Annotated in this window: 414 protein-coding genes, 26 tRNA genes, 7 pseudogenes, 1 CRISPR repeat array, 3 riboswitches and 5 other annotated features (2 of these 456 cut by a window edge); of the genes and pseudogenes, 83 read left to right on the forward strand and 364 right to left on the reverse strand. The window is 30.6% G+C overall.

Going from position 1 to position 461,373, the window contains the following annotated elements; genetic code table 11:
- From galU to EBB51_RS09870, 3 genes are all read right to left on the reverse strand, one after another.
- Positions 1 to 121 carry the 5' portion of a UTP--glucose-1-phosphate uridylyltransferase GalU gene (gene galU / locus EBB51_RS09860; protein ID WP_123054318.1) on the reverse strand. It extends 809 nt beyond the left edge of the window, so 121 of the gene's 930 nt are visible here — the first part of the coding sequence; its start codon is at positions 119 to 121; the stop codon falls past the left edge of the window.
- 29 nt (positions 122 to 150) lie between these two features.
- Complete coding sequence (locus EBB51_RS09865; protein WP_123054319.1) at positions 151 to 1,233, reverse strand: tetratricopeptide repeat protein; 1,083 nt, start codon at positions 1,231 to 1,233, stop codon at positions 151 to 153.
- Between the two features lie 62 nt (positions 1,234 to 1,295).
- On the reverse strand, positions 1,296 to 3,032 hold the full coding sequence (locus EBB51_RS09870; protein WP_123054320.1) for a phospho-sugar mutase: 1,737 nt from the start codon (positions 3,030 to 3,032) through the stop codon (positions 1,296 to 1,298).
- Positions 3,033 to 3,339: 307 nt separating this feature from the next.
- Here EBB51_RS09870 and EBB51_RS09875 point away from each other — a divergent pair, with 307 nt between their 5' ends.
- The gene (locus EBB51_RS09875) at positions 3,340 to 4,803 is read left to right on the forward strand and encodes an aminotransferase class I/II-fold pyridoxal phosphate-dependent enzyme (protein ID WP_123054321.1); all 1,464 of its coding nucleotides are present in this window, start codon (positions 3,340 to 3,342) and stop codon (positions 4,801 to 4,803) included.
- A gap of 162 nt (positions 4,804 to 4,965) precedes the next feature.
- On the opposite strand, the gene EBB51_RS13695 is transcribed toward EBB51_RS09875, so the two are convergent.
- Positions 4,966 to 5,142, reverse strand: coding sequence for a hypothetical protein (locus tag EBB51_RS13695; protein ID WP_190285263.1), 177 nt, complete (start codon positions 5,140 to 5,142; stop codon positions 4,966 to 4,968).
- 212 nt (positions 5,143 to 5,354) lie between these two features.
- Here EBB51_RS13695 and EBB51_RS09880 point away from each other — a divergent pair, with 212 nt between their 5' ends.
- Positions 5,355 to 6,080: a MerR family transcriptional regulator gene (locus EBB51_RS09880; protein ID WP_123054322.1), complete on the forward strand. Its 726-nt coding sequence runs from the start codon at positions 5,355 to 5,357 to the stop codon at positions 6,078 to 6,080.
- 237 nt (positions 6,081 to 6,317) lie between these two features.
- On the opposite strand, the gene EBB51_RS09885 is transcribed toward EBB51_RS09880, so the two are convergent.
- The 20 genes from EBB51_RS09885 to ytxC all read right to left on the reverse strand — a co-directional run bounded on the left by EBB51_RS09885 (position 6,318) and on the right by ytxC (position 32,144).
- Positions 6,318 to 7,331, reverse strand: a complete 1,014-nt coding sequence (locus EBB51_RS09885; RefSeq protein ID WP_123054323.1) for an alpha-hydroxy-acid oxidizing protein — start codon at positions 7,329 to 7,331, stop codon at positions 6,318 to 6,320.
- A 97-nt stretch (positions 7,332 to 7,428) separates the two neighbouring features.
- A complete protein-coding gene (locus EBB51_RS09890; RefSeq protein ID WP_123054324.1) occupies positions 7,429 to 7,881 on the reverse strand; it encodes a DUF523 domain-containing protein in 453 nt (150 codons plus the stop codon).
- Positions 7,882 to 7,902: 21 nt separating this feature from the next.
- A complete protein-coding gene (locus EBB51_RS09895; protein WP_123054325.1) occupies positions 7,903 to 10,275 on the reverse strand; it encodes an endonuclease MutS2 in 2,373 nt (790 codons plus the stop codon).
- Between the two features lie 3 nt (positions 10,276 to 10,278).
- Positions 10,279 to 12,639: a U32 family peptidase gene (locus tag EBB51_RS09900; protein WP_123054326.1), complete on the reverse strand. Its 2,361-nt coding sequence runs from the start codon at positions 12,637 to 12,639 to the stop codon at positions 10,279 to 10,281.
- A 122-nt stretch (positions 12,640 to 12,761) separates the two neighbouring features.
- Positions 12,762 to 14,591, reverse strand: coding sequence for a glycosyltransferase family 2 protein (locus EBB51_RS09905; RefSeq protein ID WP_123054327.1), 1,830 nt, complete (start codon positions 14,589 to 14,591; stop codon positions 12,762 to 12,764).
- A gap of 82 nt (positions 14,592 to 14,673) precedes the next feature.
- The gene (locus EBB51_RS09910; RefSeq protein ID WP_123054328.1) at positions 14,674 to 16,464 is read right to left on the reverse strand and encodes a glycosyltransferase family 2 protein; all 1,791 of its coding nucleotides are present in this window, start codon (positions 16,462 to 16,464) and stop codon (positions 14,674 to 14,676) included.
- A gap of 85 nt (positions 16,465 to 16,549) precedes the next feature.
- Positions 16,550 to 17,875 (reverse strand): DUF6385 domain-containing protein, encoded by a 1,326-nt coding sequence (locus tag EBB51_RS09915; protein WP_123054329.1) that lies wholly within the window; start codon positions 17,873 to 17,875, stop codon positions 16,550 to 16,552.
- An 80-nt stretch (positions 17,876 to 17,955) separates the two neighbouring features.
- On the reverse strand, positions 17,956 to 18,885 hold the full coding sequence (locus EBB51_RS09920) for a glycosyltransferase family 4 protein (protein ID WP_123054330.1): 930 nt from the start codon (positions 18,883 to 18,885) through the stop codon (positions 17,956 to 17,958).
- Positions 18,886 to 18,949: 64 nt separating this feature from the next.
- A complete protein-coding gene (locus EBB51_RS09925) occupies positions 18,950 to 19,798 on the reverse strand; it encodes a DNRLRE domain-containing protein (protein ID WP_190285264.1) in 849 nt (282 codons plus the stop codon).
- 120 nt (positions 19,799 to 19,918) lie between these two features.
- Positions 19,919 to 20,512 (reverse strand): cell division protein ZapA, encoded by a 594-nt coding sequence (gene zapA, locus EBB51_RS09930; protein WP_123054332.1) that lies wholly within the window; start codon positions 20,510 to 20,512, stop codon positions 19,919 to 19,921.
- 178 nt (positions 20,513 to 20,690) lie between these two features.
- Positions 20,691 to 23,069 (reverse strand): phenylalanine--tRNA ligase subunit beta, encoded by a 2,379-nt coding sequence (gene pheT / locus EBB51_RS09935; protein WP_123054333.1) that lies wholly within the window; start codon positions 23,067 to 23,069, stop codon positions 20,691 to 20,693.
- A gap of 50 nt (positions 23,070 to 23,119) precedes the next feature.
- Complete coding sequence (gene pheS / locus EBB51_RS09940; RefSeq protein WP_123054334.1) at positions 23,120 to 24,139, reverse strand: phenylalanine--tRNA ligase subunit alpha; 1,020 nt, start codon at positions 24,137 to 24,139, stop codon at positions 23,120 to 23,122.
- A gap of 51 nt (positions 24,140 to 24,190) precedes the next feature.
- Positions 24,191 to 24,415: a binding site (T-box leader), on the reverse strand.
- Positions 24,416 to 24,477: 62 nt separating this feature from the next.
- Positions 24,478 to 25,260, reverse strand: a complete 783-nt coding sequence (locus EBB51_RS09945; RefSeq protein ID WP_123054335.1) for an RNA methyltransferase — start codon at positions 25,258 to 25,260, stop codon at positions 24,478 to 24,480.
- 20 nt (positions 25,261 to 25,280) lie between these two features.
- On the reverse strand, positions 25,281 to 25,940 hold the full coding sequence (locus tag EBB51_RS09950) for a TrkA family potassium uptake protein (RefSeq protein WP_123054336.1): 660 nt from the start codon (positions 25,938 to 25,940) through the stop codon (positions 25,281 to 25,283).
- A gap of 10 nt (positions 25,941 to 25,950) precedes the next feature.
- Positions 25,951 to 27,297 (reverse strand): TrkH family potassium uptake protein, encoded by a 1,347-nt coding sequence (locus tag EBB51_RS09955; protein WP_123054337.1) that lies wholly within the window; start codon positions 27,295 to 27,297, stop codon positions 25,951 to 25,953.
- A 90-nt stretch (positions 27,298 to 27,387) separates the two neighbouring features.
- A complete protein-coding gene (gene rplT, locus EBB51_RS09960) occupies positions 27,388 to 27,747 on the reverse strand; it encodes a 50S ribosomal protein L20 (RefSeq protein ID WP_123054338.1) in 360 nt (119 codons plus the stop codon).
- A 28-nt stretch (positions 27,748 to 27,775) separates the two neighbouring features.
- The gene (rpmI, locus tag EBB51_RS09965) at positions 27,776 to 27,973 is read right to left on the reverse strand and encodes a 50S ribosomal protein L35 (RefSeq protein ID WP_123054339.1); all 198 of its coding nucleotides are present in this window, start codon (positions 27,971 to 27,973) and stop codon (positions 27,776 to 27,778) included.
- A gap of 19 nt (positions 27,974 to 27,992) precedes the next feature.
- A complete protein-coding gene (infC, locus tag EBB51_RS09970) occupies positions 27,993 to 28,514 on the reverse strand; it encodes a translation initiation factor IF-3 (RefSeq protein ID WP_123054340.1) in 522 nt (173 codons plus the stop codon).
- Between the two features lie 29 nt (positions 28,515 to 28,543).
- Positions 28,544 to 28,653: a sequence feature (ribosomal protein L20 leader region), on the reverse strand.
- Between the two features lie 38 nt (positions 28,654 to 28,691).
- Entirely contained in the window at positions 28,692 to 30,608 is a 1,917-nt protein-coding gene (gene thrS, locus EBB51_RS09975; protein WP_123054341.1) for a threonine--tRNA ligase, read from the reverse strand.
- A gap of 62 nt (positions 30,609 to 30,670) precedes the next feature.
- Positions 30,671 to 30,910, reverse strand: a binding site (T-box leader).
- A gap of 26 nt (positions 30,911 to 30,936) precedes the next feature.
- Positions 30,937 to 31,163 (reverse strand) — a binding site (T-box leader).
- Positions 31,164 to 31,223: 60 nt separating this feature from the next.
- Positions 31,224 to 32,144 carry a putative sporulation protein YtxC gene (gene ytxC, locus EBB51_RS09980; RefSeq protein ID WP_123054342.1) on the reverse strand — a complete coding sequence of 307 codons (921 nt, stop codon included), beginning with the start codon at positions 32,142 to 32,144 and terminating at the stop codon, positions 31,224 to 31,226.
- 129 nt (positions 32,145 to 32,273) lie between these two features.
- On the opposite strand from ytxC, the gene EBB51_RS09985 reads away from it, so the two are divergent.
- Entirely contained in the window at positions 32,274 to 32,969 is a 696-nt protein-coding gene (locus tag EBB51_RS09985; RefSeq protein ID WP_123054343.1) for a DUF6873 family GME fold protein, read from the forward strand.
- A 6-nt stretch (positions 32,970 to 32,975) separates the two neighbouring features.
- Here EBB51_RS09985 and EBB51_RS09990 read toward each other — a convergent pair whose 3' ends face one another.
- The 11 genes from EBB51_RS09990 to EBB51_RS10040 all read right to left on the reverse strand — a co-directional run bounded on the left by EBB51_RS09990 (position 32,976) and on the right by EBB51_RS10040 (position 39,287).
- Positions 32,976 to 33,971: a sodium:calcium antiporter gene (locus EBB51_RS09990; protein ID WP_123054344.1), complete on the reverse strand. Its 996-nt coding sequence runs from the start codon at positions 33,969 to 33,971 to the stop codon at positions 32,976 to 32,978.
- Positions 33,972 to 34,229: 258 nt separating this feature from the next.
- Entirely contained in the window at positions 34,230 to 34,724 is a 495-nt protein-coding gene (locus EBB51_RS09995; protein WP_123054345.1) for a hypothetical protein, read from the reverse strand.
- A gap of 171 nt (positions 34,725 to 34,895) precedes the next feature.
- A tRNA-Cys gene (locus EBB51_RS10000) sits at positions 34,896 to 34,969 on the reverse strand.
- 8 nt (positions 34,970 to 34,977) lie between these two features.
- Positions 34,978 to 35,052, reverse strand: a tRNA-Gly gene (locus tag EBB51_RS10005).
- Positions 35,053 to 35,059: 7 nt separating this feature from the next.
- Positions 35,060 to 35,135, reverse strand: a tRNA-Phe gene (locus EBB51_RS10010).
- A gap of 4 nt (positions 35,136 to 35,139) precedes the next feature.
- Positions 35,140 to 35,216: transfer RNA gene (locus EBB51_RS10015), tRNA-Asp, on the reverse strand.
- 17 nt (positions 35,217 to 35,233) lie between these two features.
- Positions 35,234 to 35,309: transfer RNA gene (locus tag EBB51_RS10020), tRNA-Val, on the reverse strand.
- 133 nt (positions 35,310 to 35,442) lie between these two features.
- Positions 35,443 to 36,327, reverse strand: a complete 885-nt coding sequence (gene hslO / locus EBB51_RS10025) for an Hsp33 family molecular chaperone HslO (protein ID WP_123054346.1) — start codon at positions 36,325 to 36,327, stop codon at positions 35,443 to 35,445.
- A gap of 15 nt (positions 36,328 to 36,342) precedes the next feature.
- Positions 36,343 to 37,086: a class I SAM-dependent methyltransferase gene (locus tag EBB51_RS10030; RefSeq protein ID WP_123055040.1), complete on the reverse strand. Its 744-nt coding sequence runs from the start codon at positions 37,084 to 37,086 to the stop codon at positions 36,343 to 36,345.
- A gap of 124 nt (positions 37,087 to 37,210) precedes the next feature.
- Positions 37,211 to 37,465, reverse strand: coding sequence for an alpha/beta-type small acid-soluble spore protein (locus tag EBB51_RS10035; RefSeq protein WP_123054347.1), 255 nt, complete (start codon positions 37,463 to 37,465; stop codon positions 37,211 to 37,213).
- A 148-nt stretch (positions 37,466 to 37,613) separates the two neighbouring features.
- Positions 37,614 to 39,287 (reverse strand): peptide ABC transporter substrate-binding protein, encoded by a 1,674-nt coding sequence (locus EBB51_RS10040; protein WP_123054348.1) that lies wholly within the window; start codon positions 39,285 to 39,287, stop codon positions 37,614 to 37,616.
- 227 nt (positions 39,288 to 39,514) lie between these two features.
- On the opposite strand from EBB51_RS10040, the gene EBB51_RS10045 reads away from it, so the two are divergent.
- From EBB51_RS10045 to dapB, 3 genes are all read left to right on the forward strand, one after another.
- Complete coding sequence (locus EBB51_RS10045) at positions 39,515 to 40,507, forward strand: aspartate-semialdehyde dehydrogenase (RefSeq protein WP_123054349.1); 993 nt, start codon at positions 39,515 to 39,517, stop codon at positions 40,505 to 40,507.
- Positions 40,508 to 40,603: 96 nt separating this feature from the next.
- A complete protein-coding gene (gene dapA / locus EBB51_RS10050; protein WP_123054350.1) occupies positions 40,604 to 41,485 on the forward strand; it encodes a 4-hydroxy-tetrahydrodipicolinate synthase in 882 nt (293 codons plus the stop codon).
- A gap of 28 nt (positions 41,486 to 41,513) precedes the next feature.
- Positions 41,514 to 42,263, forward strand: coding sequence for a 4-hydroxy-tetrahydrodipicolinate reductase (gene dapB / locus EBB51_RS10055; RefSeq protein ID WP_123054351.1), 750 nt, complete (start codon positions 41,514 to 41,516; stop codon positions 42,261 to 42,263).
- Positions 42,264 to 42,762: 499 nt separating this feature from the next.
- Here dapB and EBB51_RS10060 read toward each other — a convergent pair whose 3' ends face one another.
- A complete protein-coding gene (locus EBB51_RS10060) occupies positions 42,763 to 43,905 on the reverse strand; it encodes an aminotransferase class I/II-fold pyridoxal phosphate-dependent enzyme (RefSeq protein WP_123054352.1) in 1,143 nt (380 codons plus the stop codon).
- Between the two features lie 173 nt (positions 43,906 to 44,078).
- On the opposite strand from EBB51_RS10060, the gene dapD reads away from it, so the two are divergent.
- Positions 44,079 to 44,792, forward strand: coding sequence for a 2,3,4,5-tetrahydropyridine-2,6-dicarboxylate N-acetyltransferase (dapD, locus tag EBB51_RS10065; protein ID WP_123054353.1), 714 nt, complete (start codon positions 44,079 to 44,081; stop codon positions 44,790 to 44,792).
- Between the two features lie 224 nt (positions 44,793 to 45,016).
- Here the strand turns inward: dapD and EBB51_RS10070 are convergent, their stop codons facing one another.
- The 3 genes from EBB51_RS10070 to pdaB form a co-directional block, all read right to left on the reverse strand.
- A complete protein-coding gene (locus EBB51_RS10070) occupies positions 45,017 to 45,715 on the reverse strand; it encodes a single-stranded DNA-binding protein (RefSeq protein WP_123054354.1) in 699 nt (232 codons plus the stop codon).
- Positions 45,716 to 45,819: 104 nt separating this feature from the next.
- Positions 45,820 to 46,302 (reverse strand): hypothetical protein, encoded by a 483-nt coding sequence (locus tag EBB51_RS10075; protein ID WP_123054355.1) that lies wholly within the window; start codon positions 46,300 to 46,302, stop codon positions 45,820 to 45,822.
- A gap of 175 nt (positions 46,303 to 46,477) precedes the next feature.
- Positions 46,478 to 47,260 carry a polysaccharide deacetylase family sporulation protein PdaB gene (gene pdaB / locus EBB51_RS10080; protein WP_123055041.1) on the reverse strand — a complete coding sequence of 261 codons (783 nt, stop codon included), beginning with the start codon at positions 47,258 to 47,260 and terminating at the stop codon, positions 46,478 to 46,480.
- Positions 47,261 to 47,452: 192 nt separating this feature from the next.
- Between pdaB and EBB51_RS10085 the strand changes: the two genes are divergently transcribed.
- Entirely contained in the window at positions 47,453 to 47,977 is a 525-nt protein-coding gene (locus tag EBB51_RS10085) for a DUF4364 family protein (protein ID WP_123054356.1), read from the forward strand.
- A gap of 3 nt (positions 47,978 to 47,980) precedes the next feature.
- Here the strand turns inward: EBB51_RS10085 and EBB51_RS10090 are convergent, their stop codons facing one another.
- Positions 47,981 to 48,868: a YncE family protein gene (locus EBB51_RS10090; RefSeq protein WP_123054357.1), complete on the reverse strand. Its 888-nt coding sequence runs from the start codon at positions 48,866 to 48,868 to the stop codon at positions 47,981 to 47,983.
- A gap of 146 nt (positions 48,869 to 49,014) precedes the next feature.
- Between EBB51_RS10090 and EBB51_RS10095 the strand changes: the two genes are divergently transcribed.
- A complete protein-coding gene (locus EBB51_RS10095) occupies positions 49,015 to 49,269 on the forward strand; it encodes a TIGR03905 family TSCPD domain-containing protein (RefSeq protein WP_123054358.1) in 255 nt (84 codons plus the stop codon).
- A gap of 1,230 nt (positions 49,270 to 50,499) precedes the next feature.
- Here EBB51_RS10095 and EBB51_RS10100 read toward each other — a convergent pair.
- From EBB51_RS10100 to EBB51_RS10110, 3 genes are read right to left on the reverse strand one after another with little or no spacing between them, the layout of a single operon-like run.
- Positions 50,500 to 51,852, reverse strand: coding sequence for a folylpolyglutamate synthase/dihydrofolate synthase family protein (locus EBB51_RS10100; protein WP_123054359.1), 1,353 nt, complete (start codon positions 51,850 to 51,852; stop codon positions 50,500 to 50,502).
- A 49-nt stretch (positions 51,853 to 51,901) separates the two neighbouring features.
- On the reverse strand, positions 51,902 to 54,274 hold the full coding sequence (locus EBB51_RS10105) for a type IA DNA topoisomerase (RefSeq protein ID WP_123055042.1): 2,373 nt from the start codon (positions 54,272 to 54,274) through the stop codon (positions 51,902 to 51,904).
- A 47-nt stretch (positions 54,275 to 54,321) separates the two neighbouring features.
- On the reverse strand, positions 54,322 to 54,663 hold the full coding sequence (locus EBB51_RS10110; protein WP_123054360.1) for a helix-turn-helix domain-containing protein: 342 nt from the start codon (positions 54,661 to 54,663) through the stop codon (positions 54,322 to 54,324).
- Between the two features lie 143 nt (positions 54,664 to 54,806).
- Here EBB51_RS10110 and EBB51_RS10115 point away from each other — a divergent pair, with 143 nt between their 5' ends.
- Entirely contained in the window at positions 54,807 to 55,325 is a 519-nt protein-coding gene (locus tag EBB51_RS10115) for a nitroreductase family protein (protein ID WP_123054361.1), read from the forward strand.
- A gap of 238 nt (positions 55,326 to 55,563) precedes the next feature.
- Here EBB51_RS10115 and EBB51_RS14025 read toward each other — a convergent pair.
- Positions 55,564 to 55,914: pseudogene (locus EBB51_RS14025) on the reverse strand (DUF1963 domain-containing protein); the annotation flags it as partial.
- A gap of 267 nt (positions 55,915 to 56,181) precedes the next feature.
- A complete protein-coding gene (locus EBB51_RS10125; RefSeq protein ID WP_123054362.1) occupies positions 56,182 to 56,580 on the reverse strand; it encodes a hypothetical protein in 399 nt (132 codons plus the stop codon).
- A gap of 504 nt (positions 56,581 to 57,084) precedes the next feature.
- Here EBB51_RS10125 and EBB51_RS13700 point away from each other — a divergent pair.
- Positions 57,085 to 57,249, forward strand: a complete 165-nt coding sequence (locus EBB51_RS13700; RefSeq protein ID WP_190285265.1) for a hypothetical protein — start codon at positions 57,085 to 57,087, stop codon at positions 57,247 to 57,249.
- 171 nt (positions 57,250 to 57,420) lie between these two features.
- On the opposite strand, the gene EBB51_RS10130 is transcribed toward EBB51_RS13700, so the two are convergent.
- The 14 genes from EBB51_RS10130 to EBB51_RS10195 all read right to left on the reverse strand — a co-directional run bounded on the left by EBB51_RS10130 (position 57,421) and on the right by EBB51_RS10195 (position 65,893).
- Positions 57,421 to 57,588, reverse strand: a complete 168-nt coding sequence (locus EBB51_RS10130; protein WP_347560933.1) for a hypothetical protein — start codon at positions 57,586 to 57,588, stop codon at positions 57,421 to 57,423.
- A 39-nt stretch (positions 57,589 to 57,627) separates the two neighbouring features.
- Positions 57,628 to 58,800 carry an alpha/beta fold hydrolase gene (locus tag EBB51_RS10135; RefSeq protein WP_190285266.1) on the reverse strand — a complete coding sequence of 391 codons (1,173 nt, stop codon included), beginning with the start codon at positions 58,798 to 58,800 and terminating at the stop codon, positions 57,628 to 57,630.
- 73 nt (positions 58,801 to 58,873) lie between these two features.
- Positions 58,874 to 59,599, reverse strand: coding sequence for a helix-turn-helix domain-containing protein (locus tag EBB51_RS10140; RefSeq protein WP_243103947.1), 726 nt, complete (start codon positions 59,597 to 59,599; stop codon positions 58,874 to 58,876).
- A gap of 141 nt (positions 59,600 to 59,740) precedes the next feature.
- On the reverse strand, positions 59,741 to 60,013 hold the full coding sequence (locus tag EBB51_RS10145; RefSeq protein ID WP_123054364.1) for a DUF3795 domain-containing protein: 273 nt from the start codon (positions 60,011 to 60,013) through the stop codon (positions 59,741 to 59,743).
- 42 nt (positions 60,014 to 60,055) lie between these two features.
- Positions 60,056 to 60,244 carry a hypothetical protein gene (locus EBB51_RS10150; RefSeq protein ID WP_150131723.1) on the reverse strand — a complete coding sequence of 63 codons (189 nt, stop codon included), beginning with the start codon at positions 60,242 to 60,244 and terminating at the stop codon, positions 60,056 to 60,058.
- Between the two features lie 478 nt (positions 60,245 to 60,722).
- The gene (locus EBB51_RS10155) at positions 60,723 to 61,238 is read right to left on the reverse strand and encodes a ClbS/DfsB family four-helix bundle protein (RefSeq protein WP_123054366.1); all 516 of its coding nucleotides are present in this window, start codon (positions 61,236 to 61,238) and stop codon (positions 60,723 to 60,725) included.
- 88 nt (positions 61,239 to 61,326) lie between these two features.
- Entirely contained in the window at positions 61,327 to 62,088 is a 762-nt protein-coding gene (locus tag EBB51_RS10160; protein WP_123054367.1) for an EFR1 family ferrodoxin, read from the reverse strand.
- 89 nt (positions 62,089 to 62,177) lie between these two features.
- Positions 62,178 to 62,813 (reverse strand): CPBP family intramembrane glutamic endopeptidase, encoded by a 636-nt coding sequence (locus tag EBB51_RS10165; protein ID WP_243103828.1) that lies wholly within the window; start codon positions 62,811 to 62,813, stop codon positions 62,178 to 62,180.
- A 189-nt stretch (positions 62,814 to 63,002) separates the two neighbouring features.
- A complete protein-coding gene (locus tag EBB51_RS10170) occupies positions 63,003 to 63,245 on the reverse strand; it encodes a hypothetical protein (protein WP_123054368.1) in 243 nt (80 codons plus the stop codon).
- Entirely contained in the window at positions 63,224 to 63,724 is a 501-nt protein-coding gene (locus EBB51_RS10175; RefSeq protein WP_123054369.1) for a GNAT family N-acetyltransferase, read from the reverse strand. The genes EBB51_RS10170 and EBB51_RS10175 overlap by 22 nt, the downstream gene beginning before the upstream one ends.
- A 25-nt stretch (positions 63,725 to 63,749) precedes the next feature.
- The gene (locus EBB51_RS10180; RefSeq protein ID WP_123054370.1) at positions 63,750 to 64,010 is read right to left on the reverse strand and encodes a TfoX/Sxy family protein; all 261 of its coding nucleotides are present in this window, start codon (positions 64,008 to 64,010) and stop codon (positions 63,750 to 63,752) included.
- A 38-nt stretch (positions 64,011 to 64,048) separates the two neighbouring features.
- On the reverse strand, positions 64,049 to 64,873 hold the full coding sequence (locus EBB51_RS10185; protein ID WP_190285268.1) for a pentapeptide repeat-containing protein: 825 nt from the start codon (positions 64,871 to 64,873) through the stop codon (positions 64,049 to 64,051).
- Between the two features lie 123 nt (positions 64,874 to 64,996).
- Positions 64,997 to 65,452, reverse strand: coding sequence for a GyrI-like domain-containing protein (locus tag EBB51_RS10190; RefSeq protein ID WP_123054371.1), 456 nt, complete (start codon positions 65,450 to 65,452; stop codon positions 64,997 to 64,999).
- Between the two features lie 150 nt (positions 65,453 to 65,602).
- Positions 65,603 to 65,893, reverse strand: coding sequence for a hypothetical protein (locus tag EBB51_RS10195; protein ID WP_123054372.1), 291 nt, complete (start codon positions 65,891 to 65,893; stop codon positions 65,603 to 65,605).
- Positions 65,894 to 66,621: 728 nt separating this feature from the next.
- On the opposite strand from EBB51_RS10195, the gene EBB51_RS10200 reads away from it, so the two are divergent.
- Positions 66,622 to 66,852, forward strand: coding sequence for a FeoA family protein (locus EBB51_RS10200; RefSeq protein WP_123054373.1), 231 nt, complete (start codon positions 66,622 to 66,624; stop codon positions 66,850 to 66,852).
- A 25-nt stretch (positions 66,853 to 66,877) separates the two neighbouring features.
- The gene (feoB, locus tag EBB51_RS10205; protein WP_123054374.1) at positions 66,878 to 69,022 is read left to right on the forward strand and encodes a ferrous iron transport protein B; all 2,145 of its coding nucleotides are present in this window, start codon (positions 66,878 to 66,880) and stop codon (positions 69,020 to 69,022) included.
- A gap of 350 nt (positions 69,023 to 69,372) precedes the next feature.
- On the opposite strand, the gene EBB51_RS10215 is transcribed toward feoB, so the two are convergent.
- From EBB51_RS10215 to dut, 7 genes and pseudogenes are all read right to left on the reverse strand, one after another.
- Positions 69,373 to 69,702, reverse strand: a complete 330-nt coding sequence (locus EBB51_RS10215; RefSeq protein WP_123054375.1) for a transposase — start codon at positions 69,700 to 69,702, stop codon at positions 69,373 to 69,375.
- A 148-nt stretch (positions 69,703 to 69,850) separates the two neighbouring features.
- The gene (locus tag EBB51_RS10220; protein WP_123054376.1) at positions 69,851 to 70,723 is read right to left on the reverse strand and encodes an AraC family transcriptional regulator; all 873 of its coding nucleotides are present in this window, start codon (positions 70,721 to 70,723) and stop codon (positions 69,851 to 69,853) included.
- 17 nt (positions 70,724 to 70,740) lie between these two features.
- On the reverse strand, positions 70,741 to 71,850 hold the full coding sequence (locus EBB51_RS10225; RefSeq protein WP_123054377.1) for a C45 family peptidase: 1,110 nt from the start codon (positions 71,848 to 71,850) through the stop codon (positions 70,741 to 70,743).
- 129 nt (positions 71,851 to 71,979) lie between these two features.
- Positions 71,980 to 72,597, reverse strand: coding sequence for a class I SAM-dependent methyltransferase (locus EBB51_RS10230; RefSeq protein WP_123054378.1), 618 nt, complete (start codon positions 72,595 to 72,597; stop codon positions 71,980 to 71,982).
- A 349-nt stretch (positions 72,598 to 72,946) separates the two neighbouring features.
- A CRISPR array of direct repeats spans positions 72,947 to 74,481; the repeat unit is 30 nt; unit sequence ATTTAAATACATATCATGTTATGGTTCAAC.
- Between the two features lie 206 nt (positions 74,482 to 74,687).
- Positions 74,688 to 74,792, reverse strand: a pseudogene (locus EBB51_RS13890) (GNAT family N-acetyltransferase); the annotation flags it as partial.
- Between the two features lie 135 nt (positions 74,793 to 74,927).
- Complete coding sequence (locus tag EBB51_RS10240) at positions 74,928 to 75,467, reverse strand: nitroreductase family protein (RefSeq protein ID WP_123054379.1); 540 nt, start codon at positions 75,465 to 75,467, stop codon at positions 74,928 to 74,930.
- Positions 75,468 to 75,500: 33 nt separating this feature from the next.
- Positions 75,501 to 75,935, reverse strand: coding sequence for a dUTP diphosphatase (dut, locus tag EBB51_RS10245; RefSeq protein ID WP_123054380.1), 435 nt, complete (start codon positions 75,933 to 75,935; stop codon positions 75,501 to 75,503).
- A 623-nt stretch (positions 75,936 to 76,558) separates the two neighbouring features.
- Here dut and spoVAE point away from each other — a divergent pair.
- The 6 genes from spoVAE (at position 76,559) to EBB51_RS10275 (ending at position 79,783) form a co-directional block, all read left to right on the forward strand.
- A complete protein-coding gene (spoVAE, locus tag EBB51_RS10250; protein ID WP_123055046.1) occupies positions 76,559 to 76,912 on the forward strand; it encodes a stage V sporulation protein AE in 354 nt (117 codons plus the stop codon).
- 25 nt (positions 76,913 to 76,937) lie between these two features.
- Positions 76,938 to 77,144: a DUF1657 domain-containing protein gene (locus tag EBB51_RS10255; protein ID WP_123054381.1), complete on the forward strand. Its 207-nt coding sequence runs from the start codon at positions 76,938 to 76,940 to the stop codon at positions 77,142 to 77,144.
- Positions 77,145 to 77,158: 14 nt separating this feature from the next.
- Positions 77,159 to 78,019 carry a DUF421 domain-containing protein gene (locus tag EBB51_RS10260; protein WP_123054382.1) on the forward strand — a complete coding sequence of 287 codons (861 nt, stop codon included), beginning with the start codon at positions 77,159 to 77,161 and terminating at the stop codon, positions 78,017 to 78,019.
- Between the two features lie 14 nt (positions 78,020 to 78,033).
- Positions 78,034 to 78,513, forward strand: a complete 480-nt coding sequence (gene spoVAC / locus EBB51_RS10265) for a stage V sporulation protein AC (protein WP_123054383.1) — start codon at positions 78,034 to 78,036, stop codon at positions 78,511 to 78,513.
- Complete coding sequence (spoVAD, locus tag EBB51_RS10270) at positions 78,514 to 79,515, forward strand: stage V sporulation protein AD (protein WP_123054384.1); 1,002 nt, start codon at positions 78,514 to 78,516, stop codon at positions 79,513 to 79,515.
- A gap of 61 nt (positions 79,516 to 79,576) precedes the next feature.
- Complete coding sequence (locus EBB51_RS10275) at positions 79,577 to 79,783, forward strand: DUF1657 domain-containing protein (RefSeq protein WP_123054385.1); 207 nt, start codon at positions 79,577 to 79,579, stop codon at positions 79,781 to 79,783.
- A 99-nt stretch (positions 79,784 to 79,882) separates the two neighbouring features.
- On the opposite strand, the gene EBB51_RS10280 is transcribed toward EBB51_RS10275, so the two are convergent.
- The 4 genes from EBB51_RS10280 to EBB51_RS10295 form a co-directional block, all read right to left on the reverse strand.
- Entirely contained in the window at positions 79,883 to 80,248 is a 366-nt protein-coding gene (locus EBB51_RS10280) for a DUF4363 family protein (RefSeq protein WP_123054386.1), read from the reverse strand.
- Positions 80,249 to 80,313: 65 nt separating this feature from the next.
- Positions 80,314 to 81,042 carry a DUF421 domain-containing protein gene (locus tag EBB51_RS10285; protein WP_123054387.1) on the reverse strand — a complete coding sequence of 243 codons (729 nt, stop codon included), beginning with the start codon at positions 81,040 to 81,042 and terminating at the stop codon, positions 80,314 to 80,316.
- 593 nt (positions 81,043 to 81,635) lie between these two features.
- On the reverse strand, positions 81,636 to 84,287 hold the full coding sequence (locus EBB51_RS10290; RefSeq protein WP_123054388.1) for a valine--tRNA ligase: 2,652 nt from the start codon (positions 84,285 to 84,287) through the stop codon (positions 81,636 to 81,638).
- A gap of 86 nt (positions 84,288 to 84,373) precedes the next feature.
- Positions 84,374 to 84,590 (reverse strand) — a binding site (T-box leader).
- A 331-nt stretch (positions 84,591 to 84,921) separates the two neighbouring features.
- A complete protein-coding gene (locus EBB51_RS10295; RefSeq protein WP_243103831.1) occupies positions 84,922 to 86,418 on the reverse strand; it encodes an Ig-like domain-containing protein in 1,497 nt (498 codons plus the stop codon).
- 761 nt (positions 86,419 to 87,179) lie between these two features.
- Here EBB51_RS10295 and add point away from each other — a divergent pair.
- Entirely contained in the window at positions 87,180 to 88,196 is a 1,017-nt protein-coding gene (gene add / locus EBB51_RS10300; RefSeq protein ID WP_123054389.1) for an adenosine deaminase, read from the forward strand.
- Positions 88,197 to 88,326: 130 nt separating this feature from the next.
- Here add and EBB51_RS10305 read toward each other — a convergent pair whose 3' ends face one another.
- Entirely contained in the window at positions 88,327 to 88,704 is a 378-nt protein-coding gene (locus EBB51_RS10305) for a phage holin family protein (protein WP_123054390.1), read from the reverse strand.
- 395 nt (positions 88,705 to 89,099) lie between these two features.
- Between EBB51_RS10305 and EBB51_RS10310 the strand changes: the two genes are divergently transcribed.
- A complete protein-coding gene (locus EBB51_RS10310) occupies positions 89,100 to 90,122 on the forward strand; it encodes an ABC transporter substrate-binding protein (RefSeq protein WP_123054391.1) in 1,023 nt (340 codons plus the stop codon).
- A 49-nt stretch (positions 90,123 to 90,171) separates the two neighbouring features.
- Here EBB51_RS10310 and EBB51_RS10315 read toward each other — a convergent pair whose 3' ends face one another.
- The gene (locus EBB51_RS10315) at positions 90,172 to 94,479 is read right to left on the reverse strand and encodes a 2-hydroxyacyl-CoA dehydratase (RefSeq protein ID WP_123054392.1); all 4,308 of its coding nucleotides are present in this window, start codon (positions 94,477 to 94,479) and stop codon (positions 90,172 to 90,174) included.
- A 564-nt stretch (positions 94,480 to 95,043) separates the two neighbouring features.
- On the opposite strand from EBB51_RS10315, the gene EBB51_RS10320 reads away from it, so the two are divergent.
- From EBB51_RS10320 to EBB51_RS10330, 3 genes are all read left to right on the forward strand, one after another.
- Positions 95,044 to 95,805 (forward strand): ABC transporter ATP-binding protein, encoded by a 762-nt coding sequence (locus EBB51_RS10320; RefSeq protein WP_123054393.1) that lies wholly within the window; start codon positions 95,044 to 95,046, stop codon positions 95,803 to 95,805.
- Positions 95,802 to 96,605 carry an ABC transporter permease gene (locus EBB51_RS10325; RefSeq protein WP_123054394.1) on the forward strand — a complete coding sequence of 268 codons (804 nt, stop codon included), beginning with the start codon at positions 95,802 to 95,804 and terminating at the stop codon, positions 96,603 to 96,605. Before EBB51_RS10320 ends, EBB51_RS10325 begins: the two co-directional genes overlap by 4 nt.
- A 121-nt stretch (positions 96,606 to 96,726) precedes the next feature.
- Positions 96,727 to 97,083 (forward strand): tetratricopeptide repeat protein, encoded by a 357-nt coding sequence (locus EBB51_RS10330; RefSeq protein ID WP_123054395.1) that lies wholly within the window; start codon positions 96,727 to 96,729, stop codon positions 97,081 to 97,083.
- A gap of 42 nt (positions 97,084 to 97,125) precedes the next feature.
- Here the strand turns inward: EBB51_RS10330 and EBB51_RS10335 are convergent, their stop codons facing one another.
- The 6 genes from EBB51_RS10335 to EBB51_RS10360 form a co-directional block, all read right to left on the reverse strand.
- A complete protein-coding gene (locus EBB51_RS10335; RefSeq protein WP_123054396.1) occupies positions 97,126 to 97,974 on the reverse strand; it encodes a polysaccharide deacetylase family protein in 849 nt (282 codons plus the stop codon).
- Positions 97,975 to 98,095: 121 nt separating this feature from the next.
- Complete coding sequence (locus EBB51_RS10340) at positions 98,096 to 99,271, reverse strand: transglutaminase-like domain-containing protein (RefSeq protein ID WP_123055048.1); 1,176 nt, start codon at positions 99,269 to 99,271, stop codon at positions 98,096 to 98,098.
- A 78-nt stretch (positions 99,272 to 99,349) separates the two neighbouring features.
- Complete coding sequence (gene recX, locus EBB51_RS10345; RefSeq protein WP_123054397.1) at positions 99,350 to 100,216, reverse strand: recombination regulator RecX; 867 nt, start codon at positions 100,214 to 100,216, stop codon at positions 99,350 to 99,352.
- An 11-nt stretch (positions 100,217 to 100,227) separates the two neighbouring features.
- Positions 100,228 to 101,460 (reverse strand): pitrilysin family protein, encoded by a 1,233-nt coding sequence (locus tag EBB51_RS10350; RefSeq protein ID WP_123054398.1) that lies wholly within the window; start codon positions 101,458 to 101,460, stop codon positions 100,228 to 100,230.
- 158 nt (positions 101,461 to 101,618) lie between these two features.
- Complete coding sequence (locus EBB51_RS10355) at positions 101,619 to 102,317, reverse strand: L,D-transpeptidase family protein (protein WP_243103833.1); 699 nt, start codon at positions 102,315 to 102,317, stop codon at positions 101,619 to 101,621.
- Positions 102,318 to 102,366: 49 nt separating this feature from the next.
- Positions 102,367 to 102,969 (reverse strand): flavin reductase family protein, encoded by a 603-nt coding sequence (locus tag EBB51_RS10360; protein WP_123054399.1) that lies wholly within the window; start codon positions 102,967 to 102,969, stop codon positions 102,367 to 102,369.
- A 211-nt stretch (positions 102,970 to 103,180) separates the two neighbouring features.
- On the opposite strand from EBB51_RS10360, the gene greA reads away from it, so the two are divergent.
- Complete coding sequence (gene greA / locus EBB51_RS10365; RefSeq protein WP_123054400.1) at positions 103,181 to 103,648, forward strand: transcription elongation factor GreA; 468 nt, start codon at positions 103,181 to 103,183, stop codon at positions 103,646 to 103,648.
- Between the two features lie 99 nt (positions 103,649 to 103,747).
- Here greA and EBB51_RS10370 read toward each other — a convergent pair whose 3' ends face one another.
- Complete coding sequence (locus EBB51_RS10370) at positions 103,748 to 104,437, reverse strand: TetR/AcrR family transcriptional regulator (RefSeq protein WP_123054401.1); 690 nt, start codon at positions 104,435 to 104,437, stop codon at positions 103,748 to 103,750.
- Positions 104,438 to 104,734: 297 nt separating this feature from the next.
- A riboswitch (cyclic di-GMP riboswitch) is annotated at positions 104,735 to 104,818 on the forward strand.
- Positions 104,819 to 104,888: 70 nt separating this feature from the next.
- Here EBB51_RS10370 and EBB51_RS10375 point away from each other — a divergent pair.
- Together EBB51_RS10375 and EBB51_RS10380 are read left to right on the forward strand one after the other, a co-directional pair.
- Positions 104,889 to 105,899, forward strand: coding sequence for a galactose ABC transporter substrate-binding protein (locus EBB51_RS10375; RefSeq protein WP_243103838.1), 1,011 nt, complete (start codon positions 104,889 to 104,891; stop codon positions 105,897 to 105,899).
- 20 nt (positions 105,900 to 105,919) lie between these two features.
- On the forward strand, positions 105,920 to 107,623 hold the full coding sequence (locus EBB51_RS10380) for a methyl-accepting chemotaxis protein (protein ID WP_190285269.1): 1,704 nt from the start codon (positions 105,920 to 105,922) through the stop codon (positions 107,621 to 107,623).
- Between the two features lie 200 nt (positions 107,624 to 107,823).
- Here the strand turns inward: EBB51_RS10380 and EBB51_RS10385 are convergent, their stop codons facing one another.
- The 4 genes from EBB51_RS10385 to EBB51_RS10400 all read right to left on the reverse strand — a co-directional run bounded on the left by EBB51_RS10385 (position 107,824) and on the right by EBB51_RS10400 (position 112,103).
- A complete protein-coding gene (locus EBB51_RS10385) occupies positions 107,824 to 108,021 on the reverse strand; it encodes a DUF1858 domain-containing protein (protein WP_123054404.1) in 198 nt (65 codons plus the stop codon).
- Positions 108,022 to 108,255: 234 nt separating this feature from the next.
- Positions 108,256 to 108,801 carry an NADH peroxidase gene (locus EBB51_RS10390; RefSeq protein ID WP_123054405.1) on the reverse strand — a complete coding sequence of 182 codons (546 nt, stop codon included), beginning with the start codon at positions 108,799 to 108,801 and terminating at the stop codon, positions 108,256 to 108,258.
- 202 nt (positions 108,802 to 109,003) lie between these two features.
- On the reverse strand, positions 109,004 to 110,329 hold the full coding sequence (locus EBB51_RS10395) for an amino acid permease (protein WP_150131724.1): 1,326 nt from the start codon (positions 110,327 to 110,329) through the stop codon (positions 109,004 to 109,006).
- A gap of 418 nt (positions 110,330 to 110,747) precedes the next feature.
- Positions 110,748 to 112,103, reverse strand: a complete 1,356-nt coding sequence (locus EBB51_RS10400) for a DUF2334 domain-containing protein (protein WP_190285270.1) — start codon at positions 112,101 to 112,103, stop codon at positions 110,748 to 110,750.
- Positions 112,104 to 112,921: 818 nt separating this feature from the next.
- Between EBB51_RS10400 and EBB51_RS10405 the strand changes: the two genes are divergently transcribed.
- Complete coding sequence (locus EBB51_RS10405; protein ID WP_123054407.1) at positions 112,922 to 113,347, forward strand: Fur family transcriptional regulator; 426 nt, start codon at positions 112,922 to 112,924, stop codon at positions 113,345 to 113,347.
- A 64-nt stretch (positions 113,348 to 113,411) separates the two neighbouring features.
- Here EBB51_RS10405 and EBB51_RS10410 read toward each other — a convergent pair whose 3' ends face one another.
- Positions 113,412 to 114,635 carry an ABC transporter substrate-binding protein gene (locus EBB51_RS10410; protein ID WP_123055051.1) on the reverse strand — a complete coding sequence of 408 codons (1,224 nt, stop codon included), beginning with the start codon at positions 114,633 to 114,635 and terminating at the stop codon, positions 113,412 to 113,414.
- 121 nt (positions 114,636 to 114,756) lie between these two features.
- Between EBB51_RS10410 and EBB51_RS10415 the strand changes: the two genes are divergently transcribed.
- The 4 genes from EBB51_RS10415 to EBB51_RS10430 all read left to right on the forward strand — a co-directional run bounded on the left by EBB51_RS10415 (position 114,757) and on the right by EBB51_RS10430 (position 120,254).
- A complete protein-coding gene (locus EBB51_RS10415; protein ID WP_123054408.1) occupies positions 114,757 to 115,698 on the forward strand; it encodes a VCBS repeat-containing protein in 942 nt (313 codons plus the stop codon).
- 150 nt (positions 115,699 to 115,848) lie between these two features.
- Positions 115,849 to 116,802, forward strand: a complete 954-nt coding sequence (locus EBB51_RS10420; RefSeq protein ID WP_123054409.1) for a transcriptional regulator — start codon at positions 115,849 to 115,851, stop codon at positions 116,800 to 116,802.
- Positions 116,803 to 117,608: 806 nt separating this feature from the next.
- On the forward strand, positions 117,609 to 119,177 hold the full coding sequence (locus tag EBB51_RS10425; protein WP_123054410.1) for a hypothetical protein: 1,569 nt from the start codon (positions 117,609 to 117,611) through the stop codon (positions 119,175 to 119,177).
- Between the two features lie 234 nt (positions 119,178 to 119,411).
- On the forward strand, positions 119,412 to 120,254 hold the full coding sequence (locus EBB51_RS10430; RefSeq protein WP_207667283.1) for a PHP domain-containing protein: 843 nt from the start codon (positions 119,412 to 119,414) through the stop codon (positions 120,252 to 120,254).
- A gap of 275 nt (positions 120,255 to 120,529) precedes the next feature.
- On the opposite strand, the gene EBB51_RS10435 is transcribed toward EBB51_RS10430, so the two are convergent.
- Positions 120,530 to 120,880: a hypothetical protein gene (locus EBB51_RS10435; protein WP_123054411.1), complete on the reverse strand. Its 351-nt coding sequence runs from the start codon at positions 120,878 to 120,880 to the stop codon at positions 120,530 to 120,532.
- 288 nt (positions 120,881 to 121,168) lie between these two features.
- On the opposite strand from EBB51_RS10435, the gene EBB51_RS10440 reads away from it, so the two are divergent.
- Genes EBB51_RS10440 through EBB51_RS10450 form a run of 3 tightly spaced genes read left to right on the forward strand, consistent with a single transcriptional unit; the run spans position 121,169 to position 121,785 of the window.
- Positions 121,169 to 121,345, forward strand: a complete 177-nt coding sequence (locus EBB51_RS10440) for an excisionase family DNA-binding protein (RefSeq protein ID WP_123054412.1) — start codon at positions 121,169 to 121,171, stop codon at positions 121,343 to 121,345.
- Between the two features lie 36 nt (positions 121,346 to 121,381).
- Positions 121,382 to 121,561 (forward strand): hypothetical protein, encoded by a 180-nt coding sequence (locus EBB51_RS10445; RefSeq protein WP_123054413.1) that lies wholly within the window; start codon positions 121,382 to 121,384, stop codon positions 121,559 to 121,561.
- A gap of 23 nt (positions 121,562 to 121,584) precedes the next feature.
- The gene (locus EBB51_RS10450) at positions 121,585 to 121,785 is read left to right on the forward strand and encodes a hypothetical protein (protein ID WP_123054414.1); all 201 of its coding nucleotides are present in this window, start codon (positions 121,585 to 121,587) and stop codon (positions 121,783 to 121,785) included.
- A gap of 119 nt (positions 121,786 to 121,904) precedes the next feature.
- Here the strand turns inward: EBB51_RS10450 and EBB51_RS13975 are convergent, their stop codons facing one another.
- From EBB51_RS13975 to EBB51_RS10560, 22 genes are all read right to left on the reverse strand, one after another.
- Entirely contained in the window at positions 121,905 to 122,030 is a 126-nt protein-coding gene (locus EBB51_RS13975) for a hypothetical protein (protein WP_279221790.1), read from the reverse strand.
- A gap of 50 nt (positions 122,031 to 122,080) precedes the next feature.
- A complete protein-coding gene (locus EBB51_RS10455; protein WP_123054415.1) occupies positions 122,081 to 122,422 on the reverse strand; it encodes a hypothetical protein in 342 nt (113 codons plus the stop codon).
- A gap of 74 nt (positions 122,423 to 122,496) precedes the next feature.
- Complete coding sequence (locus tag EBB51_RS10460; RefSeq protein ID WP_123054416.1) at positions 122,497 to 122,679, reverse strand: hypothetical protein; 183 nt, start codon at positions 122,677 to 122,679, stop codon at positions 122,497 to 122,499.
- A gap of 153 nt (positions 122,680 to 122,832) precedes the next feature.
- Positions 122,833 to 123,579 carry a hypothetical protein gene (locus EBB51_RS10465; protein WP_123054417.1) on the reverse strand — a complete coding sequence of 249 codons (747 nt, stop codon included), beginning with the start codon at positions 123,577 to 123,579 and terminating at the stop codon, positions 122,833 to 122,835.
- 136 nt (positions 123,580 to 123,715) lie between these two features.
- A complete protein-coding gene (locus tag EBB51_RS10470) occupies positions 123,716 to 124,474 on the reverse strand; it encodes a CPBP family intramembrane glutamic endopeptidase (RefSeq protein WP_123054418.1) in 759 nt (252 codons plus the stop codon).
- A 22-nt stretch (positions 124,475 to 124,496) separates the two neighbouring features.
- Positions 124,497 to 125,090 carry a ribosome biogenesis GTP-binding protein YihA/YsxC gene (gene yihA, locus EBB51_RS10475; RefSeq protein WP_123054419.1) on the reverse strand — a complete coding sequence of 198 codons (594 nt, stop codon included), beginning with the start codon at positions 125,088 to 125,090 and terminating at the stop codon, positions 124,497 to 124,499.
- Between the two features lie 13 nt (positions 125,091 to 125,103).
- Positions 125,104 to 127,425, reverse strand: coding sequence for an endopeptidase La (lon, locus tag EBB51_RS10480; RefSeq protein ID WP_123055052.1), 2,322 nt, complete (start codon positions 127,423 to 127,425; stop codon positions 125,104 to 125,106).
- 184 nt (positions 127,426 to 127,609) lie between these two features.
- Complete coding sequence (gene lonB, locus EBB51_RS10485) at positions 127,610 to 129,298, reverse strand: ATP-dependent protease LonB (RefSeq protein WP_123054420.1); 1,689 nt, start codon at positions 129,296 to 129,298, stop codon at positions 127,610 to 127,612.
- A 148-nt stretch (positions 129,299 to 129,446) separates the two neighbouring features.
- A complete protein-coding gene (clpX, locus tag EBB51_RS10490; RefSeq protein WP_123054421.1) occupies positions 129,447 to 130,736 on the reverse strand; it encodes an ATP-dependent Clp protease ATP-binding subunit ClpX in 1,290 nt (429 codons plus the stop codon).
- Between the two features lie 20 nt (positions 130,737 to 130,756).
- The gene (gene clpP, locus EBB51_RS10495) at positions 130,757 to 131,365 is read right to left on the reverse strand and encodes an ATP-dependent Clp endopeptidase proteolytic subunit ClpP (RefSeq protein WP_279221835.1); all 609 of its coding nucleotides are present in this window, start codon (positions 131,363 to 131,365) and stop codon (positions 130,757 to 130,759) included.
- 101 nt (positions 131,366 to 131,466) lie between these two features.
- Positions 131,467 to 132,765, reverse strand: a complete 1,299-nt coding sequence (tig, locus tag EBB51_RS10500; RefSeq protein WP_123054423.1) for a trigger factor — start codon at positions 132,763 to 132,765, stop codon at positions 131,467 to 131,469.
- A gap of 178 nt (positions 132,766 to 132,943) precedes the next feature.
- The gene (locus EBB51_RS10505; protein ID WP_190285271.1) at positions 132,944 to 133,720 is read right to left on the reverse strand and encodes a hypothetical protein; all 777 of its coding nucleotides are present in this window, start codon (positions 133,718 to 133,720) and stop codon (positions 132,944 to 132,946) included.
- A gap of 881 nt (positions 133,721 to 134,601) precedes the next feature.
- Positions 134,602 to 135,183 carry an orotate phosphoribosyltransferase gene (gene pyrE / locus EBB51_RS10515; RefSeq protein ID WP_123054424.1) on the reverse strand — a complete coding sequence of 194 codons (582 nt, stop codon included), beginning with the start codon at positions 135,181 to 135,183 and terminating at the stop codon, positions 134,602 to 134,604.
- Between the two features lie 40 nt (positions 135,184 to 135,223).
- Positions 135,224 to 136,120 carry a dihydroorotate dehydrogenase gene (locus EBB51_RS10520; protein WP_123054425.1) on the reverse strand — a complete coding sequence of 299 codons (897 nt, stop codon included), beginning with the start codon at positions 136,118 to 136,120 and terminating at the stop codon, positions 135,224 to 135,226.
- A complete protein-coding gene (locus tag EBB51_RS10525) occupies positions 136,120 to 136,875 on the reverse strand; it encodes a dihydroorotate dehydrogenase electron transfer subunit (protein WP_123054426.1) in 756 nt (251 codons plus the stop codon). The genes EBB51_RS10520 and EBB51_RS10525 overlap by 1 nt, the downstream gene beginning before the upstream one ends.
- Before the next feature lies 1 nt (position 136,876).
- A complete protein-coding gene (pyrF, locus tag EBB51_RS10530; protein WP_123054427.1) occupies positions 136,877 to 137,737 on the reverse strand; it encodes an orotidine-5'-phosphate decarboxylase in 861 nt (286 codons plus the stop codon).
- Positions 137,738 to 138,940, reverse strand: coding sequence for a dihydroorotase (locus EBB51_RS10535; protein WP_123054428.1), 1,203 nt, complete (start codon positions 138,938 to 138,940; stop codon positions 137,738 to 137,740).
- Between the two features lie 39 nt (positions 138,941 to 138,979).
- Positions 138,980 to 139,411, reverse strand: coding sequence for an aspartate carbamoyltransferase regulatory subunit (locus EBB51_RS10540; RefSeq protein WP_123054429.1), 432 nt, complete (start codon positions 139,409 to 139,411; stop codon positions 138,980 to 138,982).
- Positions 139,412 to 139,431: 20 nt separating this feature from the next.
- On the reverse strand, positions 139,432 to 140,352 hold the full coding sequence (gene pyrB / locus EBB51_RS10545) for an aspartate carbamoyltransferase (protein ID WP_123054430.1): 921 nt from the start codon (positions 140,350 to 140,352) through the stop codon (positions 139,432 to 139,434).
- A gap of 225 nt (positions 140,353 to 140,577) precedes the next feature.
- Positions 140,578 to 141,333, reverse strand: a complete 756-nt coding sequence (locus tag EBB51_RS10550) for an acyl-CoA dehydratase activase (protein ID WP_123054431.1) — start codon at positions 141,331 to 141,333, stop codon at positions 140,578 to 140,580.
- 15 nt (positions 141,334 to 141,348) lie between these two features.
- Positions 141,349 to 141,600 carry a DUF3343 domain-containing protein gene (locus EBB51_RS10555; RefSeq protein ID WP_123054432.1) on the reverse strand — a complete coding sequence of 84 codons (252 nt, stop codon included), beginning with the start codon at positions 141,598 to 141,600 and terminating at the stop codon, positions 141,349 to 141,351.
- Positions 141,600 to 142,859: a double-cubane-cluster-containing anaerobic reductase gene (locus tag EBB51_RS10560; RefSeq protein ID WP_123054433.1), complete on the reverse strand. Its 1,260-nt coding sequence runs from the start codon at positions 142,857 to 142,859 to the stop codon at positions 141,600 to 141,602. Before EBB51_RS10560 ends, EBB51_RS10555 begins: the two co-directional genes overlap by 1 nt.
- A 420-nt stretch (positions 142,860 to 143,279) precedes the next feature.
- Between EBB51_RS10560 and EBB51_RS10565 the strand changes: the two genes are divergently transcribed.
- A complete protein-coding gene (locus tag EBB51_RS10565) occupies positions 143,280 to 144,044 on the forward strand; it encodes a flavodoxin family protein (RefSeq protein WP_123054434.1) in 765 nt (254 codons plus the stop codon).
- A 552-nt stretch (positions 144,045 to 144,596) separates the two neighbouring features.
- Positions 144,597 to 144,969 (forward strand): annotated as a pseudogene (locus tag EBB51_RS10570) (GyrI-like domain-containing protein).
- A 508-nt stretch (positions 144,970 to 145,477) separates the two neighbouring features.
- On the opposite strand, the gene ilvA reads toward EBB51_RS10570, so the two are convergent.
- Positions 145,478 to 146,683 carry a threonine ammonia-lyase gene (gene ilvA / locus EBB51_RS10575; RefSeq protein WP_123054435.1) on the reverse strand — a complete coding sequence of 402 codons (1,206 nt, stop codon included), beginning with the start codon at positions 146,681 to 146,683 and terminating at the stop codon, positions 145,478 to 145,480.
- A gap of 761 nt (positions 146,684 to 147,444) precedes the next feature.
- Here ilvA and dinB point away from each other — a divergent pair.
- The 4 genes from dinB to EBB51_RS10595 all read left to right on the forward strand — a co-directional run bounded on the left by dinB (position 147,445) and on the right by EBB51_RS10595 (position 150,394).
- Positions 147,445 to 148,656, forward strand: a complete 1,212-nt coding sequence (gene dinB, locus EBB51_RS10580) for a DNA polymerase IV (protein ID WP_123054436.1) — start codon at positions 147,445 to 147,447, stop codon at positions 148,654 to 148,656.
- A 61-nt stretch (positions 148,657 to 148,717) separates the two neighbouring features.
- Positions 148,718 to 149,185, forward strand: a complete 468-nt coding sequence (locus tag EBB51_RS10585) for a DUF3189 family protein (RefSeq protein ID WP_123054437.1) — start codon at positions 148,718 to 148,720, stop codon at positions 149,183 to 149,185.
- Between the two features lie 223 nt (positions 149,186 to 149,408).
- Positions 149,409 to 149,906 carry a hypothetical protein gene (locus tag EBB51_RS10590; protein ID WP_123054438.1) on the forward strand — a complete coding sequence of 166 codons (498 nt, stop codon included), beginning with the start codon at positions 149,409 to 149,411 and terminating at the stop codon, positions 149,904 to 149,906.
- A gap of 152 nt (positions 149,907 to 150,058) precedes the next feature.
- Complete coding sequence (locus tag EBB51_RS10595; protein ID WP_123054439.1) at positions 150,059 to 150,394, forward strand: hypothetical protein; 336 nt, start codon at positions 150,059 to 150,061, stop codon at positions 150,392 to 150,394.
- 201 nt (positions 150,395 to 150,595) lie between these two features.
- Here EBB51_RS10595 and EBB51_RS10600 read toward each other — a convergent pair whose 3' ends face one another.
- From EBB51_RS10600 to EBB51_RS10625, 7 genes are all read right to left on the reverse strand, one after another.
- The gene (locus EBB51_RS10600; protein WP_243103841.1) at positions 150,596 to 150,805 is read right to left on the reverse strand and encodes a YeeE/YedE thiosulfate transporter family protein; all 210 of its coding nucleotides are present in this window, start codon (positions 150,803 to 150,805) and stop codon (positions 150,596 to 150,598) included.
- A gap of 108 nt (positions 150,806 to 150,913) precedes the next feature.
- The gene (locus tag EBB51_RS13705) at positions 150,914 to 151,072 is read right to left on the reverse strand and encodes a hypothetical protein (RefSeq protein WP_190285272.1); all 159 of its coding nucleotides are present in this window, start codon (positions 151,070 to 151,072) and stop codon (positions 150,914 to 150,916) included.
- Between the two features lie 25 nt (positions 151,073 to 151,097).
- A complete protein-coding gene (locus EBB51_RS10605; protein WP_123054440.1) occupies positions 151,098 to 151,997 on the reverse strand; it encodes a chemotaxis protein in 900 nt (299 codons plus the stop codon).
- Between the two features lie 125 nt (positions 151,998 to 152,122).
- Positions 152,123 to 153,481: an HD domain-containing protein gene (locus EBB51_RS10610; protein ID WP_123054441.1), complete on the reverse strand. Its 1,359-nt coding sequence runs from the start codon at positions 153,479 to 153,481 to the stop codon at positions 152,123 to 152,125.
- A gap of 311 nt (positions 153,482 to 153,792) precedes the next feature.
- On the reverse strand, positions 153,793 to 154,188 hold the full coding sequence (locus tag EBB51_RS10615) for a hypothetical protein (RefSeq protein ID WP_123054442.1): 396 nt from the start codon (positions 154,186 to 154,188) through the stop codon (positions 153,793 to 153,795).
- 85 nt (positions 154,189 to 154,273) lie between these two features.
- Positions 154,274 to 154,762 carry an NUDIX domain-containing protein gene (locus EBB51_RS10620; protein ID WP_123054443.1) on the reverse strand — a complete coding sequence of 163 codons (489 nt, stop codon included), beginning with the start codon at positions 154,760 to 154,762 and terminating at the stop codon, positions 154,274 to 154,276.
- A 43-nt stretch (positions 154,763 to 154,805) separates the two neighbouring features.
- Positions 154,806 to 155,240, reverse strand: coding sequence for a hypothetical protein (locus EBB51_RS10625; protein ID WP_123054444.1), 435 nt, complete (start codon positions 155,238 to 155,240; stop codon positions 154,806 to 154,808).
- Positions 155,241 to 155,391: 151 nt separating this feature from the next.
- On the opposite strand from EBB51_RS10625, the gene EBB51_RS10630 reads away from it, so the two are divergent.
- On the forward strand, positions 155,392 to 156,963 hold the full coding sequence (locus EBB51_RS10630) for an FAD-dependent oxidoreductase (RefSeq protein WP_123054445.1): 1,572 nt from the start codon (positions 155,392 to 155,394) through the stop codon (positions 156,961 to 156,963).
- A 657-nt stretch (positions 156,964 to 157,620) separates the two neighbouring features.
- On the opposite strand, the gene EBB51_RS10635 is transcribed toward EBB51_RS10630, so the two are convergent.
- Complete coding sequence (locus tag EBB51_RS10635; protein ID WP_123054446.1) at positions 157,621 to 158,088, reverse strand: NUDIX hydrolase; 468 nt, start codon at positions 158,086 to 158,088, stop codon at positions 157,621 to 157,623.
- Positions 158,089 to 158,123: 35 nt separating this feature from the next.
- Positions 158,124 to 159,485: a radical SAM protein gene (locus tag EBB51_RS10640; RefSeq protein WP_123054447.1), complete on the reverse strand. Its 1,362-nt coding sequence runs from the start codon at positions 159,483 to 159,485 to the stop codon at positions 158,124 to 158,126.
- Between the two features lie 564 nt (positions 159,486 to 160,049).
- Between EBB51_RS10640 and EBB51_RS10645 the strand changes: the two genes are divergently transcribed.
- Complete coding sequence (locus tag EBB51_RS10645) at positions 160,050 to 160,220, forward strand: hypothetical protein (RefSeq protein WP_123054448.1); 171 nt, start codon at positions 160,050 to 160,052, stop codon at positions 160,218 to 160,220.
- A 25-nt stretch (positions 160,221 to 160,245) separates the two neighbouring features.
- Here the strand turns inward: EBB51_RS10645 and EBB51_RS10650 are convergent, their stop codons facing one another.
- From EBB51_RS10650 to EBB51_RS10700, 11 genes are all read right to left on the reverse strand, one after another.
- Positions 160,246 to 160,419 carry an aspartyl-phosphate phosphatase Spo0E family protein gene (locus EBB51_RS10650; protein WP_123054449.1) on the reverse strand — a complete coding sequence of 58 codons (174 nt, stop codon included), beginning with the start codon at positions 160,417 to 160,419 and terminating at the stop codon, positions 160,246 to 160,248.
- A 161-nt stretch (positions 160,420 to 160,580) separates the two neighbouring features.
- Positions 160,581 to 162,956, reverse strand: coding sequence for a glycogen/starch/alpha-glucan phosphorylase (locus EBB51_RS10655; protein WP_123054450.1), 2,376 nt, complete (start codon positions 162,954 to 162,956; stop codon positions 160,581 to 160,583).
- 5 nt (positions 162,957 to 162,961) lie between these two features.
- Entirely contained in the window at positions 162,962 to 164,440 is a 1,479-nt protein-coding gene (gene malQ, locus EBB51_RS10660; protein ID WP_123054451.1) for a 4-alpha-glucanotransferase, read from the reverse strand.
- A 25-nt stretch (positions 164,441 to 164,465) separates the two neighbouring features.
- On the reverse strand, positions 164,466 to 166,514 hold the full coding sequence (locus EBB51_RS10665; RefSeq protein ID WP_123054452.1) for a TIM-barrel domain-containing protein: 2,049 nt from the start codon (positions 166,512 to 166,514) through the stop codon (positions 164,466 to 164,468).
- Positions 166,515 to 166,527: 13 nt separating this feature from the next.
- Positions 166,528 to 167,355, reverse strand: a complete 828-nt coding sequence (locus tag EBB51_RS10670) for a carbohydrate ABC transporter permease (protein WP_123054453.1) — start codon at positions 167,353 to 167,355, stop codon at positions 166,528 to 166,530.
- Positions 167,355 to 168,218, reverse strand: coding sequence for a sugar ABC transporter permease (locus tag EBB51_RS10675; RefSeq protein ID WP_123054454.1), 864 nt, complete (start codon positions 168,216 to 168,218; stop codon positions 167,355 to 167,357). The genes EBB51_RS10670 and EBB51_RS10675 overlap by 1 nt, the downstream gene beginning before the upstream one ends.
- 84 nt (positions 168,219 to 168,302) lie before the next feature.
- Positions 168,303 to 169,634, reverse strand: coding sequence for an ABC transporter substrate-binding protein (locus EBB51_RS10680; protein ID WP_243103842.1), 1,332 nt, complete (start codon positions 169,632 to 169,634; stop codon positions 168,303 to 168,305).
- Between the two features lie 46 nt (positions 169,635 to 169,680).
- Positions 169,681 to 170,700: a LacI family DNA-binding transcriptional regulator gene (locus EBB51_RS10685; RefSeq protein ID WP_123054455.1), complete on the reverse strand. Its 1,020-nt coding sequence runs from the start codon at positions 170,698 to 170,700 to the stop codon at positions 169,681 to 169,683.
- A gap of 178 nt (positions 170,701 to 170,878) precedes the next feature.
- Positions 170,879 to 171,817: a helix-turn-helix domain-containing protein gene (locus EBB51_RS10690; protein WP_123054456.1), complete on the reverse strand. Its 939-nt coding sequence runs from the start codon at positions 171,815 to 171,817 to the stop codon at positions 170,879 to 170,881.
- Between the two features lie 23 nt (positions 171,818 to 171,840).
- Positions 171,841 to 172,950, reverse strand: a complete 1,110-nt coding sequence (ugpC, locus tag EBB51_RS10695; RefSeq protein ID WP_123054457.1) for a sn-glycerol-3-phosphate ABC transporter ATP-binding protein UgpC — start codon at positions 172,948 to 172,950, stop codon at positions 171,841 to 171,843.
- A 252-nt stretch (positions 172,951 to 173,202) separates the two neighbouring features.
- On the reverse strand, positions 173,203 to 174,054 hold the full coding sequence (locus EBB51_RS10700) for a methyl-accepting chemotaxis protein (protein WP_123054458.1): 852 nt from the start codon (positions 174,052 to 174,054) through the stop codon (positions 173,203 to 173,205).
- A gap of 487 nt (positions 174,055 to 174,541) precedes the next feature.
- On the opposite strand from EBB51_RS10700, the gene EBB51_RS10705 reads away from it, so the two are divergent.
- From EBB51_RS10705 to EBB51_RS10715, 3 genes are all read left to right on the forward strand, one after another.
- Positions 174,542 to 175,024, forward strand: coding sequence for a QueT transporter family protein (locus tag EBB51_RS10705; RefSeq protein ID WP_123054459.1), 483 nt, complete (start codon positions 174,542 to 174,544; stop codon positions 175,022 to 175,024).
- Between the two features lie 14 nt (positions 175,025 to 175,038).
- Positions 175,039 to 175,533, forward strand: a complete 495-nt coding sequence (gene queF, locus EBB51_RS10710; protein WP_123054460.1) for a preQ(1) synthase — start codon at positions 175,039 to 175,041, stop codon at positions 175,531 to 175,533.
- 622 nt (positions 175,534 to 176,155) lie between these two features.
- The gene (locus EBB51_RS10715) at positions 176,156 to 176,587 is read left to right on the forward strand and encodes an EamA family transporter (protein WP_123054461.1); all 432 of its coding nucleotides are present in this window, start codon (positions 176,156 to 176,158) and stop codon (positions 176,585 to 176,587) included.
- Between the two features lie 63 nt (positions 176,588 to 176,650).
- Here the strand turns inward: EBB51_RS10715 and EBB51_RS13980 are convergent.
- Positions 176,651 to 176,776 (reverse strand): annotated as a pseudogene (locus tag EBB51_RS13980) (chromosomal replication initiator DnaA); the annotation flags it as partial.
- Between the two features lie 286 nt (positions 176,777 to 177,062).
- A complete protein-coding gene (locus EBB51_RS10725) occupies positions 177,063 to 178,337 on the reverse strand; it encodes an Nramp family divalent metal transporter (RefSeq protein WP_123054462.1) in 1,275 nt (424 codons plus the stop codon).
- Positions 178,338 to 178,533: 196 nt separating this feature from the next.
- Here EBB51_RS10725 and mntR point away from each other — a divergent pair, with 196 nt between their 5' ends.
- Positions 178,534 to 179,004, forward strand: coding sequence for a transcriptional regulator MntR (gene mntR, locus EBB51_RS10730; protein WP_123054463.1), 471 nt, complete (start codon positions 178,534 to 178,536; stop codon positions 179,002 to 179,004).
- Positions 179,005 to 179,068: 64 nt separating this feature from the next.
- Here the strand turns inward: mntR and EBB51_RS10735 are convergent, their stop codons facing one another.
- On the reverse strand, positions 179,069 to 180,874 hold the full coding sequence (locus tag EBB51_RS10735) for a hypothetical protein (protein ID WP_123054464.1): 1,806 nt from the start codon (positions 180,872 to 180,874) through the stop codon (positions 179,069 to 179,071).
- A gap of 14 nt (positions 180,875 to 180,888) precedes the next feature.
- Positions 180,889 to 183,831, reverse strand: coding sequence for a hypothetical protein (locus EBB51_RS10740; RefSeq protein ID WP_123054465.1), 2,943 nt, complete (start codon positions 183,829 to 183,831; stop codon positions 180,889 to 180,891).
- An 828-nt stretch (positions 183,832 to 184,659) separates the two neighbouring features.
- On the opposite strand from EBB51_RS10740, the gene EBB51_RS13895 reads away from it, so the two are divergent.
- Positions 184,660 to 185,010 (forward strand): DUF3267 domain-containing protein, encoded by a 351-nt coding sequence (locus EBB51_RS13895; RefSeq protein WP_279221836.1) that lies wholly within the window; start codon positions 184,660 to 184,662, stop codon positions 185,008 to 185,010.
- A gap of 285 nt (positions 185,011 to 185,295) precedes the next feature.
- On the opposite strand, the gene EBB51_RS10750 is transcribed toward EBB51_RS13895, so the two are convergent.
- From EBB51_RS10750 to EBB51_RS10940, 39 genes are all read right to left on the reverse strand, one after another.
- Positions 185,296 to 186,288: an Abi family protein gene (locus EBB51_RS10750; protein ID WP_123054467.1), complete on the reverse strand. Its 993-nt coding sequence runs from the start codon at positions 186,286 to 186,288 to the stop codon at positions 185,296 to 185,298.
- 228 nt (positions 186,289 to 186,516) lie between these two features.
- The gene (locus EBB51_RS10755; RefSeq protein WP_123054468.1) at positions 186,517 to 186,801 is read right to left on the reverse strand and encodes a DUF2213 domain-containing protein; all 285 of its coding nucleotides are present in this window, start codon (positions 186,799 to 186,801) and stop codon (positions 186,517 to 186,519) included.
- Between the two features lie 101 nt (positions 186,802 to 186,902).
- Positions 186,903 to 187,025, reverse strand: coding sequence for a hypothetical protein (locus EBB51_RS13985; protein WP_279221793.1), 123 nt, complete (start codon positions 187,023 to 187,025; stop codon positions 186,903 to 186,905).
- 69 nt (positions 187,026 to 187,094) lie between these two features.
- On the reverse strand, positions 187,095 to 187,307 hold the full coding sequence (locus tag EBB51_RS10760; RefSeq protein WP_123054469.1) for a hypothetical protein: 213 nt from the start codon (positions 187,305 to 187,307) through the stop codon (positions 187,095 to 187,097).
- Between the two features lie 73 nt (positions 187,308 to 187,380).
- Positions 187,381 to 187,674, reverse strand: coding sequence for a toxin-antitoxin system HicB family antitoxin (locus tag EBB51_RS14030; RefSeq protein WP_123054470.1), 294 nt, complete (start codon positions 187,672 to 187,674; stop codon positions 187,381 to 187,383).
- A 433-nt stretch (positions 187,675 to 188,107) separates the two neighbouring features.
- Positions 188,108 to 188,644, reverse strand: coding sequence for a hypothetical protein (locus EBB51_RS10770; RefSeq protein ID WP_123054471.1), 537 nt, complete (start codon positions 188,642 to 188,644; stop codon positions 188,108 to 188,110).
- A gap of 491 nt (positions 188,645 to 189,135) precedes the next feature.
- Positions 189,136 to 190,107, reverse strand: coding sequence for a hypothetical protein (locus EBB51_RS10775; RefSeq protein WP_123054472.1), 972 nt, complete (start codon positions 190,105 to 190,107; stop codon positions 189,136 to 189,138).
- Positions 190,101 to 192,053, reverse strand: coding sequence for an AAA family ATPase (locus tag EBB51_RS10780; RefSeq protein ID WP_123054473.1), 1,953 nt, complete (start codon positions 192,051 to 192,053; stop codon positions 190,101 to 190,103). The genes EBB51_RS10775 and EBB51_RS10780 overlap by 7 nt, the downstream gene beginning before the upstream one ends.
- A gap of 75 nt (positions 192,054 to 192,128) precedes the next feature.
- Positions 192,129 to 192,368 (reverse strand): hypothetical protein, encoded by a 240-nt coding sequence (locus EBB51_RS10785; RefSeq protein WP_123054474.1) that lies wholly within the window; start codon positions 192,366 to 192,368, stop codon positions 192,129 to 192,131.
- Positions 192,369 to 192,839: 471 nt separating this feature from the next.
- Positions 192,840 to 193,802, reverse strand: a complete 963-nt coding sequence (locus tag EBB51_RS10790) for a DUF3883 domain-containing protein (RefSeq protein WP_190285273.1) — start codon at positions 193,800 to 193,802, stop codon at positions 192,840 to 192,842.
- A 649-nt stretch (positions 193,803 to 194,451) separates the two neighbouring features.
- Positions 194,452 to 194,889, reverse strand: coding sequence for a GNAT family N-acetyltransferase (locus EBB51_RS10795; protein ID WP_243103843.1), 438 nt, complete (start codon positions 194,887 to 194,889; stop codon positions 194,452 to 194,454).
- 184 nt (positions 194,890 to 195,073) lie between these two features.
- Entirely contained in the window at positions 195,074 to 195,262 is a 189-nt protein-coding gene (locus EBB51_RS10800) for a hypothetical protein (protein ID WP_123054477.1), read from the reverse strand.
- A gap of 82 nt (positions 195,263 to 195,344) precedes the next feature.
- Positions 195,345 to 195,746: a helix-turn-helix domain-containing protein gene (locus EBB51_RS10805; RefSeq protein ID WP_123054478.1), complete on the reverse strand. Its 402-nt coding sequence runs from the start codon at positions 195,744 to 195,746 to the stop codon at positions 195,345 to 195,347.
- Between the two features lie 1,040 nt (positions 195,747 to 196,786).
- Entirely contained in the window at positions 196,787 to 198,088 is a 1,302-nt protein-coding gene (locus EBB51_RS10810) for a hypothetical protein (protein ID WP_123054479.1), read from the reverse strand.
- The gene (locus tag EBB51_RS10815; protein WP_123054480.1) at positions 198,081 to 200,471 is read right to left on the reverse strand and encodes a hypothetical protein; all 2,391 of its coding nucleotides are present in this window, start codon (positions 200,469 to 200,471) and stop codon (positions 198,081 to 198,083) included. The genes EBB51_RS10810 and EBB51_RS10815 overlap by 8 nt, the downstream gene beginning before the upstream one ends.
- Positions 200,468 to 202,039, reverse strand: coding sequence for a VPA1262 family N-terminal domain-containing protein (locus EBB51_RS10820; protein WP_123054481.1), 1,572 nt, complete (start codon positions 202,037 to 202,039; stop codon positions 200,468 to 200,470). The genes EBB51_RS10815 and EBB51_RS10820 overlap by 4 nt, the downstream gene beginning before the upstream one ends.
- Before the next feature lie 1,341 nt (positions 202,040 to 203,380).
- Entirely contained in the window at positions 203,381 to 204,094 is a 714-nt protein-coding gene (locus EBB51_RS10825) for an HNH endonuclease signature motif containing protein (protein ID WP_123054482.1), read from the reverse strand.
- Between the two features lie 41 nt (positions 204,095 to 204,135).
- Positions 204,136 to 204,798 (reverse strand): DNA glycosylase, encoded by a 663-nt coding sequence (locus tag EBB51_RS10830; RefSeq protein WP_123054483.1) that lies wholly within the window; start codon positions 204,796 to 204,798, stop codon positions 204,136 to 204,138.
- A gap of 232 nt (positions 204,799 to 205,030) precedes the next feature.
- Positions 205,031 to 205,759 carry a PmeII family type II restriction endonuclease gene (locus tag EBB51_RS10835; RefSeq protein WP_207667284.1) on the reverse strand — a complete coding sequence of 243 codons (729 nt, stop codon included), beginning with the start codon at positions 205,757 to 205,759 and terminating at the stop codon, positions 205,031 to 205,033.
- 68 nt (positions 205,760 to 205,827) lie between these two features.
- The gene (locus EBB51_RS10840) at positions 205,828 to 207,138 is read right to left on the reverse strand and encodes a DNA (cytosine-5-)-methyltransferase (RefSeq protein ID WP_243103844.1); all 1,311 of its coding nucleotides are present in this window, start codon (positions 207,136 to 207,138) and stop codon (positions 205,828 to 205,830) included.
- 258 nt (positions 207,139 to 207,396) lie between these two features.
- The gene (locus EBB51_RS10845) at positions 207,397 to 209,253 is read right to left on the reverse strand and encodes a DUF1998 domain-containing protein (protein ID WP_190285274.1); all 1,857 of its coding nucleotides are present in this window, start codon (positions 209,251 to 209,253) and stop codon (positions 207,397 to 207,399) included.
- The gene (locus EBB51_RS10850) at positions 209,246 to 212,929 is read right to left on the reverse strand and encodes a helicase-related protein (protein WP_123054486.1); all 3,684 of its coding nucleotides are present in this window, start codon (positions 212,927 to 212,929) and stop codon (positions 209,246 to 209,248) included. Before EBB51_RS10850 ends, EBB51_RS10845 begins: the two co-directional genes overlap by 8 nt.
- 23 nt (positions 212,930 to 212,952) lie before the next feature.
- Positions 212,953 to 215,634, reverse strand: coding sequence for a DrmE family protein (locus EBB51_RS10855; RefSeq protein WP_123054487.1), 2,682 nt, complete (start codon positions 215,632 to 215,634; stop codon positions 212,953 to 212,955).
- Positions 215,635 to 215,821: 187 nt separating this feature from the next.
- Positions 215,822 to 218,002: a hypothetical protein gene (locus EBB51_RS13750; protein WP_207667285.1), complete on the reverse strand. Its 2,181-nt coding sequence runs from the start codon at positions 218,000 to 218,002 to the stop codon at positions 215,822 to 215,824.
- A gap of 238 nt (positions 218,003 to 218,240) precedes the next feature.
- Positions 218,241 to 219,479: an MBL fold metallo-hydrolase gene (locus tag EBB51_RS10865; protein ID WP_123054488.1), complete on the reverse strand. Its 1,239-nt coding sequence runs from the start codon at positions 219,477 to 219,479 to the stop codon at positions 218,241 to 218,243.
- Between the two features lie 317 nt (positions 219,480 to 219,796).
- Positions 219,797 to 220,477: an N-acetylmuramoyl-L-alanine amidase gene (locus EBB51_RS10870; RefSeq protein ID WP_123054489.1), complete on the reverse strand. Its 681-nt coding sequence runs from the start codon at positions 220,475 to 220,477 to the stop codon at positions 219,797 to 219,799.
- 52 nt (positions 220,478 to 220,529) lie between these two features.
- Positions 220,530 to 220,769 carry a DUF2922 domain-containing protein gene (locus EBB51_RS10875; RefSeq protein ID WP_123054490.1) on the reverse strand — a complete coding sequence of 80 codons (240 nt, stop codon included), beginning with the start codon at positions 220,767 to 220,769 and terminating at the stop codon, positions 220,530 to 220,532.
- A 35-nt stretch (positions 220,770 to 220,804) separates the two neighbouring features.
- Entirely contained in the window at positions 220,805 to 221,029 is a 225-nt protein-coding gene (locus EBB51_RS10880) for a DUF1659 domain-containing protein (protein ID WP_123054491.1), read from the reverse strand.
- A gap of 82 nt (positions 221,030 to 221,111) precedes the next feature.
- Positions 221,112 to 221,276 carry a YvrJ family protein gene (locus EBB51_RS10885; protein ID WP_123054492.1) on the reverse strand — a complete coding sequence of 55 codons (165 nt, stop codon included), beginning with the start codon at positions 221,274 to 221,276 and terminating at the stop codon, positions 221,112 to 221,114.
- A gap of 42 nt (positions 221,277 to 221,318) precedes the next feature.
- A complete protein-coding gene (locus EBB51_RS10890) occupies positions 221,319 to 221,855 on the reverse strand; it encodes a sigma-70 family RNA polymerase sigma factor (RefSeq protein ID WP_123054493.1) in 537 nt (178 codons plus the stop codon).
- 74 nt (positions 221,856 to 221,929) lie between these two features.
- Positions 221,930 to 222,529 carry a nitroreductase family protein gene (locus EBB51_RS10895; RefSeq protein WP_123054494.1) on the reverse strand — a complete coding sequence of 200 codons (600 nt, stop codon included), beginning with the start codon at positions 222,527 to 222,529 and terminating at the stop codon, positions 221,930 to 221,932.
- 461 nt (positions 222,530 to 222,990) lie between these two features.
- Positions 222,991 to 223,608, reverse strand: coding sequence for a hypothetical protein (locus tag EBB51_RS10905; protein ID WP_190285275.1), 618 nt, complete (start codon positions 223,606 to 223,608; stop codon positions 222,991 to 222,993).
- Positions 223,609 to 223,768: 160 nt separating this feature from the next.
- Positions 223,769 to 224,287: a hypothetical protein gene (locus EBB51_RS10910; RefSeq protein ID WP_123054496.1), complete on the reverse strand. Its 519-nt coding sequence runs from the start codon at positions 224,285 to 224,287 to the stop codon at positions 223,769 to 223,771.
- Between the two features lie 218 nt (positions 224,288 to 224,505).
- The gene (locus tag EBB51_RS10915) at positions 224,506 to 225,444 is read right to left on the reverse strand and encodes a hypothetical protein (protein ID WP_123054497.1); all 939 of its coding nucleotides are present in this window, start codon (positions 225,442 to 225,444) and stop codon (positions 224,506 to 224,508) included.
- 373 nt (positions 225,445 to 225,817) lie between these two features.
- Complete coding sequence (locus EBB51_RS10920; RefSeq protein WP_123054498.1) at positions 225,818 to 226,735, reverse strand: DnaD domain protein; 918 nt, start codon at positions 226,733 to 226,735, stop codon at positions 225,818 to 225,820.
- Positions 226,736 to 226,765: 30 nt separating this feature from the next.
- Positions 226,766 to 226,978: a hypothetical protein gene (locus EBB51_RS10925; protein WP_123054499.1), complete on the reverse strand. Its 213-nt coding sequence runs from the start codon at positions 226,976 to 226,978 to the stop codon at positions 226,766 to 226,768.
- 25 nt (positions 226,979 to 227,003) lie between these two features.
- Positions 227,004 to 227,198, reverse strand: a complete 195-nt coding sequence (locus EBB51_RS10930) for a helix-turn-helix transcriptional regulator (protein WP_190285276.1) — start codon at positions 227,196 to 227,198, stop codon at positions 227,004 to 227,006.
- 171 nt (positions 227,199 to 227,369) lie between these two features.
- The gene (locus EBB51_RS10935; RefSeq protein WP_123054500.1) at positions 227,370 to 227,585 is read right to left on the reverse strand and encodes a DNA-binding protein; all 216 of its coding nucleotides are present in this window, start codon (positions 227,583 to 227,585) and stop codon (positions 227,370 to 227,372) included.
- Between the two features lie 25 nt (positions 227,586 to 227,610).
- On the reverse strand, positions 227,611 to 227,799 hold the full coding sequence (locus EBB51_RS10940; protein WP_123054501.1) for a helix-turn-helix transcriptional regulator: 189 nt from the start codon (positions 227,797 to 227,799) through the stop codon (positions 227,611 to 227,613).
- A 167-nt stretch (positions 227,800 to 227,966) separates the two neighbouring features.
- On the opposite strand from EBB51_RS10940, the gene EBB51_RS10945 reads away from it, so the two are divergent.
- Together EBB51_RS10945 and EBB51_RS10950 are read left to right on the forward strand one after the other, a co-directional pair.
- A complete protein-coding gene (locus EBB51_RS10945) occupies positions 227,967 to 228,770 on the forward strand; it encodes a helix-turn-helix transcriptional regulator (protein ID WP_123054502.1) in 804 nt (267 codons plus the stop codon).
- A gap of 29 nt (positions 228,771 to 228,799) precedes the next feature.
- A complete protein-coding gene (locus EBB51_RS10950; protein WP_123054503.1) occupies positions 228,800 to 229,981 on the forward strand; it encodes a site-specific integrase in 1,182 nt (393 codons plus the stop codon).
- Between the two features lie 114 nt (positions 229,982 to 230,095).
- Here the strand turns inward: EBB51_RS10950 and EBB51_RS10955 are convergent.
- The 25 genes from EBB51_RS10955 to EBB51_RS11075 form a co-directional block, all read right to left on the reverse strand.
- Positions 230,096 to 230,172 (reverse strand) — tRNA-Arg (locus EBB51_RS10955).
- A 50-nt stretch (positions 230,173 to 230,222) separates the two neighbouring features.
- Positions 230,223 to 230,296, reverse strand: a tRNA-Gly gene (locus tag EBB51_RS10960).
- 76 nt (positions 230,297 to 230,372) lie between these two features.
- Positions 230,373 to 230,447 (reverse strand) — tRNA-Gly (locus EBB51_RS10965).
- An 80-nt stretch (positions 230,448 to 230,527) separates the two neighbouring features.
- Positions 230,528 to 230,612: transfer RNA gene (locus tag EBB51_RS10970), tRNA-Leu, on the reverse strand.
- 69 nt (positions 230,613 to 230,681) lie between these two features.
- Positions 230,682 to 230,757 (reverse strand) — tRNA-Lys (locus tag EBB51_RS10975).
- Between the two features lie 5 nt (positions 230,758 to 230,762).
- A tRNA-His gene (locus tag EBB51_RS10980) sits at positions 230,763 to 230,838 on the reverse strand.
- A 12-nt stretch (positions 230,839 to 230,850) separates the two neighbouring features.
- Positions 230,851 to 230,927 (reverse strand) — tRNA-Lys (locus EBB51_RS10985).
- A 6-nt stretch (positions 230,928 to 230,933) separates the two neighbouring features.
- Positions 230,934 to 231,010: transfer RNA gene (locus EBB51_RS10990), tRNA-Arg, on the reverse strand.
- A 5-nt stretch (positions 231,011 to 231,015) separates the two neighbouring features.
- A tRNA-Gly gene (locus EBB51_RS10995) sits at positions 231,016 to 231,089 on the reverse strand.
- A gap of 17 nt (positions 231,090 to 231,106) precedes the next feature.
- Positions 231,107 to 231,182 (reverse strand) — tRNA-Pro (locus EBB51_RS11000).
- Positions 231,183 to 231,185: 3 nt separating this feature from the next.
- Positions 231,186 to 231,262 (reverse strand) — tRNA-Lys (locus EBB51_RS11005).
- 6 nt (positions 231,263 to 231,268) lie between these two features.
- Positions 231,269 to 231,345: transfer RNA gene (locus tag EBB51_RS11010), tRNA-Arg, on the reverse strand.
- A gap of 7 nt (positions 231,346 to 231,352) precedes the next feature.
- Positions 231,353 to 231,426: transfer RNA gene (locus EBB51_RS11015), tRNA-Gly, on the reverse strand.
- A 7-nt stretch (positions 231,427 to 231,433) separates the two neighbouring features.
- Positions 231,434 to 231,508, reverse strand: a tRNA-Gly gene (locus tag EBB51_RS11020).
- Positions 231,509 to 231,588: 80 nt separating this feature from the next.
- Positions 231,589 to 231,673 (reverse strand) — tRNA-Leu (locus EBB51_RS11025).
- Between the two features lie 50 nt (positions 231,674 to 231,723).
- Positions 231,724 to 231,799, reverse strand: a tRNA-Lys gene (locus EBB51_RS11030).
- Between the two features lie 3 nt (positions 231,800 to 231,802).
- Positions 231,803 to 231,877, reverse strand: a tRNA-Gln gene (locus EBB51_RS11035).
- A 5-nt stretch (positions 231,878 to 231,882) separates the two neighbouring features.
- Positions 231,883 to 231,958 (reverse strand) — tRNA-His (locus EBB51_RS11040).
- A 6-nt stretch (positions 231,959 to 231,964) separates the two neighbouring features.
- Positions 231,965 to 232,041: transfer RNA gene (locus EBB51_RS11045), tRNA-Arg, on the reverse strand.
- A 5-nt stretch (positions 232,042 to 232,046) separates the two neighbouring features.
- Positions 232,047 to 232,120 (reverse strand) — tRNA-Gly (locus EBB51_RS11050).
- A gap of 73 nt (positions 232,121 to 232,193) precedes the next feature.
- A tRNA-Pro gene (locus tag EBB51_RS11055) sits at positions 232,194 to 232,269 on the reverse strand.
- A 111-nt stretch (positions 232,270 to 232,380) separates the two neighbouring features.
- A complete protein-coding gene (locus tag EBB51_RS11060; protein ID WP_123054504.1) occupies positions 232,381 to 232,851 on the reverse strand; it encodes a metallophosphoesterase in 471 nt (156 codons plus the stop codon).
- A 10-nt stretch (positions 232,852 to 232,861) separates the two neighbouring features.
- Positions 232,862 to 233,458 carry an XTP/dITP diphosphatase gene (locus EBB51_RS11065; RefSeq protein WP_123054505.1) on the reverse strand — a complete coding sequence of 199 codons (597 nt, stop codon included), beginning with the start codon at positions 233,456 to 233,458 and terminating at the stop codon, positions 232,862 to 232,864.
- Positions 233,458 to 234,204, reverse strand: coding sequence for a ribonuclease PH (gene rph, locus EBB51_RS11070; RefSeq protein ID WP_123054506.1), 747 nt, complete (start codon positions 234,202 to 234,204; stop codon positions 233,458 to 233,460). The genes EBB51_RS11065 and rph overlap by 1 nt, the downstream gene beginning before the upstream one ends.
- A gap of 85 nt (positions 234,205 to 234,289) precedes the next feature.
- A complete protein-coding gene (locus EBB51_RS11075) occupies positions 234,290 to 235,279 on the reverse strand; it encodes an AIR synthase family protein (protein WP_123054507.1) in 990 nt (329 codons plus the stop codon).
- 97 nt (positions 235,280 to 235,376) lie between these two features.
- Here EBB51_RS11075 and EBB51_RS11080 point away from each other — a divergent pair, with 97 nt between their 5' ends.
- Both EBB51_RS11080 and EBB51_RS11085 read left to right on the forward strand, forming a co-directional pair.
- Positions 235,377 to 236,774: a hypothetical protein gene (locus EBB51_RS11080; protein WP_123054508.1), complete on the forward strand. Its 1,398-nt coding sequence runs from the start codon at positions 235,377 to 235,379 to the stop codon at positions 236,772 to 236,774.
- Positions 236,775 to 236,843: 69 nt separating this feature from the next.
- The gene (locus tag EBB51_RS11085) at positions 236,844 to 237,002 is read left to right on the forward strand and encodes a hydroxymyristoyl-ACP dehydratase (protein WP_123054509.1); all 159 of its coding nucleotides are present in this window, start codon (positions 236,844 to 236,846) and stop codon (positions 237,000 to 237,002) included.
- Positions 237,003 to 237,012: 10 nt separating this feature from the next.
- On the opposite strand, the gene EBB51_RS11090 is transcribed toward EBB51_RS11085, so the two are convergent.
- From EBB51_RS11090 to EBB51_RS11255, 33 genes are all read right to left on the reverse strand, one after another.
- Complete coding sequence (locus tag EBB51_RS11090; RefSeq protein WP_123054510.1) at positions 237,013 to 238,611, reverse strand: peptide ABC transporter substrate-binding protein; 1,599 nt, start codon at positions 238,609 to 238,611, stop codon at positions 237,013 to 237,015.
- Between the two features lie 184 nt (positions 238,612 to 238,795).
- Positions 238,796 to 239,065, reverse strand: coding sequence for a hypothetical protein (locus EBB51_RS11095; RefSeq protein WP_123054511.1), 270 nt, complete (start codon positions 239,063 to 239,065; stop codon positions 238,796 to 238,798).
- A 97-nt stretch (positions 239,066 to 239,162) separates the two neighbouring features.
- Entirely contained in the window at positions 239,163 to 241,172 is a 2,010-nt protein-coding gene (gene ligA, locus EBB51_RS11100) for an NAD-dependent DNA ligase LigA (RefSeq protein ID WP_123054512.1), read from the reverse strand.
- A gap of 16 nt (positions 241,173 to 241,188) precedes the next feature.
- Positions 241,189 to 243,417, reverse strand: a complete 2,229-nt coding sequence (gene pcrA, locus EBB51_RS11105) for a DNA helicase PcrA (RefSeq protein WP_123054513.1) — start codon at positions 243,415 to 243,417, stop codon at positions 241,189 to 241,191.
- A gap of 138 nt (positions 243,418 to 243,555) precedes the next feature.
- Positions 243,556 to 243,864 (reverse strand): YerC/YecD family TrpR-related protein, encoded by a 309-nt coding sequence (locus EBB51_RS11110; protein WP_123054514.1) that lies wholly within the window; start codon positions 243,862 to 243,864, stop codon positions 243,556 to 243,558.
- Positions 243,865 to 244,140: 276 nt separating this feature from the next.
- A complete protein-coding gene (locus EBB51_RS11115) occupies positions 244,141 to 244,851 on the reverse strand; it encodes a pseudouridine synthase (RefSeq protein ID WP_123054515.1) in 711 nt (236 codons plus the stop codon).
- A gap of 84 nt (positions 244,852 to 244,935) precedes the next feature.
- On the reverse strand, positions 244,936 to 245,607 hold the full coding sequence (locus tag EBB51_RS11120; protein WP_123054516.1) for a lytic transglycosylase domain-containing protein: 672 nt from the start codon (positions 245,605 to 245,607) through the stop codon (positions 244,936 to 244,938).
- A gap of 66 nt (positions 245,608 to 245,673) precedes the next feature.
- Positions 245,674 to 247,677 (reverse strand): triple tyrosine motif-containing protein, encoded by a 2,004-nt coding sequence (locus tag EBB51_RS11125; RefSeq protein ID WP_123054517.1) that lies wholly within the window; start codon positions 247,675 to 247,677, stop codon positions 245,674 to 245,676.
- Between the two features lie 73 nt (positions 247,678 to 247,750).
- Positions 247,751 to 248,191, reverse strand: a complete 441-nt coding sequence (locus EBB51_RS11130; protein WP_123054518.1) for a YaiI/YqxD family protein — start codon at positions 248,189 to 248,191, stop codon at positions 247,751 to 247,753.
- 12 nt (positions 248,192 to 248,203) lie between these two features.
- Positions 248,204 to 249,556, reverse strand: a complete 1,353-nt coding sequence (locus EBB51_RS11135; RefSeq protein ID WP_123054519.1) for a glucose-6-phosphate isomerase — start codon at positions 249,554 to 249,556, stop codon at positions 248,204 to 248,206.
- 113 nt (positions 249,557 to 249,669) lie between these two features.
- Positions 249,670 to 250,044, reverse strand: a complete 375-nt coding sequence (locus tag EBB51_RS11140; RefSeq protein ID WP_123054520.1) for a DUF956 family protein — start codon at positions 250,042 to 250,044, stop codon at positions 249,670 to 249,672.
- A 120-nt stretch (positions 250,045 to 250,164) separates the two neighbouring features.
- Entirely contained in the window at positions 250,165 to 251,076 is a 912-nt protein-coding gene (locus EBB51_RS11145; protein ID WP_123055058.1) for a PTS system mannose/fructose/sorbose family transporter subunit IID, read from the reverse strand.
- A 19-nt stretch (positions 251,077 to 251,095) separates the two neighbouring features.
- Positions 251,096 to 251,905, reverse strand: coding sequence for a PTS mannose/fructose/sorbose transporter subunit IIC (locus EBB51_RS11150; protein WP_123054521.1), 810 nt, complete (start codon positions 251,903 to 251,905; stop codon positions 251,096 to 251,098).
- Between the two features lie 34 nt (positions 251,906 to 251,939).
- On the reverse strand, positions 251,940 to 252,917 hold the full coding sequence (locus EBB51_RS11155; RefSeq protein WP_123054522.1) for a mannose/fructose/sorbose PTS transporter subunit IIA: 978 nt from the start codon (positions 252,915 to 252,917) through the stop codon (positions 251,940 to 251,942).
- A gap of 77 nt (positions 252,918 to 252,994) precedes the next feature.
- A complete protein-coding gene (locus EBB51_RS11160) occupies positions 252,995 to 253,471 on the reverse strand; it encodes a mannose/fructose/sorbose PTS transporter subunit IIB (RefSeq protein WP_123054523.1) in 477 nt (158 codons plus the stop codon).
- Between the two features lie 211 nt (positions 253,472 to 253,682).
- Positions 253,683 to 256,466: a sigma-54-dependent transcriptional regulator gene (locus EBB51_RS11165; protein WP_123054524.1), complete on the reverse strand. Its 2,784-nt coding sequence runs from the start codon at positions 256,464 to 256,466 to the stop codon at positions 253,683 to 253,685.
- A gap of 215 nt (positions 256,467 to 256,681) precedes the next feature.
- Positions 256,682 to 258,214, reverse strand: a complete 1,533-nt coding sequence (gene guaA, locus EBB51_RS11170; RefSeq protein ID WP_123054525.1) for a glutamine-hydrolyzing GMP synthase — start codon at positions 258,212 to 258,214, stop codon at positions 256,682 to 256,684.
- A 60-nt stretch (positions 258,215 to 258,274) separates the two neighbouring features.
- On the reverse strand, positions 258,275 to 259,729 hold the full coding sequence (gene guaB / locus EBB51_RS11175) for an IMP dehydrogenase (protein WP_123054526.1): 1,455 nt from the start codon (positions 259,727 to 259,729) through the stop codon (positions 258,275 to 258,277).
- Positions 259,730 to 259,881: 152 nt separating this feature from the next.
- Positions 259,882 to 259,979: riboswitch (purine riboswitch) on the reverse strand.
- A 172-nt stretch (positions 259,980 to 260,151) separates the two neighbouring features.
- Positions 260,152 to 260,901, reverse strand: coding sequence for an A24 family peptidase (locus EBB51_RS11180; RefSeq protein ID WP_123054527.1), 750 nt, complete (start codon positions 260,899 to 260,901; stop codon positions 260,152 to 260,154).
- A 135-nt stretch (positions 260,902 to 261,036) separates the two neighbouring features.
- Entirely contained in the window at positions 261,037 to 262,665 is a 1,629-nt protein-coding gene (gene groL / locus EBB51_RS11185) for a chaperonin GroEL (protein WP_123054528.1), read from the reverse strand.
- Between the two features lie 55 nt (positions 262,666 to 262,720).
- A complete protein-coding gene (groES, locus tag EBB51_RS11190) occupies positions 262,721 to 263,005 on the reverse strand; it encodes a co-chaperone GroES (RefSeq protein WP_123054529.1) in 285 nt (94 codons plus the stop codon).
- Positions 263,006 to 264,117: 1,112 nt separating this feature from the next.
- Positions 264,118 to 264,810, reverse strand: a complete 693-nt coding sequence (locus EBB51_RS11200; protein ID WP_190285277.1) for a TVP38/TMEM64 family protein — start codon at positions 264,808 to 264,810, stop codon at positions 264,118 to 264,120.
- A 143-nt stretch (positions 264,811 to 264,953) separates the two neighbouring features.
- A complete protein-coding gene (locus EBB51_RS11205) occupies positions 264,954 to 266,438 on the reverse strand; it encodes a 4Fe-4S dicluster domain-containing protein (RefSeq protein ID WP_123054531.1) in 1,485 nt (494 codons plus the stop codon).
- A gap of 608 nt (positions 266,439 to 267,046) precedes the next feature.
- A complete protein-coding gene (locus EBB51_RS11210) occupies positions 267,047 to 267,955 on the reverse strand; it encodes a DNA glycosylase (protein WP_123054532.1) in 909 nt (302 codons plus the stop codon).
- Between the two features lie 22 nt (positions 267,956 to 267,977).
- Complete coding sequence (locus tag EBB51_RS11215; RefSeq protein WP_123054533.1) at positions 267,978 to 268,394, reverse strand: C-GCAxxG-C-C family (seleno)protein; 417 nt, start codon at positions 268,392 to 268,394, stop codon at positions 267,978 to 267,980.
- A 269-nt stretch (positions 268,395 to 268,663) separates the two neighbouring features.
- On the reverse strand, positions 268,664 to 270,055 hold the full coding sequence (gene gltA / locus EBB51_RS11220; protein WP_123054534.1) for an NADPH-dependent glutamate synthase: 1,392 nt from the start codon (positions 270,053 to 270,055) through the stop codon (positions 268,664 to 268,666).
- A 1-nt stretch (position 270,056) separates the two neighbouring features.
- Positions 270,057 to 270,947 carry a sulfide/dihydroorotate dehydrogenase-like FAD/NAD-binding protein gene (locus EBB51_RS11225; RefSeq protein WP_123054535.1) on the reverse strand — a complete coding sequence of 297 codons (891 nt, stop codon included), beginning with the start codon at positions 270,945 to 270,947 and terminating at the stop codon, positions 270,057 to 270,059.
- Positions 270,948 to 271,115: 168 nt separating this feature from the next.
- Positions 271,116 to 271,964 (reverse strand): 3-hydroxybutyryl-CoA dehydrogenase, encoded by an 849-nt coding sequence (locus EBB51_RS11230; protein WP_123054536.1) that lies wholly within the window; start codon positions 271,962 to 271,964, stop codon positions 271,116 to 271,118.
- Positions 271,965 to 272,006: 42 nt separating this feature from the next.
- Positions 272,007 to 273,008: an electron transfer flavoprotein subunit alpha/FixB family protein gene (locus tag EBB51_RS11235; protein WP_123054537.1), complete on the reverse strand. Its 1,002-nt coding sequence runs from the start codon at positions 273,006 to 273,008 to the stop codon at positions 272,007 to 272,009.
- Between the two features lie 21 nt (positions 273,009 to 273,029).
- Entirely contained in the window at positions 273,030 to 273,809 is a 780-nt protein-coding gene (locus EBB51_RS11240) for an electron transfer flavoprotein subunit beta/FixA family protein (RefSeq protein ID WP_123054100.1), read from the reverse strand.
- A 13-nt stretch (positions 273,810 to 273,822) separates the two neighbouring features.
- Positions 273,823 to 274,965, reverse strand: coding sequence for an acyl-CoA dehydrogenase (locus EBB51_RS11245; RefSeq protein ID WP_123054101.1), 1,143 nt, complete (start codon positions 274,963 to 274,965; stop codon positions 273,823 to 273,825).
- 12 nt (positions 274,966 to 274,977) lie between these two features.
- Entirely contained in the window at positions 274,978 to 275,757 is a 780-nt protein-coding gene (locus EBB51_RS11250; RefSeq protein WP_123054102.1) for a short-chain-enoyl-CoA hydratase, read from the reverse strand.
- A gap of 231 nt (positions 275,758 to 275,988) precedes the next feature.
- The gene (locus EBB51_RS11255) at positions 275,989 to 276,621 is read right to left on the reverse strand and encodes a redox-sensing transcriptional repressor Rex (protein ID WP_123054538.1); all 633 of its coding nucleotides are present in this window, start codon (positions 276,619 to 276,621) and stop codon (positions 275,989 to 275,991) included.
- A gap of 318 nt (positions 276,622 to 276,939) precedes the next feature.
- Between EBB51_RS11255 and EBB51_RS11260 the strand changes: the two genes are divergently transcribed.
- Entirely contained in the window at positions 276,940 to 278,853 is a 1,914-nt protein-coding gene (locus tag EBB51_RS11260) for an ABC-F family ATP-binding cassette domain-containing protein (protein ID WP_123054539.1), read from the forward strand.
- Positions 278,854 to 278,876: 23 nt separating this feature from the next.
- On the opposite strand, the gene EBB51_RS11265 is transcribed toward EBB51_RS11260, so the two are convergent.
- The 4 genes from EBB51_RS11265 to EBB51_RS11280 all read right to left on the reverse strand — a co-directional run bounded on the left by EBB51_RS11265 (position 278,877) and on the right by EBB51_RS11280 (position 282,080).
- Positions 278,877 to 279,167 (reverse strand): MTH1187 family thiamine-binding protein, encoded by a 291-nt coding sequence (locus tag EBB51_RS11265; protein ID WP_123054540.1) that lies wholly within the window; start codon positions 279,165 to 279,167, stop codon positions 278,877 to 278,879.
- A 25-nt stretch (positions 279,168 to 279,192) separates the two neighbouring features.
- Positions 279,193 to 279,594 (reverse strand): hemerythrin family protein, encoded by a 402-nt coding sequence (locus EBB51_RS11270; RefSeq protein ID WP_123054541.1) that lies wholly within the window; start codon positions 279,592 to 279,594, stop codon positions 279,193 to 279,195.
- A gap of 71 nt (positions 279,595 to 279,665) precedes the next feature.
- The gene (locus tag EBB51_RS11275) at positions 279,666 to 280,436 is read right to left on the reverse strand and encodes a LytTR family DNA-binding domain-containing protein (RefSeq protein WP_123054542.1); all 771 of its coding nucleotides are present in this window, start codon (positions 280,434 to 280,436) and stop codon (positions 279,666 to 279,668) included.
- A 9-nt stretch (positions 280,437 to 280,445) separates the two neighbouring features.
- The gene (locus EBB51_RS11280) at positions 280,446 to 282,080 is read right to left on the reverse strand and encodes a LytS/YhcK type 5TM receptor domain-containing protein (RefSeq protein WP_123054543.1); all 1,635 of its coding nucleotides are present in this window, start codon (positions 282,078 to 282,080) and stop codon (positions 280,446 to 280,448) included.
- A 311-nt stretch (positions 282,081 to 282,391) separates the two neighbouring features.
- Between EBB51_RS11280 and EBB51_RS11285 the strand changes: the two genes are divergently transcribed.
- Together EBB51_RS11285 and EBB51_RS11290 are read left to right on the forward strand one after the other, a co-directional pair.
- On the forward strand, positions 282,392 to 284,182 hold the full coding sequence (locus tag EBB51_RS11285) for a carbon starvation protein A (RefSeq protein WP_123054544.1): 1,791 nt from the start codon (positions 282,392 to 282,394) through the stop codon (positions 284,180 to 284,182).
- 290 nt (positions 284,183 to 284,472) lie between these two features.
- On the forward strand, positions 284,473 to 286,254 hold the full coding sequence (locus EBB51_RS11290; protein WP_123054545.1) for a carbon starvation protein A: 1,782 nt from the start codon (positions 284,473 to 284,475) through the stop codon (positions 286,252 to 286,254).
- Positions 286,255 to 286,309: 55 nt separating this feature from the next.
- Here EBB51_RS11290 and EBB51_RS11295 read toward each other — a convergent pair whose 3' ends face one another.
- The gene (locus EBB51_RS11295) at positions 286,310 to 289,237 is read right to left on the reverse strand and encodes an insulinase family protein (RefSeq protein ID WP_123054546.1); all 2,928 of its coding nucleotides are present in this window, start codon (positions 289,235 to 289,237) and stop codon (positions 286,310 to 286,312) included.
- 177 nt (positions 289,238 to 289,414) lie between these two features.
- Between EBB51_RS11295 and EBB51_RS11300 the strand changes: the two genes are divergently transcribed.
- Positions 289,415 to 289,597 carry a hypothetical protein gene (locus EBB51_RS11300; protein WP_123054547.1) on the forward strand — a complete coding sequence of 61 codons (183 nt, stop codon included), beginning with the start codon at positions 289,415 to 289,417 and terminating at the stop codon, positions 289,595 to 289,597.
- 315 nt (positions 289,598 to 289,912) lie between these two features.
- On the opposite strand, the gene EBB51_RS11305 is transcribed toward EBB51_RS11300, so the two are convergent.
- From EBB51_RS11305 to EBB51_RS11345, 9 genes and pseudogenes are all read right to left on the reverse strand, one after another.
- Positions 289,913 to 291,022: a M20 family metallopeptidase gene (locus EBB51_RS11305; protein WP_123054548.1), complete on the reverse strand. Its 1,110-nt coding sequence runs from the start codon at positions 291,020 to 291,022 to the stop codon at positions 289,913 to 289,915.
- A gap of 153 nt (positions 291,023 to 291,175) precedes the next feature.
- A complete protein-coding gene (locus tag EBB51_RS11310; protein WP_123055060.1) occupies positions 291,176 to 294,610 on the reverse strand; it encodes a pyruvate carboxylase in 3,435 nt (1,144 codons plus the stop codon).
- A 369-nt stretch (positions 294,611 to 294,979) separates the two neighbouring features.
- Positions 294,980 to 296,005 carry a tRNA (adenosine(37)-N6)-threonylcarbamoyltransferase complex transferase subunit TsaD gene (gene tsaD / locus EBB51_RS11315; RefSeq protein WP_123054549.1) on the reverse strand — a complete coding sequence of 342 codons (1,026 nt, stop codon included), beginning with the start codon at positions 296,003 to 296,005 and terminating at the stop codon, positions 294,980 to 294,982.
- 445 nt (positions 296,006 to 296,450) lie between these two features.
- Positions 296,451 to 296,939, reverse strand: a complete 489-nt coding sequence (locus tag EBB51_RS11320; protein WP_123054550.1) for a PTS glucose transporter subunit IIA — start codon at positions 296,937 to 296,939, stop codon at positions 296,451 to 296,453.
- Between the two features lie 93 nt (positions 296,940 to 297,032).
- Positions 297,033 to 297,785 carry a MurR/RpiR family transcriptional regulator gene (locus tag EBB51_RS11325; protein WP_123054551.1) on the reverse strand — a complete coding sequence of 251 codons (753 nt, stop codon included), beginning with the start codon at positions 297,783 to 297,785 and terminating at the stop codon, positions 297,033 to 297,035.
- 153 nt (positions 297,786 to 297,938) lie between these two features.
- Positions 297,939 to 299,258 (reverse strand): 6-phospho-alpha-glucosidase, encoded by a 1,320-nt coding sequence (locus EBB51_RS11330; RefSeq protein WP_123054552.1) that lies wholly within the window; start codon positions 299,256 to 299,258, stop codon positions 297,939 to 297,941.
- 67 nt (positions 299,259 to 299,325) lie between these two features.
- Positions 299,326 to 300,895: pseudogene (locus EBB51_RS11335) on the reverse strand (PTS transporter subunit EIIC).
- 461 nt (positions 300,896 to 301,356) lie between these two features.
- Positions 301,357 to 302,475, reverse strand: coding sequence for a helix-turn-helix transcriptional regulator (locus tag EBB51_RS11340; protein WP_123054553.1), 1,119 nt, complete (start codon positions 302,473 to 302,475; stop codon positions 301,357 to 301,359).
- A 220-nt stretch (positions 302,476 to 302,695) separates the two neighbouring features.
- On the reverse strand, positions 302,696 to 302,965 hold the full coding sequence (locus tag EBB51_RS11345; protein WP_123054554.1) for a ribosomal protein L7/L12: 270 nt from the start codon (positions 302,963 to 302,965) through the stop codon (positions 302,696 to 302,698).
- A 354-nt stretch (positions 302,966 to 303,319) separates the two neighbouring features.
- Between EBB51_RS11345 and EBB51_RS11350 the strand changes: the two genes are divergently transcribed.
- Positions 303,320 to 304,513, forward strand: coding sequence for an alpha/beta hydrolase (locus tag EBB51_RS11350; RefSeq protein WP_123054555.1), 1,194 nt, complete (start codon positions 303,320 to 303,322; stop codon positions 304,511 to 304,513).
- A 101-nt stretch (positions 304,514 to 304,614) separates the two neighbouring features.
- Here the strand turns inward: EBB51_RS11350 and EBB51_RS11355 are convergent, their stop codons facing one another.
- On the reverse strand, positions 304,615 to 306,141 hold the full coding sequence (locus tag EBB51_RS11355; protein ID WP_123054556.1) for a HAMP domain-containing sensor histidine kinase: 1,527 nt from the start codon (positions 306,139 to 306,141) through the stop codon (positions 304,615 to 304,617).
- The gene (locus EBB51_RS11360; protein ID WP_123054557.1) at positions 306,125 to 306,829 is read right to left on the reverse strand and encodes a response regulator transcription factor; all 705 of its coding nucleotides are present in this window, start codon (positions 306,827 to 306,829) and stop codon (positions 306,125 to 306,127) included. Before EBB51_RS11360 ends, EBB51_RS11355 begins: the two co-directional genes overlap by 17 nt.
- A 191-nt stretch (positions 306,830 to 307,020) precedes the next feature.
- Between EBB51_RS11360 and EBB51_RS11365 the strand changes: the two genes are divergently transcribed.
- On the forward strand, positions 307,021 to 307,515 hold the full coding sequence (locus EBB51_RS11365; RefSeq protein ID WP_123054558.1) for a hypothetical protein: 495 nt from the start codon (positions 307,021 to 307,023) through the stop codon (positions 307,513 to 307,515).
- A complete protein-coding gene (locus EBB51_RS11370) occupies positions 307,512 to 307,802 on the forward strand; it encodes a hypothetical protein (protein ID WP_123054559.1) in 291 nt (96 codons plus the stop codon). The genes EBB51_RS11365 and EBB51_RS11370 overlap by 4 nt, the downstream gene beginning before the upstream one ends.
- A 57-nt stretch (positions 307,803 to 307,859) precedes the next feature.
- Here EBB51_RS11370 and rd read toward each other — a convergent pair whose 3' ends face one another.
- The 5 genes from rd to EBB51_RS11395 form a co-directional block, all read right to left on the reverse strand.
- Positions 307,860 to 308,021, reverse strand: coding sequence for a rubredoxin (rd, locus tag EBB51_RS11375; RefSeq protein ID WP_123054560.1), 162 nt, complete (start codon positions 308,019 to 308,021; stop codon positions 307,860 to 307,862).
- Between the two features lie 165 nt (positions 308,022 to 308,186).
- Complete coding sequence (locus EBB51_RS11380) at positions 308,187 to 308,732, reverse strand: NADH peroxidase (RefSeq protein WP_123054405.1); 546 nt, start codon at positions 308,730 to 308,732, stop codon at positions 308,187 to 308,189.
- A 607-nt stretch (positions 308,733 to 309,339) separates the two neighbouring features.
- Positions 309,340 to 311,160, reverse strand: coding sequence for an ABC transporter ATP-binding protein (locus tag EBB51_RS11385; RefSeq protein ID WP_123055061.1), 1,821 nt, complete (start codon positions 311,158 to 311,160; stop codon positions 309,340 to 309,342).
- Positions 311,161 to 311,189: 29 nt separating this feature from the next.
- Positions 311,190 to 313,415: an ABC transporter ATP-binding protein gene (locus EBB51_RS11390; protein ID WP_123054561.1), complete on the reverse strand. Its 2,226-nt coding sequence runs from the start codon at positions 313,413 to 313,415 to the stop codon at positions 311,190 to 311,192.
- A 42-nt stretch (positions 313,416 to 313,457) separates the two neighbouring features.
- Positions 313,458 to 313,895, reverse strand: a complete 438-nt coding sequence (locus tag EBB51_RS11395; RefSeq protein WP_123054562.1) for a MarR family transcriptional regulator — start codon at positions 313,893 to 313,895, stop codon at positions 313,458 to 313,460.
- A gap of 204 nt (positions 313,896 to 314,099) precedes the next feature.
- Here EBB51_RS11395 and phnD point away from each other — a divergent pair, with 204 nt between their 5' ends.
- The 3 genes from phnD to EBB51_RS11410 all read left to right on the forward strand — a co-directional run bounded on the left by phnD (position 314,100) and on the right by EBB51_RS11410 (position 317,227).
- A complete protein-coding gene (gene phnD / locus EBB51_RS11400) occupies positions 314,100 to 315,989 on the forward strand; it encodes a phosphate/phosphite/phosphonate ABC transporter substrate-binding protein (RefSeq protein ID WP_123054563.1) in 1,890 nt (629 codons plus the stop codon).
- 143 nt (positions 315,990 to 316,132) lie between these two features.
- Complete coding sequence (locus tag EBB51_RS11405; protein ID WP_123054564.1) at positions 316,133 to 316,558, forward strand: DUF2935 domain-containing protein; 426 nt, start codon at positions 316,133 to 316,135, stop codon at positions 316,556 to 316,558.
- Between the two features lie 423 nt (positions 316,559 to 316,981).
- Entirely contained in the window at positions 316,982 to 317,227 is a 246-nt protein-coding gene (locus tag EBB51_RS11410) for a hypothetical protein (RefSeq protein ID WP_190285278.1), read from the forward strand.
- A gap of 160 nt (positions 317,228 to 317,387) precedes the next feature.
- On the opposite strand, the gene EBB51_RS11415 is transcribed toward EBB51_RS11410, so the two are convergent.
- The 15 genes from EBB51_RS11415 to EBB51_RS11485 form a co-directional block, all read right to left on the reverse strand.
- The gene (locus tag EBB51_RS11415) at positions 317,388 to 318,263 is read right to left on the reverse strand and encodes an aldose epimerase (protein WP_123054565.1); all 876 of its coding nucleotides are present in this window, start codon (positions 318,261 to 318,263) and stop codon (positions 317,388 to 317,390) included.
- Between the two features lie 367 nt (positions 318,264 to 318,630).
- Positions 318,631 to 319,566, reverse strand: coding sequence for a 1-phosphofructokinase family hexose kinase (locus tag EBB51_RS11420; RefSeq protein ID WP_123054566.1), 936 nt, complete (start codon positions 319,564 to 319,566; stop codon positions 318,631 to 318,633).
- Positions 319,563 to 320,414 carry a tagatose bisphosphate family class II aldolase gene (locus EBB51_RS11425; RefSeq protein WP_123054567.1) on the reverse strand — a complete coding sequence of 284 codons (852 nt, stop codon included), beginning with the start codon at positions 320,412 to 320,414 and terminating at the stop codon, positions 319,563 to 319,565. Before EBB51_RS11425 ends, EBB51_RS11420 begins: the two co-directional genes overlap by 4 nt.
- A 44-nt stretch (positions 320,415 to 320,458) precedes the next feature.
- A complete protein-coding gene (lacB, locus tag EBB51_RS11430) occupies positions 320,459 to 320,977 on the reverse strand; it encodes a galactose-6-phosphate isomerase subunit LacB (RefSeq protein ID WP_123054568.1) in 519 nt (172 codons plus the stop codon).
- Positions 320,978 to 320,992: 15 nt separating this feature from the next.
- Positions 320,993 to 321,421 (reverse strand): galactose-6-phosphate isomerase subunit LacA, encoded by a 429-nt coding sequence (gene lacA, locus EBB51_RS11435; RefSeq protein WP_123054569.1) that lies wholly within the window; start codon positions 321,419 to 321,421, stop codon positions 320,993 to 320,995.
- A gap of 42 nt (positions 321,422 to 321,463) precedes the next feature.
- On the reverse strand, positions 321,464 to 322,219 hold the full coding sequence (locus tag EBB51_RS11440; protein ID WP_123054570.1) for a DeoR/GlpR family DNA-binding transcription regulator: 756 nt from the start codon (positions 322,217 to 322,219) through the stop codon (positions 321,464 to 321,466).
- 260 nt (positions 322,220 to 322,479) lie between these two features.
- Positions 322,480 to 323,904, reverse strand: coding sequence for a PTS transporter subunit IIC (locus EBB51_RS11445; protein WP_123054571.1), 1,425 nt, complete (start codon positions 323,902 to 323,904; stop codon positions 322,480 to 322,482).
- A 135-nt stretch (positions 323,905 to 324,039) separates the two neighbouring features.
- Entirely contained in the window at positions 324,040 to 324,342 is a 303-nt protein-coding gene (locus EBB51_RS11450) for a PTS fructose transporter subunit IIB (protein WP_123054572.1), read from the reverse strand.
- 39 nt (positions 324,343 to 324,381) lie between these two features.
- Positions 324,382 to 324,855, reverse strand: coding sequence for a PTS sugar transporter subunit IIA (locus EBB51_RS11455; protein WP_123055063.1), 474 nt, complete (start codon positions 324,853 to 324,855; stop codon positions 324,382 to 324,384).
- Between the two features lie 487 nt (positions 324,856 to 325,342).
- Positions 325,343 to 326,098: a DeoR/GlpR family DNA-binding transcription regulator gene (locus tag EBB51_RS11460; protein WP_123054573.1), complete on the reverse strand. Its 756-nt coding sequence runs from the start codon at positions 326,096 to 326,098 to the stop codon at positions 325,343 to 325,345.
- Positions 326,099 to 326,455: 357 nt separating this feature from the next.
- On the reverse strand, positions 326,456 to 327,190 hold the full coding sequence (nagB, locus tag EBB51_RS11465) for a glucosamine-6-phosphate deaminase (protein ID WP_123054574.1): 735 nt from the start codon (positions 327,188 to 327,190) through the stop codon (positions 326,456 to 326,458).
- A 24-nt stretch (positions 327,191 to 327,214) separates the two neighbouring features.
- On the reverse strand, positions 327,215 to 328,375 hold the full coding sequence (gene nagA, locus EBB51_RS11470) for an N-acetylglucosamine-6-phosphate deacetylase (protein ID WP_123054575.1): 1,161 nt from the start codon (positions 328,373 to 328,375) through the stop codon (positions 327,215 to 327,217).
- 70 nt (positions 328,376 to 328,445) lie between these two features.
- Positions 328,446 to 329,180, reverse strand: a complete 735-nt coding sequence (locus EBB51_RS11475; protein WP_123055064.1) for a GntR family transcriptional regulator — start codon at positions 329,178 to 329,180, stop codon at positions 328,446 to 328,448.
- 208 nt (positions 329,181 to 329,388) lie between these two features.
- Entirely contained in the window at positions 329,389 to 329,754 is a 366-nt protein-coding gene (locus tag EBB51_RS11480) for a hypothetical protein (RefSeq protein ID WP_190285279.1), read from the reverse strand.
- Positions 329,747 to 330,046, reverse strand: a complete 300-nt coding sequence (locus tag EBB51_RS11485; protein ID WP_123054576.1) for a type II toxin-antitoxin system Phd/YefM family antitoxin — start codon at positions 330,044 to 330,046, stop codon at positions 329,747 to 329,749. The genes EBB51_RS11480 and EBB51_RS11485 overlap by 8 nt, the downstream gene beginning before the upstream one ends.
- Before the next feature lie 286 nt (positions 330,047 to 330,332).
- Between EBB51_RS11485 and EBB51_RS11490 the strand changes: the two genes are divergently transcribed.
- The 5 genes from EBB51_RS11490 (at position 330,333) to EBB51_RS11510 (ending at position 335,865) form a co-directional block, all read left to right on the forward strand.
- On the forward strand, positions 330,333 to 330,881 hold the full coding sequence (locus tag EBB51_RS11490; RefSeq protein ID WP_123054577.1) for an RNA polymerase sigma factor SigX: 549 nt from the start codon (positions 330,333 to 330,335) through the stop codon (positions 330,879 to 330,881).
- On the forward strand, positions 330,865 to 331,962 hold the full coding sequence (locus EBB51_RS11495; RefSeq protein ID WP_123054578.1) for a zf-HC2 domain-containing protein: 1,098 nt from the start codon (positions 330,865 to 330,867) through the stop codon (positions 331,960 to 331,962). The genes EBB51_RS11490 and EBB51_RS11495 overlap by 17 nt, the downstream gene beginning before the upstream one ends.
- 5 nt (positions 331,963 to 331,967) lie before the next feature.
- Entirely contained in the window at positions 331,968 to 332,873 is a 906-nt protein-coding gene (locus tag EBB51_RS11500; RefSeq protein WP_123054579.1) for an ABC transporter ATP-binding protein, read from the forward strand.
- Positions 332,873 to 333,724, forward strand: coding sequence for an ABC transporter permease (locus EBB51_RS11505; RefSeq protein ID WP_123054580.1), 852 nt, complete (start codon positions 332,873 to 332,875; stop codon positions 333,722 to 333,724). Before EBB51_RS11500 ends, EBB51_RS11505 begins: the two co-directional genes overlap by 1 nt.
- Positions 333,725 to 333,870: 146 nt before the next feature.
- Positions 333,871 to 335,865 carry an FAD-dependent oxidoreductase gene (locus EBB51_RS11510; RefSeq protein WP_123054581.1) on the forward strand — a complete coding sequence of 665 codons (1,995 nt, stop codon included), beginning with the start codon at positions 333,871 to 333,873 and terminating at the stop codon, positions 335,863 to 335,865.
- Between the two features lie 84 nt (positions 335,866 to 335,949).
- Here EBB51_RS11510 and EBB51_RS11515 read toward each other — a convergent pair whose 3' ends face one another.
- From EBB51_RS11515 to EBB51_RS13990, 7 genes and pseudogenes are all read right to left on the reverse strand, one after another.
- Positions 335,950 to 336,318 (reverse strand): HsmA family protein, encoded by a 369-nt coding sequence (locus tag EBB51_RS11515; protein ID WP_123054582.1) that lies wholly within the window; start codon positions 336,316 to 336,318, stop codon positions 335,950 to 335,952.
- Between the two features lie 64 nt (positions 336,319 to 336,382).
- A complete protein-coding gene (locus EBB51_RS11520) occupies positions 336,383 to 337,051 on the reverse strand; it encodes a DUF2284 domain-containing protein (protein WP_190285280.1) in 669 nt (222 codons plus the stop codon).
- Positions 337,052 to 337,220: 169 nt separating this feature from the next.
- Positions 337,221 to 337,583, reverse strand: coding sequence for a sulfite exporter TauE/SafE family protein (locus EBB51_RS11525; protein WP_123054584.1), 363 nt, complete (start codon positions 337,581 to 337,583; stop codon positions 337,221 to 337,223).
- A pseudogene (locus EBB51_RS11530) lies at positions 337,584 to 338,719 on the reverse strand (chloride channel protein).
- A 52-nt stretch (positions 338,720 to 338,771) separates the two neighbouring features.
- Positions 338,772 to 340,307: a hypothetical protein gene (locus EBB51_RS11535; RefSeq protein ID WP_123054585.1), complete on the reverse strand. Its 1,536-nt coding sequence runs from the start codon at positions 340,305 to 340,307 to the stop codon at positions 338,772 to 338,774.
- Positions 340,308 to 340,457: 150 nt separating this feature from the next.
- Positions 340,458 to 340,571: a nitrous oxide-stimulated promoter family protein gene (locus EBB51_RS11540; protein WP_123054586.1), complete on the reverse strand. Its 114-nt coding sequence runs from the start codon at positions 340,569 to 340,571 to the stop codon at positions 340,458 to 340,460.
- Positions 340,572 to 340,967: 396 nt separating this feature from the next.
- Positions 340,968 to 341,090 (reverse strand): hypothetical protein, encoded by a 123-nt coding sequence (locus EBB51_RS13990; protein ID WP_279221796.1) that lies wholly within the window; start codon positions 341,088 to 341,090, stop codon positions 340,968 to 340,970.
- A gap of 67 nt (positions 341,091 to 341,157) precedes the next feature.
- Between EBB51_RS13990 and EBB51_RS11550 the strand changes: the two genes are divergently transcribed.
- Together EBB51_RS11550 and EBB51_RS11555 are read left to right on the forward strand one after the other, a co-directional pair.
- Positions 341,158 to 343,218: a site-specific DNA-methyltransferase gene (locus tag EBB51_RS11550; RefSeq protein ID WP_123054587.1), complete on the forward strand. Its 2,061-nt coding sequence runs from the start codon at positions 341,158 to 341,160 to the stop codon at positions 343,216 to 343,218.
- Between the two features lie 3 nt (positions 343,219 to 343,221).
- Positions 343,222 to 343,533 (forward strand): hypothetical protein, encoded by a 312-nt coding sequence (locus EBB51_RS11555; RefSeq protein WP_123054588.1) that lies wholly within the window; start codon positions 343,222 to 343,224, stop codon positions 343,531 to 343,533.
- 270 nt (positions 343,534 to 343,803) lie between these two features.
- Here EBB51_RS11555 and EBB51_RS11560 read toward each other — a convergent pair whose 3' ends face one another.
- The 36 genes from EBB51_RS11560 to EBB51_RS11750 all read right to left on the reverse strand — a co-directional run bounded on the left by EBB51_RS11560 (position 343,804) and on the right by EBB51_RS11750 (position 388,434).
- Complete coding sequence (locus EBB51_RS11560) at positions 343,804 to 344,301, reverse strand: isoprenylcysteine carboxylmethyltransferase family protein (RefSeq protein WP_123054589.1); 498 nt, start codon at positions 344,299 to 344,301, stop codon at positions 343,804 to 343,806.
- A gap of 29 nt (positions 344,302 to 344,330) precedes the next feature.
- Positions 344,331 to 346,031: an HD-GYP domain-containing protein gene (locus EBB51_RS11565; RefSeq protein WP_123054590.1), complete on the reverse strand. Its 1,701-nt coding sequence runs from the start codon at positions 346,029 to 346,031 to the stop codon at positions 344,331 to 344,333.
- 880 nt (positions 346,032 to 346,911) lie between these two features.
- Positions 346,912 to 348,330 carry a 23S rRNA (uracil(1939)-C(5))-methyltransferase RlmD gene (gene rlmD / locus EBB51_RS11575; RefSeq protein WP_123054591.1) on the reverse strand — a complete coding sequence of 473 codons (1,419 nt, stop codon included), beginning with the start codon at positions 348,328 to 348,330 and terminating at the stop codon, positions 346,912 to 346,914.
- Positions 348,331 to 348,636: 306 nt separating this feature from the next.
- Positions 348,637 to 349,008, reverse strand: coding sequence for a DUF1540 domain-containing protein (locus tag EBB51_RS11580; protein ID WP_123054592.1), 372 nt, complete (start codon positions 349,006 to 349,008; stop codon positions 348,637 to 348,639).
- 674 nt (positions 349,009 to 349,682) lie between these two features.
- Entirely contained in the window at positions 349,683 to 351,440 is a 1,758-nt protein-coding gene (pyk, locus tag EBB51_RS11585) for a pyruvate kinase (RefSeq protein ID WP_123054593.1), read from the reverse strand.
- A 101-nt stretch (positions 351,441 to 351,541) separates the two neighbouring features.
- Positions 351,542 to 352,501, reverse strand: a complete 960-nt coding sequence (gene pfkA, locus EBB51_RS11590) for a 6-phosphofructokinase (RefSeq protein WP_123054594.1) — start codon at positions 352,499 to 352,501, stop codon at positions 351,542 to 351,544.
- A gap of 426 nt (positions 352,502 to 352,927) precedes the next feature.
- Positions 352,928 to 356,401, reverse strand: coding sequence for a DNA polymerase III subunit alpha (locus tag EBB51_RS11600; protein ID WP_123054595.1), 3,474 nt, complete (start codon positions 356,399 to 356,401; stop codon positions 352,928 to 352,930).
- A 24-nt stretch (positions 356,402 to 356,425) separates the two neighbouring features.
- Entirely contained in the window at positions 356,426 to 356,716 is a 291-nt protein-coding gene (locus EBB51_RS11605) for a Dabb family protein (protein WP_123054596.1), read from the reverse strand.
- A 40-nt stretch (positions 356,717 to 356,756) separates the two neighbouring features.
- Positions 356,757 to 358,055: a DRTGG domain-containing protein gene (locus EBB51_RS11610; RefSeq protein ID WP_123054597.1), complete on the reverse strand. Its 1,299-nt coding sequence runs from the start codon at positions 358,053 to 358,055 to the stop codon at positions 356,757 to 356,759.
- Positions 358,056 to 358,064: 9 nt separating this feature from the next.
- Positions 358,065 to 359,018, reverse strand: a complete 954-nt coding sequence (gene whiA / locus EBB51_RS11615) for a DNA-binding protein WhiA (protein ID WP_123054598.1) — start codon at positions 359,016 to 359,018, stop codon at positions 358,065 to 358,067.
- 12 nt (positions 359,019 to 359,030) lie between these two features.
- Positions 359,031 to 360,362: a gluconeogenesis factor YvcK family protein gene (locus EBB51_RS11620; RefSeq protein ID WP_123054599.1), complete on the reverse strand. Its 1,332-nt coding sequence runs from the start codon at positions 360,360 to 360,362 to the stop codon at positions 359,031 to 359,033.
- The gene (gene rapZ / locus EBB51_RS11625) at positions 360,359 to 361,243 is read right to left on the reverse strand and encodes an RNase adapter RapZ (RefSeq protein ID WP_123054600.1); all 885 of its coding nucleotides are present in this window, start codon (positions 361,241 to 361,243) and stop codon (positions 360,359 to 360,361) included. Before rapZ ends, EBB51_RS11620 begins: the two co-directional genes overlap by 4 nt.
- A 179-nt stretch (positions 361,244 to 361,422) precedes the next feature.
- Positions 361,423 to 362,349, reverse strand: a complete 927-nt coding sequence (gene murB, locus EBB51_RS11630; protein WP_123054601.1) for a UDP-N-acetylmuramate dehydrogenase — start codon at positions 362,347 to 362,349, stop codon at positions 361,423 to 361,425.
- A gap of 58 nt (positions 362,350 to 362,407) precedes the next feature.
- Positions 362,408 to 363,139, reverse strand: coding sequence for a phosphatase (locus EBB51_RS11635; protein ID WP_123054602.1), 732 nt, complete (start codon positions 363,137 to 363,139; stop codon positions 362,408 to 362,410).
- Positions 363,140 to 363,225: 86 nt separating this feature from the next.
- A complete protein-coding gene (gene uvrC, locus EBB51_RS11640) occupies positions 363,226 to 365,091 on the reverse strand; it encodes an excinuclease ABC subunit UvrC (RefSeq protein WP_123054603.1) in 1,866 nt (621 codons plus the stop codon).
- A gap of 26 nt (positions 365,092 to 365,117) precedes the next feature.
- Entirely contained in the window at positions 365,118 to 365,726 is a 609-nt protein-coding gene (locus EBB51_RS11645; RefSeq protein ID WP_123054604.1) for a metal-dependent hydrolase, read from the reverse strand.
- An 895-nt stretch (positions 365,727 to 366,621) separates the two neighbouring features.
- Positions 366,622 to 367,518 carry an OB-fold nucleic acid binding domain-containing protein gene (locus EBB51_RS11655; RefSeq protein WP_123054605.1) on the reverse strand — a complete coding sequence of 299 codons (897 nt, stop codon included), beginning with the start codon at positions 367,516 to 367,518 and terminating at the stop codon, positions 366,622 to 366,624.
- A gap of 18 nt (positions 367,519 to 367,536) precedes the next feature.
- Complete coding sequence (locus EBB51_RS11660) at positions 367,537 to 368,964, reverse strand: penicillin-binding protein 2 (RefSeq protein WP_123054606.1); 1,428 nt, start codon at positions 368,962 to 368,964, stop codon at positions 367,537 to 367,539.
- Between the two features lie 2 nt (positions 368,965 to 368,966).
- Entirely contained in the window at positions 368,967 to 370,169 is a 1,203-nt protein-coding gene (locus tag EBB51_RS11665) for an FtsW/RodA/SpoVE family cell cycle protein (RefSeq protein ID WP_123054607.1), read from the reverse strand.
- A gap of 21 nt (positions 370,170 to 370,190) precedes the next feature.
- Positions 370,191 to 370,628, reverse strand: coding sequence for an FHA domain-containing protein (locus tag EBB51_RS11670; RefSeq protein WP_123054608.1), 438 nt, complete (start codon positions 370,626 to 370,628; stop codon positions 370,191 to 370,193).
- 88 nt (positions 370,629 to 370,716) lie between these two features.
- Positions 370,717 to 373,539 (reverse strand): excinuclease ABC subunit UvrA, encoded by a 2,823-nt coding sequence (gene uvrA / locus EBB51_RS11675; protein WP_123054609.1) that lies wholly within the window; start codon positions 373,537 to 373,539, stop codon positions 370,717 to 370,719.
- 89 nt (positions 373,540 to 373,628) lie between these two features.
- The gene (uvrB, locus tag EBB51_RS11680) at positions 373,629 to 375,617 is read right to left on the reverse strand and encodes an excinuclease ABC subunit UvrB (RefSeq protein WP_123054610.1); all 1,989 of its coding nucleotides are present in this window, start codon (positions 375,615 to 375,617) and stop codon (positions 373,629 to 373,631) included.
- Positions 375,618 to 375,619: 2 nt separating this feature from the next.
- Entirely contained in the window at positions 375,620 to 376,927 is a 1,308-nt protein-coding gene (locus EBB51_RS11685) for a PDZ domain-containing protein (RefSeq protein WP_123054611.1), read from the reverse strand.
- A gap of 122 nt (positions 376,928 to 377,049) precedes the next feature.
- Positions 377,050 to 378,219, reverse strand: a complete 1,170-nt coding sequence (locus EBB51_RS11690) for a S41 family peptidase (RefSeq protein WP_123054612.1) — start codon at positions 378,217 to 378,219, stop codon at positions 377,050 to 377,052.
- 207 nt (positions 378,220 to 378,426) lie between these two features.
- Positions 378,427 to 379,317, reverse strand: a complete 891-nt coding sequence (ftsX, locus tag EBB51_RS11695; RefSeq protein ID WP_123054613.1) for a permease-like cell division protein FtsX — start codon at positions 379,315 to 379,317, stop codon at positions 378,427 to 378,429.
- Complete coding sequence (gene ftsE / locus EBB51_RS11700; RefSeq protein ID WP_123054614.1) at positions 379,307 to 379,993, reverse strand: cell division ATP-binding protein FtsE; 687 nt, start codon at positions 379,991 to 379,993, stop codon at positions 379,307 to 379,309. Before ftsE ends, ftsX begins: the two co-directional genes overlap by 11 nt.
- Before the next feature lie 232 nt (positions 379,994 to 380,225).
- Entirely contained in the window at positions 380,226 to 381,170 is a 945-nt protein-coding gene (locus EBB51_RS11705) for a transketolase family protein (protein ID WP_123054615.1), read from the reverse strand.
- Entirely contained in the window at positions 381,170 to 381,994 is an 825-nt protein-coding gene (locus EBB51_RS11710; RefSeq protein WP_123054616.1) for a transketolase, read from the reverse strand. Before EBB51_RS11710 ends, EBB51_RS11705 begins: the two co-directional genes overlap by 1 nt.
- A gap of 126 nt (positions 381,995 to 382,120) precedes the next feature.
- The gene (locus EBB51_RS11715) at positions 382,121 to 382,471 is read right to left on the reverse strand and encodes a type II toxin-antitoxin system PemK/MazF family toxin (protein WP_123054617.1); all 351 of its coding nucleotides are present in this window, start codon (positions 382,469 to 382,471) and stop codon (positions 382,121 to 382,123) included.
- Positions 382,431 to 382,751, reverse strand: a complete 321-nt coding sequence (locus EBB51_RS11720; protein WP_123054618.1) for a CopG family transcriptional regulator — start codon at positions 382,749 to 382,751, stop codon at positions 382,431 to 382,433. Before EBB51_RS11720 ends, EBB51_RS11715 begins: the two co-directional genes overlap by 41 nt.
- Before the next feature lie 295 nt (positions 382,752 to 383,046).
- On the reverse strand, positions 383,047 to 384,207 hold the full coding sequence (gene alr, locus EBB51_RS11725; RefSeq protein WP_123054619.1) for an alanine racemase: 1,161 nt from the start codon (positions 384,205 to 384,207) through the stop codon (positions 383,047 to 383,049).
- A 104-nt stretch (positions 384,208 to 384,311) separates the two neighbouring features.
- Complete coding sequence (locus EBB51_RS11730; RefSeq protein ID WP_243103850.1) at positions 384,312 to 384,917, reverse strand: germination lipoprotein GerS-related protein; 606 nt, start codon at positions 384,915 to 384,917, stop codon at positions 384,312 to 384,314.
- Between the two features lie 121 nt (positions 384,918 to 385,038).
- Positions 385,039 to 386,538, reverse strand: a complete 1,500-nt coding sequence (locus tag EBB51_RS11735; RefSeq protein WP_123054620.1) for an NAD(P)H-hydrate dehydratase — start codon at positions 386,536 to 386,538, stop codon at positions 385,039 to 385,041.
- On the reverse strand, positions 386,498 to 386,914 hold the full coding sequence (acpS, locus tag EBB51_RS11740; protein ID WP_123054621.1) for a holo-ACP synthase: 417 nt from the start codon (positions 386,912 to 386,914) through the stop codon (positions 386,498 to 386,500). Before acpS ends, EBB51_RS11735 begins: the two co-directional genes overlap by 41 nt.
- Positions 386,915 to 387,035: 121 nt before the next feature.
- On the reverse strand, positions 387,036 to 387,386 hold the full coding sequence (locus EBB51_RS11745) for a DUF6514 family protein (protein WP_123054622.1): 351 nt from the start codon (positions 387,384 to 387,386) through the stop codon (positions 387,036 to 387,038).
- 220 nt (positions 387,387 to 387,606) lie between these two features.
- A complete protein-coding gene (locus EBB51_RS11750) occupies positions 387,607 to 388,434 on the reverse strand; it encodes a YihY/virulence factor BrkB family protein (protein WP_123054623.1) in 828 nt (275 codons plus the stop codon).
- Between the two features lie 290 nt (positions 388,435 to 388,724).
- Here EBB51_RS11750 and EBB51_RS11755 point away from each other — a divergent pair, with 290 nt between their 5' ends.
- Positions 388,725 to 390,038, forward strand: a complete 1,314-nt coding sequence (locus tag EBB51_RS11755; RefSeq protein ID WP_123054624.1) for an Ig-like domain-containing protein — start codon at positions 388,725 to 388,727, stop codon at positions 390,036 to 390,038.
- Between the two features lie 680 nt (positions 390,039 to 390,718).
- Here EBB51_RS11755 and EBB51_RS11760 read toward each other — a convergent pair.
- The 6 genes from EBB51_RS11760 to EBB51_RS11785 all read right to left on the reverse strand — a co-directional run bounded on the left by EBB51_RS11760 (position 390,719) and on the right by EBB51_RS11785 (position 394,328).
- Positions 390,719 to 390,901 carry a hypothetical protein gene (locus tag EBB51_RS11760; protein WP_123054625.1) on the reverse strand — a complete coding sequence of 61 codons (183 nt, stop codon included), beginning with the start codon at positions 390,899 to 390,901 and terminating at the stop codon, positions 390,719 to 390,721.
- 383 nt (positions 390,902 to 391,284) lie between these two features.
- A complete protein-coding gene (locus EBB51_RS11765; RefSeq protein ID WP_123054626.1) occupies positions 391,285 to 392,070 on the reverse strand; it encodes an Mrp/NBP35 family ATP-binding protein in 786 nt (261 codons plus the stop codon).
- Between the two features lie 171 nt (positions 392,071 to 392,241).
- Complete coding sequence (locus EBB51_RS11770) at positions 392,242 to 392,538, reverse strand: SoxR reducing system RseC family protein (RefSeq protein WP_123054627.1); 297 nt, start codon at positions 392,536 to 392,538, stop codon at positions 392,242 to 392,244.
- Between the two features lie 111 nt (positions 392,539 to 392,649).
- On the reverse strand, positions 392,650 to 393,015 hold the full coding sequence (locus tag EBB51_RS11775; protein ID WP_123054628.1) for a spore germination protein GerW family protein: 366 nt from the start codon (positions 393,013 to 393,015) through the stop codon (positions 392,650 to 392,652).
- Between the two features lie 29 nt (positions 393,016 to 393,044).
- The gene (locus EBB51_RS11780; protein ID WP_243103950.1) at positions 393,045 to 393,668 is read right to left on the reverse strand and encodes a DUF2953 domain-containing protein; all 624 of its coding nucleotides are present in this window, start codon (positions 393,666 to 393,668) and stop codon (positions 393,045 to 393,047) included.
- A 165-nt stretch (positions 393,669 to 393,833) separates the two neighbouring features.
- The gene (locus EBB51_RS11785; RefSeq protein WP_347560934.1) at positions 393,834 to 394,328 is read right to left on the reverse strand and encodes a MarR family transcriptional regulator; all 495 of its coding nucleotides are present in this window, start codon (positions 394,326 to 394,328) and stop codon (positions 393,834 to 393,836) included.
- A gap of 463 nt (positions 394,329 to 394,791) precedes the next feature.
- Between EBB51_RS11785 and EBB51_RS11790 the strand changes: the two genes are divergently transcribed.
- The 3 genes from EBB51_RS11790 (at position 394,792) to sdaAA (ending at position 397,922) form a co-directional block, all read left to right on the forward strand.
- Complete coding sequence (locus EBB51_RS11790; protein ID WP_150131726.1) at positions 394,792 to 396,144, forward strand: amino acid permease; 1,353 nt, start codon at positions 394,792 to 394,794, stop codon at positions 396,142 to 396,144.
- A 219-nt stretch (positions 396,145 to 396,363) separates the two neighbouring features.
- Entirely contained in the window at positions 396,364 to 397,047 is a 684-nt protein-coding gene (sdaAB, locus tag EBB51_RS11795; RefSeq protein WP_123054631.1) for an L-serine ammonia-lyase, iron-sulfur-dependent subunit beta, read from the forward strand.
- A gap of 2 nt (positions 397,048 to 397,049) precedes the next feature.
- Positions 397,050 to 397,922 (forward strand): L-serine ammonia-lyase, iron-sulfur-dependent, subunit alpha, encoded by an 873-nt coding sequence (sdaAA, locus tag EBB51_RS11800; protein ID WP_123054632.1) that lies wholly within the window; start codon positions 397,050 to 397,052, stop codon positions 397,920 to 397,922.
- Between the two features lie 41 nt (positions 397,923 to 397,963).
- Here sdaAA and EBB51_RS11805 read toward each other — a convergent pair whose 3' ends face one another.
- The 5 genes from EBB51_RS11805 to EBB51_RS11825 all read right to left on the reverse strand — a co-directional run bounded on the left by EBB51_RS11805 (position 397,964) and on the right by EBB51_RS11825 (position 403,390).
- Positions 397,964 to 399,076: a class I SAM-dependent RNA methyltransferase gene (locus EBB51_RS11805; RefSeq protein ID WP_123054633.1), complete on the reverse strand. Its 1,113-nt coding sequence runs from the start codon at positions 399,074 to 399,076 to the stop codon at positions 397,964 to 397,966.
- Positions 399,077 to 399,097: 21 nt separating this feature from the next.
- The gene (locus tag EBB51_RS11810; RefSeq protein WP_347560935.1) at positions 399,098 to 400,234 is read right to left on the reverse strand and encodes an FAD:protein FMN transferase; all 1,137 of its coding nucleotides are present in this window, start codon (positions 400,232 to 400,234) and stop codon (positions 399,098 to 399,100) included.
- Positions 400,235 to 400,383: 149 nt separating this feature from the next.
- A complete protein-coding gene (locus EBB51_RS11815; protein ID WP_123054634.1) occupies positions 400,384 to 401,292 on the reverse strand; it encodes a hypothetical protein in 909 nt (302 codons plus the stop codon).
- A 26-nt stretch (positions 401,293 to 401,318) separates the two neighbouring features.
- Entirely contained in the window at positions 401,319 to 401,882 is a 564-nt protein-coding gene (gene rfbC, locus EBB51_RS11820) for a dTDP-4-dehydrorhamnose 3,5-epimerase (RefSeq protein WP_123054635.1), read from the reverse strand.
- 59 nt (positions 401,883 to 401,941) lie between these two features.
- A complete protein-coding gene (locus EBB51_RS11825; protein WP_123054636.1) occupies positions 401,942 to 403,390 on the reverse strand; it encodes an undecaprenyl-phosphate glucose phosphotransferase in 1,449 nt (482 codons plus the stop codon).
- A gap of 138 nt (positions 403,391 to 403,528) precedes the next feature.
- Here EBB51_RS11825 and EBB51_RS11830 point away from each other — a divergent pair, with 138 nt between their 5' ends.
- The 4 genes from EBB51_RS11830 (at position 403,529) to EBB51_RS11845 (ending at position 405,942) form a co-directional block, all read left to right on the forward strand.
- A complete protein-coding gene (locus tag EBB51_RS11830) occupies positions 403,529 to 403,753 on the forward strand; it encodes a DUF1659 domain-containing protein (protein ID WP_123054637.1) in 225 nt (74 codons plus the stop codon).
- Between the two features lie 526 nt (positions 403,754 to 404,279).
- A complete protein-coding gene (locus EBB51_RS11835) occupies positions 404,280 to 404,498 on the forward strand; it encodes a DUF2922 domain-containing protein (protein ID WP_123054638.1) in 219 nt (72 codons plus the stop codon).
- Positions 404,499 to 404,984: 486 nt separating this feature from the next.
- The gene (locus EBB51_RS11840; RefSeq protein WP_123054639.1) at positions 404,985 to 405,143 is read left to right on the forward strand and encodes a YvrJ family protein; all 159 of its coding nucleotides are present in this window, start codon (positions 404,985 to 404,987) and stop codon (positions 405,141 to 405,143) included.
- A gap of 199 nt (positions 405,144 to 405,342) precedes the next feature.
- Positions 405,343 to 405,942 (forward strand): sigma-70 family RNA polymerase sigma factor, encoded by a 600-nt coding sequence (locus tag EBB51_RS11845; RefSeq protein WP_190285281.1) that lies wholly within the window; start codon positions 405,343 to 405,345, stop codon positions 405,940 to 405,942.
- Positions 405,943 to 405,966: 24 nt separating this feature from the next.
- Here the strand turns inward: EBB51_RS11845 and rfbD are convergent, their stop codons facing one another.
- The 4 genes from rfbD to rfbB all read right to left on the reverse strand — a co-directional run bounded on the left by rfbD (position 405,967) and on the right by rfbB (position 411,312).
- The gene (gene rfbD / locus EBB51_RS11850; RefSeq protein WP_123054641.1) at positions 405,967 to 406,845 is read right to left on the reverse strand and encodes a dTDP-4-dehydrorhamnose reductase; all 879 of its coding nucleotides are present in this window, start codon (positions 406,843 to 406,845) and stop codon (positions 405,967 to 405,969) included.
- A 331-nt stretch (positions 406,846 to 407,176) separates the two neighbouring features.
- Positions 407,177 to 408,073 (reverse strand): glucose-1-phosphate thymidylyltransferase RfbA, encoded by an 897-nt coding sequence (gene rfbA / locus EBB51_RS11855; protein WP_123054642.1) that lies wholly within the window; start codon positions 408,071 to 408,073, stop codon positions 407,177 to 407,179.
- Positions 408,074 to 408,230: 157 nt separating this feature from the next.
- Positions 408,231 to 410,189, reverse strand: a complete 1,959-nt coding sequence (locus tag EBB51_RS11860; protein WP_123054643.1) for a hypothetical protein — start codon at positions 410,187 to 410,189, stop codon at positions 408,231 to 408,233.
- Positions 410,190 to 410,262: 73 nt separating this feature from the next.
- Positions 410,263 to 411,312 carry a dTDP-glucose 4,6-dehydratase gene (gene rfbB / locus EBB51_RS11865; protein WP_123054644.1) on the reverse strand — a complete coding sequence of 350 codons (1,050 nt, stop codon included), beginning with the start codon at positions 411,310 to 411,312 and terminating at the stop codon, positions 410,263 to 410,265.
- Positions 411,313 to 411,535: 223 nt separating this feature from the next.
- Between rfbB and EBB51_RS11870 the strand changes: the two genes are divergently transcribed.
- Together EBB51_RS11870 and EBB51_RS11875 are read left to right on the forward strand one after the other, a co-directional pair.
- The gene (locus EBB51_RS11870; RefSeq protein ID WP_123054645.1) at positions 411,536 to 411,823 is read left to right on the forward strand and encodes a hypothetical protein; all 288 of its coding nucleotides are present in this window, start codon (positions 411,536 to 411,538) and stop codon (positions 411,821 to 411,823) included.
- Positions 411,824 to 411,846: 23 nt separating this feature from the next.
- Positions 411,847 to 412,062, forward strand: coding sequence for a hypothetical protein (locus EBB51_RS11875; protein ID WP_123054646.1), 216 nt, complete (start codon positions 411,847 to 411,849; stop codon positions 412,060 to 412,062).
- Between the two features lie 195 nt (positions 412,063 to 412,257).
- Here EBB51_RS11875 and EBB51_RS11880 read toward each other — a convergent pair whose 3' ends face one another.
- The 20 genes and pseudogenes from EBB51_RS11880 to EBB51_RS11970 all read right to left on the reverse strand — a co-directional run bounded on the left by EBB51_RS11880 (position 412,258) and on the right by EBB51_RS11970 (position 433,347).
- Positions 412,258 to 412,479: a hypothetical protein gene (locus EBB51_RS11880; RefSeq protein ID WP_123054647.1), complete on the reverse strand. Its 222-nt coding sequence runs from the start codon at positions 412,477 to 412,479 to the stop codon at positions 412,258 to 412,260.
- Between the two features lie 34 nt (positions 412,480 to 412,513).
- Positions 412,514 to 413,062, reverse strand: a pseudogene (locus tag EBB51_RS11885) (GT-D fold domain-containing glycosyltransferase); the annotation flags it as partial.
- A 142-nt stretch (positions 413,063 to 413,204) separates the two neighbouring features.
- Positions 413,205 to 413,381, reverse strand: a complete 177-nt coding sequence (locus EBB51_RS13710; protein WP_190285282.1) for a hypothetical protein — start codon at positions 413,379 to 413,381, stop codon at positions 413,205 to 413,207.
- A gap of 146 nt (positions 413,382 to 413,527) precedes the next feature.
- On the reverse strand, positions 413,528 to 415,042 hold the full coding sequence (locus EBB51_RS11890; RefSeq protein ID WP_123054649.1) for an oligosaccharide flippase family protein: 1,515 nt from the start codon (positions 415,040 to 415,042) through the stop codon (positions 413,528 to 413,530).
- Between the two features lie 70 nt (positions 415,043 to 415,112).
- Positions 415,113 to 416,294 carry a Coenzyme F420 hydrogenase/dehydrogenase, beta subunit C-terminal domain gene (locus tag EBB51_RS11895; RefSeq protein ID WP_123054650.1) on the reverse strand — a complete coding sequence of 394 codons (1,182 nt, stop codon included), beginning with the start codon at positions 416,292 to 416,294 and terminating at the stop codon, positions 415,113 to 415,115.
- A gap of 35 nt (positions 416,295 to 416,329) precedes the next feature.
- Complete coding sequence (locus tag EBB51_RS11900; RefSeq protein ID WP_123054651.1) at positions 416,330 to 417,556, reverse strand: polysaccharide pyruvyl transferase family protein; 1,227 nt, start codon at positions 417,554 to 417,556, stop codon at positions 416,330 to 416,332.
- An 18-nt stretch (positions 417,557 to 417,574) separates the two neighbouring features.
- Entirely contained in the window at positions 417,575 to 418,567 is a 993-nt protein-coding gene (locus EBB51_RS11905) for a glycosyltransferase (protein WP_123054652.1), read from the reverse strand.
- A gap of 19 nt (positions 418,568 to 418,586) precedes the next feature.
- Entirely contained in the window at positions 418,587 to 419,639 is a 1,053-nt protein-coding gene (locus EBB51_RS11910) for a glycosyltransferase family 4 protein (RefSeq protein ID WP_123054653.1), read from the reverse strand.
- A gap of 3 nt (positions 419,640 to 419,642) precedes the next feature.
- Positions 419,643 to 420,650 carry an O-antigen polymerase gene (locus EBB51_RS11915; RefSeq protein ID WP_150131727.1) on the reverse strand — a complete coding sequence of 336 codons (1,008 nt, stop codon included), beginning with the start codon at positions 420,648 to 420,650 and terminating at the stop codon, positions 419,643 to 419,645.
- A gap of 375 nt (positions 420,651 to 421,025) precedes the next feature.
- Complete coding sequence (locus EBB51_RS11920) at positions 421,026 to 421,916, reverse strand: glycosyltransferase family 2 protein (protein WP_123054655.1); 891 nt, start codon at positions 421,914 to 421,916, stop codon at positions 421,026 to 421,028.
- Between the two features lie 49 nt (positions 421,917 to 421,965).
- Positions 421,966 to 423,051: a glycosyltransferase family 4 protein gene (locus EBB51_RS11925; RefSeq protein WP_243103951.1), complete on the reverse strand. Its 1,086-nt coding sequence runs from the start codon at positions 423,049 to 423,051 to the stop codon at positions 421,966 to 421,968.
- A 21-nt stretch (positions 423,052 to 423,072) separates the two neighbouring features.
- Positions 423,073 to 424,170 (reverse strand): glycosyltransferase, encoded by a 1,098-nt coding sequence (locus tag EBB51_RS11930; RefSeq protein WP_123054657.1) that lies wholly within the window; start codon positions 424,168 to 424,170, stop codon positions 423,073 to 423,075.
- Positions 424,171 to 424,197: 27 nt separating this feature from the next.
- Positions 424,198 to 425,265, reverse strand: coding sequence for a mannose-1-phosphate guanylyltransferase (locus EBB51_RS11935; RefSeq protein WP_123054658.1), 1,068 nt, complete (start codon positions 425,263 to 425,265; stop codon positions 424,198 to 424,200).
- Positions 425,266 to 426,645, reverse strand: coding sequence for a polysaccharide biosynthesis tyrosine autokinase (locus EBB51_RS11940; RefSeq protein ID WP_123054659.1), 1,380 nt, complete (start codon positions 426,643 to 426,645; stop codon positions 425,266 to 425,268).
- A gap of 76 nt (positions 426,646 to 426,721) precedes the next feature.
- Entirely contained in the window at positions 426,722 to 428,551 is a 1,830-nt protein-coding gene (locus tag EBB51_RS11945; protein ID WP_123054660.1) for an O-antigen ligase family protein, read from the reverse strand.
- 232 nt (positions 428,552 to 428,783) lie between these two features.
- On the reverse strand, positions 428,784 to 429,068 hold the full coding sequence (locus tag EBB51_RS11950; RefSeq protein ID WP_123054661.1) for a helix-turn-helix transcriptional regulator: 285 nt from the start codon (positions 429,066 to 429,068) through the stop codon (positions 428,784 to 428,786).
- Positions 429,065 to 429,412, reverse strand: a complete 348-nt coding sequence (locus EBB51_RS11955; protein WP_123054662.1) for a type II toxin-antitoxin system RelE/ParE family toxin — start codon at positions 429,410 to 429,412, stop codon at positions 429,065 to 429,067. The genes EBB51_RS11950 and EBB51_RS11955 overlap by 4 nt, the downstream gene beginning before the upstream one ends.
- Before the next feature lie 378 nt (positions 429,413 to 429,790).
- Positions 429,791 to 430,918: a TolC family protein gene (locus tag EBB51_RS11960; RefSeq protein WP_123054663.1), complete on the reverse strand. Its 1,128-nt coding sequence runs from the start codon at positions 430,916 to 430,918 to the stop codon at positions 429,791 to 429,793.
- Positions 430,919 to 430,948: 30 nt separating this feature from the next.
- Positions 430,949 to 432,079 carry a TolC family protein gene (locus EBB51_RS11965; RefSeq protein ID WP_123054664.1) on the reverse strand — a complete coding sequence of 377 codons (1,131 nt, stop codon included), beginning with the start codon at positions 432,077 to 432,079 and terminating at the stop codon, positions 430,949 to 430,951.
- A 368-nt stretch (positions 432,080 to 432,447) separates the two neighbouring features.
- Positions 432,448 to 433,347, reverse strand: coding sequence for a hypothetical protein (locus tag EBB51_RS11970; RefSeq protein ID WP_123054665.1), 900 nt, complete (start codon positions 433,345 to 433,347; stop codon positions 432,448 to 432,450).
- 137 nt (positions 433,348 to 433,484) lie between these two features.
- On the opposite strand from EBB51_RS11970, the gene EBB51_RS11975 reads away from it, so the two are divergent.
- The 3 genes from EBB51_RS11975 (at position 433,485) to EBB51_RS11985 (ending at position 437,357) form a co-directional block, all read left to right on the forward strand.
- Positions 433,485 to 434,435: a DNA cytosine methyltransferase gene (locus EBB51_RS11975; RefSeq protein WP_123054666.1), complete on the forward strand. Its 951-nt coding sequence runs from the start codon at positions 433,485 to 433,487 to the stop codon at positions 434,433 to 434,435.
- Positions 434,436 to 434,495: 60 nt separating this feature from the next.
- Entirely contained in the window at positions 434,496 to 435,455 is a 960-nt protein-coding gene (locus EBB51_RS11980) for an L-lactate dehydrogenase (protein WP_123054667.1), read from the forward strand.
- A gap of 222 nt (positions 435,456 to 435,677) precedes the next feature.
- Positions 435,678 to 437,357, forward strand: a complete 1,680-nt coding sequence (locus tag EBB51_RS11985; protein ID WP_207667286.1) for an acetolactate synthase large subunit — start codon at positions 435,678 to 435,680, stop codon at positions 437,355 to 437,357.
- 277 nt (positions 437,358 to 437,634) lie between these two features.
- Here the strand turns inward: EBB51_RS11985 and EBB51_RS13995 are convergent, their stop codons facing one another.
- From EBB51_RS13995 to cdaA, 20 genes are all read right to left on the reverse strand, one after another.
- Entirely contained in the window at positions 437,635 to 437,757 is a 123-nt protein-coding gene (locus tag EBB51_RS13995) for a hypothetical protein (protein ID WP_279221802.1), read from the reverse strand.
- Between the two features lie 347 nt (positions 437,758 to 438,104).
- The gene (locus EBB51_RS11990) at positions 438,105 to 441,788 is read right to left on the reverse strand and encodes a cell wall-binding repeat-containing protein (RefSeq protein ID WP_123054668.1); all 3,684 of its coding nucleotides are present in this window, start codon (positions 441,786 to 441,788) and stop codon (positions 438,105 to 438,107) included.
- A gap of 726 nt (positions 441,789 to 442,514) precedes the next feature.
- Positions 442,515 to 442,799, reverse strand: a complete 285-nt coding sequence (locus EBB51_RS12000) for a UPF0175 family protein (protein ID WP_123054669.1) — start codon at positions 442,797 to 442,799, stop codon at positions 442,515 to 442,517.
- Positions 442,800 to 443,144: 345 nt separating this feature from the next.
- Positions 443,145 to 444,200, reverse strand: a complete 1,056-nt coding sequence (locus EBB51_RS12005; RefSeq protein ID WP_123054670.1) for a cell wall-binding repeat-containing protein — start codon at positions 444,198 to 444,200, stop codon at positions 443,145 to 443,147.
- A gap of 122 nt (positions 444,201 to 444,322) precedes the next feature.
- Positions 444,323 to 446,182: a PAS domain-containing sensor histidine kinase gene (locus EBB51_RS12010; protein WP_123054671.1), complete on the reverse strand. Its 1,860-nt coding sequence runs from the start codon at positions 446,180 to 446,182 to the stop codon at positions 444,323 to 444,325.
- Positions 446,183 to 446,280: 98 nt separating this feature from the next.
- Positions 446,281 to 446,421: a cyclic lactone autoinducer peptide gene (locus tag EBB51_RS12015; protein ID WP_123054672.1), complete on the reverse strand. Its 141-nt coding sequence runs from the start codon at positions 446,419 to 446,421 to the stop codon at positions 446,281 to 446,283.
- Entirely contained in the window at positions 446,418 to 447,083 is a 666-nt protein-coding gene (locus EBB51_RS12020; RefSeq protein WP_123054673.1) for an accessory gene regulator B family protein, read from the reverse strand. The genes EBB51_RS12015 and EBB51_RS12020 overlap by 4 nt, the downstream gene beginning before the upstream one ends.
- Positions 447,080 to 447,541: a hypothetical protein gene (locus EBB51_RS12025; protein WP_123054674.1), complete on the reverse strand. Its 462-nt coding sequence runs from the start codon at positions 447,539 to 447,541 to the stop codon at positions 447,080 to 447,082. The genes EBB51_RS12020 and EBB51_RS12025 overlap by 4 nt, the downstream gene beginning before the upstream one ends.
- A gap of 120 nt (positions 447,542 to 447,661) precedes the next feature.
- On the reverse strand, positions 447,662 to 449,014 hold the full coding sequence (gene glmM, locus EBB51_RS12030; protein WP_123054675.1) for a phosphoglucosamine mutase: 1,353 nt from the start codon (positions 449,012 to 449,014) through the stop codon (positions 447,662 to 447,664).
- A gap of 415 nt (positions 449,015 to 449,429) precedes the next feature.
- Positions 449,430 to 449,981 (reverse strand): Uma2 family endonuclease, encoded by a 552-nt coding sequence (locus tag EBB51_RS12035; protein WP_123054676.1) that lies wholly within the window; start codon positions 449,979 to 449,981, stop codon positions 449,430 to 449,432.
- Positions 449,982 to 450,149: 168 nt separating this feature from the next.
- Positions 450,150 to 450,680 carry a 2-oxoacid:acceptor oxidoreductase family protein gene (locus tag EBB51_RS12040; RefSeq protein ID WP_123054677.1) on the reverse strand — a complete coding sequence of 177 codons (531 nt, stop codon included), beginning with the start codon at positions 450,678 to 450,680 and terminating at the stop codon, positions 450,150 to 450,152.
- Between the two features lies 1 nt (position 450,681).
- The gene (locus tag EBB51_RS12045; RefSeq protein WP_123054678.1) at positions 450,682 to 451,431 is read right to left on the reverse strand and encodes a thiamine pyrophosphate-dependent enzyme; all 750 of its coding nucleotides are present in this window, start codon (positions 451,429 to 451,431) and stop codon (positions 450,682 to 450,684) included.
- On the reverse strand, positions 451,431 to 452,501 hold the full coding sequence (locus EBB51_RS12050) for a 3-methyl-2-oxobutanoate dehydrogenase subunit VorB (protein ID WP_123054679.1): 1,071 nt from the start codon (positions 452,499 to 452,501) through the stop codon (positions 451,431 to 451,433). Before EBB51_RS12050 ends, EBB51_RS12045 begins: the two co-directional genes overlap by 1 nt.
- 18 nt (positions 452,502 to 452,519) lie before the next feature.
- On the reverse strand, positions 452,520 to 452,729 hold the full coding sequence (locus EBB51_RS12055) for a 4Fe-4S dicluster domain-containing protein (protein WP_123054680.1): 210 nt from the start codon (positions 452,727 to 452,729) through the stop codon (positions 452,520 to 452,522).
- Positions 452,730 to 452,834: 105 nt separating this feature from the next.
- Positions 452,835 to 453,497 (reverse strand): ATP-binding protein, encoded by a 663-nt coding sequence (locus EBB51_RS12060; RefSeq protein ID WP_123054681.1) that lies wholly within the window; start codon positions 453,495 to 453,497, stop codon positions 452,835 to 452,837.
- A gap of 387 nt (positions 453,498 to 453,884) precedes the next feature.
- Positions 453,885 to 455,534, reverse strand: a complete 1,650-nt coding sequence (gene aspD, locus EBB51_RS12065; RefSeq protein ID WP_123054682.1) for an aspartate 4-decarboxylase — start codon at positions 455,532 to 455,534, stop codon at positions 453,885 to 453,887.
- Between the two features lie 124 nt (positions 455,535 to 455,658).
- Entirely contained in the window at positions 455,659 to 456,639 is a 981-nt protein-coding gene (locus EBB51_RS12070; RefSeq protein ID WP_123054683.1) for an asparaginase, read from the reverse strand.
- An 88-nt stretch (positions 456,640 to 456,727) separates the two neighbouring features.
- Positions 456,728 to 458,326, reverse strand: a complete 1,599-nt coding sequence (locus tag EBB51_RS12075; RefSeq protein ID WP_123054684.1) for an FAD-dependent protein — start codon at positions 458,324 to 458,326, stop codon at positions 456,728 to 456,730.
- Positions 458,316 to 459,551, reverse strand: coding sequence for a CdaR family protein (locus tag EBB51_RS12080; RefSeq protein WP_123054685.1), 1,236 nt, complete (start codon positions 459,549 to 459,551; stop codon positions 458,316 to 458,318). Before EBB51_RS12080 ends, EBB51_RS12075 begins: the two co-directional genes overlap by 11 nt.
- The gene (gene cdaA / locus EBB51_RS12085) at positions 459,521 to 460,369 is read right to left on the reverse strand and encodes a diadenylate cyclase CdaA (RefSeq protein ID WP_123054686.1); all 849 of its coding nucleotides are present in this window, start codon (positions 460,367 to 460,369) and stop codon (positions 459,521 to 459,523) included. The genes EBB51_RS12080 and cdaA overlap by 31 nt, the downstream gene beginning before the upstream one ends.
- A 189-nt stretch (positions 460,370 to 460,558) precedes the next feature.
- Positions 460,559 to 460,692: riboswitch (cyclic di-AMP (ydaO/yuaA leader) on the forward strand.
- A 2-nt stretch (positions 460,693 to 460,694) separates the two neighbouring features.
- Here cdaA and EBB51_RS12090 point away from each other — a divergent pair.
- The gene (locus EBB51_RS12090) at positions 460,695 to 461,234 is read left to right on the forward strand and encodes a cell wall hydrolase (protein ID WP_243103852.1); all 540 of its coding nucleotides are present in this window, start codon (positions 460,695 to 460,697) and stop codon (positions 461,232 to 461,234) included.
- A gap of 43 nt (positions 461,235 to 461,277) precedes the next feature.
- Here the strand turns inward: EBB51_RS12090 and EBB51_RS12095 are convergent, their stop codons facing one another.
- Positions 461,278 to 461,373, reverse strand: the 3' end of a protein-coding gene (locus tag EBB51_RS12095) for an NAD(P)/FAD-dependent oxidoreductase (protein ID WP_123054687.1). It continues 768 nt past the right edge of the window; the window shows 96 of its 864 coding nt (coding positions 769–864); its start codon lies off the right edge, out of view — the gene reads right to left on this strand; the stop codon is at positions 461,278 to 461,280.

Genomic DNA, 461,373 nt, shown 5'->3' on the forward strand with positions numbered 1-461,373 from the left:
TGATGTACTGAATAGTAGGTTTATCAACTATAGGAAGCATTTCCTTAGGTTGAGCTTTAGTTGCAGGCAAAAATCTAGTTCCAAGTCCAGCTGCAGGTATTATAGCTTTTTTTACTTCCATCTATACATTAACTCCTTCCTTTTATAAACTTAAATTCCATTGTTTAAAAAATATTGTTCCATTTGTTTTACTACTTCATCTTTGGGATTTAATTTCTTAGCTATTTCAAGATGAGCTTTTGCATTTTTTATATCATTATTGTTTACATAACACATTATAAGATTGGTACAAATTTCTATGGATTTAGTAACTTCAAATGCCTTTCTTAAATAAGCTACTGCTGTATCATAATCTCCAATACATGCATAATTTATACCAAGTTCATTGACAACTTCTACTATATTATTATCTATATTCACAGATTCATTTAAATAGTAAATTGCCTTTTCATAATTTTCTAACATTCTATATGCAACGGCAATATAATAATACAAGGTTGCATCATTACCAAACTCATCAATAAGGGGTATCAAAAGTTTTAATGCTCCAGTTGGATCATCATTTAGTATTTCTTTCCCCTTTTCATAATCAATAATAAGTTTTAAAGAATCCTTTAATTCAATTACTTCAGCTGTTTGCTCTCCTCCCTTTGCTATGTAATCATTTATGCAAAAGAAAGCCTTATCATAATCATTTTCTTCTCTCCTTATGATACATTCATAAAGATACGGAAGTGCATAATCAGGATATTTATTTTTTATCGTTTCTATAATTTTCAATTCTTCATTTTTATATTCACTATCTTTTGATCTTAAGCTTTCTAATATAACTAGTATTTTATCATATATATCTTTCGTATCTTCAATTTTACTAAGCCCTTTGAGCATTATATATGCATCTTCATAATTTTCATCTTTTACACATTTACCTATTTTACCTTTTATAAATATATTACTGCTTTCAATATTAGATAATATATTTATATATTCATTTGAAAATTTGAACTTATCATCTGCCCCTAAAACATAATACATACCTTCTATAAAAAAGCTTATAGGTATTTTTTTTAAGTCTTCACCAAACTTAACTTTATTTACTATATTATATGGTCTAACTGGAATATAAATATTATTACCCACTTTAACTTTAAATATATGTTCTATATTCTCTTTGCTTATCTCTAAGAATAGTAATTTTGATAATTTATCTGCAAATCTAGCATTCAAAGTCATCTTTATAAGCACCTACTTTTAAATATTATATTTATATTAATTTAACACAACTTATTATATAATTAATCACATGCTTTGTGTATAATATCCATAACCTTATCTTCAAAACTTTTCATTTTTAATTCTGAGTCTTCATAGTTACTTCCGACAACTGACATATAAATTTTAATTTTAGGTTCAGTTCCAGAAGGTCTTACTACAAACCAAGATTTATCTTCTAATATGAATTTCAATACATTTGACTTAGGAAGATTAACTTTATTTTCTGTAATATTTAATATATCTTTTTCTATTCCAATTTTATAATCTATCTTTTTTACTATTTTTGAATTTCCAAGGTTATAATTCATTGAATGTCTCATAAATTCAATGGCATTATCTATTTTTTCACGTCCTTCTTTGCCTTTAAGTTCTATGGATACTAACTTTTCTTTATAAAAACCATATTTATTATATAGTGCCATTAAAGCATCATATAAATTCATTCCTTTATTTTTATAATAAAGTGCCATTTCGCAAATTAACGTACAAGCTATTACTGCATCCTTATCCCTTACAAAATCGCCTGCAAGATACCCATAGCTCTCTTCAAATCCAAATATAAACTTTTTATCCTTACTTTCCTCAAATTCTTTTATCTTTTCACCTATATATTTAAATCCTGTTAGTACGTTTATAAGCTCAACACCATAATCTTTTGCTATTTCTGAAGCCATTTCAGTTGTAACAATTGTCTTTATTACAGCTGAATTATGTGGTAACTTATTCAATTCCTTAAGTGATTTCAATATATAATGTGTTAAGAGAATTCCAGTCTGATTACCAGTTAATATCTTGTAATTTCCACTATTATCTTTTACAACTACACCTATTCTATCACAATCTGGGTCCGTACCCAAAATTATATCTGGGTTAATTTGTTTTGCCATATCAAGTGCTATATTAAATACTCTTGGATCTTCTGGATTTGGATATGTTGCAGTAGGAAAATTTCCATCAGGCATTTCCTGTTCCTTAACTACATTTAAGCTTTTATATCCAAGTTCACCAAGGACTGTTCTAATAGGTATATTTCCAGACCCATGAATTGGAGTATATATTATCTTTAAATTTTCAGCATATTTATTTACTAAATCTCTTCTTATTGTTAAGCTTTTTACATTTTCTATATAACTTCTATCAACATCTCTGCCTATTATATTTAAAAGTCCGCTATTTAAAGCTTTATTTAACTCCATGCCCTGTACTTGACTAAAATCATCTATTGCTTCTATACATGAAAAAATTTCTTTGGCATTTTTATCAGTAACCTGTCCACCATCTTCTCCATATACCTTATAACCATTATATTCCTTTGGGTTGTGTGAAGCAGTTATTACTATACCTGCTTTACTTTTTAAATGTCTAACTGCATACGATAACATTGGAGTTGGTCTTAAACTTTCAAACAAATTAACTTTAATTCCATCAAAGCATAAAATTAATGCTGCTGTTTGAGCAAATTCTTTAGACATTATTCTAGAATCATAAGCTATGCTTACAGATATATTTTCTTGATTTTTATATTTTTTGAGAAGATAATTTGCCAAACCCTTAGTTGTTTTACCTACAGTATAAATATTCATTCTATTTGTTCCAATACCTATAATTCCTCTTAACCCGCCAGTACCAAACTCCAAATCTTTATAAAATCTATCTTCTATTTCCTTTTCTTCTTTTATACTTGCCAATTCCCTTTTGGAGTTCTCATCTAAAAATTTTGAGTTTAACCATAGATTGTATTTTTCTTTATATAGCATTTTTTACCTCCTGTATTATGATATTCATAAAAATCAGCTTATTTAATCACATCTTATTATACCATTATATGTAACACTTTTACATCAAATACTCATATAACCATAATTCGTAATTTAAAAAAATGGCTTTCATATACATTGTATCCAATTACATATTCAATAAACTTAACACAAACAAATTCTTCGGTATTATTGCATTTATAAATCATTTAACTTATAATTATAATGGTTTAAATAAAACGTCAGACAACCCTTGAATTTCAAGGTTCAAAGGGTATATTTTTATGGAGGAAGGTGCTTTATCAAGGTGTATAAATTAGATCAAAATCAGACTCCTTTATTCGATGCACTTATGGAATATGTAAATAGGGAAACAATACCATTTCATGTTCCTGGACATAAAAAAGGAGTAGGTGCAGATGAACAATTTAAAAATTTTATTGGTGAAAATGCCTTTAAAATAGATGTTACAGTATTTAAATTAGTTGATAGTCTTCATCACCCTACTGGTGCTATAAAAAAAGCTCAAGAATTAGCTGCTGATGCTTATGGTTCAGATGCAGCATTTTTTTCAATAAATGGAACATCTGGTGCCATAGAGGCAATGATTATGTCTGCAGTTAAATCCGGTGAAAAAATAATAGTACCTAGAAATATTCATAAGTCAGTAACTGCTGGAATTATACTAAGTGGTGCAATTCCAGTATATATGCAGCCTGCTTTTGATAAAAGAGTTGGAATAGCTCATGGTGTAACACCTGAAACCGTAGAAAAAACTCTTAAACAAAATCCTGATGCAAAAGCAGTACTTATTATAAATCCAACTTACTATGGAGTAGCTGCAGATATAAAAAAGATTGTTCAAATAACTCATGACCATGGTATACCACTAATCGTAGATGAGGCACATGGTCCGCACCTTGGTTTTAACGATAAATTACCGATATCAGCTATGGAGTCTGGAGCTGATATTTGTTCGCAAAGTACACATAAAATAATAGGTGCTTTAACTCAATCATCAATGCTTCAAGTTAATTCAAAATTTATAGATACAAAAAGAGTTCAGCAAATTTTAAATTTACTTCAAACTACATCTCCATCCTATATTTTAATGGCTTCTTTGGACTGTGCAAGAAAGCAAATAGCAATACACGGAACAGAATTATTAGATAAAGCAATTGATCTTGCAAATTATGCTAGAAGAGAAATCAACAATATTCCAGGATTTTATTGTTTTGGTGAGGATATACTAAATAATGAAGGTGTCTATGCCCTTGATCCAACTAAAATGACAATAAGCTGCAGAGATTTGGGAATTACAGGTTATGACTTGGATATGATACTGTCCAATAAATATCACATTCAAATGGAACTTTCTGATTTATACAATGTGCTTGCTGTTGGATCATTTGGTGATACAAAACAAAGTATAGATGCACTTTTAGAAGCTTTGAAAGAAATCAGTAAAGAACATTATGGAAATGGAAATAAAAAATCAGATTTTATAGATATTCCGCCTATACCACCACAGGTAATGATACCAAGAGATGCATTTAACAGTGAAAAAGTTTCTGTATCTTTAAAAAATAGTGTTGGAATGACAAGTGGTGAATTTTTGATGGCATATCCACCAGGAATACCTATATTATGTCCTGGTGAAAAAATAACACAAGAAATTATAGATTATGTACAAATTCTTAAAGAAACAGGATTATACGTACAAGGTACCGAAGACCCTGAGGTAGAATATATTAAAGTTACAAAAGATTAAAAATGCTTCGCATTTTTTAGAGGACAAAGGACAGAGGACAGAGAAGGTTGATTTTTCTCCGCTGCACTTCCATAGCCATCAAGCTAAGTAGTAAAATTGACTAATACTTAACTTGATGGTTATTTATTTTTTTAACTGGAAACCAGCTTGCAGCATCAATTACTATTCAAAATTATCACATAAATCATTACCTGAAAAAGTATGATAAGCTAAGAAAACCTCCGGGGTTATTTTGCTTTTCCTTCTTACAAATTGAGTACTCCTTGCTGCTTTATTCAAATACTCAGAATTAAAAACAGCTTTAGATTTTTTTATTAACCTCTTCAATTTTGTTTGCAATATTATCCACCATCCTAAATTAAGCTTCTGCTAAATTATATAACAGAAGCTTAAAGATTGTATTATTAGCTTGATGGCTATGGCTGCGAAAGCGACAATGGCGAGAGTGTTTATGACAATCGTGGGCTTATTTTCATATAATTTTTCAAAAGCTATTGACTCTTACGTTACGTTATAGTTTATGCTATAATCACACGAGGAGGTGATGCGAAATGAAAACAGTTCATGAGGTTAGCAAATTAACAGGTGTGAGTATACGTACCTTGCAATATTATGACTCTATCAGTCTTTTGCCTGCAAGCAAATATACCAATGCTGGATACAGGCTATATGACGATACGGCTCTGGCCCGCTTGAGTCAGATTTTGCTGTTTCGTGAGTTGGAGTTTCCGCTTAAGGAAATCAAGGCAATTATAGAAAGTCCGTCCTATGACAAAACTAAGGTTCTGGAGGACCAGATTGCGTTGCTTGAACTAAAGCGGGAACATATCGACAATCTCATTATCTTCGCTCGTGGAGTAAAAACGATAGGAGATGGAAATATGGATTTTTCAGCCTTTGATACAAAAAAGCTGGACGAATACGCAAACGAAGCAAAAAGCAGATGGGGGCAATCGGCAGCATATAAAGAGTTTGAACAAAAGAGCAAGAATCGCTCAAGGGATGCCGAAAATGCCATCGCAGCAGGTCTAATGTCAATATTCGAGGAATTGGGTGCAATTAAGGCACTCGACCCTTCTTCCGATAAGGCACAGACCTTAGTGAAAAAGCTGCAGAGCTACATCACAGAAAACTATTATAGCTGTACAAATGAAACTCTTTCCGGTCTTGGTAAGATGTATGCTAGTGACGGCAAATTTATCGAGAACATTGATAAAACCGGAGGTAAAGGAACAGCAGAGTTTGTGAAAAAAGCAATCGACATTTATTGCAAATAAGAATCGGGAAGTTTTGAGAAGCGTTCATCACAACGATGGGCGTTTTTTCTTATATTCATTTTTAATAAAAGAGAGTGATGTCTATGGGAATCCTACAAAGAGAGAACGTACCTAGATTTGTGTAAATCAAATCTAGGTACGTTTTCTACGTTTTTTAAATTAAAGATTTTTTGCAGTGCAGCGGAGAAAAATCCTCCTTCTCTGTCCTCTGTTTTTATGTCCTTTAAAAAGGTTAAGTTAATATAGTATTCTATTTGTAACGTCTTTTATACTTTTGCATCCGGTTAAAACCATTGCTGATTTCAATTCACTTTTTATATTATCTATATAAGTTTTCACACCTTCTCTTTGTCCTCCAAAAGATGCAGTTACAAAAGGTCTTCCTATTAGTACTCCTTGGGCTCCTAAAGCTATCATTTTGAGTACATCAACACCTGTCCTAACTCCTCCATCAGCAAGTATTGTAACTTTGCCTTTTACGGCATCAGCTATTTCTGGAAGAACATCTGCAACACCAGGAGTTTGATCAAGTACTCTTCCTCCATGATTTGAAACAACTATGGCACTTACACCTGCTTTTACAGCAAGTTCTGCTTCATCAGCAGTCATTATTCCCTTTAATATAAAAGGAAGTTTAGTACTTTCAACTATTTCTCTTATTTCTTCTACTGTTTTAGGCATAACAGGTTTTCCATGAAGTGCAAGAGTAATAAGTCCGCAGGCATCTATATCCATTCCTACAGCATATGCACCAGATTCTTCTGCAAGTTTTATCTTTTTTATTACATTTTCATTTTTCCATGGTTTTATAATAGCTATGCCATCTCCACCAAATTTTTTAAGTTGTTCTAAGTTAGTTATAAGGAAAGAATCCACAGCAGTATCCCCTACCATTGGATATACTCCTGCATCTAAACATCCTCCTATTACCCATGATATGTATTCTTCTTCAGTAAACTTTCCACCCATATTCAATGTAGTTCCAGATACTGGAGCTGCAAATACAGGTACCTCCATTTTTTTACCAAATAACTCTATTGAAGTATCAGGGTCTTTAGCATCATGTATAACTCTCATATTGAGTTTGCAGAAATCAAGTGCTTCAACATTTATTGAAAATGCTTCTCCTGTTCCTTTTCCACCCATTCCAGGTACTTCTCCAGCACATGCCTTGCCATTACATACAGGGCATACCCTGCAGCTTCCATTTAAATTTTCACGTGCCTGTTTTAAAACTTTTTTATAATCCATTTTTCAAGCCTCCCCAAACTAAAAAATATACAAAGTATTCTAGCTCACATATTTGTTGTTCTATATTAATTATAATTTATTTTGGACAAATCTCAACCTATAGATTAAATATTTCATCTTCACTTATAACCTTAATTTCATTGTCAATTAAAAGCTGTGCAGTTACCCCATTACCATTTACTACTTTCTTTGAAAATGTTCCATCATAAATTTTTCCACATCCGCAGGAAGGACTTTTAGATTTTAAAACAGCAGATAAAACTTTAAAGTTTTTACATATACTAAGTGTTTCATATGCCCCCCTTATAAACTTTTCAGTGGAATCATCCTCATTTGTACTAATTACTTTAGACTTACCATTTAAAACATCTTTTCCAGTACCACCTTTTATTTCACATGGCAATCTGGGAGTTGTAAGTCCTCCAAGCTGTTCAGGACATATTGGCAATATTTCATCTTTTTTTAAAAACTTCATGACTTCTTTATTTAAATTATTTTTACCATTGTACTTACAGTTTATCCCACATAAACATGCACTTACGAGTATCATAAAAAACACCTCTAATCTATATTAATGATTTTTAAGTTCAACAATAGTTACTCCAGTACCACCTTCACCGTACTCTCCCAGCCTATATCTTTTAACATGAGAATGAGACTTTAGCATTTCCATTATTGCATTTCTCAAAACTCCAGTACCTTTACCATGAATTATTGTAACTTTTTCATATCCTGCAAGATATACTTCATCTAGGTACTTATCAGTATTATACGTTGCCTCAATTGAATCCATACCTCTTAAATCTATGGATGCTGGCACAGTTTTAAGATTAAGTTTCATCTCACCCTTAGATTTTTTCTGTTTGGACTTATTACCTTCTTTTCCCTTTACTGCCCTTAGGTCTTTTAGGTTTATATCTATTTTCATAATTCCAGCTTGAACTTGAACCATATTTTTATTATCAGGTTTAGATAGTACTATAACATTTTGATTTAAAGATGATGCAAATACCTCATCACCTTCTTCTACACTCTTTAGTTCTTCTCCGTCATCTCTTTTTATGCTGTTAGCCTTTTCTTCTAAATCATCAAGTTTATTAGATAACTTTTTTCTCTTTTCTTCTAATTTTTGTCTTACATCGGATGCGTATCCCATTCTCTCAAGTTCTCTCATATCCTTGAGTATTTCGTCAGCTTCTTCTTTAGCTTCTTTTATAATGTTTTTAGCTTCTCTTTGAGCATTTATCAGAGACTTTTCCCTGCTATTTTGAAATGCCGAAAACCTTTGCTCATATTTATCTTTTATTTTAGCTGCTTCCATTCTCAATATTTCAGATTCCCTAGCATTATTTTCTGCTTGTATACTCTTGTCTTGAAGACTTTGTATCAAGTCTTCAAACTGTAAACTCTCACTAGTTATGGTTTCTTTGGCACTGTCAATTATGTAATCTGGAAGTCCAAGTCTCTTAGATATTTCAAAAGCATTTGATTTTCCCGGAATACCTATCAAAAGTCTATATGTCGGCCTAAGTGTCTCTACATCAAATTCAACTGATGCATTTTCAACTGAATCCGTCTTTAATGCATATGCCTTAAGCTCACTATAATGGGTAGTTGCTACTATCTTGCAATTTCTGTTTTTTAAATTTTCAAGAATTGATATAGCTAGTGCCGCTCCTTCTGTGGGATCTGTTCCTGCACCAAGCTCATCAAATAATACCAGTGAATTTTCATCTGCCCTATCAATTATACTTACTATATTAGTCATATGAGATGAAAATGTGGATAAGCTCTGCTCTATGCTTTGTTCATCTCCAATATCTGCAAAGACTTCTTTGAAAAAGCTTATAGTTGAGTTTTCCTTTGCAGGTATCATAAGTCCGCTTAATCCCATTAAATGTAAAAGTCCAACTGTTTTTAAAGTTACAGTTTTACCACCTGTATTAGGTCCTGTTATTATTAATGAAGTAAAATTTTTTCCCAAATAAATATCTAATGGTACAACTACTTTTCTATCAATTAATGGATGTTTAGCTTGTATTATATCTATAATTCCATCATCATTTACATTTGGTGCAGTGCAATTAAACTCACTTGCAAATTTAGCTTTTGCAAATATAAAATCAAGCTCCCATATAATCTTTGAATTGTTTCTAACAGCAATTATATTGTCATAAACTTTTGCTGAAAGCCTAGCTAGTATTCTATCGATTTCTGCCCTTTCCTTCAGCATAAGTTCTTTTATTTCATTATTTAAATTCACCAAGTTCATAGGTTCAATATACAAAGTAGAACCAGTTGAACTTTGATCATGTACTAATCCCGATACCATATTCTTATGTTCAGCTTTTACTGGAAGTACATATCTGTCTCCCCTCATGGTATAGAGATTATCTTGAAGATATTCAGAATACATTCTCACAAGTGAATTTACCTTATCCCTCACTGATGAATTTTTATCTTTTAGTGATTTCCTTATGCTGTGAAGAGCTGGACTTGCATTGTCTGAAATTTCATCTTCACTTTCTACAGCATTAAATACTGCATCTTCAATATTCTTAAGTGGAACTATACCCTCGCATATATCTTCTATTACTCTAAATGGCTCTTCTTCATCTTTATGCCTTACATATTCTTTGAACCTTCTTGCACACCTCAGCATATTTGCTATTCTCAAAAGTTGAATTGGCATAAGTGAAGATCCTTTTTCAGCCATCCTTATGCCGTCTCTTATATCATATATTCCTTCAAAAGGAGGTGTTCCTTTAGTAACTAGCAATTTGAAGGCTTCTTTAGTTTCCTCGATATGTTCCCTTACTTCATAACTATTTTCATAAGGTTTCAAATCATCTATTATATCTTTTGCAGCTTGTGTATTAGTGTACTGTTTTAACATCTCTTTTATCTTATTAAATTCCAAAACCTTTAAAGCCTTTTCATTCATAATTTATTCAACCCCTCTTTTATAATGTCCTTTTGTAAAACCTACAAAATCACCTTTTGTCTTTTTATTCTTTACAAATTCAAGTACATTAATTACATCACCATATTTTTCATCTATAAAATCTATTCTAAAACTACTGGCACCCATATTTGTCAGCTCTTCAATCTTATCTGTTAAATTGAGTGGAACACTATTATATATATGACTTCTGCAGTACTTATCCGTTCTAACCAAAAACTCTGCTCCAATTCTATCCTTTAAATTAAAAGTTCCTTCACTGCATTTATGAGAACAATTGTTTTTCCTGCCCTTTCCACCCAAAGTACTTCCTATAGGGCAGTATTCTGACACCATATTTTCTATTTTACCATACACGAGTATCTGAGTTTTTGCACGTGACGTTCTCAAAAGTTTCTCAATTTCAATCTTATTTAGTTCTACACTTAAGCAAACTGAATCCATAAATTCACTATACTGTCTTACTCCAAATTCATTAAATACATTTAACTTATAATCAGAAATTATACTTGTTTTATTTTTAAATACACTTATTATACCTAAGTTAGCAGTAACTATTCCATTTATATGAGGTATTAACGTATCTATTTTTTTGCACATAGTATCAAACTCATCTCTTACTATATTTGGAACCTTAATCCACAAGTTAAGATCAGAGTTTTTCATTATATAATACTCTAAATTATCTTTGGATTTATAAAACATATCAATTATTACATCTTTAAATCCACTGTCTTTAACAGCCTTTAACTGTTCTTCATTATTTACACATACCATGTACTTTGGTATACTTCCTGTTTCTCTGCGATTTATATTTCCATGGAATATTTCATTTAAGTTTACTTTAACTTTTTTTCTACCATTTAGTAGATTCATTTCAATTTGTTCTACAAGTTTTCTTCTCACTTCATTTATTTCAGATACAGGTAAGAATCCAGCTTCATAATTTTCAAAGCGTATATTAGAAAACTTAAATGGGGTATCTCCGCTTTTACCTAAATGTTTTTTGAGTTCTTCCATGCTAATTGGTTTTTTTATAGCCTTTTGAACTGCTAAACCTTGAGCTGAATAATCTTTATTATTGAAGCAAGTACTTAACTTTACAGTTTCATTTAACTTAAAGCTTACATTTAAATCAAGGTTTATCTTTCTTTCAAAAGGATTATTGTATGTATCCTGTAATTCCTTAAAAAGCTTTGAGTCTGATGTCTTATATAACGTATTTCCACTTTTAAAATGTGATGGTTTTAAAATAACTATATCTCCTTTTTTTGCTTCTTTGACTTCATTATTATTTTTAATTATTTTAGAAACTGTAAATCCATCATTTTCATATCTTACACCATCCTTTAAGGATATGTCTTCTTGCAATAATACACTCAAATCCTTATTAACTTTTCCCAAAAAAGTTCCCGTATTTTTAGGAAATGAATATGCCATCATATCTCTTCCAACATTGCCGTATAAATAAGCTTTTGAAAAACCTTCTCTATTAAACAGCTGTAATAATTTCTTTTTTTCTACACTTAAATCAGCATCACTTTTTAAGCCAACTGCTAAATCTATTGCTTTTCTATAAGCTGAAACAACACCTGCAACATATTCTGGTCTTTTCATCCTTCCTTCTATTTTTAAAGAAGTAGTACCACTATCTATGATATCACGAATGTTTTCTAGTGTGCATATATCCTTAGGGCTGAGTAAATATCCATTTTTCTCAAGCTTATTCTTTTCATCAATTATTGTATATGGTAACCTGCAAGGCTGGGCACACCTACCTCTGTTTCCACTTCTTCCGCCTATCAAACTGCTCATAAGACATTGACCTGAATAACATACGCAAAGAGCACCATGAATAAATATTTCCGTTTCTATATGTAAATCTTTTGATATGTATTCTATTTCTTTTAAAGAAAGCTCTCTTGAAAGTACAATTCTCTTAAAACCAATACTATTTAAAAATTTTGCTCCTTCTGCATTATGTACTGTCATTTGAGTCGATGCATGAATTTCAAAATCAGGAATAAGTTTTTTTATGCAGTATGCAAAACCTATATCCTGTATGATTAAAGCATCAACTCCTGAATTGTATAAAAACTCTGCATATCTTAAAGCTTCTTTCATTTCACTATCTTTTAATAAAATATTTATGGTAACGTACACTTTAACTCCATATAAGTGACAATACTTAACTGACTTTTTTATATTTTCATTGTCAAAATTAGATGCATAAGCCCTTGCAGAAAATTTATCTCCACCTAAATAAACAGCATCAGCTCCTGATTGGACTGCTGCATATAGACTTTCCATACTTCCTGCTGGTGCCAGCAATTCTACCTTTTTCATCGGTTCATCTCCTAAAACATAAATTCACTCAAACACTATTATACAATAACTAAATCATATTTAAAATCTCATACCTGTAATTATAATATGCTAAAAATTCAAAGCATTTTTGATACAGAGGACTAAAAACAGAGGACAGTAAAGGAGGATTTTTCTCCGCTAAGCTTTTGAATGCACATTTCAAGGATATCCAAACTTTCGCTGTCAATTACATCAAACATTTTTATCGATCTCAGTATTTCCTTTTTTGCCATATCTACATATCCATATTTATAATACATTTTTCCAAGCTGAAGTAATACTGATTTATCACTTATTAAATTTAATAACTCCAATGATTTTTCAAACTTATCAAATTCCTTACTTACAAGGAGTATTTCACATATTTCAAATATAGACGAAGTATAATCTTTTTCATTTTCATCTTCTGACAAAATAGATGCAGACCTTCCCTCAAATATATTTAAAAATTGTCTGTATACTTGAATAATTTTTTTATTATAATTAGTTTTCTTATTTAAATTAAATTGTTTCATTATAGTTTCAGCAGATTCGTATTCATCCATAGCTGCAAAGCATATAACTTTATACATCATAGTTTGAAAATAGTATAAGTCATCTTCACCAATACTTTCTGCATATTTAATGCACTCTTTAAATTTCCCTGACCTTATCAAACACTTTACTTTAAAAAATCTTAAATTTTCAGACAAACCTTGAGTTCCATACTGCTCTATATATTGAAGTGCAGTAGTATAGTATCCTTCCATATAAAATAAATCTGCAATTACAGGATACTGATTTGGAATATCTGGGAAGAATGCCTCTATAGTCTGCTTGAATTTATCAACAGGTGTTTTTTCCTGCTTTAATATATGACTTATATTATAAAGCGGCACTAGATAATCAGGTTTAAATCTTATTGTATCAATACAATACTTATATGCCATATCATAATCTTTTAAATCCATATATATTTTTGAAAGCTCATGCGAAGCCTTAAAAGTTCCTGTTCCATAAATACATTTGAGCACAATAGGAGCTTCACCTAATTCTATACATTTTTCAAAAGCTTTTATTGCCATAGTTGGCTTATGCTGTGCTTCTAATATTAATCCCTTTAAATAATATAAATCAGTAAACTCAGGATAATACTTAATACCTTCATCTACAAATTTCACAGCTTCATTAAAATATTTCAAATTGTAATTTGAAATTATTATTCTCTCTATTAACTTTGATGCAAATCCCGCTGATGGATCAAAGTTGTCATATGCTTTATAATAATTTTCTAATGCCTTTTCTTCTTCATATATTGATGAATATTCATTTCCAATGTTAAAATAGTTGAATTTATTTTTAGGATCTTTTTTTATCTGTCTTTCTAAAATTCTGATATTTCTCTTATTCTTATCTTTATCTACAACATCACTATCTAAATATCCATAGTGATGTATTTTAATATCTTCATATACTCCATTTATTGAATGCTTTAAATTTACTAATTGATTGTGTATTGCTCCTTCATAATGATATCCGTACTTATTTTTAAATAATCTAGGATTCAAATTTACAGTTAGATCATTTCCCTTTGTCGTTCCAAAATAACATAACGTTTCAAAAAAATAAGTTTTGTTTATATCAAGATTATTTACGAGTTTCTTAAACTTATCTTTATCTTCACTGCAAAATTCATCATCTGCATCCATGATCAGTATCCAATCTTTCGCAGCATATTCAAGTGACTTATTTCTAGCGGCACTAAAGTCATCACACCATTTAAAATAATATACCTTTGCACCGTAACTTTTTGCTATTTCAACTGTATTATCAGTTGATCCCGTATCTACTACTATTATCTCATCTACTAAATCTTTAACACTTTCAAGACATTTCGGGAGATTTTTCTCTTCATCCTTAACAATCATACATAAACTAATTTGAGTACTCATAAGTATCCCCCTCATAAAATTTTATTGATTTACATTAAATACGTTTACTCAATTCAAGTTATGAAAAAATCATAAAAATGTTTTAAATGCTAATAACTTCTTTTAAAATTTTTATACTGTCTTTATCAATTAAATTGTACATTTTTACTGATTTGAATATTTCTTGTTTAGCCATATCTAAATAACCATATTTAAAATACAATTTTCCAACTTCAAGAAACTTATACTTGTCAGCTGTGAGATCAAGTAATTTTAAAGACTTTCTAGCCTCTTCAAGTTCATTATTTATAATAAATATTTCAATAATTTCAATTATAAATTTAGTGTAACCTCTCTCATTTTCATCATTTGATAAAACATCTATTTTTTTGCCCATGAATAAGTTAACTAACTCTCTATATACCTTAAGTTCTTTTTGGGCTTCACTTGATATATTTTCATAATTAAATTTGTTTAAAGCATCAAATGCCAAATCATACTTTTGAATACTAATAAAACTTATGATATTATTAGTTAAAAATTGTGAATAAAATAAGTTATCTTGAGGCATAATATTTAACCTTATACATTCATCAAACTTACCTGTTCTCACAAGAGTATTTGACTTTAATACAAGAACTTCTTTTGAAACTTTTACACTATCAGTTAACTTTTCCAAATATTCTAAAGCCGTTTCATAATATCCACCTTTATAAAATAAATCTGCAATAAAATAATATTCTCTTGGAAAGTCAGAAAAAAATTGTTCTATATTAAATTTTATTTCATTTATTGGCATTTCTTTTTTCTTGAATATTTTTAAAATATTATACAGCGGTCCTAAATAATCAGGTTTGGATCTTAACGATTTAATACAATATTCATATGCATTATCATAGTCATTGAGCTTTATATATATTTTAGATAGTTCATCAAACGATCTAAAGTTTTCAACTCCATAAATTGATTTTAAAAATTCAGGAGGGTTTACAATTTCTATACACATTTTAAATGACTTTATTGCAAATAGATATTTACCTAACTCATCATATATTATTCCCTGCATATAATAAAGATCTATAAAATTAGGATAGTACTTGAGTCCGATATCTATAAATTTAATAGCTTTATCAAAATTTTTAAGCTCATAATTTACTTCAACTATCCTTTCTAAAAGTTTTGGTGAATAACCTAAATACGGTTTAAAATCTTCATAACATTTATAATAACAACTTAATGCCTTTTCTTGTTCGTTTAAGCAGCAGTATTCATTTCCCAAGTTAAAGTAGTTAAATTTATTTTGAGGTTCCTCCCTAATTAATTTCTTTAAAATTGTCATATTCCTAGCTCTTTTATTCTTATCAATCATACTTTTATTTGTATATCCATAGTGATATACTCTTATAGATTCGAACTTTGATATAATTCCATGTTCTTCATTTAAAAGTTGATTGTGAACTGCACCGCTGTAATGATATCCATATTTATTTTTAAAAAGCCTTGGATTCATATTTATACTTATATCAGAACTTTTTTCATATCCTAAATAACTCAAAGTTTCAAAACAATAAACATACTTTTTATCAAGATTTAGCTTCAAGTTTTCAAATTTAATTTTATCTTCGCTGCAAAACTCATCATCTGCATCTAAAATTAATATCCAATCCTTAGCTGCATGTTTTAAAGCTTCGTTTCTAGCTGCACTAAAATTATCACACCATTTAAAATAGTATACTTTTGCACCATAACTTTGAGCTATTTCAACTGTCTTATCCTTTGATCCAGTATCAACTATTATCATTTCATCTACTAAATTTTTAATGCTCTCAAGACATCTTGGAAGATTTTTTTCTTCATCTTTTACTATCATACAAAGACTCACTTTATTGTCCATTTATAGATCACCTCATAATTTTCATCTAAATACAGGTTAAATATTGAGAAAGTACCTTTTGCAAGGTACTTCTCTACATAATTTATTAATATCTGCCATTAAACCAAACTTGTACAGTTGCTGTTCTAGATGGTGTCCAAACTTTGAGTTTTGTATAGTGGAGGTAATAATCATTAGTAATAACTTGAGCTGTGCCTCCAATTACTGTTCCACTTTCTCCAATTAGCGCATAGTTTGCCGTATGAGTAGGAGCTACTGCAAGTTGTACATTTATCGTATTACCTACAGATGACGAAAGCCTATTAATATACCATGAATAATCTTGATACTTGGAAGTATCAATTACAGTTCCAAATTCTCCTGCCGTTGATATTTGAATTATTGTCTCGGAAACTTCTGTAAATTTTCTATCATAAAGGCCAACCATTAATTGACCAGTTGTATCAACTTTAATTTTTTGATTGCTTGTTCCATCAAACCCTTGAGCTAAAACCGTTCCTGATTTTACCTGAATCGTTCCATTTACTATTGAATTCAATTGCTGTACTACTCCCAGCGTTCCTGTTTGTACATGAACTGTTCCGTTCCTCACTGAACTTAATTGCTGTATTACTCTTAGCGTTCCTGTTTGTACGTGAACTGTTCCATTCCTTATTGAATTCAATTGCTGTACTACTCCTAACGTTCCTGTTTGTACATGAACTGTTCCATTCCTTATTGAATTTAATTGCTGCACTACTCCTAATGTCCCTGTCTGAACGTGAACTGTTCCATTCTTTATTGAATTTAATTGCTGCACTACTCCTAATGTCCCTGTCTGAACGTGAACTGTTCCATTCTTTATTGAATTTAATTGCTGCACTACTCCTAATGTCCCTGTCTGAACGTGAACTGTTCCATTCTTTATTGAATTTAATTGCTGCACTACTCCTAATGTCCCTGTCTGAACGTGAACTGTTCCATTCTTTATTGAATTTAATTGCTGCACTACTCCTAATGTCCCTGTCTGAACGTGAACTGTTCCATTCTTTATTGAATTTAATTGCTGCACTACTCCTAATGTCCCTGTCTGAACGTGAACTGTTCCATTCTTTATTGAATTTAATTGCTGCACTACTCCTAATGTCCCTGTCTGAACGTGAACTGTTCCATTCTTTATTGAATTTAATTGCTGCACTACTCCTAATGTCCCTGTCTGAACGTGAACTGTTCCATTCTTTATTGAATTTAATTGCTGCACTGTTCCTAACGTTCCTATTTGTACATTAATTGTTCCACTAACTATACTTGCATTTACATTTAAATTACCATTAGAATCAACATTGAGTGGCTCATATTTCGTCCCGTCATAACCATATATAGCACTTTTTAATTCTCCTGCTGAATGCTGAAACACTATATTGTTAGACAAAGTTTCTCACTCCTTATTCTTATAAAAGTTAAAATGTTGAACGCCCAATATTTATAATATTAATAAAAATAAAGAATGTGCTATAAAAGTCTTAAATTATCCATAAGATTTAATATTTTGTTTTTCTGCACAGTAAGAGAATAATTATTAGTTATAAAACTTCTATATTCTTTTGAATTATACTTCTGATTACATACCATATTCACTGCTTCATCAATAGTATTCCATAAATAATCATGCGGATATATCCCTTCCGCGCCTACAAAGTTATGCACTATAGGTTTTATCCCTTTACTCATAGCTTGCATAATGCTTAAATTTTGAGATTCAAGGACACTTGTACATATTATATAATTTTTATCTTCCAGCCACTTATTTAAATCATCCTGCCATCCATCATAAATTATATTTCCTTCTAAATGCATTTTTTTTATCATTTGAGAAAAATATAACACATATCTTTCATCTTGAAATACTCCTGCTATATAAAGTTTATATCTGTTATCTTTCTCACATATTGCTCTAAATGTATGAATGAGCAGCATAGGTCCTTTCTTAAAATTTATATATCCAGCATATGCTATATTAAATCCATCACATCTATCTTTATAGTTATATTTATTTTCATCAATTCCATTTGGGATTACACTGACTTTATAATCTTCTATATTAACCTTCAGCTTTAAAATATCTCTTATATTCTTGCCTACACATATTAGTTTATCTACATTTGTCCAATTAACTTGATTTATATATTCAGTAAAAACTTCATAGCTGTGAAGTCTGCATACAACAATTTTTTCTTTTGCAATATCCAGCCTGCTTCCATAAATAATAAGATCATCACACCACTCAAACCAACATATATCAGCCCACTTCATTGCCTCATCAATTTCATTATAGAAATTTACTATAACCTTTTTTACTATATATTTTCTTGACAATTCTGAAATTATATCTCCTAAAAAGCTGTCTAATCCCCTTTTTACAAAGAAAACTAACTTTTTCATAATCCTCCTTCTCTGTCCTATGTCCTCTTCTTCCTGTCCCCTGTATCTTACAAATTGCAGTTAATTATACATATACTTGATATACAAATTTTATTTCTACTTTGCCATTATTGTCAGGTGAATTAACTACTATCCTATAATATCTGCCATAATATTGTGCAACTAAAACTCCATTACTATTTTGAGCTATATCAACTTCCTGATCCTTAATCCATCTATTTAAGTCAAAACTAACTTCAACTCTTGCTTTTAAAGTATTGCTGCTTAAATTATTAATAAAAAATGTACCTTGTATAAGCCTTTCAACATTTACTGGCTGCGTAACTACTTCATTACTAAAATTTAGTAACCAACTTTTTTTCTTTACATCTACATATTTCTTTTTATTCTGACTACATTCATCACACGAATAATCTAGGAATATTTTTGGGACAATTTTGCAATTATCAGTTAAATTAGAATAAAAACTTACAAGTGAATTCTTATCTTCATCACACTTTAAGAGAATTCCATTATTTAAAATGTAATTAATATTATTACTATTAAATAAAGAAGTTATATCTATATCCAGCGGTCTATTATAGTCACGTGCTGAAAACTTAACAAATTCATTACTAATTCCTGGTTGATTAGTAAATGCAGTACATTTATTAAAACTTTCTTTAAGCGGATAAATATATAAATTACTCTTTTTTCCATAAGAAATATGTTTTTTCAAATACAATCTCAAGACAGCAGAATTTACTATAAAGTTTTCACATAAATTACTTAAATCGAAGTATATATAACTTTTATATAAGTTTCCCTCATAGAATCCAGCATTTAAAACACCTTTTTGAAAATTTCTATTAGGATATAAATCTGTAATTGTAAGACTCCTGCTGCATGAAAACTGCATTTTATAGTTTAACATATTTACCCCCTCCCAAATTATAATATGATTACTTAGCAAAATTGGTAACATCCTACTTACAGTTATATTTATAACGGCTTGTAAATAAAAAAATAAGCCAATTGCTTTAAATGCATTAGCTTATTTACTCTTTAATAAAGGGTTATTTTTTTTTTTCTCTTTTGCTAAATCCACTTGATTCTCTATAAGTTTGTTACTAAGATTCATAACTTTATATTTAGCAGATTGCAGTTCAAATTTTAATTGTTTATTTTGTACTATTATTTCCTTATTTTCTTTCATGTACTTCTGCGCTGTTTCCTGAAGTGTGTCCATTTCCTTCATTACTTTATTTATGTACTCTTCTTTTTGTTCAACATATTGTGCATTAGTATTATTTTTTAACTTTAATTGAAGTTCTGCATTATATTCTTCTAAATGTTTTAGCTGTTTTTTTAATGATTGAATTTGTTCCTCATAATCTTTATTTTTTTTATCTGCATCATTAAATTTACTTTCAAGTAACTCACATTTTTTCTTTTGTTTAAACATATCATCAACTATATTTACAGCCGACAAAATTGCTGCTGATGCTGTACTCAATTTACTATTACTTTCAGCTATATTTTTAACCTTTTTATCTACATAAACTGCTACCTTATGTAGGTATTCTTCTTGTTCATCACCCTTTAGGTTATATTCCACTCCATTAATTTTAACTGTTACAACGTTCATAAGAACACCTCTTAGATAAATAGTATATTACAACTCCATTATTACCATTTTATCATAAAACCTGAATATGTTAAACACCTATATTAACCTTAACACATAAATTTTGAAAGAGTTTCATTACATCTAAAGAAACTCTTTCAAAATCTAATTTCAATTATCTTAAAAATCTATATCGCAGCTATCTAAGTTGTGCTCCCAACTTGTTTTCCAAGGTTCTTGTAATTTTATCATGTACTTTATTTACTTCGGAATCCGTTAAAGTTCTCTTTTCATTTCTATATACCAAAGTAAATGCTAAACTCTTCTTTTTATCTGGTATCTGTTCTCCAGCATACACATCAAATAATTTTATACTTTCTAATATTCCAGAACCTTGTTTTCTCATTATATCTTCTACATCTTGAACAAGTATATCTTCATCTATGACAATTGACATATCTCTTGTTGCAGCTGGGAACTTAGGCAAATGCTTATACTTAACATCTAAGTTTGCATACTTATAAAGTACATCTAAGTTTAACTCTGCAATATAACACTTTTCATCTATTCCATAATTCTCAAGTACATCAGGATGTACTTCACCTAAAACTCCAGCTAAGTCCTTCTTCAAATACAAGTTGGCAGTTATTCCCGGATGGAAAGTAGGATTTTCGCTTTCTCTTTTTAAGGAATACTTTTCTATTTTAAGTGCTTCCAACAAATTTTCTACTGCACCTTTTAAGTTAAAATAATTTACTCCGCCATAAATTCCTATAGTTACAATATTCTTTTCTTCAGGAAGTTTACTTGAATCTTCATTAGGTATATACACTTTGCCAATTTCAAATAATTTTGCACTTTCATTATTTCTAGAATAATTTCTACTAAGTGCTTCCATCATTGAACCTATTGTTGTAGTTCTCATTATACTAAAATCTTCACCTAGTGGATTTTTAATAGTAACAACTTTTCTCAAATCACTATCCTCTGGAAGAAGTATTTTATCAAATACCTTTGGACTTATAAATGAATAACTTATAGATTGATTAATTCCGCATCCTATTAATGCTTCTATAACTTTATCGTCAAGATGCTGTTTTCTATTTTTACCACTTCTCATGCTGACACTTCTTATCATTGTACCTTTTATCTTGTTGTATCCATAAATTCTTGCTATTTCCTCAGCAGCATCTTCCTTTATATTTATATCAGATCTAAATGTAGGAACATTTATGATTAACTTTTTATCTTCTATTTCAGTCTTCAATTCCAATCTATCTAAATATTCTTTCATATCTGCTATGCTAATTTCAGTACCTAGAAACTTATTTACCCATGTTGAATCAACTTCTACCGTATGTGGAACAACCTTTTTGGGATATATATCAATAGTTCCCATGCAAACTTCTCCTGCTCCTAATTCTTCAACAAGGCTGCAAGCTCTATTCATTGCAATTTCTGCTAGATTAGGATCTAAATCTTTTTCAAATCTTGATGAAGCCTCTGTTCTAAGTGCCAACTTTTGAGAAGAAACCCTTATATTTGTACCATCAAAATTTGCGCATTCAAATATTATAGATGAGGTATCATCCTTAACTTCTGAATTAAGTCCGCCCATTATTCCTGCAAGTCCTATAGTTTTCACTCCATCTTTTATAGTTAAAACATCTGAATTTAAAACTCTTTCCTGTTCATCTAATGTTGTAAACTTTTCGCCGTCAGCTGCTCTATCAACTACAATTGTCTTAGTAGATATTTGCCTTGTATCAAAAGCATGCATTGGTTCTCCAATTTCCAGCATAACAAAATTTGTTATATCAACGATGTTATTTATAGGTCTTACTCCTGCTTCCAAAAGTCTATCCTGCATCCATCCTGGAGACTGTTCTATTTTAACATTTTTTATTTCTCTTGCCATATACCTTTTACAAAGGTCATCATTTATTTTTACATTGAATTCGTGAGTTATATTGTCATCACATTTTGCTGTATAATCTAAATTTGGCATCTTATATTTTAAATTTAATGTCGCTGCTGTTTCTCTTGCTATTCCCACTGCACTTAAGCAGTCTGGTCTATTTGATGTTATTTCAAAATCAATTACAGCGCTTGTAATATCTAAAACATCTTTTATATCTTTTCCTATAGATGTATCTTTAGGCAGTATCATAAGTCCATAAACTGGTTTGTCTCCAGCAATACCCAATTCTTGCTCAGAACAGAACATACCATTTGACATTACGCCTCTTAATTTACCTTTTTTTATTTTAACACCGCCGTGAAGTACTGAACCATGTAATGCAACTGGAATTATATCTTGTTCTTTCATATTTGTAGCAGCAGTAACTATCTGCAAAAGTTCTTCTTTGGCTATATCAACCTGACATATTGACAGTCTATCTGCATCCGGATGTTTTTTTATCTCAACTATTTTACCAGTAACTACATTTTTTATTTCATCACCTGTTATATCTACACTTTCAACTTTTGATCCACTTAAAGTTAGACTATCTCCAAGTTCTTTAGGTGAAATTTCTATATCAACGTAATCCTTTAGCCATTTAACTGGAACCTTCATTAATAATCTCTCCTTTTTTAAACTACTTTCGCATATTTTATCATTTAAAACTAAAATTGATTTAAAAATCTCATATCACTTTCATAAAGCTGTCTTATATCATCGAGTCCATATTTAAGCATAACCATTCTATCAACTCCAAGTCCAAAAGCAAAACCGCTGTATACTTCAGGATCTATTCCGCAGTTTCGCAGTACCTGCGGATGTACCATACCGCATCCCAATAATTCTATCCATCCTTCACTTTTACATACTCTGCACCCTTCACCATGGCATACAAAACATGTAACATCCATTTCTGCTGAAGGTTCAGTAAAAGGAAAATGATGAGGTCTAAACTTAGTACTTATGTTATCACCTAACATTTTTTTAGCAAAAGCCTCAAGGGTTCCCTTTAAATCTGCAAATGTTACTCCCTTATCAACAACAAGACCTTCCATTTGGTAAAATATAGGTGAATGAGTTGCATCCACTGAATCCGAACGATATACCTTTCCCGGGGCTATCATTTTTATAGGTGGTTTCTGCTTTTCCATAGTTCTTACTTGTATTGGAGAAGTTTGAGTTCTCAAAACTGTATTGTTATTTATATAAAAAGTATCTTGTTCACCTCTTGCAGGATGATTTTTAGGAATATTTAAAGCCTCAAAATTATAATAATCAAGTTCTACTTCAGGTCCTTCTTCAATGGTAAATCCCATACTTGTAAATGTCTCTTTCATTTGGTCTAAGGTTTGTTCTAGAGGATGTCTTTTGCCTAAATTTTGTCTTATTCCAGGCATTGAAATATCAACAACTTCATTTTTTAACTTTTCATTTTTTTCTTTATCTTTGATGTTTTTTAAGGATTCCCCCATAGCATTTTCTAATGATGTCCTTATTTCGTTAGCCATCTTCCCAATTATAGGTCTTTCCTCTTTTGATAAATCCTTCATACTTCTAAGTATCTGTGTCAATTCGCCCTTCTTACCTAGATATTTAACTTTAATATTATCAATGTCGGAACTATTTTTAACATTTTTCAAGCATTCAAGTGCATTGTCTTTTATGCTTTCTAATTTTTGCTTCATTTTAGTTTCTCCTTCCTTATGCTTTTATAAATAAAAAAAGTCCATCCCACAATAAGGGACGAACTTATATCCGCGTTACCACCCAGTTTAATGTCAAATACAATTAAATGACATTCACTTTAAAAACTTATCGATTTTAACCGCTGACTGCTAATTTATTTCACAGCCAGAACTCAAGAGTGAACTTCAATACATATTTTTTTAAAAAGGCTTTCAGCTCATACCTTCTCTCTCTTAAAAAAAGCATATATTTACTCTCTCCATCATAGTACTTAATTTATATTATAACTTATTATTTTTTTATTTTACATATATATATCGAAATTGTCAATATATATTTATTTGTCCAGCTGTCTAACTATTTCAAACATCATAATTGCTCCTGCTGTGGAGACATTTAATGATTCTGCATTTCCCGGCATAGGTATTTTAACTTTGGTATCTGCTAAATTTAAAATTTGGCTGCTTACACCACTGCCTTCATTACCTAAAGCTATTATAACCTTTCCTTGTAAATTCAAATCATAAAAACTTTTATCTGCATCGAGTGAACTTACTATAAGCTTAAAACCACTTTTCTTAAGCAAACTTAGTTTTTCTAAATTTTCATCATATATTATTGGTATATGAAAAATAGATCCCATAGTTGCCCGGAGTGTCTTTTCATTATAAATATCTACTGTTCCCTTTGTAAGTATAACACCTAATGCATCTGCAGCATCTGCTGTTCTTATGATTGTTCCCATATTTCCTGGATCTTGTACTTTATCTACTAATACATAAAATCCAGTTTCATTCTTAACGTTTATTTTTCTATTTTCAACTAAAGCTGCTATACCCTGTGGATTATCTGTATTGCTTATATAGTTGAATAATTTATCTGTTAGCAAATAAACTTTAGTATAATCGCAAACTTTTAATTGAAGCTTAAGATCATTCCATTTGTATTGAACTTTTTCATTTAAAAAAATTATGGGAACATCAAAATTAGAACTCAGTGCTTCGCTTACAAATCTAAATCCTTCTATCAAAAATTTATTTTTTTTGGTTCTATACTTTTTTTCACTCAATTTCTTTGTTTCTTTTATTAGATTATTGTCCTTACTATAAATTTTATCCATACAATCACCTATTTAATCGATTATTTTACATCTTGTTTCATTTTCTTTATTTCTTCTTCATTTCCTATAGCTACAAGTATATCCCTTTCAAAAATTTTATAATCTGCATCAGGTGACACTTCTATATGTTCATTCCTTTTTACTGCTATTATATTTATTCCATATTTAGACCTTATATCTAATTCAGATAAAGTTTTATTATTCCATTGTTTATAAACTAGTATCTCTGCTATGCTGTACTCTGGTGATAATTGTATATAATCGAGTATATTACTTGCAACTAACTTGTGTGCAACTCTTACTCCCATATCCATTTCTGGAAATACTACTTTATCTGCGCCTATCTTATACAGTATCTTAGCATGTAATTCACTATTTGCCTTAGCCATTACATATTCAACTCCACATTCTTTGGCAAGTAAAGTAGCCATTACACTATCTTGAACATTTGCTCCCATACCAATTATTGCAACATCAAAATTTGATATTCCAAGCGATTTTAATGCTTCTTCATCAGATGCATTAACTTGTACAGCATGAGTAACATAGTCAGCTATCTTTTCTACTGCCGTTTCATCTATATCTAATGCTAATACTTCATTTCCTAGTTCATACAGAGTCTTGGCTACTGCACTTCCAAACCTGCCTAATCCTATAACTAAAAATTGTTTCTTACTCATTTTATCCCCTCTATCCAATTAATATTTTATCCTTAGGATACTTTATCTTATTAGGAGAATTTCTCCTTGACAGTGCTGTAGCAACTGTAAGCGGTCCCATTCTTCCACAGTACATAGTTATAATTATCGCTATCTTACCAACTGTACTAAGTTTTGTGGTAAGTCCCAACGTAAGTCCTACAGTTCCAAATGCAGAAATAACTTCATATAAAATATACTCAAGTGAAGCTCCTTTTTCTGTAATGCACAGTATCATTGTAACGATAACTACCAATGTTAGCGAAATTGCAGTTAGAGCAAAAGCTTTGTATATTCGAACTTTATCTATTCTTCTCTTAAATATTTCAGTATCACTTTTACCTCTCACTACACATAAAACTGTCATAACTAATAACGCTAAAGTAGTCGTCTTAATTCCACCTGCAGTTGATCCAGGTGATCCTCCTATAAACATCAGTATTATTGTTAAGAATCTACCAGCAGTTGTCATATCCGAAGTTGAAATTGAATTAAATCCTGCAGTTCTTGGTGTTACTGAAGCAAAAAAAGACGATAAAGCTTTATCCTTAAATATCATATTTCCCATAGTAGCATAGTTATTATATTCAAAGATATACATCAATATTGATCCACCTATTATGAGTATCAATGTAGTTGATATAACAACCTTTGAATGAGTTGACAGCTTTTTAGTACGTCTGTATTCATATATTTCACTCCACACAAAAAATCCAAGTCCTCCAATAACTATAAGTGATCCAATTGTTAGAATTATTACAGAATTATTATAGTATGATGTTAAACTTCTAAATCCGCCAAATAAATCAATACCTGCATTACAAAAGGCAGATATTGAGTGAAATATACTATAGTAAATACCCTTTTTTATTCCAAACATCGGAATAAACTGAGTTGATAATATCAAAGCGCCTATTGATTGAACAGAAAATGTAAATACCAGTATATATCTTGTCATTTTTACAATACCTTGTAACTTAAAGAGATTCATTGACTCCTGCATTACTATTCTCTGCTCAAAATCAATTTTTCTCCTTGCAAGAAGTGCAATTAACGTTGCTATAGTCATAAACCCTAGCCCGCCTATTTCAATTAGAAATAAAATCACAGTTTTTCCAAAATAACTCCAATGTGTTCCCGTATCTACAGTAACAAGCCCTGTTACACATGTTGAAGATGTTGATACAAATAAACAATCTATAAAATTAGTACTTTTATGGCTCACAGAGGCTATTGGCAGCGATAATAAAATAGCTCCAAGGAAAATCACTATTATAAATTCTAAAGCAAGTACCTGCACTTGGGTAATTTTAATCCATTTATTAATCTTAACCATCATAATAATTACCAACCTTTACACATATTATACACTTTTCCCGTAAAAAAAAATACAGCAAAATGCTGTACTTTTATGTAAATAACTTTTATATTATGCATTTAATTGTTTCTTTGCTATATCTACTAAATTAGTAAATGCCTTTGGATCATTTATAGCTATTTCAGAAAGCATTTTTCTATTTATATCAATTCCTGCAGTTTTTATTCCATTCATAAACTTTGAATATGAAAGACCATTCATTCTAGTTGCCGCATTTATTCTTGCTATCCAAAGCTTTCTGAAATCTCTCTTCTTTAGTCTTCTTCCTACATATGCACTTCTAAGTGCTCTTATTACTGATTCATTAGCAGTTTTAAATAACTTGCTCCTAGCTCCATAGTAACCTTTCGCAAGTTTTAAAACTTTTTTATGATATTTACGTGCATTTACTGCCCTTTTTACTCTTGCCATTTTAAAGACCTCCTTCTACAACCAATTATTATACGTAAGGCATTAATTCTTTCATCGTCTTTTCTTGAGTTGATGAAACATATCCAGCTTTTCTTAAATTTCTCTTAGTCTTTGCACTCTTTTTTGTCAATATATGACTCTTAAAAGCTTTTGATCTCTTTAATTTACCTGTTCCCGTAACTTTAAATCTCTTTGCTGCACTTCTTTTTGTTTTCATTTTTGGCATAATAAATTCCTCCTCTCAATTATGCTTTCTTATGTGATAAAACCATTATCATATTTCTTCCTTCTAATTTAGGAGTCTTTTCTATAACACAGATATCTTCAAGTTTGCTATAAAATTTATTCATTATCTTTTTACCTATAAATGAGTAATCAGCTTCTCTTCCCCTAAATCTAATAGTAACCTTTACTTTATCTCCTGCTATCAAAAATTTTCTTGCATTATTTGATTTAATGGCTACATCATGTTCTTCTATAGTAGGACTTAATCTAACTTCCTTTATGTTTATAACTTTTTGTTTCTTTCTGGCTTCTTTATCCTTTTTAGCCTGCTCATAAATGAATTTTCCTAAGTCCATTATTTTACAAACTGGTGGTTTAGCATTTGGTGATATTAAAACTAAATCCAAATCACTTTCTTCTGCAATCTTAAGTGCTTCCTTAGATGACATAACTCCAAGCTGCGAACCATCATTTGCAATAACTCTTACCTGTTTTTCTCTTATGCTTTCATTAATAAGAAAATCTTTATTAATAATTTTCACCTCCTAGGTGGTTTTAATTTAAAATTAACAAATAAAAAAAAGGACGACTTATGCCGTCCTTAGAATTACGAATTCAAAAATTCTATCAACCTTACTAGCTGTGCTGTAAGGTGAGAAACGGCTGTTTCTTCTTAACATAGGTTATTATATAACTATTTTATTCATAAGTCAATAACTTTAATCAATTGTACTAACTTTTTTATCTATTTCATCTTTTATATTTGCTATGAAGTCTTTCAATTCAACTGTTCCAAGGTCTCCTTGTTTTCTACTTCTTACAGTAATATTACCTGATTCCATTTCTTTTTGTCCTAATACTAACATATAAGGAACCTTTTGAAGTTGAGCTTCTCTAATCTTATATCCTATCTTTTCATTTCTTAAATCAAGTTCAACTCTTATTTTGTTTTTCTTTAATTCAAGTGCTATTTTCTTAGCATACTCAATTTGATCATCAGTGATATTCATAATTTTAACTTGAACTGGTGCAAGCCAAGTTGGGAATGCTCCTGCATAGTGTTCTGTTAATATTCCTATAAATCTTTCTATAGATCCAAATACAACCCTGTGAACCATAACTGGTCTGTGCTTTTCTCCATCTGCACCTATATAAGTTAAATCAAATCTTTCTGGCATCTGGAAATCTAATTGAATTGTTCCGCACTGCCATGTTCTTCCTATACAATCTTTTAAGTGGAAGTCTATCTTAGGTCCGTAGAATGCTCCATCGCCTTCATTAATTTTGTATTCCATTCCAGCTGCATTTAACGCATCTCTTAAACCCTCAGTTGCTGCTTCCCAATCTTCATCGCTTCCCATTGAATTTTCTGGTCTTGTAGATAATTCAACAAAATACTCAAATCCAAATACCTTATAAAAACTATCTATAAGTTTTATAACATTTAATACTTCATCTCTTATATTGTCTTTAGCTAAGAACATATGAGCATCATCTTGAGTAAAGCATCTTACTCTCATAAGTCCATGAAGTGCGCCTGATTTTTCATGTCTGTGAACAATTCCCATTTCAGCATATCTTATTGGCAGTTCTCTATATGAGTGTATTTGGTTTTTATATACAATTATTGCACCTGGGCAGTTCATTGGCTTTATAGCATAATCTTCATCATCTATTTTTGTGAAATACATATTTTCTTTGTAATGATCCCAGTGGCCGGATTGTCTCCAAAGTTTTTCATTCAATATTACAGGAGTCATTATTTCATCATATCCAGCAGCTTCATGCATTTCTCTCCAAAAGCTTTGTAAAGTATTTCTTATTATCATTCCCTTTGGATGGAAAAATGGGAATCCTGGTCCTTCTTCATGAATACTAAATAAGTCAAGTTCTTTTCCTATTTTTCTATGATCTCTCTTTTTAGCTTCTTCCATCATCTTTAGATATGCTTCAAGATCTGATTTTTTCTCAAATGCAGTTCCATATATTCTCTGAAGCATCTTATTTTTTTCATCGCCTCTCCAATAAGCACCTGCTATTGAAAGAAGTTTTATAGATTTTACTTTGCCAGTTGATTTAACATGAGGTCCTGCACACAAATCTACAAAATCTCCTTGTTTATAAAAAGATATTACTGCATCTTTTGGTAAATCTTCTATTAATTCAACCTTGTATGGTTCCTGCTTTTCTTTCATAAGTTTTATAGCTTCTTCTCTTGGTAATTCAAATCTTTCAAGATTTAAATTTTCCTTAACTATCTTATTCATTTCAGCTTCAAGTTTTTCAAGTATTTCAGGTGTAAATGAAAATTCTGCATCAAAATCATAGTAAAATCCATTGTCTATTGCTGGTCCTATAGCTAACTTTACATCAGGATATAATCTTTTAACTGCCTGTGCAAGAATATGTGAAGCAGTATGCCTTAATATCCACTTTCCATCTTCATCTTCAAATGTCAATATTTCAAGCTTACAATCATTATTTAATTCACCCATAAGCTCTGCTCTTTTACCATCTATTTTTGCTCCAATAGCTTTCTTTGCAAGAGATGAACTCAACTTAGAAGCTACTTCTGATACCTTGGTTCCATTTTGAACCTCCATAACACTATTATCTTTTAAAGTAATCTTTATCATGACTATCTCCTCCTATTGTAATTTATAGTAAATAATTTATATACAAAAAACACCCGTCCCATATATGGGACGAGTGTAGATCGCGGTTCCACCCAACTTCAACAAATAAAACATTACAATAAATAATGCTTATATAATTGTCATCTCAAATCTTTAACGCAGATATGCGGAAATACCTACTAAAATTCAGTATTCAACTCAAAGGTGGTTTTCAACAATACTTACCTAAAAAATCTTGCAGTCAATGGATTTTTCTCTCTTAAAGCAGTTTATTATTTACTCTTCCTTTTCAAAGTCTTTATTCAAAAATAAAAAAACTCATCCCAAAACATGGGACGAGTATAGATCGCGGTTCCACCCAATTTGATAATAGCTAAATTAAAAAACCATTATCATCTCAAGATCATTAACGCAGATTCACGGAAATATCTACTAAAGTTCAATATTCAACTCAAAGGTGGTTTTCAATAATACTTACCTAAAAAATCTTGCAGTCAATGGATTTTTCTCTCTTAAAGCAGTCTATTATTTACTCTTCCTTTTCAAAGTTTTTAACATTTATTGAAACTATTATATTGCTTGAATTTACATTTGTCAATAGCTAAAATCAAAAAATTAACTTTTTATTTTGCTGTCAATCAAACGAGTAAATCTGTCTTCTGTACACTTACACATATCACATGAAGTACAAATACTTACCTTGTTTTCAAAAATATTTTTTATCGTATCTATAAATTCATCATTTTCCGAGTTTTCCACACAATGAATCACTATACTTTTAGGGCAATTTGTTATGAGTACACCTATCAAAATATCTTCCATATTAGAATTTTGTTTGTATTGAATCTCATCCAAACCATCTAGTAATTCTTGAGTTATATCTTTACCTTTATTATCTTTTAATAAATACTTACCGCTCTTTGTAATTATTATATTTATCTCATCTACTTTGCTGTCTTGAATTTCTACAAAATACTTTAACAGCTTTATAAAATCATCATATTCCCTTTCTGCCATATACTGTTCCACAACTTTATCAATAATACTCTCTAAATCATCTTCAAGTTCCTTCATTCTAAAAGTTATAAAACCATCTATGTTAATTTCTCTATTTTCATTTATACAATCAATAATTTTATCTACTATTATATTTTTTTTGTTCATACAATATATAAAATTTTGATCAAAATTATAGTCACATCCTTTTAATATGCTTTCACTCTTTTTCATAACCTCATCTATTTCATCATACTTTAAAAAAAAGTATGTATCTGATAAGAAGTTTAATAAATATTTATCATAAAATTCATCTATAAGCACATTATAAATGGCCCCTGCAATATTCATTTTAAATAGGTTATAAGCTTTTTCATTTAAATCTCCATCACAAAATATTTTTACGAAGTGAGTATTAGACTGTATACTTTCTGAAATTCCTATAGTATAGTTTTTTTCTTTAAAATATCGTACTACATTTTCTATATCATATATCAAATTTTCTCTTTTATCATCATATATAATAGTGATTAGTAACACATAACACACTCCCTTCTTGAAATTAGTATGTGTGTAAACAAAATGTATATACAAAAACTTATTTGCAAATATCGACAATAATAATATAATAAGTTATGTTTATTACTAATTTTAAATAGGAGTGATTTTATGTATGTAATTGTAGATTTTAGAACTGATGTAGAAGAGAGAAACAGCCTTAAAAACTTAGGATATGACTTACTAATATGTCCGCCATCTAACTTACTTTACGATGCAGTATGTGGTCATCCTGATATGCTTTTAAAAATTATAGATAATGACAAAATTTTAGTACATAAGAACATGGATAAAACTTTTATATCTAAACTAAAAACTCTAGGATATAAAGTTTTTTTATCAAGAAATAATTTATGCAGTGAATATCCAAATGATATTATATTAAATAGTGTAAATTTAAATAATATATTTATACACAATCTTAAATATACAGATCCCAATCTTTTAACTTTCATGGAGGGGAAAAAGAAAATAAGCGTGAAGCAGGGATATACTAAATGTTCTACAGCTGTTGTAAATGATAAAGCCATAATCACAAGTGATTTATCCATATCAAATGCCTTGAAATTAGAAGGTATAGATATTCTTCTAGTTCCACCCGGTGACATATTACTTCCAGGACTCGACTATGGATTTATAGGTGGGTGCTGTGGAATTATAGCACCAAATACCATGGCTTTTTATGGTGACCTTTCTTATTATAAATACGGAGAAAAGGTGCTTGAATTTTTACATAAGCACCATGTCAATCCTGTATTTTTAAGAAGTGGAAAACTTGTAGACAGGGGAAGTCTATTCGTAATCTAATCATAATCAAGCTTTTACATAAATTATTGCTATAATGAAGATAATATATAATACAGCATTAAATGATAATCTTTTAGCTGATAAATGACTTCTTTTTAAAGTCAGCCATATTAACAGAATAGCTATAAAAGTTATAATTGCTGAAATTATAAGAGATTTATCAAGCATCCACGGTGTAAAAAAAATACCTAATGCACTGGGCACTGTAGCTTGAATCATCATGGATCCACTAATATTTAAAAGAGCTAAATTTTCTTTACCCTGCCTTACCCATATAACTGCGTTTAATGTTTCAGGCAGTTCTGTTGCAATTGGGCTTAATAGTAAAGAAACCATCTGAGGTGCCATTCCTAATGAAACACTTAGAGTACTCACATTATGCACAAACATTTGTGAACCAATAAAAATAAATACAAGTGATCCTATGGTTTGACCTAAGATCAACGCTTTATTAGGATTCATAACTTTAGGGCTTAATTTTAATGGCTCTAGTTCTTGATTAACTTCAATTGTATCAGCATTCATCTCTCTATAGAAGTAAACTCCATACGCTAATAGAAATAAAATTCCAAACCACGGTTTTATTGAAAAAGCCACAAGACCTAGACCAATTTTAAATATAAAAATACACATAAACCATACTTGATCTCTTGCTAACTTCTCACTGTCAAACTTAATATCTTCTCCAGATTTTCTCTTGCTGCTGAATATAATTATACTAATTCCAACAACAGCATATGCAATTGTACTCAAAACAAGGGGTCCTCCTAAGGCTGAGCCAATACCAATATCTTTTTGACTTGAATTTGCTCCAAATACTACGGCTATAAATGTCACGACACTTTCAGGTAAAGCTGTACCAAAGGCTGCCAAAATAGAACCTACTGCACTTTGAGAAATGTTAAAAGCTTTACCTACCCATTCAATTCCATTTACAAATAATTCACAGCTAAAATAAATTAGAAGTGCTGCAGTAATCATAACTAAGATTGTTACTATCATTTTTTCCCTCCTTAAGCAAAAAAAATAAAAAGACCTTTAGCATATTAAAAATATGCCAAAAGTCTCGTTTCGCATTTTTGCGGATATTGCCAGGTTTATAACCACTATGTTGACAATATCTATTAAACTACTCCCTTTTGTGGGTATATGTATATATATTAACTTATTAAAGTATACTAAATTCATTTCATTATGTCAATGAACTTTTATTTAAAGTGCTATTAAAACAGTTTAGCACTAACATTCAATCTACAATTACTATTCAAAAAAGTCTTTGTGAGAAACATCAATGTTATTACTTGCACTTATCTTTAAGTTAAAGCTTCCACTTGCATTTTGCCCAACAATTCTAACAATATATTTTCCACTATTAGGTGTAGTAAAAGTTATATTTCCTTTATCATTTAACTCGTTCTTTTTAGCCATAATGTTATAATTCTTATCTAATACCACAATATAAAATTTACCTTTATCAATTTTTGTGTTATCACTTATAGTTATTTTGTTTCCTTTATCCGAAGTAAACTCCATTAAAGACCACTTACCTGTAAACTTGCCAAAATCAAAGCTTTCACTATCCTTGGTACTTATCTCATTTTTTTTAGAATAAAAGCTCTTTTCTGTTTCTTCTTTACTTGCTAAATAGTCATTTGAAAATTTACAAAATGAATTACTTTTATATAACGTTACTCCTGTTCCCAGGACAATTATTATTGCTGAAAAAATAACAATAAGTTTATTTCTCTTTCTCATTCCACTACTCCTTTAACTTTTTTAATATTAATATGCTAAACCTTTAGAGCACATTATGAAACTTTTTTTATGACAAATTCAAAGGTTTTAACAAACAATAAAAATAGCCTACACAGTTAACTCTCTTACAAGTTACTGTATAAGCTACTTTTTAAATCACCGATATTAATTTGGAGGCGCCACCCAGATTTGAACTGGGGGTAAAGGTTTTGCAGACCTCTGCCTTACCACTTGGCTATAGCGCCATATAAAATGGAGCGGAAGACGAGATTCGAACTCGCGACGTTCACCTTGGCAAGGTGACGCTCTACCACTGAGCCACTCCCGCAACAAATTGGTGGCCAGACCAGGAATCGAACCAGGGACACGAGGATTTTCAGTCCTCTGCTCTACCGACTGAGCTATCTGGCCAAATTGGCGACCTAGAAGGGGATCGAACCCTCGACCTCCGGCGTGACAGGCCGGCACTCTAACCAGCTGAGCCACTAGGCCGCATTAATAAATTCTGATGGTGGGCACAACAGGGCTCGAACCTGTGACCCTCTGCTTGTAAGGCAGATGCTCTCCCAGCTGAGCTATGCGCCCATATCTTTTTTAAACCACCATCTAAACTTAACAATAACAACGTCCCCTTAAGGACATTGTTATTATATAATAATTCCTTTATATTGTCAACGCTCGAAACGCATAAAAAATATTGCGATGCAATATTTTTATATTATCTACTTGCAGCCTTAAGTATTCTCCCTATATCTTCATGTGTGAATTCATATGACTTATTACAAAATTCACATTTTAATTCTTCAGTTTTTCCATCATCATATATATTCTGCAAATCTTTCTTACCTATACTCATAAGAACTCTTTCAACTCTTTCTCTTGAACAATCACATCTATAAGTTGGGTGCATACTGTCTAATATTTTTAAATCCATACCTTCAAATATGAATTCTAAAATTTCTTCTACAGTCATTCCCTTTTCAATTAAACTAGTTATAGAAGGTATTTCTTGAAGCCTATAAGTAACTAAATCTGCTGTAAGTTCACTTGCTCCAGGCATCATTTGTATTATAAATCCACCAGCTGCCTTTATACTCAAATCTGTATTTACTAATACACCAACCCCTACTGCTGATGGTGTCTGTTCTGATACAGTAAAATAATAAGCAAGATCATCACCTATTTCTCCAGTATATATTGGGACTTGGCCAACATATGGTTCCTTAAGTCCCATATCTCTTATAACTGCGAGATTTCCATTTTTACCTATGGCACCACCAACATCAAGTTTTCCTTTTTCATTAGCTGGAAGTTCTACATTTGGATTTCCAATATAGCCTTTTACGTGAGCATCCTCATAAGAAGTAACAACTACTCCTTTAGCCTCTCCTCCTCCTGATATTTTTAAAGTTAAACTATCTTTATCCGATTTAAGCATAGAGCCCATGATACTTCCTGCTGTAAGCATTCTTCCAAGTGCAGCTGCAGCTGTTGCACTGCATTTGTGAATTTTCACGCCTTCATTTACAAGCTCTGTAGTTATGGCTGCTATTATTCTTACTTCCCCATTATTAGCAGTAGCTTTTACTAATTTATCATCCACTTTATCAGTTTCCTCCTAGTTATCTATTTTTGCAATATAGACTATTCTTTCTGTAGAATCATCTATAATATCTTTTTCATAGTTATCCATAACTTTTAATATTTTCAATCCTGCCTCACTTAAAAATGAACGTATTTTATCATCCTTATATGCCCTCTCCATATGTTGTTCTGTAAATTTTCTATACAGTTCACCTTCTCTTACAAAGAATGTCAAATACATTTCTACAATATCATTTTCAAAACAGTTTTCCCATATATAAGTTACATTTTCATCATCATAATCATAAATATTATTCCCCAAAATGTTTGAAAGCTTATAATACGAATTTATATCAAATATAAATATTCCATCTTCTTTTAAATGATAAGCTGCCTTTTTTAAATATCTTATCATATCTTCTTCTTTCAAAATATAATTAGTTGAATCAAGGCAGCAAGTTATAAGATCAAACTTTCTATTTAAATTTAATTCTGTCATGTTCTGACACACCATCTTAACTTTAAATCCATCTTTTCTTAACTTTATGTCAGCTTCTGTTAGCATGTCATAAGATAAATCTACAGCCCATACATCTTTAAAATATGGAGCCAATTTTTGAGTCAAGTTACCCGTACCGCAGCCCAAATCCAAGTAATGCTTTCTATTTATATTAAACTCATCACAAATATCCAATATGACTTTAGACCACTTTAAATAATCTATGTCAGCATTTATGAGTTCATCATATATGTGGGCAAAATCTCTATAGCAATCCATTCCAATCAATCATCTCGCTTCAAATAAGTATTTACTGCATCATTAATTAATATTATATATTATCTGTATTTAAGTCAATCAATTACTTTAAATACATTAATTGAAGCTTATATTTTAACTAATTTTATTCATATTCTTTCAATATAATTTCATTTTTAGGTATATTAAGTTCTTTCTTCCTCTTAGTCATAATTCCACCGATTCTCCCTGTTTCCTCTGAAGTGAGCGCACTCCATCCATATTTATCGACTTTTTCACTTAATCCAAGTTCATCAGCTATTTCATATTTCATCTTTTCCCTAAGTTTTTCTGCTTCATTCAGTTCTCTATTTGATTTAAGTTTCGCCTTTATTACTTTTTTTAATGGAGTTTTTCCCATATGTATAACACCACCCTCACTTTTAGTATTTATTTTTTACACTAAACCAGCATTTATACCTAATATTATTTTAAATATTATCATGATGTATACAAAATCATTACTTATATAACTCAATGTTAACGTTTAAGCTGGAAATTCTATAAACTTATCTGCCTTGGGTATATGCATACTTTATTTCATATAGTGAGCCAGATGTAGTACACATTATATTTTTTACATATTTATATTTATATAAACTGCTGTTTCTATAGACAGTAGGTGCAATAACAGTATCCTTTGCCAGCAGTATATTTTCAGCTTCTTTAAAATTCTCAAATCTAGCATTGTTTTCAGTTTGAGGAAGAAAAGCTGCACTTTTAATTAAAGAATCATACCTTTCATTAGACCAGTTTACTTTTATAAAATTTGCACCAGTAACCCATATAAATAATTGAGACATAGGATCATTAAAATCAGAAGTCCACATCATAGAAGCTAGTTCATAATCTCCTGAAGATATCTTCTTTTCAAACTCATCCCAAGGAACATATTCTACCTTTATATGTACTCCTAAATTTTTTTCATACATATTCTTAAAAAATTCAGCTATTTTCCTTTGTTCATAATCTTTTCCAGGCTGGAGGTAAGTTATGGTTATACTTGATGGATTACCTTTAAATCCTATTTCTTTTAATCCTTGTTCAAAAAGCTTTCTAGAACTTGTACTCGCTTCCTTTAGTCCTTTTATAGGATCTAAACTTACCTTGCTTCTAAAATATTCATCTCCTATTTGTATTGAAGGAGGAATTAATCCATAAGCAGGCTTATGTACTCCTTTCCATAAAGTCTTAGATACTTCTTCTCTATCTATTGCAAGTGAAAAAGCTTTTCTTATATTTACATTTTTAAAATACTCATTATTTTGATTAAATACTTCAAAATCTGATATGGGTTCTTGGACAGTTATTACATCAAATTTATTCTGCTTATTTAATCTATTTTTTAAATCAGGTTGTATAATATTTGCAGCATCAATAGATCCATCTGATATCTTCGAATATGTAGTATTATTTTCTTTTAAGATTTTCATATTAACTTTTTGAAGTTTTACAGAATTTTTATCCCAATAATTTTCATTTTTAATTAGTTCAACTCTGTCTCCATATATCCATTGTTTTACTTTAAAAGGCCCACAAAATAAAGTTGTATCACTATTTAAAGCATATTTATTCGAATATTTCTTTACAATGTCCTCCCTCTGAGGCTGCATTATTGAAAAACAAGTTAAATTTAAGAAATAAGCACATGGTGCTCCCAAGGTTATCTTTAAAGTCTTATCATCTAATGCCTTTACAGCAACAACATCAGATGAAATATTCGAATTTGAAGTATTATAATCTTTAGCTCCTTTTATAATATATAAGAGAAATGCCTTTTGGGAATTTGTCTTTGGATCTAATGTTCTCTTTATACCATACTCATAATCCTTTGCTGTTACTTCCTTTCCATCCGACCACTTATTATCTCTTAAACGGAATGTCCAATTCAATCCATCTGGCGTGACATCATAGCTTTTTGCTCCAGCCGGCCTTACAACTTGTTTTCCATTTTGATCCCTTTCAAGTCTTGTCAAAGATTCATTTACTTCAGTTAAAACTTGAAGAGATGATGTATCATAATTTTTAGAAGGATCTAACCCTTGAGGGTCACCATCTAAAGTTAAGTTCAAGTATTGATTTTTATCAACAGGTGCTGTTTCATTTTGTTTATGTGAACAGCTGCTAAAAGAGAAACTTATTAAAACTGCAAATAAAATTAGTAATTTCTTTTTACTTAACAAGCATTTTCCCCTCCTTTTATGGTATTATTATAAGAATAAATTGAATGAATTATTTGAATTCTATACCTTAATTCTATACCAACTTAACTAAAATAAAACATAAAATGTTAAAATCCTACTATTTTATGTTTATATTACAAATTGCAGTTATATTAAAAAAGTATATATTTTTATCTATTTGAGCTATATAATATATAATAAAAAGTATTTTAGGAGGTATTAGTATAATGAGATACAATGTAGCAGTTGTTGGATGCACGGGAATGGTTGGAAGAAAGTTTCTAGAAATATTAGAAGAAAGAAATTTTCCGATAAATGAAATTTATTTTTATGCATCTTCAAGATCTGCAGGTAAGTTTTTAAATTTTAAAGGAAAAGATATAATAGTCGAAGAATTAAATGAAGAAAATATTAAAGATAAGAAAATAGATTTTGCTTTATTCTCAGCTGGTGGAAGTGTAAGTAAAAAATATGCCCCTATTTTTGTTAAATATAATGTTACTGTTATAGACAACAGCAGTGCATGGAGGATGGACAAAGAGGTACCTCTCGTTGTTCCAGAAGTAAATCCAGAAGATATAAAGTTTAATAAAGGTATAATAGCAAACCCAAATTGCTCTACAATTCAAGCAATGGTACCTTTAAAGCCTCTTAAGGATAAGTATGGAATAAAAAGAATAATATATTCTACATATCAAGCTGTGTCAGGAGCAGGTATGGGTGGATATAATGATTTATTAGAGGGATATAAAAATGTTCCCCCCCAAAAATTTCCTTATCCAATAGCCGGCAATATTTTACCTCACATTGACGATTTTTTGGACAATGGATATACAAAAGAAGAAATGAAGATGGTTGATGAAACTAAAAAAATACTGCATGATGATACTTTAAAAATAACTGCTACTACAGCAAGAGTTCCAGTAGCATATGGACACAGTGAAAGTATAAATGTTGAACTAAAAAAAGACTTTGATATAAAAGATATATTTGAATTATATAAAAATGCTCCTGGTGTAATATTGAAAGATGATGTAGATAACCTTGTTTATCCAATGCCTATTGATGCAGCAGGTCATGATGAAGTGTATGTTGGAAGAATTAGAAGAGACTTTAGTGTAGATAATGGATTGAATCTATGGGTAGTAGCTGACAACATAAGAAAAGGTGCTGCTAGCAATGCTATTCAAATAGCTGAATATATAATAAAAAATAAATAATTTAACTTACTATAACTTATTGTTCTATTTAAATCATATATTAACTAGAACAATAAGTTAATAAATATTAAATAAAAATATGAAGAGGTGTTTTTTATGAGTTTATTCAAAGGTGCTGGTGTTGCCATTATTACACCATTTAATGAAAGTGGTGTAGACTTTGAAAAATTAAAAGAGTTACTAGAGTGGCATATAAAATCTGGAACTTCTGCCATTGTAATATGTGGAACTACTGGAGAAGCTTCTACTATGACAGAAGAAGAAAGAAAATCTACAATAAAGTTTACAGTAGATATTGTAAACAAAAGAATACCTGTTATTGCAGGTACTGGCAGTAACAATACTAAAGCAGCTATAGAAATGAGTAAATGGGCTGAAAGCATTGGTGTAGATGGTGTATTGGTAATAACACCTTATTACAATAAAACTACTCAAAAGGGACTTATAGAACACTATAAAGCTATATCATCAAGTATTAAAATTCCTATAATAATATATAATGTTCCTGGAAGAACAGGCTTAAACATTCTTCCTAGTACTTTAAAAGAATTGTGTGAAATTGATAATATCGCTGCAATTAAGGAAGCTAGCGGCAATATAAGTCAAATAGCTAAAATAAAAGCTCTTTGCAAAGATAAACTCGATATTTATTCTGGAAATGATGATCAGATAATTCCTATTCTTGCTTTAGGCGGTATTGGTGTTATATCTGTACTTTCAAACATAATTCCAAAAGATGTAAACGATATGTGCCAGCTGTTCTTTGATGGTAAAGTAAATGAGGCATTAAAAATCCAATTAGATTCTCTTGCCTTAACCAATGCATTATTTATAGAAACTAATCCTATACCTATAAAAACTGCAATGAATATTTTAGGTATGAATGTAGGAAATTTAAGACTTCCTCTTTGTGATATGACCGAATCAAATTTAAAAGTTTTAAAGGCTGAACTTAAAAATTATGGATTATTAAAATAGTTACTTTGTCCAAGTAGGAGGTTTTTTAATGATTAAAATTATATTAAATGGATGTAATGGAAAAATGGGGAAGGTAGTATCAAATTGTGTTAGTAACTTTCCAAATTTAAATATAGCTGCAGGCATAGATAAAAATACTCAAGAGTCAACTTATCCTGTTTTTTCTGATATATCTAAATGCACTATAGAGGCTAATGTAATTTTAGATTTTTCAAGACCAGATTCATTAGATGGTCTTCTAAAATACTCTGTAGATAAGAAAATCCCAATTATCTTTTGTACAACAGGATATAGTGATGAACAACTTTCTCAAATAAAAGAAGCTTCAAATAAAACTGCCGTATTTCGTTCCGCAAATATGTCAATAGGTATAAATGTTATAAACAATGTTTTAAAAAATATAAGTGCATTTTTATACAATAGTTTTGACATTGAAGTTGTAGAAAAACATCATAATCAAAAGGTAGATTCTCCAAGTGGTACTGCACTTTTACTTGCAGACACTATAAAAGAATCAATTCCTGAAGAAACTACTTATGTACACGGAAGAAATGGTACAGCGAAGAGAAAGCATGAAGAAATAGGAATTCATTCAATAAGAGGCGGAAGTATAGTTGGAGAACATGAAATCATTTTTGCAGGACAAGGTGAAACCATAGAAATAAAGCATACTGCTATTTCAAGAGAAGTATTTGCAATTGGTGCACTTAAATCTTGCGAGTTTATGGCTAATAAAGAAAAAGGTTTTTATTCAATGGATGATGTCATAAATCAATAATAAAAACAGAGGACAGAGGACAAAGGACAATGAAGGATGATTTTTCTCCGCTGCGCTGCAAAAAATCTTTAATTTTAAAACTCGAAAACGTACCTAGATTTATGTAATAAAATAGGCCCTATAAAATGGACAGTTATAAAAAACGTACAAAGCACCGTTTTTAACTGATTTTGTTTTACAGGGTCTTTTTTTGTTGTAAACTATTTTAAAGGAGCTGATTACTATAGGGAAAAATTATAAAACTGTAAATATATTAATACGTGATCATGGTATTTCCCTAACGAAGAAAACCCTTATTCATTCTGATCAAGAATGTCACTATACTAGTATTAAGTTTCAAGGGCTTATACTAGAAGAAGAAATTTAGCAATGTTTTGCTTCAGCAAAACGAGCTATTAAAAATTTAATTAAAGATTTTTCGTAAGCTTAGCGGAGAAAAATCCTCCTTCTCTGTCCTATGTCCTCTATCTCCTGTCCTCTAAAAAATGCTTTGCATTTTTTATAATGCTTTTCTTATCCTGTCTAGAGCTTCTTTCAATTCTTCTATACTATATGCATAAGAAATCCTTATGTGTCCTTCTCCTTCACTTCCAAAAGCACTGCCTGGAACTACCGCTGCCCTAGCTTCTTTCAAAAGTTTTTCACAAAATTCTTCACTTGAAGAACTAAATTTTTTTATTGAAGGAAATATGTAAAATGCACCTTTAGGTAAATTAGTTTCAAATCCCATATTTACTAGCTCAGCATATACAAAGTCCCTTCTCTTTATAAATTCCTGTTTCATGTATTCAACGTCATTTAAACAGTTTTTAAGTCCTTCATACGCTCCCCACTGTGCTATCGATGATGTACATGAAACATTATATGCATGAACCTTTAATATTCCATTCATGAGTTCAGGTTTTGCACATACATATCCTATTCTAAGTCCTGTCATTGAAAACATTTTGGAAAATCCACTTACAACTATTACCCTATCTTTTATATCGTCAAATTGTGCTAATGAGTAATATTCTTCTTCAAAACACAAAGCACTATATATTTCATCACTTATGACAACAATATTGTTTTCTTTAATTATCTTATGAAGTTTATCCCTATCTTCTTTTGATAAAACAGCTCCTGTTGGATTACATGGGTAACACAATACCATTATCTTAGGATTTTCCTTTTTAATCAACTTTTCCAAGTAGTCAAAATCTATACTATAGTCTTCATTAAATTTATAATTTAATATTTTTCCACCTAAAAGTGTAATGCAGCTTTCATAAGCTGGATATGCAGGATTTGGTATAAGTATTTTATCATTTGGATTTATCAATGCTGAAAATACTGACATCAATCCCTCACTTCCGCCAACTGTAAGGCATACATCTTCTGTATCATATTCTATGCCCATAGTTTTTAGATACTTTGAAATTTCTTTCCTTAATTCTATTATACCTGCATTGGCTGTATATGTAGTTTTATTATCATTTATAGCATCAATCATAGCCTTCTTTATCTTATCAGGAACATTAAAATCCGGCTGTCCTAATGTAAGTGATATAGACCCTGGATACTTTGATACCTTATTGAAAAACTTTCTTATACCTGATATTTCTATTGCATTTACTTTTTGAGATAAAAAGTCGTTATTCATAAAAATTCCTCCAATAATTAGTAAGTTTAAAATATTATAATAGAAAATATTTATTATTTATTATATCACTGCCTTTTTATCTTTAAATAAATATTTTTATTTAAAACTTTAATTAGTTGACTATATTTATTATAATAGTATTATTACTTTAAAAAATATAGGAGGTTGTCCACATGAGTTATGATTTAACTAATCCATATGAAATAGCAAGATACATAAAGGAATCTAAGAAATCAACTCCAGTAAAAGTATACTTAGAAGGGAATCTTGATGGATGTGACCTTGGAAATATAGAAAGTTATGAAGGCGGTCCTAAATTTTATATATTATTTGGAGAAGCAGAAGAAGTTTCTAGCTTATTAGCTAAAAATAAAGATAAGATTAAAAAATTTAGAGTAGAATATGACAGAAGGAATTCTGCAATCCCACTTATAGATCTTACAAAAATAGACGCAAGAATTGAGCCGGGTGCAATCATAAGAAATAAGGTTAAAATTGGAAAAGGCGCTGTTATAATGATGGGCGCTGTTATAAATATAGGTGCTGAAATTGGTGAAGGTACTATGGTAGATATGAACGCCGTAGTAGGTGCAAGAGGCAAACTTGGTAAGAGAGTTCATCTTGGTGCAGGTGCTGTAGTAGCTGGTGTACTTGAGCCGCCTAGCAAATCACCTTGTGAAATAGGCGATGATGTTTTAATAGGTGCAAATGCTGTAATACTTGAAGGTGTAAAAATAGGCAAAAACTCTGTAGTTGCTGCCGGTTCAGTAGTTGTAGAAGATGTACCTGAAGGAGTAGTTGCTGCAGGAGTTCCTGCTAAAATAATTAAAAAAGTTGATGATCAAACTAAAGGCAAGACACAGCTGCTTGATGACCTTAGAAAATAAAAACAGAGGACAGAGGACAATTGACAGAGGACAGTGAAGGTTGATTTTTTGCTAGCGCAAAAGAATCTTTAAATTTATATAAGTTAGCAATGTTTCGCTTTAGCGAAACGAGTTGTCAAAAATTTAATTAAAGATTTTTCGTAAGCTTAGCTGAGAAAAATCCTCCTTCACTGTCCTCTGTCCTATGTCATCTGTCATCTAAAAATGCTTGTCATTTTTCTCTGTTATGATATTTGCTTTTCATCTTGATTTTTACTTTCTGGTTTTTCACATGTTTCACTTGTTTTGGGTTCATCATCACTTTCTTTATTTACTTTTTCCATTTTTGAAATTGAAACTTCATATGCCATCTTTTTCAATACTTCAGTATCAGATATTCTCTTTTGGTATTCTCTACTTTGAAGTCTTCCCCATACCCTTATATTATCACCAACTTGCAAGTTTTTACAGAATCTTGAATTCCTTCCCCATGCTATTGTTGGTATGTAATCTGACTTATTATATGATCTATTAACTGCTAAAAGCATATCTGAAATTTCTCTTCCAAAAGGAGTTGTCCTATAGATAGGCTCCTTACAGATGAAACCATCCAAAAATATTTGATTAGGATTTCTACTCTTTTCTTTGCAAAAATCAATATTTCGTACAAAAACTGTCAGTATCAATCTATTAGCCCCATTTATAAATTTATTATAAGATCTGAGCTGTCCTTCTATGACAAGTTGAGAGCCAACCTTTATTTCCATTTCGCCAATTAACCTCTCTGATATAGTCACAAACAACTTGTCTTTTGTACTACTTAATCTTGGGACTTCAAAATAAAAAGTATAAAATCCCTCTCCGTACATTTCATGGCTAAATTCTAATTCGGAAATCACTTCTCCTTCTAAATAAATTTTATTATTCAACATTAAATTATCCATTTTAACCCCTCTCTCCATTAGTTTTTAAATTACCTCATCACCATATAGTTATTCACAAAACATATAAAATATACTAAAAATCATTAAATTAAAAATTATAAGTTTTATCTTACACATAAATTATTGATATCCTTACCCTCTATAAGGCTTATAGTGATTCCAACCATAGCTGCATATAACTCATTATCATTATTGAAATTCATTTTAACTGGTATTTCAAGTGGTTCAAGTATCTTATTACCGCAAAATAATGTTCTTTGAAGACAGTAAACAAAGCCCTCTTTATCTTTAATACTTGACACAGTAACCGTATTCTTACTTCCCAGTCCATACGTTATTATATTTCCATATATATCAATATTTTGATTTTTGCAATCTGCTAAATCCATATTTATTAGACAGTACATACCATTTATAAGTACATCTTTAATACTAGTGTTAGAATTGACTGCGACGTAATTGTAATCATTTTCTTTTTTTATCATGTACTTGCTGAATACTTCTAAATGAATCTCCATTAAACTTAATACTTTAAATAAGTATCCACTAAAAGTTTTACTTGCTCCTATGACAGCTATTGTTTTCATATTCTTACCCCCTTTTATCCGATCAAATTTATTGCTTAAAATTATTTTTAACAAGAGGTAAGTTTTTATACTACTTCTGAGCCTATAAAGTTAATAACTACATTTCCATTATAATACAGACATGTCGTATGTTTCAACAACCTTAATATTTAAAACAGGAATTTATTAATATTTTTTAATTATGAACTTGTCTTCCACTGTAATCTATATGATAGTTATCCTTATAAATTAAATCCCCAACCTTAACAAATTTATATCCTTGCTGCTGTAATTTTTCAATAATTCTAGGTAAATTTTGAGGTGTGTATTTTGCAGTAGTATGAAATAATATTATAGAACCTGGATTTGTATGATCTATAACTCTTTTATATTCTAAGTCCAGCCCTTGTTCTTTCCAATCTATACTATCTACATCCCACTGGATACAATAACATCCTGCACCTTGAATAGTTTGTACAACTAAATTATTATATGAACCTGATGGACATCTAAATAGTTTAGTACCAGAACCCGTTAAATTTCTTATCTTTGCATCATTAATATCCATATCTTCTATAATTTGATTCTTAGATAACTTAGTCATATCTGGATGCTTATTTGAATGATTTCCTATTTCGTGTCCTCTATTATATATTTCTTTAACTTGATCTGGGTGGCCGTCTATCCATTCGCCAACTAGAAAAAATGTAGCTTTTACGTTATATTTATCGAGTATATCTAAAACTTTATCTATATAGTCAGCCCCTAAACTTACATCAAAGGTAATAGCAACTTTTTTTTCTTGAGTATTGACACAATATATTGGCATCTTTTTATTTACGTTTGTAAATACCCCTGTATCTCTATAATTGATGAACATAGACATAAATACAGCTAATATTAACATAAGAGATACAAACGCAATTTTCTTTTTTAGTACAACATTCAATTTTAACCCTCCAAATATATTAATTCTCATAAATTTATATAGTATAAGCATTTTCTAAATATTACTATTAAATGTAAAAATTTTAAAAATAATTGTCCTAGATGCAATTAATAAAATAAATAAAGCATTTATTGCAAATTAAGCTTTATTTATTTTATTATTTTTTATGCTATAATATATAGGTAATGTAAATCATGCAATAATTAATTAGGAGGATTCACAATGTTTGATGACACTTTAGAATTAGCGGAAAATAAACTTTTATTGTTATACATATTTAATAAAATGAACTTTCCAATTTCTAATAATCAGATAACAGAAATAGTGCTTGAAAATAATCTTATAAATTACTTTACACTTCAACAGTATTTAACAGAGTTGGTCTCCTCTAATTTTTTAAAATATACGAATGAAACTGGGAGTTACAGATATACTATAACAATTAAAGGCGAAAAGGTTCTTTTCTTGTTTATCAATAGAATTTCAAAGCAAAAAACTGATACTGTAAATGAATATCTCGATAAACAAATAGATAATATTAAGAAAAAGGTTACAGTTAGAGCAGATTATACAATAGAACATGACAACTTTATTGTAAATTTAAAGGCCTTAAAAGATGATTCAATATTAATAGATATAAAATTAAATGTCCCTTCAAACAAACAAGCTAAAGAAATATGTGAAAATTGGAATAAAAATCATTTAAATTTATATAATAAAATAATACATTTACTTAATGAAAATTAACTTTTAAACTAAAATCATGCCTGTAGGTTCTCCTCCTATAGGTATATGTTTTTTTTGTTTACTTATAATATTTACTTTTATCAATAAATTATTATAACTGTCACCTACATAAACATTTTTTCCGTATTTAGTTATAGCTCTTGGCATTCCACCTACTATTATATTTTTATCCTCACGATAATAATTTATGTCTATTAAGCTTATACTTCCATCTCCAAAGTTTGATACAAAACATGAATTTTCATCACACCACATATCTATAGGAGAATTTCCTGCAGCTATTCTCGTTATTATTTTGTAATTTTTTAAAGACATTACAGCTATACTGCCCTTATAATCCGATCCTATATTGCTCTCACATACTAAAATGTATCTTCCATCTACAGTAAATACCGCTTTTGTTGGATATGCTCCCACACGTATATTTTTTATACTTTTGTTATTTGCACAATTTATTAAAGTTATGCTGTCGTCTTGTATATTTGAAATTAAGAGCAGCTTCTTTTCTCTATTTATACATATGCTGTGTGGTAAATTTCCGCATGGAATTTGTGAAATGACCTCTTTTTTTATTAAGTCAAAAACGATTAAACTATTAATGTCTCCGCATATAACATAAGCAGTGTCCTTAAAAACTATTACGTCATTACAATGCACACCTATATAATAACTACTTTCCTCAATTCCATTTACCTTGTCTAATATAGATATGCTGTTGCTGTAATTATTAACAACTAATAATTTGTCTTTATATGCACATATACCATGCGGCCCAATTCTATCACTGGTACTATGTTTTTTTAGATAAATCCTATTTTCCTCTTTGAATTTATTTATGTTAATACTAGATATGCAGTCTGATGAAGTATTACACACATACAAAAAACTCAATATCATCACCCTCTCACAAATATAATATGAACATTAGCGAGAAATGTCTTTAGTAAATTTAAAATTTTGTATTGAATAATGCTTATATATCTTATATAATAATTTTGTTAATCCAATAATATACAACTAACTTGAGGTGATAAATTATGTATACTTATATAACAAAAGGCGTTTGTTCACGCAAAATAAGTTTTGATGTAAAAGATAATAAAATTTTTAATGTATTATTTACAGGTGGATGTAATGGGAACTTACAAGGTATATCAAGACTTGTTGAAGGTATGGATATAAATGATGTTTCAAAAAAATTGAAAGGTATATCATGTGGAGGTAAGGGTACTTCTTGTCCAGATCAATTAGCTGCAGCAATCCAGGAATTAATATTAAAAAATCACGCTTAGTGCTTTTGATTCATAATGTGCAGATATTGTGTATCAAGCATTGTTGTTAGATATATGCAGCATAAGGACAAACTTAACTCATACTCCAAGGTATACTCACAAACTTCAGCACTTTAAAAAAGTTTTAACATTTCTAAGCTCGTCTTTTGAAAATTTAAGCAGATTATATAAACTCGCAAAGCTCAAACATATATAATCTACTAAAATTTTTCCAAAAGACTTCGCTAAGAACTGTAAAAAACTTTTTAAATGTGCCTTCAGTTTGCAAGTATACCTTTGCGTATGAGCCAAGTTTGTCCTTATCACGTATATAACTGTTAACAATATTTTATACATCAATTTATACAAATGTTCCATTAAGTATTGTATATATTTGCTTATTTAAATGGCTGATAAAACATAATAAAAATAGATTTAAATCAGCAAATTATATATCATAAGTGGAATAATTCGTTTAGTGATTTTGAGACGATAGTCTCTTGAAATACATATTTTTGTGGATTTTTATGTATGTAATTAAATTAATCTAAAACTTAGACGATGAGGCTCTGATTTTCATGCTCAAATCGCAAGTGTAACTGTAAATCTTATTCTGTATGTATTTCTTTCGTAATATCGTAGAATTAATACATATGAATCATCAGGTGGATTATTTGACATGATAAAAATTTAGCTGAAAGGTTAAGGAAAATTTTTAGTGAATTATTACAAATAATTATTGATACTGCTTAATAAAATTTAAAATTCCGATGCTGCGCATTTTATTATTGATTTTCTTAAAGCTTTTGTAGCAAATAAAACTAAGTATAAAATTAATGGTCTATCGACCTGCGGGCTTTTCAGCCTTAGTAAGTGCAAGATAAGTATTTATAATTACTTCAACATAATTTATAATACTAATATATACAGATGGTACAGTTAGCATTTTGTATTGTAAATTACGCTTAAGCAAAAATAAATTTAAACTGCAGAAAGCTGATATATGCCTTAAAGAACATTGGAGCAAACCTTAAAGTTCTTTATTGTTTTATTTAAAAATGTCGTAATTCGGATCAGGACGATCCGAGCTTTGAGCGTGCCAGGACGGCACATGCGAAAAGGTAGACATTTTTAAATAAAACAATTATTAGAACTTTTGGTGAAGCGGCAGGTTCTTTGAGGCATATATCAGCCGATGCAGTTTGAATTTATTTTGCTGCAATGCAATGCTTGATACGCAATATCTGCATATTATGAATTATACATTCTATGTGATTTGTTAATTATTTTTCTCATGTCTCCTATCATATACAAAGATCCAGATATAACAAGTAAATCATCTTTATTACAATAAGATAATGCTGTCTCATATGCATCTTTATAATCGCTTTTTGATTCTGAGTTAGAATTGACCTTTTTAACTATTTCACAAAGCTCTTCAGAACTTTCTGCTCTATATGTATTTGGAGATACCGTTATAATTTTTTGTGCCATAGGAGCTATTTCTTGAACCATCTTACTAACTTCTTTATCAGCTAGTATGCCAAGTATTAAAATTAGCTTCTTATAATCAAAATATTCTTCTATACTTTCTTTTAACTTTTGAATTCCATCTGCATTGTGTGCACCATCTATAACTACAATTGGATTGTTTCTCATTACTTCAAGTCTTCCCATCCATTTAACTTTTTTTAAGGAATCATATATGTGCCTTTTTTCTATTTTAACTCCCATTTTTATCAATTCTTCTATGGCAAATATTGAAGCTGCACAATTGAAAAGTTGATGTTTCCCAAGAAGTGATAATTCAATCTCATATTTATCTTTTGATGTTTTTACCTCAAGCTTTTGATTAAAATCAATACTTTTGCTATTTATTTTCTCATGATTGATACTTCTGACACAATTAAAAGGTACTTTTATTAGTTTAGCATTCTTATCTAAACAAACTTTTTCTACTGCATTTTCAACTTCCATTTCATTAGGATACAAAACAACTGGAATACCTGTCTTTATTATTCCAGCTTTTTCATAAGCTATCTCCTGTAATGTATCTCCAAGTAGTGCCATATGATCAAAACTTATAGAAGTAATAACACTCAATATTACTCCTCCTTTACTTTTATCATCATATGGCTTAATTACATTGGTACAATCAAGCCTTCCGCCAATGCCAACTTCTATTACACCAAAGTCAACATTTTCATAATAAAAATAGCAAAACATTGCACATGTTATTATTTCAAATTGTGTAGGATTTCCATATCCCATTTCTATCACTTTGTTAACAGCTTTTGATATATCAGTAACAATTTCACTCAAGGCAGATTTAGATATATTCTGTCCATTTATTTGAATTCTCTCTTCAAACTTTTCAATATAAGGAGATGTAAACATTCCAACTTTAAAACCTGCATTAATTAAAATGCTTGAAATCATTGCAGTTGTAGAGCCTTTGCCATTTGTACCTGCTATATGTATAAATTTTATTTTTTCATGTGGATTATCCAATAACTCAAGTATCTTTTTAATTCTATTAAGTCCAGACTTTTTTCCAAACCTAGCAGTATTCACTATGTACTCCACTGCTTCATCATAATTCATTTTTATCACATCCCGCGTGTAAGTTGATTTTGCAAATTAAAATTTTTTATTATGTAAAATCAAAAATGATTTTACCGTTTTCCACTTTTAATGCAGCATCAAAATCCCTGCCTGTTTTACTTTTGAAGCCTTTTATAACATTTGTTTTCTTATCCTTTATGAGTTTCTTGACGGCAGCTTCACTTATCTTCTTTCCGGCTATCTTCTTCCCTATAAAGAATTTGCAGCCTTCCTTCCATCTACTGCAGCCATATCCAGATTTATTAGCCTTAATTTTACCTTTTCCGCATACTGGGCATATACCTAACCCTTCATCTTGAAGGCTAAAATCAAATACAACATTTCCATTTTCTATTTTTAGTCCAGCATCAAAGCTTTTATTACTTTTACTTTTGAAGCCCTTTATAATTCCTGTTTTTTTATCTTTTATAAGCTTTTTCACCACAGATTCACTGATATCTTTTCTTGCTATTTTCTTCCCTATAAAGAACTTGCAGCCTACTGTCCATCTACTGCAGCCGTAACCTGTTCTGCCAGCTATTATGCTGCCTTTTCCACATACAGGGCATATCCCTAAACCCTTAAATTTATTTTCTGTTTTGTAAGCTTTATTTTCTATTTTATCAATTTTAATATTGCTGCCATTAGAAACTATGTCATTTAATTCATTTTTCACATTATCTATTACGGCACACACTTCTATATCATTTTTATATACCTTTTTAAGTTCTCTTCCAAATTCAACAGTTTTTTCTTTATCCATAGCAATATTCAGCTTTTCAAGAATTTCTATGAGTTTAGTGCCTTTATTTTCACACTCCAAATGACCCTTAACTTCTTTTATGTATTCATATTTTTTTGCATTCTTTATGATTCCTGCTCTTGTTGCTACAGTACCTATCTCGCAGCCTTCAAGTATCAATTTATATTCTTCATCATCATTACCTATCTCAAGTTCTTCAACTTCTTGCTTTTTAAAAGGATTCTTAAGAAAATTATTTAGTTCTGATTCAGTTACTTTATTAGGTTTTTGGGTTTGTTTTTCATCTACTGAAAGCTTTGTATTAAGTTCCTCACCCTTTGTAAATTTAGGGAGTTCATTTTCTTTTTTCATCTTTTCATATTTAAAAAATCCCTTTTGCTTTATTACGTTTCCTTTAAGCTCTATAACTTCATTTTCTATATTTATAAGTACTTTAGTCTCTTCTATTATTGTCTCTTCATTTAAAAAATTACTTATAAATCTATTTTTTATTGCATCATAAACCTTTTTCTCACCTTCTGTTAATTGTCCTTCATTGGGAAGCTTAACAGTAAGAGTTATCGCACTGTGACTTTCAACTTTCTTGTTGTTAAATATCGACTTTTTATACTTAAAATCTATATCTGCATTAAATTTTTGCTTTACCTTTGCAATTACGCTCTTTATTCTATCTTTTTCATTGTCAGCTAAATATTCTGTATTAGTCCTTGGATACGTAGTATATCCATTTTCATATAGTCTCTGCAGATGCTTTAACGTATCATCTAAAGGCATTTTATAATCCTTAAACATCTTATTTTGAAGAGTATCAAGTGAAAATAATTTTGGCGGCTGCTTCTTTACTTCTTTTTTTTCGACATTACTAACCACAGCTTTTTTATCTTTCAAGCTGTCTAATAATTCTTCTGCCTTTTTTCTTTCATCTGCTGCAAAATGCCTATTTTTTAATTTTGCTTTTACTTCTAAATTGTCTTTATTTATAACTGCACCTATCTCAAAGAAAGTTTCAGGTTTAAAGTTTTCTATTGCCTTATCCCTATCATAGACAAATTTAACTATTGGTATGAGTACACGCCCTACTGGTAAAAAAGACTTGGATTTTATACTTAAATACCTTGTCAAATTTATTCCATATGTCCAATCAAGATATGTCCTTGCAAGACCTTCATTATACAAATTTTTATATTCTGCATCATCCTTTAAAGTCTTCAATTCACTTCTTATTGTCTGTGCAGTCTGTTCTGGAAGCCACAGCCTTTTTACAGGTTTTTTAAATTTACCATCTTCAAAAATTCTATTGACTATATTGTCTATAATAACTTGTCCTTCTCTATCTGCATCACCACAATTAATGACCTCTAAAACATCTTTTCTATTAATTAAGTCGTTTATTATCTTAAATTGTTTTTTTACTCCACTATCGTCCCTTATTTTAAACTTAAAATCATCAGGAACAAAAGGAAGTTCTTCTAACCTCCACCTTGATTTTTCTCTATTAAAATAATCATCTACATCGAACAATTGAAGAAGATGACCAAAAGCAAAGGTTATAATGTAATTATTGTTTTCAAAATAACCATCATGTCTGCTCATACCCCCTATGCTTTTAACTATATTCATAGCCAAACTTGGCTTTTCCGCTATTATTAAACTCTTCATTATATTACGGCCAACTCCTTTCAACTGCTTATTTGCCAAGCACACTGTTATTTTTCATGCTTTTCTTCCTTTAACTTTTTTACATAGTTACTGCCCCATTGGTACATTAAATTCAATACTGGAATTACACTTTTACCAAATTCAGATAATGAATATTCCGTTTTAGGTGGTACCACAGGATATACAACTCTATTAATTAATCCATCACGTTCAAGATCTCTAAGCTGCTGAGTGAGCATTTTAGGTGTTGCTTGTGGTATAAGCTTTTGCAGCTCGTTAAATCTCAATATTTTATCTATAAGATTCCATAAAATAATTCCCTTATACTTTCCACATATAACTTTTATAGTGGCATCCATTGAACAACTAAATCTTTTCTCTTCCAACATTTCTATCCCCCAACACTATCTTTTTAGGTACTATATTACTTTTAAGTACATTCTTGTTATATTGACCTTTAGTGTTTATAATAATAGCATAAGCTTTCGAGAATATCAAACTCATAATTATTTAATTGAAAGGAAGATTTTATATGGATTTTTTAGATATTGCAAAAAAAAGATTTGCCTGCAGAAAATATACTAAAATCAAGGTAGAAAAAACAAAAGTTGATAAAATTTTGGAAGCAGCCCATGTTGCTCCTACCGGCGCAAATCGCCAGCCTGTCTCTTTAATTGTTGTTCAAGAAGATGAAGGTTTAAAAAATATTGCTAAAGCTGCTAATACTTATGACGCACCATTAGCAATATTAGTTTGTGCAGATGCTGATAAAGCTTGGACTAGATCCTATGATGGTAAAAACTTGAGTAACATCGATGCTGCTATTTTAACTGACCATATGATGCTCGAAGCTGCTGATTTGGGTTTAAACAGTTTATGGATATGCGGCTTTAAACCTGATGTATTAAATAAAGAATTTAATATTCCTCAAAATATGGAGATTGTAAATATACTTGCTATAGGATATGGCGATGGTCCTGCCCCAAGCCCTGACAGACATAAGGCAACTAGAAAACCATTATCAGAACTTGTACATTATGAACATCTATAAAATTACCCCTGGGGTACCCCAGGGGTAATTTTATAACTTATATATCAGATTTAATTGTTTATCAATTATTATATCTTATTTTCAATATGGTATTTTTACGAATAAAACTACCCTTAGCCAAGCAATGTCAATGTCTAAGGCTATAAGCCTCATTTATTTATTATCCTTTCAATGTTTTCTATATTGATTTTTGCTTGAATAAGCCCACCTGTTTTTAATACTTAGGAATTGCCAAATAAAATCTTTCAGGAATAATTTCATTATTATAAATCCTATATCTTACGTAAGAACCTTGCTTAAAGTCTAGTCCATACACATCATCAGCAAGTATAAAAAATTGTAGTATGCCTTTTTGTGGAAAAGGTTCTAAATGTGGAACTTCCTCAAAATTTATCTGAGCTAATAATCTTAAATATTCTCCGTTAGATGCTTTAGGATATTCCATACCAACCTTCAAATAAGGATCTCCCCCTAATTTGCTCTCCCAAGGCATAGTTTTTTGCTCTTGTAATTTAATTTTTATATATGGTTTTATAGTTTTTTCTATTTTATTCCTAAATCTTTCTAAGCTTTTTGGTAATTCTATTATTTATTTTTTCATTACTTTCTCTTCGTTCTTACTAAATTAATCGCACCATACATCAAATACTTTTAGTCTAAACACCATTCTCTATAGCTTTCTATCATTCCATTCTAAAACTAACAATTATAATCATCATCATTAATAACTATTTTATTATCTATTGATGCTTTTCCTACGTTACACTACGGAAAACCTTTAATTATTTTAACCCAATATACGACTTTGTCGCAAGCCGTTAGTTTGTATTAATTTGTAAGTCCTCTGTTTCACACCCTAATTCTCTTTATTTTTTAAAAATGTAATATCTATAAAACACCACCCAAAAACTACACCCAAAGCGGTAGAAAATTCTCTTAATAAATCTATCTTTGAAGGCCTATACACATAATCAAAAGCATAATTTAAAGTACCAAATAAAATAAGCATAGCAAAAAACTTGAATAGCCTTTTTCTTATTTTATGAAACTTTAACTTCCTTGAATTTAAAATAGTAATGAAAGGTACATACAAAAGCATAAAGAGAGTTAAAAAGAAATAGCTCATCCCGAATTTGAAAGCAATATCATTGTCTATGTCTATATGTTTATTAGAAATAAAAAGCAAAACTATAGTTCCTACTATAAATAAGATATAAAGAATTTTTGTAAAAATTAATACTATATTTTTTCTCATTTTACACCTCGTTTGCAAGTAGTTTATTCTCTTCGTACAATACGATATTTAACATCAATGTTATCTATAAGTAGTATTAAAGTTTTTATTTTTTTATTAATATCACATAATTCATTATTAGATAGCTTAAGTTCATCATTAAATTTTCTAAATGATTTTTTTAAAATATCATTTCATATTGTTCTTTATCTATCACCATTGATTATTCTCCTACTTTTTAGTGCATCGATGCCTAAAATAATCATATATTGCTTTAAAGTTAAAAACAATCTATTTTTTAAACTTTTCAATAAGAACTTATCTTATTACTTATGATACGATTCTCCATAGCTACTATAAGTGAGGCTTTTCCATTTTATTCTTGTGTATTTATCCTACATTATTATGGTATAATATCCAAGTTGAAAACTAAATATTCCGTAGAGGATGGCTACGGTGGTTGTACGTTTTCCCACCTTGGGCTATTGGTATTCTTATCAATAGTTTAAGGGGGTGGTATTGGATATGATAATTACTTTATTAATTGTTTTAGTATTTTTATTAATTATTATGATGAAAGCATTATGCTCAAAATCTAAACTTTTAGAGTTTGAACTTAACATAGGTATTAAATGTTTTAGATTAAGTTTTAAAACGCATGAAAAAAGCACTCCATCCGACCAAGAATAGTTGTGCTTTTTCATACGATTTTATTTTGTTATAAATAAATCAAACCAATAGCCCTAAAACTTAAAACGTTCTAAGCTTTTCTTATTTATATTATATCAAATTTTTATAAAAAATAAACCCGTATAATTTTTTATGTTTTAAAACTTTAATCTCAATAATATAAATTACTATTTATCGAATCCCAGATTTAATAAAAGATATTAGTTCCTCAACATTATCAAAACCATCATAATCTCCATTTATTCCTTCTCTATGATATACTACTCCCTTTTTTTCATTTCTATCTAAACAATCAAGAAGCTTTTCAATTCCATATAAGATCGTTTTATAAAGGTTCACATTTTAGACTTAATGACAGAACATAAAAATCATATTTTTTTACTTCTTATCTCTCTGCTTGATTTGCTCCATCCAGTTGATCATAGTATCAAAACACAGTTTCGGATTTCCTACATTGCAATGCCCTTCTCCATTTTCTTTTTCAGTAAAAATTCTAACTGACAATGATTTTACATTTGTGAGTGCATCTATTTCAGTACCTACTGTTCGATAATCAATAAAGTGATCCTTCGAAGCACCTATAATCAAAATATCCTGATCAATTTTATCTGCAATATCTATTATTTGATATTGATCAATCTTTTTAATATATTCATACGGTGATTTGGCTTCATATGCGTACATACCATGACTTAACCCCCATTTCACAAGTTCATTTCCTCTTTTCGCTTTGTTATTAAATGCAAAATTAATAAAGAAACCAAGGTGAAACTTGAGACAAAATCGTGTTAGTTTCTGTATAGAGGACGGTTGCGTAGAAATTAAAACATTCATAAAATTAGTAAAAACCGACCAAGCTATCACACGTCCTATCCTCTTATCAAATGCTGCTGCACGTGGTGCAAGCATTCCTCCTAACGATGCACCAATAATCGTGACATTATTTAATTCAAAAAAATTCAAAATTGCTTTTACAGGTTTTTCCCATTCATGAGTAAAATGTTTCCCCTGTACCCTCATAACTCCCCCCTGACCAGGTCCTTCAAATAAATAAACATCAAATCCATTCTGTGCAAAGTATAACATAGGAAAAAAGAATTCCTCATAATAAGAATCATTTCCGCCATGTAGTAATATAGTATCTTTTCGCTCACCAATTGCTTTTACAAACATAACTGGCAAATTTACATTTTCATATGGTACATTAAATCGTTGTACCACTCCATCCTTAAAATAGTCTTGATAATACTCATAAAATAAATCTGTAGCCAACTGGTAATATTTGATTTTATCCGCATCACCATCATACATAAAAAATTCACTCATGCGATAATATGCAATTGCTTCTTTTATTCGTTCTTCTTTCTTCGCTTTATCACCAAGCTCTATCATTTCTTTTTTCCAAGATGCACTATCTTTAATTTTATGTGAAATGGCTTTTATATCGTTAATATCACCTCCATCCCACATTACAGTACGATTTAACTGAAAATTAAAATTTGAATCTTCGTTAAGTGCAAATGATCCTTTTTGAAATTGTATTTTTTCCATGAAAATACCTCCTGCATTAATTTTATAATAAAAATTATAATGTAGGAGGATAACAATTACTTTCAAATAGATGCTATTTTATACCCATTTCAGAAAATGAGTTTCCAAAATTTCTTTTCACTGTTGCTGCAAAATGTGATGGACTATTAAATCCAGCATGTACGGCTGCTGTACTCAAATCTTCACCTAATTGAACAAATTCGTATGCTTTTTTTATCTTTGCAATTACCAAATAACCTGCCAATGATATCTGTACTTCATTTCTAAACAAATGTGACAGCCGACTCTTTGAAAGAAATGATACAGTTTCTAATTGTTCAAAAATATTTGCTTCAATTGTTTCACAACTATCTATATATTTTATGCAATCTCTAATTCTGTTGTCATACTCTGCAATTTGGGGAGTGTATAAATCAAATTCCTCCTGTAATAATGCCTCAATATGATTGAGTTTATTATCATTCTCTTTATCAAGTACAATTTTCCTAACTTTGTTTATAAGCGATTCAGAAAGATAACCATACTTTTCTCCCTGAGAAATCAACATTTTTTTAGTTAGTACAGCAGCAAATTCACTCGTTTTCTCTACCAGTACTACTAACATTTTCCCGTGACCTATTCTCGCAGTATGTTTTATTTTAGTTTCTATGATAATTCCTCTCCCTCTTACCTCATTACCATCAATTGTACACATTACATCGTCTTCTATACCAATTATCATCTGCATAGCAAAATGACTATGCTCTTTTGGTTCACTATAATCAGCCACTATAATAATATGATCCGTATAATATTTCATCTTTTCCAATGTCTTAACCTCTTTCATGCCAAATATTCATTGTCTAGATGTTACTTCAATAGCTATAACAAGCCTAATTGCCACTTATTTATTTTACATTTGAATTTGTTAATGGATATACAACACCTTTTTACTCTATAATCATTGAACGATACTATATTGCCAAGAACAATTAAATAGATATCTCTTAATAAATAGAGTAAATCCATAATGCTTTATTTTGTTTAATAACCCTTTATGACACTCTTCTTCACATAAATAACAAGCATCTATACCTTTTTCTATAGAACATTTACGATTTTGACACCATTCTTTATCTGGACATTCACCTGTATTACATCCAGTACATTTAGTATTTTCTGAACACAAACAGCAAGCAAGTCCACAACGTGCGATTTCCAACTCTCTCTTCATTTTCTACTCCTCCAAATATTAATATTACATCTAATTTAGTATTTATCCAATTTGAGTTGTTAGCTCAATATGATTTCCTTCACTATCCTCAAATTCTGCTACCAAGTTATTTCCTATTTTAGTGGCAGGAAAAATAATTTTAATACCTTCTAATTTTTTATTGAATATATCTATATTATCGACTGAAACACTTGGTAAGCAATTACTTCCAAATGTATGCGCTTCCTTCATTTTCTCAAATGCAAATAATCCTAATCGAAACCCATTAAGTTCAATGGGCAATATATAAAAAATATATACCAGCTATAATAACTGTAATTCCAGCAGTGATATATTCAATTTATGCTATACGATTTGTATATGAGAGCTGTAATATGATGCTATTATCTGGAATAACGTGGAGCATAGTAAGTATAATTATATTTGTGGCTAACTTATTTTTTGCACACAGAATGGCTAGAAAACTCACTAGATTTTGTAGAAGCTAAATTGAATTAATTGTAGAATATTTCAATAGATATCACCATAATCCACATAAACCAGATAACGAAAACCTACCAGGAGGGAAGATTTATTTAGATTAAAAAAAGTCTTCCAGTTTCCCTTTAATACTTATAAATAAAAAGCTGAGAAAGATTAATGTTTTTATACTCTTCAAATTACTATTTACATTACTTAACTTTGAAGTAGACTATATAATTAAGATTTTTTATTTTTGTTGCAACTTTTTCCACTTTCGTATTTTTGTTCTAAAAGACTTAAACGGTGCAACAGTATTGATATGAATCCATTTCCATATTGCCCAATTAGATGGAGTTGATGATGACCATCTTCTTCCACCCTGCTGAAATAATTCAACATCTGTATAGCTATTAATCAATTCAATAATTTGTTGTTCTTCCTTTATAAACATGGTACACAACTCTTTAAGGCTACATCCTTTATATTGTTTATAAAAACTTTCATATAAACCACCGAGGTTATTCCATTTATAGTCTGGAGTTGGCGTTATAACAATATGTCCTTGCTGTTCTTGATTCTCCCAATCAAGAATGAGATTCATCCAACCCAACTGATAAGCAATCATTTGAGTAGGTGTTCTGTCAACCCCATCAATTAACCTATCTTTATCTTTTTCATCAATATCAGTGAATTCTTCGATGAATAATTTTGCACGATTTGAAATTTCTAAAATCAACTCTTGTCTATTTAGGTATCCTGCCACTTTTATACCTCACTTTCAAAGCTTACTATTTATAATACTCAAACTTAAGTTGGAATTTATCACTTACCTATTATGCTCATTTTGTTCATCAGATATATTTCTCTATTTTGCATTGCTCATATAGATTTTTCCCTAGCAGAGTAATTGCTTGTTGAGGACAATTGCTTATACACCGATAGCACATAGTGCATCTTCCATTTTGTACTGCTCTACCATTTACAATAGATAAGTTTTTCATTGGGCATAGTTTAGTACAGACCCCGCAGCCGACACATTTTTCAGTGTTGATTTTAAGCTTATCTGAATAATTTTTTGTTTTACCATAGAACCAAAGTCTTTGACCGAAAAGACCTGCAATATGATAGAGAAAACCAATTCCCTCCTGTGTTGCATGTCCGTTTTTTAGGCTATTTGCAGACTTTTTTATTTTTATATACGCTTGCTTTACAATAATTTTATTTTGCTCTATTGTTTTCTTTAACGCTTTTTCATCACCTATACAATCGGGCATTTTTAAATGAAGCCCGCCAACAATCTCAGCACCACATTTAGCAAGTAACCTTGCACTGCAACCTGTGCCATCACCACTGAACAAACCCATAGTTGCAATGATAAAAACTTTTTTACCCATGAATTTGGTTTTATTTTGCAAAATAAAATCTCTCATTATTTTAGGTAAATTGCTAAAATATATCGGATACGCTAAAATAATAAAATCACTCTTATCTATTTCATCTAAGACGCCCTCATCTTCAATAGAAATACACTTTGCCCCTGCATCAAGTTCTTTTACGAACAGTTCAATACAATGCTTTGTGTTACCTGTTCCGCTAAAATATATTCCTAACATATATCTACCTCGTTTCTTTCGACTATTGTAAAATTAATATAAATAACCTCTTACAACAAATATATTTTGTATATTGTCCTAGTTACAAATTAGTGTAGAAAATGAATAGCTGTAATTATTGCAGAACTTCCGTTGCCAATCAAATTTACAATAAAGTGCGCCATTATAGGAATATAAATATTTTTTGTTTTTATATATGAAATGCTAAAAGGAATTGACCATATCATCGTCATCAAAACTCCATACAAACTAAGTGAGTGTTCTAATGCATATAAAATCATACCTATAATAGTTGATAAAAATAATATTGGCTTGCTTTGAAAATTTATTATCGCCTTTCGATAAAACAATTCTTCTGCCAAAGGCGGAAATATTATGGTTGATATCGCAAATAAAACTAGCCTTGTCCAATTATCTCTTTTTAAACCAATCATTCCTTCATCTAAATTAGGGAAAAACATTTTAGGCAAATAACTTACTGCAAAAGCTAAAATCAAGCATAAAATTGTTAGTGCTACAGGTATCCAAAACTTTTTTCCTGCGATTAAGTTTTTCTTTAATTCATTTAGAGAGAAATATCCCTTTTTCAAAAAATATACTATAATTCCAAAATAGAATAAAAAGTTAGTATATATATAGTAATCCTTTGGCAAAAAAACACAGGATATGATGAATAAAGCTTCCCACAAAATTGGTACTAATAATTCTTTTATATATTGTTCCATGTTTTATATCTCCATTCAAAGTTGTTTATCATCTCACAAATTATAACATGATATTATACACATTCACTACTTTACAGAAAAGCAAGAATTATCAATACCGCATTACTCAATTTCCGTATTGCATTAATAAAATTAGTCCTAGTTATCCCGATGTAAAATAGTTAAGCAAATTAGAAATTTGTAAAAATTCTAATCTACATTACGCTGTACATATTCTACAATAATTCCATCTTTATGTTTTACAGTCATATTCCATCCTGTTGGTACTTCCTGAATATCTTTAATAATAGTTGCACCACTATTTAGTAAGACTTCTTTATATTCTTCAAAAGAATCCACAGAAAATGTAGCCATTGTATTTCGTACAGGTGCTAATTCTTCTTCTGAACCGGCTATAATAAGCAGATTATCTATGTTGATAATTTCCACCATATAGTTTCTTCTTGTTTATATTTTTTGAATCCACAATGCCCTAAAATCTTTTGAGAAGCCAAACCATCTAAATCAGTTTCTGCAATTACACTCGTAACGTCATTTTGTTTTAATGCCCACTCACACATTGCTTTTACAGCTTCTGTCATATAGCCGTTGTGCTCAAACTCTTTACCTAAACCATATCCAATCTCAACTTCACCATTTTCATTAGGAATATCTTTAAAATCCGCTGAACCTACTGCAACCCTATCCTCCTTACGAATTAAGAAAAAAAAGCTGTGCCATAAATAATTATTAGGATCTTTTTGTGTTATTTCATACTGTCCCTTTACTATTCCAAGAAAAAATCCTTCCATTGGTTCTGCCTTATAGGAACAGCCTAATTCTTTTTCAAGTCCAGGAATATCTTCAATCCATAATTTTAATTGATTAAAAGTTAGAGGGATAATCTCCAAGCGCTCAGTTTGTATTGTCATTTTGTTTCCTCCTTTAAATGAAATATCACTTACATTTATGCCAATTATAAAAATCTTTTAACTCTGCCTTTCGTTCCTGTGGTAAAAGTGTCTTCTTAATACCTTGAATTGCACCTTCAAGTGCTAATAATCTATGAATACACGCAGAGGTATCAATTTCTTGTATTTTTAACCAGGCTTGTTCTGCTCCAATATCTTTCAATTCATCAAAAGTATATATACCTACTTTATTCAACTGACTTTCAACTTCTTTTCCGATATTAGGAAACCTTGATAATTCCCCCATAAAAAACCTCCTTTCAAATTAGAACTTACTTTTATTTATTATTTCCATGTTATTGGATAATCCAAATGTTTTGGTAATTTCGTATTTCTATTTCCTTTAGCAGAATTAATTTGCCCTTGTGTTAAAAAAACAGCTTCTCTTAAATCAGCATTACTAAAATTCGTATCTCTTGTATCTGCTCCTAAAAAAATTGTTCCGTCAAATATACAACTATCAAAATTAGCTGCAATTAATAATTTCATGCTCAAGTCTAATCCACTCATATCTCTTTTTTTAAAATTTCTTCCTAAGAACTCTGTTAACCTCTTATTATCACTATTCTTAAAACACTTTATAATAGAATCACAGACTTGCTTTAAGACGATATTAACTTTGTTTCTATAACTCTCAATGTCAATGTCAAGAATACTTTGTGGAGTGGAATTACATAGGGCTTCATTTTCATTAATCAAATCTTGAATATCACCCCATAATTCTTTTGCTGGAATTATTATTTTTGATTCTTCTAAAAAGTAACGTATTTGATATAATTGAAAAATAATTACAAAGACATCGAATATTTCTTTTGATTGTTCTTGTGAGGTTTGCCATGTCTCACCTTTATAAATACATTGTGTTACATGCTGTCCTGCCCCAAAGCAATCATATCCTATACAACCTTTCATATTACGCTTTTCCAATTCATGATGAATCTTACAACGATAATCATTTTGTAGCTTTGTACAAGGTTTACCTGCTTCTTTATTCTCTGGAAAACCATCTATTTTTGAAAAAAATAATGCTGTACAACATAAACCACTGCATTTTGAGCAATCTGCTTTTAATTGCTCTAATCTTCCCTTACTTTTTTCACGTATCTTCATATTATAATCTCCTCAAATTTGTATTTCATAATTTAATCAAGTCATTCTTACTTTAAATAATCTCATCTCTAAATTCTTATTTATATTACTCAATCTAAAATTGGAATTCGTCTTACTATTCTTTTATAATATTGGTACACAAATTTCACAGCAATGCTTATTTATCATCTGTATTGCATAGCGTTCAATGATAGGTCTTTTATCATCAAATCCGTAATTTCTTTTTGATAACTCCGAAAATATCTCCATCCATGCTCTTTGCATAGCATCTACTGTATGACTTATTTTAAATACGCAATATTTTCCACCAATAATTTTTCCAAAATTAATATACTTATTATCAACCTTAAATTCATCTGAAACAACTAAACATGTATCATAACGGCAATCTTTAGGTTCTATGAATTTTGGGTTATCTTGAGCTATTCCTAATATGATTGAATTTTCATTAAATAAGTTTTTTTCTTTAGCCCAACTTTTTAATTGCTCCATTATTTGCACATTCTCTGAACCGTATGGACCTGTTCTTCGTATATAAGCAATTTTATATGATGGTATCATTTCAATATTGATATTCATAATTTACCTTCTTCTTTAATAGAGTACATCGATGCCTGAATTCATCATATAATGCTTTAAAATGTATTTCAACTTATTTTTTAAAATTACCAAATAAGATTTCTTCCGAAAGAGATGTTTTAATAAAGGCATATGCTAAAGAAAAAATTATTACCTGAATAACACCGCTAAAAATATTAGTGAAACCCCAGCTTTCTTTTTCCGAGAATTCATTTCAGCTCGTTCGTTTTCATTCATTGTAACTTTATATTTTCGTCTGCCAATAATATATAGTAATAATCCACTACTGTTATTTCCGCCTATAGAAAAAAGTCCCCAAAGTTTCGGATGCTTTAGCCCTCTACATCTGGCATCAAGCTCTGTCAATTTGTAAACTTGATATGCAAGCGTAAACGCTCCCAATAATGCGATAAAGATTGTTAAAATTAAATACCAACTCATAATATAGCCTCCTACAATTTTCGTATTATCTGATAGAATAGTGTGGTTGTACTGACTACACCAGTTATGATACTTCATTTATTTTTTCAAAAATTTTTATTTTCAGTAAGCTTGTACACTTTTTATAGTATTAAAATAAATCTTTAGATTCTCTTTTTTTAATTTTTTGTCTGATGGACTAGCTTACACAATATTCCATAAACTCATTTATCATATTCCGATACTTTTCTTCTTTGTTTATAAGCCCCACAGCTTTGCTGCTATTACATTTTTACAGTTTTTCATATGAAGTTGTATTTAAACCTGTCTTGGAATAAGTGCCCATGTCTTTTATGTGTCCCTCAACTATAATTTTCCGCTGTAGCAACACAATCGTCTCCACATGGCTCGAGTCGCCCTAAATGATGTCTTAATTTACCTGTCTTCGGAAAAAAGTCTAAGATTATATCTGTTCTCCGCGTTTTTTAAATTCCACTGACCAGCTCTAAGGCCATCTATGAGGACAAATTCACCTTGGAATTTAAGTCCGGCGGATGGTGGATGTGGAAGAATAAAATTGAAAACGTGCAGAAATCAGAATTGTTATCCATATCTAAGGCTGCTCCTTTCGTTGGTTGGATTTAAGATTTTTTCCCTACCTTGTAACACTTTTTATGGAGTTTCGTATAATGATAGCAACAGGAAACTAAGTTTCCTTATCCTAAATGTATTAAGAGGTGTCATAAATTATGAATAGTATGAACTCATTAAAAGATTTAAAGCAAGGTCAAACGGCAAAAGTAAAATCTATATTGTCTACAGGCAGTATACGAAGGAGATTGCAGGATATCGGTCTTATTGAAGGAACCGAAGTAGAATGTCTGCAAAAAAGCCCGGCGGGAGACCCGGTTGCCTACTTAATCAGAGGGGCAGTTATTGCGTTAAGGTCAGAAGATTCTTCAAATGTTTTGATCTACTAAAAATTGAATAAATGAGGTGGTAATAATGGGGCTGACAAATGACTCTACAGGAATTAAGGCGGTTGATTCTGGATTGGTTATTAAGAAGTCAACGCCAGATGATAAAGTTATCGCGGTAGCAGGTAATCCAAACGTCGGTAAAAGCACAGTTTTTAACAATTTAACAGGGCTTAATCAACATACTGGGAACTGGCCCGGAAAAACTGTTACAAATGCCCAAGGATATTGCCATTACGCGGATTCAACTTATGTTTTAGTCGATATTCCAGGCACATATTCCCTTATGGCACATTCAGTAGAGGAAGAAGTAGCACGAAACTTTATCTGTTTCGGTGATCCGGATGCAGTTGTTGTCGTCTGCGATGCTACCTGTCTGGAACGAAATTTTAATCTTGTTCTACAGACATTGGAAATTACCAACAAAGTAGTCGTTTGCGTCAACCTGATGGATGAAGCCAAGAAGAAGAACATAAGAATTGATTTAGATGCAATATCTCAAAAGCTTGGCGTACCTGTAGTAGGGACGACTGCAAGAAAGAAAAAAAGCTTGGGAAAATTAATGCAGTCTGTTAGTCAGTTGTTATGCCAGCCAGAAGAAAAGTCCCCTTTTCAGATAAAATACTCAAAACCGATAGAAGATGCTATTGCTTACTTGGAGCCTTTTATTAAACAAAAGATTGAGAAAAAGATAAATACACGGTGGCTCAGCCTGAAACTACTTGACTATGATGAAACACTGATTACTGCTCTTAATGAATATCTCGGTTATGAACTGATTAGTGATGAAGAAATCCAGAAAGAATTAAATCTAGCCAAAAAGATTTTGTCGGACGGCGGAATTACCAGTGATGCTTTACGTGATAAAATCGTTTCCGGTTTAGTTTTGGCTGCAGAATATATATGCTCTGATACAGTTCACTTTGACAAAGCCAACTATAATGCGATGGACAGGAAATTTGATAGTATATTGACAAACAAATGGACCGGTTTCCCGATTATGATAGCCCTACTCATGGGCGTTTTCTGGCTAACAATAACAGGAGCCAATTACCCTTCACAGTTGATATCTGATGGGTTGTTTTGGGTTCAAGACCGGCTCACCGACGTTTTTCAATATATGGGTGCACCGGATTGGCTGCATGGAATGCTTGTTCTTGGCGTGTACCGTGTATTGGCATGGGTTGTTTCTGTAATGCTGCCGCCTATGGCGATTTTTTTTCCACTGTTTACCTTGCTTGAGGATTTGGGATATCTGCCCCGCGTTGCTTTTAATTTGGATAAATATTTTAAAAAGTGCTGCGCCTGCGGGAAACAAGCCCTTACCATGTGTATGGGATTCGGATGCAATGCAGCAGGTATTGTCGGGTGTAGAATTATAGACTCACCACGCGAACGATTGATCGCCATAATTACCAATAATTTTGTGCCTTGTAACGGTCGATTTCCGACACTGATCGCTATCTTAACAATGTTTTTTGTCGGTGCCGCCGCCGGACCGTTTGAATCCGTTTTTTCTGCTGTCTTACTTACAGGCATGATTGTTTTAGGCATCTTTATGACTTTCATAGTCTCAAAGATATTGTCAAAGACAATTTTAAAAGGCGTTCCTTCCTCGTTCACGCTGGAGCTTCCGCCGTACCGCAAACCTCAAATTGGCAAGGTCATTGTCCGTTCCATCTTTGACAGAACATTATTTGTACTCGGAAGAGCTGTAGTAGTTGCAGCACCAGTCGGTCTTATTATATGGGTTATGGCTAATATTTCCTTCGGTAATATGACATTGCTTGCCCATTGCTCAAGCTTCTTAGATCCGTTTGCAAAAATGTTAGGAATGGACGGTGTTATTCTTTTAGCGTTTATTTTAGGTTTTCCAGCCAATGAAATCGTAGTTCCAATTATTATTATGACCTATATGTCATCCGGCAGCATCATGGAATTGGATAGCTTATGGGACTTAAAGCAACTATTGGTCAATAACGGCTGGACATGGATTACTGCAATTAGTACAATGCTATTCTCTTTGATGCACTGGCCTTGCTCCACAACCTGTCTTACGATTAAGAAAGAAACTCAAAGCTTGAAATGGACAGCAGTCTCCTTTGCTGTACCGACTATAATGGGGATTATCGTTTGTTTTGCATTTGCTAATGTCGCAAGGCTATTTATATAAATGAAATACAAGGCACTCTACGAAAATCAACCGTAGGATGCCTTGCTTTGTTGGTATATAAATGTGTCCAAAAATTAATGGGTATAATCCAAGTACTTAATATGTTCCGGTAAATCCTTTTGTATCAGTTCTTTCATCTTTTTAGCAAAAGAACAAAGATAGCCGATAGGATTGCCACGCTGGATACAATAAAATCAACTACATCATCCTTCTTAAAGTTCCCAACTAATATCTTTCTTCCACTTCTATACTCTGTTTTTTCATCTACAAATTCTATTTCCTTTTAAGTTTTTTATCATCGCAGAGCATAACAAACTTTCGGTATTCCTTTCTTGCGTTTTTATGTTGTTTCAAAATAAGTCCAATACAAATCCATCATCAACAAGTTCAAAGGGGTCATGTCTTATTCCTAAATATACTGGAAGGCTTGAAAAGTAGTACTTTTCAGGAGAATTTTCATACCTCCCAATATCAGTTGGATTATTATGTATGTATGCCGATAAGGCAAATAAATATCTTTCTATTTTAACTATTTTGCTTCTAAACCTGTCTTGGAATAAATGTCCATGTCTTTTATGCATTCCATTGAAATATTGAGCATATGAAAAGTTAATATCATGCATTATCTTTGAAATATCAGCTCCATTAGCATCAATTATAAGATGCAAATGATTATCCATAAGTCAATACAAACTGTGATAGTAAAAAAGCTGAGTAAATTATTTATTGTCTTGTACATTTACCATGCCCCCATTACTTCCAGTTACAATTCAACGTCCTCATTGCAAGTGAGGTTTTTGTTCATCTTTTTAAGTATATCTTTCTTTGCTATTGTATTGGAAAATAAATTTCAATCTGTGATTCTTCATTTTCTGCTCCTAAAAACTGCTCTGTGTAGCATTCCAGATCATCTCTGTCATCAAGTTGAAAACTACTCTTAGGCAACCAAATACCCCAAATATAATAATATGTAGAAAGTAAATTTTTTACTTTACCTTTGTGTATGAACTTAGCATACTTTCCACCACTAATTTCTTTTAATTTCATACCTTCTGGTATATTAGAGTCACATGATGCTTCAATCCCTATAAATACAGCAGCTTCACTATTTTTATTAAATGTGTTTGACAAGCATGTACCACCTGTTTCATAAATACTATACCTATTATTATTCATTGAAATATAATGCTGCTTTGCCAATTGAACGTTCAACTTTTCCCACATTTCAATAATGTTATTATTCTCAATACTCATGTCAAATCTAAACCCAACAACAAATTTAGGTTGAAATATTACGATTTTTGGTGATAAATTTGCATAATTGCATTCAGTTAGTTTGTCAATTTGCATCGGCTGATGGCTTCCAATCAGCACATTAATCCCATTTTTTCTGTATTCTGTTGGTGTAATACCATATCTCTTTCTAAAGGCTCTTGTAAAACTTTCAGCAGACTCAAAATACAATGAAACTGCGATGTCTAAAATTTTTCTGTCACTATATATAAGATCATATGCCGCTTGAGTCAACCTCCGACTTCTGATATAGCTGCCAATTGTTTCCCCCATCACTACTTGAAAATAACGGTGAAAGTGATAATAAGAATAGGAAACTGCATTAGCAACTGATTCTACAGTCAAAGGTTCATACAAATTTGTTTCAATAAATATAATTGCTCTACCAATGATTTGCTTATCTTTCAATACAGTCTCCTCCTTTTTTAATAGGTAATATTGTAAAAGTCTTTTCCCGCTTTTTCATATGGAAGGTTCACTATAATTTCTCGTTCTTGTAATTTTTGTACCTTAAAACTTTTCCAACCATTGGCTTGCGGTGAACCAAAGGTCATTTCTATTTTTTTCTCGGTTGTATTAAACAACATAGAACGTAAAGTTCCAAAAAATTCGGGGTAATAATGACAACATAATCCCTGCGGATAAGATGTCGACAGTATAACTTTTAAATCTTGCACTGATATTTTTTCTTTTTCAGAAAACATCTTTTCTATTGCTTTATAACGAATCACCGAGTTTTCAATCAACATCTTTTCATATGGCTTTATTTCTTGCAAAACTACATGATTTGTAGAAATTAGAAAATTCTGCTTGGAGACGTTATCTAAAATGCGATATGCTTTATGACCATCTATACATTGCAATAGAGCAATTTTGTTATTACTATCAGCAAGCATTAAATTTATATTATATCCAATAGGTGCATCCATTGCCCATGCAATAGCTTCATCAACATTTTTGCAGTTTTCCAAAATACTTCGGATAACAACCCAAAAAGAAAAACCGGTTACACCTGCTTTCTGTCCTCCCTCAAAGTTACCCACAGGCAATCCATTGCTAGCTTTACAAGCTGCCAATCCATACTCATTCATTCCATCACATCGTCCGAATAAATTGAGTGTAGAACCAATGTAGCGATATTTCCCTTTAATAGCTGTATATGCAAAGCACATTTCTTCCATTTCATCATTAAAATCATAGTTACGCGCCATTAAAGTGTGTCCAGTTTCAATCTTGTTTGAAACTGCTGCCATCAAACTGCACCCGCGTTCCAAATATGTCATTGCATAAAAAATCGCTTGTTCTTTCGAAATTCCAACTGTATCTACAAACCCTTTGATTTCCTCATTTACACCACTGCAATATCGGTTAATCAAATTGAATATTTCTGTTAATTTACTTTGAGGATAGGCCTTAGGTGGTAAAATCACCTTTTTTAATAAATCAGGTTGCGATAAAATCCAATTACCAATCTGCGTCCCAACTTCATAACTTGTTCCTACAAAATTCTTTAAGTACGTCTTTGTTTTTTTCATTAAAAACACCTCATCTTTCAAAAAAATTATAAGATAAGGTAAGATGATATACTTGATATTTTCTGCGGAATTTTTTATATAATTTTTTATTCAAATTATTATTTATATTACTTAGTTTAAAATTGGAATTTATGTTTTACAAATCAATATACATTCTGCTAGCATTTTTCCTACAATTACAGAACTATTGATTATATTAAATCCTTTTTTGCGGATAAATTCTACATATTCATCAGACGTCCACTTATGAAAAGTATGAAACCCGATTATTTCCATTAATCGAATTAGTATCTTATTAATTTTTCCATTATATACAAATGTTGGTGCAATCAGCAATCCTCCTTCTTTTAATACACGCCTAATTTCTGTTAGTGCTTTATCAGGATTAGGCATAATATGAAGAGCATTTGCAATAACTACTGTGTCAAACCGTACATCCTCGTATGATAGGTTCGTTGCATCCTGTACATTAAAAGTAACAGGTAAATGAGATACTCTTAACTTTGCTTCTTCAATCATGTTCTCTGAAAAATCAGTTGCTTCCCAACTAGCTACTTTTTTACATAGTGGAAATGTAAGTTGTCCAGTTCCACAAGCCAATTCTAACACCTGCATATTATTATTCAACGATTTTGATATAATTTCACATAATTCTCGGTAAAGTTTTATATTTTTTCTTTCCTGCATTGGCGTATACAATTTGGCAACCTTTTCCCAAAACTTTTTATTTGTAACTTTTCTACCCATACTATTGCATAGCCTTCTTTCCTAAACACTTACAAATTACTATTTATATTACTTAATCTCAAAATCATTACAAAATCTTGATATTCCTATCCTCGTAAATATCCTTCTATCAACAGTTTCTTATATCAATAACAGATATTCTTTACCATTACTTCGGGAATGAATTGGCTAAAGCCCAAACCTACTGTAAGTGTACATTCCATGTTATGGTTCAACTGTCTTTAAGTGATGCATATTGCAACCTTGCTCCTATTTGATTAAGCATTCTTTTATCAGCAGTTACTTATATCAATAATAGATATTCTTTACTATTACTTCGGGAATGAATGGGCTAAAGCCCAAACCCACTGTAAGTATACATATCATGTTATGGTTCAACCCCTCAAATGATTTAACAAAATCCACACATTGTTTATTTAAATACATATCATGTTATGGTTCAACGCAAAAGATGCAACACCAGTTACAACTACGGTCGGATTTAAATACATATCATGTTATGGTTCAACAGTAGAGAAATTTTAGAGTTGCAATATAGAGTTGCATTTAAATACATATCATGTTATGGTTCAACTAAACCATTAAAAAATCTTAAGTCATACTATGATTAATTTAAATACATATCATGTTATGGTTCAACTTAATTATTCTGTTAAAAAGTTCTCTGATGAGTCTTATTTAAATACATATCATGTTATGGTTCAACAACTTCTATTAATTAACTCATTACAATATTCTTCACATTTAAATACATATCATGTTATGGTTCAACTAAAATAAATAGTAATAGCACTATTGATTTACAAGCATTTAAATACATATCATGTTATGGTTCAACTTTTTCATGTAAAGAAAAAGAGTCGTTTAATTTATAATTTAAATACATATCATGTTATGGTTCAACCAGCTGAACAATTATATCATACTGGTAAATTAAAGACATTTAAATACATATCATGTTATGGTTCAACTGGTGGATTGGTATAAACAAGAGTGGGGTATTTGAATTTAAATACATATCATGTTATGGTTCAACTAATATTTATAATGATTATATTGAAGCTATAACAAAATTTAAATACATATCATGTTATGGTTCAACTAAAAATTCACTTATTGTATAAAATATAATAATACTATTTAAATACATATCATGTTATGGTTCAACATTACAACCTCTACAACTATCCAGTTTGGATTTTCATTTAAATACATATCATGTTATGGTTCAACCAATATTTTAAGAGACCAATTTCAGAATTAATTGGATTTAAATACATATCATGTTATGGTTCAACATGTTATTGCTGCTATCTTAAATTATCCAAAAGAATTTAAATACATATCATGTTATGGTTCAACCCGCAAAGTACATGGCAATGTTTGGCTATGCTTTAATTTAAATACATATCATGTTATGGTTCAACCAGTTAGTGCATATAATTATATTATTAATCAAAAATATTTAAATACATATCATGTTATGGTTCAACTAATATATAAAGGTGTTAAATCTGGAGAAATAAATGATTTAAATACATATCATGTTATGGTTCAACTGAAGAAAAAGCATATTGGTTAGGTTTTGTTTGGTGATTTAAATACATATCATGTTATGGTTCAACGTTAAAGAAAGTAATATTAAAACAAATGGTTAATTAATTTAAATACATATCATGTTATGGTTCAACAATCTAATACAAGGCAATGGTAATAATTCTTTTACATTTAAATACATATCATGTTATGGTTCAACTGGTTGAAGTTAAAAGGAACTATATACAAGTTGATTTAAATACATATCATGTTATGGTTCAACTATTATGTAGTATTAAATACTACATCTTGTAACATATTTAAATACATATCATGTTATGGTTCAACTAATACAAAATAGCCATTCTTTATTTTCATTATAATCCTTAAAGTATTGATAATAAAGAGTTTAGCTAAAATTTTTCCAACCGTTTTTGATTTTTTGCAATTTCAAAAACAAAAGTGCTTTAAGCTGTTGGATTTGAATTGCTTAAGGCACTTTGGTTTTATAAGTTGATTGGAAAAATGTTTTTAATCTTAGCTCAATATAAAATTTATTCAATAAAGCCTTTTGTCTGCATTTTTTCTGAATTACAGAAGAATGCCATACCTGTTTTCATTTTTCTAAGATTCAATTTTTTATAAAAAGCTTCTTTCCCAGATAAATTAAGTATAAATGCTTACGCTGCGTAAACAAGTCAAATTTTAATTTAACCTTGAGCATAATTTTTACAGCCTTTTATTTTATAAAATTTACATACTTTTTTAGTATCTACATGAATTTTTCAAGTACATTATTTGAAGCTTTCATAATGTATTATTTCTTCTAATTTTTTTCGAGGACGTGCCTTTGGTTTTTCATCTGGATAGCCAAGTGTAACAACTCCAACTACATATTTATCAGATGGTATATTTAAAATTGGTCTTATTTCATTTTGCACAAGCCACCCAACCCAACAAGTACCTAACCCTAAATTACAAGCTTCAAGAAGTATATGTTCTATTGAAATTGATGTATCCCTAATTATCTGCTTCAACTCCTCTTGTGGACTATTTTCATCTAAAGATATATTTTTTCCAACTATTCTAGAACTTATATCTGCTGCACATACAATAAAAACTGGAGCTTTAAGCATCCATTTTTGATTATGGCATACTTCCGATATTTTTCGTCTATTTTCTTCAGATTTTACTATAATAAAGTGCCACGGCTGAGTATTACTTCCTGATGGAGCTAATCTTGCACTTTCAATTAATTGAAGTATTTTTTCATTTTCAACTTCTTTGCAATCATATTTTCTTATGCTTCTTCGTTCTCTAATTTCACTAATCATGTTATTCCCCTCTCAATATAATTAATTTTTAACTTACTTCATTCCCGTTGAGCCGAAACCACCGCTATTTCTATCAGATGATGATACTTCTTTAACTTCTTTTATTGAAACTTTTATAACAGGTTTAATGACCATTTGGGCTATTTTCATCTGTTTTTCAACCTTAAATGGGACTTTTCCATGATTTATTAATATAACACCAATTTCTCCCCTGTAGCCTTCATCAATTGTTCCTGGGGAATTTAAAACTGTTACAGAATTTTTTAAAGCTAGTCCACTTCTTGGTCTTACCTGAGCTTCTGTATTAGCAGGAAGTTCTATAATAATACCTGTTTTTATTAAAGCAGTCTGTCCTACATCTATAATCTTTTCCTCAACAGAAAACAAATCCATTCCTGCATCACTTTTGTGTGCATATTCAGGTAGTTTAGCTTCTTCATTTATTCTTTTTACTTTAACTTCCATCATTGTTTTTCCTCCATTTAAATCAACTTCTTTTAAATTATAACAAATAAACTACCTCTGGGATACCCCAGGGGTAGTTTATATAAAGAACATAACGATCTACCTTGCACCAATACAGATAACTATACCCGTGCTGATGGTTCGTTCGACTATGTAAGATACCTTGATAGCTACACATAACCACTACGATACCCTGCATAATCTTAGCTCGACCCACATAAGATAAGTTGAAATTCTATTATAATCAAAACCTTTGTGAAACTTTAAAATTATTGACCATAATAAAACCCTTTCTTACCTTATGAAATCTTTCCTCCGACTATACATAAGCCTTTCAACCCATATATAATCTTTAGTCGACCCATATATACCCCTTTACAAAAGCGTATATAAGTCTTCGCTCAACCGTTATGTTCCTTACGCTATTTAATATACCTAATATACAAGAAGTCATACAATGTAAATTTATCCATAAAGCATTTTGGAAAAAAGTTTATTGATGAATAATATTAAATCCTAATGTTAAAGCTAAATCATGTTACTATTTATAATTTTACTGAAAATATTTATAGTTTATAGAATATTAATGCTGTGAGATTGAAATGAAAGGAGATAGATTTACTGTAATGGAAAAGTTACTATGGGCATTCATCGTTGGTGGTGGAATATGCGTTATAGGACAATTAATGATGGATGTATTTAAACTTACGCCTGCACACACTACATGTACTTTGGTAGTAATTGGAGCTATTTTAGGCGGTTTTGGATTATATGAACCTCTTGTTAAGTTTGCAGGTGCAGGTGCTTCAGTACCCATAAGCAGCTTTGGCAATGCCCTGGTTAAAGGTGCATTATTTGAGGCAGAGCAAACAGGTGTAATAGGAATTCTAACAGGAATATTCAAAATAACTAGTGCTGGAATTTCATCTGCTATAATCTTTGCATTCATTGCAGCATTGATATTTAAGCCTAAAGGTTAATCTTCAAATATGGAGGGAGAAGGAAATGGCAGTTGGCTCGAAAGTAAAGCAAACATTAGCAAGTTTAAAAGGCGTAGAAAGCACATTAAGATTATATTCCCTACAAAGTGCAAATGAAGAAGAAAGAATGGTCTATAAGAAGGCTCTAAAAACAGCAGAATCAGTTATTCAGGATTTAGAATATAGAATAAAAGAAATAGAGTTTGAAGAACCCCAATATAAGGGTAACTAAGGAAGAAAAAATTCATGCAAAGTTGGGTTACAGTGCTGTTAAGGACCATAATTGTATTTTTTGTAGCACTAGCAATAGTAAGACTTATGGGTAAAGGGAGTATATCAAGAGCAGCGCCATTTAAATTTGTAAGTTATATTGTAATTTCTATTATCATTTCTCTTGTTTTATTAGGTTTGGTAACAAGTGTATCCCATTACCTCATTATCCTGGTTACTTGGATTATACTAACTTTTGTCTTAGATTATCTCTCATTAAAGAGTAAGTGGTTTCATGACTTTATCAATGGAAAAGAAACAGTATTAATTAAACATGGTAAAGTTATGGAAGAACATTTAAAGGAAGTAAGATTTACCGGTGAAGAACTTTTAAGAGAATTGCGGTCAAGAAATGCTTTTAATTTAGCAGATGTAGAGTTTGCTGTTATGGAAACCACTGGCGAGATAAATGTTTTACTAAAGTCAGATAAAAAGCCCATTACACCGCATGATTTACAAAGGAAAGTTGCTCCTTTATCTGAGCCTCAAACTATAATATTAGATGGGACAATTCTTGATGAACCCCTGTCAACTAGAGGATTAAATCGAGAGTGGTTAAATGCTGAACTGTCAAAGGTTGGAGTAAGCAGTGATAATGTTTTTATTGGTCAAGTAGACTCTTCAGGTGATTTGTTTATTGACCTGTTTGATGATGCCATACAAGTTAATAAACCTCAGGTAAAAGAGCTGCTGTATGCAAGTATTTCAAAATGTCAAGCTGATCTTCTAACTTTTTCATTAGAAAGTGATGATCCTAAAGTTAAAAATATGTATTCTGTGAATGCCAGAAAGCTCAAAAAAATGATGGATAAATTAGAAGCATATTTATTACGCTAAAAGGTGGTAGTATAATGTCAAATAAGAAAAAGAAAAAGCTTACCCCTACTCAGCAGGAATATCAAAATTTTACAAAGGACATGGAACCTAAGCGGCATGTTTTAAAAAATTGTATAAGGGCATTTTTTGTTGGGGGTTTTATATGTACAATTGGTCAATTACTTCAGTGGTTTTTCATGAAATATTTTAACTTTACAGAGAAGACTGCAGGAGATCCTGCCACAGCAGTTTTAATTATAATCGCAGTTTTACTTACTGGCTTTGGAGTCTTTGATCATATTGCACAATGGGCAGGAGCAGGTACTGCTATTCCAATTACAGGATTTGCAAATACTATGGCGTCTGCTGCAATTGAACATAAAACCGAAGGATATGTATTGGGTGTTGGAGGAAATATGTTTAAACTTTCTGGACCAGTAATAACTTATGGGGTCTTTTCAGCCTTTGTTGTTGCACTAGTAAAAATAACTATAAAGTGGTTAGGTGGTATGTAAATGCTCAAAGGTCATCAAACATGGGTTTTTAACTCTAAACCAGTAATTATAGCCTCTGCTGCAGTAGGTGGACCATTTGAATCTAAAGGTCCATTAGCTGATGATTTTGATATTCTGCATGAAGATACTTGGTTAGGACAGGATAGCTTTGAAAAAGCAGAAAAAAAGATGATAGAACAAGCATGTGAAACAGCAATTAACAAAGCGAACATAAAAAAAGAGGATATTCAATTTTTTATCAGTGGAGACTTAATGAATCAAATTATATCTAGCAGCTTTGCTGCCCGCACTCTTGGGATACCATTCTTAGGTATTTATGGTGCTTGCTCAAGTGCTATGGAAGGTCTTGCACTAGCTTCTCAATTAGTTGACAGCAATTGTGCAAAATATGTAATAACATCTGCATCCAGCCATAATATGGCGGCAGAAAAACTATACAGGTATCCTACAGAGTATGGTGCCCAAAAGCCTCCAACAGCTCAGTGGACAGTAACGGGAGCTGGGGCAGGTTTGGTAGCTCAAAAAGGTACGGGTCCAAGAGTTGTTTCAGCAACCATTGGCAGGGTAGTAGATATGGGACTTACGGATCCTTTTAATATGGGAGCAGCAATGGCACCAGCAGCAGTGGCTACAATAGAAGCACATTTTAGAGATTTAAATATAGATCCATCTTATTATGATGTTATTGCAACTGGAGATTTAGGAAGTGTTGGACACGAAATTGCCAGTGAACTTTTAAAAAAGCATGGACTTGAAATTCCAAAAGAAATATTTACAGACTGTGGACTATTGATATACAAGGGAACTCAGCCTGTAATGGCTGGTGGGAGTGGATGTGGTTGTTCAGCTGCCGTTACTTATGGACATTTTCTTAAACGTATGCTGAAAGGAGAACTAAAGAGAATATTAATTGTTGCAACAGGTGCATTATTATCACCTCTATCCTACCAGCAGAAAGAAAGCATACCTTGTATTGCCCATGCGGTATCAATAGAAATATAAAATCATTCACTAATTAATTATAGATATATATTTAAAGAATGCTTGAAAGGAGGTGACAATTATGACAGTAGGAACACAGATGCAACAAGCTATTGCAGGCATACAAAGTGCTGCTGCAACAATGAAAACCTTTGCTCTAGAAACAGAGGATAAGAAAGCAAAACAAGATTTCCAGCAAATAGCTCAAAATCTTGATTGTGCACTAACAACACTAAAAGGAAGGCAAAAATATATTGAGCAGCAAGAACCTCAATATAAGCAATGTTAGATTATTCTTATTAAGACGCAAAAGAGGAGAAAATATTAATTTCTCCTTTTTTTATTGTGTTTTAACTATTTGAAATATGCACTAAAAACTTGGTACTTACTATTTACATAATCCATCCCAATGTTCATTGGATTCACTTAATTCCATTAAAGCTGCAGATTTATCTTTAGCAGTGATAGAAGCTTTAAGTCGATTAATACTTACAGTTAAGTTATGTATTTCACCTCTCTCACCACTAAATTGAATTCGTTTAGCAACAGTTTTCCAGGCTGTTTCTAATTTGCTCTCATTTTGCTCCGCTAATGTCCAGTCATCTGACATTACTGCTTTTGTAGTTGTTTCGAGATACTTTGGAACATTGTCCCAATCTCCTTGAGGGTGTTTAAGAAATCCACCACTAAGTGAAATTATAATCGACATTGCTATTATAGCTATAGGAGTAAATATAACAAAAAATCTTCTCATCATTATTCCTCCATTCATAATTTTTATAATTTAATATGCTGATTTTTTTCATGCAAACTAAAATACTAATATGGTCCTTTAAAATCTCCCACAACTATAGGCTTTTTTATCCTATCCTTATATTTGTCTACATATAGAGAACCTGATGCCTCATAGGTTGCTAGGAATACTTCAGAAGGGTCCTTTACTCCAAATTTCTTAAGTTCAGACATTAACCAATAACGATCACGATTTATTTGTTTTAAATTTAGATCCACTACTATTCCATCATAAATTAATTCTATCCCTAATCCTGTTTTAGACACAGGAATGTTCATATCTTTGGCTGTAACTGGCTGCAGCTCGGGTTTTTTTAAGACAGAAAGATCACCATTTGGTTCTAAGACTGCAAAGTGAACTTCATTTAAATCAAATATATCTTTACTTCTCAATTGCTGAAGTAAATTTGTGGTATTATATCTTAATTTACGCATATTATTTTCTAATATAACACCATTCATTATTAGTATTGTTGGTTCCCCTTCTATACATTTTGCGGCAAACCGTGATTTAGTTGTCAGCAAATCAACAGCTAAGCCAGCGACCGTCCAAGTAGTAAGTGCAACCCACTGCGGCCATATTCTACTCGATAAATCTAATGATATAGAAGCAGCCATTGACCCAATAGTAATTCCTAGTACATAATCGAAAAGAGTAAGCTGACTTATTTGCTTTTTACCTAGAAAACGTGCATATACTATTAATAATAAAAAAGCAACTATCGATCTTACAAGTGTTACAAGTCCTTCGTTCATTGATATTACCCCTATCTATTATATTAGTTTTTATGAATTTGAAATCAATTCATTTATCTAACACATATAAATAGGATAACTCATATATAAATTAATTATTCTAATGAGATAAAAATTAAACTGTAACTCATAATATAAAAAAAACAGAGGACAAAGGACAGAGGACAATTGACAAAAAAGGAGGATTTTTCTCCGCTATACTACGAAAAATCTTTAATAAAAAAACGACCATAGCCGCGTTGTTTCGCTTCGCTCAACTTCTTTTGGGCACAGCCCTTAACTAAGCTGCTTTATTATTAACTTTTTATCATTAAATTTTTATATAACTATACATTTTATGCGATAGCATATTAATATTATATACTTTAAAATTCATATGTTATCCCATGAATACCTTCATAATAAATAAATAAAAGAACATATCTAAATTTGATTTACACAAATCTAGGTACGTTCTCATGGTTACACAATGTTTCGCTGAAGCGAAACATTGCTAACTTGTATAAATTTAAAAATTCTTTTGCGTTAGCAAAAAATCAACCTTCTCTGTCCTATGTCCTCTGTCCTCTAAAAATGCTTAGCATTTTTTTATATTATTTACTTAAGTTGTTTAATCTTTCAATTACTTCTTCAAGCATTTGACTGTATTTCTTTCCTTTGTTCTTTTCTTCATCTACAACTTTTTGAGGTGCCTTAGCTACAAATTTTTCATTTGAAAGTTTCTTTTGTACCCTTTCAATTTCCTTTTCTAATCTTTGTTTTTCCTTATTTAATCTTTCAAGTTCTTTTTCAAGATCAATAAGTTCAAGTAAAGGCATAAATATTTCTGCACCTCTTGTAACAACTGAAACTACATTTTTAGAAATTCCACTTTTATCATCCAAAAATTCAACCTTGCTAGCTGATGCAATTTTTTCAAAATATGGTATACCATTTTGAAATGCTTGTTTTGCATTATTTTCAGTAACATATACCATAATTTTAGCTTTTCTTGAAGGAGGAACATTCATTTCAGTTCTAACATTTCTAAGTGATTTTATAGCTTCTATAATATATTCCATATCACTTTCAGCTTTTGGATCATCAATTTCTTCTCTGTATTCAGGCCATTTTGAAATTGTTATTGATTCATACTTTGTATTTAAATGAGTATATATCTCTTCTGTAATAAATGGCATTATTGGATGTAATAATTGTAAGCTTGTAGTCAATACTTCATTTAATACATTAAATGCCACTCCCTTAGCTTCTTGATTATCTCCATACATAACTGGTTTTACAAGTTCAATATACCAGTCACAGAATTCACCCCATATAAAGTCATAAATCTTTTGTGCTGCAATTCCAAGTTCAAATTTTTCTATGTTATCTGTTACTTCCTTTACAACTTTATTCATTCTAGATAATATCCATTTATCCGCTTCAGTATAATTCTTACAATCTTTATATTTATTCATCACATCTTCATCTAAGTTCATGAGAACAAATCTTGAAGCATTCCATATCTTATTTGCAAAGTTTCTAGATGCTTCTACTCTTTCAGGATAATATCTTATATCATTTCCCGGTGCATTTCCACTTATTAAAGTAAATCTAAGTGCATCAGCACCAAATTCATTTATTACATCTATTGGATCAACACCATTTCCAAGAGATTTAGACATTTTTCTTCCTTGTGAATCTCTTACTATACCGTGTATTAATACATGGTCAAATGGTATATCATTCATACAGTAAAGTCCAGAGAATACCATTCTTGCTACCCAGAAGAATATTATGTCGTATCCTGTAACAAGTGTATTATTAGGATAAAAATACTTTAAGTCTTGAGTTTGATCTGGCCATCCAAGTGTAGAGAAAGGCCAAAGTGCTGAACTAAACCAAGTATCAAGTACATCTTTATCCTGCTCTAAATTTTGACTTCCACATTTAGTACATTCATGCGGTGTATCGACTGATACAATAATTTCTCCGCAGTCTTTACAATACCATACTGGAATTCTATGCCCCCACCAAAGCTGTCTTGATATACACCAATCCTTTATATTCTCCATCCAGTTAAAGTATGTCTTGTCAAACCTTTCTGGCACAAACTTAACTTTTTTATTTTTTACAACTTCTATTGCTGGTTTTGCAAGAGATTCCATCTTTACAAACCACTGCTTTGAAATCATAGGTTCTACTACGCTTCCGCATCTATCATGACAGCCTACATTGTGGTCAAGTTCTTCAACACTTACTAAAAATCCTTGTTCTTCTAGATCTTTAACTATTACATCTCTAGCTTCATATCTATCAAGTCCATCATATTTAGTTCCAGGAAATTTAATTGTTCCATTTGGATTCATAATAATTATTTCTTCAAGATCATGTCTCTTTCCTACTCCATAATCATTAGGATCATGAGCTGGAGTTATTTTAACTGCACCTGTTCCAAATTCAAGGTCAACATAATCATCTGCTATAACTGGAATTTCTCTATTAACTAATGGAAGAATTAATGTTTTTCCAATTAAGTGTGTATATCTTTCATCTTTGGGATTTACTGCAACTGCAGTATCTCCAAGCATTGTTTCAGGTCTTGTCGTTGCTATTTCAAGGTATTCGTCGCTTCCAACTACAGGATACTTTATGTGCCAAAGATGGCCTTTTTCCTCGGTATACTCAATTTCAGCATCAGACAAAGCAGTTTGACATTTTGGGCACCAGTTTATAATTCTATTTCCCTGATATATGAGGCCATCATTGTATAACTTTACAAATACAGTTCTAACTGCTTTATTTAACTTTTCATCCATAGTGAATCTTTCTCTTGTAAAGTCAACTGAAGCTCCTAATTTTTTAATTTGCTTCCTTATTCTCTCTCTGTATTCATCTGACCATTTCCATACCTCTTTTAAGAAAGCCTCTCTTCCCATTTCCTTTTTCTTTAAGCCTTTTTTGAGAAGTTCTTTTTCGACTTTAACTTCTGTTGCTATACTTGCATGATCTTCACCTGGAAGCCATAATACATTGTATCCCTGCATCCTCTTTGTTCTTATAAGTATATCTTGAATAGTATCATCTAGTGCATGACCTAAGTGAAGTTTTCCAGTAATATTTGGCGGCGGTAAAACTATAGTATAAGGTTTTTTATTTTCATCATTGTTAGGTGTAAAGTATCCCTTTTCTTCCCAATTCTTATAAATCCTATCTTCAAACTCTTGTGGATCATATGTCTTTGCAATATTCTTCGATTCTTCCATATTTCTTCCTCCTTAACTTTATTTAAAACTCATAGTAACTATAACTATATTTTGCATAATAAAATAAAAAAAAGACCTTTCATCCAATAAAGGACGAAAAGCCGCGTTACCACCTTTTTTCCTGCAAAAATACAGGCTCTTAATCAAAATAACGGTTAAGAAAACCGATTCCACTTACTAAACTTCAGTAGAAAAACTCCAAAGCTACCTTCAAAGTAAATCTCATAGGAAGTCTTTCAGCTAACAAACTTCCTCTCTTTGTAAAAGATTATTACTTTTACTCCTCTTTTTCACAGTTTTATAAAATCTTTTAATTGTTAATTACTATTATAACTTTAATTTTTAAGCTGTCAAGTTCAATTTTAAAACATTTTATTCACAAAATGTTTTAAAAAAGTACATTGTTATTTCACAAATATGACATAGCAATGTAACAATTACCTTATATACTTGATGATAAAGCTTATAAAATTATAATAAGTCCCCCTTATTATAAAAAATAAGTACTGGCAATTATAATGTCTAGTGCTTATCTATATTATCTTATATTTAAATTCTTACATTTAAGAACCCTATAGTATTGACATATTTCAAGTTGTCAATTCCTATAGGGTAAAATTTTTTGACTTAATATTTATTGCGGTCTTTTATACATCCAGCTTCCTTTATTAAAGCCGCTTCCTCTATTTGACTGGAAATCTGTAAATGTGCTGTCCCAATCATCAACTGCCCACAATCCAGTACAGTCAAAGTTATAGTTAAGATAATCTATAAGATCATAATAACTTACATTATAAGTTTGTATTACAGGATATATAGGCTTGTCCAATCCAAGTTCTTTGTAAGAATTTATCATACCATCTACAGCGCCTTTCATTGACCACTGCATTTCACCCCAATAACATTGCGGTGCAGCAAAATCACAGTATTTATTAAATACTGAATAAGGTATATCCTCATGGAGTGTCGCTATAGGATAAGATGCATAACCTATTACTGCATCAGATTTTTCACTTCTTACAAGCTGACATACTTGTTCTGCCTGGTCTGTTTTACCTGCGACATCGTCTTCAGGATCAAAAATATAATAATCACTATTATTTAAAGCATCTATTATTAAATCAGCTTCAGCCTGAGGATAATTAAAGTAATTATAACCCCAAGTACCTACTGTAAACCCTGCATTTTTAAATTTTTTAACATACTTCAAAAAGTCATTTTTAAAGTTAACGCCGCCGCCACTTGGACTTGAACCTTCATGATATTTAATGCATACATTACTTATTCCAAGTGACTTTAACTTTGATATAAAGTTATCTATTCCACCATACGTATCTACTTGATTTTGAAGCTGCCATATCCATGCAAAAGTAGCATCAGTTTTACTCTTTGTAATATCTGGTGGTGCTAACGAATTTATTGTCAATTTTAAATTAACTTTGTTATGATATCCAGAAACACTGCCTTGATAAGTATAAGTTCCTGCCTCAAGTGATAGATCAAAAGCCTTGTCCCACGTAACACTTACTTGCTTTTTACTGCCGTCTGACATAGAAGCAGCCACTTGATCAGGTAACTTATAGCTGTCGCCCTTGTTTATAGATACATTAATATCATCTATTCCTGTTATTGTAAGTGCTTCCGTTTTAAAGGTAACACTTACAGAATTTTTAAGTTTTTTATTGTATTTTGATATCAAATTAGCATCTATACTTAATATGTATTCGCTGCTAGGATTATATTTTGATAAAGGAGCTATATTAATACAGCAGTCATTTTGGCTTAAAGTTATACTTATTGGTAATTCCTTATTAGTATTCTTTTCTATAATTTTTACACTATTTTTTGCAGCTTCTAAACCTACTGGCTGGCTGAATTTAACTTCCCACACTTTATTCAAAGGTACATTATTTAAGTCATCTGAATTTACTATCGAAGTTTGAGATGTACTTTTGGCAGTTGGAGAGTTAGATGTGCCTTGTGCCATCACTTTTGAAGTATCCTCTGTCGAAATAACTTGATCTTGTGATACACTAGAGACACTATCAGCTAGTACAAAATTATGTGAATTAAATTGGCATGCTGCAAAAATCATTACAGCTATAAAAGGATATTTTAAGTACTTAATCAATAGTTTCCCCCTCTTTCTATATAAATTAAAAATATTAATATACAATTTTAAACCTTGTCCAAATAATAAAACTTCAATATCTCCTCCCCTCAAAATACTATATACTGCATTTTAATATAAAATATAATAAAAAACATTTTACAATAACCTACATTTGATGAAATTATAAATTACTGTGCTAAATTATCACTCTATAAGTATAATATTAAAGCTATATTTAAACAACCCTTAATAGTCCCAAAGGTGAGAATGTATTACAAATTGTTGCACAATACATTTAATTAAATCAATCATTTTATAATAATTTATCAGTTAATATAAATTTTTACGAGTATTAGATCAAATAAAATCAACTTGACATTAAAAATAAAATTCATTATACTTTAAAAAATGCAAAGCATTTTGTAAAGGACAGGAGTCAGAGGACAATTGACAGAGGACATTGAAGGTTGATTTTTTGCTAACGCAAAAGAATCTTTAAATTTATATAAATCAGCGATGTTTCGCTTTAGCGAAACGAGTTATCAAAAATCTTTAATTTAAAAGGAACTCATGTTCTTTTATTTCTTAAGGAGTACTTTCCTAAGTAAACAATTATCTAAAAGCCATAGATTTTAGGTCCCTGCTTAAGCGATGTTTTGCATTAGCAAAAAAAACCTAAAAAATAAATTAGTTTTCTGACCCTTCATTGTCCTCTGTCCTCTATCTCATGTCCTATCAAAAAAGTTGCTTTAAAATATAATAAAAAAGAGGAGGACAATATGAATTTAATATCTTTACCTAAAATTGAACTTCACTGCCATTTAGATGGAAGTGTTAGACCAGAAACAATTATTGATATAGCAAAAAAAGATGAGATTAACATTCCTTCTTATGATATTCAAAACATAAAAAGAATGGTTACTGCTCCATTAGACTGTGAATCTCTTGATGAATATTTAAAAAGATTTCAACTCCCAATATTAGTAATGCAGACAAAAGAGAATCTTAGAAGAATAGCTTACGAACTTCTTGAAGATTCTGCAAAGGAAAATGTAAAATATATAGAAGTAAGATTTGCTCCTTTACTCCACCGTGAAAAGGGATTAAGCATTGAAGAAATAATTGAAAGTGTATTAAATGGTATTAAGGATGCAGAAAAAAAGTATGATATAAAAGGAAATCTAATTTTATCATGTTTAAAAACTATGCCAGTTGATACAGTTTTTGATGTGGTAGAAGGCGGAAAAAAATTCCTTGGAAAAGGAGTTGCAGCAATAGATTTAGCTGGATCTGAAAACGAAGGATTTTCAAAAGAATTTATAGAGCCAATAGCTTTAGCTAAAAAATACGGATATAGAATAACAATTCATGCTGGTGAAACTGGAATAGGTAAAAATGTACTTGAAGCAATAGAGCTTTTACATGCTGAAAGGATTGGACATGGAATATTTATAAAAGATTGTGCTGAAGCATATAAAGCTGTTAAGGAAAAAGGAATTACACTTGAAATGTGCACGACAAGTAACGTTCAGACAAAAGCAGTACAATCTTTTAATACACATCCTATATATGACTTTTACAAAGATGGAATAAAGGTAACAGTTAATACTGATAATAGAACTGTATCAAATACAACTATGACTAATGAATTTAACATATTATTAGATGAATTTCATATCACCTATAAAGATTATAAACAAATTTACTACAACAGTGTTAATGCATCTTTTGCTGATTTAGAAACTAAAGAAAAATTAAAAAAATACCAACCCTTCTTTAAACGAAATAACAAGTAAGATTTTAATATATAAAAGAAAGCCATAAAAATAGAGTTTATTCAGGATGCTCATTATGAGCCGCCTGAATAAGCTTAAAAAAGTCTTTAAATATATTGAATTACATTATAATACTAAGAAAATGCATTCTTTACATGACTCTACCTGGAATTACTGCATCTATTATTCCAATAACCACAGCTGCTAATAATGCTCCTATTATAGATACTCTCATATTTGCAACTAAAAATTGTGTAAGATAAATTATTATTGCAGAAATAACAAATCCCTTGAAACCTTTTCCAAAAGGTGATGCATCAACTCCCATAAGCCTTTCAACTAAATAATCAAGTACAGTTATTACAACTGCAGCTAATAAAAATGACCACAATCCTCTAATAGTAAATCCAGGTGTTAAAAATGATGTTACAGCTAAAACAATTGCAACAAAAATCAATCTCATTATCCAATAAAAAAAGGTACTACCACCTGACTTATTCTCTCCTTGGTTTTTTTCATTATTTTGCATTATAAAGATTACCTCCTCATTTTAAAAATTTATTGTAAAACATATATTTATTGTGCTTCATAACATTTAAAAATATAACATCATAATTAAAAGTTATTCAAAAAATAAAGAAAAATAAGCACCAGTTAATTAGCCAGTGCTTAAGTTTCTTGTTATCTATACTTAATAAGAGGGTTTTTTATTTTTAATTTCGCTAAGTTTTATCTTAGGACAATTATTATTATATATGGTTAATGTTACGACATTGTGCCATATTTGTTAAATATCAATGTAATTTTTTTAAAAATTTTATGAAGTTATAAAAAACAGAGGACAGAGGACAATTGACAGAGTATGAACATAATTCTATAGATATTCATATTATAAATTGATACAATTTTAACTCGGAGGATGTTATGAAAAGAAAGAAGCTCAGCTTTTGTTCTATTTTATTAAGTGCTGTATTCATAGCCGTGCTGTTTACAGGATGCGGCAGTAAAAGTCAAAATGGCACTACTACAGTTAGATTAAACGAAGTTGCCCGTTCAATTTTTTATGCACCAATGTATGTTGCAATAAATGAAGGATTCTTTAAAGAAGAGGGTCTTGATATTGAATTAACTACAGGACAAGGTGCAGATAAAACTATGCAGGAAGTACTAAGTAAAAATGCTGATATAGGATTTTGCGGACCTGAACAAGTCATATATATATATAATCAAAAAAGGGAAGACTACCCAGTTATATTTGCACAATTAACTGCAGCAGATGGTTCTTTTTTGATTGGAAGGAATCCCGAACCTTCCTTTAAGTGGGAAGACTTAAAGGGTAAAAACATAATAGGTGGAAGGCCCGGCGGTGTCCCTGAAATGTCTCTTGAATATGTATTAAAACAACATGGACTTACTCCTGGTAAGGATGTCAATTTAATAACAAACTTAGCTTATACTGCCACAGCAGGTGCCTTTACATCAGGTACTGGCGATTATGTTACTCTATTTGAACCAAGCGGAAGTATGATTGAAAAAAGTAACAATGGTCATATTGTAGCTTCGGTAGGTAAATCCACAGGAACCTTACCTTACACATGTTATTTTGCAACTAAATCATATATGGAAAAAAGCCCTGAAGTCATAGAGAAATTTACAAAAGCCATATATAAAGGACAGCTTTGGGTTCAAAAACACAATGATACAGAAGTTGCAGAAGTCATTAAGTCATTTTTCCCTGGAACAGATAAAAATATAATAGTATCTGTTGTTAAAAATTATAGATCCATAAATGCTTTTGCATCAGATCCTGTACTTACTGAAGAAAACTTAAATAGACTCATGGATATAATCCAAGATTATAACAAACAACTTATTCCTCAAAGACCGCCGTTTAACAAAATAGTTAATACTAAATATGCTCAAGATGCAGTTAAAGAAGTCAAATAAAAAAAGGTAATGGAAGTTCATTCAAACTTCTATTACCTTTAAAAATATATTACTTCTCTTCAATTCCAGCAGCCTTAGGTGGTTTATTTAAATTACCTAAGTTATCTAAATTAGACTTAGAACTGGACTTCTCTTTTTCTAAAGACTTAAATGCAACTGAAAGCATTAATTTTATTCTATTTAACTGATTTACTTCGCTAGCACCAGGATCGAAGTCTATAGCTGCTATATTGCTTCCAGGATATCTTCTCTTTAGCTCCTTTATCATTCCCTTACCAGTTACATGATTAGGCAAGCAGGCAAATGGCTGCATACATATAATATTTTTAACATCACTTTTTATAAGTGCAACCATTTCAGCAGTTAAAAACCATCCTTCACCTGTTTCATTTCCAATAGAAACTATAGGCGAAGCCCCTTTAGCTAAAGTTTCTATATCCTCAGGCGGACTAAATCTCTTACTTTTTGTAAGTGCATTTACCATATGTCTCCTAAAGTGCTCAATAAATTGTATAAATGCATTTTGCATAACTTTACTTTTCATAGTTCCAGACAAATACTTGTATTTAAAGTTTGCATTATATGCACAATATAATAAGAAGTTTGTCAAATCTGGTACTATTGCTTCAGCACCTTCTCTTTCTATAACATCAACAATATTATTATTTGCTGTAGGATGGAACTTGACTAAAATTTCTCCAACTATACCAATCCTAGGTTTACTGATATTCTTTATTTCTAAATTATCAAAGTCTTCAACAATTGCATATATATTTTCTTTGAACTTTTTATGACTTCCATCTCTAACATTTTCTTTACACTTTTCTATCCACTTTTTATATAGTATATTGGCTGACCCTGGTATTTTTTCATATGGTCTTACCTTGTACAGTACTCTCATAAACAAATCCCCATATAAAACAGCTATTAATAGTTTATTTATAAGTCCCATACTTATCTTAAATCCTGGGTTCTTTTCCATTCCAATTAAATTAGCTGATATTACAGGAATATTTGAAAATCCAGCTTCTTTTAAAGCTTTTCTTAAAAATCCTATATAATTTGTAGCTCTGCATCCTCCACCAGTTTGCGACATTATAACAGATGTATTATTTAAATCATACTTACCGGATTTAAGTGCTTCAATAAGCTGACCTACAACCATTATTGAAGGATAACAAGCATCATTATTAACATACTTTAACCCTTCATCTACAGCCTTTTTATCAACTGAAGGAAGAACCTCTAAATTATACCCAGAAACATTAAACCCTTCTTGTAAAAATTGAAAATGTATAGGTGACATTTGAGGACATAAAATAGTATGCTTTTCTCTCATTTCCTTTGTAAAAATAATTTTCTTATCATTTTTCAAAACCTTTTTAGGTATAAAACCTGCGCTGTCTCTTTCATCAAGGGCAGCTTTTAATGAACGTATTCTAATTCTAATTGCACCTAAATTGCTTCCCTCGTCTATTTTTAATACAGTATATATCTTTTCATAAGAATTTAAAATTTCTTGAACTTGATCTGTAGTAACTGCATCAAGTCCGCATCCAAACGAATTAAGCTGTATTAACTCAACATTTTTATTTTTAGCCACAAAACTTGCTGCAGCATACAACCTTGAATGATAAACCCACTGATCTACTACTCTTAGAGGTCTTTCAATTTGACCTAAATGACATACAGAATCTTCTGTAAGAACAGGCATTCCATATGAAGTAATTATGTCTGGTATTCCATGATTTATCTCTGGATCCAAATCATAAGGTCTTCCTGCCAAAACAATACCGCGCCTGCCGGTCTTTTTTAAGTATTCAAGTACTTCTTCACCTTTATGTCTTATATCCTGCTTTACCTTTTTATTTTCATCATAGGCCATTTCAACTGCCCTAGTCATTTCACTTTTACTTATATTAAAATCTTTTAATTCCTCTAGTAATCTCTTTGTCAATCTCTTCTCATTATCCAAAGGCAAAAATGGATTTCTAAAGTCGACATTCTTATTTTTTAAAACATCCATATTGTTTTTTATAACTTCAGGATAAGATGTAACCATAGGACAATTATAATGATTATCCGCTTCTTTTTGCTCTTTTTGTTCATATGGTATACATGGATAAAATATGAACTTTATTCCCTTATTTACCAAACTCATTATATGTCCATGCACTAGCTTTGCAGGATAACACGCTGATTCCGAAGGTATAGTTTCTATTCCAAGCCCATATACTTCCTTTGAGGATCTTGGTGATATCTCCACTCTGAATTTAAGTTCTGTAAATAACGTAAACCAAAATGGATAATTTTCATACATATTGAGTACCCTTGGAATACCAACCCTACCTCTTACTGCCTTATCCAAGCTCAATGGATTATACCTAAAAATTCTACTATATTTGTATTTAAATATATTAGGTATGTCATTTTTCTTGCGTTCTATTCCTGCTCCTCTTTCACATCTATTACCTGATACAAATTCTCTTCCATCTTGAAATTGATTTATTGTAAGCAAACAGTTATTTGCACATTTACCGCATCTTCTCATAGTTACATCTGTAGTAAAAGTATTTACTTTATCAATTTTAAGCAAAGTACTCTTGCTTCCACTAATATACCTTTCCTTTGCAATTATAGCTGCTCCAAAAGCACCCATGAGACCCGCTATATCAGGTCTTATTACTTCTCTGCCCGATATGAGTTCAAAAGCCCTCAGTACAGCATTATTATAAAATGTACCGCCTTGAACTATTATCTTTTTTCCAAGTGCCTTAGGATTTCTTATTTTTATTACTTTAAACAGCGCATTTTTAATTATAGAATATGATAGTCCTGCCGAAATATCACCTACAGTAGCCCCTTCCTTTTGTGCCTGCTTTACTTTTGAATTCATAAATACAGTACATCTTGATCCTAAGTCTACAGGGTTTTTAGAAGAGAGTGCAGCCTTAGCAAAATCCTTAACTGTCATATTTAATGAATGTGCAAAAGTTTCTAAAAATGAACCACAGCCGGATGAACAAGCTTCATTTAACATTATACTATCAATAAATCCATCTTTTATTTTTAGACATTTCATATCCTGTCCGCCTATATCGAGTATAAAATCAACCCCCGGTTGAAAAAACTCTGCGGCTTTGTAATGTGCTATTGTTTCAACTTCTCCTATATCTATTGATAATGCAGCTTTTATAAGTCCTTCACCATATCCCGTTACACAAGAGTTTAATATATTTGCTTCGCTTGATAACTTACTATATAGATCCTTCAAAATTTTAACAGCTGATTTAAGCGGACTTCCCTCATTACTTCCATAATAAGAATATATGAGATTTCCTGCTTCATCTATAAGTACAGCCTTTGTAGTAGTTGAACCAGCATCTATTCCTAAATAACAATTTCCCTTAAAGTTCTCTAAACTTAATTTGTTAACTACATTTTTATTATGTCTTTCTTCAAACTCCTTAAGCTCGTCTTCATCTTTAAAGAGAGGTCTTAATATTCGTACTTCGTCACTAGCCCCTTTGTTTAAAAGAGGCAGTGTTTCAATTAAAGATTTGAAAGAAATAATTGGTTCCTTTTTAGATTCAAGTGCTGCTCCCATTGCAACGAATAACTGAGAATTATTTGGAAAAATTACTTCTTTTTCAGTAAGCTTCAGCGTTTCTATAAACCTCTTTCTAAGTTCTGACAAGAAGTAAAGTGGACCTCCTAAAAATGCAACATTACCTTTTATTGACTTTCCACAAGCAAGCCCACTTATAGTTTGATTTACTACAGACTGAAATATAGAAGCGGCTATATTTTCTCTTGCTGCACCTTCATTTAAAAGCGGCTGAACATCAGTTTTTGCAAATACACCGCATCTGGCTGCTATAGGATAAATAACTTTATAATTTTTGGCTAATTCATTTAGACCTTGAGCGTCTGTTTTAAGTAGTGATGCCATTTGGTCTATAAAAGCACCTGTGCCGCCTGCGCAAGTGCCATTCATTCTCTGATCTATTCCACCATCAAAAAATGTTATTTTGGCATCTTCCCCACCTAATTCTATAGCTACATCAGTACTTGGAATAAACCTTTCAATAGTATTAGTGCAAGCTATAACCTCTTGAATAAAGGATATATTAAGCCATTTAGATACTGAAAGTCCGCCTGAACCAGTAACCATTATTGTAATATTATCATCTTTAAAATATTCATATGCTTCTCTTATAACATTTACAATAGTGCTTCGTATATCTGAATAATGTCTTTGATATCTGCTATAAACCATACTGTCTTTATCATCAGATACAGCTATTTTTACAGTAGTAGACCCTACATCAAGCCCTATATGAAATAAGTTTCTCATAAATCATATCACCTTTTACAATTAATAAATTAATGAAATAAAATTAAATTTCATTTAAACTTCCATAACATTTTACTAATTACAATACCTTTTTATATTATTACTATGATTATATTATTATCCTTTTACAATAAGTATAAAAATAAACAATAATGCAAATTACTTTATAACATTTAAATTATTTTACAATATCTAAATGTTAGCTAATAACCATTATCAATGAGTGATTACTCACTTTAATTTTATATTACCAAAAAAATATTGTCAATACTATAAAATCTACTTGGACGTATAATCCCAACTTAAAATATTATTACTATATAGAGAGCAAAAAATAACCATATCCTAACGCATACGGTTATGTGTAGTTTTGCAGACTTATTCTACAACATTCCTCTGTTCTAAACTTACTACACAATATTATAACATATATCTCGCTTTGTACATATACTAAATCACAAATAATTATATCAAAACTATTTATGTATTTAACACTATATAATGTATAAATTCATATACTGAACTATGTATATTACAGGAATCAAATTAATAGGAGATGATCTCTTGAGTAAAGTATATGTAAAACAAATATATATGAATTATCATTCCCTGACTACTTGTACTAAAGCCTTAGACAATATAACATTTTCAGTAGACGATGGTGAATTTTTAAGTATAGTAGGTCCATCTGGATGTGGTAAATCAACCCTTTTAAATATAATAGCTGGGCTTTTAAAACCATCTTATGGTTGTATATATATAGATAATGAAAAAATGACATCCTTCTCCAATAAAATGGGATATATGTTTCAAAAAGATCAGTTATTTAGCTGGCTAACTGTATGGGATAATATTATATTAGGACTTAAAATTCAGCATAAGAACATAGATGATTATAAGCCAAAACTCAATAAACTATTGGAAAACTACGGATTAATTGACTTCGTGTCCCATTACCCAGATGAACTGTCCGGCGGAATGAGACAAAAAGTTGCATTAATAAGAACACTAGCTTTAGATCCAGAAGTTTTACTGCTTGATGAACCATTTTCATCTCTTGATTATCAAACAAGACTCAATATAAGCGATGAAGTTTTTAAAATTATTAAGAAAGAAAATAAAACTGCCATAATGGTTACGCACGATATATCTGAAGCAATATCTATGTCTAACAGGGTAATCGTGCTGTCTAAAAGGCCTGCAAATATTAAAAAAATTTTTGATATAAAATTTTCTATTCCTCATGATTCTCCTTTAAAATGTAGAGAGGAACCTGAGTTTAGAGTTTACTTTAATAATATTTGGAAGGAGCTAAACTCACAATGATAGATGAGATAAAAGAACATAAATTATATATTCAAAATATTGAAAAGGAAAAGAAAAAAGTAATTACATTAAGGATAGTAATATTAGCAGCTTTTTTTGCACTGTGGGAAATATCAGGAGATTTAAACTGGATAGATCCTTTTTTAACTAGTACACCATCTAGAATGTTTAAAAGTCTTATAAAGTTATACACTGAAAAGGCTTTATTTTCAAACATAGGAATAACATGCTATGAAACAATTCTTGGATTTACTCTTGGGACAGTTCTTGGTGCAATAATAGCTGTACTTTTATGGTGGTCTAAACTTGCTGCAAAAGTTTTAGATCCATATATTGTAGTTCTTAATGCACTTCCTAAAGTAGCTCTTGCCCCTATTATAATATTCTGGGTTGGAAATGGTATAACAGCTATAGTTGTAGTTACCCTGCTGATTTCAATCGTAGTCACAATTATAACTATACTAGACGGTTTTAATTCAGTGGATGATGACAAAATAAAGCTTTTAAAAACTTTTGGTGCTAAAAAATCTCAAATATTAACTCACTTGATAATACCTGCAACAATACCTACCTTTTTATCTGCTTTGAAAATAAATGTAGGATTATCATGGGTTGGTGTAATAATGGGTGAATTTTTAGTTGCAAAACAAGGATTAGGATTTTTAATAGTATTTGGCGGTCAAACTTCTGAGCTTGATACAGTAATGTTGAGTATATTAATATTAGCTGTACTTGCTTATTTGATGTATGAAGGTGTTCAACTATTGGAAAGGAAATTAATATCAAGATCTACTCATTAAAGTACTTGTGTATAAAAGTATGTAAATATGGATATTATTTGTATAGGTATATTCTTGTAATATTTATATAAACTTATTATATGAGTATTTACAAACTCATCATAAAGTTAGGAGGATTTAGATGAATTACTTTCAAATAGCCAATGAATACTACAACGCCAAAAATTATAAAAAAGCCATATATATGTATGGAAAAGCCATCATGCAAAAAAACAATGTATCTTCTTCCCTTTATAATTCTGCTGTATGCTTTATAAAATTGAAAGATTACGAAAGAGCCATTCCCCTATTAAGATCAGCAATTAAGTTAAAAAGGGACAGCAAATACTTTTTCAATCTTGGTTATTGTTACGCTGTGCTTAAAGATAATAAAAAGGCACTATTATACTTTAATACTGCATGGTGCTTAGATAATGATGATGTTGATTGTGAAAAAGCTATTAATTCAATAATGAAAACTTATTTATCTAAATCCTAATAAAAGCAGAGGACAAAAATCTGTCCTCTGACTTTGTTGCTATTATCTTAATGTCTCAAACACATATCCTTGAGACTTAAAGTATTGTATTACTTGAGGAAGTGCTTCCACAGTAGTAACCTTAGCTGGTGCATCATGCATTAGTATAACCAAATGGTCATGATTTCCATACATTTTAACTTTGTCAACAAGGTTAGCCACAGGTACATTATTATGCTCAGCATCACCTGTTAGATCATTCCAATCGACATAGTGATAGCCGGCATTTTTTGCTGCTTCTCTAAAAGGTGCCAATCTATTTCCAAAAGATCCCCCTGGAAATCTTATAAGCTTCAATTTATAATCTTCTCCTACAATTGATTTTAAAACTTCGCTGCACTTGTTCAAATCATTAACAAAAATCCTAGGATCAGAATATACATAATGCATATCATGTGAATAAGTATGATTTGCAACTACATGACCATCATTTATCTCATCCTTTACAAGCTGCTTATTTTCTTCTGCATTTTTACCTATTAAAAAGAAAGTAGCTTTTATGTTACTTTCCTTAAGTATTTTAAGTATCTTAGGAGTATTATTTTGTGAAGGACCATCATCAAAAGTTAAGTATACAACCTTTCTCCCGTCAGACTTATATGGGTTAAATCCACTTGTATCCTTAGTATTTGTTGGATTAACTTTACTTTCCCTTTGGTCCATACTTTTTTGATTCAATTGTTTTTGATTTTTTTGCTTAGCACTACTTGCCATAGCTACTTTCCTGCTGGATATCTCACTGCCTAAAAATAACCCAATTGAAAATAATACTAAAAACGACACAGCAATTAGTGAAATTTCCTTTTTGGATACCTTTTTATAATTGTTTCCATTCTTCTTGTAATGTTCCATGCATACCATCTCCCATAATTTTGTCAAAGTAATTATACAACTTATGTGATATAAGGTAAACTAAGTTTTATTAAAAATTACTTAATTATCTACAAATTACTTAAAGTATCCTCATAAATTGCTACCATTCACCTACTACTTGAGAATTTCTATGGTCTAAATCAAATCTTTTACTGTCGAAATAATTTCCTCCCCTATAGAAAGTTGTATCTACATTTATCCATCTTTGCTGCTCAGGTATATATACCTGATTCCATGCATGACTTACCCAACTAACTCCATTAAAACCTTCTCCTATTATCAATCTTACCTTAATATTATTAGCTCTTGCCATTGCTACATATAAACATGAATAATCAAAACAAATACCTTTTCTTGTATTAAATGTGGGTATGGCTCCTGAACTTACATCAAAATTATTATTTAACACGTCATTCGCTTTTTCGTGGTCATATGATATATTACTTCCTATCCAATCATATATAGTTTTCGACTTTTCTATAGTACTCTTTTCATTTTCAGTAAGCTGCCTTGAAAATTCATCTATTTTACTATTAGATTCAACCCCTTGATCCAAAGTAACTCCATTATAATATGCTATTGTCTTTCCGTTATTTATAACATTTTGTGCTGCGTCCCCCTGTTGATTAGGATTTTTTATTACAACTTTAAACGAGTTATCTATGATATTTGGAAGTTTTTTTGCAACTTCAGAGTTTGTAACTGGTATTACAACTTCCTTGCAAATTGTATTATAAGGTTTTGAAGTTTCTAGGTACTTGTTAAACTTTCCACCCATATTAAACATGGAAGCTATGTTAATTATAAAAACAGCTAATATGATGTAGCATAATGATTTCGGTAATTGAAAGGCAGCTCCAACCGTTCTTTTAAAGGAGTTACCTTTTGTCCTTAAAAATTTATCTACAGTATTTAGTATGGGATAAAAGATTATATAGCTTAATAAATTTAATAAAAGTTTTATAATCTTATATATTATGAATACAATTATGGGTATGATTATTAAATAGACAGTAGTTATATTGTTGTCTATATAATTTGCAAAATCAGTAGGTATAGCCCTATATATATCCATATATATTCCCTGACCATGCTGAATAAATATTTTTTTACCACTATAAGTTCCTAAAAATATGGCTATAATAAATGAAATATTTCTATTAATATCATCAATATCACCTTTTAAATCCCCTGAATTAAATTTAAATAAAAACCCTTTAAATAATGGATAAAAAAATATCAAAAATAACATAATTGTTATTGGATTAGCTTTTATATTATTTATAATAATAATCACCTTCTTAACTTATTCTAAAATAAGTCTATTATGCTATTTCTAGAAGCCATTTATCATTTAAACAGTATCTCCCTTTAAATTTATAATTGATTTTAAAACAGTTCTTATATTTTCATAAGAATACCCTTTTCTAAGCAAATAATTACATAACTTTCTATATATCTTTATACTGTCACTTTCAGATTTCGATATTATATTATATCGCCTTTCTGCTGCTATTCTCAATGTATTGAGGTCACTATTTAAATCTTGTTCTTTTTTTGATTTGGTATTGTGTTCACATTCATCCTTATCAATTACATCATTTAATACATCTTTAATTATATTTACATTGTATCCCCTAGAAATTAGATAGTTACCTAATTTCTTATATATTTTTTTATAGTTTACTCCCGTCTTTTTTACAACATCATATTTTTTTCTTGCAAGTTTAAGTGCATACTTTTTTTCAGTTAGCGCATCTATTTTTTCAAGCTCACTTTCTATACTAAGCTTATCTATTCCTTTTTTTATAAGTGCACATCTTATCTTATTCTTTCCCTGTGACTTTATCTTTTCATCTATATAGGTTCTAATAAATTTTTCATCATCCAAAAATTTATACTTTTTCAAGAAATCAACTACTCTATCTATTGTATGATTCCCATATTCCTTTCGGACTAATTTATCAACAACCTGTTTTTCTGTCTTATATGACCTTTCTATGATTTTAAGCGCCAAACTTTTACACTTTATATAATTGTCTTGATCGACTATCTCTTTTATATTCTCTAATTCTAGATTTTTACCTTTTACAATATTATACATATAAATCAATTCAGTACTGCATGCAAAAGCAAACTCTTGGTTTATATATACATTTACCCTCTTGCCATTGTTTTTTTGAATTTCAATCTTAGTAACAACTTTTTTTTCATTACTCAAAATAAATCACCTTATTTCTGGCTTTTAACTATATGTATAGTTGGATTATTAAAAACAAGCCTTGCTGTATTATATATATCCTCTTTTTTTATATACTTCAATTTTTCTATATCATTTATAAATTCAAATATATCTTCATGATTTATAATTTGGCGAAGGACATAGCCCCCTATATCAATAGAATCTTCCAGCGTAAATGCTATAGCAGTTTTTAAAACTTTTTTCATATGCTGTATAGTATCATTGTTAAAAGATATTTTTTCATTTTTGATTTCATCAATGCAATTATCTATCGTTTTTAATGCTTCTTCAATATTTTCATCCGCTACAGCAGTATAAATATACAATACTTTTATATACTTTTGTAAAGTCAAATCTGTATAAATGTCATACGCTAATCCCTTTTCTTCTCTAAGTTTTCTAAATAATATGGAATTAGCACTTTCACCAAATTTATAATTTAATACTTTAAGTACAAGTTCTTGATCTTTAGTTATATTATAAAATGTGAATGCATAAACTATAGTACTCTGTTCTATATTTTCTCTATATGAAACCTTTTTTACTGGGATATTATCTTCTATAATAATTTCATTTTTCTTAAACTCTTTAAACTTCCACCCTTTAAAATATTTTAAAACCAATTTCAAAACTTTATCATGATCAAATGGGGAAACTATAGATATATAACAATTATTAGGAACATAGTATTTATTATAAAATTCTAATATATCTTGTCTTTTAAAGCTTAGTACTGTTTCTTCATCACCTATAGTATCATGTTTCAGCGGACTCTTATCAAAAGCAAATTCGTTTACTTTTTTAAAGCTGTAATCTTCTATATCATCTTTACTTGATCTAATTTCAGCTAGTATAACTTCCCTCTCTTTTTCCAATTCTTTTTCAGGAAATACAGAATTAATGAACATGTCAGATAAAATTTCCAGCGAATGCTCGAGTTCATCATCTAAAGCTGCAATACTATATACTGTATTTGTACTATCTGTATATGCATCATATTCCCCACCTATACTTTCTAAATAAGTATTTATTTGCTCGTTATTTCTACTACTTGTCCCTTTAAAAAGCATATGTTCTATAAAATGTGATATACCTTTCTCCTGTCTATTTTCATATATTGACCCTATTTTTATGCCGCAATTGACACAAGCAATCTTTGTATCCTTTTTTACAGTTGCAACTTTTATACCATTTTCCAAAGTTTTTTCTTGAACATCAAACATACAATTATCTTCCTTTTTTATAATATAAATTGAGTCCATCTATTAAGTTCATTTATATATATTATCATAATAATTGAATTATATACAATGAATAAACATAAAAAATAGCATATGTAAAATCATCAATATTTAGAAAAAGCCTGTTTAAAATTCAGGCTTTAATCTACTAAATGTATGCCAAGTTTTGAATAAAATGAATTGCCTATAGTATCAGTAACTTGAAGACCATTCTTCTTTTGGAATTCATGAACCACTGATTTAAAATAATCACCATATATACCATCAGGGTTGGATTTATAATATCCTTTTTCTCTCAGCACCAGTTGAAGTTGATATACATCCGATCCTCTCATTCCCGGACGAAGTACCCTCAAATACTCGCCAAACCTCCCATAATTTCCTCCTGATATTACTACAGTTGTACCAACTGGAATATAACTGTATAATTCTTTTACTTCGTTATTTTTCATCCTTATACATCCATGTGAAGAATTCCAGCCTATTGAATTTGGAGCTAACGTACCATGTATGCCGTACTTTCCCCATGGAACATTAAGTCCCATCCAGCGTCCTCCAAATCCACTGCCCCAAGTATCCTTGCCTATTATTTTCCACGTTCCAATTGGAGATGGAGTAGTTGATTTTCCAGATGCTACTTTATAAGTTTTAAATAATTTACCTTCTTTAAATACGCTTAAAGAATTAGTAGTAGTATCAACTATAATTATGTAATTTGTTTTTGATTTACCTTGATTACAAACATCTCTATAAGCGGTAATTTTATATCTATTACCCAATAATAATACTTCAACTATTATTATTGAAAATAGAAGAATTATTACTTTTTTTAAATGCACCTTTAACACCTCCTATCTCATTTTATGAAATAGAAGAATAATAAAGAATTTATTTTTTAACTTTTCTACTGCTTTTATGTCTAACCCTTTTCTTTTGAACTGAATATCCAAATTTACCTAATGGCTTTTCGGATAAATCGAAATATTCACCATGAGAATAACATATCGGTTTGGATTTTTCAAAATGAATTTTACCATTTTGGTCAATTAAACTTTCCTCTACATTTACTGCTAAAATTTCCGCTAAAAATAAATCATGAGTTCCAAGTGGAATTATATTTTTAACCTTACATTCTATGCTTACAGGACATTGTTCTATACAAGGTGTTTTTATCTTTGTGCTTTCTTCCAAAGTTAAATTACACTCTTTAATTTTATCTATATTCCTTCCAGATTTGACACCGCAAAAATCTACAATCTTTGTCATATTTTTAGACGGCAAATTTACAACAAACTCGCCGGACTCTTTTATATACTTATATGAAAGTCTCTCAGGTCTTATAGCTGCCGTTATCATAGGTGGGTGAGTGCATGCAGTGCCAATCCACCCAACTGTAAATACGTTTAAGTTATTATTTTTATCTATACTTGTTATAAGCACGGCTGGAACTGGATTTAACATGGTACTTCCCTTAAAGTGTACTTTTGTCATATTTTATTTCATTCCTCTCTAGTTTATTGTAAGGATGCAAAATATATCATCCATAATCTATGTTACTTTAAATTCTTGTATTATTATATGCGTAATATTATAATAATAAGGTAATATTATTTAATTTTAAAGTCAATTATATGCTTAATTTTTAACTTAATTAATTATATAATTTTCTTTAGTTAATAAATTTAAAATAGTGGGTGATTTTATGCATAACTTAAAGTTAACAGAATCAGGCAAAAAAAAATTAGAGGACGAATTAGAATACTTAAAAACTGTAAAAAGAGTAGAAATTAAAGCTGCTTTAAAATCTGCACGTGCACAAGGTGATTTAAGTGAAAACGCGGACTATAGTGCAGCAAAAGACGATCAGTCTATGACTGAAACTAGAATACTAGAATTAGAACAGCAGTTAAAAACAGCTGTAATTATTGATGATACAAGTGAAGCTGACGTGTTTGGTATAAATAAAACAGCACTTGTAAAGTTTTACGATGTTGGCGACGAAGAAGAAGTTACTCTTGTGAGTTCAGTAGAAGCAGATGCTAAAAATATGAAAATCAGCATTGACTCTCCTTTAGGAAAGACACTTTACAAATTAAGAGTAGGTGAAAAGTCAACTGTATCATCACCAGATGGTAATTATAAGGTTGAAGTCTTAAAATTGTTAAGCTAATCTAAAATTACTTTTAAACAGGATACATGTACCAGCAGTTGGATGTCATAAAGCAGCAATTGCTGATTTCCCTGTTAATACTAAAACTTATCTTAATATTTAATCACTGCTCTCTTTTTTATCTTTATAAATTATACCATTTAAAAATAAATCAACAATTTCTCCTGCGTCTTTACTTTGATCATCGTTTGCAAAATATTGAGGTGAAAATTTGCTGAGCACAACATAGCCTAGTAACAAACTCACTATGGTTCTCGTAACAACTTTAGGATCTTTGTTTCTAAAAACGTTATCAGCTATATTTTTCTCTACGAACTCATTTAAAAAAGCTGCAACATTAGGTATTATATAATTCTGCATTTCTTTTAAAAGCTCTTCATGATAAATGGATTCAACAAATACAGTTTTTATTAACTGTAAATTTTCATCTATAAGTTCTAACCTATCTTGTATCATATCCTTTAAAACTTCCCCTACAGATTTTTGTTTTTCTTGTTCAATTATTTCTTCAATAGGATCTGATATTAATGGTCTAAGAAAGTTTATAATTAAAGGAATTAAAAGACTTATGAGTAAATCCTTTTTACTTTTATAATATCTAAAAATGGTTCCTTCAGCAACTCCAGCTTCTTTAGCTATTTCGCTTGTCCTACTTCCTTCAAAGCCTTTTTTTGAAAAAACTTTTACTGAAGCCTCCAATATATCCCACTGTCGTTTTGTCATTTCTTCAGGCATAGAATCTTTAAATTTAAACAAATTTTCTATAACATCTTTATAATTGTTGTCCATTTTATCGTGCTATCCCCTTTTATTTTGATATTGTAATCATGAGTGACTGCTCACTAATATAAATTATATTATAGTATTAGAATAGTAATGTCAATTATGTGCTAAATATAACTGCAATTTTTTGAGAGGACAAAGGACATAGGACAATGAAGGTTGATTTTTCGCAGCACAGCCATAGGCCATCAAGCTAAGTAATATAATTACAGAGATTTAGATGCTAAATCTCTGTTTTTGACTTTATTTTGTTGATTATTTGTAATTTTAGCAGTAAAATTACAAATAGATGTTGTTATATTCATAAAAATTGGAAACGATGAAAAATTCTCCATAATTGGGCACCTGGAGAATTTAGAGTTAGTGGTGCAACCTGCCAATAATTGATTAGAAATAATCGATTATTGGCAGATTGTTTATATAAAAGAATTTATATGTTTCTAAGGAGGTTTTAATCGTGAATGGATACGAAAAGTTAATTGCTGTCATTATTTTATTAATTACTATTTTAGGGACAGGCTGTTCAGATTCTTCATCTTTAAATGAAAATGAACCTACAATTGGCTTTGCTGCCTATGAGTTTAATAACACATGGATAACTGAACTTAAAAATGAAGTGTATAAGGTATCTAAAGGAAAGGCTCGAGTTGATATTTGGAATGGAGATAATTCTCAAACAACTGAAAATGACAAGATAAATCTTTTTATAAGTAGAAAAGTTAAGGCACTTGTTGTAAATCCAGTAGATGTTAATGCTGCAGGACAGATTATTGAAAAGTCTAAAAAAGCAAATATACCTATAGTATTTGTAAATCGCGAACCTAAAAAAGAAGATATTGAAAAATGGAATAAGATTTACTATGTAGGTGCTAAAGCAGAGCAATCCGGAACAATACAGGGTCAAATGCTTGCAAATTATTTTAAAGATCATCCTACTCAAGATGGCACTATTAGATATATTATGCTAAAAGGGGAAACGGGAAATCAAGATACTGAAGAGAGAACGAAATATTCTATAAAAGCTCTTGAAGATTCAGGCTTTAAGGTGCAAAAGGTGGCAGAAGACACTGCTATGTGGGATCGTACAAAGGCCCAGGAAAAAATGACCTCGTTTATTTCGTCATACGGCCAAAATTTTGATTGTGTAATAGCAAACAATGATGACATGGCCCTTGGGGCTGTTGATGCCCTAAAAGCAGCTGGATATTTTAATGGAGGAAAATATGTACCTGTAGCAGGTGTAGATGCTACGGCACCGGCAGTTAAAGCTGTTGAAGATGGTACCCTTCTCGGAACTGTTTTAAACGATGCTGCAAAACAGGGTGATGCTGTTTTTGATTTATCATATGTACTTTCTAATGGGGAAACTCCCGATGAAAGTAATTTTAAGTATAAGATTACAGATGGAAAATACGTATGGATTAATTACAAAATGATTACAAAAGGAAATGTTCAAGATGCAAAATAAAATTAATGGGGGATAGTATTGTGATAAAGGATGTAAAAGTTAAAACTAAAATTTTTGTAGGATTTAGTATTATTCTGATAATGATGTTTTTAGCTACAATCGGTGCTTTTTATAATTTTAACCGTATTGAAAAATCTACAGACAGGGTTTCAAAAGATATTATTCCAATAGGTAACATTATGTCTCAAATTAGCAGTGAACTTGTAAGTGAAGAATCAGGAGTTAGGGGGTATATTGCCAGCGATGGAGATGATAGATTTTTGGAGTCCTATAATTTAAGTGAAAAAAATATTCAAAAGGATATAGAAAGTATAAAAAATTATTATCATGTAGATGATAATTTAGCCATTACTATAAAAAATGAAGTTATACCAAATGTTGAAGTAATAGATAATTATTTTAAAGATCAAATAGACTTAGTTAAATCGGGAAAAGTTCAAATAGCAAGAGATAGGCTGCAAGATGGGAAAGTATATATGGATGATTATAAATATGTGTATATTAAACTTAGTAATATGATAAATGAAATTACAAGTAACGCATGGGCACAGACTAGAAATGCGGGCTCTAGTGCAAGATGGATTATGGGTATTATATTTTTAATAAGTATTGCAGCCGGTATTTTTGCAGCAATGAAAATTTCTAATAAAATTGTATTAAGACTTGATAAGTGTGTAGATTCCCTTGGACAGATAGCTGGTGGAAATCTGGTAGTTGAACCTATAAAAATAGAAGAAAAGGACGAAATAGGAGAACTGGCTGCTTCAATTAATATAATGGCACAAAATTTAAAAAATATTGTAAGACTGGTTCTAAATGTTTCTAATGATGTAACTGCATCTTCAGAAGAACTTTATAATAACGCCCATCAATTAAACGAGACTGTAGGACATGTGAAGGATGCTATTAACAAGGTGGCTAAAGGAGCTGAAAATCAATCTAAATCTTCAGGAGAAGTATCTGCAGTAGTTGAGCAAATTTCGGCAAGTTCTCAGGAAGTAGCAGCTAATTCTCAGGAAGTAGCAAATGCTGCAAATAATGCATCTTCTGCAGCTAAAAATGGCAGTGATGTTATATTACAGGCTGTTAGCCAGATGGAATCCATTAAAAATTCAACGGAAATAGTAAAAGATTCAGTGGAAAAACTTAATCGCGATTCTGCGGCTATTGGAGAAGTTGTAAATGCTATTTCAGACATTGCGGATCAAACCAATTTATTGGCTTTAAATGCATCTATCGAGGCTGCACGTGCTGGAGAGCAGGGAAAAGGATTTTCAGTTGTAGCAAAAGAAGTACGTGAACTTGCAGAAGAATCGAGTAAATCTGCAGATAAAATTGCAAAACTTATTCAACAAGTTAAAGAAAATATTCGAGGGGCTGCCACTTCCATGAAAAGCAGTATGGATAATGTAAATACTGGTACGAAAATAGTAAATAATGCGGGGAATTCATTTAATGAAATATTGAAGCTTGTAAATGACGTTTCTTTGCAAATCCAAATTATTTCAGAAACGCTGCATCAGCTTGCAGAAGGCAGTGAACAAATTGTTTTAAATGTAGTGACAATTGATAACATATCGAAAGATACTGCTTCCCAAAGCCAAACAGTATCTGGAGAAACTGAAGAACTATATGCTTCTACGGAAGAAATAACTTCTTCTAGTCAGAATCTAGCCAATTTATCAGGACAGCTTAAAGAAGCTGTGAATAAATTTAAAATTTAATGCAATAACAGAAGCTTAAAAATTGCATTATTAGCTTGATGGCTATGGCAGCGCAGCGCAGAAAAATCCTCCTTCATTGTCCTATGTCCCCTGTCCTCTGTCCTCTGACTTTGTCCTATGTTCTCTAAAAATACTTCGCATTTTTTTATAATATGTAAGTAAAAAGGCTATAGGAAACTGTGTCCCTATAGCCTATATTTTTATGCCTCTACGGAATTTAAAGCTTTTAATAAGTTTTCAATATTTATGCCGTGAACTTGTGCTGCTTCTTCTAATGTCTCAGCTTGAGCTGAAGGACAGCCAACACATCCCATTCCAAATACCATTAAAGTTTGTGCATTTTGAGGATCCATTCTAACGACTTCACCAATTGTCATATCTTTATTTATCTTTTCCATGTTAATACCTCTTTTCTCCTTTTATTTATAGTATGTAATCATACTATAAATTATATTATCTCATATTTTGTTTTTTTACAAATCAAAATGCAATATTTTTTGCTTAAACTTAATGTAACATTCGATGTAACTATTACATGCAGACTATATAGTAAAAATAAACAAATTAAAAATGGCAGCTGCTGCAAACTTCATTTTACAACAGCTCCCTATTTTAATTTTGTAAAAACATTTTTATTTAAAGTATCTGTTTAATAAACCTCTAAATGCTGATCCATGTCTTGCTTCATCTTTGCACATTTCATGAACTGTATCGTGTATTGCATCATAATTCAACTTTTTAGCCAATGCTGCCAAATCCTTTTTACCCTGGCAAGCACCGCGTTCTGCTTCAACTCTTACTTCCAAATTTTTCTTTGTATCAGGAACTACAACTTCTCCTAACATTTCTGCAAATTTAGATGCATGCTCTGCTTCTTCAAAAGCTATTCTCTTATATGCTTCTGCTACTTCTGGATATCCTTCTCTATCTGCTTGACGGCTCATAGCAAGGTACATTCCAACTTCTGAACATTCTCCTGTAAAGTTAGCTCTTAAGCCTTCTACAACTTCTTTATCTACTCCTTTAGCTGTACCTACCTTGTGTTCATCTGCCCAAGCCATTTCACCTTCAACTTTTTCTACAAACTTATCTTTTTTAGCTCCACACTGCGGGCATTTTTCTGGTGCCTCTTCTCCTTCATAAACATATCCACATACTGAACAAACAAATTTTTTCATTTTCATATTCCTCCTAATTAAATTTATAATTTTAAAATATTATTTTTTATCTGATATTTTCTATTAATTAATAACTGTTATTTACTATGTTTTTAGTTTACTATTATTATTTATATTTGTCAACACATATTTCATAAATTTTATAAAAAAAAAATTGTTTTAAAGATTAATAATCCTTAAAACAATTTTTAAAGCAATAGTATTAGTCAGTATCCGTAAATTTATTTTTTCTTATAAAATAAATAGGTAATCCTATAAGTGTAAGTCCAAGGCCTAAGCCTGCATTTAAAGGTTGAGTAAATAATGTATTAAATACTATATAAAATCCTCCTAATATAGCTATAATAGGCACTACCGGGTAAAGCGGCACTTTATATGGTCTATAAAGGTCCGGCTGTTTCTTTCTTAAAACTATTACAGCTACAAATGTCATTGTATAGAATATCCATATTACAAATATCAAAAGATCTGTAAGTTGATCAAACTTTCCTGAAAATATAAATATTATTGATATGATTGTTATTAATATACCGCTATTTACTGGTACTTTTGAGTTTGGTGTTAGTTTTGATAACCATGAGCTTCCAGGTAACTTGTTTTCAAGTGCCATTGCATAAGGTATCCTCATTCCTGTAAGTGTATATCCATTTATTGTACCAAAAACAGATATTAATATACCTATAGTTATAATCTTGGCACCAGCTGGTCCAAAGAGTATCTTGGCAACATCAGCTGCAGGAGTTGAAGTTGCTGCAAGTGCAGATGCTGGCAGTACAAATAAATATGCGACATTTATTATTACATAAACAGCCATAACCAATGACAATCCACCTATGATTGCCCTTGGTAAATCCTTACCAGGATTTTTCATTTCACCTGCTATGGCACCAACATTTATCCATCCATCATAAGCAAACATTGTTGCTACAATTGCTGAACCCAAGCTAGTTGTTATTGGATGGTTAACTGCTGTAATTGGTAGAAGTCTAACCGTACCTCCACCATCGTGCATAAGTCCTACTACTATAATAGCAAATAGTGGAATTAACTTACAAACTGTGGATATAGTTTGTATTGCTCCCCCTGTCTTAGATCCAAGCAAATTCATAATAAATAAAAATACAGTAACTATAATTGCAATTGGGATTATCATTGAATCACCCATAGATAATAATGAAACTGCTTGTGTAGCAAGTATAATTGCCAGTGCTGCTATATTTGCAGGAACATATACAACTGTCTGTGCCCATCCTAGGAGGTATCCCCAAATATCACCATATGTTTCTTTTAGATAGACTACCATACCGCCAGTTTTAGGTATTGCTGCTGAAATTTCAGCTGCAGTTAGTCCGCCTGCTATGGATATTATTCCACCTAATATCCATGCAATCATACCTAATCCTGGAGCACCTGTTGCGGTAAATACAGCTTTAGGCTTAAAGAACACACCAGAGCCTATAACTATGCCTATAACGATTGCAAGAGCGGGTATAAGTCCAATTTCTTTTTTCAACTCATTGTCTTTCATTCCATAAAACACCTCCATCATATTAAAATAAAATATAAATTCATTTGTAAAAATATTATCATTATTTGTCGTTTAAATCAAGCAAAATCGACTATAAAACTGTATTTATATACACATTTTTAATTTATCATATAAATTAAAAACTTAATTAAATTTTCCCATTAAATTTATGAATTTAGTATTATATTTTTAAATATTTATATAATAACATACATATATATTGATTTAAATTGCAATAATGTAATATGCACAAATGGATAATTTATTGCATAAGTATAATATGCATGCATAATTATTAGTCATTTTATCTTGCTTCACCTGCATTTCTCCTTTTTTAGTTTATTTTATAAAAAAAGCCTATAAATTTAAAAATCTTTTTCACAATTCATAAGCTTTTACATCATATTTAATTTAATGGCTATTTTATATCATATATTTTATAAAACTTATAGCCTTTTTTATAAATTTCATCAATAACACTATGCAATACAGAGTGTTCTGAGTAATTATAATCTATATATCCATTACTATCTTTTTTTAAAGTGATATCTTCAAATTCTATATATGGATGATAAAAAAAACTTGCAATATTTTTATCATTTAAATTTCTTATTTTATTTATCATATTATTACAATCTTTTTTACCATCTACATAGTTGAGAGGAGTTGGAATGTATAAAACATTTCTACCGTTATTATTGATTCTAACTACATATTTATATTCTGTTACTCCACCGTCCCTTGAATAAGGTTCATATATATAATCAAAATTCTTTTCTATTACATCCATCTGGCGCGGCAGTATTGCATAATGCGGCACTTCAAAGAAACTACATTTTATATTTAAGTCATTGAATACTTTAACAGCATCATTAACCCTTTCTTGAGCATATGTACTATCCTTAGGTATACTATCCCTGCTGCCCATTGAAAATTCTATTCCATCAACACTCTCTGCATTACCATATTGATGCGTATACCCATGTGCACCTATTATTCCACCTCTAGATATGAAATAATCTAATGTATATACAAAATCGGCATTATAGATACTATTCTTTTTTGAAACATCATTATCAATACCGCGGCTTGGATTAACATACCTTGGAACCCAGGCAGCATGAAAAGGTACATTTTTTTCATATAAATAATCTGATATTATTCTAAGCTTTTGAAGGGCTTCTGGTGAAGAATAAATCCCTCCTGCAGTAATATCCTCCAATCTTAAAAATGACATTTTATCACTTTGAATATTTTTTTCAGTATGTAAAACTTCCTTATTGTTATACAAAGACAATGTCATTTGAGGAATATCCCAAAATACTTTCAAGTCAAAAATTCTTGAAAAATCAAATAAATTCATGTATGCAATATTATCTTTTATAATTATATTTTTATTTAGCTTTATGCTTTCACCATCATTTAAAAATGTGTTTTTATTTAAATCGATTTGACCACTGCATTTAAAATTTTTTAAATATATTTTATTATTATCAATTGAACATTTACCATTAGTTTTTTGCATAACTTCGTTTAATGGTATATAGTATCTATTTTTTTCAACATATACAGGTAACTTTAAACTCAAGTCCTTATTTTCAAACCTTATTTTAATATTAGCTTTTTCCATATTAAGTCCTGAAAAATCTGAAAAATCATCAATTCGTACACTATTTTTACTATATGCTGCCTTTTTATGAAATGCAAAAAAGATAACACTTAAAGTTAATATAACTGCAAATAAACTTAAAATAATGTTTTTACTTTTCTTCATCGTATCTCCTCTTAACAAATATTCAATATTAAAATTCATTTATATTATTTACTGTAAAAAATAAATTATAAATAAAGGAGATACCCAAAAATAATTTTTTAAAATTATTTTGTGAGGATATCTCCTTTATTCAGAGAAACGAACGAATGTAAATTTACTTGTTAATTATTTAACATTACATATAATTCTATCATAATTTCAATAAAAATCAATCCCAAAACATAAAAAAAAACAGAGGACAGAGGACAATTGACAGAGAAGGTTGATTTTTTGCTAACGCAAAAAAATCTTTAAATTTATATAAGTTAGCAGTGTTTCCATGGCAAACGCATCTTCATATTGTAGGTTCTTAAATATAAAGGTATGTTTTCAATTGGAATTTGTTATTTATGTAAGAACTAACAGGTAAAAAGTAAGAGTTTATGAAAAAATTCAGCAAGGTCGAATTTTCACCACAACTATTACTTCTTATTTTTTACCTCTTACTTTTTCACCCTTACTTCTTAACTCAACGATAAATCTTGCTTTATATGCTAGATTATACTGATTAAGCCATAAAAATAAAAGGGCTGCGCCCTAAAATCTTATATGCGTTTGCCCTAGCAATGTTTCGCTTCAGTGAAACGAGCTATCAAAAATCCTCCTTCACTGTCCTCTGTCCTATGTCCTCTGTCCTCTGTTTTTATTTTAAAAATATCCCGGAGTGTAATTTAAGTCGCAAACTAAGAACTCAATAATGATTATCTATATGAAATACCTTTTGACAAATAATCATTTTTATTATATTCTATATTTAATTAAGATTAAGGGTGGTGTCTATGAATAATTTAGCTACTATTTTTAGGGAAAAAAAGTTAAAGCTTACTCCTCAACGTATTGCAGTATATAAATATTTAATGTCAACTAAAGAACATCCATCTGCTGAAACAATTTACAAAGCTCTTCAAAAAGACTACCCTACAATGAGTCTTGCAACAGTTTATAAAGCATTAAAGACATTATCTGAAGTTGGATTAATACAGGAAATTAACGTAGGTGAAGGCAATTTTAGATATGATGCAAATGTAATACCTCATCCACATATACACTGTATAAAGTGCTGCAAAGTCGATGATATAGATGGAATTTACTTTTCTGACTTAAATGATAAAGTAAAAGACTTTACTGACTATAACGTTATTGGAAACCAAGTTTACTTTTATGGTATTTGTAAGTCTTGCCAGGACAAACTTAAAAAAGATTAATTTAAACTTAAGAGGCCGTTTTTACATTTAAAGACAGCCTCTTTATACATATTAAAATATCATTTTATTGTTTATATGCATCTTTTATTATATAATCCCATAAGTCTGCCGAAGTTTTTCCGCTCAGCATCTGCTCCAATTGACTTGATATGCTGTTCTTTAGTTTTTCAGGAACATTATATATATATAACACATTGTTTTCAGTACTTTCCGATAACTGATTTATTATACTCTTATTTATATTATCTTTAAATACTTTATCAGCTTTCTTATTACCAGTTATATATCCCTTACTTGCAAGTGTTTTAGATAGTTCGTCACTTGAAGCAAATTTCATAAATTTAGCTGCTTCTTCATTGTTTTTAGTATTTATTGACATACACAATATTGAATTACAAATAACAGGGACATTTACTTTTGATGAAGAGTCATTTACATACTCTACCATTGAAATATTTTTATTATTTATAAGATTCTTAATATAATATGAAGAAGTTATTATAACTGGAATATCTCCATTATTAAATTTTTTAATACTATTTTCATTTCCAATTTCAAAAGTATTTTTATTTATAACTCCTTCCTTTATTAAATCTTGAATACTGCTAAAAGCAGACTTCATTTCAGTTAAATTTTTATATGATTCCATATTATCGTAACTATTCTCCAGCTTCCTCATGCTAATATTATTATTTACTATTATGGACAAGGCTGTACTGTTTATATCCATATCTTCACCTAAAACCACCGGGACTCTTATAGATGCTTGATTTAACTTTTTTAAAACTTCCTTCATATCATTTATATTGCTAGGTGGTTTCAAATTAAGGCTGCTGAAACTACTTTTATTGTATAATATTTCTATAGTATAAGGCATTATTGGAACACCATAGTACTTATCTTTAAACCTTCCATATGCATTGACAGCAGTATAATACTTATCATTTATTTTATTTTCACTATAAAAACTTCCCATATCGCTTAATAATCCCTTTTGAATTATTTTAATCATGTCATTTCTAGAAACACATACTAAATCAATATCTGAAGACTTACTTATTTGATCTTCTATCTTATCTCCTATAACATTGCTTGCTAAAATTTTAACCTTAGGATTCTTCTTCTTGTATTCATCTATTATAAACTTCAACGTATTTTGAGATGCTTTATCTTTTGTGTCAATATATAGACTAAATTGCTGTTCATCTTTAGAAGCTTTTGATTTACTGCATCCACCAGCGCTAACTAGAAATATTATACATAAAAAAAATGCTAACAACTTTTTCATGTAATTCAAGTATTCTTCCTCCTTTACAACCTTTTTAAGTTAAACAGTCATCTTTAAATTTAGTTTTTACATATTAATTAAATATATAATACGTTCATATAATTAAGTGGAGGTGGAATATATGAAACTTAGGGTATTATTTCTAAAGAAAAAACATATTTACATTTTATTATTAATATTGGTTTTTCTTATATTAACATTAATGCTATTTATAAAAAAGCAGCCTGCTCAAACTTTTAGCAGTATGCCGCAAACCGAGACAATAAAATCTGACTTTGATGGTGATGGAAACAAAAAAGATACTTTGTATCTAAAAAAAATGGACAGCAAGTATTGTTTGCAAATAAAAACTGAAAACAAACTATATGATATTGCTCCTAGCAGCTCTTGTAAAACTATATCTGATGTTTGCAATTACTGGCCTGTACACATAACTCTTATGGATGTATCAAGGGATAAGATTTCCGAAATATTTGTTCAAGGCTGCATAAAAGATAAACCTATTGAATATGTATTTTCATGGAACACCAATAAATTTGAGAACATTTTTTCAAATTCAAATAACATATTGGGATTTATTGACTGTAAAAACAATAAAACTCCTAAGGTAATATCCGGCAAGTTTGTAGATGGTAACATATATACTTATAATTATATATGTTTAGATTATAAGTTTAAAAACTACAACTACGAAACCAATCAAACATTTATGGGAAAAGACAGCATATGTGCTTTTATCAACTTTATACAAGGTTTGCCGCAAAACAAAGATTATATACCAAGAGATATATTTAGTATGAATATAGTAGATAAGGAATTTGATTTAATATCAGATATGGCTTCTCAAAATAACTCTTACGTATTTCAAGATGCAATTTTTAAAGAAACTAAATGTACAAATAAAGGAGATGCTTCTGAGGTATTATGGAAGTTAAGTTTCAAGGGCATATCAAATACAGATAAAAACTCAATTAAAAATTATACTATGAGCTTAACTTTAACAGCTGATCCAAGTAGTGATAAAAAATATTACTTTAAAATATCATCAATGAGTTTAATTTAGATAGTATTATGGGGTTTCTAGTTAATGCATGAACTGGAAACCCCATATATAAAATTAACTTTAAAAGTTATATCTAAAAATTTACTAAAAGATTTGCTAAATTTTACGATATAATTAAAAGCTAATATAACATACAGGAGGTAAAAATGTATGTCAAAGATTTCTCATTTAATAGAATTAATGATTACGTTACAATATAAAGGGCTTACAACAGCATCAGAACTTGCGGAAAGTCTAAATGTAGATAAAAAGACAATATATAGATATGTAAGCAGCTTAAATGAAGCTAATATTCCAGTTCATACCAAGAAAGGTAGGTACGGTGGTTTCTACATAGATGAAGAATTCCACATGAGGTCTGTGAAGTTAAGCTGTGAAGAATTAGAATCTTTGCTTATGGCAGCAGAAATATTAACTAAAGAAAATGGCTTTATCAGAGAAAAAGAATTAAAAACAGCTGTATCAAAAATAAAAAACTTATCAGTAAATGAGAATGAGGAATTAAAATTTATAAACGCGAATTCAAATTTTAATATTAGACAAGCTGGAAATCTTGAAAATTTAGATGATAAAATATCTAAAATAAACTATGCAATTAATAAGGGAAAAAGTTTAAGTATTAATTACTTTTCTATTAACAAGAATAATCTAACTATTAAAAAGATTGATCCTTATGATTTGATATTTAGGATGGGTTCATGGTATTTAATTGGATATTGTCATAGTACAGACAGTATAGAAATTTTAAAAGTTTCTAGAATACAAAGTTTAAAAACTACAAATGAAATATACATAAAGCCTCATAACTTTTCGCTAAAGGATTACTTAGATAATTTTTGGGCAGTATTTAACGGAGATAAGATTAAAGTAATTATAAAGTTTTGCAGTCAAGTTTCTGATTTTATAAAAAGTGGAAAGTGGCATATAAATCAAAAAATAACTGATTTAGAGGATGGATCTGTAATGCTTGAGATGTATTTAAATAATATTGATGATATAAAATCATGGGTGTTTAGTTTTGGAAAATATGCTGAAGTCGTTGAACCAGATGAATTAAGAAAAGAAATAAAAAAAGAATTACAGGATGTGTATGTAAAATATTAAAAAATTTATTTATATATGAATAAAACATACACAATAGGATAATATAATAAATGTGATTTGGAGATATATTCTCCTAAGACATCAAATTTTAATTTTGATGTCAATAACCCCCCATCCCCCTTGGGACCGTTAATACCGGTCCCATTTGTTTTCTAAAAATAAATTATATGGTTTCTAGTTTGCAGCTTAAATTACATTACTTTTAGCTTAAAACTTAACTCATACGCAGGGATATATTTGAAAGGACAGAGAATGTTGATTTTTTGTTAACGCAAAAGAATCTTTAAATTTATATAAGTAACTCGTTTTGCTTTAACAAAATGAGCTATCAAAAGTTTAATTAAAGATTTTTCGTAAGCTTAGCGGAGAAAAATCCTCCTTATTGCCTGCCAATCAATATATTTCAATTCCCAATTTTATTTTATCATAGAGAACAGAATAAATGTCTTTCTAACCGTCGGTAATCGGAAGCATATCCAAAAATTATAAAGGAACCTTACATGCTTTTGCCGCGGTATGAAAAGCTGAATCTTGAGTACTAACATATCATTAGACATCATTATCACAATAATTCACAGTATTATTCCCAAAGTCAGTGCATTATCAAGTAGTTGCTGACACCTACAATATTACAATGGAAGTAGAAGCATAACGATAAAACAAATAAGGTACTCTATGAAAACTTGACCATAAGATGCTTTGATTTTGCGCAGTGATAAATATTACTCATTTTGCATAGTGGTCTGTATACTAAATCACCCCTGCTTAATTACAACATATAATATTACAAAAAAGGAGTGATTAATTTGAATGATATTAATAGAAGATGCTCCTATCCAAACAAAGTTGATACACCTATGTATGAATATTACTTTGGCAAAGACGGAAGCATCAAATATTTTATTAAATTGTTAGAGAAAAGAGGCTTTATTGTTCAGAAAGGGAGTTTACGGTATATAGATATACTAAAGCTGGCAAGTGAAGGTAAATCTGACACGGCTTTGGGGAATATTGTAGGAGCACCATATGCAACCTGTCTCCTTCCTCCGGCACCAAATCAGGAACCATCACCTGGGCAGAGACCACCAAGAGGCTATGATCCTGACGACCCAAATAATTACCCGCCTAATCTTGATTTTATTACGCCGGGGTTGCACTATAAGCTGCGTCCGGACGAGGCCATTGTTCTAATTGGACAAACACCTCCACCGTCAGTTTACTTTAGTTTTAAAAGTTATCTGGCGTTAGTTAAAAATAAGCCTAAAAAAGACTACTGTGGTGCAGTTACAGCTGGCAACCGCTGCACCGGTTTTTATCACTATATCGGCGCCAGCATGGGGGATCAAATAAGCAACAGCTTTATCTGGACTGATAGTACGCCCTATGGAACCCCTGGAAATCCTTTTGACACTTCCACAATTATCATTACCACTGCTGACAAAGGAATAAATAAGCACATGCGTGATGCTTTGACTGATTCTGGCTTTAACCCTGGTATTATGAATAATGACAATATTCCTATAGGTCTGGTCAATATGGGACTGGAAAGGGGCAAAGATCACTTTGCGTTTGTCATGAGAGCTAACATTTTTCAAAATCCGGATATCAGCTGGGATTATATTTATAATCTGGAGAAATATTTTACAGTGTTACGCATTACCCCTGAAAAGCCCTATGCTCCAGTAAACCCCTGGCCCATACCAGCGCTTAAAAGAAAGGAGACATGTACTACTGAATTCCAGGTAATTCCTACTGCAAGGGATACGCTGGATTATCTGAGAAATCAAATTATTAGTAAATACGGAAATCCGAAATATGACATTGTAGATTTGGATTTAAATCTCGCAATACCCGATGCCTATGAGGGTATATTACAAGATGTTAACGTTTGGGTCGATAACAGAGATACGATCTATGTTAAAACGGAAAGTTTCAAATTAGCTACCGATGATGATTTTGTGATTATATATGGCGTTAATAACACTCAAACGGGATTTGCAACGTTTATCAACGTGAGTTTCTACGGCGATGAGCTCTGGAATGGCGTTGCAGGAACCGTGTTTACAAGTGAACTCCAGTACCCCGCAGATGAATATTTTTCTAAACGTAATAAAAACAGCAAGTATTATTATGTAGTAAAAATGGCAAGACACTCCACAGAAGGCAATGAAATTATTATACCTTATAGTACTGGCAACCCCAAAGGATCAGCGTACGGAGTTGATAACAATCAAAAAGTTTTTTTAGTCATCAGAATGTATCTTAACCAGGAAACCAAGGTTGCTTCAGCTCCCTTTGATATTATCTGGGGACATGCAATCCTTTTTACAAAAAAGAAAAGACCCTGCTTGGATCACCAAAATAAATCATATTAATATAGAAGAAAGAAAAGTTTTTAAGATGGTGTTTACTTTTTCCTAAGTTTCTCCATAAATTAAAGGTTCACCATCTATGAATACAGATTAACCTTATAATTAAAGTTCGGCGTGATGGTGGACGCATATGAATTAAGGCAAAACGAACAAGGCACTCTACCAAACTGGATATAGGGTGCCTTGTTGTATTTATCATCTAAACTGCTCTGCGGCCAAGAGGAAGGAGGTGTTCAATTGAAGATAGATTACCATGTTCATTTAGAAGAAGGACCCTATTCAGCGAATTGGATTGGCCGCACCGCAAATGCTTTGGAATTCTTCATGAAGGATAAAACCTATTCTTATAAGTGGATGCAATCACTAATGACTAAATTAAATAAAAGAGTGAAAGAAGAGGAATATTCTGAGTATTGGCTTGATTTATACCTGGAGCGGGCAAAGGAAGTTGGTATCGTGGATCATCTCTATCGATTTCATGATACTCTGGATTATTATGAAAAGCATATTTATCTCGAATCAGATAAATTAGGAAATATACAAAGAAAGTGGTTGAATCAAGTATCTGTCATACCGTCCATGAATCAGTTTATTGAATTTATTCAATCCCAAAAAGAAAAGTGGGAAAAACAAGGGGTTCAGCTCAAACTAGGGATCGAAGCGGATTTCTTTCCAAATGGGGAGGAGGAGCTGGAAAAATTAATCACATGTAAACCGTGGGACTATGTCATAGGTTCAGTTCATTTTATAAATGGCTGGGGTTTTGATAACCCAGAAGGTGCGTATATTTTTGAAAAAGTAAATTTGATGAAGTTATACAAAATACACACCTCTTATGTTTGCCAAGCAATTGAGTCACAGCTATTTGATATAGCAGCACATTTGGATAATTTGAAAGTATTCTGTTATCGTCCTGACGAGAAACTGTTGCAAAGTTGTTATGAAAAGGTCGCTTCGTCATTGAGGAATCATAATATTGCTACCGAATTGAATACAGGGCTTTCCTATCGTGCTCCGATAGAAGAAGCCTGCCCAAGCCCTGACACTTGCAGACGCTGGCAAAATATCATATCCCGATGACTTTATCGTCAAATGCTCATTATCCCGATGATTTAGGAACGAACCTGGATCCAGCGAAGGAACAGTTGAGAAAATGTGGGTATGAAACGTTAGCCACTTTTTCCAAACGAAGACGTTATTATGTGCCAATTTGAAGAATGTGAATGTTATATATTAATCACAGTGCTAATCCAAGGAGGATATAGCCTTTATAAAAGGGGCACTCGGATAAGCTATCACAAACAAATAGGCCTCATTACTGTACCCACACCGGGCATGGCAGCGAGGTCTTATTTTTATTCTTTGTTTTCTGCTTCAGCGGCCTTTTTACGAGCATAGCTTGCTCGTCTGTTCCTACGATTACGCTCTGCTTGGCAATCCCAGACGGCATTTGTAATTTGAACAGTGCTGTCTGGGTTATTTAATTTCCCGTAAAGATTACACAGGCTAACCAATAGCTCCTGTCCAGTTAAGGAATAATCAGTGCTGCTTTCCGGAGCATGACTCCCTGTGAAAAGAGGTTTGATTATTTCGCCATCATCGTCATAGTCAGGAATATACTCAGGAAATCGCACAGCTCTATAAACCATTTCACCTACGCCGCCAATTTCAACAAAACTAAGATTTTCTACCGGTAATTTTTTCATATCATTTATCCTTTGAATGTAATCGTATGTATAAGCGTTGAGAATTATACTTCGATTACATTTTATTATACAATGGCATTGAAAACAAAAGCAAATTGTAAAACTTCTTGATTTTAAGTTCCTTGACAACTGAATAGTCCACCCGCAAGAGATACTTTTGCAGTGTTGCCGCCCGCCTCTGCTGCAATCGGATACGAGGAGACCACGAATAGGCGGCTGCCTTAAGAACGGTAGCGAATGGTGGATGTAGAAACCAAAACAACTATCAAGATAAGGAGGAAAGAGTAAATGGAGAAAACGACCATGAGTGTGCAGGAGCTATCGTCACAGATGGGCATAAGCCTACCCAAAGCCTATGAACTTGTAAAATCGCCGGGATTCCCCATCATACTAATTGGTACAAGGATTTTAATTCCGGTTGATGCCTATAAGGAATGGCTGCTCAAAAACCCGGCACACAGATAATGAAAACGCAAATTTTACGGAGAGGAGGTGGACAAGATGGCGAACGCAATGCAGGAATTGATGGATATGAAGATATGGTTTCTCTGGCGTAAGGAAATAAATGGTGACCGTATCAACAAAATTCCCTTTGCAGCCAGTGCCGGTGCAACAGGCACTAATGAAAAGTACCAACACACATGGGTTACTTATGATGAAGCGGTCACTGCTACCGCTTGAAAACTGTCGGAAAGGAGGTAAACATGAATAACAGACAGTCTTATGCTGCTGTGAAAAATAAAGATAAAATAACCGCTCTGTACTGCCATCTCTCACGAGATGACGAGTTGCAGGGTGACCCTAACAGCATTAAAAATCAGAAAACCATTTTAAAGAAGTATGCAGATTGGCGAGTTTGGCCCACCGGTTTCTACATCCACCACAGAACAAGAAAAATCGGCTAGCCGGTAATAGATACCAAACTATGCCGATATTTTTCCGGGATTAAAATCCCTAAGACGCACCCTCTAAGGCTGCGCTTTTTATATAAATATAATTTTGGGAGCATTATTTTAATATATACCTAGGCCAAAGTTACAATCGCAGCTAGAGCTATAACAGTTGCAAATATGCCGTCATTAAACGTCCCATAAAAAATTACACCTAATGCTAAAATTATAGTTAAAGCTATCAAATTAGTGCAGCTCATTTGTATCCCCCCCTTATTTAGGCCTTGGGTTTTATTTTTCATATGTTTTTTTAATTTCTATCCTTTTTAATTAAAACATTTACTTGATTAAATGCCTTTTTTATCTCTTCTTGTTTTGTTTTTTCATCCATTTCCTTATTTTTAACTTTTCTAGAGAGGTTATTTACTATATCTAAAAACTTAGGATTTGCCAATAGCTTTGCAAACTCTTGAACATCTTTATCTTTGTTATTATTAGTAGCCGTATTTGAAGTCCTATTATTATTGTTATTGTTATTGTTATTTCTATTCATGCCAAGTGCAGACATCAATGAAATAATCTGATTTATATCTATATCTCTTAGAATATCGTTTAATGAATTTCCCCTGCCTCTTTCTCGATGTTTAGACATTATATAATTTACCTCCTTTTATATTAAGGAGAGCCCAACTTTGACTCTCCTATTTTTTATCCGTCCTTATATTTTTATAATGCAAATATAGCTGCTAAAACTATAACTGTTGCAAATATACCATCATTAAATCCCCTATAGAATATTACTCCTAATCCTAATATTATAGCTAAAGCAATTAAGCCTTCACAACTTATACCACAGCAGCAATTTTCTCTTCTATCACAGCAGCAATCGTCTCTTCTTCTAGAACTCATTTTCTATTCCTCCTAATTTTTCTATTTATTTTCCATTCGAATTCTTAAGTAAATCATGTAAATAATACTTTATCTTTATTAAAAAGTTTTTTATAGTATATATTATTCATATTTATCCATTTTGTGCTTGTAATTTACTATACCTACATAATCTTAATCATCATCATAACCATCGTCTGCTTCATTATCGCAAGGTTTGTCTTCTTCATATTGTTCCTCTTCATCATACGGCTCATCCTCATATTCATAATCATCTTTGTCACCGCATCTATCCTCTTCATAATCATGATCTTTATCTTCATCATAATCTTCATCATAATCTTCATCATAATCAACGTCTACTGCATTATTGCGTGGATCCTCGCCGCATTGTTCTTCTTCATCATACGGATTATCTTCATATTTATAATCATCTTCCTCATATCTATCACAATCTTCATCTTTATCCTCATCATAATCTTCATCACAATCTTCATCTTTATCATCGCATCTGTCTTCATCACAGTCACATTCATCTTCTTCTGAGCAATCATCTGGTTCTTCTATACAATTATTCTTACAGTCATCACTTGGGAATGAACAAAGCAGCAAAAGCAGCAGTATAATTATGCCTATACCTATACCGTTACCACTTCTACAGTTTCTTTTTCCATAATGATGTTTGCAGCAGCTTGAACCACGACAGCAGTACGCCTTATAAAAAACAATAAATAAGAAAAATATTAAAATCCACCTATTGTTACCACCAAAACAACCATTATTATTAAAACAACTGTCACTGCTGTCATTACTATTACCGCTGTCACAATTGTCATTGTTGTCACAGCTGTCATTGCTACTGCAGCTATCATTTCCATTGTGCATACTATTGAACATATCTATAAGTTGATTTATCTCCATGGTTTCCCTCCTTAAAATACTTTCTATTCCCTAATATTTTATTCTAATAGCAATTTTTTTGACACATAAATAAAAGAGCATACTTCAAAATAAAATAATATTTGAAATACACTCTTAATTATTTTTTAGTTTTAATTTAAATTTTATCAATTAAAAGGGCAATAGTTGTCATAAAATTAAATGTAAAATGATTAAATACAGAATACCAATATCCTTTTTTATCTATTAAATAGCAGTTATATATACCTATCCACACTAATATCGGAAATGACATTAAATTAAAGTGTGCAAATCCAAATATGAGGCTGCTTAGTAATGCAGCCAAGTATATACCTATTCTATCTTTAAATATCTTCTCAAAAAACAGCCATCTAAAGACAAATTCCTCAACTACAGGTGCAAATATTATAATAACGGGAATTATGATTATGAATTTTCGCAGCGGCATATTGGTCATCCAATAAACCACTTCTTGCTCTGGTAACTGTACTTTAACCTTTAAAAGTAACATAGTTTCAATAATAAATATAAACATCGATATAATGTACGAAATAGCAGCAAATTTCAAGGCAAACAATACGTTAAAGTTTTTTCCTCCAAATTTAAATCTTTCGCAGTCGAATTTTAATCTATTACTTATAGTTCTCTTGTATTGAATCGTTTCATTTGTAATATACATACCTGAAGCCTTAATATATCTAATATCAAATGCTACAAGTATAAAAGGCAGCAAATTTTGTGTAAACATAGATCCAACTATATAAAATAACGTTATTACAATTAATATAATTGTACTTCTATTCTTCTCCCTCCAAAACCTAGCAAAGATAATGAGCGGCGGGATATATACTAATAAAAATACAAGTACATCTTTTATAATATCTAATTTTATCACTACAATATCTCCCTGTTTTAAATTAATTTTGACAATCTATAACCTCATCAAATAAATCTAAAAGTTCCTCTTTTCCTTGTTTTTTTAACGAGGAAAAAGTAAATACTTTATCTTCTGGATCTACATTTAAAGACTCTCTTATAATCTTTAAATTTTTTGCAAGCTCACTTCTCTTTAATTTATCAGCTTTAGTTGCAACTATAGTATAATCATATCCATAATATCTTATCCAATTATACATAGTAATATCATCTTGTGTTGGCTTATGCCTGCAATCTACAAGGAGTATTATCCTCTTAAGCTGCTCTCTTTGATTTAAATATGTTTCTATTACTTTCCCCCAATTTTGCTTCTCTGACTTTGATACTTTTGCATAACCGTATCCTGGTAAATCAACAAAATAAAAATTATTATTTATGAGAAAAAAATTTACAAGCCTAGTTTTGCCTGGAGTACTGCTTACTTTGACTAGCTTTCGTCTATTAGTCAAAGTATTTATCAATGATGATTTTCCAACATTAGACCTGCCCACAAATGCTATTTCTATTTTATTATCTTTAGGATATTGGCTTGGTGATACCGCCGACGTTATAAATTCTGCTTGTTTTATTTCCATATAAAATCCCCCATTAATCCTTAACTAGAGCATTATCTAATACATTATCTATATTATCAGCTAGTATATATTTAACATTGTTTTTAACTGTCTTTGGTATTTCCCTCAAATCTTTTTCATTTTCTCTAGGTATTATTATAGTATCAATTCCAGCTCTATATGATGCCAAACTTTTTTCCTTAAGTCCTCCTATTGGTAATACCCTTCCAGTTAGCGTTATTTCACCTGTCATAGCTACATTATGCTTTACTTTTCTCTTACTTAACGCAGAAACCATAGCTGTTACCATTGTAACACCTGCTGATGGACCATCTTTGGGAACAGCACCCTCAGGTACATGTATATGAAGATCTTTATCTTTATAGAACTTTTCTTGTATATTATATTTTTGTGCATTAGCCCTAACATAACTATATCCAGCCTTAGCGGATTCCTTCATAACATCTCCAAGTTTGCCTGTTAGCTCCAATTTTCCAGTTCCAGGCATAACAGACACTTCTATTGGAAGTGTATCTCCACCATATCCTGTCCATGCCATTCCAGTTACAACACCAATTTTATCTTCTTTATCTACTTTATCATAACTGAATATTTCAGGTCCCAAGTAACTTTTAACTTTAGTTACAGTTATGAGAATATTCTTTTTATTCTTTTCCAACATTTCTGTTATAGCTTTTCTTATAACAGAAGATATCCTTCTTTCGAGGCTTCTAACACCAGATTCTCTAGTGTAATTGTCTATAATAAAGTATATTGATGAATCTGAAAACTTAATTTTACTTTCATCTATTTGATGTTCCTTAAGCTTTTTAACTATCAAATGATTCTTTGCTATATGAAATTTTTCTTCACTCGTATATCCTGAAACTTCTATTAATTCCATTCTATCAAGCAGCGGTCTTGGTATAGTCTCTAAAGTATTTGCAGTGGTTATAAATAAAACATGTGACAAATCAAAATCGAGCTCAAGGTAATGATCTCTAAAAGTATTATTTTGTTCGCTGTCTAATACTTCAAGTAATGCATCTGCAGGGTCTCCCCTAAAATCATTACTCATTTTATCAATTTCATCTAATAAAAACAAAGGATTTTTAGACTTTGCCTGCCTCATTCCATATATAATTCTTCCTGGGATAGCTCCAACATACGTCTTCCTATGTCCCCTTATTTCAGCTTCATCTCTAACTCCTCCTAATGACATCCTAACAAAGTTTCTATTAAGTGCATGTGCTATCGACTTAGCTATAGAAGTCTTTCCAACTCCCGGAGGACCAACAAGACATAATATAGGACCTTTGAGTGAATTACTTACTTTTTTTACAGCAAGGTATTCAATTATTCTATCCTTTACATCCTTAAGTCCATAGTGTTCCTTTTCAAGAACTTCTCTTGCTGACTTTATATCTAAATTATCTTTAGTTTCTTTATTCCATGGAAGCGCAAGTACCCAATCAATATATGTTCTTATAACTCCACCTTCAGTAGCGTAGCTTCCACTATTTTTTAATCTATCTAATTCATATAGAACCTTTTCCTTAACAGCCTTAGGTAATTTTGCCTTGTTTATCTTAGTTTTATATCTAGCTATCTCTTTTTTGTCTTCATCTTCTTCACCTAATTCTTCTTGAATAGCCTTTAGCTGTTCCCTTAAGTAGTAATCTCTTTGAACTTTATCTATTTTCTTTTTTACATTTATACCTATTTTTTTCTCAATTTTTAAAATATCTACTTCATTTATAAGTAGATCCAAAAGCTTTTTTAATCTATCTTCTATATTATAAGTTTCTATAAGCTCTTGTCTCTTATCCTGTTTAAGCATGAGATAAGAACTAACTGTATCGGCAAATCTTCCTGGATTTTCAATTTCATCTAATGCTATAAATGTTTCTACAGGTATATTACCTGATAGTTTAACATATTCATTAAAAAATTTTTTAATACTGCGGACAAGTGCTTCACACTTATTATCTTTTTCGCATTCTTCATCCTCTAATATTTCAACTTCAACTTTAAAAAAAGGATCGATTTCAATATATTTTTGTAACTTTCCTCTACTTTGCCCCTCGACCAAAACCCTCACTGTATCTCCTGGTAATTTGAGAATTTGCTTTATATTACAAATAGTACCTATATTAAATATATCATCTTGACTTGGTTCTTCAACTTTCGCCTCTTTTTGAGCAGACAAAAATATTCTCTGATTTTCAAGCATTGCCTGTTCTAAAGCCAGTATGGATTTTTCCCTACCCACATCAAAATGTAAGACCATATATGGAAATATTGTAATACCTCTTAGAGGAATTAGAGGAAGACTTTCTATTTTATTATTATCCATGTTATTCATGTCTTTTCCCCTCACTTTAAAAGATTTAATTTTATACTATATTCATAACTATAATTCAATTTAAAATAAATTAATGGTTAGACTAGTATATTATAACTGTAAAATATGTTTTTTTCAATTACTGCTTACATCTTCTCATATCATATATGTATATTAAACTTACAAATGAAATTTACTATACTTTTGCTGATTCTGCTGCAAGAATATCAATATCACTTTCCATAGATAGTGATTGATCATTCTTATCATCTTTATAATTCTTAATTAAAGCTGCATCTATAACATCTTTTATATTATTAACTGGTAAAATTTTAACTTTTGCCAGTTTTGAAAAACTATTTTGCCAGTTTCCTTCTGGGATTATTATTATCTTAGCTCCAGCTTTTATCCCAGCTTGAATTTTAGCATTAACTCCGCCAATAGGCTTAACTTCACCATGTATTGATAGTTCACCTGTCATAGCTACTTCATTATTTACTGGGATACCTTTTATTGCACTGTATACAGCTGATGCTATACTGATTCCAGCCGACGGTCCGTCTACAGGAGCATTTCCAGAGAAATTTACATGTATATCATACTTACTGCAATCTAAATCAAAAATTTCTTCTATTACAGTTATCACATTTTCTACTGAACACTGTGCTGTACTTTTTCTGACCATCTTTCTGTTTTGCATACTTATTTCTTCTCTATCTATAATACCTGTTATATTTAAAACTCCCTTTCGCAAATTAACCTTAGAAGCTGCAGCTTCTATTTCCATAAGAGCCCCAATATTAGAACCATATATAGCCAAACCATTTACATATCCAATCATCGGTTTCTCATTTATCTTCTGTTCAATTCTTGGAGAATACCTTCCGTTTTCTATAACCCACTCAACATCATCTATACTTATTATATTTCTATTTTCATTTAGAGCTATACCAGATGCCAATTGTATTAGATTAACTGCATCACGACCATTACTGCAATATTTGCCTATAATATTATAGGCACTGCTTTCCACTTTAAAGTTTATTTTTTCCACAGCATTTTTTGCTATAGTTTCAATTTCATGCGGCAGTAAATCTCTAAAGAAAATTTCTACACATCTTGATCTTAAAGCCGGAGTGATTTCTTCTGGATTTCTAGTAGTAGCTCCAACTAATCTAAAATCTGCTGGAAGTCCATTTTCAAAAATGTCCTTAATATATACTGGTACATTTGAATCCCATGAACTATAGTAAGAGCTGTCTAAAAAAACTTTTCTATCTTCTAAAACCTTAAGTAACTTGTTCATCTCTACAGGATGCAGTTCTCCTATTTCATCTATAAATAGTATTCCTCCATGTGCTTTTGTTACAGCTCCAGGCTTTGGTTGTGGAATTCCAGCAATTCCAAGTGGTCCTGCTCCTTGATATATTGGATCATGAACAGAACCTATTAGTGGATCAGCTATACCTCTATCGTCAAATCTTATTGTAGTAGCATCTATTTCTACAAATTTAGAATTTTCATTAAACGGTGAATAGTCTTTTTCCCTTGCAAATTGCAGTACTAACCTTGCTGCTGCTGTTTTTCCAACCCCCGGCGGTCCATATATTATAACATGCTGCGGATTTGGACCGCATAGTGCAGCTTTTAAGGCTTTTATACCTTTTTGCTGACCTATTATTTCATCAAAATTAGATGGTCTGCTTTTTTCTGTAAGAGGCTCTGTCAATTTTATATCTCTTAACTTTTTCAAATTTTCCATTTGACCTTGGCTTTCTTTATTTATAATAACCTTCCTGGAATTTTGACTTTTCAAGGCAGCAAAAAAATATATCCCCATTACGAGAGTTGCTAACATTTCAATAATTACTAAAGTATATATCATATTTAAAATTCTACCTCCAAAGTTCTATATAATACTTTTTTTATTATGCTCATATTTTAGCTCGTATATTCCAATATAAAAATGAAGATAGAATTATTTAGAATATAAAATGAACACTAAAACATATAATTTTAGTGCTCACTTTATTTTATGCAGTTTCTGATCCTTTTCTAGTTCTAGATTTTTTTACTTTCAAAGGAGTTCTCTTTCCTTCTTCTGCCTTTACAACTTTAGGTTGTTTTGTTTTTATTGTATCTTTCTCTATTATAACTTTAGCTATCTCTTCTTTTGAAGGAATCTCAAACATTATATCCTTCATAGTATCTTCTATAATAGACCTAAGACCTCTGGCACCTGTATTCCTTTTGAAGGCCTCATCAGCTATAGCTTCTAAAGCATCTTCTTCAAATTCAAGTTCAACATTGTCAATTTCAAACAACTTTTTATACTGTTTAACAAGTGCATTCTTTGGTTCTTTCAATATGCTGATTAATGCTTTCTTATTTAAGGCTTCAAGAGTTACAACTATAGGAAGTCTGCCTACAAATTCAGGAATAAGACCAAACTTTAATAAATCACTTGGCATTATTTCTTTTAGTAGTTTACCTATATCTTTTTCATTTTTAGATTGAATCTCAGCACCAAATCCAAGCGTACTTATTCTAGTCCTATTCTCAATGATTTTATCAATTCCATCAAATGCTCCTCCACAGATAAACAATATGTTAGTTGTATTTATCTGTATAAATTCTTGATGTGGATGTTTTCTTCCACCTTGAGGAGGAACCGATGCAACTGTTCCTTCAAGTATCTTGAGTAATGCTTGCTGAACACCTTCACCTGATACATCTCTTGTAATAGAAGGATTTTCTGATTTTCTTGCTATCTTATCTATTTCGTCTATATACACTATTCCTCTTTCAGCTTTTTCTATATCATAATCTGCATTTTGAATAAGTTTTAGAAGAATATTTTCTACATCCTCACCAACATAACCTGCCTCAGTTAATGTTGTAGCATCTGCTATAGCAAATGGTACATTTAAGAATTTAGCCAATGTTTGAGCTAAAAGAGTTTTTCCTGAACCTGTAGGTCCAAGTAATAGTATATTACTCTTTTGTAATTCAACATCATCGCTATTGACATTGTTGTTTATTCTCTTGTAATGGTTATAAACTGCTACAGCCATAGACTTTTTAGCTTCTTCTTGACCTATTACATATTGATCAAGATATTCCTTTATTTCAATAGGCTTTGGTAAGGAACTCATATCTACTTGAATATCCTCTTCAAACTCATCACTTATTATTTCTGAGCAAAGTTCTATACATTCATCACATATATATACTCCAGGACCTGCAATTAATCTTCTAACTTGGTCCTGCGTCTTTCCACAAAAGGAGCATTTGAGCTGTTTTTTTTCATCAATTTTGGCCATTTTAACACCTCACTAAAGGTTTATTTCTTTTTAGTAATTACTTCATCTATTAGCCCATAATTTTTAGCTTCTTCAGGTGACATAAAATTGTCTCTTTCTGTATCTTTTTCAATTCTTTCTAAAGTCTGACCTGTTCTCTCACTGTAAATAGTATTAAGTTTTTTCTTTATCTCAAGTATTCTTTTAGCATGAATTCCTATGTCTGTTGCTTGACCTTGGAATCCGCCTAGTGGCTGATGTATCAGTATTTCAGCATTAGGAAGTGAATACCTTTTTCCTTTTGCACCAGCACATAATAAAAATGATCCCATTGAAGCTGCCATTCCTATACATATAGTGGATACATCAGGTTTTATATACTGCATTGTATCATAAATTGCCATTCCAGATGTAATTGATCCTCCAGGGCTATTTATGTACAGATATATATCCTTATCAGGATCATCTGCCTCTAGAAATAACAATTGTGCAACAACTAGACTTGCACTAGTATCATTTACTTCTTCACTTAACATAATTATTCTATCTTTTAAAAGCCTAGAATAAATATCATATGACCTTTCTCCTCTATTTGTCTGTTCCACAACTACTGGTACTAAACTCATAAATTTCTCCTCCTTTTTACTAATTATTAAAAATATTACCAGGTTAGTGTATAACAATATAATAATATTTTTAAGCTTAAAATTAATTGCCAGAACAATTTCTGGCAATCAATCATCTAAATATTTTATGCAATTGCTTTATTGTTGTTAACTAACAGTTCAATTACTTTTTCATTAACTACTTCTATCTTTAAAAGCTTTCCTTGAGCACCTAAGATTAATTTAGCAGTTTTCTCTAATTTTTCATCATCTGTGCCATATTGTTTTGCCATTTCTTTTGCTTTAGATAAAAGTTCTTCTTCATTTGCATCAATTTTTTCAACTTTAGCTATCTCTTCTAATATTAAGTCTGTCTTTACTCTTTTTTCAGCAGTATCTTTCATATACTCTCTAACTTTTTCTTCAGTATTATTTGTATATTTATAATATGATTCAAGATCTAAACCTTGATATTTCAATCTCATTTCTAAATCCTTAAGCATATTATCTACTTCTTTATCAATCATAACTTGCGGTATATCTATTGTCGTATTTGCAGATACAGCTTCTATAACAGCATCTTCAAATTCTCTTTTTTCTTTTAATTCATTATTCTTTTCCATTTTCTTTCTTATATCAGCTTTTAACTCATCTAAAGTATCAAATTCAGAAACATCTTTAGCTAATTCATCATCTAATGCTGGTAATTCTTTTATTTTTATATCGTTAATTTTAACTTTAAATGTAGCTTCTTTTCCATTTAATTCGTCTCTACCGTATTCTTCAGGGAACTTAACTACAACATCTTTTTCATCATCTTTATTTAAACCAATTAATTGATCTTCAAAGTTATCTATGAAAGTTCCTGAACCTATTTCAAGTTCATAATTCTTTCCTTCTCCACCTTCAAAAGGTTTTTCATCTATAAATCCCTTAAAGTCGATAACTGCTATATTTCCTTTTTCGATAGATCCTTCTTCTTTAGTTTCAATTCTAGCATTTTTCTCCTGAATTGATTTTAATTCATTTTCGATATCTTCATCTTTTACTTCATATGTTGATTTTTTTACTTCTAATTCTTTATAGTCACCAAGTTTAACTTCTGGTTTAACAACAACTGTAGCTGTATATACAAAATCCTGATTTTCTCCTATATTAACTATATTTATTTTAGGATAATCTACAGGCTTTATATCATTTTCCTCTATAGCTTTTGGATATGTATCATCGCAGCAAAAATTTACTGCATCTTCATAAAGTACTTCTTCTCCATAATATTTCTTTATTATGTTCATTGGAGCCTTTCCCTTTCTAAATCCAGGTACGTTAAACTTCTTTGAATTTTTCTTGAAAGACTTTTTTACACAATCATTAAATTTTTCTGTTTCTACTGTTATCTCTAGTTTAACAACATTGTTTTCTAGTTTTTCTATTTTAGCATTCATGGTCTTATTCCTCCTACTCTTTGACATGCTTATGTTAGCCATATCATTATAACATATATCAAAGTATTAATACACATTATACAATACTATATTTTATCAAATGGCATGAATATATCCAATATTTCTGTAATATTAATTATATACCTAAAGCCATAAAATTTACAGTTATTTTTATTATCTATTCTCCAAAAGTTCCATCAGCTTTCAAATAGACAGTTTTATCATCTGAAATTACAGTAAGTCCCTTGTCAGTTATCTTATCTAACTTTATATTTTCTCCTTCAATACCCTGTATAAGTACATGATTTCTATTACTTAAACTCTCTATCCACACATATTTAGTTGTTTTACCAATCCAAGGCAATTGGCTTATATAAGCAATATTATTGTCATCCAAAAATTTAGGACTGCTGCACCAAACGTAGTTAGGATCAGATGCAAGTTGATCATTTTTAGCAATTACATTTCCATTTGTAGAAGTATACTGAGGATTTGTAACGTCTTGTTTATTGCCATCTGTATCTAGAAGTACCATACTTTGAGCTTTTCCATCATAAATAATTACATCTTTTTTTGATGGACTAATATCATATATTGCATTTTCACCATCTAAGGTCACACTTTTAAATACTTTGCTTCCATTACTAACTTCATATACTGCCTTTGCAGTTTTTCCATCACTCAATTGTACACTATATGAATTTTCACTTGTTTTATTTTTTGGTTTAACTTCAGTATTTTTTGCTGGAGTATCCTTTGCTGGAGTACTCTTTGCGCTTTGTGCAGTATTGTTACCCTTAGATAAATCTTTAAATGCTCCTTTTAAAGATACAACTGAAAATGTACCTACTACAATGACTGCTAATACAATTAGAACAGCTGCAATAATTATTCTTCTTTTTCTGTTTTTCATTTTTCTATCATAATCTTTACTAAATATACTTGGCTTTACCACCGTTAATTCCTCCTAAATAATATATAAATATTAGCAACTTTTCTTTAGATATACAAAATTATTAGTAATAAAACTACTTTTTAACAACTCATTATTTATTATAACTCAAATACATAAAAAATAATAACACTTTTAACAACAAAATGGAATTTAGAATGTAAATTCATTCTTTATTTATAATTCTATAGTGTAAAAATGAAAACTGCAATACATTTCTTATAATAAAATGAACCTTTCCGACCACAAGGGTACGGGGCTTCGTATAGAAGTTTGATAGTCTAAGCTAAGCTATCCTTATTCTAACGGGCGTATCCACTTCGCCCCTGCTGTATAGAACTGTTAAGTCCACAACGCTGCTTTTCTTTAATATATTTAATGCTCCATTTGCGTCTGCATTTAACTTATATCCTGTTTTGGTTACACATTTACTAACAATACTCTTTTTCAGTAAAAACTAATTATAGAGGGTATCGAACCCTCTATAATTAAAGTGCTTACATCCTTGGGTACAAGACCACACGGTTTTATGCACCTTTATATAAGCTGGATATATATTGTTTTTTCTTATCTTATCAATACTCATTCTTTCCATCTTGTGTATATTTAATACAGGAAATTTTCCATCGATTGAAATAACTGCCTTTAAGTAAGTGTAGGGCAAGCATTTTTTAGAGGACAAAGGACAATTGACAGGGGACAGAGAAGGTTGATTTTTTGCTAACGCAAAAGAATCTTTAAATTTATATAGGTTATCAATGTTTCGCTCTAGCGAAACGAGCTATCAAAAATTTAATTAAAGGTTTTTCGTAAGCTTAGCGGAGAAAAATCCTCCTTCACTGTCCTCTGTCCTATGTCCTATGTTTTTTAATTATGTATCTATCCTATTTTATATTTCTACTGCCAGGCTTTATATATGGAGTACCCTCTTTGCACATAGGGCATTCTTCCTTTTCATAACTTTTAATATCAAGTTTTACAGCACTATACATTGGATATTCTACTTCTACACCTTCTGCCCTTCTGTCAACTATACAAGTTATTCCTACTACTTCTCCACCTAAGGCTTTAATGACATCCGCCACTTCTAAAAAAGATTTTCCTGTGGTTATAACATCCTCAGATATTATGGCCTTTTGACCTTTCTTTATTTCAAATCCTCTTCTTATAGTCATCTTTCCATCTTGTCTTTCAGCAAATATACCAGGCTTTCCGGTTTGTCTTGCCAGCTCATAAGATACAACTACTCCTCCCATAGCCGGTCCTACTATAATATCAAAATCTACATCCTTAAGCTTATCTGCTACTACCTTTAAAACTTTTTCTGCCTTATCTGGGTATTGAAGCAGCTTTGCACACTGGCAGTATCTATTGCTGTGTCTTCCAGATGACAATAAAAAATGTCCTTCCAAAAGTGCATCTGTTTCTTTCAAAGTATCTATAACCATTTTATCTGTATTTTCCATAATAAAATCCTCCTCATCAATTTGCTTTTAAAAATTACAATTATATTATTCCTCTTATTTCATCCAAATTATTAATATTTTCTCTTTGCATATATTTATAAATACCATTTATAACATTCAAACAAGTCATTGGGTTCATAAAGTTTGCCGTTCCAATTTGGACTGCACTTGCACCTGCCATAATAAACTCAACTGCATCCTGCCATGAAGTTATTCCTCCAAGTCCAATTACAGGAACATCGATGGCTTTGCATACTTCATATACCATTCTAAGTGCTATCGGCTTTATTGCAGGTCCTGAAAGTCCAGCTGTTACATTTTCAAAAATAGGTTTCCTAAGCTTAATATCTATTGCCATGGCCTTAAATGTATTTACAAGTGATATTGCATCTGCTCCAGCATCACAGCACTTGTATGCCATATCTACAATATCTTCTGCATTTGGAGAAAGCTTTACCATCATAGGTTTTTTGCAAACTTCTTTAACTTCTTTTACAACCTTATAAGCTACTTCAGATTTTATTCCAAATGCCATTCCACCCGATTTAACATTTGGACAAGATATATTTAATTCAATCATATCTACATCAGTATCATTTAATTTTTGGATTCCAGCTGCATACTCCTCAATACTTCCCCCGCCTAAATTGGCAATAGCAACTGTTCCATACTTTTTCATCATAGGCAGTTCGTGTTTTATAAAATGATCCACACCTGGATTTTGAAGCCCTACACTATTTAACATTCCGCTTTTGCTTTCAAAAACTCTCACACCGTCGTTTCCGTCCTTTGGATTTAATGTAAGACCTTTTGAGCATATTCCTCCAAGTTTTGATACATCAAAGAACTCATTGTATTCTTCTCCAAATCCAAACGTCCCTGATGCAGCAATTACAGGATTTTTAAAATTTAAACCGCATATATTAACTGAAAGCATTATATATCCTCCTTAAGAATTAAGTCATCTCCAAAGAAAACAGGACCATCCTTACAAGTTCTCTTATTTCCATTCTTAGTCTTACAAGTGCATACAAGACAGGCTCCAACCCCACAAGCCATATGTTTTTCCATGGAAACATACACAGGTATGTCTTTTTCTCTGCACATTTTTATTACTTTTGACATCATTATTTCCGGTCCGCAGCAAACTACAACGTCATAAAGTTCTGGTTTCAACATTTCCGTTACATACCCTTTGTGTCCGCAAATTCCCGTTTCAGTAGATATATTTATACTATTTACATATCCTTTATAGCTGTCGAGTTCATAACAGCCATCCTTAAATCCAGCATAAAGATCGATGTCACAATCCTTAAGAAATTTAGCTAAGTAGAGCATTGGTGCTGTACCTATTCCCCCTGAAACAATTGCCACCTTTCCTTTTATCTTTTGAGTATCAAATCCATTTCCAAGAGGTCCAGTAATCTGTATTGCATCATTTTTCTTTAACTTACTTAAAATTTTAGTACCTTCTCCAATATTCTGATATAAAAAAACTATTTCTTCATTATCTATGCAGTGTATACTTATAGGTCTTGAAAGAAGTGGATATTCATCCCATGCCCTAAGCATATAAAACTGACCCGGCTTTCCAGTAAATTTTCCCTTTATCGTAAGCTTAAAAACATTTTTAAATACTTCCACATTCTCATGTACCAAACTCGTACTAAAATTCAACGCACTTACCTCCATATTATAATTTTCTTGCTATGTCATCCCTCATTCTTATTGCTTCTCTTCTTGCATATTCGCTGTAGTTCTTATCTCCATCGCCAAACTTTTTATATGCAAGTAAAATACCTCTTGAAGAATTTACAACTCCACCATTTCCATTCTTGAAGTAGATAGATACATCATCTGCATTTCCTCCCTGTGCCCCATAACCAGGTATTAGGAAAAACATTTTATCTAAATTTTTTCTTATCTTCATTCCTTCATCAGTATGTGTACATCCAACTACTCCTCCTATTGGACCGTAACCATACTTTCCTAAGTACTTTGAGTTAAGTTTATTTATCTTATCTCCAACTACATCATAAACTTTTTTTCCAGATTCAGTTTTAAGATATTGAATATCTTCTGCTCCCTTATTTGACGTTCTAACTAGTATAAACAGCCCTTTATTGTTATTTTCAACATACGGTAAATATGGCTCTATCCCATCAAGACCCATGTATGGATTTAATGTTACAAAATCGCTTTCAAAGTCGCCTTCAAAATGTGCTTTTGCATACATTTCAGCTGTTTTTGCTATATCTCCCCTTTTTATGTCCGCTATTATAATTGCACTTTTCTCCCTTAAATATTTTAATGTCTTGTAGTAAACTTGCATTCCTTTTAATCCAAGTGCCTCATAATATGCTATTTGCACTTTGTAGCAAACAGCCGCATCTAATGTAGCATCAATAATATTTCTGTTGAATTCAAAAATTGCATCTTCAATTGAAGTATTTTTATCTAAAACCCATTTAGGTATATATTCTATAGAAGTATCTAGTCCAACACAAACATGTCCTTTTTTTTCAACGCCTTCATATAACTTATCTGTAATCATCTATCTCACAGCTCCAATTTTATTTGAATTATAAACTACTTTTCCACGTCTAAATGTAGTTAATACATCACCATAGACATTCATTCCATTGAAAGGAGTATTTTTTCCTTTAGATTTAAAATCATCTGAGCATATTTTGTACTGTCTCTCTAAATCTACTAGAACCAAATCAGCATCATACCCTACCTTAATTTGTCCCTTTTTGCATTTCATTATACACGCTGGATTTTTAGACATTATCTGGGACAGCTTATTTAAACTTATGCGTCCGCTTTTAACTAAACTTGTATAGCAAATTGAGAAAGATGTCTCTATCCCAGATATACCAGCTGCCCCATTTTTCTTATCCTCACTTGTATGAGGTGCATGGTCTGTACCTATTGCATCTACCCATCCATCTTTTATAGCATTTATTAAAAACCCAACATCTTCTTTATCCCTTATAGGTGGATTTACTTTATAAGAGCTATTTAAAAGAGCAATATGATGAGGTGTCACTTCACAAGTCACATTACATCCTTTTCTTTTAGCTTCAATAATATAACTCATTGATTCTTTAGTACTTACATGTGATATATGGACATGACAGCCTGTAAATTTTGACAAGGCTAAATTTCTCCAGGTCATCATATTTTCTGACAACCTCATATCTACATTTGAAACAGAACTTTCTTCACAATGGCACATTACTATTTGATTTTTTTCTTTTGCTTTTAGCATGGCATCCATCATTACTTTACTGTCCATTACATCTTTTCCATCTTCAGATATAACTTTAACTCTTGAGTCTAAATCATCAAGATGGCTTATATCATGACCATTGAAGTCTCTTGTTATAGATACAGCTTGATGGATATCTACAAGGCCAACCTCTTGTGCCTTTTTAAGTATATAATTAACTATACTCATGCTGCTGCACACAGGCTTTGTATTTGCCATTAAATTGACTAGAGTATATCCCCCTCTAACTGCAGCCATACTTCCACTTTTAATATCTTCTTTATAAGTCAAACCAGGATCTCTAAAGTGTGCATGCAAATCAATAAATGACGGCATGAGTACTAATCCATTAGCATCAATAACTTCGCAATTTTTATTTAAGTTTCTGTCTATCTCAGAAATTTTACCATTATTTATATATAAGTCCCCAACAAAATCCTGCATATAGTCAACTATTCTTGCATTTTTAATCAACAACTCCATTAAAAGCATATCCTTTCTAATTTAAGTAGAGATATAAAACTAAATTTCCATAGCTCTATAAATTTCATCACAGTACTGACACCTGTATTCTCCCTTTGCTTCATCTACAAGTTCAAATACATGTGGTAAATTTTTCTCCGTTGATGTTATGCATCTAGGATTCTTGCATTTTATTATGCCTGTAACTTTTTTTGGAAAAGTTAATTTTATCTTTTTTTCTATGTTCTCATCTTTTATGACATCTATTGTTACATTAGGATCCAAAAATCCCAATACAGTAAAATCCAAATCCATATTATTTTCTATTTTTATTATGTCTTTTTTAATAAGCTTTTTGCTTTCAGCATTCATTATGAGTGCAACTGAATAATCTGCTTTATCAAGACCAAGGTAATTAAATATCTTTATTCCGTGGCCTGCCTTTATATGATCTATAACTATACCATTTTTAACACTATTTATTGTAAGCATAATTTTAATACCTCCTTTAACTACTTTACACCTAAAAGTTTAGATATAAGTGCCATCCTAACATACATGCCGTATTTAGCCTGCCTAAAGTAACATGCCCTTGGATCACTATCAACTTCTTCAGCTATTTCATTGACACGAGGAAGCGGATGTAAAACTATCATATCTTTTGATGCCATCTCCATTTTTTGTGAATCCAATATATAGCTGTCCTTAAGTCTTATATAATCTTCTTCATTAAAAAATCTCTCTTTTTGAACTCTAGTCATGTAAAGTATGTCTAATTCTCCTATTACATCTTCTAACTTTTCTACTTCTTTGAATTCAATATTCTTATTTTTTAATTCATTTATTATATAATCTGGAACTTTTAATTCTTCAGGAGATATTAAAATAAACTTGTTGTTTTCATATCTTGATATAGCTTTTATTAAAGAATGAACAGTTCTTCCAAATTTCAAGTCCCCACAAAGACCTATGGTCAAATTGTTCAAACTGCCTTTTATTGATTTGATTGTTAAGAGGTCTGTAAGTGTTTGTGTTGGATGTTGGTGTCCGCCGTCTCCAGCATTTATAACAGGTATGTTTGAATATATTGAAGCAACTTTAGGAGCTCCTTCTTTAGGATGTCTCATTGCAATTATGTCTGCATAGCATCCTACAACCCTTACAGTATCTGCAACACTTTCACCTTTTGATACTGAACTTGAATTTGGTTCTGAAAATCCTATAACCTTGCCGCCTAATCTTAGCATTGCAGCTTCAAAACTAAATCTTGTTCTCGTACTAGGTTCATAAAATAGTGTCGCTAGTATCTTTCCATCACATACATGGGAAAAGTCTTCTGGTGACTTTATGATTTGATCTGCTAATTTAAAAACTTCTTCTAACTCTTCCAATGTAAAGTCCATTGGATCAATTAAATGTCTTCCTTTTAACATATTAATTCCTCCTTCTTAGCCTCTCGGTGCTAAATTTAAAGGTATAAAAAAAGCCTTCTTAATAGAAGGCATAATTATACTTTATTATCATAATAATATGTAATAAATTTAAGTCAATTTCATTTGCCTTCCTAACCTCACGGGATTAGTATTAAAGGTGTATTTTTATTGTTACAAGCATATCATGAATAAAATATAAAGTCAACTTATTTTTATAAAATATAATCAAAGTTTTTGAGCCATAATTGCAGCTCCTATTGCCCCAGCATATCTTCCAAATGGATTTGTCTTTACACTGCTGCCCAACTTTTCAGAAAGTTTTTCAACTATATAACTGCTGTCACTCAATCCACCTGTTAAAAAATAATTAAATTCGTCTGAATGTTTCTGACATAGTGATTTAACCTTGCTAGTTATGGAATCTATGACTCCATAAGCTATATCTTCTCTTTTTTTATTGCTTCCTATTAAACTTATAACCTCAGATTCTGCAAACACAGTACACATTGAACTTATAGTTACACCTTTACCTGACTTTGCCATTTGGCACATTTGATTTATATCAAGTCCTAGAGTATTTGCCATAAGTTCCAAAAACCTTCCTGTTCCTGCAGCACATTTGTCATTCATAGTAAAATTAGTTATATTTCCATTTTGGACAGTTATTATTTTGGTATCCTGCCCACCTATATCTATGACAGTGCAGTCTTCTCCTAAAAGATAGTATGCTCCTTTACCATGACATGTTATTTCTGTTATAGTTTTATCTGCATAAGGTACCGAAACCCTTCCATAACCGGTAGCTACAATTTTACAATTGTTCTTATTCAAATCCATGTTTATTAATTTTTCTTTTATTTCATCTGCTATTTTAACACTGCTCCATCCAGTAGGATAAACAAATTTAGTTCTTATTCTATCATTTTCAAACACACATACTTTAGAAGCAGTAGAACCTATATCTATTCCCACATAAAACATAAACTTCACCTCTTATTATAGGTATGGATTCTTTAATTCCTTAGTTATTGAATGAAGGCCAGAAGTATTTACTTTATTACAAGCTATTAGTTCTTTAATCTTTTCTTCATCATTTTTATCATACATTATTGAAATACCACAGCATGCTGAAATTTCACGCGGTGTCGGTGTTATTGTATATGTTATTTTTTCTTTCTTTAATAACTCTTCCATTTTTATTCCTTCAGTATGTGATGGAAATAATATGTAATACCTAGTTTTCTGCATTATATCATCTCCAAGAATGCCTCAACTCGCGTTTTAATTTGTCCTGAATCTTCTGTAGAATAGTCAGTTTCTATATTCAATACAGGTATGTTCCTATTTTTTAACTCTTTTTCTACTAATCTATTTTCTACAGCATAAGTATGGCAAAAAGATAAATTAGTATCTATAACACCATCTACATTATACTCTTTAGCATATTTAACTATATCATCTATTCTTCCTGAATTTGGTGTAAAACAGGCACAATTTATCTTTAAATATCTATCGGCTAAATTTCTTATTAAATCATCAATTGTTTCTCCATCTTCAGATACCTCATTTTCAAAATATCTTGTACCTGTACAAGTTTCCTCTACAACTACCTGTGCATTTAGACTTTCTATTATAGAATGTAACTTCCAATTAGGCAGTGCCATAGGCGTACCTGTTATCATTATTCTTTTTTTGTTATCATTTTTATTATTTTTAATTCTTTCCTCTAATTCATCACATAACTCATTTGATTTTTTTATGAATCTATCACAATCATCAAAAAATGCTATTTGCGATACCAAAAGAGCATCTAATCCACTTATAGGAGAAGGAGTACATTTTCTAAGATCATATAACCTTTTTAAAGCCCTTCTCTTAGCATTAACAGTTTTTATTGAATCTTTAAGAGATTGTACTGTTATCTTATTTCCTGTAAGCTCCTCCATCTTTGCTATAAAACTTTTTATCTCGCTTGTCCATAAATCATAATCTTTTTCTCTTTTCATTTGCGGTAATTCCATAACATGTACAGGAATATAATCATTTAATATTTCCCATGCCTTTTTCTTTCCATCACAAGTAGTTTCGCCAACAAGCATATCACATGATTGAAAATACGGACATGTTCCTCCAATTTTTGCTCCCATAGATGCCTTTATAAGCGGGCACATATTTCGGGGAAGAACTTTTTCTCCATCCTCTACCCAAAATTGAGATCCACCGCAAAGCCCAACTCCAATAGCCCCTGCTGCCAATATCACTTCATCTGGAACAAAAACACAAAAAGTACCTACAACTTTACTGCCCTTCTTTTTGCATTCATCTAGTTCTTGTATCCTAAATCCATGTATTTCAGCAACAGCAGAATTAAAATAATTCATAGCTTGAGGTCTATTTTCTTGGGTTAAATATGTATTACCATATAGTTCTGGAAGCACCGCGCAAAGTTTATCATGCTTTTCTAAATCAACCCCTAAATTTGACCAAAGTTTTTTATAATTACCCATAATTAATCCCTCCATTTAAATTACTAATTAGTTTTTATATATTTATTTTATCATGTCTAAAGCATTCTAAATATTTTAATATCAAATACATCATGCAGGAACTATCATATTAATTTATCTGCAATATTTTTAAAGAGGACAGAGGACAGAAAAAGATTCTTTTGCATTAGCAAAAAATCAACCTTCACTGTCCTCTCAAAAAAAATGAGAACTTTAAGGTTTGCTCTAATGCTTTTTTCCAGCATATATTCAGCCTTCTACGAAGTAATTACTAAAACAAAAGGTAAGAATGGTGTTCTTTGAAAATTGAATAATGTGGTATTCACAAAACATGATATAATGAAAATATATTTAGACGAAATTTAATAATTTTACAAATTGTAAAATTATTAACGAGTGGGATATATGGGGGAAAGGGATATGAATATACTGGCTATAATTGGCAGCCCAAGAATAAATGGTAATACTTATAAGACTGTTAAACTAATTGAACAAAGATTAGTAGAAAAGAATAATGCAATTAAATTTGAATATGTGCAATTGAGTAAGACCAATATTAATACCTGTAAAGGTTGCTTTATATGCATTGAAAAAGGCGAAGAAAATTGCCCACTAAATGATGATAGGCATAACCTTGAATTTAAAATGAAACAAGCTGATGCCGTAATATTTGGATCGCCAGTATATACGTACAATGTATCCTGGATTATGAAGAACTTTTTAGATCGTTTTGCTTATAAATGTCACCGACCTGATTTTCATGGGAAGAAGGCGATGGTGGTCATATCGACTGGAGCGGTGGGATTAGGAGTTGTAGGAAGTATATTATCCTTCATAATTGGCACAATGGGATTTATAACCTGTGCAAAAGTTGGATTAACTTATGCTCCACTGCATGAAAGGGATAATATAAAGTCAATGAAGGAAATGAAAAAATTGAATAAACAAGTGGATTTGTTCTACAGTAAAATAATTAATACAGAAGTTATAAAGCCGTCGTTTATTAAACTTTTAACTTTTAAAATGCAGCAAAGGGCATTTTCAAAGGCACCACAAAATTCTGCTGATTTTAAATTTTGGAGTGGCAAAGGATGGTTGAATACGAAAGAAAATTATTATTATAAGGTTCATATAGGAAAAATCAAAAATTCCATTGTCTCTCTTATTAGTAAAGTATTGAAGTGATGTTAAACTTAATAAAATAATAAATCAGGATACCGCATTATTCAGAAAAATTGAATTTGAGGTGTTTTTATATTTAAGATACTGCATAATACAAAGAAATTAGGAGGTAGGTTGATAAAATACTCGTGTTATGGGTGCAAGTACACACCATACAAAAGAAATTATCCATGTACTACTTGCGGTAATTATGTGTTATCTGAGGATGGTGAAAGTACAGTTTATATATGTACTCATTGGACACCAATAGGAATCTAATTATCTATATATAAGTAAATGGATAATTGCGTAATTCAAAAATTATTGTAATCTAGCATATATGGTTTATACGCAATATTTCGCTTTAACGACAGGTCAAACGCATATAAGATTTTAGGGCGCGGCCCTTTTATTTTTACGGTTTAATCAATATAATCTGGTATATAAAGCAAAGTTTAAAGTTGAGTGTTATAAATGGTAATTTGGTAATTTAAAAAAATAAGTTGAAATACATTTTAAAGCATTATATGATGAATTCAGGCATCGATGTACTCTATTAAAAAAAGAAGGTAAATTATGAATATCAATATTGAAATGATACCATCATATAAAATTGCTTATATACGAAGAACAGGTCCATACAGTTCAGAGAATGTGCAAATAATAGAGCAATTAAAGAGTTGGGCTAGAGAAAAAAACTTATTTAATGAAAGTTCAATCATATAAGGTTGATAATAAGTATATCAATTTTGGAAAAATTATTGGTGGAAAACATTGCGTATTTAAAATAAGTCATACGGTAGATGCTGTGCAAAGAGCATGGATGGAGATATTTCCGGAGTTATCAAAAAGAAATTACGAATTTGATTATAGAAGACCTATCATTGAACGCTATGCAATACAGATGATAAATAAGCATTGCTGTGAAATTTGTGTACCAATATTATAAAAGAATAGTAAGACAAAATTCCAATTTAGCTGAGAACTTAGCTGTCTCACGATATTTGTCTTTAAATTTACTAAGATAAGAAAAAGTTCAAAGAAAATTTTAAATTAAAAAAGATGAGGTGCGCATGGGATATTAATTACTTAGGTAAAGTAAAATTCCAGCAAGAACAAAATTCTTACTGGAGTTTAACTTAGAAATATATATGTGTAAATTCAATTACAAAATTATCACAAATTATTGATCACTATAGGTTTTCTAATTCATGCATTAACTTACACGCAGGAAAATATATACAGCCTGAAGGCACATTAAAAACTTTTATTACAAGTTTTAGCGAAATATTTTAGAAAATTCTAGAGGCTCAAATACTGTCTGAGCTTGCGAGTTTATTTGAGCCTCTTGAATTTTCAAAATAAAAGCTTTAAACTTGTTAAAAGTTTTTACAGTGTCAAAGGCTGTATATATTTTCCGGAGTGTAAGTTAAGCTGCAATCTAGAAATACTATATATTATACAAATTTATATCCTAATTTTTGTAACTCAGATTTAACCTTATCTCCATGTTCTTTTGATTGTACAGTAATTTCAAATGATACATCGGCAAAATCCAATCCTTTTTCACTCCAGTTGTTATTCTGTCTAACAGTAACAACATTTGCGCCCATTTTGCCTATCTCAGATATTAGAGCACCTAGTTTTCCTTCTTTATCTTGAAGTTCTACTGTAAACCTAATTCTTCTCTTTAAAAGTACTAATTCTCTTTCTATTATTTTAGCAGCTGTAGCAATATCTACATTTCCCCCACTAACTAATGCAACAACATTTTTTCCTTTTATTCCTTTTACTTTTCCTGCAAGTAAAGCTGCTAGTGGAGATGCTCCTGCACCTTCAGTAATAAGCTTATTTCTTTCCATAAGTTCAAACATACCATATGCTATTTCTTCTTCTGTTATAGTAATTACTTCATCAACATATTTCTTTATATATTCAAAGCACTTATCTCCTGGAGTACTAACTGATATACCATCTGCAAGAGATTTTGCACCAGGAAGTGTAACTACTTTTCCTTTTTCTAATGAAGCTTTAGTTGAAGCTACGATTTCTGGTTGTACACCTATTATTTTTATTGATGGTTTTATGGATTTAGCCGCAGTTGCTATGCCTGATATTAATCCACCACCGCCGACTGGAACTATTATAAAGTCTGCATCTGGTAATGCTTCTAATATTTCAAGTCCAATTGTTCCTTGTCCAGCCATTACATCTTCATCATTAAAAGGATGAACAAATGTTGCACCTGTTTCTTTTTGTACTTGAACAGCTTTTGCATAACATTCATCATATACTTGTCCTGCTTGAATAACCTCAGCACCATATCCTCTTGTTGCTTGTACCTTTGCTTGTGGTGCAGTCTCAGGCATAACTATAGTAGATTTAACTCCAAAAGTTGTTGCAGCATATGCAACTCCTTGTGCATGGTTTCCAGCTGAAGATGCTATAACTCCTTTTTTCTTTTCTTCTTCAGTTAAATTTACTAATTTATTATAAGCTCCTCTTAATTTAAAAGCTCCAGTTTTTTGTTTATTCTCACATTTTAAATACAAATTACAATTACATTCTTTAGAGAAAGTGCTAGTATAAAACAATGGAGTTTTTCTAGCTACCTTCTTAATATTTTGTTGTGCCTGTTTAATTCTTTCTAAATTTAATTCCATGAGTACCCCTCCCAATTAATGTTTAATATTATTGAAAATTATAATATTTGAATAATAGTACGCTTAAAGTTTAATTTAAGAATTAAATATTGCATTTAAACTAATTAATATGTCAGAAAACGATATCATTCGACTTATAAAAACCTATATTTGTTTTTTCACAAAACACTTATTTTACGCTTTGTATGTCAGCATCAATCAATTCCCCAAAAAACATATCTACTTTCTGATAACTGCAATATTTTCAAGTCGTAATACTTTAATGATTTCTTATTTCTACTTTATTCTACCATATTTATTTCTTTAAAACAATTGTTTTTTCTCATAATTAACTTTAAAAATATTACTTGTTCTAAAAAATGAAGCATTTATTGCATATTATGCTAAAAATGCCGAAATAAATGTTATTTTTTTTGATAAGTGTTAAAATTATTATCAAATTAATATAGAGCTTTTTTAATTTGCAGAAATTTCTTAGTTATAATTATCATTATATAATTATTTTTATTCTAAAGTATGCTAAAATATCTTTAATATATACGGAAACTGACTAGAAAGTTAACTTATACACTAAAATATATTGGTAACATCCTCAAAGGACGGGATACAGATGCGAAATCTCTGCTAACTTATATAAATTTAAAGATTCTTTTGCGTTAGCAAAAAATCAACTTTCATTGTCCTTTGTCCTCTGTCCTATGTCCCCTGTGGTAAAGGTTTATGTAAATCAAAAAGTTATTTTTAAACTGGTAGGTGTATGTATGCAGAAAATAATTTTTCTTGTTGATATGGATGCTTTCTTTATAAGTTGTGAATCAACTCGCCATCCTGAACTCATTAAAAAACCTGCTGCAGTAGCAGGCGATCCTAAAAAACGATCAGGTATAATTTTGACAGCAAATTATGCTGCCCGAAAATATGGTATAAAAACCACAATGGTCTTAAATAAAGCATTAAAGTTATGCTCAAATTTAATCATCCTTCCCCCAGATTTAGAGTTTTACAAACAAAAATCTAAAGAGGTAATAGAAATTCTTGCACGTTATACTCCTATAATAGAACAAAATAGCATAGATGAAGCGTGGCTTGATATGACAGGTTCAGAAGGCTTATTTGGAGAACCTTTAAAATCTGCAAAACTTATTTCAAATCAAATTAAAAATGAGCTTGGATTAAGTTCATCAATAGGAATATCTGAAAATAAATTTTTATCAAAAATGGCTTCTGATATCAAAAAGCCTGGAGGAATTACTGAGCTTTGGCAAAAAAATATAAAAGAAAAATTGTGGCCTCTGCCGATTAAATCTATGTATGGAGTTGGAAGACAAACTTCTTCTAAGCTAGAAAGTATCGGTATCAAAACTATAGGAGAACTTGCTAATTCAGATAAAAGCAGACTAATAAAGAAGCTTGGTAAAATTGGTACTCAAATTTACCTGCTGGCAAATGGAATTGATACTTCTCATGTTAAACCACACTCACATGATGAAATGAAATCAATTGGTAAGTCAATAACACTTCCAGAAGACATAACAAGCATTAAAACTGCAAATATGATTTTAATGCGGCTTTCTGATGAAGTTTCCAGGTCGGCTAGAAAGCATGGAAAAAAAGGTCATATAGTACAAATTGTAGTTAAGTACTATGACTTCAAAGTTATAACTAGACAAAAAACTATACCTCAAACTTGTATTGCAAAAGAAATTTACTCAGCTAGTGCTGAATTACTTAAAAATAACTGGAATGAACAAATCCCACTAAGACTTCTTGGAATAAGTCTTAGTGGATTTGAAAATGAGAGTACTGCACATCAAATATCAATGTTTGAAATATCTGATACCGAAAATGCAGAAGATAATTCAATCAAAACTTACAAATTAGAATCTACAATTGATAAGATACGAAGTAAATATGGGAATTCCATAATTGATCGTGCCATATTCTTAGATAATAATCATTGGAAGAAAAAATAAGAATATAATTGTAATTTTAGAAAATACTAAATACATAATATTCAAAAGCAGGTGGATCAATATGATTGTAATATATCACGATGTTGGTGGTGCTCATTCTACAGTTGCAGCAGCAAATATACATATTGGAAAGCTTCCAATGGATAGGGTTCCCGATACAAAAGAATTAATTAGTTTACCAACTTTCGATAAAATTACAAAGGACGAACTTGGTCATTTGATTTATATTGGGAAGGATGAATTCAATACAAAGGTATATACCTTAGGAAGAAAATATGCTCCAAACATAGTAATACCTGCTATTCAAGATATGTGCTCTATTTGTAACAAAGATAGCAAAGAACTTTTAATTATTGATACAAAACCAACAGTTAACTTTCTCATGAACGTAGGAGGGTTTACTTCAAGAAAATTACACTTAGTGAGTATTGGAAGACCAATAGTATTAAAAGGCACTCAGCAAGCTTATATGGATATAGTAAAGTTGGTTCAAGGCGTGAAAAGCACTTTAAAGTTATCTATAAAATGAATTAATATGTTCTTATAATTTAACTTTGCATTAATTTACGATATTGTGGTTATAATATCAAATATATGTCACACTTCCTTATTAAATTAATAAAAGTAGATGCATTAACAGCATCTACTTTTATGTTTAAAAAATTAAAACATATAAAAACTAATATTATTTTTTTCAATAGGCATAATAGAGTTACAGCAATAAAACTTTGTATTTGAAAGGGAGTGTTCAAATGGTAAAAAAATTTTTGCCTATTGTAATGACCTTGTCAATTGCCATGAATTTAATAGGATGTACTACAGCTAAACAAGGTGCTAATCAAGTTAAAAATAAAACGGAAAATGCAACAGAACAAACTAAAAATGATATAATGAAAATTCCAAATGACTTACAAGCTGATATGGGGCAAGGTACTTTCTTTATATCAACTCCATCTGGTACTTCCCAAAATGGAGCAGTTCCAATTATATATGTTGAAAAAAATGCTAGTGTTCAACAAATTGGTTTAACTACAAGTAATTTTAATGGTAAAAACTTAAGCTATGTATTTGTAGATAGTCTTTTAAATTCTAAACATCAATTAGCAGACGGCAAAGTAACAATGGATTTAAAAGGTGACAATTTAAAGGTAGGTAAACATAGAGTTGATATTGTACAGTTTAACAATAATAAAACAAGTGATAAAGTTATCACTCATAAAACAGCCTACTATGAAGTTAAATCTAAATAGCAAGTTTTCATTATTTTCAATTAAAGTAAAAGGAGATATGTAAACAATGATTCATACCTCCTTTTCCCATGCAAATAAAATTCATTAACAAATTATCATTTTAATCATAGTATATATTATGATTAATTTTTATTATGGAGGCATTATACTGAATGACTCGCAATTCTGATACTAATAATGCTGCTAATGAAGATATTGAAGACTTCAATTATCCTTACACTATGCCTTGTTGCCCATATTATTCTATGTTTTATGATCAACCCCAAAACACATACGACAATAATGATTATGACTTTGATCCTAACTTATACAGACAAGGCGGCCGCAGAAGGGTATCTGGAAGACCTATGAGGAGACCTATTCGCAGACCACCCTATAGACCTATACGCAGGCGCAGACGCATGAGGCCATTCCCATATATGTTTCCTTTATACTTATATGATTATTATGATGATTACTATGACGATTATTATGACGATTACTATTAAATTTGTAAAATCAAATTTTTGCAGTTTTTCCCTGTGGAATATCCCCAAAAGTCTATAGCATTATAAGTAGAATATTCCTAGAGTGCAACTTAACTTACACTCTAGGAAATATATACAGCCTTTGACACTGTAAAAACTTAGTTTGGCAGCATATGCCAGAGTGTAAACTAAGTTTTGAATCATAAACCTTATATTATTTTTCTACGCTCTTTTGAACCATCTCTTGGCAAGTGTATTCCCTGCGATACCGCCTATAACCATAAATATTAGGAATACCCATCCTGATAAAGAAAAGTTTGCAATCGGTGTATATAATGCTCCGACGTTACATCCATTTGCAAATCTTGTACCCAATCCCATTGTAGCTCCACCAAGTGCAAATAGCAGAACCTCTCTTAATGTAAAAATCAATAATCCTCTTAATAACTTCGTATTTCCTAAAAGAAAAGGATCTCTAAAAGCTCCTGCAAAACAAAACCTAGAATATCTTAGAACAATTCCAATTGCAATCCCCGTAACCTAATATACAACAACATCATGATTATTTTTCCAAGGAAATAAACACATAATTGCTGCAAATATAAGTATCATAATTGCATAAGGGATTTGGTTCTTTCTTTTCTTTTTCTCCTTTTGCTGGCGCTGCTGCATAAGCGCCTCCATTTCATTTGACATCATAATTATAATCCTTCTGGATAAAACTTTATATATACTTATCTATTACTTTTACTAAATCACCTATTTCAGGTTTGCTAAGCTGTTCATCTGCACCTACAGATACTCCTTTATGTTTTAAATCATCTGTTATAAGCGAAGAAAAGATTACAACAGGCAGTCTTCTTAAAATAGGATGTTCCTTAATTTTTCTTGTGAGAGTATGTCCATCCATTTGAGGCATTTCAATATCCGTAATCAACATTTGAACTTCGTCTGTGAATTTTTCATGTTTTTCTTTCTCCAAACCTTCAAGATAATCCAATGCTTGTCTGCCATCATTGAAGAACATTAGATTTTTAAATCCAGCCTTTGTAAGCGTATCTTTTAATAATTTTCTTATTAGAGCTGAGTCATCTGCAAGCATAATTTTAACGTTTGATCTATCCTTATAGTCTATATTTGCAATTTTATCTTCACTTATTCCAGTACTTGGACTAATATCTGTAACTATTTTTTCAAAGTCCAGCATTAATATTATTTTATGATCCAAAACAATATTTCCTGTAATCAAAGAATTAGCATATATCTCTTGAGGTTTCATTATTTTATTCCATCCAATACGATGAACTCCTAAAACTTTATCAATATTAAACGCCACTTTAATCTTATTAAATTCACATATTATAACTTTAAAACTTTTGTTATCTTCTTCTGTATCACTTTTTCCCTCTAAAACATATTTTAAATCAATCAAAGTTATTATTTCGTCCCTGCACAATATGAGCCCGCCTATGGAAGGATTTGAACGCGGCAATCTAGTCAAATTGTCAACTTCCAATATTTCTTTAACCTTTATAACATTAATTGCATAGTGCTTGTTATTTATTACAAACTCAAGTATTTCAAGCTCTCCTGTTCCACTTTCTAGTAATATATCTGTATTCATAATACTATCCCCTCTTTACTTTTGATTTTATAAACTTCAATGTTTTACCAATGTAATTTTTCCAATACTATAGTTTCGTCCTAATTTTTATAATATGAACAAGTTTAAAATAATTTTTAAGTATATCATAAGCGTTTTTTCTCTACAGCCATTTTTAGTAACTGTTCTCTAGTATTGAGCTCAGGATTATCTAGAACCTTTTCTATCAAACTATTTAATATAATTCCTATTTCTTTTCCCTGCTTATACCCAATCTCCATTAAGTCACCACCATTAACAGCTAATTCTTTAACTGAAAGTGGTTCATTTTGATTTATTATCTCATCTATTTTATATTTCAAGCTCAGTATATCACTATAATTCCTAAATTCTTGAGCCGCTGCCATTCTATCAGCTTTCATGAGTTTCAAAAGGTTATATATATTTTCTCTTCCAACTCTTATAATAAGTTTTTTAATAGATTTATTTTTCAAATTTGTAGGTGTCATATGATTATATATAAGTTTGCATACTGTATCTATTGTTTTATTGTCAAATTTTAATCTAGTAAGTATTTTTTTAGCCATGCTTTGACTTTCTATTTCATGCTTATAAAAATGACCTATTCCATCATTACCCATTGTAAAACATCTTGGCTTTCCTATATCATGTAATAAAGCTGCCAATCTCATTTCTAAATTGCAAGGCACATTTTTTACAACTGAGATAGTATGCATAAAAACATCTTTATCATGGTACTTGCTGTGTTGATTAAAATTATAAGTATCCTTGAACTCTGGTATGAAATTTTCAAGTAATTTGGATTGTGCAAGGAGAATTAATCCCTTTTCAGGTTTTTGTGAGATTAAAATTTTATTTAGTTCTTCTCTAATTCTTTCAAATGATATCTTTTTTATGTTATCACTTATTTTAAATATATCTAATAAATTTTGTTTATCAATATCAAAGTCCAGCTGGCATGAAAATCTTATACACCTTAACATTCTCAAAGCATCTTCATTAAACCTGTCACTGCCATTTCCAACACATCTTATTATTTTATTTTTAATGTCTAAAGTTCCATTAAAATAATCTAATAACCCGCGGCTTTCATTGTAACTCATGCTATTTATAGTAAAATCTCTTCTTGCTAAATCTTCTTTTAAACTTCTTGTAAAGGTTACACTATCAGGATGCCTTCCGTCACTATAATCTCCATCAACCCTATATGTAGTTACTTCAAAAGATTCTTTATTTATAATAATTGTAACCGTTCCATGTTTTAACCCTGTTTCAACTACCTTACACCCTAAACTTGTAAATATATTTAAAACTTGTTCTGGAAGTGCACTTGTAGTTATATCCCAATCTCCTGGATTTCTATTTATCAAACTGTCCCTAACACATCCACCAACAATATAAGCTTCGTATCCAGCTTCATTTAAAGTATTTAAAATATATCTTACACTGCCCGGCATATCTATCTTTACATCTTTCATCAAAATTACTCCTCAATCTTTTTATAAGTTATTTTTCAATAATACCTTTTTATTTATACCTGTGAACCTTTATGACCACAAGGGTACGGGGTTCGTGGTGTATCCACTTCGCCCTGCTGTATAGAACTATAAAACAAAAGCACCCAGAAATTGGGTGCCTAAACTTTAAAATAATAATTTGGCAGGGCGGCGTATCCTGCATCTCTGTTAACAGTTAAAACTGCGCGTGGGGAGCCATTTCCCACCTCAAATTAGTTACTCTTATACTATTTTATACAATTATATTATACCTTATTCATATAGTTAAAGTCAACATATTACTTTTTTACTTTTTTGAATCTACCGCTATTCACTCTACTTACAACCTTTGATTCCGTTATAGGGTATAATGATGCTACATATATATAGTTATCATCCAAATCAACTTCTATAGCAACCAATAAATTACGTCCTATTTTCTTGATAAACTCCATGCTGCGTCCAACTTTATCAGGGTGCTTACCAACATAATCTGGTTCATTTATTACTAACCTTATGTATTTAGGTATATCATCTAAAAATTCTTTTTTTAAATCCTTCTTATGTCTTTTTACTATATGTTTCTTTACCCCAGGGGACATGTAGATATTCCCCTTATATTTAAATTCTGCAGCCTCAGCTAATTTTCTATTTACTTCCCCTACCACTTCATATGATTTTATATTATTTATCATTTCTGCTCCCAATTATCTAACTTTAATTTTATTGTAACTCTTTAATTAATTATCCTTAAAATACACTTATATTTTATCATATTTTTTATTTGATAAGGGATAAGATATAATAAATTTCAGGATACTCATATAATTTACCCAGCGAAAGCATATCTTTAAATTCCTTAATAGACACTAGTTTTACTTTACTAACTTCTTCTGTTTGAAGAACTATTTTTGACAAGTCAATATCTTTATACACAAAGTAAATATTCCAAATTGTATTTGTACGAAATATTCTTTGCATAAAATTTAAATCATTCCTTTTAAGGAATATTCCTAATTCCTCTTTTACTTCTCTAATAGAACCATCCAACGTATCTTCCCCACTAATCATGCAGCCTGTAGTTAATGCCCATATATTAGGAAGTGTTTTCTTATTGCTGGATCTCTGCTGAATCAATATTTCACGTTTACTATTAATTATCCACACTTCAGAAGCTAAATGATACTCTCCTTTATTCAAAATATCACTTCGTTTTTTTACTAAACCAGTTTTACATGCATTACAATCATATATATCCCATAATTCCATCTAAAATGCCTCCAATTGAATTCATTCACAATGTATAATACTCTTATTTGAGTGTAATTTTAGTATGTCCTTTTGCTCCTTTACCTGTAAGCTCAACTTTAATATTTTTAGAATCAGAACCTGAAATTTGTATCGTTTTATTTATGTTCCCACTCTTTTCAAATAATGTTTTTTTATTATTATATACTTTTATATTTAATTTCCCTTTTTCAGCTGAAGAATCAATTTTCATTGTGTAATTTGGCTTTTTGGAACTTATCTGTCTTGTATCTGTTCCATCAAGTAATTGAAATTTTACATCATAAATATTATTTACAGTATTATCTGTCCAAAATTTTGCGTCAGCATGCCAGTTCACATTACTTATATTAAAATTATTTTTCTGTTTATCAATAGTGTAGTCATAAATTCCAATGCAAGCAACTAAACATATTATTGCAAGCCAAAACACACTCCTTCTAATTCCTTCTCTTTTCATATCACAGCCTCCATTTTTCACCACTTATTTATATTAATTTTATTATAATACATATTTAACATTATTTTATGAACAATTGGTATATTTTGATGAATAAGTTTACATTAATATCAAATACTATTTAATATTAAATTATAAAAGGGTGAATTTTATGGATAAACTAAATAATGCATCTAAAAATACTAATGGTTATTTAAAATCCTATTGGATAGAGTCAACACCAACAACAAATTATCCCGCATTAGACAAGGACGTAAAAGTAGATGCTGCAATTATAGGAGGAGGAATTGTTGGCATAACTGCAGGTTATATTTTAAAAAATGAAGGACTAAAAGTTGCTATTATTGAAGCAAGTAGAATCGTTCAAGGAACAACTGGTTTTACTACTGCCAAAATAACTTCTCAACATCATTTAATATATGATAAGTTAATAAATTCAATGGGTATGGAAATTGCAAGAGGATATGCTAATGCCAATGAATCATCTATAGGATTTATTAATCATATGATAAATAAGCTCAATATAAATTGTGATTTTCAAAGGCTTCCAGCATATATGTATACAAGAGAAGAAGAGCATATTAAGGATATCGAAAAAGAAACTGAAGCAGCTTTAAAACTGGGAATAAAAGCAAAATGTGCAGATAAATTACCAATTAACTTACAGATAAAATCAGCTGTAGTTTTTGAAAATCAAGCTCAATTTCATCCAAGAAAGTACTTACTTCCAATAGCTGAAAAGATACCTGGAGATGGAAGTTACATATTTGAAAATACAGAAGCAGTTGAAATAGAAGAAGGAAACTTGGTTACTATCGTTACAGACAAAGGTAAAAAAGTAACGGCTCCAAAAGTTATTATTGCTTCCCATTTTCCATGTTACGATGGGATGGGATTGTATTTAACAAGACTCAAACCACAAAGATCATATGTTATTGCTGCAAATATAAAAGAAAAGTTTCCAGATGGAATGTTCATTAATGTTGAAAATCCAGGACGTTCTTTAAGAGCACAATATGATGGAAAAAATCAATTAGTTTTAGTAGGTGGAGAAGGTCATAAAACTGCCCATGGAAATAATTTCGAAGAACATTATAATAATCTAGAGAAATTTGCTCAATCAATTTTTGATGTTAACAGCATATTGTATAAATGGTCAGCTCAAGATTATATAACTGTAGATCATGTACCTTACGTAGGAAAATTGACTTCTCAAACAGAAAATATTTATGTTGCAGCAGGATTTGGTGAATGGGGTATGACTAATGGTACCGCTGCTGCTAGATTACTAACTGATAAAATTTTAAGCAAGAATAATCCTTGGGAAGAAGTATTTAATCCATCAAGACATTTTACTATAGGTGCCTATAAAACACTAGCTGCTGAAAATTTTGATGTGGCAAAAGAGCTTATAGTTAATAAAATTAAGTCCGGTGAAGATAACATTGATATTAAATGCGGCGAAGGAAAGACAATTGAATTAGATGGTCATAAATACGGAGCTTATAAAGATGATAATGGTGTATTACACTTAGTTGATATTACCTGTACCCATGTTGGATGTGAATTAAAGTGGAATGATGCTGAAAAATCATGGGACTGCCCATGCCATGGTTCTAGATTTACCTACGATGGTGAAATCTTAGAAGGACCAGCAGTCAATAAGCTGCATCATTACAAGGAAGGTGCAAACAAAATAGATCCTAAGATATTACAATCATAAAAACATAAAAACAGAGGATAGAGGACAAAGGACAGAGAAGGTAAGTTTTCTTCCTTACGTCAGAAAACTAATTTATTTTTTAGGTTTGTTTTGCTAATGCAAAACATCGCTTAAGCAGGCATCTAAAATCTATGATTTTTAGATGCCTGCTTACTTAGGAGAGTACTCCTTAAGGAACAAAAAAAAAACATGAATTTCCTTTAAATTAAAGATTTTTCGTAAGCGCAGCGGAGAAAAATCATCCTTCATTGTCCTCTGTCCTATGTCATCTATCTATGATTATATTTCTTCTTCCACTGATACAGTTCCTCGACACTAGGTTCCTTATGTTCCCTTTTGCAATAATCTATATAAGCCATAAATATTGATAATGACATTTTAAATACCTCCATTTATAAACCTCATATATCAAGTAAACTTATAATTGCTTAGGTTATGGTTTTACTTAATATTTAAGTTTAGTTATTTATTTAATAGATCCATTCGCATTTTCTTATATGGACCTTTTTTTTATATATTTTTAGTTTGAATCCATACTTTATGAGCTTGTCCTTTTCTATATTATATGAGACTTTAAATTTAATCATGACTAATTTAAAGTTTTTTAGGAAAACTCTTTATAGTAACATTAAAATGGATCTTGAAAAATTCTCTTTTTCAAGATCCATTGACTTTATTATAATAAATATCCAGCATCATTTTATGACTAGCTGGTATATCTTGAGGTAACTTTTTGCAGCTGAAAAATTTCAACTCTTTAGTTTCTAATCCATCTATTTTTAACTCGCCGCTAAAATTTTTAGTATAGTATCCAATAGTTATAAAATATGCTTTATCGCCATTAGGAAAACATATATAACATTCTTTTCCTGATGTAGTACCCAATAATTTTAATTCTTCAACATCCAGTCCAGTTTCTTCTTTTGTTTCTCTAACAGCTGTTTGTTCAAGAGATTCCCCTAACTCAGTAATTCCCCCGATTAATCCCCATTTGTACGGAAAAGTTCCCCTTCTTTGAAGTAAAACCCGATTACTTTCATCTACTATCAATACATTTACTCCCGTTAAATTTATTGCATCATGCCCAACTTTACCACGTATATACTTCACATAATCTAGTTCCATTATTATTCCTCTGTCTCCTATCCTCTGTTTTTCCCTTAACTATTGGAAACTTCTTTTAACTTGTTGTATATATTTCCATCATTCATGTTTGATTTTCTTTTAAAAAATATATTTACAAACTTAACTGCAATCCACAGACCTAACCTTCTAAACCCTGCTGCAGGTCCAAAAATTTTAAACATTGCAAAAGATGACTTAAAAGTATAAAACTTCTTTATCAATTTAAAAAACTCACTTTGCAAATCGTAGGGTGACATATTTTTAGGTTTAAAGTTTACAACCATCATATCAAAATACTGCCAGTCATTTTTTAACATACGATTTTCCTTTTCATACTGCTCATAAACAGGAGTTTTAGGAAAAGGAGTTAAAATAGCAGGTTGAAATTGATATGCCTTTATTTTTTTGCAAAATTGCTCACCCCTTTCCATATCTTCCTTGCTGTCGCTGTCCAATCCAAGTACCAAACTTGCGATTATTTTTATTTTATATTTTTTAAGAACTTTACCACACTTCTCAATGTCAGAAATTTTCTGTTTTTTATTTATATCATCTAAAGACTTCTGGTTCAAAGATTCTACTCCTATAAGTACTCTATTTAAATGAGCATCATGAAGCAGCTGAAGCAGTTCTTCATCATTTGCCATATCCGTCCTTCCGAAAAAGAAAGTCTCTCTAAACACTAATTTGTTTGAAATCATTTTTCTTAATATTCCTTTAGCCCTTGCTTTATCTGCAGTAAAATTATCATCTTCAAAATTCATATATTTAAATCCTTGTTCCTTATACGTTTTAAGTTCTTCTATTACATTATCTGGTGTTCTCTTCCTATATGGATGGAACATTCTTGATGTAGTACAAAATGAACATTCAAAAGGACATCCCCTTGATGTAATTACATTTGCCGCATCACATGGTGTTTTTAGAATATTATAGTCTGGAAATGGTATTTCGTCTATATTTTTTATACATTTTGCATAAACTATTTTATCCTTAATTCTGCCTTCAACTACATCTCTAATTACACTTTCTCCTTCACCTACAATCACCTGATCTGCATGCTGCAAAGCTTCTTCTGGCATACTTGATGCATGTATTCCACCTATTACAACCCTTTTATGTTTTTCATTTCTAAAATAATCTGCAATATGATAAGCCCTAGTAGAATTAGAAGTCATGGTATATAACATTATAAAATCTGCATCTTCAAATTTTTTAAAATCTAAATCCTCGTACAATTCCTCATATGCTTCTACAGTATGACCTGCATCTTCTAAAATTCTACCAAGTATAAGAGGACCTACAATACTATTTGTATGTCCATAAATTTTACTTCCAAATCTGTATATAGAATTCCTCCTTATATCTGCTGTTGGTACAATAAAAACTATTTTCATATAACTTACCTCCCTATAATTTAAGTTCTAAGATAATAGAATAGCTTTTATATCTGTTCTTTAACAATTTATATAAACAGGTAAAATCTTATGTATTCTAATAAGTATTAGTGCGTATAAAAATTTAAGAGATAATGATAAAGAAAGATTCATTCTGTAAGAAATATCCTTTCTTTAATAATATGTTATAATTTTATAATTTAGTCGTAAAACCTCGTGACCTTGTACCATAAGAAACTTATTATTTTTATCTTTTACGCATAGATAAATTAAGTTTTGCACATTATATTAATATAAGGCTGTCAATGTATTAAAACCTTGAATATTTAAGTTTTTAACTAAACATAAATATTATTTTTTGATATATTGATAATTACCTTTATGCTGGAGATGGTAAATCTCCAGCATTTAGCCCTTTATTTTTAGTTCCCATACTGCATGTACAATTTAAATTCTTCAAACATTACTGCACTAGTGATAAAAGATTTTACCACTAGTTTAACACTTTTTGTAGAAAATTGTACTCAGTTTAAGTAAACTATTAATTTTACAGGAGGAATTTATATGGATAATAATAAAAACAGAATTAAAGATAGACCTAAATCTAATGCTGAAATGAGAAAAATGTACTCTGAAGCAGGCGCCGAGATAGGTATTGAACATGGTGAAAAAATAGGTTCTCACTCAAATGGTAAAAAGTATACAAAGAGATCCAAATTATCTCATAACAAATAGGAGAGGTTTTTGCCTCCCCACTTTTTTACTTGTCCTTTTTTGTTTCAACTATTTTGTTATATTCATTTAACATTGAATCTAACATTTGACTTGCATTAATGACTTTTGGATCTAATAAAGTATCTTTTTCTTCAATTAATGCATTAAGACTTTTTCTCAAGTCTTCTATTTGTTGTAATATTTTTTCTATCTTTGACATTATTGTACCCTCCTTTCCAAATTAGTATAAGAAAAGAGGGCACATTCAACAAATATTAATATGCTGGGACAAAATCCACATTATATTATTACTTCACTTCAAAAAATATCAACAAAAATAGGGCTGTCGTACTAATTTTTTTAGTGCGGCAGCCCCATGCATTAACATTTATGCGGCTCTATATGCCAGATTTTATTTGAGTATTCTTTTATGCTTCTATCACTGCTGAATTTACCTGCATTTGCAACATTCATCCAGCATTTTCTCGCCCATGATAACTTATCTTTATATTCTTCATTTATCCTGCATTGAGTCTTTCTATAATCATTAAAATCTTTAAGTATAAAATAATTATCTGCTCTATCAGTTTTTGTATCTTTAAGCAGCGAATTGTATAAATCTTCAAATATCCCTGTATCACCATCATCAAAAGTTCCATCTATTAATGTGTTTACTACTCTTTTAAGTCCTGGTACAGAATTATAATATTCCTTAGGATCATAACTTTTCTTTATTTTCTCAAGTTCTTCAAAACGCGAGCCAAATATAAACTCATTTTCCATTCCTGCTTCCTGTACTATTTCTATATTAGCACCATCGTAAGTTCCAATAGTTAGGCTTCCATTTAACATAAGTTTCATGTTTCCAGTACCAGATGCCTCCCTGCCAGCTGTTGATATTTGCTCCGAAATGTCTGCAGCTGGAAATAACCTTTCTCCATACGATACTCCAAAATTTTGAATAAAAACCACTTTAATTTTTCCATTAATTGAATCGTCATTATTTATAAGTTTGGCTATTTCATTTATATACTTTATTATAGCTTTAGCCCTAATATATCCAGGCGCTGCTTTTGCTCCAAAAATGAATGTTCTTGGTACAATATCCATTTCAGGATTTTCCTTTAATCTATAGTATAAATTCAAAATATTAAATGCATTTAAAAGCTGTCTTTTATATTCATGCAGCCTCTTTGCTTGAACATCAAATATAGATTCTGGATTTATAGTGATATTTTCATGAACTTTTATATGCTGTGCCAGCTGAACTTTTTTCATTTTTTTAATACTTAAAAATTTATTTAATACCTCTTTATTATCTGCATACTCTTCAAGTTTCTTTAATAAATTAAGGTTTGTAATCCACTCATCAGTCTTTAAAAGTTCTGTTATAAAAAATGCTAATTCCCTATTTGAAAGTAGAAGCCACCTCCTGGGGGTAATTCCATTAGTTACATTTAGAAATCTTTCACTGTATAATTCATTCCAATCCTTAAGTTCTCTGTTTTTGAGTATACCTGTATGTATCTCTGATACACCATTTGTATTGTGAGATCCGTAAATTGCAAGGTATGCCATCTTAATTTTTCCATTATATATTATTCTCATTGAATTTATTTTATCGTATCCATATCCTTTTGCTTCAAGTTCCTTGATTAGTCTGCTGTCTATTTTCTTAATTATTCTATACACATCTGGCAGTAAATTTCTATATAATTCAACATCCCATTCTTCAAGGGCTTCCCTCATTATAGTATGATTTGTATATGAAAATACATTTACAGTTATATTCCATGCTTCTTCAAAGTTCATACCTTCGTCTTTTGTAAGTATTCTTATAAATTCTGGTACAGCTGAAACTGGGTGGGTATCATTTAATTGAATTGCATTGTATTTAGAAAATAGTTTAAAATCATCACCATGATATCTTTTAAACTTTTTAATTATATTTTTTAAAGCTGCAGAAGTAAAAAAATACTGCTGTCTAAGTCTAAGTATTTTACCTAACTCTGTAGAATCATTTGGATATAAAACTTTTGATATATTATCCGCATTGTTTTTTTCCTCAACTGCTTTTTTGTATTTTTGATCATTAAAAGCATTAAAATCAAATTCATTTATAGGTTCTGCCTTAAAAAGTCTTATTTTATTAATATTTTTCGTACCATATCCAATAACTGGAGTATCATAAGGGACAGCCTTTACACTGTAATCTGAAAAATCTACAGTTACAGCATCACTATCACATCTTATAGACCATGGATCTCCATATTTTAACCAGTTATCTGCACTTTCAACTTGAAATCCATCTTTAAAACTCTGTTTAAAAAGTCCGTAGCTGTACCTAATTCCATATCCTGTAACAGGCAAGTTATTTGCAGCTGCTGAATCCATGAAGCAAGCAGCTAACCTTCCAAGTCCGCCATTTCCAATTCCAGCATCTTCTTCTATTTCCTCAACAGCATTTATATCTATATGCATATCATCCAGAGCTTTTTTTACATCTTCATAAACTTTAAGATTCATTAAGTTATTCCCTAAAGCCCTTCCCATTAAAAATTCAGCAGAAAAATAATGCACCTGCCTGTTCTTTGAATAAACTTCACAAGTTTTATTCAAATTGTCAATTATTTGTGCCATAACAGCTTTAGAAACTGCATTATATTTCTGATAGGTTTTTGCAGTATCTAAATTCACTGCATAATCTACCTTAAGAAACTTCTGTATGTCTTCTTTTAATTGACTTACGTCTAACACTTTAGCTACCTCCCATATAATTTTGTAATATCTTTAATTTTTTCTGCTAACTTAGCATTAATGTCTTCTTTTTTTACTCTCCACTGCCAGTTTCCACCTATGGTAGACGGAATATTCATTCTAGCTTCATTTCCAAACCCTAGATAATCCTGAATCTGTATAATAGAAAGGTTAGACACAGAACTCAAAGCTCCTCTTATAAATCCCCAATTATATCCTTCTTCTTTACTTAGCTTTAAATATTTCTTAGAAAAATTCACATCTTTTTCGCTGGCATCCTGAAGCCATCCCATAACAGGTGCATTGTCATGAGTTCCAATATACACTACACAATTTTTATCATAATTATGCGGCAGATAGTCACTTTCTTCCCTTGTGTCAAAGGCAAATTCCAGTACTTTCATGCCGGGATACCCTGCAGCAATTCTGAAATTTATTACATCTTCAGTCAGGTATCCAAGATCTTCAGCTATTATACTTACATTTCCCAATTCATCTTTAACTTTATCAAACAACTTTATTCCAGGTCCTCTTACCCACTTGCCATTTACAGCCGTATCTTCACCAAATGGAATTTCCCAGAAAGACTCAAATCCTCTAAAATGATCTATCCTCGTTACATCATATAAACTGGCATTTTTTCTAATTCTCTCTATCCACCATTTATATCCACTGTTTTCCAAGTAACTCCAGTTATATATAGGATTACCCCATAACTGCCCTGTTTTTGAAAAAGCATCTGGGGGACACCCTGAAACCATGATAGGATTTTTGTTTTCATCCAGCAAAAATACTTCACTATTTGACCAAGTATCTGCACTATCTGCGGCTGCATAAATGGGAATATCTCCTATGACTTTTATTCCATTTCTATTTGCATAGCTTTTAAGGGCAGTCCACTGCTTAAAAAATTCATACTGCAAAAATATCCAGAATCCTATATCATGCTTTAATTCACTTTTATAATGAGTTAAAGCAGATTTTTTTCTAAGTTTAATATCCGTTTCCCACTCCTGCCACGGCTTTAAGTCAAACTTTAACTTCAATGCCATATAAAGTGCATAATCTTCCAGCCATAATTTATTTTCTTCCCTAAACTTATCTATATGGGGATTATATTTTTCTATAAAATTTTCATAAGCAATTTTTAAAACTTTCATCTTATTTTTGAATATCTTATCGTAATCTACTTTTTCAGGATCACTGCCAAAATCTATATTTTCATATACAGACTTATTTAAAATTCCATCTAAATTTAAAATATCTAAATCTATAAAATATGGATTTCCGGCAAAAGATGAAAAAGGTTGATAAGGAGAATCTCCTTCTCCAGTAGGTCCTAAGGGCAGTATTTGCCAATATTTTTGTCCTGCTTTTATTAAAAAGTCCACAAAATTATAAGCTTCTTTTCCAAATGTACCAATTCCATAACTTTCCGGTAAAGATGTGATATGCATTAATATACCGCTGCTTCTTTTAATCATAGCTAAATTCTCCTTACTAAATTAATTAAATATATACTGTTTTCTTCTTTAAGTTTCCTTTTTCATCTACTATTTCAAAGTTCAATTTATTCAAGTAATTTTTGCTGCTATTTTTAACATCTATCTTATAATCATCTTTTATTTTTTTAATTCTAATTTCCATATTAAGGTATTTACCTTTTTTATAATCAAAACTTACTCCATCATCATCATAGTAAGTATATTCTGCCGTACCTTCTACAAACGCTATTACATTTAACTCTCTATTATCAAGACTATCTATATTTTTAGCAGGATTTCCTATAACAAGCATACTATTTTTTCTTATAAATATAGGTACTTCATCAATATCAACATCTAAATACATATGCCCTTTTCTAACTACAGTAAATTTTCTATTTTTAAAATCTGACACCTTCCATAAGAGCATATCTTCAGGGCAGTATACATATCTACCTGCAGAATTTTGCTCATATATTGGAGCTATCATAATAGAACCTCCAACTAAAAGTTGATTTTCTATTTTTCTGGACATGCTATCATTGTATTCAAAGCAAATAGGCATAAAATACATATCATTATTTATAACAGCCTTCATGTATTCTGAATATATATAAGGTATTAATGCATATCTAAATTTTATAATATTCCTCAATATATCTGTAGTCTTATTATCAAATGAAAAAGGCTCTTGATTTCTTGTACCCGCAGCAGAATGATTTCTAAAAAGCGGCGTAAATATACTAAATTGTGTCCATCTTATAACAAGTTCGGAGTTAGAATTTCCACTAAATCCTCCTGTATCTGCCCCACTATATAGGAAACCGCACATATTTAAAGATGGCATCATCTTTATATTTAAAAGTATGTGTTCCCAGCATGAATGATTGTCTCCAGTCCATATTCCGCCGTACCTGTGCATTCCAATATATGATGATCTTGAGAAAAGCAAAAATCTTTTATTGTCATATTTTTCTTTAAGTCCTTCGGACACACTTCTTAACATATTGTATCCATACATATTGTGTACTTTATAATGATTTATCTTATTTCCATTTACATTATGGTACATAGATTTATAATCCTCATCAATATTTGATGTATTTAAAAAGGCTGGTTCATTCATATCATTCCAAAATCCTTCAATACCCATATCTGTAAGCATGGTATACTTAAGTCCAAACCACCTTCTTGCTTTTTTATTTAAAAAGTCAGGAAAATGGCACAGCCCCGGCCATACTTCTGCAGTAAAATTCTTACCTTCAGCATTAGTACAAAAGTATCCTTCCTTAACTCCTTCTTCATAAACATCATAACCTTTTTCTATCTTTACTCCAGCATCAATTATAGGTACAAGTCTAAAACCATTTTCTTTCATTTTCTTAACAAAGTTCTTGAAATCAGGAAAACTATTATTACCTACTGTAAAATCCTTGTATTTATCCATATAATCAATATCCAAGTAAATTGCATCACATGGAATGTCATTCTTTATGAAACTATCTGCAATGTTTAAAACTGTATTTTCATCTTTATAACTCCATCTTGATTGTTGATACCCAAATGCCCATTTTGGAGGAACATATACATCGCCTATTATGCTTAAAAAATTTTTTACAATGGCTCTTACATCTTTGCCGTGTATTATATAAATATCAAAGTTTTCTTCATCTAGCGATATCTTTAACTTTTCATTATCTGAAAATCCTACATCAAATACAACCTTTCCCGGAAAATCAACAAATACTCCAAACCTTTCATATCCATCTAGAACTATAAAATTATGAGCACCATATAGTGACTTCTTATCCGGCGTATGATGCGGCTCATCCCTGCAAAAGGATTCATGTATCCATCCTCTTTTGTTTATTCCCCTTAAATTTTCACCAAGTCCAAACACAATTTGAGAAGGCTCCATGTTATATATCAAATTAAAGTTCTCATCTTTAGTTATTTTAAAAAATTCAATATTCTTTTCTGTAATTTCGGTACCTTTCAAAGACACAGCTTCAGTATCAAAAGGATTTCCAAAAGTGTACTTAGTTATATTTTCATTTATCTTGAAAACTCTCACATTTAACACCACCTTATTTTATAGATCCCTGGGTTATACCCTTAACAATATGTTTTTGAGCTAAAAAGTAAAATACAATCATTGGAATTATGGATATGATAAGTCCTGCTAAAGCTAAATTCCACTTTTTTGCGTACTCTCCAAAGAAATAAAACATCTTAAGCGGTATGGTTTGCCACTGAGGTTTATTTATTACAAGCTGAGGCAGCAAGAAATCATTCCATATCCACATTGAATTTAAAATACCTACTGTAACTGTTATTGGCTTTAAAAGCGGAAATACAACAAGCCAAAACACTTGAAATTTGTTACATCCGTCTATGATAGCAGCTTCTTCTAGTTCTACAGGTATGCCCTTAATAAAGCCGTGATAAAGAATTACAGATAAGCTTGAACCAAATCCAACATACATAAAAATAAGTCCTGCTGGATTTAATAAATGAAGTTTACCTGCCATATGCACAAGTGGAAGCATTACAGCTTGAAATGGTATAATCATCGCTAATGCAAATAAGAAAAATACAAATTTACTAAACTTTGTCTTACTTCTTACAAGAACCCAAGCTGTAATAGACGTAAGAATTATTATAAGAACTGTACTTATAACTGTTATAGTAAGAGAATTTAGAAATGATTTGCAAAAGTCCAGGTCCTTAAATGCTTGTACATAATTTTCTAAAGTAAATACGGCTTTTGTTGGCAGTCCAATAGTATCTAGATATAATCCTTTTTGAGTTTTAAAGGAATCTGTAACAGCTATATAAATAGGAAACAAAAATATAATAGAAAGGATAGTAGAACCCACATACCAGGATATTTTCTTTAAAGTTCCTCTTTTCATTACATTTCTACCTCCTTTTTCTTACTGAAATAAAGTTGTGTTAAGGTTATAGCTGCAACTGTAATTAAAAATATTACTGCTTTTGCTTGAGCTATATTAAATTTATTGTATACAAAGGCTGAATTATATATATTAAGTGCCAGCATTTCAGTAGATCCATAAGGTGCTCCTGCTGTAAGTGACAAGTTCTGATCATACAATTTAAAGGAGTTTGAAAGTGTTAAGAAAATACCTACTGTAAAAGCTGGAGCTGCCATTGGAATGATTATTTTTGTAAGCTTTTGAAAACTATTTGCTCCATCTATTTCAGCCGCTTCTATTAAATTTTCAGGAATACCTTCAATAGCTGCTATGTAAACTACCATCATATAACCTGACATCTGCCATGACATGAGTATAACTAAGCCCCAAAAGCCTGTACTTGTAGTTGATAACCATCCTTTAAAAAATTGAATTCCCAAAGCTGTGCCTATAGAATCAAATGCCTTTGTAAAAATAAACTGCCATATAAATCCTAATATAAGACCGCCTATCATATTTGACATAAAAAATATACTTCTTAAAATAGAACTTGTTTTCATACCTCTAGTAACTAAAAGTGCAAGTCCAAATCCAATAACATTTATTAAAATAACAGATACAATAGAAAACTTAAGCGTAAATATAAATGATTTTAAGAAATCACTATTCCCTTTAAAAATTTCTACATAATTTGCTATTCCTACAAACTTTACACTATTGTCAATACCATTCCAGTCAGTAAATGAATAATATATCCCGAGAACTGCAGGTATAACAACTACTAAAAAGAATGCAAATAATACAGGTGCCATAAAAAAATATGTTAGTTTAGACTTTTTCATATTTTTCTTACCCCTCTCCAATATTTCAATTCATTCAAAATGCTAATTATAATTTAAGGAGAGAATTTTCTCTCCTTAACATATTTATTTTCTTATTTGCTCCCACTGTGCTTGAGAATTACTTATAACTTGATCAAAACTTTCTTCTCCTGATAGATACTTTTGAACTTCTTTTCCAAAGACATCCTGACCCCAGCCGCTAGGACATCCCATGAATACCCATTGTTCTGCCTTTCCTGATTTAACATATTTCTGTACATCTTGTCCTAGAGAATCTTTAGGCTGCATATTGCTATATGCTTTTAATGGTCCTATAAAAGAGAACTTATTTACTACAATATCTTTACCTTCATCTGAAGTATATAACCAATTCAAGAACTTTTTAGCTGCATCCTGCTGTTCCTTTGAAGCTTTACTATTAACAGCCCAATACATAGGAACACCTACTGGAATTACATCTTCTTTTGCACCTTTAATTGGTATTGGCAATATTCCAAGATTATCAGCAACTTTCGGGTCAACTTTTTTAACATCGTTTACTATCCAATTTCCCTGTTGAATCATGGCAACACGCTGAACAGCAATTCCCTGTCCAACTTGAGTTGCATAATCAACTGAATTTAAATTACCTTTTGAAGAAGCATTTGATGAATAGTTAGCTTGAAGGTCTATTATGTTCTTCAATCCATCCTTATATTTAAAGTCAACTTTCTTAGCTTTATATGCGTTTACTGAATTACCAAATTCAGGTGACAAAGCTGCATTTACTGTATGGAGTCCTGTTACCCATGTTTCCTTAGCAGGAAATTCAAATACTGCTTCTAGCTTTGGATATTTAGATTTCAGTTCTCCTGATTTTATCTTAGAATCCAGTGTCTTAACTGCATTTTCAAGACTGTCATAATCCTTGATAGTGCTTACATCTATTCCTGCTGCTTTAAATATTTCTTTGTTATATACAAAACCATATCCTTCAATTGACATTGGCATTCCATATACCTTATTATCTTCTTTAACTCCATCTAGTGTGCCAGCTACACAATCTTTTACCCATGGTTCTCCTGATAAATCTGTAACTCTTTCCTTCCAATCCTTAACGTCCTGCGGACCGCCTATGTTAAATATTGTTGGCTCTTCGCCGGATTGAACTTTTGCTTTAAGAGCAGCACCATAATCATTTCCTCCGCCTACAGTCTGTATATTTATCTTTACATTTTTATTTTTGCTCTCATATTCCTTTGCAGCAGCTTCAAGTTCCTTTGCATTTTCAACTTTAAATTGAAACATATCAATAGTTACTTGTTTGCCGCTGCTGCTGGAATCTGAGCTCCCCGATTCTCCACAGCCAACTAATGTTAAAGATGACATAATCATTATAGAAGACATAGCTACTGCCGCAAGTTTCTTAATTTTCACAACGATCTCCCCCTTATAAATTTTATATAAAAACAGAACTAATAAATTATATTAATCTTCTACAAGAATCTCTTTTTATTAACTCTGTATTTATTACTACGTGTTTGTGCCCACTCTTACCATTTATAATATCAAATAAGATGTCCGCACTTTTTTCTCCCATATCCTCAACAGGCTGCCTAATTGTAGTTATAGATGGGTGAAAATATTTTGCATATTCTATACCGTCAAAACCTACTATAGAAATATCCTCAGGAATTCTAAGTCCCCTCTTTAATATTGCCTTAGATGCTCCAATTGCCATAATGTCACTTGACGCAAATATCGCAGTAATATTTAGATTTTTATCTAAAAGTTTATTTGCTGCATTAAAGCCGGCTTCAAAAGTATATTCCCCTTTTTCTGAAAACTCTTTATTATATTCAATATTATTTTGAATCAAAGCCTCTTTATACCCTTCAAGTCTAAGCCTTCCTACACTAGTATTTTTTTCACAGCTTGTTATAACTCCAATATTTCTATGTCCCAAACTGCATATATAGTTTACTGCATCAAATGCTGCTTTTTTATTTTCTATAGTTACACTTGAAAAAAGGCTGTTGTCCACATTTTTTATGCTGTCTATTGATGTAAAAACTATAGGCGTATCTAAATCCTTAAGCTGATTTTTAGTTAAATTATTAAAATAACCCCCTAAGCATATGAGCCCTTTTAATCTTTTCTCCTTTATAAATTCAACAGCAATTTCGAAATCATTTGGATTTGTATTGTTATAGTGAAGTATCATTGAATACTCCTTCTCAGCTATTTTTTCTTCTATAAATTTTGTCATTTCAGAAAAAAATGGATTATGGATACCTTTGATTAAAACCCCTATATTATTTGAAGTATTTCTTTTTAAATTTCTAGCACTGTTATTTGGCACATAATTTACTTTATCTATTACTCTTAAAACCTTTTCCCTCGTTTCTTCTTTTACATCAGGATGATTGTTCAAAACCCTTGATACAGTACTAACCCCAACACCTGCCATTTTAGATATATCCTTTATTGTTAAATTAGCCATTTAAAACATCCACCCTTAGATTATATTTTTAATTTCAATTTTATATATTTGCAGCTGTCATTTGGTAACGTTACTGGTAACGTTACCAAATATATAGTTACATTATACTACACTTCCAAAGTTTTTCAACATACTTTTAAAAATTTTTCCACTTTTACGAATTAATATAAAAGTCAACTTATTTTTTCTCTTTCCAAATATAAAATATAACTATAAATATAACTGCCTCGTGAAAATTTCTTATATCGAAACCAGTATCTTTTTTAAGTTTATTAAGCCTATAAATTAAAGTATTTCTATGAATATACAATCTTTTTGCTGTATTACTTATATTGAGTTCGCATTTAAAAAATTCTTGTATAGTAAGTATCATATCTTTATCGAATTCAGACAGTATGTCTTTAAACTTACACATTAATTCATCTTTTACATCACTTTTTAAGTTATATACTATCTTTTCTAATAATGTGTTTTTGTAATAATATATTCCGTCCTTTATACCAAATTTCTTACCAAGAGCCATACTTTCTAAAGCTTCAAAATATGATTTTCGTATATCTTTATAATCATTTATAGAATTTGATACACTAATACAGCACTTACAATATAAGTCACTCATTATAGATTCCCTAATCCCATTTACATGTTCGCAAACATCATCAAAGGAACCTATTATTACAATATCATCTTTATATATAACACCTATCATTTCAAAGTTTTCATACAATTTATTTATTATGTCTAAAGCTTCAATTTTATCTCCGTCTGCATTAATAATAAGAAGACTGCATTTTTTTAATAAAAAAGATAGTTCATTTTTAATGCTGCTGTCTACTTCTTTTCCTTCTAATATATTAAGTATAATCTTTTGATTTTTACTTATATTATTGTTATATTTACTTATAATAATATATCTTAAAAGTTTTAAACTGCTCCTATATTCCTTAGGTACATAAAGTCCTACTTCTTTATTATTCAATGATAAGTTGAGTGATATAACTTCACAATTTTTCATGTTAAATCCCTTAAATAACTCATGTCCATTACTCTCAATTAAATTAAACTTGCTTTCAGTATTTTTAGCTAATTGCTTTAAAAAATTAGTGAAACTGTCCATTTCCCATTTCTCCTAAGAATGCATTACAAAATTGCAAGTGTGCTTTCTTTGTCAAACACATAAATTTTAGTTAAATCCAGTGCTATATCTACACTATCTCCTGCTTTAACATTAGATGTACCATTTACCCTTGCTGTTATTTTTAAGTTATCTTTAGATAAATATATATATGTTTCTGCACCCATAAGCTCAGTTAAATCTACATTTAATTTTATTACAGAATCTTTAAACTTACTGATACTTTCTTCTGTGTTACTTACATTTTCAGGTCTTATTCCAAGCACTACTTCTTTTCCAACATATCCTTTTTCTTTTAAAATTTTAGCTGTCCCTTCTTGTAAGAGTATTTCATCTTCTCCAAATTTAGCTTTAACTATCCCATTTGTATCCTCAATCTTCGCATCAATAAAGTTCATTTGAGGACTCCCTATAAATCCAGCTACAAACATATTTACAGGATTATTGTATATATTTTGAGGCGTATCAACCTGCTGAATAACACCATCTTTTATAACTACAATTCTAGTACCAAGTGTCATAGCTTCTGTCTGATCATGTGTAACATATATGAATGTTGTCTGTAATCTCTTATGAAGTTTTGATATTTCTGTTCTCATTTGCACTCTTAATTTAGCATCTAGGTTTGACAGAGGTTCATCCATTAAAAACACCCTTGGATTCCTAACTATTGACCTTCCCATAGCAACTCTCTGCCTCTGCCCTCCTGATAATGCTTTCGGCTTTCTATCTAATAAATTAGTTAAGTCAAGAATTTCAGCTGCTTCTTTTACTTTTTTGTCTATTTCATCTTTAGGTACTTTTCTAAGTTTAAGTGCAAAAGCCATATTATTGTAAACAGTCATATGAGGATACAATGCATAGTTTTGAAAAACCATAGCTATATCCCTATCTTTCGGTGATACATCATTCATGAGCTTGTCCCCTATATAAAGTTCGCCGCTTGTTATTTCCTCAAGTCCTGCAATCATCCTAAGTACAGTAGATTTTCCACATCCTGATGGGCCTACAAATACTATAAATTCTTTATCATTTATTTCAAGATTAAAATCTTTAACTGCCTCCACACCGCCTGTGTACACTTTTTGTATATGATTTAAAGATACATTTGCCATTTATAATTCCTCCTACAAAATATTTATATGAATATTTTACCATGGCAATTTAAAACTTTCCATTCGCAGGAACTACAAATTTAATAAGCTTTATTTGTAAATAAGTACAATAAAAATAACTTCCTGTGATAGAACTAAATATCATGGAAGTTATCCTTTTACATCTATTATAGGATTTCTAGTTTGCAAATATATTCCGGAGTATGAGTTAAGTTTGGAATCAAAAACCCTACAGTTGAAAGCAATCATGTACTATAAAAATCTCTTACTAAATTCCTTTAATTTCTGCAAGTTATCATTGGTACTTTCAATAGTTGCACTTATTTCCTGAATGGATGCTGCCTGTTCCTCACTTACAGCTGCTGAATCATCAACTGCTTTAGCAATGTTATTTACAGAACTATTCATCTCTTCAACAATATTTCTTATGACATTAACAGATTCTTTACTTTGATTTGCAAGTTTTCTTATTTCACTTGATACAACATTAAATCCTCTTCCCAACTCACCAGCCCTAGCTGATTCAATAGCTGCATTCAAACCCAGTAAATTTATTTTATCAGCAATACCTTTAACAATTTCTAGTGCTTCTGAAGTCTTTTTTGAAGCTTCAGAAGCTTTTTGAGCTAACTCCTGTGCATTTTGTCCAGACTTAGCAAGTTCCGAAGCTGATTCTGATAAATCACTCACACCAATTGATACCTGACCTACCGATTGAGCTATTTCATTTACGCTGTCTACCATCTCATTAGAATTTTCCATGTCAATTCCATTACTGATCGTTCCGATAGTTTCTCCTTTTGAATTTTTTATAGGCATTACTATAACTTTTAAAGCTTTACCAAATACATTTGCTGGTATATTTCCTTTTTGAGTCCTACCACTATTTATGCAATCTTTTACTATTGGAAGTAATCCATCTCTATGTTTAACATGTAAATTAAGTCCTGCAGCAGCTTCATAACAAATAAGTTTTTCTTTATCTGATATCGCAAATGCTGTATCATCCATTGAAAGATTACTTAAATACGGTAAAACATTAGAAAATAATTTCAAAATTTCTTCATCACTTAGTTTTTCATCAAAACATTTGTTGTAATCCATAAATATATCCTCCATTAAATAACCCTTTTTAATTTCACATTTCTACTTTTTATCTGACATTAAATTATAAGCTAATTATATAATATTCTGACTTTATTTTCAAATTTCTACATATAATCAATTGCAACTCATAATATAAAAAAAAATGCAAAGCATTTTTTAGGGGACAGAGGACATAGGACAATTGACAGAAAAGGTTGATTTTTCGCAGTACAGCCTCCTTCTCTGTCCTATATCCTCTGGTTCCTGTCCTCTCAAAAACATTGCATCGCAATATTTTCATTTCCATGTGAAAAATAATTATCTTTATGTTAAAATTATAATATAATATATGGTGTGTAAATTACAAATACTTAATTAAGACAGTTCGTAACCATCCTGTCTATAAATAAAACTAAGGGCATGGATTATTTAAAATAATCCATTTATAAAGCACTTAGGTGCTTTTTTTATTTTTGGGATAGTTACCTCTGGGTTAGGGGGAAAAATGGAAAACGCAAAAATTTTTAGTACAAGAAGAATTGCAATATCAGGGATAGTAATGGCTATATACATATCCCTAATGTATTTTACCCAATGGTTTGCATTTGGGCAATATCAGATAAGAATAGCTACTGCACTATACTCATTAAGTGCTCTTGCTCCTTATCTAATAATTCCTCTTGGTCTTGGCAATATGATAAGCAATACTCTCACAGGGGGAATGGGGATTTATGACATACTAGGCGGGTTTTTAGTAGGTGTCATAACAAGTACATGTACATATTTAATAGGACGTGCGAATCTTAATCGCTGGTTTCTTATTATACCACTTATTTGTGGTCCTGGACTTATAGTTCCTATATGGCTTTCAAAAATACTTAATATAAATTATACAATACTTGCTGCAAGTCTCTGTATAGGTCAAGTTTTGCCAGCTATTATGGGAGTAATACTTATTAATCAAGTACAAAACAAAATAAGATTTTAATTGGAGATGATAATATGAATGACAGAGAAACTGAGTTAAAAAATAATACTGTTCTTGGTAAAGAAAACACAAAATATAAATTTGATTATGATCCTTCAGTCCTTAAAACATTTGTAAACAAGCATTTAGATAATGATTATTTTGTTAAATTCAACTGCCCGGAATTCACAAGTCTTTGTCCAATAACCGGTCAGCCAGATTTTGCATCAATTTATATTTCTTATGTACCAGATAAGTTAATGGTGGAAAGTAAATCATTAAAGCTGTACCTTTTTAGTTTTAGGAACCATGGTGACTTTCATGAAGATTGTATTAATATAATAATGAAAGACCTTATAAAAATCATGTCCCCAAAATATATAGAAGTACAGGGAAAATTTCTTCCAAGGGGTGGAATATCAATTGATCCCTATGTTAATTATGGTAAAAAAAATACGCCGTGGGAACATGTTGCCCAAAAAAGATTATATTATCATGATCTCTATCCTGAAAAAATCGACAATAGATAACTAATGTAAAGTTTTAAAAAAAGCTCTGTGTTTAACTAGAGCTTTCAAATATGCAGCAAAAATAAGAGGCTGTCGTACTAACTTTTTAGTGCGGCAGCCTCTTCTATCCATATAATAAGGGGGACTTATTATATTTTTAATTTTTGTCTAAGTTCTATCTACTTGGGACAATTATTATTATATATAGTTATTGTTACAATTTAGTGTCATATTTATTAACTAGATGTAAATGTTATAACATTAGGCTTTATTATTATCAAAGATATCAAACACTCTTCCTTATTATTTTACAATAGCTTAATACCTTTCCAAGCATTTACTATATAAAATTTACAAAGTTTATGCAGCCAGGATGATTGAAATCATTAATGAAAATGTTATAATAAGTACGAAAATAAATAAAAAAACTTTATTTCTTTGCCGCCAGATAGAGAAAATAATAAGCATTTAAATTTCACGCTGCAGACCTTTCAAAGCATGATATTTAAGCGCTTTTGTTTTAGGTGGATTGTTATGCTATAAGAAAATTATTTACTAACTATTAAACACTATAATTTTTTATGTTAAGAAGCAAAATATATTAGGAAAATAGAAAAGCAATTATACTGCAAGGAGATTAATTATGTCATTTAATTATATTGTACCAATTATTATAGTTATCACATCTAATGTTATTTATCATGTTACAACTAAGAATATACCAAAAGAAGCAAACTCATTCTTATCGGTTTCAATAACTTACCTGGTTGGTATGATTAGTGCTCTAGCAATCTATTGTTTAACATCTAAATCGAGTAAGATTTTAACTGATATACATAAATTAAATTGGACAAGTTATGTTCTTGGATTGGCAATCTTAGGTATGGAAGTTGGGTATATTTATATGTATCGAGTAGGCTGGAATATAAGCAAAGGTTCATTAATTGCAAATATCTCATTAGCAATATTTTTAGTTATTATTGGTGCTTTATTTTATAAAGAACATATTGGTTTATATCAAATAATAGGTATTGCATGCTGCATAGTAGGATTGATTTTTATTAATTTGAATTAAAGTCTTAGTTTTAAGTATTTAAGTTTCAAAGTATTGGCACTGGCGCATCTGCCATGGAATTCAAATACCGCACTGAGTAGTATTTGAATTAGTCATCAAATATATGTAAAAAAACTTTTCTTCAGGCGTTAAATCTAAAACAAAGCCGTCATTCCAGAAATCTGTATGCAGCTGTCTGTATTTAGCCATAAATATTCCTCCCAATTAAAATATAAAATAATTATTTTTAAAAAATACCCTCTATATATAAAATATGCATATTTTATATCATTGGACATATTTAGAAGCATTTTTTAGAGGACAAAAAAACAGAGGACAAAGGTTAGAGAACATTGAAGTTGGCAGTGTTTCGCTTTAGCGAAACGAGTTATCAAAAGCTTAATTAAAGATTTTTCGTAAGCGAAGCTAAGAAAAATCCTCCTTCATTGTCCTATGTCCTATGTCCTCTGACTTTGTCCTCTGTCCTCTAAAAATGTTAAGCCTGACCGGTAAATGTTAAATATAAAAGCACTATATTTAATACTATTATTATTGCAGCTATTAGAACACCTAACACTCGTACAAAACCTTTGTTAACTAAGTTACCCATCAAATCTTTACGTTTAGCTATAGTTAACATTTGGATTATTGGAAATGGTAAAATAAAACTAAGTACAACTTGACTCAAAAAAAGAGCATACATAGGATTAATTCCAAGTGAAATAATAACTAGAGCTGGTATCATCGTTATAAGTCTTCTTAAATTTACAGGTATGCTTAAATTAACAAAGCCCTTCATTATAGTTTGTCCTGCAAGGGTTCCAACAGCTGAAGATGATAATCCTGACGCAAGTAATGCTATTCCAAATGCACCACTTGATAAAGGTCCTATTAAAGGTTGTAATGATTTATGGGCCTGTTCTATTGTATCTACTACCATTCCATTCTTATAAAAAACTGCAGCAGATACTATAAGCATTGCAGCATTAACAATAAAAGCTATATTCATAGCTATAGCCACATCTATCTTTTCCATTCTTAAATGTTTTAATTTGCCTTCATCTGACAAATCAACACTTCTATCTTGAACTAATTGTGAGTGTAAGTATATTACATGAGGCATAACCGTTGCACCAAGCATTCCTACAGCAATTAATACAGCTTCACCATTGGGTAATATAGGAACTATTGTATGAATACCTACTTGAGCCCAATCTGGTTTAGCAAGAAATATTTCTATTGTATATGCAATAGATATTACGGCAACAAGTGATGATATTATGATTTCTAGTACCTTTTGACCGTATTTTTCCATATAGCAAATTATAAATGTTATCAATCCTGTAAGAAGTCCTGCGTATATCATAGGTATATGAAATAATAAATATAATCCTAATGTTCCTCCGAGGAACTCTGCTAAGTCTGTCGCCATAGCACCAAATTCAGCAATAATCCAAAACGCCCAGTTTGCAGACTTAGGAAACACTTTAGCACACATTTCAGGGAGATTATGACCTGTGGCTATTCCTAATTTAGCAGACATAATTTGTAAGAATATAGCCATTAAGTTACTCCACAAGATTACCCAAATGAGTGTATAGTTAAATTTTGATCCGCCACTAATATTAGTTGCAAAGTTACCTGGATCAATATATGCTACACTAACAATAAAAGCAGGTCCTAAAAATTTTCCTAATTCTTTTATTTTACTTTGATTCATTACTTTTCGTTGATTTATATTCACATCGATTAAATTTTTTTCATTCTGCATGGAAATGTCACCTTCCTTATTAGATATGTTAAATAAGAATAAAATAGTTATTATTAGTTAACCTTGTTAGCCAAGGCTAAGATTTTTTCTAATATAAACTATGTAATAATAGGAAAAGTGTTCCCTCAAAGTAATCTTTCTACTTATTCAAACATATAATTTATTAAAGGGATTTTAGCTTAAAGTAGGTGAAAATATGATTAAAAACGACTTTTATACCTTTAATGAATATATGAAAAAGGAAGATAACCATCTTACTGCATCCATGGAGGACTACCTTGAGATGATATATAGATTATGTTTAAATACAGGGTTCACAAGAATTCATGAACTTTCACATGCACTTAATGTTCAGCCTCCTTCAGCAACAAAAATGGTACAAAAATTAGCAGAGTTACAGCTTTTAAAATATGAGAGATATGGAATTTTAATACTTGAGGAAAAAGGAAAGGTCCTTGGAGCTGCACTGCTTAATCGTCATAATATTATTGAAAATTTTTTAAGGATACTTGATGTTTCAGAATCTAATGTTTTGGAGGAAACTGAAAAAATTGAGCACACAATAAGTAAACAAACAACAAAATGTTTTCAAGATTTTTTACAATTTGTTAAGGATAACCCTGATATAGTCAGCAGATTTAAGGCTTATAAGGCTGCCCTAAAATGATGAATATTGTAGAAATAATCATTCAAACAATCAAAGTGCACCCATCCCATTGAGTGCACTTTGATTAACTAAAAACAATTTCTGAAAATAAATTATCTAGTAATTGCTCTTGTGTATTTTTATCTATATCTGGATGCAGCGTTAAAATCTTTGCTGAAGGTTTTATTTGATTATTCCTCTCCGTAAATTTACTGCTGTAATAATTATAAATATATTCAATTTGATTTTCTTTTGGCTTGCCATTAACAACACAAACTTTATCAATTTCGTCATTTTCATCAATTGTACTAATAGAAAAAATATATTTATACACGATTTCTTTAAATCTATAATGCAGCACAGTATCAAAATTCGACCACTTTGCATCCAATATAATAAATTTTGAAGATTTACCTTTACATATTTTTATCACATAATCAGGTGCATAATAATTGGATTTACTTGAATCAAAGGAAATGCAATTATTTCTAAACAGCCCTACTCCATTACTATATTTACTAGGTCCATCATATATTACAGGCTGATAGTATACAGTAACATTTGAAAATTTTTCTGTAAACATAAATGTATTTTCATACTCGGTATTTTCATATAGTTGATTATCCTTTAATTTGTATTCAGCCTTAATAGACTTCTTTAAGAAAAATCCTCTTTTAATTAGATAATTATTTATCTTAAATAAAATATAATATTCATATATTTTATTTACTTCTATCAAACTTAACAGCATTTTCTCGTTTTCAAAATCATAATTTCCAGACTCAAACCAGTCTGCAATAACCTTATATATACGCCTATAATGCTGAATTTCCATAAAAATATGCGATGGTTTTGGAACACGAGTTATATTTATATGACTGCATTTTAAAATTTTGCTGTACATAAAATACATTCTCTGAATTCCTTTATTTATCTTTTCTACACGATTAATATAATTTTCTATCCGGCTTAATAAGTGCTTATATATTTCTTTATATGAGGATATATAGCTTGGCCTTATTGAATAACTTGGATTATATATAACTTTTTCTTTAATTTTAATAATCTTATTATAAAGATATTTATATATGTAACTCAAAAAACTTACAACTACCTGATTTTCATATATATCATAATCCAACCTTGTCCTATCTACTAAAACCTTTCTGGGCTGTAAATTCAATTTATTATATTTTATATGCGTAAAGTAGCTTACAGGTATAAGATATTGAGGATTAGATGCTATATATTGTATGGTTTCACATTTTATTTCCTTCAATTTTTCAAAATCATCTACAATATAATTATTGAATGTCTTATATTTTGAATTTGTTATAAAAAACTTAAAATTTTCTTCATATTCACGCAGTATATTCTCTAATATAGAAATTTCAGTATCAATATTTTTGAACCTACTATTTTTTATATTTAAAAAATCCATAACATTTGAAGAATTATTAAATAGATATTTAGGAGAATTATCAAATACATACTCTGCCATTTTCCTTACATTTTCATTTAATTTATTATCTCTTATTCCAACATCATAATAATCTGAATAAAAAAATTCATGAGATCCACTATTTGTTTCAATATCAATAGTAAAATTCACACATCCAAAATAATTTGTAAACACTCTTTTTTCAGTACATCCATTATTTTCAAAAGTTATATTTCCGCTGTCATAAGTATATTCTTGAAGTTTATTATTAATAAATATCTTCAAACTTTTTATTTTTTCTTCAAAAAATATAGATGCGCTGTATTCAATATCACTATAGACAATTCCTGCTATCTTATTACGATTAAATAGTCTGCTTCTTGGTGTTTCGTCTAAAATCACTTCTAATTTATTATACTTATTAGGCTTAAGAATCAATCTACATTCCATAATTCAGACCTTCTTTATGAGAAAAATTGATAATACTGCATATTATTATTTCCATTTTCTATTATTCTTTTAAGTATTACCACACATTTAGTCATATTTTTATCTTTAAACAAATTCATAAGATTTTTTAAAAATTCTTCATATTTTTCCCCTTGTCCATTAATTTTAGGAAGCAGTTTTTGAGCTACTGCATAATCAAGGGCAGCGTATTCACGTGATGTATTTTTAGAACTTTCAAAAATGTTAACTCCAGTTTTTAAATACATATTTATAATTTTTCTTATTCTAGGGCTTACGCATATATTATTCTTATTAAACTCCCTGCATATTTCATCTAAGCTCTCAATTATCGAAGCTGGAATCCCATTGTTTTTAAAATTATCTAAAAAATATTTTTCTATATCTTCAAAAGTAACAATTTCATCATTTTCTTCAACATTCGAATCTTCATCATATAATATGTTATCATCATAAGAATAATCTAATAATACTATCCACGCTCTATCTATAAGTCTTGGCGATAAAACTTCAGTTGTATGGTCATAATTTATTGTAGCTAAAAATCTTAAAGTTTTAGGTATATTATAAATATAATCTTCACCTAGATTGATTCTTCTATCATCTTTATCAATATCACAAACGTTCATAAAATCAGCCCAATAATATTCCATAGGACTTAAATTAGCTTCATCTAACAATATAAAATATGGGAAATCATTGATATTTTTTTTGTATTCGTAATTTAATATATTAAATACACTAAATAACATGCCGTTATTTTTATCAAAACTCTTAGTCAGTGGATTGTAATAACCAATTAAATCTCTCTTTGAAGTCCATCCTTTTTCAACTGATACTTCCGTATATCTATTAAACTCATCTTTTCTGTATAATCCCAATACACGGGCAATAATATTACAAAGTGATGTTTTACCTACTCCCGGCTGCCCTGCAAATATAGTTAAAAATCCCTGTGTAAGACATATCATTATATTTATTACATCATTCTTGCTGTAATTTCTAACTTTTTTAACTTTATTATATATGTAATCCACTATATTTTCATTTTTAAAAGACTTAATATTTAGTAATTTAAAATTATCTCTTGATGCAACTTTGTCCTTAAAATCTTCACTATTTCTCTTTTTATTCCATTTATCAGCAGCCTTTAACATTTCCGATTCAGCAAATCCTTCAAATATAATATTTGCATTTTTATTTTTATTATTATAGGCATTCATTATATTTTCTAATTCTTTTTCAAGACTTCTTTGAATTTCTTCAGCTTCATTTTGAAGTTTATGATTTTCTTCTTTATTTTTCTGGATGTCTTTATTTATATATTCTTTTACACCATTAGCTTTATTAACTTCTTCATCTATTTTCTCTTTTTTCTTAATAAGTTCATCAATTTCAGTACACAAATTATATTTTTCTTTTAACTCTTCTATATCTTTTTCAATATTCTCTTTTTCTTCAATTAATTTTTTTATATCTAACCGAAAATTTTTGCTTAAATTCTTTTCATTTATATTTTTTGAATCTTTTATCGTAGAATTTATATCATCTAGTTCCTTTTTTGCATTTTCTAATTCAGACATAACTAATTTACTATTTTGAAGTTTTTCTAAAATACAATTATCTTTTAAAATAGCTTGTATTATTTTTTCTTTAGTACTATCGTCATTTAAAAATAACTTTATTATATCAAGCAAATCTTTTTCTATAAAATTTTCTGTTACCTCAGTTTCACTAATTAATTTTGTTATTCTTTTTATTCTTTCCTTGGATAGAGAATTATTAACTATAGAAATAATATTCTTTCTAATATTTTGAAGTTCACTCTTATTACAAGACATATTTTTTGTATTAATTATCCTCTTTAATTCATCTAGAAGTTCCTTATCACTTATCGTATCTATTTCATCAAAAACCAAATTAACTGAATCATAAAAATATACAACTTTAATATAAGCTATTTCTTTATCATACAGATTATCTATTTCCTGAATATTTAAACAATTTTCATTTTCTTTTATCGGATATCTTTTTACTATATAATCATTTTTACTCCTGTCAATATAATATCCTCCGCCTGTACTGCGTGATTTATAACCAAATGGTCCATAAATATACTTGTTATCTTTAATATAAACTTCGTTTTTAATAGGTTCATTCTGTATCACAATAACTTCATCATCATAAATTTTCTTACTTAAATCAATATTTTTACCTACTTCTGCAATTTCATATATTTTTTCATCAGACAAACTGTATATGTTATTATTATTTATTAACTTGTCTCCATCTATTTTCTTTTTTGTTTTATCATTGTAATCTTCTAAATCATCTGGATTAAACTTACATATCAACAATTTTTCGATATCATAATTTTTTTCAGAAAAAATTCTATTAGGATTCACAGCTATATTACCATAATTGGGATATTCTTTATATCCATCTATAGTTTCAAATTTATGTTTATATATCTTGCATAATGGATATAAATTATAAAATCTATCATTTTCATACTTTACTTCAACTACATATTTGTCATATTCTTGATCTGAATTATTATTTTCTACTTTATCAACAATTTCACCATCTTCACCAATTAAATTATTTGCAAGATCATTGTATTCAGCTTTTTCACTTGCAGCTAAAAATGTAATTTGTCTTAAAAATTTTTTCTTATCCCCAGTATTAATAAGATTTTTTACTTCATCAATGCTTTTATTTTCAAATTCATCTTTTTCCTCAGACGTATTAATTCCTGTTCTTAAAATATCTAATAAATCGTTTCTATCTTTTAGTTCACCTTGAATTGTAACTTTTAATGCATTTTTTAAATTTCCTTTTCTAAAACCTGGTATCATAATATCATTTTTCTCAACAATATTTATTAATTCTTGTTTGTTTAAGTTATTAAGTATCCAATTGGTTAATTTTTTTTTCATATTAATATCTCCCACCAAATTAATATTATTGTTTGTTTACCCATTTATAATAATATTATACTATAATTTCAAAAAATCTATATAATTTTATGTTTTTTTTGTTAATAAATAACTAAAACTTAAGAAACTGAATAGATAAGAGAACGTACCTAGATTTGTGTAAATCAAATCTAGGTACGTTCTCGATGTTTCCACTATTTCTTACATTAAACTCTTCAAATATTCAAAATTTTCCACTGCAGTAAGGTTTCGCTTGGTAACTGATTTTTTAAACCATTTTAGAGCCTCTTTATAATTTATTGCCGTTCCTAAAGCATTTTCATGCATAGCTCCAATCAAATTTTGAGCTTTTGCATATCCTTGCTCAGCTGATTTTCTAAGCCATTTTGATGCTTCATCATAATATGTTTCTTCTGATATCTACCTTATATTGGCATCTCTTTTGATTTATTGGATACTTATAAACTATATGAAATAAAGTTGTTTTTGAAAATTCAATAACATGGTATATCATGTAACTGATGGTGTATGATATAGTAGTAAAATGTTACAAGCTAAATAAAATTCTATTATAGTAAGGGATGAATATTTAAGAAATTAGTATGGAAAGGAAAATTAAATGATGAGAATTTATCCAAAAGCACCATACCAGAAAATGCAACTTATTTTTATGATACAAAATTTAAATTTGAAGAATATATTGCTGTTGTTCCAATTATTTTATTAGCACTAACTCTTTTATTTATAAAATATAAATTTGTTAAACACAGAATCACATTCTCATATTTCGGATATTTCTTAGGGATAATATTATGCGTTTTTTCTTTAATAATCCATGAATTTTTACATGCTGTTGCTTTTCCTGCAAAATCTAAAGTAGAATTGTTTTATTGTAAGACTGGTCTAGGTGTTATAACAACTTATCCAACTCCAAAACGGCGATACACTTTTGCTGTATTTCTACCATCCTTTATATTAGGAATCATACCTTTTATCATTTGGCTATTTATCCCTTTAACTTATGATACATTAAATACTGTAATATATGTATTTGGTTTGGGCAATCTAGGTGTATCAACTGTTGATTTTGACACTATAGTTCATGCAATTATAGAAGTACTAAAAGGAGCAGTCATTCAAAGTTCTGGAGTAGATAGCTTTTGGTATATTCCAAATTGATAAGTTATAATTTTCATTATATCAATTTCATATATTCATATTTTCCATATAGTTCATATAATCAATTTTAATATGCTATGACATGTTTCTTTGTAATATATTCAATAATTACTTCTTCATCACAAGCAATTCTTAGATTTTCTTTCCTACTTAAATATAAAAATAGCTGTAAATACAAAAAGGGAGACGAACGCATCCGACTCCCTAAAATATAAGTCCGCAAACTTATATCTCAATTCTTAATTATATTATACTCAAACGCACTAAAATATGCAACTTTTTTTCTCAACTTTTTATATAAGTTCTTAATACAGATATTTTCCTAATAGTATCTGGATGGACTATCATTGTATATATATTACTAGGAACATCCTTTTTTAAGTCCTTTAAACTTTTTTCAAATGAACTTATTAAATTTAAAATTTTATATTTGGGCAGCTTGAATTTTTTCAACATATACGCTATTAAAATAACATAATCAGCTAAGGATTTAAAATTTACATAATTTACACCAACTTCATGAGTTAAACACACTTGAATTGGTCTTGTAATAATTGACTTTCTAAACCTTGTATCAAATACAACGTCATTATGTGCTACTGCATTTCTTAAATCTTTAATCACATAAATTATTTGATAAATTAATGTAATATTTGTATCACCAGATAAATCTAACCCTATGTATTGAGATATTTTTTCTCTAGTATCTTGGTTTAAACAAGACACAAACATTCCAAAGTCTCCTAATGTCAATATCTCAAATATAGCCCAAATTGGGACATCACTATAATTAATATTATTATAGAAATGTGTTACTATTTTATTTTCCCTTTCATATGCATGCAATAAAGAAGATCGTATTTTATTTTGCAGTGCCATTTTTTTTCTCTGTATTTTACTTTTTTGTTCCACTGTAGTTCCTGATGGAGCAGTTCCATACCCTGGCATTAATTTACTAAAAACAACGTTAAATTCATGTGAATTAGCCCCCTTGAGTATAACTTCAAGAGTTACGTTCTTTAATGCTGTTTCTATAAACATCAAATGCTGATAAAAAAGTGATTTAATATTACTATCATAATTTATTATAGCTATAACCTGTTTATAATCATTAAATGGTATTCTATTTCCTCTTGAAGAAAAAAATCTGAAGCCTTTATATCCATGATAATATCCATAGTTAACTAATTGTCTTTTTTGGTAGCTCCCTTCTATTTCTATCCCTGAATCTCTAAGATGTCTCATTAATCCATTAGTTGTTAAATATCGTTTTAACATATTTACCCCACACTATCTTCTGCTATTACTCTAATTTTACTATTCTTCTACATAATATTATATTATTTTAACGCTAATAAAAAAAGTGGTATTTCAAAAAAACAGAGATTTAGCATCAAAACTTTTTAAAGGCTCGCTTGAAGTTGTACATTTTGTATCTAAGACCGATCCCTAATAGTATTGTTATTCTGTTTGTCATCTACCACATCAGCAACATTTTTACTTGCATCAAAGGTTGGGGCAACAAAATCTGACTCTTCTTAACCTTTGAATTAATTTTTTCAAAGATAGTTTTTGTATCTGTTTTAGACATTTTTTTATTACTCCTTCCTTCTTTCCTTCAAATGAAATTATTGCAGCAGAACTAAACACTTCTTCTGGGCTGCGATAACCTTTTATAACTTGGTCATATGCATCATTAAGTCCTGACTCATGCCCTAAATATGGATACCAACCAATACATGCAATCGGTACATTATGACAAATTAAAAAGCCCTCTGGAGTTTTAGTCATTTTTGGGCTAATCTAAGAGCCACAAATCTTTTGCTTTTTTATTCATAGTTTCCTCTAAATAAAAAAGCACCTACAAATCGCAAGTACTTCTTAATATAATTCTATTTTTCTGTTATTTCAAAAGCTTCAGGTGGATACAAGTAATCTCCTACAGATAAAACATTATATACTTTATTATTTAGCAGCACTAAAGGGTCGTTTTCACCAGTATACTTAACTTTCATTACTTACGCCGCCTCTTAACTTTTATTTTAATCATACTTTAACACCATAACTAAATTAGAATAGCCATGTTATTTAAATAATTTTTTTATTAAATCAAAAACTCCTATGTTTATTTTTCTGTAAACTTTATTATATGCAGCTTTCTTAGGATTATTAACCCACCCCATACCTTTCTTCCCGTACAATGGGTTTACACTCCTTTTAATTGCTCTTTTAGCTCTTCCTGTTGTTCTTGCCTTTAAACTTCTTTTAACGCTTGGTTTCCTTACACCCATTTTCATAGATAGCATTCACCTCTAATTTAATTTTCTATATTAAAAGAAGATTTCCTGCTAATATCGAATAACAAAAATATCAACGATTTATCAGTTTTACTTCATCATTTTCAACTTCAAAAATCAAAAAATCATTATCCTCTTCAACACATTCTTTCTCATACCTAAATGTTCTATCTTTTAACATTTCAAACCAATTTGTTTCCTTATTAAGTTCAAAAACTGGACATTCTTCATACCTAACATCACCAATATATATAGCTCTAATTTTTGATTCTTTATGAAGTGATTTAGGCGTTCTCAATTTAAACTGACCCGAAAAATTTTCTTCTTCCAATGGCTCAGGTATCAATATTCCATCTTCAAGTGCCACTTCAAGCCAGCTTTTTTTGCATCATTTAAAATATCTATCCCTTTACTAATTGTATCTGCATGTGATAAAAACAAATTAGATGATAAGAAATGTACTTATTTAAGATAAAAATAAAAAAGCACTAAATCTAGTGTTTTCAATGTCTTATGGTACACCTAGTGGGAGTCGAACCCACGACCTCTGGATTTGACTAAAATGCCTTTACCTAATTTTATCCATCTCCGTAGCGGTTGATATATCTAGGATTGCGGTATTGCTTGTACCTTTTATCTCCTTAAAAGTACGCACTTTTTTCTCCCGGTTGTGTTACGGTTGTGTTACAGATTAAATATTAAATTTAGATATTTTATTAAAAATTTCTTACATATTTTAGTAATAATTATATAAACAATATTGATGTATAAAAATACTGATTAGTGCATAAATTTAAATTTTAGCAAGTTAAGTAAGATACAATCTCCCAAGCATAATCCTTTTCTTTCTTTTCCCAAACCAAAGAAATCTCTATATATTTTCTAAAGTTTCTGTCTCTATATTCTGATGGATTATCTTTAATTTTAAAGATATACCCTCTTTTGGTAATATCTATTGTATCATAAGGCAATTCATATTGGGTATGGTTCATATCTTTTGGTAATTCATCTTGAGAATAACCTTCTTCTATAGAATCTGAATCAGGTGCTCCAATTCCAATTGTATAATCACCAATTTCCCCGACAATATTAAGAGTATTTTTACCCCCGCCATCATTAACCATTTCACCATTATCTAGTTCGCATGAAATTATATCACCTACCGAAAAAAGAGTTAAATCTAAGAAAATTTTATAGCACCCTTCCGGATGAACTGTCTTATTTCCATTCAACCAAAATCTATTATATGCACTCTCTTCTATAGAGAAAGAACAAATTTTAGAATTTTTATATACTTTAAATGATCCGGCAGGAGTTTCAAATTTATCTATAATCATAAATCTTCTCCTTATTTTACAAATCTATTAACTTATCATATACTTCATTAATCTCTTTTCTAAATAGTTTTTCTTTCATAAAATCATCTAATCCTGATTCGTGTATATAATACAAACATGCATCAGGAACTACTTCAGTAAATATCTTACTAAAACGGTTATAATATCTTTCTAGTAAATTTCAACACATTGAATAGCATGTTTCTGAAAGTTGATAATATTCTTCTTTGTTTATATTACTTTTCAAATGATCTCTCATATATTGAATAAAAGTATTCTTATAGAATAATACCTTCTCTTGCACCTTTAATCTCCATGGAAATTGGAGATTTGTCTCTTTGATCAAAAGAAGCACTAGGACATATTCTGAAATATCCTTATTCGCATAAAACATTGTCGGATAACATCACTTTTAACGTAGAGTTTCTCTGATTATTATCACCATTATAGGAATCTTTAGCATCTTCCTTTTCAACCTTACGATAAAGTTCTTACTTTTTATACTCCTCTTTTAACTGCTTAAATATATCTTGCCTTAGTTTTATTAATGGCTCTGATGGTATATCCTTTCCCATGAAGCTAAACCATGTACTGAATATATCAAATGGTACACTTAAACCATAAGTTGCTTCATATACTTTATTCCCAAATTCAAAATATTCTTCTGCATATTTCTTGACTTCAGAAGCTTCATCTAAATGAGCTTGATATACCTTGTCAAGCTTAAATACCTCTACAGAAGCTTCAGCTCTTTTGTTATTTTTAGTATCTATTGTTATCTCTGATACTCGTTCACTTGTTTCTAATGGTATTTTAAAGACTAAGCTATCACTTGAATCCTCATATGGATATAAATGTTTTTTATTTTTTTTCCCTTTCATTCTTGAATTACATACACTACAGCTTGGTATTAAATTAAAAATGTTCATTTGTAATATTGGATACTCTACTTTAGGGTAGTAATGATCTGCATCTGCTGTAGTTTTCATGTCATCTGCTTCACTTTCATAAGAAGTTATGTACTGCCTATTACAATACGGACATACTTTAGCCCCTAAACTTGTGATGAATTTATGTCTGCTCCATTGCCTACCATTGCTTAGCTTTGTTCCTGAGTTGAATCCTCCATAATTAAATATTGAGTTTAAATCTTTACGTATAGCTTCAATTGTTCTTTTATGCTTTTTTGAATTGCTAAACTCAAAGCCGTATATCCTAAAAAAAGTATTGTTAAATTTATCTACTATATTTTTTAAATTCGCTGATAAGCAATAGTTTACTAAAGAATCTTTCCTCTTTTCTGGTGTGTCTCCAAATAAACTCATTAAAAACTTACGCTTTTTAATCATTTTTTTTTCCTTAATTTTTGCCTCTAACTTTGGCAAAGATTCTTGTTCAATATATTCTCTATGATTATCATTTATCTGTTTCCTCGTTGTCGCCGATACTTCAATCTTTACCATTTAATATCCCTGCCTTCTTCTACTGCTTTAATATAAATAGGATATGACTTCAGCTTTTCTCTAAGAAATTTATCTCCTATATTATCAATAATATACACCAGCTTTTTCTGATCTACTATACCTAAATCAATGTTCCTTATGTTATCTATTGCCCATTGAATTTGTTTCCTTGCTATTGCTCCTATGCTTCCTTGTTCCATGAAAAATGAATCATAAAACAATGTGCTAATATTTGCTCCAAAAGTAAGCTTATCCTTAGCCGTTGTTTCAAATGGCTTTTGCAAATAAATGATGTTATCCTTCGGTATATCTGATAGAATAATTGGTGAATGTGTAGCTATTACCAATTGAACCTTCTTTTTATTAAATTGCTTAGATTCATTTATCCATGTGGTAATGTGTGTTAATATGTCTTGCTGCCATTTAGGGTGTAGAAAGGCATCTATTTCATCTATTATCAATAATATGCTTCCACTTGTTTTCTTCTTTAGTGCTGAATAAACAGTAGCAAATATGTTTATCATTGCTACTTCACCAGAAGACATATGGGGAGGTATAATATTAAGCATTCTTCCGTATACAGTTTCTTCGTTATTATAGTGCTCAATTATTAATTCAATGAGTTGTGTAAATCCAAAGTTGATTGTCTGAGCAATCTCTATATTTGCAATGGTATTATAATCATTTAAAAAGTTTTTAACCTGTCTATACCACATTGACTCTCGTAGTGGCTGCATATTTCCATCTTTTAACTCAATAAACTCTCTTATCAGATTAAGATCAACACCTTGTACATTTCTTATCTTTCTAATTAACTCTTTCTTAGGTGCATTTTCATCATTATCTGCTATTTGTTCTAATATTTTCTCAAATGCTTCCCTACTACTAAGGCTAATATGATCTTTTTCAAGTACTTCAAAGTTAATATTTTTATTTTTATATCCTGAAGTAAATATATTTAGGAACAACACAATTTCACAGAGTATATTTAAATACATCTGCTGCCAATGATTTTCTTTAAAGTACCTTTTTATGTGATCATAAATACACCTTCTGATAAACATAACTGCCTGATTAAATGGGCTTTGTCCAAAAAAGTTTTCCTGAAACTTAACGTATTCACCAAATTCTGTTATATTCAGCTTAAAATCTTTCATAACAGGTAATAGTTTTACTATTGCACCTAGGAAGTATCTTACTGCTATTAAAAAATTATAGCTTATAGCTGTGGCATATGGTGTTTTAAAATCTGTGGTCATATTTTGGGCATATTGATTAATTGCATCTAACAGTATCGCTCCACCATCAGCCTTACCTGCTCCGTAATGACTTTTCAGTTTTGTAAATGCCCTTTGTAATGAAAGCATTGGTGTATAACAGAGTGACTTATGTATTTTCCCTATACTAAACTCTGATAGTCCTTGGTTATTCATTACATTACTTATCTCAAAAGCATTTGTAAAATATACTGCTGTTATATCATGCTCTTGCTCTGCTTTAATTAATTCTTCTTTTTGTATTGCCTTTAAATTTATGAGTTCTATTTCTATTCCTTCTGGATTATTAATTATTGGTTCATCACGCAAATAGTAGTGTATAATAAGTTTGCTTCGTTCACCTTTCTGATTGCTACCTCTCTCATAAACCAAAATTCTCTTCTTATCATTAGATACATATTTTTTATTTTCATAACACGGTTGTACACCATCACATTTATCATATAAATATCTTGCTATTGTTGTCTTTCCTGCCCCATTTTTCCCTACTATCGCTGTTATATCAAGAATGTTATTTCCATAAAAGTTATCTATATAGCCCTCGTTTTTAGATATATTCAGTCTGTTAAACTCTATATCAAAATCAATATGATAAGAGCTTGAAATATTAAAGGATTGATTCTTAATCATATTCCTATAATTTTCTACCCACAAGAACAGTAACTTCATACGCTTTGCTCCTCTGCTTTATTATTTTCTATTACGTTTTATCACAATAAACTCAAATTCTGATTTGTCGTTATTTCAATTATCCATACAAATTACTATTATCAATATGTTATACAAATAATTTTTTCTTATTTCGCCATTATTATTGGACTTTTTATCCTTTTTATAATGATTCATACTTAAAAATATATAAAATACTCCTAAAAGTCCAAAAGTAATTCCTATAAGATATTTTTTATCAATCAGATTCATTATAGCTACAAATAAGAAACAAATGCTTGAAAATAGCCATAATTTCCATGATTCTATATTCAAAATTGTGTCCTCCTTTAAAGCTTAACTATTAGTACTATATCATAGTTTGTTTGTTAAATAATCATACTATAATTAATATTATCTTGAAATTAATAAATCATTGCTACACATTTAATTGTGATCCTTAATTATTTGTTGGTACTTATTATATTATATTTTTCAAACTGATTCATTGAAACTAATCAAGATAATCTGTAGCACTGGTCAAGCTTTAAACTCTTCGCACACTCAGACAAAAAGCTTGACCAGTGCCTTTAATTTTAATGGGATACTCCGCCCCAAACCAAGGAAGTAATACTCCTCCGTCTTATAGTCTTATACTAGGCTCGGATTTCCTCGCAATGAAACTTTGTACAAGCACTTTCTTTTTCACTTACTTCATCAATAATCATTAAAAATAAGATATTTCATAAATGCATATATAGTACTTAGTTCTACAGCGTTCAAAACAAAGGCTAGTCCAAAGACAAATTATATAAAGCACCTAGCTGATATTATATTTTCAATTTCTAGAATATTACCCTTATCATCAACCCAATTATCTTTCTCTTTAGAAAATGAAAATACATACAATACTGATTCGGCCAATACATTAGTTACAATAGCTAATCTGTAACTGTCTTTATACAAATTCATATTCTTATATTCATTTGAAGTTAGCTCAACTGATACATCACCGCTTGATGTTCCTTTAACTTCTACTTTTAATAATGTTCTTTTTTGCTTTACTTCTAAATCCCATCCAACATTATCTTTTTCAACAGATTTAACATCATAACCTAAATCACTATAATAATCAGTAACTTTCTTAACAGCTTCAGTTTCCACTTTCTTTTTTAAATCAATGTCTGTGCATCTTTTTAATAAGGTTTTTCTTTCAAGTTTTTTCTTCTTGTAATTATCAATAAATTTTGTAACTCTATTGCGAAAATCCTTCATGTTATCAGCATCTGCATACCATACATTAGAATGTCCCATGCCTCCTTTTCCCCTCGGTATTGGTTCGAAAATCGTAATACGTTCATCTCGGTTCAATAAAACTGCATCTTCTGCATTAGCTTCTGCATAATAACCCAAATACTCATCAAGATATTTTCGTTCTTTCATTGTAGTTTCCTGGTAATCTCTATATACTGTTGCATTTTTATACCAACCTACAATAAAAGTACCTCCGTTCTTGTGTGTTGCTGTAAAAATAAGTAATACACCTGATATTTTTTCTGCATCTTTACTTACACCTAATCTTTCAAGATTATTTCTTCCATTTGGCTGTACATAGCCATATACCTTACCATTAATTTTTTTAAAATTATAGATTTCATGACCATAACCATATTTTTCAACATAAGAACCGCCGCCATAAATTTCTGTATTTTCATTTATTCCTTCATAAAAGTCCATCCACGCCGTATTAAAAAACAATATTGGCTGCATAGTATTCCCCTCCTTCATTCAACACCGTAATTTTCATAATTCTAATCTATCAAATTTTCTTCTTTATTCTTTCTAAATTAATTTTTTATTTATAAACATAATCAACTGTATCCAATATACATTATTTATCTAATTATACCACGTAAACCCATATTATTACTTATAGTTACAAAACAAGTATTACTATTTTGTAAAAATATACTAGGTTTACATATGGTGGACTTACCTTGTAATGCCGTCCATATAAGTAATCTCATCATATAATCATATCTCTACAAGGTGTTAAAAGCATGTTCATTCTTTCACCTGTATACTACAAATGCTTAGAAATACTAGATAGAAACCTGTCCTTTTTGGGGTGGCAGTCAAAGTGCCCGAATATATATTTGACTAAAAGGCCCTTGCCTAATTTTATCCATCTCCGCAGCGGTTGATATACCTAGGATTACGGTATTGCTTGTACCTTTTATCTCCTTAAAAGTACGCACTTTTTTCTGCCGGTTGTGTTACAGATCAAATATTAAATTTAGCTATTTTATTAAAGATTTCTTACATATTTTAGTGATAACTATATAAACAATATTGATGTATAAAAATACTGATTAATGTATAATTTATCGTTTTTCAATATCTACATTTAATATATTTACTATAGGTATTTTTTAAAACCTTTGACCACATCATTATTGTATCCAATAGATTCATAAAACTTATGTGCATCTTTTCTTTTAAAAGCTGATACTAGCATTGTAAAATAACAATCTTCCTTCCTAGCAAAATCCTCAATAAATCTCATTAATGTTTTTCCAATCCCCATTCTCCTGCAATTATTTTTTACTATTACATTTTCGACAACCATAAATGGCTTACATTCTCCTCCAAGATCTTGACAAGTAATACCTAACAATGAGCCAACTAAATTCTTATCATTATCTTTTGCCCCAATTAACATATAGTTTTTATTTGAATTAATCCATGCAAACTTATCTTTAAATTTTCGAAAGTTTGTTTTTTTCCCTAAAAGTTGTTCATATAAACTTGATAAATCACTTAGATCATCATATGTTATCCTGCTTATAGTAATCAAATCTACTTCACATCCTTTTTTAATTCTAGCTTTATAGTATATTATAATTTAGGACTCTATATTTTTTATTGCTTTTATTGCTATAAACATTACAAAAAATGCTTTCAAATAAAATATTATAATATCTTATTTGAAAGCTTATATATTTTTAAAAAAGTAAATGCCTAATTCATTTTTTATAATCTTAGTAGTATTCAGTTGATACCTTTATATTATCTATTGAAACATAATCATTTTTAATGAAATCAACTTTCTTTAAAATATCAATAGATTCTTGTAATACCTTTCTCTTAGATGCACTTAAATCATCTATACTTAAAAGATTCTCTTCAGCTATAGTTAAATCCTCAATAAATAAGTTGTCCTCAATCATTGACCACTTAATACGGCATCATCAAAATACTCACATGTATACTCATATTATGAAAATATAAAATATATTTGACAGCTTAGTTTTATTCACTATAGACTTCATAAATATCTATTATATCATCTAAAAAGCCAAATATTCTTTTATCCTTATCACTTAATTCATATTCTTCTGCTGCATTATCAGATGCGGCAATTTTTTGATTGCCTTTTGATTCTTCATAGTTGTAATTTATTAACTCTTCAAGTTTTATATTAAGAATTATAATAATTTTATCAACTTGTTTCTTGAGAATTTTATTATTATCTATTTCACCTTTAATTAGCTTATCAATAGTTAAGATTGAAACACCGGTTAATTTTGAAATTGATGATTTAGTATATCCATTATCCTTAATAAATTGAAGCAGATTAGAGCCTATTTTATATCTATTATCATAAATATAACAATTCAATTGCTTTTCATTATACTTTTTTGTTAATTTCATACTGTCACCTCACATAGTTATATTATAAAATATATCATATAATAGAATATATCCCTATAGAAATGTTTAATTAAGTTACCTGATTATAAGTAATGTTATATTTCAAATTAATTAGTTATGTAAATCTGAAGCACTGGTCAAGCTTTAACTCTTCGCACACTCAGACAAAAAGCTTGACCAGTGCCTTTAATTTTAATGGGATGCTCCGCCCCAAACCCAGGAAGTAATACTCCTCCGTCTTATAATAGGCTCGGATTTCCTCGCGAGGAAGCTTTGGACAAGCGCTTTCTTTTTCACTTGCCTACTTCATCAATAATCATTAAAAATAAGATATTTCATAAATGCAAATATAGTACTTACCTCTACAGTGTTCAAAACAAAGGCTAGTCCAAAGACAAATTATACAAATATTATTTCTACAATTACAAAACTGGCCACTACATTTATTTATGTAAAATATCATAAATGTATATCTATAAAATTAGAATATAATAAAATATCTTTTGCTTTATTACTAATAAAAATTACTGAATGTAGATACTATTATACTAATATGCATATTTAATTACATTTGTATATTTCAAATAATAAACCACTGTATATTTTATTCAAACGCCAGCACTTTTTTAGTCCTCGTAAGCCTTATAACAATTAAGTTTTCAAATAAAATAAAAGGAAGGCTTCCTGTGGATAAAGTGCTTCCTTAATAATTCATAAAAAGTTCCTGTCTTAACTGTACTGCCTGTGTATTCCTCTGGGGTCTTCCCTCTACGCACAAAAGTATTTAATTAAATTGGATTTTTCACACACGATTGGCGCCTTTGACAAGCCCAGGGCTAGTCCACCTTATACATGCCCTTTACAGGGTAGACATAAGGACGGCTTGGTATGAAAAACAATCCAAAATGTTATTCTTAATTACTAACTATATGGATAATTGTAAATTTATCATCAACTACTAGATACAATACTTTATTCAAACCCATTTTATTGCCTTTAGTGAAATTTCTTAAATTTAAGTATCCATTTTCCAACTAACTTTAATTGAACCAAAAAACTTCCGATATGCAATCTCTATCAATCTTATCATATTCCTTTTTATCATTACGCCATTCTAATTCATAATCATATTCATTCTTAGTTATGTCAATCATCATATCTATTATACTTTTATCCTCTACAGAATTTCGAGCTAATGACACAGTCTTTATATTTGCAGAAATGCCACAAATCTTTGTTCTATGAGCAATAATAAATTTTGTTTTAGTTTTATCTAACAGTTTATAATATGAACTCTCAAAACTCTCCGATCCTTCAGGTCCTTCTACGTCATCGCTACCTTTACCTCTAAAACTAAATCCACGTATCGCATTGCAACAATTAAAGATAATTCCACGAGGAGGATTTTTATCTAATATGCTTACAAAATCAATATGTCGTAATGTTTTAGCGTTCTCATTGCATTCTATGCCAATTTCTCCATCTAAATATCCCCTTGGATAAAATGGAGGAGTATTTATTCCTGTGTCTACGCCATGTCCTGTATAGATAAGTAAATATGGCTCATTTATTTTAGTTAGTTCAGTTCCAACAGTATCTAAAGGGCAATTTTGAGGAAATATATCAACTGTATACTCTACACCATCTTTAATATGATGAATATTACCCCCCCCAAATGCCCTAATATAAGAGTAATCATAATTATCCAGTTCACCAAATAATTCATAAATTTTCTTAAGCTCAAAATCGAAACTGAGTTTCTCTTCTCCTGAATAATCCCTTCCTAAGATAATAGCAATTCTTTTGGGTAATTTTTCATTGAGGCTACATATATTAGGCTTCTTTAAAGAAGATTTTAATATAAGCAATTTTACATCTTCTTCATTAGCTACAACTTTTAAATGCTCAAGAGGAAAAGTTAATGAAGAAGCCATGTTTACTCCGACAATTATTCCTAATTTATGTTCTGAACTCTTAGCATTCGTTAAGAACTTTTCCCATACAGCCTTAAGATTACCATTACAAGTAATAAGTTCTAAAACTCTATTACTTGTAAAGTCCATAAGTTTTTCTGTATCTATTTTTTTATTTGATATTCCAATTAAATTAATCGCTGTTGAATAATAACAACTAATACTCTCTGCCAAATTTTCAAACCATTTTATTTCTCCATCAGCTTCACTAATTAATTTTTCAGTATTCGAACTAATAAAATGCCTGAGTTTTATAAGGTAATTATTTTCTCCTGAAGATTCTTTTTCAATTGATACTTCTAATACAACTAACCTAGGCAAGTTGTTTTGTAAATTTTCATCTAAGTCCTCTAAAAACAACCTACTCATTTAATTCACCTATATGTTTATAATAATATTCTTTCAATGCATTAGGAAACCATTCAATTTCTTTATCATCTATTCCAGAGCATTTCACTAAACTATCAAGATCATTAGCCTCTAATTTTATATCATTTATAAAATTATGATACCATGCCTTTATAAGAAATATTTGCCAATGTGGCTTATAACTGCTTTCCAAATGCCTACATAAAGTCTTCATTTTGTCGCTATAAATTTCCATTCCTAGTTTCTTACTACTCAGTATCCTAACAAGCGAAAACCCATATATTATAACTTTTTCATTATAATTATTTTGTATTTCATCTTTTCTAAAACCTCCGCTAAAAGCACCAGTTGCATTGAAATTATTTATAAGATTCGCCAAATCATATCCGTTCCTATCATACAGCCATCCACATATTTGAACTTTTAGTAATCTATCATCTAACTTACTAGGGTATCTATAATGCTTTTGTCCATACATACATAATCTAGATAGAGCCTCATTTAAATATTTCACTTGTGCTTCTGTATTTTTCATGCTAAATGCCATTTGTAAATTTGAGTATGTTAATACCAACTTAAGTCTTCTAAATTCTTCTTCACTCAACTTTTCACTATTTACTTCAGAAATCAATTCAATTGCTTCTTTATACATTTCAATTTGATATAAATCACATGACCTATCTATGAGTTCAGAAGTTCTCAAAGTATATCTCTCAATTTCAAGAACATCTCTAAGATGATTTAACAGTATCTCCTTTATATCTTCTACATGAATCTCTACTATTATATTTGCAAGTACATTTGAGTCATATATCCAATTTATTATCTCTTGATAATTTTTCTTAAATATATTTAAATTTTGATCTGCAAGTTGTCCAAGATATTGAGATAGCTTTTCTACTAACAACTTCTGACTATCTCCTATATAATGATCAGGTAGTTCTCTTATTATTTCAATCACAAAATTAAAAACTCCACTCAAAAATTGGTCATCTATCGCATTACCGTTTCTAATCTCAAGTAAAATAATTTTTTCTGTAAGTATTCCATGAACTACTGACCGATTCACTTCATTCAAATACCTTTGGTAATCATGATTTTCTTTAAATTTTTTCAAACTATTAGGTGAAGATATTTTCTTTTGATCGTTTAAGTATGTTTTCATAACCTCATCTTCAAAACATAACATAATAGCATTAGCAAGTTCGTCAATAAGGCTCAAGGTAAGCTTTCCACTGAAGTAAAGGTTTGAGTTATCATTTGACTCTTCCTCCCAAAAGGAGGGATACTCACCAATAATAAACTTTCTAATATCTTTTGCTTTCTCACTTTCTATCTTGTCAAGGATATTTGCAAGCACCAATGCTGCGTATCTTTCCTCTTTGTTTACTTTCCCTTTCAGATTGCATAAAAAGCATGCTTTTATTGTTGTAAAACTTATGCTTTTTAATTTGATATTCTTTCCAGTACAACTTAACATCTCAAATAAAGCTTTTTTTGCTTCTTTACTTCCAGTAACAGAAGGCCTCTTAATTCCAAAACTATCATTTACTAAATCAGCACATACACAAGAAATAATATTTAAAGAATCTTCTATACTTAAATTATCAAAAACTAACGAAGTAAATTTATTAGTAAAATGTAACAAATCATCTATATCTTTTAATATTCGATAACCACTTTCCCACAAATGTGCCAAGAGCACCCCTCGTTTTTCTAAAGCTAAACCTGCAGTTATTATAACTGTTTCTTCAATTATATCATCCGCTAGCTGTTCATGTCTGAATCTATCAATAGATCTTAATGGCCAAAGAATAGAAGTATTTTTATCATTAATTTTCTGGAATTCTTCCCTGCTACACAGTAAAACAGCATCCAAAACATATACTAATTCTTTAGGCAGCAACCTTTCTGTTTCAAAACATAAAGTACTTCCTTGATAAGACATATATATTTCATATCCAGATACTATATTCTTGCATTTATTATAAAGTTCCAGCCTCCATTTTTTTTCATACGGTTGCTCGAATGAAAGATTATCTTTTTCTTCTAGTTTTGGTATACGGTCAACCAAAACTTTAATAAAATCTAATCTTTTCTCAATGGGAATATTTTTCCTGAAGTACTCAACAAAATTTATTCCACCAAACAACTGGCTAAATGATAGAAAAGAAGCAATCTTAAGAATCTTATCCTCAGTTCTCCAAAATTCGGTCTGAAAAATAGTTTCAAACTTCTTAGTTATATGTTCTGAACCTATGGATGTAAGTTTTATTCTTTTTTGATATTCATCAATATATTCTGCATAACCATTTTCAACCAGATCACTAATGCTTTTATCTTCTTGAATAAAGCAAATATACTCATCATAAAAAGAAGTCATTTTTTAACGCTCTCCTTCCTACTTATTATTGACGGACCTGGAAAAATTTCAATGCCATTAGGTTGCATCTTATAAAAGTTACCTTCCCAAGCCTTCTCAAATTCAGATGCTACTTCTTCAGGAAGTTCTCCATCCATACGATAGATTGTTGTGTGATAATTTCCTAAGTCTTTTATTGAACTTCCTAAACTCCACACAGACATATCTGAAATTATAAACCTATCATGAAATGTATGTCTGTCCTTTTTATACCAGTTTCTTACTTTAAAATTCTTCAAATGCTCTATATTGTTCCCAGCGAACTTGTTTATAGAATTAAATATTTTAAAACTTCTCTTCATACTTTTCAGTATACTTATAGCATTATTACTACTTAAATCTGTATCTTCCTCACACTCACTAAGTAAAAATCTTATATCCATTGATGGATTCGTTATGGCCATACGTATTATCACATCAATGACCGAGTCGTCTAAATACGGATCCCACAACCACAAACGCTCTCTTGCACTATCAAATATTTTATTTTTCAATATATTCATCAAAACCTTTTTCTCGTCTTCACCTACTGCTCTGACAAAAATACTACCTAAATCCTTAAGATGCCTTGCTGTATTTGATTTTATTCTATCATACTCATCATTAATCCATGGCTGCATTTTACAGTCACCATTTACTTTTATTGGTCTATCTCTAACAACAATATCTTCTGACTCTTCACCTTTCGGAGTATTAACAATCAATTTTCCAGTTACAATTCCCATATCCATATGTATTCTTCTTATTAATACGTGTTTTTCTCTTGCTTTTAGAATCCATATATCTTTTTCATCTTTTTCATAAATTTCATATCCAAGTGAAGTAGGTGGAAAAGGAGCATCAAATACTATGAATCTTTTATCACCTAGGTAGTAAAGATTTTTTCGTGTAGCTTCTTTACCTTCATTAAGCTCAATTATTATTATTCTTTCAGTTTTATTCAATTCTCCCTTTAAAACAAAAATAACTTTTTCGTTGTCAGGGTTAAATCTTATATCAGTTTCATATTTAATTCCTTCTTCAAGGTATAATATAGAACCAATAAAATCATTAAGATTTTCGACATCCATCCCAGTATATTTATTTATAAATTTATAAATTTTTCCCAGACTCTGCTTATTTATATCAAATCCTAGTCTATACCATTGAGTTAAATAAAACCCCTTATTATAATTTCCCGGCCATAAGCCTTTATCTATCGTAGATCCTGTTTCATTACTAAAAAACACAGGATCCCTTTTTAATAGTTTTCCAAAATTAACCTCAATCGGTTCCTTATTGCAACTAAAGCTATACTTACTGTCCTTATAAATTTGTCTTAGCATTTCATGTCCCTTATCTACACTTATGGTAATCCTAAACAATTTGATATGTTTAGGGCCATCAATTTTTGTCCATATACTGCAATATAAGGAACCCTCTCTTTTTTTTGCAATTGTAAAAATACTGTCATAATTATCGTCTTTTTTAATAGCAAAAATACAAATTTCTATATAGTTGATTTCTTCTTTTATATCAAAAAGTCCCATAAACTCACCTCCATTTATAACACTAGAAAAATAATTTACCTATATATAATAGTAGACTGATCATTTGTTATAATTTAGAGTATAATATCATTTTACAAAATTTACTTTTTCACTCATATTAAGCCTCTAATTATATACATAACCCACCATATCTACTGCACATCTATTTAGCAAAATTATACACCCTAATTATATCATACAAATCCATATTATTACTTATGTTTACAAAATAAGTATGATTTTTTATATAGGGTGGACTTGTAACACCATCAATATAAGTAATCTCTACATATAATCATATCTACACCGAATGTTAGAAGCATGTCCACCCTCTTACCTGTATACTACAAATTGTTTAGAAATATTTTAAAGAGCTATTTAAAGTTTCATGCATATAAAGACCTGTGAATACTCCCCCAAACGCTTGTTTATTTCGCTAAACAATAGATTTGACGACTGTATCAAGCTTGTGACCCTAAAGAATTTACCAAAGGCTCTGCTGCAAGCTTGTACTTTCGTTAAATCTCCCTTTGTTTAGCGAAGTAGTACAAGCGAAAGGCCCTTGAGGAATACCAAGAAGGGGTGGACCTGTCTTGCTACGAAACCTTATATGGACATGCCTTTTTAATGCTTGTACATGAAAGGTTTATGCAGGGAGCATGTCTACCCCCCTGCACTCTGCCGGGAACCCAAATAAAGGACTAGCTAAAATCGTGTATTTCTTTGCTTTCGGAAGGCTTGGAATTAAGGGAAAGACTTATGAAAGCTTAGAAATACTAGATAGAAACCTGTCCTTTTTTGGGTGGCAGTTAAAGTGCCCGAATATATAATCGTTATACTATATACATTAGTAACTATATCATTATTAGAATTTAATATCTTTTATAACTTGAAATACATATTTAATTTGAGTAATTTTAATATGTCAAAATTTATCTTTATGATACCTTTATAATTGATTCACTAATATTACATTAATATAAGCACATGAACGGAATTAACTAATAGATTTGTATATTTGCTTTTGGACTAGCCTTTGTTTTTAACGCTGCAGAAACTATATATTCTGTATGTTTACGAAATATTTTATTTTTGGTGGTTATTGATGCAGCAAATAAGAGAAAAAGAAAGTGCTTGTCCAAAGCTTCCTTGCGACTGAAAAGGAGCCTATTATAAGACTTCGGAGAACTGCTACCTGGGTTTGGGATGGAATATCCCATTAAATTTGATTTCTATGGAACAGCTTTAATCCTGAGTATGCGAAGAGGTAAAGCTAGTCCATAGATTCAATATTACCTCCACTAACTTAAAACTGTTTTATATACAATTTAATATAAAAATCTACTTGCAATATGAATCAAAATGAATTTTTAATAATTCTTTATCAGGTGAATTCTCCAAAGGTTCTCTGAATCTTGCACCTTTTAATAAATTCATAATTTTATAATCAGCCTTTACCCCAAACTTAATATTATAATCTTCATCTAAGAAAAAGTATCCCTTATCAAATAATTTATCATGTTGGGCACACAAACATATTGCATTTCTGGGGTTCCAACGATTTCTCTCGTCAATCTTCCAGGGTATAATATGGCTACAAATTAGCAAATCATCTTTATCGATGTCACACAAGGAACATTTATGTCCATATATATTAAGAATATACTCTCGTAATTCATCCTGGCCAACCCTTTGCTTAGTTAATACTTCTATTTCAGTATTATCTATGTTGTCAGTATTTAATCCCTTAATTATATTTTTAGCTTTACTCTCTTCTTCAAAGTAAGCTTTCATTTTTTTTAGGGTCATACAATAATCTCCTGTTGCATTTTTAATTAAAGAGTCTATATCCTTAGTTGCAAGAATTCCTTTTTTATCACCTTTGATATTAAAGTAATGAAGAATGTCCATTGCAACATATCCACCACCATTATCGGGTGCAGGTAACCCTAATATTTGAGACTGAATTTTTCTATGACTTAACCCATCAACTAAATATGCTTTCATGACCCTCAGCTTTTCCTCTTCTGTAAACTTGTCTACATACCTAGACAAATTTTCTACCTCCCATATCTCTTAGCAGCTTTAAATTTTCATTATCTATTAAATAAACATATTCCATATTTATTTATAGGGCATGTATTACATAGTGGATTCATATTTTTGCATATTGCCGCCCCAAAATCTATTATTGAGTAGGCATATTCTCTAGAATTATCTACATCAAAATAAACAGATGCATATTTTATAATTTCTTTATTTTTGCAAATATCGCCTTTCATGTTTAAGCCAAGCACCCTATTAAAAATTCTAGTTATATTAGCATCTACTACATATTCACGTTTATGAAAGGCGCAATTCATTACCATGCCAGCTACATAATCGCCAACTCCGGGGATCAAAAGTATTTCATCCTTGTTATCTGGTATTATGCCACCATAATTATCTATTATAAAATTTGCCGCTTTTATAAGTAGCTTACACCTATATCTTAAGCCTAGTGACTTTAAAATATTTTCTACATCTTCAAGATCTGCCTTTGAAAGGGAATTCAACGAAGGGTATTTACTTATAAACTTCCCATATACTCCCTTAACATGTTGGGCAGTTGTCCTCTGCAGCATCATCTCAGACATTAATATAAAATATGGATTATTTGTTTCTCTCCACAAAAACTTTCGACCATTTTTCATATACCATTCATATATTAGATATTTAAATATATCAATTGCCTCATAAGGTTCTATTAACTGTTCCAATAACTTTTACCCCCGCTAAAATAATTATTAACTACCATAAAGTAATTCTTTGCCACATCTACTTTGTAGTTTATTTATAACAGTTTGAATATTAACCTAAAATGCTGTTCTGCTACCCTTTATAAATTTACTATATCATAACTAGAAAACATATAAAAACTTCCCAAATTAAAAGATCTTAAACCATGTCAGGAAGCTTTTATATGTTTTTAAACTTGTACAAAAAAAATATCTATTTGAATAAGTGGCCAAATTCTTCACTATTTTTTATATCCTCTGCCAAAGCATTTATTGTATCTTTCAATAGTTTGGTTGAATCTGCCTCTATTGCCACCTGTCCAAAAGCATTTATTAGATCTACATAAAACTTTTCATCTCCAGTAAGGCGATGCCAGAAGTCTTGTCCAACTATTACGGGATATTGGTGTTCCCTATCAATTTTTTTATAATTTGCATTAAGCTGTCCTTTGTTACCATAGAGTACGCCTACAATTAAATCATCATATTGCAATTTTAACCCATTTGTCCTCGCAAGATTCTTTACACCTTTAAAATGACCTACTATAGTTTCAACGTCATCTTTATTTATAGTATCTGGACCAGCTTTTATCTGGCAATATTTTTTTCTATTATCTATAGAATCTATAAACTCTATATCTATTCCAGAAGTAGTTGATGCAAATCCTTCTAATACTTCATGACAAAATTCCTGTATTTTAGTTCCAAAAGAAGTATTTATAGATGTACCTAAAACCCTCGGATATATAAGTGCCTTAGCCATGCTTTCAGGCTTATTGTTTCCAGTTAAATAATTAGCTAAATACGTTATTAAAAAAGGATTTACTTTAAACTCTTTCAATTTTACTAACTTTTTGGTATTTTTTATGTGATTTTTCCCTATTACATTTTTAAAGAACAATTTAGCTTTTTGTAAAATTTCCTGTTTTTCATACCCTTCCAAAATAACTCCCCCAAACATATGTAACAATTTCTTATATTATATCATATATGGTAAAAATCTTAACTATTTTAGTACAACATATTTAGTGCATTTACTATACACAATCCAATAGATTTCGCAAAATTAACCGGAACTGCATTACCTATCTGTTTATATTTTTGACCTACAGAGCCAGAAAAGTTCCAGGTATCTGGAAAGCTTTGTATCCTAGCATATTCCCTAACTGTAAACGGTCTAACTTCGTCAGGATGACACCTCTCTGTTTGCTTTTGTGCAGGTGAACATGTTAAAGTCAGGCATGGTTCATCCCAACTTATCCTCCTCGCCATTCCTGTCCTACCGCCACCTGAAAAATAACTTTTTCCCATATAATTCCTGGCAATATCATCTGGAAGGTCTCTCCAATATCCTCCTGGCGGTACCATGCTAAGCACTTTTTTCTTTTTCTCCGGATATTGAGTTCCTTCCGAATTTGGTACATTTCTGAGTGCATCCTTAAGTGTCGGAATAAAATCAAATGGTTTAGGGTATTTAAATTTTATATTTAATAGATCATTTCTTACACCTATAATAACAACTCTCTGTCTTTTTTGAGCCACCCCATAATTTACAGCATTTAATACTCTATACTCCACATTATAACCAATTTCCCCAAATACATTTAACATAGTTTTTAGGGTTTTTCCGTCGTCATGGCTGACAAGCCCTTTAACATTTTCGGCCAGAAACATTTTCGGCCTTACCTGTTTCAATATTTCGGCATAATAATAGAACATAGTCCCACGTGTATCGTCTAAACCCATTTTCTTTCCGGCATAACTAAAGGACTGGCATGGGTATCCTCCAGATAATAAATCCACTTCGGCATCTCCTATGTAATTTCGTATACCATTATTTGCAACTGTAATTATATCTTCATCAATCACATTCCAATTTGGCCTATTATCTTTTAAAGTATTGCAACAATATTTATCTATCTCAACTAATCCTACTGCATTAAATCCCGCTTTTTCAAGTCCAAGTGCCAGGCCACCAGCACCTGCAAACAACTCTAAGACATTGTAATCTCTCACTGGTATTATAGTATTATATTGTACATCTAATAGTTCTTCAATTTTATTCACTCTATCATATTTATCTTTAAATAACTTACCTAGATCCATTTCTTCCTGGATATTTACTATATCATTAAAGTTTACATCTAATGTATTACATAATAAGTTAACATTTTTTTTAATTGGATCAAACTTATCAGATAGTATTAGAGAGAGTTCATTTTTAGTTATTCCCATCATTTTTGCAAGTTGACTCTGAGATTTTATATTCAATTTTTTCATTTTATAACGAACTTTTTCTTTATTTACAATTAACCGTTCCATTATATTCCCTCCAATATGTTATGAAAATATATTAACATATTAATGGTTATTAGTAAATCTCAACCTCGTCCATGATAAGATAAATTATACGCAATTATTTTATCATGTTATTATAAGTACATTTATAGTATTTCTCATATACTTAATTTATATTACCAATTTGTGGAGTAAATTAACAAATTTAATAAAAAAACTATAAGTTAACCTATATTATAAAAATAAATATTTAACTTACAGTTTTCAAATTATAAATATAATCTAGATGTACCTACTAAAAAATCCAATTTTCTTATTTTCAAGGTTTCCCACTAAAGTCGTCCTATCCAATAAAACATTGAATTCTTCACAGCTAGTCTCTGGCAACAGCACACAATTATGGCATGCAGCTAAATTTAAGCTATCCCTTCCCTGGCCATCACTGTTTATGCACACCGGGTCTGCAGAACACCACTTTGCCCTATTTATTGCATTTTTTATGATACGTGGCAGAAATTCTGGATTTCCTTGCTTGACTAAGCCACCCAAACTTCCTTCTGAATCTGCATCGGCCGTATATATTAATATACCATTCATTTTATTTTCTTCACCGGGCAAATCGCAATAAATTCTTTCCCTTATAGACGTAGATGAATACCCACATTCAAAACTAAGTTCCCTTATCAAAATATGTGAAAATGTATGTAACAATACAAATTTAGGAGTTATTTTTCTCTTTAATTCAATAGGTTTTTCTTTATTATATCTTAAATCTAACTTCTCAATATTTTTTATAATATGACTGTTACCAACTACCCATTTATCTATAAGATCTGAATTTAATTCTATAAATATACCTTCTCCCCTTACTTCATAGGCAGGATACCATTTATCCGTATATTCTTTTATATTCACCAACTTGGCCTCACCCAAATTATTATCTACTCCCATAATATACTGCTCTGGTGGTTTTATCCTCGTATGTCCAACTAAAGCCCTAACTTCCTTAAGTTTCTTTACTAGCGTGACATTAGAAAGCTCTGGCATATTATAATCTTTTATTTCCTTAATTTCTGTTTTAAAATCATAGTCGTCAAATAAAGATTTCTCTACATTCCCCAAAAGCACTTCATATTCCTCATACCTATAAGTGTTCCTGCTGGCATTATCTATTTCAGCATCACCATTTAGCTTCCTATCAATTATCTTTCTTATGGCTTCTTTATCATCCTGGTTTATTTCTTCAGCTATAAGGTCTATATAGTCTTCCAAACTATCATCTAAAAATTCTTGGAGCTTTCCTTTCTCTTCCTTTTTATTTTTCATATTTAAAAAACTCTCAAATTGGTGAGAACTTTCAATTGCAACATTCAGCCTGTCTGAATAAGGAGGTATTACTAAAGAACTTTCTATCTTTGCAAAATAAAGGCTGGATGCATTTCTCAAAATAGCCTGTGGAATTTCTCCACAACTTTCATTTTTATCTTTATTTTTACTTTTCCACGGCATCCTACAATTGCATTGAAATTCGCTCCCATCTTTATTTTTTAACCTTTTTAGAATATCATGCTTAAATGCGCCCTTTAAAGATTTTATTGTACCACAAGTTGCACATTCAACCTTCAAGCTTTCAAGTCCAAGTGTCCCAGAATTAGCCATAACCTTCAAGTGTGCGTGGCAACAAACCTTTTCTTTACCCATGTGAACCCATTCTTCCCACGGGAAGTCATCCACATGTCCATTTTTACATGCAACTAAAATTGACATAGGAATTATAGGAATATTGCAATTTAAACATTTAGGTATCTTCATAAATTTTGAAGTTGAATCGTAGTATTCTTTTTCCCATTCAGATATACGCTGCAGCTTCCTACATCTTGGACAAAAGTACCACTCTGGAAATCTTACAAATGGTACCGAAGATTCACCTTGGGGAATTCTAAATCCATCTACATGTAATTTCTTTTCCAGCCTTTCATCATGTATAGTGTTATATTCTCTCCAATATTTTGGTGCCGCCACCATCAAACTCTGGTCTGTAAAATCCACTATGGCTCCAGGTCCAAAAGTACTTATAAGTTGCCCGAGTCTGATACCATGTGCCGGGTAACTTAATTTTTCAAAGCTATCATTACTCATCTTCATCATCTCCAAATACTAATATATCTACACCCGATTGCTTGTCCACATTTCTCATAGATTGGAGGGTTGCCATAGCTTTATTTTCTCCATCTTTCCCAAATGGTTTTATCAAATTAAATTGTTGGTCTTTATTTCCAGAATACATCAAACTCATATCATCAGGTAAATCGTCAACCCTACCTGCCCATTGGTCTTCTATTTTGTATATTTCATTCTTTATATCATCTATTTCATTTTGTTTAATATCTTCTGACTCTCCAGCCATGCTAAAAAGTTTTTCTGCCCTATTTACAATTATATTTTCAACCTTATCTAACCCAGATAAATCTTTTTTAAATTCAGATGCACTTTTCTCACTAGAAAGTCCGAGTATATGTCTTACCAAAGCTATAAATATAGAATGCAACATCCTATTTCTGGCAGGTTCTGAAAAACACGTCACACTTGTTGGCTCAACATGTTTATAAAAAGACTGGTGGTAATCATAAAACATTTCATAATGTGACTTATCTCTAGTCCTGGACGGTCCATACAGTGTAAATATAATTCCTGGTTTCTCCCTACCTACCCTACTTGTGGCCTGTATATACTCAGATGTTAATTTTGGCTGCTGTAAAACCATCATTAAATTTAACCTGGATACATCTAAACCTACAGAAATCATATTTGAAGCAAGTACAACATCTATTGCCCATTTATTATTTTTCATATTGTCCTCTGAATAATTTGTTTCCAGATCCTTTAACGTATTATTTATCTGGCTGGCAGTTTTTCTACTGTTAAGCTCCGCTACATTAAATAACTTTCTAGTTGGTTTCCTCCTTAGGAGCCTATTTGAAACTATGTTTATATTATCCTGTATATCCGCCTGTACAAGGCTCTGTGTCATTCCAAGTTCCTTCAACGTATTAAAATAGCAAACTAATGTCCAATACTTGTCTTTTACATTTTCAGACATATCTATCATTTTGACTCTATTAGTAAGTGCAGACATAAGCCTAACTTGGGCTGTAGTTAAAGTTTTGCCTACAGGCATTACCCCTACATATAGCCTACCTGGTTTTTCGTTATCATCTTTCGTAAAGAAAGAATCTGAGGCATCAAGTCCCGGAGAAGGAAACTGTATAACATCTCTTGCATATAATTGGTTACATTGTTCATTAGCCCTCCTTATAGTGGCAGTTGACGCTATTATTTTAGGTCTAATACCTTTTTCACTACACAGTGCATCTATGGCAGTTTCATATAGTCCAACTATAGTTCCAAGTGGACCCGATATTAAATGGAGTTCATCCTGTATTATTAATTCTGGCGAAAGATTTTTATTTCCCACATCAAGTGCAAATAAACTAGATGACCTTTCCTTCCATGTTATCATGGCAAACTTATCTACAGTTCCAAATAACAATGTCGGTGGTGTATCATATATACATTCATCTACTACTTGTACTGGTAGCCCGCCATTTTCGTCACTAAAAGGGCACTCTTCATCCGGACAAAATATTCTACTTGATTTACCCGTGAAATTATATCCCCACATTCCAACTTCTATTTCTTTTTCCTCCTTATTTTTATTACTATAATGTATAAATTCTTTTTCCAATTTAGTACCGCACCACGGACATTTCAATAGTTGAAATTTATTATAGTTATCCTTTTTATAATCCAAATCAAATTTATTTTTAGCTTTACTTTTTAACTTACTAAATTTTTCTTTGGCATCTTTTTTCGTATTTGGTGTCTGTTTAGAACCAATCCACAGGCCAATTGTTATTTTTTCGTCACCTAAATTATACTTTTCTTCCCTCCTTATCAATTCACAGGCACATATCATTATACTTGCCCTTATAAATTGCTGAGACGTAAGTAATCTCAGTGTATATCTCATTATTATAGTGGTACCTCCCCCATTTTGAGGGTGCCTTAACCGTCTTAAAAATATGGTAAAGGCCGAAAGTCCAAGATATGCTTCAGTTTTTCCTCCCCCAGTTGGAATCCATATCAAATCTACAATGTCCCTATAACCACAGTTTGGATTTTCAATCGATTCAATACACATGAGTATATATGCAATTTGAAATGGTCTCCACATGGCTTCATCCGGAGACGAATTTTCATAATCAATTTCAGGAAATTTTTTCATAAGATTTTCAGGTAAGTTACCTGTCATTGGGTATCTCTCACCTAGATGTGAATGTAACCTCTGCATTAGAAGTGCCCTATTCATTAAAGAAAATGCAATATATACATTATCATCTTTTTCTATTAATTCTATACCCTTTTTCATCCTATTAGACGCAAGTTTGCATTGTTCCATATGTCTTAGTGCTGCATTCTTAAATTTAGAATCCAATGTATTGATTTCTGTATTTAATTCTTCTATCCAGTTATCATATAGTGCAACAATCTTGTTTAAATTATTAACTTTGTCCTTCTTCGATAATTTTGATATATCAGATAAATTTTTCATAGATAATATTTCTTGTGATTTATCTTTATTTAGCCCTTCTATATCAAAGTCCATTTTTTTAACTTCATATCTCGGTAAAAATGTAGTCCATATTTCTCCAAGCCCAGTTACTATATCTACATTTTGTCCTGTAGATACACCATGGCCAACTGCATAATTTTTCTTATTCCTATACAAGAGTTCCAGAGACTCTTCTTCTTTATCCAAGTCATATTTTGAATTTGAAAGATTTCGCTCTCCATTTTCCACGAATTTAATTTCTGGATTATCTAATGTAGATATCCTAATTTCCGGCTGGAAAATTGATTTTAGATCTCTACCATAGTTCTTATAACCTTCCCTATTTACCAATACAATTGTATAACTGTTTATATCATCTCCATAGTTTCTCCTGACAACACATATCTGTAGCTGTGCTGTAATATTTCCCAGGCTTTTACGTTTTATTGGTACCTCAATGTCCTTAGTTGTATAATCTTTATCCATACTTATAATTATAATTTCCGGAAAATCGAGCGGTTCTCTAACATACGAGTCCTTTCTGTTACAACTATCTTTACATTGCCTTGATAGCGCATATATTACCGATATAAATTTCTTATATTCATTATCTTTTTTATACCTATCTCTATCTATAAATTTTTTAATGACATCGGATGTTATATTATCCTTAAGCGTTAACAAGTCACCGTCTCTATATACGTAATCTCCAAATTTATTCCCTAAAAATAAATTTTCACCTGTATATTTTACGCAACAATCTTTTAAAGTACTCTTTCTATATTTGGCCGCTTTAATCCTAATATTCAGTTTTTTTAAATTACCACGTGCAAAAAATGTCATACCCATAGATGATGGATTTAATTCATTGGCCATGTTTATTTTTTCTTCTATACTATAATTTACTTCCTCTTGGTCACCTTTATGTTCGCCGCTATTATTACATGGTAATTTATGTCCCCCTTCACATCCATATAAGTCATAATCATTCCTGAGGTCATTCATCTTATCTACAATATCATCATCTTCTTGTTTTTTCTCATCTTTTTGTGGAAATAAAATTCCAGTAGAATACCTAGTTATAGGTTCATCCGTTATAAGTTCATGCTCTACATCTGAACCTATATCCTCAGAACCAGGTCCCAACAGCTCTTTCCTTACACTCTCATAAATTTTTTCCCTAGCTTCTTCAAATTCATCCATAAAATAATCCCCCTATTTTTAATCTAATAGAAAAAATCATCAACTGCTGCTTTGTCTATAATACAATTAGCCCTGTTTGCAGGAACATTAAATGAAACATTTAAAATTTTTTTAACCGTAACTACCTGTCCACATTCCTTTATGTCGTCAATAAACTCATTTATAAGCTGGCCTAATTCATCTTTAATGTCTAGCTTTTTCATGACAGACCTAATAACCATTATGTTAAAATTATTTTTTTTGAAATTCATCCTAAATTTTCTCATCAAATTACAAGAATTATATATTTCTTCCCAATTCTTTAAAAAATATGGGTCACCAGTTATCTTTGCAAGGGCTCCATATGTTTCTTTTTCTCTCGGTCCAACTATTTCATTACCTGAAATCCAACTTTTTATCGCCATATCTCCCCTGCTTACACCATAAATTAATAATTCTGTGGCTATATTGGATGTAACTAGCTGGTTATTATACATATACTTTTTTAAAGAATTCTTCCAATACCTCATATTTTTATAGTGCCTACCATATTTTGATTTAAATTTATCCGAATATATAATTTTACGGAATAAATTTTCCAAATCACCCTCGTTTTTATAATTTATAAACAATAAATTATCTCCTACTTTAAGAGATTGAATATCTTTATTTAATACTTTTCCAGTACTATTTTCTATACACTTTGCTTTATAAAACCTAGTTAAAAGCGCTATCTTATGTTTTTCAAACTCCAAACACATATCTATACTAGAATTAGAATTATTATTGTAATTATTTCCGCCTATTATTTGATCATCGTGTGCCGGAATATTTAAGAGATCATCAATCTCACAATCCAAATTAATTTTCTGCAAATAATTGTCCTTGGCATAGTGCCGATACACATTTTTCTCTATTTTTTCATCTAATTCCTGTACAGCTATTTCCTCTCTATTTTCTTTTCCAATTTTTTTAACTTCTTTAAACTTTGTAAAATCTATTTTAGCTTTGTCCATTAAATCTACAGTTTTATCAATACTTAATATATTACTTTCTTCCACTTGTTTAATTTTTCTATTATATTTTTCTACTTTACTGTTATATTTAAAAACTTCAGTTGGATATAATAAGTTTGAAATACTATAACCTATATACGATGAGAGTTGGTCAATTTTATTGCTGTCATATATCCCCGTAAACACTACATTTCTATAAATTTTACTTGGTTTAAAATTTAACTTAAAATCCTTTATACAGAGCACGTTAAAAGAACCGTATTTTTTGAGAATTAACTTCTCTATAGGATTACTACAAATTATCAAATCCATTTCTCGCAAATTCATGTTTTTTATATACTCTAATTTAGGGTTTTTATTATATAATATATCTTTCAACTTTTCTGACAGCTCTACTACCTTTTTTAAATTTTCACTATAACTCCTATATTGACAGTACTTTTCTGGGGCTACATATAAAGCCTCTAAAACTTTTCCTACTGTATATTTTTTTAGATCGTTTTCTTCTATATATCTATCATATTCACATATAGGTACAGTCAATTTTTCAAATATTTTAAACAACCCATAAGAGGCCATTAAAAAGTTATTAGTATTTTCATATGATACATCATCATTTGATATATTATATAATCTTCTCTTCAAATCAAACATATACCCACATATTTCTGATTGTTCTTTTAACACTATATGTGAGACTTCCCTATTCTTTAAAACATCTACTTCATGATGTGTTAATATAATATTATTTAAAGATTCTACTGTGAAATTATTTAGAAGTGCATTTTTTGTCCAGGCATATAAATTTATATCATAATTTTCATCTAATATCTCGGAAATTTTGCTGTTCTTATTGAAATTGTTTAATATAAATATCTTTTTTATCCTACTCTTATTTAATAGAATATCTAAGATACCACCTATTTCAGAAATGTATGTATTTTCTCCCACAAGTAATATTTTATCTATCTTTTTATCTTCTCTAATAATTTCCATAGCATTGTCAAGACTAGAGGTAAAAATTAATATTTCTTCTAATTTTAATTTATTTCCCTTTAAATCATCATCGTTATATTTGCTTGGAAATATTTCAGTGAACCCATATTTTTTATTTTTAACTTTTATTTTTATATCGTCTAGCAAAGCTTTTAATTCATTTCCCGGCTGGTAAACTACAAGCATTTTATTATTTATAACCTTGGTCAAGTTTTCTGATTTCAAGTGTAACATGTCAGCCAAAATGTAGAGCCCACTTTTTTTATTGAATTTATTCTCTGCACCCATAACATTTAAATTTGTTGATATGCCTTTATTCAATGACAACTTATAGGCATCACTTAACCTAATCCATGTGATATCATTTTTCTTATATCTCAATTTTATCTTTTCTTCTCCAAATATATCATCTGTGCCGCAATATTCTACTTTCTTGCCAGCATAATTTACGGTATCTCCTGGCTTCAAATAATCAAGTATATCTGTTTCAGTGTTTTTCAAGTTTTCAACATATATTTTTATGGATAGTACCATAAAAGATAATAATTCTACTTTTAAATTTTGTGGACTCATGAACAAATTAACTTTTTTATCGTTATTGAAAGAATTTATTAAAATTTCGGCATTTCTCAACTCATAATCACCTATATACAATGCTTTATCTCTAAAATATATGCTATATTTAAGAATTTCCTCTATAGAAGGTTCATCCATATCACTCACCTGCTTTCTATAAATATTTATTTACCAATAACGTTTTATAATTACATAATATTGTAAAATACTAGATAGACAAAAAACTATAACACTAAATGCATTTCTCTAAAGCTAGTCCAACTCATCCTTCTCTTATAAATTCAGATAAAAAATATTCCAAAATAAATCATACATAAATTGAATATTATTTTTCTAAATTAGCTAGAAATTTTAAAATATCATTCTTTTCATTTTCAAGAATTGTATCTGAAATATCTATTGCAGGTTGGAATATATTCATGTTTCCCTCAAAATGATTAAACTCATTAAGTAATGTTTTTCGTGAAGTTAAAAATACTCTTCTTTCTAAATTTTTTTTATTGCTGTTATCGCCAAAAGCTTTATAAATAATTTTACCAAGCTGATCACAATTCTTCGTATTGATACTATATAAATTAACAAGAGTTTTCTCAACATTTAATCGTAGATATAAATATATTAGTGAATGCTTTAAGGTTCTATTTAGGAGTGGATAATTAACATTTTTTAATATACTTATAGAATTTAAATCTTTTAAATTTATTGCTGTAATATACTTTGCAGAAACTATATGGCTTTCTTCTATTGTATTATCATTCACACCAAATAATTTATTATAGATTTTTGTAACATCTATATCTTCAGTTTCATATCCATGCATCAATTTGTTAAGCTTATCTTTAGTTTCTGTATCTCCAATAATATTAGCATATCCCCTCATAAACGGAATTATTGAAATTAAAAATAATTCTTCATCTTCTATTTGATCAAAAATGTCAGTACGAAATAAATTAAGTAATTTATCTAAATATAATAAAATTAATTGCTCATTCTCATTAACTCTTATAAACCCATTTCTTTCTTTTTCAACATTATTAAATAAATATAAATTAAAGCATTTGTGAAATTGACAATCAAGTAATCTAATTAAATCTATATTATGTGTCAGTATAATACAATTTTTACCTTCTAAGAATTTTATTATCATATAAGCTACCTTATTCTTATAAATAGAATCAAAACTAGAAATAGGATCATCAATTACAATTATTGGTTTATCTGAATTTTTAGCTTTTAAAAATTCAAATGCAAGAGAAATAAAATTTTGTTCTCCCGTACTTAAATGCAATTCTTCTCTTTCTTTATTTATAAATTCTTTTCCCCCAAGTTTTATAATTAAATTGTTATTTTGGTCTCTCTCTAAATCAATTTCTTTATCAATATTTTCACTTACAACATCCTTTATATAAATCAAATCTTCCTGAGTCATTTTAGGCTTGATTCCTATCATTCTATCATATTCATCACATTTACTTATTAAATCACGTCCTTTTAAGGAATCAACAAATAAATTACTTATTTTATCATTGAAAATATTAATGTAATTATTAATATCTTCCTTCAAATCATTTACTATTTCTATGTTCCCATCTTCAATCGCTTTCAACAAATCTGTTTTTATATTAAATGGATCATTTCCTTTTACAAGATTAGCCGTAAATTTTAATAATTCTTTAGTTTTAGTATCTAAAGATTTAAAAACCATTTTTCTATTACTTACTTTTTTATTTAATAATTCATCAGGATTTATCGGATTATCACATACTATACATTCAGTTTTATAGTCAAATTTCTTAAGGATCTCTATTGCCTGGTCATTTTCTTCTATTTGTTTGACATCATTATTTTTATCGATTGAATTTTCGCTAATGTCACATATTTTCTGCAATATAGAATTTTTATTTTTAAAATCATCAATTAAAAAGTGAAGTTTATCTTCGCTAAAATCTTCAATTGTCTTTCTATTAATAGATCTGATTTTTTTTATAAACTCATTTCTATTTATCTTTTTGCCTCGTGATCTAGTATTAACAATATCATCTATATACTCTTTAAAGTTTTCATCTAAAATTATATTCATTAAATACTTTTCTTTTTTTGAAATTGTATATTCATTTTTTAAATCGTTAACTAAATCTTTAACAATTTCTTCAAATTCATTATCTATATCACGTTTTAGATTAAATTCTTTTGCTATGTTATCTCCCAATAAAAAATCTTTAGTTGTTCCTTGTATAACATTTCTACCATTTTGATCTGATATTTTATAAAATAATGGATTATTGTCGCTATTATATGTAGTTCCACAACATACCACTTCAAATTCAGTACCTTTCTCATTATCTAATACATCAGCTAAACTAGTCTTACCAACTCCATTTGGTGCATATAATATGGCAATTCCTTTTTTGGAAAATTCAATTTTATTATCATGCTTAAGCTCTTTGAAATCATTACAAAATATATCTTCTTTACATATTTTATTAAACTCTAAATCGTTAATCATTTAAATTTATCCTCCTAATTATAAAATTTATTATTCCTGGCTTCATGTAACTATATTATATCACTCAAATACATTTTATTACCTTTATTTACAAAATAATCAACAGCATTATAATGAGAATAAATTAATTGCAGGTACATCTTTTATTTTTTATATATTGATTTCAATCGACATTATTTTTAAAAATAAACTCTCATTTCATTCACCCAAAATATATATTTAATTAAAAGACATGCAATTATTGATCTTCTTTTGTTGCTGCAACTTCGTCTAAAACTTGCTTATCATTATAATATTTAATTTCACTATTTTTCCAATTAAGTTCAATAAAGCAAGGCTCTTCATTACTATCACTTAAATCAGTTCTATAGATTCTTCCCTTAAATGAATCTAAAACAGATTGATTAAAAATTCCTGGATACGCGTTATTCCTTCCCATTAAAATATTTATTCTTTTATCAGAACAACAAAATTGTATGTCATTAATTGAACACTTCTGCGGACAATTATTTCTTTTATATCCTGTTATACTACCATGATGCGATATGCAATAAAACGTTGCATTTTTTAAATGTGGGTAGCAACATTTAACATTATTCCAACCATCCTCTTCTATATCTCCAGGAAATACCATTGACTTGCCAGCAAGATTGATTTTAAAAATAGCTGAAGAATTGTTTATTTTTTTCACAGGTACAATACTATAACGAGGATAAGATTGAACATTCTTAGGATGGGTTCTTAAAATAGTTTCATTAGGGTACAAAATTTCAATAATACCATTGCCATTTGAGACTTTAGGTTCTATTAATGTTAAATTTAATTTTCTTAAGTTTTGCAATAATTTGTTATAATTACTATCTGGCCACGAATAATATAAATTAATCCATACTTCTGTGTTAGTTAAATAATTTTGACTAATTAAGTAATTGATTCCATTGAAATGATCGTAATGCGGATGAGTTACAAACAACTTATCTATTTTAACATCATTTAATTCAAATTTATTTTTAATAAATTGAAAACACTTATTTATATTTTGTCTATAGCTGACACGTTTTCTAAAATCAAATTCCGAACAATCCACAACCCATATTTTATATGTACTATTATAACTAAATACTATAATACTACAATTACCATGGCCAACATTAATATGATATGAATAAACTTCGTCGGTTTTTTTTAAATTAATATTATTAGGTGAAGCATACTTAGTAATTAACTTTCCTCTAAGCATATTATTTGTAAATATTTGTCTTTTAGCTATTTTATTACTACCTGCACTAATAAATTGATCTTTGCTATCTATGTATACAAAACTTCCCTCTTCAATATTTATTATTTTTTCTTCATTAATGTAAATATCTTCTGATTTAACGTAATTGTCATCGGATACCTTAAATAAAGTAACTATACTTTCTTTTTTATTAAATAAATTGTTAATATTATTCACAAAGTATAATTCCATCTCCATCATTATCACCCTTTCAAGTAAATTTGGCTTAATTATTCAAATATTTATTAGCATTATTTTTAATTAAATTATACCATATTACCCCATATTAATACTTATATTTACAAAACAAATTTAATTTTACTTGTTTGTTAAATCACGTCAGTATGTATGATACATATCAATTTGATTTATCGCATATTAAAGACCATAATGTAAACATAGGCATACTTGTCATACTACAAAAATTATAGATAAAACCTACGGTTTTGATGTGATAGTATAAAGAAGGTTGGTATCATAAAAGTGATGCCAACCTTCTTTATACTGGTATTAATTTATCCAAACAACCTATTCCACGTATTAATCCCAACAATGCCATCAACTGCAAGCCCGCTGTCTCTCTGAAAACTCTTCACAGCCTCTAAGGTACCCTCTCCAAAGAATCCATCAGCACCGCATCTTCCAACGTTATAACCTCTGCTCATAAGCTTTTCCTGAACAGCTTTTACATTACTATCCTCCAAACCAGAATTCATCTTTATAAGATATCCTGGATAAACTAACCTATCACCGCTTCCTGCAGCCTCACTTCTTATCCTGTCCAGCGGAAAGTTCTCTCCAGGACAGTCAGTAGAATAAAGCTCTCTATGTCCATATACCTTACTTATTCCATACTTGCTTAACATGGAGTGGGTTAATTCTAATAATGCACTGTACTGTGTTTGTCCCATAACTTCAATATTGAAATCACCCTCAGCGCATATTCCTATGGATCTGGAATTATATCCTGGGCAGTGGGCACCTACAGCATTTTCATTTCTTCCGGTATATACATTACCGCTTTTCCTCACAAGATAATGATAACTGCAGCCGCACCAGCCGTTTTCAAGATGCCACCTGTGAATATCTTCTATACTGCACACTTTTGCACCTGCATGGTGGAGAACGACTGCCTGTGGGTTGTTGCCCCATGTTAAAGCACTCCTAAAATTCAAATTAGAATTTACTATATTCAAAATGCCACCTCCTAAATTTAAAGATCCTGCACATCTGCAGGACCTTTATGATCTATTTCATTTCAAATTGTTTTGTAGCTGTTGTTACAATTTTAGCATCCTTTTTACCAACCGGTGAACCGTTCTTACTTATGAATATCTTCTTTGCAACTATTAAATCCATGAGAGTTGAAATTTGATCCTGGGTAATAGCCGGTTCTCCTTTTTCATCCTCTTTTATATTGTCTATATCAAGAGAAAAATATTTGCCTTCCTGTGCAGTAGTAAACCTCATAGTAAGTCTGTTTGCCATTTAAAAACTCCTCCCTTCTTAGATTTTAAACCAAACTATGCATTGACAATTACGCTGTTATCGTTCTTTCGAATTTCATTTACAGGATAGTTAAGTACATTTTGTATGCCAATTACAACATCAAATATATCCTGATCTGCTGCTTTCATATCAATTTTGCCCAGGGTTACTTTCTTAAGGGCATCTTTACCTGATTTGTTTACACCTGTCTTTTCCACAATAACAAGTGAACTTGAAAGCTTTGTTGAACTTGCTGCCATAGTCATTCTCCCCTTTCTTAACTTTTACCTATATATATGCCATTTCAAAAATTAGTGCAAAAAAAGAAATAGGTGTTTTATCCTATTTCTTTTCCTGGTTTTTTATAACGGCTGATACATCCGCTCTTAAGCTTTCAATAGATTTGACTAAAACATCAATCTTATTTTCAAAACTTATGAGGAGATATATGCTAACTGCTATTGGGAACCCTACGGTACTGATTAAACTAACCAGCTGGTCATACATAAAATATCACCTTCCCTTTGTGCCATTATAAAAATATATATGCTATTTCAGATATTTTTTCAGTTTGCTTAATGCTTCCTTTTTTATTGTTATAGCTTGTCTGTACTTTATATTGAGTATTTCAGAAGTCTCCTTTAGTGTCCTTCCTTCTATATATACAGATCTAATTATTTTTCTTTCGCTATCTTGCAAGATATTAAGTGATCTAAGTACCTTTTCTAATTCATCATAGGCAATCACTTCATCTTCAAGTGTAAAATCATAGGGCTGAATTGAGAGGATTCCTTCATCCTGCACTTCCCTATAATGTTTTACCTGTTTCTTCAAAAGTGCATTTAAATTATTCACTATAGAATTTGTACAGTAAGAAGTAAAAGAGTCTTTCCCTGGTTTATATAACATAACTGCCTTTATTACAGAAAGATAACCGTGCTGCACTAGATCTTCAAAGTCATATGATGGGATTTTATACTTAGCCGATTTCTTTATTATAAAGTAGGTGAATTTCTGTATGATTTGCTCCATGGATTTTTTATTACCGGATTTGGCTTTGCTAACAAGCTCTTCTATGGTAAACACCGCCTTTTTATTTGATTATACAAATAAATGAGCGGTGCTTGACCGTTTATTGACATAATGGAACATATTGATTTTTAAAGTCTATATTCAACGATGTTATCTAGTGTCTTTCTCGGTCTCGGATATGGTTTCTCATCAGGATATCCAAGTGCAACAGCTCCAACCAGCTGTGTTTTTGCATCAATATAATTTACCAGTTCATCATATGCAAAACATGTATTTGCAATCCATAATGTACCTACTCCTAAATCTTCTGCTTGCAATAACATATTTTGAATAGCTGCACCTATAGAAAGCGTGTCTACAATTTCTACAAACCGTTCATCTGCTGTAATAATATTTTTAAATGGCGATTTACCATTTGTATTAAAAACCATAATAATAATTGGAGCTTCTTTCATAATTTGTAAAGTATTCTTTGCATCTGGTATTCCATCTCTTGAATTAGGCAATAATGATTTTTTATTTAATTCACGCTGGATTCCAGTGTCCATTTTTGATAAAAGTTCTTCTTTTTTAGTTCCTCCAAACACAATGAATTTCCATGGCTGTCTGTTCTTCCCTGATGGTGCAGCTCTTCCAGCATCCACTATTTTATTAATAATATCTATTGGTATTTCTTTAGATTTATACTTTCGTATACTCCTTCTATTGTAAATTGCTTCTATGCTCATTTATTTCACCTCATTAAATTGGAATTTATCTGCACTATTTCATACCGTTAATATTACATTAAGTAACCCAATAGATTGTATAAATTTGTATGCCTCAATCAATAATTTGACCCAATAAACGCTGCTCTCTACAAAACGAATTATGATATTCTTTTAGCCAATTATACTTCACTAAAACATTAGAATTTTTATTAATACTCAATCTAGTAACTATAACTTCCTTATGAATAGGCAAAACATATTCTGTAAAATCAAATGAATCGTAAAGCGAGGCATGGTGTAAATAATCAACAATAAATTCATTATTAGATAACTGCTTAATGACACCCACTTCACAAAAATGTCCCAGATGGTGCGGCATAAGTCTTAACGAAAGCAGGTACCGCAAGTGTACAATTTTCCATCCATTGAAATAGTCGAATGAATCAGATGAGAATTTCCCGGCAGAACACAGAATAAACTTATATCCTTGGACCATCCACATGTTTTGTGTCCACAATATCAATAATTCTCTCATCAAGTTTCTTGCCGTTGGAGTAAAATTCGATGAGAGCAGCCATTTTTCGGATATCGATCTCATAATAAATACCCAATACATACCCACAGACACGCTCAGGTAAAGTCATCCCATCTGCAGACCAAACTCCATCTGTCGGCAGTGTTAAGGCAATTAACCGCTTTCTGTCGCTCTGTTTTTCTGATTCAGGTCGAGTAGCTTTTTTCATTTCAATCGCTATTAAATTGTCCTGCCACTTATTTCGGCCTCTGCTATGTACAATCAAATCGCAGTTGATTGGGATGATTTCCATATCGTCATTAATAATGGTTTTAATTTTTCCACCATTTCTGTTATACTCCACATCAACAAAATAATTTTTGTAACGATTTAATCGTTCAAAACCCTTTCTTATTATACTGTTCATGGCAATCATCAATGCACCACAAAGAGTACGTTCAGAAACTTCAGTTGTAAACAACTCTACATTTTGCGAAATGAACTTTGCATTCGCTTCATGAAACAGCGCTATCATCTCATCACAGTTAATCGGTGCATGTATATTACTACACATCTTATTCAATAACATCATCCCCTTGCTTTTGGATTCTTTTGAATACTGCTATTTTATCATATTTATCTTAAACTGATCACCAATATAATTGGCTAGGTCTTATTCTGGCAGGATTTCCGCCTGCTAGGTTATTTACTCTTAACCACGTACACAATTGCAGTTTGTTGATCTATTTTTGCTTTATCCATGTAATATTATCTAATTTTTTCAATAAATCTTGCCACTTCTCCTCATTATTCCAAATAATCGTTTCCTTATCGAATTTTCCAAGGGTGACTTCCCATATAAGTTTTCTATTTTCAAACTCGTCTAAATTATAAAATCGCCATACAATACCATTAGTGTAAATAACCTGTTTGTAAAAATCAATATGACCGTTTAACTGTTCTATATAGTTTTCCAAATCCAAATTTAAGCCTATATACTTTATTTCAACAGCCCCAAGAATAGCTGCATTCTCACTTTTTTCTCTTGTCCTTATCACAAAGTCTGGAAATCCTGAATCTCCTTTAAACGGTTTAGAAAAATCAGTTTCCCGTCGTACAGAAACATCTCTTAAAGAAATGTTCCCACCTTGCTTACTCTCTCTAATAATATAGGCAATTACTGAGTATAAATCACATTCTACTCGATTTTGAGCTTGTATTAATTCAAGTTCATCTTTATAAACTATATAATTTCTTTCCATCTTGTTACATCTCCTTTATAAATTCTGAATTTATACATTTCATTGTTTATAAATTTTCTTTATAATTTTTAATAATAAACAACTCCATAAATTGCTATTTATATTACTCAACCTTAAATTGAAGTTTGTCAACTTAGCATTGTGTTATATAAATACTATATTATAAACTATATAGTTAATTCTATTTTGGATAATATAAATCAAGAATCTTTATAATCTTACCTTTTCTGATTTTTATATCTTTTAGCAATTTTTTCTTTCAGCCCGTTTTCATCCAACTTTTTTTGCACTTCTGGGTATCTTTTTCTCATTTGATTTATCAACACATTAATTTCATCAATAAGGTCTTCTTTTACCAATGTTTCTGATGAACCAGCTTTTCTTAATAGCTTTCGATTGTCTGTTATCAAAATACTTCTTTTTCTATAATAGACTGTAGCAATAATCAAGCCTTTATATCCTGATATGATATAATACTTTGTTCTTGTTGGAGTATAAAATGAATACCCAAATATCATGGAATCAAACAATTTTACAACAACATCTGAAAACCCCAATTCACTCAAAGTATACACATAATTTTTAACTTCTGATATATCTTCAGGCAATTTACTTTTTTGGTATTTTTCAATTTCCGCAATAATTTCACCCAAGCATTTTCCCTCTACATCAGGCATTTCAGATGTTGGTTGTACAACACTCTCTTCTGGTTTTTCCTCTAAATATCTTCCATAGAGAAATCTTCTCAGTTTATTCTCATACTCCCCTAGATAAGCTCTCTCACTGTCATCTAGATATGAATGTTGCACATACAAGTCATCATATAAAATTCTCCAAGCGACTGTTAGAGCATAGAAATTAGTATTTTCGGTTATCTCCGGAAGATTATTCGAAGGGTTCTTTAAATATTTATCCAAAAACAGATTTGTAAATTTCGTCTCATATTTACTGAAAAACTCTTCACAATCATGGCAGAGCATGGGTTTTTTTTCCCCATCCTGAAAAATCTTTTTCGGCTCATAAAAACTACAAAACCTAGAATTTTGAAAAGTCTTTGCTCTTCTATATACTGCTTTAGGAATAATATGGCTTTGCATCAATTCAACATTTTCTTTCCGGCACAATGCGCAAGTACCGAATACTTTTTTCTTTTCCATAACGCGCTCCTTTTTTGTAATATTTTGAAAATCGAACCCAAGATACTTATTATTACTTAGTATTTCCTATACTAATGTTCATCTTCCTATTATATAAGAGACTCTAATCCCAAAAGTACCCAAACTATCTACATTATTTGAAATATCCATAAACTCACTTCTATTCCTAAAATCAAGAATGAAACAAAGTCAACACTTACTTCAAATTGAGTCTCTAAAAATACCGATATAATTATCCAAACTCATTATATAACAAAGACATCTCAAGGTATTTCTACAAATTACTATTTGTATTAAGATTCTTATAGACTAAACCAGAATCTTACTCTATAATAACATCATTTAATACAGAAATACATCAAAAATTATAAATTTATCCATTTCCACATCCAAGCAGTTTTTTCTCAAGCTCTTTAAAATCATAATGCCTATCGCTGCTGCTTTTACCGCTCTTAGATTCCCAAATATTCTTATAGGCTTTGATATCAGAGACAGTCTTTATCCCTCTGCCCTGCCAGCTCTTGAGTATTTTGCCAATGTAATTTATATTCCTGGCATTATATTTCAAGGCTTCTTTAATGGCCTCGATAATGACATCACAGTCTATAAAACCGCTCCAAATGTGCAGTTTCTTTCTCTCAGCTTCATCTGCAGCATGCACGCTACTTTCAAAAAACGTCAGGACATCACAATATGACTTACAAGGGGCTTCCGTACATGCATACTTATTACTCCTTACTCCTTGCTTATTATTTATTATTTCTTGTTTATTATTTATTACTTCTTTACTTATAAGGGTATTAGTATCACCTTGTAAGGGGCTTAGAAGGGGATTATTTGCTTCTGTTATTTGATTATTAGAATCATCTACATTTATTTCTATACCGTTAAAAATATTTTCAATATCAAGTTCTTCTTTTAGACACTGCTTATAAAATATTGAAATGAAAGCCCTATTTTTAACATTCCTGAGTTCTTTATTAACACATTTTATGGCATTCAAATTATTAGGCTTATTATATTTAAGCCAGTTTAAAATAATTATCTCTTTAGTTTCATCAAAATACTGTATTTTTTTATACTCTTGAAATCTCAATAAGAGTTTGTCCACTGTTTCCCTGTTGTACCCAGTTTGAGTTTCTATAATTCTTTTAGGAAGCTCATAGATACCGCATTGAGTAGTATTTGAATTAGTCATCAAGTATATATAAAAAAACTTTTCCTCGGGCGTTAAATCTAAAACAAAACCGTCATTCCAGAAGTCTGTATGGAGCTGCCTGTATTTAGCCATAGATATCCCCCTCAAATTAACATAATAATTTTACTCTCCTGCTAATCTATATTTACCAGCATTCTGGAGCCAGTTAATTAATTCTTTTTTTATTATCTTTCTCCTCCTAGACTTAAGCATAATTACCGTAAAATTCTCCCTGCATATAATCTCATCTACAATTTTATCTTCTACTCCAAGAACCTGTGCAACTTCCCTTACCGTCATAAGCGCAGGAAGTTCTTCTAATTTTTCGTTAATCATAATAATCCTCCCCCAATTAAAATAATTACCTTAAAAAAATATCTTCTATTGTGGTATTAAAAAATACAGCAAGTTTGCCGGCTTCACTAATAGTAAAACTCCTGCTTCCAATTTCCTTACGGCTGTAAGCTGATACACTCATGTGCAGCAGACTTGCAAGTTCTTTCTGAGTTACACTATTTTTAACTCTAAGAGATTTAAGCTTATAATTTACCAACATATCCCCCGCCTAAAAAATTACTAAATGTTATATTAATTAGTGACACAATATAACATTATTTCTATATTGCTTACTATTATTTTAAGGTATTTTTACCTTTTATTCAATATTCTGACTAAAGAAATTTTACTTGTAGATTAATATAATTATTAATTTAAATAATGTATATTGCTAAAAGTGATCACCCAGGTGTTCTAAAAACCATTCATCAACTTTATTTCTTATAATAAGTGCTTTCCTTCCGCAGAAAACTACCGGAAATCCTTTGCAATGTATAAGTGAATACGCTTTATTATGACCTATACAATATTCATCCATAAATTCCGATACTGTCATTACCTTCTTTTTGTCATGCTTCAATTTATCGATAGCTGCATATTGTTCCATTTTTATCCCTCCAATAATTAATAACCTACTTAAAAAATAACTCACTTACATCTTCATCGAGTAATTGTGCAATTTTTATCATTAAGTTTCTTCTCGGTTCAACTTCACCTTTTTCTATTCTCCCTAAATATTGAGGTGTTATACCAAGCTGCTTCGAAAAAACTCCCTGTTTTATACCCTTTTCAACTCTTTTTGCTTTGAGTTTGTATAGCATATAACCACCCTCTCTTGTTTATAAATATCATAAAATAGCTTGTTCAATAATTTAATGATTTTATAATTTAATTTTATCATTTATTTTATGATTGTCAATGAATATTTGAATTATTTATTTATAAATTTAATAATTTTATGATATACTATATCATGGGAGGGTTAAATATGGAGTTTAAAGATAGATTAAAACATTTACGTGAAGCTAAAGGATTAACACAAAAAGAACTTGCAGATGAATTAAACAAATTAAATGCAAATTTACCTAACAGTTCTAAAATATATACACAAACTATATCTTACTGGGAGAACGGCAGGGACCCTTCAATTGGAATGCTGATAAAATTAGCACAATATTTTGATGTTCCTACAGATTATCTATTAGGTAAAACTAATTCCGTGAGTATAGATGAAATTAATTTTGAATATTTTTCTAAGTTTCTTTCAAAAGAAAATATAAAAAAACTTATGGAAAATTATCCTGGTGATATAAAAAAAGCCGTCTATTTCTTACTCACAAATTATACATCTGACATTTTTATGAATTTTGATATTGAAAAAAAGCAGTATGAACTAGATATAGACCTGCTGTACTTAATGTCTAAAAGTATAAACATACTGAAAACTTTTTATGATGAAATAGAAAATAAGGTTTTATCTTATAATACAGAAAATTCTCCGAAGGATATCAAATATGCCGATTCTATTTCGACTAAAACACTTAAGGATATAAATAAGCTTAAATCACTTACTAAAATGAGGCTTGACCTCATAATAGATAAATTAGCTGACCTCATATTATTTTATGATGGTACCTCAAAAGTAAAACTAAAAGATGAAATTTTAGAATATGCAAATATAAATGAATTAAACAGAAATAATTTATCAAAATATATAAAGAAAGACTTTGTAACCTTAATTGACGATGTCATAAACACATCAAAGAACTTAGATAATAATAATGCTAAATAATTTTTATTATTAGTAGAAGAGGTGAGAGTATGTCTCAAAAGAAAGCAAATGGTGAAGGTTCCGTACAAAAATATTATAAGAATGGTATATTTAAAGGCTGGAGATGTGCTGTTACAATAGGAAGAGATGACAGCGGCAAACTCATAAGAAAACAATTTTACGGCAAAACCAAAATGGATACTATAAATAAAAAAGACGATTACTTAAATAAATCTGCCTTAGGTCTGCTTCCTGCTGACGAAAAAATAACTCTACAGAAATGGTTTAAAATCTGGCTCTATGAATACAGAATTAATGATTTAAGACCTTCTTCACTTGAAAGGTACTGCGGTATATACAATAATTATATATTAAATTCACCAGTTGGTTTAAGGAAACTTAAGGATTTAAAAACCTCAAACATACAGGCTTACTATAATATTCTCTTAAAAAATAATAAAACACCAGGTGTTATTAAGTCACTGAATAAGCTGCTTAAATCAGTTTTAAACCAGGCAGTTAAAGAAAATTATATTATAGTTAATCCGTGCAATAATGTAATACTTCCTAAAATAACTAATAAAAGAGAAATTCAAATATTTACTGTGGAGGAAGAAAAAAAGTTTGTAAAATCATTAGAAATCCATAGAAATAGAGCATTGTTTATATTGGTACTTGGAACTGGATTAAGACAGGGTGAAGTTTTAGCACTTAGATGGTCAGATATAGATTTTGATAATAACGAACTAAAAGTAGAAAGAACTTTTAAAATGGTTAAATTAATAAATAAAGCTCCCGGCAGTAAAGCGGAACTAATTATACAAGAACCAAAAACTAAAAACAGTAAAAGAACTATTCCCATACCTTCTTCTGTAATAACTGAATTAAAAAAGCATAGATTAAGACAGTTAGAGGAAAAATTAAAGGCAGGAGATGCATATGCAGATAATGACTTAGTTTTTCCTAATGCCATCGGCGAACCTACCGATGCCAGAAATATAACTCGGAGCTATTCAAGGGCATTAAAAAGAGCCGATATACCATATAAAAACTTCCATGCTATGAGACATACTTATGCTACAAGATTATTCGAAAGAGATGTGCCTCTAAAAACCGTACAGGAACTTTTAGGCCACGCTGATATATCAACAACAGCTAATATTTATACACATGTACTTCCACGTCAAAAGGTAAAAGCTGTGGATAAATTGAATGATTTATTTGCCCTATAAAAAGTAGGGCAAATTTATTTTTTATTTATGTTTATATATTTTTATTCCGGTTGTGTTACGGTTGTGTTATTTTGCATAAAAAAGAGCCCCACGAATTTGCGGAAGCCTTGATATTGGTACACCCAGTGGGAGTCGAACCCACGACCTCTGGATTCGAAGTCCATCACTCTATCCAGCTGAGCTATAGGTGCTTATATTTTAAACATTTATTTTTATAGAAAATTAATTTTAGATAACAAAATGGAGCGGGTGAAGGGAATCGAACCCTCGTAACTAGCTTGGAAGGCTAGCACTCTACCATTGAGTTACACCCGCAGAGATATAAAACATCAAAATCTGTGATTTTGTTATGTTTTAATCCTCATCAGCTTTGCTGAGGAGTTTCATTATATGGAGCGGAAGACGAGATTCGAACTCGCGACGTTCACCTTGGCAAGGTGACGCTCTACCACTGAGCCACTCCCGCATAAATACAAAACATCAAAATCTATGATTTCGTTATGTTTTAATTTTGCTGAACTTTGTTTAGAAGTTCACTTTGATTAATGGTGCAGGTGAAGGGACTCGAACCCCCATGCCGTAAAGCGCTAGATCCTAAGTCTAGTGCGTCTGCCAGTTTCGCCACACCTGCATTATAAGTAATAATTATTTTAAATTATAAAGTTTTAAACACTTAATAAAACTCATCCACGATTTATTGTGGTGGCTTACCGGGGAATCGAACCCCGGACACCATGATTAAAAGTCATGTGCTCTACCAACTGAGCTAGTAAACCTTAAATGGGGTGGATAAAGGGGCTCGAACCCTTGACAACCAGAACCACAATCTGGCGCTCTACCAACTGAACTATATCCACCATATATAAATATGGTGCGCTATCAGGGATTCGAACCCTGGGCACCCTGATTAAGAGTCAGGTGCTCTAGCCAACTGAGCTAATAGCGCATGTTATGGTGCGTCTTAAGGGAATCGAACCCCCGGCACACGGCTTAGAAGGCCGTTGCTCTATCCAGCTGAGCTAAAGACGCTTATATGGAGCGGGTAGAGGGAATCGAACCCTCGTAACTAGCTTGGAAGGCTAGCACTCTACCATTGAGTTATACCCGCACGTTTTAAAATTTTAATGGTCGGGGTGACAGGGCTTGAACCTGCGACCTCATGGTCCCAAACCACGCGCGCTCCCATCTGCGCCACACCCCGATATGGTGCGCTATCAGGGACTCGAACCCTGGGCACCCTGATTAAGAGTCAGGTGCTCTAGCCAACTGAGCTAATAGCGCATATTATGGTGCGTCTTAAGGGAATCGAACCCCCGGCACACGGCTTAGAAGGCCGTTGCTCTATCCAGCTGAGCTAAAGACGCTTACTTATGGAGCGGGTGAAGGGAATCGAACCCTCGTAACCAGCTTGGAAGGCTGGCACTCTACCATTGAGTTACACCCGCATATATATGGAGCGGAAGACGAGATTCGAACTCGCGACGTTCACCTTGGCAAGGTGACGCTCTACCACTGAGCCACTCCCGCATAAATACAAAACATCAAAATCTATGATTTCGTTATGTTTTAATTTTGCTGAACTTTGTTTAGAAGTTCACTTTGATTAATGGTGCAGGTGAAGGGACTCGAACCCCCATGCCGTAAAGCGCTAGATCCTAAGTCTAGTGCGTCTGCCAGTTTCGCCACACCTGCATGTATAAATAATAATGATTTTAAATTATAAAGTTTATCCACATTTATTGTGGTGGCTTACCGGGGAATCGAACCCCGGACACCATGATTAAAAGTCATGTGCTCTACCAACTGAGCTAGTAAACCTTATGGCTGGGATGGCAGGATTTGAACCTACGAATGATGGAGTCAAAGTCCATTGCCTTACCGCTTGGCGACACCCCAACATATGGGGTGGATAAAGGGACTCGAACCCTTGACAACCAGAACCACAATCTGGCGCTCTACCAACTGAACTATATCCACCACAAATGGTGCGTCTTAAGGGAATCGAACCCCCGGCACACGGCTTAGAAGGCCGTTGCTCTATCCAGCTGAGCTAAAGACGCTTATATGGAGCGGGTGAAGGGAATCGGACCCTCGTAACTAGCTTGGAAGGCTAGCACTCTACCATTGAGTTACACCCGCATATATACAATATCAAAATCTGTAATTTTGCTATTTTTTAATCCTCATCAGCTTTGCTGAGAAGTTTCATTAATGGTCGGGGTGACAGGGCTTGAACCTGCGACCTCATGGTCCCAAACCACGCGCGCTCCCATCTGCGCCACACCCCGATATTAAAGTCTTATGTAACTATTGGAGCTCTTTGTGTAACTCCAAACGACATAGATTATTCTACACGATATAATCAGATTCGTCAACCCCTATTTAAAAATTTTTTCTAATTATATATTAATTATGCTGGGTGAGACCTTATTGTTATCTATATTTATAACCGCTATGCTGTTAAATCCATCCCTGGATAAGCTTGGACTGCCAGGGTTTACAAACCATACCCCATTTTCAAATGTTATCTCCGACACATGAGTATGTCCAAAAAGTACAACATCGGCATTTAATTCTAGTGCCTTATATTTTAATCTAGATATCCCATATTTAACATCATATCTGTGTCCATGTGTTATAAAAAATCTTTTTTCGCCTATAATTTCTATTTTTTCAGATGGAGTTTCAATCCCAAAATCACAATTTCCTTTTACATTTATAATACGCCCATTATAAAATTTTGATATTTCAGCTGCATCTTCTACATTATCACCTAGGTGTATAACTATGTCCATATCTTGAATTCTATTTATTACCTTCGTAATAGAAGGTTTATATCTATGCGTATCACTTACTGCTGCTATTTTCACTTTTATCCTCCTAAATTATTTTTTTAATTTCACATTTTAGCTTTTTTAAAGCATTGGCTCTATGGCTTATTGAATTTTTTAAATCAGAATCCATTTCTGCAAAAGTCATTTTATACTCTGGTACATAAAATAGAGGGTCATATCCAAATCCATTTTCTCCCCTTTCTTCTGATATTATTTCTCCATGCACTTCACCTTGAACCTTTATAATCTTATCCTTATTAACTACAAGCACCATTGCACATACAAATTTTGCAGTTTTCCTATCTTCACTTTTTTCAGATAATAGTTTAATTAATTTTTCATTGTTCTTCTTAAAATTTCCATGTTCTCCTGCAAATCTTGCAGAATAAACTCCAGGTGCTCCATTTAAGCAATCTACCATAAGACCTGAATCATCTGCTAAAACCATGTCATCTTCAAGTAAGTTGTGAATAGTATATGCCTTTTTATAAGCATTTTCCATAAAAGTTGTTCCATCTTCTTCTACATCTATATCTATTTTTTCATCCTTCAAAGATACTATATTTACATCATACTTTGAAAGTATTTGCCTAATTTCTCTTACTTTACCTTCATTATTGCTTGCTACAATTAACTTTTTCATTACTCTTCTCCTGTTCCAATCCATAAAGAATCTGTTTTTAAACTGTCTTTTTGCATCTGTATCATATTTTTTATTCCCTTTTCTCCAAGTGATATGAGTTCATTAAGATCCTCTCTTGAAAATGGACTTTTTTCACCTGTTCCTTGAATTTCTATAAACTTACCTGAATCCGTCATTACAATATTCATATCTACTTTTGCATTTGAATCCTCTTCATAACACAAATCCAAAAGCTTTTCCCCATTTACAATTCCAACACTAACTGCACTTACAAAGTCCCTAACAGGGTATACTGAAAATGGTGTATGCCTATGCAGCTTATTTACTGCATCAATTAAAGCTACAAAAGCTCCCGAAATGGATGCAGTTCTAGTACCTCCATCAGCTTGTATAACATCACAATCTATCCATATAGTTCTCTCACCAATAGCCTTAAGGTCAACTACAGACCTCAATGCTCTGCCTATAAGCCTTTGTATTTCCATAGTTCTTCCATCTAGTTTTCCCCTTGTTATATCTCTAACTTTTCTCACATGTGTAGCCCTCGGTATCATATTATATTCACAAGTTATCCAGCCTTCACCTTTACCCCTTAAAAATGGTGGAACTCTTTCTTCAACAGATGCTGTACAAATAACTTTAGTATTTCCTGTTTCAATTAGTACAGAACCCTCGGCATATTTGGTATAATGTCTTGTTATCTTTATATGCCTGCCTTGATTATTCTTTCTACCATCAATTCTCATATTTACCTCCAAAAGTTAGCTTACATTTATTCGTCACTTACTTAATTTATTATACAGTATAATTTTAGTCATGTGTGACAAAAAACTATACCACTTTTTCCTTAAAAGCAAATAGCTCATCCCTCTCAGGTGGAGTTACTATTTTCTCCATACCTGAATTTACAAGTATAGATCCTTCTTTTATAACTTTGCCTATAATTGCAGCTTCAATACCATTTTGTTTTAACTTTTCAATTAAATTCTTTCCATTAGCTGTAGTTATAAGCATACTTCCAGAAGATATAAGTCTTAAAGGATCTATGTCATATCTACTGCATAACTTTTTTGTGATATCGCTTAAAGGCATCTTGTGACTATATACCTTAAATCCAACATTACTTGCTTTAGCTACTTCCCACAGAGCACCAAGTACACCGCCTTCAGTAATATCATGCATTGAACTTACTCCAAATTCACCTGAAATCATTCCCTCTTTTGCAACACTTAAATACTCTACATAACTTTTTGCTTTTTCTATTTCTTCTCTTGTTAAAATATCTTTTACTTTATCTTCATAATCATTTACTATTATACTTGTACCCTCGAGACACAGCATTTTTGTAACTATTATATCATCTCCACATAAAGCTCCAGAAGTTGATACTGCTGAATTTTTCTTTCCCTTTCCTATTACTGTACAAGATATAACCATTTTATTTACAGCAGCAGTCACTTCTGTATGACCGCCAAGTACTTCTATATTGAGTTTTTTTGTCTCTTCATTTATTTCATTCATTATATTCTTGATATCGTCAATAGAGCTGTTTTCTGGTGCAAGAATAGTTACCAAAATTCCAACTGGCTCAACTCCGCAGGATGCTATATCGTTACAATTTATATGTACTGCAAGCTTACCACTGTTAATATCTGCTCCAGTTATAGGATCTGTTGAAACAACGCATTCATAATCTCCAAAATTTATAACGCTGCAATCTTCCCCTATTCCTCCCCTTATTCTTATATCGTCTCTAATACTTCCTCTATTTTGATCTATTATATTCTTTAAATCATCCCAATTAAGTTTTCCTATCTTCATTTAAATTCTTCCTTTCAATTTAAATTAATAAGCACTATTTTAAACTATACATCATATTATTTATATAAGGATTAATTTTATAGTAGGTGTATATAATTTGAAGTATATTGGCCCATTCTTAAGAATGAATAAGCTAAAAAAAGAAAATATCGAAAATCAGCTCTTTCATTTAGCCAAAGAGTCTGTAAAACAAATTTCACTTTATTCAAAATGCGGCATATGTACCTCTACAAAAGAATTAAAGTTAAAGGACTTAGACAATTCTGATATTACCACATTTAAAGATCTTTCTCCACTATTGTGTATATATAAAAAAGCTAATCCTAAACTTATAAACGTTGATGAAAAACTTTGTTGGAACAAGGAAAAATTTAAAAAAGAAATAAACATTGACAGCACTTGTCTTATGACATTATGTCTTATGGAACTTTATGATTACTACAGTAAATTTAAAGATATAGATAACAAAAAATATTCTATAAGTAAATTATATTTAAAATTATGCAAGAAACAGCTTGATTTTTATGCAGCATATCTTAGAAACAGCGATGGAGTTTTTGTAGACAAAAAAGATGTGAGTGATGATTATGTCAATGAATTAAAGTTAGAAGAAAAAAATAAAAAATTTAAATTTTCATCTCAAGCACTAATGATGGCAGCTTATTATAAATTATCTAAGATGTGTAAGGATGATGAAAAATCTAATTACGAAGATTTTTCCATAGATATTTTAAACATGTTACTGGAATTTAATGATGAGCTTTACTCTCTTTCATTTGAAGAAACCTTAAAATTGTGTTTAGCATTAAACCTATTTGTAAGTTATTCTAACAATGAAAAATGTAAAGTACTTCTCCTTGATTTATGTGATTTATTAAGTGAAAAATCTCAAAAAAATATATGTACATCAGAAGATACTAAACTTCAAAATGACTGTCTAAAGTACTTAAATTATGCCATGTTTTATATTAATACTAAAATATTAAAGTTTAAAGATGAATGTGATCTTATATTCAATAACCTCATTGACTTGTATAGTCCTGAAAAGGGAATATTTATTAAACATACTGAGAAAAAAAATATGACTTTTTCTTGTTTAGATATAACCTTGTACTTACTGACATGTTTATGTCATTGTAACATGCATGAAAATTACGAAAAATCCAATAATCTTGTAATAATGGACGTATTTAAACACCAACTTGTTGAATCAGGTATAGTACTTAGCTGGCCTGAAGTCCTTGATATAAATGATGTTGAAAGATATAAAAATTGTTCCATGAAATCTGAAGATTTATTAGATGATGAAAACTTTAAAATGCCTTTAATATCGACTCCAGAAAACTGTGAATTATCTTCAGTTTTTATTAAGTATGTAACTTATAATAAGAAGAAAGAAATATTTGAACCATCTAAGAGTTCGTTTGACAGTTATAGAAATATGCTTATATTCTTCTTAATAATTTACTTATTTAATATTAAAAATAAAAATTGAATTTCAGGATATACTATAGTTAAAACTTAAAACAAAATTCAACCTACTTATAAAGGGGGTTGTAAAACAATGATGAATATAAACTGTTCCGAAAAATGTATTCACGAAGAAAATGGTAAATGTACTTTAGACCGTATAATGCCGCTTTCAAATGTTTTTAATAATGAAGCAAAATGTGCTTACTTTACTGCTAGAAAATCAAGTCAAAGTGGTTTCCCTAAAAAATAAGGGAAACCATTTAATTTTTAAAATATGCCTTATCTAAAACTACATTTCCGCTGTGATTTATATATACATCACATATTTTCTGTTTTTTACAAACAATTGTATCATCAAAATATAATGGAATTAGAATCATATCCTGCATCAGTATATTTTCAGCATTTCTAAAAAAGCTAATTTGTTTATCTCTATCAATTTCTACTTTGCCTTGTGATACCTCAGAATCGTATTGTAAATTTTTATATCCATATATATTTGATCTTGAAGTAGAAGTCCACAATTCTAAAAATGCCAAAGGGTAATTATACAGAGGCAAGTAATCTATCTTAGCCATATCATAATCACCTCTTTCTATTGTATCCTTAAATTCTTCCATTTCATACCCTTCACTGTCTACAATCAAGCCTAAATTATCCTTTAAACTTTTAACAATACTATCACATACTTTTCTATTTTCCTCGGTATCTAAATATATAAGCTTTAAATTCTTATCATTTTGTTGATATGAGCTGTTTTTAAAATCCTGCAGTGCAGCATCTTTTTGAGAGTTTACATCAAAAAAATTCTTATTTATATAGTTACCATTGAGTCCATCACTAACACCATCTGGAATATAAGTTAATGCTGGTCTTACAGAATCATTTAATATATTTTTAGTTATTTCATTTCTATCAATACATTCTGATATGGCTTTTCTTAAATCTACATTACTTATAATATCACTATTTTTAGGATTAAAAATCAAAGCATTACCAGTATGCCCTGTATATTTAAATGCGCTGCCTGAATTAACTAAATTTTTTACTTCCGGCTCAGGTGGATCAGTAAATACATTGATTAAATTACTTTGAAAATTAGCAAGGGATGCTTCTTTAATATTACTAAAATTTACTAAAATTTTATTTGATTTAACGCTGTCCTTATTCCAATAGTACTTATTTTTTATCAAAGTTACTCCGCTGTCTTTAGAAAAATTATCGATAACAAAATATCCTGAATATAAAATATTTTTATATTGATCCTTCCAGTTTTTTAGTTTGCTATCAATTTTTCTCAAGCTGTAGATGGGCTCACTCAATATATTTAAAAGGTAACCACATGGATAATTAAGTCTAATTTCAAGCGTTTTCTCATCTAATGCCTTTATAGCAGCATTGCTAAAATCCTTAATTCCATTTTCATAATCTTGAACACCAAATATACAATATAATTGTTCAGTATATATACTGCCTTTACCAGCTTTAAAAAATTCTTTAAAAAATTCGACAAAATCATTAGCTGTTATATTTGAGCCGCTGCTCCATTTTGCATTATCTCGTATTTTAAATGTATAACACGTTTGATCCTCATTTATAGTCCAACTTTGAGCTAAAGCAGGAATTATCTGTCCATTTAAATCCATTTTAACTAATCCTTCGAATAAATTTACAATGAGGTCCTGCTGTTTTAAATCATAATTGTCAGCCATAATCAAATCATTTGGACATTTAGCCATATCATATATAATATAATTTTTAGGTTTTTCTGTTTTATTTGCCTGAACATTCTTTTCAACACATCCGCTGCTAAAAAAAGTAAAGCAGATAATTATTAAAAAACAAATAACTCTCTTCATAAAAGTTCTCCTCATTTTTAATATCATTAGAATTATTAGCATTTACACGAAAAAATAAACAAAACTTTCAAAGTTTTGTTTAAGGTGATAATTAAAAAAGGAATTATCAAATTAATACTTAAAAGTATATAGCTTGATAATTCCTTTTTAATTACATTTTTTTAATATAATACCGAGAAAATTTTTAATAAACTTTCATAAACATAAAAACCATAGTTGTTACAGCTATAATAAAACAAGCTGCAGGATATACTATATTTTTTAAGTTAGATTTTAAATCAAACATCTTAATAGCCCACATAATCATTGTGAGTGTCATGCACAGCTGAAGTGTATAATAACTATCGAAATATTTAAAATACGTAAATTGATACGTAGTAAGGAGCGTTAGTATTAAAGAAAGAATTGTAAAAATAACTCCTATCCATCCTAAAATATTAATAGTTTTCCTCATTTTCTTATCCTCCACATGCTAATACAATAATTATTGTACAAGCTCAATCCACTTAATAATAATCTTTTTTTTGAATTTTGTAAATACTGATTTAAAGTTAATCTTCTTCTCCATTTATTAAATTTTCAAATTCATCTTCATTTATTATTTTTACTCCAAGTTCGACAGCTTTCTCATACTTGGAACCTGGATCTTTACCATAAAGTACATAGTCAGTTTTCTTACTTACACTTCCTGTTACTTTGGCCCCAAGTGATTCTAATTTTTCTTTTATGCTGCTTCTTGTATAATTTTTAAGACTTCCTGTTACTACTACTGTTTTATCAATAAATACATTTTCTTCTATGGTTTCTTCTTCATAATATGGCTTTACACCAAGTTCAAATAATTCATTTATACTATTAATTATATTCTCCTGATTAAAAAATTCTAATACATCTTTAGCAACTACTTCTCCTACATCCTTGATTGATATTAAATCTTCTATACCAGCTTTTTTAAAATTTTCTATTGATTTAAATTTTTTAACTAAATCGACAGCAGTTTTTTTGCCTACATTAGGTATTCCAAGGGCATATATAAATGAAGCTAAATTGCAATCTTTACTCTTTTCTATAGAATCTATTAGGTTTTGTGCCTTTTTATCTGCAAACTTTTCTAAACCAAGTAAATCATCTTTCTTTAATCTATATAAATCTGATATTGACTTTATGTCCAATTTTTCAAAAAGCTGTTCTGCAGTCCTCTCGTTAAACCCAACAATATCCATAGCTTCCCTGCTTGCAAAATGAACTATACTTTTAACCATTTGAGGTTTGCAAGATAGAGTGTTGTCACAAAAATAGTGGACCCCTTCTTGAATTAATTCACTTCCGCAATAAGGACACTTTTCTGGAGGATTTATTTCAATTCCACCGCTCAGTGTACTTTCTACAGCTCCAGTGATTTCTGGAATAACATCATTAGATCTTCTTACAAATACACTGCAGCCAAGTTTTACACCCTTTCTCTTTATATCATCCATATTGTTTAAAGTCGCCCTTTTTACTGTGACTCCTGTAAGTTCAACAGGTTCCAAAATAGCTGTTGGAGTAACTCTGCCGCTCCTTCCAACATTCCATTCAACATTAAGGAGTTTAGTTGTAACTTCTTCTGCTTCAAATTTATAAGCTATAGCCCACTTTGGGAACTTTATTGTGAAGCCAAGAACTTCCCTTGTTCTCATATCATCTATTACAATTACCACACCATCTATGTCATAATTTAAATCATCTCTTATGCTTTTTACATATTTTAATTCATTTTCTATTTCTTCTATAGATGTACATACTTTTATATAAGGATCTTGAGGGAATCCCATTTTCTTAATAAAATCCATCATCTCTATATATGTATTAAACTTAGATCCTTCATTATAACCTACATCATAAAAATAAGCTGAAAGCTTTCTCCTTGCTGTTTCTTTTACATTTAAATTTCTAAGGGCACCTGCTGCTCCATTTCTCAAATTTTTAAGTGGAACTTGTGCACTTTTGTTATATTCTTCAAGTGACTCCTTTGTCATAACAGCTTCGCCGTGCACTTCTATAACATGATTATTTTCAATCTTTAAAGGCAGCGATCTTATAGTTTTAGCTTGAGCAGTAATATCTTCTCCGATAACTCCAGTTCCTCTAGTAGCTGCTTTTGTAAGAATACCATTTTCATCATAAGTACAATTTATAGTAAGTCCATCAAACTTTTTAGTGAGTACATACCTAAGAGGCGGCAATTTTTCCTCATGGACTGCATTATACTGTTCTACAGCCTTTTGATTCCTATCATGCCATTCTCTAATTCCATCTAAACTTTGAGACTTATCAAGACTCCATAAACTTGCTTTATGAGTATACTTTTTAAACTCCGGCAGTACAACATCACCTACTCTTTGAGTAGGTGAATATGGCAAAATAAAACCAGTTTCCTTTTCAAGCTTTAACAATTGATCGTATTTTAAATCATATTCCTTATCAGAAACTTCAGGATTATCAAGTGCATAATATTGATATGCATACTTGTTTAAATCATCTATAAGTCCGTAAATTTTTTTTTTCTTGTCTCCATCCATTTTAAAGATTTACCCCCTATACTGCTTCCAGTGGAACTATTCCATACATTAAGTTTTTAATTCCCATTTTGTCAAATGCAATAGTAAGTTTGATATTACCATTACTATTTGAGATACTTACAATAGTTCCAATTCCAAACTTAGCATGCCTAACTTTCATACCCATTTTTATTTCATCTGCCTTAAGTCCAGCTGCACTTTTAGCAGCTGCATTTTCCTCATATTTATTTTGTGTAAAGTATGGTTTTTTATCTAAACCTTTATAAGTAGGCTTTGCATTATTTTTAAAGCTATTAAATGTCCATGAAGGTTTTTTAGCTTGTTCATCACATTCTTTTAAGCTGTCGGATATTTCGTATATAAAATCTGATTCAGGATTATATACAGTATTTTTGAAAGATCTTCTTCTTTCTGCTGAAGTCATATATAGTAATTCCTTGGCTCTCGTTATTCCAACATAACATAACCTTCTGGATTCTTCCATCTCATTTTCATCATTTAGCGACATACTGCTTGGGAATATTCCATTTTCCATTCCAACCATAAAAACTACAGGAAATTCTAGTCCCTTTGCACTGTGCACAGTCATCATTACTACTGAATCTGAATTTTCATCAAAATTGTCTATATCAGATACTAGTGCAACATTTTCCAAAAAAGCAGACAAAGATTTATCTTCTGAATTACTTTCAAATTCCTTTGCTGCAAGTATAAGCTGATTTAAATTTTCTATTCTACTCAGCACTTCAGGATCTTTTGAATCCTTAATCTTATCAATGTACTTTGTAGTTTCAAGTATCTCTTCTATAATATTTGAAATTGGCAGCTTATCCTTACTTTTTATAAAGCTATTTATAAGGCTTACAAATTTTTTAATAGAAGATATGCTCCTTGAAGAAAGATTTAATACTTCATCTACATCAAGCAGTACACTGTACATGCATTCATCCATTGAATTTGCAAAGTCTTGAACTTTTTTTACGGTAGTATCTCCAATATTACGTTTTGGAACATTTATTATTCTTCTTAAACTTATATCATCCAAAGGATTGTTTATAAACTTCAAATATGCCATTATATCCTTAATTTCTTTTCTGTCATAAAATTTCAATCCGCCAATTATTCTATATGGTATACCTGACTTTATAAATACTTCCTCGAAAATACGCGACTGTGCGTTTGTCCTATATAATATTGCAAAATCATTATAACTTCTGCTGCCTTCTGCCATTTTTTTGATTTTAGAACCTACATAAACTGCCTCATCTATATCAGACTGTGCTCTATATATCTTTATCTTTTCTCCGCTCTCATTTTTGGTTCTAAGTACCTTATTTTTTCTTTGGCAATTATTTTTTATAACATCATTTGCAGCATTTAATATGTTTGCCTTTGATCTATAATTTTCTTCTAATTTTACAACCTTAGAACTAGGATAATCTTTTTCAAAATCTAAAATATTTTTTATATCAGCACCTCTCCACTGATAAATACATTGATCATCATCACCAACCGCACATATATTTTTATGCTCAAAAGCAAGTAACTTTAAAAGTTCATATTGACATCTATTAGTATCCTGATACTCGTCTACCATTATGTATTGAAATTTTCTCTGATAAAACTTAAGTACATCTGGATTTTTCTTAAATAATTCAACAGTTTTATATATCAAATCATCAAAATCGAGTGCATTGTTATTCTTTAACTTTTTTTGATACAGCAAGTAAACATCTGCTATTTTATTCACTCTGAAGTTGTTCTCATTTTCCTTTTTATACTGCTCAGGCTGCACTAAGTTATCTTTTTGCTCTGATATTTTAGATATAATCTCTTTATCAGTTATATTCTTTTCGCTTATGCCGACTTCCTGCATACACTGTTTTATTAAAACTTTCTGATCATATGAATCATATATTGCAAAATTTTTGTTATATCCTAATTTATCTATTTCTCTTCTAAGTATTCGCACACAGCATGAATGGAAGGTAGATATCCACATATTATCTACTTTATTTCCAACTAAACCTCTAACTCTTTCTTTCATTTCATTAGCTGCTTTATTTGTGAAAGTTATAGCTAAAATTTTTGAAGGATATATGTTTAAATTTTCAATCATATGAGCTATTCTATAAGTCAATACTCTTGTCTTTCCCGAGCCAGCTCCAGCTAGAATAAGCAGTGGTCCATCTATAGTCATTGCTGCTTCATACTGTTCCTTATTTAAAAATTCTTTTAAATTCATATTTTTCAACTCCCTGGTCTCTTTAGTAAGCCTTACTTTTAATATTATAACATCTTAGTAACTTGTTTAATCACAAAACATAAAAAACGTGCTGATATACTTAAAAGTTAATTTGTCATAATATCAACACATTTTCGTCTACTTTTTTGAATTTTTACTGAGTCTTTCAAGAACTATCTTATATCCATCGCTTCCATAATTTAAGCACCTATTTACCCTACTTATGGTAGCTGTACTAGCCCCCGTTGCAACTGCTATATCAACATATGTTTTTTTATCTTTAAGCATCTTTGCAACTTGCAGCCTTTGCTCAAGTGATTTTATTTCATTTATAGTACATATATCATCAAAAAATCTATAACACTCTTCTTTTGTTTTTAAGCAAAGCATCGCTTCACATAAAAAATCCATTTGTGAACTTTGAAGTTTAGATTTATACTTTTCCACAAGCTCAACTCCTTACTGTATCGATGTATGACTTAATTACAATTTTATCACGATTTAACGCATTAATCTATAAAACATAATAATTTTACAAAAAATTAAAAAGCAGTTCATTGGGGCATGAACTGCTGACTAATAAATAAAAAGGGGGCTATTATCCTTTTATTTATCCTTGCAAGACTATTATATTAGAGAGTATTACAAATTTCAAGCTAATTCTGCTAAAATAATTGTAAATTTTATATAAACATGACATATTTTATAAGTTATGCAATAACTTTATTTAAGGCTTTCTAATTCCTTTTTAGTGAGTTCCCTATAACTTCCTTCTTCAAGATTTGGGTCTAAAATTAACGCTCCAAACTTTATTCTCTTTAAATAAATTACTTTTTTACCTAAACCTTCAAACATCCTCTTTACTTGATGAAACTTGCCTTCATATATTGTAACCTTAACTTTTGAACAACTTTCATCTACATGTAAAATTTCGAGTTCACCCGGCATGCACTTATAGCCATCATCTAAAGTAATTCCCTTTTCAAATGCTTTTACATCTTCATCTGTAACTTTTTTATCAATTTCAGCATAATAAACCTTATCCACATGATTTTTAGGCGATATCAGCCTGTGATTTAAGTTTCCATCATTAGTTATTAATAAAAGTCCAACAGTATCTTTATCAAGTCTTCCAACTGGAAATGGATTAAAAACTTGATACTCTGGTTCCAATAAATCTATGACAGTTTCATCATATTTATCAAAAGTTGCAGATACAACTTCTGCTGGTTTATTCATCATCAAATAAATGTACTTTCTATATGTTACAAGTTCCCCAGACACCTTTATTTCGCTTATATTTGGATCTATCTTGATTCCACTATCCTTTACAATTGAGTGATCTACCTCAACCATGCCGTCCTTGACAAGCGTCTTAATTTCCTTTCTAGTGCCATATCCAAGGTTTGATAATATCTTGTCTAATCTTTCCATTTAAATCCTCCTATTTATTATATTAGCTAAACTTTATTATAACCTTTAATAAAAAAAATAAAAACAGCCTTTTAAAGACCGTCTTTATTTTCCTGAATAGTATTTCATAACTTTTGTAACGTAATCTCTTGTTTCGTATGGCAATCTAGATATACCTGAATCATCAGTTACACCTCTGTTTTTTAAAGTTCCAGGTCCAGCATTATACGCAGCTAGTGCCAATTCCTTATTATTTCCATACATATCAAGTAAAGATTTTAAATATTTAGTTCCGCCATCTACGTTTTGATCAACATTATATGGATTAGACACTCCAAGTTCTGCTGCAGTACCCGGCATAAGCTGCATTAACCCTTCAGCACCTGCCCCTGACGTACAACTTGGATTAAAATCAGACTCCTGCTTTATAACTGCCATTATAAGTGACTTATCAACACCATATTTTTTAGATGCCTTTTCAACAGCTGAATCTATACTTACATTACCACTTTTTATATCACTTTTTATATTGTTGTAAATTGAGTTAAATCTTTGACCTGCACCATAGCCTAACTTACTTAAATCCTCATCCTCAAATCCAAGTTTGCTTAAGTCTATATTTCCACTGCTGTCAGCTGCGGCTTTCATCAAGCTTTCCAGCATAATATCAAAATAATCTGAATTGCCAGTGCTCGAAACAGCTTCTTTTAGAATTTGAGTCATAAGCTCCAGCTGTAAAATTTTCTTAGCCTGGCCGCTAATATCATTCACTTGCATTTTTTCACCAGCTCTTTATAGTTTTACTAATTTATCGTTTTAATTATAAATAACTTTATACAATATCTATTCAACATTAAATTTAAGTATATCATAGTCCTCATAAGCTTCTTTATAGTATTGGCTTCTTGCTAAAGCAAGTACTTTGTATTCACCATGAACAAATGGTATAAAAGTATAATAATTTTTTCTACTATACTCTTGTACCATATTCCAATCTCCACTCTCCATAATAAAAAATTCATATAATACATCTTTACCATGCTCACTTGAAACTGTAAATGTAATTGAATTATTGCATTTAAACTCCAATTTATTACAGCTTATTTTTGTATTAGACAGCGAAATACATTCATGAATATTAAGAATCACTTGTTTCTTACAATCAAAAACTTTATCACTTTCTGCATTTTTAGCAAATACTTCAACAGTATATTTGCCTCTGCATTTTGGTATAAACATATACCTTTTCTGTTTTACATAATCTGTTTCTTCAACCTTATGATCATTTATTTTAAGTATATACTTTACCAAGGTAGTGCTTGAATTTTGTGATATGATTTCTAATTTAATAGTATCTCCTACTACAAAATATTCTTTAGTTGGCAGTAATATATAGTAAATACTTGCCGGAATAAACTTTAAGACTTCTATATTAAATAGCTTGTGTGAATCAAATTCTCGGCTGGAGTATTTATCTTTAACCCTTATTTCCAGCTCATAATTTCCACACTTGTCAGGTAAAAACTTGGCATAATTAGAAACGCCGTAGTCTAATTTTTGGATCTCTTCTCCATCTTTTTTTATTATGAAAGAATACCTTAAATCTGTTCCCCCTGAAGCTTTTACTATTGTATTTATTTCCTGATTAACTAAAACCTTATCATTTTTATCAATAAATACTTTGTCAATTTTAACAGGTTTACTGCTCTTTTCATCTATGATGAATTCTAAGTTTTGACATGCTTCATAGTTACCATCAAAGCTCTTGTCTTTTACCCATAATGCTATATCGTACCTTCCTGGTACTTTGCTTGTCCAAACATAGGTATTATTTCTCGTATAACCGGAATCTTCTGCATAAGTTCCTTTTATTATATACCTATATAGTAACTCCCTTCCTCCTATAACGTCTGCTTTAAATATTATACTTGTTTCGCACAACTGCGGTGAATTTAAGTCAGATGTAAAACTTTTAATACAAATATCTTTATAATCTTTTATTTGAAAATTCATTACAGCCCTATCATCAAATTCTTTTGTAGAATACATGTCTTTAACTAAACACAAGAGTTTATAATTTCCGCTTTCGTTTTCTACATAACTTATTATCCTTTTGGTTGAATAATTTTGAATACATTCAAATTTACCACTTTCATATATTTTTATGAATTTATAAAGTATAGTTCTATCTTCTTCATGTACTGTCTCAACTTCAAAAATTAGTTCATTACCTTTTAAAAGCTCACTTACAAGACACTTAAAATCTTTTATTTGAACAACTTTAAGAGGAACAACTTCAAATTCAACAGTTTCAAAATCATCAAAGTTATTTTCAGAATCAACATTTTTACATTCAACAAGTATTTCAAACTTACCATCTGACTTTGCAACCCATGTAAGCGTGTTGTCAGCTGAATAATCCTTTATTACTTCCCACCTATTATTAATCCTGAGCCAATATCTAAACATAACTGGTATCTTATTTACATTTACAGTTAAATCCAGCTTTTCTCCTACTTGTAAACTTTTAGTACTTGTTGAAATATTATTTATTAACTTTTCTTCAATATTGCCTATTATATAATTATCTCTTGATACATAATCAAAACTTTTAAGGCTGTCTCTTTTACGTGCTTCTACTATTATTGTATATCTGCCATCTTGTTTAGGAATCCATTCAACATTACTATTTCCGCTAAAATCTTTTAATGTACTCCACTTTCCATTACATACAATTATGTACTTAAATAATAGATCTTCTTTCATTGAATTCATAACATTGATATTTATTTTTGCATTTTTATTCTGCGGACTTTTTAAATTATACCCTATTGATAACTCATTCATATACTTCTCATCCCCTGAAACAGTATCTTTATGATATATTATACTATACTTACATATTATGTAATAGGGTTTTCTAACATTTTATTTTGTGAATTAACTTTATTAAATTATCATACAGCCTTTTATCATCCTCTACTGTTCTCTTTTTAAATGTAGAAGTTTTACCGCCGCTTCGTCTAATCTTGCTGGATATATGTCTTTCAAACAAAAGTCTATCTATATTTTCATTATTATATATATATCCCCTAGGACTTATAGCATATGCTCCTTTTCCCAAGACCATGGCTGCTACACCATAGTCCTGAGTTACAATTAAGTCATTTTTCCTGCATTCATTAGCCAAAACAATATCAACACTTTGAAACCACTGATCTACATATTTTACTTCACCGTAATCACTATTTATAAAATGATTTATATCACAATAAAAAATAAGTTCTAAGTTATTTTTTCTTGCCGCTTTTTCTATTATATATCTCCCTGGGCATGCATCTGCATCCACTAAAATTCTCATACCCTCATCCTTCTACAGCCTTTTTGCAAGCTTTGATTTTAATTCTTCATAACCTGGTTTTCCAAGGAGTGCAAACATGTTTTTCTTGTATTCCTCAACTCCAGGCTGATTAAATGGATTTACACCCATCAAATATCCGCTCATACCACATGCTTTTTCAAAGAAATAAATCATATTTCCTAAATAATATGCAGTTAATTCTGGTACATTTAAAACCATACAAGGAACACTTCCATCGCTGTGAGCTAAAATTGTTCCCTTGAAAGCTTGATGATTTACAAAGTCCATAGTTTTACCAGCAATAAAGTTTAATCCATCAAGATTACTTTCATCTAACTTCAATTCAACATCTTTTTTAGGTTTTTCTACATTTATAAATGTTTCAATTAAATTTCTATTTCCATCTTGAATGTATTGGCCCATAGAATGAAGGTCTGTTGAAAAGTCAACTGCTGCAGGGAATATGCCCTTATGGTCTTTACCTTCGCTCTCACCATATAGTTGTTTCCACCACTCTCCAAAATAATGTAAGCATGGTTCAAAGTTTGCAAGTATCTCTGTAGTTTTTCCCTTCTTGTACAATACATTTCTTGCTACTGCATACTTATAAGCATCATTTTCATCTAACTTTGGATTATTATAAAGACTTACTGCATCTTGAGCACCTTTCATTAAATCATCAATGTCAATTCCAGCTGCAGCAATAGGAAGAAGTCCAACTGCCGTAAGTACTGAAAATCTTCCCCCAACATCATCTGGGATTACAAAACTTTCATATCCTTCTGTATCTGCAAGAGATTTTAATGCACCTTTTTTCTTATCAGTTGTGGCAAATATTCTTGTTTTTGCTCCATCACGTCCATATTTTTTTTCAAGCAGCTCCCTTAAAATTCTAAAAGCTATTGCTGGTTCTGTTGTCGTACCTGATTTTGATATGACATTTACTGATATATCCTTACCCTTTATAACTTCAAGTAACTCTGCCATATAAGTTGAACTTAAACTATTTCCTAAAAAGTATATAGTAGGTCCATCTTTCTTTTCTTTTGGCAAGTCATTATGAAATGTATGTGAAAGCATTTCAATAGCTGCTCTAGCTCCAAGATATGATCCGCCTATTCCTATAACTACTAGTACATCTGAATCTTTTCTAATTTTTTGAGCACATTTTTTTATTCTCTCAAATTCTTCTTTATCATAATTTAACGGCAAATCAATCCACCCTGTGAAGTCATTACCAAGACCAGTTTTTTTATGAAGCATATCATGTGCCTCATTTACAAAAGGCTGCATAGCTTCTACTTCATATTCCTTTAAATAATTTGTACAATTTTCTAAATCGAATTTTAAACATTTGTTAGACATACTTTAACCTCCAAAATATTGTGTTTTGTCTATGATAAATAGTATATACTATTTATGCTTTAAAATAACTTCAAAAAGAACTGACCAACTTCAGTTCTTTTTTATCTTATTTATTAGCCCTTCTTAAATCTCAATTTGACCGCTCGTTTGATCACATCAAAAAAACTTAACGAACGAACCATATGACTTGGTTCAACATATTTTCGAATAGCACGGAGTACTTTTTTTGATTCTTTAGAAGCAAAAGTATAAGTACCATTTTTCTTCGTTTTGATCGCATATCGTGGAATCCACTTTCCTTTTAGTAATACGGACGCAATGACATAGTCAACTTCTTCCCAAGGAATTTGAATATATTTGCGAGAATCACGAGAATTATAAAATTCAAAACCCTTGTCGCCAATCATTATCTTGCCATAATCCGACAAACCTGTAAAGGCTGTTGCATCCATTGTTAGATCAACATTTGTATTGAGTGATTGAACCATAGATCTACCTCTTTTCTACTTATACACACATTTGTTTCTATTATATATGTTTTATATGTTTAAAAAAAGCCTAGGCTAAGTAAAAAATATTACACTGACCTAGGCTTTTGTTAAAAAATATTACATTAAACCGATTAAGTGGAAAACAATACCCGCTGCGAATAGTCCAAGAATAATGACAATTGGGGATACTTTCTTCTTAAGCAGCCACATACAAAAGAATGTCAATGCTAATCCTGCGAGTCCAGGAATCAGTGAATCAAAATTATCTTGCAGTGTCGTAATCTTATGGTCAGTTAACGACAAACCAGCTGCTTGTTGCATCAGAGCCTGTTTAATACCCTCTGCTCCAGCAGGAAGTTTGCTCCAATCAATGTAAGCACCTTGACTTAACTTAACGGATGATACTACAGGTGCAAATTTAACGGATACCCACCTGTTAACTAATGATCCCAAAATGAACATACCAAGGATGGATGCTCCTTTTGTAATATCTTGCAGTAAACCGCCTGATAAATCGTCAGTAATACGAGTTCCTGCTCTGTAACCAAACTCTTGTGTATACCACATAAATGACATACGGATGGCATTCCAAGCTAAGAAATAGATAATTGGTCCCATGATGTTACCACTCATAGCAAGAGAAGCAGCTAATGCACCTAAAATTGGCTTAACTGTAAACCAGAAAACTGGATCTCCGATACCAGCTAAAGGTCCCATCATACCAACTTTAACACCTTGAATAGCTACGTCATCAACTGGTGCACCATTTGCACGGTCTTCTTCTAAGGCTAATGTTACACCAATGATTGGCGAAGCTACATATGGGTGAGTATTAAAGAACTCCAAGTGGCGTTTTAATGCAGCTGCACGGTCTTCTTTAGTCTTATATAATTTTTTGATTGCGGGAATTAATGTGAATGCCCAACCACCGTTTTGCATTCTTTCATAGTTCCAAGAACCTTGAATGAAAGTTGAACGCCACCAAATAGAAATACGATCTTTTTTTGTTAATTTTAATTGTTTTACCATTTTCGTGTTTTCTCCTTCCTTAGTAGTTATCAATAATATCACCTAATGGATCACCAGTATTTGAGCCGCCGCCTCCATTACCTGAGCCGCCTTGTTTACTAAGTGATAAGTAAATGAAAGCCAAAGCTGTACCAATTGCACCTAGTCCAATAAGTGTAATTTGTGTAACAGTTGCTAACACAAAACCAATTGCAAAGAATGGCCATACTTCTTTTGTAGCCATCATGTTGATTACCATTGCAAAACCAACAGCTACAACCATTCCACCACCGATTGCTAAGCCATCTGTTAACCAAGCAGGCATAGCTTCAAGTAATTCACGAATAGGGCCAGCTCCAATTGCTAAGATCAAGGCTGCTGGAAGTGCAATACGTATACCCTGCATACAAATAGCAATGATATGCCACATTTCAACTTTTCTGATATTTCCGTCTTTAGCAGCAGTATCCATGAAATGTACAAATGCTGTAGCAATTGTACGACAAATAATTGTTAATAATAATCCTGCAACTGCTAGTGGAACAGCAATAGCGATAGCTGAAGGAATCCCTGCTTTGCCTTGCCCACCAAGAACTAGAATAATTGCGGATGCAACAGATGCTAACGCTGCATCAGGTGCTACAGCAGCACCGATATTTGCCCAACCTAAGGCAATCATTTGAAGAGTACCACCTAGGATTAGGCATGGTACTAAGTTACCTGTAACTAAGCCGATTAACGTACAAGCAATTACTGGCTGGTGGAAATGAAATTCATCCAAGATACCTTCCATACCAGCTAGAAATGCTACGAAAATGACTAATATCACTTGAATAATATTTAAATCCATGATTATTAATCCTCCATTTCTTTAAATCGTTAAATTATTTTAATTTATTTAATTCTTCTTGTGCTTTTCTTAATATTTCGTCCATATTTTCTCCTGAATCATTTGGAACTTTACGGACATCAAATTTCAATCCAGCTTGTTTAAGCTTATTGAAGGTATCAATATCTTCTTGATTGAAAGCAAGCACTTTGTTTGGCTGAACTTTACCTGTAGAGTGAGCCATAGAACCAACATTGATTGTCTCTAATGGTACTCCACCTTCTACTGCTCTAAGTACATCTTCTGGATTTTCAAAAAGAAGTAATGCACGCTGTCCGCCAAAATGTTTATCATCTTTTGCAAGTTTAATCATTTGTTTAATTGGAACAACATGAGCTTTAATACCCGGAGGAGCAGCCTGTTGAATCAATTTTTTACGAAGCTCATCTCTGGCTACTGCATCTGATACGACAATAATTCGTGTAGGATGCACAGTTCTTGACCAAGAAGTCGCTACTTGCCCATGAAGTAAACGAGAGTCAATACGAGCTAAAACATATTCGAATGATCCAGGTGCACCTGTATTAGATTGTACTGCCGAAGCTTCTGAAGATTTACCAGTATCTTTTGGTTCTAACTCTTCAGGCTTAACTTTAACTCCTTCTTTAGCTACTTTTACGATATTAGCCGCAATTTCCTGTGCGGATTCCATTGAGAGACGTGAAGCATAAGCTTCAATCACCATTGGTAGATTCATACCAGCTACAATTGCCCATTTATCTTTATGTTCTTCAAATAAACTATTTGCTTGATTGAATGGTGTACCGCCCCAAAGATCAACTAAGAATAAAACCTCATCTTGGTTGTCAAAAGATGCGATTGCGTCTTTCATTTTTGCTTTAATGTCATCAGGATCTTCGCTGGGCATCAATGTAACAGCTTTTACATTTTCTTGTTCTCCAAAAATCATTGCACCAGATTGCAAGATGCCTTTAGCAAATTCTCCGTGACTAGCAAGAATAATTCCTACCATCTTTCTTTATACCTCCTATTTTTTAATTATTACAGTAAAATTTATAAAAAAGTTCTAAAAAAACCTGTAACCAAAATTTATTTTAATTTAGTCATTATGTCAACTTTAGTATCTGTAGCAACTTTCCTCAGCTCTAATTCAATTCCTTTTTCATTAAGCTTTTTAAAAGATTCTATATCTTTTTCGTTTACCGAAACAGCAGTAGTTATTTGTTTCTTTCCTTCTTTAAAAGCCATTCCTCCAATGTTTACACTTTTGATATCGATTCCGCCTTCAACCATCCTAAGCACATCTGCTGGATTTGTAAAAAGAAGCATTACTCTTACACTTTCATACCTTGGATTTTTACAAACTCTAATAGCCTTTTCAACATCTACTACATTAGCTTTAACTCCTGGAGGAGCTACTTGCGTTAAAAGTGTCTTCCTTATGACATCATTCGCAGCTTCATCATTGCACACCATTATCCTCTGGCACCTTGTTTCCCTTGACCAAATTGTTGCAACCTGCCCATGAATTAATCTGTCGTCAATTCTTGCTAATACTATATTCATTTATAATTTCTCCTCTTCATCACATTGTGATAAACATTATTTATTATTAGCAAACTTCATGCCAAAGATGTGTATTAAAAAAAACCTTAAAGCACTGTGTCTTATAAAATCAGTACTTTAAGGCAATTAAAATTTATTAAAATCTGTTTTATTGATACACTTTAGAACTTTTTAATACTCTAATGTTTTTTATCAATACGTTTGATACACTTCATTGAAACATTTCAGCAATATAATAAATTTCATCATCATTTAAAGCAATATTTAATGAATCTTTAAATACGCTATTAGCTTTTCTAATACTTTTTAGTGTCTCCTTATTTAACTTTGAAACATCATCCTTATATACTAATCCATCTCTAACTACCATTCTCTCTAATGCACAGCCTACATGGATTATTAATCTAATGCAAAGTAAATTATCAAAATGTGCATTCATTTCCTTTTCCAATACACTTGAAAACTCCATTAATACACTTATTACTTTGTATGGATTTAAAAATGTTAAAAATTTTTTCAAACTGTCTTGACACAAATCTTTTACCTGTATATTTTCATCTTTTTTTGTTATTAAAATATTGTTTTTTTGTATTATATTAATTAAGTTGTTCTCTCCAGGACCATTAATCAAAGACTCTAATGAAATAAATGGAACTTCTATCTTTGGATCTACAATTCCAACAGAAGCAATGATAGAATAACTTTTTTTTATTAATTTTATTCTCTCATTTAATTTATTTATACCAACAGGTATTATATCTATTTTTTCATCAGTTAAATTTACAACAATGTCATTAACTAAATCTTTAAGTTTTTCGGCAGCTCCTTGACCGCTGCTGCAAATAGTTATTATAGCTTTATGTATATCAGATGCAGTACAATCTTCTATATATCGACCATACCCCCTAAACTCTTTAAGTGAATCATATATACTGTCTAAATCCATATCAAAAATATTTGCTTTTCTAACTGCTTCTAAGACTAAAGGGGTAGATACCATATCTATACTTTTAACCTTTATACCAGTCTTTTCCGTAATAACAACATCAAAATTTACTAAAGACCCCATATCTACTAAAAGAAGTACTCCTTTACCCATATCTATTTCTTTTACTTTTTCTGTCATATCATCTAATACCTTCTTAGGATTCACCTCAAGCGGCATATCTACAGCTTCTATAACACCTTCACCTAAAAGCTTTTTAGCAACATTCACCATACTGCTTGCTGTACTGCTTCCATGTGCAGCAACTATTAATGCAACACGCTCATTACTTTGCGTGTCCTGAATTGAACTAAGTAGTAAAGTCAAATATACTATTTCCATGTTGGGAACTACTATTTTATACTTTTCTTCTATTAATTCTTTAATTTCAATAGAAACATTGTATTCATCAGGATTATCTTTAATAATGCCTTCAACGTTAGCGTATTTCAAATTCCTTTTGTTTTCAACTCTTTTGAAAAATGCACTTAAATGCAAACTAAGAGCATACAAAAATCTTTCATTAAACTTTTTATTAAGCCTTACTTCAACAATATCTTTTATTTTTTCTGCAAATTCAAGTATATCTTCATTTACTATCTTAAGTATCTTTTCCCTACCTTGTACATTATTCTTAAACTTATCATAAAAACACTTCATATGAACATTTATATCCGTAGTAATAAAATTTTTAATATACTCATCATCTGCACCTTCACCTTTTAATACAGCAGACTTATCTTCTATTATCTTATATAAGTTAAATGGAGGTTCGTAAGGGTCTTCATCTATTAGTGCTTTATATTCACCTTCAGGTGTAATAACAAGTTGTGAATCAATATATTCTGATATTTCTTCCATTTCCTTTCTCTTACCACCCAAATGAAATATTCCATCCTTTATATCTGTTGGAAGGGACTTGAAATCTATTTCAATACAATCATCACTGCCTATACTATTAAAAAAACCTTTAGCACACACAAGCTGAATATTGGATTTCATTTGTCCTACATTGCCAAAGGAAGCGCTGCCTACTAATGCTTTTACAGCTTCATCTTCAATCTTTATTGTTTTATTTACTCTATGTGCTTCATTCGATAATAAAAATTTAACCATGTCTAACTTATCTTTAACAGGTCTTTCTTCAAAAGTAGGAATTGTTATTATTATAGGTATCCTTCTTACAAAAGTTTTTAATAATGATGATGCTGGATCTTCAGTAGTTGCGCCTATTATAAGTACATTAGATTTTCTTACTTTTTCAGTTTCTCCTAGTTTATTATAAGTTCCTGTGTCCATAAAATAAAATATCATCTCTTGACCTTCCGGCGGAAGTCTGTGTATTTCATCTAAAAATAACACTCCACCATCTGCCTTCTCAACCAAACCAACTTTTTCATTTTCAGCTCCTGTAAAAGCTCCTTTTACATGTCCAAATATTTGTGAAATCAAAAGCTGTGGATTATTATAATAGTCTGCACAATTAAATACTATAAATGGTGCATCTTTACTGAACCTTTTTGCATACTTAGCATAATTGTACATCATGTTTGCAAATAATGTTTTTCCAACTCCCGTTTGTCCGACAATTAAAGTATGCAGACCATTAGGAGGATATAGTACCGCCGCCTTAGCTTGCTCTATTTGATTTTTAAGACTTGTTTCTGCACCTATTAAATTATTAAATGGATCTTTATCTTTTTTATTTTTATTACTTAATTCAATTAACTTATCTATACTGTCAAATTCTAAAGACTTACCTTCTAACTTACATCCAACAATATTCTCTACAGTACCCTTTTCTAAAAATAACACTGGTCTTCCCTTGATCTTTATTATCCTTTTATCTCTAAGCAGTACGTTTAATTCCATACTCACATTATTTCTCAATATATCTAATTCTTTTGAGATTTCTGATGCACTAAATCCTTTTTTTTCTTTTATAGTGTCCAAGTTAAGTTTTTTTGTATTATCAAGTAAATAATTATATATTTTATCTATACGTTTCAACTTAAAATCTCCTTTCTCCAAAATAAACACACTAATCAATACATAACAAATCAAATTTTAATACTCTATCAATACAATACTATAATACACTTTCAAATAAATATTTAAAGAAAAAAATTTATGAATTATTCTATAAAAAAGGAAAAGTAACTATGATATTTCTATCCTAATTACTTTCCGCTAGCTGAATTATTAAGCTGTAAATTTACTGCATCTTATTCCCATTCAATTGTAGCTGGTGGTTTGCTTGTTATATCATAAACAATTCTGTTTACACCTTTAACTTCATTTACTATCCTTCTACTTACTTTATCTAAAACATCATAAGGTATCTTAGCCCAATCTGAAGTCATAGCATCACTTGAAGTTACGGCTCTTAGAGCTATTGTATGACAATAAGTTCTTTCATCTCCCATAACACCAACTGATTGTATATTAGGAAGACATGCAAAGTACTGCCATATCTTTTCATCCAGTCCTGCACTTGCTATTTCTTCCCTAAAAATAGCATCTGCTTCTCTTACAATTTCAAGTTTTTCTTCTGTAATTTCTCCAAGAACCCTTATTGCAAGTCCCGGACCTGGAAATGGCTGTCTCCAAACCAATTTATGAGGTATTTTAAGTTCTTCACCAACTGCCCTTACTTCATCTTTGAACAGCTCTCTAAGAGGTTCTATCAATTTAAACTTCATATCTTCTGGTAATCCACCTACATTGTGATGGCTCTTTATAGTAGCTGACGTTTTAGTTCCGCTCTCAACTACATCGGGATAAATTGTTCCCTGTACTAAAAATCCTATATCTCCAAGTTTATTTGCTTCTTCCTCGAATACTCTTATGAAATCTTCTCCTATTATCTTTCTCTTTCTTTCAGGATCACTAACACCTTTTAATTTTCCTAAAAATCTATCTTTAGCATCAACTCTTATCAAATTCATATCAAATTGCTGTCTAAATACTCTTTCTACTTGATCACCTTCATCTTTTCTAAGTAAACCGTGATCTACAAAGATACAAGTTAATTGTTTTCCAATAGCTTTATGTACTAATACAGCTGCAACAGATGAATCTACACCACCTGATAGTGCACATATTACTTTTTTATCTTTAACTATTTCCCTTACAGCCTTTACCTTTTCTTCTACAAAGGATGCCATTGACCAATCACCCTTGAGCTTACAAATTCTAAACAAGAAGTTTGAAAGCATCTTTTTACCAAATGGAGTATGCTGTACTTCAGGATGGAATTGAACTCCATATATCTTTTTTTGAACATTTTGTATAGCAGCTGCGGGACATTGACTTGTTACAGCTGCAATATCAAATCCTTTAGGAGCTTCAGATACAAAGTCAGTATGACTCATCCAGCAAGTTTCATCTTGGTCTATTCCATAAAACAATTCGGAATTATCATATAATTTTACATTAGTTTTACCATATTCCCTTACTTCAGGACTTTCAACTTTTCCTCCCAAAGTATAAGCTATCAACTGTTCACCATAACATATTCCAAGTATAGGAACACCTAATTCAAATATTTCTTTATTTATTCTAGGTGCACTATCTCCATAGACACTGTTTGGACCGCCTGTGAATATTATTCCTTTAGGATTTTTAGCCTTTATCTTTTCTATAGAATATGTATATGGTACTATTTCACAATATACATTATTTTCCCTAACACGTCTAGCTATTAACTGATTATATTGTCCTCCAAAATCAACTACAAGGACTAGTTCTCTCTCCATAGTTATACTGATACCTCCAAAACATATTTATATTGAGGAAAGTTGCAATTAAAATTTATATTATTGATTTACACTATAATTTGGTGCTTCTTTAGTTATTGAAATATCATGTGGATGACTTTCCCTAAGTCCTGCTGATGTCTGTATAACAAACCTAGCATTTTCATATAAATCTTGTAAAGTTTTTGCACCCAAGTATCCCATTCCAGAACGTATGCCGCCTAGAAGCTGAAATATAGTTTCAGTTACATATCCTTTATAAGGAACTCTTCCTTCAACACCTTCTGGAACTAACTTTTTATTTCCTTCTTGGAAATATCTATCTTTACTTCCGCATGCCATTGCTGCAAGTGAACCCATTCCTCTATAAACCTTATAACTTCTTCCTTGATATATTTCCGTTTCACCTGGAGCTTCTTCACATCCTGCAAGTAATGATCCCATCATTACAACCTTTGCCCCAGCTGCTAAAGCTTTAACTACATCTCCTGAATACTTTATTCCTCCATCAGCAATTACTGGAATTCCATGTTTATTTGCTTCTTCAACACAATCCATTACAGCTGTAAGCTGCGGTACTCCGACACCAGCTACTATCCTAGTTGTACAAATTGATCCAGGTCCTATTCCAACTTTTACACAATCTGCTCCTGCAGCAATTAAATCTCTTGTTGCTTCAGCTGTTGCAATATTTCCTGCAATAACCTGAAGGTCTGGGTACTTTTCTTTTACAATTCTCACTGCATCAATTACACCATGGGAATGTCCATGAGCTGTATCCAAAGTTATTACGTCAACATTTGCCTTTACAAGAGCATCCACACGCTGCATCATATCCTTTGTTACTCCAACAGCTGCACCGCATAATAATCTTCCTTTTGAGTCTTTTGCACCATTAGGGAATTTCTTTACCTTTTCTATATCCTTTATAGTTATAAGCCCTCTTAAATTATTTTGTGCGTCAACTAATGGAAGTTTTTCAATTTTATGATTTTTTAATAATTCCTTTGCTTCTTCTATTGTTGTATTTTCTGGAGCAGTTATAAGATTTTCTTTTGTCATAACTTCTGATATTTTTCTATCATAATTGCTTTCAAAGATAATATCTCTATTAGTTATTATTCCGACTAATTTTTCATTTGATGTTATAGGTACACCTGATATTCTATATTTGCTCATAAGTTCAAGAGCATCATTTATTGTATTATCTGGTGAAAGATAAAATGGATCAGTTATTACTCCATTTTCCTGTCTCTTTACTTTGTCAACTTCCATAGCCTGCTGTTCTATAGTCATATTCTTATGTATGATACCAATTCCGCCTTCTCTTGCAATAGCAATTGCCATCTTTGATTCTGTAACAGTATCCATACTTGCACTCATAAGAGGCATATTTAATTTTATTTTTTTAGTTAAATTAGTAGTTAAAGACACTTCTCTTGGTAAAATTTCTGATTTATTTGGTACTAAAAGTGCATCGTCAAATGTATATCCGTTTTTCCATATTTTTGCCATTTGTATCAACTTCCTTTCAATATATACAAAAATTTAAACTTTTAGATATAGAGTTTCTAGTTTGAAGCCTATCTTACACTCCGAGATATGAGAAAAAACTATATAAATAAAAGCATACTAAAGTACACATGCGAGTGAAATTAATATGCTAAAATTATAATAATTTCACCCATAGTCAGAAATTTAAGGCTTCTGGTAGAAACTCCCTGCCGTATTCAGGGGATATATGAGTTTAAATAAAAAATTTTGACTTTAAAACTTTATATTAATTACATATTGCAATATATAATTCATTTTAATTTAAAGTATTTATACTATTCTATTCAATTTTTGCTGCTTTGTCAATAATTTTGTACTTGTATTATACATATTTAGATTCTATATGTACGTTTACATCAACAATGTTAATTTAATAACAAAGATTAAAGTGTAAATAACATAAAATTAAAAATATTTTCACCAAAAACAGAACATATTATAGATGACATTAAAATATATGGTCCAAATGCTATATAATCCTTTCTGGACTTCTTACCAGATAATACAAGAATACTAGCACAAAGTGACCCAATTACAAATGCCAAAAGTATCATTAATAGAGTCAATTCAATTCCAAAAAACAATCCACAGACAAAGCAAATTTCTACATCACCTAAACCCATATTGCCATATGTAAGTAACCATATTAAAAATAGTATTCCTCCTCCTAAGATGCCGCCGTATATATAATCCTTTACAGGAATCCCAATGTAAATATATGTGCATATAAAAATTGCTGAAAAAATTATTCCTATTAATATAGTTGAAAAATATACATTAGTAGTATCGTAATCAATTAATGCAACTACAATTAATATACTTATAAAAGCAGCGTATTTTATAAAAGTAAGACTTAAACCATACATATTAAATAGCATTACAAAAATCAATCCTGCTAAAAATTCTATGAGAGGATATCTTATTGAAATTTTACTCCTGCAGTATCTACATCTTCCGCGTAATATAATGTAACTTATAATAGGTATCAAATCATATATCTTAATTTTATTTTTACACTTTGTGCAGTGAGAAGGAGGATATACTATTGATTCTTCCCTAGGTATTCTGTATATACATACATTTAAGAAGCTTCCAATAATAGTTCCTGCAATAAAAATCATACAATCAATCATCATAATTACCCCTATGAATACAAACTTAATACTTTATCCATTATATTAAGATAACCCTTTTTATGGATAATATTAACCTTAGGCAAAATTTATAAAAAAAATACCGCGTGATAAACGCGGTATTTTTGATGTATATTAATACATTCCACCCATTCCTGGTGCTCCACCTGGTGCTGGAGCTTCTGGAGTTTTTTCAGGTATATCTACTACTGCAGCTTCTGTAGTTAAGAATGTTGAAGCTACTGATGCAGCATTTTGAAGAGCTGATCTTGTAACCTTAGTTGGATCAACTATACCAACTTTTATCATATCTACATATTCATTATTTAATACATCATATCCTACTCCAGGTTTACTATTTTTAACTTTTTCTATTATTACTGATCCTTCAACACCAGCATTTTCAGCTATCTGTCTTACTGGTTCTTCAAGAGCTTTTTTAATTATATCAATTCCAACCTTTACATCTGGAACATCTGAAGTTAACTTTCCGATCTCTGGAATTATATTTACATATGAAGTTCCACCACCTGGAACTATACCTTCTTCAACAGCTGCCTTTGTAGCTGCTAGTGCATCTTCTATTCTTAATTTTCTCTCTTTAAGTTCAGTTTCTGTAGCAGCACCAACCTTGATTACAGCTACTCCACCAGCAAGTTTTGCTAATCTTTCTTGTAATTTTTCTCTATCGAAATCTGAAGTTGTACCTTCGATTTGTTTTCTTATTTGACTAACTCTATCTTTGATAGCAGCCTTGTCACCTTTTCCATTTACTATTGTAGTATTTTCTTTAGTTATTTTAACAGACTCTGCTCTTCCAAGCATATCTAATGTTGTTTCCTTTAAATCTCTTCCTAATTCTTCTGATATTACTTGACCGCCAGTAAGTATTGCTATATCTTGAAGCATTTCTTTTCTTCTATCACCAAACCCTGGAGCTTTTACTGCAACGCAAGTAAATGTACCTCTTAATTTGTTAACAACTAAAGTTGCTAATGCTTCACCTTCTATGTCATCAGCAATTATTAATAGCTTTTTACCTTGCTGAACTATTTTCTCAAGTAGTGGTAATATATCTTGGATACTTGAAATCTTTTTATCTGTAATCAATAAATATGCATTGTCAAGTGATGCTTCCATTTTTTCTGTATCAGTTACCATGTATGGGCTTACATATCCTCTATCAAATTGCATACCTTCAACAACATCTAGTTCTGTACCCATTGATTTTGATTCTTCTACAGTTATAACTCCTTCATTACCAACCTTCTCCATAGCATCTGCTATAAGTTTACCTACTTCTTTATCGGAAGCTGATATTGATGCAACTCTAGCTATATCATCTTTTCCTTCTACTGGTTTAGAAATTTTCTTAACTTCTTCTACAGCTTTATCAACAGCTATCTTTATTCCCTGTCTTACAAGCATTGGATTAGCTCCTGCTGTAACATTCTTCAATCCTTCTCTTATAATAGCTTGAGCAAGTAGTGTAGCTGTAGTTGTTCCATCTCCTGCTACATCATTTGTCTTTATGGAAACTTCTTTAACTAGCTGAGCACCCATATTTTCATATGGATCTTCTAATTCTATTTCTTTTGCTATAGTAACACCATCATTAGTAATAAGTGGTGAACCAAATTTCTTATCAAGGACAACATTCCTTCCTTTAGGTCCAAGTGTAATTTTTACTGTATTAGCAAGCTTATCAACACCATCTTGCATTAATCTTCTAACTTCTTCACTAAACAAAATATTTTTTGCCATAAAATTTTACCTCCTAACAAATTAGCAATAGTAACTGATAGATGTTTTACTTTAACTATTCCATAACAGCTAATATATCGTCCTGTCTTAAAATAGTATATTCTTCTCCATCTATCTTAACTTCAGTTCCTGAATACTTGGAGAATAATACCCTATCTCCTTTTTTAACTTCCATTTTTACTTCTTTTCCGTTAACCAATCCGCCGGGTCCTACTGAAACAACCTCTGCTTCTTGAGGTTTTTCTTTTGCAGCTCCTGGTAAAACAATTCCACTCTTTGTAGTTTCCTCTGCTTCTAATCTTTTAATTACAACTCTGTCTCCAAGTGGTCTAATATTCATTTAAACCCCTCCTTAAAAATTACTTTATATATTTTAATAAAGTTACTGACTTTTTGTTAGCACTCATTACTTTCGAGTGCTAATACAATTATTATAATAATGAATCATATCTATATTTTCAAATTCCAATTTCATACTTATTAAATTATTTACTCTTAAATATTCCATCAGTGTTAATTTAACTTTAATTTTCTCATTATTACTAAATATCTTATTGTTTTGCTTGATTATTGGAAATAAGTTACATGATAAGGTAAAAACTTATTTTTATTTACTTTATGGATATATTATAAAATACAGTAATTACTAATTTAATTGTGAAAGGATGTGTATTAATCATTAAGGATATGTTTAAATTCTTTGTTAAATCTATAATTAGCTTATTTGTATCTTTAACTATAATTCTAATTGCCATAAAAATAACTTTAAATTTTAGGATACTTTATTTTTTTGATATAAATCACTTAGATATACCAAAACTCTCTAATTTAAACAATGATCAAATAAGATTAATTTACAACTATATAATAGATTTTATTAACTCAAGTAATACTGCAGATTTTAATCTGCCAATTTTACCATACTCTTTAGAAGGTAAAATTCACTTTATTGAAGTTAAAAACTTATTTCTAAAAATAAATTTCCTATTATTTATATTAATAATACTTTGTGTTATTAGCATAAATTTCATAAAGAAAAATTATTGCATTTTAAATTTGTGTTCAAATATACTATTGACTATATGTACATTTATATTTTTATTATCTTATTTTAACTTTAATGGAGTTTTTACTATATTTCATAAAATTATATTTTCAAATGAGTACTGGTTATTTGATCCAGTTAAAGATCCTGTAATAAAAATGCTGCCAGAAGAATATTTCATGCACTGTTTAATTTTAATAATGTTTATAATAATAATTTTAGCATTATTATTAAAAATAGTATATCGTAAATTCAAATCATTATAAGGAAATTAACTAGAAAGTTAACTTATACACTAAAAATTTTGGTAACATATTCAGAGGACAGAGGACAATGTTTGAAGATTATTTTGCGTTAGCAAAAAATCAACCTTCATTGTCCTATGTCCTTTGTCCTCTGTTTTCATGTTACTTTTTCATAAACTTTCTTACTATTTTTTCGCCTTTAAATACACCTAATATAAATACCAGTATCATAATAACAGCTATTGATATAAGCAGAGCATAATTTTGAGAACTTATTTTAGCTCCAAAATATGCTGATACCATTATTCCAGGAATTCTCCCAAGTGAAGAATAAATAATAAAATTTTTAGCGCTTATTCTAGAAATACCGCAGATATAGCCTAATATATCTTTGGGTATACCTGGAATTAAATAAAGTAGAAAAACTATTAAATTTATATTACCCAAATTCAAAATTTTATCAAAATATTTAAAATCTTTTTTTGAAACTATTTTTTTAACCAGCGGCTTACCAAAAATGTAAGAAATACCATATACAACTATACTTCCAATAGTTATTCCTATAAATGAAATCACAGTTCCTAAAATTGCACCATATATATATCCCCCTGCAATTTGTACTATCTCACCTGGAATAAAAAAAGCGATCACTTGTATGATTTGAAGAATTACAAATGCAAAAATACTGTAATCTCCATAAGACATTATTACATTCTTGATTTTAACGGGATCCTTAAATATATAAAAATATTTATCATAGTATTCATATCCAACATAGATAATAAATATAAGTATTATAGCAAATCCTATATATGACTTATACTTTTTTATTTTCTCATATAATTTTCCAATCATTTTCATCATCCTAAACATTATAATAACTTATACTATAAATCATGATGCTGGACTATTCAATATATTTAATCTAAATTTAATATAAAAGTAAAATCTTTGACTAATCAAATAATTAATCAAAGATTTTATTTATTGCTTACTATCTATTTTTCGAGATTTACATCATCAAATTTTTTAAGGTTTTCATTATCAAGTACAGATTTTTTATCAGATTTATTTTTAAATTTAATAAGTTGAGGTCTTGACTTCGCTGCAGAACTCATCGCTGCAGGTCCGCCTATACATCCACCTTCGCACATCATACCCTCTATAAAGTTTTGTGAAATTTTTCCTACTTTAGCCATTATCATAGCTTTTTTTATTTCACCTGCTCCACTTACCTTAATTGAATTAAATTTTACTTTTAACCTTTTATCACCGACATAGTTTTCTATGGCTGCTGTAAGTCCTCCTGATTGTGCAAATCCCCTTCCAAATGATGATGCATCATTAACATCTGTATCATCACACTCTTCAGGATCTACACCAAATCCGGCTAAAAGCGCAGCTGCTTCTTCAAATGTCAGTACATAATCAACTGAATCTTTTACACTTTCTCTTTTTATTTCAGTTTTCTTTGCTGTGCATGGTCCCATGAATACAACTACTGCATCTTTATCAAATTTTTTAATCATTCTACCCGCAGCAACCATAGGTGATACAGTTCCTGACATTCTTTCAGATTGATCTGGAAGCATCTTTTCTACATAATTAACAAACCCAGGACAGCATGAACTAGTCATATATTTGTCTCCATTTTCCATTCTTTCGACAAATTCATTACTTTCATGGACGGTAACTGCATCAGCTCCACATGCTGCTTCTAACATATCAGAAAATCCAACTGCTTTAAAAGCATTCTTTATTTTAGAAACACTCACCTTATTTCCAAACTGTCCTGTTATAGCAGGTCCAACTACTGCATATACATTTTTATTACTCATTAACTCTTTAGTAACTTCTATTATAAAACTTCTGTCAGATATAGCTCCAAAAGGACATGCGGCCATACAAGCTCCACAACTTATGCACTTCTCTTTTTTTATAATAGCCTTCCTATCATCTGGATTTATTTCAAGTGCACCAGTTGGGCACGATTTTTTACAAGGTCTCATAACTTCTGCTATGGCATTATATGGGCAAACTTTTTTACACATTCCACATTCCTTACATAACTCATGGTTTATATAAGATCTACCATCAACCCTAGTTATAGCACCAGCTGGACACACTTCCATGCATTTATGTTGAATACATCCCCTGCATGCCTCTGTAACAGTGTATTTGTGTATAGGGCATTTATCACAAGCTGCAGGTAAAACATATATTACTTGCTTGTCATCTGCATCTACCAAATCACGGGCTAAATTATCAATTGGCAAAAAACCTGCCGCTAGTTGAGTTCTTTCATAAATAACAGCTCTTTCCTTATAAACACAGCATCTATATTGTGCCTTATCCCCTGGTGCTATTTTGAAAGGAATCTTCTCTAGTTCTGATTTTGTAAGTTTGTCTTGTCTAACTAAGCCTACTATCTCCTTCAAAACTAAAAATTTTAGCTCCTTTAGTGGAGTTTCAAATGCTATCATATTATTCTTCTCCCCCTTATACGACATCATACCCAAATAGGTATGATTTATAATTTTATATAATACAGATGTATGTTGTCCTAATTAACTTCCGTATGACATTATAACAGATTATTTTAATTATTGTAACATAAATTTATTAATACAAATTTTTTTAATTACAACAAATTTTTTAATTATAATAAACTTTTTAATTATACAAAATCGTTAAATTTCTAACATATTTGTTAAATTTGTAACAATCATACTCTCAAAACGTTATATAATTAATAAATTTATTAGTTATACAAAAGTTCCCCCTGTATCTCAAAAATAATTCTGCAACATCTTATCTTACATCTAACTTCATTATAACAAATTATTTTAATCATTGTAACAGAATTTGAATAATAATATTTTTTTCAAATTATGGAAAAATAAATATATTGAATTTCAACAGCAATAATCAATACATACTAATATTATTTTATGCAAAAAAGCCTGTATTGTTAATTTTCAATACAAGCTTCTTTTTATTAAGGGAAGTATCTTATAGTGCAGCATTATATAGTATAACTACAAATTACACTTTTATACGCATACATATAAACGTTGATATTATAATATTTCTATAATTTAATATTATTTTCTCTTGCATAATAAAACAAATATTGTTGGGCAAATCCTGATAACTCACCAAACTTATTTATTCCAAATTCCCTTATCCTTTTGAGTGAAACGTCAGGTGCTACATAAAAATACTGCATTGCTCTTTTAACCCAAACATCTACAGGAAACGAAAAATACTTTTGCATAGAAAATAACATTATACAATCTGCAACCTTTGGGCCAATTCCCATAAACTTTTGCAATTCATTATGGCATACATTATCACTTTGCCTACTTATCCAATTTAAATCGCAGTGTTCATCATAATCTTCATCTTTAAATGTTCCTTTAGTATATATTAAATCCACTGTATTCTTTATATACTTTGCTCTAAAACCTGCACTGCATTTCTCAAGTTCTTCCTCGGAAGCTTTACTTAAAGCTTCTATATCTGGAAACGAATAATATGTATTACCCTTATACTCTATTGGTTTGCCCCACTTCTTACTTATATTTTCTATAACCTTTTTTATCATAGGTATCCTATTATTAGCTGATATTATAAAAGACACAACAATTTCAAATGGGTCTTGTTTTAAAAGTCTCATACCATATCCAAATTCAACAGACTTCTTAAGTATATCATCTTTTTTCAATATATCTTTAATCTCAGAATAATCTCTGTATAAGTCAAAGTAATCAGCCCATATATCTCTGAAATCATCTTCATTGGTATTGTATATAATCACATCATTATCTTTTTTTTCAACTTCTATTACTCTTGCAAAAGCTATTCCTATGTAGCTTCCACTTTTTTGTCTGTGCCATCTAAAGCACTGTCCACAGTCAAAAATATGATTTAATTCAAAATTTCTGACACCTTTTAAAATAATGCCATGTTCAAATCTTTCCACACGACTAAAATCCATTAACTTACACTTCCAATCGATTTTACTTAACTATAAATTCTTTGTTTTTAGATATTATATCCTCCAATATTTCAGCAGCTGTTAAAATTATGCGGCTGCATCTAATCTCATCATTTCTATACTTACTTTTAAGTTCACTGCAAGTTTTAGTATTTAATTTTTCCTGAAATTTTTCAAAAAACTCTTTAGAAAGTTTTTTTATTCTATCACTTTCATGCGCTTTATCTTTTACAAAAAGTATTCCAAGAACTGCAAGTGACCCACTTATAGCACCACAAACATCCTCTATGCCCATTCCTCCACCAAATGCAGCCATGGTCTTTAGGGTTTTCTTATCTAAGTTTAAATTATACATCTCATTTGAAGCATATAAAATAGTTTCTGCACAATTTAGATTATACTTTTCCTGATAATATTTATTAATATAATCTTTTAACATATATATCGCCCTTCCATATTTAAATTTTAGAGGACAGAGGACAATGAAGGAGGATTTTTCTCCGCTGTACTGCGAAAAATCTTTAATTAAATTTTTGATAACTTGTTTCGCTAAAGCGAAACATTGTTGACTTATATAATTTTAAAGATTCTTTTGCGTTAGCAAAAAATCAACCTTCTCTGTCCTATGTCCTCTGTCCTATGTCCTTTGTTTCCTGTTTTCTGTCTTCTAAAAAAGAGCTGTATAAATACAACTCTTTTTTATTAATATTATTTTTCACTTAAATATTTGTCAATAGCAGCTGCTGCTTTCTTTCCTGCTCCCATAGCAAGTATTACTGTAGCAGCTCCTGTTACAGCATCTCCACCTGCATATACACCTTTTTTAGTAGTAAGCCCTGTATCTTCCTCCGCTATTATGCACTTACGCTTGTTAACTTCTAATCCCTTTGTTGTTGAAGATATTAGTGGATTTGGTGATGTTCCAAGTGACATTATAACAGTATCAACATCTATCACAAATTCTGATCCTTCTATTGGAACTGGTCTTCTTCTTCCTGAAGCATCTGGTTCTCCAAGCTGCATCTTTATGCACTTCATACCCTTAACCCAGCCTTTTTCATCCCCTAAAATTTCTACTGGATTAGTTAGAAGGTCAAATATTATTCCTTCTTCTTTAGCATGATGTACTTCTTCAGCTCTAGCTGGAAGTTCTTCTTCTGATCTTCTATAGACTATATGAACTTCTGCTCCTAGTCTTAAAGCTGTCCTAGCTGAATCCATTGCAACATTTCCTCCACCTACTACTGCTACTTTAGTTCCGATTTTAATAGGTGTATCATAGTCATTTTTAAAAGCTTTCATCAAATTATTTCTAGTTAGAAATTCATTTGCAGAAAATACTCCATTTAAATTTTCTCCATTTATCCCCATGAATTTTGGAAGTCCTGCTCCAGAACCTATAAATACAGCTTGAAATCCTTCTTCTTCTATTAATTGATCTATAGTAATAGTTTTACCTATTATTACATCAGTTTCTATCTTTACTCCCAATTTCTTAACATTTTCGACTTCATGTTTAACTACTTTATCCTTAGGAAGCCTAAACTCTGGAATTCCATAAACTAAAACTCCACCTGCTTCATGTAATGCTTCAAAAACGGTTACATTATAACCTAATTTTGCAAGATCTCCAGCACAAGTAAGTCCAGAAGGACCGCTTCCTATAACTGCAACTTTCTTACCATTACTTGGTTTTTTCTCTGATAAATCTATGTTATGTTCTCTTGACCAATCAGCTATAAATCTTTCAAGTTTTCCTATAGCTACAGGCTCACCCTTTATTCCAAGTACACATTTTCCTTCACATTGACTTTCTTGTGGACATACCCTTCCACATACTGCTGGCAGTGCACTTGACTTAGCTATTATTTTAGCTGCTTCTTCAAAATTTCTTTCCTTAACCTTAGATATGAATTGAGGTATACTTATAGTTACAGGACATTTTGTAACACACATAGGCTTCTTACAACTTAAACATCTATTAGCTTCTTTAACAGCTTCCTCTTCATTATATCCTAAACAAACTTCTTCAAAATTATGAGCTCTTACACTTGGTTCTTGTTCCTTTATAGGTGTTCTAACCATTCTATCATTACCCATATTATTTTTCTCCCTCCAATCCTACATGACATTTATGACCTTCTTGCTTTTCCTGAAGGTCTAATGCAGCCTTTCCTTCTTGAGTCTTATACATTGCTTGTCTTCTCATGGCTTCATCAAAGTTAACTAGATGTCCATCAAATTCAGGACCATCTACACAAGCAAATTTGGTTTCATTTCCAACTGTTACCCTGCAAGCACCGCACATTCCTGTTCCATCTACCATTATAGGATTTAAACTAACCACTGTCTTTATACCATACTCTTTTGTGAGCTTTGCTATAAATTTCATCATTATCATAGGTCCTATAGCTACAACATAGTCATATTTTTTACATTGTTTATCTATAAGATCTTTTAATAAATCTGTTACAAATCCCTTATATCCATAACTTCCATCATCAGTTGCCACATATAAATTACCTGCAGCAGCTTTCATTTCATCTTCTAGAAGTAAATAATTTTTAGATTTACATCCTACAATTACATCTGCATTAATTCCATGTTTATGTAACCATTTAACTTGTGGATATACTGGTGCTGCTCCAACACCGCCAGCTACAAAGACTATGTTTTTACTTTTTACTTCTTCTATATTATCAGTTACCAAATCAGAAGGTTGACCCAGCGGACCGACAAAATCTCTAAATTCTTCTCCGACTTCATAATCAGCCATTCTTTGTGTAGAACCACCTATTGTCTGAAATACTATAGTTACAGTTTTCTTTTCAGGATCAGAATCACAAATAGTAAGAGGGATTCTCTCTCCTTTGTCATCCATTCTAACTATAACAAATTGACCTGGTAAACATGCTTTTGCAACTCTAGGCGCTTCTATATCCATTAAAAATATATTAGGTGCCAAAGCTCTTTTATTTAAAATTTTATACACTTTTACCCCTCCATATAATCATAATATATATAATATAATAACCTTTACCTTTTTATATTATAACACAATAAACATCAAAACTTTATTAAAATTTCTACAATTTGTAATACAAAAATAGCCTCCGAAATAAGTTGTATTTCAGCGGCTATTTTAGTTATTTATCTTGTATTATTTTGAATAATCATAGAATCCTTTTTTAGTCTTTCTTCCAAGCCATCCAGCTCTTACATATTTTCTTAATAATGGATGAGTCCTATACTTAGAATCACCTGTCTCTTTATATAATACATCCATTACAGCAAGACAAATATCTAATCCTATAAGATCTGCTAATTCTAATGGTCCCATTGGATGATTTGCGCCAAGTCTCATAGCTTTATCTATGTCTTCTTTAGATGCTATTCCTTCAGCCATTAATCCAACAGCTTCGTTGATCATTGGAACTAATATTTTGTTTACAACAAATCCTGGAGCTTCTTTAACTTCTACAGGGTCTTTTCCAATCTCTGTAGCTATTTGCTTAACAGTATCTAAAGTTTCTTGAGAAGTAGCTATTCCTTTTATTACTTCTACAAGTTTCATAACAGGAGCTGGGTTAAAGAAGTGCATTCCAATAACCTTATCTGGTCTCTTAGTAGCAGAAGCAACTTCTGTTATTGAAAGAGAAGATGTATTGGAAGCAAGAATTGTTTCTGGCTTACAAACTTTATCTAACTCTGAGAATATTTCTTTCTTTATTTTCATATTTTCTACTGCTGCTTCAACAACTAGATCGCAATCAGCTGCCATGTTAAGGTCAACTGTTCCTTTTATTCTAGCAATTATAGCATCAGCATTTTCTTGTGACATTTTACCCTTTTTAACTGATCTTGAAAGATTTTTCTTTATTGTTGAAATTCCTCTTTCTACAAATTCATCCTTTATATCTCTTACTACTACTTCACATCCCTTTGATGCAAAAGCTTGAACAATTCCTGAGCCCATAGTTCCTGCACCAAGTACACATACTTTTTTCATATTTTTATCCCCTCTCAATTAAAATAATCAGAATAAAGTCAATTAATTCATAGCTTTTATCTGAGCTATCATTTCAGGTATTACTTTAGTGTAATCACCAACTATAGCAAGATCTGCTGCCTGCATTATTGCAGCTGAATCATCTTTGTTTATAGCAATTATGAAATCACTATCTTGCATTCCTGCTAAATGCTGTATTGCACCTGATATTCCACAAGCTATATATAAATTAGGTCTTACAGTTTTACCTGTTTGTCCTACTTGATATGCTTTATCTATCCAGCCGTTATCTACAGCTGCACGTGAAGCGGATATTGTTCCGCCTAATAAGTCTGCAAGTTCTTTTAGCATATTGAAGCCTTCTGGACTGCCAAGTCCTCTTCCTCCTGATACAAGAACTTTAGCATCTCCTATATCTGCTATATTCTTAGCTGATTTTACTACTTCCTGTATCTTTGTTCTTATGTCATCTTCTTTTACATCGATATTTACTTTTTCTATATTTCCTTTTCTGCTGCTGTCTTTTTCTAATTTTTCAAATACTCCAGGTCTTACTGTTGACATCTGCGGTCTGTGATCGGTACATGCTATTGTAGCCATCAAGTTTCCACCGAATGCTGGTCTTGTCATAAGTAAGTTCTTGCCTTCTTCATCTATGTCAAGTCCTGTACAATCTGCTGTAAGTCCTGTTGAAAGTCTTGCAGATACTCTAGGTCCAAGATCTCTTCCTATAAATGTTGCACCAACTAAAAGTATTTCTGGTTTTCTAGTTGTAACAAGTTCATTTATTACATTTGCATATGCATCAGTTGTATAATTTTTTAAGTTTGGATTATCTACACATATAACTTTATCTGCTCCATAAGCTGCTAATTCTTTTGCAAGATTATCTACATTGCTTCCAAGAAGCAGAGCTGTTACTTCTTCGCCTAATTTATTTGCCAATTCTTTTCCTTTTCCGACTAACTCTAGGGCTACTTTCTGAAGTTTTCCGTCTCTTTGTTCAGCAAATACCCATACACCTTTATAATCTGCTATACTCATGTTTAAATCCCTCCTATAAATTTAGATGAAATGTTTCTCTTTTAGTTTTGCAACTCCGTATGCTGCTGCTTCTTTATATGGCTTATCTATAAGTTCGCCCTTTCCTTTTGCTGCTTTTGGCCATGATTTTTTAACTTTTGTTGGTGAACCTTTAAGTCCAAGAAGGGATTTATCTACATCTATGTCATCTGCTGTCCACAATTTTACTTCCTTCTTGTAAGCTTCAAATATTTTTGGCATGTACATATATCTTGGCTCATTCAATTCTTTTATTGCAGTTAAAAGAACTGGTGTCTTTACTTTTACTACTTCATATCCATCTTCAAGAGATTTCCTTACAGTAAGTTCATTTCCGCTTATCTTTACATCTTCTACATATGTTACCTGCGGTATTCCAAGGTGTTCTGCTATTTCTGGTCCTACTTGTGCAGTATCTCCATCTATAGCCTGTCTTCCGGCAAATATTATATCATAATCTAATTTTCTAAGTGCTCCTGCAAGTGCATTTGATGTAGCTAGTGTATCTGCTCCTGCAAATGCTCTATCAGAAATTAATATTGCTTCATCAGCACCCATTGCGAGAGCTTCCCTTAAAGCCTTATCGGCCTGTGGAGGTCCCATGCTGATTACTGTAACTTTTGCTCCTTCACTTTCCTTTAATTGAAGTGCTCCTTCAAGTGCATTTTTGTCATCTGGGTTTATTATTGATGGAACTCCCTCTCTTATAAGTGTTCCAGTCTTTGGATCTATTTTAACTTCGTTAGTATCAGGTACTTGTTTTAAGCAAACTACTATATTCATATGTTTAACCCTCCTATTTCCTTAACAAATTGCTTGCAATAACCATCTTTTGAACTTCTGATGTTCCTTCATATATTTCAGTTATCTTTGCATCTCTCATCATTCTCTCAAGTGGGTAATCCTTTGTATATCCATATCCGCCTAAGATCTGAACTGCTTTAGTTGTAACAAACATTGCAGTTTCTGCTGCAAACAATTTTGCTTCTGCTGCATCCATTGTGAACGGCATTCCTTCTTGTTTCTTCCAAGCTGCTTTGTATACAAGATATTTTGCTGCTTCTACTTTAGTTTTCATTTCAGCTACATACCATTGTAATCCCTGGAATGCTGAAAGTGGTTTTCCAAATTGTTTTCTTTCTTTCATGTAGTTTATAGCATACTCAAGTGCTCCTTCTGCTATTCCAAGAGCTTGTGCTCCTATTCCTATTCTGCCTCCGTCAAGTGTCATCATTGCAACTTTGAAACCTTTTCCTTCTTTTCCAAGAAGATTTGCTGCAGGTATTCTTAAATCTTCATATATAAGTTCTGTTGTTGAAGATCCTCTTATACCCATCTTATCTTCTACTTTTCCTATTGTAAATCCGGGCATTCCTCTCTCAATTATAAATGCTGATATACCTTTTGTTCCCCTGCTCTTATCTGTCATAGCAAAAGTTACAAAAGTATCTGCATATCCACCATTTGTAATGAATATCTTGGAACCATTTAATACATAATAATCTCCGTCTTTTTTTGCTGTAGTCTGCTGTGCTGCAGAATCTGTTCCTGCATTTGGTTCAGTTAGAGCAAATGCTCCTATCTTCTTTCCGCTGAATAAATCTGGAAGATATCTTTTCTTTTGATCTTCTGTACCAAAGTTGTATATTGGCCATGAGCACAGTGATGTATGTGCTGAAAAAGCAGTTGAAGTAGTTGTACAAGCTTTTGCAAGTTCTTCTACTACCATTATATAGCTTAAATAATCAGCACCAGCTCCGCCTAATTCCTTAGGATACGGCATACCCATCATGTTATACTTAGCCATTTTCTTCATTGTTTCTATTGGGTATCTTTCTGTTGCATCGACTTCTTTAGCTAAAGGCTCTACCTCATTTTTTACAAATTCAGCTGCCATTTGTTTTACTAATTCTTGTTCCTTTGTCAAACCAAAATTCATTACATTAACCTCCTATCTATTCTTAAAACATTTGTCTCTCTTCTCAACAAATGCAGTCATACCTTCTTTTTGATCTTCTGTTGCAAAACACAGTCCAAAAACTGCTGTTTCGTATGAAAGACCTGTATCTATATCGCATTGTATTCCTTTATTTATTGCAGCTTTACACATTTTAACTGCTATAGGTGCATTTGCTGCTATAGTATTTGCAAGATCCTTTGCTTCTTTCATCAAATTCTCTGGTTCTACTACTTTGTTTACAAGACCTACTCTATATGCTTCATTTGCATCAATGATTTTAGCAGTGTATATAAGTTCTTTTGCCATTCCTGGTCCAATTGTTCTTGCAAGTCTCTGTGTTCCGCCGCATCCTGGTGTGATTCCAAGACCTGCCTCTGGCTGTCCGAATTTAGCCTTAGTTGAAGCTATTCTTATATCACAAGCAAGTGATAGTTCACAGCCGCCTCCAAGTGCAAAACCGTTTACTGCAGCTATTACTGGTTTTTCAAGATTTTCTAATTTTCTGAAAGCTTCGTTTCCAGTCATTCCGAACTCTCTTCCGCCTTCAGTATTCATATCTTTCATTTGAGTTATGTCAGCGCCTGCAACAAAAGCTCTGCCTGCACCTGTAACTATTACAGCAAGTATTTCGCTGTCTTTAGCAATTTCATCAACAACAGCACTGATATCTACAAAAGTCTCCGTATTTAAAGCATTTAGTGCCTTAGGTCTGTTAATAGTAACTATAGCTATTTTTCCATCCTTTTCAAAGGTAAGATTTTTAAACTCCATTACTTGATCCTCCTCATTAATGAAATATTTATTTATTGTTATATAATTAACACATTTTTGTTAATAATATAACAATAAATATAAAAAAAATAATTGAAGCCCGCAAGCTCAATTATTATTATAAACCCTAAAGCAATAGATTTCAATATAAAATCATCATATATTTATAATTTTTACCTTTCGGCTATCAACTATTTTCTGTCATTTAATAAACAACTTAACGTAAGTTAACTATTCTTTGTCATTTAATAAACAACTTAACGTAAGTAAACTATCACTTAAATGAACATTTCCGATTTTTACATCATCAGGAATAACTAAATCTACAGGAGCAAAGTTCCAAATTCCCTTAACGCCATTTTTAACTAAAATATCACATACTTTTTGTGCATTATTTCTAGGCACACATATTACACCAATATCTATATGGTTTTCTTGTAAATATCCTGGTAAACAATCTATATCCTTTATACTTATATCTCTTATCTTTAATCCAACCAATTTAGGATTGATATCAAATAGTGATTCAAGAGTAAATCCAAGTTTTTCAAACCTCGTATAGTTTGCTATGGCCTGCCCTATGTTTCCTGCTCCTACTATTACTGTTTTGTAAATTTTAGTAAGCCCCAAAATATTTCTTATTTGATTATACAGCTCACTAACGTTATAACCATAACCCTGCTGGCCAAAATCTCCAAAACAATTCAAATCTTGTCTGATCTGGGACGCTGTAAAACCTATCTTTTCACTTAATTCTTTTGAAGAAATTCTATCGACATCATTTTTTAGTAATTCCCCAAGATACCTATGATACTTAGGCAATCTTTTTATAACAGCCATTGATATATTTTTTTTCTTCTCCATACTACACCTCTTATTATATATATTATATACTTTATATATTTATTTCTCTTGTTATATTATTAGTCAATGATATTATATGTCAATAATTCATTATACATTTTTAATTAATAATATGCAATGTTTAACAAATATATTCATATAACAACTTTATACTTATATTATAAATAATATGTATCTATGAATATTTTATGTAATTTAAAATTATAAAAAATTTTATACATAAAATTCATATATTTTTCATACCGCACAAAATTTACACTACAAAAAATTCCTTTGTAATAGTAAAATAATATTGGTTGGATTAAGGAAGGTGAAAACATGATTGTTTTAAGCTGCAAAAATATTCATAAAAGTTACGGAACTAACATTATATTAAATGATGTAACTCTTAATTTAAATGAAGGTGAAAAGATAGGTTTAATAGGTCCTAATGGAGCTGGTAAATCAACACTTTTTAAGATCATAACTAATCAGCTGGATGAGTACTCTGGAAATTTATTTATTGATAAGAATAAATCTATAGGTTACCTTGCCCAGCATCTTTCACTAGAATCTTCTAATACTATATACGATGAAATGTTAACGGTATTTGAAGAACTTTTAAATTTAGAAAAAAAATTAACACATCTAGAAAATTTAATGAATAAGCCATATGATGACAGCAATAAAGATTATTACAATAAGGTGATTAAGGATTATACTACAAATACTGAACTATACAATAATAAGGGAGGTTACACATACAAAGCTGAAATAGGAAAAGTTTTAAAAGGACTTGGCTTTACGCAGGAAGACTATGATAAAAATATCAGTATATTAAGCGGCGGTCAAAAAACAAGAGTCGCACTATGTAAACTCCTTTTAACAAAGCCTCAAATTTTGCTGTTAGATGAGCCTACAAATCATTTAGATTTAGATGCTATAGAATGGTTAGAAGAGTACTTAAAGTCGTATAAAGGTACTGTTTTAATTATATCTCATGATAGATATTTCCTAGATGCTGTAACTTCTAAAACTTTAGAACTCATTAACGGCCACATAAATTCATATAATGGCAGCTATACTAAATTTCTAGATTTAAAACAAAAAAATTATGAAACTCAATTAAAAGCGTATAATCTGCAGCAAAGTGAAATTAAAAGACAGGAAGAGATAATAAAAAGATATAAATCTTTTAACAGGGAAAAAAGCATCAAAGCTGCTGAAAGTAGGCAAAAAGCATTAGATAAAGTTGAAAGAATAGATCTTCCTGATAAGGAAGAAAAGCTTGATCATATAACATTTGAAACTCAAATTAAAAGTGGAAATGATGTCTTACATATTGAAAATTTAAGTAAAAGTTACAGCAAAACTTTATTTGAAAACTTGAATTTAGATATAAAAAGAGGAGAAAAAGTAGCTATCATAGGTGAAAATGGCAGAGGAAAGACAACTTTATTTAAAATAATAATGGATAAATTGAAAGCAGATTCTGGAGTTTGCTCCATTGGTAAAAATGTATTCATAGGTTATTACGATCAAGAACAGTCAAATTTAAATTTAAATAAAACTGTAATAGATGAAGTTTGGGATGACTTTCCACACTTGACTACAACTGAAATACGAAGTTATCTTGCTGCTTTTTTATTTCATAGTGATGATGTATTTAAAAAGGTATCTGAATTAAGTGGAGGCGAAAGGTGCAGAATTAACTTATTAAAGTTGATGTTATCTAACTCCAACTTTTTACTATTAGATGAGCCTACAAACCATTTGGATATAATGTCAAGAGAAGCTTTGGAAAAAGCCCTATTAAATTATGATGGAACTGTTTTAGTAATATCACATGATAGATATTTTTTAAACAAAGTTATCGAAAAGATATACGAGCTTACTGAAAAAGGTGTTAACGAATATTTGGGTAATTATAGTTATTATGTTGAAAAAAAGAAAAATCCATTGAGATTTCAGGAAAACGAAGAGAATGTGCCTGGAAAAACTAAGACTCAAATAAATAATGAAAAAAAGAAAAAAAGAGAAATTAAAAAAATAGAAAAGGAACAAAAGTTAAAGGTCAAAAATGTAGAAGATAACATATCCGATATTGAGGATTTGATATCTGAGCTTCAAGCTGCCTTATGTAAAGAAGAAGTCTATTCAAATCCTGAGAAAAGTGAAGATATAAATAAAACACTAATTGAAAAACAATCTGAACTCGATTGCTTATATGAAGAATGGGAAAAATTAATGTAGGAGTAAAATCCTACATTAGTTTTTTACTTTCTGTACTTTCCAATCTTTTCATTCATAGTAATACCATCCGGTTTATAATCTATTTTTACTATTGATGCCACTCTTTCTGCCCCATTTTCTACACATATTTGTTGAGCTTTCTTAACAATTTCCAAGAGTTCATCAAGCTCACCTTCCATAGTTGTTTCCATAGGTCCAACTTCATATTTTACACCAGTCGATTTAATATACTCTATAACTTTATCAACAACTGAATATAAATCCTTATCTTTAACTGAAGGTAATACTTGTAAACTTACATTAATAGCTGACATTTTATCACTCCTAATCATAAATATTTTATAGCTTGTCTTTTAAAAACTCTCCAAGTTTGCTGTCAACTTCAGAGAGATGCATCACAAAGTTTTCAGTAAAAAACTCATTCATTTCCATCATTTTAGTAATTGATATGTAACCTCCTTTAATCCCAATATCAAAGGCATAAATCTTTCTCAAAAAAAAGTTGTGTTCTTCCATATGTTCATCGTATTCAGGGTATATGTACTTGACCATATAACCTTCTTCATCTTTAAAATGTTTTTCAAAGCAAACCTTTAAAAAATTAAATAGTCCAATTACTTCATCACATTTTCTGTCATTACAAGCTTGTTGAAATTTATCTATAGCCTTAAAAAGTTTTATATGCTGCTCATCAATTTTATCAACACATATTAATAATCTGTCTGTAAATAAACCCGTCATAGCATTCCTCCTTATAAAAAATTAACAAATATCTTAAATTACTTAAAATAACATGTAAACAACAAGCCAACCTATATTTTGAGCAGCTCTTTTAACTTTTTTACATTATTTCTACTAATAGGTATTTCTGACTTTTCCTTGTCATTCATAACTAACTTATAAGTTCCATTAAACCATGAATACAATTCTTTTATATTATCCATATTTACAAGATAACTTCTATGAGCTCTAAAAAAGTTAGTTTTTTCTTCTATCTGGTGCAGTGTATATCCTACAAAATAGTCATCATTTTTTGTCTTAATATATGTTTTTTCATCCTTTATATAACAATAGTAAATATCTTTGACATCAACAAGTATTATTTTTCCATTTCTGTCACACGGAATTCTCTTAGTCATTTTTTTTTCTTTGTCAATTTCATTAATTATTTGATTTATCATTCTTGGAAGTTCCTGTTGTTTAGAACTGCTATTATTCCATTTATTCAATATTTTATCTATCGTTTTACCTATTCTACTATCATCAAATGGCTTTAAAACATAATCCATAGCCCCAACTTCAAATGCTTGTAATGCATGTTTTTCATATGCTGTTACAAAAATCACATCTATATTTTTATCAAATTCTTTTATTTCTCTTGCAAGTTCCATACCACTTCTCACCGGCATGTTTATATCTAAGAATACCACTTGAGGCTTTTCTTCCTTTATGAGTTTCATTCCTGTTTCTCCATCATAAGCCATACCCAAAACATAAATAGGATCATATTTAGATATTATATATTTTAACTCTTCCGCAGCAGGGACTTCATCTTCTACTATAATACACCTTATTTTATCCATTAATTGATCTTACCCCCTTTTTGGTATTAAAAAGTTAACCTCTGTACCTTTATTTAAAGCAGTCTCAATATTAAGCATGTTAGCTTCCCCATATAATAACTTTAATCTTTCATTTACATTTTTAAGTCCTATACCAGGTGAGCTGTGCCTAACTTCATTTAATCTATCATCATTCATGCCAACACCGGTATCCTCTATTGAAAATTTTATTTCTCGATTGCTATTATAACGTGCTTTCACAGTTACACTCCCGCCTAAAGGTTTTGGTAATATACCATGTTTAATTGAATTTTCTATAATTGGCTGCAGTATAAAAGCTGGCACTTTTATATTCATCATATCATGAGGTATATCTATATGTACTTTAAGTCTTTCCCCAAATCTAGCTTTTTCAATAGACAAATATGAATTTACAAAATCAATCTCATCTCTCAATAATATAAAGTCTTCTTCACGTTTTAATGTTTGTCTAAAATAATTAGAAAGATCTATAATAAGTTCTTTTGCCTTAGCAGGATTCGTTCTGCAAAAAGATGCTATAGTATTTAATGCATTAAATAAAAAATGCGGCTCAATTTGTGCTCTTAGAGCTCTATATTCTGCAGTAGATGCTTCTTCTGCTAACTTATTCAATTTATGCAATTCTATTTGCATAGATAAAAGATCACTTAATTCTTTAGCAAATTGCCAAAAATACATGTCTATATTTAACTTTGACTTAACTTCAAGCCCTAATACTCCCTCAAAATTAACACCAGATATAAAAAAAGGAGCACAGACAAAATGTAACATTTTTTTATCATTCATAAATTCCAATATTGTATAGCTGGGATGTTTATAGTATCTATTCAAACTGTCATCAAGCTTTTTTTGATCTAATTTTCCACCACAATAAGTTAAGAGCCCATTTTTATCTCCAATAAATACACCATTTATATTAGACATTTCATATATAATTTCAGCTGCATTTTTAGCTGTTTCTCTATTTAGTCCTCTTCTCATATGGACCATAGTTCTTTTTGCAATACTAAGTGCTTTTTGAGCTTGTATAGCCCCAATTCTATCGTATTCTTTTCTTGCATTTTGTATTATATTTATGAATATAACAACACCTAGTGAATTTATAGTTATCATTGGAAATGCTACGATTTTTACTAATCTTATTGAATCCGCAAGTGGTCTTGCAAAAATCAGTAAAATAACCATCTGCAGGCATTCAGCTATAACCGCTCCTATGAATCCACTTTTGACACTAAAAGCACCATCTTTAGAATATTTTCTAGCTAAGCCGCCTGAAATTCCTTCTACAATTGTTGCTAGTCCACAGGCTAGTGCAGTAAAACCACCTAAAAAGTATCTATGCACACCAGCAATAGTACCAACTATTATTCCTATAACAGGTCCGCCAACATATCCTGCCACAATAGCTCCAATTGGTCTAGTATTGGCTATTGCATGTGGTTCTAAGTTTATACCTGTATATGTTCCAACTATTGAAAGTGAGCTAAAAAATACTATCATAACTATTTTATCTGAAAACTCTAGTTTGTCCTTTGTAAGATTCTTAAATATATGGGATTGATTGTATATATAAGCTGCCAAAGCAATTAGAGCCATTTTTTCAAGTAATTGAATATAAAGCACTTTATCCCCCCTATTTATCTAAATTTAAGATAAATAAAATCATTATACAACTGATAAAGTCTACAAATTAATTTTATATAAAATTAATCTTAATATATATTATATAACAAAATAAAAATATTTAAATAATTTGTTAAACATCAATATTGTCAATTACGCCTTTATTTTTACATTTTATTCTCAAATTTTATCCTTTGGCGAGTTATTTATACATAAATCAAAAATAAAGTATTAATATAATACTTGTAATCGTTTTATATATATTTATAAATGTTACATAAAAACTTTTATATTACAAAGGAGGATTTTATATGAACTCTATAGTTTTAGTTATCGTTGCTGCCCTAGTATTAATCTTGGGATACAGAATTTACGGCTCATTTATAGCAGCAAAGGTATTAGTTTTGAGGGACACTACGGAAGTTCCATCAAAAATTCATGAAGATGGTCATGACTATGTACCTACAAACAAATGGGTATTACTTGGACACCACTTTGCTGCAATTGCTGGTGCTGGTCCGCTTATAGGACCTGTTCTCGCAGCACAATATGGTTATCTTCCAGGTACTCTTTGGATCTTAATTGGCGGTGTATTTGCTGGTGCAGTACACGACATGGTTATACTTTGTGCATCCGTAAGACATGATGGAAAATCAATTGCTGAAATTGCTAAAGCAAATCTCGGCAGCAAAATGGGAGTATTAACTTCTATATCGATATTATTCATACTCATAATAACAATGGCCGGACTTGGACTTCCAGTTGTCAATTCATTATATAACAGCCCTTGGGGCACATTCACAGTTGGCTTTACAATACCAGTTGGAATGTTAATTGGAATTTATCTAAAATTCATAAGGCCTGGAAAAATAGCAGAAGGTACTGTAATAGGAATGCTTCTAATACTACTTGGTGTAATATTAGGGCCTTTTATACAACAAACTGCATTAGCACCTTATTTAACTTTTAATGCTAAACAACTATCAGTTATACTTGCTCTCTATGGTTTCCTTGCAGCTGCACTTCCCGTATGGTTGTTATTACTTCCTAGAGATTATTTAAGCACATATATGAAATTAGGTGTTATAGGATTACTTGTTGTAGGAATTATATTTGTAAGACCTACTATACAAATGCCAGCTATAACTAAATTTGTAAACGGCGGCGGTCCAATAGTTCCTGGTAAAGTATTTCCGTTCCTATTTATTACAATAGCTTGTGGTGCACTATCTGGATTCCATTCACTTATAGGTTCAGGTACTACTCCTAAACTTATTCAAAACGAAAAAGATGTACTGCCTATTGGATTTGGTTCAATGCTTATAGAATCATTTGTAGCTTTAATGGCATTAATTGCTGCAACCTGTCTTCCAACAGCTGATTACTTTGCTATAAACTCAGCACCAGCTGTATTTGCAAAACTAGGAATGGTCCCTCATGAACTTCCAATGTTATCACATTTAGTTGGTGAAAATTTAGCAGGAAGACCTGGTGGTTCTGTATCTCTTGCAGTTGGTATGTCTTATGTATTTTACAGCATTCCTGGACTAAAAGGATTAATGTCTTATTGGTATCACTTCTGTATAATGTTTGAAGCACTATTTATACTAACTACTATAGATTCTGGTACAAGAATAGGCAGATATTTATTGCAAGATTTAATAGGTCCTGTTTGTAAACCACTTGCTAATAAAAATTCAACATTTAATATAATATTCTTCAGTGGTCTTATGTCATTTACATGGGGATATCTACTGTATACAGGAAATATATCAACAATATGGCCGCTATTTGGTACAGCAAATCAAACCCTTTCAGCTATAGCATTTGCAATAGGTACAACTGTTCTTATAAGAAACGGAAAACGAAAGTATGTACCTTTGACTATACTGCCAATGGCATTTATAGGCATAGTAACTTTAACTGCATCAATAGAAAACATTACATTAACTTATATACCTGGTCACAAAACTTTATTAGCTATTATGTCATTAATACTTATATTAATACTTGTAGCTATAATGTATGAAAGCATAAAGGCTTGGGTAAGAGATTGGCATAAGTATTCAGATACTGATAATAAAATAAATCAGTCAGCATAGATTTAAAATCTTTAATAAAGAGGATTTACAAAATTAAGTTTTGTAAGTCCTTTTTTTACTCTATATATAGTTTTGTTTATTTAATCTTTTCATTAAACACGCTGTAATTGTAACACACACCCAATAAAATACCACTTACCGGAAATTTTTGATGTTTAACCCTATATTTATTCTAAAAAGTGAATTCCTGTAATATCATTTGAATTGAGAGTTATCTCAAAATTTTAAATTGCGGATATTGTTTATCATAAATAAATATTCGCACTAAAAGAAAGAGGGGGGACTTTTTCATGAACTCTTTAGTTCTAGTCATCATTGCTGCTCTAGTATTGGTTTTAGGATACAGATTCTACGGCTCATTTATAGCGGCAAAAGTATTAGTTTTGAGGGACACTACTGAAGTTCCATCAAAAATTCATGAAGATGGTCATGACTATGTACCTACAAACAAATGGGTATTACTCGGACACCACTTTGCTGCAATCGCTGGTGCTGGTCCGCTTATAGGACCTGTTCTCGCAGCACAATATGGTTATCTTCCAGGTACTCTTTGGATCTTAATTGGCGGTGTATTTGCTGGTGCAGTACATGACATGGTTATACTTTGTGCATCCGTAAGACATGATGGAGAATCAATTGCTGAAATTGCTAAGTCACTTTTTGGGACAAGAATGGGATTTGTAACTTCCATTGCGGTATTATTTATATTAATAATAAGTATGGCAGGTCTTGGACTTCCAATCATCAATTCATTGTACAACAGCCCATGGGGAACTTTTACAGTTGGTTTCACAATACCTGTTGCTATGTTTATTGGAGTTTATATGAAATTTATAAGGCCAGGAAAAATAGTAGAAGGTACTATAATAGGTATGGCTCTTATAATATTAGGTGTTGCTTTAGGACCTTTTATACAGCATACAGCAATAGCTCCTTACCTAACCTTTAATGCTAAACAACTGTCAGTTATACTTGCTCTTTATGGTTTTCTTGCAGCTGCTCTCCCTGTATGGTTATTATTACTTCCTAGGGATTATCTAAGCACATACATGAAATTAGGTGTTATAGCATTATTAGTTGTTGGTATTGTAATTGTTAGACCTACTCTACAAATGCCTGCTTTTACTAAATTCATACATGGGGGCGGTCCAATAGTTCCTGGTAAAGTATTTCCATTCCTATTTATTACAATAGCGTGCGGTGCATTATCTGGTTTTCACTCATTGATAAGTTCAGGTACTACTCCTAAACTTATTCAAAATGAAAAAGATGTACTGCCTATTGGATTTGGTTCAATGCTTATAGAATCATTTATAGCTTTAATGGCATTAATTGCTGCAACTTGTCTTCCTACAGCTGATTACTTTGCTATAAACTCAGCACCAGAAGTATTTGCAAAACTAGGAATGGTTCCTCATGAACTTCCAATGTTATCGAATATGGTTGGTGAACATTTAGCAGGAAGACCTGGTGGTTCTGTATCACTTGCAGTTGGTATGGGCTACGTATTTTATAAGATTCCTGGATTAGAAGGATTAATGTCTTACTTCTATCATTTCTGCATAATGTTTGAAGCACTGTTTATACTAACTACTATAGATGCCGGTACAAGAATAGGCAGATACTTACTTCAAGACTTATGTGGAAAGTTCTATAAACCACTTGGAAATAGAAATTCATGGTTTAATGTAATAGTATTCAGCGCTATTATATCATTTACATGGGGATATCTACTGTATACAGGTAACATATCAACCATATGGCCATTGTTTGGTACAGCAAACCAAATGCTTGCCGCTATAGCGTTTGCAATAGGAACAACTATTATATTAAAGAAGGGCGTTCCAAAATATGCACTAATTACATTTTTACCTATGGTAGCTATATCAATAATAACTATATCAGCTGCCTTACTCAATATATTCCAAAGTTACTTACCAAAAGGAAATATACTGCTAGCTGTAATATCAGCCGTGTTACTAATACTTCTTGTAATTGTAATTCTTGAAAGTATCAAAGTATGGGTTAAAGATTTTGCTAATATACGAAAATCAAAAAGTCAATCAGTTTAAATAAAAATAAGTGGATGGTTATCTTACACCGTCCACTTATTTTTATATCTATAAATTAATCAAATACATTCGCCAGCTGATTAAATAAGTCCTTTTCTTGTTTTATCTTATCTTCGTTTCCAAGTACACAAATGCAATTTTTCTTCATCGCATCTTCAATTAGATTTCCATATTCCCTAATTTGTTTAACATCCGTATTTAAAACATCTTCTCTTTCTTTTTGTCTATCTTCATATTTAGTACCTTTTATATAATTTTCGGCAGCTGCCTCACCTTGCATTGAAGGATTTAATGGATAGTCTAGGTCAGATATTGCACCAATTATATACTTTCTCATTTCCCTTTCTCCTGCATCAAAGTTTTTAATAAACTCCCCAGCTTCATCATAAACTTTTAAAGTATCCTTTAAATTTGGATCACGATATGATGTAAAGAACATATTACCATTTCTCTGGAATGATGAAAAACATCCATAAGCACCGCCCTGAACTCTTACCTTAGTCCAAAGATATGTGTAATTTGCAATTACCTTAAGTACTTGTAAACTTCCACTGTACTTATATCCAAGTTCAATGAAATTATATGCCTTCGATACATACTGTACTTTACCTGATGTCATCAGTCCTTCATTTTCAGGTGTTAACTTCAGTTCATATTTTTGAGGAACAACCTTACTTGAATCTAAATCATTATACAGCTGATTTAAACATTGTTTGTGTTTAGCATAGTTTTCCTCATCAAGTGTTATACCTGTAATTAAATTATTCTTATTGAATATATTCCTTGCTGCTTCATTTAAGTTTTCGCTTATCTCTTTTGATTTTTGATCAAAATTTTTATCTAAATCAGCGATAAATTTATAAAATCCCAATCCACTAACTATATCTTGATATTTGCCTACACTTGAAAAATATGAAAGCAGATGACTTGAAGTTACAATATGTCCTCTATCAAAAATTATCATTTCCATTCTAGATTTTGTTTCATCAATTATTTCCTTTATTCTATTACAATCATCAAACTTACTCTTTTTAATTATTTCTTCTATCAACTCAACTAGTTTAGATAAATTTTCTACAAGGACTTTTGACTTTACTATAAATTTAGGATAAAATTCATTGGTACTTCCATTCTTAGAAAAAGCTTCAACAAAGTATCTTATTCCACCAGTATATATATCAACATTTTTTGATAAATCTTCATACTTATAGTTTTCTGTATTTATCTTCCCTAAAATTGTACTCAATAGTGATATATATGGTATAAGTTCCTGCCTAACAGCTGATGTGTCAAAATATAAATTTACATAAGCTATTTTATTAGTGAATACAGGATGATACAGTACCTTTACACCGCATTCCTCATCTTCTATCAATTGCAACTTTTTAGCCTTAGGATCTATATCGTTTATAGAAATGAGCGGTATCTTTTCTAGGTTTTCAGATAAATCAGGAGTACCTTGTCTTTTTTTCAAATTTTGAGTATTCTTTATAAGTTCATCTATTTGCCCTTCAGATAAACTATCTTTAAACTTTTGTAATTCTTCTTTTGTCTCATTTTCCTTCTTTTCAAGTAAACCTTTTTCAGGCTCTACTATCAAAACTGAACTGTGTTCATTATTCAATATGTGTTTTTCTATAAGATTTTCAAAATATGGAGTAGTAAGTGCTGCCTTTATCTTTGAAAGAGCAGTTTCATAAGTAAGATGAATCCATGGTTTTTCATCATACAACCAGCTGTCCATACACTTCATTCCATATACCAATCCCTTTGGATAACCTTGATAGTTAGCTTCCCTTAATCCAAATTCCCTTATATTTATGGCAGCTTCTATGAGTTTTTTGTCAATTCCGTCTTTAACCAACTTCTTTAAACTGTCCATTACTACCTGCTTAAACTCTTCAACTCTATCCTTATTTGAATTTTTTACAACTATAGTAAATATGGTTTGGAGCATACTCGATTCAAATCCACCAAATACATCTTTACCTATTTTAGCATCTATAATAGCTCTTTTTAAAGGTGATGATGGCATTTCTAAAAGTATAAGTTCTAATATATCAAATGCTAAGTATGCTTCAGGATCAGTTGCTTTTCCAGTAACAAAATTCATACTTAAAAATGTCTTATCTTCTTCTTTTTCATTAGCTAGTATAGGGTACTTAATATTAACTTGTTTTTGATGATCAAATGGAACCTGCAAGTTTATTTTTGAATCTATGTCCTGTCTGTCGAAGTTTTTTAAGTAATTTTCATTTAAAAAATTTAATCTATCCAATATATCCATTTTTCCATACAGATATATATAACTATTAGATGGATGATAATACTTTTTATGAAAGTTTGTAAATTGTTCTTGTGTTAAAGTTGGTATTACATATGGATCTCCACCAGATTCAAGTCCATATTGAGTATCAGGGAAAAGAGATTCTGATATTTTTCTAAAAAGTATGGACTCAGGAGCAGAAAAAGCACCTTTCATTTCGTTATAAACTACACCCTTATAACTAATTGGAGCATTCTTATCTTCAAGCTCATAGTGCCATCCTTCCTGCATCATAATTTCAGGAGTATTATATATGTTTGGATAAAAAACTGCATCTAGATATACATCCATTAAATTGGAAAAATCCTTATCATTTGTACTTGCTACAGGATACATTGTTTTATCTGGAAATGTAAATGCATTTAAAAATGTATTTAAAGAGCCTTTTACTAATTCTACAAAAGGCTCTTTTACTGGAAATTTTCTAGAACCACATAATACAGAGTGTTCTAATATATGCGGTGTTCCCCTGCTGTCTTCCGGCGGTGTCCTAAAACTTATTGCAAACACCTTATTGTCATCATCATTTTCAAGATAAAATAATCTTGCTCCACTTTTTTTATGTTCAAATATCATACCATTAGAATTTATTTCACTAATATGTTTTCTTTCCAAAAACTCAAAACCACTATATTCTTTTCCAAGTTGTAATTCCATAAATTTATCTCCTTTCAAATTCTTAATAATTTAGCAGCATACTCATTACTTATCTATTATCTCAAAATATAATGCTATATATAACATTATATACAAAATTTCCACTAAATAAAACTTCATCATTTATCCAATAACTTATATAAAGACATATATTAAAAATATTGCGATGCAATATTTTTGAGAGGACAGAGGACAGAGGACAGAGAAGGAGGATTTACAGTAGAATTAATAGATTCCAACCTTCATCCAAAAAAAACTAAAATGCCCTGCATTGACGCCGTTAGGCGCTGTTTGAATTTTGATCTTGATGACTTAAAAGTAGCTGCCATAGATGGCATAGAATTATTTGATAGTATTTAGAGAATTGTTTTTTTTCACAGCCTTACGGGCATAGAGATAGCTTTAAGGTATAATTTCAAAATAAAACTGGAAATATTTTATTAAGGTTCTTGGGTAAAAAGGTAAGTGTATCCATACTTATGACCTATCGGTCTGCGGGCTTACCAGCCCTTCAAGTGAGTGTAAAAAATTATAATTCCAGTAAAAATTCTATTTTTACTGGAATTCAAATGTTAAATCTCTGCTAACTTATATAAATTTAAAGATTTTTTGCAGCGCAGCGGAGAAAAATCCTCCTTCTCTGTCCTCTGTCCTATGTCCTCTGTTTTTGTGTCCTCACATGTTTAATATAAAGTTAACTATGACATATATTCCATAGAGCAGTGCTTCATCTGAGGCATCAAAACCACTTGAATGAAGAACTTTTGTTCCTTTAACTTTGTCACTTATACCAAGTCTAAAGTGTACAGATGGACATCTTTGTGCAAAAAATGCAAAATCCTCACCAGCAAAGCTCTTTTCAAGATCCAGCACATTATCATCTCCAAGTATCTTTTTACTTGATTTTATAAATTTATCCGTAAGTTCAAAGTTACTTATTAAAGGTGGACAACCATGTTCATATTCAATGTCAACTTTGCATTTAAAATTTTCTGCTGAAACCTCTGCTGTGTTCTGTATTTCCTGCTGTATGACATTTCTAAGGTTATCATCAAAAGTTCTTACTGTTCCATTAACTTTTGTTTCATCACTTATTACATTGGGCACATTTCCAGAATTGAACGATGCAAATGTAACTACAAATGGATTTAAAGGATTATTTTTTAAGTGAAGCTTTTCGCTGCAAGTTTGAATAAAGTCCACAGCAGGGTATATAGTATTATTGCATAGATAAGGCATTGCAGCATGCCCACCTCTACCTTTAAATGTTATAAAAAATTCATCTGTTGAAGCCATAGACGGTCCTGCCGTTACTTCTATTTTTCCAACATCAAGTCCCGGCCATACATGCAGTCCTATTATATTTTTTACTTTTGGATTTTCAAGCACTCCATTTTCAATCATAGGAAGTGCTCCTCCAGTATCTTCTTCACCTGGTTGAAAAATAAACTTTATACATTTGTCAAATCCTATTTTTTTTAATATTAAAGCGCATCCAAGCACAACAGCCATATGATAATCATGCCCACAAGCATGCGATACACCATTAATAGGAAGTGCATCAATATCTGATCTTATAGCAGTACATTCATTACCTTCATTAAGCACACCAACTACACCAGTATTTATCATATCAACTGTATTGATATTTAAATCTTTTAAGAATTTCTTTATTATTTGTTGAGTTTTATATTCTTTAAAAGATAATTCTGCATTTTCATTTAATTTTTTTCTCAAATTTACTATTTTGCCCATATTGTCTTTTATAATTTCTAATAAATCCATAAGTTCACCCCCATTGCATTATAATACACCAATTTGAATAATTATACATATTCTATCACCAATAAATAATTTCTTCAATACAAAATTAAAACTTTACATAAAAAAAACTCTATCATAAGATAGGATTACCTTACGATAGAGTTTTTATTATGACTATTTCAACTTAACAAGTAGTTCTCCTGTTTTAACTTGATTTCCTTCTTTTATAAATACTTTTTCAACGGTGCCTGTTTTTGCTGAAGTAACATTTGTCTCCATTTTCATTGCTTCTATTATAACTAGGCTCTGTCCTTTTTCTACTTTATCCCCTTCATGTACTAGTACCTTTAATACATTTCCTGGAATACTTGCTCCTATTTCATCTTCATTATTAGGATCTGCAAACTCAACATTCTCTTCTGAAATTTCTATTTTTGAACTGCTTATTTTATCTTTTATCTTAATTTCTCTTCTATTTCCATTTACCTCAAACACTAGAGTTTTATACCCTTGAGCATCCAGCTTACCTATTTCAAGCAGCTGAACAATTAATGTTTTTCCTTCAGCTATTTCAATTTCACAAGTTTCTCCTTCTTTAAGTCCGTGGAAGAATACATCACTTCCCATATGACTTAAATCTCCATATTCATTTACATATTTCAAATATCCTTCAAATACATCAGGGTATAGAGCATAGCTTACAACATCATTGTCCGAAGCATTCATCTTAAATTTTTCATCTAAATGTTCTTTTATCTTTCCAAAGTCTTCACTAGGAAGTAACTCACCTGGTCTGCAGGTAATAGGTTTTTCATCTTTCAATACTAATTTTTGAAGTTTTTCTGGGAAACCTCCCATTGGCTGCCCCATCATTCCTTTAAAGAAAGTAACTACGGAATCAGGAAACGGCATACTTTTAGCCTTTTCATAAATATTTTCAGGAGTTAGATCATTTTTAACCATAAATATAGCTAAATCTCCTACCATTTTTGATGATGGAGTTACTTTTACTATATCTCCTACCATGTAGTTTACTTTTCTATACATGTCTTTTACTTCCTCAAATCTATGTCCCAAACCAAAACTTTCAACTTGAGGTTTTAAGTTTGAATACTGTCCTCCAGGTATTTCATACTTGTATATTTCAGCAGTTCCTGTTTTTAATCCGGATTCAAATTGTTTATAAACAGGTCTTACTGCACTCCAATAATCTGATAAAGCCTGCATATCCTCTAAATCAATTTCAGTGTCCCTTCCAGTATTTTTTAATGCTGCAACCACTGAATTTAATGAAGGCTGGCTTGTAAGTCCAGACATACTGCTTAGTGCTGTATCAACTATATCTATTCCTGCATGAGCTGCCATTAATACAGTTGCAACTCCATTTCCAGTAGTATCATGTGTATGCAGGTGTATAGGTATTGATATTTCTTGTTTCAATGCTCTTATAAGTTTTAATGCTGCATATGGTTTAAGCAAAGCTGACATATCCTTTATTCCAAGTATATGTGCACCTGTCTTTTCTATTTGTTTAGCTAAGTTTACATAGTACTTTAAACTGTATTTGTCCCTACTTTCATCAAGTATATCGCCTGTATAACACATACAAGTTTCTGCAATTTTTCCTTGGTTTAATACCTCATCAGTGGCAACTTCCATACCTTTTAGCCAATTAAGTGAATCAAATATTCTAAAAACATCTATTCCAGATTTTGCAGACTGCTTAACAAACTTTCTTATAACATTATCTGGATAGTTTTTGTATCCAACAGCATTTGCTCCTCTTATAAGCATTTGAAATAATACATTAGGTATTCTCTTTCTAAGTTCTTCAAGTCTTTCCCATGGTGATTCCTTTAAAAATCTATAAGCTACATCAAAAGTTGCTCCTCCCCACATTTCCAGTGAGAATATATCCTTCCCTAAAACAGATTGAGCTTTAGCAATTTTAACCATGTCCACTGTTCTCATTCTAGTTGCCATAAGGGATTGATGTGCATCTCTCATTGTTGTATCTGTTATTAGTAATTTATCTTGAGCCTTTATCCAATCAACTACACCCTGCGGTCCTTTTTCATCTAATATCTGTTTTGTGCCATATAAATGTTCATTTGCTTGAAATTTTGGAACAACTGGTACATCAAAGTCATCCTTCTTACCTTTAGTTTCATTTACGACTTTATCTCCAACATATTTTAAAATTCTAAGTTCTTCATCAGCTTTTGGTACTATATCAAAAAGCTCTGGATTACTTGCTATAAAGTTAGTATCACATTTTCCTTCTGCAAAGTCTTTATGATTTAAAACATTTATAAGAAAGTCAACATTTGTTTTTACTCCTGAAACAGTAGTTTCTTTTACCGAACGAATGGATTTTCTTATTGCATCCTTAAATGTCCTTGACCAAGCTATTGTTTTAACAAGCAAACTATCATAATAAGGACTTATAACTGCTCCTGTAAATCCATTTCCACCATCAAGTCTTATACCAAAACCAGAACCAGTTCTGTATACATCTATTCTACCTGTATCAGGTGCAAAGTTATTCATAGGATCTTCCGTTGTTATCCTGCACTGTATTGCATATCCCCTAGGCTTTATATCTTCTTGTGAGTAAATTCCAATTTCTTTAGAATCTAAACTATATCCTTCAGCTATTAAAATTTGACTTTGAACAATATCTATTCCTGTAACCATTTCAGTTATTGTATGTTCAACTTGAATTCTTGGATTCATCTCTATAAAGTAGTAGTTCAAGTTTTTATCAACCAAAAATTCTAGTGTACCTGCACTTCTATAATTTACTGACTTAGCTACTTTAAGTGCATCCTTGCAAATGGCATTTCTCTTTTCTTCTGGCAAAGCTACTGCCGGTGTAAACTCTATAACTTTTTGATGTCTTCTTTGTATAGAACAATCTCTTTCATGCAAATGTACTATATTGCCATATTTATCTCCTAAAACTTGCACTTCAATGTGTTTAGGACTTTCTAAATACTTCTCAATAAACATGTCATCTATACCAAAGGCTTTTTTTGCTTCATTTTTAGCACTCCTGTATGCTTGCAAGAGGTCTTCTGCCTTGTACACAATTCTCATACCTCTTCCACCACCGCCTGCTGCAGCTTTTAGCATAACTGGATATCCACAAATTTTTGCAAATTCTATGGCCTCTTCTTCCGTCTTTATAGCTTCTTGTACTCCAGGAATAGTTGCAACTCCAGCTTTTTCAGCCATAATTTTGGATTGAATCTTGTCTCCCATTTTATTCATCATTTCATCTGTAGGTCCTATAAATTCAATCCCAGCTTCTTTACATTTCTTAGCAAACTCAGCATTTTCCGATAGAAATCCGTACCCTGGATGTATAGCATCAACACCTTTTTTTAAAGCAAGACTTATTATTTCATCAATATTTAAGTATGCTTCAACTGGTCCTTTATTTTTACCTATTAAATATGCCTCATCAGCTTTTGTTCTGAATAACGAACGTTTATCTTCATCTGAATATATAGCTACCGTTCTTATTCCCAGCTCATGGCATGCTCTGAAAATTCTTATTGCAATTTCCCCTCTATTTGCCACAAGAACTCTTTTAAACTTTTTAATCAAATCCCTCAGCTCCTTTTTGAATTGTATAATATTGTATATAACGAATATTTATTAATTAAAACAAAGTTAATATTATTATATATAAGTATCAAAATTATTTCAATTGCAATTTTTTGTTTTTTTAACTTGCATTTTTATATTTATTACACAATCACCTAATACTCAAGCATTAAAAGCTGTAATATATTTAAAATAATATTTTTTAATTAGACTATACAATATATATTGTATTAAAGAATTTGTATGTCAAAACAATAAATTAGCATATGCTATATTACTTAAATTTTAAGTATAGCATATGCTAATATATCATTAATATATGATTCAACTATGTTTTAGTACAAAAATAGTTATTACTTTAATTTTTTACCTTTGACCAAGCTTCAAGTTTGGAACTGCATTTAAAGTTAAATTCGATAAGTTACCTTTTTTATATTCAAAATATGCAGCACTGCCTATCATAGCAGCATTATCAGTACACAATGTAAATTCAGGGAATAAAACATTTATGCCGTTCAATTGTCCCTCTCTTATAAGAGTTTTTCTAAGGTATGTATTTGCAGCAACACCACCTGCTACTGCTATCTTATGTACACCCTTTATCTTACAAGCCTTAATCGCATTATCAACTAAAAAGCTAACAGCAGCCTTTTGAAAAGATGCAGCTACATCAGCTCTATTTATTTCTTCACCTTTCATTTGTTTTTTATTCAAGTAATTTAATACAGCAGATTTAAGTCCGCTAAATGAAAAGTCGAGAGAATCATTATCGTGAAAGTTAGCTCTTGGAAACTTTATTGAATCCTCATTTCCTTCTTTAGCTATTTTATCTATTTTAGGGCCTCCAGGATATCCAAGTCCAATTGCTCTTGCAACCTTGTCATATGCTTCACCTGCAGCATCATCTCTTGTCTGTCCTAGCACTTCAAACTCACCATAATCCTTCATATACACAATAAACGTATGTCCGCCGGATACAACAAGACATACAAATGGCGGCTTTAAATCATTGTATTGTATAAAATTTGCACTTATATGACCTTCTATGTGATTTACACCTATGAGTGGTTTTTTTATCGCATAAGCTAAAGACTTTGCATACTGCATTCCTACAAGTAATGCTCCAACAAGTCCCGGTCCATAAGTTACTCCAACTGCATCTATATCATCAAGTTTGACTCCTGCTTCATCAAGGGCTTGTTGAACAACCATTGCTATAACTTCCACATGTTTTCTAGAAGCTATTTCAGGAACAACACCGCCAAACTTTGTATGTATATCTATTTGAGATGAAATTATATTTGATAATACTTTTCTCCCATTAACCACTACCGCAGCAGAAGTCTCATCACAACTACTTTCTATAGCAAGTATTTTTACATCTTCATTCATAACTTTTACCTCACTTTTTAGTTAAAATACCACAATAATTATACACTAACACTCATGCAGCGGCAATCTACGCTAAAAATGCGCAGCATTTTTGAGAGGACAGAGGACAGAGGACAAAGGACAGAGAAGAATGATTTTTTGCTAACGCAAAAAAATCTTTAAATTTATATAAGTTAGCAATGTTTCGCCTTAGCGAAACAAGCTATTAAAAATTTAATTAAAGATTTTTCGTAGTGCAGCGGAGAAAAATCCTCCTTAATTGTCCTATGTCCTATGTCCTATGTCCTCTGTCCTCTGTCCTTTGTCCTCTTATGTTTATACCAGCTAAAAGTAATATCATTATCTATGGTATAAAAAATCTTCAGTATAACGTATTAACTTATCATTGAAAGCACAATCAATTCAATGAAGTTAAAAACATACATGCTGAAGGTTTATTTAAAAACTATTTTATAGATACAACTCCACTTTCCTTTGCCTGAAAATGTCCTATATTATATGTAAACTTTTTCCCATTTAAGTCCATAAAAATTATAGGCACAACTAGGGATTTAACTTTATCTTTAATTTTTTCAACATTAACTTCCAATAACTTGTCCCCGGCTTTAATCGAATCTCCTTGTTTTACATAGATTTCAAAACCTTCTCCTTTTAAATCAACAGTATCTAATCCAAAATGTACTAAAACTTCTACTCCGGAATCACTTTTTATAGAAATAGCATGTTTAGTAACAAAGGCACATGTAATTACACCATCTATAGGTGAAAATACATGTCCATTTTCAGGTTCTATAGCAAAGCCATCTCCCATCATCCTTTTAGAAAATACTTCGTCATCTACATCATCTAAACTTATTACTTTTCCTGAAACAGGCATCAAAAATTCATCAGTATTTTTTAAATTATTCACCTTTTTTTTAAATATACTAAACATTCTTTATCCTCCTACCCCAATAATTTAATATAATTATCTTTATTTTTATATTTAACCTCTAATTTTATTATGTAAATAGAATTAATTAAGCAGTTAATTAGTTTCTTCTAAATATTTCCCCATTAAAAATTCAAATAACATTATAACATTTGCATAAAATGAAGTAGGTAATTTATTACGATCGTCCATAGTATGCATATCATATAACTTGAAATTAATATCTGATAATTTCTCTAATGTACTTTCAGTTTCCCCTGTAATAGAAATAATTTTTACTTTACTCTTTTTAGCCAATTTACAGATTCTTATTACGGAATCCGTTTCTCCTGATTTTGAAACAGTTATCAAAATTTTACCGTTAATGCTATTAACATCATAGTTTTCACTCATATCCGAAAAAATACACCTAAATCCCATTACTATTAGCTTCCTTGTAATATATCGGACTATAGGTTCTGAAAATGCTACTGCATAAGTGTATATTATGTCTTTTTTATATTTATGCAGCATATCTACAAATTCAGCCATTTTTTCTTCACTTATGAGAGATAATAATTCCTCTATATCAGCTCCAAAATAGCCATTGCTTTTATATTCAGAAAAATAGGATTTTTTACTTCTTAATGTAAAATATAAATTATAATACATATCTATAAATCCAGAATATCCTAACTTTTTAGTAAGACTCATAACAGTAGTAGTGCTAGTATAATGCTGCTTAGCTATACCCCTTACGCCAATACTTTTGACATTATCTATATTATCGATAATATAAGTTAGTATATCTTCTTCCATATTATTTAAATGATACTTATCAACTATTTTATATATATCAATTTTAGACATAAACTTCACCCTTATCAACAAATAGTATAATTATTTACTTTATATTATATAACTATCGTCGATTAATGTAAAAGTTTGTGAAAATAATACCTATCTATTTAAAAGTTACTTTATTATAAATAGATAGATATTAGATAATTACAGGTTAAAATATTATTTTAACTCAGGCCAGTATTCTTTATTTGCTTTCATTAATTCATCTAGAATTTTTTTAGCTATTCCTGCACTAGGAACTGTTTTAGAAAGAGTAATTGCCTGCCACAATTTTTGATAAGATCTTTCTACCCAAGCCTCTACAACTAGCTTTTCAACTGAAACCTGCTGTTCCATCAATCCTTTCTGAAATTGAGGAATTTTTCCTACACATAATGGTTCTGGTCCTGAACTTCCAACAAGACAAGGTATTTCAACCATTGCTGTAGGATCAAAGTTTTGAATAGCTCCATTGTTCTCCACAATCAACAGCATTCTCTCATGTGTATTAAATGCTATAGCAGTTGCAAGATCAACTATATAAGAAGCATGTTCTTCTGTATGCAATTTGCAATCCTTAATGGAATTAGTTTTAATAACTTTTCTACATTCTCCAAATACAAACTTTTCTCTTCCATCCATTACTTCATTTGCTCTTGTGTAGTTTTTATCACTGTGTTTAACAGCATAGTCCTGATATAGATAGTATTTTAAATAAGTATTTGGAAGAGTATCTGGATCTACAGCATATACATCCTTTGCTTTAGCAAAAGTTTCATACCAGCTTTTTTCACCAGATTTATCTGCTTCAGTTACATAACCATTTTTTGAAACATATTCTTTTAATTTTGGCATTAGGTCATTTCCAGCTTTATCTTTTATAGATGTCCACCATCCAAAGTGGTTAAGTCCAAAGTATCTTACTATCATTTCTTTTCTAGATTTTAGACCTAGTATGTTTGCCATACGTGATTCTATTCCTACTGGCATATCACAAATATTTAATATTTTTGAATTAGGTCTCAATCTTCTTGTAGCTTCTGCAACTATTGCTGCTGGGTTGGAATAGTTTAACATCCATGCATTAGGTGAATATTTCTCCATATAATCTAGTATTTCTATAACCCCACCTATTGATCTCATTCCATAAGCTATTCCTCCTGGTCCGCAAGTTTCCTGACCTAATACGTCATATTGTAATGGAATTTTTTCATCCTTTTCACGCATTGCATATTTTCCTACTCTTATATGTGCCATTACAAAATCTATATCAGTAAAAGCTGTTTCTGGATCTGTAGTTTCAACAAATTCAATATTTGGTGCTTTCTCTCTCAATATAATCCTGCATGCTCCGGCAACTATAGCTTGTCTATCTCCATCGTTATCATAAAGTTTTATTTTTCTGATGGGGAACCTGTCTTGATTATCTAAAAGCATTAAGACTATTCCTGGAGTAAATGTACTTCCTCCGCCTGCAATTGTTATAGAAAATTTTTTCATATTATATTCCCTCTTTCTAATATTTTTTAATTTATATTAAATTAAAAGTATCTAGCAAATTATTAATTTATGCAGATAATCTATTTAGATATTTATCAACTTTATTTCTTATATTACTTACTTTAGGACCATATATTACTTGAATGTTGTTTCCACTTTTAATTACTCCTGACGCACCAGTACCTTTGAGGATAGCTTCATCTACCTTATCTAATTCTGTAACTTTGACTCTTAAACGAGTAAAACAGTTATCAACAGACTCAATATTATCTTTGCCACCAAGTCCCTCTACAATTGCAGCAGTTAAATCATCTCCAGATTGATTAGACTTACCTAATTTTTTATCTTTATAATCCTTCTTAGTATATAATTTAACTTCATCGTCTTCTCTACCAGGAGTTTTTAAATCAAACTTTTCTATGATAAATTTAAATACAAAGTAATATACTACTATTTCTACTAAACCTACAGCTATGAAAATAGGCCATTTAGTTCTGCTGATTCCAGCTGGAACGTTATAAGCTAAGAAGTCTATAATTCCCACCTGCAGCATAAACCCTAACTCCTAATGCATAGACAATAACCTGAAATAAACCATCTAAAGTTGAATGAACAAACCATAAAATAGGTGCTACAAATAAGAATGTAAATTCAAGCGGTTCTGTAATTCCAGCTAAGAATGAAGTTGCTGCTGCTGGAATCAACATACCTTTTACCTTTTCCTTATTTTCTGGTTTACTAGTTTTATAAAATGCATACGACGCACCAAGTAATCCAAACATTTTAGATATACCAAACAGAAGATATTTTGCTGATGGATCAAAAGCCTTTACAGATGGATCCGCAAGTTGTGCCAAGAATATATTATAAGCTCCAACATATGTATGTCCACCAAGTGCCAAAGTTCCGCCAAGATCTGTATATTCAAATGGAGTCCATATTAAATGATGCAAACCTGTTGGAACCAATACCCTATTTAAAAATCCATATAAGAATACACCTATATAACCAGAAACATTTATAAAGTGAGTAAGTGCTTTAATACCAAGTGCAACAAAAGGCCAAAAGTAACTAAATGCTATAGCAAGAATTAATAATATAGGAATTAAAACTATAAAAACATATTTTGTATTTCCATAAATATTAATTGCTTCCGGCAGTTCTTTATTACAGTATTTATTATGTATAATTCCTATTACTACACCAAGGATTATTCCTAAAAATACTCCCATATCCGTTACCTGAAAACCAAGCACCAGTGCTTGTCCAGTTCCATATAGCTCAGAAGTCTGCTTATATTTTACAAGCCTTCCTGTAATAGCAAGCCATTGATTATTTGCTCCTAAGTATACTAAGAAAGAAAGTAATGCTACAAGTGCTGCTTCCGCTTTCCTTTCTCTTGCTATACCCATGGCTATACCAACGCAGAAAATAACACTTAAGTTATTCATAATAGGCCAAAGTCCGCTTGCAATAAATTTTCCTAAATTAAGTAAAAAAGTATTATTCCCAACAATAGTAGGATTGCTTAATATTGAAGATAGTGCAATTATTATACCTGCAATAGGTAAAAATAATACTGGAACAATTATAGCTCTTGCAAAAACTTGTGCACCATTTACTAATTTCTCTTTCACGATTTATACGCCCCCCTGATTATAATTAAAAGTTCTAAATAAACTACTTATTTAATTATGAATATAATTTAAAACTGTATTTATGTTTTATAAAATGTAGTAATTAATTTAATAACTTATTTTTTAATTGTGCTATTAATTTCTGCACCAGCTTCTATGTTCAAATAGTAACACGTTTACATTCGAAATTGAATACGTTTTAAGGCATACGTAACAGGTTAAGTAAATTCATAACACGTTATGTATATCATATAAAAAAATGCAAAGCGCTTTTGAGAGGACAGAGGACACAAAAACAGAGGACAGAGGACAGGGGACAATTGACAGAGAAGGATGATTTTTCTCCGCTATACTGCGAAAAATCTTTAATAAAAAAAAAGCGCGGCAACAGCCGCGTTATTTCGCTTCGCTCAACTTCTTTTGGGCGCAGCCCTTAACTGGGCTGCTTTATTATTTCAAGATTATTTTTCCCATAACTTTCTTTTCAATTTTTTAACAAGCAAATTATACCTTTCATCTTCTCTTAACGGTGTAAATGCAGGATTTTTAGCAACTACATTAACAAGATTTTTCTTAATTGTTATCTCATCTATAGGAGTGTTTGTTCCAATACAATTATTATCCTCAAACCATTTATCTACCTTACTAAAATATTCATTTCCTTTAAAACTCAGTGGAAATTGGATACTGCAAACGGTGTTCACATATCTCTCTAATGCATCTATCGCCTTTTCTTTCTTTTGCTCTATTAAATACCCTTGTGCAGCAGCGATATGAATTCCAAAAACATCATTTGTGCAAATATCTGTGAGCTTAAAGACATTAATAATCTGAATTCCCTGAGAATAAATCTTTTCAAACAAAACTGGTTCCATAATGTTTAAGGAAAGATAATTGTTTAGAAGTGTTAATATGTTTATTACCTTGTTGTAAAGTAGTATTTGATTCACTTCATTTGCTTGAGCAGCTTTTCCCTGCATCTTATATGCATTAATCAGTATGACATCATCTCCACTATACGGCTCTAACTTATTATCCAATAATCGAATAACTTCTTCGCTATTTCCCAGTGCCATCTCTGCCAATGCTTCCATAGTATTTGCTTTTTTTATGTCAGAAATATTCTCTGATTCCTCTTTTATTCTCTTGCTTAGCAATATACACTGCTGAAAAATTTCTTTCTTTGTTATCTCAGCTTTTGTTAAAGTCGAATAGTTTAATAATAATTGAATCATAGAAAGCAAAAAAGGAAAACAGGAACAGTATTTTTTTATTAACTTGTTACACTGCTCCATTACTTCATCAAATGGCTTTACGGTAAATTCATGTGAAAGTTTATTATAAATTTTTTTAATGTCTTCCTTTGTAAGCTGCGGAGAATATCCTAATAATTCATCCACTGAAATATTAAAATAAGTTGCAAGTTCAGGAAGAAGTAAAATATCAGGATAACTTAATCCAGATTCCCATTTAGAAACAGATGCTTTAGAAGCTCCAATGTAATCTGCCAGCTGTTCCTGCGTTATACCTTTCTCTTTCCTCTTCTTAACAATACATTTACCTATATTTAATTCTTTCATATCTATCACCTCTAATAACATTTTATGTGCTGACTTATTTCCTGTAAATGGACTTGTAGTTGATATTAGTAGAAAAAGTTAACTTGCAGGAAACCTGATTTCATAATTAAAGCCCTGTTTCTTTTAATTAAACAAGGCTTATATAAATAATCTTTAACTTATAATTTAGCAAAATCGAAAAATCATACAATCATTTAAAAGTATTATAAAATACCTCTTCCTATTTACTTAAAGAATCAACATATTCTTTGGCTTCTTTCAATCCAAGTCCAGTAGCAATTCTATATTTTTTTATTGCTTCAACTTTTTTACCTTCTAAAATAAGACTTTTTAATTCGTCCGTTATTGTATCAGGCACTCCAACTTGTTTAGCAATTTTACTTAAGTTTACATTTATGCGTGCTATATCACTTCGTATCTGACTAATACTGCTTACTATCCATAGTAATAATCCTGCTCCTACGAACACACAAATAGTTATATAATTCATAATTTAACTCCTTTCAAGTTCACACAAACTTACCAATGCTTAAATATTATAGATTTATATTAATGAATTTAATAAAAAAATGCAAAGCAACTTTTTTTGAGAGGACAATGAATGTGAGTTTCTTTTAAATTAAAGATTTTTTGTAGTGCAGCGGAGAAAAATCCTCCTTCTCTGTCCTATGTCCTTTGTCCTCTCTCTTCTGAATTGTAAAATATTTCACCACATTGAATAATAATACTATAATGGTATAATTATATATAATACTCGCTACAACATATCAAGACTATTTATCTTTTCATATAACTGCAGTGAAACCATCGATAAATTAAGTTTTAAGGAGGGAATTATTTATTTATGAAACACTTTTTTAAAAATAAGCAATTTTCATTTCAAACAATGCGTTTACTTGGTGCAACTGCATGGGGGGCAGCTGATATAGGAGAAGTCCTATCTACTGCAGGAGAAATTAAAGATGGTAATACTGAAAGTTGGTGTGCTGAATGGACACAGACTGCAAAAAGGCTCGATAATTTTGCAAACTTATGTTATTTCTCAAATAGCTTTATAAGTGCGAGTGAATCATATTTAAGAGCTTCAAATTACTACCGTACTGCAGGATTTTATTTACACGAAGATCATGATAATTCTAAATATTTAAATCTCTATAGTGAAAGTCTTAGATGTTTTTCAAATGTTGTAAAATTAAGCAATTTAGTTATTGAACCTGTAAAAATACCATATGAAGACATAGAGCTCCCGGGATATTTTTACCATGCAAAAAAAACTAAAGATCCAAGTCCTACAATTATAACTTTAAATAGCTTAGATGGTACAAAAGAAGAAATGTATGGATTTGCTATGAGTGCTGTAAAACGCGGAATGAATTGTCTTACATTCGATGGACCAGGCCAAGGTGAAGTTATTATAAAACATCATCTTGTATTTAGACATGATTATGAAAAAGTTATAACACCTATTGTAGATTACCTTATTTCAAGAGAAGAAGTCGACAAAAGTTCGATTATAATTTTAGGTGAAAGTTTGGGTGGTTATCTTGCGCCAAGAGCAGCAGCTTTCGAACACAGGTTAAAAGCTTGCATTGCCAACAGCGGAATATTTGATCTTTTAGGTGACCATATTCCTAAAAACTTACCAAGGAAAAAGGTTTTTGAAGAAGCAGAGAATAACATGGATAAATACAATACAGAATTAAATAAGATTATGGATAATGATACAAACGTGAGATGGTTCATACTTCATGGAATGTACGTGTTTGGAGCCAAAAGTCCTATAGAATTAATACTAAAATGTCAGCACTATTTTCTAAAAGACATCTCAAATAAAATACAATGTCCTACTCTTGTCACAGAGTCTGAAGGTGATTCAACATTTTCCAGTAATCAAGCAAAATCACTTTACAATTCACTAATATGTCCAAAAGAATTTATGCTTTTCACAAAAGAAGAAGGTGTAAATGAGCATTGTCAAGCTGGATCTAAATTAATTGCAAGTGAGCGAATTTTCAACTGGATAGAAAAAATGCTGTAATTATTTCAACTTTTTATATATCATCACCGAGATGAGGATTAATTATGAATAAAAATTTTACTGCACTATTAAATTGGCAGGCGGCTGCAAAATAAATCATTTTAAGGCAGCCCCTGCTCTAACTTTACAAAAAAAGTTATACTATCTTCTTTATTTTTAACCCACATTTCACCATCATGTAATTCAACTATACTTTTAGCTATAGCAAGACCTAATCCACTTCCCCCTGTAGCTTCAGAACGCGACTTATCAACCCTATAAAATCTATTAAATATTTTCTGTAAATCTTCTTTTTCTATGTGTTTGCACTTATTTTCTATAGAAACCAATATATATTCATTTTTCTGCTTGAGTTTAAGGTTTATCTCACCGGGTTTCAAACTATACCTTATAGCATTCATAATTAAGTTTTCAAAGACTCTTACAATTTTATCTCCATCTATGTAAGCACAAACTTTATTACTATAAAATTCTTTCTTTATTATTACATTATTTTCTTCACATATAACATATAACTCTTCAATTAGTTGTTCTAAAAGTTCATCTAAGCATATTTTCTTTTTATTAATTTCTATTGCCCTGTTACTTAATTTTGTGTATTCAAAAAGATCATTTATAAGTATCTCCAGCTTTTCTGATTTATTATAAGCTATATTAACAAATTCTCTAAGCTCATCAGCATCTTTATACTTCTTATCTTTAACTAGTGCTAGATAACCCTTTATTGATGTAAGAGGCGTTCTCAAGTCATGTGAAACATTTGTTATAAGATCATTTTTAGTTTTTTCTGCTGACCTCTCGCTTTCAATTCTACCTTTTAATTCTGAAGCCATGAAATTTATATTATCTGCAAGTTTTGCAAGTTCATCTTTTCCTTGAATTTTTATTCTATAATCAAGGTTATTCTTAGATATTTGCACTAAATCTTTTGATACTCTTTCTATATATCTCATTTTTTTATTTGTCAAAAAATAAAATAATGCTATAAACGTGATTATGCCTTGAAGTATTGAAAGTGGTGAACCATTAGGTCTTATATATGTAGTTTTTTGTTTCGGCATTCCCCTTATTATTAAATAAGATTTTTTACCTGACAAACTTATTCCGCTAATTTCTACATATTCTTGAGTCTTATCTAGTACAATCCTTTTTTTTAATATTCCATTATCAGTATCTACTACAATTGATTTATCATATTGCTTTTTAAACTCGTCAGCCTTATTAACCAAGTCATAAATATCAAGTTTCTTTTCATGTGCATTTTGAGATTTATATAAAACATTTCCACTTAAATCAGTTAAATATACTCTTACCATATCATTGTTTTTTTTCTGCAGTGCATACTCTATTATCTTATTTACATAGCCTTCATTTAACGTACTTAAATTTTGCATTTCCATTTTTATCTCTGAAAGTTCTTCAGAAATATCTTCAATTCCACTGCTGTAATCTACTTGAGCTATCATATGGTTTTCGTTGTAATGTCCATTATACCAACTTGCTGCAATAAATGCAGAAAGCAAACATACAGCAAAGGTAACTACCAATTCTATCCTTATACTTTTAATTACATTATCCTTAGCAAAATGATAAAACTTTAAAACTACTGGGTTAAAGAGCTTTTTCAATTTTATAACCAACTCCCCAAACTGTTTTTACATACTTCGGTTTTCTGGGATTTTGTTCTATCTTTCCTCTTATTTTTCTAATATGAACCATAACGGTATTATACGAGTCATAGAATTCTTCCTTCCAAATACTTTCATATATTTTCTCGGTACTAAAAACTATCCCCCTATTTTTTGCAAGCAGCTCAAGTATATCAAATTCTCTTTTTGTTAAGTTTACTAACTTGTCCCCAACTTTTACTTCATGGGTATCTGTATTTATAATAAGATCATCAATTTCAATTATTTTTTCAGTTTTTCCATTGTATACATCATTAAATTTTGTATACCTTCTTATTTGAGATTTTACTCTAGCTATGAGTTCAAGGGGATTAAAGGGTTTAGCTATATAGTCATCGGCACCCGTTGTAAGTCCTAATATCTTATCCATGTCTTCCCCCTTTGCAGAAAGCATTATAATTGGCATATTTTTATCTTCTCTTATTTTTATACATGTTTCAATCCCATCCATTTCAGGCATCATTATATCAAGTATTACAAGACATATGTCATCATGTTCCAATATTTTTAATGCCTCTATTCCATTAGCTGCTTTTATTATATCAAAGCCTTCATTTTCCAAATATATGCCTATCAAATTTCGTATTTCCTTCTCATCATCAACCACTAAAATTTTTTGTTTTATCATTCTTGTCCTCTTTCATAAATAAAGTTTTCTTTTTTATTATATAAGATCAATTTTCTATTTACTATAAACAATTATACTTTAATCCATAAAAATATTAAATTTAAGAAAAACTTAAGAATTTTAGAGAGTTTATTTTAAGATTTCTCCAATATGCTTATAATATAAAATACAAACGAGGGGGAACTTCTAAATTGAAATACTCAAAAAAAACTGCTTTATTTTTTTCACTTTTGCCTGGTGCAGGACATATGTACATTGGTCTAATTAAACAAGGTATAGAACTTATGGTATTATTCTTTTTTATAGTTTTCATATCACATTCTTTTAACTTTGACTTTTTTAATATCTTTATACCTGTAATATGGTGTTACAGTATATTTGATGTAAAAACAAAAATTGATCAAGGAGAAAATGCAAAAGATGATGACTTACCAATATTTAAATCAAATAGCTTTAGTCAATCTTTTTTAAATAACAATACAGAAAAGTATATAGCTTATATCTTGATATTGATGGGCATTTTTTCACTAATTGATAATATATTTGTTCCTTTTATAAACAGGTATGTTGATTATGAACTAATACGTTTTGTAAAAGACTTAATTATATCAATAGTATTAATAGGCATAGGAGTATTTATGATTAAAGGCAAAAATAGACATTCAAAGTCAGGTGATAAAAAATGAAGTCAAGAAGAGTTGGTACATTAACTTTTGGTATCCTCATGATAGTTTTAGGTATACTTTACTTGTGCATAACAGTTTTTAATCTGCCAATTGAAAAATATGTAATAAATTTATGGCCTCTTATATTGATATCACTTGGAATAGAAACATTGGTATTAGATAGATTAAGTTTAAAAAATAATGTTGAGTTAAAATATGATTTTATAAGTTTTGTTTTAATAATTGTAATGGCAGCCTTTTGTTTTGGAACATATGCAGTGGCTAAATTCTGGGATCACTATCTTTAAAATTAAAAAAGAATGTTTCAAAGTAAAAACTTATTTCTACTTTGAAACACTCTTTTTTTATTCTTGTACTTCAAACTGATCTTTTGGAACCCCACAAAGAGGACAAGTCCATGAATCTGGAATATCTTCAAAAGATGTACCAGGTTTTATTCCATTGTCTGGATCACCAACTTCTGGATCATATACATACCCGCAAACTGAACAAACATATTTTTTCATAAAAACCCCTCCAATTCATTATCACGACGAACTTAGCTTTTCTACTCTATCTTATTTTTTATCATTGATGATATTTTATTCATATTAATATGTACTTATTTAGCTTGCTGAATAAGTAAAATTACAGCATAACATATATATCCTAGTATTCAGCAAGCTAATTTATTATTTAAAGTATCTGTTTAACAAACCTCTAAATGCTGATCCATGTCTTGCTTCATCTTTGCACATTTCATGAACTGTATCGTGTATTGCATCATAATTCAACTTTTTAGCCAATGCTGCCAAATCCTTTTTACCCTGGCAAGCACCGCGTTCTGCTTCAACTCTTACTTCCAAATTTTTCTTTGTATCAGGAACTACAACTTCTCCTAACATTTCTGCAAATTTAGATGCATGCTCTGCTTCTTCAAAAGCTATTCTCTTATATGCTTCTGCTACTTCTGGATATCCTTCTCTATCTGCTTGACGGCTCATAGCAAGGTACATTCCAACTTCTGAACATTCTCCTGTAAAGTTAGCTCTTAAGCCTTCTACAACTTCTTTATCTACTCCTTTAGCTGTACCTACCTTGTGTTCATCTGCCCAAGCCATTTCACCTTCAACTTTTTCTACAAACTTATCTTTTTTAGCTCCACACTGCGGGCATTTTTCTGGTGCCTCTTCTCCTTCATAAACATATCCACATACTGAACAAACAAATTTTTTCATTTTCATATTCCTCCCAATTAAATTTATAATTTTAAAGCATTACTTTTTATTTAATACTTATTACTAATTAATAATTGTTCTCTACCATGTTTTTAGTTTACTATTATTATTTATATTTGTCAACACATTTTTTATATTTTTTTATTTTTTATTTGTATAGGGTTTCTGATTTAAAACTTAACTCATACTCCGGGATATATTTGAGAGGACATAGGACAGAGGACAATGAAGGTAAGTTTTCTTCCTTACGTCAGAAAACTAATTTATTTTTTAGGCTTGTTTTGCTAATGCAAAACATCGCTTAAGCAAGTATCTAAAATCTATGATTTTCAGATAATTGTTTACTTAGTAGAGTACCCTTAAGGAACAAAAGGATATGAGTTTCTTTTAAATTAAAGATTTTTCGTAGTGTAACGTAGAAAAATCTTCCTTCATTGTCCTTTGTCCTCTGTCCTATGTCCTCTGTTTTTATATTACGAATTACAGTGTCAAAGGCTGTATATATTTCCCGGAGTGTAAGTTAAGTTGCAATCTAAAAACCATATAATAAAAACTAAAAAGACAGTAATATTCAATTTATAAAAAATAGAATATTACTGTCTTTTTATTAAACTGCTTCTAAGTCTTCAAATTGACTATTATAAAGATTAGAATAAAAACCTTTTTTCTTGAGCAATTCATCATGAGTTCCTTGTTCTACAATATCTCCATTATCCATTACAAGTATTAAATCAGCATCTTTTATCGTAGACAATCTGTGTGCAATTATAAAACTCGTTCGATTCTTCATAAGATTGTCCATAGCCTTTTTTATCATAACCTCAGTACGTGTATCTACAGAACTTGTTGCTTCGTCAAGGATTAAAACTTTTGGATTTGCAAGTATTGCCCTTGCAATTGTAATAAGCTGTTTTTGACCTTGTGACACATTAGAAGCTTCTTCATTCAAAATCATATCATATCCTCCTGGAAGTGTACGCACAAAGCTTTCAACATGTGCTGCTCTTGCTGCAGCTTTAACTTCTTCATCTGAAGCATCAAGTCTTCCATACCTTATATTTTCTAATATGCTTCCATTATAGAGCCATGTATCTTGAAGAACCATTCCAAATATTGATCTTAAATCTTTTCTCTTAAAATCTTTTATATCATGACCATCTACAAGGATTTGACCACTATTTATATCATAAAAACGCATTAAAAGTTTTACCATAGTAGTTTTTCCTGCACCAGTTGGTCCAACAATAGCAACCTTTTGACCTGGTTTTACCTTAGTTGAAAAATCATTAATTACAATCTTTTCAGGGTTGTATCCAAAATGAACATGTTTGAATTCAACATAACCCTTTACTCTTTCAAGATCTACAGAGTAGTCATCATTTTCCAAAACTTCTTCTTCCTCTTCTAAAAATTCAAATACACGCTCAGCCGAAGCAGCTGTTTGTTGAAGTATATTTGATATATTAGCTATTTGAGTAATTGGCTGTGTAAATGACCTTACATATTGTATAAATGCTTGAATATCTCCAACCTCGATAGCTTTCTTTACTGCAAGCCATCCTCCAAGCACACACACTCCTACATATCCAAGATTACTTACAAAGTTCATAATTGGCATTATCATTCCAGACAAAAACTGTGATTTCCATGCCGACTTATAGAGTGTATTATTTAATTTATCAAACTTTTCAATACTATCTTCCTCACCATTAAATGCCCTCATAACTATATGTCCGCCGTACATTTCCTCTATATGTCCATTTACATGACCTAAATAATCCTGCTGCTCTTTAAAATATTTTTGAGATTGTTTTACTATAAGCATAATCAATCCAAATGACAGCGGAATTATACAAAGTGCTGTAAGCGTCATGGTAAAACTTATGCTGAACATCATGATAAGCACTCCTACTACAGTTGTGACTGAAGTTATAATTTGCGTCAAACTTTGATTTAAAGTTTGACTTATCGTATCAACATCATTAGTAACACGCGACAGCACTTCGCCGTGATTTGTAGTATCAAAATACTTAAGCGGCATTTTATTTATTTTCTCTGAAATATCTTTTCTCATCTTATAACTTACTTTCATAGACACCCCAGACATTATCCAGCCTTGAATATAACTAAAAAGTGCGCTTGCAATATATAAGAAGGCAAGAAAAATTACTATTTTTCCAATATAATTAAAATCTATTCCACTGCCGCTCCCGGAAATCTTACTTACAATTCCCTCAAACAACTTAGTTGTAGCACGGCCCAATATTTTAGGACCTACTATGGAAAAGACTGAACTTGCAGCTGCAAATATAAGAACAACAACAATAGATAATTTATATTCACTCATATATTTTACGAGTTTTTTCATGGTATTTTTAAAATCATTTGCTTTCTCGCCGTGCATCATAGCACCTGGTCCATGATGCATTCCACTTTTCTTTACTTTATACTTATTGCTCACGCTAATTCCTCCTTTGAAAATTGTGACATTGCAATTTCTTGGTAAACGCTGCAATCTTTCATAAGTTCTTCATGAGTTCCACTTCCAACTATATGTCCATCATCAAGAACTATTATTTGATCGGCATCCATAATTGTTGAAATACGCTGTGCCACAATGAGAAACGTACTTGAGGAAGTTTCTTTTCTAAGTGCCTTCCTAAGTGCAGCATCTGTTTTAAAGTCGAGAGCTGAAAAACTATCATCAAACATATAAATTTGAGGTTTTTTAACAAGAGCACGTGCAATAGAAAGCCTTTGCTTTTGTCCTCCCGAAACATTCGATCCACCTTGAGAAATTTCAGTTTTAAACCTCTCAGTTTTTTGATCTATAAAATTAATAGATTGTGAAATTTCTGCAGCATTTAAAATTTCTTTTTCATTTGCATTTTTATTTGCATATTTTAGATTAGATTCAATTGTACCGCTAAATAAATAACCTTTTTGAGGAACATACCCAATTTTATCCCTAAGTTCATGTTGAGATACATTTTTTACACTTACACCATCTACCAAAACTTCCCCATCTGTTACATCATAAAAACGCATAATTAAATTTGCAAGAGTTGTTTTTCCTGAACCAGTAGATCCTATAAATGCTGTTGTCTTATATGGTAATGCTTTAAAACTAATATCCTTAAGAGCATACTCAGAAGCCCCTGGATACTTAAATGATACATTTTTAAATTCAACTACTCCACTCTTACTATCATCAAAGCTTTGAGGATTCTCTGGATCTACAATTGATAGATCAGTTTCAAGTACTTCACTAATACGTGCAGCAGAAACAGATGCTCTTGGTACAAGTATAAACATTACAGCTAGCATCAAAAATGCCATGATTATTTGCATTGCATACTGCATAAATGCCATCATATCTCCTACTTGCATAGTTGAATTTGCAACTTGATGAGCTCCAACCCATACTATAAGTAAAGTAATTCCGTTCATTATAAGCATCATAACTGGCATCATAGATACCATTACACGATTTACAAATAAATTTGTTCTTGTAACATCCTTATTTGCATTATCAAAACGCTTTTCTTCAAATCCTTGTGTATTAAAAGCCCTTATTACCATCATCCCTGAAAGGCTTTCACGTGTTACAAGGTTAAGTTTATCTATAAGCTTTTGTATTATCTTAAACTTTGGAATTGCAACTGCAAATATTACTAAAATTAATCCCAGCAAAACTATAATTGCAAGTGCTATAATCCATGACATTGACTGACTTTTTCCCATAGCCCTTATTACACCGCCAATTCCCATGATAGGTGCATAAAATACCATTCTTATCATAATTACCATAAGCATTTGTATTTGTGTAATATCGTTTGTACTCCTCGTTATAAGTGATGCCGTAGAAAAACTATCAAATTCTGCATTTGAAAAATTCTCAACTTTTTTAAATATATCTCTGCGCAAGTTTTTTGCAAGGCCTGCTGCCGTTCTAGATGCTAAAAATCCAACTGCAACAGTACATATACCTCCAAGTAAAGATATTAAGAGCATAATTATCCCAGTTTTTATTATATAATTGTTCTGCAGCTTGTTAGTATTCATTCCAAGTGCCTTATACTCTGATTTAATTAATGGTGCTGCAGATTGAGTAATCATATTTTCACCTAAACTTGAAGTTTTTTTGTTCATCTCATCAATTAACTTTGAACGCTTACCATCAGGTATCTTGGAAATCATCCCAAATAAATCTGCATTGGCTGGTATTTTCATTCCATTAAAATTAATTACTCCATTTTTGCTAGTAGATTTAATTTTCTCAACACCTGAAACATCAAGCATAGCCTTACCCATTATTGAATTCAATTTTTCGCTCTCAGTTTTATCAACATTTTTAAGTACATAAATTGGTTCATTTTTAAGATTAGGATACTTTTTTGAGTAAATATCATAATCTTTGCTTGACTTATCTACAAGTGTATAATCTTGTGATACTTCACTTTTATCACTTTCACTCATAAATATTTGTATTTTATTCATTTGGCTTTGTCTTAGTGATTCTGGAACTGCATTTACAATACCGCCTTGTTGTATACCATTATTTACAATGTTAGATGTGTAATCTGGAAGTGCAAGATCACACATAGCTTGCACAAACAAGAGCAGTATTGCAGCAAAAATCATTCCTGTGAATGGTTTTAAATGTTTTAATAATTTAATCATTGCTATTTCTATTCTCCTCATTATTTAATAAAATAAATAGTTTCATTTTAATTTATCTACAAAACTTTGTAACAAAGTTAATCCTTTTAATATCGTATCAATTTCTTCAGGATGTGAATCCTCTATAAGCTTCTTAAATTCTTCTTCAATCCTTTTAAAGTTTTCATGAAGCTCATCACTAAACTTCGGATCTATACTTACATAAACTACTCTTCTATCCTCCTCACTTCTAGACCTTTTAACAAGCTCTTCTTTTTGAAGTCTATCAATAATTCCAGATACTGTACTATTAGACAAACCAACACTTTTACTTAAATCACTTATTCTCATCTTTCCATTTTTATCAAGCATCTTAATTATCATTGCCTGCGGTCCAGTAAGATTAAATTTATTCAGCCTAGCCCCTACATTTTTTCTAAAAGAATATAATATTGTTTTAATTTCTTTTATTATTAAAATACTTTTACTATCATCATACATATCTTCGCCTCTTTTATATTAAAATACTTCTTATGAAAATGTTTCGTATACGAACTTTCGTATACGAAACATTTTACTCTAAATTCTTGTTTTAATCAATATATTTTTATTAAATTACTACAGTCTCTACTACAACTTGACATAAATACCCACCATAGTATTATAATTTAAAGTAATACGAATACATGTTAGGAGGCAATATTTATGGATAAAATCAAAATAATTGTAGTAAACAGTATTATTATAATTTGTTTAAATTTTATTTTATTTTTAGCTCATTGGGGAAATTTAAAATTTGTCGCAGTATCATCACTTGGGAGTATTTTAATTTTAATAATATGTAACTACTTTTTATTTAATAAACCTAAAGAAAAGATATATGAAAAAAGTTCCCATATTGATAGTAAAGAAAAATATTATGAACAACTATTTTCAAGTTGGCAGACACTAGGATTTGATATTCAACAGCTTTTATGGTTATGTAAGGACAGCACGGAAACCTTATCTAACCTTATTAAAATAGCTAATCAAGTAAAAGATTACAGTGATCAAAATAATGCCAATACACAAGAAATAAATGCTGGAATAAATCAGTTTGTTGATATAACAGAAAAACTCAATAATGATGTAACAAGAATGGACCAAAACTCCAAAAAATCATTTGATATACTGAAAAAAAATAAAGGTGAATTAGATACCATTAGCAGCAGACTATCTCATTTAGGTAGTAGTATGGAGAAACTATCTAGCGGAAACTTAAAATTGAAGGATTCATCAAAAAAAATTGCTGATTTTATAAACTATATAAGTCAAATATCCGGTCAAACAAACTTACTCGCATTAAATGCATCTATTGAAGCTGCAAGAGCGGGAGAATCCGGAAAAGGATTTGCTGTAGTAGCTCAAGAAATCAGAAAGTTGTCAGAAGAAACTGAAAAGGCAGTTTCACAAATTGAAGCCATAGTTAAAGAAATTCTTCTTGGAATCAATGAGTCAAATAACTCCATAGTTAGTTTTACAAATCAAATTAACGAGTTTCAAGTTTCAGCTAAAGAATCTTACAAATTAATATCCCAAATAGAATTTATAGTAAATGACATAGTTAAATCAATATCTAATTTAAAAAATGTTTCTGCAGGACAAGTTAATCTTGCAAGTCAAATGGAATCAGCCGTTAATACAGTAACAGCTGCAGTAGAAAAAACTTATGGTATAACATTAGATTCTATACAAATGGTAAACTTACAAGAAAGTAAAAATAATGATTTATTAAATTATTGTCATAAGTTAAGTAATTCAGGGGACCGTATCCAAGAGTTTGTAGCTAAACTAAAAAAAGATAATGAAATAATATTTGGAATAAACCCCTTTACTTATCCAGAGAATATAAAAAATATGTATATTCCTATACTTGAAAGAGTATGCAAAAGTATAGGATATAAAGCCAATGTAGTAATATTAAAAGATTATACAGCTTTAGAGAAAAGTATAGAAAATAATACTATTGATATAGGATGGTTCTCACCTTTTGCCTACGTAGATGCCCATGAAAAAATCAATGTAATACCAATTGCCACACCTAAAGTCAATGGTACAAACTACTATAATGGGTACATAGTAACAAAAAATAATAGTGGAATTAAAACCGTTAGTGACTTAAAAGATAAATCTTTTGGATATGTAGATAAAAAAAGTGCTTCTGGTTATTTATATGCTAGAAATATATTAAAAACAAATAATATGAATCCTGACACCACTTTTAGCAAAGTCTCATTTTTAGGAAGTCATGATAACGTAATCAAAGCGGTTTTATCTGGAGAAATTGACGCTGGAGCAACTTATAATGAAGCAATGGATAATGCAAATAGAAATGGATTGGATACAAAAAAACTAACAGTAATTGCTAAAACTGAAGACATACCTAAGGATGTTATTGCGGCTAATCCAAGATTAGATAAATTACTGGTAGAAAAACTACAAAAATCATTTGCAGAATTTAATGATTTTAAAGGGATAAATACCGTTGTTGATGGTTTTGTAATTAGCAAAGATAGCAACTACGACGTTATAAGAAAATTATTAAAACAAAAATAGCTTTAATGTTTACAATGATCATAGGGTTCACGCTTCGTGAGTTAACTTACGAGTTGTAAATCCTATAATTGTAAATATTAAGTCACTCTTTTATACAAACTGCATATTATATGGTATTGTATAAATTTATTCGGAGGTAACCCATGTATTGTTACACTCATGTGAATCAATTTACCTGCATTTTTAATGAACTCCAATTATGGACCCGCATTTCAAGTGAACATCCAATCTTTCTTAAAACTGTAGCTAATCTTGCTAATATTAAACTGCCAAAACCTTTAGAAGATAATCTTGATAATATTCATAAAATGTTTTTAAGATTATATAATAATGTACTATACGTAAAAAAAGATGTAAGTATGAATCCAACCTTATGTGCTAAACATATTATAAATGTAAAAAGATTAATTGATGAATTCTTACTCCACGATACTCATGCTTTATCATTTTATCCACAGCTATTAAAATTTGGAACCCAAAATAAGGCATGGCAAGAACTAATTAAACATATCATTAGCGAACAAACTTTTATGTTTGAATTATTTAAAGACTTGAGACATCAAATATAAAAACAGAGGATAATTGACAATTGACAGAGGACAGTGATTGTTGCTTTTCCTCCGTTACACTGCGGAAAACCTTTAATTATTTTTCATAACTCGTTTTGCTAAAGCAAAACACCGCTACCTAAGCAGACATCTAAAATCTGCGATTTTGAGATGGTCGCTTAAGCAGAGTGTACTCCTGCAAAACAAAAGAGCAGGAGTTTCCTTTAAATTTAAAGATTTTTCGTAAGCTTAGCGGAGAAAAATCCTCCTTCTCTGTCCTATGTCTACTGTTCCCTGAAAATGTTACCAATATTTTTTAGTGTATAAGTTAACTTTCTAGTTAGTTTCCTTAAAAATAACCTAAGTTACCTATAGTTATGATGAATGTTTTTAAAATAATTGGAAAAAATAATTAGAAAGGTTTAATTTAAAGGAGAGATTAATTTGAGTAACTTAGGTATAATGGGCATTCTTGTAGATAGGAGAACAGAGTCTGCACCAAAGGTTCAAGAAGTCTTAACTAAATATGGTGATAGTATTTTATCAAGATTTGGGACTCATGATCCGGGAGAAAAGGAACATGGGTTAATAACCTTAAATTTCAGAGATAATGAAGAACATCTAAAGTCCCTAGAACGAGAGCTGGAACATTTAGATGGCGTTACTGTAAAGACAATGTATATGAAATAGACATTTATAGGGTTTCTAGTTCATGCATTAACTTACACTCCGGGAAATATATACAGCCTTTGACACTGTAAAAACTTTTAACAAGTTTTTAATGTACCTTCAGGCTGTATATATTTCCCTGCATGTAAGTTAAGTTGCAAACTAGAAACCCTATATCATATTAATCTATCTTTTCCACAGTTACCGAATATGATAAATCCATTTTGCTTTTAGGATTAACCTCTAACAAATCTTCACCTGAAGCAAGTGCACCAATCTTTGACGTCCAAGGTTCAACACATATGTACTTACTTCCTGGAGTTGACCATAAAACTATATATTTAAATTGATCACTGTAATCAAAGCTTATTTTTCTTTTTAAATCTTTCATAGAAAAACTCATACTATTACCTTTATGATCAAGAAGTAAATCTAACTCTTTAGTATTACTTAAATCTATCCCTTCTGAAGGATACTTTTTTAATTTTGAATCCTCATTATCAAAATACTTGGTGGCATTTACATCATAAGTTATTTGTTTTTTATCTTTTGCATAAAAATAAGGATGAAATCCTGCTGACATTGGCATTTTTGCATCTGAATTATTTATATACTGCTGATTAATTGTAAGTTTATTTCCTTTTAATATATATTCAAATTGTAATTCAAATTCAAAAGGATAAGATTTAAGAGTATCCTCATTACTTTTAAAAGCTACCTTTATAGATGCACAATCCTCTGTATTTTCGTCTGCAACTTTCCATGAATTTATTCTAGCAAGTCCATGGTTTTTCATACTATATTCTTTCCCATTTAAACTATACTTTTGGGCTGGCAGCTGTCCACAAAGTGGGAATAATACTGGAATTCCGCCTCTTACATTTTTGCTTTTATCATAAAATGTATCTTTATTTAAGTATAGAATTTCCTTACCATTTACTCCAAAACTAGTTACAATTCCACCTCGCTCTGGGCATATATTAACCCATGAATTATTTTTATCATCCTCCAACCTATACATTTTAAATTTATCATCAAATTCCTTTACTTTAAACATATCTTTCCTCCTAAATTATAGACAGAGGACAATTGACAGTAAATGATGATTTTTCTTCGTTACACTGCGAAAAATTTTTAATTTAAAAAGCCCTGCGTTCTTTTGTTTCTTAAGGCTGCTCTCTTAAGTAAACAATTATCTAAAAGCTATAAATTTTAGATGCCTGCTTAAGCGATGCTTTGCATTAGCAAAACAAGCCTGAAGAATAAATTAGTTTTCTGACGTAAGGAAGAAAACTTACCTTCTCTGTCCTCTGTCCTCTATTTTTATGTCCTTTGTTCTTATATAAAGAGAGAGTCTTGAGTTTTATAAAATCTCAAGAGCTCTCGCTAAAAAAACAATACTTGTAAATGTTGGTCATAGGCATTTAACTATGCTGTATTTTGGATATTTTTACTTCCTTCATTATTTTTTCTGCTGTTTCTTTCCTAATAAATCCAGTTTCTTTTTCTAAAGCATTTGCAGTACCACAAGCTGCTGCCAAAGCCAACGTATCTTCTATAGAGTATCCTCGCTCTAATGCTGCAGCAAAGCCGCCAACTAAAGAATCTCCTGAGCCTACAGGATTTACAGCTGTTATTTTAGGTACCTGTACTTTATACTTATTTCCTTTATAACCTACTAATGATCCATCTTTTCCCAGTGATACAGTTACACATGGTATTCCCATACTATGCAATTTATCTATTTGAACTAAAATATCTTTTTCACTTAATATGGAATTTCCTGTAATCATCTCAAGTTCATCCTTATTAGGTTTTATAAAGAAAGGTTTTGCTTCTATACCTTTTAACAAAAGTTCACCGCTGGTATCTAGTAAAAATTTTTTACCTAACTTTGAAGCCTTACTTATTAATGCGGCATATATACCCTTTGGCACATTTTTAGGTGCACTGCCTGATGCTGTAATTACTGAACTTTTTTCCAGCAAATCATCATATTTCTTTAAAAATTCATTAAGTTCTTCTTCTGCAACTTCTGGACCTGGTTCTAATATTTCTGTTTGAACTAAATCATCTGTTATGAAAGCCAAACATGATCTAGTTTCGCCGGATATTTTTACGAAGTCACCTTTTATTCCCATCTTCTTAAGATTGTCTTCAATAAATTCTCCACTTTTTCCACCTATAAATCCAGTACATACAACATTTCCGCCTAAGATGGTGGCTACATTAGCAACATGTATTCCTTTTCCACCAGCAGTATTTTGTACTGCCTTTGCACGCATTACCTTGCCTTTAGTTATATCTTCTATTTCATACCTTTTATCTACAGATGCATTTAAATTTATAACTGTAATCATGCTTTGTTTTCGCTTCCACACATTTTTATCTTAGCAATTACTACTTTTTTCATAGCTTCTTTTCCTGGTGTCATATACTTTCTTGGATCATTTGCATCTGGATTTTCTTTAAAGTACTGCTTTACAGCATTGGAAAATGGTATCTTTAAATCTGTTGCTATATTAACTTTACATATTCCAAACTTTATAGCTTTCTTTACTAAATCTTCCGGCACATCTGATGCTCCATGTAATACTAGAGGAATATCTACTTTTGCCCTTATTTCTTTTAATCTATCAAAATCTAGTTTTGGTTTTCCTTTATATAGACCATGAGCAGTACCTATAGCTACTGCTAAAGAATCTATTCCTGTTCTCTCTACAAATTCTTTAGCTGAATCAGGATTTGTATACATAGCATCTTTTTCATTAACAACTAAGTTATCTTCTACTCCGCCTAATTTTCCAAGTTCTGCTTCTACAACACTTCCCTTAGCGTGGGCGTATTCTACTACTTTTTTAACTTTACTTATATTATTTTCAAAATCCTCTTTTGAAGCATCTATCATTGCTGAAGTAAATCCAGTATCCACATATTCCTTTATTTTATCTATATCTTCAAAATGATCTAAATGCAGTGCAATTGGAATATCATACTTTTTAGATGCTGTTCCTGCAATAGCAACTAGATAATCCCCTCCAGCATATTCTATTGTCCCTGGAGTTCCTGCAGCTATTACTGGCGACTTCATTTCAGCTGCAGTTTCAACAACTACCTGCATGGTTTCAAGATTGTGTATATTAAATGCTGGTACAGCATAATTTTCTCTTTGGGCTTTTTCTAACATTTCTTTTGTTGTTACTAACATTGTTACCACCTCGTAATTAATATTTAAGATTTAAATAAAACTTCCTAGTCGTGATATTCACCCTTGTCCCACTTTTCTATAAATTCATCAAAGAAGTGTTCATTTCCAAACTGATCTTTATTTTCAGTTGTTATAGCATCTATTTTCTTTATTATTTCTGCATTTTCATCATTTTTTTCATATTTAGTTTCTAAAAATACATCTATAATATTTTCAATAAGACCAATTCCTGTAATACGTCCTCCAAATCCAATGATGTTGGCATTTAAATACTTTTTAGCGTATCTAGCTGTAGAAACATCTCTAACAAGAGCTGCACGTATTCCCTTTACTTTATTTGCAGTAGTTGTTATTCCAACTCCTGTTCCGCAAATTGTAATACCTAAATCTGCTTCTCCACTTGCAACTTTTTCTGCTGTCTTCTTTCCATATATAGGATAGTGTGTACGTACATGGTCATATGTACCATTATCTATAACTTCATATCCTTTTCCCTTTAAATATTCAATAACATGCATTTTAACGTCTGTAACAATATGATCGCAACCAACTGATATTTTCATTTTACCTTTTCCTCCTTAAAGCATTTTATTAAGCATATCTACTCTTATTTGATGTCTTCCACCTGCATATTCTGACTGTATAAACGCATCTACTATTCCTTCAGCTAATCCTTTTCCAACAACTTCTGATCCCATAGCTATCATACATGCATTATTATGGCTTCTTGTCATCTTAGCTGAATGCTCATCTGAAACCTCAGCACAAATTATTCCTTTAAACTTATTGGCTGCCATAAAGCTTCCTGCACCATATTCATCTATAGCTATTCCTCTGTCTGCTTCTTTATTTAACATAGCTTTAGCAACTAGCTTTGCAGATTCTACCAAGTCTAAATTTTTTTCAGGGGTTTTATCTATAACTTCATGTCCCTTACCTGACAGATATTTTTTTATATGTTCTTTTAACTCAAAACCTTTTTCATTGGCACCTATAACTATTTTCATTTTTTATCCTCCCTATTCTTAAAAGTAAAATAAATACTATAATTAACAGTGAATTATTTTCACTAATTTTTTATACTCTTCTTCTGTTTTCTTATCTATTTTATTGTCAGTAATAACAGCAGTAACCTTTTCTAAGTCATAAAAGCTGTAAAAATCTTCTTTGTTAATCTTGCTGCTATCACATAAAATATATTTTTCTACTGCATTTTCTAATATTATTCTTTGACAAACACCTTCTTCTTCATTAGAAGTAGTTATATCATTTCCATGAATGCCGTTAGCCCCAACAAATGCTTTCCTAACCCTTATTTTGCGTAATAATTCGCTTGTAAAGTTTCCAACAAATACATCAGTGCGGGAACGAAATCTTCCTCCTATAAGTATGAGTTCAAAACGTTTATCATCTTTAAATTTAGAAAATATAGACATAGAATTTGTTATGATTTTTGCATAGGAAACATTTAAATAATCATATATTAATTCATTTGTGGTTCCTGGACCTATATATATAATGTCATTGTCTTTAATAATATTACTAACTATTTCAGCTATTTGTCTTTTCTCTTCTACATGTATTTTTCTTTTTTGATTATGAGATAACTCTTCTCCCAGTACTTTCTGCCTTTTTTTAGCACCTCCATGTATACGAGTTAATAATTGTCTTTCTTCTAGAGATTTCAAATCTCTTCTAACTGTCATTTCTGTTACATTTAATAACTTTGTTGCATCAGATATGCTTATTATATTATCTCTTTGAATTATCTCTAGTATTTTTTGAAGTCTTTCCTCCTTAAGCACAGTTAATAATACCTCCAAAATATATATAATGTTTATACTTGTTTAGTTTTATTACTTTATGTTTCTTTTTGTTATTGCAATGTTATTTTAACATTATTATCTTGTATATGTCAACTAATTTGTGTAACTTTTTGTTCGATTTTTATGTATTTTTTTGTTTTTAGCTTACATATCACAAATTTTAAAAGGACAAGCCTCAAAAATAATTGCCAACTTTTGAGGCTTGTCCTATATTATTTAATTTAATACTTTTGCAAAATCTATGCAGACTTTAAATTTTTATTTCCTTCTTCTAAGTACTCTTTATTACGTTTTTTCATTTGAATTGAATACCAATAGAATAATAGTAAATAAGCTGTAAGTGCTGCTAACACTATTAATCCATTAGTCAAGTTCATGTTTTGTCCAAATTTACCGATTATTATAGACAAAAACTTTTCAATTGGACCTTCACAAGTTGAATGAGATATTAAAGCTGTAGCTGGTAAACCAGCTGGAAATGCTCCTACAGTTTTAGCCAAGGCTGTAACACAAGGTGCAATAGCTGTACCTGCCCATAAGAATATAGGTATTTCAAATATTCCTATAATTATCATACGTATTATCTTACCGCGGGTAACTATCAATAATGCTGGTGTTATTCCCATTGCTATTATTCCACCTAAAGGAAGAATCTTGTTTCCTGGTAAAATTAATGACATCATTAAAAGTATTGGTGCTAGTATATTTGCTACAGCCCAAATCTCAGCTCTTCCTGCCATGAATGGCCAATCTATACCAACGTTGAACTTTCTTCCTTTTAACTTAACACTAAGAAAGTTTGTAATTCCTTGAGACAAAGGTTCTACTGCTGCAATAAACCATGATCCAATTATAGAGAATAATTGAAGACATGTCGCACCTATAAATGCTAATGCACATATTTTAGAGATGCTTTGGTGACCTAGTACTCCTACAAATACTCCAAGATAAGAACCTATAGCAAAATTACTTCCCCAAAAACCTATCTTCTTATTTAATGCAGCTGCATCGAAATCATACTTGTCTAAGAAAGGGAAAAGTTTGTCAAATATTTTATCAAATACCATAAGTATCGGATTCATCATGAAGTTTAAGTGAGTTGTAGTTGTTGGATTAGAATCTGACATATTCAACATATTGTTGAATGTTGGTTTCATTAAATCTGAATTTATTAATTTTAAAATTCCAAGTAATACAACAAAAGCTGTTGCTAATAATAAATTATTAGAATAATACATTATAATTATTCCGCATAGTGCTGGATGCCATACATCAAATATATCTACATCCAATGTATCTGTTTTTTTCCATAAAAGCATTACAACATTTACAATAATTAATATAAATAAGAAGAACAAAGTATACATTGATCCCCAAGCTATAGTTGCGAGTGGTGCCCATCCTAAATCGGTTATGGATAATTGCAAACCTGTAGATTTAACAAACGCTTGTAATGCTTCTGAAAAGTTAGTTGTTAATAATCCTATTACTGCTCCCATACCAGTTAATGCGATAGCAAGTTTCATACCACCTTCTAGAGCTTTAGAAAATTTAACTCTCATTACAACTGCCAATAAAGTTAAAACTATAAGCATCATTGGTGCTGCACCCAAATTTATTATTGGTCGAAAGATGGCATTAGCAAAATTAATTATTCCTGACATTTAATATCCCCCTTTACGATTTATCAATTTATCATGTTAATGAGTTAATTAGTTAACGAGTTAACGATACATTTTCCCAGCAAGTATTTTATTCCCTGCCGAGAAAATGTTTATTTATTTGAAATTCTTTGCTAATTACTTATTAATCTTTTTTAGTACTTCTTCTAATTCGTCATAAACTGGCTGTGCCATTGCTGGCATTCTGTAAAGAATTGGTCCTGCTTCTACTATAGGAATTTTAATTTCAAATCCTAAATTTGGTTTTGATATAGGTGTGAATACATCATAATGTGACATCATTTCTTCTGTGATATCCTTTATCATTACTGCATCTGCTTCTACTTCATATCCCCTATTTGTCATTTCTTCTTCTATAGCTGCTTTAATTTGATGACTTGAATTTACTCCAGCGCCGCAAGCTGCTAATATTTTTATCATAATAATCTCCTCCATTTTAATTTTATTTTAAAATATATGTTATTCTGTTATGTACTTATACATTTCTTCTGTATTATTAATCTCACACAAATTTTTTATATTATCGTTTTGTGTAAAGAACTCCATTAAATGTGATAGTATATTAGATTGAGCTTCTTTTTCATTATTTAATATCATGAATAAAAACTTAACCTTTAATTTATTATCTGGCGAAATCATATTATTAAACTCTATTTCATCCTTCAATTTTACAACTACTACATTTTTAGCTTTGCAATATTCACTTTCTGTATGTGGTATAGCTACATTTGGAATTTTCTCGCCAACTACACTTAAATCTAAACCTGTTGGATAGTCTTTTTCCCTAGCCTTAACTGCTTCAACAAAATCTTCATTGACTAAACCTTTTTCGAAAAGCTCTTTTCCTACCTTATTAAAAATATCATCACTATCTTTTGCTTCTTCTATGAATACTAAGTCTTTTCTAAACAGCTTGGCAACTTCTTTAATCATGGCAGCGACCCCCTTTCCACTTCTTTCTTCTTCAAAGTATTCTCCCTTATTGGCATTTTCATCTATCATTAAATCCATAAAATTGTGAACAAGTAAATTCTCTTCTGCAGCTGGAAATTCTTATATAGTATGTGGTATGTGTTCTAGAATTTACTGCATCATAACCTTTTTAGATACGTTTACAATTTGGTTTAAATTTTCACCTCCGTGATATTTGTTAATTTTCCTAACTTAATGTACAAGTTTTATTTATAATCTATACATTCCTATCACATATGTTTGACTTTGTTTTATAATGTTATTTTATCACCATAATATATGTATGTCATATATTTTGTAACCTTTTGTTTGATTTTTGTGTTGTTTTTGTTCTATTATGTTTTGAAATATTTTATTATGTTTTTTATTGCAAAAAAATATTGTAAATAAGTTTTTAGATTTAAAATACTTATTTACAATATCCTACAAACTAATCAATCGTCAAATTTTAGGAATTAATTATCTTTACAATCTTTTCATACTCTTCTTTTACTTTTGTGCTTATCTTGTCATCAGTTAGTACTGCAGTAACCTTTCTTAAATTATAAAAACTATAAAAATCCTCTTTACCTATTTTGCTGCTGTCACACAATATATATTTTTCCGATGCATTATCTAATATTATTCTTTGACAAACCCCTTCTTCTTCGTTAGAAGTTGTTATACTATTATTACAAATTCCATTTACACCTACAAAGGCTTTTTTAACCCTTATTTTTTCTAGCAGTTCATTGGTAAAATTTCCAACAAACACATCAGTACGTGCTCTAAATCTTCCCCCTATAAGTATAAGTTCAAACCGTTTATCGTCCTTAAATTTATTAAATATGGACATTGAATTAGTTATAATTTTAAGATAAGAAACATTAATATAATCATATAACATCTCATTGGTAGTTCCAGGACCTATATATATAATGTCATTTTCTTTGATTAATCCCCCGGCTAATTTAGCTATATACTTTTTTTCTTCTACATTGATATTCCTTTTTTGATTGTGAGATAACTCTGTAAATAAAACTTTTTCTTTTTTCTTGGCACCACCGCGTATTCTAATTAAAAGTCCTTTTTCTTCTAAAGCTTTTAAGTCTCTCCTTACTGTCATTTCAGTTACACCTAACATCTCTTTTATATCATATATTTTTATTATGTTATTACTTTCAAGCATTTCTAAAATCTTTTGAAATCTTTCATCTTTCAGCACCTTTAAAATTACCTCCAAATATATCACAAGTATTTACATCAATAGTATTTTAACATTATTGCCTCATAATTGTTAACTCATTAATGTGATTTTATGTTTATTATCTATAAAAAATCAAAGGACAAAGGACAGTGAAGGTTGATTTTTTGCTAATGCAAAAAATCTTTAAATTTATATAAGTTAGCAATGTTTCGCTTCAACGAAACGAGCTATCAAAAGTTTAATTAAAGATTTTTCGTAAGCTTAGCGGAGAAAAATCCTCCTTCTCTGTCCTCTGTCCTATGTCCTCTTTTTTTATATTACAATTACAGTGTCAAAGGTTGTATATATTTCCTGGAGTGTAAGTTAGGCTGCAATCTAGAAACCATATATCTTGCTAGCAGCTTCCTTATCTATAATAACAGTTACATCTTTATGAAGCTGCAGTATAGATGCCGGAACTTCAGGGCATATTTTCCCCTTTATTGTGTTATATACAGCTTCAGCCTTTGATTTTCCATTAGCTAATAAAATTATCTTTTTAGAATTCATTATAGTCTTTATTCCCATACTTACGGCTTTTGTTGGTACTTCTTCTATTGATTTAAAAAACCTCGAATTAGACTGAATAGTTTTTTCATCTAAACTTACAAGATGAGTTTCTGCTTCAAAATTTACATCAGGCTCATTAAAGCCAATATGACCATTTACCCCTATTCCAAGGACTTGAATATCTATTCCACCTGCTTGTACTATTTTTTTCTCATATGCTAGACATTCCTTTTCTACATCTTCACTTGTACCATCTGGTATGTTTATATTTTCAGTTTTAATGTTTATATGTTCAAATAAGTTTTTCATCATATAATAATGATAACTTTGAGTATTGTCTTTGTTTATTCCATAATACTCGTCCAAATTAAAGGTTTTAGCACTTGAAAAATCAATTTCTCCTTTTTTATACATACTTACTAATTCGCTGTACATTCCTAAGGGTGTATCTCCCGTAGCTAATCCTAAAACGCTATCCGGTTTTAATATAATTTGACTAGCCAACATAACAGCTGCCTTTTTGCTCATTTCTTCATAATTATCTACAATTATAAATCTCATACCAAACACCTCTCCCCTAATAAATTAACACTTAAACACTGTTTTTCCTGAAACAATAGTATGTTTCACATCAAAATTTTCATCAAATATAACTATATCTGCATCCTTACCTATTTCTATACTTCCTTTTTTGCCATCTATATTAATACTTTTTGCTGGATTTAGTGATGCCATATCTACAGCTTCACATATATTAAGACTTGTATTATTAAAGACATTTTTTACTGCTTTATTTAAAGTTAAAACGCTCCCAGCTAATGTTCCATCTTCCAATCTAGCTGAACCATCCTTAACTATAACCTTTTGACCTCCTAATTCTGAAATCCCATCTTTCATACCTCCAGCTCTCATTGAATCAGTTATCAATATTACTTTTTCTTTACCTTTTATGTTAACAAGAATATTAATGACAGCAGGATGAACATGAATAGTATCTGCTATAAGTTCACAAAATATATCACTATTAAAAGCAGCACCTACTATACCTGGCTTTCTATGATTTAAAGGTGTCATACGATTAAAAATATGAGTTGATTGGGTTATGCCATTTTCTATAGCTGTCATAGCTTGTTCATAAGAGGCATCTGAATGTCCTATAGATAAAGCAATATCCGTTTTTTCTTTTACAGTCTTAATGAAACTTAAATTCTCATCTTTTTCTGGAGCAAGGGTTATAATCTTTATATCATCTTCATATCCTTTTATGAAATCATAAGAAGGATTTAATATATAATCTTCCTTTTGAGCTCCTTTATATTTTTCATTTATAAAAGGTCCTTCCACATGTGCACCTAAAACCTTGGCACCTTTAAAATCCTTGCTCACAGCTTCCTTTATGTTATCTAAAGCCTTATATATTTTTTCCTTACTCATTGTCATAGTAGTTGGCAAAAAAGCTGTAACTCCACTTTTTGCTATAGTTTTACTTATAACCTCTAATGCCTCTAAAGTTCCATCCATGGTATCGCTTCCCCCAGCACCATGTATATGAATATCTATAAAGCCTGGTGAAACATACATTCCTTGTGCGTCTGCTATTTGAATTGAATCATTTGTATTCTCATTTATTAACTTGTGGAATTCTCTTTTATCTAATATCTTTTCAATCTTATCATCAAAAAGTATTACTTTATCTTCAAGCAGTGTACTTTTTGTTATTATCTTACCATTTACTATAGCTCTCATTATTTAGGACTGCCCCTTTCTATAGTTTTTACCACCTTATAGTTTCTTAATCTTTTCTGTAAATGATTTATTATCTTAATACTATTTCATATTTGTATATATCACTTCTATAAATAGCCTTAGTATATTCAATAGGAACTTCATTTTCTAAATAAGTAGTTCTTCTAAACATTAGAGCAAGTGAGTTATTTTGCTGATTTAAGAGTCCTCCTTCATATTCATTGAGCATTATAGGTTCAATTATCTGTTTAGCTTCTTTCGGATAATAACCATACTTTTCTCTAAATATTCCATACAGTGATTTTCCCTCTATCATATCCTGTGTCATATCGGAACATAAGTTGTAAGGTATCCACACAGTTTCAATAGCTACAGGTTCCCCCTCGCTTTTTCTTAGTCTATATACTTCTATAACTTTATTTTCATTTTCCGGCATGCAAAGTACTGCTTTAATTTGTTTTGTTACCTCTTTTATACTAAAATATAATATCTTTGTCTTTGTATTTAACCCCTTTTCTCTCATCTCTTCAGTAAAACCTTTAAGCGCAGGTATTTGCTGATTTTGTTTAGGTTTTGAAACAAAGGTTCCCCTTCCTTGTTCTCTATATAATAGTCCTTCATTTACTAAAGACATAATTGCTTTATTTACTGTCATTCTGCTAACACCTTGGATTTCACATAGTTCTCTTTCAGTAGGTACAGCTTCTCCAGGTTTTAACTCTTCATTTTCAATCATTTCCTGTAATATTTCTTTTATTTGATAATGCAGCGGTAAAGGATTGGCTTTTGAAACTTTTCTCAAGATATTTTTCTCCTCTCTATATACAAAATACAAATACACTTTGTATATGTTATTATAACATTATGTTGTCATGTTGTATATACCAACCTTCTTTTAAATGAACTTATCAACCTCATTTCAAGCAATTCTAAAAAAGGTAACTGCGATAACAATTATCCGCAATTACCTATCATTTCTATTAAAATTAGTACATTCGTGTGCTAAAATATTACTATTTATCTTTACTAACATTTTTCCAGTTAGTATTATTTTTTTGCAAACTTTCCGTATTATTTCTTTTAATCGCCACTTTAAATACAGTGTTTCTTTCCCTTTTTTCTATAGTCAATACATAAACTATACGGAGAACATCAACCTTGTTTCCTACAATTCTAAATATTATTCGTATTCCTTCATTTCTTAACTTTTTTTCCTTGCAGCCATATAAATTTCCTTTAAGTGGTTTACCTACTTCATTAGCTCTATATTCTAATTCATCTATTGCTTTATTAACTATGCTAATTACAGAATTATCTAGTTTTTTATATTCTTTTATTGCTCCTTCAGCGAAAATTATTTCAAATTTTTTATCATTCATCACGTCTTATATCCTTCCACTTAGCAGATAATTCAGGATGTTTTTCAATTTGATTAATTCTATCAAGCAATATTTTTTCTTCCTCTTTGCCCTCTAATTCTGCAAGTCTCTCATACATTTTCTCAAATTGCTCATATGATACAATTACTGTATCAATATTACCGTTATCCGATATATATATCGGATTCTCTTTTGCTTTTTTTCTATATTGTCCTAGTCTTTTAGAAACTATAGAGGATTTTACTATTTGATCTTTAGTGATTTTAAGTTTGTTATCTACAGTAATACTCATTCTAACACCTCCATAATATATTACTCTTATATTATTATAAGATATTACGTAACATTTGTCTACATATTATACAATTATATTATTATAAGAAAATTGTATTAAAGTTCTATTAAGCGATAAACGTCATCTATATCGTCTTGAGATATGCCAAGGTGGAATTTATCATTCTTTTTCAAATATAATCTTTGTCATAATTTTTAATTCTTATGTGTTAATATTATAGAAACCAAATAAGTCAAAAGCTTTTGAACAACATTACCTAGAGAGGAGGAAAACAGTTAGCAGTATGGGTGTTATCAGTTATTTTAAAAAGAAAAAAGATGATCAAAATTTTAAAACTGCATATGAAAAATATTATGACACCATTTTCAGAAGAATCTCCTACCTCACTGGGGATATGCATGCAGCTGAGGATTTAACACAGGAGGTATTTATGAAATTATATAATTCACCACCTGATCATAACAATATTGCTGCGTGGTTAAATAAGGTTTCTACTAATATTTCATATAACTATATAAGAGATAAAAGAATTCACGAAGGGAAAAACGAAGTGATTTATGAAAAAGAAATGGATAATATAGTTTCAATTGAAGAAGCTGCAATCAATAATTGTGAAGTAGATTTAACTAAAAATGTGCTAAATATGCTTTCACCTAGGGACCGTATGTGTCTGCTTCTCAAATTTTCAGGATACAAATACAGCGAAATTGCGGAAGTAATTGGAGTTAATAAAAGCTCTGTTGGCACACTTGTATCGAGAGCACAAGCAAAATTTAAGGAGAAATACTTAAATGTAGAAAAAGGAGTGAATAAAAATGAAGTGTCCAAGTGAAGGAATCATTCAAGCATATATTGATGGAGAGCTTAATGATATTGAAATAAAAGAAGTAGAAATGCATCTTTTTCAATGTGAAAAATGCAAAAAAACTTATAAAGAATTAAACTCTGTAAACAACTTTGCTGTTGGAAAACTTCAGAATTATAGAAAAGAGTTTAATGTAAATCATATAAAAACAGAAAGTATGAATATTGAAGTAAAGAATAAAAAAGGGGCGTTTAAAAGTATGAAAAAGTATAAAAAGATAGCGGCAGCTGCATGTGCAGTTTTTGTACTAACTACTTGTGTTACGGTGCAGCCTATAAAAGCAGCAGTTATTAATGCAGTTTCAATTTTTAGAGCAAATGATATGAAAAGTGTAGATATTTCATTAGATGATGTTAAAGAACTTGAAAAAGCACTTGATGAACACAAATCAAATATTAATATTGATAAAGTAGGTAAAGTTAATTTTGAGGGCGGCGAAGAAAAGACTGTAACTATGGAGGAAGCAAAAAAGGAATTACCATTCACAATATCAGTTCCTAAAAATATACCAGAGAAAAATACAGAGAGTATTGCCATAAATAAACCTTCAAAAATTGATTTTACTCTAAATGTGGAAAATATAAATCAGCTTCTTAAATCTTTAGGAGAAAAAAATGTATTTCCTAAAGATTTAGATGGAAAAACTTTTTCTTTGAAAATGGATGGAACGTTAAATATTAATTATAAAGATGCTGCAAATAACAAACGTATATATGTATCAGAAAGCAAAGTGCCTGAAATCCTTGCACCTTCTGATACAAATGTTGATGAAATATTTAATGCTCTTTCAGAGCTTTCTATATTGCCGCCTGATATACAAAAACAGTTGAAATCCATGAAGGACTGGAAAAATACTTTATATGTTCCTAACGTAGATAATGAGCTTGAAGAATTAAATATTGATGGCATGAAAGCCGTTGGACATTTTGAAAATAACAGCGAAAATAAATATTCCTATATTTTAATTCTTAAGGATGATGTTTTAGTTGATATTAGTGGTAATATAACTAAAAATGAAATGCTTGAAATTGCAAAATCTATGAGGTGATATAATTGGTAATTGAAACAAAAAACCTTTCTAAAATATATGAAAATAATAAGGGCTGCAGAGATATAAACATCTCTGTGCCCCAAGGCGAAATCTATGGATTTTTAGGTCCAAATGGTGCAGGAAAAAGTACCTTTATAAAAACCATTGTAGGATTATTATTTCCTACTTCAGGAAGTGCACGTATATTAGGCAGACCTATTGGTGATATTGAAACAAAGAAAAAAATAGGATATTTACCCGAACTTTTTAAATATCAAGATTGGATGACAGGATTAGACCTCCTGTCTTTCCATTCCTCATTATATAAGCTTGATAAAAAGATTACTTCTATAAAAATAGAAGAAGTCCTTGAAATTGTTAATCTAAAGGGAGCTGAAAAGCAAAAAATCGGCACATACAGTAAAGGAATGCAGCAGCGAATAGGCATTGCCAGTGCCCTTCTTTGTGATCCGGACCTTTTATTTTTAGATGAACCTACCTCTGCCCTAGATCCTATAGGAAGAAAAGAAGTTAGAGATATTATGCTTGAACTAAAAAACATGGGAAAAACTATATTTTTAAACAGTCATCTTTTAAGTGAGGTAGAACTGATTTGCGACAGCGCTGCTATTATTAGTAATGGAACCATTATAAAACAGGGAAAAATAAAGGACCTTTTAGAAGGAGACACTGTTTTAGATATTCATGTAGAAGATATAAATAATGAAATTTTAGATAAGCTTGAGAAGATTGATGAAGATGTAACTTTTGATGGGAAAAACATTAAAATGCATGTAAAGGAAGAACATGAAATACATGACATTGCTTCATTAATTATAGCAGGCGGTGGAAAACTTTATGGTCTTACCCCTCACAGAGATAGTCTTGAAGATCTATTTATAAAACTTGTTAAAAGGGGGCAGGAATAATGTTTACAATTGCACTCTCAACTTTTAAAGAAATCTACAGAAAGAAAATCTTTCACTTTATAGGCATATTAACTATACTGTATCTTATCCTTTTAACCATTACTTTTAGATTTATGAGTAAGAATTTCACTGGAAATAATGACATTATAAATATGATTGTAAATCTTTCTTCTACTATTTCTGTAATTGGATTTTATTTTTCCAGTATGCTTACAACCTTTTTAACTATAATGCTGTCTATAGGAATAGTTTCATCTGAATTAGAAAATGGAACAATTTTGACCATTTTAACAAAACCAATTAAAAGGAGTGAATATATACTAGGAAAATATCTAGGAACAGCTGTTCTTATTATTTTATACAGTGCTGTTCTTTACACAGCAGTTATTATTATTTCTACTATAAGTAAAATATCTATAGTAGAAACCTTTGGAGCAGCTGCCTTAGCTAAAGGCTTCCTGTTTTTTATTCTTCAGCCTTTAACTATATTGTCACTAGCTCTTTATGGAAGTACCAAATTCAAGACTTTAAATAATGGAATATTAATAATAGCTATATATATACTTGGAACAATTGGCGGAGTAATAGAGCAGGTAGGAACATTTAATAATAATGTCTCTCTTTCCACCATTGGAATAATTGCCAGTTTAATTTCTCCTTTTGAAGTAACTTATAAAAAGATGATCTCTACTATTTTTAATTCATTAGGTTCCTTCAATGTTCTTATGGGCTTTGGTATATCAGGAAACTCAACCATACCAAGTGTATGGATGATGGTTTATGTATATGTATATTTGGTGTTTTTTATATTTATGAGTGTTAAGGGATTTGAAAAGAAAGATATTGGGTAAATTGTAAATTACAAAAATACTCAATAAAGTTTTATTTGATGATAAAAAGGATACAGCCTAAAATTATTTGATGCTGTTCTTCACATAATACATTAAATCATTGGTTATATTAATTTTGAAGCTAATATAACAACGGAGGTAATAATATGAAAAAACTATTTGAGCCTATAAAAATAGGAAATGTGGAGATTAAAAACAGAATTGCGATGGCCCCCATGGCAAACCTTGGTCTCATAACTTCAGAAGGTTCCTTGAGTAAAAGGGCTGTAGACTACTATGTCGAAAGGGCAAAGGGGGGAACTGGTCTTATAATAACTGGTGCTGTAAAAGCTGAAAATGAAATTGAAAAGCTTAAGATGCCTAGTTTTCCGTGCATAACTACAAACCCCATACAGTTTATTAGATCAGCAGCAGAACTTGTTGAGCATGTACATGCATATGGAGCTAAAATATTCATACAGATAACTTTTGGACTTGGAAGAAGCGGAGCACCTGGATTTTTAGATGAAGAACCAGTTGCTCCTTCTGCCATTCCAAATTACTGGGACCCTTCAATAACCTGCAGGGAACTCACAACAAAAGAAGTTGAAAGAATGGTAAAAAGCTTTGGTGAAGCTGCCCATATTTCAACCGAAGCTGGATTTGATGGTATGGAAATTCATGCTGTGCATGAAGGCTACCTATTAGATCAGTTTACAATTGCAATGTTTAACAGGAGGACTGACAAATACGGAGGAGATCTTAGAGGAAGACTTACCCTGCCAATTGAAATTGTAAGAGAGGTAAAGAAAAACGCAGGAAATAACTTCCCTGTATGCCTTAGATACAGCATTAAGAGTTATGTAAAAGACTGGAGACAAGGAGGACTTCCTGGAGAGAACTTCAAGGAAATGGGAAGAGATTTAGATGAAGGCCTAGAAGCAGCAAAGATATTGGAACAGGCCGGATATGATGCATTCGATGCAGATGCTGGCACCTATGACGCATGGTACTGGGCACATCCTCCACTTTACCAGGAACACGGCTGCTACCTCCCGCTTACTGAAAAATTAAAGCAAGTTGTTAATGTACCTGTAATTGTTGCAGGAAGGATGGATATACCAGAGCTTGCCGAAAAGTCACTTCAAGAAGGAAAGCTTGATATGGTCGGTATAGGAAGAGGACTCCTAACAGACCCTTATTGGCCTAAAAAAGTACTTGAAGGGAAAATCGAAAGCATAAGGCCATGTATAGGCTGTCATACCGGGTGCATTGGAAGAATGTTTGAAGGGAAACCCGAATGCTGTACTGTAAACCCTGCAGTATGCCGTGAAAAGGAATATGAAATAGTCCCAGCAAATGTAAAGAAGAAAGTTATGGTTGTTGGCGGAGGAGTTGCAGGAATGGAAGCTGCAAGGGTTTGTTCCTTAAGAGGACACAATGTAGCCTTGTATGAAAAAACTAACAAACTAGGAGGCCACTTAAATGAAGGCTCAAAACCTGATTTCAAGGAAGATGACAAAAGGCTTCTGGAGTGGTACGAACACGAACTAAAAGAGTCTAATATAAAAGTAAATATGAATACAGAAGTCGATATGAATCGCATAGATAGTGAAATACCTGATACTGTAATAATAGCAACAGGTTCCAATCCTGCAAAAATTAACTTTCCAGGTGCCGATAAAAGCAGCGTAGCATATGCTGTAGATATACTTGAGGGTGTTAAAAAGCCGGGAAATGATGTTGTTATTATAGGCGGTGGGCTTGTAGGCTGTGAAACAGCACTTTATCTTGCCAAACAAGGTAAAAAGGTTACTATTGTTGAAGCACTTGAAGGTCTTATGTCAGGAGGAAAACCTATCCCCCACATGAACAAGACAATGCTTATAGACCTTTTAAAATTTAACAATGTCGATGTTGTTTTAAACTCATATCTAGTTAAAGTTACTGATGAAGCTGCAATTATTTCGGAAGGACCATCAAAGAGGAGATCTATTAAAGCAGATACCGTAGTTCTCTCAGTTGGCTACAAACCTGATAATGCATTATTTAAAAGTCTCAATGGAAAATTCAAAGAACTATATCTTATAGGAGATTCAAGAAAAACTGCAGATATAATGAATGCTATATGGGACGCATATGACGTAGCAAGAACAATATAAATTATTAGAGAAGGCAAAAGTACCTCCCTCTGATTGTTCAAAAACCCAGTACTTTTAAAGGTACTGGGTAAAGTTATCTATTCTTTATCTTGTCATACCAAATATTGCACCTGAAATAAAAGGCACTAGCCATATAGTCCAAACAACAATACTTAATTTATGAAAGTTTGCTTTTGCTCTTTCATCATTTTTAATTAATACAACAGTTGCCCAAATTGCATGGAAAAGCATCAGAATAATTGCTAATAGACCTGTAATACCATGAAAATTAAGCTTAAAACCTCCAGCAGCAATCTTGCTCATTATTGTGGTTCCTGTAGTATCAAATACTAGTCCTAAGTAAAATACAAATAAATGCCACTTTTTCAATTCACCTTGTATTTTTTCACTCCACACACCTATAGTATACAATACAAGTGCCAATGTAATAGTTATTACTGCATATATTAACATATATCTTACCTCCTATCTGTTATCATCTAATTGTAACAAAGATAGAAATTTTAAAAAAGTGGATTTAAAGATACAGCACCATGCCGTTCAATTTGTCTAAAATCATGGATTCACTTATTTTTTCTTTTGTCATCAACGCACTGCAGCTATAAAGAGCTGCAGGCAGCACATCCTTGGTCCAAACAAGTTCCAAGTCAAAACACTGCTTGTATATGTCAGACACTTTGAAGCCTAGTGCTTCAAGAGAATATCTTAGTGTATCCGGGTGAATACATGGTTTTTCCTGCTGTTTACAGCAAGCTTCACATCTTGTACATGATCCCGGCGGCAGCCCAATAACGCCGTCCATGCCCTTTTCAATCTCAATCAGTTTGTCTGCCATCTGATCCTTGACATCATTGAATGCATACATGGAAATGACACTGCTGATATTAACCTGCTCATCAGGTTTGCCTTTCATATTGTTCTTGAAGACCCTAGATTTAAAGTCAGCTGCCTTCAAATTGTCCATTTGTGCTTTAATAGGCTGTGTGTCTATTTCAGTCATGATGACTGCAGCGTAATTATAAAATTCTAGGTACCTTGCCGCATCAAACTTGAAATCAGGACAGCTAAAGTTGCTACTATAATTGCTGCATCTTTGACAATATGACAGGACTTCCTCCTTTTTATATGCTTCAAATAGTGTTTCCTTTTTCAGCTGTTTTAATCTTATCTTTACAGTTAATTTCATCTTTATGCCTCCCAGCTCCCTACTCATGCGATAATATTATACACCTATTTCCTATTCATCGAACCATTTAACATGCTTTCAATCTGCTGCAAAGAATCAGTAATATTACAAATTATAGAAGTTGATAAATAACTATATACAGTAATTGAACCGAATTCAAATAGTATTCTTATTTTCCTAAAATTAATTTAACAGCTATTAGCATCATTAAAACTCCAAATAATTTTCTAATTGTATCTACTGGTATGACGTGAGCCAGTTTAGCTCCAAAGACTGAGCCTACAACTAAAAATATACATATTAATATTCCTGCTTGAAGGTTAACATGACCTTTTTTATAGTAACTCATAAATGCAAGTATACCTGTTGGTGGTAATAAAATAGCAAGTGATGTACCTTGAGCTGTTAGCTGATTAAATCCACATAAATAAACTAATGCAGGTACTATAATAATCCCGCCGCCTATTCCAAACAGTCCGCTCAAAATACCTGCTATTACACCTATAACAATAAATAAAATAATATTACTCATTTATACTGCCTCCTTATTATACTTCAATAAATATATAGGAATGTATGCTGCCAATATCATAGGAATGATCAATTTTACCGGGAACAGAAGCATCAATATGACTACAACTGCAATTGGCTTTTTCAGTATTCCACTTGTAAGTGATGTGGTTACAATTGCAATTGATGTTACTGGATCTATTGGAAACATCAATGCAGTTCCGTATCCTATGCTCACCCCTGCAAAAATGACAGGGAATATGTGTCCTCCAAGTCTGTCAGCTGGTGCTCTCCTGAAAACAAAACAATAGGAAGGGCTGTTCCTATGAGTCCCAGCACCAGTCCGCCAACAACAGCTCTTACTATTTTATAATTTTCAAGCGGCTTAAATGCCTTGTTAAGAACATCTCCAAAAAAACCATACAACATTGCAAACAATATTCCTATAAGCATTAGCGGTATTATGGCAATGATTTCATTTCTGCCTACTACTGCTGAACCAAAATCGGCCAAAACCGTACTTCTGTTATCTATTTTTGACAAAAGCATGAACACGCCAAAACCTGAAACAGTAGTTATCAAATATACAAGTGTCTTTATCATTCTCAGAAGCTTTGAATCTTTTTTATCCTCAAAGAATGTAGTGGCACCAAAAAGCGGTGTTTTAAAAATCATGCCTATTACAGCCTCAATGCTGTACTCTGTCATTATATCTCCATATTCATTTATAACTGACCTTTTCTTTATTAAAGATTTGAGGGTGTCTCCTGCCCATGTCGAAAGCCCTCCTATAAGTCCAACCAAAGCCGCTTCAGGACCAAGGCTAGCTCCAAAGGAAAGAACGCAAAATGCAGCTATCGTGCTTTTGTACAATGACTTGTAATCAACTCTTTTAGTTTCCTTGAACTCTGCCATTACATCTTCCATTCCGCGCGGATAATTTCCAAAGTGCTTTTGGCACAAGCCTACCAAAACTCCTCCAGCCAAACACAGCACTATGGTCCAATTATGAACCTGAATTATTTTTGGCAGGACAGCCCACAAGAAGTGGGTTGACAATGATATCGCACCTAAAAAAAGCCATGTCAAAAGACCTACAATACCTCCTACAATCATGCTGTACAGCATCAAAATGCCTGTCGGCATAATTTTTTTCATCTATATGTTTTCCTCCTTGTTAATTTCATCCATTAAGCATTCTTTCAAAACATCATAATTCAATTTTAAAAAGTCTTACTGCATCTTCAACTTTTATATTATCCATCTCATCCAGCTTATCTATGTATTTAAATATACTTTTGCTTATTTTAATTTTATAATCACCATCTTTAACTGTTTGAATCAGTTCTTTTACTTTATACGTTTTAATCTTGCAGTCGAAAATGGACAGAACTTTGAAATACAATAAATTTAGCAATATGCCGCGAGTTTTTTCCCATTCCTCATATGTACTTATCTTTTCACATATCAAATCTATGAAAAAAGTTAATGCTTCATTCATTTCCTCAATTTTATCATAATATATGAACTCTATGGAATCTACAGTTTCAAAACTGTTTGCAATTGTCAGCATAATGTCATTTTTTACACTTTCAAACTCTTCTTCGTTAAAAATTGATTTTAGTCTAGGGAAATTGTCATTTTCATAAAACCTATCTCTTATGAAATTAATGAATGTTTCAAAATCCTCAGCATTATTCCCAAGCTCTATTTCAAACAATATTCTAAAAAACAAATTCCATTGAAATTCATTATTTATAGAATTCAAAATAGCATGTCCGATAATGTTGGAAAAATCATCTTCGAAATGTACATCCCTTTCAAATTCTATCTCACTATTGAAATCCACATCATTTTTACTGATATGATTCAATCTGTCCATTGTTTTCAGCAGTGTTTTATTATAATCCTCCAAGTTTTCAGCGTTGCTGCTTCTAAAAATGTATTTCATTATGGTATCACAGGACTTTTTAAAGTCAACTATGAATCCAATGCTATTTTTCATTTTTGTTGAATATATGTCATAAATAATTTTTGAAAGAAGTACTTCCAATTGAGACTTTCTCACCATTGGATCCATGCTGTTTTTGCTGTTGAACTGATTATAAATTATAAGAAGCTGATTATCTATCATTGCAAGGTTTTTCTTTATGGATCCCATTAGTTCCTTTAAAAACCCATCTGCTATTCTGTAATTGTTATTTTTGTATATTATATTATGTTCCAGTTCCCCCCAAAATATGTTGACCAAGGATTTGATTTGAAGTTCAAATTTGATTTTTCTATAATTTGTTTCATAAACTCCGTCTATTCTATAAATTTCAAATCCATTCTTTTGTTCCTGCGGTTGTTTGCCTGCCAGCTCCAATCTGATGTTTTCATTCAAAGCATTATAATAATATCCATCAGCATTTCTTTTATTAAAGAGTTTTTTCAGCACTTTATATATTTTCATTTCATCTTCAATGAATCTACATTCCACTCTGATTCCAATCAAGTCTGAAAGATTTGAAATAACTTCCTTACTTGACTCATACTTTTTATAATAATTATTTCTTATTATTTTTTCCCTCAGGCTGTCAGGAGACTTTACTCTTGAACTCACCTTTATATCTCCATCATTGATGCTTTCTATCAATTGTTGAAAATATGTCTCCAAATCCTCAGCTTCATTTTGCAATTCATCATTTACTTTTTCCAAGCCTTTTATAACTTCTTCAATAAAATCGAATATTTTCAATTTCATGATTTCCCTCCTAGTCTTAATTCAAAGCCCCTTTGATTGTATGATTGTTTTATCCTGACCGTTACAAAGTCACTTATAATGATATCATTTTAATCTGTGCTTTTCCATATTTTATAGTGTTTCTAGTTCCAAACTAGAAACTCTAATCTATCAATGTTTTTTAAATTTAGATATTAAGTGTTCAATAGACATTGCAGGATGATATATTATCATTCTAGGACCAGAATACCGCATTACTTTAATTATTATTTCCCACTTTACTATCTCCTTTCCTGTTCACAATATATTATCATACTCATCATCACCATCTATTAATTCTATGTTAAAAACCTATAAAAGCCAACATACACTTATAACTTTTTACAACTTATTTACAACTGTTGATACACCTTCTAAGTGAAATTTAATAAATAGCTTAATCATATTAATGAATACAATAAAAGAAGCATTGACTTTATACTATCAGTCAATGCTTCTACTTCATTTATACCAGCATCAGATCATATACCTATTACTATTTTGCAGCGAAGAGACAATCCTAGAACTTAAATATATCTTCTAGGTTTATAACCATACCTGGAAAAGCTGTGCTTATATAGTTATCGTTATTTTTAAAAACATTTGTTATTTTATACTGATTATCTATTAATGAATACTGTACTATATATCCTTCTTGTTCAACCTCTGTCCTATGTCCCCTGTCCTCTGTTTTTTTTGTCCTATGTCCCCTGATTTTGTTCTCTGCCTCTGTCCTCTATTTTTATGATATAATTTTAAATGCATAATTAATTGAATCCAATTTGTCAGCCGCAATGAAACTATCATTTTAAACTATATGGGGGAATAAAAAATGGTGATAGAAAGCAAACTTATGCTTGAAGTCAAAACTATTCTCAAAAGCTTTGGAAACAAATATTTTAATGGAAATAAACTAAAAAGGTACAAAGTTATAGAAGATTTAAACTCTTATGATGAAAACCTTATACAATGCCTATTAAACAATGAAACTATAAATAAGGACTTCGTCATATCAGTAAATGGCGCAGATATATTTAAACTCAATGAATTTATAGATATGTTTCAGTATAAGGAATTCTGGCAAGATAGCTATACAAACTACGCTAACAAGATAGGTCTTACATCTGGTGGAAAGTTTATAGATGAATGCGAGGATGTTGTTCTTGATTTTCCATATAAAGACACAGTTTTAAAAGCTGGAATGACAAAGGAAGATAAACAAAAAGAAGATTTAGCTCCTAATGAAATGTTCTTAAATGAAATTATTGCAAAAGACGAGATAGACGTTCTTTTTGATAAGAAGATATTTAAAAATGTAAAAAAGTATAGTGCTGAAGGTGTAAAACCTGTATCAGAATTTAACGAAGATGACAATTTGATTATAAAAGGTAACAATCTAATTGCTTTACACAGCCTTAAGGATAAGTATGCTGGAAAAATTAAGCTTATATATATAGACCCACCTTATAATACAGGCAGTGACAACTTTTTATATAATGATAAATACAGCCATTCGAGCTGGCTAATATTTATGAAAAACAGACTAGAGATTGCACGAGATTTATTAAGTGATGACGGGGTAATATTTGCTCAAATAGACGAAACAGAACAAGCATATTTAAAAGTATTAATGGATAATGTATTAGGATCATCAAATTTTATCAATACTATATCTGTTAAAATGAAAAATATTGCTGGTGCCAGCGGCGGCGGCAAAGGTAAAAAACTTAAGAAAAATATAGAATACATACATTTATTTTGTAAAGATATAAATAATGTAAGCGTATATAACCCTATATACAAGTACACTGAAATATATAATTTAGTTCAGAGTTATAAAGCTAGCGGCGTAAGCTGGAAATATACATCAGTTTTATATTATGAGGGAGATAAAGTATATGTAAAATCAACAGCTGATGGAAATGGTGATGAAATAAAAATTTTCAAGAGAATCAATCCAATTATTAAATCTATAGGTCAGATTGTAAAAGAAGAATCCATCACTGAAATGGAAGCTTATTATAAGTACATTGATAAAATATTTACTACAGCAATGCCTCAAAGTTCTATAAGACCAAGAGTTATGAAGGCTTTAGAAAATGAAAACGAAAAATTTAATCTATATAGCATTGAATATATCCCCAAGTCTGGGAAAAATAAAGGTAAAACTTATGAACAGTTTTATAAGGGCGGCAAGTTCAGGTTAATTACATGGCTTAGAGATGTTATAGAAAGCAAAGGTAATAAATACTTAAAAAAAGATCTAAAAGGTACATTTTGGGATGGATTTAATTTAAATAATCTATCAAAAGAAGGCGGTACTGTGTTTGAAAATGGTAAAAAGCCAGAAAAATTAATAAAAGATATAATATTGCTGTACGCAAAAAATAATGACATTATATTAGACTTCTATCTAGGAAGCGGCAGCACTGCTGCAGTCGCACATAAACTGGGCTTAAGGTATATTGGTATTGAACAAATGGATTACATTAATACAATATCAGTACCTAGACTTCAAAAAGTAATTGAAGGCGAGCAAAGCGGCATCTCTAAAGATGTAAATTGGCAGGGCGGCGGAAGCTTTGTTTATGCCGAACTATTTGAAAAAAACACAGGCTTTATAAAGGATATCTTAAATGCTGAAACTATAGACGACCTTAAAAAGGTCTATAACATCATGGTAGAAGTTGGAGGCCTAAATTTTAGAGCTGATTTATCAAAAATCGATTGGACTATGCCTTTTGAAGATAATCAAAAACTTCTTATAAAGATAATAGATAAAAACCAGCTTTACTTTAATTATTCAGAAATTGACGGCAGTGAAGTTCGTAAATATCTAACTGATGAAGAAGCAGCCTTCAATAAAAATTTTTATGAAAACTTGGAGGAATAGACTATGACTAATGCAAAAGGAAAAATAAAAGAGCTGGAACTCCCTACCTTAAAACTCCTAAAAAAGCAGGATGATATATCCTCTGAAAATGTAAATGATGAAGTCATAAAGAGACACTATGCTGTACCAGACTATATTATTAAAAATTTAAAGCACCTTCTAAGACCTTACCAAGAAGAAGCTGTAAGATACTTTCATTACTCCCAAGAGTTAAATGGAGCAGACGAATTATACAATCATCTTCTATTTAATATGGCAATAGGCTCTAGGAAAACAGATGTTATGGCTGTCCTGATTCAAAAAGTGAGTTTATAAATAGTTATAAGTGGCTTGGAAAACTAAAGATAGATGCAGTCGTGCCCTTTAATACAAAGAGTATATCACCTTTAGAAAAGCTAATAGCTGCTGAAAAATGTCTTAGATATATTCAAAACAGCATTAAAAGGAAATTAAGCAAAAGAGATTTCTATTTGGGGTGAATTTGTATATGTTTACCACTCCTGTAAGTTGATTCATCCTTTCTGACAAAGTTTTTTACTCCACAAAACATTATAAATTTTGTGCATTATCGAGAAAAGTTTTTCTTTATTTATGTTTCGGGAACCAAGGAATACATCTGTTTACTCTCGACTTATAAACTCGATATTCTTCTCCAAATGTTTTCTCCAGGGCTTCCTCTTCTCTTTTTACCAATAGTGTCATAGCTCCCCAGTAAATAATAATTAGCGGAAAAAGGAATAGATTATTTTCCCAAAAAATAAATCCAATAACAATAAGGGTAATTCCTGTATATAAAGGATTTCTCACCCAAGCAAAAACACCGGTTGTAATTAATTTATTATTCTTTATATGTTTAAGTAATTTACTGGTTTTCACAGTCTCTATGCATAAAAAAACTCCTAAAACAATCACGATGGTGCCAATAACAGACATTAACATTCTTAGAGATTCAAAATGACCGCCTGATAAATATTTCATCTTTGAAATATGAATGCCAATAATTGCTAATAAAGTAATGCTTGCAACATAGCACGGTCCAACGCCAAAGTATGATATCCTATTTCTATTTTGAATCTTATGCATACCTATAAGTACCCTCCATTATTTTTATATTATCTCATTAATTTTGTCTGTTTTTCAAATAGATGTTTGAATATACTACTCCTTAAGCTCTCATTAATATTTATAAATTTAAATTCATGGTAAACATTGTATCCAATTTCATAAGATTTCATTATTTTACCTGAAGCTGCTATAGGAGTTTCATCTTCAAATTTAAATTCTATAAAATATACCACATTTTTATTTAATTTTGAGGAATTCTCCTTATCAATATTAAATTTAATGCAGTCTCCTCCAAGTTCAGTTATAGCAACATCATAATTACTAGAACTATTAATACCAATCTTTCCAGGTATATTCCATAATAGGCTAAAATATTTATTTAAAGGTTTAAAACTCAAGTTCGATATAAATATATGATCTCTTTTAAAAGTTTGTAATTTGGGGATATACTCAAATATCCTTTCTTCTCTTTCAAAATATAAGATTGAGTTAGTAATCTTATTTATATCAAAATTTCTCAATTCATTTTTATCCCCACGAAATTGAAATTCATATCCTGATTCCCTTTTTATAAGACTGCCTTGAAAAGCATAATCTTTTGATTTAGTACTGAACAATAAAGTACTCCATGTAATAGGTCCCATTATATCATTATTATCAGTTACTAAATTACCTTTTAAAATATCTACCATTATATCAACTATTTCAGGGTCAAACTGTTTCCCTTTATTTTCTAGCAGCTCATTAATGACCTCATCAATTGACTTTGTTTTTTTATAACTCCTTTCAGATAGCATTGCATCAACAGCATCTGCTATTCCAATTATCCTGCTCATTAAAGGTATTTCTTCACCTTTTAGTCCATCAGGATAGCCTTTACCATCATATCTCTCATGGTGATGCTTCACTATAGTAGGTAAATTATTCAAGTAAACTACTCCATTAATAATTTCTTTAACAATATTATAACTATAAATTGAATGATTTTTTATAATATTGTACTCTTCAGTAGTTAGTTTCCCTTTTTTATTAAGAATAGCTTGTTTTATATATATTTTACCAACGTCATGGAGCACTGAAGCCATATAGAGATTATGTCTTTCTAACAAATTTAGTTTTAATTTTTCTGCAATAGAATCACTCCAATATGCTGCATTGTATGGATGATTAACCATAAATGGCTCTCTATCTCTTATAATCACAAAAAATATATGTATAATATTTAATAAAGTAGTGTTCTCTCTATGCTTCTCATAAATTGCATTAAAATTATATTGTATACGCTTAATTTTAGCTCTTATTTCGTATTGGTTTAATTTTTCAATAATTTCTATTTGGTCATTAAACATTCCTAAATATAAACATCCAATTATTTCATCATGAGTTATAGCTTGAGAGAAAATTGGTATGTATACTTCTTCTTCAATATTATCAATGTAAGGAGAGTATTGTTCATTATTATGGGAGTCTTCCCCTTTGTTATAAATTATAATCTGATGTTCTTTTAAAAGTAAATAAAATAAACTATTTGTTGTAGAATCTTTTAAGTAAACACTATCTTTATAGTTATCCAATGATTCATTATCTTTTATATAAGAACTTTTTACTTTTACAAATTGTTCATCATCATCAAACAAAAATATTCTGCATATATCACAATTGAACATAGCAGCTAATTCTGTTATTTTTTTAGTTAAGCTTTCATCAAATTGATTTGTTTTATTTATGGGATTGCATAAGGTTATCATTATATAAGTTTTCCTCCTCCGGTTTATATTGCTGGAGTAGTTTTATGCCTTCATTAAAGGTAAGACACAATATTATCATTTTTATTATAAGCAGATTTATCCAATGTTATCAGCCATAAGACTCCCGTACACTCTGCTTCCCTGCAAGTGATGAGTTAACGGCTGCTAATTCTTGGATAGGTTCAACTAAAATTAAGATAGGTCCAGGCTCTATATTAATCAAGTTTCACTTGATATTCTCTAACTTTAAATGTAATTCAACTTTCCAGAACAATATTGTTGATACATTTACATTTTATTGCTAAATTTATATTAAATCAAGCAATAAAAAAACTAGCTTACTATAACCATAATAAGCTAATTTAATGTAGAAAATTTTATTGTATTTATAATCATCCTATTTTAGTACTTTTCTTATCAGTTCAATTTCATCAATGTCTAAGTCTGTTAATTCCTTTATTGTTTCATTATCCATACCTTTTTATTGCTCTTTTGACTATCTCTATAGTTTTTTCTTTCATCTTTTACTACGTTTATAGCATTAAATAACCACCGCCAGTTTGGTAAAAGCTCAACTTTAATAACATTTCCACTCTATTCTATTATATCTTCATCAGGCTTCATCTTTAAAAATTCATCTGACATATTTTCATTTAAATTGTTTTCCACATCATCATAGCATTCCTGTATAACTGAATCTACTATGATTTTTTCAGATACACCTTTAAGACTTATCTGCTGTCCATCTATTTTTTAAAACTATATCACTAGAACCATAAACACTTATTATAGGCCCACTTTCAATAGCTCAAAGATTATAAATATCAAATCACTTTCACCTGCTTCAAAAATCCAAACTGCTATATATCATCAATTTTATCTACAAGATTTTCTCTATCCTTTTAAGCTTCACTACCGTCTCCACGTGTGCCGTTTGAGGGAACATATCAACTGGCTGTGCTTTTACAGCTGCATACCCTAAACTTTTAAGTATATTTAAGTCTCTAGCTAACGTGCTAGGATCACATGAAACATATACAACATTCCTTGGTTTCATAGCAGCTATTGCCTCTAGAAGTTTTCTGTCACAGCCTTTTCTAGGTGGATCGGCGACTACTACATCAGCCCTTATACCTTCTTCTACAAGCCTTGGTATGACCTTTTCCGATTCTCCTACTATGAACTCCACATTTTCTACATCGTTTTGTCCTGCGTTTATCCTAGCATTTTCAACAGCTTGTTGTACTATTTCAACACCATATACCTTTTTTGCCTTTTGTGATAAAAATAAAGATATTGTACCAGTACCACAATAAGCGTCAAATACTATTTCATCTCCAGTCAAACCTGCATACTCAAGTGCCTTACTATATAAAACTTCTGTTTGAACGGGATTTACTTGAAAAAATGAAAGAGGTGATATATTAAACTTAAAACTTGCTATGTAATCACTTATAAAATCATTTCCCCATAAAGTCTTGCACTCTTCACCTAAAATCACATTTGTCTTTTTTGTATTTATATTTTGAATTATACTCTTAATTGACTTTACATTTTCTATTAGACTTTGAACAAGTTCATCCTTACTTGGCAGTTCTCTTTTGTTGGTAACTAAAACTACCATAACTTCATTTGTCTTAAATCCTTTTCTAATCATTATATGCCTTATAATTCCATTCCCGCTTTGTTCATCATAAGGTTCTATATTATATTCAGTCATCCAACTTCTAACTATATTGATTATTTTATCAGATTCCTCATTTTGTATGCCGCATGTATCCATATTTATTATCTCATGGCTTCTCTTTGCATAAAACCCTATAATTACTTCTGCATCTTTTCTCCCTACTGGAAGCTGAACTTTATTTCTATAATTGTATGGATTTTGCATGCCTATGGTATCATATAAAATTACTGCATTATCATTATTTCTTTTATCTTCATCTGATTTTACAGAAAGCTTTCCTATTCTCTCCAAACAATCCTTCACTCTTTGTTTTTTTAACTTGAGCTGTGCTTCATATGAAAAATGTTGAAGCTGACATCCACCGCATCTTTTATATAAACTGCACATTGGTTCAACCCTATCTTTTGATGGGGTTATAACATTAAGTAATTTACCAAATGCAAAATTTTTATTTACCTTGACAATTTTAACATTAACTTCTTCCCCAGGCATTGCCCCCGGTACAAATATAGTAAAATCATGTACTTTACCTATACCTTCTCCTTCATAACCCGAACTATCTATATTTACAACATACTGCTCATTTTTAATTACAGGAATATTCTTTTTCATGTTTTCACCTACCACATTTAAAATCTTACTTAACCATTCTACATTTTACACAAGTTTTTGTCCACAAGCCACTATGCAAAAAATGCGAAGCATTTTTTGCATAGGACATAGGACAGAGGACAGAGAAGGTTGATTTTTTGCTAACGCAAAAAAATCTTTAAATTTATATAAGTTGGCAATGTTTCACCTTAGCGAAACGATCTATCAAAAATTTAATTAAAGATTTTTTGCAGTGCAGCGTAGAAAAATCCTCCTTCATTGTCCTCTGTCCTCTATTTTATGTCTTATGTCCTCTGTTTTTATGGTTTAACCATTATGTGGTTTAAAAGTTTCGCATTGTGTTGATTTACTATCTTGAGCTTCGGGTCCGTGTACTTGAACATTTTTTGCTTCACAAATTTTATTTACATTATGAACACAATTTTCAGCTTCACACTTTATATGCGGGCTCATTTCTATAGACTCATTAGTGAGTAATTGCTTAAATTCTCCTGCTAAATTTGAATTTGTAAAACGTGATGTCGTAGTACTTAATATACCCTTTTGTACAAAAGTTCCACAATCTGTTGAAGAACCTTCACGTGCATCAGAACCAGTTACATGAATCATATATGCATCACACAATCCATTGATATTATTTACGCACCTAGTAGCATCACAACTTAGTTTAGTACTCATATAAAATCCCTCCTACTCTTATATAGTTTTTTATTTAAGAGAAATTTTATACTTAAAAAATCAATTAAGTTGATTTCGCTGAGAAAACATCTTCCATGCACCTATCCTTTTTACTCTATAGGAATATATAACTCCCAATAGAGTAAAAAAAATGCACCATAAAGGTGCAAGAATAGAATCAGTTGTCTCTTTTTTCTCTATCATAATATTTTAACCATAATGTGTAATTATTATACATTATTAATTATTAAAATACAAGGCTGCTGCACCGCGATATCCATGCAAAACATTTAACTTATGCACAAACATCTGCTGGAGTATGAATTAACTGCAATTCGTAATATGCTGTTAATTATCCTCTATACAATAAACCTTCTTTTATACACATATAAGGTTTCTAGTTCATGCATTAACTTACACGCAGGGATATGCTGCTAAAATGAAAGCACATATAAATACTTTTTTATCATTCTTAGCGAAGTATTTTAGGAAATCTATAAATATTGATACTGTCTGAGGTACGAGTTTATCAATGTTTATTAGATTTTCAAAATACTGAGCCTTAGAATGATTAAAAGTATTTATCGTGCTGAAGTTTGGCAGTATATCCCGGAGTGTAGGTTAAGCTGCACCCTAGAAAACCTATAGTGCAGCAATCCCCTTTAATGTGTATATTATTTTATATTAGCTCTTCCGCTGTATACAATTCCTCTTGTAATATCAAGAGTTACAAATGAACCTGTTTTCAATATTTGAGTTGCACCGCCTGCATTACATATTATAGGTATATCCTTTGATATACATTCTATAGCTAAATGAGAAGTTAAACCTCCATCTTCAGCTATTACTCCAGATACTCTATCTAAAACTGATAAGTATTCCTTATCTAAGTTCTTTATTACAAGAACATCTCCAGTATCAACAACATCATATGCTTCTTTAGCATTTTTTACAACTTTAACTGTACCATATCCAGGATGATTACCTGCTCCTCTGCCTTGAACAAGTATATCTCCAACTATATGAACCTTTAACATATTTGTAGTTCCTGAATAACTTACAGGTATACCAGCTGCAATTACAACTAGATCACCTTTTTTAACATAATTAGTTTTTAAAGATATCTCAACAGATTTTTCTATTAATTCATCAGTTGAATCAACTTTTTGGGTTAATATTGCAAATACACCCCAGTTAAGTGCTAACTTTCTTGCAACACTTTCAGATGATGTAACAGCTATTATAGGACAAGCTGGTCTGTATTTTGATACAATTCTAGCTGTATGACCGCTTTGTGTAGCTGTAATTATTGCAGAAGCATTTAATTCTTGAGCCGTAGTACAAGTAGCAAAACTTATTGCATTAGGTACATTTTGAATGTGCATTCCTTTGTTCTTGTTCAATATGGATTCATAGTTTAATCTAGATTCTGCAGCTTGTGCTATTCTTGCCATAGTTTGTGCAGCTTCAACTGGATACTTTCCGTTTGCAGATTCTCCGCTTAACATTATAGCATCCGTACCATCAAATATTGCATTTGCTATATCTGAAGCTTCTGCTCTAGTTGGTCTAGGATTTCTTATCATTGAATCCAGCATTTGAGTTGCAGTTATTACTGGCTTACCTGCTTTATTGCATTTTTCAATTATCATTTTCTGTACAAGTGGTACTTTTTCCATAGGTATTTCTACTCCCATGTCGCCTCTTGCCACCATTATACCATCAGAAAATTTGATAATTTCATCTATGTTATGGACACCTTCTTGACTCTCAATCTTTGAGAATATAAGTATGTCATGTCCTCCATTTGCCTCTAAAATCTTTCTTATTGCAAGGACATCTGCTGCCTTTCTTATAAATGAAGCAGCTATCATATCAACACCTTGTTCACATCCAAATATTAAATCATCTTCATCTTTCTCAGTCATAGCTGGAAGATCGATAGATACTCCTGGAACATTTACTCCCTTATGGTTTCCTACTGTTCCAGCATTTTTTACTTTGCAGTGAATCTTGTTTCCTTCAACAGTTTCAACTTCAAGTCCAACTAATCCATCATCTATTAATATGCTGTCTCCAGCTTTTACATCATTGCATAATCCAGCATAAGTTATAGAACACTTTGTGTTATCTCCCATAACTTCTTCATTACAATATACGGTAAACTTGTCTCCCTCTTTTAAATCTACCTTTCCTTCTGCAAAGTTAAGAGTTCTTATTTCTGGTCCCTTTGTATCCAGCATTATAGCTATTGGCTTATTATATTTTTTCCTAAGTTTCTTTACAAGATCCATTCTCATCTTATGTTCTTCATGGTCACCATGTGAAAAATTGTGTCTTGAAACACTCATGCCTGCTTCAATTAACTTCGATAAAACTTCTTCGTTTCCACTTGCAGGTCCAATTGTAAAAATCATTTTAGTCTTTTGCATAATTACTCTCCTTATATAAATTTATTTTTTGTAATAAACTATTTATTTTAATTAATAGAAAATTATTTAATATTTAATTTATAAGTAATTAAATTAGCCAATTAATATGATAATACATTTGCTATTGTATAAAGCTGTTCATTGAATTTACGCGGTACAGCTAAAGCCTTATCTATATCCATATCAACTATTTTTCCACCGTTTATTCCAACAACTCTTGAGGATTTTCCTTCTGCTAACAATTCAACTGCTTTATATCCCATTCTAGAAGCTAATACTCTATCCATACAAGATGGACTTCCTCCTCTTTGAATATGACCAAGTTTAGTAGCCCTTGCCTCTATTCCAGTAACTTCTTCTATTTTCTCTGCTAATTGCTCTGCTCCCCCTATACCTTCTGCTAATACTATTAGATTATGCATTTTACCTCTCATTTTTCCTTCAAGTATAGTTCTGCACAAAGTATCTTGTTCATAACCTTTTTCAGGTACAATTATACTTTCAGCACCACCAGCGAGTCCTGAATAAAGTGCTATATCTCCACAATTTCTTCCCATTACCTCTATAACACTTACTCTTTCATGTGATGTAGATGTATCTCTTAATTTATTTATTGCATCTAATACAGTATTTGTTGCTGTATCAAATCCTATAGTATAATCTGTATATGGTAAATCATTATCAATAGTACCAGGTAAACCAACTGCCGCTATTCCTAACTTTGATAACAATTGAGCTCCTCTAAACGAACCATCTCCACCTATAACTACTAATCCATCTATTCTAAAAGTTTTTAGTATATTAACAGCTTTTTTTCTTCCTGCTTCTGTTTTAAACTCTTCACAGCGTGCAGTTCTAAGTATGGTTCCTCCTCTTTGTATAATATCAGCTACACTGTGTCTATCCATTCTAAATATTTCACCATTTAGCAAACCGCTGTAGCCTCTTTGTATTCCCATTACTTCAAAGCCTTTATCCAATCCTGATCTAACTACTGCTCTTATTGCAGCGTTCATTCCAGGTGCATCTCCACCACTTGTTAATATAGCTATTGTTTTCATATTTATACCTCCTATGACCGCATGGACAATTTATGTCCCACACTAATTACATGCCAACTGTGTCTATTATATCATACAATACCGGGTTTTTCATTATTCGCCATCAATTAAATGAAAATCTTTTATATATCGACATATTACAATTGTTAGTCACATGTTAAGTTCTTAAGTGAACTGCCCCGACCACACGGGTACGGGGCTTCATATAGAAAATTGACAGTCTATGCTATCCTTATTCTAACAGGCGTATCCACTTCGCCGCTGCTGTATAGTGCGTTTAAACACACAGCACCACTTTTCTTTAATATCTGCATTTAAATAAACTAACTTTTTGAGTTTATCCAGCAGTAATAATGCTTTTAGGAAAGCTATAACTTCACTTTTATTTTGTTTATTATACAAAAAAATATACTATAATTTGAAACTCTAAATTAATTTTATATTGTCATCTCCAAATTCTTTTTTCAAGTTGTAAATTATCTCATCATTAACTTTTACCCAATATTCACTATCCAATCTAAATTTTTTTCTCTCTTTTTTTGTACAAATATACATAGGAGTATTGCCTTTAAATTCACATAAAATTTTCTTTAAGTTATTTATTGCTGGCCTTATCAAAGCTTCTTCTTCTATTAATATATAAAGTTTTTGACTATTTATTTTTACTAAAGGTTCAATACTTTCACATAATATTTTAGGCGGCTCATCTTCTCTTATACTAACTCTTCCTGTAACTGTTATTAGATTATCATCATCTATCAAATTTCTAAATTTATTAAATGTCCTTGGAAACACTATGACCTCTATATCTCCATATAAATCTTCCACATTTATAAATGCCATCATCTCATTATTTCTAGTTATCTTTTTACTTGAAGAGGTTATAATACCGCCTACAATTACTCTAGTTCCATCTTTTACTTTAACTTGACTTGCTAATTCATTTTCAAGTGATTTAGTTCCGAGTATATCTGATATTTTTACACTAGTTTGAAGTTCAAGGGTTTTTTTGTATTCATCTAAAGGGTGGCCTGATATATAAAGACCTGTCATTTCTTTTTCCATTGCCAGAATATATTTTTTCTCAAATTCCTTTATATTAGGATATTGAATTCCAACTTGGCTGTCACTCAAGTTAGAAAATAAACTCAACTGTCCTTCTATATTCTTCTTTCTCGAACTACTTACACCATCAAGTACTCTTTCGTAAACTGCCAGCATCTTTGAACGATATACATTGAAGCAGTCAAAAGCACCTGATTTAATCAAGCTTTCTACAACCCTTTTATTTATACATGATATGTCTATTTTATTGCAAAAATCCATCAAATCCTTAAAATTGCCTTTCTTGTCTCTTGATTTAATTATACTATCTATTACATTATCTCCTGCATTTTTGATAGCAGAAAGTCCAAATCTAATTTTATCTCCTTTAACAGTAAATTTTGCATAACTTTCATTTATGTCCGGCGGAAGAACTTCTATACCTGTCTCATTAACAAACCTTATGTAATATGCTACTTTATCACTATCACCTTTTACGCTGTTAAGCATAGCTGCAATATACTCAGCTGGATAGTAACACATCATATATGCAGTTTGGAATGCAACTACTGCATATGCAGCTGCATGGCTTTTGTTAAAAGCATACGATGCAAAATCCATCATTGAATCAAATATTTTATTTGCTGCATCTTCTGATATACCATTTCTAATACACCCTGGTACTTTAACTTCTCCTTTTTCATCAACTATACCATATATGAAATTCTTTCTTTCTTCTTCCATGACATGGTGCTTTTTTTTGGACATAGCACGCCTTACAAGGTCACTTCTTCCCATTGAATATCCTGCTAGTTTTCTAACTATCTCCATAACTTGTTCTTGATAAACCATACATCCGTAAGTTACAGAAAGTATTGACTGCAATTCAGGAGTAACGTATTCAACATTTCCAGGGTTATTCTTGTTATCAATATATTTAGGAATTTCAGCCATAGGACCCGGTCTGTACAAACTAATTCCAGCTATGATATCTTCAAGCGAATCTGGTTTTAACTCTTTCATAAACGACGTCATTCCAGCTGACTCAAGTTGGAATACCCCTACAGTCTTTCCCTTACCTATCATATTATAGACTTTTTGATCTTCATAGTTTATCTTATCTAAGTCTATGGATACTCCTTTATTTTCCTTGACCATATTCACTGTATCTCTTAATACAGTAAGAGTTCTAAGCCCTAAGAAATCCATTTTTAATAGTCCCAATTCTTCAAGCGTACCCATTGTAAATTGAGTTACTATATTGTCTTCATTCTTTTGAAGCGGCACATAATTTACCAGAGGCTCAGATGCTATAACAACTCCAGCTGCATGAGTAGATGTATGCCTTGGCAGACCTTCAAGTGATCTTGCTATATCTATGAGTTCTTTTGTTCTAGATTCACTATCATAAGCTCCTTTTAATTCAGGATTTAATTCAAGTGCCTTATCTATAGTTATGTTTAAAACACTTGGAATCATCTTTGCTATTCTATCAACTTCTGCATAAGGATAGTCCATTGCCCTGCCAACGTCTCTTATACAAGCTCTTGCAGCCATAGTTCCAAATGTTATAATTTGAGAAACATTATTTTCTCCATACTTTTTAACTACATAATCTATCATTTCTCCGCGTCTCTCATAACAAAAGTCGGAATCTATATCAGGCATAGATACACGCTCCGGATTTAAAAAACGTTCAAAAATGAGTCCATATTTTATAGGATCTATTTTGGTTATCCCAAGTGTGTAAGCAACTATGGAACCTGCAGCAGAACCTCTACCTGGACCAGTCATTATTCCACTTTCTCTTGCAAACCTTATAAAATCCCAAACTATTAGAAAATAATCAACATATCCCATCTGCTCTATTATTCCAAGTTCATAATCAAGTCTTTCTTTTAGTTTATAAGTTACATCCTCATATCTTTCCTTGAGTCCATCATAACATAACTTTTTCAAATACTCATAAGGGTCAACCCCTTCAGGCAGTGGAAACTTTGGAAGCTTAGATTTGTGAAATTCATAATCAAAGCTGCATTCTTCTGCAATTTTAACTGTGTTTTCTAAGGCTTCTGGTACATATGAAAATATTTCATACATCTCTTCTGGGGATTTTAAATAAAATTCATCAGAAGGATATCTCATCCTGTTTTTTTCATCTACTGTTTTTCCAGTTTGTATACATAAAAGCACATCATGAGCTCTATAATCTTCTTTTTTTATATAATGAACATCATTAGTTGCTGCGAGCGGTATTTGAAGCTCTTTAGACATTTTTATAAGCTCTTCGTCTACTTTTAACTGTTCCTCCATACCATGGTACTGTAATTCCAAATAAAATCCATCTTTAAATATATCTTTATAAAAAAGAGCTGTTTCTTTTGCTTTATCCAGTTTATTTTTTAATATGTAAGATTGAATTTCTCCTCCAAGACATGCACTTAAAGCTATTATTCCTTCACTGTGATCTTTTAAATAATCGTGATCTACCCTTGGTTTATAGTAAAATCCGTCAATTGATGCTTTAGACACTATTTTCATCAAATTATTATAACCAGTTTCATTCTTTACAAGAAGTACTAGATGATAATTTCCATTTTCCCTATCATTTTGTTTTATATACATAGATTTTGAGGCAACATATACTTCACAGCCTATTATTGGTTTTATTCCCTGTGCCTTTGCTTCCTTATAAAACTCTACGCATCCATACATCACTCCATGATCCGTTATTGCTATACTCTTCATATCAAGTTCTTTTGCCCTTGCTATAAGATCATGGATTTTAGCCGAAGAATCCAAAAGTGAATACCCTGTATGTTGATGCAAACTTATCCATTCATACTTTTTTCCCACATACTCACCCTATTTCTTTTATTATTAGTCTTCGAAGTCAACTGCTGCAGATGATTCAAGCATTGGTTTCAGATTATCTAAAACTTCATGTACATGAACTGGATGTACTTGATATTCATCCATGCCTTCTTTTGAATCAAATTTGGCTATAAGTGCTATATCATATGATCTTGCTGAGTGCACAGCATCTGCTCCAACTTTAACACTTTTAAGAGTAGGAACTTTTCCATCTACTCTCTTTAAAATTTGAACTGCCTTGTTTACATTTTCTGGACTTTTGTCCTTTAACTTAAAAAAAACTACATGAGTAAACATCTTTAAATCAATCCTCTCTATTTAAAATTAATAAAGTATGCTATTTCTTAAGGACCTTCGCTGATAAAAATGTTTTTGATATTATATCCTTTTTATCATCATACATATCTATTTGAACTTTACAAAAATTTCTTCCTACTTCTATAATATCAGTATGTATTTCTATAGTATTATCTATCTGAACGGCTTTCATAAAATAAGTATTTATATTATCTACAAATACATTTATATTATTTTTTTGCCTTAATGCCATTATACCCATTGTTGATACCAGCATATTTAATGAACTCCATGAAGCAGTACCTATAGGGTCAAGCATTGCAGTAGTTATTTTTCCTAAAAAACAAGCCTTATCTCCATTTGATTTAAGCTCAAAGTTCTTAAGTATCAAATCTTCTAAGGTTTCAACTGATTGTGGCTGTCTTGACATGTATTGAAGTGCTCTTATGACATCTCTTTTCGTGACTACTCCTATTAATTCTTTACCATTTACAATTGGGAACATTTCAATATCTTCCCATGACATAATATGTGCAGCATATGCAGCCGTCGTCTTTGGAGTTAATGTTATAAAATCCTTATCCATAACCTTTCCTACATATTCATCATCTTCACTTAATAACTCCTTCAATGTAACTATACCAATAACCTTATTATTATCATCTACCACAGGATACCTTTGGTGCTGCGTTTCTCTCACTAGCTGTTTCAACTTTCTTATTGTATCATTGGCTTTTAAAGAATATGGACTGCTTTCCATAATATCTTCTATTAAAACTATATCTTTCTTTATAAGCTTTTCAGAAATAGCTTTATTTATAAGACTGGCAACAGTAAATGTATCATACTTTGTGGATATTATTGGTAAACACTTTTCACTAGCTAACTTTTTCATCTCGCAGCTGCATTTAAATCCACCTGTTATAAGAACTCCACATTGATTCATAAGTCCCAGCCTTTGTGTTTCTTCCCTATTTCCAGTTATTAAAAGACAATCAGGGGTTATATATTTCATCATTGCATCAATAGTCATTGCCCCTATTACAAACCTATGTAATGTTTTATATATTCCATTTTTTCCTCCAAGCAAAGTACCATCAACTATATTAATAACCTGTCCATAAGTTAAAACTTCTACATTCTTTTTTTCTACTTTTTCTATTCTAACCGTTCCTACCCTTGGTATAGTAGTAACTATTCCAAGAGTATCAGAATCTTTTATAGCTCTATACGCTGTTCCATCACTAACGCCTAAACTGCTAGCTATGCCTCTAACTGAAATTTTTGTACCAACATCAAGTGAAAGTATGTACTTAATTATATCTTCATGTTTTGACAAAATTAATTTTTACCTTCCTTCTCTCTTAAGTTCCTCTGCTATTTTTTCTATTCTTCTAAGCCTGTGATTGGCACCTGACTTACCAACAGGAGGATTTAGCATTTCTCCAAGTTCTTTTAATGATTCATCAGGGTAATTTAATCTAAGTTCTGCTATTTCCCTTAAATTTTTAGGTAATCTATTTAATCCTATTTCTTTTTGGATGATCTTTATACTCTCTGCCTGTCTTACTGCAGCATTTACCGTTTTGCTCAAATTAGCAGTTTCGCAATTCACAAGTCTATTTACGTTATTTCTCATTTCTTTCATTATTCTTACGTTTTCTAATTTTAAAAGCGAAGTATGGGCACCTATTATATTCAATAAGTCAACTATTTGTTCGCCTTCCTTTAAATATACAATATAACTATTTTTTCTCTTTATGACCTTCGAATTTAAATTATATCCATTTATAAGTTTACTTAAATCATTTGCATAATCATTATCATGGGTTACAAACTCAAGATGATAAGTTTTCTCGGGGTTACTTACACTTCCTCCTCCAAGAAAAGCACCTCTTATATATGCTCTTTTGCATCTTTCATCATCTATAACGTTTTTAGGAATACTATAGTCTAAAGCAAATACATCATATTCTTCTTTAAGCAGCCCAACCTCTTTAAGTAACTCCTTAACTCCCATGTCCTCAGTTATCAAAACTATATAGAGGTTATTTTTTTTAAGTGAATTACTCTTTTTTACCGCTATACGTGTACGTATACCAAAATACTTCTTTAATAGCTTGAATATAAACCTTGCAATAGCTGGATTTTCAGTTATAACTTTAAATCCAAACTGTTTATTTCCTCCAAGCATAAGAGTGCCGCTAACTTTCATTATAGCTGACAATTCCGATACAGCTTCTATCTTACTCATATCTGAATACCTGCAAACTTCGTTTTTTACTTTAAGTGAGAACGACATTGTTTATTCCCCCTATTTACTTTTATTTTGCTTCAACCTCTCTGATAAATAGAAGTATTCAATAATTTTCTTCCTGTCATATAAAAGTTTTTTATCCATAATTGTCTCTATCAAAATAGAAGCTAACTTTTCAGAATTATGTCTTACTAGACCATTCTTTATAGTTATAAAATTTCCTTTAATTATTTCCACATTAAGTTTTTTTATTTCTTCTGTATCTATTTTTACTAAATGTGCTTCTCCCTCTTTGTACTTATCTATTAATGTAGAATCAATCTCTCCAGCATTAACAACTACATAATCAATTACCTTGGTTCCAATATGATTAAATATTGCCTTTATATGGTCTCCAACAGCATATCCATCAGTTTCACCATTTTGAGTCATTATATTGGAAACATATAATTTTACAGCTTGAGTTTTCTTTAAACTATTTGCTATACCATTAACCATTAAGTTTGGAATAACACTTGTATATAAACTTCCAGGACCAAGTATTATAGCATCAGCTTCCATTATTGATTGAACTGCTTCATCCAGAGCTTTAGCATTAGAAGGTTCTATAAAAACTCTTTCAATTGGACTTCCATTTTGGACAGCAGCTTTTGGAATATTTGATTCTCCTTCTACTATCATTCCATTTTTTAACTTTGCCTTCAATATGACATTATCTAATGTGACAGGTATTACTTTACCTGTCACAGCCAAAACAGAACTTACTTTGTGAACAGCTTCTTCAAAATTACTAGATATGCCATCCATAGCTGCTAAAAATAAATTACCAAAGCTTTGATTTTTAAGTTTTCCATCCTTGAATCTATATTGAAGTAAATCTTCCATAAGCGGTTCTGTATCTGCTAAAGCAAGTATACAATTTCTTATGTCACCTGGTGGAAGTATTCCAAGATCTTCTCTTAGCTCACCTGATCCACCTCCATCATCTGCAACAGTAACTATAGCTGTTATATTGGAAGTATAGTACTTTAGTCCTCTAAGCATAGTAGATAGACCTGTTCCGCCTCCAATTACAACAATTTTAGGTCCCTTTACAAGTAACCTTCTTTCATATATCAGGTTCTCCAATTTTTTTGAATCTATAGATACGTTCAAATAGCCTTTATTTATTAAGGCTATTATAGAACGCATACCCTGAGTTATGGAAATATATAGAACAAAAACTCCAGTCAGCATCAAAAATACATAAAATGATATATAGTAAACACTATAAAATCTTCTGTTTATAAATTCTATTACTCCAAATATTATAAATAGTATACCCATAGCACCAAGTAGAATCCATCTTTTAACTTTTATTCCCGGTCTAAACCAGTCTACTAGTTTCATAGTTTTTTACCACCTTTATTGATATCTTCTTCGATATCCCTGTGATCTATGTTAACTTCATATCCAGAATCTTTAAGTTTATTATAGATACTATTAGCGATAACTACAGAACGATGCCTTCCTCCAGTACATCCAATTGAGACAATCAACTGTCTTTTACCTTCTTTTAAATAATTTGGAATTAGGAAGTTCAACATATCGTCTAATTTTGCTATAAACTTCTTAGTCTCACTAAAATTCATCACGTACTTATTAACAGGTTCATCTTTTCCTGAAAACTTCTTTAATTCAGGTATATAATAAGGATTAGGCAAAAATCTAACATCAAATACTAAGTCGGAATCGACAGGTATGCCGTACTTAAATCCAAATGATACTATTGTAATCATAAGTTCAGTTTCGATTTGGCCTTCTTCAGAATAAATTCTAGTTATCTCTTCTCTAAGTTCCCTTATAGCGAGCTTTGATGTATCAATAATATTATCTGATCTATCTTTAACTTCTCTTAATCTATTTCTTTCCATTGCTATACCATTTAGTATTCTTCCATCTGGTGCTAAAGGATGCTTTCTCCTAGTCTCCTTAAAGCGTTTCACAAGTACTTCATCTGAAGCATCTAAAAATAAAATTTCATATTTATAGCCTTGATCTCTTAGATAGTTTAAGCTTTCAAATAAGTCATCAAAAAATTTTCCGCCCCTTATATCTATAACCAAAGCTATTTTATCTATTCTACCATCCGTTTGATAACAAGCTTCTGCAAACTTTGGTATCAATGTAGGTGGAAGATTATCTACACAAAAATATCCTAGATCTTCTAGGTTTCTTATTGCCTGAGTTTTCCCTGCACCTGACAGACCTGTTACTATGACAAATCTCATAATTAAACCTCCAGTAATCAAATTGTTATGTCTTTTCATCTTATGTTAAACGATCAACTTACAATTATCTTATGTTCAATTATATCATAACATATTTTAATAAGAAATATGGAATAGAACATGGAGAACTTAACGTTTTACTATATGTTAAGTTCTCCATATCAACTAAAAATTAAGCATTATTTATTAACTTTTTCATCACCAATTATTCTTACTTCTGTATAAAGATCAACGTTAAATTTTTCTTTTACCCTTTCTTGTATTAGTTTTATTAAATCTAAAATGTCTTTTGCAGTTGCATTGCCCTTATTTATTACAAAACCAGAATGTTTTTTAGATACTTCTGCACCGCCAACACTTAATCCCTTAAGTCCAGTATCCTCTATAAGTTTAGCTGCAAAATATCCATCAGGTCTTTTAAAAGTACTTCCTGCTGAAGGATACTCCAGCGGCTGTTTCTCACTTCTTCTAGTATTTAAATCGTCTATTCTACTTTTTATCTTGTTATGATCACCTTTTTTTAAGTCAAAAGTTACTTGAAGCACTGTATATCCATATTTTAATATAGAACTCATTCTATATCCAAGATTCAAACCCTCTCTGTCAAGCAGCTTTATATTTCCACATTTATCTATGACTTTAGCACTTTCTATTATTTGAGACATTTCTCCATTATAAGCACCTGCATTCATTGTAACTGCTCCGCCTACACTTCCAGGAATTCCACATGCAAATTCAAAACCTGTTAGACTCTCCTTAAGTGCAGCTTTGCATACATCTTTTAAAGTTGCTCCACTTTGGGCTGTTACTTTTTCTCCCGACACAGATACTTTATTTAACTTACATAGTTTTATAACTACTCCTTTTATTCCTCCATCTCTAACTAATAAATTTGAGCCATTACCTATTATGTAGTATGGTACATCATTTTCATTACATATCTTTACTGTACTTATAACTTGCTCAAAACTTTTTGGAGTAACTAACACATCTACAGGTCCCCCTACTTCAAACGACGTATGGTTTTTCATAGGTTCATCTATCTTTATATCTTCTTTTTCTAATATCTTACTCAAACTTTTACTAATATCTTTAAATCCATTCATGACATAATCTCCTCAAACTTAAAATTTATCCATATCTAGTATAATGTATGTTTTGCCCTTAATCAAGATTAACATCACTTAACTTTCCTCTATTTTTTAAATATCTTATAATCTTTTTCTCATCCAAATTCATTATGAGCTCTTCTGGCATCTCAATTTTCTTTAATAATTCATCTGCTCTTGAAAATTGTCCTATTTGAAAGCAAGTATGTGCATCACTGCCAATTATCACTTTAACACCATACTTTTTACAAAGCTCAGCTATCTTTAGGCAATTCTCGTAACTTCCTGGTCTTGAAATAAATGAACTATTATTTATTTCTATAAGAATATCCTTCTTTTTAGCCTTTTTAATAACTTCCTCATAATCTGCAGGGAAAGACGCGTTTCCCATATGACCTATTATATGAACATTATCATTATCCATTACTTTTAAAAGTGCCTGCGTATGTTCTTCCTCACTTGACGGATCTATACATACATCATGTAAACTAGCTATAACTATATCCAATTTATTTTGGATATCCTTAGATATATCCAAATCTCCATTATAGTTTATTATGTTTGCTTCGCATCCCCTTAAGTTTAAAACCCCATACAGCCTTCGCGGTAAAGCTTTTAAATTGTTAAAATAAAATTCATGAGGTCCCCCGGGCATTTTAGGGCCATGATCAGTTGTACCAAGTATTTTTAATCCAATATCAGATGCGTGTTTAACATTTTCCAGCCAAGTAGTATAAGCATGGCCACTTACTATAGTATGTGTATGTGTATCTAAAACGTATTTCATTCAAATAACCTCCCAAATAAATGCATATGTATACATCTTAGTCATTAATTATATTTTCTATTCTTTGTTATTTATATTTTAACTTATCACTTATCACTATTAAAGTATTCTATTATACTATTAGCTGCTTTCTTGTCTATTGTAGATAACCTTATGAGTTCGTCATAAGTTGCAACCTTTATATTTTCTATACTCCCAAAGCTTTTAAGAAGTTCCTTCCTTCTCTTTTCTCCTATATTAGGTATATCATCTAACACAGAATGCAGTACTCTCTTTTTTCTTAAACTCCTGTGATAAGTTATTGCAAATCTATGAACTTCATCTTGTATTCTAGTTATAAATTTAATTAAATTTGAGTTTGACTTTAATTGCAATTCAATATTATTATAGATGATCCCCCTAGTATTGTGATTATCATCCTTAACCATACCGCAGACAGGTATATCTAAATCAAATTCATTTAAAACACTTAATGCAATATTAACCTGTCCTCTTCCTCCGTCCATCATTATTAAATCTGGAAAAATACAAAACTTTCCAGACGTTAAATTTAGCTTTTTCTCTTGTATACCCTTTATTTCGTCAAATCCATGTTTAAATCTTCTTGTTAAAATTTCTCTCATGCTGTCATAATCATTTGCACCCTTTACTGTATTTATCTTAAATCTTCTGTAATCACTATTTTTAGGTCTTCCATTTTCAAATACAATCATGCTGCCAACTGAATCAACTCCTTGAATATCTGATATATCATAAGCTTCTATTCTCTCTGGAATTGACTCCAAATTTAATGCGTCAGCAAGATCATTTAAAACAGATTCATAAAATTTTTTGTCACGCATAATTTTAAGCTTAAAGTGTTCAAGGGTTATTTTAGCATTTTCTTCGACTAAATTTAAAGTATCCTTTTTTTCACCCTTTTGCGGTATTTTTATAGATACCTTTGATCCTCTCTTCATACCAAGCCACTGTTCAAGTAATTCCTTATCCTCTATATACGGCAAAAATAGATATTTTGGCACAAATGCAGTTCCACCATAAAACTCTTTTATAAAATCTGCCATAACTTGTGATTTATCATCACCTGCACTATTTTCTATTATAAAGTGCTCTCTCCCTATTATCTTGCCTCCGCGCAGGAAAAATACTTGTACACACGTATCTTTATCATCACTATACATATTAATAAAATCTTCATTTTCAAAGTTTCCAGTTATTATTTTTTGCTTTTCAATGACTTTTTGCACTGCAAATATCTTGTCTCTAATTCCTGCTGCTTTTTCAAATTCTAAATTTTCAGATGCAGATTCCATTTGATTTTTTAAGTTTTTAATTATATATTTATCCTTACCAGATAACAAGTCACTAACACCTTTAACTATTTTACCATATTCACTTTTGCTTATATATCCAGCACACGGTGCTTTACATAACCCCATCTGATAATTTAAGCAGGGCCTTACCCTCTCACCATTTTCCCTTATAAGTTTTTTACACGTCCTTAACGGGAAAATTTTTTTAAGTAATTCCATAGTTTCATTTACAGCAGACACATTTGTATATGGTCCAAAGTACTTTGATCCATCCTTTGCAAGTACCCTAGTTATAAACATTTTCGGAAAGTCATCATTGACAGTTATCTTTATAAAAGGGTAATGTTTGTCATCTTTTAATAAAATATTATATCTTGGTCTGTATTTTTTTATTAAATTACATTCTAAAATTAAAGCTTCAATTTCCGAATCAGTAATTATGTATTCAAATTCAGCTATATTACTCACCATAGCCTTAACTTTTTCCGAGTGATTTTTTGAGCTTTGAAAATACTGTTTTACCCTATTTTTTAGTGATTTTGCTTTTCCGACATATATCACTTCATTTAAATTATTTCTCATTATATAAACGCCGGGTTTTTCTGGCAGCATTTTTAATTGATACTTAAGATCGAACACAAAATCACCTCATAACCTCTAAGAATTCACGTGCGTAAAATTACAGGAAGCTTATATATAGTAAATAATAACCCAAATATCATTATAAGTTCCTCTATAGTAGAACCTATTTTGGAATTACTCTTATAAGTAATAGGCAATTTAACTTTTTTACTTCTAAATGGATAAAACGCTGGTATTCCCTTACTAGTTGCCATATCACAAAGTAAATGCATACCATAACCAATTATAAAGTAGTACACTATATAATGTATGCTGTACATATTGCCTATATATGCAGCAATAAACGAAAACAGTATCATTCCAGACAAACTATGAGTTAACCCATTTCTATGAGATGACACAGCTATTACTAGCAAAGAAACTCCTAAAGCTTTAAAAGCAGGCTCTTTAAAGTTTAAATAATTATACCACAAAATTATTATACCCAAACAAAAGTATACAACAGTCTTTGTGGTTTTATTTTTAAAAGGCAAAATATACTTATTTATTAAACTCTTAGGATGATCTATGTCTGGAAGAATAGACGCAAAAGCAACTACTATAATTCCAGTAAAATTAAATTTCCCAGGCAAACTATTACAAAGTGCTAAAAAAGTAACCATTCCAACTCCAGCATGAGTTTTTCCCTTCATATTTTTACCTCGTCAATTATTCTAAATTTATTTATATTGCAGTTAATTATCTTTGTTATTGTCTATATTATATCATTAAAATTATAATTGTTTTACTTTTTACAACAAAATTTTCCGGGAAATACTATTGCATTTTACAACTATAACAAAAAAAGCTCTATTGAGCTTTTTTAGGGGACAATTGACAAAGGACAGGGTCAGAGGACAAAGGACAATTGACAGAGAAGGAGGATTTTTCTCCGCTGCGCTTACGAAAAATCTTTAATAAAAAAGCGGCCATAGCCGCGTTATTTCGCTTCGCTCAATTTTTTTTGGGCGCAGCCCTTAACTAGGCTGCTTTATTACTACTTTTCTTATTATTACATTTTTATATACTATACTTTTTATGCGATAGCATATTAATATCGTATACTTTAAAACTCATATGTTATTCTATAAACATCTTCATATTTTTTTGGTCTCATTATAGATCCGTATTTTTCGCAACTAAACGTAGGTGGTTCAATTATATTTTCACCATCTAACAATATTTTCTACCATCTTTTCCTTAATGCTGTATAGTTTATATGCCTGGTATTTCTCCAAACCGTGATTTTACCTGCCCCACCTTTGGTAACAATCAAATGCACATGGAGATTCCATAAAAAATAAAATAATAAAATCAACGGTCTCCCGGTCTGCGGGCTTACCAGCCCTTAAAGTAAGCGTAAAAAGTTACAATTCCAGTAAAAATTCTATTTTTACTGGAACTTAAATGCTAAATCTCTATAAATTTTTTAAAGGTTTTCCGTAGTGTAACGGAGGAAAAGCAACAATCATTGTCCTCTGTCCTATGTCCTCTGGTTTTTCTGTCCTCTGTCCTATGTCCTCTGTCCTCTGATTTTGTCTTCTGTTTTTATATTTTGTTCTCTATTGCATTTACAATTTGGCTGTCTACCGTATCTGCTATATTTAGCAGTATGTCCTCGACTCCTTTAGGCTCAAACTTTCCAAACTCTCCATGATGAGATAAAATAGAATAACATATATCGTCTAATTCTTCTTCATCAAGCACATTTCCAACTTCATTATTTACTTCAATTAAATAAGCAGCTCCCATCACTATATGGTCAAGCTTAATGGACTTCCTTCGTATTATTCCATCGTAATCATATTCCTTTGTCTTCATGACATCATGTATAATGGCTTTTAACATGAGTCTATCTTTATTTATAACATCTTTTGCACTCATATAAAATGGGTTATCAATGTAATTATTCAAAATACTTTCCATTGTCTTCATTACTCCAACAGTGTGTAAAAAAAGTCCTCCGCGTTTATTGCCGTGAAACTTTTCAGCAGCAACACAAGTTAAAAAGGCTTTCCACCTTTTATCGCTGTATCCGGATGCGCCAGTAGCTGCTACAGCAATCTTTTTATATTTATCCTCAAGTTTATTAACCGTATTTATAAAATACGTGATGAGTTCCTTTGGTATATCGTAAAAAGGTACAAAGTTGGAATAATCAATATCCTCAGTTACAACTTGAATAACAGGATTTTTTATTTGCATATTTCCATTAAAGCTGCCAGCATATCCTTTTACTTTCACAATTGATCCTTCTTCTGCTGAATCCATAAGCTTTTGATAATTATCCCAAATTGGAAATGCTATAGAACCTGTATTATCTTGAATTATCATAATAATATATAGATTTCCATCCCTTTTGTGACCTATTCTTTTATCGCTTACCATTCCTAAAACTTCAATACCATCACCATTAGACAAGTTGTTTATGTCTTCTATCTTCATAAACTCTAAGTCTCCTTTCTACTTGTTGATTACCATTCTCATCAGTTCAGAAGCTATTCCTGCAGCTGCCTTACCTCCCTGACCTCCATTTTCAACTATTACTGCTACTGCAACTTGTGGATCTTCATATGGTCCAAACCCTATAAACCATGAATGAGGTGGTGCATCATGACCATCTTCTTGATGATCTGCAGTTCCAGTTTTGCCGCAAACCTCTACCCCATCAACAGCAGCATTTGTACCAGTACCTTCTTGGACAACTGACTTCATAAAGCCTTTCATAGTATTTGCTATACTAGGACTTATTATTTGTCCTATACTCTCTGGCTGTACATCTTTTACAAGATTACCTTTGCTTGTAGTTACCTGACTAACCAAATAAGGTTTAGCCATTACTCCATTATTTGCAACAGTACTTGCAACTAAAGCCATTTGAAGCGGACTTGCAAGATCACCACTTTGACCTATTCCAGTTTGAGCAATACTTCCCTTTTCATATGATTTTAATGTAGGGAATCTACTAGTTTCCACTGCAATACCATCTGTAGGTATAGTTTTATTAAAGTAAAATTCTTCAGCAGTCTTTTTTAACTTGTCATTTCCCAATTCTAAAGCTAAAGTTCCAAAGACTACATTACTTGATTTAACATACGCTTGTTCAAAAGATATATCTCCAAATGATTCCCCTGCAAAATCATGAAGTGAATATTGATTACTTATATATAACTCTCCATTATCCGTAAATGTTCTATTTTGAACTCCGCCCATATTTTCAAGGGCACTTATTGCAGTTATAGTTTTAAATGTAGAACCCGGCGGATACAATCCAGCTGTAGCTCTATTTAATAATGGTCTATCTTTATCTGAATTTATAGAACTCCATATATCTTGTAAATTATTAGGATTAAATGATGGTTTTGAAACCATAGCTATAACAGCCCCAGTTTTTGGATTCAGCACAACTACTGCACCTTTGTTGTCACCTAAGAGTTCATAAGCCTTGCTCTGTACATCATAATCCAAAGTAGTTTTTAAATTGTTACCTACTTTATCCTGCCTTTTCCCTTTATTTGCTATCAAGCTCTTTACATTATCCTTTATATCAGTAGACATTAGTTCACTATCATACTTTTTTTCAAGACCAGTAATACCATACTTTATATCTACATATCCTAACACATGCGCAAACATTTCCCCTCCAGTATAATATCTTTTTTGGTTTTCTTTATCTATTCTTTCACTTTCTGTAAGGGGTTTTCCATTTCTGTCATAAATTATACCTCTAAGTACTTCATTTCTCTTAGCCCATAACCTTCTATTAGCTGGGTTGTCTACTATCTTTGGACCTACTACCATTTCAAAATATGTTATATAAGATATTAGAGCTATAAAACATAACAAAAAAACAAAAAGTACTTTTTTTATATTACTTGATATATCCTTCATAACTACCTACCTTCTTCTGATATCTTTTGGATTATTCCAAGCGAGAAAAATGTTATGAGCATCGAACTTCCACCGTAACTTACTAGAGGCAGTGTTATACCTGTAAGTGGAATTGCATTCATAACTCCCCCTATAATGACAAGTACTTGACATGCTATCATAGAACTATAGCCAATTACTAAAAGTCTTGAAAATACATCTTTACCATATACAGCAGCTCTCATGCATCTATAAAATAGTAAAAAGTATAAAATTATTATGGCAAATCCCATTAATATCCCCAGTTCTTCACACAATGCTGCATATATAAAGTCAGTCGTATTAACTGGTACATACTCTGGATGTCCAAGTCCTAATCCCGATCCAGTAAATCCACCTGATGCTATTGAAAGCATAGACTGAACTATCTGATAGCCCTTTTCATTTGCATACGGCCATGGATTTTTCCATATCATGACTCTTGTCCTAACATGATCAAAAATATGATAACTTATAACTGATCCCACACAAAATAATCCAAAACACGCAGCAACATATTTAAATCTTGAAGTAGCTATATACAGCATAGTTATAGAAATTCCAAAAAGTATTAGAGCAGAACCTAAATCCCTTTGAAGTATCATAAATCCTAAACATATCATAACTACAATTCCAGGTTCTATGAGATTTTTAAAAGATTTATAATCCTTTAATGAAGATGCAAGATATGCAACTAAAAATAGCTTACCAAACTCAGATGGCTGAAAAGAATACCCTGCTATTACAATCCAGTTTTTAGATCCATTTATTTCTTTACCCATTAAGCTTCCAAGGGACATAAATATTAAAGTAACTACAAGATAAAAATACCTATACTTTCCGAATCTCTTCAAGTCCGGCAGCAAAACCACAATTAATATAAAACCAGTTACTCCTACTGCAAACCATATAATTTGTCTTATCGAATACGTAATGTTTAGTCTGTAAATCATAACTATACCTATAACTGACAATATACTCGAAAAAATAAATATATATTTATCTCCACTTGAAAAGAATTTCCTTATTATAAAATATGAATAACCGATGAGTATACATGTAACCCCACCCATGACAAGGGCTCCCTTATCAAGAGGCTGTTTTAAAATAGCTAGATTAGAAAAACAAACAATGCACAAAAGATAAGTATATTTCAAAAGTTTTTTTTCATCCTTACTAGTGTCCAATTTATCACCACCTATCAAATCTTATCCTATAACTTTAAATGAAGTATTTCCTACTCTGATTTCATCTCCAACTTTAATGTAAGTTTTTCCGTTTACCTTTGTTCCATTTAATAGTGTACCATTGGTACTATGCAAATCTTCTAATATATAAGTATTATTCCTCGCATAAACCCTAGCATGATAACCAGATGCATAAGGATCATCTAATATAAGTAAGTTATTGCTCTTTCTTCCTATACTTACTTCTCCTCTTATCGGAATAACAGCGCCTTTTCTCAAATTGTTGTTATTCCCTGCATTTACTATTTCAAGTCCAAAAGATCTTCTATTGAGTCTTCTAGACTTCTTGCCGCCATTTTTTATATCTTTATACATTATAATAATAGCTGTTAAAATTATAATATATACAATAGCAATTATTACAATTTTAAATATCATACTTAAATTACTCAAATCCACTAAAATCACCTTCTTATACTTTGTTTTCTATATAGCAACAAATAAAAGACTAGCACTAATATAGTATATTTAGCTAGCCTTATATAGATTATAACATCTTTTTTAAATATTGTCCTGTATAAGAATAGCGATTTTCAACTATTTGCTCGGGGGTTCCAGTGCATATAACAGTTCCTCCTTTTTCTCCTCCTTCAGGGCCCAGATCAATTATATAATCTGAACACTTTATTACATCTAAATTGTGTTCAATAACAACTGCAGTATTCCCAGCATCAACAATTTTTTGAAGTATGAGTATCAACTTATTTACATCATCTACATGTAATCCTGTAGTAGGCTCATCTAAAATATATAAAGTTTTTCCAGTACTTCTTCTAGACAGCTCATAGGCAAGCTTTATCCTTTGAGCTTCGCCGCCGGACAACTGCGTAGATGGCTGTCCTAGTTTTATGTATCCTAGTCCTACATCCATGAGTGTTTGAAGTTTGTTCTTTATTCTAGGGATATTTTCAAAAAACTTCAATGCCTCTTCTACTGTCATATTTAAAATATCACTAATATTTTTATTCTTATATTTTACTTCAAGGGTTTCTCTATTGTATCTCTTTCCCTTACAAACTTCACAAGGCACATATACATCAGATAAAAACTGCATTTCAATTTTGATGATTCCATCGCCTTTACATGCCTCACATCTTCCACCTTTTACATTGAAGCTAAATCTTCCTGGTTTGTATCCCCGCATCTTAGACTCTGACGTACTAGCAAAAACTTCTCTTATTATATCAAATACACCTGTATAAGTTGCAGGATTTGATCTTGGAGTTCTGCCTATTGGACTTTGATCTATATTTATAATCTTATCAATATTTTGAGTTCCTATAATATCCTTACATATTCCAGGATTACTTTTTGAACCATTGATTTTCTTATTCAATCCCTTATAGAGTATCTCATTTACAAGTGTGCTCTTTCCAGACCCTGACACTCCAGTAACACAAACAAATAAACCAAGGGGAAACTCTACATCTATATTCTTTAAGTTATTTTGCCCTGCGCCTTTTACAACTATGCTCTTTCCATTTCCACTTCTTCTTACTTTAGGTACATATATTTTCTTTTTACCGCTTAAATATTGACCTGTTATAGACATTTCATTTTTAATTATATCTTGAAGAGTACCTTTTGCTACTACTTCTCCGCCGTGCTCTCCTGCTCCAGGACCTATATCAACAATAAAATCTGCTTTCCTTATTGTATCTTCATCATGTTCAACAACTATAAGAGTATTACCAAGGTCTTTTAAATGTTCCAGTGCATCTATCAATTTATCATTGTCCCTTTGATGAAGTCCTATACTTGGTTCATCAAGTATATATAATACCCCAACTAACCCAGAACCTATCTGCGTTGCAAGTCTTATTCTCTGTGACTCGCCGCCAGATAAAGTCCCTGCTGTTCTTGCCAGTGTCAAATAATCAAGTCCAACATTTATTAAAAAGTTCAGCCTATTTTCTATTTCTTTAAGTATTTGATCACTTATAATCTTGTCTTTTTCGGATAACTCAAGATTTTTCAAAAAGTTAAGTTCATCTTTTATTGGCATTTTGCAAAATTCAAATATATTTTTTCCACCTACAGTTATTGCCAAAGCTTCTGGTTTTAATCTTGCACCATTACATTTAGGACATGGATTATCACTCATATAATTTTCAATTTCCCTTTTTATATAATCTGAATTAGTTTCCATGTATCTTCTCTTGAGATTATTTATTATGCCGTCAAATGAATGGTTAAATTCCATAACCTTTCCTTCTTTTGAATATGTAACTCTAATCTTATCACCATTGAGTCCGTAAAATAATATATCTAATATACTCCTGTCAAGCTTTTTTATAGGCGCTGTTAATTTAAATTTATACTTTTTTGCAAGAGCCTTAAGTACACTAAAAGTCCATGAATCTTCCTTTAAGCTCCCGCTTCCAAGAGGCATAAATGCTCCTTCAACTATGCTTTTGCTCTTATCTGGAACTACCAGATCTTCATCTATTTCCATAAGAGTACCTAATCCATCACAAGTATCACATTTTCCATAAGGAGCATTAAACGAAAATAACCTCGGTGCAATTTCATCTATGCTTATACCGCAGTCAGGGCATGCAAACTTTTCACTAAAAAGTATGTCTTCTCCACCTATGACATTTATAATTACAATACCCTCAGATAGTTTTAAACTTGCTTCAATAGAATCAGATAATCTGCTCCTTATGTCACCTTTAACTATCAACCTGTCTATTACCACTTCTATTGTATGCCTTATATTTTTTTCTAATTTCACTTCATCTTCTTCTAAGTCAAATATTTTGCCATCTATTCTTGCTCTTATATATCCATTTTTTATTATACGCTCAATAACCTTAACATGTTGTCCCTTTTTTCCCTTTATAATTGGAGATAATACTTGTATCTTAGTTCTTTCCGGCATCTCCATAATTTTATCGACCATTTGATCTACAGTTTGTTGTTTTATCTCTTTACCGCATTTAGGACAGTGTGGAATACCAACTTTAGCATATAAAAGTCTTAAATAATCATATATTTCAGTAACAGTCCCAACTGTAGAACGCGGATTTCTACTGGTTGTCTTTTGATCTATTGATATAGCTGGAGACAAACCTTCTATGTATTCTACATCCGGCTTATTCATTTGGCCTAAAAATTGCCTTGCATAAGCTGATAGTGACTCAACATATCTTCTCTGTCCTTCAGCATATAGAGTATCAAAGGCAAGAGATGATTTTCCAGAACCTGAAAGCCCAGTAAACACAATTAACTCATTCCTTGGTATTTCAAGGTCTATATTCTTTAAGTTGTTAACTTTAGCACCCTTTATTACTATTTTATCCCTCATATTCGTTAACACACCTCATCATAAATATTAAATTTATTAGTTTTCTTCTTATATTATATAGGAACGTCTGTTCCTTGTAAAAGATTTTTTTATTCAGCTTTCTTTTGTTTTTTGAGTTTAAATATAATATTCCTGAGTTCAGCAGCCCTTTCAAACTGAAGCTCCTTTGCACACTGTTTCATTTCTTTTTCATATTTTTTAATGAGTGAATCTATATTTTCATTGTTTGCCTTTATTGCATCTTCCAATGTCTCATATTCTTCTTTTTCTTCCACAACCTTAGTTGCCTCAATTATATCCCTAATTTCTTTAGTTATTGTTGTAGGCGTAATACCATTCTTCTTATTATATTCCATTTGAATCTTTCTTCTTCTATTAGTCTCAGTTATTGCCTTATTCATAGACTTAGTAATAACATCGCCGTACATTATAACTTTACTATTTGCATTTCTTGCAGCCCTTCCTATTGTCTGTATAAGTGACCTCTCAGATCTTAAAAATCCCTCTTTATCTGCATCAAGTATTGCAACAAGGGCAACTTCAGGAATATCAAGTCCTTCTCTTAATAAGTTTATACCTATTAATACATCAACTTCTCCTCTTCTAAGTTCGTTTATAATTTTCATTCTCTCTATTGTGTCTATATCTGAATGCAAATATGCTGCTTTTACATCAAGTCCTTTAAGATATTGGGTTAAGTCTTCTGCCATCTTTTTAGTTAAGGTAGTAACCAAAGTTCTATATCCTTTTTTAGTTGTTTCCTTTATATTTGCATACAAATCATCTACTTGACCTTTTATAGGTTTTACTATAATTTCAGGATCTAACAATCCAGTAGGTCTTATTATTTGCTCTGCTATATTTGTTGAATTTTTAAGCTCATATTCAGCAGGAGTTGCACTAACAAAAACAACCTGATTTAACTTCTTTTCAAATTCACTGAACTTTAAAGGTCTGTTATCAAATGCCGATGGAAGTCTAAAACCATAATCAACAAGTGACTGCTTCCTTGACTTATCACCTGCATACATAGCTTTTACTTGAGGCATAGTTACATGACTTTCGTCTATAAATAGAAGGTAATCATCTGGGAAATAATCAATAAGCGTTTGAGGAGGGCTTCCCTTTGCTCTTCCATCTAATATTCTAGAGTAATTTTCTATTCCACTGCAGTAGCCAACTTCCCTCATCATCTCTATATCAAAGTTAGTTCTCTGCTTCAGCCTCTGTGCCTCCAAAAGTTTATCATCGGATATCAATGTCTTTAATCTTTCCTCAAGTTCTTCTTCTATACGTTCTATAGCTGCTTCAAGTTTATCCCTTGACGTAACAAAGTGAGAAGCTGGGAATATATGTACATGACTGCGCTTTCCTGTAATCTTACCAGTTAGTACGTCAAATTCTCTTATTTTATCTATTTCATCTCCAAAGAATTCTATCCTAACAGCTTTATTAGTAGAAGATGCAGGAAAAATATCTAGAACATCACCTTTTACTCTAAAAGTACCTCTTATAAAATTTATCTCGTTTCTCTCATATTGAATTTCAACTAACTTTTTTATTATCTCATCTCTGTCTTTTACCATACCTTCTCTAAGTGAAATTGTAAGTTTACTGTATTCTTCAGGATTACCAAGTCCATATATACAAGATACTGAAGCTACAACGATGACATCTCTTCTTTCAAATAGAGCACATGTAGCTGAATGTCTTAACTTATCTATTTCATCATTTATAGAAGCATCCTTTTCTATATACGTATCAGTTTGAGGAACATATGCCTCAGGTTGATAATAATCATAGTAAGACACAAAATATTCTACACAATTTTCAGGAAAAAATTCTCTAAATTCAGAACACAACTGAGCTGCTAAAGTTTTATTATGTGCAAGTACCAAGGTTGGTTTTTTTACTCTTTCTATGATATTTGCCATTGTAAATGTTTTTCCCGAACCTGTAACTCCTAAAAGTGTTTGAAATTTATCCTTTTTATTAACTATTCCGTCTGCTATACTATCTATAGCCTGTGGTTGATCACCCTTTGGTTTAAATTTAGAGTGTATTTTAAAATCACCCATAGTTATTTATCATCATCCCCATCTTTTTTATTTTTAATCTTTTCTAATATGCTGTCAAACTTAGACTCTCCTACTTTAACTATAGTGCTGTCCTTTGGAACAGTCCTAGGTACAAACACTATACCAAGTCTTTTCCCGGAATTCATTCTATTATAAGTTAAATCTTCAATTTTTCCTGTTACCCTTTTAACTTTAAGCCATATGAAACTCGATGTTTCTCTTATATCCTCCAGTGCTTTCTTTTCATCTTCTATTCTCTTATTGTTTATCTCAATTAATAAGTCACCGCTTTTTATACCCATTTCATTTGCAGGAGAGTTAGGTGCTACTTCAAGTACCATTATTCCATCTTCTCCACTTATATACTTTGGTTTGCCGCTTGCTTCCAAGTACCTTTGAAACATGATCATTGCTTCATGGGCAATAGGCGCAAATACTAAAACTAAAACTTTAAAGTATGAATTTAAGACTGCTAACTGTGCAAGTCCAAATAGCATTAAACTATATAATATAGTAAGTCCGCCTGATATTGCAGACTTTTGCTTCTTGTCTCTAGTAAAGGTTATACTATTATAACCCATAACACCATAAAACGGCATTAATGAAATTACTGCACTTTTTAAAACGTCAGTGGGAATTGATCCTTTTAAGATCGGCCACCAGCCCGGCATAGGCATCTGCGATGTTGAACTCAAAGTATTTGGATCTACATTATGTAACATAAAAAATATTGCTATTGGAACAACCCAATATCTCTGGAGGGCAAATCCACCTATTATTTTACCATCTCTACTTGTAAATACTGGTATATAGCCTGTCTTTCCATCTATGGATATTAAAATTCCTTCTACAAAATGAAGTACAGCAACCATACTCATTAAAGCTGGTATATCTATGTTCAAAAAGTTTACAGCTGGATTTTTAGTTACATATGCTATGTATGCAAAAATCATACTTAAAATTCCAAGGAAAGATGCTGAATATGAAAAACATATAAACCTAGGATTAAAAAACATAAAAACTATAGATATCAAAAATATTAAATCAACAGATGAATTTTGATCAAATATTATTCCAAAATAAGACATTATGGCACTAGCCAAAGCTCCAGCAAATATGCCTATGACAATTTGTGATATAGTAAGTTCTAATGGAGAATTTATTGGTGTTCCAATTATCATCTTTTGCATAATAGTAGTTTTTTTGTTTTTTTCATAAAGAAATAATCCAAGTATTACTAAGATGATAACATAGTATGGTTCTGTGAGTGCAAAAGCTACTGCCTTTAATGTATATATCAAAATTTTCATTAAAATTATTTCCCCTCTCCTTAAAGTCAAAATTAATCTACAATAAAATGTAAGCCTTACTTCTTATGGATATTAAAATGAAGTTAGACAGAAAAATATCTGTCTAACAAAAATAGTCAATGTTATTTAATTTTACTTTTAGCTATTTCTAGTGCCTTGTTAAATTGAGGATCCTCACTTCTATTGTATTGTTTTTTCATAAGCTCCTCTGGATATTTTACATTTACATCTGGTTTTATTCCAGTATGATTTATATTTACTCCATTAGGAGTATAGTATTTTGAAATTGTAACTTTTAATGCAGTTCCTTCACCAGTATTTAATACAGTTTGAACTACTCCTTTTCCAAAAGTCTTTTCTCCAACTAAAGTAGCAAGTTTATAATCCTTCATAGCTCCAGAGAATATTTCAGATGCACTTGCAGTTCCTTCATTTGTAAGTATTGTAACAGGCATTCCTACTGCAGTTCCTCCAGCTGACTTATATTTCTTACTGCTTTTATATTTGTCTACAGTTGAAACTATTACCTTATCTTTAGGTACAAAATTTGAAACCATATCTACACATTCATTTAATAATCCTCCAGGATTTCCTCTTAAGTCAATTATTAATGATTTCATTCCCTTATCCTGAAGCTTTTTCAAATTACTCTTAAAACTGTCAGCTGTATGTTCATCAAACATGGAAACTTGTATGTATCCAACTTTGTCATCTATCATTTCACCCTTTACTGTAACCATACTTATCTTAGATCTCTTTAACTTTACATCAAAAGTTCCTTTGCCCTGCCTATATAAAGTTAAAGTAACTTCTGTATTTTCTGGTCCCTTCATACTAGTAGCTGCTTTATCTAAATCTTTTCCGCTTACAGCCTTACCATTTACCTTTTGAATCTCATCTTTAGGTAAAATTCCAGCCTTCTTAGCTGGTGAATTGTCAAGAATATCTGCTGCTATAACTTTATCTCCACTTGCCTGAACTACAATTCCTACTCCACTATAGTTTCCTTCAGTTTGCGTATTAAATTCATCATATTCTTTTTTGTTCATAAATACAGTATAAGGATCATTTAATGCTGATGTCATTCCTTTGATTGCTCCTTCAACTAAATCAGAATCATTAATTGGTCCGTCATAATATTTATAAAGTGCACTTCTAACTTCAAATAATTTTTGAAACTTATCAATTCCATAATTACTTTTTATGTAAGCTCCGGTTCCAAACATAGTCACAATATTTGTAACAATTATTATAACTACAGTCGATAGTATCCACTTTTTTTTAGTACTCATTTTTACACCTCTTCGCTTTTAACCTTCTACTGTATATTATTTATTTAAATCTTAAATAATTATAACATTAAAAAAAATATTTTTGTAAATCATAGTTTAAATTCACAAAATAATGTGCTACCCCAGGGGTGTAAATATTGGAAAAAGTGGAACGTAACTAGTTACGTTCCACCTTTTCCAATATTTACACCCCTGGGGTAATAATTTTTACACTGCAAGGAACTTTCTCATTGATACAATACTTCCAATTGACCCAATAATAGCACCTACAACAACGAATAACAATAGCATAACAGTTATTACACAAGCTGGGCTTATCAAGTTCATTATTATAAGTCCAGAAGCAACCTTAGTGTAAATTAATCTATACAGATAAAAAAGTACTACATCTGAAACTATTCCACCTGCTATTCCTATAATTATACCCTCTATTATAAAAGGCCATCTTATAAACCAATCTGTAGCTCCTATGTATTTCATTATACCTATTTCTCTTCTTCTTGAATAAACTGTAAGTCTTATAGTATTTCCTATTAAGAATAGTGAAATACCAGCTAAAATTATAAATACGATACTTCCTATCCATTTTACAGTCTTGATTATTGATATAAGTTTATCAACTATCTCTCTTCCATCTTTAATGCTCTCTATTCCACCCATTCCATCTATTCTTTTTACTACTTCTGAAACTGCTTCAGGCGTTTTAACCTTAACTATATAAGAATTAGGCATAGGATTGTCCTTATCTAACCCTTCAACCAGCCCTTTATTTTGTTTTCCAAGCTGATCTTTGAATTTCTGCATTGCCTCGGCTTTACTTTCATACTTTACCTCAACTACTCCATTTACTGACTTTATCTTATCCTCTAAATCTTTCTGCTGAGTCATAGTTATATTATCCTTTAGAAATATCTTTACCTCAACCTTAGATTCAACTTGTAATATTCCCTGCTTTACATTTAATACTGCAAGCAAAAATATTCCAAGCATAAGGAGAGTTGCTGCAACTGTTGCTGCAGATGCAATACTTATAGTTTTATTTCTCTTCAAACTTTTTAATGCTTCAGATACAAAAAATTTAAATGTACTAATCCTCATATCCGTAAACACCTCCTTGTTCGTCTCTTATAATAACTCCTTTTTCCAATGCTATTACCCTTTTTCTCATCATATCGACAATTTCTTTGGCATGTGTAGCCATAACAACTGTTGTTCCTGCCTTATTTATATCATTCATCGTTTCGACTATTCCCATAGCTGTTTCAGGATCTAAATTACCAGTAGGCTCATCTGCAATTAATATAGAAGGATTATTTACAATAGCCCTAGCAAGTGAAACCCTCTGCTGTTCTCCTCCAGATAGCTCATTTGGAAAAGCTTTATATTTATTTGCTAGACCAACAAGTGATAAAACTACTGGAACCTTTTTTCTTATTTCCTTTACAGGAGCTTGTACTACTCTCATTGCAAAAGCTACATTTTCATAAACATTTAATGTAGAAATTAATCTAAAATCTTGAAAAACAACTCCTAGTTTTCTTCTGTAATATGGTACTTCTTTTCTATTTAAATTTGTTATATCCATATTATTAACTATCAATTGTCCGCTAGTTGGTTGAATCTCCTTTAAAAGTACTTTAACAAAACTAGATTTACCAGCTCCACTTGGTCCAACTAAAAATACAAATTCGCCCTGCTTTATTTCCAAATTCAAATTAGACAATGCAAATATGTTGTTATTGTAAATCTTACTTACATTCTTAAATTGTATCATCCAAACCTCTCCTTATATAATATAAAAACAGACTGTTTTTTTTAACAGTCTTATAGATATTATAACATAGTAAGAGATTAAATTAACCCTTAATGTATTAATTTATTATTAATAAAAAGCAGCACATATGTCATATTATACAGTTATAAATAAAAGTAGGATGAACTTCCATTGTAACTTCTGGAATTACACCCTACTTTTATTTATAATTTATAATTTACAGCTCATAGTTTTATTTTTTTAATGTCAATACCTTTTTTACAGCATTAACTATGTCTTTAGCAGTTAAACCATACTTTTCTAAAAGTTCTGCTGGTTTTCCACTTTCTCCAAATGTATCTTTTATTCCTACTCTTACTACTGGAGTTGGAATGTTTTCACTTAGAACTTCACATACAGCTGAACCCAGTCCGCCTATTATATTATGCTCTTCTGCAGTTACTACAGCGTGAGTTTCATGAGCTGAACTTATAATTGCTTCTTTATCTATAGGTTTTATAGTATGTATATTTACAACCTTAGCATTTATACCTTCTTGAGCTAGTATATCATGTGCTTGAAGTGCAGCATCTACCATTATTCCTGTTGCAAAAATTACAGCATCTTTTCCTTCTTTTAAAGTTACTGCCCTGCCAATTTTGAAATCATAGTTAGGATTGTCATTTATAACAGGTACTCCTGATCTTCCAAGCCTTACATAACAAGGACCATTAAATTCTGCTGCAGCTTTAATTGCCTTTTCAGTTTCAACAGCATCACTAGGACAAATTACTGTCATATTTGGAATACTTCTCATAAGTGATATATCCTCTACTGATTGATGTGACGCTCCATCTTCTCCTACAGTTAATCCTGCATGAGTTGCACATACTTTTACATTTAACTTAGGATAGCAAATTGAATTTCTTATTTGTTCAAAAGCCCTTCCTGTTGCAAATATAGCAAATGTACTTGCAAATACTATCTTATCACATGTTGATATACCTGCAGCTACTGTCATCATATTAGCCTCTGCTATTCCCATATCGATAAATCTTTCAGGACAAACTTTTTTAAATTCTGCAGTCTTAGTAGATTTTGATAAATCTGCATCTAATACAACAATTTTTTTATTTTTTTGACCTATTTCAGCAAGAGTTTTTCCATAAGCTTCTCTTGTAGCTATCTTCTTACTCACTATTCTTCACCTCCAATTTCTTTTAAAGCTATATCACATTGTTCTTGGTTTGGTGCAGAACCATGCCATCCAACTTGATTTTCCATATATGATACGCCTTTACCTTTTATAGTTTTACATACCACCATAGTTGGTTTTCCTTTAGTCTTTTTAGCTTGTTCTACAGCGTCAATTATCTGTTCAAAATTGTGTCCGTCAATCTCTATAACATTCCATCTAAATGCCTTAAATTTATCTGTTATTGGTTCAGCTGACATAACTTCTTCACATGGTCCATCAATTTGAAGTCCATTATGGTCAACAAAAGCTGTAAGATTATCTAATTTATATTGAGCTGCTGCCATGGAAGCTTCCCAAACTTGACCTTCCTCAAGTTCTCCATCTCCTAATAAAGTATATACTCTATAATCTTTTCCATCTAACTTTCCAGCTATAGCCATTCCAACAGCTGCTGAAATTCCCTGTCCTAATGAACCTGTAGACATATCTACTCCGCGAACTTCATTCATATTAGGATGTCCTTGTAAATTAGAATTAATCTTTCTTAAAGTCATTAACTCCTTAGCTTCAAAAAATCCCCTTCTGCAAAGTGTACTATATAATGCTGGTGCTGCATGACCTTTTGAGAGTACAAATCTATCCCTATTTAGATCTCTTGGATTTTCTGGGTCAACGTTCATTTCATTAAAATACAATGCAGTTAAAATTTCTACAGCAGATAATGAACCGCCTGGATGACCTGAAGCAGATTCCGTTAACATAGTTATTATATCTTTTCTAATAACCTTAGCTATTTGAGTTAGTTCTTCTACACTTTTTTTCAAAGTTTCAACCTCCTTAAAATATATAATCAGTTACTATTCTATCACAAAAAAAATTTTTTATATATATACCTGGGATTTTGCCCATAAAAATAAGGGTTTATAACATAAACCCTTATTTAAAACTTGCTATTGTAACCCTATACTTATCAAAAGTGCATCATCAACTTTTTTCATATCTGACTCTGTCATATGGCCTATCTTTTCTTTTAATCTTCTCTTATCTAGAGTTCTTATCTGTTCCAGCAAAACTACAGAATCTTTATTAAGTCCATAAGCTTCTGATGAAATTTCTACATGCGTAGGAAGTTTTGCCTTATTTATCTGTGAAGTAATTGCCGCTATTATTACAGTGGGACTGTATTTATTGCCTACATCGTTTTGAATGATTATTACAGGTCTTATCCCACCTTGTTCAGAGCCGACTACAGGGCTTAAATCAGCATAAAATATATCTCCTCTTTTCACTATCGTTGTCATCTGCCAAATCACTCTCCGAAAGCTTCGCTTCATATTCTTTTAATTCCTTCATATCGCTCGCAAAGCCCATTTCTGCAAATTCCAAATTAAGTTTCGCCATTTCCTTGTAACCACTTTCCATTTGCTCTATTATACTTAACCTTTTTTTCTCTTTAATATATAATATGATAGTTTCCCTAATAAATTCACTTCTTTTTTTGCAATCTTCTTTTAGTGCCTTATTAAATTCATTGTAAAGTGTTTCTGAGAGGTCAACCACTAATCTTTTTGAATTTGACATATAAAAATTAATACCTCCTATTAACTTAAGCGAGAATATACATATTTAAATTATATAACCAAAATTACAAGCCTGTCAAAGAAAATATCTTTATTTTCTCCATTTTTCTACTTGTAACTTGATGTATAATTTACTTATATTACAATTTATTTATGCTATGTATTCTGAGATTAAAATAATATAATATGTATTTCTCCGTACTAAATTAACGGAGGCTATATTTTTTAATAATATTAATAACGATAGAATTTAACCATATTATTATAATATACATTATAATAATATTATATACATCTTAAATGTAATTTCTAACCTTAACTACCTTTCCACCTTTAATATAAACTCTAGGTACCCTCTTACTTACCATACACAATATCTCATAATTTATAGTGCCAAGTATAGGTGCTATATCGTCAGCATCAAATTTTAAATTTCCTGAACTGCCCATAAGTATGACTTCATCCCCAGCCTTTACATCTCCAGCATCAGTGACATCAACCATACATTGATCCATGCATATGTTTCCAACTACAGGAGCAAATTTTCCATTAATTATTACCTTCGCCTTTCCAGACATCATTCTAGTATAACCATCAGCGTACCCAACTGGCAAAGTTGCAATTAAACTTTCTCTTTCAGTTCTAAACTTTCTTCCATAACTAATGTACTCGCCTTTTCCAAGTTTTTTAACATGCATTACATTTGCCTTCCATGTCATAATAGGTTTGATATCAAGCTCATTTTTGTCAACTTCAGTTGATGGATAATATCCATATAATATTATACCTGGCCTTGAAGCATCAAAATGAGTTTTTGGTAATTCCATTATAGCAGCACTATTAGCAATATCCTTCATATTAATTTTAACTTGTCTTTCCATAAGTGCATCATAAAACCAATTATATTTTTCAAACTGCATATTTGAATATTCCTTGTTCAATTCATCTGCAGTACAAAAATGTGAAAACAAACCTTCTATTTCTATATTAGGAAGTTTACTAATTTTACAAACTTCATTAACGCCGTCCTCATTTGGTAAAAATCCTATTCTTCCCATACCAGTATCAACAGCTACATGAATTTTAACTGTTTTATTCATACGCTTAGCATCATTGGACAGCTTAAATGCATATTCGTAAGAAGATACTGCTGGTTCAATATCATATTTTATCAATTCTTCATTTAAAGTATCTGGAGTGAGTCCAAGTATCATTATATGTTTATCAATGCCGTTTTTTCTAAGTTGTATACCTTCACTTAACACCGCAACAGCTAATCTGTCAATACCATTTTCTAAGAGAGTTTGTACTACATCCAATACGCCGTGGCCATACGCATCTGCTTTAACAACCCCTATTAATTCTTTTGAATTGGATTTTTTTCGTATACTTTTTACATTATAAGCAAGCTTATCTAAGTCAACTTCCATCCAAGTAGGTCTAAAATTTTTAAACATAATAAATACATCACCTTTCCTAAAACTATCTTGTTAACATATTGTTTAAATTTTCCAAAAATTTAAATTAAAATTGGAACTAAAATTTGAACTTATCAATTCTTTTATTTAGTCTCAAAAATCTGCTGGTTTAATTTTATATTAGGCTGAAATGATGAATACTCTACCTTAATGTCTTCTTTGCCGCTAGAATTGTAAATGTATAAGTATTGAGGTACTTTATCTGACGTTCTAATGTATAAATTAGCATTATTGATGTTTTTATTATTGCCTGGAATGTCCAAATGTACAACTTGATACTCTTGTCCATTTAAACTTTTAAATGAACTCTTTATATTTTCATCTGTGTATAATAAATTTATGTAATATGAGACAAAAGCTAATTTAAATATACTATCGGAATCTTCTTGAGTGTTATAAAATGAATTGTTTTTTAAATCTTTTATAAATACCATGTCATCTTTATATATAAAAATTCTACTATCGCCAAGCTCAAACCTGCTGCCGTACATCTTATCATAAGATTGCTTTCCGCTGTAAGTTATTACTTGTTTATCGTTTTTCATGCTTATATTTACATTACAAGTATAACTATCTAAGTTTCTAATGTACTTCAAATTTTCTTCAATATCCTTACCTTTATTATTGCACCCAATTTGAAATATTGCAATTATAAAACATAAAATAATTAATAATAATCTTTTTTTCACACCATTCCTCCAACACAAATTACTAGAATGTTCTTATTAAAAATGCTTACAAAAGCTTAATTTAATTTTATATTATTAATATATTATGCTGCATCTTTTTATATTCTAAGCATAAATTATTTTAATCTTGAAGTTCTTTAATTACAAATGGAATTTTGTCAAGCATATAACTTGCATTAACAGAGTACATATTTTTTGATAACTTTTCTCCACAATACCCATGTATAAATGCTCCTAAACATGCAGCTTTCATAGGTTCATATCCCTGTCCAGCAAGCGATACTATAATACCAGTTAATAGGTCGCCCATTCCTCCTGAAGCCATTGAACTGTTGCCAGTAGGATTTATAGCTAATTTGTATCCATCAGTAATCACAGTATTATATCCTTTTAAAAGTACTACTACATTATTGTCTTTAGCAAATTTCCTTGAAACTTCTATTCTATTTTGATTTATATAATCTACACTGAGCCCCGTTATTCTAGACATTTCTCCAGCATGCGGTGTAATTATAAACTTGCATTTTTTATTTTTAAATGTATCAAGTTTTCCCTGCAAAACATTTATACCATCTGCATCTATGACAATCGTCTTTTCATAATTATCCACAATTTTCTTTAATAAATTGTAAGTAGTTTTACTACTGCCGAGACCCGGACCGAAAGCTAAAGCATCACTCTTTTTTAAAAGCTCAAATACCCTTTGATCTTCATCAAGTGAAATTGTCATAGCTTCAACTAATTTAGAAGACAATATACCTTGAATTTCTCTACTGCAGCATAAAGTTACAAGTCCTGAACCACTTCTAACTGCACCCTGCGTACATATATAAGCTGCTCCTGTAAATCCCAGGGAGCCTGAAAAAATCATAACTCTGCCATAATCACCTTTATGACAGTATTTGTTTCTAACTTTTAAATTATTCTTTATCATTTCATGATTTAGTATAAAATCATCTTGAGTAAACTTGTCTACTGCTAATTTAGGTATTCCTATACTTTCTACAATCACATCTCCTGTAAATTCATCTGCACCATAATTTAAGAATCCCCTCTTATAGAGTTCGAAAGTTACAGTCTTATCTGCCCTAATACAATTTCCAAGTATCTTCCCAGTATCACTTTCAAATCCAGATGGAGCATCTATTGATACAGTATACCTGCTATTTTGATTAATTAAAGATACTGCAGAATCAAAGATACCTTGAATATCCCTTGAAAGTCCCGTACCAAACATTGCATCTACAACAACTTCAGTTTGAAGTATACTAGTTTTTAAAATATCTATATCATTTAAGCTATTTATGTTAACTACACTTACTCCAATATTTGTAAGTATATCATAATTAGTCTTACAGTCATTACTCATGCCGCCGCTATTTCCAATTAAAAATACCTGTACATCCTTTTTATTAACAAGTAGATGCCTTGCCACTGCAAATCCATCACCGCCGTTATTACCTTTTGCGCAAACTACACAAAATTTATTGAATTTATCTAAATTTATATTTTCTACAACCTTTAAAGCTGCATTTTCCATAAGAACTATCCCCGGTATTTTTAATTCATTTATACAATAACTATCTATTTTCCTCACAGTCTTTACAGCTGCAATCTTCAATTTTATCAACCTCCATTACAGCATATGCCACAGCATTATCTATACCATGCGATATACTTACATGAATTTTATAATTTTGATATTTTTGTGCTATCAATTTTGCCTTTCCCTTTAATATAACAGTAGGCTTACCTGAAGCCGTTCTGTCAATTTCTATATCCTTAAGTTCAAATCCACTGAACCCAGTGCCCAGTGCTTTAGACACTGCTTCTTTAGCTGCAAACCTTCCAGCTACAAATTCAGGTCTTAATTTTCTCACTTTAAAATATTCAATTTCGTTTTTAGAAAAATTTTTTTCTAAAAAATTCGAATGTTTATCTAGCACTTCACTTACTCTCCTAATTTCAACTATATCAATTCCAACACCAAATATCACAATGTATCACCCCCATATCTATTATAATAGATTAAAACTTATCATTTTAAAAGTTAAATTTAAATTTATCATATTACATAAAATAAAAAGAGGAATCATCCTCTTCTTATTTTATGCACCATTAATAATTAATGCACATGTTTACTTTATCTTCAAAATCTACTACATACTCATCAATATATTCTCCAAGTACATCTATTAAATGTATGGGAGATACATTATTATTATATAAAAGCTTAAACAAATTATACACTTTGTACTTCTGCGGACTTATATTTTTAACAAAATCGCTTTCTGTATTTATGATCTTATCATCTATTAAGTCTTGTCTTTCAACTTCTATGCCGTAACACTCTAACTCTATAGGCTGCATCTTGTATGTAATCAATACATTATTCTTTGTCAGCTTATAGATATATTTATACTTTATCCTCTCAGACTCGTTAATCTTCATCAAACTTTCTATTACCATACTTTTCTCCCCCCCATAAATAAGTGATGGTGTAAAATAATATTATCACAATACTCAGAAAAAATATGTCATTTCATGATAAGCAAAACTATAAGATTATCTTTCTTATATGACATTAAAAATCATCTATTATCACTTCTATCAACTTTAATATTTTCTTAATACAACTATTTACTTTTTTTTAATAAAACCTTCTGTCGAAATTGAAAACTATTTAAGTTTAAGTTTTTGTTCCACATTTTGAAATTAATATAGCATTTAATTCTCCGCCTGAAATTATTATAGTTGCTCCAAGAAAAAACCAACTTAAAAGTGCAATAACTGCACCTATACTTCCATATACTTTAGAATAATTGGTAAAGTTATTGACATAGTATGCAAATATCATAGATGCTGCAATTAATCCAATAGTTGCAAAAAAAGATCCGGGCATAACTTCATGCCATGTAAGTCTTCTACTTGGAGTGTAATGATATAATGAAGCAAAAATAAATATAGTAGTTAAAATAGATATTACATATCTTGCTGCATCCCATAAAACTTTAAACTCTTGTGAAAAACCATACCTATATGCAATTGAATTTCCAACTATTTGTCCTAATACTAAAAAAAATATTAAAGTAAGTATTACAATTGTCAGTTCAAATGTGAATAATATGCTTATTAACTTTACCACAAAAAAATTTCTGTTTTCCCGCTCATCATATGCCTTATTAAGTGCCTTTATAACTGCATCAAATCCCGATGACATTGACCATATAGTAAAAATCAAACTAAATGACATCAAACTTGCATTTTTTGTATCGACAACCTCAATAACTATGTTTTTAATTAATTCCAAAGTATCCTTTGGCAAAAGTCTATTTAATCCTGCTAATACATCTCCGCTTTCCACAGGACTATATCCTATCATTGTCATGAGAAATATCATAAAAGGGAAAAATGCAAATATAAATCCATATGCCAATTGTGAGGATAAAGCCAATACATCATCATCATTAAATCTAAAAATCACATTTTTAATACATTTAGTCGTTAAACTTTTCACCTTTTCCTCCTGCAAAATACTTTATTGATTACTCTAAAATATTATGTGTAAATTTTACAAATTAAATACCTTAAAACCAGAGGACAGAGGACAGAGAAGGTTGATTTTTCTCCGCTGCGCTGCAAAAAATCAACCTTCATTGTCCTATGTCCTATGTCCTCTGGTTTTGTGTCCTCTGTCCTATGTCCTCTTTTTCTTGTCCTCTGAATATTAAGGAATGTTGAAATTAATCTGGAATTATAGTAAAATTATATAATATGTTTAATTTTTATAGAAAGGAGGAATAACGATTGATTAAAAACTTTAAGAAGTTCTTACTGTTTGTATTTGTTATTGCATTTTACCAATTAAACTCACACAATTTAGTACTAGCTAGTGATGCTTCAAATACACAAGTAACTTCAAGCTCTGCCATAGTTGCAGCACAAACTGTAGATAAATCTAATACATCACAAAGCACAACTACTTCTGCAATGGTTACAGCACAAACTGCAGATAAATCTAATACACCACAAAATACAACTACTTCTGCAATAGCTCAAAATAGTAATTCCTCAACAGTGAAGGATTCCACCAGTAATCCTGTAAGGGAAATTGACAGCGTAAGCAATGTAGATGTAAATAAAAAATGGACAATAGTATTAAGTCAGCCAGTAGATATATCTTCAGCAAAAAACAGCATAAAAGTTATAGATAAAAAAACTAATAATAAAGTTCCAATAGATATTTCAATAAGTAATCAAGGTTTGGAAGTAAATGTTTCAGTATCTGATAAATATAATCCTAAAAGTGATTATCAGTTGTTTATAGATGCAAATTTAGTTTCTAAATACAATAAGCATCTGCCACAATCTGTAAGTATGAATTTTAAAACTGATTCATCAATAACTTCAATAGATGATTTGAATGTAACTATAAACCAATGCGGCGACTACAAATTGCCAACTACATTAACTGCAGCTATGTCGGATGGAGAAAAGAGACAAGTAAGCGTTACTTGGGACAAGCAAGTTAATACCGGAGCACCTGCAGGAAAATATGTATTCAAAGGCGATGTAAAAGGTTATCCCGTATTAGTAAAATTGAATTTGACAATAAACCCTTTTGAAGGCGTGACTTCTATATCAAATTCATATAGAAATCAATCAAGTTTACAAGTCAGCCTTTATAATTATCTTATGAATGAAGATAATAGACAATCTGTTGGAGCTAGAGCAATAGAGCTGCATGATGGGAGTACAAGCAATAACTGTGTATTTTTTGCAAGTGAAGCTTTAAGAAGAGCTGGTTTAACATCATTACCTGAATATGTATGTAATACAGTTCAATTAACTAAAAAATTGTTATCTTATGGATGGCAAATATGTTATGATTTGTCAAAGTTACTTCCTGGTGACATTTGCTTTACTACTTCATATGGTAATGGTCCAACCCATACTTATACTTTTATGAAATGGTTAGACCCTAAGTCCTTTGATTATGCATATATATGTGACAATCAAGGAAATGAATATGGAGGAAGTCCATATCATCAGCGAAATATAGACTTTGCTACTTCTGCGAAGGACGCATTAGCTTATTTTATGTATTTACCCTTAGCATAAGTATAAAAATGTACATACTTTTTTATATTTGGACTACTGCATTAAGTAATTTAAATACAGCATGTTGTATAAATTACTTTCAGTGCAGCAATCCTATTTTTTTGCTCTGTTTAATTTTCAAAAAATTAATAATTATCAAAATTTATATTGACTTTTACTTATAATTGATATATTATTAAATCAATCAATAGTAACCTTAATACAAGATTAAACTTATAAATGCTAAATATGGTTAATCCATTTTTAGAATTAACGTTGTTGATTAAAGGCTATTATATTGATTAAATAACTCAGGGATAGGAGTGATACCGCCAAACAATTTTAATTTAAATAGGGATTTAAATTCTATAGAAAGCAAAGGATTATACCAATGGGCATTTAAACTTTCATTCAAAATTCATAAAACTTCTTTAGCTAATCCTGGTTCGTCATAATTAATCTTTTTTATAGATTTATTATAACTTTCTTAAAATAGTTATGAAAATTCCTATAATTCTACAATATTAAAGTACTTGAAATGAAATTAAGTATACAAATTATTTACTCTTCATTTAATAGAAAGGATTGATGAAAAAATTAATAAACTAAAAGATTATATTATCGAATCAGGACTTTTTTAAAACAGTTGATTAACTTTAAAAATTTAATCAACTGTTTTTCATTTTTTCTTAAACACAACCTTATTTTAAAACATCAATTCTATTTGAGATGCTAGATATGTCAATTCCATTTGTTTTACTTTCAAAATATTTTTTATACCACTGCTTTATGATATTTCTTTTGTTTTCAATACAAGATCCATTCCAATTTTTGATATATGGCATAAAATAATCCCAATCAATACTTAACAAAATATTTTCCACTGTAATCCCCCCAATTGCAAAATACTTATTAACGCACTTATAGATTGTAATCCTATTTAAGTCCATATAGAATAATTATAACACTTTAGACAGAGGATAGAGGACAAAGGACAGAGGACAATGAAGGTAAGTTTTCTTCCTTACGTCAGAAAACTAATTTAATTTTTGATAACTCGTTTCGCTAAAGCGAAACATTGCCAACTTATATAAATTTAAAGATTCTTTTGCATTAGCAAAAAATCAACCTTCTCTGTCCTATGTCCTCTGTCCTCTCAAGAATATTGCATCGCAGTACCATTTTATACCGGAGTGTAAGTTAAGTTGCAAACTAGAAAATAAAATTAAAGAGTCTTTGAATTAACTCATTCAAAGGCTCTTCCATTTTATTTTCTAGAATTTAACTCATCTAATATATTCGCAGCTATAGGATCAAATACATTAGGTAAATCATTTTTATCAGAACTTGAAATATTACTTATGCTATTTAGCATTGGCAGCTCTCCTAGGAGTTTCAAGTCCATATCTTTTAAGAACTTATCTGTATTTTCTTCTCCAAAAATCTTAATCTTCTTACCACAATCAGGGCATACTATGTAACTCATATTCTCAATAACACCTAAAATATCAGTTCCCATTTTCTTAGCCATATTTATAGCTTTTGAAACTATCATTGAAACTAAATCCTGAGGTATTGATACCATTACAATTCCATCTATAGGTATTGACTGCATTGCAGTAAGAGCCACATCTCCTGTTCCAGGCGGCATGTCAATAACTAAATAATCAAGATCACCCCACTCTACATCAGTCCAAAATTGTTTAACAGCACCCGATATTACAGGTCCTCTCCATATTACCGGCTCATTTTTATTTTCTATAAGGAGATTAAGAGACATTACCTTTATTCCATCTTCTGATACTACAGGTATAATAGTTTCATTAACAGCCTTTGCTAGTTCATCATCTAAATTTAACAACTTAGGAACACTTGGTCCAGTTATATCTGCATCAAGCACTCCAACTTTAAATCCTTTATTTTTAAATGCTTTAGCGAGTAGTACAGAAATTGTAGACTTACCTACTCCGCCCTTTCCACTCATAACTGCTATTACATTTTTTATGTTATTTTTGCATTGAGCACTTTCATTGGTTTTATCAGATTGTGACATTAAAGCACCTCCTATCTTATATTGGCATTTGCCACTTTAATTATAATCCTGTACATTATCACTGTCAACATAGATTATCTTTACCACTTTTACGAATTTTAGTAATATAAAAATTCACCCTTGAACGCAAAATAATTAATTTTAACATCCAAGAGTGAATATATAAAACTTCTACATATCTTCCCAGTAGTACCTTTCAGGTTTGTCACTTACAACTGTTTTCTTATCAAACACTTTCATAGTTATGACAGACAATACAAAACCAATTACCCCTCCTGCAATTCTAAAGACATAAATACTTTTATTAAGAGATTCGGCTATATACCCGCCTAAAAACACTCCTAAAAATATAGCTGCTATTGGCAAAATAAATAGCATAAATGCAGCTAATAACATATTTGTTTCCTTTTTTTGTTTAGGAGCCTTTTCCTCTTGTTCTACTTCAGATTGTGTTTTTTCATCATTCATTTTAATCAAACTCCTTAAACTAATTTAACTCATTATTCTTTTACTTTATTATATCAGTTTATACCCATATTTAAAATAAAATAGTGAGTTTTTATTCTGGAATTCCATATGTTATTTTTTGTCTTCTGATTTTTTAAAGTTGAACTTTGATACTATTTCTGGAACTTTTTCTATAAGGTTTACTAAGTTGTCTCTTCCATTTACAGGAAGTATTTTAACTGTTCCATCTTTTCTAACAACAATTACTGCATCAGAAGCAATTTTAGCACCCATTCCAACACCTGAACCTGAATCGCTTTTATTTTTGCGTGCATTTTGGTTTTCACCTGCACCTGTACCAAATCCAAATGTCACTGATATTATTGGTACCAAGGTAGTTTCTCCAACTTCAATTGGGTCTCCCACAACAGTTCTAGTATTAAAAAAATCTTCTAACTTAGTAAATAACATGTCCAAATTTTCTGGAACTGGCCCCATTATTTATCCCTCCTAATATTTAGTCTGCTTTAAAATTTTTCAATTAAGACTTCTCTAACTTCGTCTTTCCTTATAAATTTGAGAGTTTTACAAATTACAGAAAATAAAATCAACTCTCCATACATATTTGCATTTATATTTATAACTTGATTTTCAAAATCCGGCTCAAGATTTACATGTAAATAATCTTCTTTCACCGCCTGCGAAAACATTGAAATAAAGCCGCACATAAAACCAGTTTCTGCTGGATCATAAAGACCATATATACCGCTTACTTCTATATACTTTGGTTTCAAAAGTGCAATAACTTCCTTAAAATAAGACATACATGAAATCAAAAATTTCCCATTTAAAAAATTAAGTTTATATTTATGTAAGCTTTTAGAATTTTTATCACTAGAACCCTTTTTACTGAACTCTAATGGAATATGCATACCCAAGACAGTTAATTTAATTCTACATTTAGAGTTTTCCATAGAAATCATAAGTTTGAATAAGTGAAATATCATGGATATTTCTATATAAAAAATTACCTTTCCATCATTTACCTCTATATTTAAATTATATTTACACGGTGAAAATATTGTTATTAAAAGCAGTAAAAATATGAAACCTAAAAATATAAATAATATCTTCAAGAATATGATAAGCACATTCAATTTAAATTATATCCTTTCAAGTTATTTCATCACCTATCAAGTTATTTATTTAACTAAACTGTCAACTGCCGTCAAAACAAGCAGCGGTATCTTCGTAATAAGCTGCATCATTATATAAAATATATTACCAAATTATTCATCACATTTAAATACCCTTTTTTATTTATCATCATTATTATCTTGCATCAGTGAATTTAGCTTTTCCAAGCTGTAAACTATGTTTTCCAATTCTTTAGGGTCTAAATTTTTTACTGCATTAGCTATAATATCATATGCAAAATTTTTTTTCATATTTATAACATTATTATTCTTTATAAATTCTTCTGATAATGACAATTTTATAATTCTTCTATTATTCTTAGGTACTTCCCTAACAACAACTTCCTGATTTACCAGGCGGTTTATTATACCTGAAACAGTACTCTTAGTTAACATCATATGTTCACTAAGTTCATTAAGAGTTATTCCAGGCGTCTTATAAAGATGAAATATAACCGAAAGCTGTGGTGATGTAAATCCATATTGTTTAGCACTCTTCCTAAACTTATCTCCAAAAGTTTTTCCAATATTCTTAAATGCCTTAATTATTCTATCTGCCTGCCTTGCTGTCAATTCATTATTCTCTGATAATTCTTCATCCTCCATTTTTCTCATATCCACCTTCCAAATGCCCAAATTATTTCTATACATATTGTTCGTTTATTAACAATAACCATTATATACTAATTAAAATTCGTTTTCAATGAATGTTAGTATAGGTTTTCATAACAGTTAACGGGTTGAATTATAAAAAAAATATAAAAAGTTGGGAGATATAATTCATTTATTTAAAAAATTGGTGCCAAATTGCCACTTTATTCGTAAAACTTATTGTACAAATTATCATTATATGCTATTATAACTTTGTATTTAAGATATTATCCAATTTAAGTATAAAATATAGTTATTTTTATATGTATTAATTTGTATTAATTTATGTTTATAACTTGAACTAAAATATAAACTTGTATAATTGTACTGTAAAAGTTTTATAAATGGTCAAATTTTTTACGGATAATATTACATTAAACACATGATAGCAATTATTCCATAATATGTCGAAAGGAGAACTAAAAAAATGAGTAAAAATGGATTAAAAAAAGAAATAGGTTTAATGCCTGCCCTTGCTACCGTTATCGGTATAGTTATAGGTGCAGGTGTATTTTTTAAACCTACAGCCGTCTTTACTGCAACAGGAGCTCCAGGTCTCGGACTTATAGCATGGATACTTGGAGGAATTATAACTATAGCAGGAGGACTTACAGCAGCTGAAGTTTCTGCAGCAATTCCAAAGACAGGTGGTATGCTTGCATATCTTCAAGAAGCTTATGGTGATATGTGGTCTTACCTGCTTGGATGGGCACAAACTTTAATATACTTTCCAGCTAACGTTGCTGCACTTGCTATAATTTTTGGAACTCAATCAGTTTCACTGCTCGGATTAAGTGATTCAATGATAGTCCCAATAGCTATTGGAATTTCTGTATTCTTATTTATAATGAATGCATTAGGTTCAAAAACTGGCGCTGCAATACAAACGATTTCAACTATATGTAAGTTAATACCTTTGTTTGTAATTATAGTAGTAGGACTTGCACACGGAAACGGCGGGGCAGCTAGATTATTTCCTGTAGTAGCTGCAAATCATCCAGTAGGTACAAGCCTTGGTTCAGCACTTGTAGCAACAATGTTTGCTTATGATGGATGGATAAACGTAGGTGCTATAGCTGGAGAAATGAAAAACCCTGGGAAAGACTTACCAAGGGCAATTGTTGGTGGTTTATCATTAGTTATGGGTGTTTATTTACTAATCAACATAGCTTACTTATTCGTATTACCTGCAAGCAGTCTTGCAGCATCAAAAACACCAGCAGCTGCTGTAGCTAATGTAATATTTGGAAAAACGGGCGGACAAATAATAACTATAGGTATATTAATATCAGTGTTTGGTACAATAAATGGATATACGCTTACAGGTATGAGAATACCATATGCAATGGCTTTAGAAAATAAATTACCTGGAAGCAAATGGCTAGCAAAATTAAGTCCAAAATCCAAAGTACCTGTAAATAGCGGAATATTATTATTGATAATCTCAGTAATATTTATATTCTCCGGAAAATTTGACCAGTTAACAGACTTACTAATATTTGTAATATGGATTTTCTACACAATGACTTTCTTTGCAGTATTTGTATTAAGAAAGAAACAACCAGATCTTTACAGACCATATAAAGTTCCTCTTTATCCAGTAATACCTATCATAGCTATAGTAGGAGGATTTTATATAGTACTTAATACATTGTTCACTCAACCTTTAAATGCAGGACTAGGACTAGTTATAACATTGATAGGTCTTCCTGTGTATGCATCAAGAAAGGACAAATTTGTAAAAGTTGAAGATGAAGATTCTACTAAAAGTGACAATTAATTAAAAAACCTAACTCATACTCGTGGATATATTTGCAAATATATCCCTGCGTATGAGTTAATTTTTAAGCTAGAAACCATATAGCGCAATAAATAATTCACAAATAAAAAAAACCGGCATAATTTGAGCAATTTTCGCTAAAATAAATTGTATAATATGTTATAACATGCTATTATAAATGTATTATACAACTAATTTTGAAAGGTTGGTATTAATGAAATGAGAGAGTATAGTGTTTTTGATATTTTAGGCCCAATAATGATAGGACCATCAAGTTCCCATACAGCTGGAGCTGCAAGGCTTGGAAAAGTTGCAAAAACCATAGCAGGTGGAAAAATTAAGAAAGTAGAATTTTTATTACATGGTTCATTTGCAAAAACTTATAAAGGACACGGTACAGACAAAGCACTTGTTGCAGGAATACTTGGCATGAATCCTTGGGACGAAAGATTAAAAAACTCCATGAAAATGGCTAAAGAAAAAGGCATTGAAGTTAAATTTGTAGAAACTGACCTTGGGGATGTGCATCCTAATACAGTAAAATTTTTGATAACTAAAGAAAACGATTCAACAATTGAAGTAATGGGAAGTTCCATAGGCGGAGGAAACATACTTATTACTGAAGTTGACGGTGATCAAGTTGAGTTTTCTGGAACTTATCCAACTATACTTATAAATCATATTGATGTACCAGGTATGGTTGCAAAAGTATCTGATATATTGTATGACCATAATATAAATATTGCATTCATGAAAGTATACAGAAAAAGTACAAAGGGTGCAAGTGCAGCCATGGTATTTGAAGTTGATGATAAAATAAATAATGATGTAACTAATGAGATAAGCAAAGTACCAAATATACACAAAGTAATAGCCATAAATCCCGTAAGTGAGGAGGAATAAACATGGTAAACCACGGAAATGAACTTATAAAAGTATGTAATGAAAAAAATATGACAATATGGGAGTACGCACTCCATGAAGAATCGAAGGCAAGCGGACTTACTTTAGATAAGGTCTTTGAAAAAATGAGAAAGAATTTAAAGGTAATGCAAGCTTCTGCTGAACATGGATTGAACAATAAAATAAAATCCGTAAGTGGTCTCATAGGCGGTGATGCATATAAATTAAATGAATATGCAAACTCAAATGAAACTTTAACAGGAAACTTCATGGTAATGGCAATGGCAAGAGCACTTTCTTGTTCTGAAGTAAATGCCGCAATGGGTAAAATAGTTGCTGCACCTACAGCAGGTTCGTGCGGAATACTTCCTGCAGTAATAATAAGTGCAGGTGAAAAACTTAAAAAGACAGAAGATGAAATGGTACAAGCACTATTTACAGCATCAGGTGTTGGAGTAATAATAGCAAAGAATGCAACTATGGCTGGTGCAGAAGGAGGATGTCAAGCTGAATGTGGTTCTGCAGCAGCAATGGCATCTGCAGCTGTCGTAGAAATGATGGGTGGAACTCCATCTCAAGCATTGAATGCAGCTGCTATCGTAATAAAAAATATTCTTGGTCTTGTATGTGACCCAATAGCAGGACTCGTAGAAATACCTTGTGCAAAGAGAAATGCATCTGGTACAGTAAGTGCATTAACAACAGCAGATATGGTTATGTCAGGCATTACAAGCAAAATACCTTTTGATGACACAGTTTCAGCAATGTATAGAGTTGGAAAACAGCTTCCATGTGAGTTAAGGGAAACAGCACTTGGAGGTTTAGCAGTAACAGAAACAGGCTTGAAACTTAAAAAACAAGTTTTTGGAAAATAATAGTCAGAGGACAGATGTCCTCTGGTTTTATGTCCTCTGTTTTATGCAAAGTATTGGTAATAATAACACTTAATTCTTCCATTGTAGAGCTTTCTGTTTTTGTCAGACTTTTTTCCAAAGTGTTTTTCAAAACCTTGATGTGCTGTTATTATAAAGTAAGACCATTCTTCAAGATTTGAAAATACCTTTCCCATATCTTCGTATAGTTTTTCAGCTTCTTCTACCTCTCCAAGTCTCTCTCCATAAGGCGGATTGCTTATTATAAAGCCGCACTTTTTCTTTGAGCTAAACTCCTGTACTGGAAGTTTTTGAAATGATATGTACTCACTAACTCCTGCTTTTTCAGCATTTTCTCTTGCTGTTCTAAGCACTCTTCCATCTATATCTGACGCAAGAATTCTGAGTTCCTTGTCATTTATAGAATTTCTAGCATGTTTTCTCAAGTCACTCCATAAGTCCTGTGGAATTACATCCCACTTTTCAGAAACAAAACTTCTGTTTAACCCAGGTGCTATATTTTTTGCTATTAAAGCTGCTTCTATTGCAATAGTGCCAGATCCGCACATTGGATCAGCAAGTATATGTGAAGGCTCCCATTTGCTCAAAAGCACCAAAGCTGCTGCAAGAGTTTCTTTAATTGGTGCACCTCCTGCATTTTCTCTATATCCCCTTTTATGTAATCCCGGACCTGAAGTATCAACTGTAAGAGTAACTATGTCCTTTAAAATGCCAACTTCTATTTTATACTCTGCACCAGTTTCATCAAAGTTTCCAGAAGGATACTCCCTTTTCATAGCTTCAATAACAGCCTTTTTTACTATTGATTGACAATCAGGTACACTGTGAAGCTGTGACTTAACTGACTTTCCAGTTACATGCATAAATGCATCTTCCGGCATTAAACTTCCCCAGTCGACAGCTAGAGTACCTTGAAAAAGCTCTTCAAAACTTTCAGCCTTAAATTCAGCCATATTTATAAGCACCCTATCAGCTGTCCTAAGCCACAAATTACATGTAACTATATCCATTTCATCTCCACTAAAGGTGACTTTACCGTTTTCAACCTTTAAGTCTTCGTATCCAAGTTCCTTAAGTTCTTTTGCAACCACACCTTCTAGTCCAAAAGTTGATGTTGCAATTAATGTATAATCCATATTTCCTCCTAGAATCAATGCCTACTTACCAGGCAAATCTTTATATTTAAAATCCTTATTTAAGTCTGACATCTTATCTTTAAATCCATTAGATGTATAGATTGTATAATCTGTCATAGTAACTTCACATGATACTTTAGGCATACTATTTATAAGCTTTATACCTTTCTCAGGTCCAAGTTCAAAAATAACTAAAGATAGTATATCAGCTGTCATATTTGCATCTGGAATGCTCTCATCAACCACTACTGTAGCACTCATTATTCCATTATTAACAGGATAACCAGTTTTAGGATTCATTATATGGAAATACCTTCTTCCATTTTTTACAAAATACCTTTCATAGTCACCTGACGTGGATATTCCTTGATTTGATATGCTGAGTATTCCTAATAAATTATCGCTTGCTTCACTTCTAGGATGCTTAATTCCAATTTTCCAATCTCCATTGTCTTCATTTTTCCCAACTGCATACATGGAACTTGATCCTAAATTTATGAGTCCGTTTTCTATATTATACTTTTTATAAATTTTAAGTACCTCATCTGCTGCAAATCCCTTTGCAACACCTCCAAGGTCTATCGCCATACCGGGATCTTTAAGCATAACACTGCTGTCTTCTTGGTTTACACTAATTTTTTTATATCCAACTAAAGGCAGCTTAGCTTTGATTTCACTGCCTTCTGGTATTCTCTCCTTATCAGTGCCTATACCCCATAAATTTATTATAGGACCAACTGTTAAATCATATTCTCCATTAGTTATATCAGAATACTTTTGAGAGGCTAAAATCATTTTAATTATTTCAGGATGAACTTTTACATACTCTTTTCCAGCAGCATCATTGATTTTACTAACATCACTTGTTTTTATAGTACTACTTGCCATATCATTTAATTCAAATAATTTCTTTTTACTTTCTTCAACTGCCTTTTGTGCATTTGGTCCAGAAGCACTCAGCTCCATAGAAGTATCCATTGTCATAAAATCTTCTTTATACATCTTATTTTTACTGCCAAAGATACCTGGGCTTGAACATGCACTCAATGGCAAAACAAACAATGTACATATTAAAATGCATATAACTTTCTTCATTATCTTTTGATCACTCCAATCTGCAAACAAATACATTTTAATTATATCATTATTTAAAGCCATATTTGTACATTAATTTGCATAAACTGTGCATCAAATATATACTAAATTTAATTCTATTACATCCTTTTTAAAATATTTCATATATATAAGTAAAGCTATCAGTATTTTTAACTACTGATAGCTTTAATATGCAATTTACAGTTTACATTTTAATTGATCATACTTTTTACTATATCAAGGTCGTTTCCATCCACATTTGAAAATACAGCTGTTTTTACCTTCTGTTTTTCAGACTCAGACAATTTTCTATATAGTACCTTTACCTGACTTGCATAATCATCAGGACTTCCATTTGAATTTGACTTCATTTTATTTACTGAAGATATCATACTTGATATAACAGCTTTTTCTCCCTGTGTATCTACAGAATTTAGCGCAGCATTTAACTTGCCAGATATTCTGTCTAAAGATTTATTAACTTGGGCAGAACTGCCAGTACCTGAAGATGTTTGACCAACCATTGATTGTAATTTGTTCTTAATTTGATCTGTCAGCTTTTCAACATTTATTATCATTTTTGAATCTTCTACATCTATTGATTTTATTGATACAGGTATTTTACTCTTATCTATGTAAATTGTATCATCTTTTACTGCAGCTCTATTTCCAGCTTTACTCCTTACAATATCTAAAAATAATTTTTTTGGTACAGGGATTTTACCTAAACTCACATTTGAAACTTTATAATTTATTCCATAATCATAAGTTAAATTTCCACTAACCTTCATAAGTAAATTAAGCCCTTTATAATTTACTGGTATATAAAAGTTAACATCACTGCCTACTATTTCAGACTTTATTCCCTTTACAGTAATATTTGAGTACTTTTTAGGTGTAAAATACATATTTATTATTTGATTTAGCTCATCACCATTTAGCTCAATAGTACCAGTTTGAAGTGCAGCAATTTGCATTTTATTAATCAGATCCGAAGAAAGCTCAACTTTATCAGCTCTATATGAAGATCCGGAAAATAAAAGAGCAAAAAACACCACAACTGCAATAATTAAAATAGTTACGAATGCCAGCAATCCTCTTTTTCCACTAGTTCTACTCATCATTACTCCTCACTTATATAAATAATTTAAAATTCTATTTCAATATCTTTAAACTTAGGAAGTATTTTATCTTTATCTGAAAGTATTATATCACTTCCAACTATTTTATCAAACGGCCAATCAATATTTATATCCATGTCATTCCAAAGTACTCCACCTTCATCTTCAGGATGATAAAAGTCAGTACACTTGTAACAAAACTCTGCTTCATCAGATAAAACCAAAAATCCATGAGCAAATCCCTTGGGTATGTAAAATTGTTTTTTATTTTCCTCCGACAACAAAACGCCTACCCATTTTCCATAAGTTTCTGATTTATTTCTCAAATCAACAGCCACATCAAATACTTCACCTTTAGTAACTCTTACAAGTTTTCCTTGAGGATGTTTTTTCTGAAAATGAAGTCCCCTCAGAACTCCCTTCTTGGACTTTGACTGGTTATCCTGAACAAATAACATATCAAGCCCTGCAGTTTTAAACTCATTATAATTATATGTTTCCATGAAGTATCCTCTTTTATCCCCAAATATTCCAGTTTCTATTATATATACTCCATTTATTTTTGTCTCTATAAATTTAAACTTATCCAAAATTATGTCCTCCATCTACATTATTTCATACTCAAAACCAATTTATGCATAAAGGTATTTTAGTATGCATTTTTATTTACAAATCCCTTAAATACAGTTAAAAACATTATCTTTATATCAAACCAAAAATTCCAATTTTCAATATAATATATATCACACTCTATTCTCTTTTCTATAGATGTATCTCCTCTCCAGCCATTTACCTGTGCCCATCCTGTTATTCCAGGGCGAACCTGATGCTTTACCATGTACTTTGGAACTTCTTCTTTAAACTTTCCGACAAAATATGGTCTCTCAGGTCTAGGACCAACAAGGCTCATATCACCTTTAAGCACATTGAAAAACTGTGGCAATTCATCTATACTTGTCTTTCTTATAAATGTACCAAATTTAGTCTTACGTGGATCATTTTGAGTTGTCCATTCTACCTTCTCATCATCTTTTTTCTGCACCTTCATAGATCTAAATTTATACATTACAAAAGGTTTCTTATTTAATCCAACTCTTTCCTGCTTGAATATTACAGGTCCTGGTGAAGTCAATTTTATCATGATACAAGTAAAAATCATTATTGGAGAAGTTAAAATTATAAAAAATACAGAGAGTGCTATATCAAAAATTCTCTTTACGGTCTTGTTTAATATATCATCAAGTGGTATATATCTCATACTTATAACTGCAGTTCCATCTATATTTTCTATATACGGCTTAGATGATAAAAACTTTGAAAACTCAGGTATTATCTGAGCCTTTACCCCATTTTTTTCACACACTTCTATTACAGAATTGAGTTTGTAATACTCTCTAAAAGGCAGCGTTATAAAAACTTCATCTATAGCATAAGACACTAAATACTTTTCAAGTTCACCTATCTCACCAAGTATTACATTGTTGGATTCCAAACATGCAGCAGCTTCTTCAAAAGCCATATGCTGCTCACCATTTGCCTTGTCCTCATCATAGTAATCACTTAGTATTCCAATTACCTTATAACCCCAATGCTTGTTTACATTTACCTTATTCATAAAATCAATTGTATCATCATTTAAACCAACAAATATTATATGCTTTAAATTGTGCCCACTTCTTCTAATACATCTAAGTACATATCTAAGCAAACTTCTTTCTACAGAAATTAAGATCATATTTACAATAAAAAAAGTAGCAATCATATACCTTGAATAATCCATCTCTTTGAATATGTAAAGCATCATTGTAAATGCAAGCATACCTATAACATTAGCTTTTAATGCATTAAATATTTCTTCAAAAATAGATTTGAATCTATATGCAGAATACAATTTGAAAAGATAATACAAGATTATATATACTGGAACCATAAGTGCCAGGGGTGTAAAATACCTCTCCAACGGGTATATGCCTTCTGGTTTTGCTAAAAGATTAGTATTAAACCTTATATACCATGCAACTCTTATAGCTATAAGCAAACTTACAGCATCAAACCCTACCAAAACCTTATTAAGATATTTTTGATTTTCTTTTATCATATAGAAATCCCCCAAAACACTTTATATCAACCTTATTCAACATAATAATTATAACAATTTTTCTTTAAAATTACTATTACAATTTGTATACCTTTTTCAAAGTTCAGCCTATATATTAAGTGAAAGGGGATGTTAATAATGGCAGCAACTTCTACAAAGCTCCAAAACACACTTGTTCTTAAATACAAATCAGGTGTAGATAAAAATGGAAAGGACATAATCAAAAAGCAGAGTTTTAAAAGCATAAAACCTGCTGCAACTGAACAGGACATGTATGATGTGGCAAAACAAATTGAAACTCTTCTTGGAACAACATTAAATGAACTTCTAGTCGACCAAGAAAGTTCAATCACAAATGCTTAACTTGTAGATAGTTAATACAAAGCTAAATTTATGCACCTACACACGTTGGCAACTTTTGTGAGCGTAAATATTTTTGTTAATTCTAAGGCTCCAATTTTATAAAATCTAACAACTTTCGATAAACTCGTACCTCAAACAAATCTAAAGTTCTAAGATTTTATAAAATTGTCGCCAAGAATTAATAAAAAAATATTTAAATGCTCACAAAAATCACCAACATGTGCCAGTGTACAAATTCAGCTTTAGCGTTGACTATCTACTCAAAGTCAAACTTAATAAGTTAAACTTTTGCTTTAGGATGTACTATTAAATTTTATTATATAAATTAGTAAATCTTATATAGATTACCAATGAAGATTCTTAGCTTATACTTTGAAATGTTTTAACAAAATATGGAATTACTAAAAATTTTTAAATGTGCTTCCACTTTGTCAATATATTCCTACATATAAGTTAAGTATCTGATTCGGTTATCTGTAAAGTTTAACAGGCATTAACAATTAAAAATTATGGGGAGGTATATTTTATGAGTAAAACATTAACTATGAATTTTCTAACTGCTGAGGGGAAGAAGGCTTCTCTAAAAGTCAGCAATGTAAAGGATGATTTAAGTCAAGATGAGGTAAAGACAGCTATGAATACAATTGTTGCAAAGAACATTTTTGCACCTAAGGGTGGGGATATAACATCTGTCGATTCTGCAGAAATAACTGACAGAACAAGTACACAACTTCAAGTAAGGTAACAAGCAAAACTTGTTAAATAACACTAATTGTAAAATTCAATATAGGATTTCTAGTTTGCAGCTTAACTTACACTCCGGGATATATATACAGCCTTTGACACTGTAAAAACTTTTAACAAGTTTAAAGCTCTTATTTTGAAAATTCAAGAGGCTCAAATAAACTCGCAGGCTCAAACAGTATTTGAGCCTCTAGAATTTTCTAAAATATTTCGCTAAAACTTGTAATAAAAGTTTTTAATGTGCCTTCAGGCTGTATATATATCCCTGCGTGTAAGTTAATGCATGAACTAGAAATCCTATATGAGTTTTGGAGTATTAGTTGTTTAATAAATTTTAGCTTTGTTTTATGTCATTTTGTGTACAATCAATTTTTAATTAAAGTTATAAAAAATACTTTAATGACTGAACACTGCCAGTGCGGTTCTTATTATAGAATTAAGTTCAAGAAATTACTTTAAAACTAATTCTAAGAGAGGAGAGGATTTTATGGGAAATGATCTAGTTAGCATGATAGGCAATGTAGGCTTTCCAATAGCAGTATCCGTCTACCTTCTTGTGAGGTTGGAAAGCAAACTTGAAGTTTTGACAAGCAGTATAAACAATTTGTCTAATGTTATAAATAACTTAAATAATGGTAAAAAGTAAGAACCTATTTTTTTACTATTTTTACCATTTAGCTTATTTACTTTCATAATTAAATATTTTTTGAAAAAATTTTCTATAATTGTTTTACTTTTTAGTAAATTTATGTTAATATACCAATATAAATATGCGTTTGTGAAATAAATTGTGAGAATCATAAATGTATAGATAACTATATAATAAAGAGGGGATGATTTATAAAATGGACAAAGAAAATGAAAAAATTTTAAACATAATATGTGAGGCACAAAATGACAACGAAGGAGCTATGGCTATAATTTTAGACAAATACAAAGGATTTATTTATAAGACGGCAGTTTCCTACTACATAAATGGAAACGATTTAAATGATCTAATTCAAGTGTGTAATTTAGCTCTTATAAATGCTGTAAAAAAATACGATCTAAAAAAGTCACCTGTATCCAGCTTCAATAGTTATGCTTGTAGATGTGTTTCAAACTCACTAAAATATAGTCTTAGAAAATGCAGCGTAAAAAAGAATAAAGAAAAGTTTGGGACAAGCATTTATGCTCCTGTGTGTGATGACACAGCGCTAATTGACTGCATATCTTCAAGTCAAAATATAGAAAACGAATTTATATCAAAAGAGGAAGCCCTATCTTTAAGTAAAGCAATAGAACTTCTCCCTCGTGATGATAAGGATTTGATTAAATGGTTTTATTTTGACAGAAGAAGTTTAAAATCATATGCCAAATATGAAAACTTAACATATGCTGCAGCAAAGAAGAGGAAGCAAATCTGCCTCTTAAAGCTAAAGAAAATACTTACAAAAACATATTGATTATAATTGAAAATTTAGCTGCAGCTACTTTATATTATTTATAAAATCCTTTAAGGCAGTTTCCCACGGACGCATTTCATCTCCAACAGTTAAACGAAGCATCATATTATCAAGTGAAGAATACGCTGGCCTTTTAGCTGCTCTATCCAATTTATCAGAACTCATGTAATCAACGATGCAATTTATTTTACTATATTCTATAATCTTACATGCAAAATCGTACCAGCTGCACGCACCATTACCTGTACAGTGATAAATGCCGTATTGATTTGTAAGTATTATTTTTAGAATATGATAGGCTAAATCTTCAGCATTTGTAGGATTTCCAATTTGATCATTTACAACATTTAAATGTCCTTTATCTTTAGCTGCATTCATTATAGTATACACAAAATTTTTACCGTAATTTCCATAAAGCCATGATGTTCTAACTATAAAGTACTTTCTGCAGCTCTCCCTAACATATTCCTCACCCAAAAGTTTAGTTTTACCATATACACTTTGAGGGTGAGGAATCTCATATTCATTTACAGGCAAACTTGAAGTTCCATCAAAAACATAATCGGTAGACACATGAAGTATCTTAGCACCAACTTTTTCTGCAGCTGCTGCTAAGTTTCTAGCACCAAGTGCATTTACATTAAATGCATTATCCCTATCTGTTTCACATTTATCAACATTTGTATACGCTGCACAATTTATAATTACACCTGGTTTAAAATCATATATTAACTTTAAAACATCATCTAACTTCGTTATATCAAGTTCTTTTGATCCAACACCCTTGAGTTCCACATCATAATAAACTTTGTCTATCTCTCCAAGTTGAGATTTTTTATTTTCTATTATTGAAGTTATCTGTCTTCCAAGCTGTCCTTTTGCACCAGTAACCAATAATTTCACAAGTTTTCACTCCAATCCATAAGCTGTGACGCAGCAAAGATAAATTCAACTGTATTGGATAATGTAGAATTTCTAGTTTGCAGCTTAGCTTACACTCCAGGATATATATACAGCCTTTGACACTATAAAAACTTTTAACAAGTCTAAAGTTTGTATTTTGAAAATCTAAGAAGATTAAATAAACTCGCAAAGCTCAAACAATATTTAATCATCTAAGATTTTCTAAAATACTTCACTAAGACTTGTAATAAAAGTTTTTAATGTGCCTTCAAGCTGTATATATATCCCTGCGTGTAAGTTAATGTATGAACTAGAAACCCTATATATTATATCAGTCCCTGCAGTTTGAATTTATTTTTGCTTCACCTTTGATTAAATTTAAAAGGTATTTACCATAGTCAACCTTTTGAAGTGGTTTTGCAAGCTTTTCAAGCTGCTCCTTACTTATAAATCCTTTTCTATATGCTATTTCTTCTATGCAAGCAACATAAAGACCTTGCCTTGTTTGAACTGCTTCAACAAAGTTTGCTGCGTTTAAAAGACCTTGTGGAGTTCCTGTATCAAGCCATGCCATTCCCCTTCCAAATAGTTCAACTTTAAGCTTGTCTCTTTTTAAATACTCAAGATTTACATCTGTTATCTCAAGTTCTCCTCTCTTTGAAGGAGTCATGTGTTTTGCTATATCTACTACATCGTTATCATAAAAATAAAGTCCTGGAACAGCATAATTAGATTTTGGATTCAATGGTTTTTCTTCAATTGAAATAACATTTGAGTTGTCGTCAAATTCAACTACTCCAAAATCTCTTGGATTACTTACATGATATCCAAAAATGGTAGCTCCACTTTGCCTATTTGCTGCTCTTTCAAGTCTCTCTGTAAAACCATATCCATGAAAAACATTATCTCCAAGCACAAGTGCAACTTTATCTTGTCCAATAAATTCTTCTCCAAGTATAAATGCCTCTGCAAGTCCATTAGGCTTTTCTTGAATCTTATATTGAAATTTTAATCCAAGCTGACTTCCATCCCCCAAAAGTTCTTCAAATGCTTTTATGTCCCTTGGTGTTGATATGATAAGTATATCTCTTATTCCTGCAAGCATGAGTACCGAAAGTGGATAATATATCATTGGTTTGTCATACACTGGAATTATTTGTTTGGAAATTGCCTTAGTCATTGGATAAAGTCTTGTACCAGATCCCCCTGCAAGTATTATTCCCTTCATTTTTGCGCCTCCAAATTTTAACTTTTGCAATTCATAATTTAAATGTACTGTGTTGCAGCAAAATAAATTTAAGTTGTATTGGCTGATATATGTCTCAAAAAACTTTAAGGTTTACTCCAATGTTCTTTTTCAAGATATATATCCCTGTTTTAATAATTTAAGCTTTATTTTTTTCATAAAACAAAACATTATCTTTAGGCTTTGAAATCAATTTATATCTATTATTCATAATTATCTTATTATATTTTACATAAGTATTAGGAACAACAATATAGTCTGCATCATTACTCTTTAACACTTTATCAAATTTTTTTTCATCAATGGAGTATTCATTTTTATTCCACTTCTCGTAAGGATAAAACTTAACGTTATTTTGTAGATTATTGCCTTGAAAATAATATAAATGTTCTGCTTTAACCTCAAAAACTAATATTTTTAAACTAGAATCAGGTTTGTTAAATTTATTCAATATACTTTTATATTCATCATCAATAAATAAAGAACTTGCACTTCTAAAGCAGTCTTTTCCTTCTAAATAATTATTTAATACCATTCTATCAATACACATAATTTCATATGCTGATCCTTGAATACAACCTATTACTATAAATAAGAAAATATAAAATTCTAAAAATATATTTTTATGTTTTATACAATTGTCCCTTAAATAACAAAAACAATAAATTCCAACTATTAATATAAAGCACACATATCTTGTCCACCAATTAGATGGAGTTATGAAAAAGCAAATTATTGGAATTATTAAAACTATCGATTCATCAGTTCTAATACTTCTTGTTTTAACTTTATTCAAAACAAAAAAGAAAATGCTAGGAACTAAAATTATTATCCATAGTAATCCAAGTCCACCTATTCTCTGATCATATAAATTCCATAAAAAATTTTTTGCAGCATCTTTTATTGTTAAACTTCCTATTCCACTTGAAGGTCCTAAACCAGTACCTCCTACTTGAAACCATGAAATTAAAATTTTATAAAAATAATTTTTATTTCTTAATATATATGGTGTATTAGAATCCATAATTGATGCTTTAACATTTTCTCCAGCAAAAATAACATTATTTAAAACCTTTATTTCAAATGGATACACAGGATTTTTAAATTTTATTAAATTTATAATGTACCATACGCTTCCAATGGACATACTTATTATAAATATCTTTAGCATTATCTTTGCTAAATTAGGTAAACCCTTACCACTTTTTATTAATAATAAAAATATAAAAAACATAAATATTATATAATACCCTATACTAGAATATTTTATTCCTAATAATACTCCTAATCCTAAAGATAAATAAATTATATTTTGATCAAAATTACTATGATATGAAATAATCAAAAAATATATACACATTACAAAAATACTACATAGCGCCGTATCTATATACGTTGTAGACATCTGACTTAAAATTATTGGTGTTGATAGATAAAATATACTTCCTAAAAGTGAATACTTTTCTTGAATTCGTAATTGATTTAATATCCCATAAATTGATATAGAACCAAGAATTGTAATACTATATTGTGTTAATGCTAAAGTTATACCATTTTTAAAATAACTTAATTGCCATAGATTTAACATTTCTATATTCTTAGGATAACAATTTGACCATATTAATTTCTCACTTATGTATATTTTCCCGTTTTGTATATAGTCTACTAAATTCGGTAAATGGTAAGCCATACTATCCCATGAATAAGGTGGTAACACAAATACATTAAATAATTTTAAAACTAAAGTGAAAAATAAAATAACTATTAAACCTTTAGTTAAATTATCACTGTATTTAAAAGTAAATTTTAAATATTTAAAATTTATTTTTAAATCAAACGTGATATTTTTGATAATTTTTATAACAATACAAATGATAAACATTATTATACATATAGCAGTTATCCACAGTAAATTTAACTTTTTAAGTATTAACCCGCAAGTTAAAGTTATTATTAATATTTGAGAAATATATAAAATACCAACTTTCATTATTTTATCGTGCCATCTATTTTTACACCTATCTATTAACTTAATTATAGTAATTGATGTAAAAATTAAAATAATATTATTAATTATATACAGTAACAAATTAAGCATTAATATCTCCTTAAAAGTTTCATATATTTAGCTTCTCTTTCTTTTGTTCTCAAGTAAAAACTACTTAGAAAATCTATAGATAAATTTTAGAATAGTATTTTTGATATTCTCCTGATGTAATGTTTTTCATCCAGTCACTATTTTGCAGGTACCATTCTATTGTTTTTATTATTCCATCTTCAAATTTGGTTTCAGGATACCAGCCAAGTTCATCTTTTATTTTTGATGGGTCTATTCCGTATCTTCTATCATGACCTTTTCTATCCTGTACGTATTTTATCAAGTCTTCTGTTACAGATGAATCAATATTATCGTGTATGTATGATATTATTGTTTTTACAATATGTATGTTTGTCCTTTCATTGTGACCACCTATATTATATACTTGTCCAATTCGTCCAATCTGGATCACCATGTCTATTGCCTTGCAGTGATCTTCTACATAAAGCCAATCTCTTATGTTAAGTCCATCTCCGTAAACTGGTAATTCTTTTTTATTCAAACAATTATTTATAATAAGCGGTATAAGTTTTTCTGGAAATTGGTATGGTCCATAATTATTAGAACATCTTGTTATGTTCACAGGCATTTTATATGTATCATAATAAGCTTTCACCATAAGATCAGCAGATGCCTTACTTGAAGAATAAGGACTATGGGAATCAAGTGGAGTTTTTTCCGTAAAATATCCCTCGCTTCCAAGTGATCCATAAACTTCATCAGTAGAAATTTGAATATACTTCTTGCCTTTTTTAAAGTTGTCTCCATTACTCCATGCACTTTTTGCAGCATTCAATAAAGTTACTGTTCCAAGCACATTTGTCTTTACAAATACTTCAGGTTCTCTTATACTTCTATCCACATGAGATTCTGCTGCAAAGTTTACTACATAATCTATATCATATTTTTTAAATAAACCTTGAATAAACTTTACATCACATATATCTCCTTGAATAAAAGTATAGTTTGGATTTTTACTAATTGACTTTAAATTTTCAAGATTACCTGCATAAGTTAGCTTATCTAAGTTTATAATTTTAATATCATTATGTGTTTTTAATATGTAATGAATAAAATTAGAGCCAATAAAACCAGCTCCACCAGTTACCAAATAAGTTTTCATGAATATCACCTTTCAAATAAGTATAATTATTAAAACAAATTTAAATATAGTATTATTATACAATTTCTAAGTTCTAAGTAAAAGCGCAATTTAAAATTGTCTTTAAATTTATCTATAGAATGCCTCTCGTTTATTGACTTTAACAATAGATACTGAAAATTAATATTATAATTATCACCTAAATTGACAAACTATAAGTAAATCTATTTCGGGAAAAACTAAAATGTTAAAAAGGAATATTAAATTAATAGCTGCTTTAACTATTTTAACTTCATTAAATATGAGTTTTATGACGGTCTTTGCTTTATCATCTAAAAGCATACCTACCATCAGTGAAACTACACTTAAAAATAACAATCACAAACATCATGATTATAAATCACATCTGGATAAACTGGTACAAGGTGGTGTTATAACTGAAAAGCAAGAAAATGCTGCTCTAAATTTAATAAAATCTGATGAATTTCATGAATTCATGAAAAAAATCATAAATGTTCGAAAAATAAGTTAGATGCCCTTGTTAAAAATGGAACTATGACCAGCAATAAGGAAGATATAAAATCTTTTAACGTAACTTCTTATAACATAAGTGATGATAAAAGGTCAGAAACTGTAAGTACGGAAGAAGTTTATAATATATATCAAAATGACAGCACAGAACCTAGTACCAAGACATTTCACTACACCTATACATTCATGTATAATGAGGAGTTTCCTAGATATCAACTTCCTGGTATAAAGATTAATTAATAACGTAAGTGGTGAATTACCCAGTGTTCATTTTTGGAAATATACGCTGGGTAATTTACCACTTACTTTTTATTTCCATGCACTTGGTAGTTTATCGCTTACTTATTTTCTTAACCATTTCTTTTATTGTAATATCATGATAACTTACTTTTAAAAATTTGTAGAATTGTTCTTATATATAAAAATTAAAGGCAATTACTTGTCTTTATACTTTTCATATCTTCTACATAATCTTAGACAACTTTTCACAGTTGAATCCAATAAATCACTATCTTCAAGATATTTTCTTGCATATTTTTCTCCTTTAGTATAATCTATTCCTCTAGATTGCATTGAATTCATTCTAGATATGTCATCCTTTATTGATTTATCACTTAATGTACCTAATGACTGAAGGTACTCTATAAATCCTTCCATTTGCCAATCCCCTTTGAACAAATATATTTTAATACTATATTATTTTCAAAATTTGTTCTAAATATTTTGAATCACCACAATTACCTACTTCATTACCATCTTTAGTTTCATTTGTATATTTACCTTCAATTTTAATTTTTTTGTCTACTCCCTTTAAAAACCATTCATATTCTATATCTAAATGTCCAATATCAATTGCTTGGAAACCATTTATTGCAAGATCATAAGCTAAAACAGTAGCAGTAGGTCCTAAGCATATAAGAATTAACTTCTTTTTATCTATTGTATTCACTACATATTCTAAAATTTGTGAATATTTTTCAAACGCATTTTCTTCTGGGCATAAAACTCGACTAATCGAAGCAGAATTATTTAACAAATCATTTCCAATACCGAATCTTGTTTTTCTACCTTCAATAATAATTAAATCTCTACTATTCCACAACTGTCTTATTTTACTAAAATATATTCCGCACTTTTCTTTGTTTTCATACCTTATGTATAATCTTGTCATATTAGTACTTAAATAAATAATATTACTAGATAAAAATTTAAGCCAATTTTTCCTATACAAGTACATATTATTAAGCCAAAATTATAGGAATCCTTTGTAATATTATCAAAATTATTAATAACATCTGGAATTCCTTTTAAACAAATATCCGATGTATCACATAATATAGTTTTTAATCTTTTTCCTAATAATGGATTTCTTTCTTGATATCCTATTTTTTACCTCCAATAATGTCAAGTTCTCCATCACCAAATCTGCATAAAGATTTATGGGAACTTAATAATAAATCAATAGATTTATTAACATCCAAAATTTGAATTCTTTTACTAAACTTTTTTTGATGCATTAATTTTATGCCTCTATATTTATTTCTTAGATTTTTTAACATGAGAATATCATCCTCCAAAAGTATTGACTTAATTAAATATTAATTAACTATATTCAAAATAAAATTAACAAGAACACTATATTGTAATTTTCAAGTTTTTATATGTATTTCATTATACTTATACACAAGCACTATAATAATTATGTTTACTTTAATAAAGATTTTATTTTATTTAGTAATAATTTAAAACCATCGGTATGATAATAAAATGGAATAACTATTACTAATGTAAACAATGCTACTAAAATTGTTTTAGTTACGAGTTTCAACCATGAATCAATTATAATATGGTTCGTTATTATACTTATTATTACAATAATAAATATGGTAAGAAGTGCATTAAATATCAGTGGAATATAATACTTTCTAACTGGCTCATAAAAATACTCTTTAAATAACAAATTTGGCTCATACCAAAAATAAGTAGTTAACCTTGAAATTGCAGAGGCAAACAATATCCCAGACATCCCCATAATCTTACCCATAATAATAGATAATATTATATTTTCAATAGCTGCAATTAGAATGATATATTTAGTTTGCATATAAAGTCCTGTTGCTTCTCGATAAGACCAAATAGGGTGTAAAACACCCACTATATAAAAATTAAATATAATTGCAGCTAATGTATAATCATTTAACACATACTTTGCTCCTAGCCAAACATAAATCAAATCATCAAATAGTATATAAAGGCATACTGTTGTAAATGTGCTAATAATTAAGCTAGTAACTTGTGTAGATTCAAATACTTCAAAACGTTTCTTGGGTCGTTCACTTATAATTAAATTGCCAATACTTGCTGTAACTGAAGAATATACTATGTTAATAAAATTATTTATCGCATTCACAACTAAACAGTAATTCGAATAAAATCCAACCCAAATAGTTCCTACAAAAATTGAAATAAGAATATTATCTGTGCCACTAAGCAATACACCAGATATTTTATATACAAAAACAGATTTCATATTTTCATATATGTTTTTCTTTTCTACTTTGTTTAACTTATGATTAGATTCCTTTATGTATGGATATAACTCATTTGCTTTTTTTGAAACTATTAGATTATTTGCTAGAGTAGTAAAAACTTGTATAATCAAATATATAATATAGCTCTTTATTATCAGTAGAGAAATTGACTGAAGCATCACCTTTGCAAAATTAACTAACATTTGATACTTAGAAACTATATAATTCTTCTGGTCAGCATTGATAATTGAGGTTTTATAAACAAATAAATATGATATTACTGTATCTGTTAAGAACAACAAATAATATATTTTAATATGTGGAATAGCCTGATCTAAATTAACTATATACCTTAAAAATGGTACTAAAGCAAGTCCAATAGCAGCTACTCCTGCTGCTATAAAATTATATATTTTTTTATAAAATGTTATTAAGGCAGCAATTTTATCATGATTATTTTCTGCCAATGGTTTATAAAAACTATATACCATTGCAATTCCAAATCCTAAATCAGCCATTGAAAGCATCGTTAAAATATCAGAAAAAAGTCCGTTAATACCTAGATATTCTGCTCCCAATACTTTAACAAATATTGTTCTATTAATAAAACTCAATAATAATGAAATTATTTGATTTGTCATACCAAATATCATATTTCGAAATGTATTTTTTGTCCTACTATTCTCCATATACTTCCCTCTTTTTAAAATACATTCATATTTATGACCATATCTGTAACCTAAGATATATTAATACTAACTATTTCATCAATCTTAAAATCCTTCGTTTAATAAATGCAAGATCCCTTTTAATAAATATAAGTTTTCTTTTTATCCAAGATGGTTGTCCCATATACTTTTTTATAACATAATCAAAATCTTTGGTATTAAAGTCTTTGAAAAAACTTTTTCTAAGTTTTGGTGCTTTACCTGATTTAATTATACAAGGATTATTTAATATAGCATATTCTAAATCACATACTTGTTTAAAAATATTATCTCCACAACTATCTATTATTTTCTTTCCTTTATTAGTATTTATTAATAATAGTGAAGTACCTTTATCGTCATCAAGTTCTGGATATTTATAAGATATTCCCCAAAAATCAGCTAGTGTAATATCACTTACTCTTGGTAATTTTGCATATGTACATTTGTAGCAAGATGGTCTTAAATAATAATTTCTTAAAAATCCTTGCATATAAACATCCTCTGATAAATTCTTTATATATTCTGTACCATTATTAAATAATAATGATACAGAATATAGCTTCCATCCATAACGTTTATGTCTAAAGTCTATATTCTCTATACTTGAATTGTGTTTTCTTTCCATATACTTCTTATATTCTTCAAAAACTTTAGGGGATGGTACTCCATGACACACTAGATCACAAGTATATAATTCATTATATTCCTTTTGCAAAAAATTATACAAGCCTGCTATTTGACAAGGGGTTCCCGTAAATAACACTTTCTTACCGTTATTTAAATATTGTTTTGCCTTTTTATATACTTCCTTGATATCACTTTGTACATATTTTGATCCCCTTAAATTATTTAATTCCTGTATTGTATTAGCTTCTTTATGTATGACTTTTAAATTATCATCATATCCTGCACCAAAGACTATTCCACCATTTGACAATATGCATTCCGCTATAGATGTAAAAATGCCCCCTGAAGAACTTTTTCTTCTAACCTCTTTATCATTATTCCATGCGGCTAAACATTCTACCCTATCGTTAGAATTACTATTTTTATAAATATTAATCTCAGGACATACTTTTTCACATAATCCACAATCTATACACTTATCCCTATCTACATTAGGATACCAAAAGCCTTCAGTATCTAAAACCATCTTTATGCAATGTTTAGGGCATGCATTATAGCAAGCTTTACACCCACAACAATTTTGTTTATCGGAAATTGAAATCATTATTACACCTCATCCATATAATTGGGATCTTACTATTATCCAACAATGCTTTTTAAATATTCTCCTGCTTTTAATGATAATTTTTTAGATTCATCTACTCTTACTTGCAATTGAGATTTTATTTTTTCTCTATTATCTAATAAATATTTTATTTTCTCTATTAGTTCATTTTCATTAAATTGTTCAGGATAAATACAGTACTCATCGCTGCCAAATAAATCTTTATTTATTCCAACAGATTTAATACTATATGCAAAACTTAATGTAGGTACTAATGTTGATAATGACGCTATAGTAGAATGAGTTCTTGCACCAAAAAATACATACATTTGGCTTATTATCCACTTGTATTCTGAAGCATTTAATTTATCACTTATTAAAGTAGCTCTTTCTTTTAATCTTTCATCTATATTATTATAAATTGTATTCATAATTTCATAATCATTATTTCCTTTTATAACTACATGCGGTATTAGATAAACTTTTCTTCCTGTTGAAGTTATAATCTTATTAACTACTTTTGTAGCTAACTTTATGAATTCATTTATATTACCTTCTGATACATATTCAGGCATAAGTGGACTAATGTTTATCCCGATAGATCCTGATTCAACTTTCAGATTGTAATTTATAGGTTTATGTATATCAAGCATAAATGCTGGATCACACATTCTATAGACATTGTCTTTTATACCAATACTATCTAAATATTTTAAAGTTTCCGACTCTCTAGCAAATATAGCTGTTACTTTTCTTAAATGCTCACTCATATATTTTTCATATAATTTATCTTTACTAAAAGGTCCTACCGAAGCCCCCCAAATAATTATTGGTTTTTGTTTTGATATAACATAGTCATCTAGATCAGTAAATCTTGTTGGAATACCATAATCTAATGAATAATTATCTCCGCCAACAGATAATATGGCTTTTGACCCATCAATAATCTTATCTAAATTATTGAATTTATAAAATCTTTTTTTTTCTTTATTAATAATTCCATATAAATTAGATATTATCCATCCTTTAGAATACTTATTTACATTTATATGTTTAATATGCTTAATATTAATACCAGTTTCATTTTGTTTCTGATTTATATACTGTTCTGAATTGGCATAATAACTTGCAACAAAATAATTAGAATCACTATTATATTGGCTTAATATGTTAACTGTTCCCCTAATTATAGCTTCGCAACCATGATTTTCATATGGTCCATTGCCTACTAATGTAAAAGTATTTTTTAGATTTTCTGTCATAATAATATTCACCCATTTCTAATTTCTAATATTCTTCAATTTTAAAATTTTATCTAACATATTAATTTTTAATAATACTACCTTAAATTTAATCTTATAATTTTTAATAAAGTATCTATTATTAAACACACGTTTCACAGATATATTTTTTAAAAATTTATTGAAGAATTCATTGGATTCACAACTTTTATTTAAATACCTAAAAAAATCTGAATAACTACACAAAACTCTTTTTGCATAATAATAATAATATTCTTCTGAAAAATCATCATATATATTATGTTTTTTCATTATTTTATAAATCATATCAATAGCTTCTAAATAACTTCTAACATTATAAATATCTTTTATATGTGTTGTTGATTGATTATGTTGAACATAATAGTATAATCCTCTATCCACAAAACCAATTTTATTTGAATATATTAGAGTCTTAAAAATAGTAGGCATGTCTTCATATTTTATATCTGTTGGATATTTTATATTGTTTCCATTAAAAAGTTCTCTTCTGAATAATTTATTACATGAAAATCCTTCTATATTGTTACTAACAAGAAATTGCTTAATTACATCTTTTCTACTGAGTATCTCAGTTTCATCATATTTAATATTCATTAATTCACATCTATTATCTTCAGGATAATAGTATAAAAATTTACACAAAACTATATCTAGATTATATTTTCTTGCTTTTTTATACATAATTTCAAACATATCCGGTCGTATAAAATCATCACTGTCAACAAAGCCTATATATTCTCCATTGCACACTTGTAAAGCTGAATTTCTAGCACTTCCTGGTCCAGCATTTTTTTGATTAACTAATATTAAGTTATCGTATTTTTTTAAGTACTTATTTATTAAGTTTATACTATTATCTTCTGAACCATCATTAACAACAATAACTTCTACATTTTTTAATGTTTGAGATAAAACACTGTTTAAACATTTATTTATATACTTTTCAGCATTGTAAACTGGTATTACAATGCTAACAAGTGGCTTATTCATAGTATTAATTACACTCCTACTATTTCATTAATATTTTTTCAAAATTTTTAACACTTTTTTTCCAATCGAACTGAAGAACCGTTTTATATCCTTCTTCAGAAATATTTTTTAGCAAATTCTTATCAGTCAACAACTTCTCTATATTACTTGCCATAATATCTATATCATTAGGTTCAGAAAGCATGGCATTTTTACCATGTACCCCCACTTCACTCATACATCCAACATTTGTTCCAACCACAGCACATTTACATGCCATTGCTTCAAGTGGAGTTAATCCCCAACCTTCAAATTTACTTGGAAATATAAAAATATCTGATTTACTATATATTTTCCTTAACTCTTCTTTGGAGGGATTTAAATGAAATTCAGCATACTCAGGAATATCTTGTCCTTTTTCCATTCCAAATAAAATTAACTTTAGATTTAAAAAATTTTCTTTGATTTTTTCAAAAGCCTTTAAGCCTTCAATGTATCCCTTCCAATCTTGATTACTGTACATCATACAAATAACATTATTATTGTAAATTTTGTTATAATTATAAAATTCCTTAAAATCAATGCCATTATAATCTATATGAGAATAATAATTATTAAACTTTTCTCTCATTAAATCTTTTAACCACTTTGCAATAACAATTTGTTTAATTGGTAACTTATACGTAGCATCAACTTTTTCCTTATCTCCACTCCATATTTCATAATGCTGAATAAAATAATATTTCTTACCTTTGTCATTATTTAAATTGTATACATCATATGCTGTTGGCCACGCAGTTGCAATTACAGCATCAGCATTTCTTATATATTTATCTTTTATTGCTGGTACAACTTTCAATGGAACATTCAGATTAAACCAATTAACTTTTGTACCTCTTTTAAAAGTATTACCTAAACTAGATTTTATTGTTTTCAAAATGCCTATAAATCCTTTATTCCCAAATTTATATGAAATCATTGGAACATAGATTTCAACATCATGTCCAATTTTCTTTAATCTATTAGCATACTCAAAAACTATCTTTATTCCACCTGTCTTACTTGTAAAAGGAATTACAAAATTTATTTTCAAAATCTATTCACCAACTTTTTTTATATCTTTTATACATGAAAAAGACATTGTTATTATCAAAAATATGAAAACATCAATCCAACCATAACTTTCATAAAAAAACATACTTACTGAAATTGATAAAAAGCATAAAATTGACAAGTTACTTATATCTAAAATATCATTATTTTTAAAAAACTTCACTATAGAAGAAACGACTATAAAAATATATAATGATACTCCTATCAATCCAAACTCATAAAAAAAAGATACATATTGATTATCTGTTGTGGCAAAGCCTGTTATATAAACAAAATGATTCATCATGAATTCTTTTACTGAACCACATCCATTTCCAAATAGAAGATTTGATATTCCATTATTAAACATATAATTATTAACAATTTTAATCGTTCCTAATCTTTGAAGTCTCGAAGCATCATTATAAGAATCTTTTGTAGCAGTAATAAATCTTTCGGCAATTTGATTTAATATATTGTTAATATCCTTTGAAAATATTAGCAATATAAATATTAGTACTATACAAGTTAATATTAAAGTAATAACTTTTTTGTATGTAAATTTAATATTATTATTTTTAATCTTAATAAAAAAAGCTTTTAAATAATAAATAAATAAAGTAATACCAATTGCAATCCATGCACTTCTCGATTTAGTATAATATAAATTAATAATTACATTTATTTGTAATATATATTTAATTTTATTATTAATAATATATCTATTACACCAAAACAACACTACTAAAAATGAACCATATACTATAGGATGTATAAAAATTGAAAATGTTCTAAAATTATTTGTACCAAACGCACATGTCTGCCAATGCTTGGCGCCACTAATTATAAAACTGTAAAATATACTCTTCTTTGAAACTATTTCATAAAAATTGATAATAACAAATATATTAAGCATTAATATAAAGTATTTATAAAAGTTTAATACATAACTCTTTCCTACTGTTTTTAATTTTAATAATATAAATATAAATAAGGAATATATAATTATCATTTTACCAATAGACTTATACGAGATTGTAGTAATATTAAATATATTTATACCTAAAGTATATAATAAAAAATATACTATACATATAACAATGCTTTTATTATATATAATTCTATATTCTTGCTTTCTATTTAATTTAAAAATATCATATAAAAAAATTATAGAAGTAATTATATAAAATAAGTAAAATAATTTATTTATAAAAAAATAGTCTAAAAATATAGCCGAAAAAAAAACTAAAAAAATAATATTACAATTATTTTTTTTTATTAAATTATCTATCACTGAACTTTACACATCCAATCTTAAGTATTATTTTTCAAACACTAAGGTATAAACTTAACTATATAACTATCTAAAATAACTTTAATATAGAATTCAGATATTTTTTCTTCCATATTTAATTCCTTCTATAATAGCTCTAGCCTTATCTTCTCTACCTTGAAATTTATACTGAAAATATCTTATTACCCTTGTACTATAAAAAAACATCTTTGATAAAGCAAAACTTACTTTAGAAACCTTATTTTTGTATTTATTCATGAATAAAAGTCTATTTCTCGCACACCACTTAATAGAAAAAGGAGATTCTTCTCCACCTCCTGATAAACCAACTTTATGATAAATTACAGCCTTAGGATTGTACCAAATTTTATAACCAGCATCATTTACTCTTACACAAAAATCATCATCTTCAAAATACATAAAATAGTCCTCACACAAGAATCCTATTTTTTCAAAAACATCTCTTTTAATAAGCATACAACATCCTGTCATAAAATCTATTTCTTTTTCTACATCATACTGCTCTTTATCAACTTCTTTATTTCCAAGATGAATTCCAATAAATTTAAACCAATCTATCTTGCCACCACCATACCAAATTTTATCTTTTTCTGGGTAATACATTATCTTGCATCCAACTAATCCTATTCTGTCATCTTTATTAAAAGAATTTATCATATTATTTAAAAAATTAGGTTCTACTAAAGTATCATTATTTAAAAGTAATACATAATCTGCATTATTCTTTAATGCAGATTTTATTCCTAAATTATTTCCACCGGCAAACCCTAAATTTTTTTTTGATTCTATAATAATACAATCATTTAAAGTTTGTTTTAAAACTTCTAAAGAATTATTTGTTGAAGCATTATCAACTATTAATATTTTATAATTGTTATAACTTGTCCTTTTTAAGCTATTTACACATTCTATTGTATCTTTATATCCATTATAATTGACTAAAATTATGTATACTAATGGCACTTAAATCATCCTTTATTAAATTAAAAATTTTGTACATTTTATAATTAAACTACTTATCTTCAATTACCTTTTTAAAAGATTCATACAGCAACTTACTAGAATAATCCCAACTCATCTCATTTAAACACTTATTGTATGCATTTTTACCCATTTCACTAAGTAACTGCTTATTTTTTAGTAGTTTTACACATGCGTCAGCTAATTCTACTTCATTCCTAGGTTCAACTAAAATCCCAGTTTTACCGTCATCAACCTGCTCCGGTATGCCTCCAATTCTAGATGCAACAACTGGAATAGAAAATGTATATGCTATAGGAATTATTCCTGATTGGGAGGCATCAATATACGGAAGAACTACAATATCAGCTTTAGAAAAAAAGTCTCCAACTTCATCATCCTTTATCCACCTGTTTACTACAAATACATCTTTAGAATTTTTAATAAGCTGTTCATATGGAGTCATATTTCCATTGCCTACAATTAATAGTTTAGCTCCATCATCCATTGTTTTAATAATTTTAAAAGCTTTTAATAAGACTCTAATACCTTTATACTCATGTATTCTCCCAAAAAATAAAATTGTCTTAGAAAAATCACTTTTTTTCCCTTTATTTACTTTGATATAATGAGAAAACTTAGCATGTGGTATTACATCAATTTTATCTTTATTTATACCAAACTTAGTTAAATCATTTTTAAAAACCTTGCTTAAAACTATAACTCTTTTGGAATTCTTTATACCAACTTTATTAGTCATTGACAAGATTAAATTTTCTTCACCCTTATGCATTTTAATATCATGTGCCGTATAAACTTTAGGTATACCATGCGTTAAAAAGTTAATTATAGGTATCCAAGGATGTATCATTGTATAATAAATGATATCTGGTTTAACTTTCTTTATAACATTTTTTAATTTAATAAACTTGTACAAATTCAAGGATGAAATCACAAAAGTTTTTAAATTATAATATGTATTAACTTCAATTAAACTAATACCTGTTTTTCTCCACTCTGATAAGTTTTCTACCTGTTTAGATATAACTACAGTCAAGTCAACCTTATTAGATATAGCTTTTGCCATTTCTATCGAATAAAGAGCCCCTCCACCCTTTCTTCCGCAATATATTAACATTACTTTCAAAGATATCTACTCCTAACTTTTTAAAGTATTATATAATTCTTTATACTTACTAATCATAATTTTTATATTAAAGTATTTATCTATAGTTTTGTTAGCATTATCAGACAATTTGTTTTTTAAATCATCATCATTTAGAATCATATTTATATAATTTAAAAACTCATTTAGATCATTAGATATAAATCCATTTTCATAATTTTTAACTACATCCTTATTTCCAATAACATTTGATACTATTACAGTTTTATATAAATACATAGCCTCTAATAAAGAAATAGGCAATCCTTCCCACAATGAGGTCATTATATAAATGTCAAATGATAATAACTTTTTCAAAACTTGTTTTCTTTCAATCCATCCAATAATACTTATATTAGGTGATGTTAACTTGTCCTTTAATTCACCATCGCCAATCCACACAAAATTATAATTAGGAAAACTCTCTGCAATTTTATTAAATAATTCAGGATTTTTTTGTCTACATATCCTTCCTACTGTTCCTATGATAGCCCTACTTTTATTGGTCTTTTCATTAGGACTTTCCAAATTAACCTGATTTAATAATTTATCAATTTTAGATGTATCTATTCCATTATTAATATTAATACAATTACTCGACAATTTTAAAGCTTCTTTATATTCACTTTGAGAGCAACCTACAATGCATCCTCCAAACTTTGCTGCAAACTTTTCTAATCTATAAAAAAACTTCTTTTTTAAACTTGATTTATCCTTTTGCAAAAATGAAAATCCATGTGGATTATAAATCACCTTATTCATATCAAAACCATTTATATAACTTGCTATTCTGCCTAAAAAACCAGCTTTTGAAGAATGAAGATGTATAATATCAGGATCTTCAAATTTTAACATTTTTCTAAGTTGAAATAATGACTTTATATTTTTATATGGATTTAATCCTCTACACATATCGATTTTTACAAATTTAATTTTTGGATTAAAATCTTTTTCAAAATTAGCAGGTGTTTCCTTTCTTAATGAATAAATTATAACAATATCATAATCATTAGTAAGTCCACTAGTTAACTCAGTTAAAAAAGAATATACTCCCGATCCAAATGCCTCTACTACATAAACTATTTTCTTCATAAAATAAATTCACCAGCTTAGATTATATTAATTCACCTTTTTCTTTATTTCCTTTATTCTCTCAATATCTTTTTTCTTTCCAACAAATATTATATTATCACTTTCTACTACAAATACATCGTCCATGCCAACTACTACAATTGGCTTTTCCTTTGAAAAGACAATGTTATTGGATGCATCAATATTTTTTATGTCTCCGATACAGATATTATTATTGTCATCCTTTTCTCTGTACCTTTCAACTGCATACCATGTTCCTATATCATCCCATCCAAAATCAGATGGAATTACATATATATCTTTTGCCTTTTCCATTATTGCATAATCTACTGAAACATTATCCACCTTTGGATATTCCCTCATTAATTTATCTTCAAACTCTACTTCTGAAGCATTTGCAATTTCATTTAAAATTTTATATGTATTATTCAAATACCTTTCTGTTAAGTTTAGTATGGTATCGCATTTCCATACAAACATTCCACAGTTCCATAGAAAATTGCCTTTTTTTAAATATTCTTCGGCAGTTTTCAAATCAGGTTTTTCCACAAATTTTTCAACCTTATGTATCTTATTTTCTCTATTACCAACTTTAAGTTCTTCACTATCAACTTTTAACTTTATATATCCATATCCAGTCTCAGGTCTATCCGGTTTAATTCCCAAAGTCACTATGGAATTTTCTTTTGCCATTACAAATTTATATGCTTGTCTTATTGTGTTCCTAAATTCATTTTCATCAACTATTAGATGATCAGACGGAAGAACTACTATTGAAGTATCTTCCTTATCATAGTGCTTTTTTATCATAAAAGCTGAAAGTGCTATACATGGTGCAGTATTCCTACCAACAGGCTCTACTATTATATTATCCTTTGGAAGATTGGGAAGCTGTTCTCTAAGTACTTCTACATATCTTCGTGCTGTAACTACAAATATATCTTCTATTGATATAATTGGAAGCAGTCTCTCTACTGTCATCTGTATCATGGTTTTTTCACCTAAAAGTTTTAAAAACTGTTTTGGCTTTTCATCAGTTGAGAGCGGCCAGAACCTTTCTCCCTTGCCGCCTGCCATAATAAGTGCACATAACATTTATATCTTCCCTTCTCTCCAAATCAAACCACTTACTTTTATTTGTGACAGCTCTATAATTTCTTTAAATCTTTTTGCTTCATCCTTATTTGTATTTCCTTCCGCCATTAAAACTAAAATATTATCTACTGCCTTTGCAACAATTTGTGCATCAGAGTATTTTGTCACAGCTGGTGTATCTATAATTATATAGTCAAATTTTTTCTTTAATTCCTCAAATAAAACCTTCAAACTGCTTTTAGCTAATAAGTCTGATGGGTTTGCATCTTCACTTCCCCAACATAATGCACATATATTTTCTACTTTAGTTTGTAACAAATTTAAACTTTCAAAGTTTTCTTCACTGTCTTTTAGTATATTACTTAATCCATACTTATTATCTAAGTGTAATTCAACATCAACTTGCGGACTTCTGCCGTTTGCATCTACAATCAATATTTTATAACCTAAATTGGCAAATGATTTTGCTAAACTTAAACATACAGAAGTTTTTCCATCTTTATTTGATGGACTTGTGATCATAAAAACATTTCCATCCTTATACTGTAAGCTTGTTCTCAAACTTCTAAAAGCTTCTTGATATTCTTCACCATCTTTAGAACTGCTGTATGGAATCATTCCAATTGCAGTTTGGTTTAATACATCTTCTGCTTCTTCTTTTTTCTTTAATGTATTGTCCATGTATTCAACTACAAATGCTGCTCCAAAACCAAACATGAGTCCTAAAAACAATGATACTGCTAAAATTAGCTTTTTACTCTTTGTCTTTTTTTGAGGTTCTGCTGCCTTCTGTTGTTGTTGTTGTTGACCCTGCTCTACAGGAGTAGTTAATTTAGTAAAATCATCTTTTGAAATTTCTTCAACTTTAGATGGCTCATCCAATACTTTTAGTTTACCTTGAGGATATATTTTACTTGCCTCTTCCATGAAATTTTTAACATACGTATTTAATACTTTCTGCTGATTATCTTTTTTATCTTCCGAATAGTGTATTGTAATTACCTGTGAATTAGCATTTGCAGCCACATTTATATTATCTATAAATTCATCTGTCTCTATGTTCAAATTCATATCTTTTATAGTTTTTTCTGCCACAGTTCTTGATTCTGCAATAGCTCCATATGCATTTGTTAACTGCTGATTTAATTCAACTTGCCCCTTTATATTTTGACTTTTCTCATCTGGAAAATTTGTAATAAGTATGCTTGCCGTAGATTTATATAATTCATCCTTGTCTACAGTATCTGATGGCGATTTTTGTGACATAAATCCTGCAGCTAGCCCTAAAATCATAAATATAACAGTTATACTTATAATGATCCATTTTCGCCTTCTTACAATTTTCCACAAGTCTCTTAAATCTAAAGTTTCTTCTTCCATAACTTCCTCCTGCAAAAACGAGTATATTTTAATCCATAAACTTTATCGAATAATATCAACTTTTCTGAAATACAAGTTACTTTTTTTCTTCAGTTTTTTTATTAAGTATTGCATTTATACTTATCCCTATTCCCAAAAGTGTCCAAAATACAGGTGCAACAGACACAATGCTGTCATTAAAGAAACCTGCCCCTAGGTATCCAACTACTGCTGTAAATATTCCAAGTCCTACTATAGGAAATAAGTCTTCATAATCATTCTTAAAATAAAGTTTTACACTTGATATAAAGTACATAACCATGATAGCCAAGAAAGCTATTAAACTTACAATACCTGTATTTAATCCAACTGCAAGATATATGTTGTGTGCTTTATCTACAAGCATTGATGAAGTACCATATGCAGTTAATTTTCCTATATAGTCATCCTGAGGAAATTCTGCTGCAAATGTATCCGGTCCGTATCCAACTAAAACAGTATGTTTCAAAAGCGGTATACTTCTTGACCATATATACCCTCTTGCAGATCCAAGCTGTTCTTTTCCTTCAAATCCGCACTTTGGAACCTGCTTTATTTCTACTGAATCACCTTTATCATTCGTAAATGTAAAGTGGTCATTATAGTCTAAAAATGGCATCTTTAAATTGTTTCTAGTTATTTGAACGCCATACTTTTTTTCAGTATTAGTTGAATAATCAGTTACAGCTGCGTTAAAATCCTTGTATTTATCATCTTTAAGAATTTCTTGTCCATTTTGCTTATTTAAACTGCTTTCTATTGTCTTATTTGAAGCATCTTTAAAATCAAGCTTTCCATTTTGGCTCACAACTTTTAGTGTCTTATCTGAAAATACTATACTTAACTCATTTCCATTTGATGTAACATCTTTAAGTACTGGATCATTTGAGTCTTTTACAAGTTCTCCTGCATCTTTAAAAAGTGAACCTATCCTGTCACTGAGGAGACCTTTTGAATAAATGTTAAATCCAGTTCCACCTATTATGACTGCAGCTAGTACTGCTGCTGTGAGCTTTAAGTTTTTTATCAAATATTTTCTAAGCATTATTATAAGTACAATTAATGCAAGGATACCGCCTACAATACCTGCACGTGAATGACATAAAAGCAAGTTTAAAAACATGAGTATTGTTACTGGAATTAAAAGTATCTTATAAATTTTATTCTTAACTAGTAAAAGCATTGTTAAAGTCAGTGGAAATAGCATTGCCATATAGCTTCCAACATAGTCATAGTGATATAGAGTTGAATATATTATTTTGTCTCCAAATTGGAAGTTCAACTTACTAGCCATATTTTGAAGGTTGGCCGGCAGAATAAGTTTTCTTCCGCCCATCGTCTTGAATATATCATGTCCAAAATATTGAAAAATACCAATTAAACCTATTATCACAGCTGAAGATAATAACGCTATTAAAACTGCCTTTAAAGCAGATTTATTATTTACCATATTTATAGTTATAAATAATATTATCATGTAACATAAGAGAACTAACATTCCCTCATATCTTTCAACAAATCCAAAAACAGCTATGTCTTTATAATCTGAAAAGATAGTAGAAAGAATAACAAAAAAAGAATAAACTCCAATTGGAATATATATACTCATCTTTTGTATTTGAATTGACTTCTTAAAAAACTGAACTAAAAAAACAACAAGTAATATAACAGTTAAAATTATAATCCAAACGGACTTATAATATGAAAAGAAATCAATACTCTGGCTTGTCCCATTCCAGAACTTAAAATAATTACCTGTTAAATTCATAGCTTTTCCATATACTATAAGCGGTACTAGAAATACTAAAAGTGCCAGCGGGATTACTGAATACCACTTTTTTTCTCCATACTCTTCTCCATAAAATTCTTTATACAAATCATCGTACATTATTTACCCTCCATTAACATAGTTACACATGATATGGTGTTCATAGTTTGCAACTTAATTCATAAACTAAAAAATCTATATACATCTTAATATAAAAACTATATTAATTATATAATAACTTACACAAAGTTGGAAGCACGTTAGTTAAATTTAACCGTTTATGTTAAAATAAAAAGAAGTTATTGCACTAATTTCTTAGTGCAAGCAGCTCCTTAAACTTAATATAAATTTATTAAACTCTAGTTTTACGAAATTCTATATGAAGCTCTTTTCCTAAAGCTTTCGCAATTTTTTGTAAAAATTCTATACTTGGATTATAATTACCGCTTTCTAATCTAGAAATATTACTCTGTTTTATGCCAACCTTATCTGCAAATTGTTTTTGCGTCAAATTTTGTACGTTTCGTTCCTGAATAATTTCTTTTATTATTTCATATTTAGGAGTCATCTCATTGTATTCCTTACGAAATTCTTCATCTTGCATTTGCTTTTCGAAAAACTTATTTAAATCACTCATTTTCCATATCTCCCTTCATAATCAGCTTTATACCTTAAGGCTTTATTAATTTCACTTTTAGGTGTATTTTGAGCTTTTTTAATAAAACCATTTGTAAGAATTATTTTATTTCCAATGCGAAAAAAATAAAAAATTCTGGATATATCACTGCCTAGTTTGATTCTTAGTTCAAATATTCCGTCCTTAATTGATTTTGAATAAGGTTCCCTTAAACTTATACCAAATTGTTGAAGTATATTTAATTCATGAAGAGCTTTTGCTCGCATTTTAATATTTAAACTATTTAAAAACTCCTCAACTGGAACAATATCATCCTTTGTTCTGTAAAAATCTACATCCCACATTAGTAGTCCTTTCTTATACTTTATTGTGTCCGTTTCTTAATATAATTATACCATATATGATATAAAAAAATATATCTTTTATGATATATTTTTATATTACGCAAAACAATACATTCAAACAGAAAATAATAAGAGGACCTATAATAAGAATTACCATAAGCCCTTATACTTCAATATTTTAACCTGTCATTACTCATCTTATCTCTTTCAGATTTTGGAACTAATATTTTGGGACATTTTTAAAAATGGTTGACACGATGTTTCGCTCTAGCGAAACGAGTTATCAAAAATTTAATTAAAGATTTTTCGTAGTGCAGCGGAGAAAAATCCCCCTTCTCTGTCCTATGTCCTTTGTCCTCTGTCCTCTATGCAGATTAATTATTCATTGCTTAGATTATATTTAAAAGTATCTACTGCTACCATATAGTTGTTGACTGCCATTTGAAGATTTAACTTGTCCTTATTTAAAGCAAGTTCAGCTGAATCAAGTTGAAGCTGCGTTACCATACCTTGACTTAGCTTGGCTTTAGTAGAGCTATAAGCTGCCTCATCAGCATCAGCAGCTGCTTTAGCAGTTTGTACTGCATCTTCCTTGTTCTTTAAGTCATAGTAAGAATTCCACAAATCTATAGTCTTATCCAGATTTGTTTCATCAAGCTGATTTTTTAAGTTTTGTACATTTAAACCTGCCTGAACTTCATTTGTATTGTCATTGTGGTAGTATTTTGAATATATGTCCTGCTGCATAGCTGCAAAATCTATATTCTTTTGGATACTATATAAATCATAATTATTAGTTACCGATGCAGTTATCTTGCCGCTTATATTTGAATCATCATATTTTGTAAAATCCTTTTTAGCAGGAGCAAGTACAAGGTTTGTATTTAAATCAAGATTTAATGCTTGTTTTATGCCCAAAAGTGCCTGCTGCATTTGTGACTTTGGAGTATTTAAAGATGCCTCAAGCTGACTTTTTTGTACTTCCAGAGTATTTAATGCATCTTTAGTCAGCTGTCCCTGCTGTATTTTTAAATTTGTCTGGTCTATTTGTTTATTTACATTGTCAATAGCTCTATATATATTATCTATTTGATCTTGAAGGTTTACAACAGCCATATACTCCTGTTCTGTTGTAAACTTTAAAGTCTTAAGAGTATCACTTCTTTTGTGTTTTGTATCTTGAATTGCTTGGGCAGCCTCAAGCGGTATTACATCTTCTTGTATTTTTAAAGCTGCATATTGATTTCCTGCTGCAGCCGGATTTAAATTTGACGCTTCAAGTCCAAGAGCATTTGAATGTGCATTGTCAAATTGTTTATTACATAAGTCTATTTGCTCATCCAAAAGTTTTATACTTCTGTTGTCTTTTTCTATATTATTTAAAACATCATCTAAAGTTAAGCTTATTGTCTGTGATGTAGTCGTATTTGAAGCTGCTGCTAAACAAGTTCCGCCCATGCTAAATACAAATGACAGTGCAAGTGCGGCAGCTAATTTCTTATTCATGCTTTTCCTCTCCTTATTATATATTGAAGTTTATTTAAGCAAACTTGAAGCATCGTATCCAAGTCCGCATGCATAGTTAAGTTTTATTTGGGCAAGCCAAACATCCCTTTCGCCGGATTTCAAGCTGTTATCTGCTGTCAGCATATTTATATAGTACTGATTCTTGTCCAATTTACTCATAACGCCGGCATTATACTTTAAAAGTGCTTTATTATACTGGTCATAAGCTAAATTATAACTATCTCTTAGTGAATCAATTTGCTTTGATTTATTTTGAAGATCATTATATAAATTGTTTATTTCCAGTGAAATATTTATCTTTTGGATATCCAGCTGATCCTTAGCCATCTGCCAGTTATATCTTGCAATTTTATATGGTGCATCCATTGTATAAGGATCCATACCCCTTGTAGTATCAAATTCAAATTTCATTAACTTTATATACTCATTTCCATTTAGCACTTCAAATCTATTTTTAAGTGCATCCTCATTGTAATCATCATATGACCTTATATAAGGTGATGGTGTTAGCTTATCTTTTAAAAGAATTTTATATGTAGTATCAAGAGGTAAATTCAAAGTTTTGTTCATATTCATAGTTTCAGCATCGTACTGCCTTTGAATTTGATTAAAATTTGCTTGTTCTTTAGCATACTTCGCTTCCTGTGCTTTTTCATCAGCAGGAGATATAGTACCTAAATTCAATTGAAGCTTTGCTGTATTTAAGTTATCTTTGGCATTATTAAGCTTTATTTGTTCCAAATCTAAATTACTCTTATCATTTAAGAGTGTTTCATATTCCTTATATATTGAAAATCTTGCTTGATTTTTAGCAACTTCTTTTGCATTATTATACTTATATAATGCGTACTTATACTCCATCTGTGGATAATCCCTTCGCTGTACATACTGAAGCACTTGATTTTCAGGAACTTTGCCGCTCGAAAGCTCATCATCTATTTTAGCTGCCTCTTTAAATGAGTTGTCATAAAGATTTTGATTTTGCTGTATCTTTATATCTGCAGTTTTTACATTATAGTTATTATTAACGGCATTTTCCATAACTGAATCTATATCCAAAGTGATGCTGTCGGCAAAAACAGTACTTCCTGCAAAAAGTGTAATAAGTAGTATAGAAATAAATATATTTAACCTCTTCAATTTTCATCCCCCTCAACATTATGATATATCACTGGTACCATTTTCTTCAATATATTAATATATAAATATTAAGATAATTTTACCATATAATTATGTTGATCTGCAATTCGCAATATGATAAAAATGCAAAGCATTTTTTGAGGGGACAAAGAATGGGATACAGAGGACATAAAACAGTGAAGGTTGATTTTTTGCTAACGCAAAAAAATCTTTAAATTTATATAAGTTGGCAATGTTTCGCTTCAGCGAAACGAGCTATCAAAAATTTAATTAAAGATTTTTCTCCGCGCAGCGAAGAAAAATCCTCCTTCATTGTCCTCTGTCCTATGTCCTCTGTCCTCTATTTTTATGTCCTCTGTTTTACAGCTTTAATAAACAAAATCTATAGATGACACATTTTGAGGTGTAATATTATCAGTTGTAGTAATACTTAATGTTTTCATTGCATTAAGTAATTTTGAAGCAGCAGCATTTCCGCAAGTAACTAAAGGGGCATCAAATCTAATATTAGGAGTGAGTTTACCGCTTTTTACATTCCAATCAACAAATACACAAAGTGGTCGGTTACCATCAAACTTTTGCTCAAAAGTTCTATAATTTAAGGCTTTACAAGCAAGATATATATCTGGGTGAGATTCTACATATGCAGTAATTGGTATGATATTATTAATTACATCTTGAGCTGTAGTATATAATTCTGTATTACCAATAAGTAAACAGTTTGCTATACCAGAATTAGTTACTCTATTTCCTTTAATCAAGGCATTCTTTTTATCATCAGGTAAATTTGTACCAGAGTAAACATCTATAACTTGTCTTTTACTCAAAGCAATCTTATTCGATAATTTGCCGCTAGATTTATTTAGAAGTTCAAACTTCCAGCCTAAAGTAATAGAACCTGCATTTGTTTTTCCTTTTTTACGTTTGTAAATAAGGGGTTTGCTTTTAAATTTATCTTCAAGCTGCATGGTACATGCATTAATTATGTATTTCCAGTCTTGTCCAAAGATTGCTAAAGCTCTTTCACAGCTTATTTTATTTTCGAGAAAATCAGCATTTGACTTTTTTACAGATATTTTTAGTTCTTTTCTAGTATTAGTTTCTAATTCTCTAACTAATATATAAAGGTCAGTTTTAGGCTCTCCTTTGCTGCATGTTGGTTTATCAGATAAAGTTATTTCATAATGTTTATTATTAATTATAAATGCAGTTCCTTTACAAAAAAGTTCTTTAATATATCTTTCGGAATCACTAAAATTTCTAACCATTGGACACCTCCAAAAACATCAATATTAGCAACATTATACAACTTGTGACAGCATAAGTACAAGCTCAATCTTACTAAATAGGAGTTCTTATGGTAAAATAAAAATATTAATTAGTTCAAGGAGAGGGATGAATAATCGTGTTAAAAACAGCTGCTTTATTTGCTGGATGCGGCGGATTAGATTTAGGTTTTCAAAATGCAGGATTTGATGTTATATGGGCTAATGATAATAATAATAAGGTAGCCGATACGTACAGGTATAATCATAAAAGTACTAAATTGATAATAGATAGTATTGTAAATATAAATTCGGATGATATTCCTAATTGTGACATAATAATAGGCGGTCCGCCTTGTCAGTCTTGGTCACTTGCCGGAGCAATGAGAGGCAATAAAGACAGTAGAGGACAGTTATTTTATGAATATGTACGAATAATAAAAGATAAAAGACCAAAAGCTTTTGTAGCTGAAAATGTAAAAGGTATTGTATCAAAAGCGCACATCAATTCATTTAATGAAATAGTTGATATGTTCAAGGATTGTGGATATACAGTTACTTATAAAGTTGTGAATGCTAAAGACTATGGAGTACCGCAAGATAGAGAAAGGGTATTTATAGTTGGAATAAGGAATGACATAGATAGTAATTATGTATTTCCAGAACCAACTCATACCCCAAAAAACTATGTTACATTAGAAGATGCTATTGGTGATTTAAGAGATAATCCAGGGGAATGGATGGAAGGGTCGTTTTCTCCAATTTTTATGAGCAGAAACAGACGCAGAAGCTGGAATGAAGTTGGATTTACGGTTCAAGCAAGCGGAAGGCAAACACAAATACATCCTGATAGCCCTGAAATGGAAAAAGTAGATAAAGACAAATGGCAATTCAAAAAGGACAGCGGAAGAATTATTAGAAGAATGTCTTTCAGGGAATGTGCAAGAATACAGACGTTTCCAGATAGCTTTAAGTTTCTTAGCAGCTCACTTAATGAAAATTATAAGATGATAGGAAATGCTGTGCCGGTGAAATTAGCTGGAGCCATAGCTAAAAATTTAAAGAAATGTATAGACAGAGGAACCTATTGACTTATTAGCAAAAGTTTACTATAATCTATGAAAATATAATAATTAAGAGGGGGTATATAAATGAGTACTAAAAAAAATAAATTAGTAGTTGTTGGTACAGGTCATGTAGGTTCAGCAGTATTAAATACTGCCCTTTCACTTGGAATATTTTCTGAAATAGTTGCTATTGATAAGATCAAGGAAAAAGCTGAGGGCGAAGCACTTGATTCAGCTCACGCAACACCTTTTAATTACAATCCCAATACAAATGTTCATTCTGGCGGATACGAGGAATGCAGTAATGCAAAAGTAATAATAATTGCAGCTGGTCCAAGTGTAGGTGGGGATATACTCGATAGAACAGTCCTTACAAAGACAAATGTACCAGTAATAAAAGATGTTATGAGTTCAATTGTCAAGTATACTAAAGATGCAGTAATCATACTTATAACTAATCCTCTTGATACCTTGCTTTATTATGCACAAAACTTCTTTGGATATCCTAAGGAAAAAATATTTGGTACGGGAACTACCCTTGATTCATCACGTTTTAAAAGAATTATTGCAAACAAATATAATGTAGATCCTAAAAATGTTCATGGTTACATGCTTGGAGAGCACGGCAACTCAGCTTTTCCTGCATGGAGTCTTTTAAACATAGAAGGGATACCATGTGATAAATTGGATGATTATTTTAAACCAGATGAGCCTTTAGATCGTGAAAAAACAGCTAAAGAAGTTGTAGATGTTGCATACACAGTAAACAAATTCAAAGGATTTACAAGTTCTGGAATAGCCATGGCTGCATGCAGACTTGCAAAAGCAGTTGTTCTCAATGAACACAGTATTCTTCCAGTTTCAACTACCCTTGAAGGTTACTATGGATTGAGAGATGTCGCTTTAAGTCTTCCTTGTGTAATATCTGAAAATGGTGTAGAAAATAGACTTGAGGTTCCTCTAACTTCTGATGAAGTTACAAAGTTAAAGGAAAGTGCAAAAAGCATCAAAGATACAATCAAAGTTGCAGGTCTTTCAAAATAGTATTGAATTAAAATAACTTTAAATAAAAAGTAGGATTTGTTAGTACATTAAACAAATCCTACTTTTTGTAAACAGCGTAAATTTCACACGAATTGGAGTCATTTTTTTATTTTTTCACGTATTACAGTAAAAAATTAAATTTTGTGCTATAATAAGTTTTAATGTTGAATTATTTTATTCATTATCTTGAATTAAATACAGAAAATCGAATGGAGGTTTTTTATGGTGTCGGTTGAGTCAAATCAGAAATCTAAAGCAAATGAAGATACTAAAAACAGTATGAATACAGCTGAACTTTTGGTTAAATGCCTTGAAGTTGAGGGGGTTGAGTATATCTTTGGAATACCTGGTGAAGAAAATCTTGATCTAATTCATGCATTACACGGTTCTTCTATAAAGTTTATTACAACAAGACATGAACAGGGAGCTGCATTTATGGCAGATGTATATGGAAGGTTAACTGGCAAACCAGGTGTTTGTCTTTCAACTTTAGGACCAGGAGCAACTAATTTGATGACAGGAGTTGCAGATGCAAACTTAGATGGTGCACCTCTTATTGCTATAACAGGTCAGGTTGGTACAGATAGAATGCATATAATTTCTCACCAGTACCTTGACCTTGTTTCCATGTTTAGGCCTGTCACAAAGTGGAACAAACAAATTGTAAGGCCAGATACAGTACCTGAAATAGTTAGAAAGGCATTTCAAGAAGCAGTTAGTGAAAAACCAGGTGCAGTGCACATTGATTTACCAGAAAATATTGCAGCTATGCCTGCAGTAGGAAAACCTCTTGTAAAGCCAATAATTGAAAAGAGCTTTGCCAACTACAGCAGTATAGAGAGGGCAGCCATTGCAATATCAAGGGCAAAAAATCCAATAATTCTCGTAGGTAACGGCGCTATAAGAGCTAATGCAAGTAGTTCTATAAGTGAAATGTCAAATAGGCTTGCCATACCTGTAGTAAATACATTTATGGGAAAAGGAGTAGTACCATTTACAGACAAGTATTCACTCTGGAGTATAGGATTATTTCAAAAAGACTACATTAATAAAATACTTGAAAAAACGGATCTTGTTATAGCTGTAGGTTATGACTTAATCGAATACGCACCTAAAAAGTGGAATCCTAATGGCAATATAAAGATAATCCACGTTGGGATGGAAAAAGCAGAGATAAATAAACACTATCAGCCAATGGTTGAAGTTGTAGGAAATATATCTGATTCAATATATGAACTATTGAGGCGTTGTGATAGACAGAGTAAGCCAGAATATGCTTTTGAACTTAGACAAAACATGAAAAAAGATTATGAGTTATTTGCAAAAGATACTTCATTCCCAATGAAGCCGCAGAAGATACTTTATGATGTTAGGAAATTCATGGGTGAAGATGATATTGTTATATCAGATGTTGGTGCTCATAAAATATGGGTTGCAAGAAATTATCATTGTTATAAGCCAAATACCTGCATAATCTCAAATGGTTTTGCTTCAATGGGAATTTCTATTCCGGGTGCAGTTGCAGCTAAACTAGTTCATCCAGATAAAAAAATACTAGCTATAACTGGAGACGGCGGATTTATGATGAACTGCCAGGAACTTGAGACAGCTTTAAGAATAGGAACTCCTTTTGTAACATTGATCTTTAATGATAGTAATTTTGGTCTTATAAAGTGGAAGCAGGAAGAGAAATTTGGAAAATCTGAATTCATCAATTTCACTAATCCAAATTTTGAAGCCCTGGCAAAAAGCATAGGACTTAAAGGATACACTATCCATAAGAGTGATGAACTCATACCAGCACTTAAGGATGCTTTTGAACAAAAAGTGCCGTGCGTAATTGACTGTAGAGTTGACTACACTGAAAACTTAAAATTAAAGTACAGAATAAAAGACTTATAGGTATACCTACACCCAACACTTAACTTATACTCCGAAATATATTAACAAACCTCAGCACGATAAAAACTTTTAATCATTCTAAAGCTCAGCATTTTGAAAATCTAAGAACCTTTGATAAACTCGTACCTCAAACAGTATCAAAAGTTCTAAGATTTTCTAAAATACTTCGCTAAGAATGATAAAAAAGTTTTTATATGTGCTTTCATTTTGTTAATATATCTCTGCGTACAAGTTAAGTATTGGGTTAGATATCTATAAGTTTCATCCATATACTAATTTAATGTTGAATCATAAACATGGATACCACAGCGTTAAATTCTAAAGATAAATCTACTATTCCATCAAGTTTCTTGTCAATGCTGTCAAATCCTTCATCTATAACATTAAATCTTTTGTCCATACCGTCCAAATTGGGTTAATATTAGTTCAAACATCTGCTTCGCTCCTTTATCCATCTTTTCACCACCTACATTTAGTAATTAAATTGTGTCATGGTTTATTTTACATTACAATAATAAGATATAAATTTTCAGAGTATACGAAGAAAATTATCCTGAATTGTTCTTTGATATTTGTTATTTGTTAATTTTTTTAATGAAAAGAAATAGAGTATCCCCGATGGATACTCTATTTCTTTAGATATGACTATTTAGTTTTTCAATCAGAATGTGACCTGATTATTTTATGAAATTTTGATGTGATCTTTGTTTTGATGTGTTTCCGTGCATAGTTGCATATGCAAATCTATTATTTTAATAAACCATCTACCCAAGTTTTAACATCAGATGAATTTAAAATATCAACATCGTTACTATCCATATCATCATCTGATGGAACATATTTAGCGTTAGGAGTATCTGTATCTGCATCAGCTGCTGCTTCTATATCAATAGTACTCTTAGCTGAATCTTTTAATCTAACACTAACTTCTCCATCTCCATCAGCAAATGCATCCTTATCAAACTTGAATACTACACTATTGCCTTTTATAACAACATCATTAGCGTATACCTGTTTTCCTCCTACAAAGAAAGTATAATCATCTTTCTTAACACTTGAATTATCTGCATCTAAAGCAGTGTCAAATGTTAATACTACAGCTGAACTAGTAGTTCCTTGAGCTGCATACCAGTAATCTGAAGTTGTTGTTTCAGGTGCTACATTATAATCATATACTTTATTATTTGTAGTATCAGTAGCGTTATCATATCCTCCTCCGAGTATATCTTGAACATCCTTACCTACTGATAACTTACCATTAGCTGCATATAACTTCACATAATCAGCAGCACTAATACTATCATTGTTAGCTTCATCTGTTACAGTAGTCACTGATTCTTTCAAACCAGCTGCTGAATCAGCTGCGCTTGCTTCTTTATATGCACTATAAACTGTTTTATTTGAACCATCATCATTCTTTACTTTATTTCCATTACTAAATGTCAATTTAATATTTGATCCTTCAGTGCCTATAGCATCTGGTTGAATACCTGCAAATGTAATACTCTTATCAACCGACTCATTAGTTAAAGTATCCATATTAACAGATTTTGTGAATTGTACATATACTACAACATCGTTGCCATCACTTTCTACTCTTACACTATTATTTTTTATCCCAAATTTCGTGTCAGCTGATTGTTTACCCAAAGTAGCCGCATTACTGAATGAATCTATAATATTTCCAGCTTCATCCTTTAATCCAGAAGCAACAATTCCTCTTACAATATTGTCTTCATCTACATCTGAAGATGCTGTTTCACCTTCTGCTACCATCTTATAGCTATCAGGGAACTCCAATTTCACGCTCTTATTGTCATCTCCGACAGTAACATCTGTATCAGATGGAAGAGTTTTACTTTCATTAGAATCATTTACATATTTGTAATTAGACAAATCTTTCAATGAACTTGAATCCATTGCCTCACTGAATGATATTAACATTGTCTTATCATCTGTCTTGATTGCACCTTCCATTTTAGGAGCAGTGTCATCATTACCATTTAACTCAAATGTCTTTTCATCCATAACATTTCCATCAGAACTTGTATCTCTTAAGTTCTTAATAGTTAATGAATATTTTGAAGAATTTAATTTATGGTTTTTGTCCATCTTGATATCCCATACATCAGTATCATCATCACTTATAGCTCCTGGTGTAGTAGTATCACTGTAATTCTTGTTAGCCTGTTCAACAACTCTTATATTATCACTTATATCAAGGCCATCAGAATCTTTTAATTTATAGTTACTTAATTGCTTAGCATAACTTGCTAATATATCCTTATTAAATGTAACCCTAATAGTTTCACTATCAACCATTTTTACATTATTAACTTGAGGTTTCTCTTCATCTTTTGATTTTGTAAAGTTAACTCTTGTATCATCATCTACTGTATTTCCATAAGCATCCTTTACATCATCAGTAATATAAATTGTATTAGATCCAGTTTCTATGTTTTTTACATGTTTGAATTTAACTGTATAATCATCTTCTTTTAACTCACCATCGTCAGTAAGTTCCTTATTATTTACTTTATAGTAACCAGCATCTACAGCTGTTTTAGAATCCATTGGTCTGTCAAATCTTACCCAAACAGTATCATCACTATCACAAGTAACCTCCTTAACTTGAGGCTTAGTAGAAACAGTATCTACATTAAAATCTTGCTCCTGTTCCTTAACAGTAAATCCAGCAGTATCAGATAATGAATCGTTTGCTTTACCATCTTCTACTTTTAATACATTACTTCCTGCATCAAGTTTTCCTGTGAAATAAAAATCAACTTCATCAGATAAGTAATACTTTAAATTACCTTCTTCTTGAATTGCATTTTTTACTTCGCAATCATTCAAGCTAATTCCTTCATTAGTAATACTCCTATCATTGATTTTAAAGTTAGAAATGAAGCCAGTCTTTGGAACAATTTTTCCGTCTACAATTTCTGCCTCAACTCTTACAGGCTCTGAAAATTTAACTGTTAATTTGCTATTTCCTTTTACAGATACAGAAGAAACTGTAGGAGCTTCTGTATCACCAAATGTAACTGATTGCTCTTTTTCTTCTACTGTGTCCTGTTTGTCCTCAGTTAATATCCCATCTTTTACAGAAATTGTATAATCTTTCTGTTGCTCTTTTGCTTTAGCTAAAGTGATTAAAACAGTTTTATTATCATCTTGAAGAGTTGCTGTAGCACTATTAGCATCAGCAGTTCCACCATTTTTTGTACCATTATCATTTAAAGTTATTCCATTTATTTTATAATTTCCAACATCTTCAGCTGAATCACTATCAACGTCAGTATTAAATACTACTTTGATTTGATTTAATCCAACTGATTCTACTGATTTAACAGTTGTGTCACCACCTGGATTTACATTACCATCAATAGCATCATTTATTTTTTGCTCTAGTGCACTTGAAACAACTCCAGTTCCACCTACAACATTCAAGTCAGTGCTTGAATTTGCTTTAGTTGAGATATAATCCAAAGCATTTTGTGTTGCAGTTGAACTATCAGTATCAACTAATACTAAAGGTGCTGCTACTTTTCCAGCTAATGCTGAAGCAACTAATGCATCTGCATATCCATCATCTGCTGTTGCGTTTGCAACATAAAGCTTGTCAGCTTTTAAATCATCCTTGAATGTATTTAATACATTTAAGTTAGTTGCAAATCTGTCTGCTCCACCATTTATTCTTGCAGATGTATCTACACCTAAAGCTTTTAGTATTGAATCATTCATTACATTATTTGTTCCAACAACTGTAGCTTTTGATTTATTATCATTTACAAAGTTGATAACTGATTTCATATCACTTTGGCTATTGCTTCCAAGTAAAAGGATTTGTCCTTTTGCAGCTGCAACTGGTGCTACTGAAAGTGCATCAGAGAAACCTTCTCCACCAACAACCATTACATTGTCAGCTTTTACTCCATGGTTTTTAACTAATTCATTAGCAACTGCTACGTTAGTTTCATATCTGTTTGCTCCGCCTAATTCTTTTAGGTTATATCCAGAAGTTTTCAAGCCGTCTCTAACTGATTGAGCTATTGAAGCTGTTCCACCTATAACATATACATTTTCTGGCTTTAATGTATCTAAAGCTTTCTTAGTATCTGCACTAAGTGTCTTTGATTGAGTTAATAGTATTGGTGCATCTATTGTTTTTGCTAATACTGATCCACTTACAGCATCTGCATAACCTTCACCACATACTAAAACTACATCTTTAGAACCTTTATCCCAATTTGTTGTAGCAACTTTTGCTGCTGTTTCATATCTGTCAACACCACTTGTTCTTGTTACTTTGCCTGCTGCTGTTAAATTTGCGTCAGCTGCTTTAACTGGTCCAGCTGATAAAGCTGTAGTTAAAACTAAAGACAAAAGTGTAGCACTTGCAAGTGCTTTTGTACCTTTTTTACTCATATTGTAATACCCTCCTCGATTAAGTGAATTTTAATTGAATTCTTAATTATATATATTTTTTTAATATATACATTATTAATATTTTAAAATACATTATATATAATGTATTTTAAATGGCAATTTAATTTAAAACTGTCAAGCTTGTCAATTTTGTGATATCACGGTAACACCATGATACAGAAACAAAATTTATTATAACATACATGTATTATAATTTTCCAGTATATTATATAAACTTTTATCTTTTCTTAAAATATTAAATTATGCAAATAATTATACCATCTATTTACTCCATTTTCAAATTCACACTTTATTATATCATATATCTGGATTACTTTCTATGGTATTCACCATATGTACAAAGTTATATTTATGGGAAAAAAATATATTATTTAGCAGTTTTAAACTACAATTAGATTATACAACAGTTTTTTTATATTTTCCATACTTTCAATGTTAGTAATTTGAGGAAATATCATATGATTATTGGGAATATATTTACCACAACATCATGACACTGGAAATTTTTATAAAAATATCTTTCATATTATTATTCTTCGCTTATTTGAAATATCCTCCTCAAGGTTAAAAAAACTCCCGGAATTTTACCGAGAGTTTGTGTTTTTTACAATAGTCAATCAAGTTCTCCTGCAGATTTTAGAATCTGATTATATAACTTTACTGACATTCTAAATCCATTTTCTATTAATATATCTAAATACTTCTTTACGCTTTGAAATCTTTTACTGCAATTTCATCAAGACGGAATTCATTTTCCGTATATTCATTCCATGGTATATTTTTATTCCTAAGCAAGACCATAAAATCCGCAAGATCCATTTCCGCTATTTCAGCTGCACGTGCTAACGATACCGACTTACTTGTAAACAATGCGATTGCTATAGATATTGTTATATTATCATTTAAAGATTTTGAAAGACCTAAATCTTCTATAAGAGGTATTAAGTCATTAGATAAATTTAAATCAACTTTTACTTTTTCAGGACTCATTTATTTCACACCCCTAATTTAATTAAATCATACGAACTCTTTTATTTATTATTATACCCCATAATATGAATTACTTGAGTTATATACATTTATATATACAATTCATAATATACTAAAAATACAAAACATTTTTAGAGGACATGAAACAAAGGACGGAGGGCAAATGACAATGAAGGTTGATTTTTTGCTAACGCAAAAAATCTTTAAATTTAAGTTGGCAATGTTTCACTTCAGCGAAACGAGTTGTCATAATTAAAGATTTTTCGTAAGCGCAGCGGAGAAAAATCCTCCTTCTCTGTCCTTTGTCCTCTGTCCTCTGTCCTCTGGTTTTGATTTTTCAGTTTATTATTTTATTTCTATAACTTCAAATGTGTCTGAATTCTGCAATTGATTCATTATGCTGTCGGATACTGAAGCAGTTCCTCCAACTATAATAAGTTTTGAATCTTCACTTGCATTAGAAGCTATATAATCTTGTGCTGCTGCTATTTGATCTTTCCCTGCACCAAGACCTGTAAGCACTAGTGGTGAACCTGTCTTTGCTGCTGCTGCCGAAGCAACTAATGCATCTGCAAATTGATCTTTTTCTGCTCCACCTGCTGCTATGTAAATAGTGCTAAAATCTATACCGCCGTTAGTCTTGAAGTAATTTAGAACAGCTAGGTTAGTTGCAAATCTATCTGGTGTATTTTCAGTTATTTTCTTACCTCCAACACTATCTACAACTGATTGTGGTAAAACTGCATTACCTCCAACAGCTAACATGTTAAGTGAATTTCGGTTTATAATGTCTTTAACTACAGGTGCTGTGCTCTGTGATGTTGAAAATAAAACTGGGTATCCTTTTTGTGCTGCTAGTGATGCAACTGATAGTGCATCTGCATAACCATCTTGTCCATTTACAAGAATACCAGTTTTTTGTCCACTTAAACTTAATACTTTTTTAGCAACCTCTGCATTTGTTCCCATTCTTGAAGTATCTGTTACTCCAGCTATACGCTCTACTTGATATGATGATTTTAAATTATTTTCTACAGCAGGCGATACAACCCCTGTTCCTCCAACTATATATACTTTTTCTGCACCAAGACTTTTTATTGTTGAAGCAACTTCTGATTCAAGAGTACTGCCGCCTGCTGTTAAAAGTATAGGTGCATTTAACTGCTTTGCAAGAGGAGCTGCACTTACAGCATCAGCATATCCATATCCGTTTACTAATATTACATTTTTAGCTTTTCCAAACGCACTTAATGCAACGCTGTCTGCTGTTCCTATTCTTCCGCCTGCTCCTCCATCTGTTCTTGTAACATTAGCAGCTTGTACAGTCGAGCCAAATGAAAGCGCAGCAGAAAGTACAAGTGCTGCTAATGCAGAACTTAAACATTTTCTTTTCTTTATCATAGTCAAAATCCTCCCATAATTATATTCGTCTGGTAAAATCCTAGGTTTATATCCTTATATTCTCTCATTATATATTAACTTCAACATTTTTTCCACCTAATTGGGTACCCTACTGCAGCGCTTTAACTTACTACTGAATCGTAGTATATGTCCGAAAACTCTATGTTGACTCTTTCAATGTTGTTTTCATATACTGCATCTTGCCTTTCATCTATTTCATTTACTATCCTTACAGGAAGCTCTAAAATAAATTCACTTCCCTTTCCAAGTTCACTTTTAACTTTAATTTTTCCACCGTGCATATTTGCAAAACACTTTACCAAATATAAACCTACTCCACTTCCCTCGCAATTTCTATTCAAGGTCTTATCAACCTGACCAAACCTTTTGAATATTATATTTAGCTTATCCTTAGGTATTCCTATACCTGTATCCCTTATACAAATATATACCTTGTCAATTTTATCTACTACATTTACAAATATATGACCTTTTGGCTTAGTAAACTTAATTGAATTTGACATCAAATTTAAAATAATTCTTTCAACTTTATCTAAATCAAATGCCATTATTTTTTCTTCAACATTTGTATCAAAGGTTAGTGAAATATTCTTGTACTGTGCATGTGTCCTTACCGAAGATGCTATGTCTTCAACTACACTTACAATGTTATAATTTTTAAGTTTTAGTTTTAAAAATCCAGAATCAAGCTTGGTTATATCAAGTAAATTATTAATTAGCTTCATTAGCCTGTAGCAGTTGTGTTTCATTACTATAAGGTACTTTTCCCTTTTACTCTTATGTTCTCCTGTATTATAAATATTGAGCAGTTGAATTGCAGAAAATATTACATTTAAAGGAGTTTTGAGTTCATGTGATATATTTGCCAAAAACTGAGTAATTAGTTTGTTTAACCCTCTACTTTGGTTTAAAAGTTTTACATTTTCTTCTACATCACGCTGAAGTTTTTTTACCTGTTTTTCTGGTGTTATATCATGAAGTATTGTAAGTAATGCCGGTTTTCCATCATATATTATATAAGTAGATGTATTTTGAACTGAACTTATGGTTGAATCTTTATCTATAACTTTTTGTTCAAATACAAGTGTTGTTTCCTTTTTTTTATATATGCTTGAAAATTTCCTTTTTATATTTTTCTTTTCATTATTAGGTACAAAGTCTGAAATAGATTTTCCATTTAAATCTTCTGGTTTTGAAAAGCCTATAATTCTAGCGGCACTTTCATTTGCAAATATTATCTTTTTAAAATTGTGGATGAATATTGCTTCTTTAGAATTATCAATTAATAAGTTATAACATCTCTCATTTTTCAAGAGCATTTTTTCTATATTTTTACGCTGCTTTTCTTGTTTACTTAGTTTATTATTTAGCTTTGAAAGCTGCATATTCTTTTCTTTTATGTTTTGATTTTCAATTGTCACATAATGTCCAAGTATCCATGCTGTCACTATGAATATAGATGATAAAAGCATATCACTTTCAAAATATGTATCTATCTTAATTGGATTCTTTAGGCAAAAAATATCCATTAAAAATACAATTGCTGACGACATAAATGCTAAAGTCATACCATATCTCATGCCTGATTGTATCGTTGATATAATAATTATAAAAAGGAAAATAAAATTGTACTGGCTCGAATAAGGCTGTGATAATAAAACTATAATGGAAAACGTAATGATAAAACATATATCCTCAACTATGACAAATACTTTCTTTAATTTTAATTTGCCCATGTTTTTTAAAATCAGTATCCACAAACAGTATATTATCCCTGTCATCAAAACCATTAATCCAAAGGTCTTCATATTGTAGTTTTTTAAGTCTGTGGAATTTATATATTTATTTCTCATAAAAAATTGACTGCAAACTATAATTCCACAAAAAAGAAGTGACAGTACTTTAACTATAAATATCATATCACCTATGTTCTTTTGTCTGCTGCCTTGAGTAACGTTCATAAAATTCACATCCATCTACTTATTTTTATTAAATATATAATCTTTTAATGTAATGACATAAATATAAGGACCGAAAAGCGATCCTTATATTTATACCGTCACTTGTGTTTTCTTAAGCACTTTGGTTCTTCTGGTTGATATAAGCTTAAATTGCAAGCTGATGCAGATGTTGAAAATGCAAAATGTTTAAAAACTCCTGCACATACAGCAGCAGCTTTTTTTACTAATGTATTTTTCATCTTAATCCCTCCCCCCTAAATTTAAAAATATTAATTATGTTAAATAATTTGTGAGCTATAGAAGTTAGTGTAAATGCCTGCCACAGTGTTCCCATGCACATGCACTGCACTATGATTAAAAAATAGGTACTATTATTATATTTTGTATAACAAATATCAAGTATAATTATGATTAAAGTAAATATATTCAGTGTTAAAATAGAATACTTTTTAAACTTCTGCCTTGCTTCAGCACTTGTGATTTTCTTAGCCCTGCTGTCAACTGGAGCATGTTTATAAATCAAGTAATAAGATATTCCAAGAGAAATTACTTCAATAAAAATTACAGTTAAAAAAGAAACTTTAATAAAAACTTTGCTTACAATCAAGGCAATTCCAGCTGAAATTACTGCACCAATTACAGCACAGCTGTTAGATGATGGTGCATGTGCTCCTCCTGAATATTTTCTTAAAATTGCTGTAGAAGCACAAACTAAAATAGCTTGTCCAGCAACGTGAAATACTGCTCCTAATACTATTACCCATAATATACTCCATATCATCTGAAATAAATTTAGTGCACCATATACTATTATGTCTCTTCCATCCTTATCTAATTTCAAGGTAGAAGCTAACTTAGATCCAAATGCATTTGAAAACTTTTGAATAAAATTTATATTCATATACGAGCATTCCTTTTTTTAATTAAAGAGTAAATCAACAGTACAATTGCAATAAATAAAATTAACGATGGAATAAAGCATAAATTTTTAGTAACAGGATTTTGCAATATATCATGCAGTTTATCACTAACTAATATATTGAGTGCAAGTAAATTAAGCCATTCACATATGGAAAGAAGCATCATTGCACCCAGTGAATAAGTTATGGCATTTATAATATCTATTTTATTTATAATCACTATTATTGATGCATATACGATCATATTTATAATTATATGTACACCATAGTGTATTGGAAGTTCTCTAATTAAATATGTACAAAACCCAAGCATAAAAGTTGCTGTTACACACCTTTTCTTGTCTATCTTTTTTAAACTAAACAAATAAGCTGATATAATAAATAAGAAAGCTTCTGGTATCGTTCTTAGTAAGATATCAACTATAGTTAACTTTAGCATAATGTGGTACTCCTTCTAGAATATAACTCAAACATGTTAAATTATAGCATTACTTAAATAACATGTAAATAAGTAAACCACCAGTAAAATTTAACTGATGGTTTGTTTTCTCAATAAATTCTATATATTTGTCTTTTTTTCAATTAAATTGGCCAAATCTTGGGCCATTTTATTTAATTCACTTTGCACTTCACCTTCAAGCATTACTCTTACAAGTGGTTCTGTACCTGATGGCCTTATGAGTACTCTTCCTGAACCATCTAAACTTTTCTCTAATTTTTTTATTTCACTTACTATTTCTTCATCATGCAAATATATATCCTTCCTGTCATTTGGGACTTTTGCATTTACAAGTACTTGCGGTAATTCTTTCATCATAGATGCAAGGCACGATAACTTCTTTCCACTCTTTTTAACTATTGTAGAAATTTGAAGTGCTGTAATTAGTCCGTCGCCAGTTGTATTGTAATCAAGCATTATTATATGTCCTGATTGTTCTCCTCCTAATTTGTAACCTTTTTTCATCATCTCTTCAAGTACGTATCTATCTCCAACTTTTGTCTTTACAGTTTTAATATTTTCTTTCTTTAAACCTATATCAAGTCCAAGGTTACTCATTACAGTTACAACTACTACATCCTTATCAAGTTTTCCCTGCTGTTTTAAGTACTTTCCTATTATGCCCATTATGAAGTCACCATTTACAAGGCTGCCTTTTTCATCTACTGCAAGACATCTATCTGCATCTCCATCAAATGCTAGTCCAAAGTCGCATCCACTTTTAACAACGTACTCCATAAGTTCTTCTGGATGAGTTGAGCCGCAGTTTTTATTTATGTTTATTCCATTTGGTTCATTGTTTATAACACAAACTTCTGCCCCCAATTCTTCAAATGCCCTGACTGAAGTTATATATGATGCACCATTTGCACAATCTAAAGCTATCTTTAAACCCTTTAAGTTTACATCTGTAGTAGACTTTGCAAAATCTATATAATCTCTAACTGCCTCACAGGATTCTTCTATTTTTCTTCCTATTTCACACCCTGTAGGAAGTGGAATTCCTTTAAAATTACTCTCAATGACGTTTTGAATTTTATCTTCTAACTCATCTGACAGCTTATATCCTTTACTATTGAAAAATTTTATACCATTATATTCAACCGGATTATGTGAAGCAGATATAACTACGCCGGCATCAGCACCATACTTTCTAATGAGATATGCTACTGCTGGAGTTGGAATAATTCCCACACACAAAGCTTGTGCACCAACTGAAAGTATACCTGAAACCAAAGCACTTTCAAGCATATCCTTTGATATTCTTGTATCCATTCCAACTAATATCTTTGGCTTATGAGCTCCTTCTGTAAGCACATACGCTCCTGCTCTTCCTAAACTATAAGCTAATTCTGATGTTAGTTCCTTATTGGCAATTCCTCTTACTCCATCAGTTCCAAACATTCTATGCATAAAAATACCTCTCTTTTTTATTAGTATACTGTTGTAAATTTTTAAGTATCAATTAATATAAACTACATTATATTATTATATTACAATTATTAGAACTGAACAATATAAAAATATTGCTGTGCAATATTTTTACATAGGATAGAGGATATAAAAACCAGAGGACATAGGACAGAGGACAATTGACAGAGAAGGAGGATTTTTCTCCGCTATACTGCGAAAAATCTTTAAATTTATATAAGATGGTATAATATTCAAGTTGAAAATTAAATATTCTGTAGAGGATGGCTGCGGTGGTTGTACGTTTTCCCACCTTGGGCTGTTGGAAAACACATGAAAAAAGCACTCCATCCGACCAAGAATAGCTGTGCTTTTTCATATGATTTTATTTTGTTATAAATAAATCAAACCAATAACCCTAAAGCTTAAATATATCTTCCAGGTTTATAGACATATCTGGAAAAACCGTGCTTATATAGTTATCATTATTCTTAAAAACATTTGTTATTTTATACTGATTATCTATTAATGAATATTGTACTATATACCCTTCTTGTTCAACTAGATTATATTCAAGAACACCAAATCTTTGATAAACATCTAACTTTGTTATATAGTCATGAGCTGCGGTACTTTTTGAAATAACTTCAAATATAATCTTTGGAGCTGATGTGAAACTTTCACCTTCCCTAGTAGACTTTTCACACATTACAAATACATCTGGTTTATACTTATACACTTCTTCATTATTTCTAAAAATCACTTCAATAGATTCCGTATATACATCACATTTACTTTTATCAAGAAATGTCATTAATTTAAAATTTAATCTTGATATTATTTTATTATGCTGAATAGAAGTATTAGATGATAATACAATATATCCGTTACTATATTCTGCTTTACCATTATAATTAGCCTGAATATCTTCAAAATCATCTTCTGTATAGTGTATATTCTTAGCATACATACTACTTCACCTCTCTTTATTTTTACCATAATTATAACAAAATACATACAATAAAATAAATCGCTTTTATAAATTTACTATTTGTCTAAAAATTATAGATATACGAATTAGACACTTAATTTATACTCTAAAATATAAATTAAGTGTCTATATATATGGTATCTATAATTATTTTACAAATTCTGTTCCTTTTAATACTGCTTTTTTATTTGATTCAAAGAACTTTTCTTTTCCATGAGCTTTTAGTGCAGCTAATAAATCATCCATTGAAACTATTTTAGTTTGTGCTTGAAGTGCTCCTAAAAGTATCATGTTTGCAATTTTTCTGCTTCCAAGCTTTTCTGCTTCAGTTTGGGCAGGTATTGCTATTACCTTTATGTCTTTTCTCTTAGGCATTACATCAATTAAATCTGAATCTAAGATTACAACTCCTCCTGGTTCCAGTTTGTTTTCAAACTTTTCAAGTGAAGGTCTGTTCATTACAACTATAGTGTCAGCCATTGTAACTATAGGTGATCCTATTGTTTCTTCAGTTAGTATTACTGAACAGTTAGCAGTTCCACCTCTCATTTCTGGACCATATGATGGCAGCCATGAAACATTTAAATTGGAATCCATTCCTGCAAAAGCTAAGAATTTACCCATTGACAGTATACCCTGTCCTCCGAATCCTGCAAAAATTATTTGTTGTGATGCCATCTTATTTCACCTCCCCAGTTGTATCTTTTTTAACTCCAAGAGGATAATATGGAATCATATTATCTTTTAACCATCCCATTGCTTCTGAAGGTGAAAGCCCCCAGTTAGTTGGACATATTGAAAGTACTTCTATAAGTGAAAAACCTTTACCTTCTAACTGATTTTGGAATGCCTTCTTTATTGCCTTCTTTGCCTTTATTATATTTGGAACATTATTTACAGCTACTCTCTCTACATAACAAGCACCTGTTAAAGTTGAAATCATTTCTGATACTCTTACTGGATAGCCTGCTATCTTTGGATCTCTTCCATATGGTGTAGTCTCCGTAACTTGACCTGGAAGTGTAGTTGGTGCCATCTGTCCTCCAGTCATACCATATATGCAGTTATTTACAAATATAGTGCTTATGTTTTCGCCTCTTGTAGCTGCATGTACTATTTCAGCTGTACCTATAGCTGCAAGATCTCCATCTCCCTGATAAGTAAATACTACTTTATCTGGGTTTGTCCTTTTAATACCAGTAGCACAAGCTGGTGCTCTTCCATGTGCAGCTTCAAACATATCACATGCAAAGTAATTATAAGCTAAAACTGAACATCCAACAGGAGCAACTCCTATTGTTTTGTCAAGTATTCCAAGTTCATCTATGACTTCACCTACTAATTTATGAATTATTCCATGAGTACATCCTGGACAATAATGTGTAGGTACATCTAGTAATGATTTAGGTGGCTGATATACTATTGCCATTACCTTTCACCTCCTACTATACTTTCAACTTTTTTAAATATACCTGCTGGATCTGGAACCATTCCTCCACTTCTGCCGTAAAAATCTACAGGTTTTCTTCCATTTGCTGCAAGTCTTACATCCTCAACCATCTGACCACAGCTCATTTCTACTGAAAGATAACCATATTTCGTTTTGTCAACTGTCTTTTCAAATGCTTCAACCGGGAATGGCCAAAGTGTTATAGGTCTTATTAGTCCTAATTTTATTCCCTTTTTACTTGCGAGCTTTATTACATTGTTGCATACTCTTGCTGTTGTTCCATATGCAACCATTATCAAATCACAATTTTCTTCACAATTTAACATCTCATACCTAACTTCATTTTCTGTTATTTTTTTGAATTTTTCTTGAAGATGTATATTGTGCTGTTCTAATACTTCTGGTGACAAGTATAATGAATTTATAATATTATGCTCTTTTCTTCCGCCTAATCCATTGGCTGCCCATGTTTTTGGAGGAAGTTCCTTTTGTTTTCTCTCTGTGAATGTTACAGGTTCCATCATTTGTCCAAGCATTCCATCACCCATTACCATACATGGGGTTCTATACATGTCTGCTACATCAAAAGCATCTTGAAGGAGATCTACCATTTCTTGTACTGATGCTGGTGCAAATACAGGCATCCTGTAATCTCCATGTCCTCCGCCTTTTGTAGCTTGAAAATAATCTGATTGAGCTGGCTGAATACTTCCAAGTCCTGGACCGCCTCTTACTATATTTATTATTACACACGGCAACTCTGCTCCTGCAATGTAGGATATTCCCTCTGACTTCAAACTTATTCCAGGTGAACTTGATGAAGTCATGCATCTTACTCCAGTACCTGCTGCTCCATAAACCATATTTATAGCAGCAATTTCACTTTCTGCTTGTATGAATATTCTCCCTATTTTAGGCATCTTTCTTGACATATAAGCTGCAACTTCTGTCTGTGGGGTTATTGGATAACCAAAAAATGCTTTGCAATTAGCCCTAATTGCAGCTTCGCCAATTGCTTCACTACCCTTTATTAAAACTTTTTCTCCCATTAAAGCACCCTCCTTTATTTACTTCTCAACTGTTATTACACAATCGGGACATATTCTTGCACATGATGCACATGCTATACATTCTTTAGCTTTGTCTGCACTAATTGCTGCTGGATGATATCCTTTGGCATTAAGTTTGGTCGAAAAACTTATGATCTTTTTAGGACATGCTTCTATGCAGTGCCCACAACCCTTGCATCTTTCTTCTCTAAAAGTTACCTTTGGCATAAGAAAATTCCCTCCTTGAGTTTAAATTTATATGATATATAATATATAATATTTGTAAATATATTTATATATACCTACAAAATAATCAAAAATAAAATATACTGTTTATACCCACGGCAGCTTCATATAAGTATCTATGGGTAATAATTCAGCATTAACTTTGCCCTTTACTTTTTCTTCAAGCCTTCTTGGACAGACTGCATATTTGTAAGGTATGTTTAATTTTTTAGATAACTCTGCAACATTCTTGTCCCCTTTTAATATATCTGAAGGCGCAGTTTCATATGACATATTTGTGTTTGATATAAGATGCGTCACTTTGAGCCTTGAAGCCCTTTCTATGGATTTCATGTAATCTTCTACATCTTCATTTTTAGAAGTTAATGGTCTGTTATTGTTTATTACAAAATACATATCATACTCTTCTTCTTTAAAATACCTATTGTATTGTCCTAAGACTATAGCTCCACCGTCATCTCCGCCTATATCCATTATTACCTTATGGCTCTTATCATGAAATGCAGATATAACCTCCGGCGGTACTACCATAAGTTCGGCATTAGATAAATCTGGATCTGCAGATATGACCCTTATTCCCATATCTTCAAGTTTTCCTTTCATATCCCTTATGCAAAAGTATGGGTTAACTATGTCCATATCAATAAGTACAACCTTTTGACCACTTTTAATTAAATTTACTGCACAATTTATAGCTATTTCTGTTTTTCCACTTCCAGCATGTCCTGCTAGAATACTAATTCGGCTCATACAAATCACCTCTTACATTAAAGCAAACGTTTAAGTAAACGTATACTAATGGTTTCCTAAGATATTTATTAAACTTTATAAAAATTTTAAAGTTTGTATTTTAAATAACAATCTTTTGTTAATAATAAGAATAGTTTTTGGTAATTAAGGTAATAGTTTAAAAGTGAATGAATTTCTACGATTAATTTTGTAATTTAATGAATTGTTTTTATCTTTGTTTATATTATATCACAGTTAATTAAACTTTCCTAATATATTTTAAGTTTGTTATTTAATTACATAAGCTTGCTTACGTATAATATGTTCATAATGCTTCCATTTTCTCAACATATTTAAATAACTAAAATTGGCTGTCTCAAAATGATTTTGAGACAGCCGCTTTAATAATTAAGCTTTTACGATTTTTGCAGTTTTCAACTTTTTCCAATCTTCTACGTAGTTTTCTAATATTTTATGAATTACTTCACCAATTTTTGAGTATGATTCATCATTTAAATTTGCAAGAGATATTCTTATAGACCATTCAGGACCGTGGAAACCACTTCCGCTTAAAAGTACAATTGAAGATTCTTCTGCAAGTTTCATTAAAATATCTATTGGTTTATAGTTGCTCTTAAGATATTCTGCAAATTCTTTATTGTAGTTGTGTTCAGCCCACTCAAGCAAGTCAAACTGCGTGTAGTAAGCAGCACTAAAAGGATCTTCCTTTAGCTCTAATCCCAATCCCTTAAACAATAATTTTTGACGTCGGTGGCATATGCTCTTAGTTAAGTTTTTATACCTATCTTCTTTATCAACCAAAGCAAATAATGCAAAGAATGCCATTTGTACCTGCTGAGGTGTAGACAATCCTGCAGTATGATTAAGTGCAACTTGTCTGCTGTCAGCTACAATTCTATCAATAAATGGGATTTCTTCTGGATTGGTTGAAAGTGCTGCATACCTTCTCCTTGCCCTCTCTTTCTTATCGGAATCAAGTTCTCTTAAAAGTTTGTCAAATACATTGTCCTCATATAATGCAATAGTTCCAAGTCTCCATCCTGTTACTCCAAAGTACTTTGAAAATGAATAAACTCCTATGGTATTGTAAGGCAAATCAGCCATAAGTGAATGAAAGTCATCAACAAAAGTACCATATACATCATCTGAAATAATCATCAAATTAGGATTATAGTTTTCAACCATTTCCTTTAAGTACCTCACTATTTGAGGTTTCATTGCAACAGAAGGTGGATTACTTGGATTTACTACAAATAAAGCTTTTATACTTGGATCACAAAGTTTTTTAAGTTCAGAATCAGAATACTGACCGCTGCACGTACCATCTTTATAGGCTGCATTGGCAACTATATCAACTACTTCAAAGTTGTATCTTGGAAGATGTGGAATCTCCAGGTATGGTGTAAAAATTGGTGCCATTAACGCAACTTTGTCTCCCTTTGACAATATATTATTTGCAATTAAGCTGTCGAAAATATAACACATTCCTGCAGTAGCACCTTCTACTGCAAATAAGTCAAATTTTCTCTCTAAAGGTTCGTTGTAACACAGCTCCTGAATCAAGTAATCATGTACAACGCTTTCAACATGTTTTAACATTCTATCAGGTACTGGATAGTCATCTCCAATAATTCCATCTGCTAATTCATATATCCATTCATCAGCGTCAAAACGCTTTACTGTGACACCATAGTTTATAATTTTCTTTAGTGTCTCAATTCCTTTTATATTTTCATTTCTCCTTACGAAGTCAACAAAACGTCTTGCAATTCCTTTCTTTTGAGGCATGCCTGCAAGGTCATTATCGCTCCATGTTCTGCGGCTTTCCTCTACAGCAAACTGTCCAAATGTAAAAAAAGCTTCTCTTGGCGATGCAGCAATCCAGTTTGGATTTCCTCTTCCTGCATCTAAGAGTGAATGTGCTCCGCTTTCGTTGGATTCTCCTGCTAAACTTATCAATTTATCTTTTAATTCAAAAGGGCTTATTTTTCCATAAACTCTTTCTATTTCTTCACGCTGAAGATTAAAGTTATTCATAAAGTTTCCTCCCGATCTATTTATCTTTACGTACTATAATTACATAAATATTTTTACCAAGTTTATTATAGTTTATAATAGCTTTACACTAAGTGCTGCTCGCAAATCTACCTATAAAAAATAATTAATAATAATTTTTCTCGAAAAACTCTTTTATATTTTTTAAGTCTCTAGTGAATCCAAGGGATACCATGAGTTTAATTCTAGCTTTTTGTCCTGGAAGATTGTCTCCAAAAATTACTCCTTTTTCTCTAAGTTCTCTTCCTGCACCTTCATATCCATAGTCATCAATAACTTTTCCTGACATGCATCTTGATACTAATACAATAGGTATATTTTTATTTATTGCATATTCTACTCCTGTAACCATTTTAGGTGGAATATTTCCTCTTCCCATTCCTTCAATTACTATTCCGTGACTTCCAGAATCTACACAAAACTTCAAAAGTCTATCATCCATGCCGCAGCAGCTTTTTATGAGATCTACTTTGTCATCAACTTTTTCTACAGAAATGTGCTGTCTTTTGGTGTAATCATAGTAAAAATAAGCTTTTCCGCTATCAACACAGCCAATTGGTCCAAAGTCCGGACTTTTAAATGTATCCAGAGAGCGTGTATTAGTTTTGGTTACTTGAGAAGCAACATGTATTTCCTTATTCATAACAACCATTACTCCTCTATTCTCTGCTTCTTTTGATGATGCAGTTAGTACTGCATCTATTAAATTGGATGCACCGTCCCATCCAAACTCAGAGCTGCTTTTCATTGAACCTACAAAAACTACTGGCTTTGAATTATTATAGGTTAAGTCCGCAAGATATGCAGTTTCTTCAAGCGAATCTGTACCGTGAGTTACAACTACTCCATCGTATCCTTCATCTTTAACTTTTTTATCTATAACTTTTGATAATTCAAACATTTTTTGCGGAGTCATTTGCGGTCCTGGCACCATTCCAAAATCCAAAAAATGTATATCTGCAATTTTATCTATGCCTGGAGTAAGCTCTAGTATATCCTCTCCACTCATAGATGGTACTGATGCATTATTCTCATCTTTTTTCATGGATATTGTTCCACCAGTAAATATAATGATTATTTTTTTCATTTACCTGATCTCCTTTATCTACCATTAAAATCAACTTTATTTTAGCATATTGATCTTAGAGTGTACATATAAAATAACGTGATATACGCTAAAATGGTGCGTATTCTTTCATTATGCTTTCTGCAGCTTTAACACCATCTACCGAAGCAGATATTATTCCTCCTGCAAATCCTGCACCTTCGCCGCATGGATATAACCCTTCTAGTGATATACTTTGAAGTTTTTCATTTCTCGTTATCCTAAGCGGTGCAGATGTTCTCGTTTCTATTCCAGTTAAGACTGCATCGCTGCTTGCAAATCCCTTTATCTTCTTATCAAAGTTTAAAAATCCTTCCTTAAGTGCACTTACAACATATTCAGGAAGACATTTTCTAAGGTCTCTAAATTCCCATCCCGGTCTATATGTTGGTGTTATACTTCCAAGTTTACTCGAAACTGTATCATTTAAAAAATCTCCTAAAAGCTCTACTGGTGCGAAATATCCTCCTCCACCTAGGTTATATGCAAGTTCTTCATAGTGTCTTTGAAATTCCATTCCAGAAAGGGGTGTATCTCCGCCAAAATCATGTTTATTTACTGAAACTACAACGGCTGAATTTGCATTTTTCTTATCTCTCTTATAATTACTCATTCCATTTGTAACAAGTCTTTTATCTTCTGACGCAGCAGACACAACTTCTCCTCCAGGACACATACAAAAACTATATACTCCTCTTTTTTCTGCTTTTGTTGTATATGTAAGTCTATAATCTGCTGCCTTTAATCTTGGATGATTTGCATACTTGCCATATTGATTTTCATTTATCATTTCTTGAAGGTGTTCAGCCCTGACTCCAACTGCAAAGTCTTTGGCTTCCATAAATATTCCCCTTTTATAAAGCATTTCGTAGGTATCTCTAGCACTATGTCCTGGGGCTAATATAAGATTTTCACACGGCATTTCTTCTCCATTTACAATTATTGATTTTAACTTGTCATTTTCCATCAATATATCTTCAAGTTTGCTGTTAAACCTAACTTCTCCTCCAAGTTTTATTATTTTTTCCCTTATGTTTTTAACGACTCCTTTTAAAATATCCGTTCCAACATGCGGTTTATTACTATACATTATTTCTTGAGGTGCTCCACTTTTTACAAACTGATCAATTATAAAACGGCATCTTGAATCCTTACTTCTTGCTGTAAGTTTTCCATCAGAGAAAGTTCCAGCGCCGCCTTCTCCAAATTGAACATTACACTCCATGTTTAATTTGCCAGTATTCCAAAAATTATTGACTTCAAGAGTCCTTTCTTCTACATTATGACCTCTTTCTATAATTATAGGTTGATATCCATTTTGAGCCATCAAAAGACCTGCAAACATCCCTGCAGGTCCCATTCCTATTATAATAGGTCTGTGTTTCATTCTCTTTTTGCCAAATTCAAAACTTTGATTATACTTATCTTTTATCATTCTTACATCTTTTGATTTAGCTTCATTTACTATTTTTAATTCATCTTCACATTCTATTTCAACAGCATAATCAAACTTTATGGTATTTTTCCTTCTAGCATCTACAGACTCTTTAACTATTCTTAACTTTTTTATATCATTTACATTGATTCCAGCTTTTTTTGCTGCCTTATTTTTAACTTGGCTTAAATCTTCTTCTATATTTAAAATTATATTGTTTATTTTAATGCCCATCTTTTACCTCCTGATTTTTTCTGCTTATATTAACTGACACTTGTTCTGGATCCTGAGACACTTTGGTTATTCCATCCGGCAAACTTATGTTTACAGGAACGGTATTTTGCCCTTCTTTAACACCACTTAAATCCACAATTGCTGTTATATCACTGTCCTTGAGATTTTGAACAGCATCTTGAGATCCCGTTACAACCAAGTTAACAGTGCTTGAACTCAAAATTGCATTATAGCTGGCATCTAAATTACTGGTTTGTATATTCACAGTTACTTGTTTTTGCGTACTTTTATTATCAAAAAAGTTGACTTTTAATTTGACTGTATTTCCGCCGTTTATAAGTATGACTCCTTGAGGCAAAATAACTCTAGCTTCTACTGTATCTTTTCCATTAAGTGTACTTGCATCTATGCTTTCAGTATTTAATCTTTCCACATTAGCTATTTGCGATTCACTTCCCGTTATATTTACACTAGAGTCTATTGGAACTACTGATTTTATACCATAATCATTTAAGTTTCCTGAAATATTTACATTTACCGGAACACTCTTTATTCTTTTGACAGATATAGATATATCCAAATCTTTAGGTTCTATTTCTACATTTTTTATTACATTTCCCAACGAATCTTCAGCTCTTAAAGTTACTTTTTTATTTACATCTTCTGAAACGTTTTGGATATTGTATACTGCTTCTGCCTTTGTAACTTTCTGGATTGCATCCTGTGATCCCTTAATTTTAACTTGGTTTACACTTAGTTCGGGTTTAGCTGCATAAAATCCGCTCTTGGCTTTTCCTAAAAGTGAGAGTTTAACTGGGACATTCTTACTCTTTAAATCTTCAATTATTACCTTAACCCATAAACTTTCGCTATTTACAATTCTTACAGTAGAAGGGCTCTTTACTACTTGAACGGGTATTTTATTTTCACCTTTTTTTACTACATAAGTACCTAAATCAGATACAAGTTTAAATTGTGAAGCTTTGACAGCATATAAATCAGATGCATTTCCCTTTATAGTTAATGTAACACTTAAATTATCTTCATCTATAGGTACGAGATTAGATTGTACAGGTGTATCTTTATTTATAACCTGAACAGGAACTACAATTTTTCTTTCTCTTACGGGGTTTTCAACATTATATATAAAAAGCCATAATATAAACGATACTATTACACAGCATACCTTTACAACTATTTGCTGTCTTTTATCTTTTTGATCCATTGAACCACCTGCTCTCTAATGGTTAATTTTCTATGCTGTCTTTTCTTTATAATTCTCACTAAAATACTTCGCAGCTTTTCCTTGGTATAATTTCTAGTCATATTTCCATTTACAGCAAGTGAAATGGTTCCAGTTTCTTCAGATACTACAATTATAAGTGCATCAGATTTTTCTGAAATACCAATTGCAGCTCTGTGTCTTGTGCCTAGTTTTTTGTTCAATTCGCGATTATTTGTAAGCGGCAGAAAACATCCTGAAGATATTATCCTGTCATTTCTTATTATTGTTGCTCCATCATGAAGCGGAGTATTTACTACAAATATATTTTCAAGCAGTGCCGATGATACCACTGCATCCAATCTAGTCCCGGTCTTTATTACATCTTCAAGTCCTGTAAACTGCTCTACTATTATGAGTGCTCCTGTCCTGCTTACGGATAAATTTCCAACTGCGTTTACAATTTCATTAATTACTTTTTTCATGGTTTCGTCATCCTCAAACATATGTATATCATTAAAAGCAGTTCTGCCAAGATGTTCTAGTGCACTTCGAATTTCAGGTTGAAATATAATTACAAGAGAGAGCACACCTATTGTAATTGTCTTTGACAGTATCCAATTCAGCATTGTAAGATTAAAAAAATTACTTACAGGAATAAGAAATAAAATTAATATAATACCTTTCAAAAGCTGTTCAGCCCTGGTTTCTTTTATTAGCATATAACCTTTGTAAAAAATATATGAAACAACTAGTATATCTGCTATTGATGATATACTGATATTCCTTACTGAATTGATTACCATGTCTAATGCTTCCACCCATTTCACTCCTTTGTTAAATATGTTGTAACTTATATCACGTACAATATTCTCATACTGCATAATTTTCTCTCTACTTTATACTTAATTATACACTATTTAATAATGCTTTATATCAAAACAAAATCTAATTTATAAAATATTAATAAAAAAAATAAACTTTTGCATTTTTTTTAAACTATTGGTTACACTACCATTAAGCCTAAGTTTTCAATTTCTGTTAAAAACGCGGGGAAACCAGTATTTTTGGGGTGAATCGTTTTACGTAGGTTATGCCTTTACCGAACCCGTCAGCTAACCCCGTAGGTAAAAGGAGAGGATTTAATTGAAGGAAAAACTAATAATTTTTATAATTTTTACTTTAAGTTTATTAATGTTTATTCCACTTAAAGTCAGTGCCCGGGAAAATAATACTTCCGATATCAACTTATTTAATGAAAATGAAGGAGAACAGGTAGTCCAAGTTTTTAATTGCTGTGATAAGAAAGTTTATATAACTCAAAAAGACTTAGACTTAATGGCTAAAGTAGTATATGCTGAAAGCAATTGTGAACCCTTTGAAGGAAAAGTAGCAGTTGCTTCTGTAATTTTAAACAGACTTAAATATCCTGAATTTCCAAAGACGGTAGAAGGGGTAATAATGCAAAAAGGCGCTTTTTCATGTGTGAATAATGATGGAACAATTTCTGCTCCCCAAAGTGAAGATTGTTATAAGGCAGTTTTGGAAGCCTTAAATGGATCTGATCCAACAGGAAAAGCTGTCTTTTTCTACAATCCACAAATAGCAACATCTAGATGGATGAAGGACATAAATAAGGAAAATGTAAAAACCATTGGCAATCATGTGTTCTTTACAGCAAATTAACATATTAAAATATCCCTGGACTTTTTATAATCCAGGGATATTTTTAATTTATTATAGAATCTAAATACGATACAGCATTTAATGCCGCTACTTGACCTTGACCTGCTGCTTTCATATACTGATATGGTTTTCCAGCACA

The sequence above is a fragment of the Clostridium sp. JN-1 genome (assembly GCF_003718715.1).
Taxonomy (GTDB): Bacteria; Bacillota; Clostridia; order Clostridiales; family Clostridiaceae; genus Clostridium_AV.

Bases quoted from the DNA above. Each gene is read 5' to 3' on its own strand.
- EBB51_RS11955 (WP_123054662.1), bottom strand. From the start codon at position 429,412: ATGTGGGATGTAGATTTTTACAGAACAAAGGATGATATTGTTCCAGTT.
- EBB51_RS11655 (WP_123054605.1), bottom strand. From the start codon at position 367,518: ATGAAGATAGAAGACATAAACAACTTGTCTAATGGTGATGGTATTGAA.
- EBB51_RS10190 (WP_123054371.1), bottom strand. From the start codon at position 65,452: ATGAATATCAATATTGAAATGATACCATCATATAAAATTGCTTATATA.
- EBB51_RS11405 (WP_123054564.1), top strand. From the start codon at position 316,133: ATGTATTGTTACACTCATGTGAATCAATTTACCTGCATTTTTAATGAA.
- EBB51_RS10350 (WP_123054398.1), bottom strand. From the start codon at position 101,460: ATGTTTGATGTTCAAGAAAAAACTTTGGAAAATGGTATAAAAGTTGCA.
- EBB51_RS11770 (WP_123054627.1), bottom strand. From the start codon at position 392,538: ATGAATGATGAAAAAACACAATCTGAAGTAGAACAAGAGGAAAAGGCT.
- EBB51_RS11245 (WP_123054101.1), bottom strand. From the start codon at position 274,965: ATGAATTTTGGTTTGACAAAGGAACAAGAATTAGTAAAACAAATGGCA.
- EBB51_RS10715 (WP_123054461.1), top strand. From the start codon at position 176,156: ATGTCATTTAATTATATTGTACCAATTATTATAGTTATCACATCTAAT.
- EBB51_RS10945 (WP_123054502.1), top strand. From the start codon at position 227,967: ATGGAGTTTAAAGATAGATTAAAACATTTACGTGAAGCTAAAGGATTA.
- EBB51_RS11455 (WP_123055063.1), bottom strand. From the start codon at position 324,855: ATGATTAAAGAAGTTGCCAAGCTGTTTAGAAAAGACTTAGTATTCATA.
- EBB51_RS11685 (WP_123054611.1), bottom strand. From the start codon at position 376,927: ATGAAAATTTTGATATATACATTAAAGGCAGTAGCTTTTGCACTCACA.
- alr (WP_123054619.1), bottom strand. From the start codon at position 384,207: ATGTTTAAAAATTTTAGACCTACTTGGATGGAAGTTGACTTAGATAAG.
- EBB51_RS11930 (WP_123054657.1), bottom strand. From the start codon at position 424,170: ATGAAGAAAATAGTTTATGTAGTAGAGGCATTTGGATCGGGAGTATAT.
- EBB51_RS12050 (WP_123054679.1), bottom strand. From the start codon at position 452,501: ATGGGAGAAAAAGTTTTAATAAAGGGTAGTGAAGCAATTGGCGAAGCT.
- EBB51_RS11145 (WP_123055058.1), bottom strand. From the start codon at position 251,076: ATGGTAAAACAATTAAAATTAACAAAAAAAGATCGTATTTCTATTTGG.
- EBB51_RS11565 (WP_123054590.1), bottom strand. From the start codon at position 346,031: ATGATAACCTTATGCAATCCCATAAATAAAACAAATCAATTTGATGAA.
- EBB51_RS09885 (WP_123054323.1), bottom strand. From the start codon at position 7,331: ATGGATTATAAAAAAGTTTTAAAACAGGCACGTGAAAATTTAAATGGA.
- spoVAD (WP_123054384.1), top strand. From the start codon at position 78,514: ATGCTCAAAGGTCATCAAACATGGGTTTTTAACTCTAAACCAGTAATT.
- EBB51_RS10030 (WP_123055040.1), bottom strand. From the start codon at position 37,086: ATGGATTGCTATAGAGATTTTGCCCACATATATGATGAACTCATAAAT.
- EBB51_RS10920 (WP_123054498.1), bottom strand. From the start codon at position 226,735: ATGGCTAAATACAGGCAGCTCCATACAGACTTCTGGAATGACGGTTTT.
- EBB51_RS10095 (WP_123054358.1), top strand. From the start codon at position 49,015: ATGTATACTTATATAACAAAAGGCGTTTGTTCACGCAAAATAAGTTTT.
- EBB51_RS11925 (WP_243103951.1), bottom strand. From the start codon at position 423,051: ATGTTAATATATTGCGGAAGAAAGGGTGGAGGGGCTCTTTATTCGATA.
- EBB51_RS11830 (WP_123054637.1), top strand. From the start codon at position 403,529: ATGGCAGCAACTTCTACAAAGCTCCAAAACACACTTGTTCTTAAATAC.
- groL (WP_123054528.1), bottom strand. From the start codon at position 262,665: ATGGCAAAAAATATTTTGTTTAGTGAAGAAGTTAGAAGATTAATGCAA.
- EBB51_RS11560 (WP_123054589.1), bottom strand. From the start codon at position 344,301: ATGCATAAGATTCAAAATAGAAATAGGATATCATACTTTGGCGTTGGA.
- EBB51_RS11200 (WP_190285277.1), bottom strand. From the start codon at position 264,810: ATGATTGGAAAATTATATGAGAAAATAAAAAAGTATAAGTCATATATA.
- EBB51_RS11790 (WP_150131726.1), top strand. From the start codon at position 394,792: ATGAGTAAAAATGGATTAAAAAAAGAAATAGGTTTAATGCCTGCCCTT.
- EBB51_RS12070 (WP_123054683.1), bottom strand. From the start codon at position 456,639: ATGAAAAAAATAATCATTATATTTACTGGTGGAACAATATCCATGAAA.
- EBB51_RS10420 (WP_123054409.1), top strand. From the start codon at position 115,849: ATGTCAAAGATTTCTCATTTAATAGAATTAATGATTACGTTACAATAT.
- EBB51_RS10280 (WP_123054386.1), bottom strand. From the start codon at position 80,248: ATGAGAAGATTTTTTGTTATATTTACTCCTATAGCTATAATAGCAATG.
- EBB51_RS11775 (WP_123054628.1), bottom strand. From the start codon at position 393,015: ATGGGGCCAGTTCCAGAAAATTTGGACATGTTATTTACTAAGTTAGAA.
- EBB51_RS10805 (WP_123054478.1), bottom strand. From the start codon at position 195,746: ATGAAATTAACAAAAAAGTATAATGAAAAGCAATTGAATTGTTATATT.
- sdaAA (WP_123054632.1), top strand. From the start codon at position 397,050: ATGGTAAACCACGGAAATGAACTTATAAAAGTATGTAATGAAAAAAAT.
- ligA (WP_123054512.1), bottom strand. From the start codon at position 241,172: ATGGATGGAGACAAGAAAAAAAAAATTTACGGACTTATAGATGATTTA.
- EBB51_RS10455 (WP_123054415.1), bottom strand. From the start codon at position 122,422: ATGTCTAAACATCGAGAAAGAGGCAGGGGAAATTCATTAAACGATATT.
- EBB51_RS12045 (WP_123054678.1), bottom strand. From the start codon at position 451,431: ATGGCAATAGTATATCAGCCACCTAAATCATTACTAGATGTACCTACA.
- EBB51_RS10115 (WP_123054361.1), top strand. From the start codon at position 54,807: ATGGATTTTTTAGATATTGCAAAAAAAAGATTTGCCTGCAGAAAATAT.
- EBB51_RS11260 (WP_123054539.1), top strand. From the start codon at position 276,940: ATGATTGTTTTAAGCTGCAAAAATATTCATAAAAGTTACGGAACTAAC.
- EBB51_RS11205 (WP_123054531.1), bottom strand. From the start codon at position 266,438: ATGATAGCATTTGAAACTCCACTAAAGGAGCTAAAATTTTTAGTTTTG.
- EBB51_RS11390 (WP_123054561.1), bottom strand. From the start codon at position 313,415: ATGATTAAATTATTAAAACATTTAAAACCATTCACAGGAATGATTTTT.
- EBB51_RS10390 (WP_123054405.1), bottom strand. From the start codon at position 108,801: ATGAAAAAATTTGTTTGTTCAGTATGTGGATATGTTTATGAAGGAGAA.
- aspD (WP_123054682.1), bottom strand. From the start codon at position 455,534: ATGAATAACTTTAATCTTCAGCGTGAAGAAATAGAAAGAGTTTATGGA.
- EBB51_RS11935 (WP_123054658.1), bottom strand. From the start codon at position 425,265: ATGTTATGTGCACTTATTATGGCAGGCGGCAAGGGAGAAAGGTTCTGG.
- EBB51_RS10385 (WP_123054404.1), bottom strand. From the start codon at position 108,021: ATGGAAAAGATAAATAAAGATATGACAATTGGTGAAGTCGTTAGAATG.
- EBB51_RS10100 (WP_123054359.1), bottom strand. From the start codon at position 51,852: ATGAATTATGATGAAGCAGTGGAGTACATAGTGAATACTGCTAGGTTT.
- EBB51_RS11075 (WP_123054507.1), bottom strand. From the start codon at position 235,279: ATGAAGATAGGAAAACTTAATTGGGATGATTTAAAGAATATAATAGAT.
- EBB51_RS13995 (WP_279221802.1), bottom strand. From the start codon at position 437,757: ATGGACAAAAGATTTAATGTTATAGATGAAGGATTTGACAGCATTGAC.
- tsaD (WP_123054549.1), bottom strand. From the start codon at position 296,005: ATGAATGAAGATGTAAAAATACTTGCTATAGAAAGTAGTTGTGATGAG.
- EBB51_RS13750 (WP_207667285.1), bottom strand. From the start codon at position 218,002: ATGATTAACGATTTAGAGTTTAATAAAATATGTAAAGAAGATATATTT.
- pyrB (WP_123054430.1), bottom strand. From the start codon at position 140,352: ATGTTAAAAGGAAGACATTTAATTGATCCAATGGACTTTACATTGGAA.
- EBB51_RS10045 (WP_123054349.1), top strand. From the start codon at position 39,515: ATGAGATACAATGTAGCAGTTGTTGGATGCACGGGAATGGTTGGAAGA.
- EBB51_RS11445 (WP_123054571.1), bottom strand. From the start codon at position 323,904: ATGTCAGGAATAATTAATTTTGCTAATGCCATCTTTCGACCAATAATA.
- EBB51_RS11450 (WP_123054572.1), bottom strand. From the start codon at position 324,342: ATGATAAAAATATTAGCAGCTTGCGGCGCTGGAGTAAATTCAAGTCAT.
- EBB51_RS11490 (WP_123054577.1), top strand. From the start codon at position 330,333: ATGGGTGTTATCAGTTATTTTAAAAAGAAAAAAGATGATCAAAATTTT.
- EBB51_RS09995 (WP_123054345.1), bottom strand. From the start codon at position 34,724: ATGAGAAAGAGAAATAAACTTATTGTTATTTTTTCAGCAATAATAATT.
- EBB51_RS10565 (WP_123054434.1), top strand. From the start codon at position 143,280: ATGAATATACTGGCTATAATTGGCAGCCCAAGAATAAATGGTAATACT.
- EBB51_RS10395 (WP_150131724.1), bottom strand. From the start codon at position 110,329: ATGAAAGACAATGAGTTGAAAAAAGAAATTGGACTTATACCCGCTCTT.
- EBB51_RS10440 (WP_123054412.1), top strand. From the start codon at position 121,169: ATGGAGAAAACGACCATGAGTGTGCAGGAGCTATCGTCACAGATGGGC.
- EBB51_RS11875 (WP_123054646.1), top strand. From the start codon at position 411,847: ATGACCAGCAATAAGGAAGATATAAAATCTTTTAACGTAACTTCTTAT.
- EBB51_RS10140 (WP_243103947.1), bottom strand. From the start codon at position 59,599: ATGAAATATTATACGGATCATATTATTATAGTGGCTGATTATAGTGAA.
- EBB51_RS11645 (WP_123054604.1), bottom strand. From the start codon at position 365,726: ATGAAGGGAAAAACTCATGCTGGAGTTGGAATGGTTACTTTTTTAGCA.
- EBB51_RS11815 (WP_123054634.1), bottom strand. From the start codon at position 401,292: ATGAGTAGAACTAGTGGAAAAAGAGGATTGCTGGCATTCGTAACTATT.
- EBB51_RS09865 (WP_123054319.1), bottom strand. From the start codon at position 1,233: ATGACTTTGAATGCTAGATTTGCAGATAAATTATCAAAATTACTATTC.
- yihA (WP_123054419.1), bottom strand. From the start codon at position 125,090: ATGGAAATAAAACAAGCAGAATTTATAACGTCGGCGGTATCACCAAGC.
- EBB51_RS11340 (WP_123054553.1), bottom strand. From the start codon at position 302,475: ATGAAAGAATTAAATATAGGTAAATGTATTGTTAAGAAGAGGAAAGAG.
- EBB51_RS10215 (WP_123054375.1), bottom strand. From the start codon at position 69,702: ATGGATAATCATTTGCATCTTATAATTGATGCTAATGGAGCTGATATT.
- EBB51_RS10520 (WP_123054425.1), bottom strand. From the start codon at position 136,120: ATGCTTTCAGTTAATATATGCGGTTTAAATTTTAAAAATCCTGTAATT.
- pdaB (WP_123055041.1), bottom strand. From the start codon at position 47,260: ATGAGAATTAATATATTTGGAGGGTTAAAATTGAATGTTGTACTAAAA.
- EBB51_RS10135 (WP_190285266.1), bottom strand. From the start codon at position 58,800: ATGGAAAAAATACAATTTCAAAAAGGATCATTTGCACTTAACGAAGAT.
- EBB51_RS11385 (WP_123055061.1), bottom strand. From the start codon at position 311,160: ATGCATCATGGACCAGGTGCTATGATGCACGGCGAGAAAGCAAATGAT.
- EBB51_RS11275 (WP_123054542.1), bottom strand. From the start codon at position 280,436: ATGGATAAAATAAGGTGTATTATAGTAGAAGATGAAGTCCCTGCTGCG.
- EBB51_RS10815 (WP_123054480.1), bottom strand. From the start codon at position 200,471: ATGACTTCTTTTTATGATGAGTATATTTGCTTTATTCAAGAAGATAAA.
- EBB51_RS10445 (WP_123054413.1), top strand. From the start codon at position 121,382: ATGGCGAACGCAATGCAGGAATTGATGGATATGAAGATATGGTTTCTC.
- EBB51_RS10725 (WP_123054462.1), bottom strand. From the start codon at position 178,337: ATGCAGAATGAAAAAAATTTAATCGATGTGAATATAAATCAACGAAAA.
- rph (WP_123054506.1), bottom strand. From the start codon at position 234,204: ATGAGAATTGATGGTAGAAAGAATAATCAAGGCAGGCATATAAAGATA.
- EBB51_RS11135 (WP_123054519.1), bottom strand. From the start codon at position 249,556: ATGTCTAACAAATGTTTAAAATTCGATTTAGAAAATTGTACAAATTAT.
- dut (WP_123054380.1), bottom strand. From the start codon at position 75,935: ATGATGGAAGTTAAAGTAAAAAGAATAAATGAAGAAGCTAAACTACCT.
- sdaAB (WP_123054631.1), top strand. From the start codon at position 396,364: ATGAGAGAGTATAGTGTTTTTGATATTTTAGGCCCAATAATGATAGGA.
- EBB51_RS11720 (WP_123054618.1), bottom strand. From the start codon at position 382,751: ATGTCAAATTCAAAAAGATTAGTGGTTGACCTCTCAGAAACACTTTAC.
- EBB51_RS10070 (WP_123054354.1), bottom strand. From the start codon at position 45,715: ATGGATAATTTAATGTTGAATAATAAAATTTATTTAGAAGGAGAAGTG.
- EBB51_RS10750 (WP_123054467.1), bottom strand. From the start codon at position 186,288: ATGTTAAAACGATATTTAACAACTAATGGATTAATGAGACATCTTAGA.
- EBB51_RS11350 (WP_123054555.1), top strand. From the start codon at position 303,320: ATGAAACACTTTTTTAAAAATAAGCAATTTTCATTTCAAACAATGCGT.
- EBB51_RS11065 (WP_123054505.1), bottom strand. From the start codon at position 233,458: ATGAAAAAGTTAATTGTAGCAAGCAATAATGAAGGTAAAGTAAGAGAA.
- EBB51_RS11320 (WP_123054550.1), bottom strand. From the start codon at position 296,939: ATGTTTAGTATATTTAAAAAAAAGGTGAATAATTTAAAAAATACTGAT.
- EBB51_RS11345 (WP_123054554.1), bottom strand. From the start codon at position 302,965: ATGAATTATATAACTATTTGTGTGTTCGTAGGAGCAGGATTATTACTA.
- thrS (WP_123054341.1), bottom strand. From the start codon at position 30,608: ATGATAAAGATTACTTTAAAAGATAATAGTGTTATGGAGGTTCAAAAT.
- EBB51_RS11305 (WP_123054548.1), bottom strand. From the start codon at position 291,022: ATGGATTTATTAGAAATTATAAAAGACAATATGGGCAAAATAGTAAAT.
- EBB51_RS10775 (WP_123054472.1), bottom strand. From the start codon at position 190,107: ATGGTAAAGATTGAAGTATCGGCGACAACGAGGAAACAGATAAATGAT.
- EBB51_RS10435 (WP_123054411.1), bottom strand. From the start codon at position 120,880: ATGAAAAAATTACCGGTAGAAAATCTTAGTTTTGTTGAAATTGGCGGC.
- EBB51_RS10625 (WP_123054444.1), bottom strand. From the start codon at position 155,240: ATGAAAAGAGAAGGAATTAGAAGGAGTGTGTTTTGGCTTGCAATAATA.
- ugpC (WP_123054457.1), bottom strand. From the start codon at position 172,950: ATGGCAAATGTATCTTTAAATCATATACAAAAAGTGTACACAGGCGGT.
- EBB51_RS11550 (WP_123054587.1), top strand. From the start codon at position 341,158: ATGGTGATAGAAAGCAAACTTATGCTTGAAGTCAAAACTATTCTCAAA.
- EBB51_RS12020 (WP_123054673.1), bottom strand. From the start codon at position 447,083: ATGAATATAAATTTTATTCAAAAGTTTTCAAATGCATTTGGATCTAAG.
- EBB51_RS10200 (WP_123054373.1), top strand. From the start codon at position 66,622: ATGAATAGTATGAACTCATTAAAAGATTTAAAGCAAGGTCAAACGGCA.
- EBB51_RS10225 (WP_123054377.1), bottom strand. From the start codon at position 71,850: ATGAAAAAAACAAAGACGTACTTAAAGAATTTTGTAGGAACAAGTTAT.
- EBB51_RS11715 (WP_123054617.1), bottom strand. From the start codon at position 382,471: ATGACAACGATAGTGAAAAGAGGAGATATATTTTATGCTGATTTAAGC.
- dapB (WP_123054351.1), top strand. From the start codon at position 41,514: ATGATTAAAATTATATTAAATGGATGTAATGGAAAAATGGGGAAGGTA.
- uvrB (WP_123054610.1), bottom strand. From the start codon at position 375,617: ATGGGTGATTTTAAAATACACTCTAAATTTAAACCAAAGGGTGATCAA.
- EBB51_RS11520 (WP_190285280.1), bottom strand. From the start codon at position 337,051: ATGAAATTAACTGTAAAGATAAGATTAAAACAGCTGAAAAAGGAAACA.
- EBB51_RS11115 (WP_123054515.1), bottom strand. From the start codon at position 244,851: ATGGAAAGATTAGACAAGATATTATCAAACCTTGGATATGGCACTAGA.
- EBB51_RS13705 (WP_190285272.1), bottom strand. From the start codon at position 151,072: ATGATGTCAAATGAAATGGAGGCGCTTATGCAGCAGCGCCAGCAAAAG.
- EBB51_RS11215 (WP_123054533.1), bottom strand. From the start codon at position 268,394: ATGTTAAAAGATTATATTAATAAATATTATCAGGAAAAGTATAATCTA.
- EBB51_RS11210 (WP_123054532.1), bottom strand. From the start codon at position 267,955: ATGGATTTTAGTCGTGTGGAAAGATTTGAACATGGCATTATTTTAAAA.
- EBB51_RS10630 (WP_123054445.1), top strand. From the start codon at position 155,392: ATGGATAAACTAAATAATGCATCTAAAAATACTAATGGTTATTTAAAA.
- EBB51_RS11265 (WP_123054540.1), bottom strand. From the start codon at position 279,167: ATGTCAGCTATTAATGTAAGTTTACAAGTATTACCTTCAGTTAAAGAT.
- EBB51_RS10590 (WP_123054438.1), top strand. From the start codon at position 149,409: ATGGTAAAAAAATTTTTGCCTATTGTAATGACCTTGTCAATTGCCATG.
- EBB51_RS11845 (WP_190285281.1), top strand. From the start codon at position 405,343: ATGGACAAAGAAAATGAAAAAATTTTAAACATAATATGTGAGGCACAA.
- EBB51_RS10755 (WP_123054468.1), bottom strand. From the start codon at position 186,801: ATGACTAAAACTCCAGAGGGCTTTTTAATTTGTCATAATGTACCGATT.
- EBB51_RS10735 (WP_123054464.1), bottom strand. From the start codon at position 180,874: ATGGAATGTAGATTGATTCTTAAGCCTAATAAGTATAATAAATTAGAA.
- mntR (WP_123054463.1), top strand. From the start codon at position 178,534: ATGATTAAAAACGACTTTTATACCTTTAATGAATATATGAAAAAGGAA.
- EBB51_RS10865 (WP_123054488.1), bottom strand. From the start codon at position 219,479: ATGGAGATGGAATTATACTTTGTGAATAATATTAACAATTTATTTAAT.
- EBB51_RS11180 (WP_123054527.1), bottom strand. From the start codon at position 260,901: ATGATTGATTGTATGATTTTTATTGCAGGAACTATTATTGGAAGCTTC.
- pfkA (WP_123054594.1), bottom strand. From the start codon at position 352,501: ATGAAAACAATAGCTATATTAACAAGTGGTGGAGATGCACCTGGAATG.
- EBB51_RS11395 (WP_123054562.1), bottom strand. From the start codon at position 313,895: ATGTATGATGATAGTAAAAGTATTTTAATAATAAAAGAAATTAAAACA.
- EBB51_RS11900 (WP_123054651.1), bottom strand. From the start codon at position 417,556: ATGACAGAAAATCTAAAAAATACTTTTACATTAGTAGGCAATGGACCA.
- groES (WP_123054529.1), bottom strand. From the start codon at position 263,005: ATGAATATTAGACCACTTGGAGACAGAGTTGTAATTAAAAGATTAGAA.
- EBB51_RS10935 (WP_123054500.1), bottom strand. From the start codon at position 227,585: ATGGAACAATATGCAGCTATCGATAAATTGAAGCATGACAAAAAGAAG.
- rlmD (WP_123054591.1), bottom strand. From the start codon at position 348,330: ATGAAAAAGAATATTCCTGTAATTAAAAATGAGCAGTATGTTGTAAAT.
- EBB51_RS10640 (WP_123054447.1), bottom strand. From the start codon at position 159,485: ATGAAAATAGTTTTTATTGTACCAACAGCAGATATAAGGAGGAATTCT.
- EBB51_RS11555 (WP_123054588.1), top strand. From the start codon at position 343,222: ATGACTAATGCAAAAGGAAAAATAAAAGAGCTGGAACTCCCTACCTTA.
- EBB51_RS10110 (WP_123054360.1), bottom strand. From the start codon at position 54,663: ATGTTGGAAGAGAAAAGATTTAGTTGTTCAATGGATGCCACTATAAAA.
- EBB51_RS10400 (WP_190285270.1), bottom strand. From the start codon at position 112,103: ATGAAGAAAAGTAAAAACATTATTTTAAGTTTATTTGCAGTTATATTA.
- EBB51_RS12035 (WP_123054676.1), bottom strand. From the start codon at position 449,981: ATGTATGCTAAGAATATACACTATACAGAAGATGATTTTGAAGATATT.
- guaA (WP_123054525.1), bottom strand. From the start codon at position 258,214: ATGGAGAGAGAACTAGTCCTTGTAGTTGATTTTGGAGGACAATATAAT.
- EBB51_RS09990 (WP_123054344.1), bottom strand. From the start codon at position 33,971: ATGATAGTAACAATCTTAGTTATGATTACTGCAGCACTTCTAATTTAT.
- EBB51_RS10780 (WP_123054473.1), bottom strand. From the start codon at position 192,053: ATGAAGTTACTGTTCTTGTGGGTAGAAAATTATAGGAATATGATTAAG.
- EBB51_RS10415 (WP_123054408.1), top strand. From the start codon at position 114,757: ATGAAACTTAGGGTATTATTTCTAAAGAAAAAACATATTTACATTTTA.
- EBB51_RS09945 (WP_123054335.1), bottom strand. From the start codon at position 25,260: ATGGATAAAATTTATAGTAAGGACAATAATCTAATAAAAGAAACAAAG.
- EBB51_RS10160 (WP_123054367.1), bottom strand. From the start codon at position 62,088: ATGTTAGGAATATATTTTAGCGGAACAGGTAACACAAAGCATTGTATT.
- EBB51_RS09910 (WP_123054328.1), bottom strand. From the start codon at position 16,464: ATGGACAATAAAGTGAGTCTTTGTATGATAGTAAAAGATGAAGAAAAA.
- EBB51_RS11890 (WP_123054649.1), bottom strand. From the start codon at position 415,042: ATGGAGAATAGTAGGACAAAAAATACATTTCGAAATATGATATTTGGT.
- rplT (WP_123054338.1), bottom strand. From the start codon at position 27,747: ATGGCAAGAGTAAAAAGGGCAGTAAATGCACGTAAATATCATAAAAAA.
- EBB51_RS10670 (WP_123054453.1), bottom strand. From the start codon at position 167,355: ATGAAAAGAGGAACTTTAAAGAAAATATCCTGGTATGTGGGTTCTACT.
- EBB51_RS10335 (WP_123054396.1), bottom strand. From the start codon at position 97,974: ATGGAACATTACAAGAAGAATGGAAACAATTATAAAAAGGTATCCAAA.
- EBB51_RS10450 (WP_123054414.1), top strand. From the start codon at position 121,585: ATGAATAACAGACAGTCTTATGCTGCTGTGAAAAATAAAGATAAAATA.
- dapD (WP_123054353.1), top strand. From the start codon at position 44,079: ATGAGTTATGATTTAACTAATCCATATGAAATAGCAAGATACATAAAG.
- EBB51_RS11985 (WP_207667286.1), top strand. From the start codon at position 435,678: ATGGTGTCGGTTGAGTCAAATCAGAAATCTAAAGCAAATGAAGATACT.
- EBB51_RS11580 (WP_123054592.1), bottom strand. From the start codon at position 349,008: ATGAGTACTAAACTAAGTTGTGATGCTACTAGGTGCGTAAATAATATC.
- lacA (WP_123054569.1), bottom strand. From the start codon at position 321,421: ATGAAAATAGTTATAGGTGCCAATGAAAAAGGTTTTGAGTTAAAAGAA.
- rd (WP_123054560.1), bottom strand. From the start codon at position 308,021: ATGAAAAAATATGTTTGTTCAGTTTGCGGGTATGTATATGATCCAGAA.
- EBB51_RS10285 (WP_123054387.1), bottom strand. From the start codon at position 81,042: ATGAACGAAGGACTTGTAACACTTGTAAGATCGATAGTTGCTTTTTTA.
- EBB51_RS11980 (WP_123054667.1), top strand. From the start codon at position 434,496: ATGAGTACTAAAAAAAATAAATTAGTAGTTGTTGGTACAGGTCATGTA.
- EBB51_RS11480 (WP_190285279.1), bottom strand. From the start codon at position 329,754: ATGAATGATAAAAAATTTGAAATAATTTTCGCTGAAGGAGCAATAAAA.
- EBB51_RS11835 (WP_123054638.1), top strand. From the start codon at position 404,280: ATGAGTAAAACATTAACTATGAATTTTCTAACTGCTGAGGGGAAGAAG.
- whiA (WP_123054598.1), bottom strand. From the start codon at position 359,018: ATGTCGTTCTCACTTAAAGTAAAAAACGAAGTTTGCAGGTATTCAGAT.
- EBB51_RS10105 (WP_123055042.1), bottom strand. From the start codon at position 54,274: ATGAAGAGTTTAATAATAGCGGAAAAGCCAAGTTTGGCTATGAATATA.
- EBB51_RS11370 (WP_123054559.1), top strand. From the start codon at position 307,512: ATGAAGTCAAGAAGAGTTGGTACATTAACTTTTGGTATCCTCATGATA.
- EBB51_RS10075 (WP_123054355.1), bottom strand. From the start codon at position 46,302: ATGAAAACAATAGCTGTCATAGGAGCAAGTAAAACTTTTAGTGGATAC.
- ftsE (WP_123054614.1), bottom strand. From the start codon at position 379,993: ATGATACAATTTAAGAATGTAAGTAAGATTTACAATAACAACATATTT.
- EBB51_RS10880 (WP_123054491.1), bottom strand. From the start codon at position 221,029: ATGGCAGCAAGTTCAACAAAGCTTTCAAGTTCACTTGTTATTGTGGAA.
- EBB51_RS10180 (WP_123054370.1), bottom strand. From the start codon at position 64,010: ATGGGGGAATTATCAAGGTTTCCTAATATCGGAAAAGAAGTTGAAAGT.
- EBB51_RS11240 (WP_123054100.1), bottom strand. From the start codon at position 273,809: ATGAATATAGTAGTTTGCTTAAAACAAGTACCTGATACTAACGAAGTT.
- EBB51_RS11330 (WP_123054552.1), bottom strand. From the start codon at position 299,258: ATGAAAAAATTTTCTATAACAATTGCAGGCGGAGGAAGTACATTTACT.
- EBB51_RS10360 (WP_123054399.1), bottom strand. From the start codon at position 102,969: ATGACAAAAGTACACTTTAAGGGAAGTACCATGTTAAATCCAGTTCCA.
- EBB51_RS10605 (WP_123054440.1), bottom strand. From the start codon at position 151,997: ATGAATACAGATATATTACTAGAAAGTGGAACAGGAGAGCTTGAAATA.
- EBB51_RS11510 (WP_123054581.1), top strand. From the start codon at position 333,871: ATGAAAAAACTATTTGAGCCTATAAAAATAGGAAATGTGGAGATTAAA.
- ilvA (WP_123054435.1), bottom strand. From the start codon at position 146,683: ATGGAATTAAATTTAGAAAGAATTAAACAGGCACAACAAAATATTAAG.
- EBB51_RS11415 (WP_123054565.1), bottom strand. From the start codon at position 318,263: ATGTTTAAAGTAAAGGAATTTGATGATAAATTTAAAATGTATAGGTTG.
- EBB51_RS10560 (WP_123054433.1), bottom strand. From the start codon at position 142,859: ATGGGTAATTATAAAAAACTTTGGTCAAATTTAGGGGTTGATTTAGAA.
- EBB51_RS09950 (WP_123054336.1), bottom strand. From the start codon at position 25,940: ATGAGTAAGAAACAATTTTTAGTTATAGGATTAGGCAGGTTTGGAAGT.
- EBB51_RS10260 (WP_123054382.1), top strand. From the start codon at position 77,159: ATGCAAAGTTGGGTTACAGTGCTGTTAAGGACCATAATTGTATTTTTT.
- EBB51_RS12080 (WP_123054685.1), bottom strand. From the start codon at position 459,551: ATGGATCAAAAAGATAAAAGACAGCAAATAGTTGTAAAGGTATGCTGT.
- EBB51_RS11945 (WP_123054660.1), bottom strand. From the start codon at position 428,551: ATGTACGATGATTTGTATAAAGAATTTTATGGAGAAGAGTATGGAGAA.
- EBB51_RS11325 (WP_123054551.1), bottom strand. From the start codon at position 297,785: ATGTCTAAAATTGATATATATAAAATAGTTGATAAGTATCATTTAAAT.
- nagA (WP_123054575.1), bottom strand. From the start codon at position 328,375: ATGAGAGCTATAGTAAATGGTAAGATAATAACAAAAAGTACACTGCTT.
- EBB51_RS11870 (WP_123054645.1), top strand. From the start codon at position 411,536: ATGTTAAAAAGGAATATTAAATTAATAGCTGCTTTAACTATTTTAACT.
- EBB51_RS10800 (WP_123054477.1), bottom strand. From the start codon at position 195,262: ATGATTGAGGACAACTTATTTATTGAGGATTTAACTATAGCTGAAGAG.
- lonB (WP_123054420.1), bottom strand. From the start codon at position 129,298: ATGATATATACTTTAGTAATTATTGAAATGTTAGCAACTCTCGTAATG.
- rpmI (WP_123054339.1), bottom strand. From the start codon at position 27,973: ATGCCAAAAATGAAAACAAAAAGAAGTGCAGCAAAGAGATTTAAAGTT.
- EBB51_RS11095 (WP_123054511.1), bottom strand. From the start codon at position 239,065: ATGAGGAAAACTATTAATATTTTAGGATGGATAGGAGTTATTTTTACA.
- rfbB (WP_123054644.1), bottom strand. From the start codon at position 411,312: ATGAAAACTTATTTGGTAACTGGTGGAGCTGGTTTTATTGGCTCTAAT.
- ftsX (WP_123054613.1), bottom strand. From the start codon at position 379,317: ATGAGGATTAGTACATTTAAATTTTTTGTATCTGAAGCATTAAAAAGT.
- EBB51_RS12015 (WP_123054672.1), bottom strand. From the start codon at position 446,421: ATGAAAAATACATTAGTAAAAAAAGCTGCTGCTGTATGTGCAGGAGTT.
- EBB51_RS10690 (WP_123054456.1), bottom strand. From the start codon at position 171,817: ATGGACAGTTTCACTAATTTTTTAAAGCAATTAGCTAAAAATACTGAA.
- EBB51_RS11990 (WP_123054668.1), bottom strand. From the start codon at position 441,788: ATGAGTAAAAAAGGTACAAAAGCACTTGCAAGTGCTACACTTTTGTCT.
- EBB51_RS10885 (WP_123054492.1), bottom strand. From the start codon at position 221,276: ATGTATGACCAGCTGGTTAGTTTAATCAGTACCGTAGGGTTCCCAATA.
- EBB51_RS10185 (WP_190285268.1), bottom strand. From the start codon at position 64,873: ATGAAGATACGTGAAAAAAGTAAGGGAAGATTAGAGCAATTAAAAGCA.
- EBB51_RS11290 (WP_123054545.1), top strand. From the start codon at position 284,473: ATGAACTCTTTAGTTCTAGTCATCATTGCTGCTCTAGTATTGGTTTTA.
- EBB51_RS12025 (WP_123054674.1), bottom strand. From the start codon at position 447,541: ATGCTAAAGTTAACTATAGTTGATATCTTACTAAGAACGATACCAGAA.
- EBB51_RS10305 (WP_123054390.1), bottom strand. From the start codon at position 88,704: ATGCAAAATAATGAAAAAAACCAAGGAGAGAATAAGTCAGGTGGTAGT.
- EBB51_RS11880 (WP_123054647.1), bottom strand. From the start codon at position 412,479: ATGGAAGGATTTATAGAGTACCTTCAGTCATTAGGTACATTAAGTGAT.
- EBB51_RS09905 (WP_123054327.1), bottom strand. From the start codon at position 14,591: ATGAGTACTCAAATTAGTTTATGTATGATTGTTAAGGATGAAGAGAAA.
- EBB51_RS10910 (WP_123054496.1), bottom strand. From the start codon at position 224,287: ATGGAAAGAAATTATATAGTTTATAAAGATGAACTTGAATTAATACAA.
- EBB51_RS12075 (WP_123054684.1), bottom strand. From the start codon at position 458,326: ATGGGCATTAAAATAAACAATATAATTTTAAATATAGAAGAAGATTTA.
- dinB (WP_123054436.1), top strand. From the start codon at position 147,445: ATGCAGAAAATAATTTTTCTTGTTGATATGGATGCTTTCTTTATAAGT.
- EBB51_RS11525 (WP_123054584.1), bottom strand. From the start codon at position 337,583: ATGAGTAATATTATTTTATTTATTGTTATAGGTGTAATAGCAGGTATT.
- EBB51_RS10535 (WP_123054428.1), bottom strand. From the start codon at position 138,940: ATGGAGTTGTTGATTAAAAATGCAAGAATAGTTGACTATATGCAGGAT.
- EBB51_RS10645 (WP_123054448.1), top strand. From the start codon at position 160,050: ATGGATAATAATAAAAACAGAATTAAAGATAGACCTAAATCTAATGCT.
- EBB51_RS10460 (WP_123054416.1), bottom strand. From the start codon at position 122,679: ATGAGTTCTAGAAGAAGAGACGATTGCTGCTGTGATAGAAGAGAAAAT.
- EBB51_RS13710 (WP_190285282.1), bottom strand. From the start codon at position 413,381: ATGTTAAAAAATCTAAGAAATAAATATAGAGGCATAAAATTAATGCAT.
- EBB51_RS11360 (WP_123054557.1), bottom strand. From the start codon at position 306,829: ATGATAAAACAAAAAATTTTAGTGGTTGATGATGAGAAGGAAATACGA.
- EBB51_RS10895 (WP_123054494.1), bottom strand. From the start codon at position 222,529: ATGAGCATAGAAGCAATTTACAATAGAAGGAGTATACGAAAGTATAAA.
- EBB51_RS09895 (WP_123054325.1), bottom strand. From the start codon at position 10,275: ATGAATGAAAAGGCTTTAAAGGTTTTGGAATTTAATAAGATAAAAGAG.
- EBB51_RS11660 (WP_123054606.1), bottom strand. From the start codon at position 368,964: ATGAAGGATATATCAAGTAATATAAAAAAAGTACTTTTTGTTTTTTTG.
- EBB51_RS11915 (WP_150131727.1), bottom strand. From the start codon at position 420,650: ATGATAATTATATATTCCTTATTTATATTTATATTATTAAAATTAAAA.
- EBB51_RS10035 (WP_123054347.1), bottom strand. From the start codon at position 37,465: ATGGGAAAAACTCCATTAAAAAAAGTAATAAAGGCGAAACTTAAATCA.
- nagB (WP_123054574.1), bottom strand. From the start codon at position 327,190: ATGAGATTTATAATTGTAGATAATTATGAAGAAATGAGCAAAAAGGCA.
- EBB51_RS11090 (WP_123054510.1), bottom strand. From the start codon at position 238,611: ATGAAGAGAGTTATTTGTTTTTTAATAATTATCTGCTTTACTTTTTTT.
- uvrA (WP_123054609.1), bottom strand. From the start codon at position 373,539: ATGAGGGATAAAATAGTAATAAAGGGTGCTAAAGTTAACAACTTAAAG.
- gltA (WP_123054534.1), bottom strand. From the start codon at position 270,055: ATGGGTAATGATAGAATGGTTAGAACACCTATAAAGGAACAAGAACCA.
- EBB51_RS11690 (WP_123054612.1), bottom strand. From the start codon at position 378,219: ATGAGTACTAAAAAAAAGTGGATACTATCGACTGTAGTTATAATAATT.
- EBB51_RS11250 (WP_123054102.1), bottom strand. From the start codon at position 275,757: ATGGAGTTTAAAAATCTTACCTTTGAAAAGGATGGAAAAATAGCTATA.
- clpX (WP_123054421.1), bottom strand. From the start codon at position 130,736: ATGGCCAAAATTGATGAAAAAAAACAGCTCAAATGCTCCTTTTGTGGA.
- EBB51_RS11515 (WP_123054582.1), bottom strand. From the start codon at position 336,318: ATGTTAATATATGCAGTAATAACTATTACATTGGCACTTGTATTGTAT.
- EBB51_RS09925 (WP_190285264.1), bottom strand. From the start codon at position 19,798: ATGTTAAACTATAAAATGCAGTTTTCATGCAGCAGGAGTCTTACAATT.
- EBB51_RS10240 (WP_123054379.1), bottom strand. From the start codon at position 75,467: ATGATTAGTGAAATTAGAGAACGAAGAAGCATAAGAAAATATGATTGC.
- EBB51_RS10650 (WP_123054449.1), bottom strand. From the start codon at position 160,419: ATGTCAAAGATAGAAAAAATATTACAACAAATAGAAGACTTGAGAAAA.
- lon (WP_123055052.1), bottom strand. From the start codon at position 127,425: ATGGATAATAATAAAATAGAAAGTCTTCCTCTAATTCCTCTAAGAGGT.
- EBB51_RS11285 (WP_123054544.1), top strand. From the start codon at position 282,392: ATGAACTCTATAGTTTTAGTTATCGTTGCTGCCCTAGTATTAATCTTG.
- EBB51_RS11155 (WP_123054522.1), bottom strand. From the start codon at position 252,917: ATGGTAGGAATTATTCTTGCTAGTCACGGAGAATTTGCTAAAGGCATC.
- EBB51_RS12010 (WP_123054671.1), bottom strand. From the start codon at position 446,182: ATGAACGTTACTCAAGGCAGCAGACAAAAGAACATAGGTGATATGATA.
- EBB51_RS10925 (WP_123054499.1), bottom strand. From the start codon at position 226,978: ATGATTAACGAAAAATTAGAAGAACTTCCTGCGCTTATGACGGTAAGG.
- EBB51_RS10230 (WP_123054378.1), bottom strand. From the start codon at position 72,597: ATGGGTAGAAAAGTTACAAATAAAAAGTTTTGGGAAAAGGTTGCCAAA.
- EBB51_RS10850 (WP_123054486.1), bottom strand. From the start codon at position 212,929: ATGGATGAATTTGAAGAAGCTAGGGAAAAAATTTATGAGAGTGTAAGG.
- EBB51_RS12005 (WP_123054670.1), bottom strand. From the start codon at position 444,200: ATGATAAAGAAAAGAAAATGTTTAAGTTCTGCATTAGCAGCACTTGTA.
- EBB51_RS11295 (WP_123054546.1), bottom strand. From the start codon at position 289,237: ATGGAATTACAACTTGGAAAAGAATATAGTGGTTTTGAGTTTTTGGAA.
- lacB (WP_123054568.1), bottom strand. From the start codon at position 320,977: ATGAAAATATCAGTTGGTTGCGATCATATTGTTACAGACGTTAAAATG.
- EBB51_RS10085 (WP_123054356.1), top strand. From the start codon at position 47,453: ATGTTTGATGACACTTTAGAATTAGCGGAAAATAAACTTTTATTGTTA.
- EBB51_RS13975 (WP_279221790.1), bottom strand. From the start codon at position 122,030: ATGAGCTGCACTAATTTGATAGCTTTAACTATAATTTTAGCATTAGGT.
- EBB51_RS11125 (WP_123054517.1), bottom strand. From the start codon at position 247,677: ATGAATGAGTTATCAATAGGGTATAATTTAAAAAGTCCGCAGAATAAA.
- EBB51_RS10310 (WP_123054391.1), top strand. From the start codon at position 89,100: ATGAAAAGAAAGAAGCTCAGCTTTTGTTCTATTTTATTAAGTGCTGTA.
- EBB51_RS10405 (WP_123054407.1), top strand. From the start codon at position 112,922: ATGAATAATTTAGCTACTATTTTTAGGGAAAAAAAGTTAAAGCTTACT.
- EBB51_RS11605 (WP_123054596.1), bottom strand. From the start codon at position 356,716: ATGTTTACTCATGTAGTTTTTTTTAAGTTAAAGGACAAAAGTCCAGAA.
- EBB51_RS11805 (WP_123054633.1), bottom strand. From the start codon at position 399,076: ATGGATTATACATTAATTGCAACATCAACTTTTGGACTAGAAGGTGTG.
- EBB51_RS11255 (WP_123054538.1), bottom strand. From the start codon at position 276,621: ATGGAGAAGAAAAAAAATATATCAATGGCTGTTATAAAAAGATTGCCT.
- pcrA (WP_123054513.1), bottom strand. From the start codon at position 243,417: ATGAATTTAAAAGAATTTTTAAATAAGGAACAGTATGAAGCAGCAATG.
- EBB51_RS09920 (WP_123054330.1), bottom strand. From the start codon at position 18,885: ATGAAAAAGTTAGTTTTCTTTGTAAAAAGGGGATTAGACAGCTTTTTA.
- EBB51_RS11745 (WP_123054622.1), bottom strand. From the start codon at position 387,386: ATGGTAATAGAAAGTTTGATGAAGATTAACGAGTCTGAGAGGATAAAG.
- EBB51_RS11505 (WP_123054580.1), top strand. From the start codon at position 332,873: ATGTTTACAATTGCACTCTCAACTTTTAAAGAAATCTACAGAAAGAAA.
- EBB51_RS10875 (WP_123054490.1), bottom strand. From the start codon at position 220,769: ATGGCAAACAGACTTACTATGAGGTTTACTACTGCACAGGAAGGCAAA.
- EBB51_RS11425 (WP_123054567.1), bottom strand. From the start codon at position 320,414: ATGTTAGTAACAACAAAAGAAATGTTAGAAAAAGCCCAAAGAGAAAAT.
- EBB51_RS13990 (WP_279221796.1), bottom strand. From the start codon at position 341,090: ATGCATTTAAAATTATATCATAAAAATAGAGGACAGAGGCAGAGAACA.
- phnD (WP_123054563.1), top strand. From the start codon at position 314,100: ATGGATAAAATCAAAATAATTGTAGTAAACAGTATTATTATAATTTGT.
- EBB51_RS10620 (WP_123054443.1), bottom strand. From the start codon at position 154,762: ATGGAATTATGGGATATATATGATTGTAATGCATGTAAAACTGGTTTA.
- EBB51_RS10615 (WP_123054442.1), bottom strand. From the start codon at position 154,188: ATGATAAATAATATAAAATCATATGAAGTGGTAGGGGAAGTAAATAGA.
- pheT (WP_123054333.1), bottom strand. From the start codon at position 23,069: ATGAAGGTTCCAGTTAAATGGCTAAAGGATTACGTTGATATAGAAATT.
- EBB51_RS11635 (WP_123054602.1), bottom strand. From the start codon at position 363,139: ATGAAATACGTTTTAGATACACATACACATACTATAGTAAGTGGCCAT.
- EBB51_RS10550 (WP_123054431.1), bottom strand. From the start codon at position 141,333: ATGTTTTATGTGGGAATAGATATAGGTTCTACTGCTTCTAAAGTATGT.
- spoVAC (WP_123054383.1), top strand. From the start codon at position 78,034: ATGTCAAATAAGAAAAAGAAAAAGCTTACCCCTACTCAGCAGGAATAT.
- EBB51_RS11535 (WP_123054585.1), bottom strand. From the start codon at position 340,307: ATGAAATTGAAAATATTCGATTTTATTGAAGAAGTTATAAAAGGCTTG.
- EBB51_RS10950 (WP_123054503.1), top strand. From the start codon at position 228,800: ATGTCTCAAAAGAAAGCAAATGGTGAAGGTTCCGTACAAAAATATTAT.
- EBB51_RS12040 (WP_123054677.1), bottom strand. From the start codon at position 450,680: ATGGCATCACAACAAATAATTTTTGCAGGATTCGGAGGACAGGGTATA.
- EBB51_RS09890 (WP_123054324.1), bottom strand. From the start codon at position 7,881: ATGATACTCGTAAGTGCATGTTTATGTGGGATAAACTGTAAGTACAAT.
- EBB51_RS11495 (WP_123054578.1), top strand. From the start codon at position 330,865: ATGAAGTGTCCAAGTGAAGGAATCATTCAAGCATATATTGATGGAGAG.
- EBB51_RS10165 (WP_243103828.1), bottom strand. From the start codon at position 62,813: ATGGAACAATATATAAAAGAATTATTAGTACCAATTTTGTGGGAAGCT.
- queF (WP_123054460.1), top strand. From the start codon at position 175,039: ATGAATGACAGAGAAACTGAGTTAAAAAATAATACTGTTCTTGGTAAA.
- EBB51_RS10790 (WP_190285273.1), bottom strand. From the start codon at position 193,802: ATGCAGCCAATATTGTTTTTTAATACGGCGTGGATGGACTTTTATGAA.
- EBB51_RS11620 (WP_123054599.1), bottom strand. From the start codon at position 360,362: ATGAAACTAGTAGACTGGTTTAGACCGGGAATAAAAGTTAAAAGATGG.
- EBB51_RS11270 (WP_123054541.1), bottom strand. From the start codon at position 279,594: ATGACGGGTTTATTTACAGACAGATTATTAATATGTGTTGATAAAATT.
- EBB51_RS10195 (WP_123054372.1), bottom strand. From the start codon at position 65,893: ATGAGTTGGTATTTAATTTTAACAATCTTTATCGCATTATTGGGAGCG.
- EBB51_RS11230 (WP_123054536.1), bottom strand. From the start codon at position 271,964: ATGAAAAAAGTATGTGTACTTGGTGCAGGAACTATGGGCTCAGGAATT.
- EBB51_RS11905 (WP_123054652.1), bottom strand. From the start codon at position 418,567: ATGAATAAGCCACTTGTTAGCATTGTAATACCAGTTTACAATGCTGAA.
- EBB51_RS10705 (WP_123054459.1), top strand. From the start codon at position 174,542: ATGGAAAACGCAAAAATTTTTAGTACAAGAAGAATTGCAATATCAGGG.
- EBB51_RS09900 (WP_123054326.1), bottom strand. From the start codon at position 12,639: ATGAAAAAGGTAGAATTGCTGGCACCAGCAGGAAGTATGGAAAGTCTA.
- EBB51_RS11940 (WP_123054659.1), bottom strand. From the start codon at position 426,645: ATGGAAGAAGAAACTTTAGATTTAAGAGACTTGTGGAAAATTGTAAGA.
- greA (WP_123054400.1), top strand. From the start codon at position 103,181: ATGCATAACTTAAAGTTAACAGAATCAGGCAAAAAAAAATTAGAGGAC.
- EBB51_RS12000 (WP_123054669.1), bottom strand. From the start codon at position 442,799: ATGAGTCCTGAAAAAGTAAAAGTTGATTTAAATTTATCTAATGACTTA.
- zapA (WP_123054332.1), bottom strand. From the start codon at position 20,512: ATGAACGTTGTAACAGTTAAAATTAATGGAGTGGAATATAACCTAAAG.
- EBB51_RS10930 (WP_190285276.1), bottom strand. From the start codon at position 227,198: ATGTTGGTAAATTATAAGCTTAAATCTCTTAGAGTTAAAAATAGTGTA.
- EBB51_RS10150 (WP_150131723.1), bottom strand. From the start codon at position 60,244: ATGAAGGAAGCGCATACATTTGGAAGTAATTGCTTACCAAGTGTTTCA.
- EBB51_RS12055 (WP_123054680.1), bottom strand. From the start codon at position 452,729: ATGCCAAAGGTAACTTTTAGAGAAGAAAGATGCAAGGGTTGTGGGCAC.
- EBB51_RS11420 (WP_123054566.1), bottom strand. From the start codon at position 319,566: ATGATTACAGTTATAAATTTAAATGCATCTGTAGATAAAAGGTATGAA.
- pyk (WP_123054593.1), bottom strand. From the start codon at position 351,440: ATGCAAAAGACTAAAATGATTTTTACAATTGGACCTGCAAGTGGAAAC.
- EBB51_RS10675 (WP_123054454.1), bottom strand. From the start codon at position 168,218: ATGAAAAAGTCTAAACTAACATATTTTTTTATGGCACCTGTATTATTT.
- EBB51_RS10940 (WP_123054501.1), bottom strand. From the start codon at position 227,799: ATGCTATACAAACTCAAAGCAAAAAGAGTTGAAAAGGGTATAAAACAG.
- EBB51_RS11860 (WP_123054643.1), bottom strand. From the start codon at position 410,189: ATGCTTAATTTGTTACTGTATATAATTAATAATATTATTTTAATTTTT.
- EBB51_RS09955 (WP_123054337.1), bottom strand. From the start codon at position 27,297: ATGATGGTTAAGATTAATAAATGGATTAAAATTACCCAAGTGCAGGTA.
- rfbA (WP_123054642.1), bottom strand. From the start codon at position 408,073: ATGAAGGGAATAATACTTGCAGGGGGATCTGGTACAAGACTTTATCCA.
- EBB51_RS10330 (WP_123054395.1), top strand. From the start codon at position 96,727: ATGAATTACTTTCAAATAGCCAATGAATACTACAACGCCAAAAATTAT.
- tig (WP_123054423.1), bottom strand. From the start codon at position 132,765: ATGAATGCTAAAATAGAAAAACTAGAAAACAATGTTGTTAAACTAGAG.
- EBB51_RS11160 (WP_123054523.1), bottom strand. From the start codon at position 253,471: ATGAATATAGTATTAGCAAGAATTGACGACAGATTAATTCATGGGCAG.
- EBB51_RS10325 (WP_123054394.1), top strand. From the start codon at position 95,802: ATGATAGATGAGATAAAAGAACATAAATTATATATTCAAAATATTGAA.
- guaB (WP_123054526.1), bottom strand. From the start codon at position 259,729: ATGGCAAAAATATGGAAAAACGGATATACATTTGACGATGCACTTTTA.
- EBB51_RS10410 (WP_123055051.1), bottom strand. From the start codon at position 114,635: ATGAAAAAGTTGTTAGCATTTTTTTTATGTATAATATTTCTAGTTAGC.
- EBB51_RS11840 (WP_123054639.1), top strand. From the start codon at position 404,985: ATGGGAAATGATCTAGTTAGCATGATAGGCAATGTAGGCTTTCCAATA.
- EBB51_RS11130 (WP_123054518.1), bottom strand. From the start codon at position 248,191: ATGAGAATTTTAGTGGATGCAGATGCATGCCCAGGGAGATATATAATA.
- add (WP_123054389.1), top strand. From the start codon at position 87,180: ATGAATTTAATATCTTTACCTAAAATTGAACTTCACTGCCATTTAGAT.
- EBB51_RS10700 (WP_123054458.1), bottom strand. From the start codon at position 174,054: ATGGATTACAACAAATGTTTTGATGAAAAACTAAGTGATGAAGAAATT.
- EBB51_RS09870 (WP_123054320.1), bottom strand. From the start codon at position 3,032: ATGCTATATAAAGAAAAATACAATCTATGGTTAAACTCAAAATTTTTA.
- EBB51_RS12060 (WP_123054681.1), bottom strand. From the start codon at position 453,497: ATGAGCCGAATTAGTATTCTAGCAGGACATGCTGGAAGTGGAAAAACA.
- EBB51_RS10635 (WP_123054446.1), bottom strand. From the start codon at position 158,088: ATGGAACTAGATTATGTGAAGTATATACGTGGTAAAGTTGGGCATGAT.
- glmM (WP_123054675.1), bottom strand. From the start codon at position 449,014: ATGCATAGAATGTTTGGAACTGATGGAGTAAGAGGAATTGCCAATAAG.
- EBB51_RS11150 (WP_123054521.1), bottom strand. From the start codon at position 251,905: ATGGATTTAAATATTATTCAAGTGATATTAGTCATTTTCGTAGCATTT.
- spoVAE (WP_123055046.1), top strand. From the start codon at position 76,559: ATGGAAAAGTTACTATGGGCATTCATCGTTGGTGGTGGAATATGCGTT.
- EBB51_RS10290 (WP_123054388.1), bottom strand. From the start codon at position 84,287: ATGGAAGAATCGAAGAATATTGCAAAGACATATGATCCACAAGAGTTT.
- EBB51_RS10585 (WP_123054437.1), top strand. From the start codon at position 148,718: ATGATTGTAATATATCACGATGTTGGTGGTGCTCATTCTACAGTTGCA.
- EBB51_RS10315 (WP_123054392.1), bottom strand. From the start codon at position 94,479: ATGAGAAACTTATTTCATATAGGGCTTGATGTAGGGTCTACTACTGTA.
- EBB51_RS10555 (WP_123054432.1), bottom strand. From the start codon at position 141,600: ATGCAGAAAACTAGGTATTACATATTATTTCCATCACATACTGAAGGA.
- EBB51_RS10525 (WP_123054426.1), bottom strand. From the start codon at position 136,875: ATGGAGGTAAGTGCGTTGAATTTTAGTACGAGTTTGGTACATGAGAAT.
- EBB51_RS13700 (WP_190285265.1), top strand. From the start codon at position 57,085: ATGATAATTACTTTATTAATTGTTTTAGTATTTTTATTAATTATTATG.
- EBB51_RS10175 (WP_123054369.1), bottom strand. From the start codon at position 63,724: ATGACAATACAAACTGAGCGCTTGGAGATTATCCCTCTAACTTTTAAT.
- murB (WP_123054601.1), bottom strand. From the start codon at position 362,349: ATGAATGGATTTAAAGATATTAGTAAAAGTTTGAGTAAGATATTAGAA.
- rapZ (WP_123054600.1), bottom strand. From the start codon at position 361,243: ATGAGATTTGTCATAGTAACAGGTCTGTCAGGTGCAGGGAAAACTCAG.
- EBB51_RS10855 (WP_123054487.1), bottom strand. From the start codon at position 215,634: ATGGATGAACCTTCTATAGAGGAAATTCTTAAATATAGCATATATTTT.
- EBB51_RS10820 (WP_123054481.1), bottom strand. From the start codon at position 202,039: ATGGGACTTTTTGATATAAAAGAAGAAATCAACTATATAGAAATTTGT.
- EBB51_RS11085 (WP_123054509.1), top strand. From the start codon at position 236,844: ATGATGAATATAAACTGTTCCGAAAAATGTATTCACGAAGAAAATGGT.
- EBB51_RS10145 (WP_123054364.1), bottom strand. From the start codon at position 60,013: ATGAAGAGAGAGTTGGAAATCGCACGTTGTGGACTTGCTTGCTGTTTG.
- EBB51_RS11380 (WP_123054405.1), bottom strand. From the start codon at position 308,732: ATGAAAAAATTTGTTTGTTCAGTATGTGGATATGTTTATGAAGGAGAA.
- EBB51_RS10915 (WP_123054497.1), bottom strand. From the start codon at position 225,444: ATGGAAAAGAAAAAAGTATTCGGTACTTGCGCATTGTGCCGGAAAGAA.
- EBB51_RS11765 (WP_123054626.1), bottom strand. From the start codon at position 392,070: ATGTCACAATCTGATAAAACCAATGAAAGTGCTCAATGCAAAAATAAC.
- EBB51_RS11140 (WP_123054520.1), bottom strand. From the start codon at position 250,044: ATGGTTCAATCACTCAATACAAATGTTGATCTAACAATGGATGCAACA.
- EBB51_RS11785 (WP_347560934.1), bottom strand. From the start codon at position 394,328: ATGAGAAAAATGGAGGATGAAGAATTATCAGAGAATAATGAATTGACA.
- pheS (WP_123054334.1), bottom strand. From the start codon at position 24,139: ATGAAGCAAAAATTAGAAAGCATAAAAGACAATGCACTTGAATGCTTG.
- EBB51_RS10255 (WP_123054381.1), top strand. From the start codon at position 76,938: ATGGCAGTTGGCTCGAAAGTAAAGCAAACATTAGCAAGTTTAAAAGGC.
- EBB51_RS11120 (WP_123054516.1), bottom strand. From the start codon at position 245,607: ATGCAAGTGAATGATATTAGCGGCCAGGCTAAGAAAATTTTACAGCTG.
- pyrF (WP_123054427.1), bottom strand. From the start codon at position 137,737: ATGATTACAGATAAGTTATATGAAGGCGTTGAAAAAAAAGGACATGTT.
- EBB51_RS10845 (WP_190285274.1), bottom strand. From the start codon at position 209,253: ATGAGTAATGATAGCTTTGAAAAATTAAGTTACCCGGCACATGGTATC.
- EBB51_RS10740 (WP_123054465.1), bottom strand. From the start codon at position 183,831: ATGAAAAAAAAATTAACCAATTGGATACTTAATAACTTAAACAAACAA.
- EBB51_RS11485 (WP_123054576.1), bottom strand. From the start codon at position 330,046: ATGAGTATTACTGTAGATAACAAACTTAAAATCACTAAAGATCAAATA.
- EBB51_RS10370 (WP_123054401.1), bottom strand. From the start codon at position 104,437: ATGGACAACAATTATAAAGATGTTATAGAAAATTTGTTTAAATTTAAA.
- EBB51_RS10685 (WP_123054455.1), bottom strand. From the start codon at position 170,700: ATGGCTAATTTAACAATAAAGGATATATCTAAAATGGCAGGTGTTGGG.
- EBB51_RS11970 (WP_123054665.1), bottom strand. From the start codon at position 433,347: ATGGTTAGAAATTTTAGTGATTCCGAAAGATATATTAAAGAACTTTTT.
- EBB51_RS11810 (WP_347560935.1), bottom strand. From the start codon at position 400,234: ATGGCTTTAAATAATGATATAATTAAAATGTATTTGTTTGCAGATTGG.
- malQ (WP_123054451.1), bottom strand. From the start codon at position 164,440: ATGATTAAAAGAAGCAGCGGTATATTAATGCATATCACATCTTTACCG.
- feoB (WP_123054374.1), top strand. From the start codon at position 66,878: ATGGGGCTGACAAATGACTCTACAGGAATTAAGGCGGTTGATTCTGGA.
- EBB51_RS13985 (WP_279221793.1), bottom strand. From the start codon at position 187,025: ATGAAAGTTAAGTATACTGGTGAAAACGACCCTTTAGTGCTGCTAAAT.
- EBB51_RS10810 (WP_123054479.1), bottom strand. From the start codon at position 198,088: ATGAGTAGGTTGTTTTTAGAGGACTTAGATGAAAATTTACAAAACAAC.
- EBB51_RS11895 (WP_123054650.1), bottom strand. From the start codon at position 416,294: ATGATTTCAATTTCCGATAAACAAAATTGTTGTGGGTGTAAAGCTTGC.
- EBB51_RS10465 (WP_123054417.1), bottom strand. From the start codon at position 123,579: ATGGAGATAAATCAACTTATAGATATGTTCAATAGTATGCACAATGGA.
- EBB51_RS10595 (WP_123054439.1), top strand. From the start codon at position 150,059: ATGACTCGCAATTCTGATACTAATAATGCTGCTAATGAAGATATTGAA.
- EBB51_RS10060 (WP_123054352.1), bottom strand. From the start codon at position 43,905: ATGAATAACGACTTTTTATCTCAAAAAGTAAATGCAATAGAAATATCA.
- EBB51_RS10760 (WP_123054469.1), bottom strand. From the start codon at position 187,307: ATGAAAATGGGTGTAAGGAAACCAAGCGTTAAAAGAAGTTTAAAGGCA.
- pyrE (WP_123054424.1), bottom strand. From the start codon at position 135,183: ATGGAAAATACAGATAAAATGGTTATAGATACTTTGAAAGAAACAGAT.
- EBB51_RS10170 (WP_123054368.1), bottom strand. From the start codon at position 63,245: ATGGTGGAAATTATCAACATAGATAATCTGCTTATTATAGCCGGTTCA.
- EBB51_RS10770 (WP_123054471.1), bottom strand. From the start codon at position 188,644: ATGATTATAGATAAATTTGAAACTCCTGCCGGATCATTTAAAGTATAT.
- EBB51_RS10840 (WP_243103844.1), bottom strand. From the start codon at position 207,138: ATGGAACGGTTAATTGTAAATAAAGAAAAAGTTCGTTATAAAATGAAA.
- EBB51_RS10275 (WP_123054385.1), top strand. From the start codon at position 79,577: ATGACAGTAGGAACACAGATGCAACAAGCTATTGCAGGCATACAAAGT.
- EBB51_RS09985 (WP_123054343.1), top strand. From the start codon at position 32,274: ATGTATGTAATTGTAGATTTTAGAACTGATGTAGAAGAGAGAAACAGC.
- EBB51_RS10540 (WP_123054429.1), bottom strand. From the start codon at position 139,411: ATGCTTACAATAAATAGTGTTAAAAATGGTATAGTTATAGATCATATA.
- EBB51_RS11960 (WP_123054663.1), bottom strand. From the start codon at position 430,918: ATGAATAAGAAATTAGCTGCCGCACTTGCACTGTCATTTGTATTTAGC.
- EBB51_RS10125 (WP_123054362.1), bottom strand. From the start codon at position 56,580: ATGAGAAAAAATATAGTATTAATTTTTACAAAAATTCTTTATATCTTA.
- EBB51_RS11825 (WP_123054636.1), bottom strand. From the start codon at position 403,390: ATGATAAAAGAAAATCAAAAATATCTTAATAAGGTTTTGGTAGGGTTT.
- EBB51_RS09880 (WP_123054322.1), top strand. From the start codon at position 5,355: ATGAAAACAGTTCATGAGGTTAGCAAATTAACAGGTGTGAGTATACGT.
- EBB51_RS11235 (WP_123054537.1), bottom strand. From the start codon at position 273,008: ATGAGTATAGCAGATTATAAAGGTGTATGGGTATTTGCTGAACAAAGA.
- EBB51_RS11950 (WP_123054661.1), bottom strand. From the start codon at position 429,068: ATGAGTGATTTAAATAAGTTTTTCGAAAAGCAAATGCAAGATGAAGAA.
- dapA (WP_123054350.1), top strand. From the start codon at position 40,604: ATGAGTTTATTCAAAGGTGCTGGTGTTGCCATTATTACACCATTTAAT.